The sequence below is a fragment of the Streptomyces sp. NPDC002730 genome, assembly GCF_042888805.1.
Taxonomy (GTDB): domain Bacteria; phylum Actinomycetota; class Actinomycetes; order Streptomycetales; family Streptomycetaceae; genus Streptomyces.
On record NZ_JBIAQG010000003.1, the window covers coordinates 54,419 to 450,560 of the forward strand.

A 396,142-nucleotide genomic window follows, 5' to 3' on the forward strand; every position below is an offset into this window, starting at 1 on the left:
CCGCTGGCGCATCCCGCTCGACGAGCTCGAGCGGATCGTCGCCGAGGTGCGGTCGGAGGCGCCGCCGTACGCCGTCGGCCGCGAACGCGTCCGCACCCGCGCCGTCCGCGCCATCCAGCTCCAGGCGGAGCGCCGGGCCGGACCGGTGAGCAACATCTGGGTGCAGAAGGTCGGCCGGGCCCGCGCGGTCTCCGCCTTCGTCGACACGGTCTGGCCGCGTACGCAGCCGGAGGAGGTGCTGGCCGCGCTGCTCACCGACCCCGTCGACCCGCTCCTCACGGTGGCGGAGCAGGACGCGATCCGCTGGGCCCGGCCTCCGCGTTCGTACAGGTCGGCGAAGTGGTCGGCGGCCGATCTGGTACTCCTCGACGAGCTCGCCGGTCTGATCGAACGTCCCGAGGGCTACGGCCATATCGTCGTCGACGAGGCGCAGGACCTCTCGCCGATGCAATGCCGCGCGATCGCCCGCCGGGCCGGCTTCGGCTCACTGACGGTGCTCGGCGACCTCGCACAGGGCACCACGCCGTGGGCGGCCCGGAGCTGGCCCGAGCAGTTGGCGCACCTCGGCAAGGAGCAGGCGGCGGTGGTCCCGCTGACGACAGGGTTCCGGGTCCCGGCGGTGATCGTGGGCCTCGCCAACCGGCTGGTCCGCGCACTGGACGTCGACGTGCCACAGGCCCGGTCGATGCGCGGAGACGGCGAGTTGACGATCCGGCGGGTCGATGATGTCGCCGCCGCGACCGTCGGCGCGGTACGGGCGGCGCTGGCCCACGAGGGCTCGATCGGAGTGATCGCGGACGGGCCGGAGGCGGACCGGCTGCGCGCGGCGCTCGCCACGGCGGGTGTCGCGACCGCCACCGCCGACGACCTCACGGCGGGCGCGCGCGTCACCGTACTGCCCGCGACGCTCGCCAAGGGCCTGGAGTACGACCATGTCGTCGTCGCCGAGCCCGCGGCGATCGCCGGCGCGGAAGCGCGCGGCCTGCACCGGTTGTACGTGGTGCTGACGCGGGCCGTGTCCCGGCTGGACGTGCTGCACAGCCGCCCGCTGCCGCCGGAGCTCGCGCGGCGGGACTTCTGAAACACGCCCTACGCGCCCACCGTGCCGTCGATCCCCTCGCGGAGGAAGTCGGCGTGGCCGTTGTGCCGGGCGTACTCATGGATCATGTGCAGCATCACCAGCCGGAGCGACACGTCCTCGCCCCACCTGGCCTGGTAGCCGGTCACGTCGAGGGACGTGGCCTGCTCCTCGATCCGGCGAGAGTGCTCGACCTCCGTCTGCCAGGCCTCGAAAGCCTCCGAGCGGGTGGACTCGCTCGCGTCGTACGCCACTTGGTAGTCGCCCTCGTCGGACCAGACGAGCGGGATGTCCTCCCCGTTGATCACCCGGCGGAACCAGGTGCGCTCCACCTCGGCCATGTGCCGCACCAGGCCGAGCAGGGAGAGTGTCGAGGGTGGCATGGACCGGCGGCGCAGGTCCTCGTCGGAGAGGCCGTCGGCCTTCATGGCGAGGGTGGCGCGGTGGAAGTCGAGGAAGGCACGCAGCGTTTCGCGCTCGCCTCCGGTCAGGGGCGGGCCTATGCGTTCGACGGGCACTGCGGAATTCCTCTCGGCGGTACGGCGGTACGGCGGTAGGGAGGTACGGAGGTCGACGGTTCGGCAGTACGGCGGTTTGCCGGTTCGGCGGTCCTGGTTGATCCTCCCGCATACTCCTGGTGGTCCGTTGCCTGATCGGTGGTGCGACGAGAGGAACACCACCGGCGTTCACCGCCCGTAGACGGCGGTGAGTTCGGCCGCCAGCTCCGCGAGCCGCTCCCTGGCCTCCGGCGGGTCCAGGACCTCCACGCGCGCTCCCAGCCCCGCCAGCTGCGCCGCCACGATCTCCGGTGACGGGCCGTCGATCTCGATCTCCAGTCGGTCGTCGGCAAGGGGCGACGGGCCGATCCGCAGCCGTCCGCCGAACAGCCCCTGCAGGACCGGCTCGGCACCCCTCTCCGCCCGGCCCCGTACCGTCGCAGCGAGCATGCGGTCCTCCATTCCCGCCGCGAGGGAGCGCCAGGCCGTGGGCAGGTCGAAGCCGTCCGGCCGCACGACCGGATCGCCGGTCGGGGTGACCGAGGTGACGCGGCTGAGGCGGAAGGTCCGCAGGCCGTGGGCCGTACCCGCGACGAGATAGCGGACGCCCGCCTTGGACGCGAGGCCGAGCGGATGGACCGTACGCTCGCCCGCGGGCCTGCCGGGGCGTGCGTATCCGAGGCGGATCTGCGTACCTTCCACCACCGCCCTCTGGAGCGCGTCGAGTTGGGGCGCCGCGGCCGTGACGGGGGAGCGCGACCAGTCCGTGTCGTCCGTGACACCGGCGTTCGCGGCGGCCTCCGCTCCCGACCGCAGGGTCGACGGCAGCGCCCGCACCAGCTTGCGCAGCGCCGTCCGCAGCTCGGGCGTGGCCGACAAAGGTCCCGCGACGAGAAACAGCGCCCGGATCTCGTCGGCGGTCAGCCCGGTGAGGTCGGTCCGGGCCCCGCCGACCAGTGACCAGCCGCCGCCGCGGCCGCGCTGCGAGTAGACGGGGATGCCGGAGGTCGCGAGCGCCTCCAGGTCGCGCCGGGCGGTGCGTTCGGACACTTCCAGCTCCGCGGCCACCTCGGCCACGGTCACCCGTCCCCGTGTCTGCAGGAACAGCAGGGTCGCCACCAGACGATCAGCTCTCACAGCAGATCACTCTCCTCCGGAAACTGGCCAGAAGATGGCCAGTTTGGTCTCCAGGATGGCAGTCAGAACCGAAACTTCGGACTGGAAACGGGAGTTGACCATGATTGTCGTAACAGGAGCCACCGGGAACGTCGGACGGCCGCTCGTGCAGGCCCTCGCCACCGCCGGCGAGCAGGTGACGGCCGTCTCACGGCGGCCTTCGGAGGCCTCGGCCCCGAAGGGCGTACTCCACCGGCAGGCCGACCTGGCCGAACCCGAGCGGCTCAAGCCCGTACTCGACGGAGCCGATGCGCTCTTCCTCCTCGTCTCCGCCGACGGCGAGAACCTGAACCCGCAGGGCATCCTCGACGCCGTGAAGGCGGGCGGGGTACGCCGGGTCGTCCTGCTCTCCTCCCTGGGCGTGGGGACCCGGCCGGAGTCCCTCTCCCACACCCATCTGCGGGAGTTCGAGCACGCCGTCCATCAGGCGGGCCCGGACTGGACGGTCCTGCGGCCGGGCGGCTTCGCCTCCAACGCTTTCGCATGGGCGGAGACGGTCCGTTCGCAGCGGACGGTCGCCGCGCCCTTCGCCGACATCGGCCTGCCGGTTATCGACCCGGCAGACATCGCGGAGGTCGCGGCCGCGGCGCTGCGCGACGGGAGTCATGCAGGCCGCACGTACGAACTCACGGGCCCGGCGCCGGTCTCCCCGCGCGAACAGGCGCACGCCATCGAGGACGCGCTGGGGAGTTCCGTACGATTCGTCGAGCTGAGCCGTGCCGAGGCGCGGGCGCAGATGGTGCAGTTCATGCCGGAGCCCGTGGTGGACGGCACCCTCACCATCCTGGGCGAGCCGACGGCCGCGGAGCAGCGGGTGAGCCCGGACATCGAGCGGATCCTGGGCCGCGGGCCCAGGACCTTCGCCGAGTGGGCGGTGCGCAACATCGCGGCTTTCAGGTGACCGGCCACCTGCACCGCACAACGGCGACCGTGGACGGGGGCTATCGGCCGATGGCGTCGAGCTGCGCGACCGCATCGGCCGGGAGTTCGAGGCTCGCTGCGGCGACGTTCTCGCGGAGGTGGGCCACGGACGAAGTGCCGGGGATGAGGACCGTCGTCGTGGATCGCTGCAGCAGCCAGGCGAGGGCAACCTGTTGCGGCGAGGCTTCGAGACGGGCGGCGACGCTGGTGAGGGTCTCGGACTGGAGCGGGCTGAAGCCGCCGAGCGGAAAGAACGAAGCGAAGGCGATGTTCTCCGCCGCGCACCGTTCGACCAGGTCGTCGTCCTGCCGGGTGGCGAGGTTGTAGAGGTTCTGCACGGTGACGACCGGGGCGATGGCCTGAGCCTCGGTCAGCTGCGCCGAGGAGACGCCGCTGAGCCCGAGGTGGCGGATGAGCCCCTGCTGCCGGAGCTCTGCCAGAGCGCCGAACTGCTCCGCGACGGACTCGTCGGAGGTGCCATCGAAGGAGTCGATGCGGAGGTTGACGACAGCGAGGGTGTCGAGGCCGAGGTGCTCCAGGTTCTCGCGGACCTGGGCCTTGAGGTCGTCGGGCTCCAGCGACGCGTTCCAGGAGCCGTCGTCGCCGCGGCGGGCGCCGACCTTGGTGACGATGTGGAGGGCGGCCGGGTAGGGGTGCAGGGCTTCCTTGATGATCTCGTTCACGACGACGGGGCCGTAGTAGTCGCTGGTGTCGATGTGGGTGACGCCGAGGTCGACCGCCTCGCGGAGCACCGCGATGGCCTGGTCACGGTCCTTGGGCGGCCCGAAGACACCGGGGCCGGCCAGTTGCATGGCGCCGTAGCCCATGCGGCTGATGGTGAGGTCGTCCGCGAGCGTGAGCGTACCGGCGGGGGTAGCGCTGGCCATTTTTTCCCTTTCGTCATCGATCGGGTGGCATGACGTTATCCCGATCCGCCCGCAGTGGGGTCAACGCGTGGCATAGGAGGCGAGTGCGGGTTCGAGCCGGTCGAAGACGTGGGCGGCTTCAGCGGTGAGGGTGGCGGCGATGTGGTCGTTGTCGTGGCCGGCGAGGGTGAGTTCCTGGATGCGGGTGAACAGGAGGCGGTGGGCGGCGGCGAGTTGGGCGGCAGCGGCGCGGGGGGTGATGTCGTCGGTGGCGGCGTCGGTGGCGGTGGCGGTGGCGAGAGCGTGGGCGAGGGCGTGTTCGCGCTGGTCGTGGAGGTCGCGCAGGCGGGCGGTGAGGGTGGGGCTGTCGGCGATCATGCGGGAGAAGGCCGGTCCGGCGAAGCCCGCGACAGGGTCGCGGGTCTCGAGCGCGGCATCGAAGGCGCGGCGCAGGGCGGTGAGGGCGGATTCACCGTCGGCGCGCTCCGCGACGGTGATGGCGAGGCTGTTGCTGAATGCCTCGTGGTGGTCGAGGGCGAGGTCTTCCTTGCGGGCGAAGTAGTTGGTGACCGTCTTCTTGGCGACGCGGGCGGCGGCGGCGATCTCGGCGATGGTCGTCGCTTCGAAGCCCTGCTGCAGGAACAGGCGGGTGGCGTGGTCGGAGATCAGCTGCCGGGTCTCCAGCTTCTTGGCCTCGCGGAGGCCCGGGGGTTCAACACTCATGAGAGAACTTTACCACCGGAGTAAGTTTTCGCTTGACGAACGTTCAGCCCTCTGTGTAAGTTTACCCCCGTCGTAAGTTTACGTCTGGGAGGGACCCCGCATGCGCCGCACCATCAGTGCCACCACCGCCGAGATGAACCCCGCCATTGCCGCGTTCCTGGCCGGCCGGCGCGGCGGAACGGGCCCGGCCCGCACCCCTGCCCGTTCCCGCGGGGACATGGCGACGGCCGCCCGCGCGATCAAGCCGACCCGCGTCAACGCCCGTGCGCGCCGCACCCCCTGAGCCCCGCCCGCACGTTCCGTTCCACCTGCACGACCAGCCCACACCCCGCCGTCACAGATGGAGCCCCTCATCGACATCACCGCCTCCACCGTGTCCCTGACCGTCGACGACGTCGCCGCCTCCAGCGACTTCTTCACCACCCACTTCGGCTACCACCAGGTCATGGCCGCGGACGGCTTCGCCTCCCTCGCCCGCGAGGACGCCGCCGTCGACCTCGTGCTGCTCCAGCGCGGCACCGAGGTCCTCCCACCGGAGCAGCGGGACCAGCGCGCCGCCGGCCTGATCGTGGCGTTCACCGTCACCGCCATCGCCGAACACGAGGAGCGCCTGCGGCAGGCCGGGGCGCCCATCACGATGCCGCTGCGCGAGGAGCCGTGGGGCGAGCGGCTCTTCCAGGTCACCGACCCGAACGGCGTCGTCGTCCAGCTCGTCGAGTGGACGGCCCCCGTCGGCGCCTGACCCGGCGACATCGCGCAAACAGGCCCTGTGGCCAGAGCCGACGCAGACCTGAATCAAGCAAGGCGGAGCGTCTCGTTCCGTTGATTGGAGAACCGCATGACCCAAAGCACAGCTGCCGCCGACCGCGTCTGGTTCGTCACCGGCGCATCCAGCGGCTTAGGCCTCGCCTTCACCCGGGCGGCCCTGGATGCCGGCGATCGCGTCGTCGGCGCCGCCCGGCGGATCGAGACGCTCACTGCCCTCGCCGCCGAGCATCCAGGCCGGTTGGTCGCCCTGCCGATGGACGTCACCGATCGCGCGGCGGTCTTCGCGGCGGTGGAGCAGGCCGCCGCTGCGTTCGGGCGGCTGGACGTCATCGTCAACAACGCGGGCATCATGGGCATGGGCGCCGTCGAGGAGTTCACCGAGGCCGATGCCCGGGCGTTGCTGGAGACCAACTTCTTCGGCGCGCTGTGGGTCACCCAGGCCGTCCTCCCTCACCTGCGCCGGCAGTCAGGAGGCCACCTTGTGCAGATCTCCAGCGTCGGCGGGGTCATCGGCTTCGCCACCAGCGGGCTGTACAGCGCGAGCAAGTGGGCGCTGGAAGGGATGACCGAGGCGCTGGCGCAGGAGGTCGCGGCGTTCGGCGTCACGGTGAGCATCGTCGAGCCCGGCGGGTACACCACCGGTCTCTACACCGCCATGCGTACCCAGCCCGCCCATGAGGCCTATGCCCCGCTGCACTCCGCCCTCGCCGACATGTGGCAGGACGCCGAGGACGCCGATCCGGCCGACGCGGCCAAAGCCCTGCTCGCACTGGTCGACAGCGACGAGCCGCCCCTGCGGTTGATCCTCGGCGGCGCGATGTACGACGTCGCCCAGGAGAGCGCCGACCGGCGTAAGGAGGTATGGGCGAGCTGGGAAGGCGTCAGTCGCGCCGCCGGGTGAACCCCTCTGTGACTCGTCACGCCAGTTGTCGTCCTCTACCGCCCCGACCTGGGAGTTCGATGACCGATCGGCACGATATCTGTCGTGAAATTGGCGGGCTTCCTGTCGTCTGGTGGGCATCGGCGGGCAAGTTGTCGTCAATATCGGGGATCGTCCTCGGGGCGTGAGGGGGCCGCTTACCTGAAGGCGTGGAAGGTCTTCAGGATGTCAGCGCTGCAGGTATGACCGGTGGACGGCGTGGTCCTGCGCTTCTGTGGTCGCACGCATGCCGCTGGGAGGACCTGCTCGTCCCGGACCGGCTGCTGGTTGCTCTGGACTTCTGCGGTGAGGTTCGGGAAGTGCTGTCGCAGCCACTGAAGCTGAGGTTCTGCACGAGGAGTCGATGGCGTAAGCACACGCCGGACTTCCTCGTGCTGACCAGGATGGGTACGTGGCTGGTGGATGCCGGGCCCGCTCGGCTCATCGATCCGGAAGCCAGGGAGTCGTTGGCCGCTGCGGCCGAGGTGGCTCTTGCCTGCGGGTGGCGCTACTCGGTGGTGGCGGGATAGACCGCATGTGCCTGGCTCTGGGAGCCACCATTTGACGAGCTGTGACGTCAGTTCGTTTTGGCTGGCCTTGCAGTGAGACCGTGAGGTGTGCCTATCCGCTGGGAGCTTCATGACTAACGCGCAGCCGAAAGTCGAATTTTACATCGCGAATCGCCGAGAACACTCGGTGACTGCGGTCGGCCGACTTCCCCCACCGGCCGCCGCATCGACCCCCTGTTGTCCGGGCACCGCCCCATCTTTCGGCAACAACCCCGCCGTTGTGGCCGTCGCACGAGATGGGCCTGCGGCCAAAAGCCGATCGCGGGCAGTCTCCAGCAGTCCCCGGGTCCGTCACACTGATCCGGCCGGAGTCACCGAGGTCGAAAGCATCCCGCCATACCTGCGTCGACCATCACGAAGAAACTGGCCAGGTGTCATATGGTAATTTTTGAACGGTGATGAAATCCTCGCCTGTTGAGTACGTATTCGCAGAAGAGTTGCTACTTGAGGCGTGCGGCGGTCCGGACGCACTCCATGTGCGCGACCACGCTCGCTACGTCTTCAAAGCGGTGCACGAGGGGGCGGCGCTCGCTCCCGATGACGCCGAGAACCTGACCGACGTGCTCGGTGACCCGCAGGCATTCGTCAATGAGCCAACCGAACCCGCCGATCTGCGTGAGGAAAATCGCCGTTACATCACTAGGGCCCTTCTGATCCACGCGTGTCGCACCGGCGACCCAGGCCTCGTTCGACGGCTCCGGCAGGTATCCCGCTCCGAGATCTACCGCATTGACCCTCATCTCCCCATCCCAGCGCCGTGCCTGCTCGCGCTCCTCGCTGATCTCGGACAAGAAGAACTACCCATACGCCACGCCGCCATGAGCCTGGTCCGGAACATCCACCTGCAATCCGATGTGACGCCGATCCTCGACATCATCATCAGCGAGCTGGGCTCCCCAGAGCGCCGTCGCGGATTGGTCCGTGAAGGCCCCGCCGCGGAAGCCAGCTTGGCGCTGGTTGGTTACAGCCTCAGCCTCAACTCCGAGAAGGCCGACGGTTTGTGCGAGCGGGTCGCGGCGGCGATCAATCCGTCTGCGCCGGCACAAAGCGCGCTGCGCACGCTGGCCGCGCTATACGCGGTTGCTGAACAGTTCGACCGGGTGACCAGCCTCGTCGGCCAAGCAAGCACCCGGGCCGAGGTCATAGGTGGGCTCTATGACGCCATCGGCGCGATTTGCTGGAACCTGGAGCATGCGAGGCCCGTGCCCAACGCTCGGTACCCCTTCGACGAGGCAGTCACTCTCGCCGAGGGCCTGGCTACCAACGCCGGTCACCGCAAGCACGTGTTGGAAATCCACAAAAGGATCAACCGTTTCCGGTTCAGGAAGGCCACATTCGCGAATTACCCCAGTGCGACGTGATAAGCGGGGAGAGGTGCGAACCCAGTACACACCTGCTCGTGGCAATGGCCTCGTAACTCTCCCTGCGATGTGAAGTCCCGCGGGTTGTGCCGGTCTCAAACGCGGCCGCGGCGACGAGGATGACGGTGCCGCGGCCGCAGGCTGGATCAAGCCGCGTGAAACGGCGAGGACAGCGTCACGGCTGGCGGTGCCACCCGGCTCCGGGAAAGGCGCCTGGTCATGAGGGTGATCGCGGCCCAGGTGACGTGGGCCTCGGAGTGCTGGGGAAGCCGTTCGTAGTCTCTGACGTTGCGGCGGGCAAGGAACTGCCCTTCGCCGACCACGCCTTCGACACCCCTGGCCGGTCCGCCCCGCCCCGCCCCGGAACAGGGCCGGCAGGCCCACGACGAGCGGCACGCACGATCCAAGGACTGTGCGTGCCGGTCCGCGCATGCCGGCGGTAAGGCGTCCAGCCGGTCCTGGAACAGCTGCACATTGACGGTGCCGACAAGAGGCAGCTTTTGGAGAGCCCCCTCTTATGTTTCCCGGTCGCGTTTGGTGGGCCCAAAGATTGTGAAGGCCGGGGAGAAGTGGGCCGCGTCTCTTGTTGGCTTTACCCTTCCGATCGGTCTCCCGCGGCCCGTGCGTAAAGGAACCCCTTGTTTCTCGGGCCGAAGGGTGTATGCGTGTGGCGCACCCATCTCTTGCGCTAAAGGTGCAGCTCAGGTCACGCATGAGGCGTACTGCCATGCTCCTGGGGCGGCCTCTAGTCCTTAAGAGCTACTGCTCGGGTTGGCTCTCCGGTGTGATTCTTTCCGGCCTCGATTTTTCTACGTTGGTTCTTCAAGGCCGTCACGGAATCGCGCGGCCACCGAGAAAAGGTGATGAAAATGTCCATACGCAGTCGTGGAGCCGTTGCCGTCCTGCTTGCCGGCGCTGTTGCCGCAGGCGTGACCACCCTGACCGCTTGCAGTTCTGAAGACTCGGCCGCTGTGTCCTCCTCCTCGCCCTCTCACGCTGCCGCTTCGGAGGATCGAAAGGGGAGCCTCGCGCTTCCTGCCCCGACCGGTGAGTACGCGGTGGGCCGCGACTCGTTGCACCTTGTCGACAAGGGCCGCCGTGACCCATGGGCACCGAAGGCGGGCGACAGGGAGCTGATGGCGTCGATGTACTACCCGGCGCAGAAAGGAACCGGCAAGCCCGCCCCGTACATGAGCACCGAGGGGGCCCAAGCCTTCCTGAAGCAAATGAAGTTGGAGACCCCTGCTGCCAAGGTGCTCAGCGGCACCCGCACCCACACATACACCGATGCGAAGCCCGAGTCGGGGAAGTTCCCGCTGGTCGTCTTCTCGCCTGGCTTCAAGACGCCGGGCGCCACCCTCACCGGCCTGGCCGAGGACCTGACCAGCCGCGGCTACGTCGTTGCCGTCGTGGACCACGCCTATGAGGCTGCGGGCGTCGACTTCCCTGGCAAGGGCATCCTGCCGTGCACGGCCTGCGGGAAGGTCGGCCCCACCAGCTTCCAGCCCGCCGCCGAGGGCCGAGCCAAGGACCTCTCCTTCGCGCTGGACCAGCTGATCGGGAGCACGTCGCCCTGGAAGCACGCCGGCATGATTGACAAGGACCGGGTCGGGATGGCCGGGCACTCCCTGGGCGGCGCCAGCACCGCCGCCACCATGGCCCAGGATCCGCGCGTGCGCGCCGGGGTGAACATGGACGGCCCGTTCATCGACTCCGGCAGCAAGTCCGGCCTTTCCGGGCGGCCCTTCCTGATGCTGGGCACCAAGGCCGACCACAGCCCCGGCAGCGAGGACAAGACGTGGGACGCGGCTTGGAAGAAGCTCGAGGGCTGGAAGCGCTGGGCCACGGTGGCCGGAGCCGACCACTTTGCCTTCACCGATCTGGCCCCGCTCGCCGGGCAGTTGGGCGGTGACGACCCGAAGGGTCTGCCCGGCGAGCGGGCTGCGGAGATCACCCGTGACTACGTGGGTGCCTTCTTCGATGAGCAGCTGTGTGGCAAGGACGAGCCGTTGCTCGACGGCCCGGGCAAGGCCAACCCCGAGGTTACTTTCCAGCACGCCTCCGCGCGGGACGCCAAGGGCAGCTCAGGCACCCCATCCCGACCCTGACCGCGGCTGCGTCACGCGGCGGCAATGCGGTCTCGGTCGTTCGGCTATGCCTGGGCGGTCGTACGCGTGTGGGGCGCCCGACCACGAGGAGTGTCGAACGGCTGAGGCTGCTTCAGCGGGCCGGGGTGTACCTCCGGCAAGGTCGCCGAGAGGATCACGACAGATATCCCGCCGACACGACAGTTGGCGTGCCGAGTCACACCCCTCCCTGAGCCCGAGCACGATAGTTGTCGTTAACCTCCCACCCCGACCTGGCCTTTCTTGAAGCACTGAGCACGATATCTGTCGCCGAATTCGCATCGTTGTTGACGTGTTCCGTGCCTTTTGCAGGCAAGTTGTCGCCAACTTCGAAGATCGCTCCTCCGACGGGATGCGTGCGGCTTACCTGGGACTATGAGCGATAGCCGGGGCTCCGTGTGGTCCCACAGCTGTACGTGGACGGATCTGCTGGTCCCTGTCTCGCTGGACGCGGGGCGGGGCGACCTGGACCTGTCCGATGGCTGGCCGGACCGGTGGACGGCAACGTGGAAGTACGCCGGGGACGAGATTGCGGGGCCGGTCCGGCACCTGGGGCAGGTGCCGGTGGCGAGCCGTGGGCCGATGCGGGGGTTCACCTGGCGGCGGGAGCAGCGGCACAGGCCCGGTCTGGAGTCGCTGGTGTCGACGGGGCGCCTGCATGGGTTCGAGAGCCTCGAAGAGGATCAGCTGCTGGTAGCTCTGGACTTTGCCGGTGATCTGGTGGAAGTGCTGTCGCAGCCGTTGCGTATCCGGTTCCGTGCGGTGGAGAAGTGGCGCAACCACACCCCGGACTTCTTCGCAGTCACGCGGGTGGGGACCTGGCTGATCGACGTGCGGCCCCGAGACCTGATCGAGCCCGAGGACCTGGAGTCGTTCGCGGCCGCGGAGGAAGTGGCGTTGGTCTGTGGGTGGCACTACGCGGTCGCGGCCGAGTGGCGTCCGCATGTGCGGTCCACGCTCAGCGCGTTGTACGGGAAGCGCCGTCCGACACGCGACGTGCTCGGCATTCAGGCCGATCTGCTTGCTCATGCCGAAGAGCGCGTCACATTCGGAGAGTTGGCCGACGCACAGATGTACTGGCCGGTGGCACGGGCCCAGTTGCTGCACCTGTTGTGGCATCGCAGGCTCGGGATCGACCTTGCTCAGCCGTTGACGGACAGTTCGCGAGTGGTGCTGGCGGGAGGCGTCTCATGATGGGGGCGGCGACACTGGATCTCTCGCCCGGCGCGGGCGTGGTGCTCGACGAGGTGGAGTGGCTGGTCGAACGGCAGGAGCCACATCTGGGGCGGGTCCACCTGGTGCGTGCAGACGGCGAGCGCCAGCGGGCGAGCTTCCGCTTCCTGGTCAACCACCCGCGTTGTCGGCCGTCGTCGCGTACAGCGGCGGAGGGCGCCAACCGAGGTCGGCAGATGGCTTCGTGGAGTGATGTGAAGCCGGAGAAGCGGCCCTTGATGGAACAGCGTTTCGCGCATCTGATGGAGGTCAACTGCGGTTTCCGCAGTGGTGATCCGTTCCGTCCCGAGCCGGGGGAGCCGCACCCTGAGTACGACCCGGACCGTACGACGCTGACTGAGCGGCGGGCGGCGAAGGCCGCTGAGTTGTCGGCGCTGAGGCCCGAAGAGGCCAAGCTGCTCCTGGGCGTCGCGCACGTCGGGGTGCGCACGCTGGAGCGCTGGGAGCGCAGGCGCAGGAAGTACGGGATCGTGGGCTGTGCCGATCACCGGTGGCTGCGGGCAAGCGGGGGACACCCGAGCGTCAGCGAGGAGGTTCGCGAGGCGATCTTCGCGGTCAGGGCGGAGACGCAGCGCCACCGGTCCCGGGTGAGCGCACGCACCCGCGAGATCATGATCCGACGCCATGTCCGGGAGACCTTCGAGATCGAAGACGAGGACGGGGACGAGAGCGAGAAGATTGAGGTCCCCAGCTACCACACGCTGCTGCGGGTGTGGAAGGAGTGGTTCGGGCCGGGCGGGGCCCGACAGAAGTACGAGCGCTCGGCCGAACTGCCCACCAAGAACGGGCATGTGCTCGTGACCCGCCCTGGCCAGGTCGTCGCGCTGGACACGACGATCCTGCCGGTGATGGTCCGCGAGAACGTTTTCGGTGACCCGGTCACCGTCCACCTCACTCTGGCGCTGGACGTCTACACCCACTCCATCTGCGCGTTCCGGCTCACGCTGGTGTCGGACTCCTCGGTGGATGTCGCGATGGTGCTGCGCGACGTCATGCTGCCGCTGCCCATGCGGGAGGAGTGGGGCGAGGACATGGAGTGGCCCTATCCAGGGCTGCCGGCCGCCATGGTCTCCGAGTTCGCCGGGTACGAGGTGGCCGGGCTGCCGTTCTTCACCCCCGAGACCGTCACCTCCGATCACGGTTCCGTCTACCGCAATCACCATCTGGTGGATGTCCAAGAGGCGATGGGCTGCCGGATTCTTCCGGCGCGCGTGCTGCGCCCGCAGGACAAGAGCGCGGTGGAGCGCGTCTTCGGCAGTATCCGCTCGCTGGTGTTCGAGAAGCTGGCCGGTTACACGGGGGTTGACGTCTCCGATTGCGGCGCGGACCCGGAGGGCGACGCGGTGCTGACCCTGGCCGAGATGGAACACTTCATTGCGACCTGGGTCGTGAAGGTCTGGCAGAACCGCAGGCTCGGCGAGTTCGCGCCCAGCTGGGATCCCGGCGGTGACCACAGCCCCAACACCCTGTTCGCGGCCTCCTTCGCCCAGGAGGGCTTCGACCTGGACATTCCCTCCCCGGAGACGTACTACCGCTTCCTGCCCGAGCACCACGTGAAGCGGATCCACCGGCGGGGCGTGAAGGTCAAGGGGCTCTGGTACGACGCCGAGTCGCTGCACCAGCCCGACATGAACTCCGCGCGCGGGGGCCGCTACAAGCAGCACTGGGTCATCCACCGCGAACCCCGCGACCGGCGGGTGGTGTACTTCCAGGAGCCCGACACCCATGAATGGCACGAACTGCGCTGGACGGGTCTGCCGCCGGAACGCGAGATGCCGGCCTTCGGTGACGCCCGGGTCGAGGAACTCCTCACCCGCGTACGGGAAGCAGGCCTCAAGCCGCGCTCTGACAGCGAACTCGTCCCCCTCCTCCTGGAGATGCTGGGGGCCGTCGATCCGGTCGTGCAGTGGCCGTCCCAGCTGACCAAATCCCAGCAGACGCAGCACGCGCGGGAGATCACCCAAGCCCAGGCGGCCGCCGCGGACCGGCCGCCGAAGCCGAACAAGCCACCGCGCCTGGCTGCCATCGGCGCACCGGATGCGGAGCCGCCGTGGCGGGAACGCGCCCGGGAGGCCACCGAGAGCCTGGACGCGCACCGGCGCCGACGGCGTGAGACGGCCAGGCCAGCGCAGCAGCCGTCGGCACCAGCCCCTCTGGGATCGAGCCGCCGCGGCCGCAACCTCTTCGTCATCGCCGACGACGCCGACGGATCCGACGACCCGGACCCGCAGCCGACGGAGGGGACGTGAGATGAGCAACCTGCACCCGGAGCCGCCGAACGCGCCCGTTCCATTCCTGCGCTTCGGCCCGAGACCGGACCGGACCCGGCATGAGGGCTGGCAGGAGTTCCGCCGGACACGGGATCTGTTCGTGCCGGTCAAGAAGATTTCCTTGGCCGAGTACGGGCTGATGAGCCCGCGCAAGAAGTCCTTGTACGACCTGCACCGCGCGGCCACGCACGTCAACATGCAGATGCTGGACACCCCGATGAGCGAGGTGGTCACCACGCTGATGCGTTCGCGGATCCAGAACAACGCGATGCGTATCGGTCCGAGCACCCTGGACGGGCTGATGATCAACGGCGGTGGGTACCAGGGCAAGACGGAGACTGCCTGTCGGACCGCCGCCGAGTTCGAGGACACCTGGCGTGACCTGTTCGAGCAGTACCCCGAGTGCTACTTCGATCCAATGCCCGGCACCCGGGACCTGATCGCACCGGTCGCCTACTGCCAGACCCCGGTGAAGGCCACCCCGATCGGCTTGTGCGAGGCAATTCTCGACTACTACGGCGCCCCCTACGGCAAGAACCTGCGCGGCATGATCCGCAACGCCCGCGAATCGATCAAAGCGCACGCCACCACCGTCCTGATCATCGACGACATCACCCGCCTGAAGATGCACCGGGAGGACGACCAGGACACCCTCGACCTGATCCGCGGCCTGATGGACCTGGACGTCACGCTCGTCCTCATCGGCGTGAACATCCCCCGCTCCGGCCTGCTCAGGGAGGGCTGGCACGACCCCCGCACCAACCAGTGGGTCTACGCACCACTGAAGAAGGGTAAGAGCTACAACCCCGACGCCTCCACCCAGACCGAGCGCCGCTTCGACCTGGTCACACTCGACCCCTTCGACTACAGCAGCGACGCGGGCATCGCGGCTTTCGTCGCCCACCTCGTCGGCGTCGAGAACCAGATCCGGCTCTTCAATACCGGCCCCGGCTCGCTGTCCGAAGGACGGATGCCCGAGTACCTCTACCGCCGGACCCACGGCATCGTCGGCCTCCTGCGACGCCTGATCGAGGACGGGCTGACAAAGGCCATGGAGAGCGGCTTGGAGGACCTGACCATCGACCTCCTCGACGAGATCACCATCAACCTGGGCAACGTCCCCGGCAAGGACGACGGGCGGGACGCCGAAGCCGGCGAGATCCCCGACATCGACACTTCTCCGAAGCGGAAACCGGGCCCGAAGGCCAGGAAAGGCCGCAACAGCGTCTACGACGACCGAGGCACCCCTCCGGCGGCTCAAGCATGACCCGCCGCCCGCTGTCGCGCAGCCTTGACCCGCTCGACGACGAGACCCTCGTCGGCTTCCTCCTCCGCCTAGCTCGTCACAACGGCACGACCCCGGCTCAAATCGCCGCTCGTATGGGGCTGATAAACGAGACGGGCGGCGCGCCCGGCGTCGTCTCGCCCTGGCTGCTCGCGGACATGGACAAGCCACGTCTTGTCCGGGCGGCACGCGCAGCACACCTGACTGTGCCTGAGGCCAGCAAACTGCTGCTCGCCCCCATGGGACATCGATACGGCCTCGTGAGCCGCAGATATCAGCCGTGGACGAGCCCACAGCAGCTGGGCCGCCCCAACCGCTGGGTCTCCATGCGGACCTCCCAGTACTGCCCGCCATGCCTCGCGGGTGACGACGACCCACTGGGACGGCTGTACGGAGGTGCGTGGAAACGGGCCTGGCGGCTGCCGGTGGTCTTCGCGTGTTCGCGACACCAGCAACTCCTGAGCCGTACCTGTCCCAAGTGCCGAGCCCCCGGCCAGTTCGCCCCCAACGGCCTGATCGCTCGCCCAGGCACGGAAGATCTTCATCCAGCCCAGTGCCGAGCCACGTCTCCCACCCCACACGCAGGCAGGGGAGGACGCTCGGTCTGCGGGACAGACCTCGCGCGTGTCCGCCCTCCTCGCCCGCCGGTAGACGCAGACTCCCTCAATGTGCTGCTGGCCCTCCAGCAACGCCTCGATGTGCTGTTGTCGGCCGACGGGCCACAGAGAGCCAACAGCTGCGGCCAACTCGTGGCGGTCGCCCAGTACTTCATCGACCTGCGCGTCGTGGCCACGCTGGTCCTGGCCTCCTGGCCGGAAGCCAGCGGCTTCGTGGCGACACCCAACCTGGCCCAGGCCATCGGGCGAGAGGCAGAGCAGCGACTGCGCGACAGCCGACGCCGCACATCAGGCGCATCGAAAAGACCGTACGGGATCAACTCCCTGCTCTCGCCTATGGAATCCCCCCTGACCATGGGCGCGGTACTGGGGATCGCCGAACGCATGCTTGATGCCCGCGAGAAGCAGTGGACTCGGATGGTTGTAGACCCGCTCTACAGCAGCGCCCTGGCGCTGCACCGGGACACCTTCCAGGAACTCGCCCGCCTTCCCGGCACTTCCTCTGCGTTGCAGGAGGTTCTCGGAGTGGCGAAGGAGACAATGGACAGTTGGAACCCCGAGATCTACATTCGCGGTCCGCGAAACGGCTGATCATGCGTGCCCTGCCACGCAGCCTCGTCCCGTTGCCCGACGAGACGCTCACTGGATTCGTACTCCGGCTTTCCCACAGGCTGGGTACGACACCCGGAGAGATCGCCGTCCGTACCGGCTTGCCCTCCCGTCTGCCTCTGGGCTTCCTGTACCACTTGTACGACGAACACCTCACGGGTTTCGCTCGCGCCACACAGCTGGCGCCTGCCGAAGTCAGCGGCATGCTGCTCGCCCCGTTCGGAGAGCGCTACGGGCCGCTGAACCCCGCGGTCACCCCACGCCGCACCCCGGCACGGATGATCTACGACAACCCGTGGGTCCTGACCCGCTCCACGCGCTACTGCCCGCACTGTCTCGCTGGGGACGGTACCGCCATCCAGGATCTCCACGGTGGCGCCTGGAGACGGCTGTGGCGTCTCCCCGTGACCTTCCTCTGCCTCCGGCACCAACGCCTTCTCCAGCACCAATGCCCCGGCTGCGCAACACCCGCCCAGTTCGCTCCCGCAGTAAATGCCATCGCGCGCCTGACCGATCACACACTCCACCCATGGCAGTGCCGCTTCACCACGCGGCCGACACCACTACAGCAGTCCGGAACAGCCTGCGCAGCCGACCTGACCCGGCTTGATCCGCCCCTCGCAGCACCCGACGCGGTCACCATGACCGTGCTCCTACGAGTCCAGCAACAGCTCATTGACTTGCTCCTCGCGAGCGGCCCCGAGACCGCGATGAGCGCCGGCGCACCGGTCCCCGTTCTCTACTACTTCGCTGACCTGCGCGCCACGGTTGCCATGATCTTCCGGTCCTGGCCCGTCGCCCGTGAGTACGCCAGCACACCCTGCCTGGCCGATGCCCTCGATGTGGAGTACGCCTCCCGCGTCGCGCAGGCCGAGCCCTTGTTCAACACCCCGGGCAAGAAGAAGACCTCCAAGCCCTACACCGTGCCGCCGACAGAGTGCCTCGCCACCGGCGCGGCACTCGACATCGCGGCGAACCTGCTCGACACACACGATCCGGGAGACGCCCGGAGTCGGTTGGCGCCGCTCGTTCAACGGCTGAGGGAGGTGGACCTCGCACTGAGTACCTGGCTTCGCCGCCCGTCTTGGATCTCGGTCTCGCTGAGGCAAGCGGTCATGGATCTTCCGACGGGCAGAAGGGCTGCAGCATGATCGTTCACCCGGTGAGCGCCATGCCGCGCTTGATCGGCCACGGGACTCGGACAACGTGCACCGCTTCCTGGCAGGCGTCCACATCGGCTGGGCTTCCTTGTTCGCCTGGGTGGTGGCAACGATCCGCTGGCAGGGAGTACTCGTCTACTTCCTGGCCGTCCCGATCTTCCTCGGTGGCGTCGGGCGGCTGGTCTCATTCGCCCGGTACGGCATACCCGGCCCGGCGGAAGTCCTCCTCGCCTCCACCCTCCTGGTTTTCGTCCTCTCGATCGTCATCGTCTGGGCGCACTCCACCGCTCTCAGATCCAGACGAGTGCCGGCCGCCGCCTGATGCACCGATCCCGGGCGGCAGACCGGCAGGAGGCACGGTGCGTCGGGTTGGACCCGGCGTTGCTAGGTCGGCTCCCAGATTTTCGCCGCAGCCAGGAGGTGCTCCCGGACGAGTGTCACGTGCGGGTTTTTGGAGCTGCCCGGGCGTTGGACGAGGTAGGCGGTGTTGATCGGCGGGTCCTCCGGCTGGTGCAGTAGCCGGAGGGCGCCGGAGGTGAGTTCGCTTTGGCACAGATAGCTGGGCAGGACGCTCCAGCCGGCGCCGGCGGTGACGGCGGTGAGGACGCTGCGCAGGTCGGGGACGGTGATCGCGGCCTGGATGTGCAGGCGGCGGCCGAAGACGTGGCGCCAGTAGCGGCGGGCGATGGGCAGGTCCTCGGCATAGGTGATCAGGGGGAAGCTCTCCAGGGCGGTGGGCAGCTCCTGCCCCTTGAGCCGTTCGGCCCATGCGGGAGCGGCGACCAGGACGAATTCCTCGTCGGCGAGGAGTTCGACGTGCAGTGTCCGGCCTCGGGGCCGCCGGGTGGCGACGACGAGGTCGTGGCGTCCGGCCCGCAGTTCTTCGAGCAGCGGTTCGGCCAGCCCGACGGCCACCCGCAGCCGGACGCCTTGCGCGATCAGCGGGGCCAGCACCTTCAGGCCGGCCACGCTCATGAACTCCGCGGGTCCCGCCAGATGCACCGGTGCCACGGTACTGCTCGGCTCCTCGCCGGTGATGACGGCCAACTGGTCGAGGGGGGCCGACAGTCGGGTGGCGAGTTCGTCCGCGTGGGGCAGCGGGATGACGCCTTGCGCCCGGCGTTCGAACAGCTCGCGGCCCAGGCGGTTCTCCAGTGCCCGGATCTGCGTGGTGACGGTGGACTGCGACAGGCTCAGTTGACGTGCAGCGGCGGTGAAGGAGCCCAGGCGGTGCACCGCGAGGAAGGTTCGCAGCAGGTTCAGGTCCAGCGCGCCGGACCCATGAGTGTCGTGATCGCTCACGGCCCCGAGCCTACGAGATACGCATGGCAGCCACATGCCACCCGTCCACGGGTACGAGTCATCGGGTCACCGATACCTGGCATCGGTCTCTTCATTGGCGCGGATACTTCAGCACCTTTAGTTTTGAGACCTAAGAGCACTGGGTTCTGTAGGCCACCAGCGTCGGTGTCGTTCTTCCTCACCCGGTCCCGAATGCGCAGTCGGCCGACATAGGAGACGTGTGAAAAGTGAGACAGAAAAAGATTCTGGCGGTCGTGACCAATCAGGCCACCTACGGGGCGAGCAAGCATCGCACCGGCCTCTGGCTGGGTGAACTCGTCCATTTCTACGACAAGGCGGTCAAGGACGGCCACACCGTGGATGTGGTCAGCCCGGCGGGCGGCGAGGTGCCACTCGACCCCCGCAGCCTCGGCCGGTTGTTTGCCGACCGGACGGTTCGCAGCTATCTCGCCGACCCGGCCTTCATGGCTGCCCTGAAAGCCACTGCTTCTGTCGCCGACGTAGATCCGGGCGACTACTCCACGATCTTCTTCACGGGTGGTCACGGAACCATGTGGGACTTCCCCGACAACGCTGACCTGCGGCGAACAGCCCAGGCCATCTACGCCGGCGGCGGCATCGTCTCCTCGGTCTGCCACGGCGCCTGCGCCCTCATCAACCTCCAAGACGCCGACGGGAACCCGCTCGTACAGAACCGCACCGTCACAGGCTTCCCGACGGTCGAGGAAAGACTGGCCGGTGTGAAGAGCAGGGTGCCGTTCCTCCTGGAGGACGAATTGCGCGCGAAGGGAGCCAAGTATGTGCGCTCCACCGTCCCGATGACGCCGCATGCCGTGCGTGACGGCCGCCTGATCACCGGCCAGAACCCGGTGTCCACCAAGGCCGTCAGCGACTTGATTCTCGCGGCCTTGGCCGAGACCGAGTAACGAGGACAGAAACCTGGGGCGCCCGCATCTGCGGGGCGCCACCCAATCAACCCGGCTCTAGGAGACCGCACCATGTCGAAGATCCTTTTTGTGATGACCGGCGCCAACCACTGGACGCTGGCGGACGGCACCAAGCACCCGACCGGCTTCTGGGCCGAGGAGGCCGTCACCCCGTACCAGGCATTCACGGCTGCCGGCCACGAGATCGTCATCGCCACCCCCGGCGGGGTCGTACCGCCCCTGGACCAGGGCAGCCTGGCGCCGCAGTTCAACGGCGGCGAGGAGGGCGCGAAGAAGATGGCGGACGCTCTCGCCTCGATCAGCGAGATCCAGCACCCCATCAAGCTGGAGGACGTCGACCTCGCCGACTACGCCGCCGTCTTCTACCCCGGCGGCCACGGCCCGATGGAGGACCTGGCCGTCGACGCCGTCTCCGGCAAGCTCCTCATCGACGCCCTCGCCTCGGGCAAACCGCTCGGCGTCGTGTGCCACGCCCCGGCCGCGCTGCTGGCCGCCACCAAGGCCGACGGCGGCAACGCCTTCGCCGGTTACCGGCTCACCGGCTTCAGCAACGCCGAGGAGACCCAGGCGGGTCTGGCGGCCAGCGCCAAGTGGCTGCTCCAGGACCGCCTGGTCGAGATCGACGCCGACTACCAGGAGGGCGAGCCGTGGGCCCCGAACGTGGTCGCGGACCGCAACCTGGTCACTGGTCAGAACCCCGCCTCCGCCGGACCGGCCGCAGCCGAAATCCTCAAGAAGCTGACATGACGTAGTAGCGCATCCGTACGGAAACGGCCGATGCCCCGCCTCATGCAGCCCATGCCTGAAGTCCCGGTCTACGCGCGCAGATCCAGACGGCGATCACGGCCCTACCCGTGCTCCCGGAAGGTGTCCAACGTCTTCGCCGCGCAATTCGCAGCATGTGCTCCGGCATCGTGAGCTCGATCCGACGCTGCGCTACCGAAGGACATCCCACTGAACGGCACAGTGAAGAAAATCGCACCGGATACGAACAGGCAGGCCAGCGATGCCGCCCACCCGATTGCCCGTGCATGTGCTCGGCTCGGGAACGGCGCGATGCCGTGTGGCCTGCTGCCAGCCGCGGCCGGGCCGACCCCGCGCCCTCGCATCAGCATTTCGACGACGCCTGACAAGCGCACGCACTGCTACCCGGCAGGTGCGTGAGAAGGAGAAGCATGAAAGCAATTTCGATCAAGGAACCCGGGGGCCCGGAGGTCCTGGAGTGGATCGAAGTCGAGGACCCGTCCCCGGCCGCGGGCGAGGTCATCGTCGACGTGGTGGCCGGCGCGGTCAACCGAGCAGATGTCGCACAGCGGATGGGCTGGTACCCGGTCCCGCCGGGAGCATCGCCCTACCCAGGACTGGAGGTCTCGGGCCGGATCAACGCCATCGGCGAGGGCGTGACCCAATGGCAACCGGGTGACGAAGTATGCGCGTTGCTTGCCGGGGGCGGATACGCGCAGAAGGTCGCCGTCCCTGCCGGGCAGCTGCTCAGGGTGCCCAAGGGCATCAGCCTCGCCGAAGCGGCGGCTCTGCCCGAAGCCGCCGCCACGGTGTGGTCGAACGTCTTCACGACGGGTGCTCTGAAGGCGGGCGAAACCTTCCTCATGCACGGTGGAGCCGGCGGCATCGGAACGATGGCCATCCAGATCGCCAAGGCCCGCGGCGCCCGAGTCGTCACCACTGTCGGTGGCCCTGAGCAGGCCGCCAGAGTGCGAGACCTCGGCGCCGACCTCGCGATCAACTACCGCACCGAGGACTTCGCCGAGCACGGCCCGTACGACGTGATCCTCGACGTCATCGGCGGCCACTACCTCCAGCGCAACGTCCACTCCCTGGCCCCCGACGGACGACTGGTCATCATCGGTCTGCAGAACGGCCTGGAGGGTGAACTCAACCTCGCCGAACTCCTCTTCAAGCGCGCGTCCGTACACGGGACCACTCTGCGTTCCCGCCCGACCGGGCAGAAAGCAGCCATCGTGGCCGAAGTCCAGGACCACGTGTGGCCACTGATCGAGAACGGATCCGTACAGGTGGTCATCGACCGGACCCTGCCCATGACCGAGGCTGCCGAGGCGCACCGGATCCTGGACTCCCACCACATTGGCAAGATCGTCCTGGTCAACCCCGACACCGCGTAACGCCGACCTGCCGTCGCGCACGAAGCTGACGGCAGGGTTGTGGTGCGCGCCGGAAGCGGCCCGAGAAGCACAGTCGGCGCGCCCGGCCCGAAGACGCCGGCGAGCAGGTTGGCCGGCAGCAGTCCGCCGACGTCGTGCGTGGCGCCTTGGATTCCGGGGCCGACGACGGCGACCGGCATTGCCAACGGCGTCAACTCCATCTCCCGCTCCACCGGCAGTGCGATCGGCAGCGCGGTCATCACCTCCCTGCTCGCCTCCAAGACGCTCGACAAGCTGTCCCCGGGGGCCCTGCGCTGCCCGCCGAGAGCCAGTACACCCTGAGCTTCGCCGTTGCCGGCATGGCGTTCGTGCTGGTCATCGGCGTGCCATGGTCGGTCTGGCGATCCGCCGCAGGTCCCGCTCGCCCGCCACCGGCACGCCCGCCCCGTCGGGCGACGGCAAAACCACGGCAGGACGGTGCGACAGATGTCCTGCAAATACGACACCTATCGTGCTCAGGCTCACCCCTCCCGGGTCGTGTCATGGAACACTATTGCAAGCATGTGCTTGCAATAGTTAGCGGCGGCAGGGCACTATCGGGGCATGGCATCACTCAACGTCGGCAATCTCGGTGAGTATCTGCGTGAGCAGCGGCGCACAGCGCAGCTCTCGCTGCGGCAGCTCGCCGACGCCGCCGGGGTGTCCAATCCGTATCTGAGTCAGATCGAGCGCGGCCTGCGCAAGCCGAGCGCGGAAGTTCTGCAGCAGGTTGCCAAGGCGCTGCGGATCTCCGCCGAGACGCTGTACGTACGGGCCGGGATCCTTGACGAGCGGGAGCGGGAGGAGCTGGAGACGCGCGCCGTCATCCTCGCCGACCCCTCGATCAATGAGCGGCAGAAGCAAGTGCTGCTGCAGATCTACGAGTCCTTCCGCAAGGAGAACGGGTTCGAGAACACGGACTCCACGGACATCATGGACTCCACGGACATCTTGGACACCGCCGCTGAAGGCCCCCGCACGGCCGACGGCAGTGATGCCGACCAACCCTCAAACTGATCTGCGATCCGGGAGGACCACAGTCATGGCCATCACCGATGACCTGCGCAAGACCCTCACCGACCCGACTCCCCTCTACTTCGCGGCCGGTACCGCCGACCTCGCCGTCCAGCAGGCGAAGAAGGTTCCCGCGCTGATCGAGCAGCTCAAGGCCGAGGCCCCGAGCCGTATCGATGCCGTGCGCAACGCGGACCCCAAGGCCGTTCAGGAGAAGGTGACCACCCAGGCCAAGGAGGCCCAGGCCACCGTGCAGGCCAAGGTCACCGAGGTGCTCGAGACCCTTGACACCGATCTGAAGAAGTTCGGCGAGACCGCTCAGGACCTGGCGCTGCGTGGTGTCGGCGTGGCCGCCGAGTACGCGGTCAAGGCCCGTGAGACCTACGAGAAGGTCGCCGAGCAGGGCGAGCAGGTCGTGAGGTCGTGGCGCGGCGAGGCGGCCGATGAGATCGCCGAGATCGCCGTCGCCGTCGAGCCGGACGCCGAGAAGGAGCCCGCGGCCGCAGCCACCGGGACGAAGACCGAGGCGAAGACCGAGGCCAAGAAGCCCGCTCCGGCGGCCGCCCGCAAGGTCCCGGCGCGCAAGACGACGCCGAAGAAGCCCGCGCCGCAGTCCGCCAAGTAACACCGAGCAACACCAGTAACGCTTACCGGGCAGACGGGCCGGGCACCTTTGGGGTGTCCGGCTCGTTCTCCCCGTACCTCGCTCCCGGTACCTTGGCCGCGAGGCGCTACAAACCACTTATGAGGCGGTGCTCAGCATGTTGCGTGCGGGATTCGACTTCGGGCTCTGGCTGGTGCTCGACCTTGTCTTCCTCGGCACGTCCGTGACCGCGCTGATCATGGCGGCCATGGCCCGCGAGGACGCCTATCGCGCCGCTGACAAGCAGAAGAAGTCCTTCTGGCTGATCATCCTGGGCATCACGGTCGCGGTGAACCTCTTCGTCTCCGTGCTGTTCCTGTCGATCGCCGGACTGATCGCCAGCATCGTCTTCTTCGTGGACGTGCGGCCCGCCCTCAAGCAGGTCTCCGGCGGCGGCGGCCGTCGCGGTGGCGGCTCCAGCAGCGACGGCCCGTACGGTCCGTACAACGGCGGACGGTAGGCCGGGTAGCCCGCCGGGCCCACAGACCCGGTAGCCCGCCGGCCCTGCCTTCGGGTGCGGGCTACCTACGGGCCCCGTGCCTGCTCAGCAGCAGCACCGCCACATCGTCGGTCAGCTCCCCGCCGTTCAGGTCGCGCACCTCCGAGACCGCCGCCTCCAGCAGTGCCTCGCCCTCGAGGCCCGCCGCCAGCTGCCGGTTGATCATCTCGACCATCCCGTCCTGGCCCAGGCGCTGCTTCTCGTCCGGTCCCCGGCGGCCCTCGATGAGCCCGTCCGTGTACATCATCAGGCTCCACGCACCGCCCAGCTCCACCTGACGGCGCGGCCAGCGGGCACGCGGCAGCAGGCCGAGCGCCGGGCCGTTGTCGTCGTACGGAAGCAGCTTGGCCGTCCGCCCGTGCCGGGCGATCAGCGGTGTCGGGTGGCCCGCCAGGCAGAGGCCGGCCCGCCGCCCGTCCGGGGCGATGTCGACCGTGCAGAGCGTCGCGAAGATCTCCTCGCTCTCCCGCTCGTGCTCCAGCACCTGCTGCAGCGTGGAGAGCAGCTCGTCCCCGCACAGGCCCGCGAAGGTCAGCGCCCGCCAGGCGATACGCAGCTCGACGCCGAGCGCCGCCTCGTCCGGGCCGTGGCCGCAGACGTCGCCGATCATCGCGTGGACCGTGCCGTCCGCGGTGCGGACCGTGTCGTAGAAGTCGCCGCCGAGCAGTGCCCGCGAGCGGCCGGGCCGGTAGCGCGCGGCGAACTGCAGATCCGAGCCCTGGAGCAGGGGAGTGGGCAGCAGACCGCGCTCCAGGCGGGCGTTCTCCTGGGCGCGCAGTCTCGATTCGGCCAGCTTCACCTGGGCCGTGTCGGCGCGTTTGCGCTCGACGGCGTAGCGGATGGCGCGGCTCAGCAGCCGTCCGTCGAGCTCGTCGCGGAAGAGATGGTCCTGTGCCCCCACCCGTACGGCCTCGGCGGCGCGCTCCGCATCGCCCGAGGTGGTCAGGGCGAGGACGGCGTGGCGCGGCGCGAGGCGCAGCACGTGCTTGAGCGGGGCGAGCTCCTCCTCGCCGTGTCCGGGCAGCGCGAGGTCGACGAGGATGCAGTGGACGTCGTCCGTGAGCAGCCGCTCCGCCTCGGTCAGATTGCGGGCGCTGCGGATACGGACCCGGGTACCTGCCGCGTCGAGCAGCTGGGGGACGGTGAAGTTGCCCGCCGGGTCGTCCTCGATCACCAGAAGCGTGAGGTCGCCGCCGCCGGAGCTGCCGGTGGCGCCGGTGCTCCCTCGGTCGGTCTCCACGACGGGGACACCCCTCTGTCGCGGTACGGGTACGGGCATCGTTCCTGGTTCCTTCCCTCCCCCCGAGGGCGCGGTGATGCGACGATCGACGCTTCACCAGACCGGGACCATAGCGGTACCGGGTGTCGGAGCGGAATGGTGAAGTGCGAAGAGCCACTGTCATATGCCGCGCATGGGGAGGTACTTGCTCAAGGCGTCATGACGAACATCACGCGATTGTCACTCCGCGGACTTGTTCCTTTACGCGTCACTCGTACGGGTCGCTTATGCGCGTCACATGTCCGGACGTACCACTCCGAGGATCGCCATCGAACCCGCGCCCGTAATCGTCACATTCCGCCCGGGTCGCGGCGCATGCACGATCGCTCCGTCGCCGATGTACATCCCCACATGGCTCGCGTCCGCGTGGTAGATGATCAGGTCGCCCGGCCGCATGTCCTTGATCTCGATCCGCCGCAGCAGCCGCCACTGCTCCTGCGAGGTGCGCGGGATGCCCTTCCCCGCCGCCGACCAGGCCTGTGACGTCAGCCCCGAGCAGTCGTACGACCCCGGGCCCTCCGCTCCCCACACGTACGGCTTGCCGATCTGCGCCGTCGCGAACTGGATCGCTCTCTTGCCCTGCGGGCTCGCGCTGCGGCTGATCTCCTTCAGTACGCCCGAGCTCAGCCAGGCCGTCTGCGCCTTGTACTCGGCGTTCTGCTCCAGCTGGAGGAGCCGCTCGCGCTCCTCCTTCTCCAGCTTGTCCTCTATCTTCTTGGCCGCGGCGAGCTGGGCGGTGATCTCCTTCTTGGCCTTGGCCTGCTTGACGCGGTTGGCCTCGAGCTTCTGCCACTGGGCGCTCGCGTCCTTGGTGTACGCCGCCAAGTCGGCCTGCGTCCTGGTCAGTTCGCCAAGGAGGTCCTTGGTGGCCTTCTGGCCCTGCTGGATCCGGCCGGCTCCGTCCAGGAACAGCTGCGGATCGTCGGTGAGCACCAACTGCGCCTCGGGCGGCAGTCCTCCGTCGCGGTACTGGGCCCGGGCGGCGGCACCCGCGCGGTTCTTGAGGTCGTCGATCCGGGCCTGTCCCTTGACGATCTCCTGCGCGAGTCTGACGATCTCGGCCGACTGCTTGTCGGCCTGGTCCTTGGCGAGGTTGTACGCGTCGGTCGCGGACGCGGCCTTGCGGTAGAGGGCGTCGATCTCCTGGCGCACCTGCTCCAGCGACTTCCTGGGGGCGTCCTTGGCGGCGTCCCTGGCGGCGCCCGACCCGCTCGTCGGCGGTGGCTCGGGGGCCGCGAAGGCCTGGCCGGGTGACGCCAGCACGGTCAGTGCGCAGACCATAGTGATCGCGGCAGTGGCACAGCGGCGTCGGTTCACGACTCCCCCTTCGGACTTCGGGCGCACATCAGAACACGTAAATGTGATTTACCGTCAGTAACTTACGGGCGACGTCGCGATGGTGCCACGACGTCCACAAAATCGACAGGGTCAACGGGTGTTGATCTGCCGACTGGAGGATCAATCCCACTCGTCAGGGACGAACAACACGCCCTCTGCGTTCCCTCGCGCGGCGCCTGTTCATACGGAATTGGGGGCGAGCGCCGCCCAGTTCACCGTGACTTCCCCCTGCCGCCACCGCCGCGGGCCGTCCGTCAGCGGCCAGTCGGACGCCATGTCCCGTACGGCTCTGATCCAGCGCTGCCGGGCGCCCAGTGAGGCGTACGGAGCGGCCGCCGCCCACGCCCGGTCGAAATCCCGCAGGAAGGCGTGCACCGGCTCGCCCGGCACATTGCGGTGGATCAGCGCCTTCGGCAGTCGTTCTGCCAGATCGGACGGGCGCTGCAGGGAGCCGAGCCGGGTCGCGAAGGTGAGCGTGCGCGGACCTTCCGGGCCGAGCGCGACCCAGACGTGCCGTCGCCCGATCTCGTCGCAGGTGCCCTCGACCAGCAGCCCGCCGGGCGCGAGGCGCGCACGGAGCCGCGCCCAGACGGCGGCGACCTCGCCCTCGTCGTACTGGCGCAGCACATTCGCAGCCCGGATGAGCGCCGGCCGCCGCTCCAGCGGGACCTCGAAGCCGCCGTGCCGGAAGCTGAGGCCCTCGCGCTCGTACGGCTTCGCTGCCGCGACCCGTGCCGGGTCGATCTCGATGCCGACGACCTCGCACCGGGGCTCGGCCGTACGCAGCCGCTGCATCAGCTCCAGCGCGGTCCAGGGGGCGGCGCCGTACCCGAGATCGACGGCGACGGGCGCGTCGTCGCGGCGCAGCGCAGGGCCGTGTGTCGCCGCGATCCAGCGGTCCATACGCCGCAGCCGGTTGGGGTTGGTCGTCCCGCGGGTCGCGGTGCCGACGGGACGAGTCATAAAAGCGAGGGTATGCGGTCGTGACACGGCCTCCGTACGGTAATGATTTGGCAAAGCGGAAGAGGGCTGGAAATGGAAGCCGGGAGTCCGCTGTTGTGAGGCTTTGGAGGTTGCTATCGCCCGCAGCTTGCCGCGCCCGCAGCGAGAGGAACGTCGACGTGAGCCAGTACGTCTCCCGCCTCGGCGGCAGCCTGGTGGCACCGCGTATCCGGTTCCCCGGCGGCCATCGCAAGCCGCGCCGGGTCGCCATGCTCAGCGTCCACACCTCCCCGCTGCACCAGCCGGGGACGGGCGACGCGGGCGGCATGAACGTCTACATCGTCGAACTCGCCAAGCGGCTCGCCGCCATCAACATCGAGGTCGAGATCTTCACGCGGGCGACCGCGGGCGGGCTGCCGCCGGTCGTGGAGCTGGCTCCCGGCGTGCTCGTACGGCATATCGACGCGGGGCCCTACGAGGGCCTCGCCAAGGAAGAACTCCCGGCCCAGCTGTGTGCCTTCACACACGGTGTGATGCAGGCCTGGGCCGGCCACCGCCCCGGCCACTACGACCTCGTCCACTCCCACTACTGGCTCTCCGGCCACGTCGGCTGGCTCGCCGCCGAACGGTGGGGCGTCCCGCTCGTCCACGCCATGCACACCATGGCCAAGGTCAAGAACGCCGCGCTCGCCGAGGGTGACACCCCCGAGCCGCCGTCCCGTGTCATCGGCGAGACCCAGATCGTGCGTGCCGCGGACCGGCTGATCGCCAACACCGCGGAGGAGGCCGACGAGCTCGTCCGCTTCTACGACGCCGATCCGGCGAAGGTCGCCGTCGTCCACCCGGGCGTGAACCTGGAACGCTTCCGGCCCGCGGACGGCCGCGCCGCCGCCAGGGCCCGCCTCGGGCTGCCGCAGGACGCGTTCGTCCCGCTCTTCGCGGGCCGCATCCAGCCGCTGAAGGCTCCCGACATACTGCTCCGCGCGGTGGCGCTGCTCCTCGACCGCGACCCGTCCCTGCGCTCCCGGCTCTTCGTACCGATAGTCGGCGGCCCGAGCGGCAGCGGCCTCGCCAAGCCGGAGGGCCTGCAGAAACTGGCCGCCCGCCTCGGCATCGCGGACATCGTCCACTTCCAGCCGCCGGTCGGCCAGGACCGCCTCGCAGACTGGTTCCGGGCCGCGTCCACACTGGTCATGCCCTCGTACAGCGAATCCTTCGGCCTGGTCGCGATCGAGGCCCAGGCGACCGGCACGCCCGTGGTGGCGGCGGAGGTCGGCGGCCTCCCGGTGGCGGTCCGCGACGAGCTGACCGGCTTCCTGGTCCCGGGCCACGACCCGCAGGACTACGCGGCCGTGCTGCACCGCCTGCTGGACAACCCGGCCCTCTCCGACCGGATGGGCGCGGCGGCGGCCTGCCACGCGAAGTCCTTCGGCTGGGACACGGCGGCGTCGGCGACGGCGGACGTCTACACGGCGGCGATGTACGAACACCGCCGCCGGGTACGCTCGCACCATGGCTGACGTACGGCAGGCTTCGCAGGTCATCGAGCAGACGCTCAAGGACGCGGAACTCGAGTGGGAGAGCCCGGAGCCAGGCTCGTACGTGGTGAAACTCCCTGGCACGCGCAAGCTGTCGACGACGTGCTCGCTGCTCGTCGGCAAGCACTCGCTGTCGATCAACGCGTTCGTGATCCGGCACCCGGACGAGAACGACGCGGCGGTCCACCGCTGGCTGCTGGAGCGCAACCTGCGCCTGTACGGGGTGAGTTACGCGATCGACCGCCTCGGCGACATCTACCTGGTGGGCAGGCTCCCGCTCTCCGTGGTCACCCCGGAGGAACTGGACCGTCTCCTGGGCACGGTCCTGGAGGCGGCGGACGGCTCTTTCAACACGCTGCTGGAGCTGGGGTTCGCGAGCGCGATCCGCAAGGAGTACGCGTGGAGGGTGTCGCGCGGGGAGTCGACGCGGAATCTTGAGGCGTTCACAAACCTGACCAAGTAGGAGTGCGGGGGTGTTCCCCTGACCCGCCCCTTCCTGGAACTGGGGGCTGCGCCCCCAGACCCCCTGCCGGGGGAAGGGTTGTGTGGGGGCTGGCGCCCCCACACCCCCGAAGCTCCAGCGGCTTCGCCTCGGAGCCAGAGCGCGGGGCTCACGCCCCACACCCCCGGCCGCGCGGCAGCTTCGCGCCGCCCCAGTTGCCCGGTCATGTGGTCAGTTGCTGCCGCACCCGTGTCGTTCGGGTGGGGAGGTGCCGTCAGTGCTCGGTCATGTGGCCGGGGTGGGCCGGGGGCGTTGGTGGTTGCTGTCGGTGGGTGGTTTCCTCCGGCGAACCGCCTGTACCCCCGCGGCGGACCGCACTCGTGCCGTTCGGGTGGGGAGGTGCCGTCAGTGCTCGGTCATGTGGCCGGGGTGGGCCGGGGGCGTTGGTGGTTGCTGTCCGGTGGGTGGTTTCCTCCGGCGAACCGCCTGTACCCCCGCGGCGGACCGCACTCGTGCCGTTCGGGTGGGGAGGTGCCGTGCAGGGTCGGCCCCGCAGGGGATTGGCGGCAAAACCGGGGTCACGCACCAAGACCCTGTACGCCGCCGACCCCGAGGAGTCGAGCCCGGAGGGGCACCGGAGCCCGCACCCGACAAGAACCCGCACCCCTCAGCCCGGGCAACAGGACCCCGCACCCCGCCGGAGGTAACCCGCACCCGACTAGGCCGGACGACCCCAGGCCCGGGCAACAAGCACCCGCACCCCTACGCGCGAGCAACACGCGCACGCATCTGACAAGACCCCGCGCCCCGGCCACAAGACCCCGCGCGACCCCTTCCCGCGCGCCGCAGGCTCATGGCATGCTCGCCGCAGACGCTCATATGAACGTCGTTCACATCCATGGAAGGGGTGGGCTCATGGAGACCGGTCGACGCGCCATCAGCAGACGGAGTCTGCTCGGCAGTGCCACAGCCGTCGCGGCCGCCTGCGCCGCGAGCGGCATCGCCGGCACCCGCACCGCCGCGGCCGCCACCGCGCCCCCCACTTCCTCCCCGCTGTGGGACGAGTTCCGCCGAAACCGCTACAGCCACCCGCAGATCCCCTACGTAGGCCGCGCAGGTCAACGAGGCGGAGCCCACCGCTTCCCCCGCCGTCCTGTCGTCGCCAACGTCCTTGCCTACGGCGCCAAACCGGACGGCTCCGCCGACGCCGCCCCCGCAATCAACCGTGCCGTCGCCGCTGTAGGCGAACGCGGCGGCGGCACGGTCCACATCCCCGCCGGCACCTACCGCATCGACGACCTGATCCGTATCGGCCACAGCAACGTCGTACTCAAAGGCGCCGGCAGCACCCGCACCAAGCTCTACGCCACCAAGAACCTCACCGAGCTCATCGGCGTGTACGGCAGCCGCTACGGCGGCGACAAGTCGTCATGGTCCTGGGCCGGCGGCCTCATCTGGCTTTGTCCGAAGGGCCGTTGGGACAGTCTCACCACCGCCATCAAGGCCAAGACGTGGCCCTTCGAGGGCTGGACCGGCAACAAGCGCGACGAGTGGCGCACCCTCGCCACCGTCCGGCCCGCCAGGCGCGGCGACTGGTGCGTCACCGTCCCCGACGCCTCCCACCTCCGTCGCGGACAACTCGTCCTGCTCCGCCTCGCCGACGACGCCGGCCACACCCTCCTTGAGCACATGGCCGGCGGCGGCGCGGGCCCCGAGGCGTACGTCTGGGACGACAAGACCAAGCTGACCAGTTACGTCCCTTACGAATGGCCCGTACGCATCACGGCCGTCAAGCGGAACAAGGTCACCTTCGAACGGCCGCTGCCCCTCGACGTACGCCCCGAATGGGACCCGCGGATCACCACCCTCGTCACTCCGCTCACCGGCTCCGGCGTCGAAGGCCTGACTCTCGAAGCCATGGAGACCCCGCAGTCCCAGCACCTCCTCGACAAGGGCTACAACGGCGTCACTTTCCAGTGCGCGTACGACTGCTGGGCCGACGACATCACCGTCCGTCATGTCGACAACGGCTTCGGCCTGGTCGCCGCCTCCGCCTGCACCCTGCGCCGCACCCGCGTCGAGGGCCGCGGCTCCCACCATCCGTACTTCTGCCGCGAGGGCTCGCACGACAACCTCATCGAGGACTTCACCATCGCCCGGCGCACCGTCCCGGCCCCCGCCAACACCCAGCTCCACGGCATCAATGTGGAGGGCTTGTCCAGCTACAACGTCTGGTCGCGCGGGAACATGGAAATGGGCACCTTCGACACGCACCGCGGTATGCCGTTCGCCAACGTCCGCACCGAGATCACGGTGAACAACAACGGCCGCCACGGCGGCGACGCGTCCGCCGGACCGCTGTACGGCGCCCGGTTCACCCACTGGAATGTCACCGTCACCAACGAGCAGGCGGGGCTGATCAAGATCGACCAGATCGCCCCGTACAGCGCGACCGTCGCCATCAGCGCGGTCCGCGAGTTCGACCAGATCGATGTACCGGACTTCAGCGGCACGCTGGGCTCGCGCATCGAGGGGTACGGACAGCCGGGCGGGGTGCGTCCGGGCAATCTGTACGAGGCTCAGCGGGCGCTGCGCACCTGACCGGCCGGCACCTGACCGGCCGGCGGCGGCTCCTACGGGACGGACGCAGGAGGGCTGACCACTCCGGCGGCGGGCACGGGCCCGGCGGCGTCCTCCCCGCTCTCCCCGCTCTCCCCGCTCTCCGCGCGCTCCTCGGGCAGGTTCCGCATCAGCAGCCAGTACCCGAGCCCCGCCACCGTCCCCAGCGCCGCGCACATCCCCCACAGCCACTCCGCCCCGTACCGGTCAATGACGAAACCGGACATCAGCGGGGCGATGAGCGCCGCGACCGACCAGGACAGCGTGTACATGCCCTGGTAGCGACCGCGGCCGTGCAGCGGCGAGAGCCGCACCACAAGTCCGGTCTGGGTCGGCGCGTTGACGATCTCGGCCAGCGTCCAGACGCAGACGGTCAGCGCGTACACGGCGATCGACCCGGCGAAGGCGGTGAGCCCGAAGCCGTACCCCGCGAGCAGCGAGGAAATGATCAGCAGCCGGCGGGGATCGCGGTGCTCGATGAAGCGGGTGACCGGGATCTGCAGGGCCACGATCAGTACCCCGTTGACCGCGATCGCCATGCCGAAGTCGGAGCTGCTGAAGCCGTCCGCGCCCATCGCCAGCGGCAGTCCCACATTCCCCTGCATAAAGATCAGCGCGATCAGGAACGACAGCCCGACGACGCTCATGAACCGCCCGTCGCGCAGCACGGTCCCCAAGCTGACCTCAGGCTCGGCGGGCTGGTCCGCGGTGGCCTTCGCCCGTTCCGGCCGCGACTCCGGCAGCTTGACGAAGACGACGACGGCGCAGATCAGCGTCATCGCGGCCTCGCCGAGGAAGCCGGCGAGATAGCTGTACTCGGCGATGAAACCCGCGCCCGCGGAGGAGACGGCGAACCCGAGGTTGATCGCCCAGTAGTTCAGCGAGAAGGCCCGCACCCGGTCCTCGGGCCGGACGATGTCGGCCATCATCGCCTGCACGGCGGGCCGGGACGCGTTGGACGCCATACCCACCAGGAAGGAGACGGCCGCGATGGCGACCGGGTGCTGCACAAAGCCGAGCAGCGCCACGGACGCGGCAGTCGAGCTCTGTGCGATCAGCAGCGTGGGTCGCCGGCCGAGCCGGTCGGCCATCACACCCGCACCGAGCGAGGAGACAACACCGCCGAGCCCGTGCAGGGAGGCGACAAGTCCCGCGTACGAGGGTGAATAGCCCCGTTCCAGGGTCAGGTACAGCGTCATGAACGTCGCGACGAAGGCGCCGAGCCGGTTGACCAGAGTGCTTGTCCACAGCCACCAGAACTCACGGGGCAGCCCCGAGACGCTCTCTCTCGCGGCACGTCTCAGACCGGCGACGGACATGCGGATTCCCCCGGGTGTAAGTGGCTTGGCAGGCATCCGCACATTACAAGCGCGCCGCTCGGCGCCGCCAGTCAATTGACACCGACCGTCAACTGTCGCCGGTGTCGTCCGGTTCTTTCGCGTCTATTAGGCTCGGACACATGGCCGACGCACCGTACAAGCTGATCCTCCTCCGCCACGGCGAGAGCGACTGGAACGCGAAAAACCTGTTCACCGGGTGGGTGGACGTCAATCTGACGGAGAAGGGCGAGAAGGAGGCAGTCCGCGGCGGTGAGCTGCTCAAGGACGCCGGCCTGCTCCCCGACGTACTCCACACCTCCCTCCAGAAGCGCGCCATCCGCACCGCGCAGCTCGCGCTGGAGTCCGCGGACCGCCACTGGATCCCGGTCCACCGCTCCTGGCGGCTGAACGAGCGTCACTACGGCGCGCTGCAGGGCAAGGACAAGGCGCAGACGCTGGCCGAGTTCGGCGAGGAGCAGTTCATGCTCTGGCGCCGCTCGTACGACACCCCGCCGCCGGCCCTCGAGGACGGCACGGAGTTCTCACAGAGCGACGACCCGCGTTACGCCACGATCCCGAGCGAGATGCGTCCGCGGACCGAGTGCCTCAAGGACGTCGTCGAGCGCATGCTGCCGTACTGGTACGACGGCATCGTCCCGGACCTGCTGACCGGCCGTACGGTCCTGGTCGCCGCCCACGGCAACAGCCTGCGCGGCCTGGTCAAGCACCTGGACGGTATCTCCGACGCCGACATCACGGGCCTCAACATCCCGACCGGCATCCCGCTCGCCTACGAGCTCGACGCCGACTTCAAGCCGCTCAAGCCGGGCGGCACCTACCTCGACCCGGACGCGGCCGCGGCCGCGATCGAGGCGGTCAAGAACCAGGGCAAGAAGAAGTAGAAAAAGCGATCACGCCCCTGACCTGCACATATGATGCAGATCAGGGGCTTTCGTTTGTTCTGGGCCCACTGTGGGCCCTCAGCGCGGGGGATCGTCCGGCCGCAGAGCCTTGCCGAGAGCCTTCCGCGCACGGTCACGACTGCTGGGCATCAGGTGGCGTACACCTTCAGCGTCAGCCCCGGGTCGGAGTGACCCAGGTACTCACTGCGGCATACGGCCGCGCGACGCTTGGCAGCAGCCAGCGCATCCGAAGCCGTCCGGTCAGTCCGCAGGCTGATCGCCTCGGGCATAGGATTCGACGCCGTGCCACGCCGACGGACCGCCCAGTGCCCGGTGGACCTGCTCCTGTGACGGATCGAGAGAGCGCCGAGCCGCATTGACGAACTTCAAGTGCGCCTCGTGCAGACCACTGTGAATCGGCCGGAGCTCGTCAAGATCTGTCGGCTGACGGCCGTGGAAGAGGATGGTGAACTCCTCGATAAGGTCGCAGATCTTGTCGGCCGCGGCGGCGGTTTCGGGACTTGCCACCAGGGACAGCGAGTGCAGCGCCGCATTGAACGGCTCCCAGACGACTGCCGGTGTTCGCCTGTCGAGGAAGGCGTGGCGCAGCTCCATCTCCACGGCGCCGAACGCCTGCAGGAACTTTTCGTAGGCTGCCGTCCGTGATTCCTGCAGCCACTGCCGGATCTGGCTGCGCCGCCCGACAACACCGCCTGCGATGACGCCCACAACAGTGGCCGCGACGCCACCCGCGCTGGATATCAGCAGCCCCCACGGGACAGCCACGTCATGTCTCCCTCACAGTCGAGATCCGCCCTGCAAGCAGGGCACGGGCGTGGGGCCAATTGCCGCTGTCAGAGCATGACATGAAGATCGCGAGCTGGGGCCCGGCACGGCCGTCATGGGCCGCCCCCGACGGGAGCCCGTGGCATCGCCAGGGCCCCGAGTCGGGCCCTCTCTGGGCCCTCCGGCGACGACCGACGACGACTGGCAACGACCAACAACGACCGCCCGACCGCAGGTCAGTTCGGGTGCGCGGCCCGCTGACCAGGGGCGAAAAACGGGCCCGCCAGACCTAGGGCAAGAAGAAGCAAGAATGGCGATCATGCCCCCCACCTGCATTTTTGGCGCGGGTGGGGGGCCTTTGTCCATCTTGGGCCGTCTGTGGGCCGTCAGTGCGGCGGCTCTTGCGACCTGAGTGCCCGATCGGTGGCCTTACGCGCGGTCCCGACTGCTCGGCACCACGTGGGCGTCCACGGGCTTGGATGGCTTCAGCGTCGAAACCGCGCGACGATGGAGGGAGAGCGCTCTTGTGCAAGCGGACAATGAAGACGCACCTCTTTCGTGATGTGGATCTTCATGTGGGTCATATGCGTCGTCCCGCTCATCCGGAGCAGTTCCCGCTCTGAGCCGTCCCACCACCTCAAGGCCGGTCACCGGGCTCCCGACCCCCGTAAACCGGGAGGGCGTCATGAACACACCATCCGATTCCGCGACGACTCACGGGTCGGCCGATCCCAATGACGTGCTGGCCGATGTGGGCGGCGCATGGACGTGGTTGCTCGGTGTCGCTCTGGTGACCCTGGCGGCGGGGATCATCGTGCTCGTCTGGCCGGACGAGACCTTGCATGTTCTGGCGGTCATCATCGGCCTGTACCTGCTCATCTCGGGCGCGTTTCGCTTCGTGACGGCCTTCTCGCGGGACAGCGAGGGCGGCGGCAGGGTCGCAGCGGTGTTGGTCGCGGTGGTGGCCATCCTGGCCGGTGTGCTGTGCCTGCGGCACCCGCTGCAGACCACCGCGGTGCTGTCGCTCGTGGTCGGCGCCTACTGGCTGGTGTCGGGGCTGCTGGCGGCCTTCGTCGTCGGCAGCGGACGCGATATGCCGCATCGGGGGTTGGCGTTCGCCGTGGCCATCCTCGGGATCGTTGCCGGCATTGTGGTGCTCGCGTTCCCGGTGGAATCCGCTACCGCGCTGGCCAGACTGCTCGGGCTGTGGCTGGTCCTCATGAGCCTGGGCGAGGTCGCGGTGGCGCTCGCGCTGCGATCCGCAGCGAAGCGGCTCGAGCCCGCGCAGCGGCCCACGGTGTAGTTCGGCAATCGCTCGTCACAGGAGGTACGGCCATGAACAAGGTCGAGGCGAAGGCCACGGCGAGGCGGATGAAAGGCCAGCTCAAAGAGACCGTTGGGCATGTCATGGGCGACAGGCACATGCGGGCCGCAGGTCGCAACGAGAAGGTGAAGGGCAAGATCCAGTTGGCTGTGGAGAGGACGAAGAAGACCTTCAGGCACTGAAGCGCTGCATCCTCCACCCGGAGTTCCAGCCGGTCAGCCCTCTCCGGACAGAAGAGGTAGTACCGAGCGCGTCGGAAAGGGCCCCGTCCATGGACGGGGCCCTTTCGCGTACGCGCGTACGTACCGGGGATCGGCTACCCGCAGCAGCCACCGCACTGGCACGGCCCACCCGACTGGCAGCCGCAGCCACAGCCCGGACCGCAGCCGCAGGCACCGAGGACGGGCAGGAACACCACTTCAACAGGCGTGTCCTGCTGAGAGTCGGTCATGGGGGATTCGGCCATGGGTCCCTCCTCATGGCGTACCAGATGGTCCGCCTCTGCCCATTGCATGCCCGCTGCGACGGGCGCATCAACAGCGCGCGGAGGCACGCCCCCGCCCCCCTGCTCCTGCGGGCGCTCCCCGGCGCGCAGGGCGCGCTAGACGCCCTCGACCTGCGTCGGCGGCTGGAGCTCGTCCGCGTGTTCGCCCGTGACCAGGTACACGACCCGCTTCGCCACCGACACCGCGTGGTCCGCGAAGCGCTCGTAGTAGCGGCCGAGCAGCGTCACATCCACCGCCGTCTCGATGCCGTGCTTCCAGCGGTCGTCCATCAGGTGCTGGAAGAGCGTCCGGTGCAGCAGGTCCATCTCGTCGTCGTCCGTCTCCAGCTGCAGCGCCAGGTCGACGTCCTTGGTGATGATCACCTCTGCCGCCTTGGCCATCAGCCGCTGCGCCAGCTGCCCCATCTCCAGGATGGTGGCGTGCAGGTCGTGAGGCACCGCCGTGTCGGGGAAGCGGAGCCGGGCCAGCTTGGCCACATGCTGGGCAAGGTCGCCCGAGCGCTCCAGGTCCGCGCTCATCCGCAGTGAGGTCACCACTATCCGCAGATCCGTCGCGACCGGCTGCTGCCGGGCCAGCAGGGCGATGGCCCGTGCCTCCAGGTCGTGCTGCAGATCGTCGACCTTCTGGTCGGCGGCGATCACGCTCTCGGCGAGCTTGAGATCGGAGTCGAGCATGGCCGTGGTGGCGCGCCCGATCGCCGACCCGACCAGCCGGGCCATCTCGACCAGGCCCTCGCCGATCGAGTCCAGTTCCTCGTGGTACGCGTCCCGCATGGGTTGTCCCTCTCTTGGTGCGACCGGGGTCCGGGTGGGGCTCGGACCCCCACGCTCCCACGTTCTGTCCGTTACGCGTCCGGCTCCTCCACCGCAAGTGAACCGGCCCTATCCCCATGGTGAACTCTGGGCGACGACTGTTCGAGGTGCCACCCGTTTGGCTGGGAGCATCTCCGGCACCACGCATAACCTGGAGGCATGGACGTGAACGCGGCGGTCGCCGCAGCTGCAGCGATCGCCGGGTTGTGCACCGGTGTCATCGCGATGCTGGCGTTCCGCTGGAGCGAACGCGAACAGAGGAGACCCACCCGCACCTCCCTGCACACTGACGCCGTGCTCCCGCCCGGCGTCGACACTGTCCTGTCCGTGCTCCGCTCCTCCGCGGTCGTCCTCGACGAGAGCGACTCCGTCGTCAAGGCCAGCTCCGCGGCGTACGCCCTCGGTCTGGTCCGCGGTGGAAAGCTCGCCGTCGAGCCGATGCTGCACATGGCCCGCGACACCCGCCGCGACGGCGAGATACGCCAGGTCGAACTGGACCTGCCCCGGCGCGGCACCGGCCGTGGCGAGGCCCTCGCTGTCTCCGCCCGGGTGGCTCCCCTCGGCTCCCGCCTCGTCCTGCTCCTGGTCGAGGATCTCACCGAGGCCCGCCGTATCGAAGCGGTACGTCGCGACTTCGTCGCGAACGTCAGCCATGAGCTCAAGACCCCGGTCGGTGCGCTCTCCCTGCTCTCCGAGGCGGTCATGGACGCCTCGGACGACCCCGAGGCGGTCACCCGCTTCGCCGGCCGGATGCAGATCGAGGCGACCCGGCTCACCAACCTCGTACAGGAGCTCATCGACCTCTCCCGGGTGCAGAACGACAACCCGCTGGAGGACGCCGAGCCGGTACGTGTGGACGAACTGGTCGCCGAGGCCATCGACAGGTCCCGGCAGCCGGCGTCCACCAAACAGATCACCATGGCCGCCGGCGGTACCGCAGACCTGCATATCTGGGGCAACCGCGGCCAGCTCGCCGCCGCACTCGGCAATCTCGTCGAGAACGCGGTCAACTACTCCCCGGCCCGCACCCGCGTCGGTGTATCCGCGCGCCGCGTCGCCGCACCCGGCGGGGATCTCATTGAGATAGCCGTCACCGACCAGGGCATCGGTATCTCCGAGAAGGACCGTGAGCGGGTCTTCGAGCGGTTCTACCGCGTCGACCCCGCCCGCTCCCGGGCCACCGGAGGTACAGGTCTGGGACTGGCCATCGTCAAGCATGTGGCCGCCTCGCACGGCGGGGAGGTCACGGTGTGGAGCTCCGAGGGACAGGGCTCCACCTTCACCTTGCGGCTGCCCGAAGCGGGCGCCGTACGGGACCGTCAAACCACCGGACCGGATCGCGTCGACGAGGACGACGACCGGCCTTACGACACCGATCCGAACGCCGAAATCCCTGCCCCGGAGGTCCTTCCGTGACCCGAGTGCTCGTCGTCGAGGATGAGGAATCATTCAGCGACGCCCTGTCCTACATGCTCCGTAAGGAGGGCTTCGAGGTCGCCATCGCGACCACGGGGCCCGAGGGGCTCGATGAGTTCGAGCGCAATGGCGCCGACCTCGTCCTCCTCGACCTGATGTTGCCCGGCCTGCCGGGCACCGAGGTCTGCCGCCAGCTGCGCGGCCGGTCGAACGTCCCGGTCATCATGGTGACCGCCAAGGACAGCGAGATCGACAAGGTCGTCGGGCTGGAGATAGGAGCCGACGACTATGTCACCAAGCCCTTCTCCTCGCGGGAGCTGGTCGCCCGCATCCGCGCAGTCCTGCGCCGCCGCGGTGAGCCGGAGGAGGTCACCCCGGCAGCTCTGGAGGCCGGCCCGGTCCGGATGGACGTGGACCGTCACGTCGTCACGGTCTCGGGCGGCAAGGTGGATCTTCCGCTGAAGGAGTTCGACCTGCTGGAGATGCTGCTGCGCAACGCGGGCCGGGTACTGACCCGTATGCAGCTGATCGACCGCGTCTGGGGTGCGGACTACGTGGGTGACACGAAGACCCTCGACGTTCACGTCAAGCGCCTGCGCGCCAAGATCGAGCCGGATCCCGGTGCGCCGCGGTACCTGGTGACGGTGCGCGGCCTGGGCTACAAGTTCGAGCCGTAAACCGGCAGCAGTACAACGAGGGGCGCCCCGCCGGAAAGGATTCCGGCGGGGCGCCCCTCGCGTTGTTACAGCTGTTCCGGCGTGGTCGTCAGTGACCGGCTTCGTTCGACGCGTTCGACGCCGAGGCGGAGTCCGACGGCGTACCGGGCTCGCCGGACCGGCCGTTGCCCGGTTCGCCCGCCGCGCCCGTGGCTTCTCCCGAGGGAGTGCCCGACGGCGTGCCGGAGGGCTTCTCCGCGGGCTTCTCCGGCGGCTTCGGCAGGGAGCTCGGGCCGAAGCCTGCGAAGTAGCCCTTCGCCGGAACGATGAACGCCTGCACCTTCACGTCGCCGGTCTCGCTGAAGCGGAAGGCGACCTCCTGCACGTTACCGGCCTTGGCGGCCTCGCGGCCGTTCTCGATCACGGCGGAGGCGTTGCCCGCGCCGCCGATGATGACCGAGCTGTAGGCCGGCACCGTGATCGGGCCGGAGCCCTTGGCCGGGCTGAGCTTCACCTGGGCGCTCGTGCCGGGCAGCGTGATCGCGTCGATGGTCTGCTGCTCGGTGCCGTTGTTGAAGACCGTCGCGCTGACGACCGCGGGGCCCTCCGCTTTCGGATCCGGCTGGGTGATCACCGTCACGTTCTGGATCTTGATCGTGTCGACCGTCGTGGCGGCGTTGTCCGGCTTGACGCCGAGGGTCTGCGCGTCGGTGCCCGCCCCGCAGGCGGAGAGCGCGGCGATCGAGAACACGATGGCAGTTGCGGCGAGGGCGCCGCGTCGAAGGCTGCGGCTCACGGCGGCGGCATCTCCTAGGACGTACGGACTGGCTACGGACAGGCGGTGAGCCGGCACCGGTAGTTGAGCCGGCGGTTGCACCGGCTCGAAGATCGGCTAAGGGGGTGTCAGCTCGCGCTTAGGTTACCGAGCCGCCCTGCCGGCCCCGCACCCGACCCGCCCCTTCGCCGGAGAGGCGGTCGTGAGGCGTCCTGAGGCAGCTCGCGAGGCGGTCCGAGAAGGCGGTCCGAGAAGGCAGTCCGGGAAGGCGGTCCGATCGTGTCGTTTCGTACTCCGTTCACATAACCGGGGTGATCAATTCTCCGGGCCACCACACATTGCTTACCGAATACCCCACGTAGATCAATTCCGGATTCGACAGCACATCCGTCCGTACGGGTGACCGGCCACCGAACGGAGTACGGGAAGTTCACCACTTGGAACCCGGCAAACCGGGATGTTTCGTCCTCCAGGGAGGGCGTTCTGTTGTGTGTAACGTGCGCGTTTCTGTCCGCCCGTGCAGCGGCTCCGACCTGCGAATACCCCCCTCCGGAAGGCGTCCGCAGCACGTTCGTGTTGCTGTTGTCAAGCCCCGAGATATGCCCTGACCTGCGAAAACGCCATTCAGTAGAAGCCGTTCTCGTGTTACTCTGGATAGCCACGGAAGGGGTACCTGTCACATGACGTTCAAGGTTGGCGACACCGTGGTCTATCCCCATCACGGGGCCGCGCTGATCGAGGCCATCGAAACTCGCCAGATCAAAGGCGTGGACAAGACCTACTTGGTGCTCAAGGTCGCCCAGGGCGACCTGACGGTTCGCGTGCCAGCGGACAATGCGGAGTTCGTCGGCGTACGCGATGTGGTCGGTCAGGACGGGCTCGACCGGGTCTTCGAGGTGCTGCGCGCGCCGTATGCCGAAGAGCCGACGAACTGGTCCCGTCGCTACAAGGCAAATCTCGAGAAGCTCGCCTCCGGCGATGTCATCAAGGTCGCCGAAGTAGTGCGTGACCTGTGGCGTCGTGAGCGAGAGCGCGGGCTTTCCGCAGGTGAGAAGCGGATGCTCGCCAAGGCGCGCCAGATCCTGGTGAGCGAGCTGGCCCTCGCGGAGAACACCAACGAAGACAAGGCCGAGGCTCTGCTCGACGAGGTCCTCGCGTCCTGACGCGCAACACGCACAATAATGCCGCGGTGCCCGCTGACATGCTGTGAAAACAGTCCTGTCGCCGGGCGCTGCGGCATGTCCGTCGCGGCACCTACAGCTGTGCTCCCCGTACAGCTTGCTCCATGTGCGGTGTGCTCACTGTGTCTGTGTTCAAAGTGGTGTCTGTGCTCACAGTGCACTTGCGCCCAACCAGTGGTGCGCCGTACCACTGGCCGTGCCGGGCCCGGGCGGCTGGCGCAGACCAGTTGTCACGGAAGGGTCCGGTCAAGGCGTCGCGCCCGGCACGCTGTGGCCATACCCATGTCGGCCAAGGAAACAAACCTGCCGGAGTGCAACCGATGTCAGATGAATCGCGCCCGTACCGCACCGCCGCGGTGATCCCGGCGGCCGGCCGGGGCGTACGGCTCGGCCCCGGCGCCCCCAAGGCGCTCCGCGCGCTGAACGGCACGCCCATGCTGATCCACGCCGTACGCGCCATGGCGGCCTCCCGGGCCGTCTCGCTCGTCGTCGTGGTGGCCCCGCCCGACGGCGCGCCCGAGGTGAAGAACCTCCTCGACGAGCACGCCCTGCCCGAACGCACCGACTTCCTGGTCGTGGCGGGCGGCGACACCCGGCAGGAGTCCGTACGCCTCGGCCTCGACGCACTTCCGGACAACATCACCGTCGTCCTCGTCCATGACGCGGCCCGCCCGCTGGTACCCGTCGACACCGTCGACGCGGTCATCGAGGCGGTACGGGACGGGGCGCCCGCCGTCGTACCGGCACTGCCTGTCGCCGACACCGTCAAAGAGGTCGAGCCGACGGAGAAGGGCCGGCCCGAACCGGTCGTCGCGACTCTCGAGCGGGCGCGGCTGCGCGCTGTGCAGACCCCGCAGGGCTTCGACCGCGACACGCTGGTCCGCGCGCACGAGACGGTCGCCGTCAACGGCGAGGGCGCGACCGACGACGCGGGCATGGTCGAGCAGCTCGGCACGCCCGTCGTGGTCGTACCGGGCCATGAAGAGGCGTTCAAGGTGACCCGGCCCCTCGATCTCGTACTGGCCGAGGCGGTACTCGCCCGGAGGAGGGCCAACGATGTCTTCTGAGACGCGGATTCCGCTGGTTGGCATCGGCACGGACGTGCACGCCTTCGAGCCGGGGCGCGAGCTGTGGTGTGCCGGACTCCTGTGGGAGGGCGAGGACGGCCTCGCCGGGCACTCCGACGGCGACGTCGCCGCCCACGCTGCCTGCGACGCGCTCTTCTCGGCCGCCGGAGTCGGCGACCTCGGCGCCCACTTCGGCACCTCCAGGCCCGAGTGGTCCGGCGCCTCCGGCGTCACGCTGCTCGCCGAGGCGGCACGGATCGTACGGGCCGCGGGCTTCGAGATCGGAAATGTCTCCGTCCAGGTCATCGGCGTACGCCCGAAGATCGGCAAGCGGCGCGAGGAGGCCCAGAAGGCACTCGGCGCGGCGGTCGGCGCGCCGGTCTCCCTGTCCGGGACCACAACGGACGGGCTGGGACTGACGGGTCGGGCCGAAGGGCTGGCCGCCATCGCCACAGCGCTGGTCGTCAGGAACTGACCGACCGGCCAACCAGCCGGGACCGGGCTCGCGTCCGCATCGCAACTACGTCGTATCTGCATCGCATCCACGTCGCATCCACGTCGCATCCGGGTCGTCTCCGGGTCGTCTTCGGATAGGACAACGTCACAAACTCGTCCCGCGACCCGGAAGGGTCGCGGGGCACTGGTAGCGGGCCACTACCCTTAATGCGTGACTATTCGCCTGCACGACACCAGCACCCGGCAGATCCGTGACTTCACCCCGCTCGTGCCGGGTTGCGTCTCGATCTACCTGTGTGGCGCCACGGTGCAGGCTGCCCCGCACATCGGGCACATCAGGTCCGGTCTGAACTTCGACATCATGCGCCGCTGGTTCGAGCACCGCGGCTATGACGTGACCTTCGTCCGCAACGTCACCGACATCGACGACAAGATCATCTGGAAGTCGGCGGAGCAGAACCGCCCCTGGTGGTCCATCGGCTACGAGAACGAGCGCGCCTTCAACGACGGCTACGACGTGCTCGGCTGCCTGCCGCCCACGTACGAACCGCGCGCCACCGGCCACATCACCGAGATGGTCGAGATGATGCGCGGCCTGATCGAACGCGGTCACGCCTACGAGGCCGACGGCAACGTCTACTTCGACGTGCGCTCCTTCCCCGGTTATCTGGAGCTCTCCAACCAGGACCTGGACGATCTGCGCCAGCCGTCCGGCGAGGGTGAGACCGGCAAGCACGACCCGCGTGACTTCGCCATGTGGAAGGCTGAGAAGCCGGGCGAGCCGAGCTGGGAGACGCCGTGGGGCCGCGGCCGGCCCGGCTGGCACCTGGAGTGCTCCGCGATGGCGCACAAGTACCTCGGCGAGGCCTTCGACATCCACGGCGGCGGACTCGACCTGATCTTCCCGCACCACGAGAACGAGATCGCACAGGCCAAGGCCTTCGGCGACGATTTCGCGAAGTACTGGGTGCACAACGCCTGGGTCACCATGAGCGGCGAGAAGATGTCCAAGTCGCTCGGCAACTCCGTGCTCGTCTCGGAGATGGTCAAGCACTGGCGGCCCATCGTGCTGCGCTACTACCTCGGCACCCCGCACTACCGCTCGATGATCGAGTACAGCGAGGAGGCCCTGCGCGAGGCCGAGTCCGCGTTCGCGCGGATCGAGGGCTTCATCCAGCGCGTGGTGGAAAAGGCCGGCGGGCCGGTCGAGCCCGCCGCCGAGGTGCCGCCCGCCTTCGCCGAGGCGATGGACGACGACCTGGGAGTGCCGCAGGCGCTCGCCATCGTCCACACCACCGTCCGGCAGGGAAACTCCGCGCTGGCCGCCGACGACAAGGAAGCGGCCGTCGCCCGGCTGGCCGAGGTACGGGCCATGCTCGGCGTCCTCGGCCTGGACCCGCTCGACGAGCAGTGGGCGGGCGAGGGCGAGCGCGGCGAAGATCTCCACGGTGTCGTCGACACACTGGTGCGGCTGGTGCTGCAGCAGCGCGAGGCCGCCCGCAGCCGCAAGGACTGGGCGACCGCCGACGCCATCCGCGACCAGCTTCTGCAGTCCGGTCTGGTCATCGAGGACGGGCCTGACGGCCCGCGGTGGACACTCGGCCCCCGCTGAATCCACCGGGCCCGCCCGACAAAGATGTGCCGCCCGGGCGCCCGGGCGGCACACTTCACTTACGTACACACTTTTGAGCGAGCTTTACAGAAACAGGTAGGTCATGGCCGGGAACAGCCAGCGCAGGAACCGCCGCACGTCCAACAAGAAGGGCGCGCAGGTCGGCAGCGGTGGCAAGCGACGCCGCGGGCTCGAGGGCAAGGGCCCGACGCCGCCCGCTTCCGAGCGCAAGGGACACAAGAAGAACCGGGTTGCCAACGCCCAGGCCAGGCAGGCCGCGGCCCGCCGCCCGGCCCCGCGCCGCGGCGGCGCCAAGGGCACGTCAGAGATGGTCGTCGGCCGCAACCCCGTCTTCGAGGCGCTGCGCGACGGCGTCCCGGCGACCACGCTGTACGTCCAGCAGTACATCGACAATGACGAGCGGGTGCGCGAGGCGCTCCAGCTCGCGGGTGAGCGCGGCAACATCAACCTGATGGAGGCCCCGCGGCCGGAGCTCGACCGGATGACGAACGGGCTCAACCACCAGGGTCTCGTCCTCCAGGTCCCGCCGTACGAGTACGCGCACCCCGAGGACCTCACGGCCGCCGCCTACGACAACGGGGAGGACCCGCTGATCGTCGCCCTCGACGGGGTGACCGACCCGCGGAACCTGGGGGCGATCGTCCGTTCCGTCTCCGCCTTCGGCGGCCACGGTGTGGTCGTGCCCGAGCGGCGCGCTGCCGGCATGACGGCAGGCGCCTGGAAGTCCTCGGCAGGCACGGCGGCCCGTACGCCGGTCTCCCGCGTGACCAACCTGACTCGCGCGCTGGAGGGCTACCAGAAGGCCGGCATCACGGTCGTGGGCCTGGCGGCGGACGGCGAAGCCACGATCGAGGACCTGGAGGCCCTGGGCGGCCCGGTCGTCATCGTCATCGGCAGCGAGGGCAAGGGCCTGGGCCGCCTGGTCGGCGAGACGTGCGACTACCTGGTCAGGATTCCGATGCCGGGTGGCGCGGAGTCGCTGAACGCGGGTGTCGCGGCGGGCGTGGTCCTCTACGAGGCGGCCAAGCGTCGGGCCTGACCGCTCCGACGGCCCCGATCGGCGGCGAAACGCGTAGTTGAGGATGGTTTGACGGGTCTCGGACATTTAGGCCGGTCGGAGCAGTGTCCTAATCACAAGTCACTCGGTTAGATGAGTGTGGACACCAGAACGCCCCGGCCCGGGTTCGATGATCAGCCTGCGCTGAGCATGGTCAAGGTGGACTGCGATCCCGCGCAGGTCATCGTGAACCACGCCAGCTTCCGGGTGCAGCTCTCCCAGAGCCCGCGCCCCGTACGTGCCATGGCGGGCAACGCAAGGATCCCCGTCGTCGGCGGAGCCGGGACGGGTGTGCGCAGGCGGGCGCCCGTTGTGTGGAGCGGCAAGTCGGCGCCGGGGGACGCCGGCGCGACCGGTCTTCTCCAGGCCGTGCGCAACTCCACCATGGGGCGGGACGCCTTCGACCGAGACCCCTTCGACCGGGACGCTTTCGACACGGGAGCCACCCAGGTCATCCCGCGGATCGACCTCGCCGAGCACACCGCACGGATGCCCGCAGCAGGCTCTCTCGGCGCGCCACGCGACCCCGACAGGCCGCTGCTGCCGCCGATGCGGCAGGCGGTCGGCGCGTACGACTCGTACCACTCCTACGAGCCGGAGCCGTACGAGTCGGAGCGCTACGGTCAGGAGCGCTACGAGTCGGAGCGCTACGGGCAGGAGTCCTACGGGGGCGAGCTCTACGAGCCGGAACGCTATGGGCAGGAGCGCCACGAGCAGCAGGAGTTCGACGACGCCGAAGTACGCTCCCAGCGGCACGGCGCCGACGTCGTCCGCCACGCCTACTACCCCGGGCGGCGCATGAACCTCGGAGTGGTACTGCTGCCGCTGCGCGTCTTCCTCGGCTTCATCTCCATCTACGCAGGCATGGGCAAGCTCTGCGACCCCGTCTACTTCGACGGCGGCGAACGCGGCTCCATGGTCAAGTGGCTCAACTCGCTGCACCCCTGGGAACTCGCCGAACCGCTGCGCGACTTCGCGCTCTCCCACCCGGTGGGGGCGGGGCTCACCGTCGCGTTCCTCCAGGTGGTCGTCGGCGTGCTCACCGTGCTGGGGCTCTGGCAGCGGGTCGCGGCCGTCATCGGCGCACTGCTGTCGGCCATGCTCATCCTGACCGTGACCTGGAAGACCGTACCGGCGTACGACGCGCCCGACATCATCTACCTGGCCGCCTGGTCCCCGCTGATCATCGCGGGCGCCCCGGTCTACTCGATCGACGGTCGGCTCGCGGGCGAGGCCTGGCGCAAGCTCGGGCCGCGCTCGGAGCTCTGGGAGCTGCGGCGGCGCGTACTGCGGCGCGGCGGCGTCGTCGCCGCCGTGGTCGTCGGCCTCACCCTGCTGTTGGGCTCGATGCTCGGCGGAGCCGTACGTTCCACGGACATGGTGACCGTGCCGGAGCCCAACCAGGACCCGACCAACCACCTTCCCGGGTTCCCGCTCCCGCAGGAGCCCAGCGGCGAGCGCAGCTCCTCCGGCGCGCGCGGTGACGACGGCAAGCCGTCGCCGTCCGCAAGCCGCTCCGGCAGCCCCAAGTCCGCGAAGCCCACGCCCTCCGACCACACGGCCCGAGAGACCGGCCGGCTCGGCGGACAGCCCAGCCAGACGCAGGGCACGGGACAGCAGCCGCCCAGCCAGTCGGAACCGGCCCAGCCGCCGTCCAGCAGCGCCGGCCCCTCATCGAGCGGCGGCACCGGCAGCGGTGGCGGCAGCGGCGGCGGAAACGGAGGCTCGGGCAGCTCCGGCGGCGGCAGCGGCGGCTCCGGCGGCGGCAGGGTGATCGGCGGCCTACTGGGCTGAGGTACGCGACGAGAGGGGCGGCCACCGGACTTCGGTGGCCGCCCCTCTCGTCGCGTACCTCGTGTATCTCGTGTACCTCACCGAGATCGGTCAACGTGCTTGCGCGGCAAGCTCCTTGGCGGCCTCGGTGAGGTCCTTCGCGGTGTCGATCGCCCGCCAGTACGCGCCGTTCGGCAGCGGAAAGCCCGCCAGCCGCTGCTCACGGGCGAGACGAGGGAACGTGGTGCGCTCGTGGTCACCCCGGTCGGGGAGGAGCGCGGTGAAGGCCGCGGAGAAGACGTACACACCCGCGTTGATCAGATACGGCGACGGCGGAGACTCGATGAAGTCCGTGATGTGGCCGAAGGCGTCCGTCTCGACGGCTCCCCAGGGGATCCGGGGGCGGGCGAGGGCGAGCGTGGCGATGGCGTCGCGCTCCGCGTGGAAGGCGGCCATGTCGCGCAGCGAGAAACGGGTCCAGATGTCGCCGTTGGTGGCGTACCAGGGCTGGTCCGGGTGCGGCAGATGAGCGGCGGCGTACTTGAGGCCGCCGCCGCGGCCCAGCGGCTCCGTCTCGACGACGGTGGTGACACGCAGCGGCAGCTCCGCGGTCTCCAGCCACGTCTGGAGAACCTCGGCGAGATGACCGCAGGAGACGACGGCGTCCGTCACGCCCTCGGCGGCCAGCCAGGCAAGCTGATGGCCGATGATCGGGGTCCCGGTTCCGGGAATCTCGACCATCGGCTTGGGGCGGTCATCGGTGTACGGGCGCAGCCGCGAGCCCTGGCCGCCCGCCAGGACCACGGCCTGCGTCGGATACGTAGGCGTATGCATGCCGTGAACGATATGCGCCGCGGGCGGCGGCCCCGCGGCCAGCTCCCGGCTCAGCTCGCGCGGTCAGCTGCCCTGGGTCTGCTGCGAGACGCCGGAGGCGAAGGAGGTGTCGCAGACGGGACGGGAGAACGTCTGGGCGCGGGTGGGGCCGTAGCGGTCCACGGCGGCGCGTCCGAGGGCGCGGGCGAGCGACATGCAGTGCCTGGCGAGCGACGGACGCTCCTCGACCTCGCGCTGGAGGTGGGTGAGCGCGGTGCTCGGGTTCTTCTCCTGGAGTTCGGCGAGCAGTCGGTCGCGCAGAACGTCCTGCGGCGAGCGGGACTTGGCACGCACGGAGACGTTCCGCGAGGACGCGGTGAGAATCTGCGACTCGGTGTTGTGCCCTGCCCACGGCACGCTGGTGACCGCGAGGGTTCCGGAGAGCACCAGGACGACGGGCAGAACGAGGGCAAGAGTGCGGCCGATTCGGCGGGCTGTGTGGGTCACGCGAGCGAGCGTAGCGGGCAGTGATGATTTGGCGACATTTAGTCACTCTGGCGAGGGATCGTTCGACGATGCTTTTCGAATCGGTGTTGACGAACAGGATCGAAATGGCGGATCTGCCGGGGTATTTGTCGACACGCCTGCCCTGGCGGCAGAACGGCCCCGCAGGTAACTGCGGGGCCGTTCCGCCGAATTGGCGGTGACGCCGGACTCGGTCAGTCGCTACTCGGTCAGCCGCTGAGGCGCTCGCCCGTCGAGGTCGAGAAGACGTGGATCTCGCCCGGCCGCGGCACGACGTGCAGCTCGGCACCCTTGTCCGGCACGGAACGCCCGCCGACACGGACCACGAGGTCCTTGTGCTCGCCGCCGACCTGAGCGGAACCGTAGACGTAACCGTCGGCGCCGAGCTCCTCGACGACATTGACGGAGACGGCGAGACCGGCCGGAGCGTCCTCGCTGTCCTTGGAGAGGGACTTGGCCGCGGAACCGTTCAGCTCGACCACGTCGAAGTGCTCGGGCCGGACACCGACCGTGACAGTGGTGTCACCCTTGTCGGCGGCCGCGGACAGGGCCTCACGGGAGACCGGTACGACGCTGTTGCCGAACTTCACGCCGCCGTCGGTGATCGGAACCTCGACGAGGTTCATGGCCGGCGAGCCGATGAACCCGGCGACAAAGAGGTTGGCCGGACGGTCGTACATGTTGCGCGGCGAGTCGACCTGCTGAAGCAGCCCGTCCTTGAGTACCGCCACCCGGTCACCCATGGTCATGGCCTCGACCTGGTCGTGAGTGACGTACACCGTGGTGATGCCGAGACGGCGCTGCAGGCTCGCGATCTGCGTACGGGTCGAGACACGGAGCTTGGCGTCGAGGTTCGACAGCGGCTCGTCCATGAGGAAGACCTGCGGCTCACGCACGATGGCGCGGCCCATCGCGACACGCTGGCGCTGACCACCGGAGAGCGCCTTGGGCTTGCGGTCCAGGTACTCGGTGAGGTCGAGGATCTTCGCGGCCTCTTCGACCTTCTTGCGGATCTCGCTCTTGTTGACGCCGGCGATCTTGAGCGCGAAGCCCATGTTGTCGGCGACGGACATGTGCGGGTAGAGCGCGTAGTTCTGGAACACCATGGCGATGTCCCGGTCCTTGGGCGGCAGGTGCGTGACGTCGCGGTCACCGATGCGTATTGAGCCGGCGTTGACGTCCTCGAGACCGGCGAGCATGCGCAGGGAGGTCGACTTGCCGCAGCCGGAGGGTCCGACGAGGACGAGGAACTCGCCGTCCTCGGTCTCGATCTCGAGCTGGTCGACGGCGGGCTTGGTGGAGCCCGGGTAGACCCGGGTCGCCTTGTCGAATGTGACAGTGGCCATGGTGATGCTTCTCCTTCACCGGCAGGAACGTGCCGGACGATCCGAGTAAGGGAGTGGTCTGGTCCACACACGTGGACCTGCCGAGACGCTACCTGGCATGCCCCGTTCTGTCAGCAGCTGAACGGCGACGAAATATTCGACCGGAGCGCGTGACCGGTCCGGTTAGACTGCTCGGACGCGCCTCCTTAGCTCAGCTGGCCAGAGCAACGCACTTGTAATGCGTAGGTCGTCGGTTCGAATCCGACAGGGGGCTCAGCTGCCCAGGCCGGCGATTCGCCGGCCTGGGCTTTGTCATTCCCGGGGCTGCTGCCGGGTGCTGTCGGCCGGGGGCATCAGTGGCGGCCCGAGATCCGGTCCGCGATCTGTGCGATGCGGTCGGTTTCCGCCGTCCTGGCCGTCGCCTCGCGGCGGTCTGCGCCGCGGTAGGCCGCGTACATGCCCTGTACGCCCAGCCAGCGCAGCGGCTCCGGTTCCCATTTGCGGACCTTGTGGTTCACCCAGGGGAGCGCCGTGAGTTCGGTGGGGCCTGCCTGGCCCGAGTCCTGTTGGATCAGGTCGCGCAGGGTGCGGGCGGCGAGGTTGGTGGTGGCGACGCCGGAGCCGACGTAGCCGCCGGCCCAGCCGAGGCCGGTGGAGCGGTCCAGGGTGACAGTGGCGCACCAGTCGCGGGGGACGCCGAGGACGCCGGACCAGGCGTGGTCGATACGGGCGCCTGCCGTTGTGGGGAAGAAGCGGACCATGATGTCGCGCAGTGCTTCGATGGTGGCGGGCTGGGTGCGGCCGTCGTTGTCGGTGCGAGAGCCGTAGCGGTAGGGGACGCCGCGGCCGCCGAGTGCGATCCGGTCGTCGGCGGTGCGCTGGGCGTACATGTAGGCGTGTGCCATGTCGCCGAGCGTTTCGCGGCCGTCCCAGCCGATGGTGTCCCAGACGGACTGGGGGAGGGGCTCGGTCGCGATCATGGAGGAGTTCATGGGGAGCCAGGCGCGCTTCTGGCCCTTGAGGTTGGCCGTGAAGCCTTCGGTGCAGCGCAGGATGTACGGGGCGCGGACCGTGCCGTACGGGGTGATCGCGTGCTTTGGCTTGATCTCCGTGACGGGGGTCGATTCGTGGATGGTGACGCCAAGGGCTTCGACGGCTGCCGCGAGTCCCTTGACCAGTTTCACGGGGTGCAGGCGAGCGCCGTGCGGGGTCCAGGTGGAGGCGACGGCGCCGGTGACGCGTACGCGCTCGGCGGTCTCGCGGGCGCCGAGCAGTACGCGGTCCTTCTCGCCGAAGGCGATTTCGACGGCGTGGAAGGCTCTGAGGCGGGTCAGCTGGGCGGGGGTGTGGGCGACTTCGAGGACGCCGCCTTTGTGGATGTCGGCGTCGATCTCTTCTTCCGCGGCGACGCGTACGACCTCGTCGACGGTGTCGTTCATGGCCTGCTGGAGGCGGACGGCGGCGTCGTGGCCGTGGAGTTTGGCGTAGCGGTCGCGGCCGGCGATGCCGTTGTAGAGCCAGCCGCCGTTGCGGCCGGAGGCTCCGTAGCCGCAGAACTTGCCTTCGAGGACGGTGATGTTGAGGAAGGGGACGGCCCTTTTGAGGTAGTAGGCCGTCCAGAGACCGGTGTATCCGCCGCCGACGATGCAGATGTCCGCGGTGGTGTCGCCGGGGAGGGGCTCCCTGGGGAGGGGGGTGCCCTCCTGCGCGTACCAGAACGATATGCCGCCGTTGACGGTGTTCGTGCTCATGATGCCCCTGCTGCTCAGCTCGAGTGCGTGTGGCGGGAGGGTACTCGCAGGACCGGGTGGCTGATCGGGCGCCTACCCCGTGGCTCCCATGGTCGTACGCGCCGGTGGTCCTCGCCCACGGTCGTTCTCGCTCACGGTGGTCTTCGCCACGGTCGTCCTCGCCACAGTCGTAGGATCCGGGCCGTGATCGACGTTCCGGACGAGCTGGCAGGTGCGCAGCGGGCGCGGGCCTGGACGCTCGGGCGTGTGCTGCAGAACAGCCTGTGGCATGTGCAGGACGGGAAGACGCGGCTTCAGGCGGAGCAGGTGTCCATCGGTCGGAATCTGTTGGCACGGTAGCCGGGTCGGCGGGCACTCTGACCTCATGATTCGTATCGCCACGCCTGCTGATGTCCCTGAGATCCACCGTATGGTCCGTGAACTCGCCGAGTACGAGAAGGCCTTGGACGAGGCCAGGGCGAGCGAGGAGCAGCTGCACGAGGCGTTGTTCGGCGAGCGGCCCGCCGCCTTCGCGCATATCGCGGAGACCGTGGACGGGGAGGTGGCGGGCTTCGCGCTGTGGTTCCTGAACTTTTCGACGTGGCGCGGAGTGCATGGCATCTATCTGGAGGACCTGTATGTACGGCCCGGGCTGCGAGGCGGCGGTTACGGCAAGGCGCTGCTGACGGAGCTGGCGCGGATCTGTGTGGAGCGCGGCTATGAGCGCCTTGAATGGTCCGTGCTGAACTGGAACACCCCGTCGATCAACTTCTACCGGTCGCTGGGGGCGAGGCCGCAGGACGAGTGGACGGTGTACCGGCTGACCGACGGGGCGCTGGCGTCGCTGGGGGCCGGCCGGCCGTCCGACCGTGCAGCCGTCTGACCGTCCAGCTGTCCAGCCGTTCAGCCGTTCAGCCGTCCGGTCGTCTGACCGTCCAGCCGTCTAGCTGGATGCCGTCCGGGGGATGAGGACGACCTTGCCGACCGTGCCGCGGCTTTCCAGAGCGCGGTGGGCGGCCGCGGCGTCGGCGAGCGGGAAGCGCTGTACGGCGGGGCGGAGGCGGCCGGATGCGGCCTCGGCGAGGGAGCGTTCTTCCAGGACACGTATGTTGCCGCCCGCCTTCTGGAGCATCACCGGGCCCAGTACGCCTTCGGAGGTGATGCCGCGCTCGGCCAGTTCCTCGTCGGTGAAGGTGAGTGGGGCGCCATCGTGGAGGCCTTCGCCGGACCAGCCGAAGACGATGTGCTTGCCGCCTTTGCCGAGTAGGTCGACGGCGGCGAGCGCGGTGGCGCCGCCGACCGAGTCGAAGAGCACGGTGGCGCGGCGGTCGCCGAGGTGGTCGCGGACCTGGGTGGCCCAGTTGTCCTGTTTGTAGTCGACGGCGAGGTCGGCGCCGTTCTCGGCGACCAGGGAGACCTTGGCGGGGCCGCCGGCGAGGCCGATGACAAGGGCGCCGGCGTTCTTCGCGTGCTGGACGAGGAGGGTGCCGATGCCGCCGGCGGCGGCCGTGACGATCGCGATGTCGTCGGGGCCGAGATCGGTGAATTGCAGGATGCCCATGGTCGTACGGCCGGTGCCGATCATGGCGACGGCTTCGGCTTCGTCCAGGTCGCCGGGGATTTCGTGGAGTTTGGCGGCGTCGACGACGGTGAGTTCGGCGTAGCCGCCGGGGGCCATGCCGATGTGGGCGACGACGCGCTTGCCGAGCCAGCTGGTGTCCGTGCCCTCGCCGAGGGACTCGACGATGCCGGCGACCTCGCGGCCGGGGATGGTGGGCAGCTCGGCGGGGGTGGGGTAGGGGCCTTGCATGCCTTCGCGCAGGGCGGTGTCGAGGAGGTGGACGCCGGCTGCGGCGACGGCGATCCGCACCTGGCCCGGGGCGGGGACGGGGTCTTCGGTCCGCTCGTAGATGAGGTTCTCGGCGGGGCCGAAGGCGTGGAGGCGGATGGCGTGCATGGCGGGCTCCCCCTGAGCTGTGTGGTCGGTGACTCCGTGGTCAGTGACTCTGTGGCTACGGGCAACACCCTCCAACCTCAAGCGCGCTTGAGGTCAAGGCGGCTCATCCGGACGTTGTCAGTGGGAGGGGGCACCATGGGGCCATGGCACGGAAACCGGAGAGATCGCGGGCAGCGCAGCGGCCGGAGGTGCGGCTGCCGCCGCTCGTTCCGTACGACGGCGGCGGGCTGGAGCCGGACGGCGACTACGACGGCCTGGAGTTCCAGGATGTGGACCTCGCGGGGCAGTCGGGGCGTGGCGCGCGCTTTATCGACTGTGCGCTGCGCGGGTGCGGCCTGGACGAGGCGGAGCTGCTCAACGCCCGCTTCGTCGACTCCGTGCTCAGTGGCATACGAGGCGTGGGCACTGATCTGGCGGGCGCTTCGCTGCGCGATGTGGAGGTGACGGACGCGCGGCTGGGCGGGGTGCAGCTGCACGGAGCCGTACTGGAGCGGGTGCTGATCCGCGGCGGGAAGATCGACTACCTGAATCTGCGGAAGGGCAGGCTCAAGGACGTCGTCTTCGAGGGATGTGTTCTGTCGGAGCCGGACTTCGGGGGTGCGCAGCTGGAACGGGTGGAGTTCCGGGACTGTGTGCTGCGGCGGGCGGACTTCAGCGCGGCGCAGCTGAAGGACGTCGATCTGCGGACGGTTGCCGAGCTGGACATCGCGCGGGGCGTGGACCGGCTGGCGGGTGCGGTGATCAGCCCGGCCCAACTGCTGGATCTGGCACCGGCGTTCGCGGCGCAGATCGGGGTGCGGGTGGAGAGTTAGTACTGCAGCCCCGCTACCTCAGCACAGTTGGAGTACTCAGAGGCGGGGGAAGCGTGCCTGGAGGTCCCAGACCACCGGGTTGTCGTCGAGACCCTCGTGCATGTCGGAGAGGTCCGCGATCAGGTCGTGCAGGAAGTCGCGGGTCTCGCGGCGCAGCTCGGTGTGGTTGAAGGTGAGGGGCGGTTCGTCGCCGGGCATCCAGTCGGCCTCCACGTCCACCCAGCCGAAGCGCCGCTCGAAGAGCATCCGGTCGGCCGATTCGGTGAAGTCCAGCTCGGCGTACTGGGGCTTCGCGGCGCGGCTGCCGAGCGGGTCGCGGTCGAGCTGCTCGACGATGTCGCACAGCGCCCAGGCGAAGTCCAGTACCGGGACCCATCCCCAGGCTGTGGACACCTCGCGGTCCTCCTTGGTGTCCGCGAGGTAGACGTCGCCGCAGAAGAGGTCGTGGCGCAGCGCCTGGACGTCCGCGCGCCGGTAGTCGGTCTGCGGGGGGTCGGGGAAACGGCGGGAGAGGGAGTAGCCGATGTCGAGCACGTGCTCGATGGTGTCATGCCCGGTGCCGCTTCCAGTACGACCAGGTCAGGGCAGCAAGCAGCGGGCCGATGACAAAGAGCGGGGCGTAGCAGAAACCCGTCACGGTGTTCGCCGTGCCGGACATGTAGGTCTGGCTCTCGACGGTGAAGTAGACCACCACCTGGCTCAGGGCCAGCAGCGTCGCGAACGCCGAGGTGGTGGCGGCCGTGATGGCGACGGTCTTCGGGCGGGGGAGTCGCCACCGGTCGGTGACGAGCAGGAGGGGGAGCAGGGCGGCGCACTCCTGGAGGACGGCCAGGCCGATGACGTACGCGATGCCCCAGCCGGGGATGCCGAACTTGTCGCGCAGGATCTCGTCGCTGTAGCCCACGTAGATACCGGAGGCCATCGCGAGTCGCCACAGTCCGGAGGGGACGGCGCAGAGCGCGATGGCATGTGCGGTCCGGCGGGCCCAGCGGGGCGCAGGGGCGGTGTGTGTGGTCACGGTCGCTGAGGTCACGTTCGCCGTCGTCATGGAGAACAGACTGGCCGTGGACACGGCGAAGCCGCGTCGGCGTTCGGGGCGGACCGCCTCCGCCGCACGGGGGAGGCGGACGGGCGAGGGGGAAGAGCCGCTGCTCCTTCGCCACCGCCACCGCGCCTGCCCTCGTGTCGACGGGGGCGGCCGGCCCGTGCCCGCAAACGGCCCAGGACGCGGCCGGATACCGGGGCCGAGAGCGCCGTACGGGCCCTGCGCGGCCACGTGGATCGCCGCGCTCACCGCGCGCTCGACGCCCTCCTGCGCACGAGTGGCTGAAATCCGCCCCAGATAGGATCAAAAGCGTGGACCTGCGAACTCTCGTACGCACCCTGACGCCCGTCGTCGCCCTGCTTCTCCTCGCGGGCTGCACCGACGCCGAGGCGGGCGTGCGCGGAAAGCCGGGCGCCGCGGGCACGGGTGATCCGCTCTTCCCCAAGCTCGGCAACGGCGGTTATGACGTCCAGCACTACGCCCTGACGCTGGGCTACGACCCGAAGACGGGCCGCCTCGACGGCACCGCCGAGATCACCGCCCGCGCCACTCAGGATCTGAGCGCCTTCAACCTCGACTTCCACGGGATGACGGTCACCGGCGCCACCGTGGACGGCAGGGCGGCCGCTGCCAACCGGGCGGGCGACGAGCTGACGCTGCGGCCGCACCGCGACCTCGACAAAGGCAAGACCTTCCGCGCCGTCGTCCGTTACTCCGGCGTCCCGAAGACGATCGTCGACAAGGACACCGACAAGGACACCGACAAGGACACCGAGAAGCCACGGGAGGGCTGGCTGAAGACCGCCGACGGCGCGCTCGCGCTGGGCCAGCCCATCGGGTCGATGGCCTGGTTCCCCAGTAACAACCACCCGAGCGACAAGGCCACGTACGACATCACCGTCACCGTCCCCGAGAAGCTGCAGGCCATCTCCAACGGCGAGTTGAAGGCGACCCCGAGCACCACCGGCGGGCGTTCCACCTTCCGCTGGACATCGAAGCAGCCCATGGCGAGCTACCTCGTCACGCTCGCCGTCGGCGACTACCGGCTGACGACGTCGCGTACGCCGTCCGGTCTCCCCGTACTCACCGCCGTCAACCAGGCCGTGCCCGACGAAAGCGCCAAGGTCCTCGCCCGGATCCCCGAGATGACGGAGTGGGGGGAGGAGAACTTCGGCCCGTATCCCTTCTCCTCCACCGGTGCGATCGTCGTGCCGGGGGCCGCTGCCGACTACGCCCTGGAGACGCAGACCAGGCCGGTCCTCCCCTTGGACCCGGGCGAGAACGAGCTCGATGTCGAGACGCTCCTCGTCCATGAGGTGGCGCACCAGTGGTTCGGCAATTCCGTGTCGCCCAAGTCCTGGAAGGACATGTGGCTCAACGAAAGCTTCGCCCAGTACGCGGAGTGGATCTGGCTCGAGGACTACCACGACACCCCGGCTCAGAAGAGCTTTGACGAGGCCTTCGCCGAGGAGTCCAACTGGGCCTTCCCGCCGGCCGTTCCGCCCTCCGGGGCGGAGATTTCGGACGCCCCGGTGTACCACCGCGGCGCGATGGTCCTGCACAAGATCCGTCAGGCGGTCGGCGAAGAAGTCTTCTTCGACATCGTGAAGGGCTGGGCGGCGGCGCACCGCCACTCCAACGCCTCCACCGCCGACTTCACCGAGTACGTCGAGAAGAAGTCCGGCAAGGATCTGACCGAGCTCTGGGACACCTGGCTGTACGGGAAGGACAAGCCCGCGGCGCCGTGACAACGGCAGGAGCCCCGGGCCGACGGCCAGGGGCTCCTGTGTGCAGCGCGTACGTCAGAGGTTGACGCCGAAGTCGCGGGCGATGCCCTCGAGGCCCGAGGCGTAACCCTGGCCGACGGCGCGGAACTTCCACTCCGCGCCGTTGCGGTACAGCTCGCCGAAGACCATCGCGGTCTCGGTGGCGGCGTCCTCGCTCAGGTCGTAGCGGGCGAGCTCGGCGCCGCCGGCCTGGTTGACGATACGGATGTAGGCGTTCCGTACCTGGCCGAAGTTCTGGCTGCGGGTGACGGCGTCGTAGATCGAGACCGGGAAGACGATCTTGTCGACGTCGGCGGGCAGACCCGCCAGGTTGACGTTGATCTGCTCGTCGTCGCCGCCGCCCTCGCCGGTGCGGTTGTCACCGGTGTGGACGATGGTCTGGTCCGGCGTGGCCTTGTTGTTGAAGAAGACGAAGTGGGCGTCGGAGGCCACCTTGCCGCCGGGGTTCACGCCGATCGCGGAGGCGTCGAGGTCGAAGTCGGTGCCGGTGGTGGTGCGGACGTCCCAGCCGAGGCCGACCGTGACGGCGGTCAGGCCCGGTGCCTCCTTGGTGAGCGAGACGTTGCCGCCCTTGGACAGGCTTACTGCCATTGGGAAGTCCCCTTCGTGATCGACTGTGCGGGCTTCGAGCCCTCCCGAAGCTACCGTCACACCTCATAACGCAGGCAGGGGACTGCCAGGTTCCACCCGCCTTTGTTCTTTTTGCCAGCGGCTGCCTGCGGCTGCCCGCGCTGTCCGGTGGAAAAGCGGGTGACGTGGACGGCGCCGCACGCGACCATGGACATATGTCCGGGACCCAGCCCCATCGGGGGTCCGGGGGGCGTCCCCCGGGTAAACACAGCATCCGCGGTTCGGTCTTCCTGCCGGAGGCCGAGCTCATGTGGCGTTTCTCGAGGTCGTCGGGGCCCGGCGGGCAGCACGTCAACACCAGCGACTCGCAGGTGGAGCTCCGATTCGACCTCGCCAAGACCGAGGCGCTGCCGCCGGTGTGGAAGGAGCGCGCGCTGGAGCGGCTCGCGGGCCGGCTGGTCGGCGGGGTGATTGCCGTACGCGCGTCGGAGCACCGCTCGCAGTGGCGCAACCGTGAGACGGCCGCGGTCCGGCTCGCCTCGCTGCTCGCGGAGGCGACGGCGCCTCCGCCGCGGCCGCGTCGGGCGACGAAGATTCCGCGCGGTATCAACGAGCGGCGGCTGCGGGAGAAGAAGCAGCGGGCGGAGACGAAGCGCGGGCGCACGGGCCGGGACTGGTAGCGCGCGGCCTCTTGCCGGGGCTCCGCCCCGGACCCCGCGCCTCAATCGCCGGCGGGGCTTGTTTTGGGCTCCGCCCCGGGCCAGGCGCCTCAATCGCCGGCGGGGCTTGGGTTCGCCTCAATCGCCGGCGGGGCTCAGTGTCGCTCAACCAAGCTGGTGGTAGCGGCCCTTGAAGTACGTCAGTGGGCCGCCGTCCGAGCTCTCCAGGCCGGCCTTCAGCACCCGGCCGATCACCAGCATGTGGTCGCCCGCCTCGATCCGCTGCTCGGTACGGCACTCCAGCGTCGCGAGCGCGCCCCGCACCAGCAGCGACCCGCACACCTCGCCCCTCGTGTACGGGATGTCCTCGAACAGCAGCCGGTCGCTGACCCGCCCCTTCATCGCGAAGCGTCCGGCGATGTGCCGCTGGCTCTCCGAGAGCACCGAGACGCCCCACAGCGGTTGTTCCGCCAGCAGGTCGTCCATGCGTGAGCCGTTGCGCAGACTCACCAGTACCAGGGGCGGGTCCAGCGACACCGACATGAACGCCGTCGCGGTCATGCCGACGTCCTCTCCGCGCGGTCCGTAGTCGGCGTCGTTCGCGGTCACCAGCACCACACCCGCGGCCAACCGGGACATGGCTGCGCGGAACTCCTCGTTGCTCACCCCCTCAGCATGGGGGATGGCAACAGCGGCGGGAGTGGGGGTCGTCTGCAACACACGAGGAACGCTAGTCTCGGCCGTCCGTCGCCCGCATCGGGCCTTGGGACCAGTCGAGTCCTAGGACCGGCATACCGGATTTGCGTTCAAGAAAGCGATGGAGCGCTCCCACTCGGCTCGCGCAACACTTCGTCATCTGATGTGACTTGAGTCACAGAGTGCGGTATTTGTTGACCCTGTGTACCGAGTGGGCAGCTCGCTGTGATTCAGTGGCCGTGATACCGCAACAAGAACGCTGATGAGAACCCTGGAGTTTGCTGTCGAGGTCTCGGGGAGAGCGAGCAATGGAGACCGAGTCGGAGCCCTACGTCCGTCTTGCGACCCTGCGGCAGCTGCATCAGGCCGTCGCGGACCTCAACACGGCCCGGAGCTTGGCCGACACTCTGCAGACCGTCGCCGATGGCATCGTCGCAGGACTCGGCTACGAGCTGGCCTGCGTCAATCTCGTTCGTCCCGACGGTGATCTCGTCGTCGCCGCGTTCGCGGGCAGTGCCGCCGCGGAAGCCCTGATCACCGGGCGGGTCGGCTCACGCCCCTCCTGGGAACGCCGGCTCTCCATGGGCGAGGCCTGGGGCGAGCTGCGTTTCATACCGCACACCGAGGGCTGGGTCCTCATCGAGGACGACGTACCGCAGTGGCACACCGAGGGCCCCGATCCCCGCTTCGAGGACGAGTGGCACCCGCAGGACCGCCTCTACGCCCCCATGTACGCATCGGGCGGCGGCCGTGAACTCCTCGGAGTCATATCCGTCGACCGGCCGCGCAATGGCCGCAGGCCGGGAGCCTGGGGCCAGGAAGCGCTCCAGATGTACGCCTCCCAGGCGGCCATTGCGATCAGCAACGCCCGGCTGCGAGCAAATATGCAGCGCGCCCTGGTCCGTCTCGAGCGCGAGCAGCAGGCCCTGCGCGCCAGCGAGGAGTCCTTCCGGCAGGCCTTCGAGTACGCGCCCAGCGGTATGGCCATCGCCGAGATGGGCGGCGACCAGCACGGCCGGCTGCTGCGCACCAACGACGCCCTGTGCCGGCTGCTCGGCCGTCCCGCCTCCGCGATGCGCCGCTACTCCTTCGCCGATCTCGTCCACCCCGAGGATGTCGGCACTCTGCTGCGCACGTCCGCCGAGGGCGGCCGTGCCGAGCTGCGTCTCGGCAGACGGGACGGGACGTACGTCTGGGTCTCGCTGCGCAACTCCGTCGTCGCGGACACCGCTGACGGCCCGCGCTTTCTGCTGACGCACGTCGAGGACATCGAGGAGCGCAAGCGCCACGAGCTGGCGCTCGCCCACCGCGCCTCGCACGACTCGCTCACCGGCCTGCCCAACAGCGCCGAGCTGCGGGCCCGGCTCAGCTCCCGGCTGTGCGAGCGGCCGTACGCGGAGCGGGAGTCGGCCATCGAGGCTCTGGACGCCGCGTACGCCGGTGACGGTGAGCACATTTTCCGCAGCGAGGGCTTCGACACCGACTCGGTCGGCGGCCCGTACAACCACCATGTCCACACCGTCGCGCCCGACGGAGAGACCGACGACGGGACGAAGGGGCTCGCGGTCCTCTTCTGCGACCTGGACGGATTCAAGTCGATCAACGACCGCTTCGGGCACCAGACGGGCGACGCCGTGCTGGTCGAGGTGGCGCGGCGGCTCACCACGGGCGTACGGGACGGGGACACGGTGGCCCGGCTCGGCGGTGACGAGTTCGTCGTCCTCGCCGACGGCCTGGGCTCGGCAGACGCCGCCGACCTGGCCGTACGTCTGCGGAACGCGATCATCCTGCCGATCCGGGTCGGCGGCCGCGGGGTCCGCGTCGGGGCCAGCTTCGGTATCGGCTGGGCGAGCTGCGGGATGTCCGTCGAGGAGGTCCTGCAGTCCGCGGACCAGCGGATGTACATCGAGAAGCGGTCCCGCGCGAAGGTGCACAGGCGGGCGGGCTGAGGTCTACGCCACCCTTTCGGTTGCTCCGAACCGGGTAGGCTCGCCCACGTCGGCGATGTGCTGACGACATGGTGAGGAGTGACTGGGATGACGGCCGCGAACAACGGCGCGAGCACGCCCGAGGACGACGATCCGTTCGGCTACCTGTACGAGGACGGACGGGCAGCAGGCGCGACACCGCCCGGCCAGGGCCGCGGCTACGGCTATCCGGGTCCTGCCGCGCAGCCCGGCGTCCCCAGAACCTCGTACAACCAGGTCCGGACGGTCGGCGAGCGCCAGTACGGCCAGCAGGTCCCGCAGCAGTATGCGTACGGCCAGCAGCAGGGGCACGCCCAGGGCCAGCCGACCGCGCAGTACGCGGCGCCCGAGACCTACCCCGGCGGCGCCCCCACCCGCACGGTCCCGCCGCAGGGCACGGGCCACGGCGGCGGCCGCAGTGGCGGCCCCAACACCAAGGGCCTGCTGATCGGCGCGATCGCGGTCGTCGCGGTCGTCGTGATCGGCATCGGCGCGGCGCTCCTGACGGGCGGCGGCGAGGACAAGAAGGCGGGCGGCCGGCCGGGCGGGAACGGCGGCGCGACTGCGGGCGAGTCCGTGAAGCCCAGCGAGCAGCCGTCCGCGTCGGACAAGCCGGCGGAGCTGCCGAAGCAGGACGCGGCGACGCTGCAGCTGGGGATCCCGGCGAAGCTGGCGAAGGACATCAAGGGCGCGGAAGGCACCGACGGCGCGTATGTGACCGACTTCAACGCGGTGGGCGCGTCGGTCACCTGGAAGGCGAACGTCGCCGAGGCCAAGGAGTACCGGCTGTACGTGCGGTACGCCATCCCGGCCGTGGACGCCAACGCCACCCTGACGGTGAACGGCAAGGCGAACAGCAATCCGCTGGGCCTGAAGAACTTCGTCAAGTCCACGGACCCGAACTGGGAGAAGAACTGGCAGACCACTTGGGCGCCGGTGAACCTCAAGAAGGGTGAGAACGAGATCAAGATCTCGTGCGAGAACGGCAATCAGTGCAACGCCATCCTCGACTGGCTCCAGGTCAGCGACGGGGAGCTCTGAGGACTCTCAGTAGAGCGCGTTGTGAGTCCGGGCCTCGGCCCGGATCGTCACAGCAGCCCCAGGAAGCCCGCCACGGTCCCGGTCATCGCCTCGCGAGCCGGGACGAGGTATTTCCGGGGGTCCACCGCCTGCGGGTTGGTCTCCAGGAAGGCCCGTACCGCGCCGGTGAACGCCGTGTTCAGTGCCGTGCCGACGTTGATCTTGGTCATGCCGGAGGTGACCGCCGCGCGGATCTCCGCGTCCGGGACGCCCGACGAGCCGTGCAGGACCAGCGGCACCGGCACCGCGTCCCGCAGTCGGCCGATCAGCGCGTGGTCCAGGGCCGCCGTGCGCTCCGTCATCGCGTGCGAGGAGCCGACGGCCACCGCCAGCGCGTCCACGCCCGTGGCGGCCACGTAGGCCGCCGCCTCGACCGGGTCCGTGCGGACGCCCGGGGCGTGGGCGTCGAGCGGGGCCTCACCCTCCTTGCCGCCGACCTTGCCCAGTTCCGCCTCGATCCAGATGCCGCGCTCGTGGCCCCAGCGCACCGCGTCCGCCGTGGCCTTGACGTTCTCGTTGTACGGCAGCTTCGAGGCGTCGAACATCACGGAACTGAAGCCCTCGTCGTCCGCCGACCGCAGCAGGTCCACCGAGACGACATGGTCGAGGTGGAGGGCGAGCGGCGCGGTGGATGAGTGGGCCACGGAGGCCGCGGCGGCGGCGATCGCGGAGAGCCGGCCGCCGTGGAACTTCACGGCGTTCTCGGAGATCTGCAGGATCGCGGGTGTGCCGGCCTGCTCGGCGCCGGCGGCGATCGCCTCGGCGTGCTCCAGGGTGATGACGTTGAAGGCGGCGATGCCGCGGCCGTCGGCCGCGGCGGCCGAGACGAGTTCACCGGTGGTGACGAGTGGCATGGTGCATCCCAATTCCCGGGCGGCTGAGCCCGTTTGTGCGGAGTCGGGCGCACACGCCCGGAGAGTTGCCGCCGCGGCACGATGGTGTCGGCGTGCCGGGGCGCCGGTGCTGCGGCGTCGGGTCGGACCGGGGGCGACCGGCCTCGGGCCGCCCGGCAGCTGCCGCCCGCGTGCCCGTACGCCGGGCCCGCGTGGCCGTACGCCGGGCCCGCGTGGCCGTACGCCGAGCCCGCGCTCCCTCACGCCGCGGCCGCGCGCTCGGTCACCGCTATGCGCGGCAGTAGATCCTCGTACGCCCCGGCGTCGTACTCGCCCGCCGCCGGGGCCAGTACGGTCGCCGCCGACAGGGCCACGGCCCGGGACAGCCGGTCCGGCCACGGGAGCCGTTCCACGAGCCCGGAGAGCAGTCCGGCCACCGCCGAATCGCCCGCGCCCGTCGGGTTGCCCTTCACAGATGTCGGCGGGATCGCCTGCCAGACGCCGTCAGGAGTGGCCGCCAGCACGCCGTCCGCGCCGAGCGAGGCGACCACCGTGTGCGCGCCGCGGCGGCGGGCGTCGCGGGTGGCGCGGAGTGGATCGCGGGAGCCGGTGAGCTGCGCGAGCTCGTCCGCGTTGGGTTTGACGAGGTCGGGACGGGCGGCGATGCCGCGGCGCAGTGGCTCGCCGCTGGTGTCGAGGAGTACGGGGACGTCCGCGGTGCGGGCGCGGCGGACCAGTTCGGCATATGCGCCGACATGGATGCCGGGCGGCAGGCTGCCGCACAGGGCGACGGCTTCGGCGTCCCGCAGGAGGGAGGCGTACGAGGAGAGGAACATGGCCCACTCCTCGGCGGTCACCGTCGGACCCGGCTCGTTCAGCTGGGTCGTGTCGCCGCTGGTGTCGTCCACGACGGCGATGGTGCGGCGCGTGGTTCCGGCGGTCGGGACGAGCGCGTCATGCGGTGCGAGAGGGGCCAGCAAGTCGCGCAGTACGGCTCCGGTGGAGCCGCCCGCGAAGCCCGTGACCACCGTCTCGTGTCCCAGTGCGGCGAGCACGCGGGCGACGTTGAGGCCCTTGCCACCGGGGCGTTCGCGGACCTCGCTGACGCGGTGGCTGGCGTGCGGGATCAGCGCGCCGACCCTGTAGGTGATGTCGAGAGCGGTGTTGAGCGTGACCGTCAGGATCACCCGTAACACCCCCCGGAGAATGCGCGTGCCATGCTCGTACGGGACCTGATCATGCCAAACGGAAGGCGGTTGGCCCAGACCCCCGAGCCAACCACCTTGCCGTAACTTGCGCAGAAATCACCCAACTTGGGGCTCAACCAGCCAATCGCCCTTGCGCATGACCCCCTTGAGCGTGAACTCCGCGTCGAGGACCACCAGGTCGGCGTCCTTGCCCGGCTCCAGCGAGCCGACCGTGTCGTATGCGCCGAGCAGTTTCGCCGGATTGGCCGAGATGGCCCGGACGATGTCCTGAACCGGCAGCTTGTCGATCGTGGCCGCGCGTTTGAAGGCGGTGTCCAGGGTGAGTGTGGAGCCGGCGATCGAGCCGCCCTCCACCAGCCGGGCGACCCCGTTCTTGACGTCGACGGCGAGCGGGCCGAGCTGGTAGCGGCCGTCGCCGAAGCCCGCCGCGTCCATGGCGTCCGTGATGAACGCGACCCGGTCCGCGCCCGCGCGGTGGAAGGCGAGTTCCAGGGCGGCGGGGTGCAGATGCGTGCCGTCGTTGATCAGCTCGACCGTGATCCGCTCGTCCTCGAGGAGCGCGGCGATCGGTCCCGGCGCGCGGTGCCCGAGTGCGGGCATGGCGTTGAAGAGGTGGGTCGCCACGGTCGCGCCCGCGTCGATGGCCTCGACGGTCTGCTCGTACGTCGCGTCCGTGTGCCCGATCGCGGCGATCACGCCGTGCTCGGCGAGCAGGCGTACGGAGTCGATGCCGCCGGGCAGTTCGGTGGCGAGGGTGACCATCTTCGCCGTACCGCGCGCGGCGTCGATCAGCTTGCGCACCTCGGCAGGGTCGGGGTCGCGCAGCAGCGCCTCGCTGTGCGCGCCCTTGCGGCACGGCGAGATGAACGGGCCCTCGAAGTGGATACCGGCCAGGTCGCCCTGTTCGACGAGTTCGGAGAGGAAGCCGGCCCGTTGGGCGAGGAAGTCCATCTCGCCGGTGACGGTGGAGGCGACGAGTGTGGTCGTGCCGTGCTCGCGGTGGGTGCGTACGCCCTTCAGCACGTCCTCGGCGCTGCCGGAGGTGAACGAGGCGCCGCCGCCGCCGTGGTTGTGGATGTCGACGAAGCCGGGGACGACCCAGTGGCCGGACAGATCGCGGGCGGGCGCGTCCGCCGGCGCGGCGCCGGCGATCTTCGTGCCAGCGACGACGAGCCGTCCGTTCTCGACGATCCCGGTCGGCAGCACCACCCGGGCGCCCGCGAGAACTGTGCTTTCGGCGCTTGCGGCCATTAGGCGGATACCTCCGAGTCGGTGGCGAGCAGATCCCAGGCGAGCAGCCCCGCGCCCAGGCATCCGGCGGTGTCCCCGAGGGCAGCCGGGACGATGGCGGGCAGCTTCTGGAACGTGACGCGCTCCTCGACCGCGGCCCGCAGTGGTGTGAACAAGGTTTCCCCCGCCTCGGCGAGACCGCCACCGATGATCAGCGTGCGGGGGTCCAGCAGGGTGAGCGCGGTGACCAGGCCGGCGGCGAGCGCGTCGACGGCGTCCTGCCAGACCCGTGCGGCCCGTTTGTCGCCGGACTCGACAGCCTTCGCGCAGTCGGCGGCGTCCGCGTCCGGGTCGCCGGACGCGGCGGCCCAGGCCCTGGTCACCGCGGCGGCGGAGGCCAGCGTCTCGAGGCAGCCGCGCTGGCCGCAGCCACAGTCGGGGCCTTCGGGGCGTACGACGATATGGCCGATCTCGCCCGCGTATCCGTGGGCGCCGGCCTCGATGGATCCCGCGATGCCGATGGCGCCGGCGATCCCGGTGCCGAGCGGCACGAACAGGAACCGGTCGGCGCCCTTGCCGGCCCCGATCCGGCCCTCGGCGAGGCCGCCGGTCCTGACGTCGTGGCCGAGCGCGACCGGTAGGCCGCCGAGGCGTTCGGCGAGCAGGGCGCGCATGGGTACGTCGCGCCAGCCGAGGTTGGCGGCGTAGACGGCGATGCCGCGGTCGGCGTCGACGATGCCGGGTACGGCGACGCCGGCGGCGAGGGAGCTCTCGCCGAGGTGCTCGGCGCCGTACGCGCGTAGCTCCTCGGCGAAGCCGAGGACGGTCTCGACGACGGCGTCGGGCCCACGTTCGCGCCCGGTCGCGCGGCGGGCCTCGTACAGCAGCGTCCCGTCCACCCCGACCAGGGCGGCTTTCATTCTGGTGCCGCCCACATCGAGGGCGATGACGTGTCTCACGTGAACAGTCTGGCGCGTACACCCAAGAAAGGTCTAGTCCACTGTGGCGGATTGCTGCGCGGTCATACAAACGGCGGAGTGACCGGGGCCCTGTCCCGGACCCGGCGCCTCAATCGCCGGCGGACATTCAAGCCCGTCCGGCGATTGAGGACATGCGGCCGAAGATCGCATACGGGGTCTGGGGGCGAAGCCCCCCACGCGGCGGAGCCGCAAATCGACACAGCGGGAAGGGGCGGGTAGGGGAACAGGTCCGCCGCAGGCGCACCCGCACCCGCCGGACCGGGCCCGCACCCCGCGGACCCGTCAGCCCAGAATCACGCTGCGGGTCAGGTTCCGCGGGCGGTCCGGGTCGTAGCCCTTCGACTCGGCCAGCGTCACCGCGAGACGCTGCGCACGGATCAGGTCCGCCAGCGGGTCCGTCTCCTGACGGGCCACCAGCGTGCCGCCCACCCGGGCCACGTCCACCGACAGGCCCTCCGGCAGCGCGCCGAAGACCCATGCCACCCGGCCGGGACCGGTGATCGAGATCGGACCGTGGCGGTACTCCATCGCCGGGTACGACTCCGTCCACGCACCCGCCGCCTCGCGCATCTTCAGACCCGCCTCGAGCGCCAGCCCGTACGTCCAGCCGCGGCCCAGGAACGTCCACTGCTCCGCGCCGACCACCGCGTCCGCGAGCGGCTCCATGATCGCGAGTTCCGCGTCGACCGCCGCGTCGGTGACCGACTTCAGACCCGGGACGTCGCCGAGCCCCGCCCGCAGGAACGCCAGCGCGGTCGTGGCGAACCGGGTCTGGACCACCGACTCCTCGTCCGCCCAGTCCAGCACCGCCACCGCATCCGCCGCCTCCATCACGGGCGTCTTCGGGTCCGCGGTCAGAACCAGCGTCGGCACCGAACCCTTCAGTTCGCGCAGCAGGTCGAGCACCTCGGTCGTGGTGCCGGAGCGGGTGATCGCGACGACACGGTCGTAGGACCGGCCGGCCGGGAACTCGGAGGAGGCGAAGGCGTCCGTCTCGCCCTGTCCCGCCGCCTCCCGCAACGCGGCGTACGCGATCGCCATGAACCAGGACGTCCCGCACCCGGTGACGGCGACGCGCTCGCCCGGCGCCGGAAGTCCCTCGAAGACGGCGGCGGCCTCGGCCGCTCGTCGCCAGCAGGCGGGCTGGGTGGCAATCTCTGCTGCGGTACGGGACATGCGGCAAGGCTCCTAGTGACGTACGCGTAACTCGGGACCGGCACCGACCACTTCGTGCCGTGACGTGCTTAGCAGGCCGTGGCCCACCCGGGCAATGCCCCTCCGCCGTGGGCCAGGCGTTGCAGAAGTGATATCCAGTGGAGTAGACCTCATCACCCGGATGGGGGAAAATCGCAGCTCATCTCAGAAGACGTCGCGGGGGACCGTCTGGGACAAGACGGGCAACCAACGGCAGAGGGTGGGGAAGAGCTGTGCAGCAGCGCTTCTTGGGTCTGACCGCGGCAGTCGCCGCACTGGGTATGACGGTGACGCTCTCGGGCTGTGGCAGCTCCAGCGCTTCCGGAGATGTGACGCTCAAGCTGGTCGCGGCCGACTACGACGTGGCCGGCGGCCAGAGCAGCAAGAAGTACTGGGCGGATCTCGCCGCCGCGTTCGAGTCCAAGAACCCCGGCATCAAGATCGACGTCCAGATCGAATCCTGGAACGACGTCGACCGCAAGGTCGCCGAGATGGTCAAGGCGGACAAGGCCCCTGACATCGCGCAGATCGGCGCGTACGCCGACTACGCCGCGGCCGACAAGCTCTACAGCGCGGACCAACTGCTCTCCGTACCCGTGCAGTCCAACTTCCTCGGCCCGCTCGTCGACGCCGGCGAGCAGCGGCATGTCCAGTACGGTCTGCCGTTCGTCGCCTCCACCCGGCTCCTCTTCTTCAACAAGAAGCTCTTCAAAGAGGCCGGCATCAAGGAGGACCCGAAGACCTGGGACGACCTCGAGGACGACGCGGTCAGGCTGAAGGCCAACACGGACGCGAAGTACCCCTTCGCGCTGCCGCTCGGTCCGGAAGAGGCCCAGGCCGAGACCATGATGTGGCTGCTCAGCGGCGGTGACGGCTATATCGACCCGGTCGGCAAGTACGCGATCGACTCCGCGCAGAACATCAGCACCTTCACCTGGCTGAAGGAGAACCTGGTCGAGAAGAAGCTCACCGGCCCGGTCGCGCCCTCCAAGCTGAACCGCAAGGAGGCGTTCGCCGCCTTCACCCGCGGCGAGGTCGGCATGCTCAACGGGCACCCCTCGCTGATGCAGGCCGCGGAGAAGGCGGGCGTCCAGGTCGGCCAGGTGGCGCTGCCCGGCAGGAACGGCAAGGCCAGATCGGCGATGGGCGTCGCCGACTGGATCATGGGGTTCAAGCAGAACGGCCACCGGGTCGAGGTCGGCAAGTTCCTGGACTTCGTCTTCAGCGACAAGAACGTCCTCGACTTCGCCGGCCAGAACGCCCTGCTGCCGGCGACGGTCACCGCGTCCGAGGCAATGGAGAAGGACCCGGAGCACCTGGAGCTGAGGAAGTTCCTCCACGAGCTCCCCACCTCGGTGCTTCCGCCGGTCGGCAAGACGTCGTGGGCCTCGGTCAGCGAGAACATCAAGGGGAACATAGGCAAGGCCGTCGAGCCGGGCGGCGACCCGGCGACCGTCCTCGGCCGGATCGGCCGGGCGGCCACCGCCGCGGAGAACGCCGAGTAGCCGAGGTCCGGCAACCGCGCAGCCGAGTGGTCCGGCAACCGGGCAGCCGAGTGGTCCGGCAACCGGGCAGCCGAGTGCGCGGACAGCCGGGCAGCGGGCCTCGCCGCGCGGATATGTTGGATCGTATGACCCACGACGAGGCGCTCTCCGAGCGGGACCGTGCCGTACTGGCCATGGAGCACCACTCCTGGCCGGGACCCGGCGCGAAGGAGCGGGCCATCCGCGAGCAGCTCGGTATCTCCCCGGTCCGCTACTACCAGCTCCTCAACGCCCTTCTCGACGACGAGCGCGCCCTGGCCCACGACCCCGTGACCGTCAACCGGCTGCGCCGTGTCAGAGACGCCCGGCGAAGTCGCCGATAGGGTCGGGGCATGGGCAGCACTCCAAATGCGCACCCCTTGCCGACACCGTCGACGCCCGCCGGCCGGGAAGGCCTGGCCGCAATCCTCGCCAGGCCCGAGAAAACCGTCGTCGGACTCGACTTCGACGGCACCCTCGCCGACATCGTGCCCGACCCCGACCAGGCCCGCGCCCACCCGGGCGCGGTCCCCGCGCTCGCCGCGCTCGCCCCGCGGGTCCTGTCCGTCGCCGTGATCACCGGGCGCCCCGCCGGTGTTGCCGTGCGGTACGGCGGCTTCGCCGGAGTGCCGGGCCTCGCCCATCTCGTCGTGCTCGGCCACTACGGCGCCGAGCGCTGGGACGCCCTCTCCGGCACCGTCCATACGCCTGCCCCGCACCCCGGCGTCGCGGCCGTCCGCGCCGAACTCCCCGGATTCCTGGACCGCATCGGCGCCTGGCAGGGCATCTGGATCGAGGAGAAGGGCCAGGCGGTCGCCGTCCACACCCGCCGTGCGTCCGACCCGCAGGCGGCTTTCGAGGCCCTGCGCGAACCGCTCACCCAACTCGCCGCACGCCACGGCCTGATCGTGGAGCCGGGCCGTATGGTCCTGGAGCTGCGCCCGCCCGGCATGGACAAGGGCGTGGCGCTCGAGGAGTACGTACGCGAGGTGAAGGCCGGTTCCGTGCTCTACGCCGGCGACGACCTCGGTGATCTGCCCGCCTTCGCCGCGGTGGAGAAGCTCCGCGCGGACGGTGTCCCCGGTCTGCTGGTGTGCAGCGGAAGCGAGGAGGTCCCCGAGCTCGCGGAGCGGGCCGACCTGCTGCTGCCGGGCCCGGCGGCGGTGGTCGGGTTTCTGTCAGATCTCGCGCAGCGCCTGTAGCTGGTCCAGGAACCACTTCTGCGGCGGCAGCGCGGTCGCCGCTGCCGCCAGCCGCTTGGTGCGCCCGGCCCGTTCGTTGTCCGGCATCGTCAGCGCCTCGTGGAGTGCTTCGGCGGTGCCGGTCACGTCGTACGGGTTCACCACCACCGCGTCCTCGCCCAATTCCTCGTACGCCCCTGCCTCCCGCGACAGCACCAGCGCGCAGCCGTTGTCCGAGACGACCGGGATCTCCTTGGCGACGAGGTTCATGCCGTCACGGATCGGGTTGACCAGAGCCACATCGGCCAGCCGGTACGCGGCCAGGGAGCGTGCGAAGTCGTCCTTCACATGGAGGACGACCGGGGTCCACGTCGGTGTCCCGTAACCGGAGTTGATCTCGTCGGCGAGGCGCTGGACCGCCGCCGTGTAGTCGCGGTACACCGCCAGGTCCTGCCGGGAGGGGTAGGCGAAGGCGACATGGACGACCCGCTCCCGCCACTCCGGCCGGGACTCCAGCAGCTGCCGGTAGGCGAGCAGGCCGCGCACGATGTTCTTGGACAGCTCGGTGCGGTCCACCCGGACGATCGTCTTCCGGGGTGCCGACGGGGTGCCGCCGATCTCTTCGCGCAGCGCCACCAGCCGCTCCGCCACATCCGGCCGGTGTGCGCGCTCCCGTAGGAAGTCCGCGTCCGCGCCGAGCCCGTGCACCCCGATCCGGGTGCCCGCCAGGGAGTCCGCGCCCAGCAGCTCCGTACAGCACGCCGCGAACGCGTCCGCCCACCGCCGGGTCAGAAAACAGGTCCGGTCCGCGCCGAGCAGGCCGCGCAGCAGCTGCTCGGCGATGTCGTCGGGCAGCATCCGGAAGTAGTCGACGGGCGCCCACGGCGTGTGCGAGAAGTGCCCGATCCGCAGATCCGGGCGCCGCTCGCGGAGCATGCCGGGCACCAGCGCCAGGTGGTAGTCCTGCACCAGGACCGCCGCACCGGGAGCCGCCTGCGCGGCGAGCGCGTCCGCGAAGGCCCGGTTGTAGGTTTCGTACGAGGCCCACTGGCGGCGGAACTCATCGTCGAAGACCGGCTCCACCGGCGTCTGGTACAGCAGATGGTGGACGAACCAGAGCACGGAGTTCGCGATGCCGTTGTACGCGTCGGAGTGGACGGCCGGGTTGATGTCGAGCATCAGCACCCCGGCCTCGCCGACCCCGCGCCGTACCGCCTCACGGTCGCCGTCGCCCAGCGCGGCGCACACCCACAGGGCGTCCGCCTCGGAGCCGATGGCGGAGAGACCGGAGACCAGCCCGCCGCCGCCGCGCTTGGCGTCGAGCGAGCCGTCCTCGCGCAGCGTGTACGAGACCGGGCCGCGGTTCGACGCGACGAGGACCTGGGCAGCAGGGTGCTCGGAGACCATGTGGCGAAACCTAGCCCGTCGCACAAACCCTCAAACGTGCGTACGGCCGAAGGGCAGGTCGGCAGATTGGTGATTCACGGGAGCAGGTCGGTGATTGCGGCGCCCGCTCAGTGATTGCGGCGCCCGCGCGTGGCGGCGACCGCGATCACACCGGCCGCAGTCAGGCTCAGCGCCAGGCCGCCGAGGAGCCACAGCCGCTCGGAGCTGTGGTCGCCCCGGTTCGCCGGGGCGACGGTGTCGGCCATCGCCTGTCCCTGGAGGACCACGGCGGTCAGAACGGTGGTGATGACCGCCAGGGCCCCGAGGAACCGCGGCAGCCCGGCACTGCGGCGCGGAGCGCCCGTACTGTATCTGAAGCCCATAAGTAGGAAGTGTTGGACAAACCGCTACGGCGTTGGTGGTTATGCCGCGCGACGCGCCGCGTACTCACCGATCTCGCGCATCGGCGGCCGCTCCTCCGTGTCCACCGGATAGGTGCGCGGTTCGAAACCGTCCTCGCCGCGCTCGAACTGCGTGAGCGCCGGCCGCACCAAGTGGCCCCGGGACAGCCGCAGTTGAGCCGTACGGTAGATCGCCGCGGCCATCCGGCCCAGCGCCTGCCCGTCCTGGTGCCGGTGCTTGCGCGAGCCGACGTCCACCTGGGCCAGCGCGTCAAGACCCACCGTGTGCAGCGCGTCCACGAGCAGGCCCAGCTCCACTCCGTAGCCGACGGGGAAGGGCAGCCGCTCGAGGAGCGAGCGTCGCGCCGCGTACTCGCCGCCGAGCGGCTGGACGACCCCGGCCAGCTGCGGCCAGTGCAGATTGAGCAGCGGACGCGCCACCAGCTCGGTGACCCGGCCGCCCTGACCTGCCACATCGCCCAGCGGCCGGTCGTACATCGCTTTGACGAACTGCACTTCGGGGTCGGTCAGCAGCGGTCCCACGATCCCGGAGACGAAGTCCGCCGAGAAGTCCCTGAGGTCCGCGTCGATGAAGCAGACGATGTCGCCGCTGGTCACCATCAGCGACCGCCACAGCACCTCGCCCTTGCCGGGGGCCGCCGGTATCCGCGGCAGTATCGCGTCGCGGTGCACCACCCGCGCGCCGGCCGCCGCGGCCACCTCCGCCGTACGGTCGCTCGAGCCCGAGTCGATGACGACCAGCTCGTCGACGAGCGGCACCGCCTCCATCAGCTCGCGCCGGATCACGGTGACGATCTCGCCGACCGTCGCCTCCTCGTCGAGGGCGGGCAGGACGACACTGACGGTCGTACCGCGCTTGGCAGCGATGAGCTGGTGCAGCGGCCGGTCGGACACGGACCAGGAACGCCTGCTCAGCCAGCGCTCCACCTCTTCCAGCACGCTCGTTACTCCCTGGTTGTGCCACGCCGCGGCAGCGGCAGGGGCCATGATCTTCATCTCGCGGTTCGGACGACTATCTCAACCGTCCGGGCCTTCGGTTACAGTCTTGAACAACGCGGATGACCGTCGCATGTCGGGGGTCCTCACGCTGACAATCGAATACCGCTCATCCAGAGGGGCAGAGGGAACGGCCCGTTGAAGCCCCGGCAACCCTCCCGCCGACCGCGAGGTCACGGTGGGGAAGGTGCCAATTCCGTCTCGTGACGAAATGCGTCACGGGGAAGATGAGGAGAAAGGGCCTCGCCTCCATGGCTGTTCAGACTGTCGCAAGCACCACTCCCGTGAACCTCGGTCCCGCCGCGGCGCTCTCGTGTCGCGAGTGCGGAGAGCGTTTCGACCTCGGCCCGATCTTCGCCTGTGCCCTGTGTTTCGGGCCTCTCGAAGTCGCGTACGACCTGCCGAGCGGCGACCCCGACGCGCTGAAGAAGCGGATCGAAGCGGGTCCGAACAATATCTGGCGGTACGCCCCGCTGCTGCCCGTCCCCGCCGACGTGGCCGAGAAGCCGAACATCAACCCCGGTTTCACCAAGCTCGTCAAGGCCGACAATCTCGCCCGTGAGCTGGGCGTTACCGGTGGCCTGTACATCAAGGACGACTCCGGCAACCCGACGCACTCCTTCAAGGACCGCGTCGTCGCGATCGCCGTCGAGGCCGCGCGCGCCTTCGGCTTCACGACTCTCTCCTGCTCCTCCACCGGCAACCTCGCCGGCGCCGTCGGTGCGGCAGCCGCGCGGGCCGGCTTCCGCTCCTGCGTGTTCATCCCGCACGACCTGGAGCAGGGCAAGGTCGTCATGGCCGCGGTGTACGGCGGCGAGCTGGTCGGCATCGAGGGCAACTACGACGACGTCAACCGCTTCTGCTCGGAGCTCATCGGCGACCCGCTGGGCGAGGGCTGGGGCTTCGTCAACGTCAACCTCCGCCCGTACTACGGCGAGGGCTCCAAGACGCTGGCGTACGAGATCTGTGAGCAGCTCGGCTGGCAGCTGCCCGACCAGATCGTGATCCCGATCGCCTCGGGCTCGCAGCTCACCAAGATCGACAAGGGTCTGCAGGAGCTGATCAAGCTCGGTCTGGTCGAGGACAAGCCGTACAAGATCTTCGGTGCCCAGGCGGAGGGCTGCTCGCCGGTGTCGACGGCCTTCAAGGCCGGGCACGACGTCGTACGCCCGCAGAAGCCGGACACCATCGCCAAGTCGCTGGCCATCGGCAACCCGGCCGACGGCCCGTACGTGCTGGACATCGCGCGCCGCACGGGCGGCGCGGTGGAGGACGTCAACGACGAGCAGATCGTCGACGCGATCAAGCTGCTGGCCCGTACCGAGGGCATCTTCGCGGAGACCGCGGGCGGCGTGACCGTGGGCGTGACGCGGAAGCTGATCGAGGAGGGCGTGCTCGACCCGGCGCTCACCACGGTCGTGCTCAACACCGGCGACGGTCTCAAGACCCTCGACGCGGTCGCCCCGACGACCGGACCCACGGCGACCATCCGCCCGAGCCTCGACGCGTTCCGCGACGCCGGCCTGGCCCGCTGACTACCTACGGAAGGCAGAACACCATGAGCGTGAACGTCCGCATCCCCACCATTCTCCGTACGTACACGGGCGGTCAGGCCGAGGTCCCGGCGGAGGGCGCGACGCTCTCCGAGGTGATCGCCGACCTGGAGAAGAACCACACGGGCATCGCCGCGCGCGTCCTGGACGACCAGGGCAAGCTGCGCCGCTTCGTGAACGTGTACGTGAATGACGACGACGTCCGTTTCGAGCAGGGTCTTGAGACCGCGACGCCGGACGGTGCGGGCGTTTCGATCATTCCTGCCGTCGCCGGCGGCTGAGCTACGCAGCGTCACCAGAATTGCCCCCTCCGCAAGAGAAGCGGAGGGGGCAATTCTGTATGGTTGAGCGCGGTACAGTTGGGGAAGGCCCCGCCGCTGCTTATGCCGGCCGCATATGAGAATGCGCCCTGGCCCCATCAAGAAGCAGCCAATAAGTTCGCTCGAATTGCCTCTTAAGCGCCATTTGCCGGGCCCGACTTGCCCCGGAATTTATTGAATTCAGTTCAATTATCCGTTCACTCGTGCTCGGATTTCTCGTCGGATTGACCTGTTGCAGAGGGCAGTTGGGCAGATACATTCAGCCGCGGTCGACGCGTTCCGGCGCACACCCTCTCCTGTCGGAGGGTGGAGGTCTGACCCGGGTCCGCGAAGTGCGGTCCTGCGCAAGGGCCAGTAATAGGGGAGTTAGGCATGGCTCAGGGCACCGTCAAGTGGTTCAACGCGGAGAAGGGGTACGGCTTCATCGCGGTCGACGGTGGTGCGGATGTTTTCGTCCACTACAGCGCGATCCAGATGGACGGGTACCGCACCCTTGAAGAGGGTCAGCGAGTCGAATTCGAGATCTCGCAGGGCCAGAAGGGTCCGCAGGCGGATATGGTCAAGCTCGCCGTCTGATCTCGGCGCGATCGGCCACCGACGCACTCACGCCGAGGGGCCCGCATCCCACCAGGGATGCGGGCCCCTCGTGCGTCTGCCCGCGGGTCCGCTGCCGGGTCCGCTCGCGGGTCCCTTCGTGGGTCCCTTCGCGCGTCCGCTCGTGGGTCTTCGATCCGTGAGAGTCGCTTGCACTCTCCTAGGGCGAGTGCTAATCATTGGCGTTAGCACTCTGACAGTGAGAGTGACAACGAGGACCGGGTTGGTGAGGTCCGCAGGCCGGGTGGGGCAAGGAACCACAAGGCATGCAGGCCGTCCGTCGCGGGCGCCAGCGCGGTCCGGAGAATCCACCCCAGTCCGGGAGGACCACTTCACATGGCCAAGATCATCGCGTTCGACGAGGAGGCACGGCGCGGTCTCGAGCGCGGGATGAACCAGCTCGCCGACGCCGTCAAGGTCACCCTTGGCCCCAAGGGCCGCAACGTCGTCCTCGAGAAGAAGTGGGGCGCCCCCACGATCACCAACGATGGTGTATCCATCGCCAAGGAGATCGAGCTCGAGGACCCGTTTGAGAAGATCGGCGCCGAGCTGGTCAAGGAAGTCGCCAAGAAGACGGACGACGTCGCCGGTGACGGTACGACCACCGCGACCGTCCTCGCCCAGGCGCTGGTCCGCGAGGGCCTGCGCAACGTGGCCGCCGGTGCCAACCCGATGGCCCTCAAGCGCGGCATCGAGAAGGCCGTCGAGGCCGTCTCCGGTGCGCTGCTCGAGCAGGCCAAGGACGTGGAGACCAAGGAGCAGATCGCTTCCACGGCCTCCATCTCCGCCGCCGACACCCAGATCGGCGAGCTCATCGCCGAGGCGATGGACAAGGTCGGCAAGGAAGGCGTCATCACCGTCGAGGAGTCCCAGACCTTCGGTCTGGAGCTTGAGCTCACCGAGGGTATGCGCTTCGACAAGGGCTACATCTCGGCGTACTTCGCCACCGACATGGAGCGTATGGAGGCGTCGCTCGACGACCCGTACATCCTGATCGTCAACTCGAAGATCAGCTCGGTCAAGGACCTGCTGCCGCTTCTCGAGAAGGTCATGCAGTCCGGCAAGCCGCTGCTGATCATCGCCGAGGACGTCGAGGGCGAGGCCCTGTCGACCCTGGTCGTCAACAAGATCCGTGGCACCTTCAAGTCCGTTGCCGTCAAGGCTCCGGGCTTCGGTGACCGCCGCAAGGCGATGCTGAACGACATCGCCATCCTCACCGGCGGCACGGTCATCTCCGAGGAGGTCGGCCTCAAGCTCGAGAACGCCGGCCTGGACCTGCTGGGCCGCGCCCGCAAGGTCGTCATCACCAAGGACGAGACCACGATCGTCGACGGTGCCGGTGAGAGCGACCAGGTTGCCGGTCGCGTCAACCAGATCCGTGCCGAGATCGAGAACTCCGACTCGGACTACGACCGCGAGAAGCTCCAGGAGCGCCTCGCGAAGCTGGCCGGCGGCGTGGCCGTCATCAAGGCCGGCGCCGCGACCGAGGTCGAGCTCAAGGAGCGCAAGCACCGCATCGAGGACGCGGTGCGCAACGCCAAGGCCGCCGTCGAGGAGGGCATCGTCGCCGGTGGCGGCGTGGCTCTGCTCCAGGCGACCTCGGTCTTCGAGAAGCTCGACCTCGATGGTGACGAGGCGACCGGCGCCAACGCCGTGAAGCTCGCGCTGGAGGCTCCGCTCAAGCAGATCGCCGTCAACGGTGGTCTCGAGGGTGGCGTCGTCGTCGAGAAGGTGCGCAACCTGGCCGTCGGCCACGGTCTGAACGCCGCGACCGGCGAGTACGTCGACATGATCGCCGAGGGCATCATCGACCCCGCGAAGGTGACCCGCTCTGCTCTGCAGAACGCGGCCTCCATCGCGGCGCTGTTCCTCACCACCGAGGCCGTCATCGCCGACAAGCCCGAGAAGGCCGGTGCCCCCGCGGGCGGCGGCATGCCGGGCGGTGACATGGACTTCTGAGCCTCGGCTCAGTAAGCCCGGTTACGCAACCGAAGGCGGCATCCCTGACAGGGGTGCCGCCTTCGGGCGTTTCAGCGCGTGGTCACGCGGGGACCCGGACCTCTCGGCCGCTCAGGTCCCGCAGGTTCGTCAGGCGACGCCCGAGCCGGAGATGGTGATCTTGGCCTTGGTCCGGCCACTCTGCGATCCGTAGCTCTCGATCTTCTTGACCAGGGCCATGCTGTCCTCGTCGGCGACCTCGCCGAACACGACGTGCTTGCCGTCCAGCCACGGCGTCAGCACGGTGGTGATGAAGAACTGGGAGCCGTTGCTGTTCGGGCCGGCGTTGGCCATCGAGAGCAGGCCCGGCCTGTTGTGCGTGAGCTTGAAGTTCTCGTCGGCGAACTTCTCGCCGTAGATGCTCTTGCCGCCCGTGCCGTCACCGCGGGTGAAGTCGCCGCCCTGCAGCATGAAGTCGGGGATGACGCGGTGGAAGGAGGACCCCTCGTAGCCGAACCCCTTCTCGCCGGTGGCGAGCGCGCGGAAGTTCTCTGCCGTCTTGGGAACGACGTCGTCGTACAGGTTGAAGTTGATCCGCCCGGCGGGGGCGTCATTGATGGTGATGTCGAAGTAGACCTTGGTCGTCATAGGACCATCCTGACATCCCCGGCAGGCGTGGGCGCGACGGGCGCCCCGGTCCGCCTCGGTGGGCGTAGTCCCGGACAGTTCCGAGAGGCTCTGCCGGCCAGTGCTGCTTGAGGTCCGCGACGAAGGAGGCCCAGGCGGACGCCCGGAACACGAGCTCCGGGCCGTGGGGGTTGTGGACGGGGACGATGTCGGGGTGGCCGTCGGCGACTTCGAGGCAGTCGTCGCCGCCGGCGCCGCTGCCCCGCCACATGCAGCAGCGCCTCCCCGTCACTGCCGCTCCGCCGACCCGAGGCGCGGCCGCGGTCGGCCGACGGCAGCACCTGACCGACGTCACGCGTCAGGTGCTGCTGCAGTGCTCAGCTGCGGCTATCCCGTGAGGGTGAGGGTGAAGTCCTCATTGTCGCCGACAAAGAGTTCGCGGAAGCCTCGCGCGTACCCGCCGGACACCCCTGGTCGCTCGCACCGGTTGAATGCCTGGTTCGGAATCTGGACGACGTGCGATCCGGCCCAGACCGGGCCGTTCACGGCCTCGGCGACGTAGAACCACATGGGGCTGTACTGGTTCACATCGTTCGCGTAGACCAGCGCACCCCTGCCCGGGTCTATGCCCCACCACCCCATGAGGTGCGGTCCTGTGTTGTTGGGGCAGGAGTTGTCGTAGAACCCGATCGCGACGTACACGCGCGCTGAATACTGGTTGCGGATGGTCAGGCCCACGGTCTCACCCCTCCGACTGCGGGTCCGGAGTGTCCACGACACCCGGCGAGTGCGACGCTTCCCCGTGGGAACGCCCTGGAGTCCGTACCGGGGATCCTGCGGCGCCGCGATGGACGGGTTCCTCGCCCAGCGCCACGCGCGGATCGGCGCCGGGCCCCGACGGGTCCGGCAGTTCGACGACCCCGGGTTCGTTCTCAGCTTCCTCATTCGCCATCGATCAACTCCTCTGTGCGGCAGTTGGAGGTTTGCGGCGACAGTGAGCATGGCGTACCAGCCCGCTTGGCGTGCTGCCGGAGAGGCTGGAGTTGCGGGGGAAACTGCCGCGCAAAATGGTGGGGAATTTTCTCGGACGCGGGCTGTGCGCCATCTTTCTCACGGCGGGTTCGCCTGGCCATGATGAGTAGCCATCGGGCATGTACGGGGGGTCCCATGGCTGGTCGAACTGTGCGGGGCAGGCGCTGCGGAGTGCTGGTGTCGGGGGTGCTTGCCGCGGCCTTGATGCTGACGGGCTGCGGTGGCGGAGGCGAGGGGGAGAGTGCGCCGCCGCGGGGAAGTGCGGGTGCGGACGGCGGTGAGTGGAGCTCGGGTCCGGACTCCGGGGGGCCCACGTGGAATCCCTCCGACAACGATGGGGCCGGCGGCTCGGGGAATGGCGGCGGCGGGAACGGCGGCGGCAAGGACAAGGACGCCGAGTTCGCCTGGTTGCCACCGGGGCCCGACTCACCCAATACGAACGTCAGGATCGACCCGGAGGACGTTTACGACAAGTTGTGGGTGTTCAACTGTTCCGGCGCCGGCAAGGCTGTTGCGGAGCACAGCACCGGGAGCAAGCAGTGGAAGCTCGTTCATGCGCTGACGCTCGCCTGCCTGGCGGCGAAGGGCGACACCGCACAGTGGAATGAGGCGGTGCGGCTGTACGACTCGTTGCACGGGCCCGGGTTCACATACGGCGACTGCCGCGACACGGCGGCGTACCGGATGCTGAAGCAGGTCGTGAACTGGCATCGTCAGTACCCGCGGGGGAAGGTCACGCTGCATCGGAGTTCGGGTGACACCACCGCATGCCCGCTGGGTATCACGGCGGTGGTCCCGGGGCCCGAAGTCGTGTTGAAGCCGCCGTACTGGGGGTTCCGGGTGGAGGGCACCTGGCGGAGTGAGGTCATGAACGTGGACCTCGAGGTCGAGGGGGCCAAGTTGCTGACGCTGGAGCCGCGCCACAAGCAATGCTGCGAGGGCGCCGCGGTCTCGTTCGAGCTACCGGAGTCCTTCACGGGAGCCGGGCTGGTGGATCTGACCCTCCATTTCGAGGGGGGCGGCTCTATGACCAAGCATGGCGCGATCAGAATTGACGGATCGGCGAACCCGGGTTCGGGTGGGGAATCGCCGGACCCGAACTCCCCGTCCCCGGAATCCCCTTCGCCTTCCTTCTTCTCGCCGTCGTGACCGCCCCGGACCCGGCACCGCCTGCCGCCGGCAGTCCATCAGGCCCTGACGCCGATCCCGCCCCGAACCCCGGTGGAGACCCGAGACCGGACCCGGACCCGGACCCGGACCCGGTCCCGGACCCCGGCGGCGACCCGGACCCGGTCCCGGTCCCGGACCCTCGAGGCGACCCGGACCCCGAGCCCGATCCGGACACCGGCGGCGCGCCTCGGCCTGAACCAGCCAGAGGCACCGGGCTCACCGAGTTCATCGGGACCGTCGGGTCGCTCATCTCCCTCTTCACCGCCGTGCTCTTCTACTTCGGCTGGTCCAGCACCGACGCCGAAGCCAAAGCCCTCGGGCTGCGCGACACCGTGTTCCACTTCTCCACCCGCGACTATCTGCTCCGCAGCGTCGACGCCCTCTATCTCCCGGTGCTGCTCGGCGCCGCCGCCGCGTTCGCCGCCCTCGCCGCGCACCGCCGGGTGCAGCGCGACCCCGGTGCGGCGGCGGGACCGCTGCGCCTGCTGCGGCATGCCTGGGCGCCGCCGCTGCTCCTGCTCCCGCTGATCCCCCTCCACCCCGCGCTCCTCGATCTGCTGGCGCCGCTCGCGACGATCGCCGGGTTCCTGCTCACCGGCTACGCTCGCACGCGCGAGAGCCGGGATCTGCGCATGTGGACCCTCTGCCTCCTGGTCGCCGTACTCGCGCTGTTCTGGGCGGTGTCCTCGTACGCGGGCATCGTCGGCCGGGGCCGCGCGGCCCTGACCGCGAGGACCGTCGACACCGAGATGCCGGCCGTCGCCGTGTTCAGTAAGAACGATCTGCTCATCCACGGCCGCGGCAGCTGTCGCTTCACCATCGCCGACAAGGCGAGCGCTTTCCGCTACCGCTATGCCGGGCTGCGGCTCTTCCATGTGTCGGGCGACCGGATCTTCCTGGTCTCCCGAGGCTGGAGTCCCACCCAGGGCACGATGTTCGTCGTGGAGGAGAGCGAGGAGCTGCGTGTCGAGTACGTGAGCGGGGACGGGCCCCGCTCTGCCGAGTGCCCGGCATAGGGCGGGCCGGGGATACGACAGGGATGGTGTGAACGTCCGGACCCGACCCGGGTTCTCATGCCGCTCTCACGCCGGACTCAACCCTTCATCACATGGCGTCCCTACCTTCACGCCTATGTTCTTCACCTACCTCCGGCGCGAGCTGCGCCGCCGCAGAAAAGCGGCGCTTGTCGTCGCCTCGGGGCTCGCCCTCGGGATCGCGCTGGTCATCGTCGTCAACTCGGTGTCGTCCGGGATGAATCGCGCCCAGGACAAGGTCCTGGAGTCGCTGTACGGGCTCGGCACCGATATGACCGTCACCAAGGCCGCCTCGCCGCCCGGTGAGGGAGGCACCGCGCGTCGGCCCCGCTTCGAGTTCGACGCCAAGGACAGCGACGACGACTCCGAGCAGAACCAGGACATCGTGATGGTGGAGGGGTTCGAGACCCTCGCCTCCTCGACCGTCGCGAAGGTCGGCAAGCAGGACGGCGTCGCGGACGCGGTCGGCGGGCTGAGCGTGCGCGTGATGAAGGTCAACGGGCAGTTCAAGCGCGGTGCGGTCCAACAGCAGCCGGGGCAGGGCGGACAGGGCGGCAGCACGGCTCCCGGTGGGGGCGGTGAGGGCGGCGGTGCGGTGCGCGGCGGCGGGGCCGCGTTCGACGTCGACTCGTACACCGCGTACGGAACGGACGTCGCCCATCAGGGACTTGGTCCGCTGACCTCCTCGAAGATCACCTCGGGACGTACGTTCAGGACGACGGAGACCGCCGCCAAGGTCGCCGTCATCGACAGCGCCTACGCCAAGGAGAAGAAGCTCGCGGTCGGCAAGAAGCTGACCATCTCCGGTACGGCTTTCACCGTCATCGGGATCGCGACGGCGGACAGCGGGGACGCCGCCGCCAACGTCTATCTGCCGCTCGCCCGGGCGCAGACGCTCGCCGACGCGAAGAACAAGGTCACCACGGTCTATGTCCAGGCGTCCGACTCGCAGCTGATCGACGGCATCAAGCAGGCCATCCAGAAGAACATCTCCGGAACGACGGTCACGACCTCGGCCGACCTCGCCGACACCGTCTCCGGGTCGCTGTCCACTGCATCCGACCTCGCCTCGGGCGTCGGCAAGTGGCTCTCGTACGTCGTGCTGGCCGCGGCGTTCCTCGTCGCCGGGCTGCTCACGTCGGCCGCGGTGAGCCGACGGGTGCGGGAGTTCGGCACGCTCAAGGCGCTGGGGTGGAAGAGCGGCCGGGTCACCCGTCAGGTGGCCGGTGAGGCGCTGGTCAACGGGCTGGTCGGCGGGGCGCTCGGGATCGCGCTGGGGCTGGCGGGTGCGTGGCTGATCACAACGTTCAGCCCGACGCTCACCGCGCAGCTCGGCGGCGGGAACGGGGGTGGCGCGGCAGGCGGCGGCCGGGTCTTCGGCGGTGGCGGCGGGCAGGGCGGCCCCACCCGGCAGGCCGCGTCCAAGGCGCTGGACATCGCGCTCACCGCGCCCGTCTCGCTGACCACCATCGGCCTGGCCGTGGCGCTCGCGGTGGCGGGCGGAATTGTCGCGGGCGGCTTCGGCGGCTGGCGCGCGTCCCGGCTGCGCCCGGCCGATGCGCTGCGTCGTGTCGAGTAGCCCGAACCCTCTTACGTACAACAGGAGTTGAAGCATCATGTACGAGCTCACAGACGTCACCAAGCACTATCGGCGCGGCAAGGAGCAGGTGACCGCGCTGGACGGGGTGGACCTGACCATCGAGGACGGCGGGCGGCTGGTGATCCAGGGGCCGACCGGCGGCGGCAAGTCCACGCTGCTGCAGATGCTCGGCGGCCTGGACCGGCCGACGTCGGGCAGCGTCACTCTCGACGGGACCGATCTGGCGACGCTGCCCGAGGCGAGGCTCACCCGGGTACGGGCGGAGAAGATCGGGTTCGTCTTCCAGAGCTTCAACCTCATTCCCACGCTCACCGCGCAGGAGAACGTGGAGACCGCGCTCGTACCGCTCGGGCTGAATGCGGCGGAGCGCCGTGAGCGGGCCGCCGAGGCGCTGGCCTCGGTCGGGCTCGGGGAGCGCCACGGCCATCTGCCCGGGGAGCTGTCCGGCGGGCAGCAGCAGCGCGTGGCGATCGCGCGTGCGCTGGTCAAGCGGCCTGCGGTGCTGCTGGCCGACGAACCCACCGGCAATCTCGACGAGTCGATGCGCGACGAGATCATGGATCTGCTGGAGGGGCTGTGGGAGGAGCACACCCTGACGTTTGTGATGGTCACGCACGACTCGGCGCTCGCGCGGCGGGCGCCGCGGCTGGCGGTGATCAGGAAGGGGTTGGTGACGATCAAGGAGCAGGCGGCGGGAGCGGCGTAGGGGGGCGGGGGCCGGTGTGCGCGGGGACTCTGCCCCCGGGCCCCCGCGCCTCAATCGCCGGCGGGGCTCCTGTTGGGGCTCCGCCCCCCCCAAGCCCCGCTCCTCAAACGCCGGAGGGGCTGGGATGTCCGGGAAACCCAGCCCGTCCGGCGATTGAGGACACGGACGAAGGCCGTACGGGGGCCGCGGCGTCCGGGGCGGAGCCCCAGCTGGGGAACGATGCGTCAGACCCGGGCCTGTTCCTTCGGTGGGGCGGGGGAGCCCGCTGCCGCTGGGGGCAAGGACTCCTCCGGGGCCACGTTGAGCTCCTTGAGCATCGGCCCGGTGAAGCCGAACCAGTACGTGGCCAGGAAGCCGACGACGTAACCGACCAGCAGCCCGGCCGCGTAGACCCCGATCGTCTCGCCCAGGCCCTTGTTGCCGTCGAGCAGTGGGAACAGCGCCCAGCCCGAGGGGCCGATCGCCGTGGAGCCGACCTTGTCGCCCAGCATGTTGAACAGGCCGACGAATCCGCCGCCGAACGCGCCGCCGACGCAGGCCGTGATGAACGGTCGGCCCAGCGGGAGCGAGACGCCGTAGATCAGCGGCTCGCCGACGCCCAGAAAGCCCGCCGGGAGCGCGGACTTGATGGTGCTGCGGATCGAGGTGTTGCGGGGCAGCCGGACGTAGACCGCGGCCGCCGCGCCCACCTGCCCGGCGCCCGCCATCGCGAGGATCGGGAGGAGGACCGTATAGCTCTGCTGCTCGATGAGCGTGGTGTGGATCGGGATCAGCGCCTGGTGCAGGCCCAGCATCACCAGCGGCAGGAAGAGACCGCCGAGGACGAAGCCCGCGGCCGCGCCGCCGCCTGCCAGCAGCCAGTTCGCGAACTCGCCGATCGCGGTGGAGATCTCACCGGCCACGAACATCAGGCCGAAGAGAGTCACCAGGCCGGCGACGAGGACCGTGAGGGTCGGCGTGACCAGGACGTCCAGAGCCTCCGGCACCCAGCGGCGGCACCACTTCTCGACGTACACCGCGAGCACCGCCGCGCCGAGCGCGCCCAGGACGCCGCCCTGGCCGGGGGAGAGATGGACACCGAAGGCGGTGATCTTCGCGACGCCCGGGAAGACGATGATCGCGGCGACCGCGCCGCCAAGGACCGGCGTACCGCCGAACTCCTTCGCGGTGTTGTAGCCGACGAAGACCGCGATCAGCGACATGAAGCCGGAGGCCGTCGCGGCGAGTGCGGGCACCACGGCCGGGGCCCAACCGAGGTTGGCCAGCAGGCCGTTGAGTCCGGCGATGATGCCGCAGCCGATGAGGGCCGGGATCAGCGGGACAAAGATGTTCGCGATACGGCGCAGGAACAGCTTGAAGGGCGTCGAATTCTTCGCCCTCCGGGCCGCCTTGATGGCGGCGCCCCGGTCGGCCAGGTCATCGGCGGTCCTGGGGGCCGCTGCCACGAGCGCCTCGAACTCCGGGGTGACCCGGGCGACCGTGCCCGGGCCGAGCACGATCTGGTACGTGTCGTCCTCGACCACGCCCATGACCGCGGGAAGCGCCTTCAGCGCCTCTTCCTGTACGAGGGAGGAGTCGCGCAGCCCGAGGCGGAGGCGGGTCATGCAGTGCGCGACGGTGGTGATGTTCCGGGCGCCGCCGACCAGGGGGAGGATGGCGGCGGCGACGGCGCTGTTCTTGTCCGGGGCGTTGGGGGCGTCCGGGGCGTCAGGAGCGTCAGGGGCGTCCGGGGCGTTGGGGGCGTCTGTTGCCATGGTGCGGGGTGCCTTGCTGTGGGGGGACGTTCAGTCGGTGGTTATCGGCGGGCGGACTGCAGTGCCGCGCGCAGATGGCCCTTGCTCTCCGTCAGGAGCCGTGCGGCGGTGGGGCCGTCGACCGAGCCGAGGATGGTGAGGATGGCGTTCTTCACCTCGCCGTCGGTCGCGGCGAGGGCGGCCTCGATCTCCTCGTCCGAGGCGCCGGTGGCCAGCGCGACGATCCGGCGGGAGCGGGCGCGCAGCTTCTCGTTGGAGGCGCGGACGTCCACCATCAGATTCCCGTATGTCTTGCCGAGCCGGATCATCGTGATCGTCGAGATCATGTTGAGGACCAGCTTCTGCGCCGTACCGGCCTTCAACCGGGTGGAGCCGGTGAGCAGTTCGGGGCCGACGACGATCTCGATGCCGTGGTCGGCGGCCGCGCCGAGTGCGCTGGTCGCGTTGCAGGACAGGCCGATGGTGAGCGCTCCGATGGAGCGGGCGTGCTCGACCGCGCCGATCGCGTACGGGGTACGGCCCGAGGCGGAGATCCCGACCACCGTGTCGTCCGCGGTCAGCTTCAGCGCGTCCAGATCGGCGGCGGCCAGCTCCTTGCTGTCCTCGGCACCCTCGACCGCCTTGACCATCGCGGACGGGCCGCCCGCGATCAGGCCCACGACCTCGGTCGGGTCGGTGTTGAAGGTGGGCGGGCACTCGCTCGCGTCCAGTACGCCGAGGCGCCCCGCCGTGCCGGCGCCCGCGTAGACCAGCCGGCCGCCGCGGGACATCCGCTCGGCGGTGTCGTCGATCGCGGCGGCGATCCGCGGCAGCTGCGCGGCGACGGCGGCGGGGACGGACTCGTCCTCGCCGTTCATGATCCGGGCGATCTCGAGGGTGGGGAGCTGGTCGATCTCGGCGAGTTCGGGCCGGAACGCCTCGGTGGTGAGGGTGGCCAGCTCGGCGCGGAGTTCACCGTAGGAGAAGGTCATGAAGAGCTGCTCAGCTTTCTCGGTCCGTGGGGGGAGGGGTTCTGTGATCGGGGTGCTCAGCGGGTGCGGGGGCTGTGCCGGTGGGCGAGCGCCTCGTACGAAGCGGCCAGGGCAGGGGCGGCCGTCTCGTACGTGCGCTGCGCCACGCCTATGAACAGGCAGTCCACAACGAGGAGTTGACTGGTACGGGACGACATCGCGGCCGGCCGCAGCTCGCTCTCGCGGGCGGTGGAGGTGGTCAGCACATGGTCGGCGTACTGCGATACGGGCCCGTCCGGGCGGCCGGTGATCGCGACCGTCGTCGCACCGCGGTCGAAGGCGACGCGCAACGGCTCGATGACGTCGCCGGTGGAGCCGGAGTGGGTGATGGCGATGGCGACATCGCCGGAGCGGAGCTGCACGGCGTTGGTGACGGCGAGGTGCGGATCGGTATGGGCGTGCGCGATCAGGCCGATGCGCAGCAGCTTCTGGGCGAGGTCCATGCCGACGAGGGAGGACGCGCCGACGCCGTAGATGTCTATACGGCGGGCGGTCGCGGCGGCGGCCACGGCGGCGCCCAGCTGTACGGTGTCGAGCCCCGCGGCCGTGTCGGCGAGGGTCTGCTGCTCGTCGTACGCGAGCTTGGCGACGACGTCCGCGATGGGGTCGTCGACGGCGATGTCGGCCGTGACGGCGGGCGCGCGGCCGGACTGCTGGTGGGCGGCGAGCCCGGCAAGCGCGAGACGCAGGTCGCGGTAGCCGGGATAGCCGAGGAGCCGGGCGGTGCGGACCACGGTGGCCTCGCTGGTGCCGGTGAGCTCGGCGAGGCCGGTGACCGTGAGGGCCGCGCAGCCGGCCGGGTCGTCGGCGACGGCTTCGGCGACCCGCTGCATGGAGCGGGTCATGGACGGCGCGAGGGTCCGGACCTTGGCCGCGAGGGCGGCGGGGGCGGGCGGAGCGTCGACGCTGAAAATTTCCTTCACTGGATTGGTCACCCTTGAAAGATATTTTCGGTGTTCCTTTATCGTCAACCCCCTTTGGTCCGGGGCGGACCGGCGGCCGGGAGCGGACCGCCGGCCGGGAGCGGACCGCCGGCCGGCAGCGCAGCGGGTGGGGTGACAATGGCTTCATGGACGACGCGAACCCACTCGAGCAGGCCCTGCACGCGGCGCGTGCGCTGGTCCTCGCCGACCTGGCCGCCCGCGATGTGGCCGACGCCGGGGTCGTCTCGCTGGTCGAGGACGCGGTGACGCACCGCCGTTGGTGGGTCGAGCAGTGGCCGGAGGGCGTCGAGTACATCGCCGGCCTGGTGGCCCAGGACGTTCAGGACGCGCTGCTCGAGCGGCACGGAAGATGGCCGCTGTGCCCGGTCTGCGACGCCGGCGACCCGCACGCGCTGGACGTTGAACCGGAGCTGGGCCCGGACCCGCACTGGGTCTGCGCGAAGGCGGGCGTCGTGGTGGCGCCGGTCGGCGGCCTCTCGTGACGGTGTACATCGACCCGCCGACCTGGCCGGGCCACGGCCGGCTGTGGTCGCACCTGGTCAGCGATGTCTCGTACGAGGAGCTGCACGCGTTCGCGGCATCGATCGGCTGCCCGCCGCGGGCCTTCGAGCGGGATCACTACGACGTGCCGTCGCATCGGTATGCCGATGCGGTGGGGGCGGGCGCGGTGGAGGTGTCCAGCCGCGAGGTGGTCGTGCTGCTGACGAAGGCGGGGCTGCGCAGACGCAAGGGGCGCCCCGCTTGAGGGCGCTCGGCGAGAGTCGGGCGGGCGAACCCAGGGTGCGGTGACCACCTCGCGAGGCCGCTTGCGTCGGGCGTCGCACGATCGGGTGATCACCGCGCAGGAGGCAGTGACTCAGACCTCGGCGCGCGCTCACGCGCGCGCCGTTCCGCGCGCTCCGGACGTCGAGGACGCGGGGTCAGGACGCCAGCAGCTTCAGTTCTGTCGCCAGGTTGTGCCGCGCACGCGACTCCCACTCCCGCTCCCCGTACGGCGTACGGAACAGTCGCGGCAGGCCGAGCAGCTGGCGCAGCACCGCCGCGCGGCCCTCGCGGAAGGCGTCGTCCGGGACGAAGGCGTACTCCTCGCGTACGGCCGCGGTGTACGCGGCGTACGGCTCCGGCGGCGCCGCCAGGATGGCCAGGTCCGCGTCGCACAGGACCGCGCCGTTGGTGTCGGACTCCTCGGCGGCGTGGGTGACTGTGAGACGGACCAGCCGGGCGACCTCGGCGGTGGCGGCGGGGGTCAACCCGGCCTCGCTGAGGGCGCGTTCCGCCAGGTGGGCGGAGCGTTCCTCGTTCTCGGAGCGGTCGGGGAGGTAGACCGCGTCGTGGAACCAGGCCGCGAGGCGGACCAGGTCCGGATCCGCGGCGTGCTCCTCCAGTACGTCGATGTGGTTCAGCACCGCCGTCAGGTGATCGACCGTGTGGTAGTGGCGCTGCGGCTCCGACCAGCGGGTGAGCAGATTGTCGGCGTACGGCAGCGGGTCAGGTGCGCCCGCGCCGTGGCGGGCGGCGAGGAGGGTCCGGTTCCAGCGTGCGCGCAGGTCCACGAAGGCGTCGGTCATGGGGCGACTCTAGGGCGGGCCCCTCGGATGCGGTTGGCTGGGCGCCATGGAATCTGTACGTGATCCCGAGCTTCCCGGTCGGCTGCTGCGCACCGAGCGCGACGCCCTGGTCCCGCTGCTGCGTGCCCGCCCCGACGAGGACTTCGCCCTCCGTACCTGCTGTCCCGGCTGGACCGTGCGCCATGTGCTCGCGCACTGCGGCGCGGCGCTGATGCGGGTGGTGGAGGGGCGGTTCGAGGAGGGTGTGTTCAGCCCCGAGTCCAATGACCGCGATATCGCCGAACGGGCCGAGTGGTCCAACTCCCGTGTCGTGGACGAGCTGGAGCGCGGTATGACCGAGGCCGGGCCGGTCATCGCGAAGGCGGAACATGGGCTGCTGGACGGCATCGCGCTCGGCGAGTGGGTGCACGCCGGCGACGTACGGGAGGCGTTCGGTGAGCCGGGAGCGTACGCGGGCGAGGGCCTCGGGTACGCGCTGGAGCTGCTGGCCGGGCTCACCCGGGCCCGCAGGACCATGCCGCTGCTGGCCCGGCTGGACGGCCGGGACGGCCCGATCGTGCTCGGCGCGGACAGCCCCGACCCCGCCACGTACACCGGAGCGGCCCCGACTCTGATCCGCCTGCTGGCAGGCCGCCCGCTGACCGGCACGTGCTACGAGCTCACCGGGGCGAACGAGAAGGAGCTGGTCTTCTTCGGCTGAAGCGGTGGTGACGGTGGTGAGGGGCGACAATGGGGCAAAGGGCATGTGTGCCATTCCGGTGGTGTGCGGAGGCAGACCCTATGAACGCCTTGATGCTCGCCCAGAACAGCCCGGTTTCCGACCTCGCGGTCGCTGAGCAGCTGAAGGGAGCCGCGCCCTTCATCTTCGGAGTCTTCCTCATTGCGCTCCTGGCGGGCGCCATGTGGTTTGACGGGCGACGACGGGATCAGCAGGTCCCGCCGCCGCGTCCCGAGGAGCAGCCGAAGCCGCCCGACCACCAGGCGCACATCGAAGAGATCCGTGAGCCGGACGAGGACGACTTCCCGCATGACGGCGGGCGGCTCCTCCCGTACAACATGAAGACCCACAGCACGCACAGCCCCAGCAAGAAGCCCGAGGCCGCGCCTCCGCCCGGGGAGGACAGTGGCAGCGCGTCCGGGAGCGGCGCCCAGGGCGGAAGCGGTGGCCCCGGCGGGAGTGGCGGCGCGTCCGGAAGCGGCGGCCCGGGCGGCTGAGCCGCACCTACGGTCCCGCTGGGCCGCCTTGACGCCGCGCTGTCCCCGGCGGCGACGGCGATCGTGGTACGGCCTGCGGCTACGGCCTCGTCCTTGGCGCGCTCCAGTGCGACGGGGCGCTCCGACGCATGCTCCAACGCACCTGCCGGCCGCAGGACTTCGGACTCGTCCTCATCAGTGTGTACGGCGAGCAGCGTCGCCCCCCCCCGTATACCCCCAGGTCGTATATGGCGCAAGTGGTGATCCTGTGCGGAAGTCCCGCGCGGAAGCTCGGTACAGCTGCCTTCGTCGTACATGCGTATTAGGCTGGGATTGGACTAGACCTGTATGAGCCGTAGTCGTCTCCCTGGAGGAATGGGGTTCCATGAGCAACCGTGCAGTCCTGGAGGTGATCGCTCTCGACGCGGAGGACGCGGTCGCCGCCCAGTCCGGAGGGGCCGACCGGCTCGAGCTCGTCACCGACATGGCGGCCGACGGGCTGACCCCGACCCGGGAGACGTACGCCCGGATCCGCGCGGCCGTCGACATCCCGCTGCGCGTGATGCTGCGCCTCGCCGAGGGGTTCGCCGCGGGTGACGTGAGCGGCGTGGACGCGCTGGTGCGGGCCGCGCGAGAGCTGCGGGCGGAGGGCGCGGAGGAGTTCGTGCTCGGGTTCCTGGACGAGAACGGCAACCCTGATCTGGTCGCGGTGGAGCGGGTGGTGGCGGAGCTGAACGGCTGCCGGTGGACGTTCCACCGGGCGATCGACCGGGCGGCGGACCGCGATGCGCTGCGCAAGCAGCTGGCGGATGTGCCGGGTCTGGACACGTATCTGACCGCGGGTGCGGCCGAGGGCGTCGACGCCGGCCTTCCGACGCTGCTGGCGGAGGCGGCGCGACGGGATGAACCGGGTTACGAGCCGCAGATCCTGGTCGGCGGTGGCCTGCGCCTCGACCACTTGCCGGCGCTGCGGTCGGCGGGCGTGGACGCGTTCCATATCGGCGGCGCGGCGCGGCCGGGCGGCTGGTCGGCCCCGGTGGCGGCGCCGGCGGTGCGGGAATGGCGGGAGGCGCTGGACGGGTAAACCGGGGCCCGCGTCGGGCCCCGCTCACACGCCGGAAAGGCTGATTTTCAGCCTTTCCGGCGTTTGGTGCGCTTTTGGCGCAAATACCTCGACCGGGCAGGTGATACGCGGAGGTGAAAGGTCAAGATTTATCCCTCTTGCTCCGATTGTCCACGCAGTAGCGGGTCGACGTTCAACAAGTCTCCGCCAAGGACCAAAGGACCAAGGGAGAGTCGCATGATTCCTGGTAACAGGAGCTTGCCGCGCGCGTTTCTTCGCAAGAAGTTGGTGACCGGCAGCATGCTTGCGCTGCTGACCGCCGCGCTGGGAGCGGCCTCGGTACCCGTACAGGCCGCCGCGCACACCGCCGTGGGGCAGTCCCGTGTCGTTGCGGGAGTGAATGCCCCGACGACCACGATGGACCAGCCCGGGCCTCGAGGACTTCGCGGAAAGGAAGGAAGGGACGGGAAGGACGGGAAGAACGGAAAGAACGGGCGCCGCGGCCCGACCGGACCGACCGGCCCCACCGGGGATGTCGGGCCGACCGGCCCGACCGGACCGACCGGGGCTGACGGGACCGGTGACACCGGGCCGACCGGTGGCGTAGGGCCGACCGGTGACACAGGGCCGACCGGTGGGACCGGACCTACCGGTGCTGATGGTGCGTGCCACAGCATCAACTCCAACATTCACGGGGAGACGCAGGTCTTCGCAGCTGTCCACGACGGGACAATCTGGGTCGGGGCCAGGGGGCTCACGCCCCAGGTCGACCCATTCGACTGGACGGACATCACCACGCTCGGTGTTGACCCGTCGGTGACGATCGAGGGCGCCTGCGACGCCACGATCGACGAGAGAACCCCCAATCAGGTGTTCGTCGAGGTCATCACCACGAGCGGGGAGGTCTGGGAGACACTCTGTGACATCGATCGTGGAGACGAAGCCGTCGAGCCTCCCCCGGCCCCGACAGACCCGGCGTTCGCAGCAGCCACCCTCGACTGCAACGGAACGTGGACGCTGGTCCAGAATCAGTTCGTCCCCTAGCGCGAGCGGCTACCGACGGGCGGCATGCCCTGTATGTCGGAACCTGACATGAGGTGTCGTGCCCGGTGCCCGGTAGGCGCCGGGCACGACACTCGCGGCGACGTATAGCGAGTCGCGCTACTGACCGCCGAGTTGGGTGGGCAGCGGCGCGGCGTGCAGCACGGTCAGTCCTGATACGGCCCGGGTCAGGGCCACATAGAGCCGACGCAGGCCGGTCCGTTCGTCGGGCTCGCCGTCGACGACCGCGGCGGGCTCGTCCAGCACCACGTAGTCGTACTCCAGGCCCTTGGCGAGCGACGCCGGGACCAAGGTGAGGCGGGACTCGGCGGTCGTCTCCTCGCCGGGCGAGAGAAATGCGTGACCGGCCGCCGTCAGGGCCTCGGCCAGCGCCGGGATCCGGGCATCCGCGGCGATCAGGCCGATCGAACCCTCGTGGCGCAGCGACTCGGTACATGCGGTCACCACCGCCGTGTCCAGACCGGCGACGTCCGCCACCTCCCGTACCTCCAGGGAGCCCGGCGACTCACGGACCGACCGGACCTCCGCCAGGCCCGGCGACATGTGCGGCAGCAGTCGCGAGGCGTACGCGATCACCTCGCGCGGCACGCGGAAACCGGCCGTCAGCTCCTCCACCACCGCGTCCGCCTTGCCCAGATGCGCGAGCGCGTCGGCCCAACTCGCCGTTGCCCAGGGCGTGGTGCCCTGCGCCAGATCGCCGAGTACCGTCGCCGAGCCCGTCGTGCAGCGCCGGCCCACCGCGCGGTACTGCATAGGGGACAGGTCCTGCGCCTCGTCCAGCACGACATGGCCGAGCGAGTGCGTGCGCTGCACCAGATCGTTCGCCTCGTCGATCAACACCGCATCCGCGGAAGACCACATGGCGGCCCGCACGCTACGTGCCGGCTTCGCCCACAGCACCGTCTTCTGCTCGTCCGCACTCAGCAGCCCCTCCGCGTGCTCCGCCAGAAACTCCGCGTCCGACAGCAGCCGCAGTACCAGCTTCGCCGGGTCCACCGGCGGCCACACCGCCTTGACCGCCGCCTTCACCGCGGGATTGCGCGCCACCGCGTCCTGCACCCGGTCGTCCGGCGCCTCGCCCGCCTGCTCCATACGGACCAGCACCGCATGCGCGATCCGCTGCGGAAGAGCCTCGCGCGCCGCGCCGTAGCGGATGTCGCGGTCGAGCAACTCCCTTACGATCTCCTCGATTTCGTACGCGGGTACCCGCCACCGCCGCGAGCCGCGTACCACCATCAGCGGCTCGGTCGGCATCGTCACATGGGCGCGGACCGCCCGGCGCAGCACCTCCGCCATTCGGGCATCGCCCTTGATGACCGCCGCGTCCGCCGCATCCGTGCCGCGTACTTCACTGTGCCTTTCCAGCAGCGGCGCCACTACCAGGTCGTCGACCGTCGCCTGCTTGACCTCCAACTCTCCGAGCGCGGGCAGCACTTGCTCGATGTAGTGGAGGAAGGAACGGTTCGGCCCGATGACCAGCGTCCCGGTCCGGGCAAGCCGCTCACGGTGCGCGTACAGCAGATACGCGACCCGGTGCAGGCCCACCGCGGTCTTTCCGGTGCCCGGACCGCCCTGGACACACACGGTGCCGCCGAGCCCGGACCGTACGATCTCGTCCTGCTCCGGCTGGATCGTGGCGACGATGTCCCGCATCGGGCCGACGCGCGGGCGCTCGATCTCCGCCTGGAGCAGTTTGCTCGTCCGCGACCCCCCGGCGGAGCCGGAGAACGTATCGGTGGCCGGGTCGGTCAGATGCTCGTCCTCGTACGCCGTCAGGTCGCCGCCCGTGTAGCCGAAGCGCCGCCGCAGGCCGACGTCCAGCGGGTCTTTCTTCGACGCCCGGTAGAACGGCTGCGAGACGGGCGCGCGCCAGTCGATGACCATCGGTTCGCCGTCCGCGTCGTGGACATGGCGGCGGCCGATGTAGAAGCGCTCTCCCGACGCGCCCTCCGCCTGTTCCGCGCCGACCACGTGCAGATAGTCCAGCCGGCCGAAGAAGAGCGGCGTGTGGGAGAGATCGGCGAGCGCCTTGATGCGCTCCTCGATCTGGGCCCCCAGGACGGCGGCGTTGACCCAGTTCGCGGTGACATCGCGGATGTCGAGTGCCTGGACGTCCTCGCGCATCGCGCGGAGCGCGGCACGCGAGTCGGCGAGATGGGCGCGTTCGCGCCCCAGCGGATCGACGGAGCCGGGGTCGGCGGAGCCGGTGTCCGTGGAGCTGGGGTCGGCGGGTTCAGGGACGTGCGCGGGCACGGGTTGCCTCCGGCGGATACGGCGTGGGTCGGGATCACGGCAGGGACCCAGGTATGGATCACGGCAGGGATCACGGCATGGCGGACCGGCCGGTTTCCGTCCGGGCGGCGGCGCTCCCCAGGGGAGGCGGGCAAGACGGGCGATTGTAGTCAGAGCACGGATCGCGGGCGAATGATTTTTCACGCGGAGAGCCGCGGCCGTCCTCCCCGTAGGGGATGACCTATGTCTGGAGTCGTACGCGGGCGTCCTCACGGGTCAGTCCGCAGATCGATGCGCCGAGCAGGCCCTGGAACCATCATGGAGACATGAGCGCAGCAACCTTCACCCCAGGCACCCACGTACCCCACCCCCATCGCGGCGCCACTGCCACCGGTGCCGCCCCCCACTCCCCGCACCGTGTCGGCAACGCACTCCGCGCGGTCAAGGTCTTCGCCGAGGCCGTCTTCAGCGTCGTGGTCCTCGGTGAGTACGCCGAGGAGGCCGGAGTCCGCCACCGCTGAGGAGCCGACCACCTGCTCGAACTGGTCGCCCTACGCAACCTGCTCGACCTGCTCGACCGTCTTCAGTCGAGCCACTAGTAGGGTCGCGGCCGTGAAGTACCGGAACGTGACCCCTCGTTTACTCACCGCAGCACCCGTCGTCGCCCTCGCACTCTCCCTCGCCGCGCTCGCCGCGCTCTGCGTCGCCCAGCGCATCCCCGTGGCCGACACCTTCGTGTACCGGGCCGAGGGGGCGGCCGTCGCGAACGGCATCGATCTCTACGGACTCACGGTCACCGAGTGGCGACTTCCCGCCACCTGTCCGCCCTTCGCCGCGATCCTCTTCGTACCGACCACCTGGCTGCCCGTTCCGGCGCTCAAGGTGGTCTTCGTCGTCGGGAACGCGGCTCTGCTCGCCCTGCTCGTGCGCCTCTCCTGCCGGTTCGCCGGGCTCCCGGCGCGGACCCCGCTGGTCATCGTCGCGATCGCCGCCGGCCTCTGGCTCGAACCGGTCTTCCAGACCCTCCTCTTCGGGCAGATCAACCTCGCACTCGTCTGTCTGGTGCTGTGGGACCTGTCGCGGGACGAGGAAGCCATCGGCAAGGGCTTCGCGCTCGGCGTCGCGGCCGGAGTGAAGCTCACGCCCGCCGTGTTCATCGTCCATCTCCTGATCACCGGCCGGGTACGGGCCGGGCTCACCGCGCTCGCCTCCTTCACCGCCACGGTGCTGCTGGGCGCACTCGTACTCCCGCACGCCAGCGCCGAATTCTGGACCCGGCGCATCTTCGAGACCGGCCGGGCGGGCAAGGCCTGGGCCACCGAAAACCAGTCGCTGCAAGGGCTCTTCGCGCGGGTGCTGCACACCCCGGACCCGGGCACGGTATGGCTGCTCGCGGTGGCGGTGACCGGTGTGGCGGGCCTGTGGATCGCCCGCCGGGTGCCGGAGCGGTGGGGCGTGCTGACCGTCGCGTACACCGCGCTGCTCGTCTCGCCGATCAGCTGGTCGCACCACTGGGTGTGGTGCGTACCGCTGCTGGCGGTCCTGGTCGCCGAGGGCCGGACCCGTACGGCAGCCGCCGTGGCCGCGGTCTTCATGGCCCGTACGCTCTGGCTGGTCCCGCACCACGGCGAGCCGGCCCTCCGACTCCCCTGGTGGCAGCAGTCGTTGGCATCGCCCTACCCGCTGCTGGCGATCGCGCTGCTGGCGTACGCGGGAGGGCGGACCGCGTCCGCCCTCACACTCCCCGGGCCCCGTGGCGAGTACCTGCGCACGGACGATCTGAGGACGCCGCCCGAGGTGCCGGCCGGACGCCCGGAGGTTGACTGTCGTCCATGACGAACCGCACCAGGACGACCCCCGTTCGCCGGCTCCCCGGCGCTCTGCCGCAGGCGCGCGACCCGCGCATCCTTCAGTCGCTCGCCAGCAGCTCGTCCGCGTCCACGATCCGGTAGGCGTACCCCTGTTCCGCCAGGAACCGCTGGCGGTGCGCCGCGAAGTCCTGGTCGATCGTGTCCCGCGCGACCACCGAGTAGAAGTGGGCCTGGTGGCCGTCCGCCTTCGGCCGCAGCACACGTCCCAGCCGCTGCGCCTCCTCCTGGCGGGAGCCGAAGGTGCCCGACACCTGGATCGCGACCGTCGCCTCCGGCAGGTCGATCGAGAAGTTCGCGACCTTCGAGACGACGAGCACCGAGATCTCGCCCTGGCGGAAGGCGTCGAAGAGCTTCTCGCGCTGCGCGTTCGACGTCTCGCCCTTGATGACCGGCGCGTTCAGGTGCTCGCCCAGCTCGTCGAGCTGGTCGATGTACTGGCCGATGACGAGGATCTGCTGGCCCTCGAACCTCCGCACCAGCGCTTCCGTCACCTTGCGCTTGGTCTCGGTCGTCGCGCAGTAACGGTACTTCTCCTCCGTCTCGGCGGTCGCGTACGCGAGCCGCTCGGAGTCGGTGAGATTGACCCGTACCTCCACACAGTCCGCGGGCGCGATATAGCCCTGCGCCTCGATCTCCTTCCAGGGCGCGTCGAAACGCTTCGGCCCGATGAGCGAGAAGACGTCCGACTCGCGGCCGTCCTCGCGTACGAGCGTCGCGGTCAGCCCGAGCCGACGCCTGGCCTGCAGATCCGCCGTGAACTTGAAGACCGGCGCGGGCAGCAGATGCACCTCGTCGTAGATGACCAGGCCCCAGTCGCGGGAGTCGAAGAGCTCCAGATGGGGATAGATCCCCTTCCGCTTCGTCGTCAGCACCTGGTACGTGGCAATGGTGACCGGGCGGATCTCCTTCCGCGTACCGCTGTACTCGCCGATCTCGTCCTCGGTCAGCGAGGTGCGCTTCACCAGTTCGTGCTTCCACTGCCGCGCGGAGACGGTGTTCGTCACCAGGATCAGCGTCGTCGCCTTCGCCTGCGCCATCGCACCGGCTCCGACCAGCGTCTTTCCGGCGCCGCAGGGCAGTACGACGACACCCGAGCCGCCGTGCCAGAAGCCCTCGACGGCCTGCTTCTGGTACGGGCGCAGCCCCCAGCCCGTCTCGTCCAGATCGATACGGTGCGCCTCGCCGTCGACGTAACCGGCGAGGTCCTCGGCCGGCCAGCCCAGTTTCAGCAGCGTCTGCTTGATCTGGCCGCGCTCGGAGGGGTGGACGGCGACCGTGTCCGGGTCGATCCGGGCCCCGACCAGCGGCTGGACCTTCCTGGACCGCAGGATCTCCTCGAGCACCGGGCGGTCGGTGGTGGTCAGCACAAGCCCGTGGACGGGGTGCTTGGAGAGGGTGAGCCGGCCGTAGCGGGCCATCGTCTCGGCGACATCGACGAGGAGGGCGTGCGGGACGGGGTAGCGGGAGTACGCCACGAGCGCGTCGACGACCTGCTCGGCGTCGTGCCCGGCGGCGCGGGCGTTCCACAGGCCGAGCGGGGTGACCCGGTAGGTGTGGATGTGCTCGGGGGCACGCTCCAGTTCCGCGAAGGGCGCGATGGCGCGACGGCAGGCGTCCGCCTGCTCGTGGTCCACCTCGAGGAGGAGAGTTTTGTCGCTCTGGACGATGAGGGGTCCGTTCACACCTGCGCCCTTTCGGTATGGCCAAACCTCCAGTGTGCCGTACTGAGCGCCGGGACCGGAGTGGATGAGCAGCCGGATGCCGTCGGCCTGCCCCTTCGCGTCCGTCTCGCGTCCCTCCACTCGAAGATCGGCAACGTCCGGGCCTGACCAGGGACGGCGGGGGTACCCGCAGCTCCATGACAACGGGAGCACAGCCCCGTACATCGTGGGGCAGAACAGCATTGCGCGTATGCGCCGTGGTGGTGGCCTTTCTGGCGCTGGTGGCCTTCTCGGCCGTACTGGCCAGACTGACCCTCGCCCCTTCGCACGCCTCCGCCGACATCGCCACGGCCAATCTCAGGCCCGGCTCGTCGCTGCGGCAGTACGCCGAGGACTACACCTTCCTGGCCGCGTGCAAGCAGGTCGGCGGCAATCTGCTGCTCGGTGTGCCCTTCGGCGTGCTGCTGCCCGTCTTCGTACCGCGTTCGATGCGCATGGTGCGGGTGATCGCGCTCACCGTGCTGGTGATGGCGCTGGTCGAGCTGGCGCAGGGCGCGTTGGTGGAGGGACGGGCCTTCGACGTGGACGACGTCATCCTCAACACGACAGGTGCGCTGCTGGGCTATCTGCTGCTGGGGCGCAGGTTGGCGCATGCGACAGCGAAGAGGCCTGCCAGGCCCGTCAGGCGCGTGAAGCCCCGCAGGCGAGTGAAGCCTGCCAAGCGCGTGAAGCCTGTCGAGCGCATGACGCCCTTCAGGTGGGGTCGTCCGCGAGTTCGGCGACGCCGGTGATGCGGTGCAGCGGGTACGTACGGACCTCGTCCGCGGTGTGGTCGTACGCCGTGACGAAGCCGCCCTCGACACGCACGGGTGCGATGACGCGCTGGCTTGCCGCGCCGTCCGCGTTGACGTAGCCGATCCAGAGGGCGGAGCCGGTCAGTGCCGCGGCCTGCACGGTGGCGAGAGTCTCGGCGGAGGTCGTACGGGGGAGCTCGCCGTTCCGCGCAGGTTCCGGAACGGGCTTGCGTACGACGGTGGCCGCGAGGTCGCCCGCCCTGATCGCCTTCACCGCGGCGCCGAGCAGTGTGCCGTCGGGCAGGTGTGGTCCGTCCGGGACCGGGACGGGCGGGGTGCGGGGCGGGGTGCGCCGGGCGTGGGCGCGGGTGATCAGCACATCGCCCTCCGCGGACTCGGCGGCCGGCGCGAAGCCCATGGTGCGCAGCCCGTCGAGGAGCGTCGCGGGGTCGGCCTGGGCCGCCAGCACGGTGGGGGCGAGCCGGCGCAGCCGCAGGCCCTGGGACCGCTTGTCGGCGAGGATCTCGCCGAGCAGCGCGTCGTCGTCGCAGCGTACGTAGGCGGAGGCGGCGCCGATCCGTAGATGGCCGTGGCGGCGGGCCACGTCGTCGATGAGGTAGCTGAGCGGCTGCGGCACCGGGGTGCGGGAGTGCGTGGCGAGGAAGGTGTGCAGTTCGGAGGCGGACCGCCCGGCGTCGAGTGCGCGGCGTACGGAGCCGGGCGTGAAGCGGTAGACGGTCGCGCCGCCCTTGGACTCGACGTCGGCGAGCACGGAGAGGGTCTCGGCGAGCGGCCGATCGAGAGGCCCGGGGGCAACGGCGGTGAGGTCGGCCTGCAGAAGGACGTGATCGAGCGGCGCGGGGAGGAGCGGCGCGAGGGCGCGGGCGGCGGCGTCCGCGTCGGGCTCACCGGTGAAGCGGGGTGTGGCCGCGCCGTGCGGGGCGGGTTCGGCGGCCGCGCCTGCGCCGGTCTCCGCTTCGGAACCCACGCCTGAGCCGGTCCCCGCTTCGGCGCCAGTCGGCGTCCGAGCGCCGTCACCCGACCCCGTCGGGCCCGTGCCGCCCAGCAGCGCCCGTCCGTGCGTCGAGAGCGCCCCGCGGCCCGTGACGCCCAGCACCTCCGCCTCCACCAGGGTCCACGCCGCGATCCGTGAGCGCAGGTCCGTCGGGCCGCCCGCCGCGTTCCGGGCCGCGTTCGTGTCCGGGCCCGCCGCGCCGCCGCCCCGCAGCGGGCGTTCCCAGCGCAGCCGGGCGAGCACCGTCTCCGGGTCGGGTGCCGTGCCCGTCGGGAGTGCGGCCAGGAGCTCGAGGACCCGGCGGCGGACCTCAAGTGCCGCCGAGCGGTCCAGGTCCGGGCCGAGGGCGGAGAGCGTACGGCCCTTGGCGTCCTGGCTGCCGACCAGGCCCGGTGTGCGGGTCGCCTTGAGCCAGGCGGTGGCGAGGAGCGCCCACCGTTCCGCCGAGGGGACGGTCAGCCACTCGTCGTACGCGGGCGTCGGCGCGTACCGCTCGTCCGCCTCGCCGTCGGACGCCAACAGGCCAGCTGCGTAAGCGAGTTCGAGCCAGAACGCGGCCATCTGCTCGGTGGTGTCCAGCGCGGTGCCCGTGCGCTTGAGGTCGCGTACCGACAGACCGCCGGATCTGAGCACCGCAGGGCCGCCCTCGTGCCAGTCCTTCAGCAGGTCCTCGACCGTCGAGAGCGCGGTGTACGCCTGGCCCGCCGCCGTACTGTCCACAACCTGTGGACGGCCCGCGGTGATCGACGCGATCGCGGCCGGCGTGACCGCCGGCGGCACCGGCTCCGGCGCGCGATGCGCGCGGCCGGCCCGCAGATGCAGCGCTGCCTCGCGCGGCAGCACGACCGTGCGCGGTGACGCGGGCAGCAGCAGCCCTCGGTCGCGCAGCCACCGCACCGGTGGCGTGGGGTTGGCCGTCACCTCTCCGTACGGAGGGCCCCAGACCAGCCGGTCGAGGACCGTCAGCGCCTCGGGCGGTGCGGTGTCCAGCAGCGACTCCATCCGCGTTCGGTCAGTGAACAGCGAGGTCAGCGCGGCGACCGCGGAGACCGGGTCGTGCGACGACGGCAGCCCGGCGGCCGCCAGGAGCTCCTGCAGCCGGGTCGGCGACATACCGGCGGTGGCCTCGGCGACGGTCGGCCCCAGGCCGGTCGGAGAGGGACGGGTGGGGGACGGGGCGAGGAGTTCGCGCGCGGTGCGCACCAGCCGCAGCCGGTCGTCGCCGCCCCAGACCAGGGCCTGCGCGCGCAGCATGCCGACGGCGTGCGGCAGGGCCGCCTCGATCGTCGCGTCGCCCTCGTAGCCGGTCAGCAGCGCGAGCAGGGTGTCGTACGGGGCGGGGTCGGGGGCCACGGCCAGCGCCTCGGCGGTCTGCAGCGTGAACCGGTCGAGACGTTCCAGGGCGCGTACGACGGAGGCGCGGGTGCCGGCCCGGGTGGCGAGCTGCGTCAGGTCGTTCGGCACGGGGTTCAGCAGATCGGGGCGGGCGCGCAGCAGTGCGGCGAGCTCCTCGTCGCCGCGGGTGCGCAGGGCTTCGGCGAGCGTGCGCGGGCTGCTTGGACTGCTCGGACTGCTTCCTTCGGGCATGGTCCCCATCCGCCCCACGGTAGTGCCTGGAGCGCTACCGTCGGGGACAGGGCGGGCCCGGGAGACAGGGCGGCCCGGCAGGGAACGTCAGGGGAACGCCGGTGGGGATCGAGAGCGACCAGCTCGTCTACGACTATCTGAGCCGGGTCGGCGACCTGGCGCAGCAGTACCAGCTGCCGTCCGGCACCCGGATGCGGCTGGTGTCGACGCTGCGCAGCGAGATCGACCGGCAGCGGGCCGGGTTCGGCGGCGACAGCCCGTCCGCCGTCCGCCGTATCCTCGGCCGGCTCGGTACGCCGGACGAGGTGGTCGCGGCCGCGTCGGAGGACGGCGGCGGTTCGGCGCCGAAGCCACGGCCGGCCGGGCCGCAGACCGACGTACCGCAGGCCGGCGTACCGCAGCGGCGGGTACGGCTCCGGATCCCGCGACCGCGCAAGTCGGCGTCGGAGGCGGGACAGGCACAGGGATCGGGATCGGGATCGGTACCGGGACACGGGGCTGCGGACGGTCCGCCGATGACGTACGGCGCTTCGCCGCCCCATCTCGCCGGGATGGACGAGCTCGGCCCGTCCGGCAGCGAGCCCGACTGGTGGCGGATCGAGCCGGGGCCGTTCGGCGCGGGCGAGAGCGTCGCCGGGTTCGTCGGCGGTGTGGAGATCCCCGAAATACTGAAACCCCCTCCGTCCGAGGAGGAGTTGGCAGCGCGGGGCGCAGAGCAGGCCGAGAACAGGTACGAGCAGGCCGAGAAGAGATACCAGGAGGAGTACGAGGAGGAGGCCGAGGACGACGGCGCGGTGGAGGCGGAGGCCGAACCGCGCCGGTGGCGTCCGCGGCTCCGCCGCCGTACCGCGGGTGCCGGGCCGCAGTCCGTACGGACGGGCCTCGCCAACCCTTTCCTGCTGCTCGCCGCCGCGCTCCTCGTCGCGGGCGCCGTCCTCGGCTCCTGGCTCGCGCTCGGCGGCGGCTGGCTCCTCGCGTACGCCTCGCGCAGGCTGTCCCGCGCCGAGGTGAAATGGGCGGTGGCAGGCCTGCCGGGAGCGGTCGCGGTGGGCGGACTGGTCTGGCTGTGGGGCCGGGTGAACGGCCGCTGGGGCGAACCGATCCCGGAGAACGGGATGCGCGACGCGCTCACCGGGACCTGGCCGTGGGTGGTGAAGGGGGCGGCCGTCGCATCCGCCCTCTTCCTGGTGTGGCGGTCGCGGAGGCGGTGACTCAGAACGGTGACGCGCTTGGGCGCGTCGGGGACCCGGATACCGCCCACGGCCGCCTTCACCGTGTGGGTTCTGCTCCCGGGCGAGCCGGCCCGGGGCTGGTAAGGCCTGACCAAGTCTCGGCATCGGGCCCGCGCGGCCGGATGGGCACAATGGCCCCTATGGCTACGCATCCGCTGACGGTCGGCTTCGACCTCGATATGACACTGATCGACTCCCGGCCCGGCATCCACGCCGCGTACCTTGCGCTCTCGGCCGAGACCGGGGTGTGGATCGACGCCGACCTGGCCGTCACCCGGCTCGGGCCGCCCCTCGAACTGGAGCTGGCGCACTGGTTCCCGGACGCGCAGATACAGGAGATGGGCGACCGCTACCGCGAGATCTACGCCACGTACGCGATCGAGCCGACCCTCGCCCTGCCCGGCGCCCGCGAGGCCGTCGCCGCCGTCCAGGAGCTCGGCGGCCGCGCCATTGTGGTCACCGCAAAGCATGAGCCGAACGCCAAACTCCACCTCGCCCACCTGGGCATCGCCCCGGACGAGGTCATCGGCTGGCTGTGGGCGGAGGCCAAGGCGGAGGCGCTGCGTGAGCACGGCGCGAGCGTGTACGTCGGCGACCACACCGGAGACGTACGCGGCGCGCACACGGCCGAGGCACTCGCGGTCGCCGTGCCGACCGGCCCGTGCGACGCGGCGGAACTGCGTGAGGCCGGCGCGGACGTGATCCTGGACGATCTGACGGCGTTCCCGGACTGGCTGCGCAGCTACAGCCGGAAGTAGCAGGAACCAGCCGGAACCAGCCCGGACCAGCCGGAACCAGCCGGAACTAGAGCGCGGATTTGGCCTGTCGGCGCTGCGCGGCGATCGAGCGCAGTACACCCGCCGCGGCGATCAGGAACCCCACGCCCATCAGCATGCAGACCGCGTACGCGATCGAAGGAAAGGGCTCGGTCCCCAGGAACAGCGGGGCCAGGGTGACCAGAGTGGCCACAGCGCCGACGATGAAAACGATCGCGCCGACGCGCACCAGCCCGTCACCGGGTGCGGGAGGAGTAGCAGTCATCCGGCCAGGGTAGTTCCTTGCGCGGAGGAACCGTTCGGCGACGTCTTGTCACCAGCCCCTGGACCATTAGCCTTGGGGGTGGCGGGTCAGACGACCCGCTGTAGTGCTATCCAGAGCCGTTTTTCGGTGCCCGAGTTCAGGTGCCGCAAGCGACCCAACGAGTACGAGGACGAGGACAGACGTGCCTACCGGCAAGGTCAAATGGTTCAACAGCGAGAAGGGCTTCGGCTTTCTCTCCCGCGACGACGGCGGCGACGTCTTCGTTCACTCGTCGGTGCTCCCCACGGGGGTCGACGCGCTCAAGCCGGGCCAGCGCGTCGAGTTCGGCGTCGTGGCAGGACAACGTGGTGACCAGGCACTTTCGGTGACAGTCCTCGACCCGACCCCCTCCGTGGCAGCGGCTCAGCGTCGCAAGCCCGACGAGCTGGCGTCCATCGTGCAGGACCTGACGACCCTGCTGGAGAACATCACGCCGATGCTGGAGCGCGGCCGGTACCCCGACAAGGTGCACGGCAGCAAGATCGCGGGCCTGCTGCGGGCGGTGGCGGACCAGCTGGACGTCTAGGGCAGCCCTGGGCGGCTGTACGCAGCGGCTACACGAAGCTGAGCGCATCGCGGCCGAGGGGCGGTACGAGTCCCTCGGCCGCGGCGCGCGTGAGCAGTCCGCGTACCGCCGCGTGCCCGTCGTCGCCGAGGTCGGCGGTGAACTCATTGACGTAGAGCCCGATGTGCTGGTCGGCCACGGCCGGGTCCATCTCCTGGGCGTGCTCGAGTACGTACGGCCGCGAGGCCCCCGGGTCGTCCCACGCCATCCGCACCGAGGTGCGGATGGAATCGGCCAGCAGCTTCAGGGTCTCGGCGCCCAGCGACCGCTTGGCGATGATCGCGCCCAGCGGGATGGGCAGGCCGGTCGTCGACTCCCAGTGCTCGCCCATGTCGGCGAGGCAGTGCAGTCCGTAGTTCTGGTAGGTGAACCGCGCCTCGTGGATCACGAGTCCGGCGTCGACCTTGCCGTCGCGCACGGCCGGCATGATCTCGTGGAACGGCATCACGACGACCTCGCCGACGCCGCCCGGGACGATGTCAGCGGCCCACAGCCGGAAGAGCAGATACGCGGTCGAGCGCTCGCTCGGCACAGCGACGGTCTTCCCGGTGAGATCGGTGCCGGGCTGCTTGGTGAGCACCAGCGGACCGCAGCCGCGGCCGAGCGCGCCGCCGCAGGGCAGCAGCGTGTACTCGTCGAGGACCCACGGCAGTACGGCGTACGAGACCTTCAGTACGTCGAACTCGCCGCGCTCCGCCATGCCGTTGGTGATGTCGATGTCCGCGAAGGTCACATCGAGGGCGGGCGCGCCGGGCACCCGGCGGTGCGCCAGGGCGTCGAAGACGAAGGTGTCGTTCGGGCAGGGCGAGTACGCGATCTGCAGGGTCACGGCGACTCCTCGAGGAGTGGGTTGAGCAGCTGGAAGGCGTACCGCAGTGAGTCCAGTGCCTGGCCGATGCGCCAGGTGGCGCGGTCGCGCGGGCCGACGGTGTTGGAGACCGCGCGGATTTCGAGGACCGGCACGGAGTGGGCGGCGGCGGCCTCCGCGACGCCGAAGCCCTCCATCGCCTCGGCGGCGGCACGGGGGTGACGGTCCCTCAGCTCGGCGGCGCGGGCGGCGGTGCCGGTCACGGTGGAGACGGTGAGGACGGGCGCGTACACGGCGTCGAGGGTGTCCGCCGTCTGCTGGGACAGTGCGGCCGGCGGACGATGGATGCTGCGGCCGAAGCCGAGTTCGTCGACGGGCAGATAGCCGTCGGGGGTCTCGGCGCCGAGATCGGCGGCGACGATAGCGTCGGCGACGACCAGCGCGCCGATGGGGGCGTGGGGCTGGAAGCCGCCGCCGATCCCGGCGGAGACGACCAGGTCGTAGGCGTCGAGGGCGAGCGCGGTGGCGGTCGCGGCCGCGGCGGCGGCGGGTCCGACACCGGCGGCGAGCACGTCCACGGTGCCTTGGCGGGACAGCGCGTACCCGCCGGGCAGCTGCCGAGTGTCGAGCACGGGACCGGTGAGCCCCGCGGCGACGGAGTCCGCCTCCGCCGCCACCGCGGTCACCACCAGTACGCGCACGGCACGGTCCTCCGGGTCAGGAGTCCTTTTCGAGCTGGAAATGCCAGATGCCGACGAGCTTCTTGCCGTTCGTCTCCACGATGCTGACCTGAGCCTTGTTCGAGGTCTCACCGGTCTGCGAGGCGAAGAAGGCGTTGCCCGGAATGGTCCGGTACGACTTCTTGTACGGCTCCTGCTCGGCCTGCTGGCCGCCGATGAACAGCGTCCAGCCGTGGTCGGCGATCTCCGGGTCGACGCCGAAGCGGACCTTGTCGTCCATCGCGACCTTGACGACCTTTTCGGCCTTCTTGTTCAGGCAGCTCTGGATCAAGGACTCCTTGATGGCCTTGCCGTCGTTGTAGCAGGTCGCCTCGGTGTGCACCGAGTCCGTCCCGACCGTCACGGTCGCGAGCGGTGTCGGCTTGTCGCAGGCGGAGAGTACGAGGAGCCCGGCGGAGACGGCACCGAGAGCGGCAGCGGCCCGGCGGCGCTTGCCCGAGAAGAACGCAACGGTCATGGTCCGAAGGCTATCGGGCCCCCCGCGCCCCGCGACGCCCGGGTACGGCGTGCCGCGAGGGTTGACCGTACGGGCCTCGAATCAGGACCGTACGGCGGTTGAGGCCGGCGCGGCCGAAGGACGCGCCAATGGCAGCGGCATGTGGTCACGGCACTGGCGCGTCGCCCGGCGTGCAGCGCTGTACGTGTCATCCCCGCGTACCGCTGTGCCCGCGTACCGCTGTGCCCGCGTACCGCTGTGCCCGCGTACCGCTGTGCCCGCGTACCGCTGTGCTCGCGTAGCGCGCCTCAGGCCACCCGAGCACGTCGCATGCCGCCGTGGCGGGCCGCGGTCAGCAGGCCCCTCACCGTCGTCAGCGCGCCGAGCGCGACGATTCCCGCCGCGACCGACATGCCCAGCGTTCCGTTCAGCGGCAGCGCGATGCCGATCGCGCCGCCCGCGACCCAGGCCATCTGCAGCAGCGTCTCCGAGCGGGCGAACGCGGACGTGCGCACCTGTTCCGGGACGTCCCGCTGGATCAGCGCGTCCAGGGACAGCTTCGCCAGCGCCTGGCACAGACCCGCCGTCGCGCCCAGTACCGCCACCATGCCCGCGCCGAAGAACACCGTCGCGGCGATCGCCGCGGCCAGCACCACCGCCTGCACCGTGGCGATGATCATCTCCGGGCCGCGGGCCTTCAGCCAGGCTCCGACCGTCGTGCCGAGCGCGTTGCCGACGCCGGCCGCCACACCCACTATCCCGAGGGACACCGCCGCGCTCTGCCCGGGCAGCGGTTGCACGCGCAGCAGGAACGCGAGGAAGAAGATCAGGAAGCCGGAGAGCGCGCGAAAGGCGGCGTTTGCCTGCAGCCCGTGCAGTACGGAGGGTCCGACCGTACGCAGACTGGGCTTCTTCTCGCCGTGGGTGAGCATGTGCGCCTTGCCCTCGCCCTTCGCCGAGTCGACCTTGGCCGGCATTGTGAACGCCCAGTACGTCCCGAGCAGGAACAGCGCGCACGCCCCGTACAGCGGCCACTGCGGCCCGACCTTCTGCAGCCCCACCCCGATCGGTGCCGCGACACCCGTCGCCAGCAGCCCCGCCAGCGTCACCCGGGAGTTGGCCTTCACCAGGGAGAAGCCCGGCGGCAGCAGCCGGGGCACGACCGCGCTGCGCACCACCCCGTACGCCTTCGACGCGACGAGCACCCCCAGCGCCGCCGGATACAGCTCGAGGCCGCCCGTCGACACCGCGCCCGACATGGTCACCGCCAGCACCGCACGGGTGAGCATCGCGCCCGCCATCGCCGCGCGGCGGCCGTGCGGGATACGGTCCAGAAGCGGTCCGATGACGGGGGCCAGCAGGATGAAGGGCGCCATCGTGATGGCGAGGTAGAGCGCGACACGGCCGCGTGCCTCGTCCGTCGGTACGGAGAAGAAGACCGTGGACGCCAGCGCGACGGTGATCATGACATCGCCCGCGCCGTTCACGGCGTGCAGCTCGATCAGCTTCCCGAGCCCCGACTCGCCCGCGCCATGCGCGTGCGTCGCCTTGCGGATGCCGCGCGCCGTTCCGGTGAAGGGCAGATGCAGGGCGCGGCCGACCGCCCGGCCTGCTCTGCTGAGCGCACCGGTCCCTTCGGACGACCTCACGGCTGCCACCCCGTCATAGTGCCCCAAGCCCTGCCGAGGCGAACCGCGATGCGCCGTTGTTCGCCCCTTGTTGGGGCGGGCATGTGGGCGGGGAGCGACAGAGGGGGTAGCGTGCGTAGCGCGCCACCGGCGGTAGTTCTCGGCCGCGCGCCTCTTCGGCATCCCGCAGAATGGATGACGATAGGTGTGCCCGAGACAGGTTGGTCTGGGCGCGGACGTCGATGCGGCCCCCTGGTCCGCTCCGCCTGCGGCCCGTACCTCGCGAATCGGCCGGCGCACCCGTGAGACGGCGTAGGAGAGAAGCGAGACCTGTGAGTGCAGCGACGACGCGAAGCCGGACCCCTGACCGCCTGTGCGCCGAGGCGGTAGACCTTGCCCGGTCGGCGGCCGAAGAGGCCGCGGCCCCTGGGGTGGTCGGCGAGCATGTATCCCTGGTCTCGGAGGGTGACCGTGTAGTCACGCACTTCTTCGAGGCCAAGGAACCCGGATACCGCGGCTGGCGCTGGGCGGTGACCGTCACGCGGGCCTCCCGCGCCAAGATCGTCACGCTGGACGAAACCGTCCTGCTCCCCGGCCCCGATTCGCTGCTCGCGCCCGAGTGGGTGCCGTGGAGCGAGCGGCTGCGGCCCGGCGACCTGGGCCCCGGCGATCTGCTGCCCACCGAGGCGGAGGATCTGCGGCTGGAGCCCGGCTTCACGGGCGAGGACGTGCCCCCGCCGAATTCCGTGGTCGCCGAGACCGTGCCGCCGTCCCACGACCTGGTCGAGCGCGTCGAGGCGGAGGACGCGGAACTCACCGAGCGCAGGCCCATCGACGAGAGCGTCGCCAACGGCCGCGGTGCGATCGCGTCGGTCGCGGAGGAGCTCGGCATGCGCCGGGCCCGCGTGCTGTCCCGGTACGGGCTGCACGTCGCCGCGGACCGCTGGGACGAGTCCTTCGGCGCGCAGACCCCCATGGCGCAGGCGGCCCCCGCGTCCTGTGCGAGCTGCGGTTTCCTCGTTCCGCTGGCGGGCTCCCTGCGGCAGGCCTTCGGTATCTGCGCGAACGAGTTCTCACCGGCGGACGGGCGCGTCGTGTCCTTGTCGTACGGCTGCGGCGCGCACTCCGAGGCGGCTGTGATGCCGAAGCCGCCGCAGCCGGCGCCGCATGTCTTCGACTCGATGGGCACGGACGAGTTCCCGCTGCGTCCGGCCCGCGAAGGCGGTTCGGTCTCCTCGGAGCCGGACGGCGAGTCGGAGGATCTCGGCCACTCGTAGTCCGCTTCCGACAGCTCGCGGGTTCCTGCGGAGTGCGGAGCGCGCAGTTCGCGGTACCTTCGGCCGCATAAGCAGTGGGCGGGTCGACCGCGGGTACACGGCACGTGGGTCGCGGTCAGGCCGCCCATGGTCCGCACGCAGACTGCGGGTCAACCGGAGAGAGCGGAGTCACAGCGTGAGCGTCAGGACCACCGAGTGGGCGGACCCGTTCGGGACGGCGCGGCTGCGGCGCGGGGTGCTCGACGCGTGGGGGGCCAGTCCCGCCCGCTTCCGTGAGGACGCCAACGCCGAGGAGGATCTGGCCCTCGGCGGCTACCGCGACCGCCTTGTCGTCGAACTCGCACAGAACGCCGCGGACGCCGCGGCCCGCGCCCGCGTGCCGGGCCGGCTCCGGCTGACCCTGCGGCCCGGCACGGGCGACGAGTCCGCTGTCCTCGCCGCCGCGAACACCGGCGCGCCGCTCGACGCGACCGGCGTCGAATCGCTGAGCACGCTGCGGGCCTCGGCCAAGCGCGAGGGCCACGAGGCCGCCGTCGGCCGCTTCGGCGTCGGCTTCGCAGCCGTCCTCGCGGTGAGCGACGAGCCCGCCGTGATCGGCCGGCACGGAGGCGTGCGCTGGTCCCTGGCCGAGGCCAGGGAACTGGCCCAGCAGGCGGCCAAGGCGAGCCCCGGGCTCGGCGACGAGCTGCGCCGCCGCGACGGACACGTACCGCTGCTGCGCCTGCCGCTGCCTGCCGAGGGTACGGCTCCCGAGGGGTACGACACGGTCGTCGTGCTGCCCCTGCGGGACGGGGCCGCGGTCGATCTGGTGGAGCGGCTGCTCGCCGGGATCGACGACGCGCTATTGCTCACGCTGACCGGCCTGACCGAGATCGTCGTCGAAACCCCGGGCGGCGTACGGGTGTTGAGGCGCTCCGAGCACGGTGCGTACGTCCACATCGAGGACAGCGTCCAGGGCGACCGGCGCTGGCGGGTGGTGAGCCACGGCGGCGCCATCGAGCCCGCGCTGCTCGCGGACCGGCCCGTCGAGGAGCGGCTGCGGCCGTACTGGACCGTCACCTGGGCCGTGCCCGTGGACGAGGAGGGCGCGCCGGCCCGGCCGCGTACCGCCCCTGTGGTGCACGCGCCCACGCCCACCGACGAACCTCTCGGCGTGCCCGCGCTGCTGATCGCCTCGCTGCCGCTGGACACCACCCGCCGCCACCCGGCGCCCGGGCCGCTCACCGACTTCCTGGTGCGGAAGGCGGCCGCGGCGTACGCCGAACTCCTCGGCAGCTGGCAGCCGGTGACCGTCGGAACCATCGACCTGGTGCCCGGTCCGCTCGGCAAGGGCGAGCTGGACGGCGCGCTGCGGGAGGCGATCCTTCAGCTGCTGCCGCGTACGGCGTTCCTGGAGGCGGCGCTGCCGCGCGATGTGTCCGGCGAGTGGTCCGGGGACACCGGGCTGCCGGACCGTGAGGATGTCTCCGCCGGGCTGCGGCCGATCGAGGCGGAGGTCCTGGAGGGCGCGGGCGCGGATACCGTCCGCGTGCTGGCCGAGGTGCTGCCGAGCCTGCTGCCCGCGGGTCTCGAGCGCCGCGTGGAGCTGCGCACGCTCGGCGTGGCGCGGGTGCCGCTGACCGAGGCGATCGACCGGCTCGCGGGTCTTGAGCGCGAGCCCGGCTGGTGGCAGCGGCTGTACGACAGCCTCGCCGGGGTCGACCCGGACCGGCTGACCGGGCTGCCGGTGCCGCTCGCCGACGGGCGTACGACGATCGGGCCCCGCCAGACGCTGCTGCCGCTGGCCGAGACCCCGCCGCATCTCGCGCGGCTCGGGCTGAAGGTGGTCCACCCGGAGGCCGCGCACCCGCTCCTGGAGAAGCTGGGCGCGCTGCCCGCGACGCCGCGCGCCGTGCTGACGACGCCGCAGGTGCGGGCGGCGGTGGCCGGCTCGCTGGACACCGGCGAGGTTTGGTACGACGGAGTCGGGGACGGTGCCGCGCTGGACGCGGAGGAGCTCGCCGAGACGGTGCTGGCGCTGGTACGGGATGCGGGCATCGAGCCCGGGGACGAGCCGTGGCTGGGCGCGCTGGCACTGTCGGACGAGGACGGCGAGCTCGCTCCTGCGGGTGAACTGGTGCTGCCGGGCAGCCCGTTCGCCTCGGTGATGCGCGAGGACGAACTGGCGCTCTGCGACGGCGAGCTGGCCGAGCGGTGGGGCGAGCAGCCGCTGGCCGCATGCGGTGTGCTGGCGAACTTCGCTCTCGTACGGGCCACGGATGTGGTCCTCGACCCCGATGAACTCGAGCCCCGCGACGGAGACTTCGCCGAGCCCGACGACGCGGGTCTGCTGGACGCGGTCGACGTGTGGTGCGAGGACGTGCTCGACCGGCTGCCTCAGACGCCGGTGCCGCCGGTCGCCACGGAGATCGTCGCCGTACGGGATCTGGACCTGGTGGACGACGACTGCTGGCCGCAGGCGCTGGCGCTGCTGGCGCAGCCGCCGCTGCGGGACGCGTTGACCCAGTCCGTACGGATCCTGCTCCCGGACGGGACGACGGAGACGGTGCGCCCGTACACGGCGTGGTGGCTGCGGGACCATCCGGTGCTGGACGGGCGCCGCCCGGCGGGTCTGCGGGCGGCGGGCGGCGATCCGCTGCTGGCCGGTCTGTACGACACGGTGGACGCGACGGGCTTCGAGGACGTGCAGGTGCTGCGGGCGCTGGGCGTGCGCACGTCGTTGGCCGCGCTGCTGGAGGAGCCGGGCGGGGCGGCGGAGCTGCTCGGCCGGCTCGCCGATCCCTCTCGCGAGGTGTCCGGTGCGCAACTCCACGCCCTGTACACGGCGTTGGCGGACCTCGACCCGGATCAGGTCACGCTCCCTGACGAGCTGCGGGTTGTCGTCGACGGCGAGGTACGGGTCGTCGACGCTTCGGACGCGGTGGTGGCGGACGCGCCGGATCTGCTCCCGCTGACGGCGGGCCTGCCGCTGCTGCCGGTGGCGCCGTCACGGGCGGCGGAGCTGGCGGAGCTGTTCCAGGTCCGCCGCCTGGGCGAGGCGGTCTCGGCGGAGGTGACCACGGAGGGCGAGGAACACGAGGTCCCGGAGTCCGTCCACGTCCTGCTCGGGAGCGGCACCCCTGCGACGTACGTCGAGCACGAGGAGTTGGTGGCGGGCGGCGTCGAACTGGACTGGCGGCGCACCCAGGACGGCGTGATCCACGCATCGACCCTGGAGGGCGTGGCGGCGGGCCTGGCCTGGGCGGCGGGCCAGTGGCCGCGCCGCTTCGAGGTGGCGGCACTGCTGGAGGACCCGTCCCGCACGGAGGAACTGGCGCGGGACCGCTGGTTCGACGCGTAGCGGTAGGGGGTGGGATCCCGCCCCCCGGCCCCGGGGGCTTCAGCCCCCGGGGCCGGGGCGAGGGCTGCCAGGCAGCCCGTCTGCTGAGCTCGACGAGCAGTCCCGCACCTGCGAGTCGAACGGCGGTGCCGTCATCGCGGCAGCCCAGTGTCACGGCCAAGTGCGCTCGATACGGTCATGCCGCAGGGCATAAGCGGCGGGGCTGCCCTTCTCGATGGCCCGGTACATCGCGTTGCGGTGTGCGTCGAGCCGTTCGACCATCTCGATACTGCGAAGCTGCTGGTTGTCGAGGTAGAAGAGCACTGCCTCGCGGTCTAAAACGGGCTGGATCTCCAGGTCCCGTGTCTTGATCCGTCCGTCCTTCGACAGAGGGACCCAGGATTGGTCGAGGCCGTGGGCGATCCATTCCTCGTCGGGGATGTACTGTGCGTCGGCCGGGAAGACGTCGACGATGCAGTGAACCGCCCAGCCGCGTGCCCTCAACTCCTCCGCGACGCGCCGCCCGAGGTTGCGGTCGAGAAAGAACTCAGGCGGCAAGGCGCACCACTGCGTGGCACAGCGAGTCGACCTGCTCAGGGGTCATGCCGAACTCGTAGGCGATGTCCTCGACGGTCTCGCCGGCTTCCCAGAGGTCGGTGACGGCCTTGACCGGGACGCGGTTGGCCGCGATGACGGGGAGACCACGGCCGAACCTCGGGTCGATCACGACCGGAACGGAATCCGGGTACTGCCTCAGACGCAGGCTCGAAGGGAAATCGTCGTCCGCGTCCCAGGTCAGGTAGCGGAGGTACTCGGACACCACCTCGTGGATGGGGGCCTGCCCGTCCCGGGCTCTGCGCAGATCACCGAAGCCGTGCTCGACGAAGATGTCCACGCCGTCGGTGGCGATCCGCTTCGAGACGAGGCCGTAGGGGGTGTCGAAGGCGTCCCGCACCGCGGCCGCAGCTTCCCTGATCTCGCTCATCCGCAGGCCGAGGGAGCGCAGGGAGCGCAGGACGTGGGCTTCGGCCACGGCGATGAACGGCACCGAGGGCTGGCCTTTGCGCACGGGCTCCACCTGGTGCACGAGCGGGGCCCCGGCGGCTCTGCCCCTCAGCCAGGAGGTGAGGGTCGACGATGGAATCTCAAGGTAGGAGGACGTTTCCGTAGGTGTGAGGAGCCCGTCCGTAAACCTGTCGACCATGATCCACCTCCCGCTGCTGTCAGGTCCCGCATCGTCGCACAACCAGGCTCCCACGAGGGGAGCGGCGGCACACGCCTGGCTCAGCATGCCGCTCGCAGGTGATCGTCGTGGGTGATGGCAGGACCTGCCGTGATCACGTCCTCGGGCGGGCAGTCGCGGCAGCGGCCGGGTTCCGCGGCGCGGAAGGCGCGTTCGCAGCCGCCGTCGCAGGTCTGCCAAGGCAGGACGGGAGGCGCGGCGACCTGGGTGGGTGCGGCGACGGGCAGATCGCGGAGCCGGAAGCCCAGGATGCGAGCCGGTCGACAACGGAAGCGGTCCGGGAGGCCCGTGGTGAGGAGCTCGGCGATCTCCTCGGGTCCGGTGCCTTGCGCGAGCCACTGGCTGACGGCCGGGGCGAGTTCGGCGACCTCCCGCCGGGACAGGATCAGCCTTCGGTCGCGGATACGCAGCGAGGCGAGGATGACGACGGCTTGCCGGTCGGCCTCGGCGAGTTGGGGAGGGGGCGCGGTATCCGGGGCGTCCCCTGTCTCCAGTGCCGTGGGAGGTGTCAGCCCTTGCGCAGGCTCGGGCGGAGGCACAGGCCCGACTTGAGCGGCGGGGGCGGGGCCGGTGTCCGGGGCAGCCTCCGGCCGGGGTGTCTTCCTGTGTGTCTCCGGCTCCGCGGACCTTCGCGGCCGGGGTGGCACAGGCGGCGCCGGTCTGGGGTCGCCCTGTCCCGGCACGTCGTAGAAGTACGTCCTCGTACGGATGAGGCCGCCGTGCCCGCGTTCGCGCCGTCGCTCCAGATAGCCGGAGGCCTCCAACTCCCGGAGCGCCCGCGAGATCAGGATCTCGCCTTCCGTGAAGTGCTCGCACAGTGCGGCGATGCTCACGGACGCACCGTCCGGCAGGGAGGCGATGTAGGCCGCGACGCCGACTGTGACCGCGCTTCCGCGACGCTGCGCAAGGGCGTTGGCGATCACGGTGAAGTCGGCGGTGAGGCGGGTGCGGACGTGGATCACGCCGGAGGTCGGTGCCCCGGCATCGGCGCGCAGGCGCGCGTTAGACTGCGGTTCAGCCATCGGGAAGGGGTTTCTTCCTGATCGGTGAGGCCCTCGATCAGGATTGCCGTCCTGGCCGGGGGCCGATCATATGTCTGGGGTTGTTGCGGCGAACGTAACCGCCAACTTCCCGCCCCCGCAAGCCAGTCACCCGTCCGGGTGACGCGGGGGAGGGGAGGGAGGGCAGGTGGTTCTTCACCCCAGGTTCTTTGGGGAGTTCGTGGTCGGCCGGACTCCCGCGCACGAGCGGTCCACCCACCGCCACGCCACCTCCAGCAGCCCCGCCCCCGCCGCCGCGATCGCCACCGCCCCCCACGGCATCGTCGTGCCCACCAGCTTCAGGGCGAAGAAGTTCTGCAGCCACGGCACCACCAGCACGATCAGGAAGGCGACCCCCATCGCCGCCACCAGGCACACCCGCCACAGGGTGTACGGGCGGGCGATGATCGCCAGGACCCACATCGAGACCAGGAACAGCGTCAGCGTCGCCGCGCTCGTTTCCGCGTCCAGGGCGCCCGGGCCGCTGTAGTAGTGCCGGGCCAGCAGGTACGTGGCGAACGTCGCCGCGGCCGCGATCGCGCCGGCCGGGATCGCGTACCGCATCACCCTGCGTACGAAGTTCGGCTGCGCCCGCTCCTTGTTGGGGGCCAGCGCCAGGAAGAACGCCGGGATACCGATCGTCAGCGTCGAGAGCAGCGTCAGATGCCGGGGCAGGAAGGGGTATTCGACCTGGCTGCACACCACCAGCACCGCCAGCAGCACCGAGTACACCGTCTTCGTCAGGAACAGCGTCGCCACCCGCGTGATGTTGCCGATGACCCGCCGGCCCTCCGCCACCACCGACGGCAGCGTCGCGAAGCTGTTGTCGAGCAGCACGATCTGCGCGACCGCCTTCGTCGCCTCCGAGCCCGACCCCATCGAGACGCCGATGTCCGCGTCCTTCAGTGCGAGGACATCGTTCACGCCGTCACCCGTCATCGCGACCGTGTGGCCGCGGGACTGCAGCGCGCCGACCATGTCGCGCTTCTGCTGCGGCGTGACCCGGCCGAAGACGGCGTTGGCGTCCAGGGCCTCGGCCATCCGGGTCTGCTCCGCGGGGAGCCGGCGCGCGTCCACCGTGTTCGCCGCGCCCGGCAGACCGAGCTTGCCTGCCACCGCGCTCACCGACACCGCGTTGTCGCCGGAGATGACCTTCGCGCTGACGTTCTGGTCGGCGAAGTACGCGAGCGTGTCGGACGCGTCGGGACGCAGCCGCTGCTCCAGCACCACCAGCGCTGTGGGCCTCGCCTCCGCTGCTACGTCCGCCGCGTCGAGGTCGCCCGCCGCCCGCGCGAGCAGCAGCACCCGCAGGCCCTGCTCGTTGAGCTGCCCGATCTCGCCCAGCGTCGGGTCGGCCGCCGGGAGCAGCACATCCGGCGCGCCCAGCAGCCAGGTGGAGTTGTCGCCGTCGCCCTCGCTGAAGGCGGCGCCGCTGTACTTGCGCGCCGACGAGAAGGGCAGCGACTCCGTGCAGCGCCACTCCTCGCTGTCCGGATACGCGTCGATGATCGCCTGCAACGAGGCGTTCGGCCGTGGGTCGGACTCGCCGAGAGCGCCCAGCACCTTCCGTATGTACGTCTCGTCCGCGCCGTCCAGCGGCCGCAGCTCCGATACGTCCATACCGCCCTCGGTCAGCGTGCCCGTCTTGTCGAGGCAGACCACGTCCACCCGCGCGAGGCCCTCGATGGCGGGCAACTCCTGCACCAGGCACTGCTTGCGGCCGAGCCGGATGACGCCGATCGCGAAGGCGACCGACGTCAGCAGCACAAGGCCCTCGGGGATCATCGGGACGATGCCGCCGACGGTCCTGGCCACCGAGTCCTTGAAGTTGTTGTTCTTGACGACGAGCTGGCTGATGATGAGCCCGATCGAGGTCGGGACCATCATCCAGGTCACGTACTTGAGGATCGTGCTGATGCCGCTGCGCAGCTCGGAGTGGACGAGTGTGAAGCGGGAGGCCTCCTCGGCGAGCTGCGCCGCGTACGCCTCGCGCCCCACCTTCGTCGCCGTGAACGCCCCGCCGCCCGCGACCACGAAGCTGCCCGACATCACCGGATCCCCGGGGTGCTTGATGACCGGATCGGCCTCGCCCGTCAGCAGCGACTCGTCGATCTCCATGTTGTCGGCCTCGGCCACCTCGCCGTCCACGACGACCTTGTCGCCGGGCCCGAGTTCGACGAGATCGCCGAGCACGATCTCGGACGTGGAGATCTCGGCCGCCTCTCCGTCGCGCCGTACCGTCGGTCTCGCCTCGCCGATGACCGCGAGCCCGTCGAGGGTCTTCTTGGCGCGCAGCTCCTGGATGATGCCGATACCGGTGTTGGCGATGATCACGAAGCCGAACAGGCTGTCCTGGATCGGCGCGACGAGGAGCATGATCGCCCACAGCACGCCGATGATCGCGTTGAAGCGGGTGAAGACGTTCGCGCGGACGATTTCGGTGGTGGAGCGGGAGCTGCGTACGGGAACGTCGTTGACCTCACCGCGGGCGACCCGCTCGGCGACCTCGGCCGTCGTCAGCCCGGTGGCCGGGACTGCGATCGCGGACCGCGGCAGCTTCATCGGGTGTACGGGGTCGAGTTCGGAGCCCGCGTCGATGGTCGGTCCGCCGGGCTCGGGGCCGTCCGCGTCGATTCTCGCCCGCTGCGTCATGGTTTCGACGGTACGGCCGGAGGGGCCGGTTCACCCGCCGAGTGCGCCGGAGATCAGACCTCGGTAGGACGCGAATGGTCCTGTGGCAGTACGGGCGCTGTAAGGGGCACTTGACTTCAGTCGCTTGCTTCAGTCGCTCGCAGCGGCAGAGGAACCCGGCTCCGCCGCCTCGGCGGCCTTCGCGCGCTTGATCGCCACGTCCCGCCTGCGTACGTACCAGATGCCGATCAGCCCGAGTCCGCCACCGGCCAGACACGTCCACACCCACCACATCAGGTCACGGTCGTCGAACCAGCTGTAGAAGGGGATCTGGACGAGGAAGAGGACGAACCAGAGGATCGTGCCGCCGGTGATGGTGGCGACGACGGGCCCCTCCAGGGGCTCGGGTGCCTCGTGCTTGGGGGTCCACTTCGCCATGCGCACAGTGTAGGCGGCATGTATGCCGAGGCCGCGGGGCCGGTCGGCGGCCGGACAGGGGCTGGGCAAGGGGCGGGGCGGCCCAAGGGTCTACGCGCGGAGATAGAAATCTTTGCCTTATGTATTCATACTGAAACTGCTTACAGATGACTGGTTTTGCTTGTTGGAAGATACAAGTCTGGCCAGTTTTTTACTGTCAGCTGTTCTTTTCCGTCCCCGCCCCTCCCCGTATGACTGAGGTTCCGCATGCCCCCCTCGGCCACCGCCAAGGTCGACTCCGCAGACCGGCCCCCGGCTCCCCGCCGGCCTTCCGGCAGCCTGGACCGTTTCTTCAAGATCTCGGAGCGCGGCTCCTCGGTCGCCCGCGAGGTGCGCGGCGGATTCGCCACCTTCTTCGCGATGGCGTACATCATCGTGCTGAACCCGATCATCCTCGGCAGCGCGAAGGACATGTACGGCCATCAGCTCGACGGCGGCCAGCTGGTCACCGCCACCGTGCTGACCGCGGCCTTCTCCACCCTGCTCATGGGCGTGATCGGCAATGTCCCGATCGCGCTCGCGGCCGGCCTCGGTGTGAACACCGTCGTCGCCCTCCAGCTCGCGCCCCGGATGTCCTGGCCGGACGCGATGGGCATGGTCGTCCTCGCCGGCTTCGTTGTGATGCTGCTGGTCGCCACCGGACTGCGCGAGCGCGTGATGAACGCCGTGCCCCGCAGCCTGCGCAAGGGCATCGCGATCGGCATCGGCCTCTTCATCATGCTGATCGGCCTGGTCGACTCCGGCTTCGTCTCCCGTATCCCGGACGCCGCCAACACCCCCGTGCCGCTGCAGCTCGGCGTCGGCGGCCACCTCGTCGGCTGGCCGGTCCTCGTCTTCATCCTCGGCGCGCTGCTCACGCTCGCGCTGATCATCCGCAAGGTGCCGGGCGCGATCCTCATCTCCATCGTCGCGATGACGATCGTCGCGATGGTCATCGATGCCGTGGCGACGGTCCCGTCCTGGGGACTGACCGCGCCCCAGTGGCCCGGCAACCCGGTGGCGTCGCCCGACTTCGGTCTGGTCGGCAAGGTCAGCCTGTTCGGCGGCTTCGGGAAGGTCGGCTACCTCACCGGCATTCTCTTCGTCTTCACCGTGCTGCTGTCCTGCTTCTTCGACGCGATGGGCACGATCCTCGGCGTCGGCGACGAGGCCAAGCTGCTGGACAAGGACGGCAGGCTGCCCGGTATCAACAAGGTGCTCTTCGTCGACGGCATCGCCGTCGCCGCGGGCGGCGCGACCTCGTCCTCGGCCTCCACCTGCTTCGTGGAGTCCACCGCGGGCGTCGGCGAGGGGGCCCGTACCGGCCTGGCGTCCGTCGTCACCGGTGCGCTGTTCACGGGGGCGCTGTTCCTCACGCCGCTCGCCACGATGGTCCCGTCCCAGGCGGCGACGCCCGCGCTGCTGGCGGTCGGTTTCCTGATCCTGGCCGGTTCGGTCCGGGACATCGACTGGGACGACTTCACCGTCGCCGTGCCGGCCTTCCTGGCGATGGTGATGATGCCGTTCACGTACTCGATCACCAACGGCATCGGCATCGGCTTCATCACCTTCAGCCTGCTGCGGCTGGCGGCCGGACGGGGCCGTGAGGTGCCCGTGGCCATGTACGTGGTGTCCGCGGTGTTCGTCTTCTACTACGCGATGCCCGCGCTGGGTCTCACGTAAGACCGTAGAACTTCTCTGTCTCCTCGACGGCCGCCTGGAAGCGTTCGTCGAAGTCATCGCGGATGAGCGTCCGGACCACATAGTCCTGGACGCTCATTCCGCGTCTGGCGGCATGGTGCCTGAGCCGGTCGAGTAGCTCACCGTCTATCCGCAGGCTGAGGACTGTCGATCCCATATCAGCCAGGGTTGCCGGATACCCGCGGCCGCTGTGTCACTTTCTGGATGTGACTCACTCATATGAGTGACGAAATGATCTCCTGGCCGACGTCCTGGTCGGCGCATGGAGAATCGACTGGTCTTTAGGTTGGGTAATGAGTTATGCTAACAAACATGCCTGACCTGTCCCATGGCAATGACGCTGACGTCGCCGCCGTGAACTCCCTGCGCTCAGCCGTGATGCGGCTGGGCCGACGCCTGAAGCATCAGCGCGTCGACGAATCGCTGAGCCCCACCGAGATGTCGGTGCTCGGCACCCTTGCCCTGTGCGGCCATGCCACCCCCGGTGAGCTGGCCCGCAAGGAGCATGTCCAGCCGCCGTCCATGACCCGGATCGTGGCGTTGCTCGAGGCCAAGGGACTGGTCCGGCTCGAGCCGCACCCCGACGACCGCCGGCAGAAGGTGGTCAGCCCGACCGAGCAGGCGGAAGCCATGCTCGAGGAGAGCCGCCGCAAGCGGAATGCCTGGCTGGCCTCGCTCGCCGAAGGGCTGGACGATGACGAGTGGGCCAAGCTGCGCGCAGCCGCCCCCGTACTGGAGAAGCTCGCACACCTCTAATCACCGCACCATGGAAGAGGCGAACCCTTTTGAGTCCGGGACCCGGAGCAGACTCCGCACCCGCACCAGCCCCTACAACCATGTTCAGCTCGCTGAAGATCCGTAACTACCGGCTCTTCGCCACCGGGCAAGTCGTCTCCAACACCGGCACCTGGATGCAACGCATCGCCCAGGACTGGCTGGTGCTGACCCTGACCGGATCCGCGTCCGCCGTCGGTATCACCATCGCGCTGCAGTTCCTGCCCATGCTGCTCTTCGGCCTCTACGGCGGAGTGCTCGCCGACCGGCTGCCCAAGCGCCGGCTGTTGCTGGCCACCCAGTTCGCGATGGGCCTAACCGGCCTGGCGCTCGCCGTGCTCACGCTCAGCGGCCATGTCCAGGTGTGGCACGTCTATCTCACGGCCTTTGTCATCGGCCTGGTCACCGTCGTCGACAACCCGGCGCGCCAGTCCTTCGTCGCCGAGATGGTCGGCCCGGACCAGCTGGGCAACGCGGTCAGCCTGAACTCCGCGAACTTCCAGTCCGCACGCCTCGTCGGCCCCGCCGTCGCCGGTGTGCTGATCACGGCTGTCGGCAGCGGCTACGCCTTCCTGCTCAACGGTCTGTCCTTCATCGCGCCCATCGCGGGCCTGCTGCTGATGCGCAACAGCGAGCTGCACAAGGTCGAGCGCGCGCCGCGCGGCAAGGGCCAGCTGCGGGAAGGACTGAAGTACGTCGCGGGCCGGCCCGAACTCATCTGGCCGATCGTCCTCGTCGGCTTCATCGGCACCTTCGGCTTCAACTTCCCGATCTGGCTCTCGGCCTTCGTCAACAACGTCTACCACTCCGGCGCAAGTACGTACGGCCTGCTCAACACCCTGATGGCGGCCGGCTCCCTGGCGGGCGCGCTACTCGCGGCCCGGCGCCGTACCTCGCGGCTGCGGGTGCTGGTCGGCGCGGCCGTGCTCTTCGGTGTCCTGGAGATCGTGACCGCGTTCGCGCCGCAGTTCTGGATCTTCGCGGTGCTGATGGTGCCGATCGGGATGTTCGGCCTCACGGTCAACGTCACGGCCAATTCCAGCATCCAGATGGCGACGGAACCGGCCATGCGAGGCCGCGTGATGAGCCTGTTCATGATGGTCTTCGTGGGCGGTACGCCACTGGGCGCGCCCCTGGTCGGCTGGGTCACCGACACGTACGGACCGCGGATCGGCTTCGCGGCGGGCGGCACGGTGGCGCTGGTCGCCGCGATCGGAGTCGGCGTGATGCTCGCCCGTGTGGGCGGGCTGCGCCTCAAAATAGATCTGCGGCCGGGGCGCCGGCATCTGGAGTTCGTACCGAGGGAGCAGCTGGCGACAGCCGCCTGACCTCAACCTGTCGGGCGGCCTGCGCGGGCCGTCGGACTGCCTGACCGGGACCTGTCGGGCGGCCTGACCGGAACCCGTCGGGCTGCCCGACCCGGACCGTCGGGGCTGACAGACTCGGGTCATGAGACTCTTCGCCGCCGTACTGCCGCCCGCCCCGGCAGTCGGCGAACTCGCTCTCGCCGTCGACCGGTTGAGGTCCCTCCCCGCCGCTGACCGGCTGCGCTGGACCGGCCGGGAAAGCTGGCACTTCACGCTCGCCTTCATGGGTGAGGTGGAGGACGCGCTGCTGCCCGAGCTGGATGAGCGGCTCGGGCGGGCCGCCCGCAGGACCCACCCGTTCGCCCTGCGCCTCCACGGCGGCGGGCGGTTCGGGCAGCGGGCCCTGTGGGTCGGGGCCGCCGGCGGCCTGGAGGAGATGCGCCTGCTCGCGGAACGCGCCGACGCTGCGGCGCGGCGGGCCGGGATCGGCATGGAGGAGCACCGCCGCTATCAGGCCCACCTCACGATCGCCCGCAGCCGCGACGAGGCCGATCTGCGTCCGTACGTCGAGGGGCTGGACACCTTCGAGGGCACGCCCTGGGAGGTGGCCGAGCTCGCGCTCGTACGCAGCAATCTGCCGGTCAGCGGCGTACAGGGCGAGCAGCCGCGGTACGAGACGGTGGGCCGCTGGCCGCTGGGTGGCGGGACGGGGTCAAGTCCACCCGAACGGGCGAGTTAACCTCGTTCCGTGAATCCCAAGACCAGAAACCAGATCATGGCCGGTGTGCTTGTGCTGATGTTCGCGATCGTCGCCGTGGCGGCCGTGGTCGGTCAGTAGCCTCTGGGGCGTGCCGCGGGCGGCGGGACTTCTGGAAACACGCCCCAAGCCTGACCGACCACGCCTGCGCCCGTCACCAGGCGAAGGCCTCCGGCGAGGGCCCCGGCCCCGGGAAGATCTCGTCCAGCGCGGACAGCAGTTCCTCGCTCAGCTCCAGCTCGACGGCGTGCAGCGCGGAGGCCAGCTGGTCCGCCGTACGCGGGCCGACGATGGGCCCGGTGACTCCCGGCCGGCTGAGCAGCCAGGCCAGCGCCACCTCGCCGGGCTCAAGGCCGTGCTTGTCGAGCAGGTCCTCGTACGCCTGGATCTGCGCACGCACCTCGGTGTTGGCGAGCGCGTCCGCCGAGCGTCCGGACGCGCTGCGCCCCGCCCCGCCCTCGCGCTCCTTCCGGATCACACCGCCGAGCAGCCCGCCGTGCAGCGGCGACCAGGGGATGACCCCGAGGCCGTACTCCTGCGCGGCCGGGATGACCTCCATCTCGGCGCGGCGCTCGGCGAGGTTGTACAGGCACTGCTCGCTGACCAGCCCGTACGAGCCGAGGCGGCGGGCCGTCTCATTGGTCTGGGCGATCCGCCACCCGGGGAAGTTGGACGAGCCCGCGTAAATGATCTTGCCCTGCTGGATCAGGGTGTCGATCGCCTGCCAGGTCTCCTCGACCGGCGTGCGGCGGTCGATGTGATGGAACTGGTAGATGTCGATGTGGTCGGTCCGCAGCCGCTTGAGGCTCGCCTCGACCGCGCGGCGGATGTTGAGTGCGGAGAGCCGGTCGTAGTTGGGCCAGGCGTCGCCCTCGGGGCCCATGTTCGCGTAGACCTTGGTGGCGAGGACGACCTTGTCGCGACGGTCGCCGCCCTTGGCGATCCAGCTGCCGATGATCTCCTCGGTGCGGCCCTTGTTCTCGCCCCACCCGTAGACATTGGCGGTGTCGAAGAGATTGATGCCTGCGCCGAGCGCGGCGTCCATGATCGTGTGGCTGTCGGCCTCGTCGGTCTGCGGCCCGAAGTTCATCGTCCCGAGGACGAGTCGGCTGACCTTGAGTCCGGTACGTCCGAGTTGTGTGTACTTCATGGGTACCAAGCCAACGCCTTGGAGCACGCTCCAGGCAAGGATGGCCGCTGGTCAGTCGCGGGGGAATTCGTCGGTCGTGAGGGTGAGTCCTACGGGAGTGCCGGTCAGGTCGAGCGGTGCGCCGAAGCCGACGGTCAGCTCGCTGAGGTAGTCCCCCTCCTTGGGCTGGGTGTGGAGATGGGACCTGCCTGTGTACGGGTCCACGATGAGGTAGACGGGGACGCCTGCGTCGGCGTAGGCAGCCTTTTTGGGGCCGTAGTCATTGGTGGCGGTGTTCTTGGAGATGACCTCGGCTACGAACTCGATGTCCTGGTAGCGCCAACGCCCGTTCTGATCCTTCACCGATCGTTCTGCCATCGCTGCCACATCACAGGCGAAGCCGTTGAGATGCCCGGGGAAGTCGATGCGTACGTCGGCTGCCAGCCGATTCCGGGGGTATGCGGCATTCAGTTGCTGGGCGATGTCGAAGATGATTTCCCAGTGGGTCTGCCGTTGCGGCGACATGAAGATGTTCCCCCCGACGATCTCTACCTTGAATCCCTCGGGGACGGGCATCTTCTCGAGCCACTCGAACATCCGGTCCAAGCTGAGCTCGTCGCTGCTGTCGGCCATCTCGATCCTGTCGGTCTCTACGACGGTCATCGTGGCGCTCCTCCCCGCTGCCGCTCGATCGCATGCAGCCGCCAGTACAACGATACGCACGGTGACCGGGACACGCCGGTGTCGAGAACTCGTCACACGCCGCCGAACCAGCCCAACGGCACGAGGCGGTACGTCGGGGTCAGTCGCGGGGGAATTTCTCGGTGGGGAGGGTGAGGCCGAGGGGTGTGCTGGTGAGGTCGACCGGCTGCCCGAAAGCGGCCTTCGTCTCGGTCATGTAGTCCCCGTCCTTGGGCTGGGTGTGGAGGAGACACTTACCGGTGTACGGGTCAACGATCAAGAAGACGGGGACTTCGGCGACGGCGTAGGCGATCTTCTTGGGGCCGTAGTCGTTGAGGGCGGTGCCCTTGGAAATCACCTCGGCGATGAACTCCACGTCCTCGAAGCGCCAGCGGCCTCGGCTGTCCGGCACCGCTCCGTCGCGGAGCTTTGCCACGTCAGGGCAGAAGCCGTTCTCCGGGCCGGGGAAATCGATGCGCACGTCCGACAGCACCTCGACATCCATGCCGAACTTGTCTTCCAGTGCACTGACGATCCTGCGGATGATCTGCCAATGGGCGTTCCGCTGCGGCGACATGAAGACGCTTCCCCCGACGATCTCAACCTTGAATCCTTCGGGGACGGGCATCTGCTCAAGCCTCTCGAACCACTCGTCCAAGCGCTCGGCGTTGTCGTCGGCCATGTCGATCCTGCCGCTCTCTACGACGGTCATCGTGGCGCTCCTCCCCGCTGCAGCGGGGTCGCATGCAGCCGCGCAGTACAACGATACGCACGGTGACCGGGACACGCCGGTGTCGAGAAGACGTCACGCGCCGCCGAACCAGCCCGCGGCGTCGAGCCGGAACGCCTCCGCCGGGACGACCGTACGCAGCGCCTCCTCCATCTCGACCACGCGCCGCGCGCCCAGCGTGCGGGCCCACTCCGCGCGCAGTTCGTCGAAGATCGCGGCCGAACGGGTCAGCGCGTCGATGCCGTGCGGGGTGAGGCGGACGAGCTTGCGGCGGGCGTCGGCGGGGTCGTCGGCGCGTACGGCATAGCCGAGTGCCACGAGCCGGTCGACCGTCTTGCCGGCCGCCTGCTTGGAGACGCCGAGCCGCCGTCCGATCTCGCTCGCGGTCGCGCCGCCCGCGCCGATCGCCTGCATGGCGAAGCCGTGCGCGGGCCGGACGTCCGGGTGGCCCTGCTCGGCCAGCTCGGCGTGGAGCCGGTCGATCAGGGATCTGAACCCGGCGAAGAGGAGCAGGGGCAGCTCGTAACCCGGCGTGTCGGCAAGGCCGTTGCGCATTTCGACAACCTGGTTTACCTTTTTATCGTCAACCACGTTGTCGATTATAGGAGCCACCACATGTTCACCGAACACACCCTGGAATCGGCTCCGGCCGCGTCGCGCCGTTCCATGGAGTCGACCATCAAGCACCTTGGCCATCTGCCGTCCGCGGTCGCCAAGCTCGCCGCGTCACCGCACCTGCTGGACGGCTTCCTGAAGCTCAGCGCCATGTTCGAGCAGACGACCTTGGAGCCGGTCGCGCGCGAGGTGGTCGTCATGACGGTCGCGACGCGCAACGAGTGTCATGTGTGCGTCGCCATGCACACCGGCAAGCTGCGGTCGCTGGGCGCGGAGGAGGAGTTGATCGCCGCACTGTGCGAGCAGAAGCCGCTCGACGACGAACGGCTTGAAGGGGTGCGGCAGTTCGCGCTGGAGGTACTGCGTACGGCAGGGGGCGTGGGCGACGAGGAACTGGGGGCGTTCCTGGCGCAGGGCTATACGGAGCAGAACGCGCTGGAGGTGGTGATGGGCATCGGGACGTACACGATGTCGACGTTCGCGAACCGGCTGACGCGGGCGTAGTGGGGTGACGGCCTCTCCCGTCTCGACCCCTGACGACAGCGCCCCCGTCCACGGGTGAACTTGTCCGTGGACGGGGGCGGACGGTAGCGATGTGCACTACCGGTCGGTTGCTTGAACTGCCTTGCTACCCGTCATGACTGCCTGATCGGGTGTCGGGGGTGCGCTTCTTGGTACGGCGCATGCCCAGGCCGCCCGCGATGAGCAGCGCTGCCCCCATGCCCGCCATTGAAGCGTGAAGGTCGCCTGAGCCGGTGTCCGCCAGATGATCGGGGCCCTTTGAGTCGTGGGGATGTGTCGGCTTGTGGGGTCCGGTTTCATGTGGTTTGCCCGGCTTGGAGTGGCCGTCGTGCGGACGGCCCGTTCCAGGCTTGCCGGTCGGTTTGGGCGGCTTCGTAGTTCCGGGGGGACTGGTTGGGGGACCAGTCGGACCGGGTCCTCCGGGTGGTTCTGCCGGCGCGCCGCTCGGTCCGGTCGGGCCCGTAGGTCCAGCGGGGCCGCTGGGGCCGGATGGGCCGGCGGATCCGGGTACTCCGCTTGGTCCGGTGGGGCCGGGGGATCCGGGTACTCCGCTTGGTCCGGTGGGGCCGGGGGATCCGGGTACTCCGCTTGGTCCGGTGGGGCCGGCGGGGCCAGATGGGCCGATGGATCCGGGTGCGCCGCTTGGTCCGCTGGGGCCGGCGGGGCCAGATGGGCCGATGGATCCGGGTGCGCCGCTTGGTCCGCTGGGGCCGGCGGGGCCGGGAATTCCGGGCGTGCCGCTTGGTCCGCTGGGGCCGGCGGGGCCGGGAATTCCGGGTGCGCCGCTTGGTCCGCTCGGTCCGGGGGATCCGGGTGCGCCGCTTGGTCCGGTGGAGCCCGGTGCGCCGCTTGGTCCGCTCGGTCCGGGGGATCCGGGTGCGCCGCTTGGTCCGGTGGAGCCCGGTGCGCCGCTTGGTCCGCTCGGTCCGGCGGGGCCGCTGGGTCCCGGCGCCCCTGACGGCCCGATGATGCAGCTCGGCCGGAGGACCACGTCGTTCAGGAGCGTCACCTCGGCGTTCCGTGCGAGTAGCCGGCCCTCGACCCTGGCGTTGGCGCCCACCGTGATCGAGGTCAGCGCCATGATCGTGCCCTGGAAGGACGCATTTGTCATCAGGCTCGCCGTGATGCCGACCTGCCAGAAGACGTTGCACGGCTGAGCGCCATTGATGAGCGCGATGGTGCTGTTGGTGCTGATGTTCAGCGACGATCCGACCTGGAAGAGGAAGACCGCGTTGGGATCCCCCTGGGCGTCGAGCGTAAGCGTCCCGGTGACGCCGAGCGTGCTCGTGGATTTGTAGGTGCCCGGGATGAGGGTCTGGCCACCGAGGTCTCCTGCCACGGGGGTGCTCGGGATTTGCCCCGCGGCGTTGTCGTATGCGTCGGTCAGGTCGAGCTGCGCCTGGGCTGCGGCTGCGGCCGTGTAAATCGAGCCGTTCACGATTCCGGGTGGGAAGCCACCGACCATGGTTCCCGGGCTGACGCCCACATCCCCGTGGATGTAGGTGGGGCCGCTGTTGGTGACCTCCGAGCCGGCCAGCACCCCGAAGCTTGCGGCGGCTCCCAGGCCCGGTGCGGTAGCCGCGCGTGCGCTGGTCGCCATTGTCAGGACTGCCGCCGAACAGAGCAGGGCCAGCCCGAGAAGAAACGCGATCGTCGCCGTCAGTCGTTGAAGGTGTGGTCTTCGGAAATCGGTGGTACGGGCACCATTGATTGCCATGCACATCGCCTTCCGCTTACTCGGTGTCGTCGTGAACCCGGGCGTGCGAACGCAACGTTGCGCTTCGCGGGTGTCCGCTGTCGGTTCGAGGGCGACATGGGGGGACGAACGGCCGCGGAAGTCCACGAGAAAGCAGGTGAGGATGCGGCCGTCCTTGGTGCAAGGACATGGACCGGGCTCGCGACCCGGTCCGGGTCAGCACGCACCATGAGATCACCCGGTAGCAGTGCTTCTTGGGAGGCAAACGGGTGGTTTCGCCGGTGAGCGTGGGCGAACCCCACTCGCGTGGGTCTGTCAGAACGCGGCCGGATCTGGCCGGTGCATGTCAACAGTCACCGCGATCGGCCTTGCTATCTCAGGGAGCCCGTGCCCCAATGCAATTGTCACTGACTGCCCATCAGGCCCATCTTTTGCCGGCGCGGGGATCGAGCCCCTGGGTAACCCCCCACCCCACACCCCCCACCCCACGGATCCCGCGAGCCCGCGCAGTGGCAGTCGGCGACGCCAGCCCGTAACCCCCACATGAAGGCGGGACCCCATGAAGCACGGCAGACTCGGATTCGGCGTATTAGTGAGCACCGGCGTACTGGCCGCAGGCGCGCTCGTGATGGCACCAGCCGCGAACGCGGTGACGCCGGACACCGCCACCATCTCGTTCGACTGCGGATCGTTCGGCTCGGGCACGGCGACGCTCACCGCCACTCAGGACGGGACGGCCGCGACCATCAGCCTGTCCACCTCGGCCATCAAATCACCCATCGACATCGGAGCGAACTCGGTCAAGTCGACGCTCACGCTGACCAAGAACGGCTCCGGAACATCGACGTTCACCGGTAATTCCAACCCGGCGATCCCCGCCGGGGGCGATGTGTCCACCGGGCCGCTCACCGGAACGGTCGCCTCGGGAGACAGCCTGGAGGCCAAGTCGCTGCAGGTCGTCGTCTTCGGCATCACCGCGACCTGCAACGCCACTTCGGCGCAGGCTCCCGGTCCGTTCGTGTTCTGACCGCCGGGTGTCGGCTCGGGGCGGCGTCACGTACTCGCGTGGACACTGTCGCGAAATGATGGGCCCTGCTGCGTCCCGTCGCAATCAGGCGGCGGGACGCAGTGCTTCGAGGCGAGAGATTCCCGTCGACAAACGCCCGGGGCCGCAGGTGGCGTCGCCTTGTGTTCGACCTGTCCGCGCCGGCCGGGTCGGCGTGGCGTCACGCCCAACCGGGGAGCCTCACTTCACCTTGGCCTCGCACATCTTGTTCGACTTGCCGCCCTGGTTGTCCGAGACCTTCTTCCCGTCAACGGTGATGACGCAGGCCGCGGGGTGCAGCATGCCGTCGGAGCCGGTCACGGAGCCGGGGACGACGGAAACGGAAGTGCCGATCCTCTTCTCGGCGTCGGTCGTCAAGGTGATCGTCGCCGTCTTCTTCCAGGGCAGCGTCACCTTCTCCATCTTGTTGGTGTCGAGGTTGTAGTAGACCTGTGAGGTGCCGGTACCAAGGACTTCGAGGGTGACCTCGTGCTTGACCTCGCCGCTCCCGGCCTCAGATTGCGACTTCCCGCTCGCGTCCGCCTTCGCGGACTTGTCGGTGGTCGCCGGGCCGTCGTCGCCGCCGCATCCCGTCAGCAGAGCCGTGGCCAGGACCAGAGCCGAACCAGTGATGATCTTGCGCATGCTTCCCCCTTGCGAATGAGTAAGTGATCTTAATTCTGAGTGCGGTTGCCAGGCGCGCCGGGTCCGTTCTCCAGCCTCGTAGGCGTACTCGAGAAGACACCCGCCTCTGTCCGGCCCTGCATCGGGTCCTGGCTCAGAAGGCGACGATTTGCGAGCGTGAGGGCGAGGGGAGGGGGCGACGACAACCGTGCTACCTGGGCCAACCGGCCTACCTGACAGCCTCGATGAAGGCGGTCCAGGCGGTGGGGGAGAGGGCGAGGGCGGGGCGGGTGGTGTCCTTGGAGTCACGGACATGGATGGTGGCGGGGCAGGTGGCCACCTCGACGCACTCGCCCTGGTCGCCGCTGTAGCTGCTCTTGAACCAGTCGACGGCGACTTCGACGCACTCGTCCTGGTCGCCGCTGCTGTAGCTGCTCTTGAAGGGTTGCAGCAGCATCGCGGTCCGCGTAAGGACGGCGTGGCCGTGCGGCCGCGGCTCGCGCGTCCGCACGGCTTGACTCGGGCAGCGGCCGGGGAGCGTCAGGACTTGGCGGTGATGGTCGAGCCGCAGTCGAAGCGGCTGGTGCTGCCATTGACCGTGTTGCCGAGACAGACGGTGAGCTTGACCGTGCGGTCCTCGACGAGGTTGCCGTGCGTGTAGTTGGTGCAGTTGCCGGCATTCGGCGTGAAGTACCGCTCGAAGCTGCCGGTGTACGGCACGTCGTTGGGGCCCGCGTACCAGGTGGCAGTGATCTTCAGCCAGACGCCCAGGCCGTCCGACTTGGTGTCGCAGGCTCTGAACGTGTCACCGTCGTCCGTAAACGTTCCGTACGCGGTTCCGGAGGTGTGCGCGTAGGCGTACCAGGTGCTCGCGGCCTCGGCGCTGGAGACGTTGCCGAGGGCGATCGCGGCGGCGGCGCCGGCGACTGCGGCGACGCGGCTGAGCTTGCGCATGGTGTGGAGCCTTTCTGCAGGCGTTGTGATCGCGCCAGCGTAGTTCCGTCGGCCGATCTACAACAGACCCTTTCTGTAAAGGCAGTTGGCGACCGATTGCCCGTACGGGGGGTGACGATGCCGCGGCTGGATTTGGCCGTGCCGGTGCCGGTGCCGGTGCCGGTCACGGCTCATGGGACCGGCCTTGTGTTCTTGAGGTGTGCATGCCGCAGTGCCAGCAGTCGCTGACTGCCCATCAGGCCCGGGGTCCCCCGTTCGGCTCCGACACCGCAACGCTCGTGTCCACCTCGGCCATCACCTCGCTTATCGACCTCTCGGCGAACTCCGTCAAATCCACCCTCACGCTCACCAAGAACGGCTCGGACACGGCGACGTTCACCGGCAACGCCAACCCCGCGATTCCCCGGCCCGTTCGTCTTCTGACGGCCGGGTACGGACCGCGAGGCGGCGTCACCCACTCACCGGTGACGCCGCTTGCGCACGAAATCGCCCCGGCGTCGTGCCGAACTGTCGGCTGAAGGCATGGGAGAGGGCATACGGCGAGCCGTAGCCGACCTGACGGGCGATGATGTCCAGCGGCTCCTGGGTGTCGCGTAGCAGGGCGGCCGCACGGGTCAGCCGCCACCATCCCAGGTAGGCCATCGGCGGGCGGCCGACCAGGGTGGTGAACCGGCGCGCGAGAGTGGCCCGGGATACGCCTACCTGCGCGGCGAGTTGATCATTGCCCCACTGCTGGGCTGGATCCTCGTGCAGCAGGCGCAGCGCCCCGGCCACCACCGGGTCGTTCAGCGCCGCGGGCCAGCCGCTGGCGCTGTAGGCGCCGTCCGTCATCCAGGCCCGCACCATGTAGACGAGCAGCAGGTCGAGCAGCCCGGGGACGACCACGCCCGTGCCGGGGCGGTGGGCGCCGATCTCCCGGCCGAGCAGGTCGATCGCCGCGCGCAGTTCCGGGTGGCTGCCGACGCGGTTCGGCAGATGGACGATGTCCGGCAGCTCCGCCATCAGGGGGTGCGTATGGCTGCGGTCGAGCCGGTACTTGCCGCACAGCAGCTCCGCCGCGCCAGGTGCGTCCGCGGGCGGTGGTGGAGGCGCGGCCATCCGCAGTCCGTGTCCGTCGACCCAGCGCTCGAAGGGGACCGCCGCCTCGAGCACGCGCCGGTCGGCGGGGCTGTCGGCGAGCACATGGCCCGCGCCGTGCGGCAGGAGCACCACATCGCCCGTGCCGAGGGAGACCGCTGAGCCGCGGTCGGGCTGCAGCCAGCAGCTGCCTTCCAGTACGACGTGGAAGCCTGCTCCGTCGTACGCGTCGAAGCGGGAACACCAAGTTCCGGCTATCCGGACCCGGTTGGACGAGGGGCGCCCGATGCGGACGGCCGAGATCGCGTCACTGACGACATCCATCGCGCCAGCGTAGCGATACGCACCACCGCTGAGTCGTGCGCGTATCCGATTGAGCAGCACAGGCATTGAGCCGCTCATCATGCCCTTCCTAGGCTCGACCGGGACAGAGCAGCCGATGAGAGGTGGCGACCGTGGACCGCATCATGATGGGTGACGTCGAGGTCATCAGGGTCAGGGAGTTGCAGGGGCCGTTCGGCCCCACCCGGGCAATTGTCCCGGACTGCCCGGGGGAGGTCTGGAGCGACAACAAGGAGTGGATGGCGCCGGAGTTCTGGGAGCCGGACAGTGACAGCTTCGTCGCCACGGTGCAGACATGGGTGCTGCGCAGCGAGGGGAAGACGGTGCTGGTCGACACGGGGGTCGGCAACGGCCGGCAGCGGCCCGGTGCCCCGCCGTTCGACAACCTGAAGACGGACTTCCTGAGTCGGTTGGACCAGGCCGGAGTGCGGCCGGAGGAGGTCGACGTCGTGGTCAACACGCACATTCACGCGGATCACGTCGGCTGGAACACCCTCGAGCAGGACGGCGAGTGGGTGCCCGCCTTCCCGAACGCAAGCTACCTGCTTCCGGCGGCCGACAACGCTCACTTCGGCCCGGACGGCTCCGGAAGTGGTCCCGAGCGCCGGGAGATCGAGCGGCTGGTGTTCGCCGACAGCATCGAGCCGGTGCACCGCTCCGGCCAGGCGGTGCTGTGGGAGGGTACCCACCGCATCGACGCCAACCTCACGCTCGAGTCCGCGCACGGCCATACGCCGGGCTCGGCAGTGCTGAGGCTGGCGTCCGGGAGCGACCGGGCGGTGTTCGTCGGCGATCTGCTGCACAGCCCGGTGCAGATCCTCGAACCGTCCTGCAACAGCTGCTTCGACGAAGACGCGGAGCGCGCGGCGGCGAGCAGGAGGAGCGTCCTCGAACGCGCTGCGGACGAGGGGGAGTTGGTGGTCCCTGCGCACTTCGGGGGAGCGGGCGCGGTGGAGGTCCGTCGCGACGGGTCCAAGTTTGCGATCACCGGGTGGGCGGCGTACGCCTGACGGTCTCGATGAGGGCGGTCCAGGCGGTGGGGGAGAGGGTGAGGGCGGGGCGGGTGGTGTCCTTGGAGTCACGGACATGGATGGTGGCGGGGCAGGTGGCCACCTCGACGCACTCGCCCTCACTACCGCTGTAGCTACTCTTGAACCAGTCGACGGCGACTTCGACGCATTCGCCTTCGCCGTCGCTGTAGCTGCTCTTGAACCAGTTGAGGGTCGAACTCATAGTCCCTGTGCCACCTGTTCGATCAGTGTCGCGGACTCTGCTGGATCGAGGGCCTGCGCCCGCAGGATGCCATATTTACCGAACATGTCTCCCAGGTCCGGGTGTTCGCTTACGAAATACCCGCCTCGATGTCCCTCTACATAGGCGAGCTGACGGCGCTCGGCTGTTTCCAGCAAAATCATGGGCCCTGCAAGCCCGGCGTGGGCCTGCCTGTCGTGGGGCATGACCTGGATCTCGACATGTCGCAGACGTCCTACATCGAGGATGTGATGCAACTGCTCCTTGAGAACCGGCGGGCCGCCAAGGGGGCGGGTGAGCGTGCTCTGCTCCAGCACGTAGCTGACATTTGGCGGCGGCCTGCGATGGAAGAGCTGCTGGCGCTCCAGCCGTGCCGCCACCCGCTTCTCGATCTCGTCATCGTCGAGTGTCGGATAGCAGTTGCAGTAGCAGACGGCCCGAGCGTACGCCTCGGTCTGGAGTAGGCCAGGGATCAAATGACTCTGGTACGTGTGGAGGGCGGCCGCTTTCTGTTCCTCGACCAGGAAGTCCTCGGTCCATTGCCTGAGTCCACTGGCCTTGAACTCCTTCTCCGCCACGACGACCAGTGCACCTTGTGCACCCAGCACCTCGTCCGCGTACGGCACGAACTTGCCCCTCGGCTGCCGCTCTCCCCGTTCCACCATCGCCACCTGGGACTTGGAGAATCCGATGCGCCCGGCCAACGCCTCCTGCGAGAAGTCGGCCCGCTCGCGGTGGAAGCGCAGTAACGCGCCGAACGACCTCGAACCTCGTTCACTGGAGTGCACAACGTCCTCCCCGAGTGCACAGACCTGCACGACCGTCGTGTGGTGCTGGTCACATTGAACCCCGGCGCGGAATCGTCTCCTTCATGAACCGAGAAAGTGCCCCCACCTGGGTGCCTGCATCCGGACACGCCCTGCGCCACGCGGGCATCCACTTCGACGCCGTACGCATCGCGGGCATGCTGGCCGAGCAAGTGGCTTACGAACTCATGCAGTTCACGGATTTCCGCGCCGGGCCAATCGTCCGGGAGGCCACGGGTGAGCGGAACATGTACTTCCTGCTGCCCCCGCAGTCCGTCTCCGCGTACACCTGGCCGGCGGGCGCGCGGGCGCTCAGTCGGTACGGGCGCAGTGCCGCGTTCATCGGGGTGCCGGCGTTCGACGGGCTGACGTGGCCGCTGGACTGGCGGTCCCGCCCGTCAATCGAAGCTCCGTTCGTAGAGCCGGAGTTGTTGCACGAGACGGTCATGTGTGCTGTACGGTGATCGGGTCATCACGCTCCGTGAAACGGGGCGGTCCCCGGCGGTGCGCCAACACCAGTCCGAGGACCTTCACCACGGTGGAACGCGTTCCACCACCACGAGTGGAAAGCGGTCCACGCGATGCTCAGGCATGCTATCGCGCCCCTTCGGCGCTTCACGAAGGCTTCGCACGACGTCGTACGCCATCCAGGGCTGAGCAGCGACGCGAAGATCCTCCTCCTGTACGTACAGGGTCTCCCCGAGGGTGAGCCGGCGAGGCCTCTCGGCGAACACGCGGCAAAGTTGGGTATGAAGACCCGCGCCTACCAGCGGGCGAAGGAACTCCTCGAAGCCTGCGGGTATTTGCACGTCTGGCGGTGGCAGGGCGAAGGCGGACGCTGGTCCACGGACCAACTCCTCTCGAACGTCACCCTCACGCGTGAGGAGGCGTCCCGGCTCCGGAACGGGGCCCCACCCGAGGAGCCGCCGAACGAGCGGCCCCCGACGGTCGGTGAACCGGACGAACGGATCGTCGGCACTCCTCCCAAAGAAGAACGGGAGAAGAACCTTCCCCACCCACCCTCCGAAGACCCGGACGCTCCCGCTCCCGAAGGCGAGCCGGAGGCCGAACTTGCGGCTGCCGAGAGGGTGTTGCTGTCGCTGCGCCACTCCAACCGGCAACTCCTCATCGGTGTACGGGAGGCGCGAGGGCTGGCGGACGCGGCGGCGGAATGGCTGCGACGAGGCATCCCGGCGGCCGAGCTGCGGCACGCCCTGACGACGGGCCTCCCGGCAGACGGCATCCGCTCGGCGGTGGGCTTCCTCCGCTTCCGGCTGCTCCACAAGCTCCCGGCCGCCCCTGAGGCCGCTGCTCCCACACCGCACGGGCTGGTGATCTGCGAGGGGCCGGGGGAGGACCATGTCTTCCGCCCGGTGGGGGACGAGACCCGCTGCGGCCCGTGCCGCCTCGGCCCGGCCTCCCGTCCCCGGCCACCGGCCAGAGCGGTGTCCTGGCGGACACTCCTGCAGGAAGGCGTCCCTGGTGCGTAGCGCGCCCTACGCTGCTGCCGTAGCCCGCCAGACAGTCCAGAAGAGGGGTAGGGGCATGGCGACATGGAGCGACATCCTGGTGGAGGCCCGGCAGGACCTCGGCTTCACGGGGGACATGGTTCCGCGCAACCTCCAGGGGATCCGTGCGGCCCTGAAGCCCGAACGGCTCCCTGACCTGGACCGTGAGCTGGCCACGCTGTCCGAAGGGCCGGACTTCGTGGCGTTCCTCGACGCCTGGTGGTCGCAGGCTCTCGTCGACAGCGCGTCCGGCACGGAGGACAAGGAGCGGGCGCTCGACTTCGCGGATCTCGCGATTGCCTTGCGTGTCAGGGGCGCGGTCAAACCCCTGACGCGCTGACGCCGGCCGCCACGGCCCCGTACCGCCCGCCCAGCCCCCACGCCTCGTGCAACGCCCCCGCGAACGCCGCCGCCAGTTTGTGTTCGCCCGTCGGGCCCGGGTGCGTACCGTCGTACGTGTCCGTGTCGAGGGCGTACGACTCCGGGGGCGACGCCAGCAGAATCGGCGAGGCCGCGGTGTCCAGGTCCGCGACCGCCTTCGCCAGGAGTTCGTTGAAGCGGGCGCACTCCGCCGCGAACGGGGCGTCCGACCGGGCCCGTATGTTCGGGATGACCGGCAACAGGACCATCCGCACATGCGGGTTGGCCGCGCGGGCCTCGGCGATGAACTGGCGGGCGTTCAGGGCGGTTTGGGTGCTGTCCGTGTAGAAGCCGAGGTCTATCAGGCCGAGCGAGACCAGCAGGATGTCGGCCTTCTCCGCCGTGACCGTCTCCCGGATCAGCGGAGCCATGTGCAGCCAGCCTTCGCCCCAGCCGGACAGGTGGCGGCGGGCCTCGGCGGGGAAGGCGGGGTCGGCGTACGCGTACGACACCGGCGCGTTCGCCACCGTGTCGTACAGCTCGGTCCGCGGGCCGACGATCTCGTGCGGGCCGTCGAAGGATGTGCTGAGGTGCTGCCACATGCGGTAGCGCCAGCTGTAGTCGCCGGCGCGTCCGATGGTCATGGAGTCGCCGACGAACATGAAACGCATGGGGGTCATCATGTCGGATCAAGCCGCGCATCTGCGATGTGAGGCTGGCCACGGCGGCAAGGGCGACAACGGCGGCCATGGCGGCCATGGCGGCCACGGCGACAACGGGCGGCGGCAAGGGCGAGGCCGTCGGCGGCGCGAGCTGATCATGTCGGCGCGAGATGGCAGGCTGGGGGGCATGCGTTCGTTTCCGTACGTCACCGGGTCCGCCGCCATCGGGGTTGCCTCCGCCGTCGTGCTGCTCGCCGCAGGCCCCGCCGCCTCCGACGACTCCGGCTTCACGATCAAGGACCCGAGGATCACGGAGTCCAGCGGGCTCGCGGCCAGTCGCGCGCACCCCGGGATCTACTGGACGCACAACGACCAGGACGAGCCGCGCGTCTTCGCTGTCGACTCAAAGACCGGCGAGACCGTCGCGACGGTCACTCTGGAGGGGGTCGGGAAGCCCCGCGACATGGAGGCCATCTCGGTCGGGCCCGACGGGAACGTGTACGTGGGCGACATCGGCGACAACCTCAACGGCAGCTGGGACCACGTCTGGATCTACAAGTTCCCCGAGCCCAAGGCCCTCAAGGACATGACCGTCCGGGCGACGCAGTACACCGTCAAGTACGCGGACGGCGCCCGCAACGCCGAGGCGCTGATGGTCCATCCCAAGACCGGCCGGGTCTACATCGCATCGAAGAACGACGGCGGCGGCGGACTGTACGAGGGCCCCGCCACACTCACCGCCTCCGGGACCAATGTCTTCCGGCGGATCGGGGAGGTGCCGTGGGTGACGGACGGGGCCTTCTCGCCCGACGGCAAGGAGCTGGTGCTGCGCTCGTACTTCAGCGCGCGCGGATACGTGTGGAAGGACGGCAAGCTCGGCGCGGACCACCGGGTGAGCGCGCCGCTTCAGGGGCAGGCCGAGTCGGTCACGTACACGCTGGACGGGAAAGCGCTGATGTTCGGCTCGGAGGGGAAGCAGAGCGGGGTGGAGCGGGTCCCGACCGGCAAGGACTCCGCTTCGGACGGAGACAGCAAGTCGCCGTCCAAGGGCGGGAGTTCGGCCGCCGGAAGCGATGGCGGCAACAAGAGGACCGTCACGTACGGGCTGATCGTCCTCGCCGGCGCCACCGCGCTTGTTCTCGGCGTAAAGCGTCTGCTGCGGCGCGGCTGACCGTCGTGCCTCCCGATGACGCTGACGCCCGACCGGTGCCACGAATGGTCACTCGCCGAGCGGGCGTACCTCGGGCGGCCGTCATCACTGAGCCGCTAGGCGCGGTGTCAGCTGTGTCGCTCGCCGGCCTGCAGGAGAGCTGCCACGTCGAGCTTGACCTCGGCGCCGATCGACCCGGGGAGGGCGATCTGCTCGCCCGCTGCGTGGATGCGGTGTGTGTCGTAGTCGTTGGCGATGGGGTCCGTCAGGACATGGACGCGATTGTGCTTGCGGTCGACGATCACGTAGGCCGGGATCTTGGCCTCGGCGTAGGCGGTGACCTTGTTGCGCAGATCCTGCTGGTAGTTGCTGGAGGTGACTTCCAACACCAGCCGGAAGACGGCCGGGTCGTAGCAGTTGTTCTCGACGAGGTGCTCTTCGAAGTCGGAATCGACGACGGCGAGGTCCGGGATGGCGTAGTCATCCGGACCTCCCGGCAGCCAGAGGCCGACCGCCTGGAGCACCTTTGACTCCTCGCCGTGCAGACCTGCGGCGAGGAAGGGGATCATGAGGTCGGTCAAAGCCCTTGCATGGGCACCGTCCGGTGGTGGGGCCACGGTGAGGACGCCTCCGATGATCTCGACGCGGTAGCCGGGGTGCTGCTCCGCGAGACGGTTGGCCGTCTCGAGCAGTGTCTCCGGCTCGCCGTCACAGGGGTGCTCGGCTGCTGCGGCAGACATGCGGGCCTCCTGGTGGCTGGTGTCGAGACCATCATCGTAGGCCGGTGGACGACCGTGTGTCCGGTGCGCGGCCCGTCACTCGCACGTGTGAGTGCACGCCGTACAGGTGACACGATGCCCGTCGCGCCCGGCGCCACAGCAGACCGCAGACGAGCCCTCCTGGACAGCGAGGGAGGGCAGCACGCCCGCGGTGGCCCATCCGGGGCCGAGTGCGCACGGACGAGGGGCCCGGACGCGACACGCGCCCGGGCCCCTCGTCGTACAGCCTTCGGTTACAGCTTCTCGATCACGTAGTCGATGCACGCCGTCAGCGCCTCGACGTCCGCCGGGTCGATCGCCGGGAACATCGCCACGCGCAGCTGGTTGCGGCCCAGCTTGCGGTACGGCTCGGTGTCGACGATGCCGTTGGCGCGCAGCGCCTTCGCGACCGCCGCCGCGTCGATCTCGTCCGCGAAATCGATCGTGCCGATGACCTGCGAGCGCTTCGCCGGGTCGATGACGAACGGCGTCGCGTACTTGGACGCCTCGGCCCAGCCGTACAGCGTCCGCGAGGACGTCGCCGTGCGCCGGACCGACCAGTCCAGGCCGCCCTGGCTGTTCAGCCAGGTCAGCTGCTCGTTCAGGAGGAAGAGCGTGGCCAGCGCCGGAGTGTTGTACGTCTGGTTCTTCAGCGAGTTGTCGATCGCCGTCGGGAGGCTGAAGAACTCCGGGACATGGCGGCCCGAGTCGTGGATACGGGCGGCGCGCTCGAGTGCGGCCGGGGAGAAGACACCGATCCACAGGCCGCCGTCGGAGGCGAAGGACTTCTGCGGGGCGAAGTAGTAGACATCCGTCTCGGCGATGTCGACCGGCAGGCCGCCCGCGCCGGAGGTGGCGTCGACCAGGACCAGCGAACCCTCGTCCGCGCCCGCGACACGCTTGATCGGGGCCGCGACGCCGGTCGAGGTCTCGTTGTGCGTGAAGGCGTAGACGTCGACACCGGCCTCGGCCTCCGGGTCCGGGTGCGTGCCCGGGTCGGAGGAGATGACGGTCGGCTCGGCCAGCCACGGCGCGAGCTTCGCGGCCTTGGCGAACTTGGAGGAGAACTCGCCGAAGGCGAGGTGCTGCGACTTGTTCTCGATCAGGCCGTACGTCGCGATGTCCCAGAAGGCGGTGGAGCCGCCGTTGCCCAGGATCACCTCGTAGCCCTCGGGGAGCTGGAAGAGGTCACGTACGCCGTCGCGCACCGCGCCGACCAGGTTCTTCACCGGGGCCTGGCGGTGGGACGTACCGAGGAGAGAGGTGCCGGTGGCGGCCAGGGCGTCCAGCGCCTCCGTACGCACCTTGGAGGGGCCCGCGCCGAAACGGCCGTCGGCGGGCTTGATGTCAGCGGGAATCTGGATCTCAGCCACGTTCGGGAGCGTATACCGGTCCGGGGGCAGGACGGATACGCGGTCCGGCGGATGAGACGGCCGTCTCGGCCGCCGGGGCCCCGCTGAGCTGCGCCTCAGTCCTTGTGGGGCAAGGACAGCGCGTGCATGTGCTCGATCAGCGCGATCAGTACGAACTTGCTGGAGGAGTGGTCCCGGGCGTCGAACTCCATCAGCGGTACTTCGGGCCCGAGAGCGAGCGCGTCGCGGATCTGCTCGTCGCTGTGGAACGGGCCGCCGAAGTCGTTCACGGCGACGATGAAGGGCGTGCCGTTGTGCTCAAGACGGTCGATCGCGTACCCGGCGTCGTCGAGGCAGCGGGTGTCGACGAGGACGACCGCGCCGAGCGTGCCGGCGAAGACGCGGTCCCAGAGGAACCAGAAGCGTTCCTGGCCGGGGGCGCCGAAGAGGTACAGGACGCTGTTTTCGTCGATCGTGATCCGGCCGAAGTCGAAGGCGACGGTGGTGTCGGATTTTTTCCGTACGCGAGTCGTGTCGTCGAGGCTGCGGCCGGAGCGGCTCATCACCTCCTCCGTGTGCAGCGGACGGATCTCGCTGACGGAGCGGACCATGGTCGTCTTGCCGACTCCGAAGCCGCCTACGACGACGATCTTCAGAGTGTTGGCGGTCGTCCCGGCGAGCGTGGGGTGGGGCTGCGCCGGAGGGACCGCCCGCGTGACGCGGGTCATCGGATTTCGTCGGTGCCGGTCATCGAGTGTTGCCTTCCGGGGGTGGCGGTGGCAGTAACTGGAGCCGCTTGTTCCTGATCAAGTTGTCGTCACTATAGGAGAGTTGCCGATCGCATTGGGAAGTTCTTGTGGGGTTTCGTTGCGGGCGGTGCGGCGCAGCCTGCGCAGCTGGCACGTTTCCTTCCGGTGTGACGAGAGAGACAGGGGCATCCTGAGACACATGGCTGAACAGCGACAGGGACGGTGGGGCGGCCGGGGCGGGCGGGAGAGCCGGGAGGCGGGCGAACTGGCGCGCGCGCTCACCCGGGCGGTGCGCGGCGAGGTGGACTTCAGCGCGGCCGCGCGGGCGCTGATGACCATGGACGCGTCCAACTACCGGCGTGTGCCGGTCGGCGTCGTCGCGCCGCGCGACGCCGAGGACGTGGCCGCCGCCCTGGAGGTGTGCCGGCGGCACGGGGTGCCGGTGGTGCCGCGCGGCGCCGGGACCTCCATCGCAGGTCAGGCCACCGGCATCGGTGTCGTCCTGGACTTCACCCGCCATATGACGGCGGTGGTGGCGGTGGATGCGGCGGCGCGTACGGCGGTGGTGCAGCCGGGCGTCGTCCTGGACACCCTGCGGGACGCCGTACGGCCGCACGGGCTGACGTTCGGACCCGACCCGTCCACGCACAGCCGCTGCACGCTCGGCGGGATGATCGGCAACAATTCGTGTGGCTCGCACTCGGTGGCGTGGGGAACGACCGCCGACAACGTACGGAATCTGTCCGTGCTCACCTACGGCGGCGCGGAACTGCGGCTCGGGCAGGGCTGGGAGGGCGGGGCGCCGACGGGGCTGCGGGAACTGGTCGACCGGAATCTGGCGCTGCTGCGGACCGGGTTCCCGGACGGGCTGCCGAGGCGTATCTCCGGCTACGCGCTGGACGCTCTGCTGCCCGAGAAGGGCGTAGATCTGGCGCGGGCCTTCTGCGGCAGCGAGGGCACGCTGGGGGTGCTGACAGAGGCGACCGTACGGCTGGTCGAGGCGCCGCGCGCACGGGCGCTCGCCGTGCTCGGCTACGCCGACGAGAGCGCGGCGGCGGATGCGGCCCCGGGCCTGCTGGCGTACCGCCCGCTGACCGTCGAGGGCATGGCCGAGGACCTGGTGCGGGACGTGCGGGGGCTGCCGCGCGGCGGGGCCTGGCTCTTCGTGGAGACGGGCGGCGACACCGCGGCCGAGGCGCGGGCGCGGGCGGACGGCATCGTGCGGGCGGCGGAGGCGCTGGACGGCACGGTGGTGGACGACCCGGCCGGTATGCGGGCGCTGTGGCGGGTGCGGGAGGACGCGGCGGGGACGGCGACCAGGACCGCCGACGGCGGTGAGGCGTGGCCGGGGTGGGAGGACTGCGCGGTGCCGCCGGCCCGGCTGGGCGCGTATCTGCGGGACTTTCGCGCGCTGCTCGCCGAGCACGGTCTGCGCGGTACGCCGTACGGGCACTTCGGGGACGGCTGTATTCATGTCCGTATCGACTTCGACCTGATGAGTGCGGAGGGCGTACGGGCCTTCCGGCGGTTCTCCGAGGAGGTGGCGGAGCTCGTGGTCGCGCACGGCGGCTCGCTGTCGGGGGAGCACGGCGATGGTCAGGCGCGCGCGGAGCTGCTGCCGAAGATGTACGGCGACGAACTGGTCGGCCTCTTCGGCCGGTTCAAGGACCTGTGGGACCCGGCGGGCGGTATGAACCCGGGGATGCTGGCCCGCCCGGACCGCCTCGACGCCAACCTCCGCTTCGAGGTGCTGCCGAAGAAGCCGGTGGAGGTCGCCTTCGGCTATCCGCACGACGGCGGGGACTTCTCGGTGGCGGTGCGACGGTGCGTGGGCGTCGCCAAGTGCCGTGTCGCCGGGCTGAGTTCAGGTACGGATGTGATGTGCCCGTCGTTCCGCGCCACGGGCGAGGAGGCCCACTCGACGCGCGGCCGTGCCCGGCTGCTGCACGAGATGCTCGCGGGCGAGGTCGTCCGTGACGGCTGGCGCTCGGAGGAGGTGCGGGACGCGCTGGATCTGTGTCTCTCCTGCAAGGGCTGCCGGAGCGACTGCCCGGTGGGAGTCGACATGGCCACGTACAAGGCGGAGTTCCTGCACCACCACTACGCGGGCCGGCGGCGGCCGGCCTCGCACTACGCGATGGGGTGGCTGCCGGTGTGGCTGCGGGCGGCGGCGCCGTTCGCGCGGGTGGCCAACGCGGCGGCCGGGGTCCGGCCGCTGGCGGCGCTCGCGAAACGGCTGGGTGGGATCGCGCCGGAGCGCGAGCTGCCGAGGCTCGCGCCGGTGACGTTCCGGCGCTGGCTGCGGGAGCACATGGGTGACCGGACGGCGGTCTTCGCGGCCGGCCGTACGGCCGTGCTGTGGCCGGACACGTTCACCGACCATCTGTCGCCGTCCGTGGGCCGGGCGGCGGTGCAGGTCATGGAGTCGGCGGGCATCGGCATCGCCCTGCCGCCGGGCCGGGTCTGCTGCGGACTGACGTACGTCTCCACGGGCCAGCTCGACCGGGCCCGTACGGTCATGCGCCACACGCTGGACACGGTGGAACCGCTGCTGGAGCTGGGCGTCCCGGTCGTCGTACTGGAACCGAGCTGCGCGGCGGCCCTGAAGACGGATCTGCCGGAGCTCCTGTCCGACGACCCACGGGCGGCCCGCCTGGCCTCGTCCGTACGCACCTTCGCCCAGGCCCTGGAGGAGTGCGCCCCGGACTGGACCCCGCCCCGGATCGACCGCCCGGTGGCGGGCCAGACGCACTGCCACCAGCACGCGGTCCTGGGCGACGCGGCGGACCGCAGGCTTCGCGAACGCGCGGGTCTGGAGGGCGAGTTGAGCGGCGGCTGCTGCGGACTCGCGGGCAACTTCGGCTTCGAGCGGGGCCACTACGAGGTGTCGGTGGCGTGCGCGGAGGACCAACTGCTCCCGGCGGTCCGCGCGGCGGGCGAGTCCGCGGAGGTCCTGGCGGACGGCTTCTCCTGCCGTACGCAACTGGAGCAGGTGGAGGGGCGGCGGGCGCGGCATCTGGCGGAGGTGCTGGCGGAGGGGCTGGACGGCTGACCGATCACCCGATCGCGAGCTCCTCGACCAGCGGAGGGTCCTGGGTGAAGTCGCTGTACCGCACCCGGGTCGGCCGTACCCGCACATGGGTGATGCCGGGCCAGGCGAGCCGGTCCCGGCCGTCGGGATACGCGGCGAAGTAGCACTGCTGAAGGCGTTCGAGCTCGGGGCCGGTGGGGAAGTCCGCGACGCCCTCGATCTGCGCGGTGATCGCGTCGTCCCAGCCGATCACGAGCGCGATGCGGGGGTCGGTACGCAGGTTGAAGCACTTGCGGGTCGTCTCGACGGTGTCGAAGACGATCTCGAGCTCGTCAGTGACCGCGAATCCGACGACCGCGGCCTGGGGTGCTCCGTCCGGGGTTACTGTCGCCTGGACGGCGAGCTTGTACCTGCGAAGGAACCACAACAGCTCGTCGCGCTTCATGGGTCCTGTCTATCAGGGGGGTGGCGGGGTGGCCCGCCGGCTCACTCTTACGCGAGCCGGGCCGGGCCTCAGGTGCCACCAAGCTCGTGCAGAAAGGTGACGCCGCTGGAGGGTGGCTTGGTCCATCGACCGGCCTCACCGCGCGGTGAGGCCGGCGGCGGCGAGCTGTCCCAGGGCATGCCGCAGTACCGCGGCCTCGGCCGGGTCGATCGCGTCGCTCTCACGGTTTCCAGGCCTCACCCTGACGTAGGCGCGACTTGGGGGCGGGGAGCCGGGCAGTCGAGATCGGGTGCGGTGCTGTTGGGGGAGCACGTCACCAAGGCCAACGACAGGAACGCGGGTCGTTCGAGGTAGAAGCCCAGGGACATGTCGCCACCCCAACCAAGACGCTCAGTAGCGGAGTTGATCAGCGCGGTCATGCGAGTGGTGTCTCGGTCCGATGGGGAAGCGAATCGGCGCACATACTCGGTCAGTCGCTCACCGAGCCATTCCGCAGCCCTCTTCGGCTCGTCCCACGTCCCACGGATCAGATCCTGGGGCTTCATGAGCCAGTGGGCCGTCTCGAGGGGCGGCAGATCGGATACGGGGAAGTCGGCGAGGACGTCGCGGTACCGCTGGATCAGCTCCGGCTTGCTGCCGGCGGGGGGAGGCTCGGGGTGTGGGGGACGACGAAGGGCTTCCTGGTCGAACCGCTGCTTCGGACCCGCCCACAGATAGCAGTGATGGTGCAACTGGCACCCCGTTCAGTGTGGTTGGAGGCCTCGGCCCCTGGGGGAAGGGGCCGAGGCCGGCTGGGTGCCCTCTAGGCCGAGAGGCCGAACCGCTCCGGGGCGATCCCCGCGGCGTCCAGCTCGGCCGTGGTGAAGCGCAACGGCTCCATGCCCGGCCGCTTGCTGTCACCCAGCGCCCAGGCGTCCGCGCCGATGCGGGCGAGGGTCACGCAGGCTTCGCCGTCGGGGTGGGTGTTGCCGCCGCACGCCTTGGCGAATGCGGCGCAGTCGATGGCGAGCGCGTAGAGGTCGGTTCCGTTCTGCATGGGCGTGCCTTCCTGATTGTCTGGCGACCACAGGGCGTGGCCGCCCCCCGCCCGTGCCGCGGGCGGAAGCCGGTGGGGCCCGCCTCAGGCGGAGTGGGGGAGCTTGGACACAACGGTGACGCCGGGGCCTTGGGCGATGACATGGGCGTGGAGCAGTGCCTGCAGGGTCGACCGAGAGGCGCCGATGGCGTCGGTCAGCCGTTCGCTCAGCAATTCGGCTTCGGAGGGAAGCAGAACCATTTCCGTGTCCGCCGTGTGCCGACCGTTCTTTGTCAGCCAGATGGGAATGCGAACGTTCCCGTCGTCATTCTTGTAGGCGGGGCGACTTGGAATCGGATCCATCCGCCAACCCCGCTGCGGAGGCTGCTGATTTGGATTCCTCTGTTCGGTCGGCATGGAGTCATTGTTGTACCGATTCCAACTGCCTGGTGGCCTCAGTTGCGTTGTTGCATAAATTCATCGGCGGCGTCTCTCAAGAATGCCGTCGCTGCCGTATCCGTCAGAGCATGGCTGAGGAACAGGTCGAACAGGTCAAGGTGTTGAGAGATGTCCCTGGGGTCACGCAGCACCACCTCCCCGGAGAACAGCTCGACGGTCACCAGGCGGTCGTCGTAGATCACGAAGATGTTCAACGGGATAGCGGGCACCTGGACAACCTGCGGAACAATCGCGATCTCGACGTTCGGCTTCAGCGAAACATCGGCCATGTGCGCGCACTGGGCAGCCATTATCCGTGAGCTTGCCCTGCGCCACCTGACGGCCTGCTCCGTCAGCAAGAACGTGAAGCTCCGGGAAGTGTCGTCCAGGACGGCCTGACGCTCCATGCGCGCCTCAACGGCCCGGCTGACGTCTCTGGACGGCTCGCTGGCAACCGTCCGAGACAGCGTCTGTTCGGCATACTCACGGATGTGCAGCAGCCCAGTCGGGGCGGCAGGGAGGAAATGGCGCATTACCCGGGACGACTGCTCCAGGGCTCGCAACTCAGCCTGCTTGTGGTAAAGGCCGACGCGCGCGTAGGCCCGCCATGACGCGTAGTCGACGTTCGCCCTGCGGGCCAGTACCAGCAGTTCTTGGGTCACTTCCTGCGGCGTTCCGAGAGCAGCCAGAATCCGCTCGACGTCGATCACGCTGGGCAGGGCGCGACCGGTCTCGATGCGGCTGATTTTCGTCTGGCTCATGTTGCAGCGAACCGCCAGGCGCTCACCACTCAGCCCGGCGGCAAGGCGGAGGTCCTTGAGGGCCTCCGCCAAGTTTTTCCGCTCTCTTGCTTGATGCTCAGGCTCGATAGTCACTGAAGGGAACGGAACTCTCTAGGGCCAGGTCGCGCCATGCGAGGTACTGGCTTATGTTGGGGGATTCGATCAACTCCCGGTTGATCTGAGTCCCGTCCGGCCGGTAGTTCAGGTGCACCACCGTCGTCTCGTCGAATATCCAGAAGTCCTGGTCCGGCAGGTCGACCTCCCGTTCCGTCACGTCCACGATCCGGTAGTCCTCCCCGGCCGCGACGTTTCCTGCGATGCCCCACTCGAACAGGTAGCGGCTGTAGTCCGTCAATGGCCTACGAACCAGCTTGGCCCGGGTCATGCTCCGGCCCGCCGCCGCGTGCCCCTGGATCGTCTGGTGCCACGTCGAATTGAAGCCTTCCGGCATGGGCTCACCGGCGAGGAAGTTGCGGAACGTCTCGGCTTCGCCCGGCATTGTGTACACCTGGTGCACCTCAAGCCGGAATGCCGAGCGCTTGAAGTTGCGGAAGTATGCCTTCCACTCGTCGCCGTCGAGCAGCACAGGGCTAGAGCCATCCACGGGCACGTGCGGCCTCCTTCAGGATTTCCTCGGGCAGCAGGACGACGGACTCGCCCTTGGGTGTCCGGTGGGCCACGTCGTAGCCCTGTACCGCGAGCATGTCCGGTCGGTCAGTGGCGAAGACGGTGGGGCAGTCACCGGCATTGCAATTGTCGTCGTCCCCCGTACTGCACGGGCCGCCGGCGATCATGGTTAATTCCATGTGATCCCTTCCCTTAGCGGTCGACAGCAAGCTACGGAGAGTGATTGCCCCGGGGCAAGCCCGGCTAGCCCCTGAGTCACGTTCTCGCATAGATACGTGGCCTCTTGGCCAAGTGTCAGTGCTTCGACGCCGCCACCTCCCGCGCCAGCGCCGCCAGTTGAGGGATCGCCGGATGCGGCGCCCTCTCGCGCCACGCCAGCAGGACCGGTGCCGGTGGCGCGTCCGACAGGGCGCGGTACGTCACGCCCGGGTGCGGGTGCATCGAGGAGGTGGAGGCCACCGAGACCCCCGTGCCCCGGCCTGCCGCGATCGCCGTGAGCCAGTCGTCGGTGTTGGCGACCGTGAGCGTGGACGTCGGGCGGTGCTCCGGCGGCCAGAGGTCGAGGGTCGTCAGGCCCGAGACCGTGTTCAGGATGACCGGCCCGGCCGCCAGTTCCGCGAGGGTCAGGGAGGTGCGTGCGGCCAGGGGGCCGTCCGACGTCACCGCTGCCACGCGGGGCTCGGTGAAGAGCAGCTCGGTGACCAGGCCGGGCGTGTCCACCGGGCCCCGCAGCACCGCCGCGTCGACCTCGCCGCGGGACAGGCCCGCCGTGCGGTCGTCGATGCGGAGGAGTTCCAGCGGGGTGTCGGCGTGGTCCTGCTGCCAGCGGCGCAGCAAGGGGGTCGTGTACGGGCCGAGGGCGGACCAGGCGTGCCCGAGCCGCAGTGGCCACCTGCGCAGTCGGCCGGGGTCCAGCGCCTCGTCGAACGCGGCCACCGCGGCCGCCGCCTTGTCGCGGAAGGCCCGGCCCTCGGCAGTGAGGGCGAGATGGTGGGTGGAGCGGTCGACGAGCCGGATGCCGAGATGTTTTTCCAGCGCCGCGAGAGCGCGCGAGACGGTGGGCTGGGCCAGGTGCAGCCGGACCGCCGCCCCGGTCACGCTGGACTCCTCCGCGATGGCCAGGAAGCAGCGGAGATGGCGCAGCTCGATGCTCATGCGTCTGGAGCATAACCCCAGCCCAATTGGTATTTCACGCAGCGAGCCCGCGCCCGTAGCGTGGAGGGGGTCGGCGGCCGGAATCAGTCAGGGAGGTGTGCGGTGGACGAAACCCGTACCAGTGTCGTCACGGGCGAGCTCGAGGCAGCCGCAGCCCTGGATGCCGCCGAAAGCCCCGGTCGCGGGCGCGGCGACGGCACCGGTCGCGGCAGCGGCGACGGCGCCGGTCGCGGCACCGGCGACGCCACCGGCACCGGTCGCGGCACGCGATCCCGCCGCACCCTCGGCCCCGTCGCCCTCGTCGTCGCCGGTGCGCTGTCCGTCCAGTTCGGCGCTTCCATCGCCGTACTGCTCATGCCGCGAGCGGGAGCTCTCGGTGTCGTCACCCTCCGACTCGTGCTCGCCGCGCTCGTCCTGCTCGTCGTCTGCCGGCCCAAACTCCGCGGGCACTCGCGCGCCGACTGGGGAACCGTTGTCGCCTTCGGCGCCGCCATGGCCGCCATGAACGTCCTCTTCTACCAGGCCGTCGACCGCATCCCGCTCGGTGCCGCTGTCACCTTCGAGGTCCTCGGCCCGCTGGCGCTGTCGGTGATCGTGTCGCGGCGGCTGGTCAATCTCGTCTGGGCGGGCCTCGCGCTCGGCGGCGTGGTCCTGCTCAGCGGCGGCGGCTTCGTCCGGCTCGACCCCGTGGGCGCGCTGTTCGCGCTCTCCGCGGGCGCGATGTGGGCCGCGTACATCGTCTTCAGCGCCCGCACCGGGCGGCGCTTCCCGCAGGCCGACGGGCTCGCGCTGGCCATGGCGGTCGGCGCCGTACTGAGTCTGCCGCTCGGGATCGCGGAGGCCGGATCCACGCTGCTCGTGCCGTCCACGCTCGGTCTCGGACTTGCCGTCGCGCTGATGTCGTCCGTACTCCCGTACACCCTGGAGCTGCTCGCGCTGCGCCGGCTGCCCGCCCCGACCTTCGCGGTGCTGATGAGCCTGGAGCCGGCGATCGCCGCCACGGCCGGGTTCCTCGTACTGCATCAGGACCTTTCCATGGTCGACGCCTTGGCGATCGCGCTGGTCATCGCGGCGAGCATGGGCGCGGTACGGACGCAGGTGGCCAGAAAGACACAGTAATCAAGCAAGCATGCTTGCTTGTTTCTCCGTGCGCTGCCATGCTCCGGGACACACAACGTCGTGTCCCGAGGGAGCGCACCGTGTCCGACCCGGCCGTCGTACTCGACGACTTGCGTAGCGAAAGCGATGAACTCGACCTGCTGGTAGGGGAGTTGAATCCCGCACAGTGGGCGGGGCCGACGCCCGCGCCGCGCTGGAGCGTCGCCCATCAGATCGCCCACCTCGCCTGGACCGACGCCGCCGCGCTGCTGGCCGTCACCGACCCCGAGGCCTTCGCCGCCCAGGTCGAGAAGGCCATCGCCGCGCCGGACTCCTTCGTGGATGAGGGCACCGAGGCGGGCGCCGCGCTACCGCCCGGTGAGCTGCTGGCCCGCTGGCGCGACGGCCGCGAGCGGCTGCAACAGGCTCTGCGCCAGGCCCCGGCCGGCGCCCGCTTCCCCTGGTACGGGCCTCCTATGAGCGCCGCGTCGATGGCGACCGGGCGGCTGATGGAGACCTGGGCGCACGGACAGGACATCGCCGACGCGCTCGGCGTCGTGCGCGAACCGACCGCACGGCTGCGGCATGTCGCGTACATCGGGATCCGGGCGCGCGACTTCGCCTTCGGAGTACGGGGGCTGACGCCGCCGGCCGATCCTTTCCGGGTGGAGCTGACCGCGCCCGGCGGCGAGCTCTGGGCGTACGGCCCCGAGGACGCCGCGCAGCGCGTCACCGGGCCCGCGCTCGACTTCTGTCTGCTGGTCACGCAGCGGGCCCACCGCGACGATCTCGCCGTACGGGCCCAGGGCACCGACGCCGACCGCTGGCTGGACATCGCGCAGGCCTTCGCAGGACCTGCGGGCCCCGGCCGCGACCCCAAGGCGGCGTGATGCTGCGGATCGGCAACGCGTCCGGCTTCTACGGCGACCGCTTCGACGCGATGAAGGAGATGCTCACCGGCGGGCCGCTGGACGTACTGACCGGCGACTATCTCGCCGAGCTCACCATGCTCATCCTCGGCCGCGACCGGCTGAAGGACCCCCGCCTCGGCTACGCCAAGACCTTCCTCAAGCAGCTGGAGGAGAGCCTCGGGCTCGCCCACGAGCGCGGTGTGAAGATCGTCGCCAATGCGGGCGGGCTCAACCCGGCGGGGCTGGCGACCGCGGTCCGCGAGCTTGCCGACCGGGTCGGCGTCCCGGTCCAGGTCGCGCATGTCGAGGGCGACGACCTCGCCGCCCGCTTCCCGGACGCCCTCAGCGCCAACGCCTACCTCGGCGGCGCCGGTATCGCCGAGTGCCTGCGCGCCGGGGCCGATGTCGTCGTCACCGGCCGGGTCACCGACGCCGCCCTGGTCACCGGACCAGCGGCCGCGCACTTCGGCTGGGGGCCCGAGGACTACGACGCGCTCGCGGGCGCGGTCGTCGCCGGGCACGTACTCGAATGCGGCACCCAGGCCACCGGCGGCAATTACGCGTTCTTCAGCGGCCATGACGTACGCCGCCCCGGCTTCCCGCTCACCGAGATCCACGCCGACGGCACCTGCGTCATCACCAAGCACGACGGCACGGGCGGACTCGTGGACGTCGGCACGGTCACCGCGCAGCTGCTGTACGAGACCGGAGGCGCGAGGTACGCCGGGCCGGACGTCACCGCCCGCCTCGACACCGTACGGCTGGCGCAGGACGGACCGGACCGGGTGCGGATCTCCGGCGTACGCGGCGAGGCCCCGCCGCCCCGACTGAAGGTCGGACTCAACCGGCTCGGCGGCTGGCGCAACGAGGTCGTGTTCGTACTCACCGGACTCGACATCGAGGCCAAGGCACGTCTGGTGCAGGAGCAGCTGGCGGAGGCCTTCGGCAAATCCCCTCCGGCGGAGGTGCGTTGGGAGCTGGCCCGCACCGAGCGGCCGGACGGCGACACCGAGGAGCGGGCCAGCGCGTATCTGCGCCTCGTGGTCCGCGACAGCGACCCGGACAAGGTCGGGCGCGCGGTGAGCGGCGCGGCGATCGAGCTGGCGCTCGGCAGCTACCCGGGCTTCCATGTGACGGCGCCGCCCGGGAAGGGCGCGCCGTACGGGGTCTTCGAGGCCGAGTATGTGGACCTGGCCGAGGTGGCGCACACGGCCGTACTGCCGGACGGACGACGGGTGGCCGTGCCGACTCCCGTATGTACGAGGGAAGTCGGTCACTTGGAAGAGGCCGGTGCGCTGCCGCCGGCACTGGACACCGCCGGGCCCCACCGCGCCGCCCCGCTCGGCCTGATCGCCGGCGCCCGCAGCGGCGACAAGGGCGGCGACGCCAATGTCGGGGTGTGGGCCAGGACCGACGACGCCTGGCGCTGGCTCGCCCACGAACTGACCGTGGACCGCTTCCGCGCGCTGCTCCCGGAGACCGCAGGGCTGAAGGTCGTACGCCATGTCCTGCCGAATCTACGAGCCCTGAACTTCACGGTCGAGGGGATCCTCGGCGAAGGCGTCGCGGCGCAGGCCCGCTTCGACCCGCAGGCGAAGGCGCTCGGCGAGTGGCTCCGCTCGCGGTACGTCGACATCCCGGAGGAACTGTTGTGACCGTGCTCGCCTCGGCCCTCGACCCCGCGGGCCCCGAATTCGCCGCCCACCGCGACACCATGCTCGGCAAGCTCGCCGAGCTGGACGCCGAGCACGCCAAGGCGCTCGCGGGCGGCGGCGAGAAGTACATCGCCCGGCACCGGGGGCGCGGCAAGCTGCTGGCGCGCGAGCGCATCGAGCTGCTCCTCGACCCCGACACGCCCTTCCTCGAGCTGTCCCCGCTCGCCGCCTGGGGCAGCGACTATCCGGTGGGTGCGTCGATGGTCACCGGCATCGGTGTGGTGGAGGGCGTCGAGTGCCTGATCACCGCGAACGATCCGACGGTGCGCGGCGGGGCGTCCAACCCCTGGACGCTGAAGAAGGCCCTGCGCGCCAACGAGATCGCGTACGCCAACCGCCTGCCCTGTATCTCTCTCGTCGAGTCCGGCGGCGCGGATCTGCCCTCCCAGAAGGAGATCTTCATCCCGGGCGGGGCGCTCTTCCGGGACATCACCCGGCTGTCGGCGGCCGGCATTCCGACGATCGCGGTCGTCTTCGGGAACTCGACGGCGGGCGGGGCGTACGTCCCCGGTATGTCCGACCACACCATCATGATCAAGGATCGGTCGAAGGTTTTCCTCGGCGGACCGCCGCTGGTGAAGATGGCGACGGGTGAGGAGAGCGACGACGAATCGCTCGGCGGCGCGGAGATGCACGCCCGTACGTCAGGCCTCGCCGACTATTTCGCCCTCGACGAGGCGGACGCGTTGCGGCAGGCCCGGCGGGTCGTCGCCCGCCTCAACTGGCGCAAGGCGCACGCCGATCCGGGTCCGGCCGCGGCGCCCAAGTACGACGAGGAGGAGCTCCTCGGCATCGTGCCCGGCGATCTGCGCACACCCTTCGACCCGCGCGAGGTGATCGCACGGATCGTCGACGGCTCGGACTTCGACGAGTTCAAGCCGCTGTACGGGCCGAGCCTGGTCACCGGGTGGGCGTCGCTGCACGGCTATCCGGTGGGTGTGCTTGCCAATGCGCAGGGCGTGCTGTTCAGCGCGGAGTCGCAGAAGGCGGCGCAGTTCATCCAGCTCGCCAACCAGCGCGATGTGCCGCTGGTCTTCCTGCACAACACCACCGGCTACATGGTCGGCAAGGAGTACGAGCAGGGCGGCATCATCAAGCACGGCGCGATGATGATCAACGCGGTGTCCAACTCGCGCGTCCCGCATCTGTCGGTTCTGATGGGCGCGTCGTACGGGGCCGGGCACTACGGAATGTGCGGGCGGGCGTACGACCCGCGGTTCCTCTTCGCCTGGCCGAGCGCCAAGTCCGCGGTGATGGGGCCGCAGCAGCTGGCGGGTGTGCTGTCGATCGTCGCCCGCGCGTCGGCGGCGGCGAAGGGCCGGCCGTACGACGACGAGGCGGACGCCGGTCTGCGGGCGATGGTGGAGCAGCAGATCGAGGCGGAGTCGCTGCCGATGTTCCTCTCGGGGCGGCTGTACGACGACGGGGTCATCGACCCGCGCGATACGCGGACGGTGCTGGGGCTCTGTCTGTCCGCGATCCACACGGCACCGGTCGAAGGCGCGCGCGGCGGCTTCGGCGTCTTCCGGATGTGAGGCAGTGATGATCTCTTCTGTTCTTGTCGCCAACCGGGGCGAGATCGCGTGCCGGGTGTTCCGTACGTGCCGGGAGCTGGGGATCGCGACGGTCGCGGTGTACTCGGACGCGGACGCGTCGGCGCTGCATGTCCGGGAGGCGGACGCGGCGGTACGGCTGCCGGGTGCTGCGCCCGCGGACACGTATCTGCGCGGCGACCTGATCGTGAAGGCGGCGCTGGCGGCGGGCGCGGATGCGGTGCACCCGGGGTACGGCTTCCTGTCCGAGAACGCGGAGTTCGCACGGGCGGTGGCTGACGCGGGTCTGGTGTGGATCGGCCCGCCGCCTTCCGCCATCGAGGCGATGGCGTCCAAGACACGGGCGAAGGAGCTGATGGGCGGCGCGCCGCTCGACCCGGCGACGGTCACGGAGGCGGACCTGCCGCTGCTGGTGAAGGCGGCGGCAGGGGGTGGCGGCCGGGGCATGCGCGTCGTCCGCGAACTCGCGGCTCTGAGCGGCGAGTTGGAGGCAGCCGCGTCGGAGGCGGCGTCGGCGTTCGGTGACGGCGAGGTGTTCCTGGAGCCGTACATCGAACGCGGCCGCCATGTGGAAGTGCAGGTCCTGGCGGACGCGTACGGCACGGTGTGGGCGCTGGGCACGCGCGACTGCTCGCTCCAGCGCCGGCACCAGAAGGTCATCGAGGAGTCCCCGGCACCGGGCCTGCCGGCCGCGCTGGTCGCGACGCTGCACGAGTCGGCGGTCGCGGCGGCGCGGGCGGTGGGTTACCGGGGTGCGGGAACGGTGGAGTTCCTGGTCTCGCCACAGGGCCGGTCGCACTTCCTGGAGATGAACACCCGCCTCCAGGTGGAACACCCGGTCACCGAGGCGGTGTTCGGCCTCGACCTGGTGGCGCTCCAGCTGCGCGTGGCGGAAGGCTCGGCGCTGCCCAAGACCCCGCCACCGGCGAACGGCCACGCGGTGGAGGCGCGGCTGTACGCGGAGGACCCGTCGAAGGGGTGGACACCGCAGACGGGGGTGCTGCACGAGCTGGCGGTCCCCGGAGCCGCCCCCGGCCTGCGCGTCGACACGGGATACACCGCCGGTGACTCCATCGGCGTGCACTACGACCCCATGATCGCCAAGGTCATCGCCTGGGCGCCCACCCGCGACGAAGCCGTGCGGCGGCTCGCCCACGCCCTGCGGCGGGCGCGCCTGCACGGGCCCGTCACCAACCGGGAGCTGCTCGTACGGTCCCTGGAGCACCCCGAGTTCATCGGCGCACAGCTCGACACCGGGTTCTACGAGCGCAACCTCGACGCGCTCACCGCGCCCGCCGAAGGAGAGCGCCACGCGGCCGTCGCCGCCGCCCTCGCGGATGCCGTGAGCCGCCCCGGCACAACCGTCACCGCACGGCTCGGCGCCTGGCGGAACCTGCCGTCCCAGGCACAGCTCAAGGTCTACGGCGACCACGAGGTCCGCTACCGCCCCACCCGCGGCGGGTTCGAACTCGTCGACGATCCCGGCGTCCGCGTCGTCACCGCCGACGCCCGCCGCGTACGGCTGGAGATCGACGGAGTCGTACGGCACTTCGACGTCACCGATCACGGCGACGGGCACGTCCACGTCGACAGCCCCACCGGCGCCCACTCCCTCGCCGTACAGCCCCGGTTCGCCGACCCTCAGGACCGGACCCGGCCCGGTTCGCTGCTCGCACCCATGCCCGGGACCGTCGTCCGGATCGGCGAGGGGCTCGCCGAAGGGAGCCGGGTGAGAGAGGGGCAGCCGCTTGTCTGGCTGGAGGCCATGAAGATGGAGCACCGCATCGTGTCGCCCGCCTCCGGCATTCTCACCGCGCTCCACGCCGTACCCGGCCGTCAGGTCGAGGTCGGTGCTCTGCTCGCCGTCGTCAACGAAGTAGTGGCGCCAGCCACACAGGAGGAGACAGCGTCATGAACATCGAGAGCCAGGAACACACCGCACTGCGTGCCGCCGTTGCCGCACTCGGGCAGCGGCACGGCCGGGGATACGTACGCGAAGAGCTGTGGGCCGAGGCCGCCAAGCTCGGCTACCTCGGCGTGAACCTCCCCGAGGAGCACGGCGGCGGAGGCGGTGGGATGCAGGAACTGTCCATTGTTCTGGAGGAGTTGGGCGCCGCCGGCTGTCCGCTGCTCATGATGGTCGTCTCACCCGCCATCTGCGGCACTGTCATCGCCCGCTTCGGCACCGACGAACAGAAGCGCACCTGGCTCCCCGGTCTCTCCGACGGCAGCCTCACCATGGCTTTCGGCATCACCGAGCCCGACGCCGGGTCGAACTCGCACCGGATCACCACCACCGCCCGCAAGACCGACGACGGCTGGATTCTCAACGGCCGCAAGGTCTTCATCTCGGGCGTCGACATCGCCGACGCGACCCTCATCGTGGGCCGAACCGAGGACTCGCGCACGGGCAAACTCAAGCCCTGTCTCTTCATCGTGCCCCGCGAGGCCCACGGCTTCCAGCGCTCGCAGATCGACATGGAACTCCAGGCGCAGGAGAAGCAGTTCGAGCTCGTGCTGGACGAGGTCCACCTCCCCGACAACGCCCTCGTGGGCGACGAGGACGCCGGGCTCCTCCAGCTCTTCGCCGGGCTCAACCCCGAGCGCATCATGACCGCCGCCTTCGGCATCGGCATGGGCCGGTACGCACTCGCCAAAGCCATCGACTACGCGAGGACCCGCCAGGTCTGGAAGCAGCCCATCGGCGGCCACCAGGCCATCGCCCACCCCCTCGCCCAGGCCCACATCGAGCTCGAACTCGCCCGCCTGATGATGCAGAAGGCCGCCGCCCTCTACGATGCCGGCGACGACATCGGCGCCGGCGAGGCAGCCAACATGGCCAAGTACGCCGCCGGCGAAGCCTGCATCAAGGCCGTCGACCAGGCCGTGCACACCCTCGGCGGCAACGGCCTCACCCGCGAGTACGGCCTCGCATCCCTGATCACCGCCGCCCGCGTCGCCCGGATCGCCCCGGTCAGCCGCGAGATGATTCTCAACTACGTATCCCACCAGTCCCTGGGTCTCCCCAAGTCGTACTGAGACGGGGGATTCTGGCCGTCCACAGAGCCGAGGGGGCCGCAATGGTGTTCCACAGCGAGTACGCAGACGTTCCCGCCGTCGCCGAGCCGATCCACGACGTGGTGCTCGGCCGGGCCACCGCCGAGTACGGCGACACGATCGCCCTGGTCGACGGGGTGAACGGCACCACCCTCACGTACGCCCAGCTCGACACCTTCCACCGCCGGATCGCCGCCTCGCTCGCCGACGCGGGTCTGCGCAAGGGCGATGTCCTCGCCCTGCACAGCCCCAACACCGTCGCGTACCCCGCCGTCTTCTACGGGGCCACGCGCGCCGGTGCCTCCGTCACCACCGTCCATCCGCTCGCCACGGCGGAGGAGTTCGCCAAACAGCTCCGCGACTCCTCCGCCCGCTGGATCGTCACCGTCTCACCGCTCCTCGAGATCGCCCGCCGGGCCGCCGAACTCGTCGCCGGCATCGAGGAGATCTTCGTCTGCGACCGCTCCGACGGGCATGTGAGCATCCTCGACATGCTCGGCTCGACCGCACCCGAGCCGGACATCACCATCGACCCGTCCGAGGACGTCGCGGCCCTGCCGTACTCCTCCGGCACCACCGGCGTCCCCAAGGGCGTCATGCTCACCCACCGCTCCATCGCGACCAACCTCGCGCAGCTCCACCCGATGATCCCGATGGGCCCCGGCGACCGCATCCTCGCCGTGCTGCCCTTCTTCCACATCTACGGCCTCACCGCCCTGATGAACGCCCCGCTCAGCCACGGTGCCACCGTTGTCGTACTGCCCCGCTTCGAGCTCGACACCTTCCTCGCGGCGATCGAGAAGCACCGCATCAACGGTCTGTACGTCGCCCCGCCGATCGTCCTCATCCTCGCCAAGCACCCGGCCGTCGCGCAGTACGACCTGTCGTCGCTCGAGTACATCGTCAGCGCCGCGGCCCCGCTCGACGCCCAGCTGGCACAGGCCTGCTCGGCCCGGCTGGGATTGCCGCCGGTCCTGCAGGCGTACGGCATGACCGAGCTCTCACCCGGCACACACGTGGTGCCGCTGGCCGCGGCGGCCCCGCCGCCCGGGGCCGTAGGACAGCTCCTGCCCAACACCGAGATGCGGATCCTCTCTCTCGCCGATCCCGGCAAGGACGTCGGCGTCGGCGAGGAGGGCGAGGTCGCGATCCGCGGACCGCAGGTGATGAAGGGCTACCTCGGCCGCCCCGACGCCACCGCCGACATGATCGACGCCGACGGCTGGGTACACACCGGCGACATCGGGCGCGTCGACGCCGACGGCTGGCTCTTCGTCGTCGACCGGGTCAAGGAACTCATCAAGTACAAGGGCTTCCAGGTCGCACCCGCCGAGCTGGAGGCGCTGCTGCTCACTCACGAAGGCATCGCCGACGCGGCGGTCATCGGGGTGTACGACGCGGACGGGAACGAGATCCCGAAGGCGTACGTCGTACGGCAGCGGGTCGCGGAGGAGCTCACCGAGGACGACGTCCTCGCCTACGTCGCCGAGCGCGTGGCGCCGTACAAGAAGGTCCGCCGCGTCGAGTTCATCGGCGGCGTGCCGCGCGCCGCCTCGGGAAAGATCCTCAGGCGTGAACTGAGGGACCGGGAGAGGGAGAACACGTGACGCTGGTCGCCACCGCCCACGAGCGCGGCATCACCACCCTGACGCTGGATTCGCCGGAGAACCGCAACGCCCTGTCGGCGCGGCTCGTCGGCGAGCTGGCCCAGGCACTGACCGACTGCGGCAAGGACGAGACCGTACGGGCCGTCGTCCTCACCCACACCGGTTCCACGTTCAGCGCGGGCGCCGATCTGAAGGCCCCGCCCAATCCGTACACCTTCGTCGGTCTGCTGCGGCAGATCGTCACGCTGCCGAAGCCCGTGGTGGCCCGTGTCACCGGCCATGTACGGGCCGGCGGCCTCGGTCTGCTCGGCGCCTGCGACATCGCCGCCGCCACGAGCGCCGCGGACTTCGCCTTCACGGAGGTACGCATCGGGGTCGCGCCCGCCGTGATCTCGCTGCCACTGCTGCCGCGCCTGGACCCGCGCGCGGCCGAGCGCTACTACCTCACCGGCGAACGCTTCGACGCGGCGGAAGCGGCCCGCATCGGACTGATCACGCTCGCCGCAGACGATGTGGACCTCGCGCTCGGCCCCGTGCTGGACGGGCTGCGCAGAGCCTCCCCGCAGGGCCTGGCCGCATCGAAGCAGCTGCTCGCGGCTAGGGTGCTGGAGACCTTCGACCGGGACGCCGAAGACCTGGTCCAGCGCTCGGCCTCGCTCTTCGCGTCGGCGGAAGCACGCGAGGGCATGACCGCCTTCCTCGAACGACGGGACCCCGCATGGGTGTTGTGACACCTCCCAAGCAGGACCGCAGCCGGGCCACCCGGCAGCGGCTGCTCGAGGCCGCGGTGTCCTGCCTCGCCGAGCGCGGCTGGGCGGGCTCGACCGTCTCGGTCGTCGCCGAGCGGGCCGGGGTCTCGCGGGGTGCGGCCCAGCACCACTTCCCGACCAGGGAGGATCTGTTCACGGCGGCGGTGGAGTACGTCGCGGAGGAGCGCTCGCAGGCGTTGCGGGAGCTGGCGACACAGGACCGGACGGCGCTCGTCGCGGCCCTCGTCGACCTCTATACGGGGCCGCTGTTCCGGGCCGCCCTGCAGCTGTGGGTCGCCGCGTCCAACGAGGAGCAACTGCGTTCGCGCGTCACGGAGCTGGAGGCGCGCGTCGGCCGCGAGACCCATCGGATCGCGGTCCAGCTGCTGGACGCGGACGAGTCACGGCCCGGCGTACGCGAAACGGTCCAGGGCCTGCTCGACATGGCCCGCGGCCTGGGCCTCGCCAACCTCCTCACGGATGACACCGCGCGCCGTCAGAGAGTGGTGGCCCAGTGGGCGGCACTGCTGGACGAGGCGCTGGGCTGATCCCTCACAGAGGCGGCCCACCGCCCAGGGCCCGGGGCTGTGACGCGGGCCACTGGCGTCCCGGCCCCTCCGCAGTATCCTGGGCCAATGCTTCTGCTTGTACGCCGCCGTCACGTGGACTACGTCCGCGTCACGAGCATGGGCTGTCGACGCTCCGTCTGACCCGGCCCCCCTCTCCACCCCACCCGGTCACCCCGGCTCCGCCCCACCCAGGCGGCCCGTCGGCGGTACGTGTCCCGGCCATCGCCGGGAGCGGCGGCCGGGCCACACCTCAGCGGACGTACCCATGTCGTACTTGCAGCTTCCCGTCATCGACCTCTCCGCAGCCGACCGAGGCCCCCAGTCCCGTGCGCTGCTCCACGCGCAGCTCCACAGCGCCGCCCACGACGTCGGCTTCTTCCAGCTCATCGGCCACGGCGTCAGCGAGGCCGAGACCACCGCCCTCACCGGCGCGATGCGGGCCTTCTTCGCCCTCCCCGAGGCGGACCGGCTCGCCGTCTCCAACCTCAACTCGCCCCACTTCCGCGGCTACACCCGCACCGGCGACGAACGCACCGGCGGCAGCCGCGACTGGCGCGACCAGCTCGACATCGGCGCCGAACGCCCCGCACACATCCCCGCACCCGGCGAGCCCGGCTACTGGTGGCTGGAAGGCCCCAACCAGTGGCCCGCCGCCCTCCCGGCCCTGCGCACCGCCGCACTCGGCTGGATCGACCGGCTCAGCGGCGTCGCGCACAAGCTGCTGCACGAGCTGCTCGCCGCCATCGGCGCGCCCCCGGACTTCTACGACGAGATCTTCGCCGACCGGCCCCATCTGCACCTCAAGCTGGTCCGCTACCCGGGCAGCGCAGGCGACGGCAGCGACCAGGGCGTCGGCGCCCACAAGGACTACGGCTTCCTCACGCTGCTCCACCAGGACGAGATAGGCGGCCTCCAGGTACAGCGCGGAGACGGGCTCTTCCACGAGGTGCCGCCGATCCCCGGCGCCTTCGTCGTCAACCTCGGCGAGCTCCTCGAAGTCGCCACCAACGGCTATCTGCTGGCCACCAACCACCGTGTGGTCAGCCCGGCCGGGGCCACCGAGCGCTACTCCGTGCCGTTCTTCTACAACCCGCGCCTGGACGCCCGGATCGCCCCGGTGCCCTTCCCGCACGCGGCGGACGCGCCCGGTGTCACCGCCGACCCGGCCAACCCGCTCTTCGCCGAGTACGGCCGCAACGAGCTCAAGGGCTGGCTGCGGGCCCACCCGCAGGTGGCCGCCCGCCACCACCAGGACCTGCTCGTCCCGGCGTGACGACGGCACGCGAACGGCGCCGTACCCCTGCGACCAGGGACTCGGCGCCGTACCGCAACTTCCTCGGGACGTAAGTCCGGAAGGTCGGTCCGCGAGGTCAGTCCGCGATGTCGTCGTAGCCGACGATCTCGCGCGGGTTCCGCGGCGCGGGCCCGATGTACCGCGCGGACGGACGCACCAGCCGGCCCGTGCGCTTCTGCTCCAGGATGTGCGCCGACCAGCCCGCCGTACGGGCACAGGTGAACATCGACGTGAACATATGCGCCGGGACCTCCGCGAAGTCCAGCATGATCGCCGCCCAGAACTCCACGTTCGTCGCCAGGACGCGGTCCGGGCGGCGGTTGTGCAGCTCCTCCAGCGCGGCCCGCTCCAGCGCCTCCGCCACCTCGAAGCGCGGCGCGTCCAGCTCCTTGGCCGTACGGCGCAGCACGCGCGCCCGAGGGTCCTCGGCCCGGTAGACGCGGTGCCCGAAGCCCATCAGCCGCTCGCCCTTGTCCAGGGCCCGCTTCACATACGCGGTCGCGTCACCCGTGCGCTCGATCTCCTCGATCATGCCGAGCACACGGGACGGCGCGCCACCGTGCAGCGGCCCCGACATGGCGCCGACCGCACCCGACAGCGCGGCCGCCACATCCGCGCCGGTGGACGCGATGACCCGGGCGGTGAACGTGGAGGCATTCATGCCGTGCTCGGCGGCCGACGTCCAGTACGCGTCGACGGCCTTGACGTGCCGCGGGTCCGGCTCCCCGCGCCAGCGGATCATGAAGCGCTCGACGACGGACTGCGCCTTGTCGATCTCCTTCTGCGGGACCATCGGCAGGCCCTGGCCGCGCGCCGACTGGGCGACGTACGACAGCGCCATCACCGCGGCCCGCGCCAGGTCGTCGCGGGCCGTCGCCTCGTCGATGTCGAGCAGCGGCTTCAGACCCCACACCGGGGCGAGCATCGCCAGCGCCGACTGCACATCGACCCGGATGTCGCCGGAGTGCACCGGGATGGGGAAGGGCTCGGCCGGGGGCAGGCCGGGGTTGAAGGCGCCGTCGACGAGCAGGCCCCACACGTTCCCGAAGGAGACGTGGCCCACCAGATCCTCGATATCGACGCCCCGGTAGCGGAGAGAGCCGCCCTCCTTGTCGGGTTCGGCGATCTCCGTTTCGAACGCGACGACTCCCTCGAGTCCAGGTACGAAGTCGGACATCAGGCGGCTCCTCAAGATGCGTACGACGGGTGTGGGTCGGTCACCCCGGTGATGCCCCGCGCGGCTGGTGGTCACCCAAACCGTCGGGAAGGCAGGACGATATCCCCTGCTGTATGGAGGCCACAGTGGCCCGACCCAAGATTTTGGCGGGTCCGGCTGATGCGGGGAAGCGTGACATCCGGCACACTGCCCCGTTTCGGCCGGGGAGGATTAGGGGCACTCCGTGCCGGGCAAACTGGCCCACTGCGGCAGGATGGCCCCCGTGACCGACTACGCCGCTCCGAACTCGGATCCCGCCGCTCCGAACTCGGATCCCGCCGCTCCGAACTCGGATCCCGCTGCCCCGGACCGGGATCCCGCCGCCCCGGCTCCGGATTCCGCTTCTCATGACCCCGCCGTCATGCGGGAGCAGTACCGCTCCACCGCGCTCCTGGAGTCAGATCTGGCGCCCACGCCCATGGACCAGTTCGCCCGCTGGTTCCGGGACGCCGCGTCCGGCGGTCTGCGCGAGCCGAACGCCATGATCGTCTCCACGGCCGCATCCGACGGCCGCCCGTCGTCGCGCACCGTACTGCTGAAGCACTTCGACGGGCGCGGCTTCGTCTTCTACACCAATTACGCCTCCCGCAAGGGCCGCGAGCTCGCCGCCAATCCGTACATTTCGCTGCTCTTCCCCTGGCACGGTCTGGCCCGCCAGGTCATCGTCACCGGCACGGTGTCCCGCATCGGCCGCGACGAGACGGTCGCCTACTTCCGCACCCGCCCGCACGGCTCTCAGCTCGGCGCCTGGGCCAGCGCCCAGTCCTCGGTGATCGCCTCGCGGGAGGAACTGCTGCGCAAGTACGAGGAGCTGGCGGCCCGCTACCCGGAGGGCGAACAGGTCCCGGCGCCGCCGGAGTGGGGCGGCTACCGGGTCGAGCCGGAGGCGGTGGAGTTCTGGCAGGGCCACGAGAACCGGCTGCACGACCGGCTGCGGTATGTCCGTGCCGGGTCCGCGTGGCAGGTGGAACGACTGGCACCCTGAGCCGTTCGCGAGGCGGCGGCTGCGACATCCCGGGGCTGTCCCGGGAACGCAGAAACCCGCGGGCTCTGGTCCCTCCTTGCGGAGGGGCCGGCCGGATGTGCCGGCGAGCCCGCGGGTCGGTGACTGCTAGGTATTTCGGCCGACGGTTCTGTCGGCTGCACACAGAGTGCGACGACGGGCCGTCAGCCCGCAGTCACCTCACGCATCCGAAACGAAATCACTTCCGGATCACCTCCTTTCACCGTGTGACCAACACCTTAGGAAGCGGTCCAGGAGGCCACAACCCAATTTCCCGGAGGCAACGATTTTCGGGAACAGAGTGTGCGCTGCGTCACGTTCCAGTTGAATGATCTGAGGTGCAAAAAAGCATGTGTGGATGCGTCCTGCAGGGGGTCCAGGATGAGTGCTTCCAGGAGTGAGACCACCAATGCGCTCGGGCCCGACGAGCCGGAGCGGGGCGGCGTGGGTTCGCCGGAGACCGGGCCGGTGCCGGGGGCGGAGCTGCTTGCCGCCCTGCTCGACGGGATGGATGCCGCGCTCTGCGCCTTCGACGCGGACTGCACGATCACCCACTGGAACCGTGAGGCCGAGCGGATTCTCGGCTGGGCGCCCGAGGAGGCGGTGGGGCGGCGCGGCTTCGCCGGATGGGCGGTGCGGAGCGCCGATGCCGTAGAGGTGCAGGGGCGGCTGATGGCCGCGATGGACGCGCCGGGGCGGACCGTGCATGAGTTCGCGCTGCTGCGCAAGGACGGCGGGCGTGTTCTCGTACGGACCCAGTCGGCGCGGGTGCTCGGCGCGGACGGCAAGCCGGCCGGGGTGTACTGCGCGTTCAGCGAGGTGCATGCGCAGATCGATCTGGAGCGGTCGATCGCGTTGAGCGAGGCGCTGTTCGAGGACGCGTCCTGGGGCGTCGTACTGGTCGATGTGGATCTGCGTCCGACCGTCGTCAACGACTATGCGGCGCGGGTGCTGGGCGCCGGACGTACCTCATCGCTCGGGCGGCCGCTCGGGGAGCTGGTCGTCCAGGGGGTGGAGGAGCTGGAGGGCGCGCTCCACCATGTGCTGGCGGAGGGGGCGCCGCGGGGGCTGGCGGAGTTGTGGGTGACGCTGGGCACGGCCGAGGGTGAGCGGCGGCGGTGCTTGCGCAGCGGGTTCCTGCGGCTGGCCTCGCCGCTCGCGGAGGAGCCTGTTCCGCTCGGGGTGGGGTGGCTGTTCCACGATGTGACCGAGGCAAAGCTGGCCGAGCAGGAGGCGGACCGGCAGCGGTTCCGGTCGAGCCAGCTGCACCGGGCCGGGCGTGCCGCCGCGGAGTGTGAGGACGCGATGGAGGCGGCGACCGCATATCTGGACTTCGCGCTCGCGGGCTTCGCCGACCATGCGTTGATCGATCTGCTGGAGGCGGACGGCGAGCGGCTGGTGCGCGTCGCGGCAACGCCTTCGGGCGCGCCGGGCCCGTGTGTGCCGGTGGCGGGTGCGGGCATTCCGGTGCGCTACCCGCAGGGCCACCCGGCGCTCCAGGCGGCGGACCGCATCGGCTCGGTCCGGGCGAGCGCGGCCGCGGGTGCGGTGGCGGGCGACTGGGCGGCGGAGCGCCAGTGGCCGCGGGACGCGGTGCACGCGCTGTGCACGGTGCTGCGGAGCCGGGGCCGGACGCTGGGCGTGGTGACGTTTCTGCGCGGGGCCGGCCGCCCGGCGTTCGAACGCCCGGATGCGGTGTACGCGGAGAGCGTGGCGGTTCTGGCGGCGTCGGCGCTGGACCTGGCGCGGCTGGCGGGCGGGCAGGCGGACGCCTGACGGCTTCGTCGACGGGGGCCGCGAGGGCGGCGGGGGTTTGGCGCTGAGGGGTCACCCCTAGTGTCGGAAGAAGATCCGGTCCCCGTACTCCGTCATCACGCGACCGTTCCACTCGTGCCCGCCGTCCACGTTGCCCGAGCGCAGCAGCGGCGGCTCGATGCCTCGCTCGACCAGCTGCTCCGCCGCAGCAGCCATCGTCGCCTGCATCAGCGCGCTGGTGACGACAGTCGACGCGGGTGCGAAGGGCGCCTCGATGCCTTCGTGGGTGAGCTCCGCGTCGCCGACCGCGATCTTGGAGTCGAGGACGATGTCGCAGTGGTCCTTGAGGAAGGTGCCGGAGGCGTGCCGGGATTTGGTGCCCTCCGCGTACGCCACCGACGTCACGCCGATGACCTTGAGCCCGAGCGCGCGGGCGTTCATGGCCATTTCGACGGGCAGCGCGTTGCGCCCCGAGAGCGAGATGATCACGAGGACGTCGCCGGCCTTGGCAGGGCTGGAGTCGAGGACGGCGCCCGCGAGCCCCTCCACACGCTCGAGGGCCGAGCCGAGCGTGGCCGGCATGACGTCGACACCGACGACGCCGGGCACGGCGAGCAGGTTCATCAGGGCGAGGCCGCCGGCCCGGTAGACGACGTCCTGCGCGGCGAGTGAGGAGTGCCCGGCGCCGAAAGCGAAGAGGCGGCCGCCCGCGGCGACGGTGTCCGCGATCGCGGACCCGGCGTCGGCGATGTTCGCCGCCTCCTCGTCCCGCGCACGCTGCAGCAGACCGATCGCGGCGTCGAAGAACTGACCGGCCAACTTGCTCTCGCTCATCGCCGAGCCCTTTCCGGGGAGGGGGGAACCGCAGCTGCGTCACAACCGCACCGCACCGCAGCGGCACCGCGGCGGGAATAACCGTGCCGCGGATCACGTTGCGGTCTGGACCATTGCCCTGTCAATACAGCTTCGCGTACGACCGGTCGTACGGGCTCAGGGAACGGACTCGGGGAGAGGTGTCCCGACGGCTTCCCGACGGCTTGCCCCGGCACGGCACGGTTGTCAGTGGGATGCGTCAGAATTGAGTCAGGGCCAGCGCACGACTGTTTTCAAGTCACAGCATCGAGGGGCACGTATGTCCGGACTGATCGACACGACGGAGATGTATCTCCGCACCATCCTCGAGCTCGAAGAGGAAGGTGTGGTGCCCATGCGCGCCCGGATCGCCGAGCGGCTCGACCAGAGCGGTCCGACGGTCAGCCAGACCGTGGCGCGTATGGAGCGCGACGGCCTGGTGACGGTCGCCGGCGACCGCCACCTGGAGCTGACCGGCGAGGGCAGGCGGCTGGCGACGCGCGTGATGCGCAAACACCGGCTGGCCGAGTGTCTGCTCGTCGACGTGATCGGCCTGGAGTGGGAGCAGGTCCACGCGGAGGCGTGTCGCTGGGAGCATGTGATGAGCGAGGCGGTGGAGCGGCGCGTTCTGGAGCTGCTGCGCCACCCGACCGAGTCGCCGTACGGGAACCCGATCCCGGGCCTCGAGGAGCTGGGCGAGAAGGCGGAGGCCGACCCGTTCCTGGACGACGGCATGGTCTCGCTGGCGGACCTGGACCCGGGCGCGGACGGCAAGACCGTGGTCGTACGGCGGATCGGCGAGCCGATCCAGACGGACGCCCAGCTGATGTACACGCTGCGGCGGGCGGGCGTGCAGCCCGGCTCGGTGGTCAGCGTGACGGAGTCCGCGGGCGGAGTGCTCGTGGGCAGCAGCGGCGAGGCGGCGGAGCTGGCGGCCGATGTGGCCTCGCATGTATTCGTGGCCAAGCAGTAGCCGAGCATTGACCGAGGTCTGAGGGTCCCGAAGCGCTCCTGAGCCGACGCCCGGCGCCTCTCAGGAACTCCTCGGGAGCCTCGCATGGCGGGTTTCCGCCGCCAGATACCGCATTCCGTCCGGAATGGCAGCGCCCGGGCGAATCGCGTGCCACGCTGTGGCTGAGGCATATGACCCCATGGCCGGGGAGGGATCCGGGTGATGCGCCCGCCGTACGACCAGCGCGCTCAACGCTGCGCCCAGCACGCTCAGCGAGCCCCGCATGCCCTGCACTCGTATGTCCCGCTCGACGCGCACGTCCCGCACGACCCGTATGTCCCGCGCGATGCGCATGTCCCGGACGCCTGCGTCCCGCACGTCCTGTATCTACAGGAGGGCCCCGGCTCCCATGGGAGCCGGGGCCTGTCCTCCCCTGTGCTGACCCGGAGCCCCGAGCTCTCAGGGTCAATCCCGTCGGACCGTCATCCCCGAGCGGCCCGCCTCCCGCAGAAGATCTTCCCTCGGCTGCGGGGGTCAACCCTTGAGCGCGGTCACTCGAACGAGGGGTGTTGCGCGCCAGGACCGTGTTTTCGAATAGAGGTTCGATAGTCTGGCGGGACTCGACCGAGCAGGACCACCGGGGGAGAGAAGGGGGTGCCAGGCCACATGGTGCGGCGCATTGACGTAACCGGAGCCGACGGCGTACGCCTGGCTGCCTGGGAGTTCGCCGACCCTCCCAAAGGGAGGGGCGAGACGGAGCACGCGCCTGGAGTCTTACTGCTCCACGGCTTGATGGGACGTGCCTCGCAGTGGGCCTCGACGGCCCGCTGGCTGGCTGAGCGGCACCGGGCGATCGCGCTCGACCAGCGAGGTCATGGCCGCAGCGACAAGCCGGCGGAAGGCCCGTTCACCCGCGAGGCGTACGTCGCGGACGCCGAGACCGCCGTCGAACAACTCGGCCTCGCCCCGGTGACCCTGATCGGCCACTCCATGGGCGCGCTCACCGCCTGGCAGCTCGCCGCCAAGCGCCCGGACCTGGTCCAGGCCCTGATCATCTGCGATATGCGCGCCTCCGCGCTGGGTGCGGCCTCGCAGCGCGAGTGGGAGGACTGGTTCCGCACCTGGCCGGTCCCGTTCGCGACACTGGCGGACGTCCGCAAGTGGTTCGGGGAGGACGACCCCTGGGTGGAGCGCCACAACCCTGCCCGAGGCGAGTTCTTCGCAGAGGTGATGTCGGAACGGGCGGACGGCTGGCGCCCGGTCTTCTCCCGCCGCCAGATGCTCACTTCCCGTGAAACGTGGGTCCACGACGCCCACTGGGAGGAGTTGGCCCAGGTTCAGTGCCCGACACTGGTGGTCCGGGGTCTGGACGGCGAACTGGGCCGCGCGGAGGCGCAGGAGATGGTGCGGGTCCTGCCGCGGGGTGAGTACGGGGAAGTGGCGGACGCGGGCCATCTGGTGCACTACGACCAGCCGGAGGGATGGCGGACGGCGATCGAGCCGTTCCTGGATGGTGTGCTGACGCCCTGACGGGAATCGAGGCCCGGCGTATGCGGGGCCCGGGGGATCGCCCTCAGCCGTGGCGGCAACGGCTGGGCGATCAGCGAGGTCGGCAACCGGTCGACCGGCTACGTGGTGTGCTCTGTTGCGGGGGTGAGCTACCGGCCTCGTGGCACGGCATAAGCGTGCGTCAGGGGACCCGTGGTGAGGGGCCGTTCAGAAGGCGAAGACCTTGCCGTCGGCCATGCTTCCTTCCATTTCGCACTCGTTGCCGTACGTGGCGGACCAGGCGACGTGCTTGCCCTGCCACACGCCCTGGGCGCTGATCACGACAGGGCTCCACTGGCGCGTGCACGTCTTGTGCGACGGCTTTTCCGTCAGCACGGCGAACTCACCGTTGACGGCGCTGAGTTCCGCGCACGCGGCCGCGGGGGCGGGGTGGGTTCCCGCAGGTCGCGGGGCGCAGCTCAGGGTGACGGCGCGCTCGACCGTGGCGGTCGCGGCGTCCTCGCCCCTGCTGAAGCTGAGTACGAGCGCGGACGGCGCGTACAGGCTCTTCGCGTTGGCGGGCTGTGCGGGCTGTGCGGGCTGCGTGGGCCGGGCCTGCGCGACTCCCATGGCCGTGGTGCCGGTCAGAACAAGAGCAGATGCCGTGGCAACTGCGGCGACTGTGTTGCGGATGTAACGCATGTGTGAAACTCCTTCGATCGGGGGGCGATTGCGGTCGGGAGTCTTGCGCATGCGGACAGTGAGTGCACGTCGTTCGCTCGTTTCCGGCCGTGTACGTTCGTTCGGGGGTGACCGAATGGTCGTTCGGGCAGCTCGGGGCGGGTGCGAGGGCGTGTCCATCATGTGGACGATCTTCAGTGGTGCAATAGAAAACTACCTTCTGAGCTGCGTAAATGCCCGGGCTGCTCTACCTCGTGCGGCGCCTGCTTCGACTGGAAAACACCCCTCGGTGAGGGGTTTGGCGGCGGCGGCGCTGTGCGCCGCAGGGGGCGGAACGTATACAGGCGCTAATCGGAAGGCTTCGCCCCGCGGCGGTGATGAGGGCCCGGGGAGGCGTGCCGCGGTGTGCATTGCCGCGGGGGTGCGTCGCTCCCGCGTACGCGGATTCTGCGTGATAAAAAATCCTAAACCGGACAAACCGGAACAGTCTCATGGTGGAACCTGGCCGGGGCGATGACGGGCCGTTGATCCGCATCTACCTTGAGAGATTCCGAATCTCTCAAGGGAGGGATGCATGGAACGCAGGCGGTTATTGCATGCCGGAGCCGGGTTCGCCCTGGCGTCCGTAGCGGGCCAATTGGTTGCCCCGGGCGCTGCGAACGCCGACACAACCGACAGCGCAGGCACGGCCGGTAGACCAGACACAGCAGACAGACCGGATACAGCCAGTGCAGGGGATCCCTGCTCGGGTCCTCCCATCTCCACGTACGGCATCGCGTCGTTCACCGCCGCCATCGTCGGCATGACAAAGCTCGACGATCGCGTCTACGTCGTCGCCCGTGGTCAAAGTCCGCCCATACTCGGCGAGATCGACCTGGCGTCGAAGAAACTCACCAGAGCCGTCCGGCTCCCCCGTGGAGAGGGCGGCTGGGCTGCGACCGTCTCGGGCGGGCACGTCTACGCAGGGACCTATCCGTACTCGGACATCTACCGCTTCGATCCGGCCACCGGCGAGGTGAAGCTGATCGGCACGGTGGGCCCGGCGGGCGGCTTCGTCTGGTGTCTCACCACGGCGCCCGACGGCACGGTGTACGCGGGAACGTCCCCGCGCGGCGAAGTCTGGGAGTACAAACCGCAGACCGGCGTCCTGCGCAATCTCGGCGTCGCGGTGCCGGGCGATATGTATGTGCGCGCGATCGCCGCCGACGAGCGCTTCGTCTACGCGGGGACGCTGCCGCACGGCTACGTCGTCGCCTATGACCGCGTCACCGGCGCGAAGACGAACCTCACCCCGACGCCCTACGGCGGCGCGGCCGCGCTGCTTGCCCGCGGCGGCCGGGTGATCGCGGCGCTCACCAAGTCCGTAGTGGATATGGCGCCCGACGGCAGCGACGCACGGGTGATTCCGACGCCCGGCCCGGAGCGGCTGATCGACGCGATGACGATGACGTCCGACGGCACGCTGTACTGCGTCGGACGGCCGACCGGAACGGTCTACCGGCGGGACGGCGACACTTTCGTGCCGGTCGCCGCGCCCGCGGGCGGGGACGAGCATCGCGCGCTGCTGCCGCTGTCCGACGGGACGCTGCTCGGCGGTGCGGGCAGCGGCCGGCTGTGGTGGCTGGACCTGGCAAGTGGCACGTCGGACATTCTCGAGCTGATCGACATCGGCCTGTCCGGACCGGATCCCGTGCAGTCCATGACGTACGGCAGGCGCGGGACCGTGCACGTCGGCGGGCACTTCTCGATCACGACGCACCGGCCGGCGAACGGCACGTCCCAGCGGATCAGGATCCCGGGCGAGCCGAAGCAACTGCAACTCGTCGGCGACCGCGTATACGCGGCGATGTATCCGAGTACCGAGTTGCTGGAGTACGACCCGGACCGCGGCAAGGTCCGGTCGATGGGCTTCGTCGAGAACGAGCAGCAACGGCCGACGGACATGGCGTACGAACGGGGCCAGGATCTGCTGCTGGTGTCGACCGCCCCAGGGGTCGGCCTGCTCAAGGGCGCGCTGACAGTCGTGGACCGGTCGAGACGCAAGCTCAGGGTCTACCCGGATGTCATCGTGGACCAGAGCGTGATGTCGCTCGCGCTGGACGACAGGCCCGGCAGCCGGATCGCGTACCTCGCCGGTGACACCTGGGGCGGCGGCAGCATAACGCCGGCCAGGCCGAGCGCCACGATCGCCGCCTTCGACCTGCGGTACCGCAAGGTGCTGTGGGAGGTCGCGCCGGTGGAGGGATACGCGAGCCTGCAGCACATCGCGGTGCACGACGGTGTGCTGTACGGGGTCTACAAGCGGCTCGCAGGTACCTGGTTCGCCATGGATCTCGAGACCCGCACGGTTCTGCAGACCGGGAAGCTGCCGAGCTACGGCGAGCTCAGCGTCCATCGTGGGCAGGTGTTCGCGTCGGTCTTCGGCGGTTCGGTGTACCGGCTCGGACCAGGGCTCGCGGAGGCTCAGCCCATGCTCGGCGGCCTCGGTGACGGCTGGTACAACCCGCCGCAGCTGGCCTGGGAACGGTCGTCCCGGTACGCCTGGGCCGTCGCCGGCCGCGATCTGGCCAGGCTCCGGCTCGACCCTCGGTGCCCGAGTGCGGCCGAACCCGGACCGACCGCGCCGAACGAGTCGATACTGGAGTCCTTGCTGGCGAACTGAGCGCTCAGAGAGCGCCCGTGGGTACGGGACCCGTCAGCCGATCGGCTGACGGGTCTCCTCGCGGATCTTCCGCGTCGCCTCCGCCGGCGCCTTGAGGTCGACCTCCCCCCGGGGACCGCTGCTGGTTCGGGTGCGTGTACGGAGGCTGACCCACGTACCCCTGCTGCCACTTACCCCTTGCTGACCGCCGCCAGGATCTCCGGGAGCCTGCTCGCCGTCTGCGGCGCCGCGAGCCGCACCCCCGCCCACCCGACGAGCAGCCCGTACGCCGCGCCCACCGGCAGCAGCAGCCACAGCGCCGACTGGATGTTCGCAGCATGCAGCCAGATCGTCAGCGCGATCACCGGCGCGCACAGCACCGCCGCCGAGATCATGCCGCCGAAGATCGAGATCCAGGCGAGGCCGCCCTGACCGGGAGCGACGTTCTTGTACGCGCTGTCCTGCGGGATCGAGTACGGGAAACGGGCCGACGCCACAGCTCCCGTCGCCAGCATCGCGCCCAGCAGCGCGAAGGACAGGCCCACCACTTCCGGCAGCGCCTGCCAGTCGCCCAGCACGGCCGCGGTGAGGACAGTGACGAGGGCGGTGTACGGGAGCGTGATCACCAGCAACGCCAGTGCGCGGGCGCGCAGTTCGACATACGCGTCCCGGGTGGACGAGATCGTCAGCGCCACCATCCAGAACGCCGAGGTGTCCTGGCCGAACTGGTTGTACATCTGGATGCCGAGCATCCCCGCCGCAAAACATGCGAAGTAGACCGAGCCCGTGCCCTGCAGTGCGTTGAACAGCGGCACGATCAGGCCGATCGCCAGCGCCGTCACCCACGCCGCCTTCGTCTTCGGGTCCCGCCACACATAGCGCAGGCTGCGCTGCATCACCGTGCTCGTACGGCCCTCGGGCAGCAGACGGTGGAAGCCGGTCGTGGACTCCTTGCGAGTCGGCTCCGAGGCCGCGGCCAGCGTCGAGCCGTCCGGCGCCGTCATCAGCTTGGTCAGGCTGCGCTGCCAGGACCGCAGCAGAAGCAGCAGAGCGGCCGCCGACAACCCCAACTGCCCGATGGCCACCGCGTACGAGCCCTCGCTCGCCGAGTCCACCGCGCCGATCGCCGACGCCGGCGGCAGCCACCGTACGATCCCCGCCACCGGATCGAGCGCCGACAGTCCGCCGGCCTGGCCGAGGCGCTGGGCGCCGAAGTTGACGACCTGGATGCCGACCGCGATCACCAGACCGCTGAGCAGCGCCAGGTCGCGGCCCTTGCGGGATGTCAGCAGTCGGATGTTGGCCGCCGCGACCGCCCGTGCCAGCGCCACGCACACCAGCAGGGTGAGGGGGACGGCGACAACGGAGACGAGCAGCGCGAAGACGCCGTGGGACAGCGCGATCGCCGAACCCACCGCCAGGCAGAGCGTGAACAGCGGGCCGATGCCCACCAGCGACGCCGCCAGCAGCGCCGAGACCAGCGGGCCCGGTCGCAGCGGCAGCATCACCAGACGGGTCGGGTCCAGCGTTTCGTCACCGCTGGGGAAGAAGAGCGGCATGAACGCCCAGCCCAGGGCCAGTACGGCGGTCAGCAGCACCACGACCGAATCCGCGTGATCGTTTCCGCGCAGTGCGATCAGGCCGATGAGCTGGAGCGCGGCGAAGAGCAGCGTGACGACGATCGAGGCGATGTACGCGGCTCTGCGGCCGGACGACTGGCGCAGCCCGTTGCGCAGCAGCGACAGCTTGAGACGGATGAAGACCGGGGCGAGGTATGCGCTGTTCAAGGCGCTGACGTTGCTCAACGGGTACCGCCGCCGAGCCAGTCCAGCGAGTGTCCGGCGTCCCGGCCGTTCGCGCCCACCAGTTCCAGGAACGCGCTCTGCAGGGACGGCGCATCGCCCCGTACCTCCGCCAGCGGGCCCTGCGCGCGGATCCGGCCCGCCGCCATCACCGCCACCCAGTCGCACAGTGACTCCACCAGCTCCATCACATGGCTGGAGAAGACGACGGTCGCGCCCGAGTCGGTGTACCGCTCCAGGACGCCGCGGATCGTCTGCGCCGAGACCGGGTCGACGCCCTCGAACGGCTCGTCCAGGAACAGCACTTCGGGGTTGTGGAGCAGGGCCGCCGCGAGCCCGATCTTCTTGCGCATGCCCGTGGAGTAGTCGACGACCAGCTTGTGCTGCGCACCCGCCAGGTCCAGTACGTCCAGGAGCTGAGTCGCGCGCTTGTCGACCTCATCGCCCGGCAGACCCCTCAACCGCCCGCTGTAGGCCAGGAGTTCACGGCCCGAGAGCCGCTCGAAGAGGCGCAGGCCCTCAGGGAGTACGCCGATACGGGACTTCACCTCGACGGGGTCGCGCCACACGTCGTGGCCCGCCACCTCCACCCGGCCCTGGTCCGGGCGCAGCAGGCCGGTCACCATCGACAGGGTCGTCGTCTTGCCCGCGCCGTTCGGGCCGACGAGGCCGATGAACTTGCCTGCGGGGAGCGTGAGATCGATGCCGGCCACCGCGGTCTGCTCGCCGAACCGCTTCCACAAGCCCTCAACACGAACGGCGGGCGGCGCCGTTCGCGCCCCGCCCGCCTCTGTGGCTCCCATCGCCTGGTCCGGCATGGCGCCCCGCCTTTCAGTGTCCCCGTATGTACGAGGCCACCTTATGGGTCACCTTGGGGCCGCCTTATGCGCGGCGGATCCGCTTCGCGGCAGCCTCCCGCCCGCATGCGTATGCCAGCGGGCTGATCAGCTCGTCCGCGTCCGGCAACCACCGATTGGCGGTGGTGGGGCGGCGGGCCCACTGCACCGCGCCATGGCCGCCGATCCGGGTCGGCGGCGCCGCGACGTAGTGGCCCTCGCCGCGCGCGACGAGGTCGATGGCGCTCGGCACCCAGCCCAGGGTGCGGACCAGGTCGGGGGTTTTGAGTGCCGCGCCGGGCAGCACGAAGAACAGCATCCGGCGGTCGGGGGTGCAGGTCACCGGGCCGAGTGGGAGGTTCATCCGCTCCAGGCGGGCAAGCGCCAGGAAGCCGGCCGACTCCGGTACGTCGAGAGCGTCGAAGGTACGTCCCGTCGGCAGCAGGATCGACGCCTTCGGCTGCCTGGACCACAGTCGGCGTGCGGCGACCGCGCTGCCGGTCGCCTGGTTCGCCCAGTCCGGCCTGGCGGGGTGGGCGCCGGGCAGGGCGCATGCGGCGTCGCCGCACGAGCAGCGTTCCCTGCCCTCCACCGCCTCCAGCCAGGTGCCGGGGAACACGTCCCAGTGCCGCTCTTCCGCGTACCGCACGGCATTGTCCAGCAGCTGCTCACCTCGCTGCTGGGGGATCTGTACGGCTTCCATGACTCCGATGGTCTCTTCCACGACACACTCAACTCCCGCCATCACCTTGGGTTACGGGCGTCCCATGGGCGGTGCGTGGCGCATCGATCCTGCACACGGGGCGCATGGGTGCACGGGTGGGGGCGCGCATGCGGCTGCGCCGCGGTGGGCGGGTAGCCACAGGCAGTGGCGTCATCGCGAGGGGAGGCGGCGATCCGGGAGGGCGACGGCGGCAGACGTCGTGGCTCCCGTGTGGCTTCTGCGTGCGTCAAGGCGGCCGCCTTCCGGAAAGGCCTTCCAGGGAATCTTCCGAATCTTCCCGGAAAAACGACCAACTCGGACCAAGTCTGCATTCTCCGTATATCAGCCGGGCAGTGATCACTTCGATGGATCACCGCGGCCTCAGGGGGTAGTCATGGCAGCCAGGCCTCTCGTCGTCCGACAACCGAACGAACGATTGCAGGCGCTCATTCAGGAAGCCGGGTGTTCCAATGCGGGGCTCGCCCGTCGCGTCAACATGGTCGGTACGGAGCGTGGGTTGGACCTGCGCTACGACAAGACCTCGGTGGCACGCTGGCTGCGCGGGCAGCAGCCGCGCGGCCGTGCGCCGGGCATCATCGCCGAGGCGCTGGGCCGCAAGCTCGGCCGTACGGTCACGATCGACGAGATCGGCATGGCGAACGGCAAGAACCTCGCGTCCGGCGTCGGCCTGCAGTTCTCGCCGACCGTGCTCGGCGCGATCGAGCAGGTCTGCGAGCTGTGGCGCAGTGACGTCGGCCGCCGCGACTTCCTGTCCGGGTCGGCGGTCGCGGCCTCCGCACTCGTCGAGCCGAGCCGCGACTGGCTGATCACCGGCGCGGACACGCAGGTCGCTCGTACGGCCGGAGCGCGGGTCGGCGTCTCGGACGTCGAAGCGGTACGGGCGATGACGAGCGCGCTGACCGACTTGGACCACCGCTTCGGCAGCGGCCATGTCCGGCCGGTTGTCGTGCACTATCTGAACAGCGTGGTCTCCGGTCTCCTCTCGGGCTCGTACCGCGAATCGGTCGGCCGTGAGCTGTTCGCGGCGGTCGCGCGGCTGACGGAGCTCGCCGGATACATGGCCGTCGACACCGGCCAGCCGGGGCTCGCCCAGCGCTACTACATCCAGGCGCTGCGACTGGCCCAGGCGGCCGGGGACCGGGGGTACGGCGGCTATGTGCTGGCGGCGTCCATGAGTCATCTGGCCGCTCAGCTCGGCAACCCGCGGGAGATCTCCCAGCTGGCGCGGGCCGCGCAGGAGGGCGCCCGGGGCCGGGTCACACCGCGGGCCGAGGCCATGTTCTACGCCGCGGAGGCGCGCGGGCACGCCCTGCTCGGGGACGCCCGCACCTGCCACGAGGTGGCCGGCAAGGCGCTTGCCGCGCTGGAGCGGGCCGAGCCGTCGACAGGGGACGATCCGGACTGGATCGCCCATTTCGACCACGCGTATCTCGCGGACGAGCTGGCGCACTGCTACCGCGACCTGGGGCAGGCGGAGGTGGCGGCGTACCATGCCGCAAACGCGCTGGACGGGCACCCGGAGTCGCGGGCCAGGCGGCGCGCGATCGGTCTTGTGTTGTTGGCCACTGCGCAGGTGCAGCAGCGTGAGGTGGAGCAGGCCTGTCACACGGGCACGCGTGCGGTGGAGCTGCTGGGGAGGCTGCGCTCGAGCCGGGGCGCGGAGTACCTGGACGACCTCCAGCAGCGCCTGGAGCCGTACGCCACGGAGCCTTCGGTGCGCGAGTTCGGGGCGCGGCTGGAGATTCAGGCCGCATGAGGCCGGGTGCCCCTTTAACAGCGACTTGAGTCCGCATCTTGTTACTGCTTACGCGCGTGTGTGCGGAGCGGCTGAGGCACCGGGTAGCGTGAACCGACGGTTCAGTAGGCCCATACGTAGGAGTCCCGGTGACGCAAAGCGGACAGGGTGACGAGCGGCAGCTTCCTGCTGTGCGGCCCGCGCACGAAGGCGTCGTGCTGCCCGCCGACGGAAGTGAGCCCTGGATTCCAGGTGTCTCCGACCCACAGGTGGCTCCGGCGGGCGGGCAGCCGTGGGGAGAGCCCTGGGGGCCGCCGCAGCAGCAGCAGGGGCAGCCTGGCCAGGGTGGGCAGCCTGCCCACGGCGGCTATGGGGAGGTACCGCAGGGCGGATACGGCCCGCAGAGCGGGTACGGCGAGGTGTCGCAGGGCGGATACGGCGCGCAGGCCGAGTACGGCCCGCAGGCCGGGTACGGGGCGCAGGCCGGGTACGGCGCGCAGTCGATGCCTCAGGCTGTGCCTCCGCAGGGACCGGCTCCTCAAGCCCTGCCTCCGCAGCCGCTGCCCCCTCAGGCCCTGCCTCCACAAGCGCTGCCTCCGCAGGCGCCCGTCATGGGTGCCTCCGACGCGACGCAGTACATCCCGCCGGTGGCGCCCGTGGGGCCCGGAGCCCTGCCGCCGGAGACTCCCGCCGAGTCCACCCAGTTCCTCGGGACCGGGCCCGGTGCCATGCCGGGTGCCATGCCCGGACCCGGACCCGTATCGGGACCGGACGCCGAGGCCACGCAGTACATCGCGGCCGTACCGCCCGGCCCCGCCCCGCCCGCGCCCAACGCCGCGCCGTTCGGGATCCGGCCGGGGGCGCCCGGCGACCGGCAGCCGCCCGCCGAGTTCGACAGCCTCTTCCGTACGGACGGGCCCGCGGCCCAGCCCGCGGACGCCACGGCACAGCTGCCCCGCTTCGAGGGTCCGCTCGGCGGCCAGCGGACGCGCCGGCAGCAGTCGCATCAGCAGCAACCGGCGCATCAGCAGCAGTTTCAGCAACCGCAGTACCAGCAGCCGCAGTACGAGCCGCAGGACCATGAGCCCGAGCCCGATCGGCGCAAGTCCTCGCACATACCGCTGATCGCCGCCGTCGTGGTCGGCTGTGCCGTCCTCGGACTCGGCGTCAGCGCAGTGATGTTCGGCGGCGGGGACGACACCAAGAAGGACCCGGACGCCAGCAAGAACGTCGCAGCGACCTCCGACGCCCCCAAGAACTCTCCCGAGGCCGCCGCCGACCCCGCCAAGCAGCAGGCCGAGGCGCTCGACAAGCTCCTCGCGGACAGCAACAACAGCCGTGCCACGGTGATCAGTTCGGTGGAGAACATCAAGCAGTGCCAGAACCTGGACCAGGCGTCCACCGACCTGCACGGCGCCGCGGTGCAGCGGCGCGGTCTGGTGACCCGGCTCGAGGGCCTGACCGTCGACAAGCTGCCCGACAATGCCGCACTGACTGCTTCGCTCACCAAGGCATGGCAGGCGTCCGCGTCGGCCGACGACCACTACGCGGCCTGGGCCCAGCAGGTCAAGAGCAAGAAGGGCTGCAAGGACGGCAAGGCCCGCAACACCGGCCAGACCGCTCAGGCCAACCGCGCCAGCGGTGACGCCACCAAGGCCAAGAGGGAAGCGTCCGGGCTGTGGAACGCCATAGCCCGTAAGTACGAGCTCACGGAGCGGCGCAGCGAGCAGCTGTAGCTTCCGGTCGGTCGGTCGGCCGGGCAGCCGACCGACCTGCCGGTCGACCGATACCGACCGGCCCCCGGTCAGCTCACGGTGGTGGACGACGACAGCGTCTTGCTGACGTCGACGAAGCCCGGCTTCTGGGCCACCAGGCGTCCGTCGCGCACCACTTGGAAGGTCACGGCCCGGTTGACCACCCGCGGGAAGTCGGGCGTGCCGAGCATGTCCTCGAACTTCCAGCGCAGCACCGGAGTGAGGCCGCCGGTCGAAACCCGCACCCCGTTGTCGAGGGCCCGCGAGACCTTCCCGGGGTTGATCCTGTCGTCGTGGATCGACCGGATGACCGCCTTCAGCACGGTGTACGCGATCCACGTGGTCTGCACACCGGCGTCGGCCGGGTCGATGTCGTTGTCGCCGAAGGCGTACGTACGGATCATCTTCTGCATCTCCTCCCAGCGCGCATCGCCCGCGGTCGGGTACCAGCCGGTGATGTACGCACCTTCCAGCGGGCCCTTGCGGCCGCCGGTGCGGTCGATGAGCGGCTGGCCGACGCTGCCCATGACGGAGGAGATCCGTACCTTCCGGCTGTCCTCGGGCAGCCGCCGGAAGGAGTCGACGAAAGTCTCCGTGCGGTCACCGAGCGCGGCCGTGACACAGCCGGGCCGGTCGTCGCTCCCCGTCCCGAAGCCGCTCCGCGCACCTGCCTTCCTGCGTGCCTGCTCAGCCTGCGCGGTGTAGTCGGTCGCGTCCTCCGCGGCAAGGATGTCCGTGGACTTGCGCTGACTGTCCTCCGCGAGGCCGGAGTTGAGGAGCACGGGCATTTCGTCGCCGGCAAGGGAGTTGGGCCTTACCAGCGAGACCCGTTGGCAGACGTTCGCGAGCTGCTTGCCGTTGCCGGCGAGGAGCGCCGCCTGGCCGCCGTTGACCGGGTAGGACAGATAGCTGGTGAACTCCTCCTCGGAGATGCCGTATCCGCCGATGAAGGGGATGCCCGCGGCCTCCAGCGGAGCCATGAAGGCATCGCCGTGCTGGCTGTACGAGCCGACGACCGCAACCACGCCCTCCTTGACCGCACGCCGTGCGCAGTTGGCGGCCCCGGTGGAGGTGTTCTGTTCGTTGCAGGTGATGACGCGCAGCTCGTGCCCGTCGATACCGCCCTGCGCCTCGGCCCAGCGGGCGTAGGCCTTCGCCATGGCGGGCATTCCGGGCATGTTCGTCACCGGGGTCTCCTCCGGGGCGAACGTCATCACCGTGACGGGCTCCCTGGACCCCCCCGTGGCCCCAGGGAGCACGCCACAGCCGGTGACCAGCGACGCTCCGACCGCCGCGACGGCCGTTGTCATACAGACGGCGCGAATCCGCACGGTCCGTGAGGGGCGGGTCCTTGAGGGGCGGGGGGAGGATGAACGTCGCCAACCGGTCATGGTGATGCACATTTCCTCCTCCCGGGTAACGGAAGAGTGAGCATTGATCAACGACGGGTGACGTGGAAGTGAATTACAGGGGGCTGTGGGGCCCTGCGACCAGGGAACGTACGATCGACGGCGTGCAGCAAGGTTCGGACACCTCTTCCCGCCGCGGCCGTCGCTCCTCCACCATGGGCGGCATGCCGCTCAATGACATGCCTTGGTGGCGCTGGCGCAGCAATGTGCGCTCGGCGCTGCACATGCTTTCCGACCCTGTCTTCCATGAAGAGTGCTGGCTGGCCGGCCGTGAGGGGTACGGCGACGTCACCGACGCCGTGTACCGCCTGGTCGAGGACACCTGGCTGGACAACTGGTCCGCGGAGAAGTACGTCGGGACGATCTTCCGCGACTCGGGCGAGGCCGCCCTTGTCGATGTCGCCGTCCTGCGCGTGCTGCGGATCATGCACCAGGTGGGTGCGGACGCTCCCGTCTCCGCCTATCTCGAACACCACGGCTGGCCCGAGGCCGTACGAGCCGCCCGCGAGGCACACGTACGGCTGTCTGTCGCCGACGGCGAGGACCCGGACGCTCCGCCGCGCTCGCTGGACGTGCTGCGGATCATGACCCGGTCCGCCTGAGTCCCTCGGAGTTCCGCCGAAGGCCTGGAGGCCGCTCGGGGTTCGCCCGGTGTCCGGCTGACGGACGAGTACTCCGGCCGGGATCAGCGGGTGTGGCATCCTACGAAGATGACTGACCAGTACGTCCTGACGCTCTCCTGCCCGGACAAACAGGGCATTGTGCACGCCGTGTCGAGCTATCTCTTCATGACCGGCTGCAACATCGAGGACAGTCAGCAGTTCGGGGACCGGGACACGGGTCTGTTCTTCATGCGGGTCCACTTCTCGGCGGAGTCGCCGGTGACCGTGGAGAAGCTGCGGGCCAGTTTCGTCGCCGTCGGGGACTCCTTCCAGATGGACTGGCAGATCCATCTCGCCGAGGAGCGGATGCGGATCGTCCTGATGGTCAGCAAGTTCGGCCACTGCCTGAACGACCTGCTCTTCCGCTCCAGGACCGGCGCGCTGCCGGTCGAGATCGCGGCTGTCGTCTCCAACCACAAGGACTTCGCCGAGCTCGTCGCCTCGTACGGGATCCCGTTCCATTACATTGCGGTCACCAAGGAGAACAAGGCCGCCGCCGAGGCGCAGGTGCTCGAGCTGGTTCGCGCCGAGAAGGTCGAGCTGGTGGTCCTCGCCCGCTATATGCAGGTGCTCTCGGACGATCTGTGCAAGCAGCTGAGCGGCCGGATCATCAATATCCACCACTCCTTCCTGCCGAGCTTCAAGGGCGCGAAGCCGTACCACCAGGCGCACGCCCGGGGCGTGAAGCTGATCGGCGCGACGGCGCACTATGTGACGGCCGACCTCGACGAGGGGCCGATCATCGAGCAGGAGGTCGAACGCGTCGGACACCAGGTCACGCCGGAGCAGCTGGTGGCGATCGGCCGCGACGTGGAGTGCCAGGCGCTGGCGCGCGCGGTGAAGTGGCACGCAGAGCACCGGATTCTGCTGAACGGCCGCCGTACGGTCGTCTTCGCCTAGGGCACCCCTGGCAGCCGGGCCGTCTACGGCGAGGCGCCGACGGGGTTGTCGCACAGATCGTCCAGTACGAACGCCCCCTCCCGCTGCTGCAGGATCCGCTCCGCCTCAAGCTGTTTGAGCAGCCGGGTCAGCAGATCGTGGTCCTGCGGGTGGCCCAGGAATTCCAGTACGGCGCGGTAGAACGCGTCGCGGAGGGTCGGCGGCATCGCGTCCGAGGCGTCCAGGCAGATCTGGCCGGCTCCTTCGAGCAGTTTCTGGACGTCGCGGGTGCCCTGCGACTGCGGCAGGGCGCCGAAGGTCCCGCCCGGGAAGTACGGCCGCTCCCCGGGCATCGCCGCATTCGCCCAGTCGTCGCGGGCCGCGCGGGAGGTGAGCCGGCCGAGCAGGTCCCAGGCGGCGGCGCTGGGCTTGAACACCGCGGCCATGTCGCCGGAGACCTCGAAGGCGTTCGCGCCGGATCCTCCAGCCTTCCCAGTCCTTCCAGGCTTTGCGGAATTTCCAGACTTTCCGGACTCGGTGGAACCGAGGAAACGCGCGGTGGGCGTGGGAAGCACATCGTCCGTGTAGTGGCGGCGGATGAAGGAGCCCTGGTGCTCATGGGTGCACCTGCCGCTGTTCAGCAGCCCGTACCCGCCGTTCCTGAGCAGCTCGAAGCCGTTCTCGAGCCCCTCCTTTCCGAGCTCCCCCTTGTTCGCGGCGAGTATGCCGGCCCACTGCTCCCATGCCGGCCTGGTCTCCGGCCAGGGGGTCTTGCCGGTCGCCCAGCTCTCGTACGCGGCGGGTCCCTGCCGCTGCAGCAGCAGATCCTCCACCCAGTCCGTGCCCGGCCAGCCCGAGGTCGCGCCCGAACCCACGCCAAGACACCAGTCCGGGGTCTTCCCGGTATCTGCTGCGTGGCTCCACACGATCGACTTCAGGTCCAGCCGCACCGGTGCCCAGTACGCGTGCGTACGGGCCTCGCCGTCCTTGGTGTCGACGGTGACGGCGGGCGCCCACGGCGGAACCGCGGCACCCACCACGCTTTCGGGCAGCGGATAGGCGTCCCCGGCGCGAGCGTACGCCGCCAGGTCGCCCGGGCTGCTCACTATCGCCACATCCGGCGGCGCACCTGCCTGCAGCTGGGCGACCAGGGTCTCGCGCAGGGAACGGGTGCCCTTGTAGACGTAACTGCGTCCGGTCCGCTTCTCGATGCCCTTCAGCGCCGCCAGGAACGGCTTCTCCTCGCCGTCGGTCCACGGGCCGAGGACGACCAGCGTCCGCTCCTCATCCGTAGCCGAGCAACCGCCGGCCGTCACGGCGGCAGCGGCGAGCAGACAGCCGGCCAGCACAACCCTCAAGCACCTCATACGTCCCCGTACTTCCGTAGGGTGCGGCCGGCCGGATACGGGCGGCCGTAGAGGAAGAGCGTGACTCCGCAGGCGAGCGCGCCCACGCCGCCGGCCGGCACGGCGATGCCCGCGGTCATCGACCAGCCGTCGGGATGTGTGCCGCGCATCACGGCGGCCGCGTCGAGCGCGGTGGACTCGATCCGGCGAGGGGCCGTGACGCGATCCGCGCGCACTTTCTCCAGGGCGCCGACGGCCGTACGGACCCGCTCCTGTGCGCCGTGCTCCTGTGCGCCGCCGACGGCCAGCAGCGCGGGGGTGAGGAGCACCGGCACCGCGGCCACCGCCAACTGCAGGCTGATCAGCCGCAGCCGGTCCCGCAGGAAGACCGAGGTGCCGACGAGGACGAAGGCGAAGAGCGCGGCCGCCAGTGCGGCGGCGCCGGCGGCCGTCACTGTCAAGGGACTCCAGGCCGCCAAGTCCCGGTTCTCATCCCGTAGTTGGCGTTCCAGCTCTCTGATGCGGTCCAGGATGGTGGTCGGCTCCTGCGGTGGAGTACCGGCTGTCGTGCCCTTGGGGCTGTCCAGCATGTCGGCGGCGTAGCCGACCCCGGCCGTGCGCAGCACGTCGGTCGTACGGTGCCGGTCCGCCCAGGCGATCTTGTCTCCGTAGGCGACGACCAGACCCGACACCACCCGCAGTTCCTGTTCCTGCGCCTTGTGCAGGGCCCTGGACTGCGCCACCTGGTTGAGGCTCTGTGAAGCCTCGGTGAGCAGCGAGCGGTAGGTCTCGCCGAGCTCGACCAGGCCGGGCTTCCCGGGGGTGCGGAGGAGTCGTGACACGGCTTCCTCCTGGGCCAGTTGGAGGGAGGTCCGGGCCTCGGCCAGATCCACCAGCGCGGGTGTGCAACGGTCCCGCAGCCGTTCCGTACGGCCGTGGATGTCGCCGTAGGCGGCGGCGGAGAGGGCGAGGGCGATCACGCCGAGTGCCGGCAGCACGAGCATGCGGCGGCGCAGGAACGCGGCGGTGGGCCGGCTGCCCTCGGCGGTACGGCCGGTGGCGCGACGCCACAGTGCGGGGAAGAGGCGGCGCGGTGCGGGAAGTGCCCGAGGCAGGGCACGCAGTGCCCGGGACAGGGGTGCGGCGAGGCGGTTCAGCGGGTTCATCGGCCCTCCCCCGAGCCGGGCCGCAGCGAGCGTGGCAGCCAGGCGGTCAGTGGCCGCGGCGGCGTTCCCGTACGGCGGCCGTCGTGCCTCTCCCGGTCGCGGTCCCGGTCGCGGTCCCGCTTCCGGTCGCGGTCCCGGTGGTGCTTCAGGCCTAGAGGACGGGTCCGGTAGGCGTTGTCGAGGAGCGCCTCGGCGAGGGCCGCGTCCTCGGCCCGGTCGGTGCGCGGCACCTGCTTCGCCAGCTGCCGGTAACTGGCGGAGAGCTGCTCGCGCAGTTCGCGTTCCGTGGCCGGGACGTCTATCGCGGAGGGCAGCGAGGCGCGCAGCTCGGCCGGCGGATCGGCCTCCTCGCCCTTCTCCCGTGCGGCGTGGACCAGTTCGAGGAGGAGCTCGCGCAGCTCCGCGGTGAGCCGTTCCTGGGACTGCCGGTCGGTGAGGCCCTCGTGGCTGACCAGCCGGTGCAGTGCGGCGTACGCGCGCACCGCCGATGCCACGGTCGGCGGCGTGCCGTCGGCGGGCAGGCTCGCATGGATGCGCACCATCGCCGTACGGGCGGCGGTGCGGTGCCGGGAGTCCGGCGGGACGCCGTCGAGGGACGCGAGGGCCCGTTCCGGGCTGCGGCGGGCGAGATGGATCCGGGCGAGCCCGAAGGCGGCGCTGCCGAGCGCATGGTTGCGCCGCCAGACCGTTTCGTAGAACTGCATGGCCTGCTGTTCGTGCGCCTCCCGCGCCTCGGCGGCCTGCGGCGCGCTGTCGTCCCCTGCGGCGCGCCAGTCGTCGGCCAGCTTCTCGTGGCAGTAGCCGAGCGCGAGCTTGGGCGCGAACTCGCCCGGAATGGCTCGGTAGACCTCGTCGAAGGAGGTCAGGGCGGGACGCAGCCGGCCGTGGGCGAGATCGATCAGACCCTGGTGCCAGTTCAGCCGCCAGTCGTAGCGGGCCCGGTCGCCGAGTATGCGATGGGCTCCCTTGAGCTCTCTGGTCGCGGCTTCCAGCTGTTCGACCCGTTGCCGCAACTGGTCGCGGGCGAGCTCGAGATGGAGCCGGCAGCGCAGCAGATGGAGCTCGGGCGACTCCAGCCACTCGCCGCTGAGCTGGAGCAGTCCGACCGGGTCGTCGTACGAAGTGCGCTGCAGCTCCTTCCAGTTGGGGTCCTGTTGATCCGCCTTGGGTACGGGCAGGGCGACGGCGGCCTCGGCAGGCCCCGGCACCTGTGCGCCGAGGCGGTAGCTGCGGCTGCTGTCCTCCCGCCAGCGGTCCAGCGGCGGGGCCTTGCCCAGCTGCCCGTCCAGCGCGGTGGCCGCCCGGTCGAAGAGCGGCGACGGCTCGAAGGTCTCCACGCCGAGCCGCAGGGAGCGGAGTTCGCGCAGGACTCCGCGGAGCTGGAGAGCCATCTCCTGGGCGGAGGCGTACCGCTGCTTGGGATCGGGTGCCATGGCGCGGTGCAGGGCCCGCTGCAGCGACTCCGTGCCGAGGTCCGCGGGCGGCGCCGGGGCCTTGGCGAGGAGCTCGCTGAGGACGGCGCCGACGGTGTAGAGATCGCCCGCGGTGGTCATCTCGCCCGCGGCCCCGGTCTCCGGCGGCCGGTGGCTGACCGGTCCCGGTGCGCCGGGCTCGCGTACGCCCGCGACGTCGATGAGCTTGATGCCGTTGCCGCAGTGCAGGACGTTGGTGAGGGAGAGATCGCCGTAGACGAGACCTTCCTGGTCGTGCAGATAGCTGAACGCGTCCAGGATGCGCAGCCCGTACGCGACGATGAACTCGCGGACCCGGGGTCCGGAGAACGGCGGATCGTGCCGGGCGATCCGGGCCGCGACCCACTCCAGCGGCGCGCCGTCGGCGAACTCCATCACGATGAACTCCGCCGAGGACGACGGATGCCGTGCGTAGTTGACCACCCGGATGACGGACGGATGGTTGAGGCTGACCAGCCGCAGCCGCTCCTGGTGGGCCTGGAGGACGGCTGCGGGGTTGCCCGGGTCGAGGATCCCCTTGAGCGCCACGGGCCGGTTCTCCAGCAGGAGATCGCGGGCGAGATACACCTGCCCGTGGCTGCCCCGGCCGAACGGGCCCACCACCTCGTACTGCTGGTGCAGCCGGTCGCCGCCCGCGAGCTGGTGCCCGGCCGGGGCGGTGACCAGCGCGTCCGGATCGCGTACGGCGACGACCGGCAGATCCGTGAGACCTTCGCCGGGCGGCTCCACCACGAACTCGTGCGGGCCCAGCGGACCGGTCAGCGCCCGCTCGGCGCTCTCGGCCTCCAGCATGGCCGTCTCGATGTCGACGGCGAGCCGGAACAGCGCGTGCGGCAGAGCGGGCGAGTCGAACAACGGGCTCCCGCGCCGCAGCTGTTGGAGCTCCCGGCGGAGCCTCGGCGTCCGCGGCTCGGGCCGCCGCGGGGCGGGGCGGCCGCCCGTGGCCGGGTTCGCGGGCAGCTGCCGTAACCGCTGCTCGGTCTCGGCCAGCCGGGCCATGCGCGTCCCGAGCCGGTCCGCGCGCCGGTCGGGCCACTCGGGCTCGAGGAGTTCGGCGCGGACCTGCGCGAGCAGCGGGGAGCGCCGGTCGCTGAAGACAAGGAGCAGCCGGCTGTCGTCCCGGGCGCGCAGGGCCCGCAGCAGTGCCACGATCTCGGCGTCCGTGGAGGCGGACCGGTCGACGGCGAGGAAGGCGGCGAAGAGCGGCGGGCTCTCGTCGGCGATCCGGGCGAGCAGTGCCTGGTGGGGTGTACGGGCCGGGGTGTCCGGTTCGGTGGTACGGGACGGCGACTCCGGGTCGGTGGTACGGGACGGCGACTCCGGGTCGGTGGTACGGGACGGCGACTCCGGGTCGAGCGTGCCGGACGGCGGATCCAGGCCTATGCGGCCGGCGGCGTGGACGGCGAGGTTCTCGACGGTGCGGTTGGTGGCGTCGACGGCGATGTCGATGCTGCCCACCTGCGGCTCGCCCGCCGAACTCCCGGACGCGGACGGCGGGCTCTGCTCCCGGTCCGCCAGCGTGAGGGCCGAGCGGATCGTGTGCAGCAGTTCGTGCTCACCCTCACCGGCGAAGGCGAGCTCTACGGGGTCCGTGTCCGGTGCGCCGTCCAGCCAGCGGGTGAGCCGACGGTGCAGCCCCGGGACCCGGCCCGAGGCGGTCCTGTCCGGGGCGACGGCGACATCGCGGGAGACGGCCCGGTGCCCCGTCACCGTCAGCCCCAGCCGCTCCAGAGGCAGATGCTTCAGCACCGTCTCGGTCGGGATCATGTACGCGTGCTCGCGCCGGACGGGCGCCTCCGGGGTGCCGAACTGGTGGGCCACGATGCCGATGAGGCGGCGAGAGCGGCTCTGGACGACCCCGGCGCCGCTGTAGCCGCGCCGGACCACGTACGCCGAACCCTCCGTGTCCAGCTGCACCCACTCGGGCGTGGGCGAGGGCCCGCCCCGCCCCATCAGCCGGGCGTCGAGGTGCTCGCCGCCCGGCAGGTCCTCCGGGTAGCCGGTGAAGTGCACCGGTTCCTTGCGCGCGGGGATCTGGCGGTGCAGTACGGCATGCGCCACGGGCGGCTCCTCGTCCAGCTTGAGCAGGGCGAGGTCGCCACTGAAGTGCGGGGTGGGCGGCACCAGATACTCCCGCAGCAGCCGGGCGGGCAGGGGTTCGGAGACGCCGCCGGAGAGGGTGACGTGCGGGACGTCGACATAGACGGTGTCGAACGGGGTGCGGAAGCCGGACCGGTCGGGGCGGGACAGCACCGTATGGGCGCAGGTGAGCACCAGACCCCCCGGGAGCAGCACTCCGGCCCCGAGTGGGCGGGTGGCCCGGTCCTGCGTACGGAGCAGACAGACTCGCCAACTCTCTTCGTGCGGCACTGAGTTGGACGTGCGCAACGGCTCCCTCATACTGCTCAACGATAACTACAGGAGACGAGGTGCGCGATGGCTGAGCGTGACGACACCGCGGTGGCCGGGCTGGCCGAAGTGATCGGACAGGTCCGGGACGAGCTGGAACGGGCGCAGCGGGACGGCGAGGGGCGCGACCTCAAGTTCAGTGTGGAGAAGGTGAATCTGGAGTTCGCTGTGCAGGTGCGGCGGGAGGGCAGCGGCCGGGCCGAGCTGCGGATCGGGGTGGTCACGGCGGGCGGCGGCGGTTCGGCGGCGCGCGACCGCACCCACACGATCCAGATCGAGCTGAAGCCGCAGCGGCGCGACGGCAATCCGAACTTCAGCGTGGGCGGCGAGTGAAGGTACCTCTCGAGCGGCAGGCCCCCTTCGGTCTTGTGCAGGCGTACAACCCATGGCTCTCCGATGTCAGACACTGGTACGAGCACACAGGCGATGCGGGCCCCTAGCGTTCTCACCACCCGACAGGTGAGGGAGTGCGCAGTGATGCCCGAGAGCGCAGCGCCACGGCAGTACTTCGTGGTGATCGGCAGCGACATGGCGCGCAGGGTTTGTGGTGTGCTGCAGTCGGCCGGACACCTTGTGTGTCACCTCGACCGTCCCGGGGACGAGGATCTGCGCCGGGCGCTGCGGCGGGAGGTGGCCGGCGTCGCGGTGCTCCTCGACGACGACGTGGAGTCCTTGCGCTACGCGCTCGCCGTTGAGCACATCCGCCCCAACGTCAAGCTGGTGGTGACGGTCTTCGACCGGACGGTCAGTGAGCAGCTCCTGCGCGTACTGCCGAACTGTCAGGTCACCTCGCCGGCCGATGTCGCCGCGCCCGTTCTCCTTGCCGCCTGCCTCCAGCCCGATCTGCTGAGCCTGACCGGGACACCTGCGGGCCACATAGGCGCTCGTTGGGAGGAGGAGGCCGTGCGCCTGGAATCGTGGCGGCCGCCGCGCTCGCTGCGGTGCCGGGCCCGGCTGGGCAGGATCCGAGGGCAGCTGCGGCCGCACGACGGCAGCTCGCGGATCATGCTGACGGGTCTGGCCGGGCTGCTCACGGTGCTGCTGGCCGACTGGTCCTGGGCCGTGGCCTTGAACCACCGCCCGCCCGTGGAGGCTTTGTTCGAAGCGGCGCGAACGGTATCTGCCGTCGGCCCGGCGGCCGCCCATGGTTCGGACGCCTATCTGGTGTTCTCTGCCGTCGCGATGCTTGTCACCATTGTGTTCACCGGTGTGTTCACCGCGGGGATGGTCGATCGTCTGCTGGGACCGCGCGCGGTCGGCATCGTGGGCTCCCGTGCTCTGCCGCGGGCGGGGCACGTGGTCGTTGTCGGGCTCGGGCAGGTCGGCCTGCGCCTCTGCACCCAGCTGCAGGCTCTGGGCATCGGCGTGATCGCACTTGAGCGGAATCCGGCAGCGCCGATGCTGCGTCTGGCCAGGGCACTGGGCGTGCCCGTGGTCATCGCCGACGCGACCGACCGATTCGTGCTGAGCACGCTCAATCTGCAGCAGGCGCAGGCGCTGGCCGCCGTGGCCTCCGACGACCTGGACAACATCGCCGTATCGGTGGCAGCCCTGGCCGTCGCACCGGAGCTGCGGGTGGTCATGCGCGCGGGCGAGCACGAGGCCATCGCAGAGACCCGGTCCCTGTTCCGGATCGGCGACGTCCACGACCTCAACAGCCTGACCGCCGCGTATACGACCGCGAGCCTGAGCGGGCTGCGGCCGCGGGGCGTGGTGACACACGGCAAGCGGCTGCTGGTGCAGCGCGAGGACGGGGCTTTCGTGCCGTGGCCGTCGGCAGAGCGCTGCGACCACCCGCCAGAAGGCGACGCCCCAGCGGAGATCGCCGCCGACGCTTATCTCCCGGGCTGCCATCCGGCCACCTGGCCGTGAACGGTCCCGACAGCCACCGGATGCGGGGACCTCGGCCGTATCACCGCCGCCGTCGCCGGGTTGTCGCCGTGCCGGACCTTTGCCGTAGCGCCGGGCCGTCGCCGTGCTGGTAGGGCGAATCGGGCTGCACATCCGCGACTGCGTTTGAGCATGTGTCTGAACAGCGCTCCAGCGTGCGTGACATCTGTCCATGGTGGCCCGGCCGCGCTCGCTCCTATCGTCTGCGTACCCCGATTCCGCGCGCCGGGTCACCCCCTGGCGCTCCCCACCCTCACGTGTCCTCGCCCCCGGCGGCTCCATGTATCCGAGCCCGATGAGCCGGACGGCCGTCCTCACCCGACACGTGGGCATCGACAACGGCCCCAGGCCGCGAACAGGCAGCCCCGAGCCGGCGGGCCGGCCTTCCGGCCTCCCGAGTGGTCGTACACACCGTCGTCCCACCCGTGCTCGGCAAGTGCACGACCCCGCAGGCCGGTTTTGCCCAGATCTCTCCCCTCTGTCCCGATTCCTTTCCTCTGTAAGGACTGAGCATGAGCGCGCACCCCACGAACACCGACATGGCTTCGCCACCCCGTGAGAGCGGACAGACGCCGTCCGCGGACGGCCTGAGTGCCGGGCTCAAGAACCGTCATCTGTCGATGATCGCGATCGGCGGTGTGATCGGCGCCGGCCTGTTCGTCGGTTCCGCCTCCGGGATCGCGGCCGCCGGCCCCGGCATCCTGCTGTCGTACGCCCTGGTGGGCGCGATGGTCGTCTTCGTCATGCGGATGCTCGGCGAGATGGCCGCGGCCCACCCCACCTCCGGCTCGTTCTCCGCCTACGCCGACCGGGCGCTGGGCCGCTGGGCCGGCTTCTCCATCGGCTGGCTGTACTGGTTCTTCTGGGTCGTGGTCCTGGCCGTCGAGGCCACCGCCGGCGCGAAGATCCTCGAGGAATGGGTCCCGGCCGTCCCGCAGTGGGGCTGGGCCCTCATCGTCATGGTGGTCCTCACGGCGACCAACTTGGCCTCGGTCGGCTCCTACGGCGAGTTCGAGTTCTGGTTCGCCGGTATCAAGGTCGTTGCCATCGCCGGCTTCATCGTGATCGGCGCTCTGGCGGTGTTCGGCGTACTGCCCGGCTCCGACCACGAATCTGTGGGCCTGGCCCATCTGACCGGCCACGGCGGGTTTCTGCCCAACGGCCCCGGGGCGATCCTCACCGGCATCCTCATGGTCGTCTTCTCCTTCATGGGAAGCGAGATCGTCACCCTCGCCGCCGGTGAGTCGGAGAACCCGCGACGCGCCGTCACCAAGGCCACCAACAGCGTGATCTGGCGGATCGGCGTCTTCTACCTCGGCTCGATCCTGGTCGTGGTCTCTCTGCTCAGGTGGGACGACCCGGCGATCAAGGAGAAGGGCTCGTACGTAGCGGCACTCGACGCGATCGGCATCCCGCACGCCGGCCAGATCATGAACGTCATCGTCCTTACCGCCGTGCTTTCCTGCCTCAACTCCGGCCTGTACACCGCCTCCCGCATGGCCTTCTCACTCGGCCGGCGCGGTGACGCACCCACAGCATTCGCCCGCACCAACAGCCGCGGCGTGCCGCAGGCCGCCATCCTGGGATCGGTCGTCTTCGGCTTCGCCGCCGTCTTCTTCAACTACCAGTGGCCCGACACGGTGTTCCTGTTCCTGCTGAACTCCTCCGGTGCCATCGCCCTGTTCGTCTGGCTGGTCATCTGCTTCACCCAGCTGAAGATGCGCCCCATCCTGCTGCGCGAATCACCGGACAAGCTCGTCGTACGGATGTGGCTCTTCCCGTACCTGACCTGGGCGACCATCGCAATGATCTCCTTCGTCCTGGTCTACATGCTCACCGACGACGCCGGACGCGAGCAGGTGATCCTCTCCGCACTGGTCGCGGCACTGGTCGTGGCGATCTCGCTGGTCCGGGACCGGGTGCTGCCTGCTCGGTAGGGCTTTCCCCGCCGGCCTGCTGCTCGGGGTGCTCATCCTGTGCGGCAGGCCGCTCCCCTGTGTGATCTTCAGCGGCGGAATGGTCGGCGACGGTTCCACAGGCCTACTGGTGGGCGCCTGAGGGCCCAGAGAAGGCACCAGGGCCACCACGTCGATCCCCGAAACACCGGCGGACGTCGCGAGCCGGTCCGCCTTCGCCTTCTCGTGCGCGCCCAGCTCGATGACCCTCTTGTCGCGCTCGGCGCGCAGCTTCGCCAGCTGCCGCTCGAGCGGCTTGATCGCATCGCGGACCTGCAGTTTGTCGCCGGGTGCGGCCAGTTCGGCCATAAGGATCCAGACGCTGGCATTGCCCCGATTGCGCATAGCCGGCACGTCGGCGCAGGAGCATCACCGGGCGGGACCGGCGAACGGAGCACCCGCTCGACCACCACCGGCAGCGGCTCGTCGGGATGGATCGTCGGCTCGGGACAGCAAAGCGTGTTGCACAACGGTCAGAGGATCTCCAGTTGGCCTGTCGGACCCGCTTCGAGACAGCCGTTGAACTAGCAAAAACCGGGGCACAACAGGGCGGTGGAAACTATCAACCATGGCCGGATCCAACCTACTTGGGTTGTGCAACACGCTTTAGGCACACCGGTGACAGCGACACCTGCTGCGACGCGCATCTTCACATAGAAACCGCAGGTTGTTCCGTGGATCTCAACATCAAGGAGAGCATGGACACGGCCGCCTCGAAGTGTGAAGATCCTCGCGCTGTCATACACGAGGGGGGACCTCACACATGAAAAAACGTTACAGACCGGCCAATTCCCGTGCGTTGGTGTACGGCGCCTATGCAATGGTCGGCATCTTGGCCATCGGGCTCGGTACACCCGCAGGGAATGCCACCGCTGTTGCCGCCCATCCGGTGGCGTCGGCGGCGACCGGGCCGGACGACGACCATGCTGCGATCGGCGCGGCGCGGCTGCGCGCGGCCAGGCTCGGCGAGCGCGTGGAGGTCACCGCGCTTCGCACGGAGAGTTCGACCACCTATGTCAACCCCGACGGCTCCGTGACAGAGGAGTCGACCACCGGGCCGACGAGGGTCAAGGACGAGGACGGCGCTTGGCGTGACGTGGACACCACGCTCGTCCACCGCGACGGGGGAGTCCAGCCCAAGCAGGCCGCGGCCGACATCCGCTTCTCCGACGGCGGTTCAGGTCCCCTGGCCGTGGTCAGCGAGGGGGACCGGACCCTCGGTATCGGCTGGGACGGTCCTCTCCCCGAACCGAGCATCCAGGGCAACACCGCCACCTACGCCGATGTGCAGCCGGGCGCGGACCTCGTGGTCACAGCGCTGCCGGAGGGTTTCTCGCACCTCCTCGTGCTGAAGGAGCGTCCCAAGGGCGAGGTGGAGCTGCGGATACCCGTGGCTGCCGACGGCCTGAAGCTCCGCGAGACCTCCGACGAGCGGCTGCTGTGGGAGAGCGAGAACGGCAGCGATGTGGCCACCGCGCCCGTCCCCGTCATGTGGGGAGCCGAGGAGCAGGCCCGCTCGGGGGAACCGGCAGAGGTCACCGAAGTCACCGCCTCCGTCGAGGGCGGCCCGGACGGGCAGACGCTGGTACTCAAGCCGGACCCGTCGTTCCTCGAAGACCCCGACGTGAAGTACCCCGTCACCGTGGACCCGACCAACACCTTGCTCGGGCCGGTCACGGACACGTGGATCCAGGGCGACGACTATCCGACGTCCCAGCGCGGGTCCACCGAGCTGAAGGCGGGCACGTACAACGGGACTGAGCGCGCTCGCTCGTACCTCAAGTTCGACGCGGCCCGGTTCGCCGGCAAGCACGTCCTCGACGCCGACCTGCGGCTGTACTCCTACTGGTCGTCCTCCTGCTCGACGGACAACTCCGGTATCCAGGTCCGGCGCGTGACCGCCGACTGGGACCCCTCGGCCATTTCCTGGGCAAGCCAGCCGAGCACGACCACGGCATCGGCTCCCGTGTCGAAGGTGGCGAAGGGCTACAACTCCAGCTGCCCCGCGGGACAGGTCTCTTGGGACGTCGACGGCATCGTCCAGGCGTGGGCCGACGGCCAGCCGAACTACGGGGTGCGGCTGGCGGCCGTGAACGAGTCCGACCCCCTCACCTGGCGCCGCTACCGCTCCGCGAACTACGTCGACGGATCGCACGACTCGGCGACCGAGCCGTCGCTGATCGTCACCTACAACTCCGCGCCGACGCCTCCCGGCGAGCTGAACGTCAGCCCGCTCAAGGGGGGCACGACGCTGATGACCGCGGGGTCGCTGACCCCCACGCTCCAGGCGAGGGTCGGCGACAGTGACGCCGAGTCCGCTCTGATCACGGAATTCCAGGTCGAACCGGATCCTGCGTTCGCCGACACCACCTACACCTGGACCGGGAAGACCGCGGAGTTCGCGCCGGGCACCGTGGCCACGGTGCAGATTCCCACCGCGTCGAAACTGCCGGACGGCAGCCATCTGCGGATGCGTGCGCGCACCAGTGACAAGGTTGACACCTCCGACTGGTCCAGCTGGACGACCTTCCGGGTCGACGCGAGCGACGTTCTGCCCGCCGACCTTCCCACGCAGCTGCAGGCCGGGGCGACGGACACCACCTCACCCCTGGTCACGGGCATCGTCACCTCGCCCAACGGCGGCATGATCGAGGCCCAGTTCCGGCTCGGCAACGCCGCCGGAACCCAGACGACCCTGGGCACCCAGCTCGTCCCCAACGGGGAGCGCGCCGGTTTCCAGATTCCCGCCGACCGGCTCACCTCCGGCGGCCCGTTCGACTGGTCGATGAGGGCTTGTTACGCCGGCAAGTGCTCGCCGTGGACCGAGAAGACCGCGATCGCCGCGGGTTCCGGTACGGAGCCGACCCCGGCGGCCGCTGGTTCCTCGGTGGACCTGGCACTCACCAAGGCCACCGTCTGCACCGGCTCGGACTGCGTCGGGGAGACCGGCACCGCGCTGAAGGTCGGAAGCGTCTCGGGCAAGGAATGGCGCACCTACCTCAAGGCCGACGTGTCGATGATCCCGGCCGGTGCGCGAGTGACCAACGCCGTGCTCAAGCTCCAGTCGAGCGCGACAACGCCCGACTTGGATGTTCACGCCCTCAACGGGGCCTGGACCCCGACCGGGACGGGAAGCGAGCTGGACGCCGCCACGGCCCCGGAGGCCAACCTGACGGCCACCGCACCGTGGACGACCGACGTGGCGGGCCTCGTCACCGGCTGGACCGACGGTGCGAACGCCAATCATGGCCTGGTGCTCCGCAAGGCCGACGGCGCGTCCGGCACTGCGGGCATCAGCTTCACGTCGGCCACGCTCACGGTCGAGTACGGGGCGGCCACGCGGCCGTCACCGCCCACCGCGGTCCGCGCCCGAGCCGGGGACAAGGGAGCTCTGATCACCTGGGGTGCCAGCGAGGACAGCGGGTACAACGACACGGTCCTGAGCTATGAGGTGAAGGCCCTCGACTCCAACGGTGCCGTGGCGGCCACGCGCACGACAAGCGGCACGGACATGGTGATCAACGGACTCACCAACGGCGCGTCGTACACCTTCCAGGTCAGCGCGTCGAACGCGTACGGCAGCAGTGACACCGGCACAAGCGAGGCGATCAAGCCATTGGGTGCCCCGCTGGACAGCGCCACGTACACGCAGGCGATCGGCGAATACCTCGAATCCGCCGCGTCCTTGACGACCGGCACGCACAACAGCGCCACCGCCGCAGTGAACGGGCGCCCGAACGCCGCGAAGTACGCGTGGCTGCTGAAGTCGGAGGAGTCCTGGCTGATCGACACCCGGGACGCACTGAAGGCGGACAGCCTCACCTACACGTCGATCACGTCCGCACTCTCCGACGCCCTGGTGCTGCCCGCCGCCGATGGAACGGTGGCCGTCCGCGCCATGGTGAGCGAGCAGCGGACGCTGGCGGACACCCCGTCGGACCCGGAGACCGGCGAGACCACCGTCCTCTACACCTTCTCGGGTGGCGACGCGCCCGTACTGCGCAGCAGGATGAACGCCGGCCAGTACGAACAGGAGCTGGCCAAGGGCGAGGATGCGCTCGGTTCCGTGACCTACGGCACCGTGGAGAACGACAGCTCCGCCGCGGTGGCCCCCCGCACGGTCACCGTCTCGGCCAGCTCGCCCTCGCCGTACGCAGGGCAGTTCACGCCGTACGCCAACATCAACGCCAGTGGCACGGCGAAGTGGGCGAGGGACCACTGGAACTCCCGCCACGAATACAGTCAGGACTGCACCAACTTCGTCTCCAAGGCGCTGTACCACGGCGGCGGCATGCGCATGAAGGGTGTGAACAAGGACAAGAAGAGTGCCAACAACTGGTGGCGGCTCAAGAACTCGGCGCCGCCGCACTCCGGAGTTGGCTTCTACTACACCAACTCCTACTCCTGGACCGTCGCCGATACGATGCGGCTGTTCCTGGCCCGGCACAGTGACGGTGCGGTGAACACGGAGTCGAAGCAGCAGTACGCCAAGGTCGGTGACGTGGTCATCTTCAACTGGGGTGGTAGAGGGGGCTGGGACCACGCCGGCGTCGTCACCAAGATGGCCAACGGAAAGGCCTACGTGACCGCACACAACAACAACCGTCTGAACCAGCGCCTCGACGTCTACGTCAACAGCCAGAGGGGCACGTGGGCGGACATCGTGCACGTCAAGCCGGGGTGGTACTGATGCGCGGACTCCCTGGACGCAATTGGGTCATAGCGGCGGCCCTGGCCCTGTGCCTGGGGGCGGCAGGCTCCGCCTGGTGGATGCTTCGCGAGCCGGCCCCCTACGCACTGGCGGATACACCCGCGGTGGTTGTGACGGTCCGGCCCGTGGAGTCCCGATACCCCGAGGCGGGGGAGGTCGCCCGCGAGGTCGAACTGCTCGTCAAGGTGTACGTGCAACGCCTTCAAGCCGGTGACGCCTCGGACCTCGCCCGTATCGGCGCCCCGTGGTACACCGATAAGGAGCGGGCTGCACAGGGCCTGATCTCCAGATACGGCACACACGCCGACGAGCCGGTCGAAGCAGTCGTATCAGACCCCGTCACACCGGGTCTGGCCGCCGTCGAACTTCGCTTCGGCGACGGGCGGCGACAGGTGGTGGACCTCACCCAGGACGACGATGTGTGGTGGCTGGCACTGGGGAATGGTGATCCTGTAAAGCCGTAGGTACCGGCCTCCCATGCGCGAGTGCAACCGCTGCCCACAAGTGCACTTGTGGGCAGCGGTTGCTGCATGTCCTCGACCGAGGGCATGGAAGGTGGCGATCGTCCTCCGGGACAGTCCCCACCGCATATCGTCCCTGAGCTGTTCACTCCTCGGCCGGGTCTCGAGCCGGATGGATACCCGCTCATTCCGGCTGGTTGGATAAGCGCCAAGTTGACACACAAGTGTCGAAGCTCGCGCCAGCGGCTCCTGTGGTCCCGGTGCTTTCGCCGGCCGACTACGGTGCGGGAGGCGGCTGTGGTGGCTGAGACTGAGAGGCGACGTTGGTTGCGTTGTTCGAGGCGCGTGACAAAAACTTCATGTCGTCGGGGTCGCTCCGGTGGAGCACGAAGACCTTCGCGAGCGCGAGCAGACTCGGCCCGCACAGGATGACGGACAGCCAAGGAGCTGAGTCAACGACCACAATGCCCGCAGCCAGAAGAGCGATGGATATGCCTGCGCCGACGCCCACGTTCACAACATGTCGACGATGGCTCAGCTTCTCAATCTGCGCGGCGGCTTCCCGCTCCGCCGCCTCACGTTCCGCGCGGGCCTGCCGCTCGCCTTCGTCCTTCTGTGCCTGGATGCGCTCCTTCTCCAGGTCGTAATTCAGTCGAAGCCGGAGCACGGTCTCTTCCGATCTTAGAGCCCTCTCGGCTCTAGCTGTGGCGAGAGCCGCCCGGAACACCTCTGGGGGTGCCTCAGCCCACTGCGCAACAAGCCGATGTGCCTCGGCCGCCATGTTTTCGAGCAGCTCAGGTTGCTGATGCTGCGGGACAGGGAGGGATCCTGCGTCGTCCGTAGTCACTCTCGGGTCCCCCCACCACCGCTGTTGATGGGCTCGTAGTGATCACTATTGGCCGCTTCCGGAGGCGGCCCAAGCTTCAGGAACAGCTCAATGAGATCGTTGTTGACGGCCTCCCGCGCCTCTCTGGCGAGGCGTTGTGCCTCATCTGGATCCAACGTGCCAATCTGACTTGAAGTACCTGGATCAGCCTCTTCAAGCTCGTGTGAGGCACCATCGAGGATCCCGGCCACACGGGCGGCGTGAGAAGCAAAGAGATCATCAAGCGACGGCACATCACGGGCTCTGCCGCCCCTCGACAGGACCGATCCAGCGGATGAGTTCGACAGGGCGTCATCGGCCGCGGTGAGGTCGTCCGGCGGACGCCGGGGTACTGGATCCGGCACAAGTCCGAAGGTTCGACCAAGGTGGTGCTGGAGTCGCGCGTGGCGGAATTGGTAGACCGCGCCGGCCTGGCGCAGGACACCTCGTCCGCAGGCGTCGTCGAGAAAGGCGCCCAATGCCCAGGGCAACCGCCCGGTGAGCGGCAACCAGATGCGGGCCAGAGCAATCCACTGACCCCAAGCGGTCAAGCTGAACCAGTACCCGAGCGCGAGTCCAAAGGCCGTCGCCAGTTCGGCCGTGAGCCCGAACCCAGACCCCGCTGTGAACATCTTGATGAGCCCGGCTGCGAGCCCGAACACGAGCCCCCAGGTGAGCAGAGAGAAGACCACGTACCGACGGTTTGTCTTCAACAGGTCGGCGGGACTGACGGCAGACCGGATGTCGATCGGGGCCTCTAGCCAGGCCATGAGCCCGAACATCAGCCCGGTACCGAGCCCGACCCCAGGCATGAACACGAGCGCGCTGCCGAGCCGGTCGTCGAGTCCAAGCCCCGCGGGCGCGACCTGGTCCACGAGCTCCAGCACCAGCGCGGCCAGGAGCCCGAGGGCGAGCCCGAGCGTGAACCTGGGGAGGAACCGCGTGCGCATCGCTCTGGTACTGCCGAAGATCTGGACACGTAGGCGCGTTGGTTCTGCCGCTCTCCGACAACCGACCGCCCCGTACAGGATTCCGGAGCCGAGCCCGGCCACGAGTCCGTGCAGGAGCGCGACCACGAGCCCGCGTTTGAGGACGTACCCGAGCCCGTGCGACGTCGCGATCACGTCCACGGCGATGTTCCCGAGCCCGGTTGTCGCCCCGACGACCAGCGCGGTCAGGAGCCCGAGCGCGAACATGCGGGAGAAACGGTCCATGGCGGTGCCCAGGCGCCACCATGCCAGGTCCGGGGTTTCGAGCTGGTTGAGGTGCTGAGCGAGGTAGCCGAGCCAGCGCCCGGCGCGTTCCGGGGTGAAGCCGTGGCGGTGTCGGCCGGCACGACCCCGCTCGGGTCGATGATGGTACACGGTGGGGATGAAGTTGCCCAGAAGGTGGTCTTCCAGCGCCTTCCGGCTGCCGAACCGCTGGTTGTCCAGGAGCTCTGAAGGGTCGCGACCGGGGGTGTCGCTGTAGATGCTGCGGGCGAGCGTGACCATCAGCGGGGTCGTCAGGACCGTGGCGAGAGGGGGCGCGGGCCCGTCCGGTGGCTGCTCGCCCAACTCGGCCAGTACGGGCTCCCAGGCGCCCGCGGGGTTCGCACGGTCGGCCCTGCGGGTGGTGCGGGGTAGGTATTGGGCCAGGTCGTCGAGGGTGAGGTCGGTCAGCTCGATCGCGGCGGCGGAGGCCAGCGGGTGGGTCTCCCTGACCGCGCTGATGTATTCGGCCGGGCGACTGGTGAGCAGCAGCGGCAGGGTGCTGGCATTGAGGGCCCTCAGCGCCGGGCGGCGCAGACCATCGGCGATCTCGTCGAAGCCGTCGAACACCGGGAGCAGGAGGCTGGACTCGACAAGTGCGGAGGCCAGACTTGCCCCATCGGGGCCTCGGGCGGCCAGAGCGGGGTGATCGCGGATCAGCTGATCGGTCAGCCAGTCCCGCAGGGTGATAGTGGCGGGGTTCCATGCGCCGATACTGAAGATCACCGGCACGGGCTCGCCGGGGGTCCGTGTCTTTAGGTGGTCGAGGACGAAGCGCAGGGCCAGGACTGTTTTCCCCGAGCCGGACCTGCCCAGCACCACCAGCCGCCTGGACGGAATCCGCCGGTACGTCTCGGCGATGCCGTCCAGTTGGCCGTCCAGGTCGAGAGGGCCGTCCGTGCCTCCCGTGGGGAGTCGGTGAATGTTGGCCCAGTGGTCGGTCAGGACCTCGGAGGTCACCTGCCAGCGAACCGGCAGTGGGAACGGATCCTGGACCTGCAGTCGTCGCTCCTCGCGCTGCCAGTGAGCGGCAACCGCCCTCGCGAGTTGCTCGGTTGCGTCCGACAGTGCGTCATGCGCGACCGACGATGGCTGCCCCGAAACCAACCCCGAGCCGGGATTCTCCGGACGCCGCTCCTTGGTGACGGCCTGGCCCACTGCGAGGGCGGAGGGGACGTCGTCGTACTGGTCGCCGACCAGGTCTCCGGGGACGGCGGCGCTGAGTAACTCCTCGCGGTCCTCGGGCCGCAGGGCGAGCGCGTCGGCCAGCTCCTGAACCGTGGCCATACGCAGGTTGGAGCGCTTGCCGGACTCCAAGCCGCGGATGGTGCTCACACTCAGTCCGGAACGCTCTGCCAGGTCCTCCTGGGTCATCCCTGCCCGGACCCGCAGCTGCATCAGCACCGCGCTGAACTCACTGGCCACGCTGACGACCCTTCCCCCAGGCATATCGTCATTCTGAGGACTCTAGCGTGAGCGACGGCCGAATGTAGCCGACCTGCTTGCCTGTTCGTCGCCTCTCCCGCGGTGGTAGGTCATCACCACGAACACGAGTGTATGGAGCACCGCGCCAACCCAACGCGCGGCTTTCGACTCGGCGCGAGCCCGGCGACGCCGCAATCACTGCTCGGCGCGTGTGACGGCGCTCGCCACTACCGGGACGCCGGCCCCGCCGTCATCCGGAGAAGTGATGCAACAACCAAGTCAGCCCGGAGAGAGCACAGCCACCCGCAGCCATCGCACCCCCACGGACAACCGCGAACAACGCCGTCCGGACGACCGCACGGTAACGAGACTGCTGCTTGTCGGACCGGAGTTGTCGCACACCCCGCCGCCCGGCCGGCCGTCCGCATACGTCACGGGCGCGAGAACACGCAGGAAAACCACCGCGGCCGCCGCCGCGCGCCTCAGCATGTGCGCGCCCCGTCCGGCGTGCAGTCGGTCACCATCCACCCGTTCGGCCACGTCGCGCCACCTCCTCGACAGGATCTTCATCAGTCTTCTAGAGCCTGCTCAGCGACGCCGCCGCGAACAGCACGTCCCGGATCGCCTCCCGGTCGCCGTCCTGGCCCGCCGCGGCCTCCTCCGGCGAGACATGGCCCGCCATCAGTCGGCAGAACTCCACGCCGTCCAGGGCCACTTGAGCCACCGCCTGGTCCGCGGAACCGATCGCGGCCGGGGAGTCCAGGGCGATGTACCAGTTGCCGCCGCCCGAGCCCTCGACCTCCAGGTGCAGTGACCGGCCCGGTGCGCCGGCCGCGACCAGGTGTCTGGCCGGTCCGGCGAGGCCCGCACGTCTGCGGTCGGCGAGCGCGGCAGGCAGCATCCGGGCCGCCAGATCGATCATCCCGTGCAGATGGGAGCCGCTCGGTGGCTCGTACGGGTAGTCCACCGCGTCCGCGATGTCGCCCGCGTGCATCCAGCACTCGAAGGCGCGGTCCAGCAGGGAGTCCCGCAGTGGAAGGGCGAAGTTCCCGTACGAGACGGACAGTTCGGCGGCGCCGCGGCCGGCGAAGGAGACCGTGCGGATCAGTGTGTGGCTCTGGTCGCGCCAGGGCTCGCGGACGGTACGGGTGGGCGGCAGGTCCGCGGTGCGCCAGAAAGCCTCGGTGCGCTCGGTGGGCACTCTCGGCGCGTCGGACCCGAGGGGATCGTCCAGACCCAGCGCGCCCGCGACCAGTCCGTCGACGCTCATGAGATGGCCGATGACTCCGGCGACGGTCGTTCTGCGGATCACCTGCCGTTCGCCCTCGAACCATTTGAGGCGCACCGGCGCATGCCATTCCGCGTCGCCGATGTCCCGCAGCAGCGCGTCGAGCCGCGCCGTCTCGGCGTCGTACGGAGTCGCCCAGGCCGGTACCGGGATACGGGCGGGCCTGCGGACCAGGCAGTTCTCGAGCACCCGGAAGCGCAGCAGCGGGTCGAGGTCCAGGTCCCGGTCGGTGTGCAGCAGAGCGACGGCGTCACGCAGCCGCAGGGCCTCGTCCGCGCAGGGCGCGCAGTCGCCGAGGTGCGCCTCGACGGCCGCGGTCTCCTCGGCGGAGCAGGCGGACAGCGCCCAGGCGCCGAGCAGGGACTTCAGCACGCTGTGCGAAGGCCCCTCCCCGTCGCCGCCACCGGGTCCGCCACGATCCGCCTCGGGCCGGCCACCCGGTTGTACGGGCGGCGCGGGCGGCACACGCGGCGCGGTCGGTACGGGCGGCAGCGGGACGATGCGCGCCGGCGGTTCCAGATCGTCCGGCGCCCACCGCGGTCCCGGTATACGCGGCACGCCGCGCATCTCGTCGCGGCCGTCGTCGTCGGCGCCGCGGCCGCCGTCCAGAGGCCCGTTCACAAGGAGCGTCCGTATCGGGGCGGGGACGAGCCCTCCAGGGGGCGGGTCTGGGCGGTGGAGAGCAGTTGCAGGCCCAGCCGCAGCCGGCGCCTGGCCTCGTCCTCGGTGACCCCGAGGTCGGCCGCGGTCTGGCGATAGTCCCTGCGCTGGAAATAGGCGAGCTCCAGTGCGGCCCGCAGCGGCGCCGGCATGGAGGTGACGATGTAGTCGGCGCGGGCCGCCACCGCCGCCCTGCGGACCTTCTGCTCCAGCTCCTCCGTGGTGCCCTCGCCGCCTTCCGCGAGCGCGGCGGCCTCGGTCTGGCGCAGCCGGTGGACGGCCTGGCTGTTGGTGAGTCTGGCGACCCAGGACCGCATCGAGCCCTGCTTGGGGTCGTACGCGTCGGGGTTCTCCCAGATGTAGCCGAAGACTTCGCGGGTGACCTGGTCGGCCGCCGTGTCGTCGTCGAGCACCCGGTGGGCGAGCATGTGCACCAGCGAGGCGAACCTGTCGTAGAGCTCGCCGAGGGCAGCGGCCTCTCCCCGCGCGAGCCGCTGCTGCATCCTGCGGTCCCAGCGCGGTGGTGTGTCCTTTGCCATACGGCCCCCAAGCGTGCGCTTTGTGCCTGTCGCCCCTTCGAATGTAGTGCGCGGGGCCGGGGACGCACGCATCTTTGCGGCAAGTGTGCGCCGGAGGAGGGCCGGGATGCCGGGAGACCGATGGCCGTGAGCATCGTGTTTCGGCTGTGAGCATCGTGTTTCATGGGTGAGCGGTGGGGCAGCCGCGAGGGGAAGGACAGCTTCCGGATTTCCGTGTCCGCCGGCCGGCGTCTGCCGGCCGGCGGTCGCACGGCTCCGGATCGGCAGGAGGAGAGGTCCGGTCATGATGCTCAAGGTGGACGAGACCCGGCACGGCGCGTGGACCGTGCTGCACGTCTGCGGCGAGCTGGACCTCGTGTCCTCACCCGTGGTGCGTCAGCATGTCCATGACGCGGTCGCCGTCGGCCGCCGCGATCTTGTGCTCGACCTCTCCGAGGTGCTCTTCTGCGACTCCAGCGGCGTCGGCGTGCTGATCGCCGCCCGCCGGCTGCTGCGTTCCTGCCAGGGCCGGATGCGGCTGATCCTCCCCGCCCGCGGCGCGGAGGACGGCTCGCACGTCAACCGGGTCCTGGCCGCCCTCGGCGTGCGCCGGCTCTTCGAGGTGTACGCGGACGCGGGCTCGGCCGTCGACGAGGAGGCCCAGCCGCTCTCCGCCTGACCGCAGTCATGGCGTGACTCTCCGCCGTCACCGGCCGTCCGCCTGGATGTCGTCCTGACGTAATTGGCGGAGTACTTGCACGCGTCAGTGCTCGGGGTCGTACGCTCCCCGCATGGACAGCGCAGAGTACGAGCGCAAGATCGCTTCCCGCTTCGCCGCCTTCGACCAGGACGGCAATGGCTATATCGACCGTGAGGACTTCAGCGGGGCGGCAGCCGCGCTGCTCGCCGAGTTCTCCACGACCGCCCGCTGCGACAAGGGCCAGGCCCTCTACAGCGGTGCGGAGGCGTTCTGGCAGGGCATGGCCGGAATCGCCGACGTGGACGGGGACCAGCGGGTCACCCGCCAGGAGTTCATCACGGGTGCGGTGAAGAGACTGCGTGACAATCCCCAGCGATTCGCCGAGATCGCCCGCCCCTTCCTCCACGCCGTGATCGCCATCGCCGACGAGGACGGCGGCGGTGTGACCCCTTCCGCCGCCGAGCGGGTGCTACGGGTGCTCGGGGTGGCCCCGGGTATCGCGACGCAGGTTGCGGCGGCGCTGGACGGGGACGGCGACGGCAGGATCACCGAGGACGAGATCCTGACGGGCTTTGCCTCGTACTTCGTCACACCGGAGCCGTAGCCGTGAAGCCGTAGCCGTGGAGCCCGTCCGGCGATTGAGGACATGCGTCCGAAGGCCGCATACGAGGTCCGGGGCTTGCCCGGGCACGGGCGGGTAGGGGACATTCCCTCGGACCCGCCGGACCCGGGCCGGGACCCGAGCCCGGACCTGCCGGACTTGCCCGCGCCCGTCACGAATACCGCTCCCTGAGCTTGTACTTCAGCACCTTCCGCAAGGTCTCGTTCCGCGGCAGCCCCTCCACCACCTCCAGCTGCTCCGGCAGCTTGTGCACCGACAGCCCCTGTTCGCGCAGATACGCCGTGAGGGCGCCGAGGCTCAACTCCTCGGCGCCCTCCGGCTGCTCCACCACCGCGCAGACCCGCTCGCCCCGCTCGGCGTCCGGCAGTCCGATCACCGCCACGTCCCCGACGGCCGGGTGCTCGTGCAGCAAGTCCTCGATCTCCTTCGCCGAGATGTTCTCGCCCTTGCGGATGATGACGTCCTTGATCCGGCCGGTGAGGACGAGATGCCCGGACCCGGTGACGTACCCCAGGTCGCCGGTGATGAAGAAGCCCTCGCCGTCGAAGGCGTCGGCACTCTGGGCCGGATCCAGATATCCCCGGCAGACGGCCTCGCCGCGCAGCCGCACCTCGCCGTCCACGATCCGTATCTCCATGCCCTCCGGCGGCCGCCCCTCCGTTGTGGCGAGCATCTCCACCGTGTCGTCGGGCGCGCCCATGGTGATCATGGGGACCTCGGTCATGCCGTAGCCGTGCGTGAGCTGGCAGCCCATCTCGCGTACGACGGCGTGGTAGATCTCCGGCGGCTTCGGCGCTCCGCCGCCGGCCAGCAGCCGCAGGCTGGGGATGAGCTTGTGTTCCGGCCGTTTGCGCTGCTCGGCGAGGAACATCGAGTAGAAGGCGGTGGAGCCGCCCGCGACCGTCACACCGTGGCTGCGGTAGGCCTCGAGCGCGGCGGGCAGCGCGAACTGCTCGAACATCACCGCCGGGAAGCCGTACAGCAGCAGCATCACCGTGTAGTCGGGCCCGGCGATGTGCGCGAAGGGGAAGGCCATCGAGCCGACGTCGTCGGACGACAGCTGCAGCGCGTGGGCCAGGCAGGAGCCGCCCGCGATCAACGAGCGGTCGGTGTGCAGCACGCCCTTGGGGTCCGAGGTGGTGCCGGAGGTCCAGTAGATCCAGCGGACGGATGTCCCGTCGGCGGGCGGCGGCGGCAGTACGGAGGGATCGGCGTCGGGCAGCGTGTCGTACGCCGTGAAGACCAGCGGCGGCTCGGGGAGCTCCAGCGCGAGGCGGTGCGCCATGCCGGAGTGGTCGAAGCCGCGCCAGGTGCCCGGCACGGCGAAGAACTCCGCCTTGGACTCCCGTAGCGCGAAGCCCACCTCGCGGTCCCGGTAGAAGGGGATGACGGGCGACTGTACGGCCCCGATCCGGGCGAGCGCGAAGGAGAGCAGCGCCGTCTCGATCCGGGTCGGCAGCTGCCAGGCGACCACACTGCCGGGCCGCACCCCCAGTTCGTACAGTCCCGCGGCGACCCGTTCGGAGCGGTCCCGCAGCGCGCCGAAGGTGAGGCTGCGGTCGTCCTGGATCAGCACCGCGCGGTCCGGGGTGAGCCCGGCGCGGCGTTCGACGAGTTCCCAGAGCGTGCGCGATTCACCCAGGGCGTGTGCGGTCTCGTTCATGCCCGGCCCCTCCGTTGCTGACGGATAGTCAGATCGTGCGGAGAGCGTAGGGCTCACCGCCTTGTCGGTCCAGGGGTGCGGGGTTAGCCTGCTTTCTGACGGATCATCAGATTCGCTGTTGGATTCGCCATCAGACACGCCATCGGATTCGCGGTCGGATTCCGTACGCCGGAGGGGACACCCAGCATGGAACTGCCTCGGATCATCAGCGTCGACGACCATGTGATCGAGCCGGCCCACCTCTCGGGCCTCGACGACGAGACGGTCCACAAGCTGATGCACGGCAATGCGATCCGGATGCTCGACCTGGACCTGGACCGGTAGTGGACCTCACGTACACCGAGGAAGAGGAGGACTTCCGGGCGCGGCTGCGCTCCTGGCTGGCGCTGTCGCTGCCGAAGCTGCCGCCGAAGCCCGATCCCCTGGACTGGCCGGGCCGGCGGTCGTACGACACGGCCTGGCAGCGGATGCTGTACGACGCCGGATACGCGGGCCTGCACTGGCCCGTGGACGCGGGCGGGCAGGGTGCGACGCCGACCCAGCATCTGATCTATCTGGAGGAGACGGAGCGGGCCGGGGCGCCGTACGTGGGCGCGAACTTCGTGGGACTGCTGCACGCGGGCCCCACCGTCGCCGCCGAGGGCACGGCCGAGCAGCGCGCCCGCTGGCTGCCGCCCGTGTTGCGCGGCGACGAGGTCTGGTGCCAGGGCTTCAGCGAACCGGACGCGGGCTCGGACCTGGCGTCGCTGCGTACGAAGGCCGTCAGGGACGGGGACTCGTACGTGGTCACCGGCTCCAAGATCTGGACCTCGCACGCAGAGGTCGCCGACTGGTGCGAGCTGCTGGTACGGACGGACCCGCAGGCGCCGAGACACCGCGGGATCTCCTGGCTGGCGATGCCCATGGACGCGCCCGGGGTCACGGTCCGCCCGCTGCGCACGCTCGCCGGGTCCGCGGAGTTCGCGGAGATGTTCCTCGACGAGGTCCGCGTTCCGGTGGCGAACCGGGTCGGCGAGGAGAACGACGGCTGGCGCGTCACCATGGTCACCCTCTCCTTCGAGCGCGGCACGGCCTTCGTGGGCGAGGTCGTCGCCTGCCGCCGCACACTCGGCGAACTGGCCCGTACGGCCCGGCGCAACGGCCATTGGGACGATCCGGTGCTGCGTCGCAGACTCGGTCGGCTCAACGCGGAGTTCCGCGCACTGTGGCGGCTCACCCAGTGGAGCGTCAGCGAGGCGCAGAACACCGGCGGCGTACCCGGCACCGGCGGCTCCGTCTTCAAACTCCGCTACTCGCACGCGCGCCAGGAGCTGTACGACACGGCCGCCGAGGTGCTCGGTCCCGACGCGATGGACCTCGACGAGGAGTGGACAGGCGACCGGCTCTCCTCGCTGTCGTACACGATCGCCGCGGGCACCTCGCAGATCCAGCAGAACATCGTCGCCGAGCGGATACTCGGCCTTCCGAAGGGGCGCTGATGGACTTCCGGTTGACGGACGACCAGCGTGCTCTGCGGAGCGGCGTACGGGAGCTGCTCGCGGGCCGTTTCGGCCGCGACGCGCTCAGGGCGGCCGTGGACCGCGAGGGCACCGTCGACCGGGAGCTGTGGCGGGAGCTCGGCGCGGCCGGGTTCTTCGCGCTGCGACTGCCGGAGGAGGAGGGCGGGGCCGGGCTCGGACTGCCCGAGGCGGTGCTGCTCTTCGAGGAGGCGGGCCGGGCGCTGCTGAACGGACCGCTGGTCGCGACCCATCTGGCGGCGGGCCGGGTGCCGGGCGCCGCGGACGGCACGCAGGTCGTCACGTGCGGCACCCAACTGAGCGGCCTGATGCCGCACTTCACCGACGCCGACGCGGCAGTCGTCATCCATGGGGCGGGGATGCGGATCCGGTATCCGAAGGATCTGCCCGACGCGCGGCAGCTACGGTCCATGGACCCCCTCACCCCGCTGCACCGGATCCCGGACGGTCCCAAGGTCCCGCCACACCCGGACGCGATCCTCCTCACCGCCGCCGAACAGCTCGGCAGCGCCGCCCGCACCACCGAGATGGCCGTCCAATACGCCAAGGAACGCGAGCAGTTCGGGCAGCCCATCGGAGGCTTCCAGGCAGTCAAGCATCTGTGTGCCCAGATGCTCGTACGCACGGAAGTGGCCCGCGCCGCCGTCTACGCGGCGGCCGTCACCGAGGACTTCACCGAGATCGCCGGCGCCAAGCTGTTGGCCGACGAGGCAGCCGTCCAGGGCGCCCGCGACTGCCTCCAGGTATTCGGCGGGATGGGCTTCACCTGGGAGGCGGACGTACATCTGCATCTCAAGCGGGCCTGGCTGCGCGGGCAGATGTGGCTCACCGCGGCGGAGTCGGAGGAGATCCAGGCCGAGGCCTTGGCCTCAGCACTCTGAAGGGTCACCGAGAGTTGAATGAACGTCGATACCGGGTTGTGTCCTTCGCGTGACTCGTCACGGCCCGGAGTCGGGGCCGGGCTCCGGTACTCTCCGTGGGATGCGAGTGGTTCCGAGGCCGGGCTCTGCCGGTGTTGCCCCTGCGGCGGCTCCGGGACCGGGAATGTGCTCCGTTCGCCCTGTGCGAGTACGGGCTGCGAGCCTCTGTTCGACTCTCCGCAACGTGCGTCGCACAGTATGCACCACGGGTACTCTTTCGCGCTGGAATATGCCCGAAGCGCTTGTTGCGGTGACTGTACGTCAACCATGCTGTCTTGCAAGGGAGTCACTTTCAGTGACCTTGTTCAGGACCTTGTCGAGGCGCGAGGCGATGTGTCCGCCGGTTCGGATGGTGTGAGCGGTGCAGGTGCTTCTGGTTCAGTTGGAGGTCGGGCCCGATCCCGCGGAGGTGGGGCGCGCCCGCAGGTGGGCTCGTTCCAGGCTCGCCGGGTCCGGTATAGGGGACGACGAGCCGCTGGCCGACACGCTGATCCTGCTGATCTCGGAGCTGGTCACCAACGCCGTCGTCCACACCGGCTGTCCGGCCGTGCTGCGGATGCTCTTCGGGGCGGGCGTGGCCGAGGCCGGGACCGTACGGGTGGAGGTCGCCGACATCAGCGCCCGCCCGCCGCAGCCGCGCCACGCCGAGGGCGACGACACCAACGGCCGCGGTCTTGAACTGGTCGACGGACTCGCCGACCGGTGGGGCTGGCAGCCGGAGGGCGCCGGCAAGTCCATCTGGTGTGAGGTGGACAGGGGTGCACCGGCGGTCGCGGCAGGGGCATACGAGCAGCCGGGAGTGCGGGGCTATGTCACCGCGCCGTAGGGCGCGGGGTAGCAGCCCGGGACAGCAGCCCGGGACAGCAGCCCGGGGTCGCGGTCTGGGATAGCTGCCTGGGGTTGCAGTGTGGGACAGCCGCCCTGGGGTCGCGTTCTGGGGTCGCGCAGGCCGGGTTGCCGCCCGTTGTCTGCCGGTGACGGCCGTCAGAGGATCGCGACCGGGGCTACGGGGGTCCCCGTGCCGCCGACGAACGGCTCCGGCATCGCGGACAGCAGGAACGCGTACCGCCCGGTTTCCGCACAGGCTGTGGACAACTTTTCCAGATTCCAGTTCTGGCCCTGCAGCATGCCCATCTCGACCAGGTCCAGGGCATGCACGGGCAGCCAGAGGTTTTCGATCTCCGGCGGGAAGATCTCGAAGGTGAGGGTGTCGTTCGCGACGGCGGCGACATCGTGGGCGTGGAACCACTCGGGGGTACGGACGGACAGGCCCGGGGACGGGTATCCGTAGCCGTGTTTGTCGCCACCGAGGCAGACCTGGATCTGTCCGGTCCGTACGAGAACGATGTCACCGGATTTTATGGTCATGCCGGCGAACTCCGCGGCCTCATCGAGGTCCTCGGGTGTGACGGCGTGATCTCCGGGCAGTCGGTCCAGACCCTTGGCGCGCGCCACATCGAGCAGTACGCCGCGCGAGACGATATGGCATGCCTTGTCGATACCGCTGAACTGTGCGCGGGTGTGCGCGGTGATGGTGTCGGCGGGGCGGCCGTTGTAGATCTTGCCGGAGTGCGATGCATGGGTCAGCGCGTCCCAGTGGGTGGCGGCCTGCAGGCCCATGGTCACGGCGTCGTCGCTGGTGGCGACGGTGCCGGGGCCGAACAGCTCCTGGTTGATCTGGACCATGGTGTGCAGCGGGTTCACCCGGCCCGGGATGAGGCCGGTCTGGACGCCGTCCTGCTGCAGCGGCAGCGCGAGGGCGACGCGGCGCCCGCTGCGGACTTCGGCGGCGGCGTTCCTGACGACCTCGTCGGTGATCAGGTTGAGCGTGCCGATCTCGTCGCTCGTGCCCCAACGCCCCCAGTTGTTCACGCGTTTGGCGATGTCGTGGAACTCGGCCGGCAGTGACATCGGGCCTCCCGGGTCTTGTGCTCGAGTATCTGGCTGACCGTAGAATCTAACGGTCCGTCAGAAACCGCGGGAAGGGGCCGGACGTGGGGAACTTCTTGGCAGGCAAGGTCGTCGCCGTCACGGGTGCGGGGCGCGGCATCGGCCGGGCGGTCGCGCTGGCCGCCGCGGCGGAGGGCGCACGGGTCGTCGTCAACGACTACGGCGTCTCGATCGAGGGCGGCGAGCCGACGAGTGAGATCGCCGAGGCCGTGGTCAAGGAGATCGAGGCGGCGGGCGGAGAGGCGGTCGCGGTCGCGGACGACATCTCGACGATGGCGGGCGGCCGGCGGATCGTGGACGTGGCGCTGGCGCAGTACGGCCGTATCGACGGTGTGGTCTGTGTGGCCGGGATTCTGCGCGAACGGATGCTCTTCAACATGTCCGAGGAGGAGTGGGACCCGGTCGTCGCGACGCATCTGAAGGGGACGTTCACGGTGTTCCGGGCGGCGTCGGCGGTGATGCGGAAGCAGGGCGGCGGAACCTTGATCGGGTTCACCAGCGGCAACCACCAGGGGAGCGTGGCGCAGGCCAACTACTCGGCGGCGAAGGGCGGGATCATCTCGCTGGTGCGGAGCGCGGCGCTGGGCCTGAACAAGTACGGGGTGACGGCGAACGCGGTGGCGCCGGTGGCGCGTACGCGGATGTCGGCGAACGTACCCATGGAGCTGAAGGAGATCGGGGAGCCGGAGGACGTGGCGGCGCTGGTCGTGTACCTGCTCTCCGAGCGGGCGCGGGAGGAGCGGATCACGGGCCAGGTCTACACGATCGCGGGCCCGAAGATCGCGGTGTGGGCGCAGCCGCGGGAACTGCGGGCCGGTTACGCGGAGGGGGCGTGGACCCCGGAGAAGATCGCGGACTTTCTGCCGGGGACGGTGGGGGTGGACCCGATGCCGATGCTGGCGCGCTTGGAGGAGATGGCGCGGGCGGCGGCGTCGGGTGAGCGCCCGAACGCCTAGCCGGGCCCCGGGTTACGGGGCCCCGCCCCCGGGCTCCGCGCCTCAATCGCCGGCGGGGCTGCTGTTGGGGCTCCGCCCCAAGCCCCGCTCCTCAAACGCCGGAGGGGCTGGGATGTCCGGGAAACCCAGCCCGTCCGGCGATTGAGGACACGCCCGGAGGGCGTCCGGGGGTCTGGGGGCTTGCCCCCAGCTCGGGAAGGGGCGGGGTGGGGTGGGGTGGGGTGGGGAACTTCAACTCCTTGGAGGAGACGTGGACTTCGCGTTCGGTCCCGCGGACCAGCAATTCCGCCGCGAGGTACGGGCCTGGCTCGACGCCCACCTCGTCGGGAGCCACGCCGAGGCCGCCCGCCACGGCGGCCCCGGCAGCGAGCACGAGCGCGTAGCGGCCCGCCGCGCCTGGGAGCGGGAGCTCGGCCGAGCCGGGTGGATCGGGCTCGGCTGGGACACCGGCGCGTACGGGAACCGGCAGGCCACACTGACCCAACAGGTTGTCTGGGCCGAGGAGTACGCCCGCTCCGGCGCCCCCGGCCGCGTCGGGCACATCGGCGAGAACCTCCTTGCGCCCACTCTCATCGCGTACGGCAGCCAGGAGCAGCAGGACCGCTTCCTGCCTGCCGTCGCGCGCGGCGAGGAGCTCTGGTGCCAGGCGTACAGCGAGCCCGGCGCGGGCTCGGACCTCGCCGGGGTGCGGACCGCCGCCGTACGGGACGGTGACACCTACCGGATCAGCGGACAGAAGATCTGGACCTCCCTGGCGCACGAAGCCGACTGGTGCTTCGTCCTCGCCCGCACCGAGCCCGGATCGCAGAGCCACCACGGCCTGTCGTTCCTGCTCCTGCCCATGTACCAGCCGGGCCGTATCGACGTACGGCCGATCCGCCAGATGTCCGGCACCGCGGAGTTCAACGAGGTCTTCTTCGACGGCGCCCTCGCCGCCGCCGGACATGTCGTCGGCGGCGAGGGCAACGGCTGGCGCGTCGCCATGGGCCTGCTCGCTCTGGAGCGCGGCGTGTCGACCCTGGTCCAACAGATCGGGTTCGAGGAGGAGTTGGCGCAGGTCGTCCGGCTGGCAGTCGAGAGCGGCGCCGCCGACGACCCCGTACTCAGAGACCGTCTCGTACGGCAGTGGGCCGAACTGCGCACCATGCGCTGGAACGCCCTGCGCACGCTGGGCAGTTCCGAGGAGGACCCCGGAGCCCCCAGCGTCGCCAAACTGCTCTGGGGCGGCTGGCACCAGCGGCTCGGCGAGCTCGCCATGGCCGTACGCGGTGCGGGCGCGGCGGCAGGTCCGTACGACTGGAGCGCCGAGAACCCGTACGAACTCGACGTCCTCCAACGGCTGTTCCTCTTCACCCGCGCCGACACCATCTACGGCGGCTCGGACGAAATCCAGCGCAACATCATCGCCGAGCGGGTGCTCGGCCTACCGAGGGAGCCCCGATGAGAGGCGTCGTCTTCGACGGCAAGCAGCCGCAGGTGGTTGACGATCTGGAGATACGGGATCCGGGCCCCGGCGAGGTCCTGGTCGCCGTCGCCGCCGCCGGGCTCTGCCACAGCGATCTCTCGGTGATCGACGGCACGATCCCCTTTCCCGTGCCGCTGGTCCTCGGGCACGAGGGCGCGGGCGTTGTCGCGGCGGTCGGCGCGGGCGTCGGCCATGTCGCGCCCGGCGACCATGTCTCGCTCTCCACCCTCGCCAACTGCGGCGCGTGCGCGGACTGCGACCGCGGCCGGCCCACCATGTGCCGCAAGGCGATCGGGCGGCCCGGCCGACCCTTCTCGCGCGGTGGCGAACCGCTCTACCAGTTCGCCTCCAACTCCGCCTTCGCGGAGCGGACGATCGTCAAGGCCGTCCAGGCCGTGAAGATCCCCTCCGACCTGCCGCTGACCTCCGCCGCGCTGATCGGCTGCGGGGTGCTGACGGGAGTCGGAGCCGTACTCAACCGCGCGAAGGTCGACCGCGGCGACACCGTCGTTGTCATCGGTACGGGCGGCATCGGGCTCAACGTCATCCAGGGCGCCCGGATCGCGGGCGCGTCCGTCATCGTCGCGGTGGACTCGAATCCGGCGAAGGAGGGGGTGGCCCGGCAGTTCGGGGCGACGCATTTCCTCGAATCGGCGGACGGCGTACGGGAGATCCTGCCGACCGGCGCCGACCACGCCTTCGAGTGCGTCGGTCACACCGCGCTGATCCGCCAGGCGATCGATCTGCTCGACCGGCACGGCCAGGCGATTCTCCTCGGTATGCCGGCGGCGACGGCGGAGGCGTCGTTCGTGCCGGCGGCCATGTTCCTGGACAAGTCCATTCTGGGCTGCCGTTACGGATCCTCGCGCCCGCAGCACGACATCGCGCTCTACGCCGAGCTGTACCGGCAGGGCCGGCTGCTGCTGGACGAACTGGTCACCGAGACCTATCCGATCGAGGACTTCGCGAAGGCGGCGGACGACGCACACCACGGGCGGGTTGCGCGCGGCGTTCTGACGTTCTGAGCCCTGACGCTGTGCCCCCCGGGCCGGCGCTCAGCACGACACTCAGCGCGGCGACGGCAGCACGAGCCTGAGCACGCGCCCTACGCCGACCCCCGGAAAACTGGTTGAGCCCGCCCCACCGCTCCGCGTTACGGTCGCCCCATGCCCTACCGCGAACTGGCCACTCGGCCCGTCCTGACCTGGTCACTTGTTGCCGTCGGGGCCCGATCCCCGGTCGCGATGGCGCCGCTCGCGCTGGTCTTCCTGGTGCGCGAGCGGCCCGGCGGTTACGGGCTCGGCGCCACGCTCGCCGCCGTGTACGTGCTCGGCGAGATCCTCGGCGCGCTGCTGCTCGGGCCCCGCCTCACCCCGGAACGCGCCCGTTTCCAGATCGCCGCCGGCCTGGTCGCCGGGGCCGCCGCCTTCGCCGCGCTGGGGGTCTTCCCGCATGAACACCCCGTACTGCTCGGCGCGTTCGCACTGACCGCCGGTGCCGCGCCCGCCGCGTCGCCGGGCGGTCTTCGCACCATGCTGCTCTCGCTTGTTCCCGAGCGCGCCGCCGCTCAGGCCATGAGCTTCGAGTCGACGCTCACCTTCGTCATCTGGGCCGCGACCCCGGTGCTCGCCACCTCTCTTGCTCTCGGCGTGAATCCGTCCGTGCCGCTGCTGCTCGCCGCCGGGCTCGCCGTGTCGGGGGCCGCGGGCCTGTGGGCGCTGCCTGTGGGATGGCAGGCCGAGGAAGCCCCCGCCGAGGGCGGCTCGACGCTGCGCGTACTGGCCGCCGCCTGGCCGGTGTACGTCACGGGCGCGGCCGGTATGGGACTGCTGGCCCTCGCCGAACTGGTCCTGCCGGCCCTGCTGGAGCAGCGGCATATCGCGGTCGGCTGGGCGGGCCCGCTGCTCGCGGGGTACTCGGTGGCCGCGGCCCTCGGCTCGTTCGGCTACGGCCTGCGAACCTGGCCGGGCCGGGTCCGTACACAGAGCCTGGTGCTGCTCTTCGCCGTCTCTGCCGTGGTCGCGGCGGTCGCGCTCGTGCCGGCGCTCGTCGGCGTCGCGGTGGGCCTGCTGCTGGCCGGGGTACTCACGTCCGGGGTGCAGCTGACCCGTACGCTCGCGCTGCGCCAGGCGCTCCCCGCGCGGATGCTCGCCGCCGGCTTCTCGGTGATGTACGCGGCCGCCGGCGTCGGTTACGCGGCGAGCGCGACGCTGTCGGGCGCGCTGCTGAGCGTCGCGTCGCCGTCGGCGGCGATCCTGGCGGGCGTGGGACTGACGGTCGTACTGGCCGTGGTCAGCGCCCTGGGGGAGCGGCGGATGTCATCCGCCACCGCCGCTGTCGTTCAGGACTCCCGCGCGGAAAGTGCGGCGGTAGACGGTCGGCGGGACGCCGAGCACCGCCTGTAGGTGCTGGCGCATCGACTGCGCCGTACCGAAGCCCGCGTCCCGCGCCACCTGGTCGACCGACAGCTCCGTGGATTCGAGCAGATGCCGGGCCCGCTCCACGCGCTGCTGCGTCAGCCACTGGCCGGGGCTGACGCCGACCTCCTCGCGGAATCGGCGCGTGAACGTTCGTACGCTCATGGACTCCTGTTCCGCCATGTCGCGCAGCTGGATCGGCTCGTGGAGGCGGCCGAGTGCCCAGCCGCGTGCGGCGGTTGTGGTCGCCAACTGTGGTTCGGGGAGCGGGCGTTGGATGTACTGGGCCTGCCCGCCGTCCCGGTGCGGCGGTACGACGCTGCGCCGGGCGACGTCGTTGGCCACGGCCGCCCCGTGGTCGCGCCGCACCATGTGTACGCACAGGTCGATGCCGGCCGCGACGCCCGCCGAGGTGAGGACGTCGCCGTCGTCGATGTACAGCACGTCGGGGTCGACCTTGACGGAGGGGAAGAGGCGCTGGAAGAGGTCCGCCCAGTGCCAGTGGGTGGTGGCGGGCCGGCCGTCCAGATAGCCGGCGGCGGCGAGGACGAAGCTGCCGGTGCAGATGGACGCCATACGGGTGCCGGGGCGGACATGACGGAACGCCTGGGCGAGCTCCTCGGGGAGGCGGCCCTCCTGGTAGAGCACATCGGGCTCGTACGCGGCGGGCACGATCACCGTGTCGGCTTCGGCCAGTGCCTCCGGGCCGTGCTCGATGTACAGCGAGAAGTCCGCCTCGGCCTGCACGAAGCCGGGTGTTGGCGCGCAGGTGACGACCTCGTAGAGGTGGTCGCCACCGGGGGAGAAGGCGCGGCCGAAGATGCGGTGGGGGATCCCCAGCTCGAAGGGGATCACCTGGGGCATGGCGAGGACGGCGATGCGGTGCTTCCTGGTTGCGGAGCTTGTCGTCTCGCGTCTCGTAGTGATGGAGCTCGTCCTGTCGCGTCTCTTCGCATCGGCCATGGCCCGATCCTAACGAACGCTGTCCTTCGGGCCACTCGTTGCCGGTGATCGATCCCCGGATGCTGGGTGACGTGACCCAGACAACCGCGCCGCACGGCGGCCCGCAGCCCCTTCGTCCTCCTCCCCGTATCCACCGCGCGTGGTTCGTCGCTGTCGTCACCTTTGTGACGATCATCGGTGCCGCCGCCTTCGCCTCGCTGCCGGGCCTGCTGATCGAGCCGCTGCACGAGGAGTTCCACTGGTCGCGGGGCACGATCGGCTTCGCGGTCTCGGTGAATCTGGCGCTGTACGGGCTCACCGCGCCGTTCGCCGCGGCGCTGATGGACCGCTTCGGCATCCGCCGGGTGGTCGCGGTCGCGCTGACGGTCATCGCGGTCGGATCCGGACTGACCGTCTTCATGACGACGTCATGGCAACTGGTGATGTACTGGGGCATTCTGGTCGGCCTGGGCAGCGGCTCGATGGCGCTGGCATTCGCCGCGACGGTCACCAACCGGTGGTTCGTGCAGCGGCGCGGACTGGTCACCGGCATCCTCACCGCGGCCGGCGCCTCCGGCCAGCTCATCTTTCTGCCCCTCCTCTCCTGGCTGGTCGAGAACCACGACTGGCGCCCGGCCTCGATCACGGTCGCGCTCTCGGCTCTCGCGGTCGTCCCGTTCGTCTGGCTGCTGCTGCGGGACCACCCGGCGGACGTGGGCATTGCGGCGTACGGCGCCGAGGGCTTCACGCCGAAGCCCGACCCGGTCCCCGGCGCGGCCCGCCGCGCGGTCACCGTCCTGTTCCGGGCGGCCCGCACCGGCCCGTTCTGGCTGCTGGCAGGCACCTTCGCGATCTGCGGCGCCTCGACGAACGGCCTGGTCAAGACCCACTTCGTGCCCGCCGCCCACGACCACGGCATGCCGATCACGGCGGCCGCTTCGCTGCTCGCGGTGATCGGCGTCTTCGATGTCGTCGGCACGATCGCCTCGGGCTGGTTCACCGACCGCTTCGAGGCGCGGCGGCTGCTGGCCGTCTACTACGCGCTGCGCGGCATCAGTCTGCTCTTCCTGCCGATGCTGCTGGCCCCGTCCGTCCACCCGCCGATGATCTTCTTCATCGTCTTCTACGGCCTGGACTGGGTGGCGACGGTTCCGCCGACGATCGCCCTGTGCCGCGAGCACTACGGCGACGACAGCGCGATCGTCTTCGGCTGGGTGCTGGCCTCGCACCAGGTGGGCGCGGCGATCGTAGCCTTCGCGGGCGGCCTGGCGCGGGACACCTTCGGCTCGTACAACGTGGTCTGGTACGCGTCGGGGGCGCTGTGCGCGGCGGCGGCGTTGATGGCGCTGGTGATCCGGCGCAAGCCGCTGCCGAAGCTGTCACCTGTGTCACCTGTGTCACCCGTGTCATCTGTGTCGCTGGTGAAGCCGACGACCGCGGCCGACACCGTCACGCGCTGAAGCGCCCGAACCGCCCCCGGTGGAAAAGCAGCGGCGCGTCCTCGTCGTCCGCTTTCCCGTCCGTCGCACCCAGCGCCGCCACCCGGCCCACGACGATCAGATGGTCGCCGCCGGTGTGCACGGTCTGGATCGTGCAGTCGATCCAGGCCGGTACGCCCTCCAGGAGCGGCGACCCGGTCACCGGCGCTCCGGTGTGCGTGACTCCGGCGAACTTGTCCGCGCCGCTCACCGCGAAGCCCCGGCACAGCTCGCCCTGGTCCGCGCCAAGGACGTTGACGCAGAAGGACCCGGCGCGGGCGATGCGCGGCCAGGTCGTCGATGTACGGGCGACCATGAAGGCGACCAGCGGCGGGTCGAGCGACAGGGAGGCGAAGGACTGGCAGGCGAAACCGGCCGGTCCGTCCTCGTCGTACGCAGTGATGACGGTGACGCCGGTCGCGAAGTGCCCCAGTACGCGGCGGAATTCGGCCGCGTCGACGGGCAGCCGCTCGTCGTCGCCGACGGCCCGCAGGTCCGGGCGCGGCAAGGCGTCGAAAGGCTCGGTGGCCGTGGGGGCCCCGACCGACCTGAGGTATCGGACGGCGGTTGCGGCCATCCCTGCGTGTCCCATCACAGCTTCCATTGAAGCTGACGGTTCGTCAGATTGGAAGCCTCAGAGACCCTTGTACCGGGGCGTGCGGCGCTCCACGAAGCTCGCCACGCCCTCGTTCGCGTCGTGCGTCGTCATGTTGATCTCCTGTGCGGCGGCCTCGGCGGCGAAGGCCGATGCCCGGTCGGCGTCGAGTGAGACGTTCACCAGCTGCTTGGTCAGCGCGAGCGCCCTCGTCGGCCCCGCCGCCAGCCGCTCCGCCCACTCGCGAGCGGTCTTCTCCAACTCCTCGGCCGGTACGACCCGGTTGACGAGTCCGATCCGCTCGGCCTCCGCGGCCGGGAGCGCGTCGCCGAAGAACATCAGCTCCTTCGCACGCTGCGGCCCGATCAGCCGGGGCAGCAGATACGCACCGCCGCCGTCCGGGACGAGCCCCCGCCGTACGAACACCTCGATGAACTTGGCCGGTTCCGCGGCCAGTACGAGATCGCAGGCGAAGGCGAGATGCGCGCCGATGCCGGCGGCGGTGCCGTTGACGGCGGCGATCACGGGTTTCTCGCAGTCGAGTACGGCCCCGATCAGGCGCTGCGCGCCGAGCCGAATTGTCCGCGCCACGTCCCCGGGGATCCGCTCCCGAGCGGTCGGCGGAGTCCCGCGCAGATCCGCGCCCGCGCAGAACCCCTTGCCGGTGGCGGTGATGACGACGGCCCGGACCTCGGGGTCGGCGGAGGCGGCCTCCAGCAGCGCGATGATCCGTTCCCGCTGGTCCCAGGTGACCGCGTTCATGGCCTCGGGGCGGTTGAGGGTGATCCACGAGACCGCGTTGTCAGTGCTGTGCAGTATCAATGACTCAGTGGATTCTTCGGGGGAGGAAGTCATGGGGGAGCAGCTCCGATTCGTACGGTCGACGTCACCGGCAGACGGCCAGTGCGTCCAGCGCCACCGCGCCCTGCCCGCGCGGCAGCACCATCAGGGGGTTGATGTCCAGCTCCGACAGTTCGTCGCCCAGCTCCAGCGCCATCCGCTGGACCCGCAGCACGACCTCCACCAGCGCGTCCACATCCACCGGCGGGCCGCCCCGTACGCCGTCCAGCAGTGCGCGGCCGCGCAGTTCGCCGAGCATCGCGCGGGCCTGGTCCTCGCCGAAGGGAGGTACGCGTACGGCCGCGTCGTGCAGGACCTCCACCAGCACCCCGCCGAGGCCCACGGTCACCGTCGGGCCGAAGAGGGCGTCCTGAGTGACCCCCACGACCATCTCGACGCCTCGCTCGACCATCTGGCAGACCAGGATCCCGTCCAGGCCGACGTCCTCGTAGCGGGCGATGTCCGTCAGCTCGCGGTAGGCGTCGCGGATCTGGCTGGCCGAGGTCAGCCCGACCTTGACCAGGCCGAGTTCGGTCTTGTGCGCGAGCTGCGTGCCGGACGCCTTCATGACGACCGGGTAGCCGACCAGGCCCGCCGCCCGCACCGCCGCTGCCGCGCTGGTCACCAGCTGCTCGCGCGGCACCCTGATCCCGTACGCCCGAAGGAGCTGCTTCGCCGCGTGCTCGCTCAGCTGCTTGCCCGGGCGCATCAGTGCCTGCGCCTTGCGGAAGGAGGGCGAAGGGGTGCGCGGTGCCTCGTCGAAGGGCGAGCGGTAGCCGGCCCTGAAGCGGTGGTGGTCCAGATAGGCGCGCACGGCGGTGATGCAGTTGGCGAACGTACGGAAGGTGGCGACCCGCGAGGATCCCAGCAGCGTCTCGCGGTACGCCGCCTCCGTGCCCACGGGCGATCCCCACACCACGCAGACCAGCTTGTCCGTGGCCTCCGCCGCGTCCACCAGATCCTGCGCCAGTTTGTCGCTCATCGGCGGGAAGGGGCCGGTGATCGGGCAGATCAGCACACCGACATCGGGGTCGGCCAGGATCGCGTCGATGATCTTGCGTCCGCGCCAGTCGCCCACGGGGTGCCCGCCGTTGTCGACGGGGTTGGCCACACTCAGATACTCCGGTATCCACTCGTGCAGCTCGGCCTGCTTGGCCTCGCAGAGTTGCGGCAGCTTCAGCCCGGCCGCTGTCGCGAGGTCCGAGAAGTGCGCGCCGGTGCCGCCCGAGATCGAATAGACGACGACCCCTTCGGCCAGGGGCCTGCGTGCCCGCGCCAACAGGGCTGAGGTGTCCTGAAGTTCGTCGAGCCCGTCCACCCGGACCACGCCGAACTGCCGCATCGCCGCGTCCACCACCTGGTCCGCGCCTGTCAGCTTGCCGGTGTGCGAGGCGGCCATCCGTGCGCCGGCCTCGGTACGCCCGACCTTGACCGCGACGACCGGCACCCCGCGTCGCGCGGCCCGGTCGGCGGCGAGCAGGAAGGACCGCCCGTCCTTGAGCCCCTCCACGTAACAGGCGATGGCCCCGACCTCGGGGCGCTCGGCGAAGTACGAGATGAAGTCGGCGGTCTCCAGGTCGGCCTCGTTGCCGGTCGGCGCCCAGTGGGAGAGCCGTACGCCCAGCTCCTGCATGCTGAAGACGGGCCGACCCTGGTGCCCGGACTGGGTGATCAGCGCGATCGCAGGTCCGTCGAGGTCGTCGCGGAACTTCTCGAAGGCGTTGAGATTGGTGTTCGGCCCGAGCAGCCGCAGCCCCGACCGCTCGACGGCGGCCGCCAGCCGCCTCTGCGCGGCCGCGCCCTCCTCGCCGGTCTCGGCATACCCGGAGGCGAAGGCCACCGCGAACTTCACCTTGGCCCCGGCGAGTTCCCCGATCACCGGCAGCGGGTCGGCGACCAGGAGCACGGCGAGATCGACCTGCTCGGGCAGGTCGCTGACGGAAGGGACACAGCTCAGCCCGAAGACGGTCTCCCGGGTGGGATGCACCGGATGGAGCCGCGCCCCGACGCGCTCGGCCCAGTCGATCAGCTGCCGGGTGATCCCGGTATTGGGCCGCCCCTCGCTGTCGGACGCTCCGACGACGGCGACCGAGGCGGGCCGGAAGAACCGGTCCAGATCGGGCACGGGTGCGTACAGCGGCCGCCCGCTGACGTCCAGATCGCCGTCGGCCGCGGTGGCCGAAGCTGTGTCGTGGACGGCATTGCGGGGGTGCTCCCCACAGGCCACCACGCGGGCACGGAGGTCGGAGGTGAGGGTGCCGTGAGTAGATCCAAGCATCGCTGAGCCCCGCTCCTGCTCGTTGGCCTAGGCAACTGACGCATAGTCAGATTACAGACCTGACGACGCGTCAGGAACAGTCCTGCGGGCAAAGCCTGGTGACGACAGGGGATTGCGGGTTCACAGGACCGCGCGCGCAGTTCTCAGGGGCGTCGGCCGCTCACGATGGGCCGCTGTCCCACCCGTACCCACGTAAGTGATCCGGTTATGCCACGGCCCCTGCCGTAGCAGAGCGTTTCGGCCAGCCGGACTCCCGTAGTCCGTCAAGCGGGGCAGTGCCGGACGATCCACGTTTCCGGGGCGACCACGCCCCACACACCGGGTAGTTCGCTCCGGTAGCCCCCCGCGCGGACACCCGGACCACGCCACGGGTCGGCACCACCGTTCATCGCCAAGGCCAAGCTACCTTTGTGCGGTGTGTTGCAGCAGGGCCACGGTCAGGCCGCTGACTCGCTCGGCCCGGGTCACCACGTAGTGCTCACGAAGCGCCTGCGCCTGGGCTGCGGGCAGCTGCTTGATGGGATCCTGCGGGTTCCAGGCGGCCACCAGCCAGATACGCGGCTCGGCACCCAGGCACGCGGCCGGCGCGGGGCAATCTGCCGGTGTCAGGTCGTTCCTCTCGGTCGCCGGAAGGCCCAGGAAGACATCACGCAATTTGAGATCACGAGGTAGATAGAAGGTGACGCCCAGATCGCACCGGGTGTAATGGCATCCGGGTCGGTCGTAAACCACCGCGTCCCCGCTTCGGTATCCGTCGCGGATGATGCGCGCAGCACCCTTGTAGTCCATCCTCGGCCCGAAGTCCTCAGCGGGATAGGCGACCCACTGATGCGCGTAGTCCCCCCGCACCCCCCGCTGGTCGTGAACGGCGAGAAACGCGAGCATGACCAGTGCCAGGGGCAGCACCACTCGGTAGCGGATCCCGGCGATTGCGGCCCCGGCCAGCAAGGCCCACGCAGGCAAGGTGAACACGAAGTAGCGCGCGTCGAAGTACGACATGCCGTCCTGTGACACCTCCCACACCACCAGCGTGGGCAGCACGACCAGGGAGCTGCAGAAGACCACCGCATCGCGGGAGCGCGGCCACACCCACACAGCCACCACGGCCAGCACTGCCAAGACTCCCGGCAGCAGCGCGGATTTGAACACCGACTGCCACACCATAAACAGATCCCCCACGCCTGGCGCGGGGAGCCAGGCGATCTGCCGCTCGGCTTGCTTCATGCCCAGGGAAACCAACGGGACCACACAGCTGAGACCAATCAGGGCCGCCAGCCCGAATCCCACCCCCAACCGCCTGGCGGACTGGCGCTCGGAGCGGGCGCGCATCAGCACCGCGAGGGCATGCCCGACCACAATGGTGAGCGCCACCAGGTGCAGCATCCCGATCGCCCCGAGGCACACGGCGTAACCGCTCCACCACCCCCAACGCCTCTGCCCATCGAGGGCCTGCAGCAGCAGCCACGTAGCCAAAGCGACCACAAACGCGACCAGAGCGTACGAACGTGCTTCCTGGCCAAAGCGGGTTACCGACGGCAGCAAGGCGAACACGACACCGGCTGCCAGCCCCGCCCGGTGGCTGAACAGTCGCCGCCCAATCAGTGCCACGCACACGGTGGTACCGACCATGGCCAGCGCCGACGGCAGACGCATCACCCATGCGGCATCCCCGAACAGGGCAATCCATCCGTGCATGATCAGGTAGTAGGTGCCATGCACGGCGTCCACATTCTGCATCGCTCCCCACAACTGGGCAGTGCTGCGCGTCGCCAGCTGCCAGGTGGTCAGTTCATCCCACCACAGCTGCGGACCGCCGATCCCAAACAGCATCAGAACCAAGGTCAGCAGGCTCGGCCACAACCACACGCTGGGCAGCAGGCCTTGCAGCCGCCGGCGTGCTCCTGCGCCCCGCAGCTCAGCACCGCCTTGAGTGGATTCCTGCGCGCCCGGATCAATAGAGACGAGAGATGCCATATTGAAGTCCTCATAGCGGAATGGTCCTGAACGGCAAGGCCGTCGAGCGACCGCATCGAGATCTGTGCTCTACAAGTACCCGCCATGCCATGCCCGGCCAGGGAGGCGCGACGGAGCCTCACTAAGCCGCCTTTTCCGGTGTAGGCCAACGCCGCGACGGCTGACGTGAGCCAGTCCGGGCTGCGGCGATTCGGCAATCCCGCGGGCCTGAGCGGCGGTGTTGTCGACGGTCCTGGCAGGCAGCACTGGCCAAGTTCACACGGTGGTTGGCACCCCGCCCAGCACGCGCCGGGCCTGGCCGAGACGTTGAGGGCCAGGTAGAGCAGGCCGACCAAGGTCCGTTGATGTGGGCGGAGCTTGCAGCGGCGGTCACCAGCCCGGGTCAGGATGAGCGTCGTGCTCCGTTGGGCAGCCTCCGCGAAGGATGCGTCACGAAGTCCGCCGGAATCAGCCCGCGGCCAGCGACTTGGCGATCTTGCGGGCGTCGAGCGCCATCTCGCGGAACATCCCGCTGATCGGGTTCGTGAACCCCGTGAAGTACAGCCCCGGCGCCTGCGCCGCCGCGCGGCCGCCGTGTGTCACCGGCTTGCCCCGCTCGTCCAGGACGCCGAGATGGCCTACCAGACCCTCCAGCGCCCGGCGGTAGCCCGTAGCCGCGATCACCGTGTCCGGTGAGATCCGGGTGCCGTCTGCCAGGACCGCCTTGCTGTCCTCGAAGGACTCCAGCGCCGCGACCGGCTCGACCTTGCCGGCCCGTACCGCGTCGATCAGGCCCACGTCCTGGATCGGGATCGCGCCCTGCTTCACGCGGGAGTACAGGCCCGTGTCCGGGCGCGGCAGCCCCTGTTCCGTGAGGTCGGGGACGGAGACCTTGCACATGATCTCGCCCGCCCGGTCCACCAGGCGGACCGGCAGCCGGCGGACCAGGATGCCGGTCCGCTGGGCCGGCCAGCCCGCCGTCGAGCGGCGCACGATGTGCGGGGTCGTCCGCACGGCGAGGCGGACCCGGGCGGCGCCGCCCTCCACCAGGTCGACGGCTATCTCGGCGCCGGTGTTGCCGACGCCGACGACCAGTACGTCCTTGCCCGCGTACGGGGCGGCGTTGCGGTACTCGCCCGCGTGCAGCAGTTCGCCGGTGTACGCATCGCGGCCCGGCCAGTCGGGCAGCCGGGGGGTGTGGTTGTAGCCGGTGGCCACCACGACCGCCCGCCCGGTCAGCTCCCGGCCGCCTGTCGCGTGCAGCACCCAGTCGGGACCGGAGGGATCGATCCGGGAGACCTCGACCCCGGTCACGATCTCCAGCTCGTGGAACTCCGCGTACTTCTCCAGATAGCGGATCACGTCGTCACGGGAGACCCAGCGCCCGAACGACCGCGGCATCGCCAGACCGGGCAGTGCCGACAGCCGCCGGGTCGTGTGCAGATGCAGCCGGTCGTAGTGGCGGCGCCAGGAGGCGCCGACGGATTCCGACTTCTCGAGCACCACGGCCCGTACGCCCTGCTCCCGCAGCGCGGCGGCAGCCGCGAGACCGCCCGGGCCGCCGCCGATGACGTAGACGGGCCGGTCGTTCGTGAGGTCAATGTCCTTTTCGGCGGCCATGAACCGTGAGCGTAATCGCGCGATTACATGATGGGTCTCAGTCAAGGCGGGAATCGGTTGCGAATTGATCACGCCCGCACACCTCTTGCGCACATACCGTCGCATCCGCTGAACTGACGTTCCGTCAGAAATGAAGACGCGAAGAGAAGAGGGGGCCCGGATGGAGACCATCTGGCTCACCGGTGCCGAATGGCTCGCCGTCCTCCGCATCGGTCTCGGCCTGTGGTGGCTGGAGAGCTGGCGCCACAAGGACAAGAGGGACTGGTTCGAGCGCGGCACCGGCATCGCCTGGGCGGCGGGCGTCGCGGGCAAGCACAGGTGGCCGTTGGTGAAGAACGGCTTCAACAAGGTGGTCCAGCCCCGCCCCAAGGTCATGGCGTACGTCGTCGTCTACGCGGAACTCGCCCTGGGCCTCGGTCTGATCGTCGGCTTTCTGACCCCGGTCGCCCTCCTCGGTGGGCTCCTTCTCAATCTGCTCTATCTGGTCCTGATGATCCATGACTGGGCGGAACGGGGTCAGAACGGCATGATGGCGCTCATATCGTTCGTCGCCCTCTTCGCCATGGCATGGCAGACCTGGTCCCTGGACAGTGCGATCGGACTCTTTTGATGACCGCGACGCCTGAAGTCGACGACTTCACCCGCCCCTTCTGGGACGCCGCAGTCGATGGCCGGCTGCTGATCCGTCGCTGCCGCGCCTGCGCGAAGGCGCACCACTATCCGCGCGAGTTCTGCCCGCACTGCTGGAGCGAGGACGTCGGGTGGGAGGGCGCGAGCGGCCGCGCCACGCTCTACACCTGGTCTGTTGTGCACCGCAATGATCTGCCGCCCTTCGGTGACCGAGTCCCGTACACCGCCGCGGTCGTCGATCTCGCCGAAGGCCCGCGGATGATGACCGAGATCGTGGAGTGCCCGGAGGGCGGGCTGAGTATCGGCATGGAGCTGGAGGTCACCTTCCGCCGGGAGGACGGTGAGCCGGCGGTGCCTGTCTTCCGTCCGGCCCGGAGGCGGTGATCACGGCCAGAGCAGCTCCCTCGCCCAGCCGCTCTCCTCGCGGCGGTAGCGCAGCCGTACGTGCCGCCGCCGCTCGTCGCCCTGGAAGAACTCCACCTCGTACGGCTGGAGCACATACAGCGTCCAGGTCGGCACGGGCGCGTCCGGCTCGGCCCCGGCCCGCTCCCACGCCGCCTGTGACGCCGCCGCCAACTCGTCCTGCGAGCCGAGGACTTCGCTCTGGCGCCCGGTGAGCGCGGCGGCCAGCGCACCCGTCGAGCGGGCGTGCAGATCGGCCTGGCCCTCCGCGGAGGCGCCCGCCGTCACGCGGCCACGGATCCGGATCTGGCGGCCCTGCGCCGCCCAGTAGAAGCCCAGCGCGGCCTCCGGGTGCGCGGCGAGCTGCCGGCCTTTCGCGCTGGTGGCGTGCGAGGCGAAGTGCCAGCCGCGCTCGTCCGCGCCGTGCAGCATCAGCGTGCGTACGTCGGGACGCCCCCGCTCGTCCACGGTGGCCAGGGTCATGGTGTGCGGCTCGGTCTGGCCCGCTGCCACGGCCTCGGCGAACCAACTGTGGAAGAGCGGCAGTGGGGCGAGGGGCGCGGAAGCCGGGTCGAACGCGGGCAGTGTGGTGTCCCAGACCCGCTGTGCGTGCAGGAGCTCGCGGAAGGTTTCCTGCCGATCGTTGTCCATAAGGGCAAAGTACTACACTCGGAGTGGTATCGGCGGGGGGTGATCGAGAGGACGCAGATGAGGCAGAACCTGGCCCGGCGTGCGGCGCTGGTGGACGCGGCCATCGAAGTGCTCGCCCGCGAGGGCGCCCGCGGCCTCACCTTCCGGGCCGTCGACGCCGAGGCGGACGTCCCCAAGGGCACCGCGTCCAACTACTTCGCCAACCGCGACGACCTGCTCACCCAGGCCGGGGGGCGGATCTACGAGTGCCTGCGCCCGGACGACGCCACGATGGAGGCCATGTTCACCGGCCCGGCCACCCGCGCGCGGACCGCGGAGCTGGTGCGCGAAGTGGTGGAGCGCGTCTCGGCGTACAGCACGGGCTACCTCGCTCTCCTCGAACTGCGGCTGGAAGCCACCCGCCGCCCCGAGCTGCGCGCCGTGCTCACCGCACGCGTCAGCGAGGACGTCGAGGCGAATGTCGCCAACCATCTGGCCTCCGGTCTGCCCGGAGACGCCGACGCGGTCAGGATGATCTATCTGGCGGCCAACTGGCTGGTGGTGGAGCGCCTCACGCTGCCCGACGTCTTCCCCAAGGAGCAGGCGGGCGATCTCATCACGGCCCTGGTCGAGCGGCTGCTCCCGCCTGACGAGTAGTGGTCTGGGTCAGCCCTCGTACACGCTGTACTCCTTGTGGTCCTTGACCGGGACGGCGAAGGCCGCCTTCTGCACATCCTCGGTGATCTTCTTCGCGATCAGGTTCTTCCAGGGCATGTAGGGCAGCATCCGCACCAGCGCCATCCGCAGCCGGATCTTGCCCTTGGAGGAGACCGTCATCTCCTTGGCGAAGCCCTCCGCGAACTTCTGGTTCACCTCGACGCCCGGCCGCATCAGGCTCTCGTAGCGCTCGTACGCCACCGAGTGGTCGCCGTTCGCCGCCGCCAGTTCGCCCGCCAGGATGTACGCGCCGATCAGGGCGAGGCCGGTGCCCTGACCTGAGGCCGGGGAGGCGCAGTGGGCCGCATCGCCCAGCAGTACGACCCGCCCCTTCGACCAACTGTCCATCTCGATCAGGCTGATGGAGTCGAAGTAGAAGTCGTCGGCGGCCGCGGCGTTGTCCAGCATCTTCGGGATTTCCCAGCCGTCGCCCGTGAAGACGTCGGCGAGAATCTTCTTCTGCTGCGCCATGTCCCGGTAGTCGTAGGAGAGTTCCGGCGCGCCGAAGACGAACATGTTCTTGGCGGTGCTCTCGCCGCCCGAACTGTAGGCGCACACCAGCTTGTTGGGCAGCGCGTGGTACGTCTCCCAGCGGTCCAGGTCCAGGTCGTTGGGTGCGGTGAAGATGGAGATGTACGCGCCCAGGTGCCGCTTGAACTGCTTTTCGTCGCCGAAGACCAGCCGGCGGGTGTGCGAGTGCAGCCCGTCCGCGCCCACCACCAGATCGAAGCGGCGCGGCTCGCCCTGCTCGAAGGTGACGTCGACGCCGTCCGCGTCCTCGGTGAGCGTGGCGATGGAGTCGCCGAAGATGTACTCGATGTCGTTGCGGGTGCGCTCGTGGAGGATCTGCGCGAGGTCGCCGCGCATGACCTCGTCGTCGCCGTCCACCCGGCCGCCGAAGAAGTCGGCCGGCATCTCGGCGATGGTGGCGCCGGCGTTGTCGACGTACGAGCCGCCCTGCATATCGGTGGAGGCGCGGCGTACGTCGTCGAGGATGCCCATCCGCTCGCAGACGTCGATGGAGACGCCGCGCAGGTCGACCTTGTAGCCGCCGGGGCGGAGCTCCGGTGCGCGCTCGACGACGGTCGGCGTGAATCCGTAGCGGTGCAGCCAGAGAGCGAGGGCCGGGCCCGCGATCGAGGCGCCGGAGATCAGAACCGTCTTGTTGGCGAGCTTGCCGCTGGTGGCGGGGCGCTTCGTCATCGGGACTCCCGTGTCGAGTGGTGGGCGGCGGTGCGCGTTCGCGCTTGCCGATGACCCGACTATACGAGCGTCCCATACGCTTGTCTATGACGACTGTATAGATTCTTCAGTCCCTGCCCAGCACCACCGTCCCCGAGGAGCAGAACCAGCCACCCGTACCGGAGGCGACCGCCAGCCGCGGCGGCCCGCCGACCGCCTTGCGCACCTGGTGGCCGCCCGCCTCGCCGCGCAGCTGCCGCACCGCCTCGACCAGCAGGAACAGTCCGCGCATCCCCGGATGGCAGGCGGAGAGACCGCCGCCGTCGGTGTTGACCGGCAGCTCGCCGTCCCGCGTCAGCCGCCCTTTCTCGACGAACGGGCCGCCCTCGCCCTTGGCGCAGAAACCCAGGTCTTCGAGGGTCACCAGAGTCATATAGGTGAAGGCGTCATAGATCTCGGCGATATCCATGTCGGCAGGGGAGACGCCCGCGCGCTCGAAGGCGAGGCGGCCCGAGACCGCCGCCGGGGAGACGGTGAAGTCCTCCCACTCCGACATGGTGGTGTGCGAGACGTACTCCCCGGTGCCGAGGATCCACACCGGGTCCTTCCTGGTGTCCGGTACGTACTCCTCGGCCGCGAGCAGCACCGCGCAGCCGCCGTCGCTGCGGATGCAGCAGTGCAGTTTGGTGAACGGGTCCGCGATCAACGGCCCGTCGAGCACCTCGTCGACGGTGATCGGCTCGCGGAACATCGCGTCCGGATTGGCGGCGGCGTTCGCCCGCGCCTGGACCGCCACCGACGCGAGCTGCTCCAGGGTCGTGCCGTACTCGTGCATATGGCGGCGGGCGGCCATCGCGTACTTGGAGATGAGCGTGTGCCCGTAAGGGACCTCGAACTGCAGCGGTCCGCGGCCGCCGAAGGAGAGGTTGGAGGTGCGCCGCCCCGCCCTGATGTCGGCGCGGGCGGTCGATCCGTAGACGAGGAGTACGGCATTGGCGTGACCGGCCGCGATCGCGTCGGCGGCGTGAGCCGCCATGACCTCCCAGGTGGCCCCGCCCACGGCGGTCGAATCCACCCACCTCGGCCGCAGGCCCAGATACTCGGCGACCTCGACCGGGGCGAGAGTGCCGAGGCTGGCCGAGCCGAAGCCGTCGATGACGGAGCGATCGAGGCCGGAGTCGGCGAGTGCGCGGCGGGCGGCCTGGGCATGCAGGGCGTACGGCGTGGGGCCGTCGACGCGTCCGCAGTCCGAGAGGGATATGCCGACGATGGCGACCTTGCGCGGGATGCGCGGAGTTGAAGGCATGAATCTGACGGTACATCAGATATCGGGAGACGTATCCCCCGATGGGCGCACGCCCCTGTGCATCTGGATCCGTCCGCTCTAACATGACGGCCCGTCAGATACGGAGGGGATCCCATGGACAGCGCCTTCACCGCGGAGCAGGACGAGATCCGCCGCACCCTGCGCGAGCTGCTGACCAAACGGTCGGGCCCGGACGAGGTCAAGGCCGCCGTCCGCACGGCCACCGGATACGACGCGGAGCTGTGGACGCAGCTGTCCGCGCAGCTGGGCCTGCCGGGGCTGGCGCTGCCGGAGTCGTACGGCGGCGTGGGCTGCGGTCTCACGGAGCTCGCACTCGCCTGTGAGGAGACCGGGCGGGCGCTGCTGCCCTCGCCATTGCTCGCCACGGCGGGGCTGGCGGCGCCGCTGATCGCCGCGCTCGGCACGCCCGCGCAGCGCGACGAGCTGCTCCCGCGCATCGCGGACGGCTCGCTGACCTGCGCACTCGCCGTACCGGGCGGCAGCCTCGCGGCGGCGCTCGGACTGAGCGGCGACAACGCGTCGGGGGAGTGGGCGGGCGGCGGCCGGGCCGGCGGCGTCCAGGCGCGGCCGGGTGATGGCGGCGGCCGACTGCTGTACGGGGAGGCCTGTCAGGTCCTCGACGGCCACAGCGCGGGGCTGCTGCTCGTCGCGGCCCATACGGGCGGCTTCGCCCGTAGCCGAACGCTCCTCTTCCTGGTCCGGGCGGATGCGGCGGGGCTTTCGCGGACCCGGCAGACCGCGCTGGACGAGACACGGCCGCAGGCCCGGGTGGAACTGCGGGACTGCGCGGCGGAGTTGCTGGGCGCGGACGACGCGGCGGATGTGCCGGGGGCGCTGGTGGCGACCGGGGTCCGGGCGGCGACGCTGCTTGCGGCGGAGGCGGTCGGCGCGGCGTCGTGTGCGCTGGACCGCACGCTGGAGTACGTCCGGGCGCGCGAGCAGTTCGGCCGAGCGATCGGCTCCTTCCAGGCGGTCAAGCACCGGCTGGCCGATCTGTACGTGCGGGTCCAGGCGGCCCGCTCGGCGGCGTACTACGCGGCCTGGGACCCGAGGGAGGGGGGCCTGGCGCTGGCGCAGGGCCTGGAAACGCTGCGGGTGGTCGCGGGCGAGGCGGTCCAGCTGCACGGCGGCATCGGCTTCACCTGGGAACACGAGGCGCATCTGTACTTCAAACGGGCGGCGGCGGACGAGCTGCTCTTCGGCCCGGTGCACAGGCTGCGCACCCGTGCGGCCGAACGGGCCGGACTCTTCGTCCCGCCGTCGGGAGCGGCGCCGGGAGCGCCGTCGGAAGCCGCGTCGGGGGCGGGGTTGGGAACGGCGCCGGGGGCCGAGTCTGGGTCGGGTTCCGCGGCGGCGCCGGGGCCCGAGGCGGTGGCGGTCTGATGGCGCTCGGTGTGCGCCTGGTCCAGAAGGTCTCGTCGACCCGCGCCTTCGCGAGGATCGCGCCTCACTTCATTCCGGCGCTGGACCGTGCCGTCCACCGGCTGACGCGGGGCAAGGTGCTGCTGAGCGCGCAGATGCTGCCGGGAGTCGTCCTCACGGCCCGCGGCGCGAAGAGCGGCCTGCCCAGAGTCACCCCGCTGGCGTGCATGCCGGAGGAGTCGGGCGACTGGATCCTGATCGGCTCCAACTTCGGCCGCGAGGGCCATCCGGCGTGGACCGCGAACCTGATCGAACACCCGGAGGCGGAGGTGAGTTGGAGGGGCAAGGACGTCCTGGTGCGGGCACGCCTGCTGGAGGGTGAGGAGAGGGAGAGGGCGTGGCGGGCGGCGCTGAGGTTCTGGCCGCCGTACGCGACGTACCAGTCCCGGGTGAAGAGAGAGATCCGCGTCTTCCGCCTGTCGCGCCGCCAGGTGGGCAGCTGACGGAGGCCTGTGACCGTGGGTTCCGGCCTCTGTCGGAGGCGTTCGTAGGGTGTTCGGCCGGTGCGGGCGCCGCGTCGGCGTGACAGGACCTGGGGTGACGCGACGCTGCCGCGCCTACTTCGTCGGCTTCCTGCCTGTGATGCCCAAATGCACCAACAGCCCCAGATTGGGCTTCAGTTCCGCCTGTTTCACACCCCAGGCCGTGAACCCCTTCTGATGCGACGCCACCGCCGCCAGCATCGCCACGAGCGAGCCCGCGATCGCCGCCGGGCTGACGTCCTTGTCGACCTTGCCCTTTGTCTGGAGTTCCTTCACCGCGTCCGTAAGGGAGTTGGTGACGGAGTTCAGGATCTTCATGCGGATCTTGTAGAACCGCTTGTCGCCCTCCGCCGCGCCGAGGTCGACCACCCGCAGGATCGCGTCATGGCGGCGCCAGAAGTCGAGGAAGCCCTCCACCAGCTCCTCCGAGGTCTGCCAGGCCGCCTTGCCGACCCAGGAGCGGCCGGCGACCAGTTCGGTCAACCCCGCGCCCTCCTTGGCCATTTCCTCGGCGATCTCGAGGACCGCGCCCTCGACGTCCGGGAAGTACTGGTAGAAGGTCGCGGGTGAAGTGCCCGCCTTCCGGGCCACGTCGATGACTTTGACGTCCCGGTACGGCGAGGAGCTGAGCATCTCGCTGAGGCAGTCGAGCAGCTTCTGCCGCGTCGCCTGGCCGCGTCGTCCAGCCACTCGGCCGTCGACGGTGCGTACTTGTCCTGTCATGCCGTCAGCTTACCGAGGGGTGATCGGCGCGCGATTCGGCCGAGTGCAAATGGGGTGCCTCAATAGTCTTATCAACAGCCTGTGGAAAACTTCTGTGCATAACTCAACGAAACGAGACCCCGGCCCCGGCCCCGGATCGTGGACCCCGGGCCCCGGATCCTGACAATTGAGCAATTTGTTCGATTTGATTCCCTGCGGCGTGCGTAATGCGCCATTAGCTTGAGTGTGACGGGCACCACATCCCGTTACAAGGGAAGGAATCGGGTCCATGGCCGCATTCACGGAGGGCACGCCCTGCTGGGTGGACGCAGCGCTCCCCGATGTCGAGGCGGGCAAGCGCTTCTACGGCGAGCTGTTCGGCTGGACATTCGACGAGGGGGGCGGCGGGTATGTCAACGCCTTCAGCGACGGAAAGCTCGTCGCCGGCCTCGCGCCCAAGCGGGACGGCCGGATGCCCACCGTCTGGGGCGTCTACTTCGCCACTCACGACGCCGCCGCCCTCGGCAGGAAGATCGCGGAGGCAGGCGGCCAGGTGATCACCTATCCGCAGCCGGTCGGCACCGCCGGCACGATCGTGGAGGCCGCGGACCCCGGCGGCGCGGTCTTCGGGCTCTGGCAGGCCGGCGACAGGCCCGGCTTCGAGAAGCAGGGCAAGCCCGGCTCGTTCTGCTGGACCGAGGTGTACACGCGCGACAAGGAGAGCGTCGACCCCTTCTACGAGTCGGTCTTCGGCTTTCAGGGAACGGATCTGCCGGACGCGCCCATCGACTTCCGGGCGTGGTCGCCCGCCGGTACGGAGCCCGGGGAGGACACCGCCATCGGTGGCCGCAGCGTGCTCACCGACGCCTTCCCGGCCGAGATGCCCGGCCACTTCCTCATCTACTTCTGCGTCGAGGACTGCGACGAGGCGGCCGCGGCGGTCACCCGCCTCGGCGGCCGGGTCCAGGCACCGCCCTTCGACATCCCGTACGGCCGTATCGCGGTGCTCGCCGACAATCAGGGCGCTTCCTTCGCCGTACTCGCCGAACCCGAGGAAGAGTCCAAGGCGGCCTGAAAGAGCGGGAGTTGGGGCGGCGAATGGTCTAGACCTGGAGCAGTGCGTTGATCCATAGTGGTGGTCCTTCCCCCACCGCGAAAGGACCCTCTCGTGCTGCGTACCAAGACCGCCCTGGCACTCGCCGCCGGCGCTGCCGTCGCCGCCGGACTGTTCACGGCGACCCCCGCCTCCGCCGCCCGGCTGCCCTGCAACCTCGCCGGCAGCGGTGACACCGCCTCCGCCAATTGCTACAGCGGCTCCTCATACACCTGGCGACTGGTTGTCGACTGCGACGACGTGAGCAACCCGAAGTGGCCGGCCCGCGTCAAGACCCTGTACGGGGCCTGGCGCACCGGGGACGGCAGCGACTCGATCTCCTGCGGCGGCTCCCTGCGTGCAAGCGGCCGTCTGGAGGCGCATAGCTAACCATTCCGCCCCCCGAACCGTGCCCGAAACCGGGTGAGACACCCCGATCCGCCCCCGGGTTCGCAACCGTCGCCTCCGACAGGAAGAATCAGGGTGTGCAACCGCTGAGGGTCTCGGCGGTGAGACGCTGCACGGGGCTGTGACGGGCCCCATTTCTTCTGGGGCCCGTACGGGGAGGTGGCAGGCAAGTGATGGAGCAGCTGACGCAGCATGACCCGAGACGGATCGGTCCGTTCGAGGTGCTGGGCCGGCTCGGTGCCGGCGGCATGGGACTGGTCTATCTCGCCCGGTCGGCGTCCGGCCGCCGGGTGGCGATCAAGACTGTGCGTACCGAGCTTGCCGAGGACCAGCTGTTCCGCGTCCGCTTCACCCGTGAGGTGGAGGCCGCCCGCGCCGTCAGCGGCTTCTACACCGCAGCCGTGGTGGACGCCGATCCGCGGGCGGCCGTGCCGTGGCTGGCCACCGCGTACGTCCCTGCCCCCTCACTCGAAGAAATAGTGAATGAGTGCGGGCCGATGCCGGCCCAGGCGGTGCGCTGGCTGGCGGCCGGCGTCGCGGAGGCGCTGCAGTCCATCCACGGCGCGGGTCTCGTCCACCGCGACCTCAAGCCGTCGAACGTCCTGGTCGTGGAGGACGGGCCGAGGGTCATCGACTTCGGCATCGCGTCCGGCGTCTCCAACACCCGGCTGACGATGACCAACGTCGCCGTGGGTACACCCGCGTACATGTCGCCGGAGCAGGCGCGCGACTCACGCAGCGTGACCGGCGCGAGCGATGTCTTCTCGCTCGGCTCCACGCTGGTCTTCGCGGCCACCGGACACGCGCCCTTCCACGGCGCGAACCCCGTCGAGACCGTGTTCATGCTGCTGCGCGAGGGCCCGGACCTGGAGGGGCTGCCGGACGAGCTCCGGCCGCTCATCGACTCCTGTATGCAGATGGAGGCCGGGCTGCGGCCGACGCCCGAGGATCTGCAGGCGCAGCTCGCTCCGCATCTCTTCTCCTCCGGCAGCGACGACAGCGGTACGGCGTCCGCCTGGCTGCCGACGCGGGCCACCGCGATGATCGAGCAGCGCCGCGGCGGACGCCCCCCGGCTCCGGCGCCGGCCCCGGTCCCGCAGCGCCCCGCCGAGCCCACGCCTCCGCGCCCTCAGGCGCCGCCGCAGCCGCAGCAGCCGCCGCCCTCCCGGCAGGGCGCGGACTGGGACTCCGCCTGGCGGGGCGGCAACGACCCGCGTACGGGCCAGGCCGCAGCCTCGCCCGCCCCGGCAGGGCCGGTCCGGCTGCCCGGCTCCAAGGTGCCGATCGGTCCAGGACCTCGGGTCGCGGACGCGGGCCGCGGCGGGGTCGTCGAGGCCGGTCCCGCGACCGGCTGGGTCCGCCCGCCCGGCGGGCTGAACGGCGCGGAGGCCGCGACCAGCGCCGTACCGTCTCCGGGACCGTCCGCCGTACCCCCCGCCGTTGCGGCGCCGGTGCCCCCGCCCGCTTCGCCGCCGGACGGCGCGGCCGGACACTGGCGGCCGTGGCGTTTCCGGATGTCGAACGACGTCTGGGGTACGCCGGTGGTGGCCGGTGACCTGCTGTATGTGACGTCCTTCGAGGTGCATGCCCTGGACGTGGGCAGCGGCCGGCGCCAGTTCAAGACCAGGGACGTGGCGTGGGCGATGGCGGTGGCCGGCGGCCGTATCCACGCCTCGGACGGGCCGACGCTGTACGCACTCGACGCGACGAACGGCCAGGAGCGGTGGCGGCTCCAGACCGACGCCTGGGTGTACTCCCTCAAGGCCGACCGCGGCACCGTCCTCACCGGGACGCGCGGCGGCGGCGTACAGGCCTGGGAGGCCTCCAGCGGTGAGAAGCTCTGGGAGACGGCCGGGGCGCAGACGGACTTCGAGACGCCCGAGGCCGGGCCCGCGATCTTCGACGACACGGTGTACGTGTGGAAGGACGCGAGGCTGCGTGCGCTGGAGGCCCGTACGGGTGCCGAGCGCTGGTCGTACCCCGTCGGTGACGCGGCGTCCTGCGGCAATGTGCCGGTACGGGTGCAGCCCGCGCCCGACGGTTATGTCTATGTCGCGGCCGGCACCCGCGTCCTCGCCATCGACATCGCCAACGGCCGGGTGCGCTGGCACTTCGAGTCGCCCGCGGTCTTCCTCTCGCCGCCGGTCTTCGCGCCGGGCCCGGCGGTGACGGGCGGCGGTGTCTATCTCGTCGACTACCTCGGCACGGTGTACGCCCTGGACGCCACGACCGGCAAGGACCGCTGGCGCATCGCCACGGAATCGCGGCAGTCCATCGAGCCGGTGCTGGTCGCGAACGGCAACATCCATGTCGGCAGCGGCAGCGCGCTCTACACCCTGGACGCGGTGACGGGCACACCCATGTGGCGCTTCGCGGCGGGTGGCGAGGTCATCGGCGCCCCGGTGGTCGCCGACGGCCGGGTCCACTTCGGCTCCGCGGACCATGTGCTCTACACCCTGGACGCGAGCGGCGGCCAGCTCCGCTGGAAGCTTGCGACGGGCGGCGAGATCACGGGCTCCCCGGTGGCGCAGGGCGGTGTGGTGTACGCGTGCAGCAAGGACCGCTGCGTGTACGCGCTGGACGCGGTCAAGGGCACGGCCACCGGCCGGGGCGGTCCGGGCGGCGCACGCTAGGGCTTGTCCTCCATCGCCGGACGGCCGGAAACGCGGCCTGTCCGGCGGGTGCCCCGATGGCGACCGGCACCGTCCGGGCGTAGCGTCGTGATCGAGAGCGGCACCCCCCAAGGGGGCCGGCGATGATCCGCAACATCATCGGCTGATTCTCGCTCTCGTCGGAGCGACGGCCGCCGTATGGAGCCCCTTCCGTGACTGCTACGACGGCCGTCACGCACGCGAGTACCCACCCCTGATTCGCGACTGCTACGGTGTCGCGCGATTGTCAGGTACATATAAGTGCTGTGAAGCACAGGGGGAGGACAGCGATGCTGGGCCGACGTCTCAAGCTCGCGGCCGTACTGGTCGTGGTGGTGCTGGCGCTGACCGGTTTCTCGAGTTCGGCCTCGACCGGCAAGGGCGGCAGGGGTGGCAAGAGCAGGTCGCACGGCAGCAGTGGTGGCGGAGGCGGCTGCTCCAGCTCCAAGAAGTCGAACGGCGGCTACCGCGACTACGACAACGACGACTACAGCTCGTCGTCCGGTTCATCCGGCTCGTCAGGGTCGGACTCGTACACCGAGGATCCGACGCCCACGGCGACCGCCACTGCCACCGCAAGGGCGACTGTCGTCACCTGTGTGAAGAAGGGCCGTGGAAAGCGCAAGGCCACAACGTCCGCCACGGTGAAGGTGGTTGCGGACAGCGGGGTCTCGCACAGGTACGAGGTCGACGTGGTGTTCGTGGACGCCGCGGGCGCGGTCGTCGACCGCGGAAACACCGAGGTCACGCTGGACGGCGGTGAGACCAGGACCGTCAAGGTCGCCATGCGGAGCCCCAAGTTGGTGGCACGGGTGAAGAAATGCGAAGCCGAGGCGCTGCTCGACGACTGAGCGCGGGAGGCCGCTGCGGGGGCCGCTGCGGGGCGGGCGCGTGGGTGGTTTTGTGGACGGCGCGGCGATCAACCGCTGCTAGGGTGACGTGCGCTCGTCAATCGAGCCCCACTCACCGACACGACTTTCAACGGGGGTTGAAACGTGAAGATCCGTCATGTCCGCGCCATTGCCGTATTCGGTATCGCAGTCGTCGCGCTGACCGGAGCCCGCGGCTCCCACGGCGGCAGCTGCGGCGGCAGCAGCCATGGAAGCAGCAGTAGCAGCGGTGGCAGCAACCACAACGACAGCAGCACCTCGAGTGGTTCCACCGGCTCTGTGACCGGCGGCTCCAGCGCCCACAAGGCCGAGCGTGACGTCAAGATCGACGAGTGCGGCCTCGACGCCTCCGGCAAGAACCTCACCGCGAAGATCACCGTCACCAACAGTGACTCGCTGGCGTACAAGTACGACGTGAGCCTGCAGTTCAAGGGCAACCTCGGCGACACGAAGGTCAACCTCGCCATCGCCAAGGTCGAGGACCTCCAGGTGCAGCCCGGTGCCTCTGCGCCCGGCAACGCGAGCACCCCGTACACCGGTTCCGGTGACGGCTCCGAGTACAAGAAGTGCGAAGTCATCAGCGCGAGCCGTACGGCGAGCTGACCGCCCTGTTGGGGCTCCGACCCGAGCCCCGCTCCTCAATCGCCGGAGGGGCTGGGGATGTTCGCCGACGGGGCTGGGATGCGGCTACCGCAACGTGTAGCTCCCCCGGCCCCGCCCGCCCTCGAAGAGTTCCGCCTGCCGCTCCGCCGGCAGATTCCCGAGCGTGATCAGGTGCGGGGCATGGGCGAGCGCCTGCGACCTGGCCGCCTCCCTCGCGGACCACACCGCCCGTACGGTCCCCTGCACCGCCTCGGTCGGGTACGACGCCACCACCGCGGCGGCCCGCAGCGCGGCCGCCACCGCCTCGCCCGGCTCCGTCAGCTCCGAGACCAGACCCGTCTCGTAGGCCCGCTGCGCCGAGATCCGCTCCGCCGTCCCCATCAGCGCCATCCGCGCCACTTCGCCGAACGGCATCCGCTGCGCCATGGAGATCGCCTCGTACGCGCTGACCATGCCGTACGTCGTATGCGGATCGAAGAACGTCGCCTCCCGCGAGGCCACCAGGAACTCGCTCTCCCCGAGCAGATAGAACGCCCCGCCGCAGGCCATCCCCTCCACGGCCGCGATCACCGGTTTCCACAGCTCGTTCGCCTTCGGCCCGATCGCGATCAGCGGATCGTCGATCGTGTACGGGGACGAGGGCTGCGGCACCCGCACCGAGCGGTCGATGCCGGTGCAGAACGCCTTGGTGCCCGCTCCGGTCACCACCACCGCCCGTACGGAGTCGTCGAAGCGGAACTGACGCCAGGCGGCGGCCAGTTCACCGGCCGTCGCCAGATCGATCGCGTTGTGCCGCTCGGCCCGGTCCAGCGTGACCAGCGCGACACCCGTCTCCTTGTACGTGTCGATGCCCAGGCTCATGCCCGCTCCAGCAGCCAGCGTGGCACGGTGACCCCGTCCAGCTCGGTGAACGCCACCCTCACTCCGGTCCCGATGCGCAGACGCGCCGGATCGACCGAGTTCAGCGGCGCGTCCGGCGCCGCGACCACATTGCCGACCAGGCGGATGCGGGGCGCGTCCAGGAGCTCGACGACGACCGCGTTGTACGGCGCCTGGGCGGCGTACGCGGGCAGCAACGGCGGATGGGGGAGTACGTAGGACCAGATGCGGCCGCGCCCGCTCATCCTGCGCCACTCACTGTCGAAGGACCGGCAGTGCGGGCAGCAGGGCCGTGGTGGGAAGCGCAGTTCGGCGCAGTCCGGGTCGGCGCAGGCCTGCACGCGGAGTTCGCCCTGCGCGGCGTACTCCCAGAAGGGCGCGCCGTCGTCGTCGACGACCGGCATCAGTAGCGAGTCCATCTCAACTCCTCAGCAGTACGGCCGAAGTGGGCACCCCTTCGCCCGCCGTGACCAGGCAGGTCGCGGCGTCCGGGACCTGCGCCGTGCTGGTGCCGCGCAGCTGCTTCACGCCCTCGGTGATGAGGTTGAAGCCGTGGACGTACGCCTCGCTCAGACCTCCGCCGCCGGTGTTGACCGGCAGCCGGCCGCCGATCTCCAGCGCACCGCCTTCGGTGAAGGCCGCGCCCTCCCCTCGTCCGCAGAAGCCGTAGCCCTCCAGCGAGAGCGGGACGAGCGGGGTGAACGCGTCGTAGATCTGCGCCACATCGACATCCTGCGGACCGAAGTCGGCGGTCTTCCACAGCTGCCTGGCGGCCGTCCAGGCGGGTCCGGTGAGCGGGTCGTCGTTCCAGTAGTTGACCATCCCGTGGTGCTGCGCGGGCAGGCCCTGGGCGGCGGAGTGGATGTACACCGGCTTCTGCCGGCAGTCGCGGGCCCGTTCGGCCGAGACGATCACGCAGGCCAGGGCGCCGTCCGTCTCCAGGCAGTTGTCGAAGAGGCAGAGCGGCTCGCTGATCCAGCGGGCGGTCATATACATCTCGCGGGTCAGCGGCCGCTCGTACATGACGGCGGCGGGGTTCTGGTTGGCGCGGTTGCGGCAGGCGAGGGCGACATTGAAGAGATGGTCGCGGGTGGCGCCGTACTCGTGCATGTATCTCCGCGCCAGCATGCCGATCTCGTCGGCGGGCCGCAGCAGACCGAAGGGACGGGTCCACTGGGCGGGCGTGGGGAGTTGAACCGCCGTGTTCTTCCAGGGCCTTGGGCCGCTGCCGCGTTTGCGGGAGCGCCAGGCGATGCCGACGCTCGCCTGACCGGTGGCGATCGCGCCCGCGAGATGGGCGATGGTGGCGCAGGAACCACCACCGCCGTAACCGGCCTTGGAGAAGAAGGTCACGTCCCCGGCGCCGATGGCCTTGGCGACCTCGACCTCGTCCGTCTCCTCCATCGTGTACGAGGCGAAGCCGTCGACCTCGGAAGGGTCGATACCGGCGTCGTCGAGCGCAGCGAGGACGGCGCGGCAGGCCAGGGTCTTCTCGGATTCGGGGAGTTGCCTGGCGAAGGGCGTCTGCCCTATGCCGACTATCGCCGCTGCGTCCTTGAGCGTCGCCACGGTGCGCCACCTCCGCGATCGTCCTCACTGCTGACAGCGCGTCAGGCTACAGCTAATCTGACGGATAGTCAGCTACTTGCGGTGGGAGGGCTTGCGATGCGCGGCGACCTGGAGTGGGGCAGCATCCCGAGGCTGGTACGGAGCGCTGCCGAACGGTACGGGGAGCGGGAGGCCGTCGTCGAGGGCCGCGTCAGGGTCTCGTACGCCGAACTGGGCGAGCGCGTCGAGCGTGCCGCCGCCGCCTGCATGGCGTCCGGCGTCGAGCCGGGCGACCGGGTCGCGGTCTGGGCGCCCAACACCCTCGACTGGATCGTCTCGGCACTCGGCGCGGTGACGGCCGGTGCGGTGCTGGTGCCGCTCAACACCCGCTTCAAGGGCGGCGAGGCGGCGTACGTCCTCCAGCGCAGCCGCGCCAAACTCCTCTTCATCACGGGCACATTCCTGGGCACCTCGTACGTCGCGTCCCTGCGCCGCGCGGAGGTGGACCTGCCACATCTGGAGCAGGTGGTGGTGCTGGCGGACAGCGCACCCGAGGACTTCCGTGACTGGAAGGACTTCCTGGCGGGCGGCGACGCCATCCCCGCCGCGGACGTCCGTGCCCGCGCCGACGCGATCGACTCGTCCGCGCCTTCCGACATCATCTTCACCTCGGGTACCACGGGCCGGCCCAAGGGCGCCGTCATCACTCATGCGCAGACGCTGCGCTGCTACGACATCTGGAGCGATCTCGCCGGGCTGCGCGAAGGCGACCGCTATCTGATCGTGAACCCGTTCTTCCATACCTTCGGCTACAAAGCGGGCATCATCGCCTGCCTGACGCGGGGCGCGACGATGGTCCCGCAGCCGGTCTTCAACGTGGACACGGTCCTGGCCAATATCGCCTCCGAACGCATCTCGGTACTGCCCGGCCCCCCGACCCTCCACCAGTCCCTGCTCGACCACCCGGCCCGCGACCAGCACGACCTCAGCGCGCTGCGGCTCGTCGTCACCGGCGCGGCGGTCGTGCCGCTCCAGCTGGTCGAGCGGCTGCGCAGTGAGCTGCGGATCGCCACGGTCCTCACGGCGTACGGCCTCTCCGAGGCGAGCGGCATCGTCACCATGTGCCGCCGCGGCGACGCCCCGGAGACGATCGCGTCCACCTCGGGCCGCGCGATCCCCGGCACAGAGGTCCGCGTGCTGGCCGGTTCGGGTGAACCGGGCGAGGTGCTGGTGCGTGGACACCATGTGATGCAGGGCTACTTCGAGGACCCGGAGGAGACGGCGAAGGCGATCGCCGAGGACGGCTGGCTGCGCACGGGCGACGTCGGCGTCCTGGACGATGCGGGCAATCTCCGTATCACCGACCGGATCAAGGACATGTTCATCGTCGGCGGCTTCAACGCGTATCCGGCGGAGATCGAGCAACTACTCGGCCTGCACCCGGATATCGCGGATGTCGCGGTGATCGGCGTACCTGACCCGCGGCTGGGCGAGGTGGGCAAGGCGTACGCGGTACGGCGCAGGGACTCGACGCTGACGGCGGACGATCTCATCGCCTGGTCGCGACGGGAGATGGCGAACTACAAGGTTCCGAGGGAGGTCGAGTTCGTGAGCGAGCTGCCCAGGAACGCGAGCGGGAAGGTGCTGAAGACGGAACTGCGGTCGCGCGAGCGCGTCTGACCGTCCGGCCGGCGAGCACCTCGGCGGCCGGGCACCGGACATGCCGCGGCCGCGGCGGCTCCCCCTCCGCGCCGCCGCGGCCGCACCCCGTCCAGTGAAGTTCGGGTCAGCCCTTGGGCGGGAGGGGTGTGTGGTTGTCACCCTGGGTGGTGGCCCCACCGTCGAGCAGCTTCGGCGGCGTGGGCGTGTGGTTGTCCTGAGTGGTGATGGGCGCTTCGGTGACGGGGCCCCCTGTCAGGAGTCCGTCAATCGGCGGCGCGGGCGTGTGGTTGTCGCCCAGCGTGGTGATCTCTTCCGGCTTCTTCTCGGTATTGCTCATCTTTCCGTCCCCCAAGGGATTGCCCGACATTACCGAAGGTGGCCTTCTGCCCGGAGACTCCCCCGAGGGTCGCCGGACAGAAGGCCAGGGGGACCGCTCGCCCCCACGCGGAGGTGTAGGTCCCGGGATCCGCCTGCCCCCCGACGCGACGGATCGAATGCACTGAGCATGTCGGATGAGCATAAACGTTCAATGAACGCCCTGGCGGGGGGCCCTCACGCTGCGCTGAGAGGGGCAAGTAGCCCGCGTACTTCCTCCACTTCCGCGGCACCCGACTGCTCGTGCAGGGACAACGCCTCGCGCCAGCAGGCACGCGCGCGGTCCGCTTGGCCGAGGCTGTCCAGCGCCCTGCCCAGCGTAATCAGTACGTTGGCCCGGGTCCGGTCGCCGCCGATGCAGCCGATCGCGAGTGCCTGTTCGGCGTGCTGGGCAGCTCGCGCCGGGCGGCGGGCCGTGAGGTGCGCCTGCGCGATGCGGAAGAGTGTGGTCCCCTCCCACAGACGCTGCCGGTTCGTCTCGAAGCTGTCCAAGGCCTCGTGAAGCTGATCCAGCGCCTCGGTGTGGCGGCCCGCGTGGGTGAGCGCGACTCCCAGGGCGTAGCGGGCATTTGCGAGCCGCAACGTGTGTCCTATGCGGTCGTAGACGTCGACTCCCTGCTCGGCGAGCGCGATGGCCTGCGACGTACGTCCCTGGGACAGTTGGATGCGCGAGAGATTGCACAGCGCACTCGCCTCGCCGGGACGGTTCTCGTCGGCGCGGGACCCCTCCATCGCCCGGCGCAGATGCTCCTCGGCCTCGGCGTGCCGCCCCTGGTTGAAGGCGATGATGCCGCGGTCGTTGTCCGACCAGTAGATGGGCGCGGGGTCCTGCGCGGACTTCGCGAGCACGGCGGCCTGCTTGGCCTCCTCGTCGGCCTGCTCATAACGGCCCGCCACCAGATGGACATTGGTTATCGAGGTCCGCGCGCGCGCCTCGGCACGGACATCGCCGACGGTGCGGGCCGCGTCGAGCGTGGAAAGGGCCACGGCCTCGTACAGCTTGGAGTTGGTGCCCGACTCCGCCAGGTCCTTGGCGGCCCACAGCAGGTCGACAGTCCGCCGCAACCGGCTACTTCCGGTGGACTGCTGAGCACACGCCAGTAGGCAGTTCGCCTCGGTGTACAGCCAGTCCTGTGCGTCCTGCCGGTCCGTGAGAACCAGGCCCTCGTACTCCGTACGCTCCAGGTGGGCCACCAGCCGGTCGCCCGGACGCTCTATCGCGAACACCCGTGCAGCCGTCGACAGATAGAAGTCCAGCAGCCGGGACAGCGCCAACTCCCGCTCCTCGGGCGGCTCTTCATCCCGCTCGGCGCATGCACGCGCGTAGAGCCGTACGAGGTCGTGGTAGCGGTACCTGCCCGGCGCCGCCGACTCCAGCAGCGAGGTGTCGACGAGTGCTTCCAGCAGGTCTTCCGTCCCCTGGGGTGGGAGGTTGAGCACCGCCGCGGCCGCGGCGAGCGAGATGTCCGGGCCGTCGGCAAGGCCGAGGAGGCGGAAGGCGCGGGCCTGGGCCGGCTCCAGCTGGCCGTAGCCCAGTTCGAAGGTGGCCTTGACCGCGAGGTCGCCCGCCTGCAGTTCGTCCAGGCGGCGGCGTTCGTCGGCGAGCTTCGCTGCCAGCACCGAGACCGTCCAGGTACGGCGGGCCGCGAGGCGCGAGGCCGCGATACGGATCGCGAGCGGCAGGAACCCGCACGCTGCGACCACATCGAGCGCCGCCTCACGCTCGGAGGTGACCCGCTCTTCACCCACGATCTTGGTGAAGAGCTGCAGGGCCTCCTCCGGCGACATCACATCCAGGTCGACGAGGTGCGCCCCGGCCAGGTCCACCATCCGGACCCGGCTGGTGACCAGCGCAGCGCAGCCCGCCGTGCCGGGCAGCAGCGGACGGATCTGGGCGGCGTCCCGCGCGTTGTCGAGGAGGACCAGGACGCGCAGGCCGTCCAGCGTCGAGCGGTAGAGCGCGGCCCGCTCGTCCAGCGAGTCCGGAATGGCGGAGTCCGCGGTGCCGAGGGCCCGCAGGAACGCGCCCAGGACCGTCTCCGGATCGGCGGCGCGATTGCCCGCGCCCTGCAGGTCGACGTACAGCTGGCCGTCCGGGAAGTGCGGCCGGGCCTCGTGGGCCACATGGACCGCGAGAGTCGTCTTGCCGACGCCGCCTATGCCCGCGAGCGCCGAGACCGCCATGACGGAGCCCTCGGCGGTGGCCAGCTGGTCACCCAGTTCGCGTACGAAGGAGGCACGTCCGGTGAAGTCCGGCACTGTGGCGGGGAGTTGCGCGGGCCGGGCGACATGCGGGGCCCGGGCCGGCTCCTCGCTCGGCCGGGCCAGTTCCGCGTCGGCCTGCAGAATGCGCTGCTGGAGCTTGGCGAGCTCCGGGCGCGGGTCGACGCCCAGTTCCTCGGCGAGCAGCCGGCGGGTGTCGGCGTACACGGCCAGCGCCTCGGCCTGGCGTCCGCTGCGGTACAGCGCCAGCATCAGAAGCTCGCGCAGCCGCTCCCGCAGCGGGTGCGCCGCGGTGAGCGCGGTCAGCTCCGACACCGCCTCCGCATGGGCGCCGACCTCCAGGCAGAGGTCGAGCCGGGTCTCGAGGAGCTGGAGCCGCCATTCCTCCAGCCGGGCCCGCTGGTTCTCGGCGTACGGCCCCGGCACATTGGCCAGCGGCTCGCCGTCCCACAGGCCCAGCGACTTGTCCACCAGCGCGCGGGCCTGGTTGCGGTCCCCGGCCGCGCGCGCCTTGTCCGCCTCCGCCGCCAACTCCTGTGCCACCGCGAGGTCGAGGGCGTCGCCCCTGACCCGTATCGCATAGCCGCCCGACTCGCTGACCAGCGCGTCCGCGGACAGCACCTTGCGCAGGCGCGAGGCGTACGTCCGCACCGCCGCGAGCGCCTGCGAAGGAGGGTCCTCACCCCAGATCGCGTCGATCAGCTCGGAAGCGGTCGCGGTGCGGCCGTCGCGCAGCAACAGCGCGGCCAGCAGGGCGCGCTGCTGCGGCGAACCGGACGGCAGAGCTTCCCCGCCGCGCCAGGCACGCACCGGGCCGAGCACGCTGAAGCGCAGGTCAATGATGCTGCTCTGCATCGGAGTCCGCTGCTCCGGTACGCGTGGCCCGCTGTCACGGTCCATAGCTGCTCCCTGCCCCCGTACTGCCGGAATCGCCCTCGACAGTCTGCCCTGTGCATGGTGGCCCCGTCAGCAGCGGGGCACCTCCACATCGCCCCTGCCCGCGTCAGCTTGTGAGCTAACCCTCTGTTGCCGATCTCCGTCCGTGATCTCTGCCGGAAGCTCCCGTCACGGGCGGTACACCTCTCCCGGGTTGGCCTTGCCGGGCGCGAGCAGCTCGGGCACGGTGACGAAGGTATAGCCGCGCCTCTTCAGCTCGTCGATGATGCCGGGCACGGCGGGCACGGTTCCGTCGTAGATGTCGTGCAGCAGGATGATGCCGTCGCGCCCCGCCTGGTCGAGTATCCGGTTCTTGATGAGCTCGGAGTCGGTGGTGGAGAAGTCCTTGGCGGTGGCGCTCCACAGGATCTGGGCGAGGCCGAGCTCCCGGCTGACCTTGGTGACGTCGTCGTTGATACGGCCCTGCGGCGGGCGCATCAGAGTGGGCCTGCGGCCGGTGATCTCGGAGATGGCCTCCTGCGTACGGGAGAGCTCATCGCGTATCTCGTCGGCGCTCAGTTCGTCGAGCCGACGGTGCGACCAGGTGTGATTGGCCACCTCATGGCCCTCGTCGGCTATTCGGCGTACGAGGTCGGGGTGCTTGAGCACATGGTTCTTGCCGAGCAGGAAGAAGGTTGCGTGAACCTTCTTCTCCTTCAGGGTGTCGAGGAGTCGGGCCGTGTCCTTGCCTGGCCCGGCGTCGAAGGTCAGGGCTATGCACGTGGCCTTTCCGCAGTCGACGCCCGCGGCGGACTGCGGCTTGGCGTCGGAGGCCGCGTGGCTCCTGGCGGCGCCCGGTGAGGTGGTCTCCATCGAACAGCCGCCGAGCGTCAGCGCCAGGGCGGCGACTGCGAGCGCGGCGGCGGTGACCTTCGCTTTCGTCCTTTTTCCGGGCATGGCGAATATCCCCCTCGGTGGATGGCGGGCACACGGAATACGGCGCTCTGCCGCTGACCGGCCGCGCACGTCATCGCACTATACACACGATGTATAGACGGGGTTTATAGTGAACCGCGGGCGCTCGTCCGAGAGGTTTTCCGTGCCGTCCCGCTAGCTGACGGCTCGTCAGATTGGCGCTACCGTGGGGCGCATGGAGACCTTCCCGAAGATCATCTCGGTGGACGACCACACGGTTGAGCCCCCCAACGTCTGGCGGGACCGGCTCCCGTCGAAGTACCAGGACATCGGCCCGCGCATCGTCCGGGCGCCGCTGAAGGAAATGACGTTCCTGGGCGGCAGGTTCGCCCCGGTGATGGGGGCGAAGGGCGACGACGGGCCGATCGGCGACTGGTGGGTCTACGAGGATCTGCACCGGCCGCTGACCCGCCTCGACACGGCGGTCGGCTACGACCGCGACGAGATCAAGCTCGAGGTCATCACGTACGAGCAGATGCGGCCCGGCTCGTTCGGCGTGCCGGAGCGCCTCGCCGACATGGACGTCAACCACGTCCAGTCGGCGCTCTGCTTCCCGACCTTCCCGCGCTTCTGCGGCCAGACCTTCACCGAGGCGAAGGACCGCGAACTGGGGCTGCTCGGGGTGCGGGCCTACAACGACTGGATGGTGGAGGAGTGGTGCGGCCCCGAGGCGCGCGGGCGCCTGATTCCGCTGACCCTGATCCCACTGTGGGACGCGGAGTTGGCGGCGGAGGAGGTCCGGCGCAATGCGGCGCGGGGCGTGCGGGCGGTGGCCTTCTCGGAGATACCTCCGTACCTCGGGCTGCCGTCGGTGCACACGGACGAGTGGGACCCGTTTCTGCGGGCGTGCGACGAGACGGGGACGGTGATCGCGATGCACATCGGCTCGTCGTCGAGGATGCCGTCGACGTCCGCCGATGCGCCGCCCGCCGTCGGGTCGACGATCACGTTCGCCAACTGCTGCTTCTCGATGGTCGACTGGCTGATGAGCGGCAAGTTCGAACGCTTCCCGGGTCTGAAGATCATGTACGCGGAGGGCCAGATCGGCTGGATCCCGTACATCCTGGAGCGCGCGGATGTGGTCTGGGCGGAGAACCGGGGGTGGGGCGGGGTGGCGGACAAGGTGCTGCGGCCGCCGTCGGAGCTGTTCGCGGAGCATGTGTACGGGTGCTTCTTCGATGACGCGTTCGGGCTGAAGAACCTGGACGCGATCGGAGTGGGGAACGTGCTGTACGAGACGGACTATCCGCACTCGGACTCGACGTGGCCGAAGTCGAAGGAGGTCGGGGAGAGCCAGATGGGCCACTTGGCGCCGGATGTGGTGGACCGGATAGTGCGCGGCAACGCGATTGAGATGCTGGGCCTGACGTCGGACGGCCTGTGGCCGGGCGCGTAGCCTCCGGCGGGGTGCGGGTTGCCTCCGGCGGGGGTGCGGGGTCTTGTGGCTCGGGCCCAGGGTCGTCCGGTCTTGTCGGGTGCGGGTTGCCTCCGGCGGGGGGCGGGTGCTTGTTGCCCGGGCCCAGGGTCGTCCGGTCTTGTCGGGTGCGGGTTGCCTCCGGCGGGGTCGTCCGGTCTTGTCGGGTGCGGGTTGCCTCCGGCGGGGTCGTCCGGTCTTGTCGGGTGCGGGTTGCCTCCGGCGGGGTCGTCCGGACTTGTCGGGTGCGGGCTCCGGTGCCCCTCCGGGCTCGACTCCTCGGGGTCGGCGGCGTACAGGCTCTTGGTGCGTGACCCCGGTTTTGCCGCCAATCCCCTGCGGGGCCGACCCTGCACGGCCCCTCCCCACCCGAACGAGACAAGACCACTCGCCGCGGGGGTACAGCGGTTCGCCGGTGGAAACCACCCACGGACAGCAACCACCAACGCCCCCGGCCCACGCTCACCACATGACCGGGTGACTCCGACAACGTCCCCGGCCCACCCCGACCACATGACCGGGCAACTGCCACTATCGGGGGATGACGCTCACCCTCGCTCAAGCCGACAAGATCCTTGCCGACAACTTCGCCCCCTGGGTGCTCGACCTCGGGCTCTCCGTCGTCGAGGCCGGCGAACGGCATGCGATCCTCCGCCTCCCCTGGAGCGATCGCCTCGCCCGGGAAGGCGGTGCCCTGTCCGGGCAGGCGCTCATGGCCGCCGCCGACACCGCCACCGTCGTCGCCGTCGCCTCCGCCCTCAGCGGCTTCGCGCCGATGACGACCGTCCAGCAGTCCAGCACCTTCCAGCGCGCGATCACCGGCACGGACGTCCTGATCGACGTCAGGATCACCAAGCTCGGCCGCCGCATGGCGTTCGCGGACGTCACCATGACCGCTGACGGCTCGCAGGACGTCGCAGCGCGGGCCTCCGCCGTGTACGCCCTGCTCGGCTGAGGCGACGCCCCCAGGCAGGCACCCGCACTCACGTCACCGCACCCCTTGTCTGATGAACCGTCAGGTATGACGATGACCCCGTCCGGATAGTTGACGAAGCGTCAGATCAGGCGAGGAGGCGGCGCCGTGCACGTACTGCCCGAGGGGCGGCTGTCGTACGGGATGCAGCTCCCTATCCAGTCGCAGAGCACCATCTACGCGGAGCCGTGGGAGACCGGCGCCGGAGCCGAGGATCTTGCCGAGATCGCCAGGGTCGCCGACCGGGCCGGGTTCGCGTATCTCGCGAGCTGTGACCATGTCGCGATCCCGCGCCGGCTCGCCGGTGCCATGTCCACCGTCTGGTACGACCCCGTCGCCACGCTCTCCTACCTCGCGGGGATCACCGAGCGCGTGCTGCTGCTCAGCCATGTGGCCGTCGTCGGGCTGCGGCACCCGCTCCTGAGCGCCAAGCAGTACGCGACCCTGGACCACCTCTCCGGCGGACGGCTGATCCTCGGGGTCGGGGCCGGGCATGTGCAGGAGGAGTTCGAGGCGCTCGACGTGGACTTCGCCGCGCGCGGGCCCGTTCTCGACGAGACCATCGACGCGCTCAGGGCGGCGCTCGGCCCGGAGGAGTACCCCGAGTTCGCCGGCGAGCGGTTCTCCTTCAGCGGGCTCGGGCAGCGGCCCAGACCCGTTCAGCAGCGGATACCCATCTGGGTGGGCGGCTCCTCGCCCGCCGCCGTGCGCCGGGCCGCCGTACGGGGTGACGGCTGGCTGCCCCAGGGCGACCCACGAGGCAAGCTCCCCGCCCAGATCGCCAGGTTGAGGACGCTGCGCGAGGAAGCAGGCGTCACCGATCCCATCGAGATCGGCGCCATCACCGAGCCGCTGTACGTGGGCGAGCCGGACTGGGACACCGGCCGGCGGACCCTGACCGGAAAGCCCGACGCCCTCGCCGAGTCGCTGCGCGCCTACGCCGCGATGGGCGTGCGCCAGATCCAGGTCCGGTTCCGCAGCCGGAGCCGCGCCGAACTCACCGATCAGATGGCGGCCTTCGCCGCCGACGTTGCTCCGCACCTGAACTGAGGAGAGTGGGATGGGAAAGCTCGACGGACGCGTCGTCCTCATCACGGGCGCGGCGCGCGGGCAGGGTGAGCAGGAGGCGCGGCTCTTCGCGGCGGAGGGCGCGAAGGTGGTGCTTGCCGATGTGCTGGACGACCAGGGCGAGGCTCTCGCCAAGGAGCTGGGTGAGGGCACGGCCGCGTACGTCCATCTGGATGTGAGCCGGGAGACCGACTGGACCGCCGCCGTCGCCGCGGCGAAGGACGCGTTCGGGAAGATCGACGGGCTGGTCAACAACGCGGGCATCCTGCGCTTCAACGAGCTGGTCTCCACGCCGCTGGAGGAGTTCCAGCAGATCATCCAGGTCAATCAGATCGGCTGCTTCCTCGGCATACGTAACGTCGCGCCCGAGATCGAGGCGGCCGGTGGCGGGACGATCGTCAACACAGCCTCGTACACGGCCCTGACGGGCATGGCCGGCGTGGGTGCGTACGCCGCGACCAAGCACGCGATCCTCGGCCTGACCCGGGTCGCCGCGCTGGAGCTGGCCGCCAGGAAGATCCGCGTCAACGCGGTCTGCCCGGGTGCGGTGGACACGCCGATGAGCAACCCGGACGGCGTGGACCCGGCGGCGGTGAGCGAGCTGTACCGGAAGCTCGTGCCGCTCGGCCGGGTCGGGGAGCCGGAGGAGGTGGCGAAGCTGGTGCTCTTCCTGAGCAGCGAGGACTCCTCGTACATCACCGGGCAGCCGTTCGTCATCGACGGCGGCTGGCTCGCCGGAGTGAGCCTTTTCTGACTGGACGTCAGGTATTGACGCCTCGCGCAGGCGGTGGAACAGTCGACCGCATCGAGATCTGACGGTACGTCAGAAAGCAAAAGGGACGGTGAACCCCTTTGGAATTCGGGCTCTTTGTACAGGGATACGTCGGCAAGCGCGCCGAGACCGACCCGCTCGCGGAGCACAAGGCGCTGATGGAGGAGACCGAGTACGTCATCCAGGCGGACACGTCCGGCTTCAAGTACGCCTGGGCCTCCGAGCACCACTTCCTGGAGGAGTACTCGCATCTGTCGGCGAACGATGTGTACCTCGGGTACCTCGCACACGCGACGGACCGGATCCATCTGGGCTCGGGCATCTTCAACCCGCTGGCGCCCGTGAACCACCCTGTGAAGGTCGCGGAGAAGGTCGCCATGCTCGACCATCTCTCCGAAGGACGCTTCGAGTTCGGGTCGGGCCGCGGCGCCGGCAGCCACGAGATTCTCGGCTTCATGCCCGGCATCACCGATATGAACCACACCAAAGAACTCTGGGAAGAGACCATCGCAGAGTTCCCCAAGATGTGGCTCCAGGAGGAGTACGTCGGCTTCCAGGGCAAGCACTGGTCGCTGCCGCCGCGGAAGATTCTGCCGAAGCCGTACGGGAAGTCCCACCCGGCGATGTGGTACGCGGCCGGCTCCCCGTCCTCGTACGCCATGGCGGGCAAGAAGGGCCTCGGCGTCCTGGGCTTCAGCGTGCAGAAGGTCTCCGACATGGAGTGGGTCGTCGAGTCGTACAAGACGGCCGTCAAGGAGGCGAAGGCGATCGGCGACTTCGTCAACGACAATGTGATGGTGACGTCGACGGCGATCTGCGCCGAGACGCACGACAAGGCCGTCGAGATAGCTGTCGGCGGCGGACTGAACTATCTGCAGTCGTTGCTCTTCCGCTACCACGACACCTTCCCGCGGCCCGAGGGCATCCCCGAGTGGCCGGAGCTGCTGCCCGAGTACAGCGCGGAGATCATCGAGCTGCTCATCGCGGAGGAGCTGATGATCTGCGGCGACCCGGGCGAGGTGCTGCAGCAGTGCAAGCGCTGGGAGCAGGCGGGCGCGGACCAGCTCTCCTTCGGACTTCCGATCGGGATCTCGTACGAGGACACCATCAACACGATCAAGCTGATCGGTGAGCATGTGATCCCGCAGATCGACACGGACCCGGTGCATCGGACGACCCGCTTCCGCCAGGCGGCGGGCTGACGGTCCGCCTGCGGCGGGTCTGTTCCCCACCCCGCCCCTTCCCTTGACCGGGGCTCCGCCCCGGACCCCGGACGCCCAAACTTCAGCCCCGCCGGCGATTGAGGCGCGGGGGTCCGGGGGCGGAGCCCCCAGTTCGGGAAGGGGCGGGGTGGGGAAAAGCCACCCGCCCACAGAACGGCGGCGGCCTCCCGGACCGCCGTCCCCGGGTTCCGGCCGGGTGCCCGTCGGCAGCGGCCTGCCGCACGCGCCCCGGCCGGAGCCATGAACGACCGACAACGACCAACCCCGCGCTGGAGGGACCCGTCATGCTCGACCACCTCATTCGCTCGGCGACCGTCGTGGACGGGACCGGCGCGCCCGCGTACCTCGCCGACGTCGGGATACGGGACGGGCGCATCGCCCTCATCGCCGAACCCGGGACCGTCGCCGAGGAGGCCAGGACGAGCGAGGACGCGTCGGGGCTCGTCCTCACCCCCGGCTTCGTCGACCCGCACACGCACTACGACGCCCAGCTCTTCTGGGACCCGTTCGCCACCCCCTCCATGAACCACGGAGTGACGACCGTCGCCGGCGGCAACTGCGGCTTCACCCTCGCCCCGCTCAACCCCGACCGCCCCGAGGACGCCGACTACACCCGCCGCATGATGTCCAAGGTGGAGGGCATGTCGCTGGTCGCCTTGGAGGAGGGCGCGCCGTGGAGCTGGCACACCTTCGGCGAGTATCTGGACGCCCTGGAAGGCCGGATCGCCGTCAACGCGGGCTTCATGGTGGGTCATTGCGCGCTGCGCCGGCATGTCATGGGCCCCGACGCGGTCGGCGGGCAACCCACGCCCGAGCAGCTCGACGACATGCTCAGGCTCTTCCACGACGCGATGGACGCGGGGGCGTGGGGGCTCTCCACCACCCAGTCCTCCACCCACTCCGACGGCGACGGAGAGCCGGTCGCATCCCGCCACGCGAAGCCCGCAGAGCTCCTCGCCCTCTCGCGGGCCGTCGCCGAGCACGAAGGCACCCAGCTGGAAGCGATTGTCGCGGGCTGCCTGGACCAGTTCGCCGACGAGGAGATCGACCTGTTCGTCGAGATGAGCGCCGCGGCCGGACGGCCGTTGAACTGGAATGTGTTGACCATCGACGCGTCCGCGCCCGAGCGCGTGCCGCGCCAGCTCGAGGCGAGTGAGCGGGCGAGGAAGTCCGGTGGCCGCATCGTCGCGCTGACCATGCCGATCCTCACGCCGATGAACATGTCGCTGGGCACCTTCTGCGCACTGAACCTCATCCCCGGCTGGGGCGAGGTCCTCTCCCTCCCCGTCCCCGAGCGGATCGCGAAACTCCGCGACGCGGACGTACGCGCCGAAATGCTGCGCCACGCCGAGTCCAAGGAGGCCGGCGTCTTCCGTCGGCTCGCGAACTTCGGCCGCTATGTCATAGGCGACACATACTCCAAGGAGAACGAGGGCCTGAGTGGGCGCGTCGTGAAGGACATCGCCGCCGAGCGCGGCCAGGACGCCTTCCACTGCCTCGTGGAGATCTGCGCCAACGACCAGCTGCGTACGGTCCTTTGGCCGATGCCCACCGACAACGACCCCGACTCCTGGGAACTGCGCCGGCAGACCTGGCAGCACGAGGACGTCATGCTCGGCGGCTCCGACGCGGGCGCGCACCTGGACCGGATGTGCGGAGCGCCGTACACGACCCGCTTCATCGGCGACTGTCTGCGCGGCCGGAAGCTCATCGGCCTCGAGGAGGCCGTGAAGATGCTGACCGACGACCCGGCACAACTTTTCGGTCTGCGCGAACGCGGCCGTGTCCAGGAAGGCTGGCACGCCGACCTCGTCCTCTTCGACCCGGAACGGATCGAGGCGGGCCCGGCCACGCTCGTACACGATCTGCCCGGCGACAGCCCGCGCCTGGACGCGAAGGCCATCGGCATCGTGTCGGTGCGCGTCAACGGCGTCGAGACGATACGGGACGACGAGGTGACGGGCGCGGTACCGGGCACGGTGCTCAGGTCCGGCCGTGACACGAGGACCGTGAGTACGCTGCATCCTTCCGGGGGACAACCCCCGGACCCCCGGCCGGAAAGCAGGCCGCACGGGACAGCCGATGCGGCAGGGGAGGGCGAACTCCAGTGACGGCGGGGCGGGGTGGGCCCGAGCCGACGGTGCGGCAACCGGTGCGGCAGAAGCTGTTCATCGGCGGGGAGTGGGTCGAGCCGGACGGCGGCCACTACGAGGTCGTCAACCCGGCCACCGAGGATGTCGTCGGGCTCGCGCCCGAGGCGAGCCGCGAGCAGGTGTACGCGGCGGCCGCCGCCGCCCGCGAGGCCTTCACCGCCTGGTCGCGTACGAAACCGGAGGAGCGCGCCCGGATCCTGGACGCGGCCGCCGATGTCATCCAGCGCGAGGCCGAGCCGTACGCCCGCCTCGCGCAGGCCGAGAGCGGCGCGACGACCGCGACGGCGCGCGGTATGCAGGTCGCCGTCGGCGCGGCCCGCTTCCGGCGGTACGCGAAGGGCGCGCTGGAGCCCGTGGAGGAGGGGCTGCCCCCGCAGATCAACGCCGCGGGACCGATGGGGAAGGCGGGCGTCTTCGGGGCGCTCGCGGTACGCCGCCCGGTCGGCGTCGTCACCTGCATCACCTCGTACAACAACCCCTGGGCGAACCCGGCCGGCAAGGTCGCTCCCGCGCTCGCCATGGGCAACACGGTGGTCGTGAAGCCCGCCCCGCAGGATCCCCTGTCCGTCTACAGGATGGCCGAGGCCCTGGCGGAGGCGGGCGCGCCGCCCGGCGTCGTGAACGTGGTGACCGGCTCCGCACCCGCCGTCGGCGAGGCCGCCGTCGACTCCCCGGACGTCGACATGGTCAGCTTCACCGGCTCGACGGCGGTCGGACAGCGCATCGCGGAAGTCTGCGGCCGCGGGATGAAGCGGCAGCTGATGGAGCTGGGCGGCAAGGGCGCGGCGCTCGTCTTCGACGACGCGGACGTGGATTCAGCGGTGATGGGCATCGGCACGACGTTCTCCTTCTACAGCGGCCAGATCTGTACGGCGCCGACGCGGGTGATCGCGCAGCGCGGGATTCACGACCTCCTGGTCGAGAAGCTGACCGGCTGTCTGACCCGTATGAAGGTCGGCGACCCGGCGGCGCAGGGCACGGTGGTCGGCCCGGTGATCTCGGCGGCCCACCGTGACCGGGTCGAGTCGTACGTCGAACTGGGCAGGAAGGAAGGCGCTCGGTTGGTTGCGGGCGGCGAGCGACCTGCGTACGACAAGGGCTTCTATGTCGCCCCGACGCTGTTCGCGGACTGCACGAACGACATGCGCGTGGTGCGGGAGGAGATCTTCGGCCCGGTGGTGGTCGTGGTCCCCTTCGACGACGAGGACGAGGGCATCGCGCTGGCGAACGACAGCGACTACGGCCTGATCGACTATGTCTGGTCGGGGGACGTGGCGCGGGCGTTCCGGGTGGCGGGAGAGCTGCGGGCGGGCGGGGTCGGGGTGAACACCATCGGCCGGAACATGGAGGCGCCGTTCGGAGGGTTCAAGAAGAGCGGGGTCGGGCGGGATGTGGGCTCGTACGCGCTGCAGGCGTACAGCGAGCTGCAGGCGGTGGTGTGGCCCGGCTGAGGCTCGACGCCGGCCCAGCGCGCCGCGACACGCCTCGTGATCAGAACCCGTTGGCAGTCCGGTGATGGCTGGGTGCCGGTGACCGGCCACCAGGCCCCACGGGTTGATCTCCTCGCGGCTTCAGGAAACGCTGTCACCTTCCGAACTGGGGCGGTGGCAGCGTTGGTTGAGGATCCGGATACCGATCAGGCGTGCCTGGCTTGTGGGCTCACGGCCGGTACTGACTTCTTGCCGGGTGGCCCGATCCTGCGGACCGGCACGTGGGTCGTGGAGCACTGCGTGGGGCCGCTGGGCCTGGGGACGCTGGTGGTCAAGCCGATCAGGCACGTGATCCACGTGGCCGATCTGACAGCCGAGGAATCCGGCGAACTCGGCCCGCTGCTACGGAGGGTCAGTTCCGCGGTCACGGAGACGATGGAGCCTGAGCAGGTCTACGTCTGCCTCTGGTCCCATGCCGGCGCAGTGCCGGGGCACATCCACTTCGTGGTGCAACCCGCGCTCAAGGACGATCTCGCCCGGTACGACGCTTACGGGCCCGCGCTGCAGATGGCCATGCTCGAGGCAGGGCAGCTGCCGGACGAGGCGGCCGTGGCCGATGTGTGTGCTCGCCTGCGGACGGTTCTCGCTGCTGGCTGAGGCTTCTCTGTCTGAGCGGCCGAGCGGCCGAGCGGGCAAGCGGGCGCCCACGGAGTGTGCCCGCGGCTGCAGCCGACCGCCCTCACCCCGTTCGCCCCGCCGCCACCCGCCTCTCGAGCCGTCCCAGCACCCTGCGCCCCGCGCGCCCCACCCCCAGCGGGATCAGCGCCGCGCGTCCCGGGATGCGGATGCCGCCCGTGAAAGCCACCCGGGTGCGGCCCTCGCCGCAGGGGATCGCCGCCACTCCCATCAGGATGAAGCGGCTCTGGAGCCAGACCCAGCCCGGGCGCAGTACGCCGTCGAACCGGGCCCGCATGCCGAAGCGGCTCCGCGCAACCGCCTCCACGCGGTCGCCGTCGATACGGGTCACCCGCAGCCGGCGCATGTCCGGGACCAGGCGGGCGAGTTCGCCGTCCAGGTCGGCGAGGAGCGGCCAGACCTCGGCGTAGTCCGCCTCGATCTCGCGCTCGGTGATCGTGGCGCCGGGGACGCCGGCGGCCAGTGCGTACAGCCGCCGCACCGGGTCGAGGCCCGCGGCGGGCGGCCAGTTGACGGTTGTCACGATGACCACGCCTTCCTGAAGGAGTCCCGGGCCCGGTGCAGCCGTGACTTGACGGTGCCGACGCGGAGGCCGAGCAGTTCGGCCGCGGACTGTTCGTCGAGGCCCTCGATGTCCCGCAGGACGAGGACCGCCCGGTGTTCGGGCGAGAGCCGGGTCAGTACGTCCCCGATGTCCGCGGCGAGTTGAGGATCGCCCCGCTGGGGGAGGGTGGTGAGATCGGCCGGTACTGAACGGGCGGACCTGCGGGCGACCCGGACCGCCTCCCGGCAGGCGATCGCCCGCACCCATCCGTAGAGCGCCGCCGGTTCCTTCAGGGAACGCAGCCCTCGGAAGACGGCGACCAGCGTCTCCTGGACGGCGTCCGGGCCGTCGGCGAGCGCGATCGGGGTGCAGATGCGGCCCGCGTACGGGGTGAGGACGTCGAGGAGGTCGTTCATCGCGATGGTGTCGCCGCGTTGCGCGGCCCGCACCAGCCGCTGGACGTCGTCACTCACTCCGCTCCCTCGCCACGCGCAGTGCCGCGGCCGCCAGAGCCAGGCACAGCGGAGTGTAGAGCGCCAGGTTCAGCCAGTAGAAGGTGGATCCGGCGCCGTCGTCGAGGCCCGCCCGTACCCCGAAGGCCCAGGCCAGACCGACCAGCCCACGCAGTGCCGTACCGCAGGCAACGGCAACGGTGGCCGCCTGGAGCAGTCGCCCCCGGCGCCGGGCGCGCGCGGTCACCAGGCCCGCCGCGGTGAACAGCAGCGCGGCGAGCGGCAGGAGCACGGGCGGGGTGAACGGCACATCGGCACCGAGCACCGCGTACGACAGCGCCTTCGGGTCGTCGGCCGGCCAGTGGCTGCCGGTCGCCCAGAACACGTGCAGCAGCCCGTCGGCGGTCAGTACGCCCGCCACAGCCCGGGCGGCGGCACGCCGGTTCGTTTCCATGAGGACCTCCTCGGTGAGCGGATGCGTCACCCCACAGAGGAGCCGAACCGGCGATTCGTTCCGACGAGTTCGCGAAGCGGGTCAGGCGCCGAGGAACACCGGGTTGGTGAACGCCGCCAACGGCCCCGGCAGCCCCGGGATCACCGCCGCGTGCCGGACCTCCGCCCGTACATACGCCGCGTACGCCGCCGTCGTGTGCCACTCCACCGTGCCCGTCCCCGTCGCCGGGAGCGCCGCCGTGTGCAGCACACCCTGGTCGGTGACGAAGCGGACCGAGCAGTTCGGGGCGCCGCTGACCTCCAGGCGCAGGGTCACCGGGTCGTCGGCGTCGACGTGCAGCCGTTCGCCGATGCCCGCATGGCGGCCGCGGCCGCCCGCCGCCGAGAAGGAGAGCGACACCGCCTTCGACTCGGCGACATAGCTGCGCCCGGCCCGGATGCCGTCGAGGATCGCCTCGCGCGTCAGGTCGTCCGCGAGGACCACGGTCTGCGGAGTGCCGACGGGGTCCGGGTCGCGGTGCGCGTCGCTGTTGCCCATCGCCGGGGTCCAGCGCCGTCCGGAGCGTACGGACGCGACCAGTGCGTTGTCCCAGGACTGCAGCGAGACCTCGTCGTCGGGCGTGTACGCACCGTTCCACACCTCCACCGCGTCCGCCTCGCCGAAGCCGAACTTCCAGTTGCAGCCGATGCAGGTGGCGTGCGGATGGGCCGGCACGACCAGGCCGCCGGAGCGCCTGATCTCGCGCGCGTAGTGGCCGAAGCGGTTGTCGCGGGCCCGGTAGCGCCAGTCGATGAAGGTGCCGGGGTCGGTGCCGAGCGCGACGACGTGGCCGTTGCGCGTGGTGACTTCCTCGCCGGTGAGGATCAGCAGGTCGTCGCCCGCCTGGTCGGCCCAGTGGGCGTGCGCCGAGTGCGTGTTGTGCTCGGAGGTGTTGATGAAGTCGAGCCCGGCGGCACGGGCGAGCGCCGCGATCTCGGCGGGGGTGCGCTTGCCGTCCGAGTACCAGGAGTGCAGATGGCAGTCACCGCGGTACCAGGCGCGACCGCGGCCTTTGGCCCGCTCCGGCGGATAGACCGGCTTGGGTGTCTTGCCGGGCGCGCCGTACCGGAGCGTGATGGTGACTTCGTACGCGAGACCCTGCGGCGAGACGGTGTACGGGCCCAGCGCGATGTTCCAGGTGCCTGCGTGTACCGGGCCCGGGATATAGCCCGGCGTCGCCTCGTCCGCGCGGATGAAGAACTCCGTGCGCGCGCCGCCCGACCAGCCGCGGAAGCCGTCCCCGCCCAGCTCCGTGCCGCGCTCGTCGAAGATGCCGATGTCGAGGGCGTTGCCCTGCGTGCCGGGCGGAACGACGGGCCGCTCGTAGGTGTACGCCACGTGGATCTCGCGTACGCCCTTCGGGATCTCGACCGGGAGATACACGAAGTCGGGGGAGCCGGGCGGCAGCGTGCCGCGCACGACCTGGCTGGGTTCGCTGTTGGTCTGTCCACCGTTGTTCGGCGCGGCGTTCGCGAAGCTCACAGTGCCCAACGTAAGCGCCGCAGCGGCTCCCGTCACGAGCAGTCCGCGTCTGTCCATCGCGTGTTCGTCGTTGCACATGCCGTCGGCTCCCCAGGGGTGGTGAGAGGGACAGGAGTGATGTACTCGAACCCTGGTATTGAGCCGTGAACTGCTGGGCAAGGGAAGGGGCGTGCCGGGTTGCTCCTGGCTTTCAAGTGGGATTTCCGGCCACCGTTACGGCTCAGGCGTCACTCCGGTTGCGCCGCATCAGCAGCAGCACGATGATCACGAGCACCGCGAGGCCGAGGATCAGACCGATGATCAGGCCGGCGGACAGGCCGCTCTTCTTCTTTTTCTTCTTCTTGCTCTTCTTGCCGACCTTGCTCAGGGTGCTCACGGTCGTCGACGCCTTGGCGACGGACGACCCGGCCCCGGGCGCGGCGGCGGTCTTCTGCGCGGACTTCTGCACGGTCTTCTGCACGGCGACGGCCGCGGTGGGTGCGTAGGCCGCCGATGCGGCGGGCGCGCCGGCGAACAGTGCCCCGGTCAGCACAAGTGCGGTGGTGGCGATGCGGATACGCATCATGATGTGTTTTCTCCCCGTGGTTGCTGTCGTTGCTTAGGTTGCCGAGCTCTCGGCATGTGGCACCGTACGGCATACGTTTGGGCCGCCACCACAGACGATGACGGAGGTTCCGTATGCGGATCTCGACCACGATCTTCCTCACGGACGAGACGATTACGCCCGTGCGGCTCGCGCGCGAGCTGGAGGAGCGCGGATTCGGCGGGCTCTATCTGCCGGAACACACCCATATCCCGGTGGAGCGCGCGACCCCGTACCCGGCGGGTGGCGAGCTGCCGCCGGAGTACGGCCGCACCCTCGACCCGTTCGTCGCACTCGGCCAGGCCGCGGCGGTCACGTCGCGGCTCGGCCTCGGCACGGGCATCACACTCGTCGCCCAGCACGACCCGATCGACCTGGCCAAGCAGATCGCGACCCTCGACCATCTGTCGGGCGGCCGGTTCACGCTCGGCCTCGGCTACGGCTGGAACAAGGAGGAGGCCGCGGACCACGGCGTGGAGTGGACGAAGCGGCGCGAGCTGGTCCGGGACCGGATGGCGCTGATGCGGGCGCTGTGGGCGGCGGAACCGACCCCGTACAAGGGCGAGTTCGGTTCCGTGAGGGCCTCCTACGCCTACCCCAAGCCGGTGAGCGGCCCGCGCACGCTCATCGGGGGAGCGGCCGGCCCGAAGCTCTTCTCGCACATCGCGGAGTACGCGGACGGCTGGCTCCCGATCGGCGGCCGGGGCCTGACGGAGTCGGTCCCGGTGCTTCGGGAGGCCTGGTCGGCTGCGGGCCGCGACCCGGAGAGCTTGCAGGTGGTGCCGTACGCGGTCCTGCCGACGCCCGGGAAGATGGCGCACTACGTGGAGCTGGGCGTGGAGGAAGTGGTGCTGCAGCTGCCGCCGGCGGGTGAGCCGGAGGTGCTGCGGGTGCTGGACGAGTACGCGCAGTACCTGTAGCCCCCGGGAGCACCGGGAGCACCGGGTGCCTGCACGGTGGGCGCGCCGGTGCGGGGCCCGTCGGCGGGGAGCAGGGCGGCGGCGGGCACGGCGGCGACGGTCAGTAGGGCGATGGCGATCAGTCGTAATGTGGTCACGTGGCCCGAGCTTGCCGACAGGTCGTCGCCGAATCAGTCAGACACGCGGGGACCTCAGCCGGTCGGGTGTCGCCGCGCGTACGAAACGAAGGCGGACCAGGTGGCGGCAGCGACGGCGAGTTGGGGACCCTGGAGGTTCTTGGAGTCCCGGACGTGAATGGCGGAAGGGGAGGCGGCGACCTCGACGCATGTGCCACCTTCGGCACCGCTGTAGCTGCTCTTGAACCAGTGGAGTTGCTCGGTGCTCATCGTTCTCCCAGCATCTTCTCGATGAAAGCCAGTGACTCCCGGGGCGTGAGAGCCTGCGCCCGGATAATCCCATAGCGTTCGGTGAAGACGTGGACCACCTCCGGATCGGTGATCAACCTGGGGTGCCCGTAGATCTCCATGTACGCAACCTGCTGTCGTCCCTTGGGAGTCAGCAGGGTGAACGCGCCGTCCATTGCTGAGTGTTCCTCGCGATCAGTCGGCATCACCTGGAGCTCTACCGTCCGCATACGTCCGATGCGCAATAGCCTTCGCAACTGGTGGGCATGGACCGTCCGTCCACCGAGCGGCCGTTGCAGCATGGCCTCCTCGAGCACATAGCTGGAGGTCGGTGCAGGCCAGCGCTCGAAGATCTGCTGACGGGCAAGCCGGTCCGTCACCCGCTTTTCGATGGTCGCCTCGTCAAGCAGAGGTCGCCGCTGGGTGAAGAGGGCCCGTGCGTACTCCTCGGTCTGCAGGAGCCCAGGCACGGCTTGGTTGCTGTACTCGTGCAGTGCGACGGCCTCTGCCTCGGCCTTCGCGAAGTCCCGGAACCAGTCCGGATGCCGCGTCCGTGCCTTGCTCTGTGCCTCTCTCACGTCCTCCACCGCGGCTTTAAGCACACCCCCGGCGGCGAGCAACTCATCAGCCCGCACAAGGAAGTCGGGCTGCGGTGTCCGTACGCCCCGTTCCATCGCGGAGATCAGGTCCTCCCCACAGTGCGCCGCCACCCCCAGCTCCCGCTGGCTCATCGAGGCGTTCTCCCGCAGCACTTTGATCTGCTTGCCGAGAGCGCTGAAGAGATGCGCCGTCCCGTCCACTTCAGCCGGCCGCTCCGGCCGCTCTTCCGTCATGCCGTACCGCCTTCTCGGTCACGGCCGACGTCCCGTACAGCCCGCCGTCCGCACCCGTACAGTTACCCAGCGTCGCGATCTCACTCCTGGTCAGGGTACGGCGAACCGACCACGCTCAGTGACATGAAAGCCGAAACCGCCACCCCCACCGCCGAGTTCATGCAGCGCTTCAGCGCCACGCGCCGGGGCGCCCGCCTGGCCCGCCACCTCGCGGTCCACCAACTCGACGGCTGGGGCATCCCGTACGGGAGCGACCTCTCCGACTCGGCCGCGCTGATCGTCGCGGAACTCGCGGCGAACGCGGTCACCCATGCCCGCGTCCCGGGCCGCGACTTCGAGCTGCGCCTCGCGCTCTTTACGAAGACCCTCCGCATTGACGTCTCGGACGCCCGTGGGGACCGCGAACCGACCCCGAGGCCGCCCACCCCCGACTTGGAGACGGGGCGCGGCCTGCTGCTGGTCGAGGCACTCGCCACGACGTGGGGCACGGCCGACCGTGTGGTCGGCAAGACGGTCTGGGCGGAGCTGGCGCTGCGGTGAGCCGACTCGACAGTGTCTTTCTGAGGCCCAGTGAGACGGCCTGCCGGACTGACCGGTAGGCCGTCACAGAATCCTGCGGACCGAGGTGTTGTCTACGGCGCGAGCCACTCCGCCTGGAGCTGCGGAGCGAGATAGGTGGCTCCAGCAAACAGGCTGTTCGAAGTGGCGCTGTTTCCGGTGGTCTGGAAGACGTTGAGGGAGATCACGTCACCGGCATCCAGCTGACCCATAAGGAAGACGTCTCGCAGGAGGAGCTTCACCGCCGCCTGGGCGCCGCCGGGTAAACGGTCGCCGCGCGCGGTGACCGGACCGAATACTGAGTGACAGCGGCAGTAGGCGAGTTCGCCGGTCGTGCGGTTGCGGTGGATCAGAAGCTGACGACTGCCAGGGGCGGGGTCGGACAGGTCGACGGCAGCCCATTCGTAGACGTGGCTGGGTTGGCCTGTGTGAAAACGGGGCGGAGCTATCGCTATGTCGGGCCGACTGAGCTGCGGGCCATGGTCTTGCCTGGCAGCGAGGGCAAGATGATCCGCTCGGTGACCGACTTCGACGGCTGGGCTTCCGAGCGTGCGGCGGCGGAGCTGTCCCAGGTCAGGGTGACAGGATGCGGTAACTCCTGTGACGAAGGTCTGTTCGCACAGCATCATGCCGTCCCAGGTGAAGGTCACGCGCTCGACGACCGTGTCGCCGTCGGCCGCCAGGCGGAGTTTCGCCGTGCGGCGCCCGAGCGGCTCGGCCGTCTCGGGGCGCGTTCTCGACGGCGTGGTAAGACCCGCCTTGCGGTAGTCACGAAGGCGCTTGCTGGGGCCGCACGGTGGGCGTCCCGGCCAGCAGCCGCCCTCCGGGGAGGTGGCGGCGGAGGCGGACCGGGACGGGCCCCGCTCCGGGCGTCGGATCAGCCGATGGGCAGCCGTACTTCGCCGCGCACCTTCAGAGCCTGCTGCGCGGTCGCGTTGAGGTCGACTGTGTCGGGGTCCTGCTTTGCGGAGGCCGGGGTGAGGAAAGCGACATAGGCCGCCGTGTTGTCGTCGCCCCAGGCACACACCGGGACGGTGGAAGTCCCGTCTTTGTCCGTGGAAAGCATGACCGTGCAGGTCATGTCGACGTCCGAGCCGGGCGGCGTGATGGTCTTTGGCGGGTTGGGTTCGTCCATCCCATCGGCTTTTCTCATGCCGTCGAGCAGACTGTCGCGTGCCTGATCCGGATCGTTGAACTGTCCGTACATGCCGGTCAGTACGAGGCCGCGAGCGGCGTCGGTGGCGGTACCGGTGTACGAGCCGATGACCGCCTTGACATTGCGGGCGTCCGGACCGGCCCCGTAACCCTTCTTCTGAGCCTCGGCGTCGGCGTCCGCCGACCCGTCCTTGACCAGCTTGTACTCGTTGGCCAGGAGGGTCTTTGGGACCGTGAGCCGGTACTTGGCCTCGGGAAACGTCTTGGCGGGGCGCCCGGAGTCGCTGCCCAGGTTGCCGATGTAGGAAAGGGCGAGAACCAGGGCCACCGCCCCAAGGGTGATACCGACGATCAGCCAGGTGTGATTCTTGCGCCGCGGCGGCCCCGCCGGCGGTTGTCCCCACCCGCCCTGCCCGGGCTGGCCCGGCTGCCCCGGGTATCCCTGTGGTCCCGGGTAGCCCTGCTGCGGGTAGGGCGGGTGCGGGTAGGGCTGCTGAGCGTAGGGGTTGGGCTGCGGAGGTCCGTACGGACCGGGGGACTGGTGGGGAGGTGGCATGGCCATGGCTACACGATATGTGACCTTCGGGAGCGGTCGTTCGAAGGCCTGGAGGAGGTCGTGTCGCAGCTCCCGCCGGCGGGGGAGTCGGAGGCGCTGCGGGTGCTGGACGGGTACACGCAGTCCGTGGAGCCCGGGGCGTCTGAACCGTCGGCGCCCCGGCCCGCGGCTGCCCGAAGACGGGAACGAGGGCGGCTGCGGACAGGGGCGGCGAGCAGCGTGATCCGGCCGCTCTTCTGTCATGCCGTACCGCTTTCTCGGTCACGGCCGACGTCCCGTACAGCCCGCCGTCCGTACCCGTACAGTTACCTAGCGTCGCGATCTCGCTCCTGGTCAGGGTACGGCGAACCGACCACGCTCAGTGACATGAAAGCCGAAACCGCCGCCCCCGCCGCCGAGTTCACGCAGCGCTTCAGCGCCACGCGGAGGGGCGCCCGCCTGGCGCGCCACCTCGCGGTTCACCAACTCGACGGCTGGGGCATCCCGTACGGGAGTGACCTCTCCGACTCGGCCGCGCTGATCGTGGCCGAACTCGCGGCGAACGCGGTCACCCATGCCCGCGTCCCGGGCCGCGACTTCGAGCTACGCCTCGCGCTCGGCCCAACGACCCTCCGCATCGAGGTTCGGACGCCCGAGGTGACCGCGAACCGGCCCCGAAACCGCCGACACCCGACTCGGAGACGGGCCGCGGCCTCCTCCTTGTCGACGCACTGGGGTGTCGCCGACCGTGTCATTGTCAAGACGGTCTGGGCCGAACTGCCGCTTGGGCAAGGAAGGTGGTCCTGCGCGCCGGCCTGAAACGGAGGCACGGTGGATGCGAGGGCAATTGGGTCTGCCAGGAAGCGGGTAGAACTCATTGCTATCCGTAGTATCCGCGAGGGAACACTGAGACGCCCTCGACGATGGCGGTCTCGTCGGCATCGACATTTGGGGCGAAAAGGGAAAATCCACTCTGCGTAAATTCCGCGCCGAATGAATCCGACTCGCCGTACGCGCCATGACTTGCGAGCTCAGTGACGACTTCATTGAGAGGACGTCCGATCAGCCCAACTCCGTTGAAGGTGACTTCGGCAGCTGGCGTGACTTCGATGAATTCGAGTCGCCCTTCGCTGTTGTAGCTAAGTAGCAGTCCCAACTCTACGCTGCTTCCGGCGCCGCGAGATCAGGATCGCTACCTCTCATTCCATCCCCCCGAGATCTACCGCCGCGGCGTCGGGCACGATGCCGTGGACCGGCGGGAACAACATGCCTTCGTCACTGCCCGCGTCGAGCGCCACCCCTGCCGGCCCCGGCACCATCGGCACCATCACATCCAGCAGCCGCGCGCCCAGGATCGTTTGGTACGTCCACTCCCGCTCGGCGTCCCCCTGCGCACGTGCAAATCGTGCCAGCGCCTCTTTGTCCGAGAACGCGCAGATCCAGCGAACCCCGCCCCGGTCCGCGGTCCACAGGCTCCCGTACGGATCGATCGGCACCAGTACCGCAGTACGCCGGAATTCCCCGAGCAATACTGCAAATTCCCTGCGAGCCCGGGTGAGTTGGGCCTCGGCGGGAACCGTTGGCGCAGTCCCTACGGCAGTTGAATCTGGTACCGAATCGGCCAAATCCATCAGCCGCAAGGGCTGTTCGGGCTCTGATATGCCGTCCCCGTTGCTGGTCATGCACGGCATGTTGCCACGAACCAGTTTTCGAATGCAATGGAATCGAAACGATCAAATCGTGGGATATCAGCAACGTTTGCTGAAGCGACAATCCGGTTACCTCGGTGACGCCTGTGACGTCAGTCCTGGCCCCCGCCCGGACGGAGCTCCGGAGGATGGACGCCGGTCAGCGAATCGCCGTACGCCTCCTTGGGGTCGTACGCACAGGGCATCCCGCTGCCCCCGGAGAACCGCTGGTCCTCCGCACGCCAGGTGAAGGACAGCGTCTCGTTCCCGCCGTCTCCCGCCCCGCCGTCCCGCTCTGCCCGTAGGTTCCACTCGTCGCCGGTCTGGAACTCCCCGTACTCGCTGATATGCCAGCCCGTGTCCTTCAAATGGTCGTGCAACCTCCGCAACGCAGGCAGGGCCTCCTTCTCGGAGACCTTGTCCAGGGCCCAGCCGTGGTGCAGCCCGTACGCCCCGTCCACCGGATCATCGGCCATGCCCTCGAGCCCGCCCGGGTGGCAGAAGTCGGTCGAGAGATAGTTCTCCGTGCCCACCCCGGGCTCCACCACACCCGGCGGCACAACGCGGTCGAAGCCCAGCACCTCGTACGCGTCCTGGGAGCGGCCGGTGGCGCGGCGCATCATCTCCTCGGGGGCGACGCGGGGGTAGTCCTCCGGTGTGGCGCGCTCCACCTGGTACGTGATGACCAGGCCGAGCACAAGCAGCAGCGGCGCGGAAATCAGCACGATGAACGCCCACCACGCCACGTCGAGAGCCCTGCGGACCACCGCCCTCGCGGGGGAGTCGGACATCTCAAGGTCGTCGATCATGGGACCGAAGCTACGGCCCATCGCACGGCCCGGACATGCGTGGTTGTGCCCAGCATGCCTAGGCGTAGGTACTCAGGTCATCACCCCTCGGCCGTGCCCCTCCGCCCGAGGTCAGCTACTTCCCTTCGCGCTCGTATGCTCGGTCCATGACGGATCACCAGCCCGTACGCCCCGTACGCCCCACCGAGAACGCCATGCGCCGCGCCCTCAAGCGAGCCAGGGACGGCGTAGCGCTGGACGTCACCGAGGCCGCCGTGCTGCTGCAGGCGCGGGGAGACGATCTCGAAGACCTCGCCGCGTCCGCCGCGCGGGTGCGGGACGCCGGGCTCGAGGCTGCGGGCCGCGCCGGTGTCATCACGTACTCGAAGAGCGTGTTCATCCCGCTCACCCGGCTGTGCCGCGACAAGTGCCACTACTGCACCTTCGTCACCGTCCCCGGCAAGCTGCGCCGTGCGGGCCACGGGATGTTCATGTCGCCGGACGAGGTCCTCGACATCGCCCGGCGGGGGGCCGAACTGGGCTGCAAGGAAGCGCTGATCACGCTCGGGGACAAGCCCGAGGACCGCTGGCCCGAGGCCCGGGAGTGGCTCGACGCGCACGGCTACGACGACACCATCGCGTACGTACGGGCCATGGCGATCCGCATCCTGGAGGAGACCGGGCTGCTGCCGCATCTCAACCCCGGCGTCATGTCGTGGACGGACTTCCAGCGGCTCAAGCCGGTCGCGCCCTCCATGGGCATGATGCTGGAGACCACGGCGACCCGGCTGTGGAGCGAGCCGGGCGGGCCGCACTACGGGTCGCCGGACAAGGAGCCCGCCGTCCGGCTGCGGGTGCTGGAGGATGCCGGGCGCAGCTCCGTGCCCTTCACCAGCGGGCTGCTGATCGGGATCGGCGAGACGTACGAGGAGCGCGCCGATTCGCTGTTCGCGCTGCGGCGCGTCGCCCGTGCGTACCACGGCATTCAGGAACTGATCATGCAGAACTTCCGCGCCAAGCCGGACACGGCGATGCGCGGTATGCCGGACGCCGAGCTGGACGAGCTCGTCGCCACCGTCGCCGTCGCCCGGCACATCATGGGGCCCTCCGCCTGCCTCCAGGCGCCGCCGAACCTGGTGGCGGGCGAGTACGCACGCCTCATCGGCGCCGGCATCGACGACTGGGGCGGGGTTTCGCCGCTGACGCCCGACCATGTGAACCCCGAGCGGCCCTGGCCGCAGATCGACGAGCTGGCCGAGCGGTCGGCGGCGGCGGGCTTCCGGCTCGAAGAGCGCCTCTGCGTGTACCCGGAGTTCGTTCAGCGCGGTGAGCCCTGGCTGGACCCGCGGCTGCTGCCGCATGTCCGCGCGCTCGCCGATCCGGAGACCGGGCTGGCGAACCAGGACGCCCGTGTCGAGGGGCACCCGTGGCAGGAGCCCGACGAAGGGTTCACCTCCACCGGGCGGACCGATCTGCACCGCACGATCGATACGGAAGGCCGGACCTCCGACCGGCGCGACGACTTCGACGAGGTGTACGGGGACTGGGAGGCGCTGCGGGAGGCAGCCGTGCCCGGCATGGTGCCGTCCCGTGTTGATACGGATGTACGCGCCGCGCTCGCGACGGCCGCCGACGACCCGACCAAGCTCACCGACGACGAGGCGCTCGCGCTGCTGCACGCGGACGGGCCGGCGCTGGACGCGCTCACCCGGATCGCGGACGAGCTGCGCCGTGACGTGGTCGGCGACGACGTCACCTACATCGTCACGCGCAACATCAACTTCACCAATGTCTGCTACACGGGCTGCCGTTTCTGCGCCTTCGCCCAGCGGCGTACGGACGCGGACGCGTACACCCTCTCCCTCGACCAGGTCGCCGACCGCGCCGAGCAGGCGTGGGAGGTCGGTGCGGTCGAGGTGTGCATGCAGGGCGGCATCCACCCCGACCTGCCCGGCACGGCGTACTTCGACATCGCGCGCGCCGTGAAGGAGCGCGTCCCCGGCATGCATGTGCACGCCTTCTCGCCGATGGAGGTCGTCAACGGTGCCACCAGGACCGGTCTTTCGATCCGCGAGTGGCTCACCGCCGCCAAGGAGGCGGGCCTGGACTCGATCCCGGGGACGGCCGCGGAGATCCTGGACGACGAGGTCCGCTGGATTCTCACCAAGGGCAAGCTGCCCACGGCCACCTGGATCGAGGTCGTCAAGACCGCGCACCAGCTGGGTATCCGGTCCAGCTCGACCATGATGTACGGACATGTGGACCAGCCCCGGCACTGGCTCGGCCACCTCCGTACGCTCGCGCAGATCCAGCAGGAGACCGGCGGCTTCACGGAGTTCGTGACGCTGCCCTTCATCCACACCAATGCGCCCGTCTATCTGGCGGGCATCGCCCGGCCGGGGCCGACGAGCCGCGACAACCGCGCTGTGACGGCGATGGCCCGGCTGCTGTTGCACCCGCACATCACCAACATCCAGACCAGCTGGGTGAAGCTGGGGCAGGAGGGCGCGGCCGAGATGCTCCGCTCCGGCGCGAACGACCTCGGCGGCACGCTGATGGAGGAGACCATCTCCCGGATGGCGGGCTCGAGTTACGGCTCGTACCGCTCCATCAAGGACCTGATCGCCATCGCGGAGGAGGCGGGCCGCCCGGCGAAGCCGCGTACGACGCTGTACGGCGAGGTGCCGCAGGAGCGACAGCAGGCGGCCACCGCCTCCGACGGGCACCTGCCCGAACTCCTTCCCGTACTGGGGGACTAGCCGCCCCGGATCCGGCGTTCCGCTGGCAGACTGATGCGGTGAGGGCAGACGGACCATCCATGCAGGAGTTCATCCGGCGCCGCAAGCGCGCCGGATTCGTGGGGCGCCGCGATGAACTGGCGCTGTTCCGGGAGAACTTCGCCTTCCCTCCGGAGGACGAACGGCATCGCTTCATCTTCCACATCCGGGGCAATGCGGGCGTAGGAAAGACCTCTCTCGTCCAGCAGTTTCAAGAAGCGTCCCGTGAACGCAAGGCGCTCACCTCCTATGTCGACGAGGCCGTGAGCAGCGTGCCCGAGGCGATGGCGGCGATCGGCGCGCACTTCGCCCGGCAGGGGCACGATCTCAAGGCCCTGGAGCGGATGCTGGCGACCTACCGCGAACGGCGGTACGAGGCGGAGTCGGCGTCCGCCGCGGTGCTCGACCCGCAGCAGCCCCCGGGCCCGTCCGCCGGGTCGATGGCCGCCGCCCAGGCGGGTCTCGTCGGGCTCGGTATGGTGCCCGGAATCGGCGCGTTGGCCGGGGCCGTCGACCCGGCCCATCTGGCCCAGGGCGCCGACCGGTTGCGGGCCGCGCTCAGTGCGCGCTTCCGTAATCAGGAGGATGTACAGCTGGTGATGGACCCGCTTCAGGTCCTCACCCCGGTTCTGGTGGCGGAGGTGGCCCGGCTCGCTGCCGGCGTACCGTGGATCACGCTCTTCTTCGACACGTACGAACGCACCGGACCCTTCCTCGATACGTGGCTGCGGGATCTCATCACCACTGAGCGGTATGGCGCGCTGCCCGCGAATGTCATCGTCACGCTGGCCGGGCAGCGGCAGCTCGACGCCGGCTGCTGGGCCGACCATATGGACTTCGTCGCCGATCTGCCGCTGGAGCCCTTCACCGAGTCCGAGGCCCGCCAGCTCCTGGCCGCGAAGGGTGTGGTGAACGAAGGGGTGGTACAGGACGTGCTGCGGCTCTCCGGCCGGCTGCCGGTCCTGGTGTCCACCCTCGCCGAGAACCAGCCCGCCGATCCCGCTGACGTCGGCGATCCGAGCGCCACCGCCGTCGGCCGCTTCCTCAAATGGGAGCAGGACCCGGTCCGGCGTGCGGCTGCCCTGGCCTGTGCCCTGCCGCGGCGCCTCAACGAGGATGTCTTCCGGGCGGCGGTTGAGGCGGACGCGGCCGGACTCTTCGACTGGCTGCGGTCGCTGCCGTTCGTGTCCGACCGCGGGGGCAGCGCCCAGTACCACGATGTCGTACGCAATCCGATGCTGCGTCTGCAGCGCAACAGCTCGCCGCAGCGCTGGAGTTCACTGCACACCCGGCTCGCCGAAGCCTTCGCCGGCTGGAGGGAGGCCGCTGGAGCCGGGGTGGACCCCGAGGAACTGTGGGAGCAGGCGCGCTGGTGCGAGCTGCGCCTCCAGGAGTCGTACCACCTGCTGTGTGCCCAGCCGCAGGGCGCGCTGCCGACGGTCCTGCGGGACGGTGTGGACGCGTGCGACGACAGCACGGCGGAGGCCCGCCGCTGGGCACAGGTCCTTGCGGAAGCGGGCGAGGACGCCGATGCGGACGTGCTCAGGCAGTGGGGCAAGGACTGCCTCGCCGCCCTCGCGGACGAAAAGCGGGGCACGATACGAGTGTTGGGCCTGCTGCTCTCCCGTGCCGGGCTCGATACCGAGGGCCAGGTGAGCGCCCTGGTGGCGCGGGCCCGGGACCTGCGTGACGCCCAGGAGTATCCGGCGGCGCTCCTCGACTACGAGCGTGCCATCGCGCTCGAACCCGGGCGGGCCAGGGCGTATCTGGGCCGCGGGCTCACCCGCCAGGCGCTCGGCGAGTTCGACCTGGCCCTGGCCGATATGAACCGGGCCGACGAACTGCGGCCCGACACCTGGTGGATCATCAGGGAGCGCGGCGAGATGCAACGGATGGCGGACCGGTTCGAGGAGGCGGTCGCGGACCTCGACCGTGCTCTGGAGCTCGATCCCACGGACGCCTGGTCCTTCGCCAGCCGCGGCCAGACGAACCAGCAGCGGGGCAGGTACGCCGAGGCGCTGGTGGACTTCGACCGAGCCATCGAGCTGGACCCCGACTACCCATGGGCGCTGGTCAGGCGGGCCCAGGCCCGGGGGCGTCTCGGGGACATTCCGGGTGCGCTGGCGGATCTGGACCGGGCCGAGGAGCTGAGCCCGGACACCGCGTGGATCCCGGGGCAGCGCGGGGACGCCTATCGGCTGGACGGCCGGTACGACGAGGCGATCGCGGCCTACGGCGTCGCGATCGAGCGCGCCCCCGACTACGCCTTCGCCTTCGCCGGCCGCGGGAGGGCCCATCGCGAGGCCGGCCGGTTCGCGCAGGCCCTGGCTGACCTGGACCATGCACTGGACCTCGACGGCGAGTATGCGTGGGCGCTGGTCGAGCGCGGCAGGGTCCGCCGCGCGCTCGACGACGCCGACGGTGAACGCGCCGATCTGGACCGGGCGGTGGAGATCGAACCCGGCAACGCCTGGACACTCGCGGAGCGCGGCGAGGCGCACCGGGTAGCGGGTCGCTACCCGGAGGCGCTGGCGGACTTCGACCGCGCGATCGTCCTCGATCCCGGTTACGGGTGGGCGTTGGGCAGCCGCGGCCAGACCCGACGTGCCCTGGGCCGGTACGAGGAGGCGCTGGCGGATCTCGACCGCGCAGATGAACTGCAGCCGGCGGAGGCCTGGATCCTGGCCGACCGCGGTGGGGTCCACAGAGCCATGGGACGGTTCGAGGAGGCGTACGCGGATCTGGACCGGGCGATCGATGCGGATCCCGAGTATGTCTGGGCGTACATACGACGGGCGGCACTGGACCTGACCACCGGGCGGCTTCAGCGTGCCCTCGCCGGCCTCGACCGCTGTCTCCAACTAGGGTCCGGCTCCGCCTGGGTGCACCGCAAGAGGGCCTCGGCGCTGCTCTTCCTCGGCCGCCCGGAAGAGGCCCTGACTGCACTGGACCTGGCCGAGCGGGAGGGTGCAGAGCCTGTCGACTTCCTGGGGCTGCGCTCCGAGGCGTGTCGGCTGGCCGGGCGCTTCGAGCCGGCCAGGGAAGCCGCCGAGCGCCTTCTCAGCGAGGAGCCGAGCGAAGGCTCGTACTATCTCGCGCTGGTGGTCAGCCGTACCCAGGGCGTACAGCAGGCCGCGGAGCTGTGGAGGGACGCCGAACGGCACTACCCCCGTGCCGACCCGGCGGCACTCACCTGTACCGAGGCCGGCGAACTGATGGTGGTCCTCTGCGGGCAGGGCGAGTGGGAGAGGGCAGACGCCCTCCTGGAGGAGTTCCTGGCCGGAGATCCGGCCTGGGAGGACCCGGCGGACGCGCTCGACGCGGTGACGGAACTCCTCGGCTGTCCGGGGGCGGACACCGGACATCTGGAGAGGTTCCGCAGCAGGCTCGCCGAGGCCACGGCGGCGCTGGCGCCCGCCGACGCCTCGGACGGGTAGGGCGTTGACCTCCTTCCCAGGTCCATCGTGCCCGCGCCCGGGGACTTCGTTCCGCATGCCGCGACGGGCTGACAGACTGGTCCCGGACCGTGGAGGGGGATTATTCGAAGGGGGACCATGGGGTCGGCACGCCCGTCGGTGCACGAGCTGATCAAGATGCGCAGGCGCGCGGGATTCGTGGGACGCCGTGGTGAAATCGCGTTGTTCCGGGAGAACTTCGACGTTTCGCCGCTGGACGTCCGGCACCGCTTCATCTTCCATATCCACGGCAACGCGGGCGTCGGCAAGTCCTCCCTCGTACGCGAACTGGTGGAGACGGCCCGCGAGCGCCGCGCGCTCACCGCCACCATGGACGAGACCGTGAACAGCGTGCCGGAGGCGCTGGCGGCGCTCAGTGCCCAATTCGCCCAGCAGGGCCATGAGTTGAAGGCGCTGGACCGGCTCCTCGCGACCTACCGTCAGCGGCGCTACGAGGCGGAGGCCCTGTCCACCGCGGTGTCGGACGGTCAGCCGCAGCCGCCCTCCGCGGGCAGCATGGTCGCAGCCCAGACGGGCCTCGTCGCACTGGGCACGGTGCCGGGCATCGGCTCGCTCGCCGGGGCCGTCGACCCCGCGCAACTGGCCCGGGGCGCCGACCACTTACGGGCCGCCCTCAGCGCGCGCTTCGGCAAGCAGGAGGACGTACAGCTGGTCCTCGAACCGCTCAAAGCCCTCACCCCCGTCCTGGTCACCGAGCTGAAACGGGTGGCGGCCGACGTTCCGTGGTTCACGCTCTTCTTCGACACGTACGAACGCACCGGGCCGTTCCTCGACACCTGGCTGCGCGATCTGATGACCACCGACCGGTACGGCTCACCGCCCGCCCAGGTCGTCGTCACGACGGCCGGGCAGCGGCCGCTCGACCCCAACTGCTGGGCCGACTGCGTGGACTTCGTGACGGACCTCCCGCTCGCCCCCTTCACCGAGTCCGAGGCCCGCCAGTTCCTCACCGCCAAGGGCGTGGAGGACGAGAAGGTGGTACGGGAGGTGCTGATGCTCTCCGGCCGGCTTCCGGTTCTTGTCTCCACCCTCGCCGCCGGCCTCGTCGAGAACGCCGGCAGCGCTGGGAACCCGGGCCGCGTGGACGACCCCAGCGCCACCGCCGTGGAGCGTTTCCTGAAGTGGGAGAGCGATCCGGTCCGCCGGTCCGCGGCGCTCGAGGGCGCGCTGCCGCGCCGCCTGAACGAGGACGTCTTCCGGGCGGCCGTCGACGTCGGAGTCGAAGGGGACGGGGCGGGACTCTTCGGCTGGCTGCGCGAGATGCCGTTCGTGAGCGACCGCGGCGGCCGGGCCCAGTACCACGACGTCGTACGGGAGCCGATGCTGCGGCTGCAGCGCAACAGCTCACCGCAGCGCTGGCGCACCGGGCACACCCGGCTGGCGGAGGCGTTCGCCGGGTGGCGGGCGGCCGCCGGGGAGGGTCTGGAGCCGGACGAGCGCTGGCGGCAGGAGGCCTGGCGCGAGCTGAAGCTGGAGGAGACGTATCACCTGCTGTGCGCGCAGCCGCGGACGGCGCTGCCGATGGTGCTGCGGGAGGGGATCGACGCCTGTGACGCAGGGACGGTGCCGGCCCGCCTCTGGGCGCAGACCGTCGCGGACGCGGGCGGCGACGGCGACAGCGGTGTACTGCGCACCTGGGGCAGGGACTGCCTCGCCGCGCTCGAGGACGAGCAGCACCGGAGTGCGGAGGTGCTGGGGCTGATGCTGGCCCGGGGCGAACTGGACGACGAGGGGCGGGTGGCGGCCCTGGTGATCCGGGGGCGGGACCGCCGCAACACCGGCCGGTACGACGAGGCGCTGCGCGACTACCAGCAGGCGATCGCCCTGGACGGGCAGTGCCGGCGGGCGTACTACGGGCGGGGTGAGACCTACCGCCTCGCGGGGCGGTCCGAGGAGGCCGTCGCCGAGTTCGACCGGGCGCTCGCACTCGAACCCGACGACACCTGGTCGCTCTCCAGCCGCGCCCTGACCAGGCACGCGATGGGGCGCGACGAGGAAGCACTGGCGGATCTGGACCGGGCCCTCGAGGTCAAGCCCGGCCATGTGTGGTCGCTGGTGCGGCGGGCGCAGGTGCGGCGTGCGCTCGCGGACACCGAAGGAGCGCTCGCGGACATCGACCGGGCCGGGGCGCTCGATCCGGACAATCCCTGGGTCGTCGGCGAGCGGGGCGAGATCCTTCGGCACGACGGGCGGTTCGAGGAGGCGATCGCGGAGTTCGACCGGGCGTTCGCGCTCGACCCGGCCTACTCCTGGGCGCTGGGCAGCCGCGCCATGGCCAAGCAGGCGCTGGGCAGGACCGAGGAGGCGCTGGCGGACCTGGGTCGTGCGGTGGAGCTGACTCCGGAGTATGTGTGGGCGCTGATCAGGCTGGCCGAGATCCACCGGGAACGCGGCGACAGCGCGGGGGAGTTCGCGGCCCTGGACCGGGCGGTCGCGAGCGCGCGGTTCAAGGAGTGGGCGCTGGCGCAGCGAGGCTACGCGCACCAGCTGGCTGAGCGGTACGAGGAGGCGCTCGCGGACTACGACCGGGCCCTCGCACTCGCCCCGGACTACGGCTATGCCCATGTCTCCCGGGGCCGGGCCTACGAGCGGATGCACCGCTACGAGGAGGCGCTGGCGGACCTGGACCGCGGGCTCGAGCTGGATCCCGACGACACGTTCGCCCTGTCGGTACGGGCCGGGGTGCGGCGGGCGCTCGGAGATCTCGACGGTGAACTCGCCGACCTCGACAGGGCGGTGACCCTCGCGCCGGATCACGCGGTCCATCTCACGCTGCGCGGGGAGGCCCACCGGCGCGCGGAGCGGTACGAGGAGGCGATCGCGGACTACGACCGCGCGGCCGTGCTGACCCCCGACGACGGCTGGGTCGCCGGCAGCCGTGGCCAGGCAATGCGCGGGCTCGGCCGGTTCGAGGAGGCGCTGGCGGACCTGGCGCAGGCGGCGGGACTCCAGCCGGACAAGGCATGGATCGCCGCCGAGCGCGGCGCGACCTTCCAGGACCTGGAGCGGTTGGAGGAGGCACGGACGGAGCTGGACCGGGCGATCGCGCTCGATCCGGCGTACAGCTGGGCGTACGGACGCCGGGCCGCGGTGCAGCTGGCCACCGGCCGGCGGGAACAGGCCCTCGCCGATCTCGAGCGGTACCGGGAACTGGGCGGGGACACCGCCGGGCTGGAGTCGTCGCTGCGCGGCCTCATCGAGACACAGGATGCGGTGACATCCACCGACGGAGCCGTGACATCCACCGATGATGCGGTGACATCCACTGACTGAGTGGTGACACCCGCCGACCAAAGCGGTCAAAGCAGACCAGAAGCCCTTCTGTCCACATACCGTGGCGATCCCGTTCCGGCCTCTGAACCGACCGATCCGGGTCGATTACAGTGCTGCGCCAGGCATATGTTCGACGTTCGGGAGCCCAGGGAGGGACGCGCGGTGAGCGCAGCAGCCACGGCCGTCTGGGGCCGTGCCGAGCAGCAGGACTTCCGTGCGCGGGTGCGCGGGGCCCTGCTCGGCGGCGCCATCGGCGACGCGCTCGGCGCGGGAGTCTCCGCGCTCACCATCGAGGAGATACGCGAGGCTCACGGCCCGGAGGCCGTCAGCGACTTCGTGCCCGCCCACGGCCGCCGCGGCGCTGTCACCTCCGCCACCCAGCTGACCCTCTTCACCGTCGACGGGCTGATACGCGCCCAGGTGCGCCGCGACACCGGCGCCTGGCACCCGCCCACCGATGTGCACCGCGCACATCTGAGATGGGCGGCCACCCAGCGCGACTGGGGCCCCGACGAGCGCCGCAAGGACAATGGCTGGCTCGCCCGCGAGGAGTGGCTCTACACCCGCCGCGAACCCGCGGCGGCCTGTCTCACCGGGCTCGGCGACGAGAACATGGGCACGCTCGAAGCACCCAAGAACCCCTCCGCGCGCGACGCCGGCGCACTGGTGCGCTCCGCGCCGTTCGGGCTGCTCGTCGGCTGGGAGCCGCAGCTGGTGTGCCAGCTCGCCGTGGAGTGCGCGGCCCAGACCCACGGCCATCCGACCGCGTATCTCTCCGCCGGCGCGCTCGCCGTCATCGTGCACGGTCTGGCCCGCGGCGAGACCCTCGACGGCTCCGTGCAGCGCGCCCTGGCCCAGCTGGCCTCGCGCCCCGGCCACCAGCCCGTCACGGACGGCCTCAAGCACGCGCTCGGCGCCGTACGCCAGGGCATACCGAGCCCCGCCAGGATCGCCTCCATCGGCGACGGCCACAACGCCGAGGACGCCCTAGCCATCGCTGTCTACTGCGCTCTTGTCGGCGAGGACATCCGGCACGGCCTGCGCCTGGCCGTGAACCACGACGGCCCTTCGGAGACCACCGGCGCGCTGACCGGCTCACTGCTCGGAGCGCTGCACGGCGAGACCGCACTGCCGCCCGCCTGGCTCTCCGAACTGGAGGGCCGCGCCACCATCCTGGAGCTCGCCGACGACTTCGCGATGGAGATGACGCAGGGCCCGGCCCTGCACGGCCCCACGGTGACCGCACCCGGCTGGCTGGCCCGCTACCCGCGAACCTGAGTTCGGTACGCGGGAGGGCCCGAGTACGCAGGACTGCCCGAGTACGCAGGAGGGCCCAGCTCCCCCCACGGGAGCCGGGCCCTCCTGCGTACCGGTGTATGTCAGCCGTCCGCGCCCTCGCGGCCCAGCACCTTCGCGTCGGCGGGCTCCGCCGGCGCCGGCACGGCCCGGGCGGTGAGCCCCGCGTCCGGGCCGTCGTCGTCCGTGTTGATCCGGGTGATGACCGCGTCCCGCTCGGGGGTGTCCTCCGGCTTGAGGAAGCCGATCGCGATGTAGAGCACCAGCGAGATCGCGAGCGGTACGGAGACCTGGTACTGCAGGGCCACATCGGTCCTTGCCGTGCCGTCGATCTCGTAGTTGAGGAAGAAGAAGGCGATCAGGCCCGCCGCCCAGCTGGTGAGCGCCGCGGTCGGTCCCGACTTACGGAACGGACGCAACAGACCCAGCATGAACGGAATCGCGATCGGGCCCATCAGTCCCGCCACCCACTTGATCACGACGGTGATGATGTCCTTGAACGTGGGCGAGTTGACCTGCGTCGCGATGGCCATCGACAGCGCCAGGAAGGAGATCGTCGACAGCCGGGCCGCGATCAGCCCGGCCCGCTCCGACCAGCTCCTGGCCTTCTTGGAGAGCACCGGTGCGATGTCCCGGGTGAAGACCGCGGAGATGGCGTTGGCGTCGGAGGAGCACATGGCCATGGTGTGCGAGAAGAAGCCCACGATGACCAGGCCCAGCAGACCGTGCGGCAGCAGCTGCTCGGTCATCAGCGCATACGAGTCGGAGGCGTCCGGCTTCTTCGCCTCGATGAGCAGCGGCGCGCACCACATGGGGAAGAAGAGGACCAGCGGCCAGACGAACCACAGGATGGCGGAGAGCCGCGCCGAGCGGGTGGCCTCGCGGGCGTTGGCGGTCGCCATGTAGCGCTGCGCCTGGTTCCACATGCCGCCGTTGTACTCGAAGGTCTTGATGAAGAGGAACGCCAGCAGGAACGTGACCGTGTACGGTCCGGCGGTCGCGTCGGCGTGCCCCTGGAGCTCCGGCTTGTCCCAGACCGTCCACAGCGTGCTGAAGCCGTCGAGCTTGCCCATGACCGCGATGAGCATCGCGAGACCGGCCAGCAGCTGGATGATGAACTGCCCCAGCTCGGTCAGGGCGTCGGCCCAGAGGCCGCCGATCGTGCAGTAGATGCCGGTGATGATGCCGGTGATCAGGATGCCCTGGTTGAGCGAGAGGCCGGTGAAGACGGAGAGCAGGGTGGCGATGGCGGCCCATTTGGCGCCGACGTCCACGATCTTCAGCAGCAGGCCGGACCAGGCCAGGGCCTGCTGCGTCTTCAGGTTGTACCGGTTCTTCAGGTATTCGAGCGGCGAGGCGACATGGAGCTTGGACCGCAGCCGGTTCAGGCGCGGCGCGAAGAGCTTGGCGCCGATGAAGATGCCGATGGCGATCGGGAGGGACCAGGTCACGAAGGACGTGACACCGTACTTGTAGGCGATGCCCGCGTAGCCGGTGAACATCACCGCGCTGTAGCCGGACATGTGGTGCGAGATGCCCGAGAGCCACCACGGCATCTTGCCGCCGGCGGTGAAGAAGTCGCTGACGTTGTCAACGCGCTTGTGCGACCAGAGGCCGATCGCGACCATCACACCGAAGTAACCGATGAGCACGGTCCAGTCGAGACTGTTCATGTGCCCCCTCCTGGGGTCCGCCTTGTGAACGCCGTTCATGGTGTGTCCATGGGCGCGGCCACGACAACGACTCGAAGGGTCAAGGGCGAGTAAAATTGTTCGAGTTAATGACCTCTGTTCATATCCATGAATCTCGGAGGGGTGAAAAAGGCCGCACGGCGGTGATTTGCCCGTGCGGCCGGTCGAAGGGCCCCGGAGAGGAAGGGGGTTGAGCGCCGACGGGCGCTATCGCATCGTCACCGCATCAGCTCACCCGCGTTGACCAGAAGCGACTGGCCCGTGATCGCCCGCGCCCGGTCGGAGGCGAGGAAGGCCGCGGCCTCCGCCACGTCCCCGTCGGTGGCCAGTTCGGGCAGCGCCATCCGCTCGGTGAGCCGCCCGAGCACCTCGGGCTCCGGCACCCCCTCGGTGTGTGCCGTGAACTGGACGTACGCCTGCACCGGCGGCCCCCACATCCAGCCCGGCAGCACCGTGTTGACCCGGATTCGGTCCGGGCCGAGCTCGCGCGCCAGCGAGTACATCGCCGAGGTGAGCGCCCCCTTGGATGCCGCGTACGCCGCCTGCCACACCTGTGAGGGCGCGGCCACCGCCGACTGCGTACCGATGATGACGACCGAGCCGCCCCGCTCCTTGAGCGCCGGCAGACAGGCGCGGGTCATCCGCAGTGTGCCCAGCAGGTTCACGTCGATGACTCCGTGCCAGGTCTCGAAGTCCGCGTCCGCCAGTCCCCCGAAGTAGCTGTCCCAGGCGGCGACATGGATGACGGCGTCGATCCGCCCGAAGCGCTCGACGGCGAGCGCGGTCAGCGCGTCACACTGCGCCTCGTCGGTGATGTCCGTGGCGCGGTACGCGGTGTGTGTGCCGCCGGGGTCGATCTCTTCGGCCGACTTCACGAGATTCGCCTCGGTGCGCGCGCCGAGGACCGCGTTGCCCCCGTCCCGTACGACGGTCGCGGCGATCTGATGGCCGAGACCGGCCCCTACCCCGGAGACGATGACGGTCTTCCCCTTGAGCAACATCAAGGCCCTCCCGGCTATGGCAGTTCTTCTGACGGGGCGTCAGAGTAGGTCCCTGCGTCGGCGGAAGGAAGAGGAAGGAAGGGGAGGGGACATCGTGAGCGAGGACACGCACGGCGAGGACACGCACGGCGAAGGTACGCGTGGCGAGGACACGCGCGGCGAAGGTACGCGCGGCGAAGGTACGCGCGGCGAAGGCACGCGCAGTGAGGTGTACGCGGAACTGGCGGGCGTCGGCCCGTACGGGGTGCGCCCCGGCCACGCCCTGATCACCATGGTCGAACCGCATCCCGGCCATGAGTACGCGTACAACCGCTGGTACGAGGACGACCACTACTACGCGGGCGCGATGGCGATGCCCTGGATGTACGCCGGGCGGCGCTGGGTCGCCACCAGGGAGCTGCAGCGGCTGCGCTACCCGGAGAAGTCGGCGGTGGCCCAGCCGGTGACCGCGGGCTGCTACATCTCCACGTACTGGATCACCGACGGCCGCTACGCGGACCATATGAAGTGGACCGTGGGGATCAACAAGCGGCTGAACCGCGACGGAAGGGTCTACCAGGACCGTACGCATGTCTTCACGGCCTTCCAGGACCATGAGGCGACCGTCTACCGGGACGGGGCGGCGGGGCCGCGCGACTACCACGCGCTGGACCACCCGTACGCCGGCCTGGTGGTCGAGGTGATCGACGCCGACGGGCCCGAGCAGCGGGCGGAGCTGCTGGAGTGGCTGCGTGCCAAGCATCTGCCGAAGCGGCTGGCGGGCTCTCCCGCGGCGATGGTGACCGTCTTCCGGCCGACACCACTGCCGGGCGACCGGATGACCTATGTGAAGCAGGTGGAGGGCGTCGACACCCGGCTGACGCTGCTGTGGTTCCTCGAGGAGGACCCGAGGGAGCGCTGGGAGTCTGCGTTCGCCGGTCTCGACGCAGCGGTCGTCGAATCGGGGTTGGGGCGGGTGGAGTTGGTGGCTCCCTTCATTCCGACGGTCCCGGGTACCGACCGCTACGTCGATCAACTGCGCTGAGGCAGCCGCGCCGAGGCAGCCGGGGGCTGAGGCAACCGCGCTGAGACGGCCGCGCTGAGGCAGTCGCGCTGAGACGGCAGCCGGTGGGGGAGGGGATGGCAGTGGGGGCGTGGCCGAGCCCCCTCGGCCGGGACGGCGGACCAGTCGAGAGGGCTCATGTCTGTAGTGCTCTGTGGTGCGTTGGGGCGCTGTCCTGCTCGGGGTGCGCCTCGGCGCGGTTATCGGCCGAGATCGAACGCCCCCTGACCCACTTCGTTCACGAACGCGTTCCAGGATTCGGGGACGAAGGTGATCGTCGGGCCGGCGGGCACCTTGGAGTCCCGCACGGCAATCGCCTGCACGATGGGGGACTTGACCTCTACGCACGCGCCGTTTCCCGTGGAGTACGAGGACTTCGTCCAGGTCTCCGTGGCGCCCTGAGTGATTGCCATGTCTGCTCCGCTTCAGCAAGTGGTGTGATTCGCGCCAACGTTCTTGCTGGCGTGATCGACGCTACTCGCCGCAGTGGGTGCGCGAGGCTGCCATTCACTCGACCGGATGGCAGATCCCATGCGACTCTTCCGCCGCGAGGTGGCGGGGGTGTACTGTGCGGTCCCCCTCGCCGCCGAAGCGCCTCGCGAAGCCCCTCAGCGGGCGTAGTCCTTCGCGATGTCCGCGATGAACTGCCGGGTCTGGTCCACATTCAGGGCCTGCGCGCGCAGATGCTCGTACATGACGCTGTACTTCTGCACATCGTTGGCCTTCTCCAGGTACAGGTCGCTGGTCACGCCCTCGATATAGACGACGCTCGAGTCGGAGGCGTCGGGGAACTCGAGGATCGCGTACTGGCCGTTGATGCCAGGATGGGCGCCCATGTCGAAGGGCAGCACCTGCACGGTGACATGCGGCAGCTGGGACAGCTCCACCAGATGCTCGAGCTGCTCGCGCATCAGCTGCTTGTCGCCGACCAGACGGCGCAGCGCGGCCTCGTCGACCACCACCCACAGACGCAGCGGATGCTCGGCGTCGTTGATCCGCTCCTGGCGGCGCAGCCGGACGCTGACCCGCTTCTCGATATCGGTGGTCCCGCTTTCGGGCAGCGCGCCGGCGATCAGTGCCTCGGCGTACTGCCGGGTCTGCAGAAGTCCCGGGACGACCTGGGGCTCGTACACCCGCAGGCTCGCCGCGTCGGTCTCCAGGCCGATGTAGACGCTGTACGGGATGTCGCCGAAGGCGTGCCACCAGCCCTGTTGGCGCGAGTCCTTGGCCATTTGCATCAGCGAGTCGACGATCCGGTGGTCCTCGACCTCGTACACGCCGCACAGATCGCGAACATCGCGCTGGCTGATCGAGCGGCGGCCGTTCTCGAGGCGGCTGATCTTCGACTGGGAGACGAGCAGGCGCTCCGCCACCTCTTCGGCCGTCATGCCCTTGAGTTCCCGGAGCCGACGCAGCTCCTGGCCCAAACGACGTCGCCTGACGGTGGGGTTGACGTTGGACGCCACGGAAACTGCACCTCCGGCTGCGTAGCTGTGCGTATCTACCGCTCAGCAGACTGCCACCAATGGTCGTGGCTGCGCTGGCAAATGGCTACACGCGGGAACGCGCGGGGCAGCGTTTCTGCTGCCCCGCGCGTCTTGTGCGGCTCCCGGACCGGGTCTTGGGGACGTCGATGCGGCGGCTGTGCGGTGTGTACGGTGCGGCTTTTGGTGCGGTTTGTGGTGCGGTTAGTGCGCGGCGACGCGATCCATGCTCCCGTGGCGCGGTTGCATCGATACGGCCGCCGGCTGGCGAGTGCCGCCCGGGGCGGCGGGGTTGCGGCGGGGCTGAGCGGCCACACCGTTCTGGACGTCCATCACGGCGTGCGCCACGAGTCCGCCCATGGGGTCGTGCCTGATGAGGTCCCGCAGACGGGACCTCGAGGAACGCCCTTCGTTCCCGGGGTACAAGTGCTTGCCGAGTCCGACCGCGTGGGCCAGCGCAGCGAGCGCCGCGGTCCGCGGGTCCGGCGGTACACCGGTGCGGATCGCACTGTCCAGCCGGGCCCTGATGTCCCGGCTGATCGCCGTGTCCGTCGCTTGGTAGCGAGTTGTCGGCAGCACTCCGCACATCTGGCCCGCCACGGCATGCACCATGCCGCACCGCTCCAGATGCGAGAGGTAAATCTGGCGCAGCCCCAGTCGGGGCCCGCCAATCCAATGGACCGCCCGTACCGGACTGCCGCGTCGGCGCAGCAACTCCAGTGCGGAGTCCAGAGTCGGATCTCCGGTCGGCCGTGGCATCACCACGGCGATACGATCCCCGTCCGGGGCTATCCGTCCTGCCAGAGCCAGCTCTACTAGCTGGGCTCCGGCCAGGCCGAGGTCGAGCGACTGCGGCTGCGCTGTGGTACCCGTGGTCGGGTCCAGAGCGAGCAGCAGAAGCTCTTCCGGAAGTGTTCTGCGGCTCCTGCCCATCCATGCCTCCCCGCGTGGATGAATGACAGGGTGACCCCTCTCACATTGGTCTGTCGAGAGCGCCTGGGCACTTCGTACGGGAACCGGCAGGTATGTCGTTCTCGTCTATGCGCGGGGGCTGTCCTCTCACACAGGACACTGGTAGATGGTTCGGACAACACGGGCTGTCGCCTGAACGGCGCCCGACCATGCGTACGCATGGCATACGCATGACACATGACTCATGGAGGAGGCACGGTGGCGGGCGAGTCCCCCGACAAGTCGGAGCAGCGGAAGTCGTCGGGGGAGACGACTTCGGGTGAACGTGACCCGCGGCTTGCCGTGTTCCGCCAGGCGTCCCCGGGGGCTGCCGCTCCCGGAGTGGACCAGCCGACGGCGGTCTTCAAGATGCCGGCCGAGCCGTCTGCGCCGGCGAACAGGGAGCGGGGCACGGAGTCGGGCTCGGCCGACAACGACGCGAGACTGCGGGCCGCGGTGGCGGCGTGGGTGGCGAGCGCGGACGACGAGGGTGCGTCGGACGACGAGGGTGCGTCGGCGGACGTGGAGGCGCCCTCTGAGGCCGCGGAGGCGGCAGTTCCGGCTCCGGGGTCGGGCGATGCGTCTGAGGGGCTCTCGGGCGACCAGGCGGGTTCCGGCTCGTCTGCGGAGCGGGAGCCCGCGGCCGCGGACGAGGACGAGTCTCCGGCGGAGGACGAGGACGAGGACGAGGACGAGGACGAGGACGAGGCTGCCGTCCCGGGCTCGTCGGGTCAGGACGACGAGGCGGGTTCGGGCGCGTCCGCCGAGCCGGAGCCTGCGGGCGCCGAAGGCTCGGCCTCCGAGGCCGACGGTGACGCCGCCGAAGCGGATGCCGATGCGGAGGTGGAGGCGAGGGACGAGGACACGTCCGTGTCTGAGTCCGAGCCTGCTGACGAGGCTGCGGCCTCGGTGCCGTCGGGTCAGGACGACGGGGAGACCTCGGACGACGAACCGGGTTCGAGCACGTCCACGGAGCCGGAGCCGGAACCGGAACCTGGAGACGCCGAAGGCTCGGCCTCCGACGCTGCGAAGCCTGCATCGCAGGCCGCACCGTCCGACGAGGCTGCCGCTTCGGTGCCGTCGGGTCAGGACGACGCGGAGACCTCCGGCGACGAGACCGGTCCGGACGCGACGGCCGAGCCGGAGCCCGCCGGCTCCGAAGGCTCGGGCTCCGAAGGCTCGGGCTCCGAGGCCGCGAAGTCGGCGGCCGTGCCCCCGCCTGCCGGCGAAGTCGAGGTCCCGTCAGGCACGGACACCGGTACCGGCGGCGCTGCCGAGCCGGCGCCCGGCAAGGGCGCCGCATCTGCGGAAGCAAAGGGCGCCACACCCGCGGACCAGGCTGCGGACCAGGCCGCCCCCGCCGCCCCCAAGCGCACGGTCGATCAGCCCACCGCCGTGTTCAACGCGCCCCGGCGGCCTGTCGTCGATCAGCCCACCACCGCGTTCAAGGTGCCCCCGGCGGCCAGGTCCAAGCCCAAGCCCAAGCCCGAGGCCGACGCCCCGCGCTCCAGCACGTTCGTACCCCTGCGGGCCGACGACGTACGGGATCCCGCCGCGGCGAAGCCCCAGGCGGCCGCCCCCGCCGCAACCAACCCCGCCGCAACCACCCCGGCCGCACCCGCCGCGCTCACCGAGGCCGAGCGGACCAGGCAGCAGCCCATGCCCCCGCTGCCGCCGCTCGATCTGCTCGCCGAGCTGACGAACACCCCGCCCCCGCCGCAGACCCCGGTCCGTACCGTCGTGCGGCGGGTCAAGATCTGGACGCCGCTGGTTCTGCTGCTCCTGATCGTCTTTGCGGTCGTACAGGCCGTACGCCCGCTCCCGGCGCCGTCACTCGCGCTCTCCGCGGAGCCCACGTTCACCTTCAAGGGCGGCCCGCTCAGCCTGCCGTTCCCGGACGAGGGGCAGGGCGCCGTCGAGGTCGAGGGCGTCGGCAGCATCGGCACATACGGCGCCCAGAAGCCCGCACCGCTCGCAAGCGTCGCGAAGACGATGACGGCGTACGTGATCCTCCGGGACCACCCGCTCAAGGGCGAAGAGGTCGGCCCGAAGATCACCGTCGACCAGCAGGCGGCGGACGAGTCGAACAACCAGGACGAGTCGCGGGCGAACTTCTCGAAGGGACAGCAGTTCACCGAGAAGCAGATGCTGCAGTTGCTGATGATTCCCTCCAGCAACAACGCCGCGCGCCTGCTCGCCCGCTGGGACGCCAAGACCGAGGCCGAGTTCGTCAAGAAGATGAACGACGCCGCCAAGGACCTCGGCATGACCAACTCCACCTACACGGACCCGAGCGGCCTGAAGGCCACCACCATGTCCACCCCGCAGGACCAGCTCAAGCTCGCCAAGGCGGTCATGCAGAACGACGTGTTCCGGGGGATCGTGGACACGACGCTGACCACGATCCCCGGCATCAACGGGACGATCCGCAACAACAACGACAAGGCCCTGCTGGAGGAGGGAGTGGGCGGCATCAAGACCGGCTCCTCCACCCCGGCGGGCGGCAATCTGCTCTGGTCCGCCAACGTCGAGGTCGACGGCAAGGTACGCCGCATCGTCGGTGTCGCCATGGGCGCCCAGAAGGCCACGATTCTCGACGACAAGCTGAACCTGGCGATCGACTACAGCATCGCCATGATCAAGGCCGCCCAGAAGGGCGTCACCTCCGCGACCGTCGTCAAGAAGGGCGATGTCGTCGGTTACGTCGACAACGGCCTCGGCGGCCGGACGGCCGTCATCGCCACCAAGGACCTCAAGGCGGTCGGCTGGGGCGGCCTCAAGGTCCAGATCGCGATCAGCGACAGCGGCAAGGCGCTGCCGCACTCCGCGAAGGCGGGCGACGTCGTCGGCCAGGTCTCCGTCGGCACCGGCACGGGCAGGGTCACCGCACCGGTCGCGCTCCAGCAGGACCTGGTGGAGCCTGGATTGGGCGACAAGCTGACCCGCCTCGGCTAGGGGTGCGCCGGCCGCGCGGGCGTCCCGGGATCCCGGGACGCCCGCGTGTTAGCGTCCCGGGGCAACTTCTGGGCGCCGGGACAGCGTCCTTGAGGATGGAACGTCAGGACGCAGGTCCGGACGGACGTCAGCACGGAACGTCAGCTGGAGCACGTCGGAGGTTGGCAGGCCGGGGACAACCGCACAGCCGGGGAAGACGGGGAGAGCCGCAGTGACCACCGCTGAGCCGACACAGGCGGACGGCAGCAGCCCCGACACCGGGCTGCGAATACGCCCGCCCCTGCCCGGCCCCGGTCCGGAATCCGCTGCCGACCCCGGTCCCATCGCCGATCTCCGCGACCGGCTCACGCGTCACCCCGTGCTCCTCACGACCGCACTCGCCGCGCTCACCCATCTGCTCTGGTTCTTCTTCCTGGCGAACAGCGGCGGCGACATCGCGGCCCAGGACGCCTGGGCCGAGTTCGTCGGCAGGCACCCCGACTCCGCGTACAACCTCGCCTGGTACGGCGGAATGCACCCGGTCTCGTACAGCGTCGTCTCGCCGTATCTGATGTCGCTGCTCGGCGTCCGCTCGACGATGATGATCGCCGGTACGGTCTCGGCCGCCCTGACCGCGCTGATCCTGGTCCGCGTCCGCGCCGTCCGTAATCCCGTTGCCTGCTCGCTCGCCGGAATCTTCGCCTTCTTCTGCAACGCGCTCTCGGGCCGGGTGACCTTCGGCCTCGGCATGATGTTCGCCCTCGGCGCGGTCGCCGCGGTCTTCTGCTGGCCGTACCGCTGGCGCCACAAACGCTGGGCGAAGGCGGCCGTCGCGGCACCGCTCGCCGGGCTTGCCACCGCGTCGAGCCCGGTCGCCGGGCTCTTCCTCGGCGTCGTCGCGGCGGCGCTGTTCCTGAACAAGCGCCGCCCCGGTGCGTACGCCGTCGGCGTCGCCCCGGTCCTGGTCGTGGCGCTCTCCGCCTGGTTGTTCCCCTTCTCCGGTACGCAGCCGATGTCGTTCTGGTCGACCTCGTTGCCGTTCCTCTTCGGAGTCCTTGTCCTCGTCCTCGTACCGAAGGAGTGGCGCACCGTCCGCACCGGCGCGGCCGTCTACAGCGTCGGTACCCTGCTCACCTGGGTGTTCGAGTCCCAGATCGGGTCGAACGTGTCCCGGCTCCCGATGCTCTTCGCGGGCGTGGTGCTGCTTGCCGCGCTGCCGTACAACGTGCCGCATTCCCGCAAGTGGTACGCGCTCGTGATCGCCTTCCTGGGCCTGAACTTCTGGATCGGCTTCAAGGGCGTCGACGACATGGTGCGTACGGCCCCGACGGCGTCCTGGAACCGTGAGCTCGCGCCGCTGGTCGACCGGCTCCAGGGGCTCCGCGCGGAGCGTGGCCGGGTCGAGGTCGTGCCCGCCAGCAGCCACCGGGAGGCGTCCGCCCTCGCTCCGTACGTCAATCTGGCCCGCGGCTGGAACCGGCAGGCGGACATGAAGCGCAATCCGCTCTTCTACGACGAGGAGAAGACGCTGACCTCGGCCGACTATCGCGCCTGGCTGGACCGGTGGGCGGTCCACTATGTCGTGCTGCCGAAGGGAGCGCCGGACTCCAGCGGCGCGAAGCAGGAGGCGGAACTGGTGCGTGCGGGCCAGCCGTATCTGACGCGGCTGTGGGGTGACGGGAACTGGCAGCTGTTCGCGGTGAAGAACCCGATGCCGCTGGCCGACCCGTCGGCCGCCGTGGAGCACGCGGGCGCGGGTGAGCTCACGATCCAGGTGAGGACGGCGGGCCGGGTGCTGATCCGGGTCCCGTACTCGCCGTGGCTGAGCATCGTCGACGAGCAGGGCAAGAAGGTGAAGGGCCCGCAGGAGACGGACGAGTCGAAGGCGCGTTCGGGCGGGCGCAAGACCTTCGTCAATCCCAACGGCTGTCTGCTGAAGGCACAGAAGGACATGGACGGCGACGAGTGGACCGAACTGCTCGCGCCTGCACCGGGTTTGTACCGCCTGGCTGCTCCGTACCAGCTGCCGCGCGGTACGGCCTGCCCCGACGAACTCCGCTGACCCCTTACCGCCGTTAACACCTACCTCGTCCCGGTCCGCTGATGCATAGTGGACACCCTTGTCATACCGCGCGGTTGGTCCAGTGGTGCGGGTGTGACACGGCATGCGAACGATGCGGCGGCGACGACGGCAGGATGTCGCTGCCCGGGATGCCATGCCCGGAGTGCACAGGAGGCAGAGTGGCTGGTGCCAGAGGCCGGACCCTGAGCGGGGCGTGGGTGGCCCGCGAGATGCTGGCAGGACGCGCCTCTCTCCTCTCCCGAACCGGAAAGATCCTGCTGGCCGGCGGAGTTGTGCTGATGGCACTCACCCTGGTGGTCGTGGCGGTCACGCTGTACGGAGGCGACTCGGAACCGGCCGGGGCGGACGCGTCCGGCGGTGACTCCGACTTCGACTTCGGCGACCTCGGCGGCGCCCCGCAGCGCATCGAGCCCACCGCGCTGCCCGGCGCCCCCTCCGAGTCGCCGACGGGCTCGCCGTCGCCGGGCCCCGGCGGTTCCCAGGGTGAGGAGAAGCAGAGGCCCCCGCAGAACGTCCACCGTCCTTCGTACTCCGCCTGGGCCGGGCCCGGTTGCACCGGCGGCGGCAGCTACCAGGAGCGCGGCCGCTTCAGCGACGGCGACGACGGCTGGTACACGGTGTACACCGGCGGCCACAAGGGTGACGGCTGCGACGGCAGCTTCAGTGCAGTCCCCATGTCGGGCAGTCCGACCAAGGACAGCGGCGGCACGGCCACCTGGTCCTGGTACGTGGGCAGTGGATACACGACCTGCTCGGTGTCCGTCGCCATCCCCGAGAGCGAGCGCGACCGCGATGTGGCGGGCGATCCGACGACGTACACGGTGCTGGCCGATCCCGCCGACCAGGACAGCGCGATCAAGTCCTTCGAGATCGACCAGACGTCACTGCGGGGCAGCGGCCTGATCGTGGAGAAGATCCCGGTCCTCAATCAGCAGCTCACGGTGCAGCTCGTGGACCGCGGCAAGGACTGGGGCAGCGACCAACGCGGGGGCGCACACCACGCGGCGGCCCAGATGAGAGCGGACTGCCGGGCCTGACAGGCGAGTCGGGGCCCGCAGTCCGCACTCGTGGGCATCAGTCGTGCGTGGCGTTCCGCACCGCTTCGTCGCAGGTGCCGCACTTCAGCTGATCCCATCTGGGCGCATGCCAGATGGTGGGATCGGGAGCCGTGTGCACGGCCTGCTCCATGCCGACCGTAGGCCGGCCGCACATCGTCCTGGCCTCTTCCCAGCCGGTGCCGCCGGGATCGGGCCAGTGAACCGCGTGCACGCGGACGGGCTGACGGATGTCATGGCCGCTCGGGCCGAAGTGGTCCTGTTCCTGTGCTGCGTCCTGAATCGCTGTGGCGTACTGACTCATGCGGCCGACCTTAGGCCTGTACCGGCGGGACAGTGTGGCTGTTCGCAGTGTTCATAGGCTGGGATTGCCGGTAGCCGGGGGAGTCCGGTCCGCATGCAGGTCATGGTGGATGGCCTTTGCCACGCCCTCAACCGTATCCATGCCGTAGTCCCACCCCACCTCCGGCGACTCGCCTTCAGGAACTCTGTTGTTCTCGGTGAGGACCACGAGGCCATAGTCGTAGGCACGGCCGGTGATCGCACTCATGCTGTTGACCTTCCAATCTCCGCGGTCCCAGGGATCCTTGAGCCCGGTCTCGGAACGCTGAAGCCACCCGTTCTTGACCTGTACGGCAGCATCCGAGGGGGCCGCGGCGGGAGTTCCCCACCGCTGATCCTTCTGCACATCACGCATGAGGCCCAGGACGTAGCTGCGCTCTTCGGCGTTCAGGACCGAGTTGCCCTTGGCGGTGAGCAGCTCAAGCAGTTTGGCCTGGTCCCTTGCAGTGACCTGGGTCAGGCCCATGAAGCCTGCGTCGTCGAGGACGGTGTTCTTCATTCCGGCCTTGTCCAGGAAGTTCTGGATATTTTTGGGGCCTACGCTGTCCCAGAGGGTGTACGTCGCGTCGTTGTCCGAGCTCACGATCATCTGCCTCGCCAGGTCCCGCTCATCCTTGGACAGGTGGACGCCTCTGTCCAGGAGCAGAGCCCCCAATATTATCGGCTTGACTATGCTCGCGGAGTCGTAGTGCTTGTCCGCGCCGTACGTGCAGGAGGTATGGGTGGTCCGGTCATACAGCACCACCGAGGCTTTACTGGCACGATTTTTCAGTGACTTCGCTATGTCTCGAGTGAGAAAGGCTGCCAGTCCGGGGTTTTCGGACGCGCATTCAATCAGCCCGCCCTTGAGCCGCTTGGATGTGAATTTTATGCTCCCCGCCTCATGGGAGGATTTTATGTTCCGTGCCTCATGGGAGGGTTTTATGTTCCGTGCCTCATGGGAGGCGGTTGCCGTGGAAGCAGGAGCGACGGCCGAAGCAGAGACGGCTACGACAAATACTCCTAAAGTCACTCTTGGAGCTATCCTGCTGAGAGTCAATTCTTTCCCTTTCTGTAATTCCGGCCCATCGGTGCGGACGCGGCAGTGGACCCGTCCCGATCTGATCCGCAGTAAAGTTTGGAAAGTATCGGTTTGGCGATTCGGCGCAGCGCGGCGCCTGTGAACTGACGCTACAAGCTTGGGATGGGCCTGGCCTGCCGGGTAAGCCGATAGGCCTACCGGTAAGCCTCTATGGCAGCCGATGAGGTGAAAGTAGGTCCTCCGATTGGGCCCTGGATTTCTCCTTCTCGGATGCGTTTGGCACCCAGTCGGCAGCCAGCGGACGACCGAGCGGCGGGGCGGTGCCAGGACACATGGAGCGCGGGGCCACCAGCCACATGGAACGGCTGCTCAAGAGGCGTCCGGTCATGAGTGACCGCCGCCGTTGACGTCAGGCATGGATGTCAAAGGCCACCTACCAAGGTTGGTAGGTGGCCTTTTCGCTGGTGCCCCCGGCAGGATTAGAACCGGCGACACCCGCTCCGCCGTCGTTGATGTCAGCGGTGGATGCAGGCATCCTCCGGGAGCGCCCGGTGATCCACTTGTTACGAACTCTCGGTGAAGCGGACGGACCAGGCGTAGCCGCTCAAGCTGTCGTGCGGCACCCGCCGGACTTCTCTGACCAGGCAACCGTCGTAGGCGTACTTGCGGGCGAACCGGTCGAGGCGCTGTGCGTCGGTGAGATCCTCCATGGACAGCGGTGCTCCGACGACGAGGTCTTCGTGAAGGACTGTGTCCTGCGCGGCACCGTCCGAGCAGGTCGAGCAACGATGCGTTTTGGGTAGGGCCATACGCCCAGTGTCCTCCTAACCTGGCTGTCCCGACGTACACAGCGCAAATGGCCGCGCTACAGAGTCCCTGAGCGAAGGGCGGACGTGTCCCCCTGAGGGATTGTGGCCCAAGGTTGGTCGTGAACCCCCGCCCCCCTTCCTGCCCAAAAGGGGACACGTCCCTCCCCGAATTGATCTAGAGTTCGAACCTCTTCACCGGTAATGCAGAGGGGGATGCCATGCGTCAGGTGTTGAAGACAGTCGCGGCGGGGGCTGCCGTGCTCGGCAGCGTGATCCTGGGCTCCGGCACGGCCGTGGCCGCGCCGCAGTGGCAGCAGGTCGGTAAGGTCACCAGCTGCGAGAAGAGCGTGGCGCACACCGCGGTCAGCGGGGTGGCCTTCCAAGGCTGTCTCGTCGTCAGCGACTTGGGCCGCGCCCAGGTCGTCCTGGTCGCGAACAACCATTCCGGCAAGGCCGTCACCGTCTCGGGTGTCATCTCCAGCGACTTCGGCAACGCCTCCTGCGAGCAGATGACGCTGAGCACCGGCACCCAGCGGGCCTGCTACGGACCTACGGCGGCCGTCCCGGACTGCTACGACTGGGGAGCCGGATACGTCGGCGGCCCCTACGGAGGCACCGTGCGGTTCACCGTCAACGGGGTGACGAACGAGGCGAAGTCCTCCACGGTCTGCCTCAAGTGGTTGGACTTCCCCGGGTGACACCCTGGGCCCCGCTGCCCCCTCACCAGGGGGCGGCGGGGCCCATCGGCCGGCCTGCACGGGAAACCCTTGGCGCGCACCATGGTTGGAAGCAATCATGGCCAATCGTGACTATCGAGAACACCTTGGCCAAGGTGGACACCGACCTCGCGGCGGGCCGCCTTCACGTGGCACGGCAGCGTTTGCGTGGGCTGGTGTCCTCTTTCCCCGCAGACCTCTCCCTTCGCGTCAGGCTCGCGGGCGTCTATCGACTTTTCGGGGAGTCTGCGCAAGCCGGCCGCTGGAGTTACCTCGACGCCGGGCGCTCTCCCGAGGAGGTGGCGGCCTTCGAAGCCCGTTACCGACACCCGGCCGACCGTATGCGGGCACTTGCTTGGCATGGCTCGGAAGCGGCAGCGGAGACTCCCTTCGCTCGTGCGCAACTGGCCGCGATGCGCCTCGCTGCATCGCAGTCCTCAGGGAAACCGGTGGACTGGGACCAGGTGGGCTCTGGGGCTGACGAACCTACCGAGCCGGGATCCGTCCATGACTCGCTCTTCGCACTGGGATGCATGGCGGGCCTGATCGTCTGTCTCGCGCTCATGTGCATCGGTATCAGCACCGTGATCAGCTGGTTGTGAATCACCGCCGGGTGGCCCGCCGAGCCAAATCGCCCTGGGCGCGGGCCTGCCGCTCGGCCGTGGTGGCTGGCCCGAGGGCCTTGACGCGGCTCAGGGCGTTTTTGTCGCGGACCGCTTCGCGCTTTTGCTCCTGTTGGTGCCGGTGCTGCTCCGCCCGGGCTTGGCAGGCGCGCTCTTCCGCCTCCTCGCGGCCACTTTTGTGCCTGCCACCGCCTGCGATGGCGCTGTCCGGGTCGGTGCGGTCGGCCACTTGAACTCGATCTCCAGCTCGATCTCCCCGTCACCGACCTCGATCTCTATCTCGCTGCGAAGGTCGTCGGGGATCCGCAGGCTCAACTTACTGAGGCCGACTTCCAGTTCGGCATCGCCGCCTTGCCTCAGCGCGGCCGCGAGTGCCGTGAGCTGATCAGCCGCCTCAAGGCGTGACAGCGAGCGCTTCTGCTCAAACTTGAGGTCCTTCATGGGCTGTCTCCGATCCGGCAAAACGGTAGATAACGCCAATTCTGATGCCATCCACCGGATCGGACATCCTCATGGCCGGGTGAAGAACCCGAACGACCGACGACCGGTCCGGGTGCTGTCCGACCTGCCCGGGAGGGCTCGTGGAGCATCCCGCTCTCGTGGGGGCGCTGGTGACCTGCCAATGTGCGTCCACGGTCGGGGGCCCGGGGAGCCGCTCGCTGAGCTTGCCCCGCCGTCGACGATCCCCTGAACAGGCAACCCGCGGGAAACAGGCTTACGGTCGAGCAGTACACGCTGCACCGAGATGCGGAGCCCTACTACCGCCGCTGACCTTGTCACGACACCAACAGGAGACGACCCGCTATGGCCACAGCATCTGAAACCCCGGTACTGGACACCCTCGCCGCGATGACGGTCGACTCGATTGAGCGGTGCGGGCTGACCCCGGACATGTTCATGGTCACCCGCATCGCGGCCCTCGCCGCCTCGGACGCTCCGCCGATCTCATACGTCGCCCACATCGACCCCGCCATCCAGGCCGGCCTGACCGCTGACAAGGTGCAGGATGTCCTGGTCGCCATCGCCCCCATCGTGGGCACGGCTCGCGTCATGATGGCAGCCGGCAACATCGCCAAAGCACTCGGCATCGCGATTGCCGTCGCCGACGCCGACGCCGAGGCCCAGGGCCGCGCGTAGAGACGTCGCCCGGGCTCTGGAGCCACGCCACCAGCCGCGCCCGGCATCGATGATCGGCGCGGCCGACAGCTGAGCAGGACATGACGCCATCCCGTCCCGCCGCTCAGACGGCCCAGTCCCACGACGGCAACGAACTCTCCGTCGCCGCCCATCGCGTTGCGGCCAGTACAGGCGGACGTCCCATCCGCTCGGCGAGGTCGCCGCACGGCCAGAGCCGGAAGCGGTCATCACCCGACCTGCTGTCTCAGCTCTGGGCCCCGCCGGCGGTCAGATAGTCGCCGATGTGGCGGGCGGAGCGGTAGCCGCTCTCGATCGCCCCGTCGATGAAGCCGCGCCACACGGTCGACGAGTCGGCGCCCGCGAAGAACAGCCGTCCTTCGGTGGTGCGCAGGTCCGGCAGCACCTGTGCCAGCTGTCCCGGCCTGTAGATGCACCACGTGCCGAGCGCGAGCGGGTCGTTGGTCCAGTCCCATCCGACGATGCGTTCCACCTCGACGCCCGGCAGGAACAGCTGCAGTGCCTCCTGCATGCCGGCAACGTCGTCGAACTCGGTCATCGGCAGCCGCTTCGGATTGGCGGAGAACACGATCAGCCACGAGCCGTCCGGTCCGTGGTCGTAGGTCACCAAAAAGTTGATCGCCTGCGCCTCGGGGGCCACCATGCTCACGTTGCCGACGTCGCCTTTCACGCGCACGTAGCACTTCATACCGGCACCCGCGTGCCGATCGGCCGACGCGGTCCGCTTGATGTCGGACAGGCCAGGCTCGAACTCCACGCTGTTCAGCACGTTCATCGGTAGCGCGATCAAGGCGGTCGGCGCGCCGATGGCCTCGCCGCTCTCCAGCTCGACCCGCACTCCCTCACCGGTCTGGACGACACGCCGCACGGGCGAGTTGAGGCGGATCTCGGCCAGTGTGGCCTGCCCGGCGATGGAGTTGATCAGCTCCCGTGTCCCCTTCACCAGCTTCGTTGCCGACAACGCGGCCATGGCCTGCGCCGCACTGTGCCCCGCCAGGGCATAGCAGCGGAAGACCTCGGTCGCGCCGGACTGATCGAGCGGGCCGAACGCGATCAAGCTGCACATCCCCTCCACCCAGTCACGCAGCTCCGGCGCCACCTGCAAGGTCTCAAGCTGCTGACGCAGCGATCGATCGCCCAGGCCCTGCGGGTCCGGACCCACGGTTTCCGAGAACGGCTCCGGAAACAGCGTCGTGCCCGGGGCACAGAACTGGTCGAACGCCTCCAGTGCCCGCGCGGCATCGTCGTCGGACATGTTCACGATGCGGCCGTCGGACACGACCGCTTGCCGCAACCCCTCCAGGACCGGGAAAGTCTCGGTTTCGACCTCGTACCGGTTGATCTCGGACCACACGTGCGGCTGCAGGGGGTGGACCCACGTACCGCCGAGCTCCATGGCATGCCCGTCGTGGTCCGCTGTGTAGGTCCGGCCGCCCAGCCGATCACGCGCCTCGACCAGCACCGCCCGACGCCCGCGCATCGACAATTCGCGCGCGGCTGTCACACCGGCAAACCCGCCGCCGACGATCACGACATCCGGTTCAGAATCTGTCTTGCTCACAGCCTGCTCCCTTGCGGTCGTCCGACCTGATCTTCTCGCCGTCGGGTGTTTCCATCTCCGCCTCACCCTCGATGACGTGGAACGTGTCGGTGCCCACGGCCTTGTAAGGGATCTCTGCGCCCTCCTCGGGGCCGATCCTCCACAGTCCCGATACCGGGCCCTCTTCTGCCTGGACGAGCAAATGAATCTGCCCCATCTCTCGGTCGTCCTCAACGAAGGGTTCCCACGACTGGGCCGTTACGGATGAGCTTGAAAAGCCCGGAGCGTTCGTCATTTGTGCCTCCTAGGGGCACGGCCACCTTCGCCCCGAGCTACCGAGCCGTCGAGTCCGCCTCACGTCCCTTGTCGAGCCGTGGTGGCCGTGGGTTCTTGGTCTTCAGCCTCCACCTTGGCCACCTCAAGAGTCTGGAGTGTTCCGCCCGTCTCCTTGAGCTTTTCTGCCACGGCCTCGGTCTCGAAGTCCCAGGTGAGTACGCCAACTGCTGCGTGACCTTCGTCGAGCTCGCGGCCGATGCGCTCCACGTCCTCGTTGGTCATCTTGAGGCCTTTGTGGAAGAACTCGCCGATGACCCCGCCTCCGACCCCGCTTGCGAGCGCACCCCCGACCAGGGAGAGGCCGCCTGTGGGTATCGCCGCGATCACGCCGAGGGCTACGCCGACCTCCATGCCTTTCTTCCCGGCCCTCCGTCCGAGCTTGTGCTCCTTGATCTTGCCGTGCTTGTCCTTGACGAGCACGCCGATCGCGTCGGCCTTCATGTACTCGCTGGCCTTTTCCCAGTTCTTCAGGGCTTTGGCTGCCTGGTCGGCGGCGTCCTCGTTGGAGAAGAACGCAAGGACGAGTTGCTGCTTGTCTCCCCCGACGTCTTCCCTGAACTTCCGCGGAGTCACAGCCTCTTCTCGCGAGATCCCGTGACGCTCTAGGTACGCGAATACCTTCTCGGCGCCGTCGGACTTCCCGTCCAATTCGGACTCGAGCCAGTCCCGCATCGCGTTCTCATGCTCGAACAAGTCCTCTGCGAGGGACTTCAGTTCAGGGGTGTGGGCACCCTTGCCCAGCTGCTTGTACAGCAGATCGGCCTCTTTGGTCTCTTCGGCCGTGAGCTTTGCCACGCTTTCGAAGGAATGGAGACCTCGCGCGAGCGCCGCTCCTTCCCTTCCCAGCTTCTCGGCCTGCTCCAGGGTGACGTGGGTTCCGGCGTCGTGGCCGAAGCGGCGGTCGCCGAGGCCGCCGTCGTCGGTGTGCCGGACCCGCTGCTGGGAGAGGAGGTCGCAGCGGTGGTGGTCCTCAAGCCCGAAGCGCACGCCACCGCCGAGGAGATCCGCGACCATGTGAAGGCACAGGTGGCCGCCTACAAGTACCCGCGGGTCGTCACGATCACCGAGACACTCCCCAAGGGGCCGACCGGCAAGATCCTCAAACGGGAGATCGTCATCACCCGGGTCGAGTCCTGACTGTGAGGATGTAGGTGCCGGCGCTCGGGGCCCTGACCCGTGTTCTGACTGACGCTTCGGCTGTCCTTCTCGGCACCGAGCCGCAGCGCGCCGAGGGCACCCGCACGAAGCTGAAAATGCCTGGTGGTCCGCGGCATCCTCACCGAACCCGAGCCTGGGCTGTTCACCTAAACCGGGCGCCCAAAGGCCAGCTCAAGCCGGACCTGGATGTCAAAGACCCCCAGCCGTGATCGGCTGGGGGTCCCTGCACTGGTGCCCCCGGCAGGATTCGAACCTGCGGCACCCGCTTTAGGAGCGAGGTGGGGCGAGTGGGGCGCTGACCTGGGCAAAGCTGGCTTCGTCGCCTGCCTCACCTCAGCCGCGCTGCAGCCGCCGTTCACCGTGAGTCCCCGCTCCATCTGGCACGCCTGTGGCACGGGGCCGACCCTCTCGATGTGAACTATCGGCTAGACGGTTGCGGGTCGGCGACGGTTGCTGGGGTTGCTGCACTTCGCTGCTGTACGGCTTGCTGTAACCCTGCGGCCCGAAGCGGGGGTCAGCGTTCTATGGTCATGGCCGCTTGATCGCCGACGATCCACGACAGATCAATAGCCGGGAGGCCTCGTTCGTTGCACCCCACGCCGGCCTGACCCGCTGATTCACCCGACCATGAAGGTAGGACGGTCTTAGGGAGTTACATCAGCGCACGTTACATAGGCTGTGAAGGAAGTTGTAGCGGGCCCTTCATTAACGCCCGATACCGTCCAGCCAGTTGGCGCCGTTAGAGGCCCGGAAAATCCTGACTGCGAGAAACTCCACTGGGGGCCGAAGAACCCCCCACCGAGAGCGTTCTTTCCCGCAGGACATTGCGCCGTGACAGACTTGAACGATCCAGGAGTACCCGGATCGGACTGCACCGTAACTCCCTCGTATCCCGTGAAAATGCCCGGTCCGGTGGCACCCGTGGCACCCGTCGCCCCGGTGGCACCCGTCGGGCCTGTGGGACCCGGGTCACCCTGCGCGCCCGTCGGGCCTGTCGGGCCTGTGGGACCCGGGTCACCCTGCGCGCCCGTCGGTCCTGTCGGGCCTGTGGGACCCGGGTCACCCTGCGCGCCCGTCGGGCCTGTCGGGCCTGTGGGACCCGGGTCACCTTGCGTACCCGTCGGTCCTGTCGGGCCTGTGGGACCCGGGTCACCTTGCGTACCCGTCGGGCCTGTCGGGCCTGTGGGACCCGGGTCACCCTGCGCGCCCGTTGCACCGGTCGGTCCCGTCGCGCCCGGGTCACCCTGCGTACCCGTCGGACCTGTCGGGCCTGTGGGACCCGTTGGGCCGGTGGCGCCCTTCGGTCCCCTCTTGCAGTTGTCCTTACCGCCTCGGTGCGACGTGTCCTTGCACTTGGCGTCTGCGCTGCCTGTCCTGCTCGACGCGCTCACGCGTTCGCCCATGCTGTGAGCCGCGGCCGCGACCGGACTGGCCACCCCGGCTGCCAGAACCAGGGCGAGTGAGGCGATGGTGCCGCCGGCCCTCCACTTGGCTCGGCGGGGCAGCGGTCCCAGTCGGGACTCTGTCCTGTTGTCAGGAGTCATGTACGTGCTCCTCGTTCGATCGGTTGGGAACTTCACGTCCGAACCCAAGGGCGAGCCTTTCCCGTGGGCAGCCGATCGATCGTCACGCCTGTTCGACACGCAGTGATGATCAGCAAATCGGAGTAATCCATACAGGGCTTCGACAAGCGCCTGACGCACCTCTACATACGGGACGCCCGGCGTGAGCGGCACAGGTGCTGCTGATTCCCCGCTGCGTCTATTCCTGGAACGCCACCAGCTTTTCCTGGAACGCCACCAGCCTCTGCGCTGCCTTCTCCTACTCGCCCGGGTCCGACGCCATGAGTTCCACCGAGCAGTGCGAGACCAACGGTGTCGAGGTCGGTGGAGCCGTCCGTCCCCACCCCCGGCTTGGTTCTGGCGTCCCTACGCCGCCGGGACATCGACGTCTCCGGGCGCGTGGTGGTGCAGTAGAGGCATAGCCGGCACGGAACCGTCAGTGTGTATGGAGACGGGGTCGTTCCAGCGTGGAGCCCAGGTGTCGCGCGGCAAAGCGGACCGGCGCGCGTAGATTTCGCGGCGGTACTGCTCCATCCTCCCCTCCTCAAGGTGGCGGAAGAGATCCTCCGCGACCCCGGGAACGCCGCCGTGCGTCCTGGACGCTGTCTGTGGCCGCGTGTGTGATGCCTGTGAAGTGTCGTTGCCCTTGCCGTCTCGTCAGGTAATGAGCGGTTGCCGTTATGTCCCCGGCGAAGGCGGTGAGACAGGGAGCGCTTGTGCGGCCAAGCGCGTGTTGGAACCACGCGTAGCGGTCCGGGCCTAGGCGCGGGTGAGTGCACCTCGAGGAGATCGGGAACCCGTTACGGTGACGGGCATGTCTGACACCGGCTTCTGGACCTTCCCGCCCGACCGCATAACCCATGGCAGCGGCGTCCGCTACGAACTGACCGTCTTGCACCCGCCGTTCACGGTCGAGGTCGACGACCTTCCGCCCAACGACCCGGAGCGTGCCGCGGAGTTCGCTCGCTCCCTGGGCACGATCGACTACGTGATCGAAGACCTCGGCCCCCGTAAGCGGAGCGACACGATTAAGGTCGCCACGAGAGCTGATCTGGACCTCGTGCAGGCGGGGGCGTGGGGGAACCTCGTGTCGATCTCCGATCCGGCGTTCGCGGACGACGGCAACGACATGCCGCTTCTGGCGGAGGCCACTCGGCTGCGGGAGCGCTTCCCCGACGCACGGATCGTGGGCCGGGTAGAGGTGCACTGCGGCGCCGAGCACACCGAAGACCTCGTGTGGCTGCCGGACGGCACCATGTTCCATGCCTGCGGCTGGCCCGGTGACGAACCGTTCGTCGTGACCGGCGACCCGCAGGCGGTGATGTCCGCCCTCGGGATCACGACGGAAGTCCTCGAAGACCTCGACGTGTACTTCGACCTGGACGACGAACCGAATCAGAACGACTGGGGCGCCCTCGCCACGGCCTGCCTCGCCGGCGCGGACCCGTGGGGGAGGGCCGACCTGGACGCCTCCTCGCTGCGGGTGCGGCACAGCGAGCACGCCACCAGCCACATGGAAGCCCTGTACCTCAGCGACTGACTACGCTTCAACTTCCCTTTCCAGCAACCGGGTTGACATGCCGACACGGCCTTAACCGTTTCTTGCCTGTCGGCGGATCGGTCTAGGGTGAACGGGCGACGCGTACACGTCACGGGGGCCTCACGCGCCGCCCCGTATCCCCTCAAGGCCCCACACGTGAGGGAAGATCACACTTGAACAGAGCACTGCGCATACCCGAGCGGTGGCGTCTGGCAGGCCGTGTTCTGGCCGTGTTCGGGATCGCCGCGGCGGTCACCGTGACCGGTCTGCCCGGCATCGAGATCGACACAGCCGCCGCCGCGCCGCGCGCCGTCGCGGCCAGGATCAAGCCCGGCGCGAAGCGCTGCGACGTGAAGAACCTCGGCAAGCAGTACCAGAGCACGCCGACGAACTCGGGGTTCCCCAACGACCCCACCGGCTCGAACTTCTCCGCCTGGCAGGGCAACCCGAAGAACTTCAACTACGACCTGCCCGGCAAGGCGTACGACGGGGTGAACCCGCCGACGGCCGCCGACAAGACCAAAGCCCTGTCGAAGGTCTCGAACGACACGGAGAAGAACTACAAGGCGTGGCAGAAGGCCGCGGACAAGTCCGGTGACCCGGAGGACCGCAAGTTCGAGATCTACGCCCGGTACTTCCACAACACGGAGGGCCTGAGCTTCGACCACTGGTTCGAGCACCGGTTCATCCGCAACCAGACCAACAACCACAAGGGCTCGGCGTTCGAACGTCAGCTCGTCCGTGACTTCCGTCTGGTCGGGCCGGACTGGCTGTGTGAGGTCACCGTCGAGCTCATCGACGCACAGGGCAACGTCGTCGAAACGCGCCGGTACGACGCCTACAACCAGAAGGCCAAGGAGTTCAACGAGTTCAAGTCGAACTCGGAGCTGACGAACAAGCAGCTCGCGAAGGACCGGAAGATCGCCCGGTTCATGCCGGACCACAAGTTCCGGTTCACCGGTGCGAAGCCGTTCACCGAGGGCCAGCGCAAGAAGATCGACAACCTGAACCGGTACGTCAACCGGCTACGGCCCGGTCAGACGAACCAGGTTCGCGGTAACCAGCGAATCTACAACCCCGTCCCGCGGACCAAGCCCATCCGGGGATACTCCGACTATCAGCGGTGGTTCGCCCCGGGCTGTCAAGGCGGCCAGGGCAGGATGCAGCTCGCTGCCGCGTCCTCGTGCGGCACGCGCGGCCCACTGAACGACCGCATCAACGGCTCCGGGAAGACCCTGGAAGAGGCCAAGAAGATCCAGGCCGACGCCCGCCGACTCGACCCCCGGGGCACCCTCCCGCGCGGCGGCCCGGGTGGCGTCGACTTCACCACCCTGGAACTGCGGTACGTCGGCGGCCTGGGCAAGGGCAAGGGCATGCAGTACTCCATGCGTGCCGACCAGATGCCCAACTCCGACGAGAACCCCGGCTTCGGCGGCGAGGCGCGCATGCAGCTCTCCTCCGACGCCCTGTTCACCTGGCTCGCGCTCACCCCGGAGAAGTTCTGGGTCAACCTCAACCCGGACCAGCCGGACAAGATCATGGATGCCAAGTTCGGCAAGACCGACGCCGGCCGGGTCCTGCTTGAGGCCGACTACCTGATGAAGGAGGACTTCGCCGAAGCCCTCAACCCGAAGAAGCACGCCGGCGGCAAGCGGTACTGGGACACCGCCCCCCGCCAGAACGGCCTTCCGTGCTTCCCCGGCGTCCGGTTCTGGGCCGAGCCCAAGACTGCCCAGGTTCGCGAGCAGGACGGCGGAATCTACATCCTCGACGCGCCCCTGAAGGTGTCCACCGAGTGGCTCGACATCGAGTGGGAGGCGCCCGGCAGCACTGAGTGCAAGGGCCTGACCGACGCGCAGAAGAAGTCGATGGAAGCGAGCGTTCGCGTCAACATCGTTCCCCTCATGGAGGAGCGGGTCAACAACGACAAGCGCTACGCCGACCTGCGCGCCGTCTACACCTCGCGTGTCGCGGCCGAGTACATCCGCCAGCAGGATGCCAAGACGCCGACCGACTTCCGTAAGATCATCAACTCCAACGACGTCTCCGCGTGGCCGCTGCGCGCCCCGCACGACAAGTGGACCCGCGAAGACGTGTACCAGAAGTACATGAAGTCGCTGCGTGAGGGCATCGAGTGGTTCGAGCTGGAGTACGGCGGCAAGGTCTTCAACCAGGGCGTTGGCGGTGTGGACTTCTCCAAGCAGCCGAAGCGGAACATCACCCAGACCCGGTTCAACGTCGAACACCGCACCCTGGACACCACGACGAAGACGTCTCTCCAGTCGGATGACGTGTCCTACCGGGACACCGACACCCTCTACCTCGGCGGCAGCGGCAACATCGAGGCCGGCGGCGAGGACCCGGGCCCGGACCCCACTCCGACCCCGACGGACGACCCGAAGCCGACCGACCCGCCGTCGACCCCGGCCCCGGACCCGTCCACCCCGGGCGACGACGGGAAGCCGACCCCGTCGGCGAACAGGCCAGACCCGGACGGCGACCTTGCCGACACCGGCTCCAGCACCCCGATCGGGCTGATCTCCGGCATCGCCGCGGCGGTCGTCGCCGCCGGTGCGGCCCTGATGTGGTGGATGCGCCGCAGGCGACAGGACGCCACTGGCTAGGCTGACCGGCGGCGATTCGCACGCTGAACACGAATGGGCCCCACCCCCGGCCGGGGGTGGGGCCCTTGTCGATGTGCGCGTCAGCCGGCCGGGGACGTCACCAGTTCGTGGTAGAGCCGGATGAGCTCGGCGGCCGGGTGGGCCGACGGATCGGTGAGGGTGGTCAGCAGCCGGCAGCGGCCGGTGTGAACCCTCCGGAAGTGGCGATGCTGATCTCGGCGTCGATGACCCGCAGGGTCAGCCCGCCCAGCCGGGCCAGGAACGAACCGTCGCCGCAGCGGGCGCCGTTCGCCTTCCTCCTGCCGGCGCACCCGCCGGCCCGGCGAGCGGACGAGACCGCCGAGACGATCGAGGCGGGCATGCGCGGCTTGGCCGATACTCTCGACCTGGCCCCTACGTCGGCGAAGGTCCCTGATGTGGGGCAGCGTCGTGACGCTGCTGCTTTCCTTGCCTGAGGTGAGGCAGAGAGCGTCCTGAGGATGGCGTTACCGTTCCGGCCGAGAAGGCATCTGCAGACGCCGCTGAAGCCGACTCGGTGCGCGCGCCCCCAGATTGCGGAGGACCAAGAAGTAGGACGGTGAGGGGGCTGCACAGCGCTTGGTGTAGCCCCTCACCGTGTAGTCGGTTAGCCCTTGCGGCGTGCCCGGATTGTCTGCTGAGCTGTGGCGATTGCTGCCTTGCAGTCAACGCGGGCCGACTCCTGCTCCATCGCACGCTTGAGCAGCGTGCCGATGTCGTAATCGGCCGGGATGGATGCCCTCTTGGTGCTGCGGAGGTACTTGTCGGTGACGGCAGCTGCCTCTGGGATTTCCTTGCCGAGGTAGACGTCGATGCAGCGGACGACTTGTGCGAGTTGAGAGCGGATCACGTCCCACTGGCTGGCAGATTCGTCGATCAGGTGGCGCCTCTTGCGCAAGTAGGAGACATCTTCGGAGCTGCATGGCTGCTGTGCGTTCTCGCACAGCTTCTCCAGCATCTCCTTCAAGTAGACCTCGGTGGCGTCCAGATCGTCGCTGGCCTTGTCGATGCTCCGCTCCTTGCGGTGCCGGCGGTAGGTGAGGATCGCCATCGTGACGATGGCAGCACCGACGAGGGCTGGGATGAGTACGGGAAGGACACCGGGTCCTTCCGCAAGTGTGGTCAGAGCGGTTGTCGTCGGGTTGAGGGACATGATGGTTGTTCCGTCCAGGGGGAACGTGCACTGCCGCGGGCCTTGCCGTGCTGTGCAGAGGGGCAGGGAAGTCTTCGGACGCAAGCGCGTGGGAGGCGTGTTTGGCGCCCTGGAGCATGAGTTACGGCTGTGCCCTCGGCCGGTGGGCTGGCGAAGGGCTGACGAGGTGTTCGAGTTGATCCATGTCGATGACCACGAGGGTCCGGTATCTGCTGTCGATGACGCCCCGTTGACGTAGCTTCGCGACGGCGCTTTCGATAGTGGACTGACCGAGCACCAAGGCCTCGGCGAGGTCCTTCTGCCGTGGCCCGGTGATGATGGTGTGGCCGTCTCCGTCGGTGGTGCCGGTGATGCGAGCCAGATGGAGCAAGAGGGCGCTCACACGTTCCAGAGGTGTGCGGCTGACGGTGCTGTAAATCTCTTCGTCGCTGCGGTTCCGTGCTTCCAGGCTGCACAGAAGGGCATGGCGCGCCTCGGGGTACTGGCCGAAGAGGGCGTTCATGCGCCGGACGGAGCAGGGCAGAACCCATGTGTCGCTCAGGCACCTGGTGGTGACGGAGGATCGGGGATCGAGGAGCTTGCCTTCTCCGACGAACTGTCCGGCTCCGCGGAAGCGAGCAATCTTCGCCGTGAACGGAAACCGTTCCTGGACGACGCACCCGACCAGGATGATGAAGGCGGTTGTGTCGTTGGGGCCTAGTGGCAGGAACGCCCGTTTGGGGAAGAGACGTGTCGGGGTTATGCGGGCCTCAGGACCGCGGCCGACGACGTAGAGGGTGGACAACAGCGAGGGTGGGAGCAGCTCGAGGAAGCTGTCCCGAGGCATCTGCCGTTCTCCATTGAGGACTTGTGCCGGGCTGGCCGCGTCGATCTTGGGGGGCGCCATCAGTCTTGCCTCCACGCGACGGTGGCGTGCCTACACACGCCATGACAGTCAGGGGCGACTTGTCGGGCGTTGGAAGCAATGCCTGAAGGTGAGAAGACAGCGGTGGCGGCAGGTGTGGAGACAGCTCGTGGCTCGCTGCCGCCGGCAGACGGGAGCAGCGGCTCGGAGCTCCAGGCGACGGCTGACGGCAGCATCACACGTGCGACGGCTATTCCAGCGCACTTGATTCGGCTGTGCATCGGCCCCGGGTGGGCATAGTCAGCCAGCACCGCCGCGTGGCGGGCTGGCTCGACAACGCCGTTGGAGACGGCGGTTGCCATTCGGCCCGAACCTCCTATTGGTATAGACAAACAATGAGTGGCGGGTCCAGTGCCCTCCCGATCCGCGCTCCGGGTGTTGAGGCCGTGAGGCTGATGGGACGACTCGATGCGCAGCACGGTACCCCGTTGGTGGCGTGAATCCCAGCCGTCAATGACGGAGCGTCAGAATTCCCTTCCGGGAGGGAAAAACCCTTCCAGCGAAGCGTGGAGTGATGTGGATCACATGCCGCTGGAAGTAAGAATTCCGAAGGCGGGGGGAGATTGCATTCAATTGCGTAAGGAAATGTTCTTGCATTGAGCTATGTGGCGCCGAGAAATCGGCCGCATGAACGGCTGGTAACTCTTACTTGCCGGTATCGAAAGAAAGGCCAGGGACCCAGAGGCGGAGCCTCTGGGTCCCTGGCGAATGGGCCTGGACCCGCCAAGGTTCAGACCGAGGACCAGTTAACACCATGCTGGCAAGAAGGAACCGGGCAGGACGGCTTGGATGGCGCTAAATCGCCAGCAGGAGGGGAAGTTGAGGTCCAATCTGCGGCGCACCGAGGTCGACGGGTGACGTATCCCACTCGCCTGTTCGGTCTTGGGGTCCTTCGCCGGCGACGGGCGCCTCGCGCGGAGCTCCCCTTGCGGGCCATGGGTGCGGCCAGTGGCCGGGACTCTTCCTGCCTGCTTCTCCAGTCGGGGGCGGGCATGCTAGCAGAGGCCTTCAATCTGCATGAGCAAAATCCCAGAAACGTGGTCAAGTGAAGTTTGGCGTGCGCCCCCCTTCTGCGCCCCCTGTCGCACCCCGGGCTCCGGAGTGCAAGAAGTCCCGCGTTGAGAAGTGTGCGGGCAGGGCAGGAAATACGGAGAGTAAGGCTCTCGCTATGGGGACTCCGCCTGAGAATGCGCGCGCATGATCGTGCATATTAAATTCCTGGTCATGTGTTCAAGGGAACCGGCATTCCGGTGGCCGCCCTGCAAGGACTGCTGGGATGCGGCTGCACGAACAACTTCGCTGTACACGGCACCAGTTGGCCCCCGTGCTGCCGAACCGGAAGAACCGATTTCTCGTCATGACGTCTGTCTCCCCTCACTTACGAGCTGAGAGGCCGGTCCGTTCACTCCTCACGCGCCGTTCGGCACGTCCCTGCGGGCGTCCTCGGAGCTTGCGCTAGCCGAGGTGCTCACCCGCGCACCTCTCGCAGGTGGTTCCTGTAGCGAGACTGCGGTGACAGCCGGCTGCCAGCCGCAAGTGGCAGCAGCCCGGTGCGTCTGAAGACTCAAGGAGCGGGGGTGCAGATGAGGGGAGTGTGTGTAGAGCCGTGGAGCCGTCCGTCCCCACCCCCGGCCTGGTCTTTCGGCCCTCTCTGGGCGCGGGCGGGCGACGACGTGCGGCCCCGGTGGCGTAGGGATGGAGGGGCAAGCGCGGCACCCTCTGATCTCTGATCAGACTGCTACCGCAGTTCAGGAGGTCGGGAATGCAGACGTTCGATGCGTCCAATGTGATGCGTCCAATGTGGTGTACTCCCGAGCGTCCGCCTCTTCCCCCGGGCCTGGTGCACTGGTGTCTTTGTCGTCTTCTGGGGGCCGCTCGGGCACATGGCGGGCACGGGGGCGCGGTCCACACCAGCGACTGCCGCATGACCGGCAAACCCGCGAAGCAGCTGACCCGGGAGCAGGCGCTCCGCACGCTTACAGAAGGCGGCATCACGGCGTGCCCGTACTGCCGGCCTGACACCGACCTCGGTGTGCTGTGAACCGCAAACCGTCACAGCCTGAGGGCATGGCCAGCACACCGATCGTCGTGCACCGCGCATCCGGCACGGGCGGCCGCCGGGTGACGATCCGCGCCCCTGCCGTCGGCCTCGCCCACAACGACGGACCTGATCGAGTTCCTGCGCCGCGCGGGCCTTGCCGGACGCGTGGCGGCTGCTGGATGATCCGCACTGGGTTGATTGGCACGGCGGGCGATCACACGAATACGACACAGGCTGACCGCCGCTAAGCCTGCTTCTAGCTGCACCTCTTGTTCCGCAGGAACTTGTGAGGCAGCGGCCCTCGGACGACTCGCGCCGAGGAGCCGGTGACCTGCAATCCAGCAGTTGTCCACGGTCGTTGTGGTCCCTGTGGGCCGCCCATCGACGGCCCAAGTCAGGCCCCAGCGAGCAGATTTACAGCGGGCTGGCTGCGCGCCCCACGCGTTCCGCCCCGACAGACCAAGCCCTTTGCAGTGACCACCGAGGCCTAGCTGGGCAGACACGAGGCGCGGCAGTCTGCCGCGCCTCCTGGTCGTTGTCGAGCGTGAGCACCCGTCGTCGGTCACCCTGAGACGGCCCGGGCCCGGCACTGCCACCCGACCACGGTCACCCAATGTCATGACATTGTCAGCGCTTGAAGGAGTCCTTGGTCCTCTCTTTCTCGCCCCGCATCTTGCCCCGTGCTTCGAGGGCGGCGCCCTTTGCTGCGAGGGTATCTTTGTGCACCGCGTGGGCCGCCTTCCGCACGGTCTTTCCGACGACCTGTTCGGCCTTTGCCTTGGCTTTCTCTCCAGCACTCATCTCAGTACCTCCGCGCAGTCTCACTGGCCGAGTGCCCTTGAGGAGCAGGGACAAACCACCTTGCGGGGCGCCCCGATCTGGGATGCACGAGGTCCCGTGGGTCTGGAGGAACGCGACGGGGCCGGAACCGCGGCGGCTGGCCGCCATGGCGAGGGAGCGCCGAACGCCTTCGGCGTCTAGATGGGATCTAGCTGCATGTCGCATCCCGGGTCGAGCCGCTGCGAGTGAAACAGCGGGAGATCAGCCCGTGGTCCCTAAAGGAGACCCTGTCCTTTTCTGGAGGCGGCACGCCGCGACCCGCTGTATGCAGCGTTCGTACTGGCCATCTGCATGGGGCTCCGGCGCGGTGAGCTGGTGGGCCTGCGCTGGTCGGACGTGGACCTGGACAACCGGGTCCTGCACGTCCGTCACCAGACTCAGCGCCGCAGGGGCATGCTCTACGACGACGACCCCAAGAGCCGGCGCCGCAGGGTCGTCCCGATGCCCACGCTGTGCATCGCACCGCTGCGTTGGCACCGGCTGCGGCAGCGGGAGACGTTCGCCGCTACGGGCGTCACTTGGTCCGAGGGCGGATACATCTTCGCGACGAGGAACGGCCGACTGGTGGAGCCCCGCAACGTCTACAGGTCTTTCACTCGGGTCGCTGCCGACGCCAGTCTGCGGGTCGTCCGGCTGCACGATGTCCGCCACGGCTGCGCCACTCTGCTGACGGCGGCCGGCGTCGCACCGAGGGTCATCATGGAGATCCTCGGTCACAGCCAGATCAGCATCACGATGGACGTCTATACCCACGTCGTTCACGACACGCAGCGGGAGGCGATCAGCCACATGGACCGCCTGCTCAAGCGCCGTCTGCCGGGCGCCTGAGACACGACTGCCGTCAATGCTGCCGTCAAAAGGCCCCGGACCATGATCGGTCCGGGGCCTTTTGGCTGGTGCCCCCGGCAGGATTCGAACCTGCGACACCCGCTTTAGGAGAGCGGTGCTCTATCCCCTGAGCTACGGAGGCCGGGATCTGTCGGAAAATGTGTCTGAAATTCGCCCGAAGGTGGACGAATGCAGGCGACTGGGATCCGGCAGTTCAGTAGCGGCGCGGCTGATCAAGGCTGTGCCACCGCCGACAGTGTAGCGGGTGGCGCTGCAGCGGTGGCCAGCGCGAAGGTGACGCCCGAGGGTGCGGGCTGGGAGCTGCACGGGGCTCGGCTGTGGTGGCGCTCGCGAGGGCTGCCAAAGCCGAGCCGGCAGGGGTCAAACCTGGCGACTGCCGAGCGCCCGGGCGATGGAGTTGCTCACCCACGCATAGCCGAGGTAGACGAGGAGGGCTCCGACGGCGCCGTAGGCGGGTACCCGCTTGTGGGGATAGGACTGGTCGAATCGAGAGTGCTGGGATTCGCTGTCCTGCCTGAACCCTTTCAGCCGCTTTCCGGCGGAGGTGTCGGGTGCGATCTGCCTGAGGTGCTCGGTTCGGTTGAATCGCTGCCGCTTGGTGGCGGGGTCGATTTCGCGGTCCTCTTTGGTTTCATCGACCCGGATTCGCGTGTGATGGCTCTTGGTCTTGCAGGGGATTTCGATGCGCTGATAGAAGCGGTTCTGCTGCCCTTTTCGGCATCCAAGTTCTCCTACTGGAAGTGGTGTGTAGTGGGTTTCGCCGTCGACGGTGAAGCGGCGTTCGCAGATGCGTCCCGCCGCCGCGTAGAGGTCATGCCCGCAGGGCCCGTCCTCGTACTTCAGGAGAGGCTGGGGTTCGAGTCCGCTGTGCTGAGGTGTGAAGACCACGAGGCCTTCGGCGATGAGCGGTGCGCGGTGGACGCCGCGTAGTGCGGTGTCGTAGGTGAAGGCACGTACTCCTGGGACCTTGCTCTTGATGTACTTGACGAGCCGGACAGTGGCCTTTCCTTCGTCTTCGCGGTGCGGGTCCTTGGCGCGTGACTTGTGGCGTACGGATTCCAGCGCCAGGATGACGCGGCTGTGCGGAGAATTCGCCATACGGACAGCGATGGAGAGGAACTTGTTTCCGTACACTTTCCGGCCGCCGCCTTCGACGGTATTGCTTGCGTCCGGATCCACGCGATGGTTACGGATTTCCCCGGTCTCTTTGTCTTCTGTTACGGATTCGGTGTGGTCGGAAGGTGGGCAGGCCACAGTGGCATCGCGATCGTGGAGCGGTCCACTCCGTAGAGCAGGGCCAGAGCCGCGTGCGGGAGCTGGAATCGCAGGACGACCAGCGTGGCGATGACCCGGTCGGTGAACACCAGCTGGTGATTGGGTCCCGCGCCGGCCGCACGCAACCGGCTGCGGCCTCGGCGCTCGTGCAGTCGGCCCTCCTCGGCAGCCATCCACGCTTCGGCCAACTCTGCGATCAGCGAACCGAGTCGACGGCTCTGGAGGCCGGTGAAGACACGATGGGACAAGGCCGTGCGGCCAAGGTGTTGCGTCACAGCAACACCCAACCCGCGCGGCCCTGTTCATGCCATGGCAGAAGCCTGATCGTGTCAGCGCGCCACGTGGTTGTGGTCCGGTGGGTCAACCCGCGCTCGGGAGGGCGGAGAGCAGGGCCGCAGCGGCTTGGTCGAAAGGGGCGATGCTGCCTGCAGCGCGACACATGATGTGGGCGCCTTCGAGTGTGACGATCATGAGGGTGGCCAGATCAGCGGCCTGGGACGAGCTCATTCCGGCGTGGGTGAGTTTTCCGGTGAGCTCGCCGACCCATCCGGTGAACGCTTCGGCTGCGACGGTGCGCAGGCTGCTCTGGTCGGCAATGGCCGCACCGCCGTCGACGGTGACCGCCGCGATTGCGCAGCCGCCGCCCCCGGCGGACGCCTGCACCACGGGGCGCACGCTGCCAAGGAACGCCTCCACGACTTCGCGTGGCGAGCGGGCCGGCAGTTCGTGCAGGTGACTGCGGACGTCTTCTGCGTTGCGGCGGGCGGCTTCGAGCGCGAGTTGCTGTTTACCGCCTGGGAAATGGTGATAGATCGCTCCCCGCGCGGCACCGCTCTCGGCCAGGACGTCGGTGAAGGACATCACGGCCAGGCCGTGGCGCTGCAGCAGTCCGATTGCTGCGCTGATCATGCGGGACTTTGTGTCCGCGGCCATCGCGACCCCCTTGACTAGTACGGCCATCCTAGTCCATGCTCACATCACTAGGACGCACGTACTAGTAGCGTGGACTGGACAGCCCCCGAAACCGGAGGTTCGTGATGGGCAAGACATTTCTCTACACCGAAATCCAGGCGGCAGTGCCGTTCGAGCAGTTCGACTGGCACCAGATCAACGCGGCGCTGAAGACCGCGCCAGGCCTGATCCGCAAGACGTGGCTGTCCGGCATCGGAACGCACACCGTCGGTGGCTTCTACGAGTTCGAGAGCACCGAGAACGCCCTGGCCTTCGCTCAGGGCCCCTTCGCCGAAGAAGCCCGCCGGGCCGGAGCCGCGGCAACGACACGACTGTTCGACGGCGACATCGTCAAAGACGCCAGTATCGACCTGAACTCGCCCTACTACACCTGACACCACAGGTTGCCGCGACCGCACGTCGCCGCCGAGTCGGCTCTGAACACCGCCTCGCTCCACTGCCGGGGCGAGGCGGCCTCAACGGAAAGTCATCTCGATGAACATCACGCAGCACCCCGAGAACACCGTGAGCTGGATCGACCTCGGCACCCCCGACATGGAGACGACGACGGCGTTCTACACCGCGCTGTTCGGCTGGACCGTCGCCCAACCGGACTCCAACGGCTACCGGCTCTGCACGCTGCGCGGACATCTCGTCGCCGCCCTGGGGCCAGCCGAGGACGCCGGCGCACCCTACTGGACGACCAACGTCACCGTGCAGGACATCCAAGCCACCGCCACCCGCTTCACGAACCTGGGCGCCCAGATCATCGTGGCACCCACCCGGGTCGGGACGCTCGGCCACGCCGCCGTCACGCTCGACCCCGTCGGCGCACCACTGTCACTCTGGCAGCCCGGCACCCATGCCGGCATGCAACTGAACCACGAACCGGGTACCTTCGCCGGCATCAGCCTTCTCACCGACCACTGCGCGCATGCCGCCGCCTTCTACCGACCAGCACTGCACTGGAACTCCAACCCCCAGCACGCCGAGTTCCGGTTGCCGGACAACTCCATCGCCACCACCGGGCCGCCGCCAGCGAAACCAACGGCGCAGCGATCACTCTGGCTGGTCAGTTTCGCCAGCAACAGACCCCATGCCGACGCCAAACGGGCCCGACAGTTCGGTGCGACCGAAGTGCGCCAGGACTCCAACGGAGACGTGGTCTTGCGCGATCCCACCGGCGTTCTGTTCGGCCTTACCCAGCACGCCCGATAGCCCCGCTCCGCCCGAACGCGTTACCCCAGGCAATCGCGCACCAAGTTGTAAGCCGGTGGTCCTCGAAGGCCCCGACCCGGCCGTCCTGCTCGCCGCTTATGGCGAGATTTCCGCCTGAAATCTGGGGACCACGGCCCGCATTGAGGTAACCTTTCGGGCCTGACAGGTCGGCGGACACGGAACCGATCAGTGATTGACCCTCGATTCGTGCACGACGCACCCCATCTCTATATGAAAGCTCTAGGGACACCTATGCCCAGGTTACAGCCTCATCATCGGAACCAGTTCCTATATCGGCCGCGAGACGGCCCATTCTTTGGCGCCGACTGGATACGACTTTGTTGGCCCAGATTGTCGAATTCATCGGAATGTGCCCAGCGGGGGAGGCGTCGATGAATGACAGGCCATTCTATGTCCTGCTTGGCCCGGACGGTGCCGGCAAGTCCTCGGTGATGGCGGAGGTTGAGCACCGGCTGCCGACATGGCGGACGCTTTCCACGGACGATGCATTCGTCAGGCCTGAGCACGGGCTTGTCACTCGACTACGGCACGATGTGGTCGGGGAAATCCTGCCAAATCTTGGAACGGCGTACTCCGCTGATTTCATGGCCAGTCTCCTCCAGACGGCCGTGATCCATCTAAAGGACGAGATCCAGCGTCAGGACGACGACGTTCCCGTGGTGGTGGACTCCTACTACTACAAGATCCTCGCGAAGTGCCGGCTAGCCGGGGTCGAGGAGAACCCCATGTACGCCTGGTGGCGCTCGTTCCCGCAGCCGTGCGCCGTGGTCTACATGGACGTCTCGCCCAGGTCCGCGTGGCGGCGTTCGGGCAATGGAGCGCGGCTCAACGCTCTGGAGTACTTCGGTGAGTTCCCCGAATGGCTGGGTTTTGAGGATTACCAAGAGAGCCTTCGCAAACTGATGCTGGAAGAGGTAAGGGAATTACCAGTGACGATCATCGAGGAACAGCCCAGTGTGGCCTGCGCGGCCGACGCGGTGGTGGAGGTGCTTACTTCGTGACTGCACGCATGGGCTGGGCAGCCCCCGGGCATCTGGACCGCTACCGGCAGCGGGTATTTGCCGAACGCGCTCGGCTCGGTGAGGCGCTCACCGAGATGCGAGGGCAGCAGCAGCGTGTTCTCGCCGACCTCGTCGACTTCAACTCGGGAACCGAGTTCGGCAAGCGGTATGGCTTCGACCGAATACGTGACATCGACGACTTCCGCAAAGCCGTTCCCATTCAGGATTACGCCGCCCACGCGCCGCTGATCGAGCGCACGGCGGCGGGTGAGCCGAACCTTCTGACTGCCGACCGGCCGGTCGTGTACTTCACCAGCAGCGGCAGCACCGGCGCCCACAAGAAGATCCCCATCACCCCGCGGTTCATGAGTACCACCTTCTTCCCTTTCTATTACGCGGCCTGGGCGCCCCTGATCGAGAACTTTCCCGACGTTGCGCAGCGGCCCGACGCGGTTCTCAACCTCAAGCACGACCCGCTCTCCGCACCTCCCACGACGGCTGGCGGGCAGCCTCATGTCGGCGCCAGCCAGGTCGACTTCGGTGAGAAGTTCGGTGAGCCGCTCTCGGCCGAACTCGGCACCGCAGCCCCCTGGGCCACTCTCCCGGTGGATGTCGCGCCTGACGACCATCTGGAGAAGATGTACTTGAGACTGCGGCTGGCGGTGCAGAGCGATGTGCGCTGTCTCATCGGGATCAACCCGGCCATGATCGCGGCCGTCCCGTATCAGCTCAATCTGTGGTGGGACCGGATCGTCCGAGACGTGCGGGACGGCACCCTGGGGGGCGTTCCGTACGGAAGCCCCGATCCGCACCGGGCGGCCGAACTGGAACAGCTTGCCGCCTACTTCGGTGTCGTGGATCCGGCCCATGTATGGCCCCGAATCCGTGCGCTGTTTGGTTGGACGACGGGTGTGGCGTCCCTCTACCTGCCCGCACTGCGTGCGCGGTTCGGTGCCGGTGTGGCGGCCCTGCCCGCGCCGGTCGCGGCGTCCGAGGGGCCGGTCGGGGTGCCACTGGACCGCCACGGCTCTGCCGGGAGTCTCGTTGTGTCGGCGGCCGTTTACGAGTTTGTGGACGCCGATGCCGATCTCGCGCCCGATACCCAGACCCTGCTGCCGCACGAACTGGAGGTCGGGCGTGAGTACCACGTGATCTTCAGCCATGTCGGCGGGCTTTACCGGTACGCCGTCGGCGATGTCATCCGGGTCGAGGACCTGGTCGACGGAGTGCCGCGGGTGGCGTACGCAGGCCGGGCCAATCGTTCCGACGCGGTCGGTGAGCGGCTGCGCGAGTCTCAGGTCGTCCGGGCCTTGCGAACTGCCCTCGACGCCACCGGCCTTGGTATCTCCAACGTCGCCTGCCGGGTCGAACGTCAGACGGGGGCCTCGCACTACGTCTTCGCAGTGGCCCCACACACCTCCTGGCAGGACGCCGAGTCCAGCCGCTTCGCAGTTCTGCTGGACGCCGCTCTGCAGCGGGAATCTGCCGACTATCGGCGAGCCCGTACGGACCGTCGGCTCTCCGCCCCTGCACTCCAGCTCCTCGACCCCACTGCCTTCCACCAGGACTGGCACGCCGCGGTAGGGAGCGGGATCCGCCCGACTCAGGTCAAGGACCGGCTCTTCAGGCAGGACGACCTCCTGTGGCAGCGCCTGACCGGCACGACACCGGCCTGACCCGTATCGAGAAACGAGGAACTTCGATGACCGACCTTCTGGACCCGGTGGAGCGGACTGCATTACTCACCGCCGCCTTGCGCGCCGCTGAAACCCTGCGTGAGGATCGCCTGTACGAGGACCCCTACGCGGCCAGGCTCGCCGGAGAGGCCGGGCCGCAGCTGCTTGCTGAGGTGCGCGCAGTGACCTTTCCGCCCGACCGGCCCCGGTCCCTTCCAAGCACCCCCGACTACAACGCAATCCGCACTCGGTTCTTCGACGACTTCCTCGTGGGCGCGGCGCAGGACCGGCAGATGAGCCAGATCGTGCTGGCTCCTTCGGGCATGGACTCCCGGGCTTACCGGATGTCCTGGCCCGACCACATACGCTATTTCGAGGTCGACCGGCCGGCCGTCCTGGACTTCAAGAGCGGGCGACTCCAGGGAGTCGCCCCGCGCGTGGCCCACCAGTCGGTGGCCGTGGACCTCACTGCCGACAACTGGGAGAGCCAGTTGGTCGACGCCGGATATGACCCGACGCTGCCGTCCACATGGCTGCTCGAAGGGCTCCTCTATTACATCCCCGAACCGGACACACACCGCATGCTGGAGCGGGTTGCCGCCATCACGGCGCCAGGAAGCCGGATAGCAGCCGATCTGGTCAACGCTGCCGCCCTGAGCCTGCCGCACATGCGGGGACTGCTTGACGTCTTCGCCAACTGGGGCTGCCCGTGGCTCTTCGGCACTGATGAGCCCGAGGACCTTTTCGACCGCTATGGGTTCAGCGTCGAGGCCACGCAGCCCGGCGAGCCGGATGCGGACTTCGGCCGCTGGCCGGACCCGGTCCCGCCGCGCGACGTCAAGGATGTCCGCCGGGTCTTCTTCGTCCATGGGACACGCCGATGACCAGGCCGGCTGTGGTCGTGGGTGGGAGTATTGCTGGTCTTGCCACGGCTCTGGCGCTTGCTGAACGAGGCTTTCCGGTACGGATCCTGGAGCGCTCGGCTCCGCCGCCTGAAGGCCCGGTCGACAAAGCGGCTGAACTCTGGCTGCGCCCCACCGTCCCGCAAAGCGACCACTCGCACATCCTCACTTCGCTCGGGGTGCGTGTGCTGCGCCAACGGGCCCCGCACCTGCTGGAGGCCGCCCAAGAGGAAGGAGCACGGCTTCTCGACCTCACCAGGGCGGCGCCCACGGAGACATTTGACAAGGAGGCGGACGACCACGAGTTAGTTGCTCTAGCCGTCCGACGTCCCTTCCTCGAGTTGCTGCTCTACCGTGCTGTGCGTGCCCTTCCCGGGGTGACTTTCGACCACGGAACCGCGGTGCGGGGGCTGCTCCTGGACCCGGCCCGGTCCCGCGTCGCCGGTGTGGTGACGGATCGGGGCGAACGGGTGCCCGCGCAGTTCGTGGTGGATGCCACCGGCTGGAAAGCGGCGGCCCTGACCTGGCTTAGGGAATCAAGAGTTCCGATCGGCGAAGACCTGGTCGGCACCACGCAGCTACGCTGTTTCACCCGGTTCTACCGACTGAATTCGCCAGGAGACGACTGGCCAGGGCCGCTCAACCGGGGCAACGCAGCGGGAGGTATCTGGGACCACTACGCGGCGGTTGTGCACCCTGCCGACAACGGCACCTTTGCCATCGCTGTAGGGGCTCTGACCTCTGACCCAGCCACCACAATTCTGCGCGAACCCGCCGCCTTTACCGCCGCTGCTCAGATGTCCCCTTACGTGGCGGCATGGATTGAGGAGGGGACTGCGACGCCGCTGGCGGACGTACGCGCCATCACCATGCCGCCCAATATCCTGAGGTCCACGGCCCGCCGCGGGCAGCGACAGATTGCTGGGCTGTTCGCCGTCGGTGATGCTGCCTGTGTCACCGACCCGCTCTTTGGCCGCGGCATGTCGCTCTCCCTGCAGCACGCCTTCCAGCTGGCCGATCTCCTCGATACTCATCCGACGGTAGGGGAGTACCAGAGCGAGAACGCCGTGCAACTGGCCGAGGAGGTCCATCGCCCGTGGTACGAGCAGGCCGTCCACGACAGCCGGGCATACGGCGGGCTGTGGCGGGCCCGCGCCGAGGGAGTCGCACCGTCTCCGGTGCTGCCCGCGGTTCCGGGCCGCCCCTCCATGGCGGACGTGGCCCGAGCCGCCGGAGTTGACTCCACGGTCTGGCGCGGCCTCCTGCGCGTCCTGATGGGCCTCGACACCCCTGCGAAGATTCTCGACAGTGCCGCACTCCAGGACAGGGTGCGTGCCGCCCCCGCCGACCGTGTCCCGCTCGGCCCCCGGCCGCCGACCCGGCAGGAACTGCTGGAGGCCATCACAACCGGGAGGGAGGGCTGATGGGCGCCACCCGCCGGAAAGTACTGCTGGCTCCGATAACCGTCACGCCGTCCAAGCCGTTGACTCCGAGCCATCTCAAAGGCTTGCTCTGGGCAGACGTGATGTACCGTGCCACGGCTCAAGTGGCCGATGTGACCTACCGCTACAGCCACACGACGTACCACCCGACCGAACAGACTCTGGGCTTCTGGGAGTTCCTTGACCGAACCCGGGGTGACACCGACTACTCCTGCCTCTCGGAGGAGGAGATCGGTGAGCTGTACGTGCGCTACCGGGCCGAGGGGGCGGTGCCCTCGGTCAAGATGGCCCCCTACGCCGAGGCCGTCGAGCACACCGACTATGTCCACCCGGCGGGGGCCCGCGTCCTGCGCCTGTGGGCCGGCCACTACGAACGGCTCGGCCTGCACGATCCCGGATTGCTGGCACACCAGCCGCCCGGACTCGGTCTCCACGAGATGGTCGACGAATTGGTCGCGGAGGAGCTGGGTCTGGACCAGCGGGACTTGGGCGGCCCGGTTTATCTCGATGCCACCCGATTCGGCCTGCCCCTGCGGCAGATAGTTGCTGCTAACGGGCGCCCCAACTACCTTGCGTGCGCGTTGCGCGAACTGCTGCCGCTCGCACCCGAGTACGACGAAGTCGTGCTGCTCTACGACCGTGAGCTCGACCCCGACTATCAGCTCCTGGAACGGGTTCTGACCCACAAAGGAACCATCGTGCATCGGGTCCCCATAGGCAGGGTGCCGATCGACGGGAAGATCACCTCTGCTCGGCAGGGTGGCTGGCACGACCACACGGTGAGCGCATTTCTGCGCTCCGTCGGCGACGACCACGATCCTGCGGCGCTACGGCTCGGTATGCGTCTGTACTTCATCGCCGGACTCGGGCCCGGCCAGCAGGAGTCCTTCCGGTTCGATTTGCTCCGCAAGAGCCTGAGCCGCGCCGAGAAGCTGCTGAGCTCGGCGGAAGAAGCGCCAAAGGGCGACCGAGATGCCCTGTTCGGGCTGTTGGACAGGCATCGGCGCGGCCACACCCACATCGACCCGTACCGACTCACCTCGTCTCTGCTCGGCCGGGGAAACCGCGCTCCCGGCCGAGCCCTGCTCAGCACGGTGTTCCTATGACGCTCAGCCCTGATCTCTTGCTCACCGTGGCCGCCGAGCGGCTGCGGGTAACGCGGCCCGAGCTGGCTGCGCACCTCGACCTGTCCACCTCCGAGGCGTTTCGCAGGGCCAAGGCCACCCTCGCAGGCGGGGAGGCGGACGGGCCGCACGACGGTGCTGCCGTTGTCATGGTTGTCGGCCGCTTCTCCCTTCCGAACTGGGTGCAGGAGACCTGCCGCTTCGCCCTGTCGGTGCCGGCGGGCCGGACCGGACCGTGGCAACGCTCGTTCACCCGCACCCTCTTCCTGGCGGGCTGGCCGAATAACCTCAAGGAGAGATTCACCTTCGACCACATTGCCGACGACGGGTCGACGGCCTGGATCGGGCCCGCTCCGGACGAGGCCACTGCCGCACTGCGCCGGTTGCTCAAGTCGTTCGACGGCACACGGGAGTTGCCCGCTTGGGCCCCGACCACCGTGGCGATACCTGTGCCTGTCGGTGAAAGGTCCGCCGGTTGCCATCCGATCCACCGCGACCTGTACATCGCCACCGCGGGGGTGACTGTCTCCGACGTACTCATCCAGGTCAACCACCTACTCGCCGAAGCCGTGTTGGACGGGCTGATCCAGCCGGGTGACCGGCTGACCCTGCGTTCCGTGCCGCGCCTGGCCGGCCTTGCCATGCAGTTCGCCGCGCTGCGCGTCGACACCGACACCCACCGGCCCCACGAGCTCCGTGCCTACGCCGGACTGACCGAGGAGATCTGAAGATGCCCGCCCCCCGTACCGCTGCAACACCTGACGCCACGCGACCCCTGCGTTTCGGCATCCACGGCTCGCCGCACCTGGCTACCCGCATCATCACCGCTGCGGGCCATGGGCCGCAGGAGGTCGAGTTCGTCCCGTACGACGTCGCCGACCCGTTCGGCCCGCTGCGGGACCGTTCCCTGGAGATCATGATCGTCAAATACGGACTGCAGGAACCGGACATCGCCGTCAGTCAGCCCGTGAGCTTCGACGGCCGAGCTCTGATTGTCTCCGCCGACCACCCGCTCGCCGAGCGAAAGACCGTGTCGGTCGAGGAGGCCGCGCAATACGATGCCTTCCGCTGTCCGGGGGACTTTCCTCCGTATGTCTGGGACAAGGTGGTGCCGCCACGCACCCCCGGCGGAACTCTGATCCGCCGCGTCCACCCCATGACGACGGTGGAGGCGATGATCGAGGTACTCGCCCGCACAAAGGCCGTCCATGTGTCGTTCCAGTCACTGGAATCGATCCTGCCACCCCACATCAAGGCCGTTCCGGTCCACGACCTGCCGCCCGCACCCGTGACGCTCGCCTGGCTGCGTGATGTGGCGCTGTCCCCGCGGGCAGCCACCCTTGTCGCCGATGCGGAGCGGAGTGCAGTCGACGAGGGGGCCGGGCGATGAAGCGTCGCCAAGACGTTCCCGTCGTCCTGCTGCACGCCCTGCCGCTGAGCTCTGCCATGTGGCAGGAACAGGCAGCGGCGCTGCGAGCACGCGGGCACACGGTCATCACCCCCGACCAGCGCGGATTCGGCACCGTGCCGCTGGGAACTGCGCAGCCCTCCCTCGATACTGTGGCCGACGACCTCGCCGTACTCCTCGATGAGCGCGGCATCGACCAGGTAACGCTCGTCGGATGCTCCATGGGCGGCTACGCAGCGATGGCCTTCCTGCGGCGCTATCCCCACCGCGTCCGTGCCCTCGCATTGTTCGCCGCCCGAGCCGGCGCTGACCGCCCCCAAGCAGCCGCTGAACGTCTAAAGTTCGCCGATCTGATGCTCGACGACGCCACCCGCGATCACGTTGTAGCTCGCACTACACCGCTCCTCCTTGGCGCCACTACCAGGGCTCGGCGCCCCGACCTGGTCGACCAGATCATGACGATGACGAAGGCTGCCGCGCCCGAGGCGGTGGCCTGGGCGCAGCGTGCCATCGCGGCACGTCCCGACTCGCTCCCCGTTCTGCGGAGCACCGACGTGCCTGCCGTAGTCGTCACCGGCGAGGAGGACGAACTCGTCGCCTTGGAGGAGGCGATGAGCACGGCCGACGCTCTGCCAAGAGGGCGGCTCATCACCGTACCGGGTGCCGGGCATCTCCAGCCGCTGGAGGCACCGGACTACGTCACGGACCTGCTCACCACACTGCTCGACGACGCCGCGACAGCGGACCGGAAGAGGTAACGCGCATGCCGACGAAAGACCATGCCTCTTGGGGGTACGCCGCATCGACTGGACTGGGTTTCACTCATGAGGAGATCGTTGAAGCCCACTTCAAGGCCTGCGAGGTCCAGTACCGGGCGGCACTGGAGCAAGCCGATATCCGAGCCGGATGGCGAGTGCTGGACGCCGGCTGCGGCAGCGGCGCCTTCCTGCCCTGGCTGGCCGACCTGGTCGGCTCCCATGGCCACGTGACGGCCATCGACCTAGCTGAGGAGAACGCATCGCTCGCCGCCGAGCGCATGCGCCGCAGCCGGCCCAGCTGCTCCTTCGATGCGCAGCAGGGAGACCTGCGCAACCTGCCGTACGGGGACGACACCTTCGATGCAGTCTGGTGCGCGAACACCACGCAGTACCTCGATGATGATGAACTCGACCTGGTCCTACGTGAGTTCAGCCGCGTGGTTCGACCGGGAGGGGTTGTGGCGGTCAAGGATCTTGATGCCTCCCTGATCACCGCGCGTCCCGCGGACCCCTTCTTGTTCACGGACTTCTTCCGGCATGCATCCAGCGCGCCCGGCTACGCCCGCCAGCTGCTGCGCACTCGCGATCTGCACCGCTGGCTCGACGAGGCCGGCCTGGTTTCGGTACGGCAGAAGACGATGCTGATCGAACATCATGCGCCGCTGCGGCCCGCTGCCCAGCGGTTCTACGCACTTGCCTGCGCTCGCATCGCTCAGCAGGCCATCGATATGGGGCTCCAGGGAGACTGGCAGCCCTTCCTGGACCCGGACCGTGCGGACAACCCCCTGAGCCACCAAGACGGTTACATCAGCGAGGGCAACACTGTGGCCGTGGGCTTGGTCCCGCCAGCCGAGGGCAACCCGCCGGTCGCCGTCCGATGAGGCCCTCCGCCCTCCCGCCCCGCGCGGGCCGGCTGGTGGAGATCCTGCGTGAACATCAACACGAAAGCGCTCAGAGGCTGGTGTGAGAACGTGTGCCGGTCGTTCGTCCGGTGAGAGCGACCGCATGGCGTCTCGGACAGCGGGGAGCGGGTCGGCCGTCCGAGCCTCTGGCGGCCACCGGCGACGCCGGGAACGATCGATGGTGCCACTGCTGCCCGGCGCGGTGACGGCCGGGCAGCAGCCGTCATGCCGCTCGGCAGTGCCGAATCGCGTAGACCGCGGCCTGGGTCCGATCGGACACGTTGAGCCGGGCGAAGATCGCTTGCATGTGGTTCTTGACGGTCTTCTCCGTGATACCGAGTGCCCGAGCTATGTGGCGGTTCGTCATGCCGTCGGTCAGCAGGGCGAGAACCTCGAGCTGGCGCGGTGTCAGGGCGCTGGAGGGAGACTTCTCGCCGGCCGGTTCACCGCCGCGATCGGTCGTCACTCTCCCCTGAGGAGCCTGGGTGGTCCGAGCCTCTGCTAATCGCGGACGCGGGCGCGTCGCCGTCGATTCCTGAGCGACGGGGATATCTGTCTGCTGGTCGGTCAGAGGGTGTGTGCGGTCGCTATTTTGCGCAGCCATCCGTGTCTCCTTGCCCCGTGGTCGAATGGACAGTCCCGCGCCCGGTCGGCTCCGATAGGAGGCCCCAGGCCCGGTAGTAACCAAACGACTGTACATAAGTTCGAACACGGGAGAGAATGGTAACTGTCAAGATTTTGGACGCAGTTGGCCCAATAATCTTTGAGTCAGTGTTCTTGCTGGTCGCGGCTGGGTGGGTTGATCCAGGCGGCGGTGGGCAGGGCGGCGGGTTCGGGGTGGTGTTGGTAGGCGGCGGTCAGGACCTCGGCGCGGACGGCGTTGACGGCGTCGGTGTGTCCGTGGTGGACGTCGTGTGGAGTGTGCCAGGCGATCCCGGAGTGCCGGTGTGCGGTGTTGTACCAGGTGAAGAAGGTGCGACAGAAGGCGCGGGCCTGTTCGATGGTGTCGAACGGTTTGGAGGCCATCGAGGTGCCGTTGTCGGCGTGGATGGTCAGCGTGTTGCGGTCGATGTGGTGCTTGGTGATCGTGTCTGCGAGGAGTTTCTCGGCCAGCACGCTGCTCTCGCGGTCGGCCAGGAGCCAGCCGACGACGTAGCGCGAGTAAATGTCGATGATCACGTAGAGGTGGAAGTACGACCACTTCGCCGGCCCGGCCAGCTTGGTGATGTCCCACGACCAGACCCGGTTCGCGCTGGTGGCGACCAGTTCCGGTTTGACCCGGGGCGGGTGGGTGGCCTGCCGGCGCCGTTCGCGGACTTCGCCGTGCTCGCGCAGGACCCGGTACATGGTCGACACCGACGCGACGTAGGCGCCCTCGTCGATTAGTTCGTGGTAGACGGTCGCCGGGGCCTTGTCGACGTGGTCCGGATGGTTCAGCAGCGACCGCAGCGTGGCGCGTTCGGCCGGTGTCAACGCCCGCGGCTGCGGCTTGGGTTCGCGCGGCGTGCGTACCGGCAGCGGGGTTTGGCGGTGCCGGCGGTAGTGGCTGGCCTGCGGCCGTCCGGCTGCCGCGCAGGCCGCCCGGACCGAGCCGAGCAGCCCGGTCAGCTCGGTGATCGCCTCGTCGATCATGGTGTCGGCTCGCTCCCGCTGCTCGGGCTGCCGGTCGCGAGTTGCCCCAGCAGCGCGGAGAGTTTTCCCTGCACCTCGATCACCGCCCGAGCCTTCGCCAGTTCGGCCTGCAAACGCTCGTTCTCCCGGCGCAGCCGGGCGGTCTCGCGCTCTCGCGGATCGGCCGGCGGCCGCCCGACCGGCTTGGCCAGAGCCTCACGAGCCCCCGCGTCACGCTGGGAACGCCACGCCGCGATCAGCGACGTGTAGAGGCCCTCGCGGCGCAGAAGAGCGCCCTTACCTGCCTTGTTGAGTGACTCGTACTCCTGCAGGATCCGGGCTTTATAGGCGGCCGAGTACGTTCGTGACCTGGCCTTCGCCGGCACCTCGGGATCGGGTGCCTCGCTGCTGGAACTCACCGGGCCGGGTCTCCTGGCTCGCCCTCAACTCAACATTTGAAGAGTAGATCTTGCCTCACACGATCTTGGCAGAGAGGGTCTTCCTCAGTGTCGTGAAGCTTCGCAACTCCATGATCACTGATGCGGCCTCACCCGCTTCCGCGGCCTCCACAGAGGGCGCCTACCCCGCGAAAACCCAGGTCAACGACTCACCGTCCGAGAACGCAAATGCCCCTGCGTCTTCTGCTGCCTCCCGTCGCGCTAATCCCGGAGCCCGTCCCAGGGCTCGGCCGCCAGGCCGTCGACGGCAAAAACCGTGCTTATGGGGCTGTCGGCGGGCGTCGAAGCGTAGCGACAGCCAGCGATGGGTCTTAAGTCCTATGTACGGCCGACTTGACGATCTGACAATCTGCCCGTGGTTGCAACCCACCACTTAGGAGGGCTGCAGAGTCGTGAACGGCCCCCGGTGGTTGGGTTTTACATCCCCGCACTGGTGCATTTGGTCAGACACACGTCGGGGGCCGGGTGTGCGCCGCGCAGCCGGGGTGCGGCGATGCTGCCGCACGCACGGCCGAGGTGGTCGTCAGAACCGTCCAGAAACTACAGCGAAAGAGGGAGCAGTGACGATCGAACTGCAGCCGCCGGTGGACGACCCGATCGTCGTCGATGATTTAGAGCGCCTCTCGTTCCGGGTGGATCGCCGCGCCTACACCGACGACGACCTGGCCGCACGGGAGATGGCCAGGATCTTCGATCGCTGCTGGTTGTACCTCGGGCACGAATCGGAGGTGCCCCAGCCGGGCTCCTACGTGTCACGCGACGTCGGCGGGCGCCCGGTGGTCATGTCGCGCGGGTCCGACGGGGTGATCCGGGTGTTTGCCAACAGCTGCACTCACCGCGGGGCTCTGATCTGCTCGCAGCCGGCCGGGCAGGCCAAATCGTTCCGGTGCCCTTATCACGACTGGACGTTCTCCAACCAGGGCGAACTGGTCGGGGTTCCGATTCCGGACGGGTACGGGCCGAACTTTCGGAAGGCCGACTTCGGCCTGGCGCAGCACCGTAGTGACAGTTACCGCGGTTTTGTCTTCGTCACCTTCGATCCGGAGCAGCCGCGCACCTTGACCGAGTACCTGGCGGGAGCCACGGAGTACCTCGATCTGATCGACGACCAGTCCGAGGTCGGAATGGAGGTGATCCAAGGCGCGCAACTCCATGGGGCTCAAGCCAACTGGAAGCTCATGATGGAGAACAGCGTCGACATCTACCACTTCCGAGCACTGCACAAACGTTACGTCAGCTACATGCAGTCGCTCGGGTCGGTGCCACCACGACGACGAGGTGGCTTCGGCCGCTCCCTCGGCCTGGGTCATGGAGCCAACGAGCTGCCGCCGGCCGCAGCCCGCCCGCTCGCCCACTGGACGCCGATGTTCGGTCCCGAGGTCCGGCCGCGAATCGAGGCGACCGCCGCACGTTTCGTCGACCGGTTCGGCGCCGAACGCGCCGAACGGATCACCGGCACCAATCGCGCGTTGCTGATCTTCCCCAACTTGTTGATCATCGACGCGATTGCGATCACGATTCGCAAGATTGACCCGATCGGCGCCGACCGGATGGCCATCACCTCGGTTGCGCTGGCCCCCAAGGACGAAGATCCGGATATCCGGGAACTCCGCAAGAGTCACTACCTGACGTTCCTCGGTCCCGCTGGCTTCGCCACTCCCGACGACATCGAGATCGTCGAGTCGTGCCAGCGAGGTTATCGCAACCGCACGGTGCGCTACTCGGATCTTTCACGCGGTATGAACAAGGAGATCCCCGAGACGACCGACGAGCTTCCTGCCCGCGAATTCTGGCGGCAGTGGGACCGGCTGATGCACGGCGATGACGGTCACTTCGAGGTCGCTCACCAGGCCGAGTTGCAAGGGGCAGAAAAACAATGACCAGCGAACTGATAGTCGACGATGCAGCCCAGGTGAGGCTGTTGCACCGGGTGGGCCAGTTCCTTTTCCGTGAGGCTCGGCTGCTCGACGAGTGGCGTCTGACCGAGTGGTACGACGAGATGCTGACCGACGACATCCGCTACGTGGTGCCGGCTACCGACGTCCGCGGCGAGTCGGCCGACGCGCTCGGGCTCATCGACGACGATGCTGCCCGGCTTCGCCAGCGGATCGAGCAAATCCTCAATGGTGAGGTGTGGTGCGAGGACCCTCGGTCGCGAACGAACCGCATGATCAGCAACGTGGAAATCCTGGCTGATGAGGGCAGCTACCTTGAGGTGGCGGCAAATGTCGTCGCATACCGCTTCGGGCACGGGCGCTCCGACGCTTACGTCGGAAAATATCGGTTCGAACTCGTCCCTGAGGGCGAGTCGTTCCGGATCCGGAGACGGGTCGTGGTGCTCGACCACGAGACGTTGTACGAGCACGGCAAGCTCAGCATCGTCCTGTGATGGGCCGATGACAGCGGCCAGCCCTGGCGGCTTCCCAACCGTCGCCGCCGCAGCCAAGCCGGGTCTCCCTCGCGAGGTCTACGTCCTCAGTGTCGTCGGCGGCTGGGACTGGTCGTCCCGGTGCTCCCGGTGTACGCGGTGACGTTCGGGGCTGGACCCGCCCAGATCGGAGCGCTCGTCGCCTGTTCGCGTTGATGCGAATCGTCGGACCGGTCGTCGTGGGGATCACCGCCGAGAGGGTGGGTGTTCCGGTCGCCTCGGCAGGGGGCCGGGGCTGGTCCTCGTCTTCGTGACGTCGTGACGTTGACAACCATTCGCCCCAATATGGAGGAGTTGATCGATGAATCAGCCGTCTGCCCGGCGCGAGCAGGGTGTAGCCATCTTCAAGGAGGTCTTCGGCCGCGAACCGCGCCCGGGTTCTTACCCGGAGTTCCTGCAGATCACCGTCGACCACTTGTTCGGTGAGATCTGGGCCCGCCCGCACCTGAGCCTCGAGGAGCGCGAACTGGTCGCACTGACCGCGGTCGCGCTGGCGCGGACCGATTGGGAGTTGCGGGGCCACATCGGTGCCTCCCTGAACCTCGGGATGTCGCGAGAGAAGATCGTCGAAGTCATCATTCAGCTCGCCTACTACGGCGGCTGGCCGGTCGCCAACAACGGACTACGCGTCGCCCAAGAGGTCTTCGCCGAGTTGGACAACGTCACCGGGAAGGACGCGGACCATGACCGGTGAAACGTCTCCTCTCGACCCGGCGGAGAAGGTCGACCTGTGGCGCCAGCGGTACTTCGAGGCCCAGGCGGCCGCGGAAGAGTTCGTCCTGGGAGAGCACGGCGAAGAAGGCCTGGCCGGATGGATTGAGGCGAACTCCCGCATCACCGCGGAACTGCTGCGAGCGCAACGGCCCGACGGGGTATCGGCTACCGATCACTTCATGACCCGGCTGCAACGTCAGCTAATGCTGTACGACTCGGCAGTGTCCACTGAGCCTCATCCCTCGGGCACCGTCCTGCGTAACGTCGACTGCGGGATCCTCCGGTACCGCAAAGAGGCTGCCCGCGCCGGCGTCGTCCTGACGTTCAAGTCACCGTGCGGGTACTGCCAGGATCTCAACTCCGCCATCGCCACCCGCTACGTGGAACCGGACGTTACGGTGTCGTGCGAACAGGCGGGCGACGGGTGCACCTGGCGCGCGGAGCATCCTCACGCTCCAGGGGAGGACGCGGCCGGGTCACCGCACCGCGGACGAGCTGCTGATTGAACCGACGGCAGCATAGTTTCCCGCCAGTCGGCCTAGAGGGGCGTTTAGCGATGCCACCAACTCGGACATTTTTTCGCGACTTTGCCGAACCCCCGACGAAACGTCTTCCAGCGCTTCTCGTACCCGTGTATCGGAGTGATTAGGCATGCCTTTGTCGATGGTTGACAAAATGATCCGTCTAAACCTAATGTCTTTCCCGCGCCCCCTTAATGTGGCGCAATTTTACCCGGCGCTTTCAACGTATAGCGTTGAGCAGCCTTTTTCGCTTGGCGATTTTCGAGACGCAGTCAATTACTTCCTTGACGAGAACCCACTCTTTCCAAAGTGTTATTTGATCGAACGGCAGTTCGAAGATCCGGAAGAATTCCCGGTCTCATCCTTTCAGGGGATCGTACTCGACGAGTATCCCAATTACTACGACGGCTTCCTGTTGATGTCCGTCACGTACAAGTCGAACCCCAACATCCAGGGGATTTTTACAGCCTTCCCCATGTCAATGCAGGACGGCTACAGGTGCTTCCGCTTCCACCAGGCATTGATGAGCACCATGAAGGCGGGCAAAGATCAGTTCGGCAATGCGGAGGCGATAGCGGAGCTTCAACTGCAGACCGATGACCTGGCCCAATATCTCCCCGAGAGGAAGCCGTTCATTGATGAGAATGAAACGGTGCGAATCATGCCCTGGGAGCTTCGAGAGACCGTCGAGCCGGCCCTGAAGATCGGTTCACATCTCGACATGGTCAAAGCGGAATTTCTCAAAAGATCCAGTGAAAACCTTCTCGTGATGAAGAACGCCTCGTACGCCTCAAACGTTCTCTTCGGAAATCATCTCATGTTCCTGTTTGTTCCGGGCGAGGTGGTTGCTCGATCCAGTGGTACTCAGATTCGCGACTACTACAAAGCGCTGGCAGTCGAAGCGGAGAAAACCGTTGCGCAGTTGGAGACGCCAGAGGATTTTGCAAAAGCCGGCGGGGCTGTGTTGCCAGGGATAGCCGCGCACCCCCGTCGATTTGGCGTCAATAACTACGGCGACGTCTCGCGATATGACGGGTCTGACTTCCGTGCGACAAATGGAACCCTCGTGAAATATCAGTGGCACATGCCACTGATAGTCTCGCGTGGAGCGGCCGAGGAAGGTTCGGGAATGCACATGACCATTACCATCAACGGTAAGGCGTTTGGTTTCCTAACGGAGCGGCGGTAGGGAGCTGAATGGCGTTTGACGGGTAAGCATTCACTTCTTGAGTGGTTGAGGCTGCCTCAGAGTGCGGCCACGGGCGCTTCGTCAGGTGGTCGGTCTTGAATGGCGCTGAGCGGACAAGGGGAGGTCCATCCAGATGAAGATCGTTGCGTTGTCTTGCACACAGAGGCGTCTCCCGTCGCTGACAGACGCGTTGCTCGAGGCGGCGATTACCGGCGTCGTCCAGGAGGTCGGCGACGCGGAGATCCAGCGGATCCGGTTGATCGACCATCGCATCGAGATGTGCGAAGGCGAGGACACCTGCCTTGATCCCGAGGTGGGCCGGTGCACGCTCAACGACGACTTCGAGCGTGTCATCGATCTGGCCGAGGGCGCGCAGGCGATGCTGCTCGCCATGCCGGTGTACGCGGGGAACGTACCCGCAGTGCTGAAGATCTTCCAGGAGCGCTTGAAGAGCTTCATGAACTCCACGCAACGTCCTTTCGGCAACATGACGGTGGGCACGATCGTGCATTCGCGCACGATGCTGACCGAGCCTGCGCTGGCATCGTTGTTCCCGTGGTACCTGCGGCTGAAGAACAGGAACGTGGCGTCGGCGTGCGTCACCCAGAACAATCATGAGGACCTGACCCGCACCGCGGCCCCCGACCTATGTGTGGCCGTGGGCCGCCAACTTGGCATGACCCTCGACAACAACCGGTCGCCGGCCCACAACCGCGCGGCACTGCCGTTGGTTCAGTCACCGCCTCGTCCGCGGTGCGGTGACCCGGTCGCGTCCTTTCCTGGAGCGTGAGCAGATTCCGCGTGCCAGGGGCATCCGTCGCCCGCCTGTTCGCACGACACCGTGACGTCCGGTTCAGTTCCACCCTGAGTCGGTGCTCAGTCAGGACGGTATGACCATTCCAATCGATCTAGTGCGCGACCTCCTACCCATCTGAGTAGTTGTCCGCCTTCGCCTTCCGGAACCGGCTAGGTGCCGGTTGGCCATCGGCGGAATGTCCGCAACTTTGGAGCGACGAGATGTCCGCAACTTTGGAGCGACGAGCTTCCAATTCGGGGGATCAAATCCGTGACCACGCCTCTCACCCTCACACCGTTAGTTGAAACCGATTTCACTTCGGATCCGGAGCGCGAGGGTCAATGGCTTCGCACTCTGCCGGCCCAGCAGCAACCGCGGTGGAAGGACCACGGTCTGGCTGAACGGCTCAGCAGCGCACTCAGTGACCTACCCGGCCTGGTGACCTGGGACGAGGTACGCCATCTGCGGCTGCTCCTCGCCGAGGTCGCGGCCGGCGGACTACAGATCCTGCAGGCGGGCGACTGCGCCGAGGACCCCGCGGATTGCGTTCCCGAGGTGCTCGGCCGCAAGGCCGGCATGCTCGACGCGCTGGCCGGGGCGATGCAAGCCCGAACCGGCCTGTCCGTGGTGCGGGTGGGTCGGATCGCGGGTCAGTTCGCCAAGCCCCGCTCCGCCGACCTGGAGCGGCACGGAGAGCTCGAGCTACCGGCGTTCCGCGGCCACTTGGTCAACGACCCGCAGCCCGATCCGCAGCTACGCCAGCCGGATCCGGCGCGCCTGCTCACCGGCTACCGGGCCGCTCACGCCGGAACGGAATTCCTGCGCCGACTCGGCGGCACCTGGGGTCTGCCGACCGCGGCACCTGTGTGGACGAGCCACGAGGCCCTCGTGCTGGACTACGAGCTGCCGTTGCTGCGTCGTGGCCAGCGAGGCTTGCTGCTGTCCTCGACGCACTGGCCATGGATCGGGGACCGCACCCGCCAGCTGGACGGTGCACACGTGCAGCTGCTGGCCCGGGTCGAGAATCCGGTGGCCTGCAAGGTCGGTCCGACGATGACACCCGCCGAGCTGACTCAACTCTGTTCGGTCCTGGACCCGGCTCGTACGCCCGGCCGACTGACGCTCATCTCCCGGATGGGCGCGGATCGGGTCGCGGAGTGGCTGCCACCGTTGATGGCCACTATCCGCGACGCGGGGCATCCGGTCATCTGGCTGTGCGATCCGATGCACGGCAACACTCAGCGCGGCCCCTTAGGCCGCAAGACCCGCCTGCTGACCAGCATCAAGCGCGAAGTGGAGCTCTTCCAAGAGGTGGCCGCCGCAGAGCACGTGGTCGCAGGGGGGCTGCACCTGGAAGCCACGCCGGAGAACGTCGGTGAATGTGTGGCGGACGAGTCATATCTCGATGACCTCCTCGACCCACTGAGCTACACCACCCTCTGCGACCCACGCCTCAACATCGACCAGGCCGTGGCAGTCGTGTCGGCCTGGCGTCGTTGAGCGACGCGACCACCGTCCACAGAACGACGACCGGCCGCTAGACACCTTTTGCGATCAAGGTCTGGTCGGTAACGGTGGAGATAGACCTGTTCCGGTGAGGTAGCCGTCGATCAGACGGGTGCGGTATTGCATGCGTTTGAGGCGGTTCTTCACCGCGGCGGCGAGTTCGCCGGCGGTGCGGGCGGCGAGGTTGGCCAGGCTGCCTTTCATCGTCGACCGGACCTTCTCGACCGGGTTGAGCTCGGGCGCGTAGGCGGGTAGCTGGTAGACCAGCAGCCAGCAGCCAGCAGCCAGCAGCCAGCAGCCAGCAGCGGGCGGCGATCGCCGAGCGGATCGCGGGAGTCCTGTGCAGCGACAGGCGGTCCCAGATCAGCACGATCGGTGCCCGTAGCTGCTGGTGAGCGGCGTTCAGCAACCGGATCAGCTCCGGCTCGCGGAACCCTTTCGGTTCGCCTTTGCGGCCACGGTAGAGCAGGGTGCGGTAAATCAGCCGGGAGCGGTCGCCGGGCCGATAGCAGCACAGCCCGACGACCGACACCCGCACCGTGCCCTTGGCGGTCACCTTCACCACCGGTGTTTCGCCTTTCGGTGCCCAGGTGGTGGCCTTGTGCGCCTTCAGCGTCTGGCCACACTCGTCCGCGAAGACGATCCAGGCGCCCGAGCGCGCGGCGACTGTTTTACCGCCGGCCACTGATACCGCCGCCAGTGCGCGATCGCGGCCTCGTCCCGCTCGACCGCCCGATGGATCGGCAACTGCGGGGTATAGCCGAGCCGGCGCATCGCCTGCCACGCCGTGGTGATCCCGACCCGCAGATGAAACATCGTCGCGATCAACGCCACCACCCGCACGAGGGTCCAGCGTTGATCCTCGCCGTAGCCGGCCGCCGCCGGCCCCAGCTCGAGCCGTGCTTTCAACCGGGCCAACTGCTCGTCCGACAGCTTCGGATCCGGCCCCGACGGCCCTTTCGAAGCCAACGCCTGCACGCCACCGGTGACCCAGGCCCGCCGCCACTGATATGCCGACTTCGTCGACACCTCCAACACCGACGCGACCTCGACCGGCGACTTGCCGTCGGCGAACATTTGCGCCGTCCGCTGCCGCACTCGCTCTCGGCGTACCCGTTCTGCCTGGTCAACGCCACCGCCATCGCCGTATCGCATACAGATCAGCAGAGCCGACACCAAGCTACCGAGACGATCACCCGCAAGCGTCACAGTGGATCTACGCCAGACCCCCAACCCGAAGGTGTCTAGGGCCTGTTTTGGAAGGTCATCCGGCTTCTGAGCCGCGCCGCACATCCTGCGGCTGGTCGTCGACTGGTGAGACGAGTCGGCGACCGTGCTGGATCAGGCATGACGTGACGGCCAGTCGGGGGCGGTGGCGGGTGCCGGCGTGGGTTGGGTGGCATACGCCAAGCTCTGCAACGCAGTGGGCGTCCGTCCGAGCTTCACAGGGGTGAGCGGCGAGTTGGTTGGTGTGCGGGGCCACGCGCTGTGCGCGGAGCTGAGCAATCCCTGGTCGGCCGCCGACACGGCGTGCACGAGAAGGGCCCTCATCTGCGGGAACGTCTGACGCTGCGATCCTGGGGGCGTGCTACTGCGGCGCGGTACGGTGCGGGCATGGAGCAGGAGACAGTGCCGGACGGGCCGTTGAACGACGCCGAGTGGGAGCAGTTCCGCCAGCTGTTGCGGCGCTACCTGCGGCATGAGCTCGATCAGTGGGAGACCTGGAAGACGGACACGCCGTACGGGCCGGCGTACGCGCTCCTCACCCGGGCGCTGCCGGCGGAGGCGATGCCGGAGTACTTCCAGTCGATCTGAGCGTGCCGCAGTCGCGACGGATTCGGTCGTATCTGACGAATAGTCATGACATTCACGCGGGGCGGGCGGGGCGGGCGGGGCGGGAATTCGTGGACGCATCCGTGGGTGGGAATCGGTGGGCGGTCGGTGGGGGTGGGCGGTGGCCGACTCCGGTTCGGGGGGCTGGAGTTCGGCGGGTGCGCAGGTCGGAATGCCGGGCAGGGGGACGGTCGCGAGTGGGGCGGGGGGTCGGGGTGGGTCTACTGGCTTGGCTGTTGCGGGGGTTGGAAAAGGAGCGTATGTGCCATGCCGCCGCATTAGCCCCCCGGACGTACATGACGGGTCGTCAGTCTCCTTTGCGGACAAGCAATCTGAAGGGCGACAAAGCCACTCGGGGTCGGGTTCGAACCGGCCAAAGCGGATGGCGATCGGGCCATCGCCGACAGCGCTGCTTGTTTGAGCGGGGGGCCCGATCAAGGATGAATCCGGTCCCGCCCCGGCTGCACCACGGTCCACGGGGGCATCGCACACGCCGGGACGCAACCCGTTCTCCACTTCGTCAGAGGAGCCCCACCATGCCGGAAGCGGTGCTCGACCTGGTCGGCGTCGGATTCGGACCGTCGAACCTGGCCGTCGCGCTCGCGCTGGACGAAGCGGGCGCGACGGCCGGGTGCGACGCGTTGTTCCTGGAGCGGCAGCCGGCCTTCGGCTGGCACACCGGAATGCTGCTGGACGAGGCGACGATGCAGGTCTCGTTCCTCAAGGACCTGGTCACCATGCGGAATCCGGCCAGCCCGCACAGCTACCTGTGCTACCTGCGGGACCGGGGCCGGCTCGCCGCGTTCATCAACCAGAAGTCGCTGTTCCCGCTGCGCACCGAGTTCCACGACTACCTCGCGTGGTGCGCCGAGCGGGTCGGGCACCTGGTGCGCTACGGCGCGCAGGTGGTGGACATCCGTCCGGTGTCCGGCCCGGACGGGGCCGTCGACCTGCTCGACGTCGTGGTGCACCGCGACGGGGCCGAGGAGGTGCACCGCACCCGGAACGTGGTGATCGCCGCCGGTCTGCAGCCCTGGCTGCCGGACGGCATCGAGCGGTCGGACCGGGTCTGGCACACCTCGGAACTGCTGCACCGGCTGCCGGAGTTCGAGTCCGTCGCGCCGCGCAGCCTCACCGTCGTCGGTGCCGGGCAGAGCGCCGCCGAGGCGGTGGCGCACCTGCACGGGAGGTTCCCGGAGGCCGAGGTGCGGGCCGTGTTCGGGCGCTACGGGTACAGCCCGGCGGACGACTCCCCGTTCGCGAACCAGATCTTCGACCCCGACGCCGTCGACGAGTACTACGTGGCGCCCGAGCACGTCCGCCGCCGGCTGGTCGACTACCACCGCAACACCAACTACGCGGTCGTGGACCTCGAACTGATCCAGGACCTGTACGCGCGGTCCTACCGGGAGCAGGTGCGGGGCACCCAGCCGCGGCTGGTCATGATGAACGTCAGCCGGCTCGCCTCGCTGTCGCAGGAGGCCGACGCGGTACGGCTGGTCGTGGAGCACCTGCCCACCGGGGAGCTGACCGAGTTCGAGACGGACGCGGTCGTGTTCGGCACCGGGTACCGCCCGGCCGATCCGCTCGCCCTGCTCGGCTCGTTGGCCGACCAGCTCAAGCTGGACGACCAGTCCCGCCCGCACCTCGACCGCGACTACCGGCTCGTCACCACCGACCGGATCCGCGCCGGGATCTACCTGCAGGGCCCGACGGAGCACACCCACGGCCTGGCCTCGACGCTGCTCTCGGTCACCGCGGTGCGCGCCGGCGAGATCCTCGCGGCCGTGACGGCCGCGGTTCCCGCCCAGGTCCTCACCGCGTCCGCCCGATGACCGGGGTCCCGGAGGCTTCCGGGAGGTCGGGCGGGCGCCCAGGAGAAAGGAGACGCACGAGATGTACGTTCCGAAGATCTACCAGTCCCCGGACGCCGAAGCCGTCCGGCTGATCCGCGAGTACCCGCTGGCCCTGCTGCTGAGCAACGGACCCGCGGCGCCGTTCGCCACGCACCTGCCCGTGATCTTCCCGCCGGCCGCCGAGCCCGAGGGGATCGAGTCGCTGAGCGGCGTCACGCTCTACGGCCACCTCAACCGGGCCAACCCGCACTGGGAGACGCTGTACGAGGGGCAGCACGCGACCCTGGTCTTCCAGGGCGCGAACGCCTACGTCTCCGCCGCCGTCTACGAGCAGACCCCGGCCGCCCCCACCTGGAACTTCGCCACCACCCACGTCCAGGGCCGCATCCACCCGATGCCCGCCCGGGAGGACGCGCTCGACGTGGTGCGCTGGACGGTGGCGGCCTTCGAGGCCGAGCACGGCCTCGGCTGGGACCCGGGCCCGTCGCTCGACTACTTCGACAAGATCGTCGACGGCGTCGGCGCCTTCCGCTTCACCGTCGAGTCGGTCGACACGATGCTCAAGCTCAGCCAGGAACAGGCCGACTGCACCAGGGACAAGGTGGTCGCGCACTTCGCCACCAGCCCGGTCGGGCTGCGCCGGGAGGTCAGCCACCTGATGAGGACCGCCGCCCCGACCGCCACCACCGGAGAGTGAGAGAGAACGTGACCGAAACCGCTGATGTCCTCATAGTCGGCCTGGGTGGGCTCGGCAGCGCCGCGGCCTACCACCTGGCCGCGCGCGGCAGCCGGGTGATCGGCATCGACCGGTTCGGGCCCGCGCACGCGCGCGGTGCGAGCCACGGCGAGAGCCGCGGGGTCTGGAAGGCGTACTTCATGGGCGCCGGGTACGTCCCGCTGCTCGACCGCGCCTACGACCTCTGGGACGAGCTCGGCGAGATCCGCGGCGAGACGCTGTTCCACCGCACCGGCGGGATCTGCGTCGGCCCGGCCGGCGGCGCGCTCGTGCCCGCCGCGCTCGCCTCGGCCCGGGAGGCGGGCCTGGAGTTCGAGTACCTGGAGAGCGACGAGATCCGCTCGCGCTTCCCGGAGTTCAACCCCGGGCCGGGCGACGTCGCCGTGTGGGACCCGTCCTCGGGTTACGTGCGTCCCGAGCAGGTCGTCACCGCGCACCTCGACCTCGCCCGCAAGCACGGCGCCGACCTGCGGTTCGACGAGAAGGTGCTGGACTTCTCGGACACCGGCAGCGGTGTGCGGGTGCGCACGGAGACCGGCGTGTACGAGGCCGACCGCCTGGTGGTCGCGGCCGGCGCCTGGGCCCCGCAGCTGCTCCCCGAGCTCCGGCCGCACATCAAGGTCCTGCGGAAGGTGATGCTCTGGTTCGACCCGATCTCGCGGGCCGAGGACTTCTACACCGGCCGTCAGCCGTACTGGATCTGGGAGGGCGAGAACGGCACGGTCGGCTACGGCCACCCGGCCGTCGACGGCCCCTCCGGCGGCGTCAAGGCCGGCATCCACAGCGGCGGCGAGCTCGCGGACCCGGACTCCCTCGACCGCCACGTCAGCACGCAGGACGTCGAGGCCGTGCGGGAGTTCCTGGCCAAGCGGATCCCGGCGCTGCCCGGCCGCTACCTGCGCAGCCGCGTCTGCATGTACGACAACTCGCCCGACCTGGGCTTCATCATCGGCCCGTCGGCCCAGAGCGACCGGATCACCGTCGCCGCCGGCACCTCGGGCCACGCCTTCAAGTTCGCCCCCGCGCTCGGTGAGGTGATCGCGCAGCTGGCCACCGAGGGCGCCAGCACCCACGACATCTCGCTGTTCGACCCGCGCCGCCTGACCGACGCGAACGCGTGACCGGCGCGGGCCGCACCGTGCACCGGGGCCTGACCATCGCCATCACCGGCACGCGTCAGGTCGAGTCGCGACGAGGCGTCCTGGCAGAGCTGTTCGAGCGCGTGCTCGCGCCGTTCGCCGACGGACCGGCCGCGGACCGCGGCTGGCTGCTCGGCGGCGCCGCGGGCGTCGACACCTCGGCGCTGCGCTTCCTGGCCGGTCGCGACGCCGGCCGGCTGGTCGTGGCCGTCCCCGTGCGGTGCGCCGACCAGCCGGCGGACGCGCGGGAGGCGATCGAGCAGGCGCACGCCGCGGGCCGCGTCGAACGGATCGTCGAGCTCGACCACCCCGAGGGCATCGGCCCGGCCGCGTTCACCACGCGCAACCGCTGGCTCGTCGACCACAGCGACCTCGTCATCGGCTTCCCGCTGACCGGCACCGATGACGGGTCGGGCACCTGGGAGACGCTCGCGTACGCGGCCGGACTCGGCAGGCCCTACCTCGTCGCTCCGCTCAGCTGACCCACCGATCCCCAACCCCCTTGAGGAGAACCACATGCCCATGATCCGCGTGCAGATGTTCCCCGGTCGCACCTCCGACCAGAAGGAAGCCCTCGTCAAGGAGGTGACCGAGGCGATCGTGCGCACCTGCGACGCCAAGCAGGAGGACGTCTGGGTGATCATCGACGAGGTCGACCGCGAGCACTGGGCGCTCGGCGGGACCATGTACTCCCGCCGCTAGGCGCGACCTGTCGCACCGTCAGCCGTCGCCGGGGCGCGGAGAGTCGCCCCGGCCGGCTGCACGCAGGCCGGCCGGCGGTCCTGATCGGTGCCCGGACGCCAATGAACTCCCTGCGGTCCGCAGGGAGTTCATTGCGCATCCCGGACGGGCCCGGGTCGGCCGCTGGTCAGGTCCGGTCGGCCGGTGCCTCCAGGGGGGTAGAACTGCCCCACCCAGCCGCGGTACTGGCCGATCGCGCCCTCCTCGGAGGTGAGCGCGGGGTCCGGCAGGTACCGCTTCCGGTTCCAGATCCGGGCGTCCTGGACCATGTGGTGGACCACGGTCCGCATGAGCGCCTGCCCCGCCACGGCGGACAGCGACATGGCGGCGGCCTTCCGGAGCAGGGGGGAGTCCGGGCGCGAGGCGGCGTCCGTCATGATGACCACCCGCAGCTGCGTCCGCCACGGCCCGACCGGGGTCGCCGTGACCACCACCCCCAGCGTCATGCCGATCTGGTGAAGCGTCACCTCACCTGATGCCAGGCCGAGTCCGGACAGAGCCAGGCCCTGCTCCACCCGGATGGTCCCCAGGCCGACGGAGAGCCTGATGGCCGCGCCGAAGGCGATGCGCAGCAGCGGCCCGTCCTCCAGCGGCGGCTTCACCTCACGGAGCGCGACGTTGTGCACGACCGCCTGGTGCTCGTAGTCGACGAAGCTCTCCATGACCTCCTGCGGGTGCGAGGTCAGGACCGTGCTCCAGGTGGCGGCGGGCGCGAACCGGTCGTCGGACAGCTCCGAAGGCTCCCAGGAGGGCGGCACGGCGTCGTGGCCGTGCCAGACGTAGACGACCCTGCCCCGCTCGCGCACGGGGTACTGCCCCAGCGCCGCCCGGGGCGGGGTGCCGCCCGGCGCCCTGACGCAGGACCCCTCGACGTCGAAGGCGAACCGGTGGAACGGGCACACCAGGTGCTCGCCGTCCACCGCCCCGCCGGCGCCGAGGTGGGCGCCCAGGTGGGGGCAGTGGGCGTCCACGACCCGCAGGACGCCGCCCCTGGTGCGGTAGAGGACGACGTCGCGCCCCATGAAGCGCCGGTTCACCACCGCGCCGGCCGGCACCTCGCGGGACAGCGCCAGGCAGAACCAGCCCGACGGGTACGGCAGCGGCGCCCGGTCCTCCGCTCCCACGGCAAGGTCGGCCCGCGACGGACCGGCTCCCGGCCGCAGGAGATCCCGGAGCCCGGCCAGCGATCGCCTGTTCAAGTCTTCCTCCTCGTTCCTCTGCTCACGGCCGCCACCCGGGCGGTCAGTCCTCTTCCTCCTGCGCCTTCTCGGCCGCGTAGGCGCCCACCAGGTCGTCGAAGCGGTACCGCCTGGGGGCGTACTCCCGGATCAGGTGCGCGTAGGCGAGCCCGGTGAGGGCCTGCATCGCCGCCAGGGTCGGCACCTCGGCCAGCCGGCCCGCCTCGGCGGCGGTGATCTCGCGCACCCGGTGCGCGCCGAGGACGCGGAACATGCGTGCTTCGGCGCAGGTCAGGCGCCGGTAGGACCACGAGAAGGCCGCCCGGATGTCGCCCGAGGCCCGGCCGCCGCGCAGCACGTTCAGCCGGTTCTGCTCGCTGCGCAGTTCGTCGGCCAGGTGGCGCAGCGGGACCATGGGCCTGCCGACCGCTCGGGTGGCCGCGATCACCAGCGCCAGGGGCAGCCGCGCGCACGCCTCGGTCACCTCGGCGAGGGCGGCGCTGTCGACGGCGAGGTCGCCGGCGGCCAGCCGGCTCGCGAGCAGGGCCGTCGCCTCGGCCCGGGAGGGCAGGTCCAGGGTGGTCAGCCGGGCGCCGTGCGAGGTCACCAGGCCGGTGAGCTTGCGGCGGCTGGTGATGATGACCATGCACTGCGGGCCGGCCGGGATCAGCGGCTGCACCTGCGCGCTGTCGTACGCGTTGTCGATCAGGATGAGCATCCGCCGCTGCGCGAGGGTGGTCCGGTACAGGTTGGCGTAGGCGGCCGGGCACATCGTGTCCGGCTCCGGCAGCCGGATCAGCGGGGCGAGGACGGACCGGATCGCCTGCTGGATGCCGACCGGGTCGGTCGCCGGGCCGAAGGCACCCAGGTCGATGTACAGCTGCCCGTCGGGGAAGCGGTCCGCGATCCGGTGGGCGAGGTGGAGGGCGAAGGCCGTCTTGCCGATCCCCGGGGGGCCGCACAGCACGGAGACCACCGGGGAGGAGCCGACCGGCGACATCCCGTCCGCCACCTCGGTGAGCATCCTGAGCTCGGCCTCGCGCCCGATGAAGTTCCGCGGCTCGGCCGGGAGTTGGTGGGGGACACCGACCAGCGGCCGGGGGACCTCGGGCCGCTGCGGGCGCGGCTCGCGCGCGGTGTCGGCGTGGATCCGCTGGGGCGGGACGGGCAGGGTCAGGGCCTGCAGCGGGTCGTCCGCCAGGATGAGCTGCTGAAGGTGCTGCAGCGGGCCCCCGGGGTCGATGCCGTAGTCCTCGACGAGGAGCCGGCGCGCCCGGGTGAAGGTGTCCAGCGCCTCCGCCCGCCTGCCGCACCGGTACAGGGCGAGGATGAGCTGCTCCCACCGGCGCTCCCGCAGCGGCTGCGCGGTGGTGAGCGACATCAGGAACGGCAGCAGTTCGTGGTGCTGACCGAGGGCCAGCCGGGCGTCCACCAGCGACTCCTGGACGGCGTGGCGGTGTTCGAGCAGTTCCGAGATGACCGGCTGCATGATCGGCGTGGCCGGGATGTCGGCCAGCGGCGGGTCGCCCCAGGTGTCCAGGGCGCGCAGGAACAGCCGGGCCGCGGCGTCGACGTCGCCCAGCAGCTGGGCCGTCCGCGCCTGCTGGGCCAGGCCCCGGAAGCGGTGCAGGTCCAGCACGTCGCCCTCGTGCAGGGCGAGGCCGTAGCCGTCGCGGCCGGTCTGCAGCCGGCCCTTGATCGGCGTCGCCTTGCGCAGGCCGTAGAGGTTGCTCCGGAGCGCGCCGCCCGGATCGCTGGGCAGGTCGGCTCCCCACAACGCGTCGGCGAGATATTCCTTGCTCACCCGGCGTTCGCTATTCAGTAAGAGGATGCACAGCGTGCTCCGCTGGCGGGGTCTCATAATTGCCAGGGGGTCGCCGCTCGCGGAACGCACCGTAGCCGACCCAAGGATTGCGAACTGCACTTACGCCCCCGTTCGAGTAGCAGTTCTCGTCAACCGGAACCCGTGAAGCACCTAGGTTCCGGACACACGATGCTATTGAATCAATATTTCGATGGTGGCCGTCAAGACCCGTCGGCGGTTTCCGCCAGGAGTGGCCGGGTCATGTTTGGAGTTCCGTTTGTGATCTTTGGTCAGCAATCGTCACCAGGGGGGGTCCGGCTCCGGCGCCCTGCCGGCGATCCCGGAGCGCCTTCCGGCGCGGACGATTGGCCGGGTTCAGTCGGTGAAAGTGGGGACGACCAGCGGGATCACGCTTCGATCACGCTCGAGTCACGCCCCCGTCGCGATCATGCCGATAGTCTGAGCTATCGCGAAAGGCGCTCATTTGTGTCGCATCAGTAAAACACTCGATCATTCATTATCGGCCCGTTTTTCAAATGGGCCGGAATGGCATTTGACGCACCTGGGAGGGTCGCATGCGCAACTCGCTTGCAGGCAAGAGGACCACCGCGAATCCCGGTGATGACATTCCCGTAGCGCCCGGCGGCCTCCCCGTCGTGGGTCACGCGGTGAAGGCCCTGCGCGACCCGCGGGGATTCCTGCGCTCGCTGCCCGCGCACGGCGACGTCATGAGCATCAGCGTCGGCCCGCTCAAGGCGGTGATGGTCTGCGACCCGGAGCTGACCTCGCAGATCCTCCTCAACGACCGCACCTACGACAAGGGCGGCCTGCTGTTCGACCGGGCCAAGGAGGTGTTCGGCGACGGCCTGGTGACCTGCCCGCACTCGATGCACCGGCGGGAGCGCCGGCTGGTCCAGCCCGCGTTCCACCGCAACCGGCTCTCCGGCTACGCCCAGGTGATGACCGAGGGCACGAGCCTGATGACCGGCAAGTGGCGCCACGGTCAGGTCCTGGACATGCCGGCGGAGATGCTCAGCCTGACGATGCACAACATGCTCCAGGCGATGCTCGGCGGGACGCTGCCCCCGCAGGACCTGCGCCAGCTGGTCAGCGACGCCATCGAGGTGCAGCACGCGACCTACCGGCAGACGTTCACGCCGGCCGTGCTGAACCGGATACCCACCCCGGGCAACCGGCGCTACCAGCGGGCCCTGGCCGGGCTCCACAACACCGTGACCGACATCATCGCCAAGGCCCAGGCCAACCCGGAGGACCACGGGGACCTGCTCTCGGCGCTCCTGGCGTCCCGCGACACCGGCGCCTCCGAGTGCCCGGTCGGCGGCGGCCAGAGCGAGCGTCTGAGCAGCGCCGAACTCCGCAACGAGGTGCTGACCTTCCTGGTGGCGGGTTCGGAGACGACGGCGATCGCGCTGTCTTGGGCGCTGTACCTGATCGCCCGTCACCCGGACATCCAGCAGCGGCTGTGGGCCGAGGTCGACCGCGTCCTGGAGGGCAAGCCGGTCTCCCTGGACCACCTGCCCGACCTGAAGCTCGCCGACCAGATCATCACCGAGACGCTGCGGCTGTACCCGCCGGCCGGAATGATCTGGACCCGGATCGTCACGGCGGACACCCGCCTGGGCGACTACGACATCCCGGCCGGCACGACCATCGCGTACAGCCCCTACGCGATGCACCGCCTGCCGCACTACTACCCGAACCCCGACGCCTTCGACCCCGACCGCTGGGACGCCGAGAAGCGGCACTCGACCCCGCGCAACAACGCCTTCCTCACCTTCGGCGGCGGCGCGCGCAAGTGCATCGGCGACCAGTTCGCCGTCACCGAGGCCGTGCTGGCGCTGGCGGACATCGCCTCCCGCTGGCGGCTGGAGCCGATGCCCGGCCAGGGGCACCCGGCCATCACCCCCTCGATGGGGCCGCGTGACCTCAAGATGCGACTGACCGCCAGGGCAGCCGCATAAGCGCACAGAACACGGCGCGAGCGCATGAACCAACCCGGGTCGGCGAGGCTGTTCCCGCCGCCCGGGGGGACCGGTGGGCCGCTCGCGCGGGTCGCCCGTGCCCTGGAGTGGGGAAGCCTCCAGGGCTCCGGGGCGCACCCGTCGATCTCCGGCAACGCGGTGGCGTTCCCACGGTGTGACGCGGCGCAAGCCCGCAGGACACCGTGCGGTGGACCGTGCCCCGCCGAACCCGGTCTTCTCCACTCCCTACCGGACACCGGTCCCCGAACGGGGACCGGTGCGAGTTTCCGAGAACCACGAGCAGCCGCGCGGACGGCTACAGGATCCCCTGTCCGGAAACGCGAGATGTGAAAGGCAGGCGCAGTAATGGTGAGTCAGGAACGAGGCGGCATGAGCGGTGCCAGGACTGCCGAGGGCACGGGGGAGCCTGTCGCGGTGATCGGGGTGGGTCTGCGCCTCCCGGGGGGGATCACCACCCTGGGCGGGCTGTGGGCGGCCCTGGCCGGCGGCGAGGACCTCGTCACGTCGGTACCCGGTGACCGGTTCAGCACCGACGATTTCGTGATCGACGGCGGCGGGGTGCGGCCGGGGAAGGCCTACACCGGCGCGGCCGGGATCTTCGGGGACGTCTGGGGGTTCGACCCGGAATACTTCGGCATCTCGCCGAAGGAGGCCGCCCAGATCGACCCGCAGCAGCGGTTGCTGCTGGAGTGCGCGGTGGAGGCCTTCGACGACGGCGGCGTCGACCCGCGGCTGCTGGCGGGTTCGGACGTGGCGGTCGTGATGGGCCTGACCGTCCAGGACTACTGGGGCCTGCTGCTGCGCCGCCCCGGGGTGATGAACTCGTTCGCCCCCACCGGAACCGGGGCGTTCAGTGCGGCGAACCGCCTGTCCTACCTGTTCGACTTCCACGGGCCGTCCCACACGGTCGACACGGCCTGCTCCTCCTCCCTGACGGCCCTTCACCTGGCGGCCGAGACGGTCCGTTCGGGCCGTTGCGACGTCGCGCTGGCCGGTGGCGTGAACCTGGTGCTCGGCCCGGGCGGGCACGTCATCTCCAGCCAGGCGTCGATGCTCTCCCCGACGGGGCGCTGCCACTCGTTCTCGCAGGACGGCGACGGCTTCGTCCGGTCCGAGGGCGCGGGCGTCGTGCTGCTGAAGACCCTGAGCCGCGCCCTGGCCGACGGCGACCGGGTGCACGCGGTGATCAGGTCGTCGGTGGTCAACGCCGACGGCCGGACCCTCGGGATGTCCATGCCGGGCGCGGACGCGCAGGCGGCGATGCTGGAGCGCGCGTACGCCGAGTCGGGGGTGACCGCCGACCAGGTGTCGTACGTGGAGGCCCACGGGACCGGCACGGCCGCGGGCGACCCGGCGGAGTGCGAGGCCCTGGGACGGGTGCTGGGCCGGCGGCGCAGCGGGAAGCCGCTGCCGATCGGTTCGGTGAAGTCGAACCTGGGACACCTGGAGGCCGCGGCCGGCATGGCGGGCCTGTTCAAGGCCCTGCTGGTGCTGCGCGAGCAGCGGGTGCCCGCGACCCTGCACGCGCAGCCGCTGAACCGGTCGATCGACTTCGGCGGGCTGGGGCTCGACCCGGTGACGGCGATGCAGCCGCTGGACGGCGGCCCCGGCGTGCGGCGCATCGCCGGCGTGAACTCGTTCGGCATCGGCGGCGCGAACGCGCACGTGGTGCTGGAGCTGCTGGACGCGCAGCCGGCCCCGGGCGCCGACGCGGGCGCGTCCGCCCCGGCGGGCGCGGCCGTGCCGGTGGTGGTCACCGGCCGCACCGAGGCGGCGCTGCGCGAGTCGGCGCTGGCGATGGCCGACCACCTGGAGGCCATCGACGACTCCGCCCTGGCGGACGTCGGGTACACCACCGTGCGGCGGCGCGAGCGCCGCGAGCTGAGCGCGGCCGTGCTGGCCACCAGCGGCGCGGCGGCCGCGCAGGCGCTGCGGGAGCTGGCGGAGAAGGGCGCGTCGGACGCGGCGGCCTCGGCCGTCAGCACCTCCCGCGGACGCGTCGGGTTCGTCTTCAGCGGCAACGGCACCCAGTGGCCGCGGATGGGCGCGGAGCTGCTGGGGCACGACGCCGCCTTCACCGCCGAGGTCCAGGCCGTCAGCCGCGAACTGGAGCCGCTGCTCGGCTGGTCGGTCGAGGCCGAGATGGCCACGCCCGACAACGCCCGGTGGGCGCTGACCGAGGTGGCGCAGCCGATGCTGTTCGCGCTGCAGGCCGGCCTGGTCATGTCGCTGCGCGAGCGGGGCGTGCTCCCGCACGCGGTCTGCGGCCACAGCGTCGGCGAGGTCGCGGCCGCCTACTGCGCCGGCGTGCTCGACCGCTCCCAGGCGTGCCGCGTGATCGCGCACCGCAGCCTCTCGCAGGCGCCCACCTTCGGGACCGGGCGGATGGCGGCCGTGGTGCTGTCGCCCGCGCAGGCCCAGCGCCTGCTCGACGAGACGGGGTCGGCCGACCGCGTGGTGGTCGCGGCCGTGAACTCCCGCAACGACGTCACCCTGGCCGGCGACAGCGAGACGCTGGAGGCCCTCGAGGACCGCTGCGTCGCCGACAGCGTGTCCTTCCGGTTCCTGCGCCTGGACTACCCCTTCCACAGCCCGGCCATGGACGCGGTCCGCGGCCCGCTGAAGGAGGGCCTGGGCGAGCTCGCGGCCGGTCCGGGCGAGATCCCGCTGATCTCCACCGTCACCGGCCGCGCGGTCGCGGACCAGGAGATGGACGCCGACTACTGGTGGCGCAACGTGCGCGAGCCGGTCCAGTTCGCCGGTGCGGTCGCGGCGCTGGTCGGCGAGGAGCACGGCTGCGACGTCCTGGTCGAGGTCGGCCCCCACCCGGCGCTCAGCGGCTACCTGCGCCGCATCGCCATCGACGAGGGCGCTTCGGTGGAGGTCGCGTCGACGCTGACCCGGATCAGCGCCGGTCCGCAGACCCTGGGCGGCACCGTGCTGCGCGCGGTCGCGGCCGGGGCGCAGCTGGACTGGGACCGGTTCTTCCCCCGGGGCGGTCGCGTCGTCGACGTGCCGGCCTACGCGTGGCAGCGCCAGCGCTTCCAGCTGGGCGACCCCTCGTGGTGGTCCGACCACGAGATCGCGCCGGCGCCGCAGCCGCCCGCGTCCAACCCGCTGCTCGGCCGGCGCCTGCTCGCGGGCGACCCGACCTGGGGCCGGGAGCAGAGCGCGGCCTGGATCGGTGACCACAAGGTCGGCGAGGCCGTCGTCATGCCCGGCACGGGCTTCCTCGACATGGCGCTGTCGGCGGCCCGCGAGGTGCACGGCGGCCCCGTCGAACTGCTCGACATAGCCATCGCCCGGTCGCTGGTCCTGCCCAGCGAGCCCGGCGCGGCCCCGGTGCGCACCACCACCACCGTCCGCCCCGACGGGACCTTCGTCGTCGCCGGGCACACCGGGCACGACATCGAGGCCGTCCAGCACGTGAACGGGCGCTGGCGCGGCCTGGCCGACGGCCGGCCCGCTCCGCTGGACCTGGCCGCCCTCGCCGGGCGGATCAGCGAGAGCGTCGACATGTCCGACCACTACGGGGCCTGCACCGCGGTCTCGCTGCACTACGGGCCGGCCTTCCAGACGCTGGAGACGCTGGCCGTCCAGGACAGCGAAGGCCTGGCGCGGCTGCGCACGGACCGGTTCGCCGACAGCGAGCACCAGGCTCGCGTGGTCCTGCTCGACGGCTGCCTCCAGGCGATGCTGCCGCTGTCCGCCCGCGCCGTCACCGGCTCCGCGCAGCCCTACGTCCCGCACCTGCCGGTGTCGATGGGCAGCGTCCGCGTCTGGGGCCCGCTGCCCGCCACCGTCGTGGCGCACATGCGGCTGACGGCCGTGGTCGAGACCGGCCTCATGTGCGACATCACCGTCTGCGACACCGACGGGACGGTCCTGCTCGACCTGGTGGACGTGTACGCGCGGCGCATCGAGAACACCGGTTCGCCCGCGCCCCGGGTCTACAACGAGGTGCTCAGGGCCCGCCCGCGGATGACCGCGCTGCCCGGCACCCCCAGCCCGCTGCCCGCGCCCGCCCGGGTCATCGAGGACTGCGTCCCGGTCGTCACCCGGCTCGACGAGGCGTTCCGGGAGGCCGGCTACAGCGGCCACATGGAGCGGTCCCGGCAGCTGAGCGCGCAGTTCATGGCGGCCGCGGTGGACCGCATCCTGGAGTCCGCGGTGGCACGGGGCGCGATCGAGCCCGCCGGCCCGGCCGGCGAGCGGGCCTTCACCATGGACGACCTGAGGAGCGCGGGCGTCCGGGAGAGCCTGTGCAAGATGGTCGAGACGATGCTGGCGATCGCGGTCCGGTACGGGCTGGTGACCGCTCGTCCGGAGGGCGGCTGGCAGCAGAGCGGCACCCCGGTTCCCGAGGAGCTCCTGCAGGCCTGGCTCGCCGAGTTCCCCGAGCTGATCGTGATGTGGCAGGCCGCCGCCTGGGTCGGCCGCAGCCTGCCCAGCGTCCTCACCGGTGAGGCGGAGGGCCTGGAGGTCCTGTTCGGCGAGTCCGGTCCGATCGCCGCGCAGGTCTACAACCACGACCCGGGGCTCACCTACCTGTCGGACGCCGCCGTGGCGTACCTCAGCACCGCCCTGGCCGACTGGCCGGCCGACCGGCCGCTGCGGATCCTCGAGATCGGCGCCGGCACCGGCGGCTTCACCGCCCGGATCCTGCCCCACCTGCCGGCCGACCGCACGCACTACGTCTACACCGACGTCTCCTCGGCGTTCTTCCCCAAGGCCGAGGCCCGCTTCGCCGCCTTCAACTTCCTGGAGTACCGCGCGCTCGACCTGGGCGTCGACCCGCTCGACCAGGGGTTCGTGGCGGGCTCCTTCGACCTCGTCATCGCGAGCAACGCCCTGCACACGACCACCGACATCACCCGGGGCATGCGCCACGCCGCCACGCTGCTGGACGACAACGGCCAGCTCGTCGCCCTCGAGATGCACAGCAACGCCTACGTGGCGACCCTGTTCGGCATCCTGGACTCCTTCTGGGACTCCACCGACACCGAACTGCGGCCGGCCGGCGCGGCGCTGACCCGCGATCAGTGGGCGCCGGTGCTGGAGCAGGCGGGCTTCTCCACCAGCGCGTTCCTGAGCGCGCAGCCGGACGTGGAGGGCGTTCCCGCCTCGGTGATCGCGGCGGTGCGCGCCACGGGCGCCGAACCCGCCGGCGAGCAGTGGGAGCAGGAGGCGGACGTCGCGACCTCCCCGTGCCTGCTGATCACCGAGAACGGGAACGGCTCGGCCGAGGGCCTGGGCGCCCTCGTGGCAGCCGCCCTGACCGCCACGGGAGCCCGCGAGGTGGCGGTCTCGGCCTTCCAGCCGCAGACGGACTGGGCGGCCCTGCTGCCGGCCGCCGGGCCGGTCGACGTCGTGCTGATCGCCGACGACACCGAGCCGGCGACGGCCGAGCAGATCACCGCGCGGGTCGCCCGGGCCTGTGCGGAGCTGAGCGCCCTGGCCGGCGACTGCGCGCGGGCCGGCGGTGACCTCCAGCCCACCCTGTGGCTGGTCGCGTCGACGACCGCCGACAGCCTGGACGCCCCGATGACGCACACCGGTGCGGCCCTGTGGGGTGCCACCCGCAGCCTGGCCAACGAGCAGCCGCTGGTGACGGTCCGCAGGATCCGCGTCGTCGGCGGGACCGCGGGGTCGGCGGAGCAGGCGGCCGGCCACGTGGCGTACGAGATCACCCACCCCGACGCCGAGGACGAGTGCGTGATCACCGCGCACGGCCGGTTCGCCGTGCGGGTGCAGGCGGTGCCGGAGACCCGGCGGACCCGTGCCCACGGCACCACCGCGCAGTTCGCGCTGACCGTGCACGGCGAGGCGGGCGCCCCGCCCCGGCTGGTCTGGCAGGACAGCGGCATCCCCGCCCCCGGGCCGGGGGAGATCACCGTGCGGGTGCAGGCCGCGGCCCTCAACGGCAGGGACGCCCTCTTCACCACCGGGCGCCTGCTCCCGCCGCGCGGCGCGCGTCCGGGCGACGTCCACCTCGGCTGCGAGGGCACGGGCGTGGTGACCGCCGTCGCGGACGACGTCACCGGCGTCGTCCCGGGCGACCGGGTCGCCGGGATCACGGCCGGCGGCTGGCTGGCCTCGCACATCAACCTGCGCGCCGACCGGGTGGTGAAGCTGCCCGAGCAGGTCACCTCCGTCGCGGCGGCGACCCTGCTCACCGCCCAGCTGACCACGCACCACGTCCTGGGCCACCTGGCCGACCTGGGACCGGAGGACAGCGTCCTGGTCCTGGGCGGGTCCGACGCGACCGGGCTGGCGGCCATCGACTTCGCCCGGCGCGCCGGGAGCCGCGTCATCGTCGGCGCCGCGACGCCGGCGCTGCGCGCGCTGCTGAGCCTGCCGGGGATCGACCACGTGGTGGACTCGGGTGCTCCCGGCTTCGCCGAGGAGGTCCGCCAGGTCACCGGGGGCGGCGTCGACGTCATCCTCAACCTCGGCGCCATCACGCCGGACCTGCGCCAGCGCGCGCTGGACCTGCTGACGCCGGGTGGGCACTTCTTCGACGTGGCGCCGACCCCGGCGCCGCTGCAGATGCCGTCCCTGGAGCGCGGCGCCACCGTGCACGCCGTCGACGTGGTCAGCTGGTTCGAGCAGCCCTCCGCCAGGGTGGACCGCTGCCTGCAGGACCTGCAGAAGATGATCGACAGCGGCGAGTGCGGCACGGTGCCCCACACGGTCTACTCCGCGGACCGGATCCACGAGGCCATGGACGGCGTCCTGGCCGGCCAGGGGGCCGGCAAGACGGTCATCCTGCTCGAGGACGGCGTCCCGCTGGACCGCGCCGCCGACGCGCCGGTGCTGGACGCCACGGCGACCTACCTGGTCGCCGGCGGTCTCGACGGCTTCGGCGCCGAGACCGCCCGGCACCTGGTCCGCCGGGGGGCGCGCCACCTCACGCTCGTCAGCCGGCGCGGCACCGCGGACAACCAGAACGCCGCCGCCCTGGTCAGCAGCCTGAACGCCCAGGGCGTCCAGGTGGAGGCGCGCGCCGTCGACGTCTCCGACCCGGAGACCGTCGACCAGCTGTTCCGCGACATCGACGCGGGCGGACGCCGGCTCGCCGGGGTGATCCACGCCGCCATGGTCCTCGACGACGGCGAGATCACCGACCTGTCCGCCGAGCGGTACCTCACCGTCCTCAACCCCAAGCTCACCGGAGCGCTCCTGCTCGACGCCCACGCCCGCAAGCGGGACCTCGACTTCTTCGTCATGTACTCGTCCTTCGCCGCGCTGCTGGGCAACCGGCGGCAGGCCTCCTACGCCGCGGCCAGCCTCGCGCTGGAGAACATCGCGCACCAGCGCCGGCACGACGGCCTGCCCGCCACCGTCCTGCAGTTCGGTGCCATCTCCGACGTCGGCTACGTGCTCCGCACCGGGATCACCTCGGTGATGAGCGACTACGGCATCCTGCCCATGACCTCGGCCCAGGCCCTGGACCGGCTCGACATGCTGCTCCACGACCCGGACACCACGGTCTCCGCGGTGGTCGCCGAGTCCCGGGGCCGGGAGCAGGCGCTGATGGCCTTCCTCCCCGCGGTCACCGCGCCGCGCACCGCGATGCTGGTGCACACGGCGGACGCCGGCGACGACGACAGCCTGCTGCCGCGCCTGCGGGCCGCCGCCAGCGCCGAGGAGGCCCGCCCGATCCTGCTGGAGGCCCTCACCGCCTGGCTGGCCTCCGGTCTCCACACCACGCCGGAGCGCGTCGACGTCGGCCGCCGCATCGACCAGCTCGGCGCCGACTCACTGACCGCCACCGAACTCATCGGCCACATCCGCCGCCACACCGGTTGCGCGATCCCGGCCCCCGAGGTGATGACCGCCTCGCTGACCGGCATCGCCACCACCGTCCTCAACCAGCTCCGCCCCGACAGCCAGTCCTGACGACCCCGTGCCGGGGTGCGGCCGAACCGGCCGCACCCCGGCCGGGCCGCGGGACCGGCAGCGCAACCGCATACCAGTCATCCAGGAAACGGATCCGGCAGCCGGGCAGGCCAGATCCGTTTTCCGGATCACCCGACGGGAGCCGCCCCCGCTCCCAGTGACTACGAACGGGCAGATATCCCGGGAGAAAACAGATGCCGCTCACGACAGCCCTCGCTTTTCCGCCGTTCAGCAACCCCTATCCGCCGGGGATCCTGCGCACGCTCGCCCACACGAACGCGAGCGTGGCCGACGCCCTGGAAATGACCGACCAGAAACTCGCGGAACTCGGCCATCCGCCCGTCACGGACAGACTCACCGCCGGGGATTCCGGCCCGGCTCCCAGCCTGGAGACGGAATACGTCCACAACCTGGTGGCGGCGACGCTCGTCCCGTACTCCGTGTACGCGTCGCTCGACCTGAAGGTCCAGCCGTCCATCATTCTCGGACACGGCGCGGGCTTCAACGTCGGCAGCGTGATCACGGACCTCATGACGATGGCGGAGACGATCGACGTCCTGCTCGGGGGCTTCGTCGAGGCCAAGCGGATGTCGCTGCGGGGCGGGATGCTCGCCCTCGCCGTCAACCAGCAGACCGCTCGGGCGATGTGCCGGCAGGTCTCGGAGGAGGGCCTGTACGTCGGCATGATCAACGCTCCGAACCAGACGGTGGTCTGCGGCTGGTTCGACGACCTGGACCTGCTGCAGAGCCACGCGGAGCGCAACGGCGTCTCCTGCCGGCGCCTCGCCGCCCTGCTCCCCATCCACACCCCGCTGTTCCGGCCGGCGGCCCTCCAGGCGATCATGCGCCAGGAGGAGCGCACCGTGGACCCCGTGCTGCCCCCGCTGTACTTCACCACCGAGTGCCGGCCGATCGTCGAGACCGACACGGTCAGGAGGGCGTCGCTCGCCATCTGGACCAAGCCCGCGAACCTGATCGAGTCCGTGACGGACCTTCAGGAGAACTTCGGCGTCAACCACTTCATCGAGATCAACACCACCCCGACCCTCGCTCCGATGATCGTCCAGAACGCGCTCCCGGGCACCCGGGTCGACGGCCCGCCGACCGGCATCACGGACGCCGCGGACGTGCTCCCGTTCCTGAACGGCGCCTACTGACCCCGATCGCGCGCATGACGGCCCGTCAGCCCAGCTGGCGGGCCGTTCCCGCGTCCCTCGCGTACGATCGGTCGGGGGCCCGCTCGTGCCGGGCGAACGGAGCGGTGACCGTCGCTCAGATGTACGGTCTCCCGGGGGACTTGGGCACCGGTCCGGCGGCCGCGCGCGTGAACTGCCTCACCAGGGCGACTGCCGCCCCGCAACGGGCCGGTGGATCTCGACAGTTGATAGGCTCTGGCTATCAAGATCAGTCCGATCAGGTATTGGACGACGCGTTGCTCCGGGTCCTACGGTCCTGAGCATGACCACCCACCCCGCATTAACGGCCCTGCCGCGTCCGGCTTCCTGGCAGGTGACGGTGCCCACCCGGGCCCGCGCGGACGCTCAGCCGCTCCTCACCGGCCGCAGCACCACCGGGGCCGGCCGATGAGCACTCCCCGGGAGCAGTCCGAGCCGCGGATGCTGGTCCCCTCCCTGGTGTTCGTCGCCCTGGTCGTGTCGGCGGTCGCCAGCCTCGGGGCGCCGCTCATCACCACCGTGGCCACCACGTTCCACGTCTCGCTCAACAGCGCGCAGTGGACGCTGACCATCGCGCTGCTGGCCGGCGCGGTCTCCACGCCGATCCTCGGCCGGCTCGGCGCCGGCCCGCACCGGCGCGCCACGATCCTCGCCACGCTGGCGGTCGTCGTCGTGGGCAGTGCGCTCACCGTGCTGCCGCTGCCGTTCGCCTGGCTGCTGGTCGGCCGGGCCGGGCAGGGCATCGGGCTCGGTCTGACGGCGCTGATGATGGGCGTGGCCCGCGACCACCTCCCCGAGGAGCGCAGCGCGGCCACCATCTCCCTGGTCTCGGTGGTCTCCATCATCGGGGTCGGCGCCGGCTACCCCCTCGCCGGCCTGCTCACCCAGGTGGGCGGGGTGCGCGCCGCCTACGGCCTCGGCCTGTTCGTCACCACCATCGCCTTCCTGGCCGCCTGGCGCTTCATGCCCGAAGCCCCCGCGGGCCGCTCCGCCCACGTGGACACGGTGGGCGCGCTCCTCCTGGCGGGTGGACTGTTCCTCGTCCTGTACCTGGCCGGCGAGCGGAGCCTGTGGAGCCACGACCTCAGCGTGGCGGTGGTGCTGGCCGTCGTCGCCGCGGTCCTGCTCGCCGTCTGGACCGTCACCGGGCTGCGCGGCAAGGCGCCGCTGATCGACCTCAAGGCGCTGCGGCACCCGGCGGTCGCCGGGGCGAACCTCGCCATGTTCGTCGGCGCGATCGGCATGTACATCCTGCTCACGCTGATCACCCGGTACGCGCAGACGCCGCACAGCGCCGGCTACGGCTTCGGGCTCACCACCTTCGTCGCCGGGCTGGTCCTGATCCCGTTCTCCGTGCTGGGGTTCGTCGGCGGCAAGCTCACGCCCCCGATGCTCAAGCGGATCGACGCCCCGTTCCTGCTGGCCGGCAGCGCCGTCATCATCGTCGGCGGGTTCGTCCTCTTCACCACGGCCCGGTCGAACCTGGTCGACCTGCTGCTGGCGATGAGCGTGCTGGGCTTCGGCGTCGGCAGCTTCTCGGCCGCCATGCCCGGCGTCATCCTGGCCGTTACGCCTAAGAGCGAGACATCCAGTGCGATGAGCTTCAACTACATCACGCGCAGCGTGGGGTACTCGCTCGGCAGTGCCATCGGCGGCCTGGTCCTGTCCGCCGGCACCGACACCGGCCGGATCTTCCCGAACGACAGCGCCTACACCACGGCGGCCCTGGTCGGCATCGTCGCGATGGCGATCACCACGGTCGCCAGCCTGGTCCTGGCCCGCAAGCGCTCGCCGCAGGCCGAGCCGGCCGCCGCCCCGACCCGGAGCCCGAGCCGGTCGAGCCAGTGACCCGCCCGCCGGACGGCACCGCTGCGGCGCCGTCCACGGAGGCCGGAGGCCCGGAGGCCGGGATCTGTCGGAAAACGTGTCTGGAATTCGCCCGAAGGTGGGCGGATCCAGCCAGTTGGGGTCCCGACAGCGTTGTGGCGGTGCGGCCGGTGAGGGCTGCGCCACCGCCGACAGTGCAGCGGGTGACCGCAGCAGGCATCCCGCCGTCCGGGCCTGCCGCCAGGCTCTGTGGCAGGCGGTCGGCACACAGCGGTGATCAGGTCTCGGTGGGCGGTACACCCACCTTGACGGTGTCCGGGCGCGGGCATAGCGTACGCCAGCGTATTGAGCAAGCGCTTAGAGAGGGTCGTCCGTGCCGCACCCCCACCCGCACCCCGATCCGTCCGCCCCCGCCCCCGCGCCCGCCCCGGCGCATGCTCCCGAAGCGCTCGTCGCCCCCGGGGCCCCCTTCGCCGTCGTCCGCGGCGAGGACGGTGGACTGCTGTACGCGGACGGGCCGCGCACCCTGCGGGAGTTCGTCGAGGCCACCTGGGCGTTCGGCGACCGGCCGTTCCTCATTGCCGCCACCGGGACGTACACCTACCGGGAGTTCTTCGCCGCCGCCTCCGCGCTCGCGCGGCGGTTCGTCGAGGAGTACGGGCTGCGGCCCGGCGACCGGGCGGTCGTCGCGATGCGCAATCACCCCGAGTGGCAGATCGCCTTCTGGGCCGCACAGCTGGCCGGGCTGGTCGCCGTGCCGCTCAACGCCTGGTGGACCGAGGACGAGTTCACGTACGCCCTCGACCACTGCTCGCCGCGCGTGCTCCTCGTCGACGGTGAGCGGCTGCCGCGGGTCGAGGCCTGGCGCAAGCGGGCCGGTGTCCGGGCCGTCGTCTTCCACCAGGAGGGCGAGCCGACGGAAGGAGTCGAGCCGACGGAAGGAGTCGAGCCGACCGAAGGAGTCGAGCGGTACGAGGACTTCGAGCGCCCGGATCCGCTCGCCGCGCCGCCCGCCGTCGAGGTCCGGGCCGAGGACGACGCCACCATCATCTACACCTCAGGGACCACCGGGCGGCCCAAGGGCGCCGTCGCCACACAGCTCGCGCAGGCCGGGGCAGCACTCAATCCGCGGTTCCACGCGGCCGCTTCCGCGCTCGCGCGCGGAGTGATGCCGGGGCAGGGGCCCGCACCCGTCGTCCTGCTGACGTTCCCGTTCTTCCATGTGGCCGCGTTCACCACGCTGTACTCGACGATGGCGGCCGGCGGAACGCTCGTACTGATGCGGAAGTGGGACGCCGAGCAGGCCCTCGAGCTCATCGAGCGGCACCGCATCACGTACTACTCCGGCGTGCCGACCACCGCGCTGCAGTTGCTCGACGCAGCCGAGCGGGCCGGGTCGGAGCTGGCGACGCTCTCGCACCTCAGCACCGGCGGGGCCGCCGCGCCGCCCGATCTCGTGGCGCGGCTGACGGCGAGGTACGGACAGCGGATCGAGCCGCGCAACGGCTACGGGCTCACCGAGACCAGCGGTGGCGTGCTCGCCAACTTCGGGGCCGGCTACCGGGAGAACCCGGGCAGTGTGGGGCGGCCGTCGTCCGCGACCGAGGTGCGGATCGCCGGTCCCGCCGGCGAGCCGCTGCCCGAGGGCGAGGTCGGTGAGCTGTGGCTGCGCGGGCAGTCCCTCGTGCGCGGGTACTGGAACGATCCGGCCGCCACCGCCGCCGCGTTCCACGACGGCTGGTTCAGGACCGGCGATCTCGCGACCGTGCGGGAGGGGCGGGTCAGCGTCGTCGACCGGCTCAAGGACATGGTCATCCGCGGCGGAGAGAACGTGTACTGCGTCGAGGTCGAGGCGGTCCTGCACGATCACCCGGAGGTGGCCGACGCCGCTGTACTGGGCGTACCGCACCCGGTGCTGGGGGAGGAGGTCGCGGCCGTGGTGCAGTTGCGCGCCGGGGCCACCGTCGCCGTGGACGAGCTGCGGGCGCATGTCGGCAGGTCCCTCGCGGCCTTCAAGGTGCCGGCGCATGTCCTGCTGCGGGACGGGCCGATACCCCGTAATCCCACCGGGAAGATCCTCAAGCGGGAGCTCCGCGGGCCGGTCCAGGAGCAGCTGTCGCAGGACCGGTCGGTCAAGAACGCGTGATGCGCACCCGGTAGCGGCCGCCCGAGTCCTCGCGGATCACCGATATACGGATCCTGTTCCCGGCGTCGGTGAAGGTCTGGCCGGGCCCGTACGCCGCGTCGGAGAGCTCCGCGTGCACATTGGGCCGCCGGGTGCAGCCGCCGCTGTTGCGTTTGCTGTCCGAGACCGACACCGGTCCCTGTCCGGTGTCCACGTCGGACTGCACGTGGTAGATCAGTACGCCCGGCTCGCACACGGCCTCGTCGTTGCCCGCCCTGGTGCGTACTTCCACCGCGTACCCGGAGTCCTCGGTCACCGGAACGATCGCCATCTTGGCGCCGCCCGAGGTGGCCAGCGGGGTCAGCGAGTACTCGGTGGTGCCGGGCGCGGACGCGCAGCTGATCTGGTCGGCGTCCAGCCAGCCGAGCTTCCACTTGTGCCAGCCCAGCAGATCGTTGTTGGCGCCCCAGTCCTCGGACATGATGTCCCAGTGACCGACCGCGCCGCCGCCCTCGGTGGTGTAGAGGTCGGGCAGGCCGAAGACATGGCCGTTCTCATGGGGCAGTACGCGAAAGCCGGTCTCGTCGTACGACCCCGAGCCGTCGTCCTGGCGGCTGTAGACGAAGGACGTGTTGGCCAGCGGCACGCCGTCCGCGAGCGGGGCGTCGTCGTTGCCCGAGAAGGTCACGGAGAGCACGGTGTCCAGCGCCGAGGGGCCGGCATTGGGTGTGACCAGGATGTTCACCAGGTCGTATGTGCTGAAGTCCACCTTCGGGTCGGCGGCGGCCACGATGTCCTGGACGAGCTTGCGGTAGCCGGGCTCGTAGGGTGAGCCGCGCTCTATCCCGTACGCCGCGAACGGCATCGGCATCCGCAGCCAGTCGGTGACCGGCGCGTCCGGGCGGTAGCTGAGCCGTCCGTACGAACTGGTCTTGAACCACTCCGAAGTCTGCGGGAAGAACTCCGCGAGCCGGTCGAGAGCCGGCCCCGGGCCCGGTGCGTCCGGGAAGTCGATCATCAGGTTGAGGGCGCGGACCTCGCCGGTGGAGCGCGAATATCCGGGCGGGGTCGGCATTCCCTCCGACATCTGCACGCCGATGGTGGACGCGATCCGGCACGGGCCGAGCCCCCGCTCCTGGGCGGCCACGGGTCCCGCCGATGCCCGCGTGGGGGCGGGGAGCGTGGCGCTCGCCGTGGTGAGGGCGGCGAGCGCGAGTGAGGCGAGGAGGGCGAGCGCGCTGAGGCGCCGGTGCCTGCCGGTTCTGCGTATCCGGTGGCGCGTCTGCTCCATGCAATCGCCTCGGGGTCCGCGGCAGCAGGCCGGCCCTCGCTGCGCTGTGCGATCAGCCTGTGACGGGTGGTGGCGGGCCGCGCGCGGGGTGGGCCGATCGTGGGTATTTCCCGCGGCTAATGCGTGATGCAGGTCACATTGGATGCGGGAAATAACCGGGGAGGGTTTCCCCGTTTGAACTCGTGTCCCCGCGAAACGGGGAAACGGTCCCCGCTTGCGTAGCGATACGAGAGCGATTCGGGAGCGATACGAGCCGGACGGGCCGGCCAGGCCGGACAGGCCGAGCCGAGAGACAGACCGGATGAGAGAGCCGGACAGAGAGGAAGTGGAGCCGTGAGCCCCGCCGCCGACACCGAAGCGCGCCGCTCCCCACGGCCGCGGGCAGACGCCCTGCGGAACCGGGAGCGGATCGTGACGGCCGCCCGCGAGATGTTCGTCGAGTTCGGACCCGACGTCCCGCTCGACGAGATCGCCCGCCGGGCCGGCGTCGGAAACGCCACGCTCTACCGGCACTTCGCCGACCGCGACGCCCTCATCCATGAGGTCGTCCTCTTCGTTCTCGCCCGCACCACGGAACGGGCGCAGGAGGCGGCCGCCGAGGAAGCGGACACCTTCGCGGCGCTTCGCCGCTTCGCCCACGCGGCCGCGGACGAACGGATCGGGGCCCTGTGCCCGCTGCTGACCGGCACCTTCGACCGGCACTTTCCCGACCTGACCCATGAGCAGGAACGCCTGGAAGAGGCAGTCGACGGCCTCTTCGAACGCGCGCACAAGGCGGGCCGTCTGCGCACCGACGTCGCCGTCGGAGATCTGCTCGTCGCGCTCTCCCAGCTCACCCGGCCGCTGCCGGGCACCGTGTGCCCGAACATGGACCGGTTCGTGCACCGTCATCTACAGCTGTTCCTGGACGGTCTGGAAGCGCCCGCGCGCTCCGAACTGCCGGGCGCGGCCGCGACTTTGGAGGACCTGCGGAGCACCCCGTGAAGCAGTAGATCCGTCACTTCCGATTACTTCGGGCGGCTCCGCCAGTCCCCCTACGACTTCTTGACCACGTCCCGTTATGACCTCTTCGCATCCTTAGGTGGCTACTCGCATGCCAAAAACAGCCGACATCTCACTTCCGGACCCGAGTCGCTGGAAAGCCCTGGTCTTCATAGCCCTGGCCCAGCTGATGGTGGTGCTCGACGCGACGATCGTGAACATCGCGCTCCCGCACGCCCAGCACGATCTGGGAATTTCGGAGGCCAACAAGCAGTGGGTCATCACCGCCTATGCGCTCGCCTTCGGCGGACTCCTGCTCTTCGGCGGCCGGATCGCCGACCTGTGGGGCCGTAAGCGCGCCTTCGTCGTCGGTCTGCTCGGCTTCGCCGGCGCCTCCGCGCTCGGCGGCGCGGCGACCGGCGAGGCGATGCTGCTCGGCTCCCGCGCACTGCAGGGTGCCTTCGGCGCGCTGCTCGCGCCCGCCGCGCTCTCGCTGCTAGCGGTGATGTTCACCGACGCCAAGGAGCGCGCCAAGGCCTTCGGTATCTACGGTGCGATCGCCGGTGGCGGTGGCGCCGTGGGTCTGATCCTCGGCGGCGTGCTGACCGAGTACCTCAACTGGCGCTGGACGTTCTTCGTCAACATCCCGTTCGCGATCGTCGCCGCCGCCGGCGCGTACTTCGTGATCCGTGAGCCGGCCGGCGGCCGTAACCGCTCGACGCTCGACATTCCCGGCGTGGTCCTGTCCACCCTGGGTCTGGTCTCGCTGGTGTACGGCTTCACCCGGGCCGAGTCCGACGGCTGGTCCGACACCACCACCGTTGGTCTGTTCGTCGCCTCCGCCCTGCTGCTCGCCGCGTTCGTCCTCACCGAGGCGAAGGTCAAGTCGCCGCTGCTGCCGCTGCGCGTCCTGACCGAGCGCAACCGCGGCGGTGTCTACCTCTCGCTGGGCCTCGCGATCATCGCGATGTTCGGGCTGTTCCTCTTCCTCACCTACTACCTGCAGATCGTCAGGGGCTACTCGCCGGTCAAGACCGGCTTCGCCTTCCTCCCGATGATCGCGGGCATGATCACCGGCTCCACCCAGATCGGCGCCCGGCTGATGACCCGGGTCGCGCCGCGGCTGCTGATGGGCCCGGGCTTCCTGGTCGCCGGAGTCGGCATGCTGATGCTCACGCAGCTGGACGTCGGTTCCTCCTACGCCGGTCTGATCCTGCCCGCGCAGCTGCTGCTGGGTCTGGGCATGGGTACGGCCTTCATGCCGGCCATGTCGCTGGCCACGCACGGGGTGCGTCCGGAGGACGCCGGTGTGGCGTCCGCCATGGTCAACACCTCGCAGCAGGTCGGCGGTGCCATCGGTACCGCGCTGCTGAACACCATCGCCGCCTCGGCCACGACCGCGTACATCACCTCGCACGCGGCGGGCGCCACCAACCAGAAGCTGCTGCAGGCGCAGGCCATGGTGCACGGCTACTCGAACGCCATCTGGTGGGCGGTCGGCATCCTCGCCACCGCCGCCGCGATCGCTTTCACGCTGATCAACACCGGGCGCCCGGGGGCCGGTTCGGTCACCGCGGCCTCGGGTGACGGTGTCGAGGACGAGATCAAGGTTCCCGTCGTCGCGCACTGACGCGAGCTCGGCGGACGCTGAGAGGTCAAGCGGAAAGGGCCCTGCCCGGGTGGTGAACCCGGGCAGGGCCCTTCGCGTGCTGCGTCAGCGGAGCCAGGGCAGGTCCGCGCCCGAGTCCTGCGGCTGGAGCCCCTCGGCCATGATCCGCATGATCTCGCCCAGCTGCCCCACCTGTTCGGGCGTGAGCCGGTCGAACATCGCCTGGCGTACGGCCTCGACATGGCCGGGTGCGCTCCGTTGCAGAACCTGGAAGCCCTCGTCCGTCAGTACGGCGTTCTGCCCGCGCTTGTCGGAGGGGCAGTCCTCACGGCGTACCCAGCCGTTCTTCTCCAGACGTGCGATCGCGTGCGAGAGCCGGGAGCGGGTGATCTTGGCGTCGATGGCCAGCTCGGTCATTCGCCTGCGGCGGCGCGGGGCCTGGGAGAGCTGGACGAGCAGGCCGTAGTAGATGTGCGGCATACCGGCATCGCGCTGCAATTGGCGGTCGAGGTGATCCTCGAAGAGGGTGGTGGCGTGCAGATACGAGCGCCAGACGCGCTGCTCGTCCTCGGTGAGCCAGCGCGGTTCGGTGCCGCCCCCGCCGGTGGATGCCGTGTTCATGGATTCCACTCTACGACCCATTCTTGAAAGTTGAACTATATGGAGTTAGGGTTCGGTATAGCTTGAAACTTCAAGTAGACCGGGAGCTGTCATGAGTGCCACCCCCACCGCGGAGCGCATGCCCGCCCTCTATCTCTCCCACGGTGCCCCGCCGCTCGCCGACGACCCCGTCTGGCCCGGCGAGCTCGCCGCCTGGTCTGCCGGCCTGCCGCGCCCCAAGGCGATCCTGATGGTCTCCGCCCACTGGGAGGAGGCACCGCTCGCGCTCGGCGCCACTCAGACCGTGCCGCTGGTGTACGACTTCTGGGGCTTCCCCGAGCACTACTACCGCGTGACGTACGCCGCTCCCGGTGCTCCGCAACTCGCCGACTCCGTACGGAAATTGCTGCGCGGAGCCGGTACGCCCGTGCAGGACATCCCGGACCGCGGCCTCGACCACGGAGCGTACGTCCCGCTGGTGGAGATGTTCCCGGGCGCCGACATACCCGTACTCCAGATCTCCATGCCCACGCTCGACCCGCAGAAGCTGCTGGAGATCGGGGGCAGGCTCGCGCCGCTGCGGGACGAGGGCGTGCTGATTGTCGGCAGCGGCTTCTTCACGCACAATCTGGCCGCGCTGCGGCATCAGGGGACTCCAGGCTGGTCGGCGGAGTTCGACGACTGGGGGCAGCGGGCGCTCGCGGCGGCCGATGTGGACGCGCTGCTGGACTTCGAGAACAAGGCACCGGCCGGGCGGCTGGCCCATCCGAGGACCGAGCACTTCGCGCCGCTCTTCGTCACGCTGGGAGCGTCTCAGGGCGAGCTCGAGAGCGGGCGGAGTGTGATCGAGGGCTTCTGGATGGGCCTGGCGAAGCGGTCCGTCCAGTTCGGTTAGTTCGACCCGGTTCAGCCGGCTCGGCCCAGTGCGGTTCGGCCCAAGCGTTGGCGGCCTACCCCTCCAGGCCCAGCTTCTTCTCGTACCAGGCCACGTCCCAGTACTTCCCGAACTTCCTGCCCACCTGCTCGTACGTCCCGATGTGCCGGAACCCGAAGCGGGTGTGCAGGCGGGTCGATGCCTCGTTCGGCAGGGCGATCCCGGCGTACGCGCGGTGCAGGTCTTCGCCGTCCAGAGCCTCGAAGAGCGATTTGTAGAGCAGCGTGCCAATGCCACGGCCCGCCGCCTCGGGGGCGCAGTAGACGCTGACCTCGACGGAGGTGGAGTACGCGGCCTTGGGGCGGAAAGGGCTGCTCGTCGCGTAGCCGAGAATGAGGGCAGAACGGACATCCCGAGCAACCAAAAGACGGTGGTGGCCGTCTTCAGGGTGAGAGTGCAGCCAAGGGCGGCGCTGCTCGGGCGTGAAGACGGCAGTGTCGAACGTGATCGCCGTCTCGCGTACGTAGTGGTTGTAAAGCTCGGTGAGGGCGTCGAGATCGGCTTCCGTGCCCGCGCTGACCTGCACCTCTGTACGTTCCTGCGGCATTCGTCCTCCCCGGGTGACGGGACAGGGTACTGCATGATCACGAAAATGATGGGCCGCGTGGGAATTCTGTCCCGATTCCAGTCGTTGTTTCCATCGGATGCAGGGCACCCGGAAGGGTGTCGCGACCTACTCAGCAAGGGAGCTCGCATGGCAACCCGTGCCGTCGCCCGTCGTCAGTCCGACTCCAGTGGGACCGGCCGGGCAAGCAGCGTTCGCGCCGTGGGCGGGGAGATCGCCGACCGCGACCTGGTCGGCATGTACCTCGATGAGATCGCGCGTACGCCGTTGCTCGACGCCGCCAAGGAAGTCGAACTGTCCCAGACCATCGAGGCCGGTGTGTACGCGCGCCAGATCCTCGACAAAGAGGTGGAGAGCGATGCCGGCGGCGCCACGCGTGAGGAGCTCGAGGCGCTGGTCGCCGAAGGTGAGCGCGCGAAGGACATCTTCATCCGCTCCAACCTCCGGCTCGTGGTGGCCGTCGCGCGACGCTATCCGCGCAGTGGTCTGCCGCTGCTCGACCTGATCCAGGAGGGCAACGCCGGCCTGGTCCGCGCGGTGGAGAAGTTCGACTACGCCAAGGGCTTCAAGTTCTCGACGTATGCGACCTGGTGGATCCGCCAGGCGATCACTCGCTCCATAGCCGACCAGTCCCGCACGATCCGGCTCCCTGTCCACCTGGTGGAGGAGCTCGGACGCATCCGCCGCGTCCAGCGCGAGTTCAACCGCGAGAACGGCCGCGAGCCGGAGGCGGCCGAGGTCGCGAAGGAGCTCGGCTCGACGCCGGAGCGGGTCAGGGACGTCCTGGACTGGGCGCGCGACCCGGTCAGCCTGAACATGGCGGTGGACGACGCGGGCGAGACGCAGTTCGGCGACCTGCTGGAGGACACCTCGGCGGTGTCGCCCGAGCAGTCGGTGCTCACGCTGCTGCGCAGCGAGGGGCTGGACGACCTGATCGGCAGGCTCGACCACCGTACGGCGTCGATCATCCGGATGCGGTACGGCATCGAGGACGGGCGGGAGCGCACGCTGACGGAGGTCGGCAAGGAGCACGGCCTGACGCGCGAGCGAATCCGCCAGATCGAGAAGCATGCGCTGCTGGAGCTGAAGCGGATGGCCCGCGACACGGGCTTCGACGCGGCGGCGTAACCGCCCCCCAAAGCGGACCCCGGTACCTTCCCCCCCGGTGCCGGGGTCCTTCTCTGCCCGGGTCACCCCGGGCGGAGGCCCTTTTCCGGTGACCGGGGGTGATTCCCCTACCCCGCCCCTTCCCGAAACTGTCAGTTGCTCGGTCATGTGGTCGGGGTGGGCCGGGGACGTTGTCGGAGTCACCCGGTCATGTGGTGAGCGTGGGCCGGGGGCGTTGATGGTTGCTCTTCGGTGGGTGGTTTCCTCTGTTGCTCGGTCATGTGGTCGGGGTGGGCCGGGGGCGTTGTCGGTTGCTCTTCGTGGCTGGTTTCCACCGGCGAACCGAGGGTGGCGGCGGGCCGCACCCGTGTCGTTCGGGTGGGGAGGGGCCGTGCAGTGTCCGCCCCGCCAGTCGCCCGGTCATGTGGTGCGCGTGGGCCGGGGGCGTTGGTGGTTGCTCTTCGGTGGGTGGTTTCCTCTGTTGCTCGGTCATGTGGTCGGGGTGGGCCGGGGGCGTTGATGGTTGCTCTTCGGTGGGTGGTTTCCACCGGCGAACCGCTGAACCCCCGCGGCGAGCGGTCTTGTCTCGTCCTGGTGGGGAGGTGCCGTGCAGGGTCGGCCCCGCAGGGGATTGGCGGCAAAACCGGGGTCACGCACCAAGAGCCTGTACGCCGCCGACCCCGAGGAGTCGAGCCCGGAGGGGCACCGGAGCCCGCACCGGACAAGAACCCGCGCCCCGCCGGAGGCAACCCGCACCCCAAGCCCGGGCAACAAAGCCCGCCGCCCGCCGGAGGCAACCCGCACCGGACAAGACCGGACGACCCCAAGCCCGGGCAACAAGACCCCGCGCCCCGGGCAACAGGCAGACGCTCACCGTGCCGCGCGGCTCAGGCGCGCGGCCAGGTCCGTTACGTACTCCGACAGCCGCCCCGGACCATGGACCGTGAACTCGCAGTCCACCAGGGCCAGTCGGAGCGCCAGCCACTCCACCGAGTCCGCGGACCGCGCCCGCAGCCTGCACGTCTCCTCGCCCGTCGGCACCGGCGCGCCCAGATGTTCCGGGAGCCGCGCCGCCACAACCGCCGCCGGCGCCTCGAAGCTCACGTCGATGTCGTACTCCGGCTGCCGCGACATCGAGTGCCCGAGCAGCTTCGCCGCATCCCCCGTCGGCAGCTCCCGCGGCACAAAGCGCGCCCCTGTGGCAAACGGTTCCGAGACCCGGTCGACCCGGAACGTACGCCAGTCGTCCCGCTCGATGTCGTACGCGACGAGATACCAGCGACGGCCCGTCGAGACCAGCCGGTACGGCTCGACCTGCCGTTTGGTCTCGGTCCCGTCACCCGCGCGGTAGCCGAAGCGGAGGCGCTCGCGCCCGGTCGCCGTGCCCGCGATGACGGTCAGCGTCTGCGGGTCGATCGTCGCGCCGTCGCCGCGGGTGAGCGGGATCGTCGCCGCCTGGAGCGTGGTGACCCGGTGCCGCAGCCGCGACGGAAGCACCTGTTCCAGCTTGGCCAGAGCTCGTACGGAAGCTTCCTCGATGCCCTCGATGGCATGGCCGGCTCCCGCCCGCAGGCCCACCGCGATCGCCACCGCCTCCTCGTCGTCGAGGAGCAGCGGAGGCATCGCCGCGCCCGCGACCAGGCGGTACCCGCCGACCGCCCCCTTCGTCGCCTCGACCGGATAGCCGAGGTCCCGCAGCCGGTCGATGTCGCGCCGGATCGTGCGCGGGCTCACCTCGAGGCGCTCGGCGAGCTCGCTGCCCGGCCACTCGCGCGGAGTCTGGAGAAGGGAGAGCAGATTCAGGAGTCGTGCCGGAGTGTCCGTCATGTTCTTCAGGATGCCCGCCATCTAGGACATGAGCTGACCTATATCCACTCTAGATTCAGCGTTATGAGTTCACAGCCCGCCGTACCGGATACGGCATCAGACCGTCGTCGCTGGATTGCGCTCGCCATCGTCATGACCGCGGCCTTCATGGACCTGGTCGACGTCACCATCGTCAACATCGCGATCCCGAGCATGCAGCGGGACCTCGGCGCCTCGTTCGGCGCGATCCAGTGGATCACCGCCGGATACGCGCTCGCCTTCGCCGCCGGTCTGATCACGGGTGGCCGGCTCGGTGACATCTACGGCCGCAAGCGCCTCTTCCTGATCGGCATCTCCGGCTTCACGCTCGCCTCCGCGCTCTGCGGTTTCGCGGCGAACGAGGAGATGCTGGTCGCCTCCCGTCTGCTGCAGGGTGCGACGGCCGCGATGATGGTGCCGCAGGTGCTCGCGATCATCCATGTCACCTTCCCGGCGCATGAACGCGGCAAGGTCTTCGGCATGTTCGGCGCGACCATCGGCCTCGGTGCGGTGTCCGGACCGCTGCTCGGCGCGCTGCTGACCCAGTGGAACCTCTTCGGTCTCGAGTGGCGCCCGATCTTCCTGATCAACCTGCCGGTGGGCATCGCCGGACTGATCCTGGGCCGGAAGTTCATCACCGAGTCCCGCGCCCCGAAGGCGCTCAAGCTCGACCTGGTCGGCGTCGCGCTGGTCACGCTCGGACTGCTGATGCTGATCTATCCGCTGACCCGCGGGCGTGAGCTGGGCTGGCCGCTCTGGGGCCATCTGTGCATGGCCGGCAGTCTGGTCGTCTTCGCCGCCTTCGTGGCGTACGAGAAGAAGAAGACCCGCAAGGACGGCTCGCCGCTGGTCGAGCTCTCGCTGTTCAGGGTGAAGAGCTTCGCCGCCGGTATCGCCGTGCAGCTCACCTTCGGTATCGCCTGCGGGATCTTCTTCCTGGTCTGGACGCTGTACATGCAGATCGGTCTGGGCTGGAGCCCGCTGCGGGCGGGCCTGACCGGTGTCCCGTTCTCGATCGCCGTGTCCGCGGCAGCCGGGATATCCGTACAGAAGCTGGTGCCGCGCTTCGGCCGGAAGGTGCTCCAGGGGGGCGCGGTGACGATGGCCGCAGGGCTGCTGCTCTACATCTGGGAGGCCGGGCGGTACGGCACGGCGATCCATTCCTGGCAGATGAGCCTGCCGCTCGTGGTGATGGGCGTCGGGATGGGCCTGATCGTGGCACCGCTGACGGACGCGGTTCTGTCGGACGTGCCGCGTGAGCACTCGGGCTCGGCGTCCGGGCTGATCAACACGACGCAGCAGATGGGTAATGCGCTCGGGCTCGGCCTGGTCTCGGTGGTCTTCTTCGGGTCGATCGACGACCGGATCGCGCCGAGCGCGGTGGGCAAGGCCTTCGCGGATGCGTTCCAGAGCTCGCTGTGGTGGGTGGTGGCGGTGCTGGTCGTGATCTTCCTGGTGATGTTCGCGCTGCCGACGCGGCCGAAGCAGCATGTGGAGGGGGCGGACGCGGAGACGGTGACCGAGGGCCCGGTGGACCTGGAGCCCGCGCTCTCGCACTGACGCGGCCAAGGTGTACGACGAGGCTCGGCCCGGGACATGTCCCGGGCCGAGCCTCGCTGCGTCGTCGGGCCTTGCCGGGCCGCGGGCCAGGCCCGAATGTGTCCGCAGCATGCCCGGATCTGTTTACTTCGCAGAAATCTCGGCGTAGCCTGCTGAGAAACCACAGGTTCGGGCATGGAACGGATGTAAACCCACATGTACGCACCGGAGCGCCAGCAGGAGATCCTGCGCCTCGCCCGTGAAGGCGGCCGAGTCGAAGTGCTCTCGCTCGCCGAGGAGTTCCAGGTCACCGCCGAGACGGTTCGGCGCGACCTCAAGGCCCTGGACCGGGCCGGGCTCGTCCGCCGCGTGCACGGTGGAGCCATACCGGCCGGGCGGCTCGACTTCGAGCCGGACCTCGCCGAGCGCGAGTCCACCGCCGCCGACGAGAAGGACCGCATCGCGCGCGCCGCGCTCGCCGAACTGCCGTCGGACGGCAGCGTGATCCTCGACGCGGGTTCGAGCGTGGGCCGCCTCGCCGCGGCCTTCCCGCTGGAGTGCTCGCTCACCGTCGTCACCCACGCCCTGCCCGTCGCCGCGCGCCTCGCCGACCACCCCGGCATCGACCTCCACCTGGTGGGCGGCAGGGTCCGGCACCGTACGCGGGCCGCTGTCGACGCCTGGGCGCTGCGGGCCTACGGCGAGATCCACGCCGATGTCGTCTTCCTCGGCGCCAACGGCTACTCGGCCGACGGCGGACTCACGACACCCGACCTCGCCGAGGCCGCCGTCAAACGCGCGATCGTCGCGGCCGCGCGGCGCGTGGTGCTGCTGGCCGACTCGGCCAAGCACGGGCAGGAGCACTTCGCCCGCTTCGGCGACCTCACCGACGTCGACCTGCTCATCACCGACAGCGGACTCAGCCCGAAGGACGCCGCGGCGATCGAGGCCGCGGGAACGGAAGTCGTACGCGCATGATCCTCACCGTCACCCCGAACCCGTCGCTGGACCGTACGTACGAGGTCCCGGCGCTGGACCGCGGCGAAGTGCTGCGGGCCACGGCCGAGCGAATGGATCCGGGCGGCAAGGGGGTCAACGTCTCGCGGGCAGTCGCTGCGGCCGGGCACCGCACGGTCGCGGTCATGCCGCTGGGCGGCGCGCCGGGCGCACTGGTCGCCGATCTGCTGGAGCGGGCGGGAATCGAGGTCGCGCCGGTGCCGGTGGCGGGCGGGACCCGCTCCAACATCGCGCTCGCCGAGCCCGACGGCACGCTGACGAAGATCAACGCTCCAGGGCCCGAACTGACCGGCGTGGAAGCCGAGTCGCTGTTGTCGGCGGTCCGGGAACACTCGGCGTCCGCCGCGTGGATCGCCTGCTGCGGCAGCCTGCCGCGGGGCCTCACGCCCGCGTGGTACGCCGAACTGGTCGCCCGGGCGCACGCGGCGGGAGCCCGGGTCGCCCTCGACACCTCGGGCCCCTCGCTGCTCGCCGCGCTCGGTTCTCGCCCCGACGTCGTCAAGCCCAACGCCGACGAACTCGCCCAGGCGGTGGGCCGTCCGCTCGCCACGGTCGGCGACGCGGTCAAGGCGGCGGAGGAGCTGCGGGGTCTCGGCGCGAGGGCGGTGCTGGCCAGCCTGGGCGCGGACGGCCAGCTGCTGGTCTCCGAGGCGGGCACGTACTTCGGCTCGGCGGCTGTGACCGCCGTGCGCAGCAACGTCGGCGCGGGTGACGCGTCGCTGGCCGGCTTCCTGGCGGCGGGCGGCGAGGGCCCGGACGCGCTGGCCACCGCGGTTGCGCATGGCGCGGCGGCGGTCCAACTGCCGGGCAGCGTCATGCCGGCGCCGGCCGACCTCGACCCGTCAGCGGTCACCGTGACCCCGGACCTCCCACTGGACCGAGTACTTACCGAGCAAGGGAACCCGCGATGAGAGACATGATCACCGCGGACCTGGTCGACCTCGACCTGGCCGCGACCACGAAGGAGGCCGCGGCCCGTTCGCTGGCCGAGCGGATGGTGAGCCTGGGCCGGATCACCGACCTGGACGGTTTCCTGGTGGACGTGGCGGCCCGCGAGGCGCAGATGCCGACGGGGCTGGACGGCGGGATCGGCATCCCGCACTGCCGCAGCGCGCATGTCACCGAGCCGACGCTGGCGTTCGGTCGCAGCGCGTCCGGCATCGACTTCGGCGCCCCGGACGGTCCGGCGGACCTGATCTTCCTGATAGCGGCCCCATCGGGCGCGGACGACGCCCACTTGACGATTCTGTCGACGCTGGCGCGCCGTCTGATGAACGAGGAGTTCACGGCCGCGCTGCGTGCGTCGACCGACGCGGGCGAGGCGGCGGCCCTGATCCGTGGCGAGGCGCCCTCGCCGGCGGGGGACGGCCCCGTGGCGGTGTCTTCGGCTGCGGCAGGTGGAGCGAGGTCGTCGGGCGAGGCGACTTCGGGCGAGGCGGCCCCGTCCGAGGCGGCTTCGGGTGAGCCGGCCCCGTCCGAGGCGGCTTCGGGCGGGGCCGTCACCACCTCTGCTGCGCCGGAGTTGGGCCGGGGTCCGGCAGCGGCCGGTGGCACCGCCACGCGTGGCGACGAGGCTGCCCCGGACACCGGCTCCGTCGCAGGTGCCGCAGGCGGGGGCGGGGGCGGAGTTCCGGCGGGCGGCAGCCCGGTAGTTGCGGGCCCGGTCTCCGAGAACGGAGCGGACGCCGCCGCGTCGACCCCCTTCCGGATCGTCGCCGTTACCTCTTGCCCCACCGGGATCGCGCACACCTACATGGCCGCCGAGTCGCTCGAGAAGGCCGGCGAGGCCCACGGTGTCGAGGTCGCCGTCGAGACGCAGGGGTCCGCCGGGTTCGCCCGGCTGGATTCCGAGGTCATCGCCGCCGCCGACGGCGTGATCTTCGCGCATGACGTGCCCGTACGGGACAAGGAGCGGTTCGCCGGGAAGCCCACTGTCGACGTCGGCGTCAAGGCCGGGATCAACCGGCCTGCCGAGCTCATCGCCGAGGTGCGTGGCAAGGCCGAGCGCGGTGAGGTCAGCGGGCCCGCTGACCGGGCAGCGCCCGTGGACCGGGCCGGGATGCCGGGCGAGGGCTACGGGACCAAGCTGCGCAAGTGGTTGATGAGCGGCGTCAGTTACATGGTCCCGTTCGTCGCCGCCGGTGGCCTCCTCATCGCTCTCGGCTTCGCCATCGGCGGCTACGAGATCGCCGGCGCCAAGTCCGTGGCCGAACACTTCGTCTGGACCGACCTCACCAGCTGGGCCGCACTGCTCTTCCAGGTCGGCGGGCTCGCGTTCAGCTTCCTCGTCCCCGTACTGGCCGGCTATATCGCCTACGGAATGGCCGATCGCCCCGGTCTGGTCCCCGGCTTCGTCGGCGGGGCGATCGCGCTCACCATCAACGCCGGGTTCCTCGGCGGCCTGATCGCCGGTCTGGTCGCGGGCACGACGGTCATGGCCATCCAACGCCTCAAGGTTCCCAAGCCGCTTCGCGGCATCATGCCCGTCGTCGTGATCCCGCTGATCTCGTCAGCGATCGTCGGATTCCTGATGTTCCTGGTGGTCGGCAAGCCCATCGCCGAGCTTCAGCAGGCGCTCACCGACTGGCTGTCCGGCCTCTCCGGCGCCAACGCGATCATTCTGGGCGTCGTCCTCGGCCTGATGATGTGCTTCGACCTCGGCGGCCCGCTCAACAAGGTCGCGTACACCTTCGCGGTCGGCGGTCTCGCCAACCCCAACGACGGTTCCCTCAAGGTCATGGCCGCGGTGATGGCCGCCGGCATGGTTCCGCCGCTGGCCATGGCGCTGGCCACGACCGTACGCGGCAGGCTCTTCACCAGGACCGAGCGCGAGAACGGCAAGGCTGCCTGGGTGCTCGGCGCCTCCTTCATCACCGAGGGCGCGATCCCGTTCGCCGCCGCCGATCCGCTGCGGGTCATTCCGGCGGCGATGGCGGGCGGTGCGGTCACCGGCGCGCTCTCGATGGCCTTCGAGTGCACCCTGCGCGCCCCGCACGGTGGCATCTTCGTGATCCCCCTGATCGGCAGCCCGTTCCTGTATCTGCTGGCGATCGCGGCCGGCACGGTGGTGAGCGCCGGACTGGTGATCCTGCTCAAGGGGATGCGCAGGACGGAGACGGAGGCTGCCGTCACCGGGACCTCCGCCGCCGAAGAGGCGAAGGTCCCGGTCGCGGCCTGACGGACGTCGGGCGACAGACGACAGACGACGGACAACGGATGAGCGGTGGTTCAGGCCCGAGCCTGGGCCGCCGCTCCTGCCGCTTCCGCTTCCGCTCCTGCCGCTTCCGCCGCCGCTGCCGCCTCCGCCGCCTCGCGGCGCGCGCGGCCCTTCTTCCCGGCCCGGATCGTGTACACCATCAGGCCCGCCAGGATGACGATCGGCAGCACGTTGGAGACCCCGACCATCGTCTCCGTGTCCAGTACGTAGACCAGCCCGGCCTTCACACCCGCCTCGGCCAGGAACGTCACGCCCCAGACGATGGTCAGCCGCCGCTGGCCGGTACGGAAGCCCGGGTACTTGTCCCACATCGCGTTCCAGTCGGCGATGCCGTCAGGCGTACCGTCCGTGCCGAACTTGCGGCCGAAGTAGAAGATCAGCGGCCGCTTGAGCGTGAGGCTGACGAGGAAGGCAAGCCCGAGCAGCCCGGTCAGCGCGGAGTCCTTGAGGAAGAGCAGCTTCGCGCTGTTGTACGCGAGGGCGCTGACCGCTCCCAGCAGCAGAGTGATCAGGATCAGCATGCTGAACTCGTCCACGCGCCTCTTCATGGCGAAGTAGATCGTCAGCTCGACCAGTGGCCAGCAGGAGATGAGCAGCAGGGCGGGGACCTCGTGGATGCCGTGGTCGATCAGCATTCCGTACGTGATCCACGGCAGCAGAACGCCGAACAGGATCGTAGGTCCCCAGGTCAGGAGGATGTTTCCTCGTTTGCCGGATTCAGCCATGGTTGAACTCCATTCCCCCGAGCGGTCGTTCGCCGCAAAGACGGGCCGGAGTTTATGGAGTGAATGTGGGCAGGGAGCCGGGCTTGGCGTGATCTTGACCAAGATCAGAGACAGGGTTGGACCAAGGGACAGGCCTCGTTCCCTCCGGCCGTCGGGCGGACGCTCACCGCACCCCGGTTCACCGCACGCCCGCGCGCAGCTCCATCGCCTCGCGCGCTATGTGCTCCGCGGCGTACACCTCGCACATATGGCGGCCGTCGGGCGTCGCCGTGTGCTCCACCTCCCACAGGCTTGTCTCGGTGCCGTCGAGCAGCAGGAACGCGTGCTCGTACAGCGTGAAGCCCGCGTCCTTCCCCTCCACCCGGCACTGGCGGCCGAAGACCTGCGTGATGTGGTGGGCGAAAGCGGCCCGCAGCAGGCGAGCGGTCTCCTCGCCCGGCCGGTCGGCGTTCTCCGCGCGGCGCAGCACACGGCGCGCGTGGTCCGCGGAGTCGTCCGGGACGTACATCCGGGGGAGCGGGGCCGGGGGCGCGGTCATCAGCGAGGTGAGCAGCTCCAGATCGGCGTCGAGGTCATCGCCTTCGGTGTCGGAGTCGCGGCCGGTGGCCGCGGGCCCGGCGAAGCCCGGGAAACCGGCGGGCAGCCGCGACGCGGCGAGGCGGACCTCGGACTCCTCGGTGTAGAGCTCGTGCTGCTCGGCGGCGTCGCGACCGGTGTTGTGCACCAGCTCCCACAGGACCAGGGAGGTGCCGTCGCTCAGCAGATAGGCATGCCGGTACGTGGCACGGTGCAGGGCCGCACTGTGGTGCGACGAATGCAGCGAACTGGCATGGGCCAGCGCGGATTCGAGCCGCTCGACCGTCGTGTCGGGCAGATCGAAGGAGTTGAGCGCCCGACCCAGGAGTCGCTCGAGCTGCGTCTCGGTTGTCTCGTACGGATCGTTCAAGGTGGGTCTCCAGGCCGTCGCCGCAAGTCACTTGGTGATTGCTAAACGTAGCCCCTGGGTCTGACAACGTGTCCTGCGTTCGGGAAAACGAAGGGGAGTACGCGGGAAGTTCCCGTCCTCCTGGTCAACACGACTGTCCTGTACGTCGGTCGATGTCGTACAGATCCCGGTACGAAGGGAAGGCCCCGCCGGGCCCCTCGACGCTCCGGGCCGCGAGAACCGCCCGCACGATCGCCCGGGTCACCACGTCCGCGCCCGCCGCGAGCACCTCGTTGAGGGCGAGGGGGTTGGTGGCGTCGAGAGGGACGGCGCCGGTGGCGAGCGTGAAGACGGTGTCGCCGTCGTTGAGGAGATGGACGGGGCGTACGGCGCGTGCGATGCCGTCGTGCGCCGTGCCCGCGAGCTTCTGGGCCTGGGCACGGTTCAGATCGGCGTCGGTCGCGACGACGGCGAGGGTGGTGTTCAGTGGCGGCAGCGGAGGCCATCCGCTCGCGCGGCCCGTCTCGTCCAGCCGCTGCCACGCCGCCGTGTGGACCTCGTCCGGCGGGTAGTCGACGCGGCCCTCGAAGTACTGGCCGTACAGCGCACCGGTCAGCGGGTCGATCACCGAACCCACGGCGTTCGCGACCACCAGCGCGGCGACCGTGACACCGGAGCCGAGGACGGTACTGGCCGTGCCGAGCCCACCCTTCAGCCGTCCCACCACCGCTCCGGTACCGGCGCCCACAGCGCCTTCCTCGACCGGTGCACCGCTCTCGGTGGCGGCCGCCGCCTCCACCGCCGCGCGCCCCGTCGAGGCGTCCGGGCGGGCCTGCCAGTCGCCGCCGCGCCCCAGGTCGAAGACGCAGGCCGCGGGCACGACCGGCACGACATGGTGGGGCTCGGGCCCGACCCGTACACCGCGGCCCTGCTCCTCCAGCCAGGCCATCACTCCGGCGGCGGAGTCGAGCCCGTACGCGCTGCCGCCGGTCAGTACGACGGCCTCGATGCGCTGGACCAGGTTGCGGGGGTCGAGGGCGTCGGTCTCCCGGGTGCCCGGGCCGCCGCCGCGTACGTCGACGGCGGCGACGGCCCCGCCCTCGGGTGCGAGGACGACGGTGGTGCCGCTGAGCGCGCGGTCGCCCGGCACGCGCGCGTGGCCGACCCGGAGGCCGGCCACATCGGTCAGGCCGCCCGTGAGCCTGTCCGTGAGCCCGTCGGCCTGTCCGACGACCGGCCCGTCCGTCGGCCTGTCCCTCGGCCCGTCTGCCGTCCCGCCCGTCGGTGCGTCATTTGTTGCCATGAAGCCCATGCGTACCACGGGACTTGGCTCAGCGCCCCGGCCACGGCCACGTCCCGGCCATGGCGTCGCTCACGACCCGGCCGCCATCCTGGCGGTGAGCGTGACGCCGGCCGCGGTCGCCGCCGCCGCCACTGTCCCGGCCGCCAGGACCGCCCACTCCCCGGCGAACGTACAGAGCAGGGTCGCCAGCGCGGCGACGGGAAGGATGAGCTGCTGGGCGATCCCCACCTTGAAGTAGCGCGAGTGGAGTCCCCACACCAGCAGCATGAAGACGGCGGAGGGGATGGTGACCGCGGCCGATGCCGCGGTGGTGGAGATATGCGTCTTGCCCACGGCTTGCTCGACCGCGACCTCGATGCCCGCGCCGATCGCGGCGGCCGAGGCGAAGATCCCGTAGTGGCCGTAACCCCAGAGGAATCCCTGCTTGTTGGAGGCCAGTCGGGCATGGGCCGGGACGACGAAGTAGATCCACCAGGCGGCAAAGACGATCAGCAGGCCGCCTGCGGCGATCGGCAGCACCTCACCCAGCGCGTCGTTCTCGGCGATGCCGGACTTCACGGCGCCGGTGGCCGCCGCGATCGTCTCGCCGAGAACGATGATGGTGAACAGGCCGTAGCGCTCGGCGATGTGGTGCGGGTGCCAGTTGGTGTGGAAGTCTCTCTCGGCGTACACCGGTACGCACATCTCGGCGATCGCCATCACCAGGAAGATCCAGCCGCGGGCCGACTCGGGCGCGAACAGCAGGGCGGTCCATCCGCCCTGGCAGAGGATCACGCCGCCCGCGTACCGCAGGGCCATGGTCCGCTCGGCGCCGGACGCGGCACGGGCGGCGCGCAGCCACTGCGAGGTCAGCGCGAGACGCATCACCAGATAGCCGAGCCAGACGACCAGGAATTCGTGGTCCTGGAAGGCCTGGGAGACGCCGGCCGCCAGGATCAGTACTCCCGCGATCTGGACGAGGGTCACCACCCGGTACAGGGCGTCGTCGTTGTCGTACGCCGAAGCGAACCAGGTGAAGTTCATCCACGCCCACCAGATGGCGAAGAAGACCAGTACATAGCTGAGAATGCCGTCCGCCGTGTGCCCCTCGGCGACGGCGTGCACCAGCTGCACACCGGCCTGGGCGATCGCCACCACGAAGCAGAGGTCGAAGAAGAGCTCGAGCGGGGTGGCGGCGCGGTGTTCCTCGTCGCGGCGGCGGGCGATCAGCGGGCGCAGGATGCTCGACGGGGTCACTGGACGGTCGGCGCCGGGCGTATGAGTCATGCGGCAAGCACAGCAGAGGGTGAGCTGCTCGGTGGGCGAGACGCGCACAGCCGTGGGCCGGGCCGCCCGCGGGTCCGACCCGCCCCGGCGTCCAGGTCGCCCGCACCCGTACCCGCCCCGGCGTCCAGGTCGCCGTAGCCGTCCCCGCCGCCGTGCCCGCCGCCGTATCCGCCCCGGAGTCCAGGTCGCCCGTCGCCGTACCCGCACCTGTACTCGCCCCGCGTACCCTGGAGGTATGAGCACCGCCCCCGCCCCCGGACCGCGTGATGCGGAGCAGCCGCGGCAGCAGTCCCCAAAACCGAAGCTGATCTTCGACGATCCGCTGGACCAGCAATCCGCGGACGATACGGACCGCGGGTGGGGCGAGCGGCCTCTCGCGAGCGGCGGCAGCGCCGCCGAGCTGGCGCGCTTCCTCGACGAGAAGCCGCCGCACCACATCTGAGCCGTCGCTACTGGTCGCGGCCCGACCCTCGCTGTGCCACGATCGCGTCCCTGATCTCCTTCAGGACCTCGAGCTCGGTCAGCTCGACCACTTCCTTCGCGCCCTCCTTGGCAGCATCCCGGGCGGCCCGCCTGGCCAGGTACTTGGACATGGGCAGCACCATCAGGAAGTAGACGACGGTCGCGGTGATCAGGAAGGTGAGCGTGGCGCCGAGCACGGACCCCCACATGATCCTGATGCCGTCCACCTCGCCGTTCACCATCTTGCAGGTGCCCTTCAGGCAGGAGCTGTACGAGTCGAGATCCTTGGTGCCGAACGCGCCTACCAGCGGATTGATGACGCCCTTCACCACGGCATTCACGATCTGGGTGAACGCCGCGCCGATGACCACGGCGACGGCCAGGTCGATGACATTGCCGCGCATCAGGAAGGCCTTGAAGCCCTCCAGGACGCTGACCTTCTTCTCGCTCACCACTGAGCCTCTCTTCGTATGTGCAGGACACGGAGCCAAACGCTCCGAAACCTACGTCAGCGCGTAGCCGCGCTGTCCAGTCCGCACACGCGAAGAGGGCGCCTGACGGTACGTCAGCACGACGGGGGCGCCGGGTCCGAGTCAGCACACCGTCACTGCCAGTCGCGATGTCGCTCCCGCGCCCGCCAGGGCCGCGGCGGTGGCGCGCGGCACAGACAGGACAACCAGCGCACCGCCGTCCGGAGAAGCCCCGCGCAACCCCGGAACTCCGGTCACTCGGGCGCCCGATGCCACCACCCGCGCCGCAGTTCCTTCCCCCACAGGGGAGTTGGCCGCAGCGATCACATCCACCCGGTCTCCCGGGCGCAGCAGCCGGACCGTGGCGGCATCCGCGATACGCACCGGAGCGGACACCATCGCGGCGGCGGGCCGCCGCTCACGCTGCGGCGCGGCAGCCAACGCCTCGGCGCCACCACCATCCGCTCCACGCGCACCCGAAGCGGCAAGCGCCGCTGCCGTCATGGCGAGCCCCGCCGCCATCGCACGTCGCCGCCGGAGCACCGCCCGCCGCACCGCGCACCCGCAGCGGGGCGAACGGCGGCACGCCGAGCAGCTCCGGCGCCGGGGAAGAAGGGGGAGGAGGGAGCGGAGAAGGGAGGGAAGAAGGGAGCGGAGGGAGAGAAGGAGGGGGAAGCGACATGACACACACCGCCTGCCGTGAGGAGTGGAGTTGGACTGACCACTCCTCACGATCCACTTTCCGCGCGCATCCCGCCGACGCCTGTGGACGACCCCAGCGTTGTGGACAACTCCCTCACCCGCAGGAGGGTTCACCGCATCGGGCCGAAGGTCTACGGCAGCTGAAGCCCCGTGTCGATGCCGTCCAGCGCATGCGAACAGATACAGTCCCGCGTCTCACCCGCCGGCAGCCCCGCAACCGCGTCGAAGAGCACCGCGCGCAGCCTGTCGACACTTGCGGCGAAGACCTTCATCACGTCTCCCTGCGAGACGCCCTCACCCGTCTCGGCCCCCGCGTCCAGGTCCGTCACCAGCGTCATCGACGTGTAGCAGAGCCCCAGCTCACGGGCGAGCACCGCCTCCGGGTGCCCGGTCATGCCGACCACCGACCAGCCCATCGCCGCATGCCACTGCGACTCCGCCCGGGTGGAGAAGCGCGGCCCCTCGACCACCACCAGCGTCCCGCCGTCCACCGGCTCCCAGTCCCGCCCGCGCGCGGACGCGAGCACCGTCTTGCGCCCATCCGGGCAGTACGGATCGGCGGGCGACACATGCACCACGTTCGGAATGGTCCCGTCCGGCAACGGCAGACCGTCGTAGTACGTCTGCGTACGCGCCTTCGTGCGGTCCACGAACTGGTCGGGCACGAGAAGCGTCCCGGGACCGTACTCCGGCCGCAGCCCGCCCACCGCGCACGGCCCCAGCACCTGCCCCACGCCCACCGACCGGAGCGCCCACAGATTGGCGCGGTAGTTGATGCGGTGCGGCGGCAGATGGTGGCCGCGTCCGTGCCGGGGCAGGAAGGCGACCCGCCGCCCGGCGATCTCGCCGAGGAGCAGCGAGTCGCTGGGACTGCCGTACGGGGTGTCCACCTGGATCTCGGTGACGTCCTCCAGGAAGGAGTAGAAGCCCGAGCCGCCGATCACGCCGATCTCTGCGTTCGCGTTGGTCGCATTCGTCGCCATGGCGATCACACTATCCGTACGCGAAAACGCCAAGGACCCCGCCGTACACAACGGCAGGGTCCGGAAAAGCAGGCGTCAGGCGGGGCCGAACTGTGTCAGGCGGCGGAGCTGCCGCTGGAGCTCGAGGAGGAGCCCGACGAAGAGGAAGCCGACGTCGAGGACGAAGAAGCGGCGGGCTTCGAGTCCGACGACTTCGCGCTCGTGGACGACGACGCGGACGCCGGCGACGATGACGTCGACGCGGGCGAGCTGCTCGAGGACGCACCACGGCTGTCGTTCCGGTAGAAGCCGGATCCCTTGAAGACAATGCCCACCGCCGAGAACACCTTCTTCAGGCGTCCATCACAGCCGGGGCACACGGTCAGGGCGTCATCGGTGAACTTCTGCACCGCCTCGAGGCCCTCGCCACATTCGGTGCACTGATACTGGTAGGTCGGCACTTGTCTTCCTCCTGGCACTCTCACTCAATGAGTGCTAACGACGATCCATAGTGACCTATTCCGCTGGATCAGTCCACCGTCAGCGGCACGCGGTGACTCATCCCACGCGCCGCGATCCGCCCCGCAGCCCTCGACGACAGCCGCGAGCGGAGCGAAACCAGGGTGACCAGCGCCAGCACCGTGCCCACCAGCGGTACCACGAATCCGGCGCTCGCGCCGTTCTCGTCGGCCAGCCGTCCGGCCACCGTCACGGCCGCCGCCTGACCCAGCGCCACGGCGCCCGTCAGCCAGGTGAAGGCCTCGGTACGGGCCGAAGCCGGCACCAGCGACTCGACCAGCGTGTAGCCGCTGATCAGGGCGGGCGCGATGCAGAGGCCGACCAGCAGTCCCAGCCCCGCGAGCAGTGCCACGGAATGCACCGCCCACAGCGCGGAGGCCGCCAGCGTCAGCCCGGCGTAGCCGAGCACCAGCCGCCGCCGCGGCCCGCTCTTCCAGGCGATGGCACCGCAGGCGATGCCGGCCAGCATGTTGCCGGCCGCGAAGATCCCGTACAGCAGTCCGTTGGCGCCGGGGTTGCCGACCTCCTCGGCGAAGGCGGTCAGCGAGACCTGCATTCCACCGAAGACCGAACCGATGCCGAGGAAGGCCACGGCCAGCACCCGCACTCCCGGGACGGAGAGCGCGGACGCGTGCGGTTCGGCGGCCGTCGCCTTGGGGCGTACCGCAGGCTGCGTGCCGCTCTGGGCGGCGAAGAACAGACCGCCGGCGAGCGTCAGTGTTGCCTCGGCGATCAGTCCGGCCGCCGGGTGCACCCCGGTGCACAGCGCGGTCGCGAGCACAGGTCCGACGACGAAGGTGAACTCGTCCGTCACGGATTCGAAGGCGGCCGCCGTCGACATCAGCGGCGAACCCTCCAGCTTGGCCGCCCAGCGGGCTCGCACCATCGGCCCGACCTGCGGTACGGAAGCACCCGTGGGCACGGCCGCGACGAACAGCGCCCACAGGGGCGCGTGCGCCAGCGCGAGCGCCGTCAGCGCGGACACGGACGCGGCGTGCACCAGCACGCCGGGCAGCAGTACGGCGCGCTGCCCGAGACGGTCCGCGAGTTTGCCGCTCTGCGGCGCGAAGAGCGCCATGGAGACGCCGGTGAAGGCGGCGACGGCGCCGGCGCTGCCGTACGAACCGGTGGTGTGCTGCACCAGCAGGACGATGCCGATGGTCAGCATCGCGAAGGGCTGCCGCGCCAGGAAGCCGGGGAGCAGGAATGTCCAGGCGCCGGGTGTGCGCAGGAGCTGCCCGTATCCAGGACGGTGGTTGACCGTGGATGCCACGGTCCGTGCCTTTCTGCCGCCTGGTAGCGCTCCCCTGGTACGCGTCGTACTTGTGGTACGAGACGCGACGGAGCCGCCGAGAGCTGTCCTCTTGCGCGGAACTGCGGTAGATACCGGGGCCCACTGCGAGGGCTCCGCGGCCGCCATACGGTCGCGCCAGCTCTGCGTCAGGCAGAGTTGGTCGATCAGTGTGCCTTGATGCTACAGGGAATCTTCGATTCGTACCTGGGAAATAGCTCACACATTCCAAGATCGCCTGTGATTGGCCGGATCACCCCGTGGATCTTCCTCCGGCGTTTCCGCCCGTTCCCAGCCAGTCGGCCAGCTTTCCGCCCTGACCGACCGCCCGCAGTCGCCGCTCCGCGGCGTCCCGCACCGGATCCGTCGCCACCACCAGCAGCTCGTCACCCCGCCGCAGCACGGTGGACGGCAGCGGTACGAAGCTCTTCCCGTCGCGTACGACCAGGGTGACCGCGGCGCCCGCGGGCAGCCGCAGCTCCGCGACCTCCACGCCGTGCATCCTCGATCCCTTCGGGATCGCCACCGACAGCAGATGCCCGCGCAGCCGCTCCAGCGGCGCCGACTCGATGCCCAGATCGGCGGCGTCGGACGTGCCGCCGAGCCGCAGTGCCTTCGCCAGCCAGGGCAGCGTCGGTCCCTGGACCAGGGTGTAGACGACGACCAGGACGAAGACGATGTTGAAGACCCGGTCGCTCCCCTCGATGGAGGTGACCAGCGGGATGGTGGCGAGAATGATGGGGACGGCGCCGCGCAGTCCCGCCCACGACAACAGCACCTGCTCCTGCCACGGAATACGGAAGGGGAGCAGGCTGACGAAGACCTCCAGCGGCCGCGCCACCATGGTCAGCACCAGACCCACCACGACCGCGGGCCAGAAGTCGTCGAGCAGCTCGTGCGGCGTCACCAGCAGACCGAGCAGCACGAACATGCCGATCTGTGCGATCCAGCCGAGGCCCTCCGCGAATCCGCGGTTCGCCGGCGCGTGCGGCAGCCTGGAGTTCCCGAGCACCATCGAGGCGAGATAGACGGCGAGGAAGCCACTGCCGTGTGCCATGGCGCCGGCCGCGTACGCCACCACCGCGATCGCCATTACCGCGATCGGGTACAGACCCGAGGCGGGCAGCGCCACATGCCGCAGCCCGAACGCGCCCAGCCAGCCCGTCGCGAGGCCGATGCTCGCGCCGATCGCCAGCTCCAGCGCGATCTTCCCGACCAGTACGTACCAGTCGTCGACCGGACCTGGCGTCGAGAAGGCCACCACCAGGATCACCACGGGGGCGTCGTTGAAGCCCGACTCGGCCTCCAGCACACCGGTCACCCGGGACGGCAGCGGCACCTTGCGCAGTACGGAGAAGACCGCCGCGGCGTCCGTCGAGGACACGACCGCGGCGATGATGAGCGCCTGCCGCCAATCGAGCCCGACCAGATAGTGCGCTCCGGCCGCCGTGATGCCCACACTCACCGCGACGCCGACGGTCGACAGCACGACCGCCGCGGGCAACGCGGGTTTGATCTCCTTCCACTTGGTGGCCAGGCCGCCCTCGGCCAGGATCACCACAAGGGCGGCATAGCCGATCACCTGCGTCAGTCCGGCGTTGTCGAACCTGACGTCGAAGATGCCGTCCTGCCCGATCGCGATCCCGATCCCGAGATACAGCAGCAGGCTGGGGAGCCCACTGCGGGACGAGATGCGTACCGCCGCGACGGCGATGAGCAGAACGAGCGAGCAGATGAGCAGGAGTTCGTTGAGCTGGTGGACAGTCAGTGGCCGATCCTTCCCTAGCGCCTTCACGCCGGATCGCTCATCCAGCCGGCGACACTTCGTTACCTTACCTAATCTTTAACGTTTCCTTGACGGGTCGATCATCCGTGCGAGCGAGGGCCCGGCTGTCGCCTTACGGATACCGCGTCCGGGGCGGTGGAGCGCTGCGCCTATGGTTGCTCCCAGCACTCCAGGACCAGCCTGCGCCTCGAAGGACAGCGATGCCCGCCAACACAACCGCCTCTTCCCCCAAGAAGAAGAAGGGGCGACGCGCCCGCCTGCTCGTGATCGTCCTGGTGCTGGCGCTTGTCGCGGGTGTCGGATATGGGACGTACTGGAGCATCAGTACCGTGCGCGCCTCGTTCCCGCAGACCACCGGAACGGTCAAACTCGACGGCCTCTCCGGCCCGGTCGAGGTCAGACGCGACAATTACGGCATCCCGCAGATCTACGCGGACAGCGACCAAGACCTGTTCCGCGCCCAGGGCTTCGTCCAGGCGCAGGACCGCTTCTGGGAAATGGACGTCCGCCGCCATATGACGGCCGGCCGGCTCTCCGAGATGTTCGGCTCGGGACAGGTCGAGACGGACGCCTTCCTGCGCACTCTCGGCTGGCGCCAGGTGGCGCAGAAGGAGTACGACACCCTCCTCACGCCTGCGACCAAGAAGTACCTCCAGGCGTACGCCGACGGCGTCAACGCCTACCTCAAGGGTCGCGAGGGCAAGGACCTTTCGGTCGAGTACGCCGCCCTCGCCTTCAGCAATGACTACAAGCCCGAGAAGTGGACGCCCGTCGACTCGGTGGCCTGGCTCAAGGCGATGGCCTGGGACCTGCGCGGCAATATGCAGGACGAGATCGACCGCTCGCTGCTGACGAGCAGGCTCAGCGAGAAGCAGATCAAGGACCTGTATCCGGCCTATCCGTACGACCGGAACAAGCCGATTGTCGACAGGGGCGGTATAGACCCCGTGACCGGGAAGTTCGACCCGGCAGCCAAGCCGTCCGACGGGTCCAACGGCGGCAGCGGCGGCGGGAACAGTGCGGCGGGCGCAGCCCAGGGCCTCAACTCCCAGCTCTCCGCGCTCTCCAAGACCCTCGACACGATCCCCGCCCTGCTGGGCCCCAGCGGCAGCGGCATCGGCTCCAACTCCTGGGTCGTCTCCAGCAGGTACACGACGACCAACAAGCCGATGCTGGCCAACGACCCGCATCTCGCGCCGTCGCTGCCCTCGCTCTGGTACCAGATGGGCCTGCACTGCCGGACCGTCTCGGCCACCTGCCAGTACGACACCGCCGGCTACACCTTCTCCGGTCTGCCCGGCGTGATCATCGGTCACAACCAGGACATCGCCTGGGGCTTCACCAATCTCGGTGCCGACGTCACCGACCTCTACCTCGAGAAGCTCAGCGGCGACCGCTACCAGGTGGGCAACGAGGAGAAGGCGCTGACGACCCGCAAGGAGGTCATCAAGGTCGCGGGCGGCTCCGCCAAGACGATCACCGTGCGCTCCACCGGTCACGGCCCGCTGGTCTCCGACCGCAGCAACGAGCTGGAGAAGGTCGGCCAGAAGGCCCCCGTCCCGAACGCCGCCCCCGCCCCTGACCGTGGCGCCGGATACGCGGTCGCGCTCCAGTGGACCGCGCTGCAGCCCGGCAAATCCATGGACGCGGTCTTCGAGCTCAACCGCGCCAAGGACTTCAACTCCTTCCGCGCGGCCGCCAAGAACTTCGAGGTCCCTTCGCAGAACCTCGTCTACGCCGACGTCAAGGGCCATATCGGCTACCAGGCTCCCGGCAAGATCCCGGTCCGCGCCGAGGGCGACGGCACGAAGCCAGTTCCCGGCTGGGACCCCCGGTACAAGTGGAAGCGCTACATCCCCTTCGATGAGCTGCCGTACGAGTACGACCCCGACCGCGGCTACATCGTCACCGCCAACCAGTCGGTGATCGATGCGAAGAAGTACCCGTATCTGCTGACCAAGGACTACGCCTACGGCGCCCGCAGCCAGCGGATCAATGACCTCATCGAGTCGAAGATCCAGGGCGGCGGGAAGATCTCCACCGAAGACATGCGCACCATGCAGATGGACAACAGCAGCGAGATCGCCAAGCTGCTGACGCCGTATCTGCTCAAGATCGATGTCTCGGACAGCTACGTCCGCGAGGCGCAGAAGATGCTGGAGGGCTGGGACTACACCCAGGAGCCGGACTCCGGTGCCGCCGCGTACTTCAACGGGGTCTGGCGCAATGTCCTCAAGCTCGCCTTCGGCAACAAGCTGCCCAAGGAGCTGCGGGTCGAGGGCGAGTGCCTCAACGTCCGCCCGGCCGACAGCTCCGCCCCGGACGACCAGCTCAGCGAGCGGGTGCGGGAGTGCGGCCAGCGCGACGCGGAGTCGGCGCAGCCGGACGGCGGCGACCGCTGGTTCGAGGTCGTGCGCAGGATCCTCAAGGACGAGAACAACCAGTGGTGGCATTCCCCGGCCAGCCGCACGGACGCGGCCACCACCACGCGGGACCAGCTGCTCGCCAGGGCCATGGAGGATGCCCGCTGGGAGCTGACGGCCGAGCTCGGCAAGGACGCCTCCAGCTGGAGCTGGGGCAGGCTGCACCAGCTGACGCTGAAGAACCAGACCCTCGGTACCGAGGGTCCCGGCTTCCTGCAGTTCGTCCTCAACCGCGGCCCGTGGAACCTGGGCGGCGGCGAGGCGGCGGTCAACGCCACCGGCTGGAACGCGGCGGGCGGCTACGGCGTCATCTGGGTGCCGTCGATGCGGATGGTCGTCAACGTCGGTGACTGGGACAAGTCACGCTGGATCAATCTGACCGGTGCGTCGGGGCACGCGTACAGCGCGCACTACACCGACCAGACGGACAAGTGGGCCAACGGTGAGCTGCTCGACTGGGCCTACGGCGAAGCGGCCGTGAAGGCGAAGACCGTCGACACCCTCAAGCTCACTCCGTAAAGCGCCTGACGGCCGTGGGTGTCACCACCGCGTGCACGGGGTGGTCGTGCGGTTCCTCCGGGACCCGCGCGAGCACCTCGTTCGCGTACAGCAGAACCACCAGCGCGGGGTCGGCGCCGGCGGCTGCGAGACGGGAGAGGACTCGGTCGTACGAACCGCCTCCGCGGCCGAGTCGCATACCGCGCGCGTCCACCGCGAGTCCCGGAAGGAGCACGGCATCCGCTTCGAGTACGGCGTCCACGCCCAGCCGCTCGCCGTCCGGCTCCAGCAGCCCGCGGCCGGCGCGCACCAGATGCTCCGGGCCCCTGTAAACGCCCCAGTCCAGGTCGTTGTCCGCCTTCAGGACCGGCAGCAGGACGCGTACGCCCCGCTCGCGCAGCGCGTCGAGCAGCGCGCGTGTGCCGGGCTCGCGCCCCACCGAGACATATGCGGCGACCGCGCCCGCTTCGGTCAATTCCGGGAGACCCAGGGCCTGTCGCGCGAGAACCGCGGCGGCCTTTTGAACGTCCTCAGTGGACAGAAGGCCCCGGGCGTCGAGGAGTTCACGTCTTACCGCACTCTTTCCGGACAAGTCGCCGCTCATGTCACCTTCACAAACCTCGCGTATGCGCCTCTATGAGCAGGAAGTTAACCGGAGGCTCATCTTCAGCCCATACTTACCGGATAGTGTGCATCGCATGACTAAGTCGCACCCCAGGATCAGCAAGGCTGTTATCCCTGCCGCAGGCCTCGGAACCCGGTTCCTGCCTGCCACGAAAGCCACTCCCAAAGAGATGCTGCCTGTCGTCGACAAGCCTGCTATCCAGTACGTCGTCGAGGAGGCGGTCTCGGCCGGCCTCTCCGACGTACTCATGATCACAGGCCGCAACAAGCGCCCGCTCGAGGACCACTTCGACCGCAACTACGAGCTGGAGAGCGCGCTCACCCGCAAGGGCGACGCCGAACGGCTGGCGAAGGTGCAGGAGTCGAGCGACCTCGCCACCATGCACTATGTGCGCCAAGGCGACCCGCGCGGCCTCGGCCACGCCGTGCTGTGCGCCGCCCCGCACGTCGGTGACCAGCCCTTCGCGGTCCTCCTCGGCGACGACCTGATCGACCCGCGCGACCCGCTGCTCGCCCGCATGGTCGACATCCAGGAGCGGGAGGGCGGCAGTGTCATCGCGCTGATGGAGGTCGACCCCGCCCAGATCCATCAGTACGGCTGCGCGGCCGTCGAGGCCACCGGCGAGTCCGACGTGGTCAGGGTGACCAAGCTGGTCGAGAAGCCCGAGCCGTCCGAGGCGCCGAGCAACCTCGCCATCATCGGCCGCTATGTCCTGGACCCCGCGGTCTTCGAGATACTTCGGCAGACCGAGCCGGGCCGCGGCAACGAGATCCAGCTCACCGACGCCCTCGAGAAGCTCGCCGAGGACGAGAAGCTGGGCGGGCCGGTGCACGGCGTCGTCTTCAAGGGCCGCCGCTATGACACCGGCGATCGTGGCGACTATTTGCGGGCGATTGTCAGACTCGCGTGCGAACGTGAAGACCTGGGCCCGGAGTTCCGGACCTGGCTTCGCAGTTATGTGACCGAGGAGATGTAGCGCTGTGAGCAGCACGATCTGGTCGGTGGACGACCATCTGGAGGACATCCTCAGCGCGATCCGTCCGCTGGACCCGATCGAGCTGCAACTGCCCGACGCCCAGGGCTGTGTCCTCGTCGAGGACGTCACGGTGCCGGTCGCCCTGCCGCCCTTCGACAACAGCTCCATGGACGGGTACGCGGTCCGTGCGGCCGACGTCTCGGGCGCCAGCGAGGAGTTCCCGGCGGTCCTCACGGTCATCGGCGATGTGGCGGCCGGCGGCGGCGGTCTGCCCACGGTCGGCCCCGGCCAGGCCGCGCGCATCATGACCGGCGCCCCGCTGCCGCCCGGCGCGGAGGCGGTCGTCCCGGTCGAGTGGACCGACGGCGGTACGGGCGGCGGAGCGGCCACCACGATGCGCCCGGCCGGCGAGGCCCCCGAGGGTGCGAGCGGCGAGGTCCGCGTCCACCGCCCGGTCGAGGCAGGGGCCCATGTGCGCGGGCGCGGCAGCGACGTCCAGGCGGGCGATCTGGCGCTGGAGGAAGGCACGGTCCTCGGCCCGCCGCAGATCGGACTGCTCGCCGCGATCGGCCGCGGCACCGTGCGCGTACGGCCCCGTCCGCGTGTCGTCGTGCTCTCCACCGGCAGCGAACTGATCCAGCCCGGCGAGAAGTTGGGCGAGGGCCAGATCTACGACTCCAACAGCTTCGCGCTGTCCGCCGCCGCGCGTGACGCGGGCGCCCTCTCCTACCGGGTGGGCGCGGTCACGGACGACGCGGAGACCCTGCGCGCCACCATCGAGGACCAGCTGATCCGCGCCGATCTGCTGGTCACGACGGGCGGCGTCAGCGTCGGCGCGTACGACGTGGTCAAGGAGGCCCTCTCGTCCGTGGGCGACGAGGACGTGCCGGGCAGCGGGATCGACTTCCGCAAGCTCGCCATGCAGCCCGGCAAGCCGCAGGGCTTCGGCTCGATCGGCCCTGAGCACACCCCACTGCTGGCGCTGCCGGGCAATCCGGTCTCGTCGTACGTCTCCTTCGAACTGTTCGTACGTCCCGCGATCCGTGCCCTGATGGGCCTGAAGGACGTCCATCGGCCGAAGGCCCGCGCCGTGCTCAAGGCCGACAAGGCCCTGTCGTCACCCTCCGGCAGGCGGCAGTTCCTGCGGGGTACGTACGACCACGAATCGGGCACCGTCTCCCCGGTCGGCGGCTCGGGCTCCCATCTGATCGCGGCGCTCGCCCATGCCGACTGCCTGATCGTCGTCCCGGAGGCCGACACCTCGGTCGAGCCCGACGCGGAGGTGGAAGTGGTCCTCCTCGGGTGACCTGCGTGCGGTGGCGGTACCGTGTCTGCCCACACAGGCCCTGAGGGCCCGGACCGGGAGCGCCGCACCAATGAGCACGCACGACAGGCTGACGCACATCGACGAGGCGGGGGCGGCCCGCATGGTCGACGTCTCCGGAAAGGACGTCACCTCACGTACGGCCCGCGCCAGCGGCCGGGTCCTGGTATCACCGCGGGTCGTGGAACTGCTGCGCGGTGAGGGCGTCCCCAAGGGTGACGCACTCGCCACGGCCCGTATCGCGGGCATCATGGGCGCCAAGCGCACGCCCGATCTGATCCCGCTCTGCCACCCGCTCGCGGTCTCCGGTGTGAAACTCGATCTGAAGGTCGCGGACGACGCCGTCGAGATCATCGCGACGGTGAAGACGACCGACCGCACGGGCGTCGAGATGGAGGCCCTGACGGCGGTCTCGGTCGCCGCGCTCACCGTCGTCGACATGGTCAAGGCCGTGGACAAGGCGGCGGTCATCAGCGACATCCGGGTCGAGGAGAAGACGGGCGGCAAGTCCGGCGACTGGATCCGGTCATGAGCCCGGCACCGCGGGCCGGAGAGGTGTACGGCCACAGCCACGGGCCCGGCTCCGAAGCCGCCGACCTCGCAGCCGCCGACCTCGACGCGGCCGGCACCCGGGCGACCGCCCCTGAGGCGACCGGCGGCGAGGCGGCCAAGCCGGTCGCGCCGTACCGGGCCCTTGTTGTGACGGCGTCGAACCGTGCCTCCGCCGGGGTCTACGCCGACAAGGGCGGTCCGATCCTCGCCGAGGGCCTGTCCGCGCTCGGCTTCCAGGTCGAAGGCCCGCGGGTTGTGCCGGACGGCGACCCCGTCGAGCAGGCCCTGCGGGACGGCGTCGCCGCCGCGTACGACGTCATCCTCACCACCGGCGGCACCGGCATCTCGCCCACCGACCGGACGCCCGACGTCACCGCCCGCGTCCTCGACCACGAGATCCCCGGCATCCCCGAGGCGATCCGCGCGTACGGACGCGAGAAGGTGCCCACCGCGGCCCTGTCCCGCGGCCTCGCCGGTGTCGCCGGCCGGACCCTGATCGTCAACCTCCCCGGCTCCACCGGCGGAGTACGCGACGGACTCGCCGTCCTGGAAAGGCTCCTGATCCACGCCGTCGAACAGATCCGCGGCGGAGACCACCCCAGACCCATCCCCCGGACTCCGTCCGGGGGGACCCCCGGGAGCCCAAGCTGAACACCCCGTTCTGGCCGGTGATCCTGGCGGACGGCGATATCGCCCTTCGTCCGATAAAGCTGCGCGACCAGCGGGCCTGGCGCGAGGTCAACCGCCGCAACCGCGACTGGCTGCGGCCCTGGGAGGCGACGATTCCGCCGCCGGCCCCCGGCAGCCCGGTCGCCCAGCGCCCCACCTACCGCCAGATGGTCCGCCATCTGCGCGCCGAGGCCAACGCCGGGCGGATGCTGCCCTTCGTCATCGAGTACCGGGGACAGCTCGTCGGTCAGCTGACGGTCGCCGGGATCACCTGGGGCTCGATGTGTTCGGGGCATGTCGGCTACTGGGTCGACCGGGCGGTGGCGGGCCGCGGCGTCATGCCGACGGCCGTCGCCCTCGCCGTCGACCACTGCTTCCGTACGGTCGGACTGCACCGCATCGAAGTCTGCATTCGCCCGGAGAACGGCCCCAGCCGCCGGGTCGTGGAGAAACTCGGATTCCGCGAAGAGGGACTGCGGCCCCGTTATCTCCACATCGACGGTGCCTGGAGGGACCATCTGGTCTTCGCGCTCACGGCCGAAGAGGTACCGGAGGGACTGCTCCGCCGCTGGCACCAGGCACGACCCGGAACGCCACGGGAAATAAAATAAATGTTCGAAATTGATCGCCGTCAGCCATGAACTGATCTGAACAATCACAAAAAAAGTCCGTGATATCAGCCAGATCGTGCGACACACCGGGCCAATTGGCGGATGCCCTCATGCGAACCCCTCTACGGTGTGAAGTGTGAGCAGCAGTGGCCTCATCTACGCAGTCATCGTCGGGGCCTGGGCCGCCTACTTGGTGCCGATGTGGCTCCGCAGGCAGGACGAGCTCAATGAAGCCCGTCCGACGGAACGCTTCTCCACCGCCATCCGGCTGCTGTCCGGACGCGGGGCGATGGAGCGCCGGTACGCCAAGGAGCTGCGAGAGCGCGCGGCCGAGGAGGCCGGGGCCGACGTGGACCCGGACGCGGCCACGGACCGTTTGAGTTCCGTGGACGTCCGGGCCTTCGCCACGCCCCCGGCCCGTACCGAAGCCCGGCTCGACGTCCCGGCCCGCCCGGTGCCCGCGCAGGCGGAACCGCCCCAGGCCCCGGCACAGTCCCGGGGCCCGGCCCGTCCCGGCACCCGGCGCCCGCGTCCGAACGGCGCCGCCGCCGAGCGCGCCCGCCGTACCAAGGTCCTGGCCCGCCGCAGACGTACCATCGTGGTCCTCTTCTTCGCCTTCACCCTCGGCGCGATCGTGGCCGCGGTCGGCGGGCTCGGCTTCCTGTGGGCCCCGGCCCTCCCCGCGGTGCTCCTCAGCGTGTACATCGTGCATTTGCGCGGTAAGGAGCGGCGGCGCTTCGCGTTCACCATGGACCGGCGCCGGGCCGAGGCCGCGGCGCAGCGGCTGCGCGAGAACCATCCGCGCCGGCACCAGGCCGCGGCGGGGTCCGCCGTCGAGCCGGACGAGGAGCAGGAGACGCGCCCCGAGCCCGAACCAGCTGCCACGCTCTCCCCGCAGGAGGCAGGACGCCGCGCGCTGGTCGAGCAGACGGACCACGCGGAGTGGGTCGACCAGCAGCGCGAACGCGGCCCGGCGCGCGGCGACAGCTGGGACCCGGTCCCGGTCCCGCTGCCGACGTACGTCACCGCTCCGGTCGCCCCGCGCGCAACGAGCGGCGTGGACTTCAGCGACCCGGAGACCTGGAGCTCGGCGCGCTCCTCGACCGCGGAGCCGACCCAGGAAGCGGAGCCGCCGGCTGATGCGCCTCCGCGCCAGCGGACGTCCCCGCCCCGCCGCACCCGGGACCGCGGCCGTACGCCGCTCTTCGACCAGTACGCGGAAGAGGACCGGCCGCGCGCCGCCAACGAGTGAGAGCGGACGCGTCCCGGCTCCGCCGGCCCGCTTCCGTGACCAGCGAGGGAACCGATTTCCAAGCACCCCAATGTGGGTGCTAAGGTTTCACTCGTTGCAAGGGCCTGTGGCGCAGTCTGGTAGCGCACCTCGTTCGCATCGAGGGGGTCTGGGGTTCAAATCCCCACAGGTCCACAACAACGCTGTTCACGAGATCCCGGTCAGACGGTCACCGTCCGACCGGGATCTCGTCGTTCGCGCCTCTGCTTGTCGAAAGTCACCGGATTCGCACGGTGTTCGACGCAAGAGACCGAGGAAAGAGCCACACCACGTTGGACGATGTCCTGGCCCGCTGTCGCGGCACGCGCAACCCGATCGAGCGGATCCTGAATCATGCCGCCCATGAGCGCCGAATGAGCCGGGCCGCAGGAACACGAAGGCTGACAGGGGCTCTGTCGGCCGGTCTGATGCTCGCAGTGCTGACGGCGTGTTCGCCCTCGGACGACGCCGCCGTGCGTTACGCCGAGGACTACGCCAACCATGAGCCACTGAGGGTGGTCGGCTACCCGTCCACCGGTTCACTGGAAGTGACGCAAGAGATCGTCTGGCGGATCGCTGACGAGCGGGCCGAAGGGCTGCAATCGCTCGCGAGCAGCGACGGCACCGAGGACGAGACCAAGAGGACGGCCGCCAACTGGATCAAGGAGTTCGGCAAGGGCGCCCGGGGGAAGGTCACGGCGGACTTCTACGACGAGGGCTCCGACCGCCAAATGGTGGTGCTGTACTTCCACGACACCGGACAGATCAAGGACATTGACGTCCGGCTCGACGGCAACGGCGGCCAGGACGGTTGGCGCGCCCTGATGCGCGAGCCCGATCCGAAGCAGGTGGCGGCCCTACCCGGTTGGGTGCCCAGAAGTCCCGGCGCACTCGGCTCCACGCATCCGAAGTGAGCTGACTCCGACCAACGCTCAAGGGGCGCCTTCCACACGGAAGTGCGCATGCCGTGCGGTCGGATCGGGCTTTTAATGCTGAATGTTCGCTGTGTCTTTCTCTGGACCGGTGCCGGAGAGAGCACCTCCAGACCTCGGCAGCCATCCGTGTGCCGGTTCTCGTCGGGAGAAAGGCATGTCGTTGGCTCAGCCTCCGCACGACTCCCCGGCCGCTTCCTCCGCCTCCGCCTCCGCCCCTGCACCCGCGGCCCGCAAAGGCCTGCTGCGGCGGCTCGGTGAATGGTGCGCCCACCGCTGTGCGGTCGTCATCCTGGCCTGGCTCGTCGCCCTCGCGGGCCTGCAGGTTCTGCAGCACGCGTACGGCGGCGACTACTCCGACAACTTCTCGCTGCCCGGTGTCCAGTCGACGGAGGGGCGGGAGGTGCTCAAGGAACACGATCCCGCTGCCGGCGGTTACGCGGCCCAGATCGTCCTGAACGACACGGCCAAGCCGCTCACCGGCTTCGCCTCGCAGATGTCCACGGTGATCGGCAACCTCCAGAAGCTGCCGCATGTGCTGTCCGCGCAGAACCCGTTGCCTCCGCCGGGCTCGATGCCGCCCCCGCAACAGCCGTCCGGACAGAACATCGGCCCCCTGTCCACGGACGGCGTAACCGCGTACATCACCGTCCGCTTCGATGTGCAGCCGTCCACTCTGGAGAAGTCGTATCTCGACGGTGTGGACACGGCCGTCCAGCCGCTGCGCTCCGCCGGGGTGGATGTGGAGTACGGCGGCCCGCTGGGTGAGCTGGCCAGGCCCGCCGCCAACGACCGGATCAGCGAGCTGATCGGCTTCGGCGTGGCGGTCCTCGTTCTGCTGATCGGTTTCGGCAGTGTGCTCGCCGCCGGTGTGCCACTGCTGACGGCGCTGCTCAGTGTGATCTGCGGGCTCGCCTGCCTCGGGCTGCTCGCCGCCGCGTTCACCTTCGCCACCGTCTCACCCACCCTGGCCACCATGATCGGTCTCGGCGTGGGCATCGACTACGCGCTGTTCCTGATCACCAGGCACCGGCAGAACCTCATGAACGGCGCCGATCCGGTGGTCGCCGCGGGTAAGGCGGTGGCCACCAGCGGCCGGGCGGTGCTCGTCTCAGGATGCACGGTCATCATCGCTCTGATGGGACTGTCGGTCTCCGGGGTCAGCTTTATCTCCAAGCTCGGGGTGGCGGCCGCCGTCACCGTGATCACGGCGGTCGCCGGCGCGCTCACCCTGGTGCCCGCGCTGCTGGGGCTGATCGGCCGGCGGATCGACAAGTACCGGGTGCGCAAGCCGGTCGCGGAGACGGACGCCGTGCCGGGCGCCGTGCCGGGCGCCGTGCCGGGCGCCGTGCCGGGCGCCGAGCCGGGTGCCGGGGAGCACGGCAGCTGGCACCGGTACGCGCAGCGCGTCGAGCGACGGCCGTGGTGGTTCCTGACCGGCGGGGTGGTCGTCATTGTCGTGCTCGCCATCCCGCTGTTCTCCATCCAGCTCGGCCACATCGGGGACGGCGCCGACCCGAAGTCCTTCACGGACCGGCGGGCGTTCGACCTGATGTCCGACGCCTTCGGCCCCGGGTCCAACGGGCCGATGACCCTTGTCATCGACCAGACCTCGGTGCCGGCCGCCGACCGCGCGGCGCTCGCGACACAGGCTCAGAAGGCGCTCGCCCATGTGTCCGGGGCCGCCGTGATCACCCCGCTGAAGCCCACTCAGGACGGAGACGTACTGGTCGGCACCGCCTATTCGGAGCAGGCGCCGCAGGACGAGGTCACCACAGAGCTGGTCAACCGGCTGGACGACGACGTCCTGCCCGAGGCCGTCAACGGCACCTCCGCACAGGGCTATGTCACCGGGACGACCGCGGCCCAGGTCGACTTCCTGGACATCGTCTCCAGCCGACTTCCCCTGATCATCGCCGTGGTGGTTGCCCTCGCCTTCCTCATCATCCTGATCGTCTTCCGCGGGCTGCTGGTCGCGGTCAAGGCGGCCGTGCTCAACGTCCTGTCCATCGCCGCCTCGTACGGAGTTGTGGTGGCCGTCTTCCAGTGGGGCTGGGGCGGTCCGGCGCTGGGAGTGTCGGGCACGGTGCCCATCGAGAGCTATGTGCCGATGATGATGTTCGCGATCGTCTTCGGGCTGAGCATGGACTACGAGATCTTCCTGCTCTCCCGCGTGCACGAGGCCTGGCTGCGTACCGGCGACCCGAAGGCGAGCGTCGCGCACGCGCTGGAGATCACCGCACGCGTCATCACCTGCGCCGCGCTCATCATGGTGAGCGTCTTCGCCGCCTTCGTGGTCAGCGACAACATCGTGGTCAAGATGCTGGGCCTGGGCCTGGCCGTGAGCGTGCTCATCGACGCGACCGTGGTGCGGCTGCTGCTGGTGCCGGCGGTGATGACGCTGATGGGGCGGGCGGCCTGGTGGACGCCGCGGTGGCTGGACCGGATCCTGCCGCATGTGGACACCGAGGGCGAGGACGAGGACGAGATGGCAGGCGCGGCCGGTGACGGCGTGCCTGCGGGCAGCGGGCGGCGCTGACCCGGCCCGAACGCGCCGGGCGGGACCGGCGGGGGCTGAGCGGCCCCCGCCGGCTCCCGAAGGGATCAGGAGGACTGGGCCTTGTCGTAGACGGCCTTGGCCTCATTGCCGAAGTACGGGCCGAACATCCGGTTCGGCAGGAAGGTGTAGCCGAAGCTGTTCACCGATGCCTGCAGCCCGGTTCCGGTGGCCTCGCTGAACGAGGTGAACCAGGGGCCGCCGCTGGAGCCGCCCGTCATATTGCAGCCCAGGCTGTGGTCCTTGGAGAACAGGAAGTCCTTCGAGCTGTTGCCGCTGCAGTAGATCAGCTTTGTGCCGTCGTACGGGGCGGCCGCGGGGAAGCCGAAGGCGTACATGGGCTTGTTGTAGCCGCCGTTGAAGCTCAGGCCCTGCGCACCGACCGTATCGGCGAGCTTGTTGCCGTTCAGCGGGGCGACGACGGCCAGGCCGACGTCGTAGTTGATGTCCTCACTCGCCACCCATTGGTCCGTCGAGAACGTCTTGGTGGCGGACCACTGACCGTACGGCGCCTGGCCGTTGTTGTACGCGGGCACGAAGACCCAGTTGGTGTGCCAGCTGCCCTGGTACTTCACGCAGTGGCCCGCGGTGATCACTGTGCTGCCGTTCTGGCTGGTGACCGAGTCGCCGGAGCAGGATGCCGTACGGCCCTGGAAGGTGAAGAACACCCGGCCGGACGTCTTGACCACGGCGCCGCCGCCCGTCCACGCGCCGCCGGCCTGCGGGAAGGCGGTGGGGGATACGGCTGCCGGGGAGACGGCGGTCGGCGGGACGACCGTCTCCTTGCTACCGGACCGCGGGGCTCTGATCGAGCCGGGAGCGGCCTGGATCAGATCGAGCGGAGTGGCGTTGCGCATCCGCTCCGAGGTCCAGAAGCCCTGTGTCTGCTGCTGTTTGAAGACAGTGGGTGCGGGGGGCGGAGCGGGGGCTGCGCCTGCGGTGGTGGCGGACAGCGCTCCGGTGAGCAGGGTGCCGACGGTCAACAGGATCCCGGCGGCGGTGCGATGGCGTCTCACGCATGTCTCCTTCTGCCGTGCCCGCGCGTGGAGTCGCGCGGGCAGGGTGGGGGATGAGGCGGTGCGGATCGGCTTGCGTGAGGCAGAGTGCCACGGGAATCGCGTTTATGTCAGGGGCGCGACAAAGGCTTGGCGAAGCACCGGCTCTCGTCGTGATGGCGGTAGTGGCCGAATTTGGCGCACGGCAGATAGCCGGACGAGGTGTAAAGGGCGATCGCCTCGGGCTGCTTGGTGCCGGTCTCCAGAACCATCCGGGTACGGCCGGCGGCGCGGGCGTCGTCCTCCAGCGCGGCGAGGATCCGGCGGGCGAAGCCCAGGCCGCGCGCCTCGCGGATCACGTACATGCGCTTGAGCTCCGCGTCTCCGTCGCTGTAGCCCTCGCCGCCTGCTTCCTGCGAGCGCCAGCCGCCGCTGGCGACGGGACGGTCGTGATCGTCGTACGCGAGAAGATAGAGGCCGCGCGGCGGCAGGAACATCGTGGCGTCGAGCGGTGTGGCATCGCCCTCGCTCTGGTACCTCTCGGCGTATTCGAGCTGCACCTGGTCATTGAGTTTGACGGCATCGGGGTGGTCGAAGGGTACTTGGCGGAAAATCATGCGGACGATCGTACATGTATGCAATGCGGGCTGTCGGTGTGGTGCTCGGTAGGGTGCCGGGATGCTCACCGTGACAACCGTGAATGTGAATGGTCTCCGCGCCGCGGCCAAGAAGGGCTTTGTGGAGTGGCTGGCCGCTACCGCCGCCGACGCGATCTGCCTCCAGGAGGTACGGGCCGAGGCGCACCAGCTCCCCGACGAGGTCCGCGAGCCGGAGGGCTGGCACACGGTGCACGCCCCGGCCGCGGCGAAGGGCCGCGCGGGCGTGTCGCTCTACACGCGGCGTGAGCCGGACCAGGTGCGGATCGGGTTCGGGTCGAGCGAGTTCGACGCGAGCGGCCGGTATGTCGAGGCGGATCTGCCCGGCGTCACGGTCGCCAGCCTCTATCTGCCGTCGGGCGAGGTGGGGACGGAGCGGCAGGACGAGAAGACGCGGTTCATGGCGGAGTTCCTGCCGTACCTCGCCGAGCTGAAGGCGCGGGCGGCGGCTGACGGACGCGAGGTCGTGGTCTGCGGCGACTGGAACATCGCGCACCAGGAGGCCGACCTCAAGAACTGGAAGGGCAACAAGAAGAACTCCGGCTTCCTGCCCGAGGAACGGGAGTGGATGACCCGTGTCTTCGACGAGGCGGAGTACGTCGACGTGGTGCGCGCGCTGCATCCGGACGAGGAGGGTCCGTACTCCTGGTGGTCGTACCGGGGACGGGCTTTCGACAACGACACGGGCTGGCGGATCGACTACCAAGTGGCGACGCCGGGTCTGGCGAAGCGCGCGGTGAAGGCGTGGGTCGAGCGGGCGGCGACGCACGGGGAGCGGTGGAGCGACCATGCGCCGGTGACGGCGGTCTACGAGCTCTAGCGGTGCACGAGCTGCAGCGGTCTACGGGCGGTGGCGGTGCACGCGCTCGGGCGGTGCGCGAGCTGTAGCGGTCCACGGGCTGTGGCGGTGCACGAGCTGCAGCGGTCTACGGGCGGTGGCGGTGCACGCGCTCGGGCGGTGCGCGAGCTGTAGCGGTCCACGGGCTGTGGCGGTGCACGA

Annotated in this window: 355 protein-coding genes, 3 tRNA genes, 10 pseudogenes and 1 riboswitch (1 of these 369 only partly in view); of the genes and pseudogenes, 204 read left to right on the top strand and 164 right to left on the bottom strand. The window is 69.7% G+C overall.

Translation table 11 applies throughout. The features are described from left to right. Positions 1–1,081, top strand: the 3' portion of a protein-coding gene (locus ACFYXH_RS08470; protein WP_389561352.1) for a HelD family protein. It extends 938 nt beyond the left edge of the window; only the last 1,081 of its 2,019 coding nucleotides appear in the window; the start codon falls outside the window, past its left edge; its stop codon occupies positions 1,079–1,081. Positions 1,082–1,089: 8 nt separating this feature from the next. On the opposite strand, the gene ACFYXH_RS08475 is transcribed toward ACFYXH_RS08470, so the two are convergent. Next, on the bottom strand, positions 1,090–1,596 hold the full coding sequence (locus tag ACFYXH_RS08475; protein WP_327324489.1) for a DinB family protein: 507 nt from the start codon (positions 1,594–1,596) through the stop codon (positions 1,090–1,092). Positions 1,597–1,764: 168 nt separating this feature from the next. Next, complete coding sequence (locus ACFYXH_RS08480; RefSeq protein ID WP_389561353.1) at positions 1,765–2,712, bottom strand: helix-turn-helix transcriptional regulator; 948 nt, start codon at positions 2,710–2,712, stop codon at positions 1,765–1,767. A gap of 100 nt (positions 2,713–2,812) precedes the next feature. On the opposite strand from ACFYXH_RS08480, the gene ACFYXH_RS08485 reads away from it, so the two are divergent. Then, a complete protein-coding gene (locus tag ACFYXH_RS08485; RefSeq protein WP_389561354.1) occupies positions 2,813–3,652 on the top strand; it encodes an NAD(P)H-binding protein in 840 nt (279 codons plus the stop codon). Positions 3,653–3,692: 40 nt separating this feature from the next. Here ACFYXH_RS08485 and ACFYXH_RS08490 read toward each other — a convergent pair whose 3' ends face one another. Both ACFYXH_RS08490 and ACFYXH_RS08495 read right to left on the bottom strand, forming a co-directional pair. Beyond that, entirely contained in the window at positions 3,693–4,559 is an 867-nt protein-coding gene (locus ACFYXH_RS08490; protein WP_389561355.1) for an oxidoreductase, read from the bottom strand. Positions 4,560–4,619: 60 nt separating this feature from the next. Next, a complete protein-coding gene (locus ACFYXH_RS08495) occupies positions 4,620–5,261 on the bottom strand; it encodes a TetR/AcrR family transcriptional regulator (protein WP_389561356.1) in 642 nt (213 codons plus the stop codon). Positions 5,262–5,361: 100 nt separating this feature from the next. Between ACFYXH_RS08495 and ACFYXH_RS08500 the strand changes: the two genes are divergently transcribed. The 5 genes from ACFYXH_RS08500 (at position 5,362) to ACFYXH_RS08520 (ending at position 8,878) form a co-directional block, all read left to right on the top strand. Further along, positions 5,362–5,544: a hypothetical protein gene (locus tag ACFYXH_RS08500; RefSeq protein WP_389561357.1), complete on the top strand. Its 183-nt coding sequence runs from the start codon at positions 5,362–5,364 to the stop codon at positions 5,542–5,544. Between the two features lie 69 nt (positions 5,545–5,613). Further along, complete coding sequence (locus tag ACFYXH_RS08505; RefSeq protein ID WP_389561816.1) at positions 5,614–6,003, top strand: VOC family protein; 390 nt, start codon at positions 5,614–5,616, stop codon at positions 6,001–6,003. 96 nt (positions 6,004–6,099) lie between these two features. Continuing rightward, positions 6,100–6,930: an SDR family NAD(P)-dependent oxidoreductase gene (locus tag ACFYXH_RS08510; protein ID WP_389561358.1), complete on the top strand. Its 831-nt coding sequence runs from the start codon at positions 6,100–6,102 to the stop codon at positions 6,928–6,930. Positions 6,931–7,151: 221 nt separating this feature from the next. Further along, a complete protein-coding gene (locus ACFYXH_RS08515) occupies positions 7,152–7,478 on the top strand; it encodes a hypothetical protein (RefSeq protein WP_389561359.1) in 327 nt (108 codons plus the stop codon). Between the two features lie 434 nt (positions 7,479–7,912). Further along, a complete protein-coding gene (locus tag ACFYXH_RS08520; RefSeq protein ID WP_389561360.1) occupies positions 7,913–8,878 on the top strand; it encodes a hypothetical protein in 966 nt (321 codons plus the stop codon). Between the two features lie 161 nt (positions 8,879–9,039). On the opposite strand, the pseudogene ACFYXH_RS08525 reads toward ACFYXH_RS08520, so the two are convergent. Beyond that, positions 9,040–9,177: pseudogene (locus ACFYXH_RS08525) on the bottom strand (IS5/IS1182 family transposase); the annotation flags it as partial. 570 nt (positions 9,178–9,747) lie between these two features. Here ACFYXH_RS08525 and ACFYXH_RS08530 point away from each other — a divergent pair. The 8 genes and pseudogenes from ACFYXH_RS08530 (at position 9,748) to ACFYXH_RS08565 (ending at position 18,500) form a co-directional block, all read left to right on the top strand. After that, positions 9,748–10,986, top strand: a complete 1,239-nt coding sequence (locus ACFYXH_RS08530) for an alpha/beta hydrolase family protein (protein WP_389561361.1) — start codon at positions 9,748–9,750, stop codon at positions 10,984–10,986. 393 nt (positions 10,987–11,379) lie between these two features. Further along, positions 11,380–12,198 (top strand): TnsA-like heteromeric transposase endonuclease subunit, encoded by an 819-nt coding sequence (locus tag ACFYXH_RS08535; RefSeq protein ID WP_389561362.1) that lies wholly within the window; start codon positions 11,380–11,382, stop codon positions 12,196–12,198. After that, entirely contained in the window at positions 12,195–14,486 is a 2,292-nt protein-coding gene (locus ACFYXH_RS08540; protein WP_389561363.1) for a transposase, read from the top strand. Before ACFYXH_RS08535 ends, ACFYXH_RS08540 begins: the two co-directional genes overlap by 4 nt. Position 14,487: 1 nt before the next feature. Further along, positions 14,488–15,774 carry an ATP-binding protein gene (locus ACFYXH_RS08545; RefSeq protein WP_389561364.1) on the top strand — a complete coding sequence of 429 codons (1,287 nt, stop codon included), beginning with the start codon at positions 14,488–14,490 and terminating at the stop codon, positions 15,772–15,774. Next, positions 15,771–16,193: pseudogene (locus ACFYXH_RS08550) on the top strand (TniQ family protein); the annotation flags it as partial. The gene ACFYXH_RS08545 and the pseudogene ACFYXH_RS08550, both read left to right, overlap by 4 nt. Positions 16,194–16,460: 267 nt before the next feature. Further along, the gene (locus ACFYXH_RS08555) at positions 16,461–17,000 is read left to right on the top strand and encodes a hypothetical protein (protein WP_389561843.1); all 540 of its coding nucleotides are present in this window, start codon (positions 16,461–16,463) and stop codon (positions 16,998–17,000) included. A 2-nt stretch (positions 17,001–17,002) separates the two neighbouring features. Then, the gene (locus ACFYXH_RS08560; RefSeq protein ID WP_389561365.1) at positions 17,003–18,169 is read left to right on the top strand and encodes a TniQ family protein; all 1,167 of its coding nucleotides are present in this window, start codon (positions 17,003–17,005) and stop codon (positions 18,167–18,169) included. Positions 18,170–18,224: 55 nt separating this feature from the next. Then, positions 18,225–18,500: a DUF4345 family protein gene (locus tag ACFYXH_RS08565; protein ID WP_389561366.1), complete on the top strand. Its 276-nt coding sequence runs from the start codon at positions 18,225–18,227 to the stop codon at positions 18,498–18,500. Between the two features lie 62 nt (positions 18,501–18,562). Here ACFYXH_RS08565 and ACFYXH_RS08570 read toward each other — a convergent pair whose 3' ends face one another. Beyond that, positions 18,563–19,480: a LysR family transcriptional regulator gene (locus tag ACFYXH_RS08570; RefSeq protein WP_389561367.1), complete on the bottom strand. Its 918-nt coding sequence runs from the start codon at positions 19,478–19,480 to the stop codon at positions 18,563–18,565. Between the two features lie 227 nt (positions 19,481–19,707). Here ACFYXH_RS08570 and ACFYXH_RS08575 point away from each other — a divergent pair, with 227 nt between their 5' ends. The 7 genes from ACFYXH_RS08575 to ACFYXH_RS08605 all read left to right on the top strand — a co-directional run bounded on the left by ACFYXH_RS08575 (position 19,708) and on the right by ACFYXH_RS08605 (position 24,703). Then, on the top strand, positions 19,708–20,406 hold the full coding sequence (locus ACFYXH_RS08575; RefSeq protein ID WP_389561368.1) for a type 1 glutamine amidotransferase domain-containing protein: 699 nt from the start codon (positions 19,708–19,710) through the stop codon (positions 20,404–20,406). 72 nt (positions 20,407–20,478) lie between these two features. Further along, positions 20,479–21,174, top strand: coding sequence for a type 1 glutamine amidotransferase domain-containing protein (locus tag ACFYXH_RS08580; protein WP_389561369.1), 696 nt, complete (start codon positions 20,479–20,481; stop codon positions 21,172–21,174). 428 nt (positions 21,175–21,602) lie between these two features. Then, a complete protein-coding gene (locus tag ACFYXH_RS08585) occupies positions 21,603–22,568 on the top strand; it encodes an NAD(P)H-quinone oxidoreductase (protein ID WP_389561370.1) in 966 nt (321 codons plus the stop codon). Between the two features lie 138 nt (positions 22,569–22,706). Then, a complete protein-coding gene (locus tag ACFYXH_RS08590) occupies positions 22,707–22,889 on the top strand; it encodes a hypothetical protein (protein ID WP_389561371.1) in 183 nt (60 codons plus the stop codon). Between the two features lie 261 nt (positions 22,890–23,150). Continuing rightward, positions 23,151–23,603 (top strand): helix-turn-helix domain-containing protein, encoded by a 453-nt coding sequence (locus tag ACFYXH_RS08595; protein ID WP_389561372.1) that lies wholly within the window; start codon positions 23,151–23,153, stop codon positions 23,601–23,603. A 25-nt stretch (positions 23,604–23,628) separates the two neighbouring features. Further along, on the top strand, positions 23,629–24,225 hold the full coding sequence (locus ACFYXH_RS08600; RefSeq protein ID WP_327324473.1) for a hypothetical protein: 597 nt from the start codon (positions 23,629–23,631) through the stop codon (positions 24,223–24,225). A gap of 136 nt (positions 24,226–24,361) precedes the next feature. After that, positions 24,362–24,703 (top strand): DUF2516 family protein, encoded by a 342-nt coding sequence (locus ACFYXH_RS08605; RefSeq protein WP_362681977.1) that lies wholly within the window; start codon positions 24,362–24,364, stop codon positions 24,701–24,703. Positions 24,704–24,764: 61 nt separating this feature from the next. On the opposite strand, the gene ACFYXH_RS08610 is transcribed toward ACFYXH_RS08605, so the two are convergent. The 3 genes from ACFYXH_RS08610 to ACFYXH_RS08620 all read right to left on the bottom strand — a co-directional run bounded on the left by ACFYXH_RS08610 (position 24,765) and on the right by ACFYXH_RS08620 (position 28,322). Next, a complete protein-coding gene (locus ACFYXH_RS08610; RefSeq protein ID WP_389561373.1) occupies positions 24,765–26,021 on the bottom strand; it encodes a PP2C family protein-serine/threonine phosphatase in 1,257 nt (418 codons plus the stop codon). Positions 26,022–26,255: 234 nt separating this feature from the next. Beyond that, complete coding sequence (locus tag ACFYXH_RS08615; RefSeq protein ID WP_389561374.1) at positions 26,256–27,338, bottom strand: NlpC/P60 family protein; 1,083 nt, start codon at positions 27,336–27,338, stop codon at positions 26,256–26,258. 201 nt (positions 27,339–27,539) lie between these two features. Further along, the gene (locus ACFYXH_RS08620) at positions 27,540–28,322 is read right to left on the bottom strand and encodes a class I SAM-dependent methyltransferase (protein ID WP_385310918.1); all 783 of its coding nucleotides are present in this window, start codon (positions 28,320–28,322) and stop codon (positions 27,540–27,542) included. 158 nt (positions 28,323–28,480) lie between these two features. Here ACFYXH_RS08620 and mshA point away from each other — a divergent pair, with 158 nt between their 5' ends. From mshA to ACFYXH_RS08635, 3 genes are all read left to right on the top strand, one after another. Further along, positions 28,481–29,821, top strand: coding sequence for a D-inositol-3-phosphate glycosyltransferase (mshA, locus tag ACFYXH_RS08625; RefSeq protein WP_389561375.1), 1,341 nt, complete (start codon positions 28,481–28,483; stop codon positions 29,819–29,821). Beyond that, positions 29,814–30,302, top strand: coding sequence for a YbjN domain-containing protein (locus ACFYXH_RS08630; protein ID WP_389561376.1), 489 nt, complete (start codon positions 29,814–29,816; stop codon positions 30,300–30,302). The genes mshA and ACFYXH_RS08630 overlap by 8 nt, the downstream gene beginning before the upstream one ends. Positions 30,303–31,196: 894 nt before the next feature. Further along, positions 31,197–32,882 (top strand): glycosyl hydrolase family 28-related protein, encoded by a 1,686-nt coding sequence (locus ACFYXH_RS08635; RefSeq protein ID WP_389561377.1) that lies wholly within the window; start codon positions 31,197–31,199, stop codon positions 32,880–32,882. Between the two features lie 32 nt (positions 32,883–32,914). On the opposite strand, the gene ACFYXH_RS08640 is transcribed toward ACFYXH_RS08635, so the two are convergent. Then, positions 32,915–34,219, bottom strand: coding sequence for an MDR family MFS transporter (locus tag ACFYXH_RS08640; protein ID WP_389561378.1), 1,305 nt, complete (start codon positions 34,217–34,219; stop codon positions 32,915–32,917). A 140-nt stretch (positions 34,220–34,359) separates the two neighbouring features. Between ACFYXH_RS08640 and ACFYXH_RS08645 the strand changes: the two genes are divergently transcribed. Further along, entirely contained in the window at positions 34,360–35,121 is a 762-nt protein-coding gene (locus ACFYXH_RS08645) for a phosphoglyceromutase (RefSeq protein ID WP_389561379.1), read from the top strand. 78 nt (positions 35,122–35,199) lie between these two features. Here the strand turns inward: ACFYXH_RS08645 and ACFYXH_RS08650 are convergent. After that, positions 35,200–35,327: pseudogene (locus ACFYXH_RS08650) on the bottom strand (site-specific integrase); the annotation flags it as partial. A gap of 55 nt (positions 35,328–35,382) precedes the next feature. Then, positions 35,383–35,850, bottom strand: coding sequence for a hypothetical protein (locus tag ACFYXH_RS08655; RefSeq protein ID WP_389561380.1), 468 nt, complete (start codon positions 35,848–35,850; stop codon positions 35,383–35,385). Positions 35,851–36,592: 742 nt separating this feature from the next. Here ACFYXH_RS08655 and ACFYXH_RS08660 point away from each other — a divergent pair. Together ACFYXH_RS08660 and ACFYXH_RS08665 are read left to right on the top strand one after the other, a co-directional pair. After that, positions 36,593–37,210: an HdeD family acid-resistance protein gene (locus tag ACFYXH_RS08660; RefSeq protein ID WP_389561381.1), complete on the top strand. Its 618-nt coding sequence runs from the start codon at positions 36,593–36,595 to the stop codon at positions 37,208–37,210. A 32-nt stretch (positions 37,211–37,242) separates the two neighbouring features. Then, positions 37,243–37,413, top strand: a complete 171-nt coding sequence (locus tag ACFYXH_RS08665; protein ID WP_389561382.1) for a CsbD family protein — start codon at positions 37,243–37,245, stop codon at positions 37,411–37,413. 419 nt (positions 37,414–37,832) lie between these two features. On the opposite strand, the gene phoU is transcribed toward ACFYXH_RS08665, so the two are convergent. Beyond that, entirely contained in the window at positions 37,833–38,510 is a 678-nt protein-coding gene (gene phoU, locus ACFYXH_RS08670) for a phosphate signaling complex protein PhoU (protein WP_327324461.1), read from the bottom strand. Between the two features lie 198 nt (positions 38,511–38,708). Between phoU and ACFYXH_RS08675 the strand changes: the two genes are divergently transcribed. Next, the gene (locus ACFYXH_RS08675; RefSeq protein ID WP_362681938.1) at positions 38,709–39,965 is read left to right on the top strand and encodes an ATP-binding protein; all 1,257 of its coding nucleotides are present in this window, start codon (positions 38,709–38,711) and stop codon (positions 39,963–39,965) included. Beyond that, a complete protein-coding gene (locus tag ACFYXH_RS08680; RefSeq protein ID WP_142217884.1) occupies positions 39,962–40,642 on the top strand; it encodes a response regulator transcription factor in 681 nt (226 codons plus the stop codon). Before ACFYXH_RS08675 ends, ACFYXH_RS08680 begins: the two co-directional genes overlap by 4 nt. 88 nt (positions 40,643–40,730) lie before the next feature. Here ACFYXH_RS08680 and ACFYXH_RS08685 read toward each other — a convergent pair whose 3' ends face one another. Further along, positions 40,731–41,417, bottom strand: coding sequence for a DUF461 domain-containing protein (locus ACFYXH_RS08685; protein ID WP_389561383.1), 687 nt, complete (start codon positions 41,415–41,417; stop codon positions 40,731–40,733). Positions 41,418–42,076: 659 nt separating this feature from the next. Here ACFYXH_RS08685 and ACFYXH_RS08690 point away from each other — a divergent pair. The 6 genes from ACFYXH_RS08690 (at position 42,077) to ACFYXH_RS08715 (ending at position 48,584) form a co-directional block, all read left to right on the top strand. Next, positions 42,077–42,559: a CarD family transcriptional regulator gene (locus ACFYXH_RS08690; protein ID WP_003953493.1), complete on the top strand. Its 483-nt coding sequence runs from the start codon at positions 42,077–42,079 to the stop codon at positions 42,557–42,559. Positions 42,560–42,897: 338 nt separating this feature from the next. Then, on the top strand, positions 42,898–43,644 hold the full coding sequence (gene ispD / locus ACFYXH_RS08695; protein ID WP_389561384.1) for a 2-C-methyl-D-erythritol 4-phosphate cytidylyltransferase: 747 nt from the start codon (positions 42,898–42,900) through the stop codon (positions 43,642–43,644). Further along, positions 43,634–44,119 (top strand): 2-C-methyl-D-erythritol 2,4-cyclodiphosphate synthase, encoded by a 486-nt coding sequence (gene ispF / locus ACFYXH_RS08700; protein WP_327324457.1) that lies wholly within the window; start codon positions 43,634–43,636, stop codon positions 44,117–44,119. The genes ispD and ispF overlap by 11 nt, the downstream gene beginning before the upstream one ends. A 192-nt stretch (positions 44,120–44,311) precedes the next feature. Beyond that, positions 44,312–45,712, top strand: a complete 1,401-nt coding sequence (cysS, locus tag ACFYXH_RS08705) for a cysteine--tRNA ligase (protein WP_389561385.1) — start codon at positions 44,312–44,314, stop codon at positions 45,710–45,712. Positions 45,713–45,815: 103 nt separating this feature from the next. Further along, positions 45,816–46,772, top strand: a complete 957-nt coding sequence (gene rlmB, locus ACFYXH_RS08710) for a 23S rRNA (guanosine(2251)-2'-O)-methyltransferase RlmB (RefSeq protein WP_389561386.1) — start codon at positions 45,816–45,818, stop codon at positions 46,770–46,772. A 111-nt stretch (positions 46,773–46,883) separates the two neighbouring features. Beyond that, positions 46,884–48,584 carry a DoxX family protein gene (locus ACFYXH_RS08715; RefSeq protein ID WP_389561387.1) on the top strand — a complete coding sequence of 567 codons (1,701 nt, stop codon included), beginning with the start codon at positions 46,884–46,886 and terminating at the stop codon, positions 48,582–48,584. A 90-nt stretch (positions 48,585–48,674) separates the two neighbouring features. Here the strand turns inward: ACFYXH_RS08715 and ACFYXH_RS08720 are convergent, their stop codons facing one another. The 3 genes from ACFYXH_RS08720 to ACFYXH_RS08730 form a co-directional block, all read right to left on the bottom strand. Beyond that, a complete protein-coding gene (locus ACFYXH_RS08720) occupies positions 48,675–49,397 on the bottom strand; it encodes a nucleotidyltransferase family protein (protein WP_362681918.1) in 723 nt (240 codons plus the stop codon). A gap of 63 nt (positions 49,398–49,460) precedes the next feature. After that, positions 49,461–49,883: a hypothetical protein gene (locus ACFYXH_RS08725; RefSeq protein WP_389561388.1), complete on the bottom strand. Its 423-nt coding sequence runs from the start codon at positions 49,881–49,883 to the stop codon at positions 49,461–49,463. Positions 49,884–50,110: 227 nt separating this feature from the next. After that, positions 50,111–51,247, bottom strand: coding sequence for a sn-glycerol-3-phosphate ABC transporter ATP-binding protein UgpC (locus ACFYXH_RS08730; protein ID WP_327324451.1), 1,137 nt, complete (start codon positions 51,245–51,247; stop codon positions 50,111–50,113). A gap of 179 nt (positions 51,248–51,426) precedes the next feature. Between ACFYXH_RS08730 and ACFYXH_RS08735 the strand changes: the two genes are divergently transcribed. Continuing rightward, positions 51,427–51,500, top strand: a tRNA-Thr gene (locus ACFYXH_RS08735). Between the two features lie 79 nt (positions 51,501–51,579). On the opposite strand, the gene ACFYXH_RS08740 is transcribed toward ACFYXH_RS08735, so the two are convergent. After that, complete coding sequence (locus ACFYXH_RS08740; protein ID WP_389561389.1) at positions 51,580–52,977, bottom strand: NAD(P)/FAD-dependent oxidoreductase; 1,398 nt, start codon at positions 52,975–52,977, stop codon at positions 51,580–51,582. Between the two features lie 183 nt (positions 52,978–53,160). On the opposite strand from ACFYXH_RS08740, the gene ACFYXH_RS08745 reads away from it, so the two are divergent. Beyond that, positions 53,161–53,316, top strand: coding sequence for a hypothetical protein (locus ACFYXH_RS08745; RefSeq protein WP_389561390.1), 156 nt, complete (start codon positions 53,161–53,163; stop codon positions 53,314–53,316). A gap of 25 nt (positions 53,317–53,341) precedes the next feature. Continuing rightward, entirely contained in the window at positions 53,342–53,839 is a 498-nt protein-coding gene (locus tag ACFYXH_RS08750; RefSeq protein ID WP_389561391.1) for a GNAT family N-acetyltransferase, read from the top strand. 60 nt (positions 53,840–53,899) lie between these two features. Here the strand turns inward: ACFYXH_RS08750 and ACFYXH_RS08755 are convergent, their stop codons facing one another. Continuing rightward, positions 53,900–54,913, bottom strand: coding sequence for a zinc-binding dehydrogenase (locus tag ACFYXH_RS08755; RefSeq protein WP_389561392.1), 1,014 nt, complete (start codon positions 54,911–54,913; stop codon positions 53,900–53,902). A gap of 143 nt (positions 54,914–55,056) precedes the next feature. On the opposite strand from ACFYXH_RS08755, the gene ACFYXH_RS08760 reads away from it, so the two are divergent. Next, complete coding sequence (locus tag ACFYXH_RS08760; protein ID WP_389561393.1) at positions 55,057–55,725, top strand: pentapeptide repeat-containing protein; 669 nt, start codon at positions 55,057–55,059, stop codon at positions 55,723–55,725. A 36-nt stretch (positions 55,726–55,761) separates the two neighbouring features. Here the strand turns inward: ACFYXH_RS08760 and ACFYXH_RS08765 are convergent, their stop codons facing one another. Then, on the bottom strand, positions 55,762–56,259 hold the full coding sequence (locus ACFYXH_RS08765) for a hypothetical protein (protein WP_389561394.1): 498 nt from the start codon (positions 56,257–56,259) through the stop codon (positions 55,762–55,764). 13 nt (positions 56,260–56,272) lie between these two features. Further along, positions 56,273–56,773 carry a hypothetical protein gene (locus tag ACFYXH_RS08770; RefSeq protein WP_389561395.1) on the bottom strand — a complete coding sequence of 167 codons (501 nt, stop codon included), beginning with the start codon at positions 56,771–56,773 and terminating at the stop codon, positions 56,273–56,275. A gap of 308 nt (positions 56,774–57,081) precedes the next feature. On the opposite strand from ACFYXH_RS08770, the gene ACFYXH_RS08775 reads away from it, so the two are divergent. Further along, complete coding sequence (locus ACFYXH_RS08775; RefSeq protein ID WP_389561396.1) at positions 57,082–58,518, top strand: M1 family metallopeptidase; 1,437 nt, start codon at positions 57,082–57,084, stop codon at positions 58,516–58,518. A 54-nt stretch (positions 58,519–58,572) separates the two neighbouring features. Here ACFYXH_RS08775 and ACFYXH_RS08780 read toward each other — a convergent pair whose 3' ends face one another. Beyond that, positions 58,573–59,148, bottom strand: coding sequence for a TerD family protein (locus tag ACFYXH_RS08780; protein ID WP_266547139.1), 576 nt, complete (start codon positions 59,146–59,148; stop codon positions 58,573–58,575). 194 nt (positions 59,149–59,342) lie between these two features. Here ACFYXH_RS08780 and arfB point away from each other — a divergent pair, with 194 nt between their 5' ends. Then, positions 59,343–59,807 carry an alternative ribosome rescue aminoacyl-tRNA hydrolase ArfB gene (gene arfB, locus ACFYXH_RS08785; RefSeq protein WP_327324444.1) on the top strand — a complete coding sequence of 155 codons (465 nt, stop codon included), beginning with the start codon at positions 59,343–59,345 and terminating at the stop codon, positions 59,805–59,807. A gap of 144 nt (positions 59,808–59,951) precedes the next feature. Here the strand turns inward: arfB and ACFYXH_RS08790 are convergent, their stop codons facing one another. Beyond that, on the bottom strand, positions 59,952–60,452 hold the full coding sequence (locus tag ACFYXH_RS08790; protein ID WP_389561397.1) for a flavin reductase family protein: 501 nt from the start codon (positions 60,450–60,452) through the stop codon (positions 59,952–59,954). A gap of 338 nt (positions 60,453–60,790) precedes the next feature. Here ACFYXH_RS08790 and cdgB point away from each other — a divergent pair, with 338 nt between their 5' ends. Both cdgB and ACFYXH_RS08800 read left to right on the top strand, forming a co-directional pair. Next, positions 60,791–62,431 (top strand): diguanylate cyclase CdgB, encoded by a 1,641-nt coding sequence (cdgB, locus tag ACFYXH_RS08795; protein WP_389561398.1) that lies wholly within the window; start codon positions 60,791–60,793, stop codon positions 62,429–62,431. 87 nt (positions 62,432–62,518) lie between these two features. After that, complete coding sequence (locus tag ACFYXH_RS08800; RefSeq protein ID WP_389561399.1) at positions 62,519–63,490, top strand: CBM35 domain-containing protein; 972 nt, start codon at positions 62,519–62,521, stop codon at positions 63,488–63,490. Positions 63,491–63,537: 47 nt separating this feature from the next. On the opposite strand, the gene ACFYXH_RS08805 is transcribed toward ACFYXH_RS08800, so the two are convergent. The 5 genes from ACFYXH_RS08805 to ACFYXH_RS08825 all read right to left on the bottom strand — a co-directional run bounded on the left by ACFYXH_RS08805 (position 63,538) and on the right by ACFYXH_RS08825 (position 68,956). After that, positions 63,538–64,383: a ketose-bisphosphate aldolase gene (locus ACFYXH_RS08805; RefSeq protein WP_389561400.1), complete on the bottom strand. Its 846-nt coding sequence runs from the start codon at positions 64,381–64,383 to the stop codon at positions 63,538–63,540. 239 nt (positions 64,384–64,622) lie between these two features. Further along, the gene (locus tag ACFYXH_RS08810; protein ID WP_389561401.1) at positions 64,623–65,549 is read right to left on the bottom strand and encodes a 1-phosphofructokinase family hexose kinase; all 927 of its coding nucleotides are present in this window, start codon (positions 65,547–65,549) and stop codon (positions 64,623–64,625) included. Positions 65,550–65,666: 117 nt separating this feature from the next. Continuing rightward, the gene (nagA, locus tag ACFYXH_RS08815) at positions 65,667–66,821 is read right to left on the bottom strand and encodes an N-acetylglucosamine-6-phosphate deacetylase (protein WP_389561402.1); all 1,155 of its coding nucleotides are present in this window, start codon (positions 66,819–66,821) and stop codon (positions 65,667–65,669) included. Continuing rightward, complete coding sequence (locus ACFYXH_RS08820) at positions 66,821–67,759, bottom strand: ROK family protein (protein WP_389561403.1); 939 nt, start codon at positions 67,757–67,759, stop codon at positions 66,821–66,823. The genes nagA and ACFYXH_RS08820 overlap by 1 nt, the downstream gene beginning before the upstream one ends. 303 nt (positions 67,760–68,062) lie before the next feature. Continuing rightward, positions 68,063–68,956, bottom strand: a complete 894-nt coding sequence (locus ACFYXH_RS08825; protein ID WP_389561404.1) for an SIS domain-containing protein — start codon at positions 68,954–68,956, stop codon at positions 68,063–68,065. 299 nt (positions 68,957–69,255) lie between these two features. Between ACFYXH_RS08825 and ACFYXH_RS08830 the strand changes: the two genes are divergently transcribed. From ACFYXH_RS08830 to otsB, 3 genes are all read left to right on the top strand, one after another. Next, entirely contained in the window at positions 69,256–70,479 is a 1,224-nt protein-coding gene (locus ACFYXH_RS08830) for an ABC transporter substrate-binding protein (RefSeq protein WP_389561817.1), read from the top strand. A 125-nt stretch (positions 70,480–70,604) separates the two neighbouring features. Continuing rightward, the gene (locus ACFYXH_RS08835; RefSeq protein ID WP_385300400.1) at positions 70,605–70,841 is read left to right on the top strand and encodes a DUF3263 domain-containing protein; all 237 of its coding nucleotides are present in this window, start codon (positions 70,605–70,607) and stop codon (positions 70,839–70,841) included. Positions 70,842–70,850: 9 nt separating this feature from the next. Continuing rightward, complete coding sequence (gene otsB, locus ACFYXH_RS08840; RefSeq protein WP_389561405.1) at positions 70,851–71,699, top strand: trehalose-phosphatase; 849 nt, start codon at positions 70,851–70,853, stop codon at positions 71,697–71,699. Here otsB and ACFYXH_RS08845 read toward each other — a convergent pair. The 3 genes from ACFYXH_RS08845 to ACFYXH_RS08855 all read right to left on the bottom strand — a co-directional run bounded on the left by ACFYXH_RS08845 (position 71,676) and on the right by ACFYXH_RS08855 (position 74,425). Beyond that, entirely contained in the window at positions 71,676–73,085 is a 1,410-nt protein-coding gene (locus tag ACFYXH_RS08845) for a trehalose-6-phosphate synthase (protein ID WP_389561406.1), read from the bottom strand. The genes otsB and ACFYXH_RS08845 overlap by 24 nt on opposite strands. A 107-nt stretch (positions 73,086–73,192) precedes the next feature. Then, complete coding sequence (locus ACFYXH_RS08850; RefSeq protein WP_389561407.1) at positions 73,193–73,447, bottom strand: hypothetical protein; 255 nt, start codon at positions 73,445–73,447, stop codon at positions 73,193–73,195. A gap of 39 nt (positions 73,448–73,486) precedes the next feature. Continuing rightward, positions 73,487–74,425 carry a glucosyl-3-phosphoglycerate synthase gene (locus tag ACFYXH_RS08855; RefSeq protein ID WP_389561818.1) on the bottom strand — a complete coding sequence of 313 codons (939 nt, stop codon included), beginning with the start codon at positions 74,423–74,425 and terminating at the stop codon, positions 73,487–73,489. Between the two features lie 163 nt (positions 74,426–74,588). Next, a riboswitch (SAM riboswitch) is annotated at positions 74,589–74,716 on the top strand. Between the two features lie 17 nt (positions 74,717–74,733). Here ACFYXH_RS08855 and thrC point away from each other — a divergent pair. The 4 genes from thrC to groL all read left to right on the top strand — a co-directional run bounded on the left by thrC (position 74,734) and on the right by groL (position 78,908). Beyond that, positions 74,734–76,017 (top strand): threonine synthase, encoded by a 1,284-nt coding sequence (gene thrC, locus ACFYXH_RS08860; protein WP_385300404.1) that lies wholly within the window; start codon positions 74,734–74,736, stop codon positions 76,015–76,017. Between the two features lie 23 nt (positions 76,018–76,040). Then, a complete protein-coding gene (locus ACFYXH_RS08865) occupies positions 76,041–76,316 on the top strand; it encodes a MoaD/ThiS family protein (RefSeq protein WP_142217854.1) in 276 nt (91 codons plus the stop codon). Positions 76,317–76,727: 411 nt separating this feature from the next. After that, complete coding sequence (locus tag ACFYXH_RS08870) at positions 76,728–76,931, top strand: cold-shock protein (protein WP_005315736.1); 204 nt, start codon at positions 76,728–76,730, stop codon at positions 76,929–76,931. A gap of 354 nt (positions 76,932–77,285) precedes the next feature. After that, positions 77,286–78,908 (top strand): chaperonin GroEL, encoded by a 1,623-nt coding sequence (groL, locus tag ACFYXH_RS08875; protein WP_327324431.1) that lies wholly within the window; start codon positions 77,286–77,288, stop codon positions 78,906–78,908. A gap of 129 nt (positions 78,909–79,037) precedes the next feature. Here groL and ACFYXH_RS08880 read toward each other — a convergent pair whose 3' ends face one another. From ACFYXH_RS08880 to ACFYXH_RS08895, 4 genes are all read right to left on the bottom strand, one after another. Next, positions 79,038–79,535, bottom strand: a complete 498-nt coding sequence (locus ACFYXH_RS08880; protein ID WP_327324430.1) for a peptidylprolyl isomerase — start codon at positions 79,533–79,535, stop codon at positions 79,038–79,040. Then, on the bottom strand, positions 79,498–79,785 hold the full coding sequence (locus ACFYXH_RS08885) for a DUF397 domain-containing protein (protein ID WP_389561408.1): 288 nt from the start codon (positions 79,783–79,785) through the stop codon (positions 79,498–79,500). The genes ACFYXH_RS08880 and ACFYXH_RS08885 overlap by 38 nt, the downstream gene beginning before the upstream one ends. A 116-nt stretch (positions 79,786–79,901) precedes the next feature. Further along, positions 79,902–80,252 (bottom strand): DUF1036 domain-containing protein, encoded by a 351-nt coding sequence (locus ACFYXH_RS08890; RefSeq protein ID WP_389561409.1) that lies wholly within the window; start codon positions 80,250–80,252, stop codon positions 79,902–79,904. 4 nt (positions 80,253–80,256) lie between these two features. Beyond that, positions 80,257–80,466, bottom strand: a complete 210-nt coding sequence (locus ACFYXH_RS08895) for a hypothetical protein (protein ID WP_389561410.1) — start codon at positions 80,464–80,466, stop codon at positions 80,257–80,259. A 215-nt stretch (positions 80,467–80,681) separates the two neighbouring features. Between ACFYXH_RS08895 and ACFYXH_RS08900 the strand changes: the two genes are divergently transcribed. The 4 genes from ACFYXH_RS08900 to ACFYXH_RS08915 all read left to right on the top strand — a co-directional run bounded on the left by ACFYXH_RS08900 (position 80,682) and on the right by ACFYXH_RS08915 (position 85,056). Then, the gene (locus ACFYXH_RS08900) at positions 80,682–81,695 is read left to right on the top strand and encodes a hypothetical protein (RefSeq protein ID WP_389561411.1); all 1,014 of its coding nucleotides are present in this window, start codon (positions 80,682–80,684) and stop codon (positions 81,693–81,695) included. Further along, entirely contained in the window at positions 81,692–82,732 is a 1,041-nt protein-coding gene (locus ACFYXH_RS08905; RefSeq protein WP_389561412.1) for a hypothetical protein, read from the top strand. The genes ACFYXH_RS08900 and ACFYXH_RS08905 overlap by 4 nt, the downstream gene beginning before the upstream one ends. Before the next feature lie 115 nt (positions 82,733–82,847). Continuing rightward, entirely contained in the window at positions 82,848–84,329 is a 1,482-nt protein-coding gene (locus tag ACFYXH_RS08910) for an ABC transporter permease (RefSeq protein WP_389561413.1), read from the top strand. A 37-nt stretch (positions 84,330–84,366) separates the two neighbouring features. Further along, the gene (locus ACFYXH_RS08915; protein ID WP_389561414.1) at positions 84,367–85,056 is read left to right on the top strand and encodes an ABC transporter ATP-binding protein; all 690 of its coding nucleotides are present in this window, start codon (positions 84,367–84,369) and stop codon (positions 85,054–85,056) included. A gap of 224 nt (positions 85,057–85,280) precedes the next feature. On the opposite strand, the gene ACFYXH_RS08920 is transcribed toward ACFYXH_RS08915, so the two are convergent. Genes ACFYXH_RS08920 through ACFYXH_RS08930 form a run of 3 tightly spaced genes read right to left on the bottom strand, consistent with a single transcriptional unit; the run spans position 85,281 to position 88,755 of the window. Continuing rightward, positions 85,281–86,810, bottom strand: coding sequence for a PTS transporter subunit EIIC (locus ACFYXH_RS08920; RefSeq protein WP_389561415.1), 1,530 nt, complete (start codon positions 86,808–86,810; stop codon positions 85,281–85,283). A gap of 41 nt (positions 86,811–86,851) precedes the next feature. Continuing rightward, positions 86,852–87,781, bottom strand: coding sequence for an N-acetylmuramic acid 6-phosphate etherase (murQ, locus tag ACFYXH_RS08925; RefSeq protein WP_389561416.1), 930 nt, complete (start codon positions 87,779–87,781; stop codon positions 86,852–86,854). Between the two features lie 56 nt (positions 87,782–87,837). After that, positions 87,838–88,755: a MurR/RpiR family transcriptional regulator gene (locus ACFYXH_RS08930; RefSeq protein WP_327324427.1), complete on the bottom strand. Its 918-nt coding sequence runs from the start codon at positions 88,753–88,755 to the stop codon at positions 87,838–87,840. 134 nt (positions 88,756–88,889) lie between these two features. On the opposite strand from ACFYXH_RS08930, the gene ACFYXH_RS08935 reads away from it, so the two are divergent. Further along, a complete protein-coding gene (locus ACFYXH_RS08935) occupies positions 88,890–89,246 on the top strand; it encodes a hypothetical protein (protein WP_389561417.1) in 357 nt (118 codons plus the stop codon). Continuing rightward, on the top strand, positions 89,243–89,509 hold the full coding sequence (locus ACFYXH_RS08940; protein ID WP_327324425.1) for a DUF4031 domain-containing protein: 267 nt from the start codon (positions 89,243–89,245) through the stop codon (positions 89,507–89,509). The genes ACFYXH_RS08935 and ACFYXH_RS08940 overlap by 4 nt, the downstream gene beginning before the upstream one ends. Positions 89,510–89,684: 175 nt before the next feature. Here ACFYXH_RS08940 and ACFYXH_RS08945 read toward each other — a convergent pair whose 3' ends face one another. Continuing rightward, positions 89,685–90,332 (bottom strand): hypothetical protein, encoded by a 648-nt coding sequence (locus ACFYXH_RS08945; protein ID WP_389561418.1) that lies wholly within the window; start codon positions 90,330–90,332, stop codon positions 89,685–89,687. A gap of 46 nt (positions 90,333–90,378) precedes the next feature. Here ACFYXH_RS08945 and ACFYXH_RS08950 point away from each other — a divergent pair, with 46 nt between their 5' ends. The 4 genes from ACFYXH_RS08950 to ACFYXH_RS08965 all read left to right on the top strand — a co-directional run bounded on the left by ACFYXH_RS08950 (position 90,379) and on the right by ACFYXH_RS08965 (position 93,633). Continuing rightward, the gene (locus tag ACFYXH_RS08950; RefSeq protein ID WP_389561419.1) at positions 90,379–91,032 is read left to right on the top strand and encodes a maleylpyruvate isomerase family mycothiol-dependent enzyme; all 654 of its coding nucleotides are present in this window, start codon (positions 90,379–90,381) and stop codon (positions 91,030–91,032) included. An 80-nt stretch (positions 91,033–91,112) separates the two neighbouring features. Then, positions 91,113–91,547, top strand: coding sequence for a DUF6479 family protein (locus ACFYXH_RS08955; protein WP_389561420.1), 435 nt, complete (start codon positions 91,113–91,115; stop codon positions 91,545–91,547). Positions 91,548–91,911: 364 nt separating this feature from the next. Further along, positions 91,912–92,610, top strand: coding sequence for a copper homeostasis protein CutC (locus ACFYXH_RS08960; RefSeq protein WP_389561421.1), 699 nt, complete (start codon positions 91,912–91,914; stop codon positions 92,608–92,610). A gap of 216 nt (positions 92,611–92,826) precedes the next feature. Next, positions 92,827–93,633 (top strand): hypothetical protein, encoded by an 807-nt coding sequence (locus tag ACFYXH_RS08965; RefSeq protein WP_389561422.1) that lies wholly within the window; start codon positions 92,827–92,829, stop codon positions 93,631–93,633. A gap of 117 nt (positions 93,634–93,750) precedes the next feature. Here ACFYXH_RS08965 and ACFYXH_RS08970 read toward each other — a convergent pair whose 3' ends face one another. Continuing rightward, a complete protein-coding gene (locus ACFYXH_RS08970) occupies positions 93,751–95,904 on the bottom strand; it encodes a HelD family protein (protein WP_389561423.1) in 2,154 nt (717 codons plus the stop codon). Positions 95,905–96,209: 305 nt separating this feature from the next. Between ACFYXH_RS08970 and ACFYXH_RS08975 the strand changes: the two genes are divergently transcribed. Together ACFYXH_RS08975 and ACFYXH_RS08980 are read left to right on the top strand one after the other, a co-directional pair. Further along, the gene (locus ACFYXH_RS08975; RefSeq protein WP_389561424.1) at positions 96,210–96,404 is read left to right on the top strand and encodes a hypothetical protein; all 195 of its coding nucleotides are present in this window, start codon (positions 96,210–96,212) and stop codon (positions 96,402–96,404) included. Positions 96,405–96,495: 91 nt separating this feature from the next. Next, positions 96,496–97,719, top strand: a complete 1,224-nt coding sequence (locus ACFYXH_RS08980; protein WP_389561425.1) for a glycosyltransferase 87 family protein — start codon at positions 96,496–96,498, stop codon at positions 97,717–97,719. 73 nt (positions 97,720–97,792) lie between these two features. On the opposite strand, the gene ACFYXH_RS08985 is transcribed toward ACFYXH_RS08980, so the two are convergent. Further along, positions 97,793–99,436, bottom strand: a complete 1,644-nt coding sequence (locus ACFYXH_RS08985) for a DNA repair helicase XPB (protein ID WP_385300420.1) — start codon at positions 99,434–99,436, stop codon at positions 97,793–97,795. Between the two features lie 176 nt (positions 99,437–99,612). Here ACFYXH_RS08985 and ACFYXH_RS08990 point away from each other — a divergent pair, with 176 nt between their 5' ends. Continuing rightward, positions 99,613–100,206 carry a VanZ family protein gene (locus ACFYXH_RS08990; RefSeq protein WP_389561426.1) on the top strand — a complete coding sequence of 198 codons (594 nt, stop codon included), beginning with the start codon at positions 99,613–99,615 and terminating at the stop codon, positions 100,204–100,206. On the opposite strand, the gene ACFYXH_RS08995 is transcribed toward ACFYXH_RS08990, so the two are convergent. Beyond that, positions 100,169–102,820, bottom strand: coding sequence for a helicase-associated domain-containing protein (locus ACFYXH_RS08995; RefSeq protein WP_389561427.1), 2,652 nt, complete (start codon positions 102,818–102,820; stop codon positions 100,169–100,171). The genes ACFYXH_RS08990 and ACFYXH_RS08995 overlap by 38 nt on opposite strands. Before the next feature lie 92 nt (positions 102,821–102,912). Between ACFYXH_RS08995 and ACFYXH_RS09000 the strand changes: the two genes are divergently transcribed. After that, positions 102,913–104,022 carry a hypothetical protein gene (locus ACFYXH_RS09000; RefSeq protein ID WP_389561428.1) on the top strand — a complete coding sequence of 370 codons (1,110 nt, stop codon included), beginning with the start codon at positions 102,913–102,915 and terminating at the stop codon, positions 104,020–104,022. Between the two features lie 152 nt (positions 104,023–104,174). Further along, positions 104,175–104,801, top strand: coding sequence for an HAD family hydrolase (locus ACFYXH_RS09005; RefSeq protein WP_389561429.1), 627 nt, complete (start codon positions 104,175–104,177; stop codon positions 104,799–104,801). Positions 104,802–104,847: 46 nt separating this feature from the next. Here the strand turns inward: ACFYXH_RS09005 and ACFYXH_RS09010 are convergent, their stop codons facing one another. Next, a complete protein-coding gene (locus tag ACFYXH_RS09010; RefSeq protein WP_362681788.1) occupies positions 104,848–105,084 on the bottom strand; it encodes a hypothetical protein in 237 nt (78 codons plus the stop codon). Between the two features lie 181 nt (positions 105,085–105,265). Here ACFYXH_RS09010 and ACFYXH_RS09015 point away from each other — a divergent pair, with 181 nt between their 5' ends. Next, entirely contained in the window at positions 105,266–105,649 is a 384-nt protein-coding gene (locus ACFYXH_RS09015) for a cold-shock protein (RefSeq protein ID WP_389561430.1), read from the top strand. A 28-nt stretch (positions 105,650–105,677) separates the two neighbouring features. On the opposite strand, the gene ACFYXH_RS09020 is transcribed toward ACFYXH_RS09015, so the two are convergent. The 4 genes from ACFYXH_RS09020 to ACFYXH_RS09035 all read right to left on the bottom strand — a co-directional run bounded on the left by ACFYXH_RS09020 (position 105,678) and on the right by ACFYXH_RS09035 (position 109,330). Beyond that, the gene (locus ACFYXH_RS09020) at positions 105,678–106,517 is read right to left on the bottom strand and encodes a 1,4-dihydroxy-6-naphthoate synthase (RefSeq protein ID WP_389561431.1); all 840 of its coding nucleotides are present in this window, start codon (positions 106,515–106,517) and stop codon (positions 105,678–105,680) included. Beyond that, positions 106,514–107,197, bottom strand: coding sequence for a futalosine hydrolase (locus ACFYXH_RS09025; protein ID WP_389561432.1), 684 nt, complete (start codon positions 107,195–107,197; stop codon positions 106,514–106,516). Before ACFYXH_RS09025 ends, ACFYXH_RS09020 begins: the two co-directional genes overlap by 4 nt. 16 nt (positions 107,198–107,213) lie before the next feature. Beyond that, on the bottom strand, positions 107,214–107,693 hold the full coding sequence (locus ACFYXH_RS09030) for a DUF2771 domain-containing protein (protein ID WP_327324407.1): 480 nt from the start codon (positions 107,691–107,693) through the stop codon (positions 107,214–107,216). A gap of 287 nt (positions 107,694–107,980) precedes the next feature. Further along, on the bottom strand, positions 107,981–109,330 hold the full coding sequence (locus ACFYXH_RS09035; RefSeq protein ID WP_389561433.1) for an MFS transporter: 1,350 nt from the start codon (positions 109,328–109,330) through the stop codon (positions 107,981–107,983). Between the two features lie 302 nt (positions 109,331–109,632). Here ACFYXH_RS09035 and ACFYXH_RS09040 point away from each other — a divergent pair, with 302 nt between their 5' ends. Both ACFYXH_RS09040 and ACFYXH_RS09045 read left to right on the top strand, forming a co-directional pair. After that, complete coding sequence (locus ACFYXH_RS09040; RefSeq protein ID WP_385300429.1) at positions 109,633–110,577, top strand: DUF3027 domain-containing protein; 945 nt, start codon at positions 109,633–109,635, stop codon at positions 110,575–110,577. Between the two features lie 175 nt (positions 110,578–110,752). Further along, the gene (locus ACFYXH_RS09045) at positions 110,753–113,917 is read left to right on the top strand and encodes a sacsin N-terminal ATP-binding-like domain-containing protein (protein WP_389561434.1); all 3,165 of its coding nucleotides are present in this window, start codon (positions 110,753–110,755) and stop codon (positions 113,915–113,917) included. A 150-nt stretch (positions 113,918–114,067) separates the two neighbouring features. Here the strand turns inward: ACFYXH_RS09045 and ACFYXH_RS09050 are convergent, their stop codons facing one another. From ACFYXH_RS09050 to ACFYXH_RS09070, 5 genes are all read right to left on the bottom strand, one after another. Then, positions 114,068–114,454: a toxin-antitoxin system, toxin component, PIN family protein gene (locus tag ACFYXH_RS09050; RefSeq protein ID WP_389561435.1), complete on the bottom strand. Its 387-nt coding sequence runs from the start codon at positions 114,452–114,454 to the stop codon at positions 114,068–114,070. Further along, the gene (locus ACFYXH_RS09055) at positions 114,444–115,100 is read right to left on the bottom strand and encodes a DUF433 domain-containing protein (RefSeq protein ID WP_389561436.1); all 657 of its coding nucleotides are present in this window, start codon (positions 115,098–115,100) and stop codon (positions 114,444–114,446) included. Before ACFYXH_RS09055 ends, ACFYXH_RS09050 begins: the two co-directional genes overlap by 11 nt. 80 nt (positions 115,101–115,180) lie before the next feature. Then, on the bottom strand, positions 115,181–116,161 hold the full coding sequence (locus ACFYXH_RS09060; RefSeq protein ID WP_389561437.1) for a hypothetical protein: 981 nt from the start codon (positions 116,159–116,161) through the stop codon (positions 115,181–115,183). Between the two features lie 174 nt (positions 116,162–116,335). Further along, positions 116,336–118,831: an HAD-IC family P-type ATPase gene (locus ACFYXH_RS09065; RefSeq protein ID WP_389561438.1), complete on the bottom strand. Its 2,496-nt coding sequence runs from the start codon at positions 118,829–118,831 to the stop codon at positions 116,336–116,338. A 129-nt stretch (positions 118,832–118,960) separates the two neighbouring features. Next, positions 118,961–119,248 (bottom strand): DUF2530 domain-containing protein, encoded by a 288-nt coding sequence (locus ACFYXH_RS09070; protein WP_389561439.1) that lies wholly within the window; start codon positions 119,246–119,248, stop codon positions 118,961–118,963. A gap of 246 nt (positions 119,249–119,494) precedes the next feature. Here ACFYXH_RS09070 and ACFYXH_RS09075 point away from each other — a divergent pair, with 246 nt between their 5' ends. Beyond that, entirely contained in the window at positions 119,495–120,949 is a 1,455-nt protein-coding gene (locus tag ACFYXH_RS09075; RefSeq protein ID WP_389561440.1) for an NCS2 family permease, read from the top strand. On the opposite strand, the gene ACFYXH_RS09080 is transcribed toward ACFYXH_RS09075, so the two are convergent. Then, entirely contained in the window at positions 120,942–121,124 is a 183-nt protein-coding gene (locus ACFYXH_RS09080) for a ribbon-helix-helix protein, CopG family (RefSeq protein ID WP_327324388.1), read from the bottom strand. The two genes, ACFYXH_RS09075 and ACFYXH_RS09080, sit on opposite strands and share 8 nt — an antisense overlap. A 155-nt stretch (positions 121,125–121,279) precedes the next feature. Here ACFYXH_RS09080 and ACFYXH_RS09085 point away from each other — a divergent pair, with 155 nt between their 5' ends. From ACFYXH_RS09085 to thpR, 3 genes are all read left to right on the top strand, one after another. Beyond that, entirely contained in the window at positions 121,280–121,723 is a 444-nt protein-coding gene (locus tag ACFYXH_RS09085) for a MarR family winged helix-turn-helix transcriptional regulator (RefSeq protein WP_385300437.1), read from the top strand. A 29-nt stretch (positions 121,724–121,752) separates the two neighbouring features. Continuing rightward, the gene (locus tag ACFYXH_RS09090) at positions 121,753–123,069 is read left to right on the top strand and encodes an MFS transporter (protein WP_389561441.1); all 1,317 of its coding nucleotides are present in this window, start codon (positions 121,753–121,755) and stop codon (positions 123,067–123,069) included. A 121-nt stretch (positions 123,070–123,190) separates the two neighbouring features. Further along, complete coding sequence (gene thpR / locus ACFYXH_RS09095; RefSeq protein WP_389561442.1) at positions 123,191–123,787, top strand: RNA 2',3'-cyclic phosphodiesterase; 597 nt, start codon at positions 123,191–123,193, stop codon at positions 123,785–123,787. A 172-nt stretch (positions 123,788–123,959) separates the two neighbouring features. On the opposite strand, the gene ACFYXH_RS09100 is transcribed toward thpR, so the two are convergent. From ACFYXH_RS09100 to ACFYXH_RS09115, 4 genes are all read right to left on the bottom strand, one after another. Beyond that, complete coding sequence (locus tag ACFYXH_RS09100) at positions 123,960–124,955, bottom strand: aldo/keto reductase (protein ID WP_389561443.1); 996 nt, start codon at positions 124,953–124,955, stop codon at positions 123,960–123,962. 51 nt (positions 124,956–125,006) lie between these two features. Then, on the bottom strand, positions 125,007–125,597 hold the full coding sequence (locus tag ACFYXH_RS09105) for a Uma2 family endonuclease (protein ID WP_385300441.1): 591 nt from the start codon (positions 125,595–125,597) through the stop codon (positions 125,007–125,009). Positions 125,598–125,736: 139 nt separating this feature from the next. Further along, complete coding sequence (locus ACFYXH_RS09110) at positions 125,737–126,327, bottom strand: Uma2 family endonuclease (RefSeq protein WP_389561444.1); 591 nt, start codon at positions 126,325–126,327, stop codon at positions 125,737–125,739. A gap of 93 nt (positions 126,328–126,420) precedes the next feature. Beyond that, on the bottom strand, positions 126,421–126,900 hold the full coding sequence (locus tag ACFYXH_RS09115; protein WP_389561819.1) for a MarR family winged helix-turn-helix transcriptional regulator: 480 nt from the start codon (positions 126,898–126,900) through the stop codon (positions 126,421–126,423). Positions 126,901–126,960: 60 nt separating this feature from the next. On the opposite strand from ACFYXH_RS09115, the gene ACFYXH_RS09120 reads away from it, so the two are divergent. Beyond that, entirely contained in the window at positions 126,961–127,464 is a 504-nt protein-coding gene (locus ACFYXH_RS09120; RefSeq protein ID WP_389561445.1) for a carboxymuconolactone decarboxylase family protein, read from the top strand. A gap of 1,063 nt (positions 127,465–128,527) precedes the next feature. Here the strand turns inward: ACFYXH_RS09120 and ACFYXH_RS09125 are convergent. Then, positions 128,528–129,205 (bottom strand): annotated as a pseudogene (locus ACFYXH_RS09125) (ice-binding family protein); the annotation flags it as partial. Positions 129,206–129,737: 532 nt separating this feature from the next. Here ACFYXH_RS09125 and ACFYXH_RS09130 point away from each other — a divergent pair. Next, positions 129,738–130,205 (top strand): hypothetical protein, encoded by a 468-nt coding sequence (locus ACFYXH_RS09130; RefSeq protein WP_389561446.1) that lies wholly within the window; start codon positions 129,738–129,740, stop codon positions 130,203–130,205. 219 nt (positions 130,206–130,424) lie between these two features. Here ACFYXH_RS09130 and ACFYXH_RS09135 read toward each other — a convergent pair whose 3' ends face one another. The 4 genes from ACFYXH_RS09135 to ACFYXH_RS09150 form a co-directional block, all read right to left on the bottom strand. Further along, on the bottom strand, positions 130,425–130,868 hold the full coding sequence (locus ACFYXH_RS09135) for a hypothetical protein (protein ID WP_389561447.1): 444 nt from the start codon (positions 130,866–130,868) through the stop codon (positions 130,425–130,427). A 208-nt stretch (positions 130,869–131,076) separates the two neighbouring features. Continuing rightward, positions 131,077–131,304, bottom strand: a complete 228-nt coding sequence (locus ACFYXH_RS09140; protein WP_389561448.1) for a DUF397 domain-containing protein — start codon at positions 131,302–131,304, stop codon at positions 131,077–131,079. Positions 131,305–131,387: 83 nt separating this feature from the next. Next, positions 131,388–131,801 (bottom strand): hypothetical protein, encoded by a 414-nt coding sequence (locus ACFYXH_RS09145; protein ID WP_389561449.1) that lies wholly within the window; start codon positions 131,799–131,801, stop codon positions 131,388–131,390. 450 nt (positions 131,802–132,251) lie between these two features. Continuing rightward, positions 132,252–133,202, bottom strand: a complete 951-nt coding sequence (locus ACFYXH_RS09150; RefSeq protein WP_389561450.1) for a cupin domain-containing protein — start codon at positions 133,200–133,202, stop codon at positions 132,252–132,254. Positions 133,203–133,345: 143 nt separating this feature from the next. Between ACFYXH_RS09150 and ACFYXH_RS09155 the strand changes: the two genes are divergently transcribed. Further along, on the top strand, positions 133,346–134,230 hold the full coding sequence (locus ACFYXH_RS09155; RefSeq protein ID WP_389561820.1) for an MBL fold metallo-hydrolase: 885 nt from the start codon (positions 133,346–133,348) through the stop codon (positions 134,228–134,230). Here ACFYXH_RS09155 and ACFYXH_RS09160 read toward each other — a convergent pair. Both ACFYXH_RS09160 and ACFYXH_RS09165 read right to left on the bottom strand, forming a co-directional pair. Further along, positions 134,205–134,453: a DUF397 domain-containing protein gene (locus ACFYXH_RS09160; RefSeq protein ID WP_389561451.1), complete on the bottom strand. Its 249-nt coding sequence runs from the start codon at positions 134,451–134,453 to the stop codon at positions 134,205–134,207. The genes ACFYXH_RS09155 and ACFYXH_RS09160 overlap by 26 nt on opposite strands. After that, a complete protein-coding gene (locus tag ACFYXH_RS09165; RefSeq protein WP_389561452.1) occupies positions 134,450–135,259 on the bottom strand; it encodes a helix-turn-helix domain-containing protein in 810 nt (269 codons plus the stop codon). The genes ACFYXH_RS09160 and ACFYXH_RS09165 overlap by 4 nt, the downstream gene beginning before the upstream one ends. A gap of 83 nt (positions 135,260–135,342) precedes the next feature. Between ACFYXH_RS09165 and ACFYXH_RS09170 the strand changes: the two genes are divergently transcribed. The 3 genes from ACFYXH_RS09170 (at position 135,343) to ACFYXH_RS09180 (ending at position 137,125) form a co-directional block, all read left to right on the top strand. Next, positions 135,343–135,741, top strand: a complete 399-nt coding sequence (locus ACFYXH_RS09170) for a hypothetical protein (RefSeq protein ID WP_389561453.1) — start codon at positions 135,343–135,345, stop codon at positions 135,739–135,741. 117 nt (positions 135,742–135,858) lie between these two features. Then, positions 135,859–136,767: a hypothetical protein gene (locus ACFYXH_RS09175; protein ID WP_389561454.1), complete on the top strand. Its 909-nt coding sequence runs from the start codon at positions 135,859–135,861 to the stop codon at positions 136,765–136,767. Between the two features lie 55 nt (positions 136,768–136,822). Then, entirely contained in the window at positions 136,823–137,125 is a 303-nt protein-coding gene (locus ACFYXH_RS09180) for a hypothetical protein (RefSeq protein WP_389561455.1), read from the top strand. Here ACFYXH_RS09180 and ACFYXH_RS09185 read toward each other — a convergent pair. After that, on the bottom strand, positions 137,106–137,816 hold the full coding sequence (locus tag ACFYXH_RS09185; RefSeq protein WP_389561456.1) for a GDSL-type esterase/lipase family protein: 711 nt from the start codon (positions 137,814–137,816) through the stop codon (positions 137,106–137,108). The two genes, ACFYXH_RS09180 and ACFYXH_RS09185, sit on opposite strands and share 20 nt — an antisense overlap. A gap of 178 nt (positions 137,817–137,994) precedes the next feature. Here ACFYXH_RS09185 and ACFYXH_RS09190 point away from each other — a divergent pair, with 178 nt between their 5' ends. Then, a complete protein-coding gene (locus tag ACFYXH_RS09190) occupies positions 137,995–138,978 on the top strand; it encodes a WD40 repeat domain-containing protein (RefSeq protein WP_389561457.1) in 984 nt (327 codons plus the stop codon). Between the two features lie 107 nt (positions 138,979–139,085). Here ACFYXH_RS09190 and ACFYXH_RS09195 read toward each other — a convergent pair whose 3' ends face one another. The 3 genes from ACFYXH_RS09195 to ACFYXH_RS09205 all read right to left on the bottom strand — a co-directional run bounded on the left by ACFYXH_RS09195 (position 139,086) and on the right by ACFYXH_RS09205 (position 141,795). Further along, positions 139,086–139,697 (bottom strand): Uma2 family endonuclease, encoded by a 612-nt coding sequence (locus ACFYXH_RS09195; protein WP_389561458.1) that lies wholly within the window; start codon positions 139,695–139,697, stop codon positions 139,086–139,088. Between the two features lie 272 nt (positions 139,698–139,969). Beyond that, positions 139,970–141,088, bottom strand: a complete 1,119-nt coding sequence (gene serC / locus ACFYXH_RS09200) for a phosphoserine transaminase (protein WP_362681723.1) — start codon at positions 141,086–141,088, stop codon at positions 139,970–139,972. A gap of 95 nt (positions 141,089–141,183) precedes the next feature. After that, positions 141,184–141,795, bottom strand: coding sequence for an ATP/GTP-binding protein (locus ACFYXH_RS09205; RefSeq protein ID WP_389561459.1), 612 nt, complete (start codon positions 141,793–141,795; stop codon positions 141,184–141,186). 220 nt (positions 141,796–142,015) lie between these two features. Here ACFYXH_RS09205 and ACFYXH_RS09210 point away from each other — a divergent pair, with 220 nt between their 5' ends. Next, positions 142,016–144,868 (top strand): FAD-binding and (Fe-S)-binding domain-containing protein, encoded by a 2,853-nt coding sequence (locus ACFYXH_RS09210; protein WP_389561460.1) that lies wholly within the window; start codon positions 142,016–142,018, stop codon positions 144,866–144,868. Between the two features lie 4 nt (positions 144,869–144,872). Here ACFYXH_RS09210 and ACFYXH_RS09215 read toward each other — a convergent pair whose 3' ends face one another. From ACFYXH_RS09215 to ACFYXH_RS09250, 8 genes are all read right to left on the bottom strand, one after another. Beyond that, positions 144,873–145,292 carry a pyridoxamine 5'-phosphate oxidase family protein gene (locus ACFYXH_RS09215; protein ID WP_389561461.1) on the bottom strand — a complete coding sequence of 140 codons (420 nt, stop codon included), beginning with the start codon at positions 145,290–145,292 and terminating at the stop codon, positions 144,873–144,875. A 236-nt stretch (positions 145,293–145,528) separates the two neighbouring features. Continuing rightward, on the bottom strand, positions 145,529–146,023 hold the full coding sequence (locus ACFYXH_RS09220) for a hypothetical protein (protein ID WP_389561462.1): 495 nt from the start codon (positions 146,021–146,023) through the stop codon (positions 145,529–145,531). Positions 146,024–146,094: 71 nt separating this feature from the next. Beyond that, positions 146,095–146,328, bottom strand: coding sequence for a DUF397 domain-containing protein (locus tag ACFYXH_RS09225; RefSeq protein ID WP_389561463.1), 234 nt, complete (start codon positions 146,326–146,328; stop codon positions 146,095–146,097). A gap of 84 nt (positions 146,329–146,412) precedes the next feature. Further along, positions 146,413–146,568, bottom strand: a complete 156-nt coding sequence (locus tag ACFYXH_RS09230) for a hypothetical protein (RefSeq protein WP_389561464.1) — start codon at positions 146,566–146,568, stop codon at positions 146,413–146,415. A 194-nt stretch (positions 146,569–146,762) separates the two neighbouring features. Continuing rightward, positions 146,763–147,620 (bottom strand): helix-turn-helix domain-containing protein, encoded by an 858-nt coding sequence (locus ACFYXH_RS09235; protein ID WP_389561465.1) that lies wholly within the window; start codon positions 147,618–147,620, stop codon positions 146,763–146,765. After that, a complete protein-coding gene (locus tag ACFYXH_RS09240) occupies positions 147,604–148,137 on the bottom strand; it encodes a DUF6879 family protein (protein ID WP_389561466.1) in 534 nt (177 codons plus the stop codon). Before ACFYXH_RS09240 ends, ACFYXH_RS09235 begins: the two co-directional genes overlap by 17 nt. Then, positions 148,118–148,333, bottom strand: coding sequence for a hypothetical protein (locus tag ACFYXH_RS09245; protein WP_389561467.1), 216 nt, complete (start codon positions 148,331–148,333; stop codon positions 148,118–148,120). The genes ACFYXH_RS09240 and ACFYXH_RS09245 overlap by 20 nt, the downstream gene beginning before the upstream one ends. 115 nt (positions 148,334–148,448) lie before the next feature. Next, on the bottom strand, positions 148,449–149,309 hold the full coding sequence (locus ACFYXH_RS09250; RefSeq protein WP_389561468.1) for a LysR family transcriptional regulator: 861 nt from the start codon (positions 149,307–149,309) through the stop codon (positions 148,449–148,451). Positions 149,310–149,465: 156 nt separating this feature from the next. Here ACFYXH_RS09250 and ACFYXH_RS09255 point away from each other — a divergent pair, with 156 nt between their 5' ends. From ACFYXH_RS09255 to ACFYXH_RS09300, 10 genes are all read left to right on the top strand, one after another. Then, entirely contained in the window at positions 149,466–150,428 is a 963-nt protein-coding gene (locus tag ACFYXH_RS09255; protein ID WP_389561821.1) for a DMT family transporter, read from the top strand. Positions 150,429–150,508: 80 nt separating this feature from the next. Then, a complete protein-coding gene (locus tag ACFYXH_RS09260; protein WP_389561469.1) occupies positions 150,509–151,297 on the top strand; it encodes a TIGR03084 family metal-binding protein in 789 nt (262 codons plus the stop codon). Further along, positions 151,297–152,973: an acyclic terpene utilization AtuA family protein gene (locus ACFYXH_RS09265; RefSeq protein ID WP_389561470.1), complete on the top strand. Its 1,677-nt coding sequence runs from the start codon at positions 151,297–151,299 to the stop codon at positions 152,971–152,973. The genes ACFYXH_RS09260 and ACFYXH_RS09265 overlap by 1 nt, the downstream gene beginning before the upstream one ends. Beyond that, complete coding sequence (locus ACFYXH_RS09270) at positions 152,970–154,568, top strand: acyl-CoA carboxylase subunit beta (protein ID WP_389561471.1); 1,599 nt, start codon at positions 152,970–152,972, stop codon at positions 154,566–154,568. The genes ACFYXH_RS09265 and ACFYXH_RS09270 overlap by 4 nt, the downstream gene beginning before the upstream one ends. Before the next feature lie 7 nt (positions 154,569–154,575). Next, positions 154,576–156,501, top strand: coding sequence for a biotin carboxylase N-terminal domain-containing protein (locus ACFYXH_RS09275; RefSeq protein ID WP_389561472.1), 1,926 nt, complete (start codon positions 154,576–154,578; stop codon positions 156,499–156,501). Further along, positions 156,498–157,625: an acyl-CoA dehydrogenase family protein gene (locus ACFYXH_RS09280; RefSeq protein WP_389561473.1), complete on the top strand. Its 1,128-nt coding sequence runs from the start codon at positions 156,498–156,500 to the stop codon at positions 157,623–157,625. The genes ACFYXH_RS09275 and ACFYXH_RS09280 overlap by 4 nt, the downstream gene beginning before the upstream one ends. 41 nt (positions 157,626–157,666) lie before the next feature. Beyond that, positions 157,667–159,250 (top strand): AMP-binding protein, encoded by a 1,584-nt coding sequence (locus ACFYXH_RS09285; protein WP_389561474.1) that lies wholly within the window; start codon positions 157,667–157,669, stop codon positions 159,248–159,250. Further along, the gene (locus ACFYXH_RS09290) at positions 159,247–159,981 is read left to right on the top strand and encodes an enoyl-CoA hydratase family protein (RefSeq protein WP_389561475.1); all 735 of its coding nucleotides are present in this window, start codon (positions 159,247–159,249) and stop codon (positions 159,979–159,981) included. Before ACFYXH_RS09285 ends, ACFYXH_RS09290 begins: the two co-directional genes overlap by 4 nt. After that, positions 159,969–160,547: a TetR/AcrR family transcriptional regulator gene (locus ACFYXH_RS09295; protein WP_389561476.1), complete on the top strand. Its 579-nt coding sequence runs from the start codon at positions 159,969–159,971 to the stop codon at positions 160,545–160,547. Before ACFYXH_RS09290 ends, ACFYXH_RS09295 begins: the two co-directional genes overlap by 13 nt. Before the next feature lie 286 nt (positions 160,548–160,833). Next, positions 160,834–161,841, top strand: coding sequence for an isopenicillin N synthase family dioxygenase (locus ACFYXH_RS09300; protein ID WP_389561477.1), 1,008 nt, complete (start codon positions 160,834–160,836; stop codon positions 161,839–161,841). A 97-nt stretch (positions 161,842–161,938) separates the two neighbouring features. On the opposite strand, the gene ACFYXH_RS09305 is transcribed toward ACFYXH_RS09300, so the two are convergent. After that, positions 161,939–163,039, bottom strand: a complete 1,101-nt coding sequence (locus ACFYXH_RS09305) for a citrate synthase 2 (RefSeq protein ID WP_389561478.1) — start codon at positions 163,037–163,039, stop codon at positions 161,939–161,941. Between the two features lie 400 nt (positions 163,040–163,439). Here ACFYXH_RS09305 and pdxH point away from each other — a divergent pair, with 400 nt between their 5' ends. Together pdxH and ACFYXH_RS09315 are read left to right on the top strand one after the other, a co-directional pair. After that, positions 163,440–164,063: a pyridoxamine 5'-phosphate oxidase gene (gene pdxH / locus ACFYXH_RS09310; protein WP_389561479.1), complete on the top strand. Its 624-nt coding sequence runs from the start codon at positions 163,440–163,442 to the stop codon at positions 164,061–164,063. 399 nt (positions 164,064–164,462) lie between these two features. Further along, positions 164,463–165,857: a PAS domain-containing protein gene (locus tag ACFYXH_RS09315; protein ID WP_389561480.1), complete on the top strand. Its 1,395-nt coding sequence runs from the start codon at positions 164,463–164,465 to the stop codon at positions 165,855–165,857. 57 nt (positions 165,858–165,914) lie between these two features. Here the strand turns inward: ACFYXH_RS09315 and ACFYXH_RS09320 are convergent, their stop codons facing one another. Then, positions 165,915–166,670 (bottom strand): SIS domain-containing protein, encoded by a 756-nt coding sequence (locus tag ACFYXH_RS09320; protein ID WP_389561481.1) that lies wholly within the window; start codon positions 166,668–166,670, stop codon positions 165,915–165,917. Positions 166,671–166,968: 298 nt separating this feature from the next. Between ACFYXH_RS09320 and ACFYXH_RS09325 the strand changes: the two genes are divergently transcribed. After that, positions 166,969–167,661 carry a metal-dependent transcriptional regulator gene (locus ACFYXH_RS09325; protein ID WP_362681638.1) on the top strand — a complete coding sequence of 231 codons (693 nt, stop codon included), beginning with the start codon at positions 166,969–166,971 and terminating at the stop codon, positions 167,659–167,661. Positions 167,662–168,306: 645 nt separating this feature from the next. Next, positions 168,307–169,170 (top strand): alpha/beta fold hydrolase, encoded by an 864-nt coding sequence (locus ACFYXH_RS09330; RefSeq protein WP_389561482.1) that lies wholly within the window; start codon positions 168,307–168,309, stop codon positions 169,168–169,170. A gap of 186 nt (positions 169,171–169,356) precedes the next feature. Here the strand turns inward: ACFYXH_RS09330 and ACFYXH_RS09335 are convergent, their stop codons facing one another. Next, on the bottom strand, positions 169,357–169,830 hold the full coding sequence (locus ACFYXH_RS09335; RefSeq protein WP_389561483.1) for a subtilase-type protease inhibitor: 474 nt from the start codon (positions 169,828–169,830) through the stop codon (positions 169,357–169,359). 781 nt (positions 169,831–170,611) lie between these two features. On the opposite strand from ACFYXH_RS09335, the gene ACFYXH_RS09340 reads away from it, so the two are divergent. Continuing rightward, positions 170,612–172,471: a hypothetical protein gene (locus tag ACFYXH_RS09340; protein ID WP_389561484.1), complete on the top strand. Its 1,860-nt coding sequence runs from the start codon at positions 170,612–170,614 to the stop codon at positions 172,469–172,471. Positions 172,472–172,641: 170 nt separating this feature from the next. Here the strand turns inward: ACFYXH_RS09340 and ACFYXH_RS09345 are convergent, their stop codons facing one another. The 3 genes from ACFYXH_RS09345 to ACFYXH_RS09355 all read right to left on the bottom strand — a co-directional run bounded on the left by ACFYXH_RS09345 (position 172,642) and on the right by ACFYXH_RS09355 (position 175,833). Beyond that, a complete protein-coding gene (locus ACFYXH_RS09345) occupies positions 172,642–174,237 on the bottom strand; it encodes a transporter (protein WP_389561485.1) in 1,596 nt (531 codons plus the stop codon). A gap of 14 nt (positions 174,238–174,251) precedes the next feature. Next, complete coding sequence (locus ACFYXH_RS09350; protein WP_389561486.1) at positions 174,252–175,070, bottom strand: ABC transporter ATP-binding protein; 819 nt, start codon at positions 175,068–175,070, stop codon at positions 174,252–174,254. A 64-nt stretch (positions 175,071–175,134) separates the two neighbouring features. Continuing rightward, positions 175,135–175,833 (bottom strand): bifunctional DNA primase/polymerase, encoded by a 699-nt coding sequence (locus ACFYXH_RS09355; protein ID WP_389561487.1) that lies wholly within the window; start codon positions 175,831–175,833, stop codon positions 175,135–175,137. 352 nt (positions 175,834–176,185) lie between these two features. On the opposite strand from ACFYXH_RS09355, the gene ACFYXH_RS09360 reads away from it, so the two are divergent. Continuing rightward, entirely contained in the window at positions 176,186–177,568 is a 1,383-nt protein-coding gene (locus tag ACFYXH_RS09360) for a transcriptional regulator (protein WP_389561488.1), read from the top strand. A 101-nt stretch (positions 177,569–177,669) separates the two neighbouring features. Here the strand turns inward: ACFYXH_RS09360 and ACFYXH_RS09365 are convergent, their stop codons facing one another. After that, positions 177,670–178,089, bottom strand: coding sequence for a hypothetical protein (locus ACFYXH_RS09365; RefSeq protein WP_389561489.1), 420 nt, complete (start codon positions 178,087–178,089; stop codon positions 177,670–177,672). Positions 178,090–178,158: 69 nt separating this feature from the next. On the opposite strand from ACFYXH_RS09365, the gene ACFYXH_RS09370 reads away from it, so the two are divergent. Continuing rightward, complete coding sequence (locus ACFYXH_RS09370; protein ID WP_389561490.1) at positions 178,159–179,283, top strand: hypothetical protein; 1,125 nt, start codon at positions 178,159–178,161, stop codon at positions 179,281–179,283. Positions 179,284–179,351: 68 nt separating this feature from the next. Here the strand turns inward: ACFYXH_RS09370 and ACFYXH_RS09375 are convergent, their stop codons facing one another. Further along, positions 179,352–180,692: an ABC transporter substrate-binding protein gene (locus ACFYXH_RS09375; RefSeq protein ID WP_389561491.1), complete on the bottom strand. Its 1,341-nt coding sequence runs from the start codon at positions 180,690–180,692 to the stop codon at positions 179,352–179,354. A 173-nt stretch (positions 180,693–180,865) separates the two neighbouring features. Here ACFYXH_RS09375 and ACFYXH_RS09380 point away from each other — a divergent pair, with 173 nt between their 5' ends. Next, positions 180,866–181,312 (top strand): hypothetical protein, encoded by a 447-nt coding sequence (locus tag ACFYXH_RS09380; protein ID WP_389561822.1) that lies wholly within the window; start codon positions 180,866–180,868, stop codon positions 181,310–181,312. Between the two features lie 108 nt (positions 181,313–181,420). After that, positions 181,421–182,272: a formyltetrahydrofolate deformylase gene (gene purU / locus ACFYXH_RS09385; protein WP_385300489.1), complete on the top strand. Its 852-nt coding sequence runs from the start codon at positions 181,421–181,423 to the stop codon at positions 182,270–182,272. Positions 182,273–182,295: 23 nt separating this feature from the next. On the opposite strand, the gene ACFYXH_RS09390 is transcribed toward purU, so the two are convergent. Genes ACFYXH_RS09390 through ACFYXH_RS09400 form a run of 3 tightly spaced genes read right to left on the bottom strand, consistent with a single transcriptional unit; the run spans position 182,296 to position 188,635 of the window. Next, positions 182,296–183,618, bottom strand: a complete 1,323-nt coding sequence (locus tag ACFYXH_RS09390; protein ID WP_389561492.1) for an extracellular solute-binding protein — start codon at positions 183,616–183,618, stop codon at positions 182,296–182,298. Further along, complete coding sequence (locus ACFYXH_RS09395) at positions 183,615–184,763, bottom strand: hypothetical protein (protein WP_389561493.1); 1,149 nt, start codon at positions 184,761–184,763, stop codon at positions 183,615–183,617. Before ACFYXH_RS09395 ends, ACFYXH_RS09390 begins: the two co-directional genes overlap by 4 nt. Then, positions 184,760–188,635, bottom strand: coding sequence for a tetratricopeptide repeat protein (locus ACFYXH_RS09400; RefSeq protein WP_389561494.1), 3,876 nt, complete (start codon positions 188,633–188,635; stop codon positions 184,760–184,762). The genes ACFYXH_RS09395 and ACFYXH_RS09400 overlap by 4 nt, the downstream gene beginning before the upstream one ends. A gap of 36 nt (positions 188,636–188,671) precedes the next feature. Here ACFYXH_RS09400 and ACFYXH_RS09405 point away from each other — a divergent pair, with 36 nt between their 5' ends. The 5 genes from ACFYXH_RS09405 to ACFYXH_RS09425 all read left to right on the top strand — a co-directional run bounded on the left by ACFYXH_RS09405 (position 188,672) and on the right by ACFYXH_RS09425 (position 197,664). Beyond that, positions 188,672–188,977 (top strand): trypco2 family protein, encoded by a 306-nt coding sequence (locus ACFYXH_RS09405; protein ID WP_389561495.1) that lies wholly within the window; start codon positions 188,672–188,674, stop codon positions 188,975–188,977. A 144-nt stretch (positions 188,978–189,121) separates the two neighbouring features. Next, positions 189,122–190,516, top strand: coding sequence for an NAD-binding protein (locus ACFYXH_RS09410; RefSeq protein WP_389561496.1), 1,395 nt, complete (start codon positions 189,122–189,124; stop codon positions 190,514–190,516). Between the two features lie 557 nt (positions 190,517–191,073). Then, positions 191,074–192,471, top strand: coding sequence for an amino acid permease (locus tag ACFYXH_RS09415; RefSeq protein ID WP_389561823.1), 1,398 nt, complete (start codon positions 191,074–191,076; stop codon positions 192,469–192,471). A 781-nt stretch (positions 192,472–193,252) separates the two neighbouring features. After that, positions 193,253–197,179 (top strand): DNRLRE domain-containing protein, encoded by a 3,927-nt coding sequence (locus ACFYXH_RS09420; RefSeq protein ID WP_389561497.1) that lies wholly within the window; start codon positions 193,253–193,255, stop codon positions 197,177–197,179. After that, positions 197,179–197,664 carry a hypothetical protein gene (locus ACFYXH_RS09425; RefSeq protein WP_389561498.1) on the top strand — a complete coding sequence of 162 codons (486 nt, stop codon included), beginning with the start codon at positions 197,179–197,181 and terminating at the stop codon, positions 197,662–197,664. The genes ACFYXH_RS09420 and ACFYXH_RS09425 overlap by 1 nt, the downstream gene beginning before the upstream one ends. Before the next feature lie 274 nt (positions 197,665–197,938). Here the strand turns inward: ACFYXH_RS09425 and ACFYXH_RS09430 are convergent, their stop codons facing one another. The 4 genes from ACFYXH_RS09430 to ACFYXH_RS09445 all read right to left on the bottom strand — a co-directional run bounded on the left by ACFYXH_RS09430 (position 197,939) and on the right by ACFYXH_RS09445 (position 203,688). After that, the gene (locus tag ACFYXH_RS09430) at positions 197,939–198,508 is read right to left on the bottom strand and encodes a hypothetical protein (RefSeq protein WP_389561499.1); all 570 of its coding nucleotides are present in this window, start codon (positions 198,506–198,508) and stop codon (positions 197,939–197,941) included. Then, entirely contained in the window at positions 198,505–201,225 is a 2,721-nt protein-coding gene (locus ACFYXH_RS09435) for an NACHT domain-containing protein (protein WP_389561500.1), read from the bottom strand. The genes ACFYXH_RS09430 and ACFYXH_RS09435 overlap by 4 nt, the downstream gene beginning before the upstream one ends. 553 nt (positions 201,226–201,778) lie before the next feature. Beyond that, complete coding sequence (locus ACFYXH_RS09440; RefSeq protein ID WP_389561501.1) at positions 201,779–203,110, bottom strand: maleylpyruvate isomerase N-terminal domain-containing protein; 1,332 nt, start codon at positions 203,108–203,110, stop codon at positions 201,779–201,781. Further along, positions 203,107–203,688 carry a sigma-70 family RNA polymerase sigma factor gene (locus ACFYXH_RS09445; protein WP_362681580.1) on the bottom strand — a complete coding sequence of 194 codons (582 nt, stop codon included), beginning with the start codon at positions 203,686–203,688 and terminating at the stop codon, positions 203,107–203,109. Before ACFYXH_RS09445 ends, ACFYXH_RS09440 begins: the two co-directional genes overlap by 4 nt. 283 nt (positions 203,689–203,971) lie before the next feature. Between ACFYXH_RS09445 and ACFYXH_RS09450 the strand changes: the two genes are divergently transcribed. Continuing rightward, complete coding sequence (locus tag ACFYXH_RS09450; protein ID WP_385300502.1) at positions 203,972–204,346, top strand: STAS domain-containing protein; 375 nt, start codon at positions 203,972–203,974, stop codon at positions 204,344–204,346. Between the two features lie 112 nt (positions 204,347–204,458). After that, the gene (locus ACFYXH_RS09455; protein ID WP_389561502.1) at positions 204,459–204,971 is read left to right on the top strand and encodes an EF-hand domain-containing protein; all 513 of its coding nucleotides are present in this window, start codon (positions 204,459–204,461) and stop codon (positions 204,969–204,971) included. Positions 204,972–205,140: 169 nt separating this feature from the next. Here ACFYXH_RS09455 and ACFYXH_RS09460 read toward each other — a convergent pair whose 3' ends face one another. Beyond that, complete coding sequence (locus ACFYXH_RS09460; protein ID WP_389561503.1) at positions 205,141–206,652, bottom strand: class I adenylate-forming enzyme family protein; 1,512 nt, start codon at positions 206,650–206,652, stop codon at positions 205,141–205,143. Positions 206,653–206,838: 186 nt separating this feature from the next. On the opposite strand from ACFYXH_RS09460, the gene ACFYXH_RS09465 reads away from it, so the two are divergent. From ACFYXH_RS09465 to ACFYXH_RS09480, 4 genes are all read left to right on the top strand, one after another. Beyond that, positions 206,839–206,976, top strand: coding sequence for a hypothetical protein (locus tag ACFYXH_RS09465; RefSeq protein WP_389561844.1), 138 nt, complete (start codon positions 206,839–206,841; stop codon positions 206,974–206,976). After that, positions 206,976–208,130, top strand: coding sequence for an acyl-CoA dehydrogenase (locus ACFYXH_RS09470; protein WP_389561504.1), 1,155 nt, complete (start codon positions 206,976–206,978; stop codon positions 208,128–208,130). The genes ACFYXH_RS09465 and ACFYXH_RS09470 overlap by 1 nt, the downstream gene beginning before the upstream one ends. Continuing rightward, the gene (locus ACFYXH_RS09475) at positions 208,130–209,050 is read left to right on the top strand and encodes an acyl-CoA dehydrogenase family protein (RefSeq protein WP_389561505.1); all 921 of its coding nucleotides are present in this window, start codon (positions 208,130–208,132) and stop codon (positions 209,048–209,050) included. Before ACFYXH_RS09470 ends, ACFYXH_RS09475 begins: the two co-directional genes overlap by 1 nt. 400 nt (positions 209,051–209,450) lie before the next feature. Then, entirely contained in the window at positions 209,451–209,915 is a 465-nt protein-coding gene (locus ACFYXH_RS09480) for an ATP-binding protein (RefSeq protein WP_385300507.1), read from the top strand. Positions 209,916–210,073: 158 nt separating this feature from the next. Here ACFYXH_RS09480 and ACFYXH_RS09485 read toward each other — a convergent pair whose 3' ends face one another. Further along, on the bottom strand, positions 210,074–211,000 hold the full coding sequence (locus tag ACFYXH_RS09485) for a cyclase family protein (protein WP_389561506.1): 927 nt from the start codon (positions 210,998–211,000) through the stop codon (positions 210,074–210,076). 83 nt (positions 211,001–211,083) lie between these two features. Here ACFYXH_RS09485 and ACFYXH_RS09490 point away from each other — a divergent pair, with 83 nt between their 5' ends. The 4 genes from ACFYXH_RS09490 to ACFYXH_RS09505 all read left to right on the top strand — a co-directional run bounded on the left by ACFYXH_RS09490 (position 211,084) and on the right by ACFYXH_RS09505 (position 215,865). Then, positions 211,084–211,995 carry an SDR family NAD(P)-dependent oxidoreductase gene (locus ACFYXH_RS09490; RefSeq protein WP_389561507.1) on the top strand — a complete coding sequence of 304 codons (912 nt, stop codon included), beginning with the start codon at positions 211,084–211,086 and terminating at the stop codon, positions 211,993–211,995. 250 nt (positions 211,996–212,245) lie between these two features. Then, on the top strand, positions 212,246–213,439 hold the full coding sequence (locus ACFYXH_RS09495; RefSeq protein WP_389561508.1) for an acyl-CoA dehydrogenase family protein: 1,194 nt from the start codon (positions 212,246–212,248) through the stop codon (positions 213,437–213,439). Next, positions 213,436–214,485: a Zn-dependent alcohol dehydrogenase gene (locus ACFYXH_RS09500; RefSeq protein WP_389561509.1), complete on the top strand. Its 1,050-nt coding sequence runs from the start codon at positions 213,436–213,438 to the stop codon at positions 214,483–214,485. The genes ACFYXH_RS09495 and ACFYXH_RS09500 overlap by 4 nt, the downstream gene beginning before the upstream one ends. 141 nt (positions 214,486–214,626) lie before the next feature. Further along, complete coding sequence (locus ACFYXH_RS09505) at positions 214,627–215,865, top strand: MFS transporter (protein WP_389561510.1); 1,239 nt, start codon at positions 214,627–214,629, stop codon at positions 215,863–215,865. Here ACFYXH_RS09505 and ACFYXH_RS09510 read toward each other — a convergent pair. Beyond that, positions 215,779–216,840, bottom strand: coding sequence for a GlxA family transcriptional regulator (locus tag ACFYXH_RS09510; protein ID WP_389561511.1), 1,062 nt, complete (start codon positions 216,838–216,840; stop codon positions 215,779–215,781). The two genes, ACFYXH_RS09505 and ACFYXH_RS09510, sit on opposite strands and share 87 nt — an antisense overlap. 59 nt (positions 216,841–216,899) lie before the next feature. On the opposite strand from ACFYXH_RS09510, the gene ACFYXH_RS09515 reads away from it, so the two are divergent. After that, a complete protein-coding gene (locus ACFYXH_RS09515) occupies positions 216,900–218,279 on the top strand; it encodes an MFS transporter (RefSeq protein ID WP_389561512.1) in 1,380 nt (459 codons plus the stop codon). On the opposite strand, the gene ACFYXH_RS09520 is transcribed toward ACFYXH_RS09515, so the two are convergent. The 6 genes and pseudogenes from ACFYXH_RS09520 to ACFYXH_RS09545 form a co-directional block, all read right to left on the bottom strand. Next, positions 218,269–218,874 carry a flavin reductase family protein gene (locus ACFYXH_RS09520; protein ID WP_389561824.1) on the bottom strand — a complete coding sequence of 202 codons (606 nt, stop codon included), beginning with the start codon at positions 218,872–218,874 and terminating at the stop codon, positions 218,269–218,271. The genes ACFYXH_RS09515 and ACFYXH_RS09520 overlap by 11 nt on opposite strands. Before the next feature lie 57 nt (positions 218,875–218,931). Continuing rightward, positions 218,932–219,747, bottom strand: a complete 816-nt coding sequence (locus ACFYXH_RS09525; RefSeq protein ID WP_389561513.1) for an enoyl-CoA hydratase/isomerase family protein — start codon at positions 219,745–219,747, stop codon at positions 218,932–218,934. Between the two features lie 31 nt (positions 219,748–219,778). Next, a complete protein-coding gene (locus tag ACFYXH_RS09530) occupies positions 219,779–222,010 on the bottom strand; it encodes an acetate--CoA ligase family protein (RefSeq protein WP_389561514.1) in 2,232 nt (743 codons plus the stop codon). A gap of 402 nt (positions 222,011–222,412) precedes the next feature. Continuing rightward, positions 222,413–223,984, bottom strand: coding sequence for a glycosyltransferase family 39 protein (locus ACFYXH_RS09535; protein WP_389561515.1), 1,572 nt, complete (start codon positions 223,982–223,984; stop codon positions 222,413–222,415). 314 nt (positions 223,985–224,298) lie between these two features. Next, positions 224,299–224,373, bottom strand: a pseudogene (locus ACFYXH_RS09540) (IS5/IS1182 family transposase); the annotation flags it as partial. 58 nt (positions 224,374–224,431) lie between these two features. Continuing rightward, positions 224,432–225,583, bottom strand: a complete 1,152-nt coding sequence (locus tag ACFYXH_RS09545; protein WP_389561516.1) for a flavin-containing monooxygenase — start codon at positions 225,581–225,583, stop codon at positions 224,432–224,434. A gap of 160 nt (positions 225,584–225,743) precedes the next feature. On the opposite strand from ACFYXH_RS09545, the gene ACFYXH_RS09550 reads away from it, so the two are divergent. Continuing rightward, positions 225,744–226,193, top strand: a complete 450-nt coding sequence (locus tag ACFYXH_RS09550; protein WP_389561517.1) for a DoxX family membrane protein — start codon at positions 225,744–225,746, stop codon at positions 226,191–226,193. Then, positions 226,193–226,597, top strand: a complete 405-nt coding sequence (locus ACFYXH_RS09555) for a Zn-ribbon domain-containing OB-fold protein (RefSeq protein ID WP_389561518.1) — start codon at positions 226,193–226,195, stop codon at positions 226,595–226,597. The genes ACFYXH_RS09550 and ACFYXH_RS09555 overlap by 1 nt, the downstream gene beginning before the upstream one ends. Here ACFYXH_RS09555 and ACFYXH_RS09560 read toward each other — a convergent pair whose 3' ends face one another. Next, a complete protein-coding gene (locus ACFYXH_RS09560) occupies positions 226,598–227,266 on the bottom strand; it encodes a pyridoxal 5'-phosphate synthase (RefSeq protein ID WP_389561519.1) in 669 nt (222 codons plus the stop codon). It abuts the gene before it with no gap. A 57-nt stretch (positions 227,267–227,323) separates the two neighbouring features. Between ACFYXH_RS09560 and ACFYXH_RS09565 the strand changes: the two genes are divergently transcribed. Then, positions 227,324–227,902, top strand: coding sequence for a TetR/AcrR family transcriptional regulator (locus tag ACFYXH_RS09565; RefSeq protein WP_389561520.1), 579 nt, complete (start codon positions 227,324–227,326; stop codon positions 227,900–227,902). Positions 227,903–227,911: 9 nt separating this feature from the next. On the opposite strand, the gene ACFYXH_RS09570 is transcribed toward ACFYXH_RS09565, so the two are convergent. After that, positions 227,912–229,165: an FAD-dependent monooxygenase gene (locus tag ACFYXH_RS09570; RefSeq protein WP_389561521.1), complete on the bottom strand. Its 1,254-nt coding sequence runs from the start codon at positions 229,163–229,165 to the stop codon at positions 227,912–227,914. Positions 229,166–229,271: 106 nt separating this feature from the next. After that, positions 229,272–230,450 (bottom strand): acetyl-CoA acetyltransferase, encoded by a 1,179-nt coding sequence (locus ACFYXH_RS09575; RefSeq protein WP_389561522.1) that lies wholly within the window; start codon positions 230,448–230,450, stop codon positions 229,272–229,274. Between the two features lie 114 nt (positions 230,451–230,564). On the opposite strand from ACFYXH_RS09575, the gene ACFYXH_RS09580 reads away from it, so the two are divergent. Both ACFYXH_RS09580 and ACFYXH_RS09585 read left to right on the top strand, forming a co-directional pair. Beyond that, on the top strand, positions 230,565–231,854 hold the full coding sequence (locus tag ACFYXH_RS09580) for an acyl-CoA dehydrogenase family protein (protein WP_389561523.1): 1,290 nt from the start codon (positions 230,565–230,567) through the stop codon (positions 231,852–231,854). Further along, positions 231,854–232,336: a nitroreductase family deazaflavin-dependent oxidoreductase gene (locus ACFYXH_RS09585; protein WP_389561524.1), complete on the top strand. Its 483-nt coding sequence runs from the start codon at positions 231,854–231,856 to the stop codon at positions 232,334–232,336. Before ACFYXH_RS09580 ends, ACFYXH_RS09585 begins: the two co-directional genes overlap by 1 nt. Positions 232,337–232,450: 114 nt before the next feature. On the opposite strand, the gene ACFYXH_RS09590 is transcribed toward ACFYXH_RS09585, so the two are convergent. After that, positions 232,451–233,098 carry a TetR family transcriptional regulator gene (locus ACFYXH_RS09590; protein WP_327324309.1) on the bottom strand — a complete coding sequence of 216 codons (648 nt, stop codon included), beginning with the start codon at positions 233,096–233,098 and terminating at the stop codon, positions 232,451–232,453. A 268-nt stretch (positions 233,099–233,366) separates the two neighbouring features. Between ACFYXH_RS09590 and ACFYXH_RS09595 the strand changes: the two genes are divergently transcribed. From ACFYXH_RS09595 to ACFYXH_RS09615, 5 genes are all read left to right on the top strand, one after another. After that, positions 233,367–234,152: a VOC family protein gene (locus ACFYXH_RS09595; RefSeq protein WP_389561525.1), complete on the top strand. Its 786-nt coding sequence runs from the start codon at positions 233,367–233,369 to the stop codon at positions 234,150–234,152. 93 nt (positions 234,153–234,245) lie between these two features. Next, positions 234,246–234,560, top strand: a complete 315-nt coding sequence (locus ACFYXH_RS09600; RefSeq protein WP_389561526.1) for a hypothetical protein — start codon at positions 234,246–234,248, stop codon at positions 234,558–234,560. Positions 234,561–234,751: 191 nt separating this feature from the next. After that, a complete protein-coding gene (locus ACFYXH_RS09605; protein ID WP_389561527.1) occupies positions 234,752–237,211 on the top strand; it encodes a PQQ-binding-like beta-propeller repeat protein in 2,460 nt (819 codons plus the stop codon). Positions 237,212–237,519: 308 nt separating this feature from the next. Then, entirely contained in the window at positions 237,520–238,080 is a 561-nt protein-coding gene (locus ACFYXH_RS09610) for a hypothetical protein (RefSeq protein WP_389561528.1), read from the top strand. Positions 238,081–238,224: 144 nt separating this feature from the next. Beyond that, positions 238,225–238,722 (top strand): hypothetical protein, encoded by a 498-nt coding sequence (locus ACFYXH_RS09615; protein ID WP_389561529.1) that lies wholly within the window; start codon positions 238,225–238,227, stop codon positions 238,720–238,722. Positions 238,723–238,806: 84 nt separating this feature from the next. Here the strand turns inward: ACFYXH_RS09615 and ACFYXH_RS09620 are convergent, their stop codons facing one another. The 3 genes from ACFYXH_RS09620 to ACFYXH_RS09630 are packed head-to-tail and all read right to left on the bottom strand — an operon-like array spanning position 238,807 to position 241,170. Then, positions 238,807–239,583 carry an enoyl-CoA hydratase/isomerase family protein gene (locus tag ACFYXH_RS09620; RefSeq protein WP_389561530.1) on the bottom strand — a complete coding sequence of 259 codons (777 nt, stop codon included), beginning with the start codon at positions 239,581–239,583 and terminating at the stop codon, positions 238,807–238,809. Continuing rightward, positions 239,580–240,020: an OB-fold domain-containing protein gene (locus tag ACFYXH_RS09625; RefSeq protein ID WP_362681499.1), complete on the bottom strand. Its 441-nt coding sequence runs from the start codon at positions 240,018–240,020 to the stop codon at positions 239,580–239,582. The genes ACFYXH_RS09620 and ACFYXH_RS09625 overlap by 4 nt, the downstream gene beginning before the upstream one ends. Position 240,021: 1 nt before the next feature. Further along, positions 240,022–241,170: a lipid-transfer protein gene (locus tag ACFYXH_RS09630; RefSeq protein ID WP_389561531.1), complete on the bottom strand. Its 1,149-nt coding sequence runs from the start codon at positions 241,168–241,170 to the stop codon at positions 240,022–240,024. Between the two features lie 96 nt (positions 241,171–241,266). Between ACFYXH_RS09630 and ACFYXH_RS09635 the strand changes: the two genes are divergently transcribed. Then, positions 241,267–242,829 carry a FadD3 family acyl-CoA ligase gene (locus ACFYXH_RS09635; protein WP_389561532.1) on the top strand — a complete coding sequence of 521 codons (1,563 nt, stop codon included), beginning with the start codon at positions 241,267–241,269 and terminating at the stop codon, positions 242,827–242,829. A gap of 106 nt (positions 242,830–242,935) precedes the next feature. Here the strand turns inward: ACFYXH_RS09635 and ACFYXH_RS09640 are convergent, their stop codons facing one another. From ACFYXH_RS09640 to ACFYXH_RS09650, 3 genes are all read right to left on the bottom strand, one after another. After that, complete coding sequence (locus ACFYXH_RS09640; RefSeq protein WP_389561533.1) at positions 242,936–243,148, bottom strand: sigma-like protein; 213 nt, start codon at positions 243,146–243,148, stop codon at positions 242,936–242,938. Between the two features lie 215 nt (positions 243,149–243,363). Continuing rightward, complete coding sequence (locus ACFYXH_RS09645; RefSeq protein ID WP_389561534.1) at positions 243,364–246,309, bottom strand: BTAD domain-containing putative transcriptional regulator; 2,946 nt, start codon at positions 246,307–246,309, stop codon at positions 243,364–243,366. A gap of 165 nt (positions 246,310–246,474) precedes the next feature. After that, the gene (locus tag ACFYXH_RS09650; protein WP_389561535.1) at positions 246,475–247,242 is read right to left on the bottom strand and encodes a polysaccharide deacetylase family protein; all 768 of its coding nucleotides are present in this window, start codon (positions 247,240–247,242) and stop codon (positions 246,475–246,477) included. A gap of 193 nt (positions 247,243–247,435) precedes the next feature. Here ACFYXH_RS09650 and ACFYXH_RS09655 point away from each other — a divergent pair, with 193 nt between their 5' ends. The 8 genes and pseudogenes from ACFYXH_RS09655 to ACFYXH_RS09690 all read left to right on the top strand — a co-directional run bounded on the left by ACFYXH_RS09655 (position 247,436) and on the right by ACFYXH_RS09690 (position 256,950). Beyond that, positions 247,436–248,656, top strand: coding sequence for an amidohydrolase family protein (locus ACFYXH_RS09655; protein ID WP_389561536.1), 1,221 nt, complete (start codon positions 247,436–247,438; stop codon positions 248,654–248,656). Between the two features lie 559 nt (positions 248,657–249,215). Further along, positions 249,216–249,629: a PaaI family thioesterase gene (locus tag ACFYXH_RS09660; RefSeq protein ID WP_389561537.1), complete on the top strand. Its 414-nt coding sequence runs from the start codon at positions 249,216–249,218 to the stop codon at positions 249,627–249,629. A gap of 162 nt (positions 249,630–249,791) precedes the next feature. Next, entirely contained in the window at positions 249,792–250,697 is a 906-nt protein-coding gene (locus tag ACFYXH_RS09665; protein ID WP_389561825.1) for an LLM class F420-dependent oxidoreductase, read from the top strand. 10 nt (positions 250,698–250,707) lie between these two features. Beyond that, the gene (locus tag ACFYXH_RS09670) at positions 250,708–251,469 is read left to right on the top strand and encodes an SDR family NAD(P)-dependent oxidoreductase (RefSeq protein WP_389561538.1); all 762 of its coding nucleotides are present in this window, start codon (positions 250,708–250,710) and stop codon (positions 251,467–251,469) included. A gap of 98 nt (positions 251,470–251,567) precedes the next feature. Further along, positions 251,568–252,689 (top strand): LLM class flavin-dependent oxidoreductase, encoded by a 1,122-nt coding sequence (locus tag ACFYXH_RS09675; protein ID WP_389561539.1) that lies wholly within the window; start codon positions 251,568–251,570, stop codon positions 252,687–252,689. Between the two features lie 305 nt (positions 252,690–252,994). Beyond that, positions 252,995–254,728, top strand: a pseudogene (locus ACFYXH_RS09680) (amidohydrolase family protein); the annotation flags it as partial. A gap of 134 nt (positions 254,729–254,862) precedes the next feature. Continuing rightward, positions 254,863–256,314 (top strand): aldehyde dehydrogenase family protein, encoded by a 1,452-nt coding sequence (locus tag ACFYXH_RS09685; RefSeq protein ID WP_389561540.1) that lies wholly within the window; start codon positions 254,863–254,865, stop codon positions 256,312–256,314. A 162-nt stretch (positions 256,315–256,476) separates the two neighbouring features. Continuing rightward, positions 256,477–256,950, top strand: coding sequence for an HIT family protein (locus tag ACFYXH_RS09690; RefSeq protein ID WP_389561541.1), 474 nt, complete (start codon positions 256,477–256,479; stop codon positions 256,948–256,950). Between the two features lie 82 nt (positions 256,951–257,032). On the opposite strand, the gene ACFYXH_RS09695 is transcribed toward ACFYXH_RS09690, so the two are convergent. The 5 genes from ACFYXH_RS09695 to ACFYXH_RS09715 form a co-directional block, all read right to left on the bottom strand. Continuing rightward, positions 257,033–257,512 carry a hypothetical protein gene (locus ACFYXH_RS09695; protein ID WP_389561542.1) on the bottom strand — a complete coding sequence of 160 codons (480 nt, stop codon included), beginning with the start codon at positions 257,510–257,512 and terminating at the stop codon, positions 257,033–257,035. Further along, positions 257,509–257,949 carry a sigma-70 family RNA polymerase sigma factor gene (locus tag ACFYXH_RS09700; protein WP_326655264.1) on the bottom strand — a complete coding sequence of 147 codons (441 nt, stop codon included), beginning with the start codon at positions 257,947–257,949 and terminating at the stop codon, positions 257,509–257,511. The genes ACFYXH_RS09695 and ACFYXH_RS09700 overlap by 4 nt, the downstream gene beginning before the upstream one ends. Before the next feature lie 49 nt (positions 257,950–257,998). After that, positions 257,999–258,439, bottom strand: a complete 441-nt coding sequence (locus tag ACFYXH_RS09705) for a DUF3995 domain-containing protein (protein WP_326650652.1) — start codon at positions 258,437–258,439, stop codon at positions 257,999–258,001. Positions 258,440–258,520: 81 nt separating this feature from the next. Then, entirely contained in the window at positions 258,521–260,038 is a 1,518-nt protein-coding gene (locus tag ACFYXH_RS09710; protein ID WP_389561543.1) for a CehA/McbA family metallohydrolase, read from the bottom strand. Between the two features lie 142 nt (positions 260,039–260,180). After that, positions 260,181–260,525 carry a hypothetical protein gene (locus ACFYXH_RS09715; RefSeq protein WP_389561544.1) on the bottom strand — a complete coding sequence of 115 codons (345 nt, stop codon included), beginning with the start codon at positions 260,523–260,525 and terminating at the stop codon, positions 260,181–260,183. A gap of 113 nt (positions 260,526–260,638) precedes the next feature. Between ACFYXH_RS09715 and ACFYXH_RS09720 the strand changes: the two genes are divergently transcribed. Continuing rightward, the gene (locus tag ACFYXH_RS09720) at positions 260,639–261,463 is read left to right on the top strand and encodes an LLM class F420-dependent oxidoreductase (protein ID WP_389561545.1); all 825 of its coding nucleotides are present in this window, start codon (positions 260,639–260,641) and stop codon (positions 261,461–261,463) included. 191 nt (positions 261,464–261,654) lie between these two features. On the opposite strand, the gene ACFYXH_RS09725 is transcribed toward ACFYXH_RS09720, so the two are convergent. After that, positions 261,655–261,849, bottom strand: a complete 195-nt coding sequence (locus ACFYXH_RS09725) for a DUF397 domain-containing protein (RefSeq protein WP_389561546.1) — start codon at positions 261,847–261,849, stop codon at positions 261,655–261,657. Beyond that, complete coding sequence (locus ACFYXH_RS09730) at positions 261,846–262,700, bottom strand: helix-turn-helix domain-containing protein (protein WP_389561547.1); 855 nt, start codon at positions 262,698–262,700, stop codon at positions 261,846–261,848. The genes ACFYXH_RS09725 and ACFYXH_RS09730 overlap by 4 nt, the downstream gene beginning before the upstream one ends. A 123-nt stretch (positions 262,701–262,823) precedes the next feature. On the opposite strand from ACFYXH_RS09730, the gene ACFYXH_RS09735 reads away from it, so the two are divergent. After that, positions 262,824–263,240: an ATP-binding protein gene (locus tag ACFYXH_RS09735; protein ID WP_389561548.1), complete on the top strand. Its 417-nt coding sequence runs from the start codon at positions 262,824–262,826 to the stop codon at positions 263,238–263,240. 92 nt (positions 263,241–263,332) lie between these two features. Here ACFYXH_RS09735 and ACFYXH_RS09740 read toward each other — a convergent pair whose 3' ends face one another. After that, a complete protein-coding gene (locus ACFYXH_RS09740; protein WP_389561845.1) occupies positions 263,333–263,908 on the bottom strand; it encodes a hypothetical protein in 576 nt (191 codons plus the stop codon). Between the two features lie 227 nt (positions 263,909–264,135). Next, positions 264,136–264,975 carry a hypothetical protein gene (locus ACFYXH_RS09745; protein WP_389561549.1) on the bottom strand — a complete coding sequence of 280 codons (840 nt, stop codon included), beginning with the start codon at positions 264,973–264,975 and terminating at the stop codon, positions 264,136–264,138. A 360-nt stretch (positions 264,976–265,335) separates the two neighbouring features. Here ACFYXH_RS09745 and ACFYXH_RS09750 point away from each other — a divergent pair. Beyond that, positions 265,336–265,767 (top strand): annotated as a pseudogene (locus tag ACFYXH_RS09750) (ATP-binding protein). 61 nt (positions 265,768–265,828) lie between these two features. Here ACFYXH_RS09750 and ACFYXH_RS09755 read toward each other — a convergent pair. The 3 genes from ACFYXH_RS09755 to ACFYXH_RS09765 all read right to left on the bottom strand — a co-directional run bounded on the left by ACFYXH_RS09755 (position 265,829) and on the right by ACFYXH_RS09765 (position 267,445). Next, positions 265,829–266,104: a hypothetical protein gene (locus tag ACFYXH_RS09755; protein WP_389561550.1), complete on the bottom strand. Its 276-nt coding sequence runs from the start codon at positions 266,102–266,104 to the stop codon at positions 265,829–265,831. A 43-nt stretch (positions 266,105–266,147) separates the two neighbouring features. After that, positions 266,148–266,630: an SseB family protein gene (locus ACFYXH_RS09760; protein WP_389561551.1), complete on the bottom strand. Its 483-nt coding sequence runs from the start codon at positions 266,628–266,630 to the stop codon at positions 266,148–266,150. A 119-nt stretch (positions 266,631–266,749) separates the two neighbouring features. Beyond that, entirely contained in the window at positions 266,750–267,445 is a 696-nt protein-coding gene (locus tag ACFYXH_RS09765; RefSeq protein WP_389561552.1) for a hypothetical protein, read from the bottom strand. Between the two features lie 146 nt (positions 267,446–267,591). Here ACFYXH_RS09765 and ACFYXH_RS09770 point away from each other — a divergent pair, with 146 nt between their 5' ends. From ACFYXH_RS09770 to ACFYXH_RS09785, 4 genes are all read left to right on the top strand, one after another. Beyond that, the gene (locus ACFYXH_RS09770) at positions 267,592–270,183 is read left to right on the top strand and encodes a bifunctional FO biosynthesis protein CofGH (protein ID WP_389561553.1); all 2,592 of its coding nucleotides are present in this window, start codon (positions 267,592–267,594) and stop codon (positions 270,181–270,183) included. Between the two features lie 59 nt (positions 270,184–270,242). Further along, a complete protein-coding gene (locus ACFYXH_RS09775; RefSeq protein ID WP_389561554.1) occupies positions 270,243–273,638 on the top strand; it encodes a tetratricopeptide repeat protein in 3,396 nt (1,131 codons plus the stop codon). Between the two features lie 117 nt (positions 273,639–273,755). After that, positions 273,756–276,950, top strand: a complete 3,195-nt coding sequence (locus tag ACFYXH_RS09780) for a tetratricopeptide repeat protein (protein WP_389561555.1) — start codon at positions 273,756–273,758, stop codon at positions 276,948–276,950. A 162-nt stretch (positions 276,951–277,112) separates the two neighbouring features. Then, positions 277,113–278,228, top strand: a complete 1,116-nt coding sequence (locus ACFYXH_RS09785) for an ADP-ribosylglycohydrolase family protein (RefSeq protein ID WP_389561556.1) — start codon at positions 277,113–277,115, stop codon at positions 278,226–278,228. 101 nt (positions 278,229–278,329) lie between these two features. Here the strand turns inward: ACFYXH_RS09785 and ACFYXH_RS09790 are convergent, their stop codons facing one another. Then, positions 278,330–279,919, bottom strand: a complete 1,590-nt coding sequence (locus ACFYXH_RS09790) for a sodium:solute symporter family protein (RefSeq protein ID WP_389561557.1) — start codon at positions 279,917–279,919, stop codon at positions 278,330–278,332. 236 nt (positions 279,920–280,155) lie between these two features. Then, positions 280,156–280,938: an SDR family oxidoreductase gene (locus ACFYXH_RS09795; protein WP_389561558.1), complete on the bottom strand. Its 783-nt coding sequence runs from the start codon at positions 280,936–280,938 to the stop codon at positions 280,156–280,158. 208 nt (positions 280,939–281,146) lie between these two features. Here ACFYXH_RS09795 and ACFYXH_RS09800 point away from each other — a divergent pair, with 208 nt between their 5' ends. Next, a complete protein-coding gene (locus ACFYXH_RS09800; RefSeq protein ID WP_389561826.1) occupies positions 281,147–281,962 on the top strand; it encodes a hypothetical protein in 816 nt (271 codons plus the stop codon). Positions 281,963–282,180: 218 nt separating this feature from the next. Here ACFYXH_RS09800 and ACFYXH_RS09805 read toward each other — a convergent pair whose 3' ends face one another. From ACFYXH_RS09805 to ACFYXH_RS09815, 3 genes are all read right to left on the bottom strand, one after another. Then, complete coding sequence (locus ACFYXH_RS09805) at positions 282,181–282,393, bottom strand: DUF397 domain-containing protein (protein WP_362681390.1); 213 nt, start codon at positions 282,391–282,393, stop codon at positions 282,181–282,183. A gap of 195 nt (positions 282,394–282,588) precedes the next feature. Then, complete coding sequence (locus ACFYXH_RS09810) at positions 282,589–283,446, bottom strand: helix-turn-helix domain-containing protein (RefSeq protein ID WP_389561559.1); 858 nt, start codon at positions 283,444–283,446, stop codon at positions 282,589–282,591. A 222-nt stretch (positions 283,447–283,668) separates the two neighbouring features. After that, entirely contained in the window at positions 283,669–284,397 is a 729-nt protein-coding gene (locus ACFYXH_RS09815) for a GPP34 family phosphoprotein (protein WP_389561560.1), read from the bottom strand. Between the two features lie 216 nt (positions 284,398–284,613). Here ACFYXH_RS09815 and ACFYXH_RS09820 point away from each other — a divergent pair, with 216 nt between their 5' ends. The 3 genes from ACFYXH_RS09820 (at position 284,614) to ACFYXH_RS09830 (ending at position 290,469) form a co-directional block, all read left to right on the top strand. Continuing rightward, positions 284,614–287,370, top strand: coding sequence for a serine hydrolase (locus tag ACFYXH_RS09820; RefSeq protein WP_389561561.1), 2,757 nt, complete (start codon positions 284,614–284,616; stop codon positions 287,368–287,370). 211 nt (positions 287,371–287,581) lie between these two features. After that, positions 287,582–289,411, top strand: a complete 1,830-nt coding sequence (locus ACFYXH_RS09825) for an MFS transporter (protein WP_389561562.1) — start codon at positions 287,582–287,584, stop codon at positions 289,409–289,411. A gap of 179 nt (positions 289,412–289,590) precedes the next feature. Beyond that, positions 289,591–290,469, top strand: a complete 879-nt coding sequence (locus tag ACFYXH_RS09830) for an adhesin (protein WP_389561563.1) — start codon at positions 289,591–289,593, stop codon at positions 290,467–290,469. 37 nt (positions 290,470–290,506) lie between these two features. Here ACFYXH_RS09830 and ACFYXH_RS09835 read toward each other — a convergent pair whose 3' ends face one another. From ACFYXH_RS09835 to ACFYXH_RS09845, 3 genes are all read right to left on the bottom strand, one after another. Further along, a complete protein-coding gene (locus ACFYXH_RS09835) occupies positions 290,507–290,791 on the bottom strand; it encodes a hypothetical protein (RefSeq protein WP_389561564.1) in 285 nt (94 codons plus the stop codon). A 51-nt stretch (positions 290,792–290,842) separates the two neighbouring features. Next, entirely contained in the window at positions 290,843–291,868 is a 1,026-nt protein-coding gene (locus tag ACFYXH_RS09840; RefSeq protein WP_389561565.1) for a serine hydrolase, read from the bottom strand. A 545-nt stretch (positions 291,869–292,413) separates the two neighbouring features. After that, positions 292,414–292,659 (bottom strand): hypothetical protein, encoded by a 246-nt coding sequence (locus ACFYXH_RS09845; RefSeq protein ID WP_389561566.1) that lies wholly within the window; start codon positions 292,657–292,659, stop codon positions 292,414–292,416. A gap of 227 nt (positions 292,660–292,886) precedes the next feature. Here ACFYXH_RS09845 and ACFYXH_RS09850 point away from each other — a divergent pair, with 227 nt between their 5' ends. Further along, positions 292,887–293,357 (top strand): hypothetical protein, encoded by a 471-nt coding sequence (locus ACFYXH_RS09850; RefSeq protein WP_389561567.1) that lies wholly within the window; start codon positions 292,887–292,889, stop codon positions 293,355–293,357. 107 nt (positions 293,358–293,464) lie between these two features. Then, a complete protein-coding gene (locus tag ACFYXH_RS09855) occupies positions 293,465–293,977 on the top strand; it encodes a DUF6584 family protein (RefSeq protein ID WP_389561568.1) in 513 nt (170 codons plus the stop codon). A 90-nt stretch (positions 293,978–294,067) separates the two neighbouring features. On the opposite strand, the gene ACFYXH_RS09860 is transcribed toward ACFYXH_RS09855, so the two are convergent. Further along, entirely contained in the window at positions 294,068–294,439 is a 372-nt protein-coding gene (locus ACFYXH_RS09860) for an amphi-Trp domain-containing protein (protein WP_389561569.1), read from the bottom strand. 363 nt (positions 294,440–294,802) lie between these two features. On the opposite strand from ACFYXH_RS09860, the gene ACFYXH_RS09865 reads away from it, so the two are divergent. After that, positions 294,803–295,135 carry a carboxymuconolactone decarboxylase family protein gene (locus ACFYXH_RS09865; protein ID WP_385300596.1) on the top strand — a complete coding sequence of 111 codons (333 nt, stop codon included), beginning with the start codon at positions 294,803–294,805 and terminating at the stop codon, positions 295,133–295,135. Positions 295,136–295,379: 244 nt separating this feature from the next. On the opposite strand, the gene ACFYXH_RS09870 is transcribed toward ACFYXH_RS09865, so the two are convergent. Genes ACFYXH_RS09870 through ACFYXH_RS09880 form a run of 3 tightly spaced genes read right to left on the bottom strand, consistent with a single transcriptional unit; the run spans position 295,380 to position 297,824 of the window. Then, complete coding sequence (locus tag ACFYXH_RS09870; RefSeq protein ID WP_389561570.1) at positions 295,380–296,714, bottom strand: flavin monoamine oxidase family protein; 1,335 nt, start codon at positions 296,712–296,714, stop codon at positions 295,380–295,382. Beyond that, positions 296,695–296,988, bottom strand: a complete 294-nt coding sequence (locus tag ACFYXH_RS09875) for a hypothetical protein (RefSeq protein ID WP_389561571.1) — start codon at positions 296,986–296,988, stop codon at positions 296,695–296,697. The genes ACFYXH_RS09870 and ACFYXH_RS09875 overlap by 20 nt, the downstream gene beginning before the upstream one ends. A 59-nt stretch (positions 296,989–297,047) precedes the next feature. After that, positions 297,048–297,824 carry a DUF1269 domain-containing protein gene (locus tag ACFYXH_RS09880; RefSeq protein ID WP_389561572.1) on the bottom strand — a complete coding sequence of 259 codons (777 nt, stop codon included), beginning with the start codon at positions 297,822–297,824 and terminating at the stop codon, positions 297,048–297,050. 102 nt (positions 297,825–297,926) lie between these two features. Here ACFYXH_RS09880 and ACFYXH_RS09885 point away from each other — a divergent pair. The 4 genes and pseudogenes from ACFYXH_RS09885 to ACFYXH_RS09900 all read left to right on the top strand — a co-directional run. After that, positions 297,927–298,166: pseudogene (locus ACFYXH_RS09885) on the top strand (long-chain fatty acid--CoA ligase); the annotation flags it as partial. Positions 298,167–300,563: 2,397 nt separating this feature from the next. After that, positions 300,564–301,289, top strand: coding sequence for a DUF6333 family protein (locus tag ACFYXH_RS09890; RefSeq protein ID WP_389561573.1), 726 nt, complete (start codon positions 300,564–300,566; stop codon positions 301,287–301,289). A gap of 173 nt (positions 301,290–301,462) precedes the next feature. Further along, positions 301,463–303,913 carry a hypothetical protein gene (locus ACFYXH_RS09895; protein WP_389561574.1) on the top strand — a complete coding sequence of 817 codons (2,451 nt, stop codon included), beginning with the start codon at positions 301,463–301,465 and terminating at the stop codon, positions 303,911–303,913. A 107-nt stretch (positions 303,914–304,020) separates the two neighbouring features. Then, entirely contained in the window at positions 304,021–304,368 is a 348-nt protein-coding gene (locus tag ACFYXH_RS09900) for a hypothetical protein (RefSeq protein ID WP_389561575.1), read from the top strand. Positions 304,369–304,538: 170 nt separating this feature from the next. Here the strand turns inward: ACFYXH_RS09900 and ACFYXH_RS09905 are convergent, their stop codons facing one another. After that, a complete protein-coding gene (locus ACFYXH_RS09905; RefSeq protein ID WP_389561576.1) occupies positions 304,539–305,084 on the bottom strand; it encodes a hypothetical protein in 546 nt (181 codons plus the stop codon). Positions 305,085–305,205: 121 nt separating this feature from the next. Further along, positions 305,206–305,970 (bottom strand): Crp/Fnr family transcriptional regulator, encoded by a 765-nt coding sequence (locus ACFYXH_RS09910; RefSeq protein WP_389561577.1) that lies wholly within the window; start codon positions 305,968–305,970, stop codon positions 305,206–305,208. Between the two features lie 1,816 nt (positions 305,971–307,786). Between ACFYXH_RS09910 and ACFYXH_RS09915 the strand changes: the two genes are divergently transcribed. Beyond that, positions 307,787–308,029, top strand: coding sequence for a DUF6233 domain-containing protein (locus ACFYXH_RS09915; protein WP_389561827.1), 243 nt, complete (start codon positions 307,787–307,789; stop codon positions 308,027–308,029). Between the two features lie 627 nt (positions 308,030–308,656). On the opposite strand, the gene ACFYXH_RS09920 is transcribed toward ACFYXH_RS09915, so the two are convergent. Beyond that, the gene (locus ACFYXH_RS09920; protein WP_389561578.1) at positions 308,657–308,830 is read right to left on the bottom strand and encodes a hypothetical protein; all 174 of its coding nucleotides are present in this window, start codon (positions 308,828–308,830) and stop codon (positions 308,657–308,659) included. 194 nt (positions 308,831–309,024) lie between these two features. On the opposite strand from ACFYXH_RS09920, the pseudogene ACFYXH_RS09925 reads away from it, so the two are divergent. Continuing rightward, positions 309,025–309,697 (top strand): annotated as a pseudogene (locus tag ACFYXH_RS09925) (tyrosine-type recombinase/integrase); the annotation flags it as partial. Positions 309,698–309,763: 66 nt separating this feature from the next. Here the strand turns inward: ACFYXH_RS09925 and ACFYXH_RS09930 are convergent. The 4 genes from ACFYXH_RS09930 to ACFYXH_RS09945 form a co-directional block, all read right to left on the bottom strand. Continuing rightward, a tRNA-Arg gene (locus tag ACFYXH_RS09930) sits at positions 309,764–309,839 on the bottom strand. A 239-nt stretch (positions 309,840–310,078) separates the two neighbouring features. Further along, positions 310,079–310,972: a hypothetical protein gene (locus ACFYXH_RS09935; RefSeq protein ID WP_389561579.1), complete on the bottom strand. Its 894-nt coding sequence runs from the start codon at positions 310,970–310,972 to the stop codon at positions 310,079–310,081. Next, on the bottom strand, positions 310,936–311,268 hold the full coding sequence (locus ACFYXH_RS09940) for a hypothetical protein (protein WP_389561580.1): 333 nt from the start codon (positions 311,266–311,268) through the stop codon (positions 310,936–310,938). The genes ACFYXH_RS09935 and ACFYXH_RS09940 overlap by 37 nt, the downstream gene beginning before the upstream one ends. A gap of 85 nt (positions 311,269–311,353) precedes the next feature. Further along, positions 311,354–311,902, bottom strand: a complete 549-nt coding sequence (locus ACFYXH_RS09945) for a TetR/AcrR family transcriptional regulator (RefSeq protein WP_389561581.1) — start codon at positions 311,900–311,902, stop codon at positions 311,354–311,356. Between the two features lie 125 nt (positions 311,903–312,027). Here ACFYXH_RS09945 and ACFYXH_RS09950 point away from each other — a divergent pair, with 125 nt between their 5' ends. The 11 genes from ACFYXH_RS09950 (at position 312,028) to ACFYXH_RS10000 (ending at position 322,375) form a co-directional block, all read left to right on the top strand. Then, a complete protein-coding gene (locus tag ACFYXH_RS09950; RefSeq protein ID WP_389561582.1) occupies positions 312,028–312,339 on the top strand; it encodes a YdhR family protein in 312 nt (103 codons plus the stop codon). A 100-nt stretch (positions 312,340–312,439) separates the two neighbouring features. Beyond that, the gene (locus ACFYXH_RS09955) at positions 312,440–313,162 is read left to right on the top strand and encodes a VOC family protein (protein ID WP_389561583.1); all 723 of its coding nucleotides are present in this window, start codon (positions 312,440–312,442) and stop codon (positions 313,160–313,162) included. A gap of 392 nt (positions 313,163–313,554) precedes the next feature. Continuing rightward, positions 313,555–314,184 carry a hypothetical protein gene (locus tag ACFYXH_RS09960; RefSeq protein ID WP_389561584.1) on the top strand — a complete coding sequence of 210 codons (630 nt, stop codon included), beginning with the start codon at positions 313,555–313,557 and terminating at the stop codon, positions 314,182–314,184. Then, positions 314,181–315,860 (top strand): GH3 auxin-responsive promoter family protein, encoded by a 1,680-nt coding sequence (locus ACFYXH_RS09965; RefSeq protein WP_389561585.1) that lies wholly within the window; start codon positions 314,181–314,183, stop codon positions 315,858–315,860. The genes ACFYXH_RS09960 and ACFYXH_RS09965 overlap by 4 nt, the downstream gene beginning before the upstream one ends. Positions 315,861–315,886: 26 nt before the next feature. After that, entirely contained in the window at positions 315,887–316,744 is an 858-nt protein-coding gene (locus ACFYXH_RS09970) for an SAM-dependent methyltransferase (protein WP_389561586.1), read from the top strand. Further along, positions 316,741–318,186, top strand: coding sequence for an FAD-dependent oxidoreductase (locus ACFYXH_RS09975; RefSeq protein WP_389561587.1), 1,446 nt, complete (start codon positions 316,741–316,743; stop codon positions 318,184–318,186). The genes ACFYXH_RS09970 and ACFYXH_RS09975 overlap by 4 nt, the downstream gene beginning before the upstream one ends. Beyond that, on the top strand, positions 318,186–319,310 hold the full coding sequence (locus tag ACFYXH_RS09980; RefSeq protein WP_389561588.1) for a hypothetical protein: 1,125 nt from the start codon (positions 318,186–318,188) through the stop codon (positions 319,308–319,310). The genes ACFYXH_RS09975 and ACFYXH_RS09980 overlap by 1 nt, the downstream gene beginning before the upstream one ends. Next, positions 319,307–320,056, top strand: a complete 750-nt coding sequence (locus ACFYXH_RS09985) for a DUF6182 family protein (protein ID WP_389561589.1) — start codon at positions 319,307–319,309, stop codon at positions 320,054–320,056. The genes ACFYXH_RS09980 and ACFYXH_RS09985 overlap by 4 nt, the downstream gene beginning before the upstream one ends. Positions 320,057–320,058: 2 nt before the next feature. Further along, on the top strand, positions 320,059–320,718 hold the full coding sequence (locus ACFYXH_RS09990) for a LysR family transcriptional regulator substrate-binding protein (RefSeq protein ID WP_389561590.1): 660 nt from the start codon (positions 320,059–320,061) through the stop codon (positions 320,716–320,718). Next, on the top strand, positions 320,715–321,494 hold the full coding sequence (locus tag ACFYXH_RS09995) for an alpha/beta fold hydrolase (RefSeq protein ID WP_389561591.1): 780 nt from the start codon (positions 320,715–320,717) through the stop codon (positions 321,492–321,494). Before ACFYXH_RS09990 ends, ACFYXH_RS09995 begins: the two co-directional genes overlap by 4 nt. Positions 321,495–321,499: 5 nt before the next feature. Beyond that, a complete protein-coding gene (locus ACFYXH_RS10000) occupies positions 321,500–322,375 on the top strand; it encodes a class I SAM-dependent methyltransferase (protein ID WP_389561592.1) in 876 nt (291 codons plus the stop codon). A gap of 244 nt (positions 322,376–322,619) precedes the next feature. Here the strand turns inward: ACFYXH_RS10000 and ACFYXH_RS10005 are convergent, their stop codons facing one another. After that, entirely contained in the window at positions 322,620–323,000 is a 381-nt protein-coding gene (locus ACFYXH_RS10005; protein ID WP_389561593.1) for a response regulator transcription factor, read from the bottom strand. 164 nt (positions 323,001–323,164) lie between these two features. Further along, a pseudogene (locus ACFYXH_RS10010) lies at positions 323,165–324,426 on the bottom strand (DDE-type integrase/transposase/recombinase). A gap of 599 nt (positions 324,427–325,025) precedes the next feature. On the opposite strand from ACFYXH_RS10010, the gene ACFYXH_RS10015 reads away from it, so the two are divergent. The 7 genes from ACFYXH_RS10015 (at position 325,026) to ACFYXH_RS10045 (ending at position 331,613) form a co-directional block, all read left to right on the top strand. Further along, positions 325,026–326,345 carry an aromatic ring-hydroxylating dioxygenase subunit alpha gene (locus ACFYXH_RS10015; protein ID WP_389561594.1) on the top strand — a complete coding sequence of 440 codons (1,320 nt, stop codon included), beginning with the start codon at positions 325,026–325,028 and terminating at the stop codon, positions 326,343–326,345. After that, the gene (locus ACFYXH_RS10020) at positions 326,342–326,854 is read left to right on the top strand and encodes an aromatic-ring-hydroxylating dioxygenase subunit beta (protein WP_389561595.1); all 513 of its coding nucleotides are present in this window, start codon (positions 326,342–326,344) and stop codon (positions 326,852–326,854) included. The genes ACFYXH_RS10015 and ACFYXH_RS10020 overlap by 4 nt, the downstream gene beginning before the upstream one ends. 340 nt (positions 326,855–327,194) lie before the next feature. Further along, the gene (locus tag ACFYXH_RS10025; RefSeq protein WP_389561596.1) at positions 327,195–327,587 is read left to right on the top strand and encodes a carboxymuconolactone decarboxylase family protein; all 393 of its coding nucleotides are present in this window, start codon (positions 327,195–327,197) and stop codon (positions 327,585–327,587) included. Beyond that, complete coding sequence (locus ACFYXH_RS10030; RefSeq protein WP_389561597.1) at positions 327,577–328,113, top strand: hypothetical protein; 537 nt, start codon at positions 327,577–327,579, stop codon at positions 328,111–328,113. The genes ACFYXH_RS10025 and ACFYXH_RS10030 overlap by 11 nt, the downstream gene beginning before the upstream one ends. A gap of 145 nt (positions 328,114–328,258) precedes the next feature. Further along, positions 328,259–329,317, top strand: coding sequence for a hypothetical protein (locus tag ACFYXH_RS10035; RefSeq protein ID WP_389561598.1), 1,059 nt, complete (start codon positions 328,259–328,261; stop codon positions 329,315–329,317). Positions 329,318–329,450: 133 nt separating this feature from the next. Continuing rightward, on the top strand, positions 329,451–330,107 hold the full coding sequence (locus ACFYXH_RS10040; RefSeq protein ID WP_389561599.1) for a flavodoxin family protein: 657 nt from the start codon (positions 329,451–329,453) through the stop codon (positions 330,105–330,107). 360 nt (positions 330,108–330,467) lie between these two features. After that, on the top strand, positions 330,468–331,613 hold the full coding sequence (locus tag ACFYXH_RS10045) for a 3-deoxy-7-phosphoheptulonate synthase (RefSeq protein WP_389561828.1): 1,146 nt from the start codon (positions 330,468–330,470) through the stop codon (positions 331,611–331,613). A 37-nt stretch (positions 331,614–331,650) separates the two neighbouring features. Here ACFYXH_RS10045 and ACFYXH_RS10050 read toward each other — a convergent pair whose 3' ends face one another. Together ACFYXH_RS10050 and ACFYXH_RS10055 are read right to left on the bottom strand one after the other, a co-directional pair. Continuing rightward, positions 331,651–332,304 (bottom strand): transposase, encoded by a 654-nt coding sequence (locus ACFYXH_RS10050; protein WP_389561600.1) that lies wholly within the window; start codon positions 332,302–332,304, stop codon positions 331,651–331,653. Next, a complete protein-coding gene (locus ACFYXH_RS10055; RefSeq protein WP_389561601.1) occupies positions 332,229–332,912 on the bottom strand; it encodes a winged helix-turn-helix domain-containing protein in 684 nt (227 codons plus the stop codon). The genes ACFYXH_RS10050 and ACFYXH_RS10055 overlap by 76 nt, the downstream gene beginning before the upstream one ends. A 321-nt stretch (positions 332,913–333,233) precedes the next feature. Here ACFYXH_RS10055 and ACFYXH_RS10060 point away from each other — a divergent pair, with 321 nt between their 5' ends. From ACFYXH_RS10060 to ACFYXH_RS10085, 6 genes are all read left to right on the top strand, one after another. Beyond that, complete coding sequence (locus tag ACFYXH_RS10060; protein ID WP_389561602.1) at positions 333,234–333,434, top strand: hypothetical protein; 201 nt, start codon at positions 333,234–333,236, stop codon at positions 333,432–333,434. Between the two features lie 554 nt (positions 333,435–333,988). After that, positions 333,989–335,287: a lysine N(6)-hydroxylase/L-ornithine N(5)-oxygenase family protein gene (locus ACFYXH_RS10065; RefSeq protein WP_389561603.1), complete on the top strand. Its 1,299-nt coding sequence runs from the start codon at positions 333,989–333,991 to the stop codon at positions 335,285–335,287. A gap of 61 nt (positions 335,288–335,348) precedes the next feature. Further along, complete coding sequence (locus tag ACFYXH_RS10070) at positions 335,349–336,005, top strand: FMN-binding negative transcriptional regulator (protein WP_389561604.1); 657 nt, start codon at positions 335,349–335,351, stop codon at positions 336,003–336,005. Positions 336,006–336,013: 8 nt separating this feature from the next. Beyond that, positions 336,014–337,165 carry an N-methyl-L-tryptophan oxidase gene (gene solA, locus ACFYXH_RS10075; protein ID WP_389561605.1) on the top strand — a complete coding sequence of 384 codons (1,152 nt, stop codon included), beginning with the start codon at positions 336,014–336,016 and terminating at the stop codon, positions 337,163–337,165. Continuing rightward, positions 337,162–337,665 (top strand): hypothetical protein, encoded by a 504-nt coding sequence (locus tag ACFYXH_RS10080; RefSeq protein WP_389561606.1) that lies wholly within the window; start codon positions 337,162–337,164, stop codon positions 337,663–337,665. The genes solA and ACFYXH_RS10080 overlap by 4 nt, the downstream gene beginning before the upstream one ends. A 34-nt stretch (positions 337,666–337,699) precedes the next feature. After that, on the top strand, positions 337,700–337,885 hold the full coding sequence (locus ACFYXH_RS10085) for a 2-hydroxymuconate tautomerase (protein ID WP_073923219.1): 186 nt from the start codon (positions 337,700–337,702) through the stop codon (positions 337,883–337,885). A gap of 128 nt (positions 337,886–338,013) precedes the next feature. Here ACFYXH_RS10085 and ACFYXH_RS10090 read toward each other — a convergent pair whose 3' ends face one another. Together ACFYXH_RS10090 and ACFYXH_RS10095 are read right to left on the bottom strand one after the other, a co-directional pair. Beyond that, positions 338,014–339,123 (bottom strand): Rieske 2Fe-2S domain-containing protein, encoded by a 1,110-nt coding sequence (locus tag ACFYXH_RS10090; RefSeq protein ID WP_389561607.1) that lies wholly within the window; start codon positions 339,121–339,123, stop codon positions 338,014–338,016. 43 nt (positions 339,124–339,166) lie between these two features. After that, positions 339,167–340,906, bottom strand: a complete 1,740-nt coding sequence (locus ACFYXH_RS10095; RefSeq protein WP_389561608.1) for a BTAD domain-containing putative transcriptional regulator — start codon at positions 340,904–340,906, stop codon at positions 339,167–339,169. Positions 340,907–341,481: 575 nt separating this feature from the next. Here ACFYXH_RS10095 and ACFYXH_RS10100 point away from each other — a divergent pair. From ACFYXH_RS10100 to ACFYXH_RS10120, 5 genes are all read left to right on the top strand, one after another. After that, the gene (locus ACFYXH_RS10100; protein ID WP_389561609.1) at positions 341,482–342,888 is read left to right on the top strand and encodes a cytochrome P450; all 1,407 of its coding nucleotides are present in this window, start codon (positions 341,482–341,484) and stop codon (positions 342,886–342,888) included. Between the two features lie 390 nt (positions 342,889–343,278). Continuing rightward, positions 343,279–350,811, top strand: coding sequence for an SDR family NAD(P)-dependent oxidoreductase (locus ACFYXH_RS10105; RefSeq protein ID WP_389561610.1), 7,533 nt, complete (start codon positions 343,279–343,281; stop codon positions 350,809–350,811). Between the two features lie 194 nt (positions 350,812–351,005). After that, positions 351,006–351,968 (top strand): hypothetical protein, encoded by a 963-nt coding sequence (locus ACFYXH_RS10110; RefSeq protein ID WP_389561611.1) that lies wholly within the window; start codon positions 351,006–351,008, stop codon positions 351,966–351,968. A gap of 426 nt (positions 351,969–352,394) precedes the next feature. Continuing rightward, positions 352,395–353,834 (top strand): MFS transporter, encoded by a 1,440-nt coding sequence (locus ACFYXH_RS10115; RefSeq protein ID WP_389561612.1) that lies wholly within the window; start codon positions 352,395–352,397, stop codon positions 353,832–353,834. Positions 353,835–354,186: 352 nt separating this feature from the next. Continuing rightward, a complete protein-coding gene (locus ACFYXH_RS10120; protein ID WP_389561613.1) occupies positions 354,187–355,959 on the top strand; it encodes a class I adenylate-forming enzyme family protein in 1,773 nt (590 codons plus the stop codon). Here the strand turns inward: ACFYXH_RS10120 and ACFYXH_RS10125 are convergent. Further along, a complete protein-coding gene (locus tag ACFYXH_RS10125) occupies positions 355,946–357,229 on the bottom strand; it encodes a M6 family metalloprotease domain-containing protein (protein WP_389561614.1) in 1,284 nt (427 codons plus the stop codon). The genes ACFYXH_RS10120 and ACFYXH_RS10125 overlap by 14 nt on opposite strands. Positions 357,230–357,562: 333 nt before the next feature. Here ACFYXH_RS10125 and ACFYXH_RS10130 point away from each other — a divergent pair, with 333 nt between their 5' ends. Further along, complete coding sequence (locus ACFYXH_RS10130; RefSeq protein WP_389561615.1) at positions 357,563–358,213, top strand: TetR/AcrR family transcriptional regulator; 651 nt, start codon at positions 357,563–357,565, stop codon at positions 358,211–358,213. Positions 358,214–358,322: 109 nt separating this feature from the next. Continuing rightward, positions 358,323–359,840 carry an MFS transporter gene (locus ACFYXH_RS10135; protein WP_389561616.1) on the top strand — a complete coding sequence of 506 codons (1,518 nt, stop codon included), beginning with the start codon at positions 358,323–358,325 and terminating at the stop codon, positions 359,838–359,840. A gap of 84 nt (positions 359,841–359,924) precedes the next feature. On the opposite strand, the gene ACFYXH_RS10140 is transcribed toward ACFYXH_RS10135, so the two are convergent. Then, positions 359,925–360,449, bottom strand: coding sequence for a MarR family winged helix-turn-helix transcriptional regulator (locus ACFYXH_RS10140; RefSeq protein WP_389561617.1), 525 nt, complete (start codon positions 360,447–360,449; stop codon positions 359,925–359,927). Between the two features lie 82 nt (positions 360,450–360,531). Here ACFYXH_RS10140 and ACFYXH_RS10145 point away from each other — a divergent pair, with 82 nt between their 5' ends. Further along, positions 360,532–361,314, top strand: coding sequence for a dioxygenase (locus ACFYXH_RS10145; protein ID WP_389561618.1), 783 nt, complete (start codon positions 360,532–360,534; stop codon positions 361,312–361,314). 55 nt (positions 361,315–361,369) lie between these two features. On the opposite strand, the gene ACFYXH_RS10150 is transcribed toward ACFYXH_RS10145, so the two are convergent. Further along, positions 361,370–361,900: a GNAT family N-acetyltransferase gene (locus ACFYXH_RS10150; RefSeq protein WP_389561619.1), complete on the bottom strand. Its 531-nt coding sequence runs from the start codon at positions 361,898–361,900 to the stop codon at positions 361,370–361,372. Positions 361,901–362,047: 147 nt separating this feature from the next. Here ACFYXH_RS10150 and ACFYXH_RS10155 point away from each other — a divergent pair, with 147 nt between their 5' ends. Then, positions 362,048–363,046, top strand: a complete 999-nt coding sequence (locus tag ACFYXH_RS10155) for an RNA polymerase sigma factor RpoD/SigA (protein ID WP_389561620.1) — start codon at positions 362,048–362,050, stop codon at positions 363,044–363,046. Between the two features lie 849 nt (positions 363,047–363,895). On the opposite strand, the gene ACFYXH_RS10160 is transcribed toward ACFYXH_RS10155, so the two are convergent. After that, entirely contained in the window at positions 363,896–364,852 is a 957-nt protein-coding gene (locus ACFYXH_RS10160) for a helix-turn-helix transcriptional regulator (protein WP_389561621.1), read from the bottom strand. A gap of 63 nt (positions 364,853–364,915) precedes the next feature. Here ACFYXH_RS10160 and ACFYXH_RS10165 point away from each other — a divergent pair, with 63 nt between their 5' ends. From ACFYXH_RS10165 to ACFYXH_RS10180, 4 genes are all read left to right on the top strand, one after another. Beyond that, positions 364,916–366,430 carry an MFS transporter gene (locus tag ACFYXH_RS10165; RefSeq protein WP_389561622.1) on the top strand — a complete coding sequence of 505 codons (1,515 nt, stop codon included), beginning with the start codon at positions 364,916–364,918 and terminating at the stop codon, positions 366,428–366,430. Between the two features lie 195 nt (positions 366,431–366,625). Beyond that, positions 366,626–367,387, top strand: coding sequence for a DeoR/GlpR family DNA-binding transcription regulator (locus ACFYXH_RS10170; RefSeq protein WP_389561623.1), 762 nt, complete (start codon positions 366,626–366,628; stop codon positions 367,385–367,387). Continuing rightward, complete coding sequence (pfkB, locus tag ACFYXH_RS10175; RefSeq protein WP_389561624.1) at positions 367,384–368,337, top strand: 1-phosphofructokinase; 954 nt, start codon at positions 367,384–367,386, stop codon at positions 368,335–368,337. The genes ACFYXH_RS10170 and pfkB overlap by 4 nt, the downstream gene beginning before the upstream one ends. Further along, a complete protein-coding gene (locus tag ACFYXH_RS10180; RefSeq protein WP_389561625.1) occupies positions 368,334–370,604 on the top strand; it encodes a fructose-specific PTS transporter subunit EIIC in 2,271 nt (756 codons plus the stop codon). The genes pfkB and ACFYXH_RS10180 overlap by 4 nt, the downstream gene beginning before the upstream one ends. 50 nt (positions 370,605–370,654) lie before the next feature. On the opposite strand, the gene ACFYXH_RS10185 is transcribed toward ACFYXH_RS10180, so the two are convergent. The 4 genes from ACFYXH_RS10185 to ACFYXH_RS10200 all read right to left on the bottom strand — a co-directional run bounded on the left by ACFYXH_RS10185 (position 370,655) and on the right by ACFYXH_RS10200 (position 374,862). Then, positions 370,655–371,368, bottom strand: coding sequence for a VC0807 family protein (locus ACFYXH_RS10185; protein WP_389561626.1), 714 nt, complete (start codon positions 371,366–371,368; stop codon positions 370,655–370,657). A gap of 178 nt (positions 371,369–371,546) precedes the next feature. After that, the gene (locus ACFYXH_RS10190) at positions 371,547–372,314 is read right to left on the bottom strand and encodes a DUF6227 family protein (protein WP_389561627.1); all 768 of its coding nucleotides are present in this window, start codon (positions 372,312–372,314) and stop codon (positions 371,547–371,549) included. Between the two features lie 124 nt (positions 372,315–372,438). Beyond that, positions 372,439–373,596 (bottom strand): P1 family peptidase, encoded by a 1,158-nt coding sequence (locus tag ACFYXH_RS10195; RefSeq protein ID WP_389561628.1) that lies wholly within the window; start codon positions 373,594–373,596, stop codon positions 372,439–372,441. A 69-nt stretch (positions 373,597–373,665) separates the two neighbouring features. After that, the gene (locus ACFYXH_RS10200; protein ID WP_389561629.1) at positions 373,666–374,862 is read right to left on the bottom strand and encodes a low temperature requirement protein A; all 1,197 of its coding nucleotides are present in this window, start codon (positions 374,860–374,862) and stop codon (positions 373,666–373,668) included. Between the two features lie 235 nt (positions 374,863–375,097). Here ACFYXH_RS10200 and ACFYXH_RS10205 point away from each other — a divergent pair, with 235 nt between their 5' ends. Further along, positions 375,098–375,304, top strand: coding sequence for a hypothetical protein (locus ACFYXH_RS10205; protein WP_389561630.1), 207 nt, complete (start codon positions 375,098–375,100; stop codon positions 375,302–375,304). 7 nt (positions 375,305–375,311) lie between these two features. Here ACFYXH_RS10205 and mscL read toward each other — a convergent pair whose 3' ends face one another. The 6 genes from mscL to ACFYXH_RS10235 form a co-directional block, all read right to left on the bottom strand. Then, positions 375,312–375,776 (bottom strand): large conductance mechanosensitive channel protein MscL, encoded by a 465-nt coding sequence (gene mscL / locus ACFYXH_RS10210; RefSeq protein WP_389561631.1) that lies wholly within the window; start codon positions 375,774–375,776, stop codon positions 375,312–375,314. A gap of 141 nt (positions 375,777–375,917) precedes the next feature. After that, positions 375,918–376,298 (bottom strand): hypothetical protein, encoded by a 381-nt coding sequence (locus tag ACFYXH_RS10215; RefSeq protein WP_389561632.1) that lies wholly within the window; start codon positions 376,296–376,298, stop codon positions 375,918–375,920. Positions 376,299–376,627: 329 nt separating this feature from the next. Beyond that, a complete protein-coding gene (locus ACFYXH_RS10220) occupies positions 376,628–377,479 on the bottom strand; it encodes an S-methyl-5'-thioadenosine phosphorylase (RefSeq protein ID WP_389561633.1) in 852 nt (283 codons plus the stop codon). A 95-nt stretch (positions 377,480–377,574) separates the two neighbouring features. After that, the gene (locus ACFYXH_RS10225; RefSeq protein ID WP_389561634.1) at positions 377,575–377,919 is read right to left on the bottom strand and encodes an FmdB family zinc ribbon protein; all 345 of its coding nucleotides are present in this window, start codon (positions 377,917–377,919) and stop codon (positions 377,575–377,577) included. A 68-nt stretch (positions 377,920–377,987) separates the two neighbouring features. Next, positions 377,988–379,250 (bottom strand): MFS transporter, encoded by a 1,263-nt coding sequence (locus ACFYXH_RS10230; protein WP_389561635.1) that lies wholly within the window; start codon positions 379,248–379,250, stop codon positions 377,988–377,990. 271 nt (positions 379,251–379,521) lie between these two features. Then, entirely contained in the window at positions 379,522–381,063 is a 1,542-nt protein-coding gene (locus tag ACFYXH_RS10235) for a potassium/proton antiporter (protein WP_389561636.1), read from the bottom strand. Between the two features lie 191 nt (positions 381,064–381,254). On the opposite strand from ACFYXH_RS10235, the gene ACFYXH_RS10240 reads away from it, so the two are divergent. After that, entirely contained in the window at positions 381,255–383,996 is a 2,742-nt protein-coding gene (locus ACFYXH_RS10240; protein WP_389561637.1) for a penicillin acylase family protein, read from the top strand. On the opposite strand, the gene ACFYXH_RS10245 is transcribed toward ACFYXH_RS10240, so the two are convergent. Next, a complete protein-coding gene (locus ACFYXH_RS10245) occupies positions 383,986–384,579 on the bottom strand; it encodes a 5-formyltetrahydrofolate cyclo-ligase (RefSeq protein WP_389561638.1) in 594 nt (197 codons plus the stop codon). The genes ACFYXH_RS10240 and ACFYXH_RS10245 overlap by 11 nt on opposite strands. Before the next feature lie 94 nt (positions 384,580–384,673). Here ACFYXH_RS10245 and galU point away from each other — a divergent pair, with 94 nt between their 5' ends. From galU to ACFYXH_RS10290, 9 genes are all read left to right on the top strand, one after another. Next, a complete protein-coding gene (galU, locus tag ACFYXH_RS10250) occupies positions 384,674–385,576 on the top strand; it encodes a UTP--glucose-1-phosphate uridylyltransferase GalU (RefSeq protein WP_389561639.1) in 903 nt (300 codons plus the stop codon). A 4-nt stretch (positions 385,577–385,580) separates the two neighbouring features. Next, entirely contained in the window at positions 385,581–386,882 is a 1,302-nt protein-coding gene (glp, locus tag ACFYXH_RS10255) for a gephyrin-like molybdotransferase Glp (RefSeq protein ID WP_389561640.1), read from the top strand. Between the two features lie 70 nt (positions 386,883–386,952). After that, on the top strand, positions 386,953–387,432 hold the full coding sequence (gene moaC / locus ACFYXH_RS10260; RefSeq protein ID WP_389561641.1) for a cyclic pyranopterin monophosphate synthase MoaC: 480 nt from the start codon (positions 386,953–386,955) through the stop codon (positions 387,430–387,432). Positions 387,433–387,599: 167 nt separating this feature from the next. After that, complete coding sequence (locus ACFYXH_RS10265; protein WP_389561829.1) at positions 387,600–388,103, top strand: molybdenum cofactor biosynthesis protein B; 504 nt, start codon at positions 387,600–387,602, stop codon at positions 388,101–388,103. Positions 388,104–388,120: 17 nt separating this feature from the next. Further along, positions 388,121–388,732, top strand: coding sequence for a GNAT family N-acetyltransferase (locus tag ACFYXH_RS10270; protein ID WP_385300647.1), 612 nt, complete (start codon positions 388,121–388,123; stop codon positions 388,730–388,732). A gap of 136 nt (positions 388,733–388,868) precedes the next feature. Then, positions 388,869–389,984, top strand: coding sequence for a gephyrin-like molybdotransferase receptor GlpR (gene glpR, locus ACFYXH_RS10275; RefSeq protein ID WP_389561642.1), 1,116 nt, complete (start codon positions 388,869–388,871; stop codon positions 389,982–389,984). Positions 389,985–390,084: 100 nt separating this feature from the next. Beyond that, positions 390,085–390,158 (top strand) — tRNA-Ala (locus ACFYXH_RS10280). Positions 390,159–390,376: 218 nt separating this feature from the next. Then, complete coding sequence (locus tag ACFYXH_RS10285; RefSeq protein WP_389561643.1) at positions 390,377–390,916, top strand: hypothetical protein; 540 nt, start codon at positions 390,377–390,379, stop codon at positions 390,914–390,916. Between the two features lie 175 nt (positions 390,917–391,091). Further along, positions 391,092–393,473, top strand: a complete 2,382-nt coding sequence (locus ACFYXH_RS10290; RefSeq protein WP_389561644.1) for an MMPL family transporter — start codon at positions 391,092–391,094, stop codon at positions 393,471–393,473. Between the two features lie 65 nt (positions 393,474–393,538). On the opposite strand, the gene ACFYXH_RS10295 is transcribed toward ACFYXH_RS10290, so the two are convergent. Continuing rightward, complete coding sequence (locus ACFYXH_RS10295; RefSeq protein ID WP_389561645.1) at positions 393,539–394,507, bottom strand: trypsin-like serine peptidase; 969 nt, start codon at positions 394,505–394,507, stop codon at positions 393,539–393,541. 110 nt (positions 394,508–394,617) lie between these two features. Next, the gene (locus ACFYXH_RS10300) at positions 394,618–395,103 is read right to left on the bottom strand and encodes a GNAT family N-acetyltransferase (protein ID WP_389561646.1); all 486 of its coding nucleotides are present in this window, start codon (positions 395,101–395,103) and stop codon (positions 394,618–394,620) included. A 61-nt stretch (positions 395,104–395,164) separates the two neighbouring features. On the opposite strand from ACFYXH_RS10300, the gene ACFYXH_RS10305 reads away from it, so the two are divergent. Then, on the top strand, positions 395,165–395,962 hold the full coding sequence (locus ACFYXH_RS10305; protein ID WP_389561647.1) for an exodeoxyribonuclease III: 798 nt from the start codon (positions 395,165–395,167) through the stop codon (positions 395,960–395,962). Positions 395,963–396,142 lie beyond the last annotated feature (180 nt).

What these genes read in the sequence shown, in the direction of transcription:
- ACFYXH_RS10020 (WP_389561595.1), top strand. Translation starts at nt 326,342, where the DNA reads ATGACCAGCGAACTGATAGTCGACGATGCAGCCCAGGTGAGGCTGTTG.
- ACFYXH_RS09140 (WP_389561448.1), bottom strand. Translation starts at nt 131,304, where the DNA reads ATGCTGCTGCAACCCTTCAAGAGCAGCTACAGCAGCGGCGACCAGGAC.
- ACFYXH_RS08535 (WP_389561362.1), top strand. Translation starts at nt 11,380, where the DNA reads ATGAGCGATAGCCGGGGCTCCGTGTGGTCCCACAGCTGTACGTGGACG.
- ACFYXH_RS09865 (WP_385300596.1), top strand. Translation starts at nt 294,803, where the DNA reads ATGGCCACAGCATCTGAAACCCCGGTACTGGACACCCTCGCCGCGATG.
- ACFYXH_RS09875 (WP_389561571.1), bottom strand. Translation starts at nt 296,988, where the DNA reads ATGACGAACGCTCCGGGCTTTTCAAGCTCATCCGTAACGGCCCAGTCG.
- ACFYXH_RS10285 (WP_389561643.1), top strand. Translation starts at nt 390,377, where the DNA reads ATGAGCCGGGCCGCAGGAACACGAAGGCTGACAGGGGCTCTGTCGGCC.
- ACFYXH_RS09185 (WP_389561456.1), bottom strand. Translation starts at nt 137,816, where the DNA reads ATGCGTTTCATGTTCGTCGGCGACTCCATGACCATCGGACGCGCCGGC.
- ACFYXH_RS09780 (WP_389561555.1), top strand. Translation starts at nt 273,756, where the DNA reads ATGGGGTCGGCACGCCCGTCGGTGCACGAGCTGATCAAGATGCGCAGG.
- ACFYXH_RS09505 (WP_389561510.1), top strand. Translation starts at nt 214,627, where the DNA reads ATGCCCTACCGCGAACTGGCCACTCGGCCCGTCCTGACCTGGTCACTT.
- ACFYXH_RS08895 (WP_389561410.1), bottom strand. Translation starts at nt 80,466, where the DNA reads ATGGCGAATGAGGAAGCTGAGAACGAACCCGGGGTCGTCGAACTGCCG.
- ACFYXH_RS10065 (WP_389561603.1), top strand. Translation starts at nt 333,989, where the DNA reads ATGCCGGAAGCGGTGCTCGACCTGGTCGGCGTCGGATTCGGACCGTCG.
- ACFYXH_RS10105 (WP_389561610.1), top strand. Translation starts at nt 343,279, where the DNA reads ATGAGCGGTGCCAGGACTGCCGAGGGCACGGGGGAGCCTGTCGCGGTG.
- ACFYXH_RS09375 (WP_389561491.1), bottom strand. Translation starts at nt 180,692, where the DNA reads ATGACCGGTTGGCGACGTTCATCCTCCCCCCGCCCCTCAAGGACCCGC.
- ACFYXH_RS08530 (WP_389561361.1), top strand. Translation starts at nt 9,748, where the DNA reads ATGTCCATACGCAGTCGTGGAGCCGTTGCCGTCCTGCTTGCCGGCGCT.
- ACFYXH_RS08945 (WP_389561418.1), bottom strand. Translation starts at nt 90,332, where the DNA reads ATGACCGACGCCTTCGTGGACCTGCGCGCACGCTGGAACCGGACCCTC.
- ACFYXH_RS09410 (WP_389561496.1), top strand. Translation starts at nt 189,122, where the DNA reads ATGCCCGAGAGCGCAGCGCCACGGCAGTACTTCGTGGTGATCGGCAGC.
- ACFYXH_RS10035 (WP_389561598.1), top strand. Translation starts at nt 328,259, where the DNA reads ATGCCTTTGTCGATGGTTGACAAAATGATCCGTCTAAACCTAATGTCT.
- ACFYXH_RS09425 (WP_389561498.1), top strand. Translation starts at nt 197,179, where the DNA reads ATGCGCGGACTCCCTGGACGCAATTGGGTCATAGCGGCGGCCCTGGCC.
- ACFYXH_RS09960 (WP_389561584.1), top strand. Translation starts at nt 313,555, where the DNA reads ATGAATGACAGGCCATTCTATGTCCTGCTTGGCCCGGACGGTGCCGGC.
- ACFYXH_RS09725 (WP_389561546.1), bottom strand. Translation starts at nt 261,849, where the DNA reads ATGAGCACCGAGCAACTCCACTGGTTCAAGAGCAGCTACAGCGGTGCC.
- ACFYXH_RS08485 (WP_389561354.1), top strand. Translation starts at nt 2,813, where the DNA reads ATGATTGTCGTAACAGGAGCCACCGGGAACGTCGGACGGCCGCTCGTG.
- ACFYXH_RS09510 (WP_389561511.1), bottom strand. Translation starts at nt 216,840, where the DNA reads ATGGCCGATGCGAAGAGACGCGACAGGACGAGCTCCATCACTACGAGA.
- ACFYXH_RS09670 (WP_389561538.1), top strand. Translation starts at nt 250,708, where the DNA reads ATGGGAAAGCTCGACGGACGCGTCGTCCTCATCACGGGCGCGGCGCGC.
- ACFYXH_RS09770 (WP_389561553.1), top strand. Translation starts at nt 267,592, where the DNA reads ATGACGGATCACCAGCCCGTACGCCCCGTACGCCCCACCGAGAACGCC.
- ACFYXH_RS09580 (WP_389561523.1), top strand. Translation starts at nt 230,565, where the DNA reads ATGGACAGCGCCTTCACCGCGGAGCAGGACGAGATCCGCCGCACCCTG.
- rlmB (WP_389561386.1), top strand. Translation starts at nt 45,816, where the DNA reads ATGGCCGGGAACAGCCAGCGCAGGAACCGCCGCACGTCCAACAAGAAG.
- ACFYXH_RS09075 (WP_389561440.1), top strand. Translation starts at nt 119,495, where the DNA reads ATGCCCCCCTCGGCCACCGCCAAGGTCGACTCCGCAGACCGGCCCCCG.
- ACFYXH_RS09980 (WP_389561588.1), top strand. Translation starts at nt 318,186, where the DNA reads ATGGGCGCCACCCGCCGGAAAGTACTGCTGGCTCCGATAACCGTCACG.
- ACFYXH_RS09700 (WP_326655264.1), bottom strand. Translation starts at nt 257,949, where the DNA reads ATGAACGACCTCCTCGACGTCCTCACCCCGTACGCGGGCCGCATCTGC.
- ACFYXH_RS09905 (WP_389561576.1), bottom strand. Translation starts at nt 305,084, where the DNA reads ATGTCCCTCAACCCGACGACAACCGCTCTGACCACACTTGCGGAAGGA.
- ACFYXH_RS08500 (WP_389561357.1), top strand. Translation starts at nt 5,362, where the DNA reads ATGCGCCGCACCATCAGTGCCACCACCGCCGAGATGAACCCCGCCATT.
- ACFYXH_RS10170 (WP_389561623.1), top strand. Translation starts at nt 366,626, where the DNA reads ATGTACGCACCGGAGCGCCAGCAGGAGATCCTGCGCCTCGCCCGTGAA.
- ACFYXH_RS09910 (WP_389561577.1), bottom strand. Translation starts at nt 305,970, where the DNA reads ATGGCGCCCCCCAAGATCGACGCGGCCAGCCCGGCACAAGTCCTCAAT.
- ACFYXH_RS08870 (WP_005315736.1), top strand. Translation starts at nt 76,728, where the DNA reads ATGGCTCAGGGCACCGTCAAGTGGTTCAACGCGGAGAAGGGGTACGGC.
- ispD (WP_389561384.1), top strand. Translation starts at nt 42,898, where the DNA reads ATGTCAGATGAATCGCGCCCGTACCGCACCGCCGCGGTGATCCCGGCG.
- ACFYXH_RS09720 (WP_389561545.1), top strand. Translation starts at nt 260,639, where the DNA reads ATGCGGATCTCGACCACGATCTTCCTCACGGACGAGACGATTACGCCC.
- ACFYXH_RS08490 (WP_389561355.1), bottom strand. Translation starts at nt 4,559, where the DNA reads ATGGCCAGCGCTACCCCCGCCGGTACGCTCACGCTCGCGGACGACCTC.
- murQ (WP_389561416.1), bottom strand. Translation starts at nt 87,781, where the DNA reads ATGACCTTCTCCTACGGTGAACTCCGCGCCGAGCTGGCCACCCTCACC.
- ACFYXH_RS08730 (WP_327324451.1), bottom strand. Translation starts at nt 51,247, where the DNA reads ATGGCCACTGTCACATTCGACAAGGCGACCCGGGTCTACCCGGGCTCC.
- pdxH (WP_389561479.1), top strand. Translation starts at nt 163,440, where the DNA reads ATGCGGGAGCAGTACCGCTCCACCGCGCTCCTGGAGTCAGATCTGGCG.
- ACFYXH_RS10135 (WP_389561616.1), top strand. Translation starts at nt 358,323, where the DNA reads ATGCCAAAAACAGCCGACATCTCACTTCCGGACCCGAGTCGCTGGAAA.
- ACFYXH_RS09970 (WP_389561586.1), top strand. Translation starts at nt 315,887, where the DNA reads ATGACCGACCTTCTGGACCCGGTGGAGCGGACTGCATTACTCACCGCC.
- ACFYXH_RS09335 (WP_389561483.1), bottom strand. Translation starts at nt 169,830, where the DNA reads ATGCGTTACATCCGCAACACAGTCGCCGCAGTTGCCACGGCATCTGCT.
- ACFYXH_RS09860 (WP_389561569.1), bottom strand. Translation starts at nt 294,439, where the DNA reads ATGAAGGACCTCAAGTTTGAGCAGAAGCGCTCGCTGTCACGCCTTGAG.
- ACFYXH_RS09625 (WP_362681499.1), bottom strand. Translation starts at nt 240,020, where the DNA reads ATGGACTCGCTACTGATGCCGGTCGTCGACGACGACGGCGCGCCCTTC.
- ACFYXH_RS08995 (WP_389561427.1), bottom strand. Translation starts at nt 102,820, where the DNA reads ATGGGGACCATGCCCGAAGGAAGCAGTCCGAGCAGTCCAAGCAGCCCG.
- ACFYXH_RS09555 (WP_389561518.1), top strand. Translation starts at nt 226,193, where the DNA reads ATGACCGCGACGCCTGAAGTCGACGACTTCACCCGCCCCTTCTGGGAC.
- ACFYXH_RS08580 (WP_389561369.1), top strand. Translation starts at nt 20,479, where the DNA reads ATGTCGAAGATCCTTTTTGTGATGACCGGCGCCAACCACTGGACGCTG.
- ACFYXH_RS09445 (WP_362681580.1), bottom strand. Translation starts at nt 203,688, where the DNA reads ATGGCAAAGGACACACCACCGCGCTGGGACCGCAGGATGCAGCAGCGG.
- ACFYXH_RS09485 (WP_389561506.1), bottom strand. Translation starts at nt 211,000, where the DNA reads ATGTCACTGCCGGCCGAGTTCCACGACATCGCCAAACGCGTGAACAAC.
- ACFYXH_RS09805 (WP_362681390.1), bottom strand. Translation starts at nt 282,393, where the DNA reads ATGGCAATCACTCAGGGCGCCACGGAGACCTGGACGAAGTCCTCGTAC.
- ACFYXH_RS09340 (WP_389561484.1), top strand. Translation starts at nt 170,612, where the DNA reads ATGACAAAGCTCGACGATCGCGTCTACGTCGTCGCCCGTGGTCAAAGT.
- ACFYXH_RS09395 (WP_389561493.1), bottom strand. Translation starts at nt 184,763, where the DNA reads ATGAACCCGCTGAACCGCCTCGCCGCACCCCTGTCCCGGGCACTGCGT.
- ACFYXH_RS09520 (WP_389561824.1), bottom strand. Translation starts at nt 218,874, where the DNA reads ATGGCCGCAACCGCCGTCCGATACCTCAGGTCGGTCGGGGCCCCCACG.
- ACFYXH_RS09170 (WP_389561453.1), top strand. Translation starts at nt 135,343, where the DNA reads ATGAACCGAGAAAGTGCCCCCACCTGGGTGCCTGCATCCGGACACGCC.
- ACFYXH_RS10165 (WP_389561622.1), top strand. Translation starts at nt 364,916, where the DNA reads ATGAGTTCACAGCCCGCCGTACCGGATACGGCATCAGACCGTCGTCGC.
- ACFYXH_RS09775 (WP_389561554.1), top strand. Translation starts at nt 270,243, where the DNA reads ATGCAGGAGTTCATCCGGCGCCGCAAGCGCGCCGGATTCGTGGGGCGC.
- ACFYXH_RS08540 (WP_389561363.1), top strand. Translation starts at nt 12,195, where the DNA reads ATGATGGGGGCGGCGACACTGGATCTCTCGCCCGGCGCGGGCGTGGTG.
- ACFYXH_RS09550 (WP_389561517.1), top strand. Translation starts at nt 225,744, where the DNA reads ATGGAGACCATCTGGCTCACCGGTGCCGAATGGCTCGCCGTCCTCCGC.
- arfB (WP_327324444.1), top strand. Translation starts at nt 59,343, where the DNA reads ATGTCCGGGACCCAGCCCCATCGGGGGTCCGGGGGGCGTCCCCCGGGT.
- ACFYXH_RS10240 (WP_389561637.1), top strand. Translation starts at nt 381,255, where the DNA reads ATGCCCGCCAACACAACCGCCTCTTCCCCCAAGAAGAAGAAGGGGCGA.
- ACFYXH_RS10215 (WP_389561632.1), bottom strand. Translation starts at nt 376,298, where the DNA reads ATGACGGCAGCGGCGCTTGCCGCTTCGGGTGCGCGTGGAGCGGATGGT.
- moaC (WP_389561641.1), top strand. Translation starts at nt 386,953, where the DNA reads ATGAGCACGCACGACAGGCTGACGCACATCGACGAGGCGGGGGCGGCC.
- ACFYXH_RS09535 (WP_389561515.1), bottom strand. Translation starts at nt 223,984, where the DNA reads ATGGCATCTCTCGTCTCTATTGATCCGGGCGCGCAGGAATCCACTCAA.
- ACFYXH_RS09370 (WP_389561490.1), top strand. Translation starts at nt 178,159, where the DNA reads ATGGGTGCCTCCGACGCGACGCAGTACATCCCGCCGGTGGCGCCCGTG.
- ACFYXH_RS08830 (WP_389561817.1), top strand. Translation starts at nt 69,256, where the DNA reads ATGACGGTGACGCTCTCGGGCTGTGGCAGCTCCAGCGCTTCCGGAGAT.
- ACFYXH_RS08965 (WP_389561422.1), top strand. Translation starts at nt 92,827, where the DNA reads ATGATTCCTGGTAACAGGAGCTTGCCGCGCGCGTTTCTTCGCAAGAAG.
- ACFYXH_RS08955 (WP_389561420.1), top strand. Translation starts at nt 91,113, where the DNA reads ATGAACGCCTTGATGCTCGCCCAGAACAGCCCGGTTTCCGACCTCGCG.
- ACFYXH_RS09790 (WP_389561557.1), bottom strand. Translation starts at nt 279,919, where the DNA reads ATGAACAGTCTCGACTGGACCGTGCTCATCGGTTACTTCGGTGTGATG.
- ACFYXH_RS09030 (WP_327324407.1), bottom strand. Translation starts at nt 107,693, where the DNA reads ATGACCGTTGCGTTCTTCTCGGGCAAGCGCCGCCGGGCCGCTGCCGCT.
- ACFYXH_RS10205 (WP_389561630.1), top strand. Translation starts at nt 375,098, where the DNA reads ATGAGCACCGCCCCCGCCCCCGGACCGCGTGATGCGGAGCAGCCGCGG.
- phoU (WP_327324461.1), bottom strand. Translation starts at nt 38,510, where the DNA reads ATGCGGGACGCGTACCACGAGGAACTGGACTCGATCGGCGAGGGCCTG.
- ACFYXH_RS09650 (WP_389561535.1), bottom strand. Translation starts at nt 247,242, where the DNA reads ATGCCCGGAAAAAGGACGAAAGCGAAGGTCACCGCCGCCGCGCTCGCA.
- ACFYXH_RS08935 (WP_389561417.1), top strand. Translation starts at nt 88,890, where the DNA reads ATGGACGACGCGAACCCACTCGAGCAGGCCCTGCACGCGGCGCGTGCG.
- ACFYXH_RS08850 (WP_389561407.1), bottom strand. Translation starts at nt 73,447, where the DNA reads ATGGGCTTCAGATACAGTACGGGCGCTCCGCGCCGCAGTGCCGGGCTG.
- ACFYXH_RS09205 (WP_389561459.1), bottom strand. Translation starts at nt 141,795, where the DNA reads ATGACCCGCGTCACGCGGGCGGTCCCTCCGGCGCAGCCCCACCCCACG.
- ACFYXH_RS08780 (WP_266547139.1), bottom strand. Translation starts at nt 59,148, where the DNA reads ATGGCAGTAAGCCTGTCCAAGGGCGGCAACGTCTCGCTCACCAAGGAG.
- ACFYXH_RS10125 (WP_389561614.1), bottom strand. Translation starts at nt 357,229, where the DNA reads ATGGAGCAGACGCGCCACCGGATACGCAGAACCGGCAGGCACCGGCGC.
- ACFYXH_RS09105 (WP_385300441.1), bottom strand. Translation starts at nt 125,597, where the DNA reads ATGACCGTCGTAGAGACCGACAGGATCGAGATGGCCGACAGCAGCGAC.
- thrC (WP_385300404.1), top strand. Translation starts at nt 74,734, where the DNA reads ATGGCTGTTCAGACTGTCGCAAGCACCACTCCCGTGAACCTCGGTCCC.
- ACFYXH_RS08825 (WP_389561404.1), bottom strand. Translation starts at nt 68,956, where the DNA reads ATGTCCCGTACCGCAGCAGAGATTGCCACCCAGCCCGCCTGCTGGCGA.
- ACFYXH_RS09115 (WP_389561819.1), bottom strand. Translation starts at nt 126,900, where the DNA reads ATGCGCAACGGCCTTGCCGACACGCCGGGTTACGAGCTGCCCCTGCTC.
- ACFYXH_RS08665 (WP_389561382.1), top strand. Translation starts at nt 37,243, where the DNA reads ATGAACAAGGTCGAGGCGAAGGCCACGGCGAGGCGGATGAAAGGCCAG.
- ACFYXH_RS10305 (WP_389561647.1), top strand. Translation starts at nt 395,165, where the DNA reads ATGCTCACCGTGACAACCGTGAATGTGAATGGTCTCCGCGCCGCGGCC.
- ACFYXH_RS09640 (WP_389561533.1), bottom strand. Translation starts at nt 243,148, where the DNA reads ATGAGCAATACCGAGAAGAAGCCGGAAGAGATCACCACGCTGGGCGAC.
- ACFYXH_RS09710 (WP_389561543.1), bottom strand. Translation starts at nt 260,038, where the DNA reads ATGTGCAACGACGAACACGCGATGGACAGACGCGGACTGCTCGTGACG.
- ACFYXH_RS09525 (WP_389561513.1), bottom strand. Translation starts at nt 219,747, where the DNA reads ATGACTTCCTCCCCCGAAGAATCCACTGAGTCATTGATACTGCACAGC.
- ACFYXH_RS09005 (WP_389561429.1), top strand. Translation starts at nt 104,175, where the DNA reads ATGGCCCCTATGGCTACGCATCCGCTGACGGTCGGCTTCGACCTCGAT.
- ACFYXH_RS09300 (WP_389561477.1), top strand. Translation starts at nt 160,834, where the DNA reads ATGTCGTACTTGCAGCTTCCCGTCATCGACCTCTCCGCAGCCGACCGA.
- ACFYXH_RS09845 (WP_389561566.1), bottom strand. Translation starts at nt 292,659, where the DNA reads ATGGCCCTACCCAAAACGCATCGTTGCTCGACCTGCTCGGACGGTGCC.
- ACFYXH_RS09065 (WP_389561438.1), bottom strand. Translation starts at nt 118,831, where the DNA reads ATGACGCAGCGGGCGAGAATCGACGCGGACGGCCCCGAGCCCGGCGGA.
- ACFYXH_RS09620 (WP_389561530.1), bottom strand. Translation starts at nt 239,583, where the DNA reads ATGAGCCTGGGCATCGACACGTACAAGGAGACGGGTGTCGCGCTGGTC.
- ACFYXH_RS09705 (WP_326650652.1), bottom strand. Translation starts at nt 258,439, where the DNA reads ATGGAAACGAACCGGCGTGCCGCCGCCCGGGCTGTGGCGGGCGTACTG.
- ACFYXH_RS09455 (WP_389561502.1), top strand. Translation starts at nt 204,459, where the DNA reads ATGGACAGCGCAGAGTACGAGCGCAAGATCGCTTCCCGCTTCGCCGCC.
- ACFYXH_RS09560 (WP_389561519.1), bottom strand. Translation starts at nt 227,266, where the DNA reads ATGGACAACGATCGGCAGGAAACCTTCCGCGAGCTCCTGCACGCACAG.
- ACFYXH_RS09390 (WP_389561492.1), bottom strand. Translation starts at nt 183,618, where the DNA reads ATGAGGTGCTTGAGGGTTGTGCTGGCCGGCTGTCTGCTCGCCGCTGCC.
- ACFYXH_RS10180 (WP_389561625.1), top strand. Translation starts at nt 368,334, where the DNA reads ATGAGAGACATGATCACCGCGGACCTGGTCGACCTCGACCTGGCCGCG.
- ACFYXH_RS10145 (WP_389561618.1), top strand. Translation starts at nt 360,532, where the DNA reads ATGAGTGCCACCCCCACCGCGGAGCGCATGCCCGCCCTCTATCTCTCC.
- ACFYXH_RS09820 (WP_389561561.1), top strand. Translation starts at nt 284,614, where the DNA reads ATGACTCATGGAGGAGGCACGGTGGCGGGCGAGTCCCCCGACAAGTCG.
- ACFYXH_RS10155 (WP_389561620.1), top strand. Translation starts at nt 362,048, where the DNA reads ATGGCAACCCGTGCCGTCGCCCGTCGTCAGTCCGACTCCAGTGGGACC.
- ACFYXH_RS08960 (WP_389561421.1), top strand. Translation starts at nt 91,912, where the DNA reads ATGAGCAACCGTGCAGTCCTGGAGGTGATCGCTCTCGACGCGGAGGAC.
- ACFYXH_RS09175 (WP_389561454.1), top strand. Translation starts at nt 135,859, where the DNA reads ATGCTCAGGCATGCTATCGCGCCCCTTCGGCGCTTCACGAAGGCTTCG.
- ACFYXH_RS08610 (WP_389561373.1), bottom strand. Translation starts at nt 26,021, where the DNA reads ATGCCCGTACCCGTACCGCGACAGAGGGGTGTCCCCGTCGTGGAGACC.
- ACFYXH_RS09350 (WP_389561486.1), bottom strand. Translation starts at nt 175,070, where the DNA reads ATGCCGGACCAGGCGATGGGAGCCACAGAGGCGGGCGGGGCGCGAACG.
- ACFYXH_RS09295 (WP_389561476.1), top strand. Translation starts at nt 159,969, where the DNA reads ATGGGTGTTGTGACACCTCCCAAGCAGGACCGCAGCCGGGCCACCCGG.
- ACFYXH_RS09735 (WP_389561548.1), top strand. Translation starts at nt 262,824, where the DNA reads ATGAAAGCCGAAACCGCCACCCCCACCGCCGAGTTCATGCAGCGCTTC.
- ACFYXH_RS09590 (WP_327324309.1), bottom strand. Translation starts at nt 233,098, where the DNA reads ATGACAGGACAAGTACGCACCGTCGACGGCCGAGTGGCTGGACGACGC.
- ACFYXH_RS08885 (WP_389561408.1), bottom strand. Translation starts at nt 79,785, where the DNA reads ATGTGGCGGGGCAGCGGCGCCGGCGGCGACGACTGCCTCGAAGTCGCC.
- ACFYXH_RS08740 (WP_389561389.1), bottom strand. Translation starts at nt 52,977, where the DNA reads ATGAGCACGAACACCGTCAACGGCGGCATATCGTTCTGGTACGCGCAG.
- ACFYXH_RS09280 (WP_389561473.1), top strand. Translation starts at nt 156,498, where the DNA reads ATGAACATCGAGAGCCAGGAACACACCGCACTGCGTGCCGCCGTTGCC.
- nagA (WP_389561402.1), bottom strand. Translation starts at nt 66,821, where the DNA reads ATGGCCGCAAGCGCCGAAAGCACAGTTCTCGCGGGCGCCCGGGTGGTG.
- ACFYXH_RS09835 (WP_389561564.1), bottom strand. Translation starts at nt 290,791, where the DNA reads ATGAGTCAGTACGCCACAGCGATTCAGGACGCAGCACAGGAACAGGAC.
- ACFYXH_RS08595 (WP_389561372.1), top strand. Translation starts at nt 23,151, where the DNA reads ATGGCATCACTCAACGTCGGCAATCTCGGTGAGTATCTGCGTGAGCAG.
- pfkB (WP_389561624.1), top strand. Translation starts at nt 367,384, where the DNA reads ATGATCCTCACCGTCACCCCGAACCCGTCGCTGGACCGTACGTACGAG.
- ACFYXH_RS09135 (WP_389561447.1), bottom strand. Translation starts at nt 130,868, where the DNA reads ATGCGCAAGATCATCACTGGTTCGGCTCTGGTCCTGGCCACGGCTCTG.
- ACFYXH_RS09275 (WP_389561472.1), top strand. Translation starts at nt 154,576, where the DNA reads ATGATCTCTTCTGTTCTTGTCGCCAACCGGGGCGAGATCGCGTGCCGG.
- ACFYXH_RS09745 (WP_389561549.1), bottom strand. Translation starts at nt 264,975, where the DNA reads ATGGCCATGCCACCTCCCCACCAGTCCCCCGGTCCGTACGGACCTCCG.
- ACFYXH_RS08675 (WP_362681938.1), top strand. Translation starts at nt 38,709, where the DNA reads ATGGACGTGAACGCGGCGGTCGCCGCAGCTGCAGCGATCGCCGGGTTG.
- ACFYXH_RS09475 (WP_389561505.1), top strand. Translation starts at nt 208,130, where the DNA reads ATGGACTTCCGGTTGACGGACGACCAGCGTGCTCTGCGGAGCGGCGTA.
- ACFYXH_RS09610 (WP_389561528.1), top strand. Translation starts at nt 237,520, where the DNA reads ATGCTGGGCCGACGTCTCAAGCTCGCGGCCGTACTGGTCGTGGTGGTG.
- ACFYXH_RS09585 (WP_389561524.1), top strand. Translation starts at nt 231,854, where the DNA reads ATGGCGCTCGGTGTGCGCCTGGTCCAGAAGGTCTCGTCGACCCGCGCC.
- ACFYXH_RS10040 (WP_389561599.1), top strand. Translation starts at nt 329,451, where the DNA reads ATGAAGATCGTTGCGTTGTCTTGCACACAGAGGCGTCTCCCGTCGCTG.
- ACFYXH_RS09330 (WP_389561482.1), top strand. Translation starts at nt 168,307, where the DNA reads ATGGTGCGGCGCATTGACGTAACCGGAGCCGACGGCGTACGCCTGGCT.
- ACFYXH_RS09515 (WP_389561512.1), top strand. Translation starts at nt 216,900, where the DNA reads ATGCTGGGTGACGTGACCCAGACAACCGCGCCGCACGGCGGCCCGCAG.
- ACFYXH_RS09975 (WP_389561587.1), top strand. Translation starts at nt 316,741, where the DNA reads ATGACCAGGCCGGCTGTGGTCGTGGGTGGGAGTATTGCTGGTCTTGCC.
- ACFYXH_RS08645 (WP_389561379.1), top strand. Translation starts at nt 34,360, where the DNA reads ATGGCCGACGCACCGTACAAGCTGATCCTCCTCCGCCACGGCGAGAGC.
- ACFYXH_RS08640 (WP_389561378.1), bottom strand. Translation starts at nt 34,219, where the DNA reads ATGTCCGTCGCCGGTCTGAGACGTGCCGCGAGAGAGAGCGTCTCGGGG.
- ACFYXH_RS10085 (WP_073923219.1), top strand. Translation starts at nt 337,700, where the DNA reads ATGCCCATGATCCGCGTGCAGATGTTCCCCGGTCGCACCTCCGACCAG.
- ACFYXH_RS08915 (WP_389561414.1), top strand. Translation starts at nt 84,367, where the DNA reads ATGTACGAGCTCACAGACGTCACCAAGCACTATCGGCGCGGCAAGGAG.
- purU (WP_385300489.1), top strand. Translation starts at nt 181,421, where the DNA reads ATGACTGACCAGTACGTCCTGACGCTCTCCTGCCCGGACAAACAGGGC.
- otsB (WP_389561405.1), top strand. Translation starts at nt 70,851, where the DNA reads ATGGGCAGCACTCCAAATGCGCACCCCTTGCCGACACCGTCGACGCCC.
- ACFYXH_RS09245 (WP_389561467.1), bottom strand. Translation starts at nt 148,333, where the DNA reads ATGGAATTAACCATGATCGCCGGCGGCCCGTGCAGTACGGGGGACGAC.
- ACFYXH_RS09570 (WP_389561521.1), bottom strand. Translation starts at nt 229,165, where the DNA reads ATGACGAAGCGCCCCGCCACCAGCGGCAAGCTCGCCAACAAGACGGTT.
- ACFYXH_RS09400 (WP_389561494.1), bottom strand. Translation starts at nt 188,635, where the DNA reads ATGAGGGAGCCGTTGCGCACGTCCAACTCAGTGCCGCACGAAGAGAGT.
- ACFYXH_RS09380 (WP_389561822.1), top strand. Translation starts at nt 180,866, where the DNA reads ATGGGCGGCATGCCGCTCAATGACATGCCTTGGTGGCGCTGGCGCAGC.
- ACFYXH_RS08865 (WP_142217854.1), top strand. Translation starts at nt 76,041, where the DNA reads ATGAGCGTGAACGTCCGCATCCCCACCATTCTCCGTACGTACACGGGC.
- ACFYXH_RS09055 (WP_389561436.1), bottom strand. Translation starts at nt 115,100, where the DNA reads ATGGTCGACAGGTTTACGGACGGGCTCCTCACACCTACGGAAACGTCC.
- ACFYXH_RS09215 (WP_389561461.1), bottom strand. Translation starts at nt 145,292, where the DNA reads ATGAAGCGCGACGAGCTGTTGTGGTTCCTTCGCAGGTACAAGCTCGCC.
- ACFYXH_RS08515 (WP_389561359.1), top strand. Translation starts at nt 7,152, where the DNA reads ATGACCGGTGGACGGCGTGGTCCTGCGCTTCTGTGGTCGCACGCATGC.
- ACFYXH_RS09530 (WP_389561514.1), bottom strand. Translation starts at nt 222,010, where the DNA reads ATGCTTGGATCTACTCACGGCACCCTCACCTCCGACCTCCGTGCCCGC.
- ACFYXH_RS09760 (WP_389561551.1), bottom strand. Translation starts at nt 266,630, where the DNA reads ATGACCAGCAACGGGGACGGCATATCAGAGCCCGAACAGCCCTTGCGG.
- ACFYXH_RS08900 (WP_389561411.1), top strand. Translation starts at nt 80,682, where the DNA reads ATGGCTGGTCGAACTGTGCGGGGCAGGCGCTGCGGAGTGCTGGTGTCG.
- ACFYXH_RS09545 (WP_389561516.1), bottom strand. Translation starts at nt 225,583, where the DNA reads ATGGCCGCCGAAAAGGACATTGACCTCACGAACGACCGGCCCGTCTAC.
- ACFYXH_RS08545 (WP_389561364.1), top strand. Translation starts at nt 14,488, where the DNA reads ATGAGCAACCTGCACCCGGAGCCGCCGAACGCGCCCGTTCCATTCCTG.
- ACFYXH_RS09595 (WP_389561525.1), top strand. Translation starts at nt 233,367, where the DNA reads ATGGCCGCATTCACGGAGGGCACGCCCTGCTGGGTGGACGCAGCGCTC.
- ACFYXH_RS10300 (WP_389561646.1), bottom strand. Translation starts at nt 395,103, where the DNA reads ATGATTTTCCGCCAAGTACCCTTCGACCACCCCGATGCCGTCAAACTC.
- ACFYXH_RS08750 (WP_389561391.1), top strand. Translation starts at nt 53,342, where the DNA reads ATGATTCGTATCGCCACGCCTGCTGATGTCCCTGAGATCCACCGTATG.
- ACFYXH_RS10000 (WP_389561592.1), top strand. Translation starts at nt 321,500, where the DNA reads ATGCCGACGAAAGACCATGCCTCTTGGGGGTACGCCGCATCGACTGGA.
- ACFYXH_RS10185 (WP_389561626.1), bottom strand. Translation starts at nt 371,368, where the DNA reads ATGGCTGAATCCGGCAAACGAGGAAACATCCTCCTGACCTGGGGACCT.
- ACFYXH_RS09665 (WP_389561825.1), top strand. Translation starts at nt 249,792, where the DNA reads ATGCAGCTCCCTATCCAGTCGCAGAGCACCATCTACGCGGAGCCGTGG.
- ACFYXH_RS09815 (WP_389561560.1), bottom strand. Translation starts at nt 284,397, where the DNA reads ATGGGCAGGAGCCGCAGAACACTTCCGGAAGAGCTTCTGCTGCTCGCT.
- ACFYXH_RS08620 (WP_385310918.1), bottom strand. Translation starts at nt 28,322, where the DNA reads ATGACTCGTCCCGTCGGCACCGCGACCCGCGGGACGACCAACCCCAAC.
- ACFYXH_RS08560 (WP_389561365.1), top strand. Translation starts at nt 17,003, where the DNA reads ATGCGTGCCCTGCCACGCAGCCTCGTCCCGTTGCCCGACGAGACGCTC.
- ACFYXH_RS08770 (WP_389561395.1), bottom strand. Translation starts at nt 56,773, where the DNA reads ATGACGACGGCGAACGTGACCTCAGCGACCGTGACCACACACACCGCC.
- ACFYXH_RS09945 (WP_389561581.1), bottom strand. Translation starts at nt 311,902, where the DNA reads ATGATCAGCGCAGCAATCGGACTGCTGCAGCGCCACGGCCTGGCCGTG.
- ACFYXH_RS09120 (WP_389561445.1), top strand. Translation starts at nt 126,961, where the DNA reads ATGTTCACCGAACACACCCTGGAATCGGCTCCGGCCGCGTCGCGCCGT.
- ACFYXH_RS09285 (WP_389561474.1), top strand. Translation starts at nt 157,667, where the DNA reads ATGGTGTTCCACAGCGAGTACGCAGACGTTCCCGCCGTCGCCGAGCCG.
- ACFYXH_RS09360 (WP_389561488.1), top strand. Translation starts at nt 176,186, where the DNA reads ATGGCAGCCAGGCCTCTCGTCGTCCGACAACCGAACGAACGATTGCAG.
- ACFYXH_RS08920 (WP_389561415.1), bottom strand. Translation starts at nt 86,810, where the DNA reads ATGGCAACAGACGCCCCCAACGCCCCGGACGCCCCTGACGCTCCTGAC.
- ACFYXH_RS09100 (WP_389561443.1), bottom strand. Translation starts at nt 124,955, where the DNA reads ATGAAGTACACACAACTCGGACGTACCGGACTCAAGGTCAGCCGACTC.
- ACFYXH_RS09655 (WP_389561536.1), top strand. Translation starts at nt 247,436, where the DNA reads ATGGAGACCTTCCCGAAGATCATCTCGGTGGACGACCACACGGTTGAG.
- ACFYXH_RS09010 (WP_362681788.1), bottom strand. Translation starts at nt 105,084, where the DNA reads ATGACTGCTACTCCTCCCGCACCCGGTGACGGGCTGGTGCGCGTCGGC.
- ACFYXH_RS10150 (WP_389561619.1), bottom strand. Translation starts at nt 361,900, where the DNA reads ATGCCGCAGGAACGTACAGAGGTGCAGGTCAGCGCGGGCACGGAAGCC.
- ACFYXH_RS08510 (WP_389561358.1), top strand. Translation starts at nt 6,100, where the DNA reads ATGACCCAAAGCACAGCTGCCGCCGACCGCGTCTGGTTCGTCACCGGC.
- ACFYXH_RS09990 (WP_389561590.1), top strand. Translation starts at nt 320,059, where the DNA reads ATGCCCGCCCCCCGTACCGCTGCAACACCTGACGCCACGCGACCCCTG.
- ACFYXH_RS09920 (WP_389561578.1), bottom strand. Translation starts at nt 308,830, where the DNA reads ATGAGTGCTGGAGAGAAAGCCAAGGCAAAGGCCGAACAGGTCGTCGGA.
- ACFYXH_RS08835 (WP_385300400.1), top strand. Translation starts at nt 70,605, where the DNA reads ATGACCCACGACGAGGCGCTCTCCGAGCGGGACCGTGCCGTACTGGCC.
- ACFYXH_RS09660 (WP_389561537.1), top strand. Translation starts at nt 249,216, where the DNA reads ATGACGCTCACCCTCGCTCAAGCCGACAAGATCCTTGCCGACAACTTC.
- ACFYXH_RS09460 (WP_389561503.1), bottom strand. Translation starts at nt 206,652, where the DNA reads ATGAACGAGACCGCACACGCCCTGGGTGAATCGCGCACGCTCTGGGAA.
- ACFYXH_RS09645 (WP_389561534.1), bottom strand. Translation starts at nt 246,309, where the DNA reads ATGGACCGTGACAGCGGGCCACGCGTACCGGAGCAGCGGACTCCGATG.
- ACFYXH_RS09450 (WP_385300502.1), top strand. Translation starts at nt 203,972, where the DNA reads ATGATGCTCAAGGTGGACGAGACCCGGCACGGCGCGTGGACCGTGCTG.
- ACFYXH_RS09325 (WP_362681638.1), top strand. Translation starts at nt 166,969, where the DNA reads ATGTCCGGACTGATCGACACGACGGAGATGTATCTCCGCACCATCCTC.
- ACFYXH_RS10115 (WP_389561612.1), top strand. Translation starts at nt 352,395, where the DNA reads ATGAGCACTCCCCGGGAGCAGTCCGAGCCGCGGATGCTGGTCCCCTCC.
- ACFYXH_RS09795 (WP_389561558.1), bottom strand. Translation starts at nt 280,938, where the DNA reads ATGTTGCTCAAGGGGAAGACCGTCATCGTCTCCGGGGTAGGGGCCGGT.
- ACFYXH_RS08660 (WP_389561381.1), top strand. Translation starts at nt 36,593, where the DNA reads ATGAACACACCATCCGATTCCGCGACGACTCACGGGTCGGCCGATCCC.
- ACFYXH_RS09070 (WP_389561439.1), bottom strand. Translation starts at nt 119,248, where the DNA reads ATGGCGAAGTGGACCCCCAAGCACGAGGCACCCGAGCCCCTGGAGGGG.
- ACFYXH_RS09435 (WP_389561500.1), bottom strand. Translation starts at nt 201,225, where the DNA reads ATGCCTGGGGGAAGGGTCGTCAGCGTGGCCAGTGAGTTCAGCGCGGTG.
- ACFYXH_RS08805 (WP_389561400.1), bottom strand. Translation starts at nt 64,383, where the DNA reads ATGCCACTCGTCACCACCGGTGAACTCGTCTCGGCCGCCGCGGCCGAC.
- ACFYXH_RS08910 (WP_389561413.1), top strand. Translation starts at nt 82,848, where the DNA reads ATGTTCTTCACCTACCTCCGGCGCGAGCTGCGCCGCCGCAGAAAAGCG.
- ACFYXH_RS09465 (WP_389561844.1), top strand. Translation starts at nt 206,839, where the DNA reads ATGGAACTGCCTCGGATCATCAGCGTCGACGACCATGTGATCGAGCCG.
- ACFYXH_RS10200 (WP_389561629.1), bottom strand. Translation starts at nt 374,862, where the DNA reads ATGACTCATACGCCCGGCGCCGACCGTCCAGTGACCCCGTCGAGCATC.
- ACFYXH_RS08755 (WP_389561392.1), bottom strand. Translation starts at nt 54,913, where the DNA reads ATGCACGCCATCCGCCTCCACGCCTTCGGCCCCGCCGAGAACCTCATC.
- ACFYXH_RS09210 (WP_389561460.1), top strand. Translation starts at nt 142,016, where the DNA reads ATGGCTGAACAGCGACAGGGACGGTGGGGCGGCCGGGGCGGGCGGGAG.
- ACFYXH_RS10290 (WP_389561644.1), top strand. Translation starts at nt 391,092, where the DNA reads ATGTCGTTGGCTCAGCCTCCGCACGACTCCCCGGCCGCTTCCTCCGCC.
- ACFYXH_RS08495 (WP_389561356.1), bottom strand. Translation starts at nt 5,261, where the DNA reads ATGAGTGTTGAACCCCCGGGCCTCCGCGAGGCCAAGAAGCTGGAGACC.
- ACFYXH_RS09160 (WP_389561451.1), bottom strand. Translation starts at nt 134,453, where the DNA reads ATGAGTTCGACCCTCAACTGGTTCAAGAGCAGCTACAGCGACGGCGAA.
- ACFYXH_RS09130 (WP_389561446.1), top strand. Translation starts at nt 129,738, where the DNA reads ATGAAGCACGGCAGACTCGGATTCGGCGTATTAGTGAGCACCGGCGTA.
- ACFYXH_RS09315 (WP_389561480.1), top strand. Translation starts at nt 164,463, where the DNA reads ATGAGTGCTTCCAGGAGTGAGACCACCAATGCGCTCGGGCCCGACGAG.
- cdgB (WP_389561398.1), top strand. Translation starts at nt 60,791, where the DNA reads ATGGAGACCGAGTCGGAGCCCTACGTCCGTCTTGCGACCCTGCGGCAG.
- ACFYXH_RS08630 (WP_389561376.1), top strand. Translation starts at nt 29,814, where the DNA reads ATGGCTGACGTACGGCAGGCTTCGCAGGTCATCGAGCAGACGCTCAAG.
- ACFYXH_RS09575 (WP_389561522.1), bottom strand. Translation starts at nt 230,450, where the DNA reads ATGCCTTCAACTCCGCGCATCCCGCGCAAGGTCGCCATCGTCGGCATA.
- ACFYXH_RS09305 (WP_389561478.1), bottom strand. Translation starts at nt 163,039, where the DNA reads ATGTCCGACTTCGTACCTGGACTCGAGGGAGTCGTCGCGTTCGAAACG.
- ACFYXH_RS10220 (WP_389561633.1), bottom strand. Translation starts at nt 377,479, where the DNA reads ATGGCGACGAATGCGACCAACGCGAACGCAGAGATCGGCGTGATCGGC.
- ACFYXH_RS09225 (WP_389561463.1), bottom strand. Translation starts at nt 146,328, where the DNA reads ATGCAGAACGGAACCGACCTCTACGCGCTCGCCATCGACTGCGCCGCA.
- ACFYXH_RS08880 (WP_327324430.1), bottom strand. Translation starts at nt 79,535, where the DNA reads ATGACGACCAAGGTCTACTTCGACATCACCATCAATGACGCCCCCGCC.
- ACFYXH_RS09085 (WP_385300437.1), top strand. Translation starts at nt 121,280, where the DNA reads ATGCCTGACCTGTCCCATGGCAATGACGCTGACGTCGCCGCCGTGAAC.
- ACFYXH_RS09730 (WP_389561547.1), bottom strand. Translation starts at nt 262,700, where the DNA reads ATGACGGAAGAGCGGCCGGAGCGGCCGGCTGAAGTGGACGGGACGGCG.
- ACFYXH_RS09985 (WP_389561589.1), top strand. Translation starts at nt 319,307, where the DNA reads ATGACGCTCAGCCCTGATCTCTTGCTCACCGTGGCCGCCGAGCGGCTG.
- ACFYXH_RS08600 (WP_327324473.1), top strand. Translation starts at nt 23,629, where the DNA reads ATGGCCATCACCGATGACCTGCGCAAGACCCTCACCGACCCGACTCCC.
- ACFYXH_RS08715 (WP_389561387.1), top strand. Translation starts at nt 46,884, where the DNA reads ATGAGTGTGGACACCAGAACGCCCCGGCCCGGGTTCGATGATCAGCCT.
- ACFYXH_RS09635 (WP_389561532.1), top strand. Translation starts at nt 241,267, where the DNA reads ATGCGCGGCGACCTGGAGTGGGGCAGCATCCCGAGGCTGGTACGGAGC.
- ACFYXH_RS08635 (WP_389561377.1), top strand. Translation starts at nt 31,197, where the DNA reads ATGGAGACCGGTCGACGCGCCATCAGCAGACGGAGTCTGCTCGGCAGT.
- ACFYXH_RS09145 (WP_389561449.1), bottom strand. Translation starts at nt 131,801, where the DNA reads ATGCGCAAGCTCAGCCGCGTCGCCGCAGTCGCCGGCGCCGCCGCCGCG.
- ACFYXH_RS09955 (WP_389561583.1), top strand. Translation starts at nt 312,440, where the DNA reads ATGAACATCACGCAGCACCCCGAGAACACCGTGAGCTGGATCGACCTC.
- ACFYXH_RS08585 (WP_389561370.1), top strand. Translation starts at nt 21,603, where the DNA reads ATGAAAGCAATTTCGATCAAGGAACCCGGGGGCCCGGAGGTCCTGGAG.
- ACFYXH_RS08975 (WP_389561424.1), top strand. Translation starts at nt 96,210, where the DNA reads ATGAGCGCAGCAACCTTCACCCCAGGCACCCACGTACCCCACCCCCAT.
- ACFYXH_RS09155 (WP_389561820.1), top strand. Translation starts at nt 133,346, where the DNA reads ATGATGGGTGACGTCGAGGTCATCAGGGTCAGGGAGTTGCAGGGGCCG.
- ACFYXH_RS09405 (WP_389561495.1), top strand. Translation starts at nt 188,672, where the DNA reads ATGGCTGAGCGTGACGACACCGCGGTGGCCGGGCTGGCCGAAGTGATC.
- ACFYXH_RS09890 (WP_389561573.1), top strand. Translation starts at nt 300,564, where the DNA reads ATGTCTGACACCGGCTTCTGGACCTTCCCGCCCGACCGCATAACCCAT.
- galU (WP_389561639.1), top strand. Translation starts at nt 384,674, where the DNA reads ATGACTAAGTCGCACCCCAGGATCAGCAAGGCTGTTATCCCTGCCGCA.
- ACFYXH_RS08720 (WP_362681918.1), bottom strand. Translation starts at nt 49,397, where the DNA reads ATGCATACGCCTACGTATCCGACGCAGGCCGTGGTCCTGGCGGGCGGC.
- ACFYXH_RS10160 (WP_389561621.1), bottom strand. Translation starts at nt 364,852, where the DNA reads ATGACGGACACTCCGGCACGACTCCTGAATCTGCTCTCCCTTCTCCAG.
- ispF (WP_327324457.1), top strand. Translation starts at nt 43,634, where the DNA reads ATGTCTTCTGAGACGCGGATTCCGCTGGTTGGCATCGGCACGGACGTG.
- ACFYXH_RS10005 (WP_389561593.1), bottom strand. Translation starts at nt 323,000, where the DNA reads ATGGCTGCGCAAAATAGCGACCGCACACACCCTCTGACCGACCAGCAG.
- ACFYXH_RS09230 (WP_389561464.1), bottom strand. Translation starts at nt 146,568, where the DNA reads ATGGTTCTGCTTCCCTCCGAAGCCGAATTGCTGAGCGAACGGCTGACC.
- ACFYXH_RS09500 (WP_389561509.1), top strand. Translation starts at nt 213,436, where the DNA reads ATGAGAGGCGTCGTCTTCGACGGCAAGCAGCCGCAGGTGGTTGACGAT.
- ACFYXH_RS09605 (WP_389561527.1), top strand. Translation starts at nt 234,752, where the DNA reads ATGGAGCAGCTGACGCAGCATGACCCGAGACGGATCGGTCCGTTCGAG.
- ACFYXH_RS10100 (WP_389561609.1), top strand. Translation starts at nt 341,482, where the DNA reads ATGCGCAACTCGCTTGCAGGCAAGAGGACCACCGCGAATCCCGGTGAT.
- ACFYXH_RS09320 (WP_389561481.1), bottom strand. Translation starts at nt 166,670, where the DNA reads ATGAGCGAGAGCAAGTTGGCCGGTCAGTTCTTCGACGCCGCGATCGGT.
- ACFYXH_RS08800 (WP_389561399.1), top strand. Translation starts at nt 62,519, where the DNA reads ATGACGGCCGCGAACAACGGCGCGAGCACGCCCGAGGACGACGATCCG.
- ACFYXH_RS09420 (WP_389561497.1), top strand. Translation starts at nt 193,253, where the DNA reads ATGAAAAAACGTTACAGACCGGCCAATTCCCGTGCGTTGGTGTACGGC.
- ACFYXH_RS08990 (WP_389561426.1), top strand. Translation starts at nt 99,613, where the DNA reads ATGACAACGGGAGCACAGCCCCGTACATCGTGGGGCAGAACAGCATTG.
- ACFYXH_RS09080 (WP_327324388.1), bottom strand. Translation starts at nt 121,124, where the DNA reads ATGGGATCGACAGTCCTCAGCCTGCGGATAGACGGTGAGCTACTCGAC.
- ACFYXH_RS10060 (WP_389561602.1), top strand. Translation starts at nt 333,234, where the DNA reads ATGGAGCAGGAGACAGTGCCGGACGGGCCGTTGAACGACGCCGAGTGG.
- ACFYXH_RS09995 (WP_389561591.1), top strand. Translation starts at nt 320,715, where the DNA reads ATGAAGCGTCGCCAAGACGTTCCCGTCGTCCTGCTGCACGCCCTGCCG.
- ACFYXH_RS10195 (WP_389561628.1), bottom strand. Translation starts at nt 373,596, where the DNA reads ATGGCAACAAATGACGCACCGACGGGCGGGACGGCAGACGGGCCGAGG.
- ACFYXH_RS08950 (WP_389561419.1), top strand. Translation starts at nt 90,379, where the DNA reads ATGGAATCTGTACGTGATCCCGAGCTTCCCGGTCGGCTGCTGCGCACC.
- ACFYXH_RS08690 (WP_003953493.1), top strand. Translation starts at nt 42,077, where the DNA reads ATGACGTTCAAGGTTGGCGACACCGTGGTCTATCCCCATCACGGGGCC.
- ACFYXH_RS10055 (WP_389561601.1), bottom strand. Translation starts at nt 332,912, where the DNA reads ATGTGCGGCGCGGCTCAGAAGCCGGATGACCTTCCAAAACAGGCCCTA.
- ACFYXH_RS09110 (WP_389561444.1), bottom strand. Translation starts at nt 126,327, where the DNA reads ATGACCGTCGTAGAGAGCGGCAGGATCGACATGGCCGACGACAACGCC.
- ACFYXH_RS09715 (WP_389561544.1), bottom strand. Translation starts at nt 260,525, where the DNA reads ATGATGCGTATCCGCATCGCCACCACCGCACTTGTGCTGACCGGGGCA.
- ACFYXH_RS10025 (WP_389561596.1), top strand. Translation starts at nt 327,195, where the DNA reads ATGAATCAGCCGTCTGCCCGGCGCGAGCAGGGTGTAGCCATCTTCAAG.
- ACFYXH_RS09915 (WP_389561827.1), top strand. Translation starts at nt 307,787, where the DNA reads ATGTGGTGTACTCCCGAGCGTCCGCCTCTTCCCCCGGGCCTGGTGCAC.
- ACFYXH_RS10030 (WP_389561597.1), top strand. Translation starts at nt 327,577, where the DNA reads ATGACCGGTGAAACGTCTCCTCTCGACCCGGCGGAGAAGGTCGACCTG.
- ACFYXH_RS09765 (WP_389561552.1), bottom strand. Translation starts at nt 267,445, where the DNA reads ATGATCGACGACCTTGAGATGTCCGACTCCCCCGCGAGGGCGGTGGTC.
- ACFYXH_RS09565 (WP_389561520.1), top strand. Translation starts at nt 227,324, where the DNA reads ATGAGGCAGAACCTGGCCCGGCGTGCGGCGCTGGTGGACGCGGCCATC.
- ACFYXH_RS09060 (WP_389561437.1), bottom strand. Translation starts at nt 116,161, where the DNA reads ATGGCTGAACCGCAGTCTAACGCGCGCCTGCGCGCCGATGCCGGGGCA.
- groL (WP_327324431.1), top strand. Translation starts at nt 77,286, where the DNA reads ATGGCCAAGATCATCGCGTTCGACGAGGAGGCACGGCGCGGTCTCGAG.
- ACFYXH_RS08605 (WP_362681977.1), top strand. Translation starts at nt 24,362, where the DNA reads ATGTTGCGTGCGGGATTCGACTTCGGGCTCTGGCTGGTGCTCGACCTT.
- ACFYXH_RS09150 (WP_389561450.1), bottom strand. Translation starts at nt 133,202, where the DNA reads ATGGATGTCGTCAGTGACGCGATCTCGGCCGTCCGCATCGGGCGCCCC.
- ACFYXH_RS09265 (WP_389561470.1), top strand. Translation starts at nt 151,297, where the DNA reads ATGCTGCGGATCGGCAACGCGTCCGGCTTCTACGGCGACCGCTTCGAC.
- ACFYXH_RS09180 (WP_389561455.1), top strand. Translation starts at nt 136,823, where the DNA reads ATGGCGACATGGAGCGACATCCTGGTGGAGGCCCGGCAGGACCTCGGC.
- ACFYXH_RS10245 (WP_389561638.1), bottom strand. Translation starts at nt 384,579, where the DNA reads ATGAGCGGCGACTTGTCCGGAAAGAGTGCGGTAAGACGTGAACTCCTC.
- ACFYXH_RS09250 (WP_389561468.1), bottom strand. Translation starts at nt 149,309, where the DNA reads ATGAGCATCGAGCTGCGCCATCTCCGCTGCTTCCTGGCCATCGCGGAG.
- ACFYXH_RS09415 (WP_389561823.1), top strand. Translation starts at nt 191,074, where the DNA reads ATGGCTTCGCCACCCCGTGAGAGCGGACAGACGCCGTCCGCGGACGGC.
- ACFYXH_RS10070 (WP_389561604.1), top strand. Translation starts at nt 335,349, where the DNA reads ATGTACGTTCCGAAGATCTACCAGTCCCCGGACGCCGAAGCCGTCCGG.
- ACFYXH_RS08760 (WP_389561393.1), top strand. Translation starts at nt 55,057, where the DNA reads ATGGCACGGAAACCGGAGAGATCGCGGGCAGCGCAGCGGCCGGAGGTG.
- ACFYXH_RS09355 (WP_389561487.1), bottom strand. Translation starts at nt 175,833, where the DNA reads ATGGCGGGAGTTGAGTGTGTCGTGGAAGAGACCATCGGAGTCATGGAA.
- ACFYXH_RS10110 (WP_389561611.1), top strand. Translation starts at nt 351,006, where the DNA reads ATGCCGCTCACGACAGCCCTCGCTTTTCCGCCGTTCAGCAACCCCTAT.
- ACFYXH_RS08845 (WP_389561406.1), bottom strand. Translation starts at nt 73,085, where the DNA reads ATGGTCTCCGAGCACCCTGCTGCCCAGGTCCTCGTCGCGTCGAACCGC.
- thpR (WP_389561442.1), top strand. Translation starts at nt 123,191, where the DNA reads ATGAGACTCTTCGCCGCCGTACTGCCGCCCGCCCCGGCAGTCGGCGAA.
- ACFYXH_RS09195 (WP_389561458.1), bottom strand. Translation starts at nt 139,697, where the DNA reads ATGTCTGCCGCAGCAGCCGAGCACCCCTGTGACGGCGAGCCGGAGACA.
- ACFYXH_RS09190 (WP_389561457.1), top strand. Translation starts at nt 137,995, where the DNA reads ATGCGTTCGTTTCCGTACGTCACCGGGTCCGCCGCCATCGGGGTTGCC.